The sequence below is a fragment of the Rhizobium sp. PvP014 genome (genome assembly GCF_017876855.1).
GTDB lineage: Bacteria > Pseudomonadota > Alphaproteobacteria > Rhizobiales > Rhizobiaceae > Neorhizobium > Neorhizobium soli.
In genome coordinates this window covers 1-455167 of the sequence record NZ_JAGIOT010000002.1, presented here as the reverse complement: position 1 = coordinate 455167, position 455167 = coordinate 1, and the positions used below count along the sequence as shown (strand labels likewise).

Sequence of the window (455167 nt, the reverse complement as noted above, 5' to 3'; positions counted from 1 at the left end):
CGCGGACCTACAGCCTGACCGATGTCAGCCAGGATACGTTCACCAACGACGTCTACCTGACCGGCCTTGGCAAGCGTAACTATTTCGACCTGCACGCCTACTATTTCGACGTCCAGGACAATGGCACGTCGAACACGCTCGAGCGCCAGCAGGCGATCGCCTATCCGTCGTTGGACTACCAGTATATCGCGCCCGAATCGGTGTACGGCGGTGAGCTTTCGTTCAACGCCAACCTGACCAACCTGTCGCGTCGCGAAGAGGATTCCTACTTCGAGGGCACCACATACCGCTTCCCTGGTCTCGAAGGCGATTACGCCCGCGTGACGACCGAAGCCGAATGGAAGCGCACCTACACGACATCGGGCGGCCTGCTGCTGACGCCGCTGTTTGCAGCACGCGCCGATGGCATCCGCCACGATGTGTCCAATCCGAACTTTGCCTATGACGGCAATCTGGAGCCGAACGGCACGAACGGTCGATACATGCTGACGGCTGGCCTTGAGGCCCGCTATCCGTTCCTGATCACCAGCGAAAACAGCAGCCACATCATCGAGCCGATCGCGCAGATCTATGCGCGTCCGGACGAACAGATGTCCGGCGGCCTTCCCAACGAGGATGCGCAGAGCTTCGTGTTCGATGCCACTTCGCTGTTCGAACGGGACAAGTTCTCCGGCTACGACCGTGTCGAAGGCGGCACCCGTGCCAATGTTGGCTTCCGCTATACCGGCTCGTTCAACAACGGCATCGGCGTGCGCGGCATCTTCGGCCAGTCCTACCAGATTGCCGGCGAGAATTCCTTTGCCAGCGACGATCTTGTTCAGGCCGGGGCCAATTCGGGCCTCGAAACATCGCGATCCGATTACGTCGCCATGGCGGCGATCGACCTGCCGCAGGGCTTCTCGCTTTCCAACAACGTGCGGCTCGATGAAAAGTCGCTCGATATCCGTCGCACCGATACAGCGTTCAGCTATTCCACACCGCGGGTCAGCGGCAAGCTGATCTACACTAAGGTCGATGCGCAGGACGAGTACGGCGACAGCGACGCGACGGACGTGCTGAAGAACAGCATGTCGCTCCGGGTCAACGAAAACTGGTCGCTGGCCGGTTCCGCCACGTGGGACCTGACAGACAGTTCGCTCATCCGGCGCGGCGTCGGTATCAGCTACGCCGACGAGTGCACGATCTTCACGCTTGCCTATACCGACAAGCCTTCGGAAGCCGATGCGAACGACTGGACGATCAGTGCGCGCCTGAGTTTCCGCACGCTTGGCGACGTCAATATCGGCACGACCAAGGATTACGATCAAACCTTCCGTTACTGAGATCGGTAACGGAAGAATCGTCATGGTTTTGCCGCAACGATTGTGCAATCGGACGCCAATCGGCTAGTATGGCGGCCGAAAGCGCGCAAAGTCGCGCGACAAGTGCCCGGGCGGAAAAAAGGGATTGGTTTCATGTTTGCAATGACCGCGACACGCAAGATCGTGCTGGCAGTCTCCGTGCTCGCCGCGACCACGGTCGCCACGCCGGTGATGACACCAATCGTGGCAATGGCACAGTCGACGAGCGGCGTCGCAGCCGTCGTCAACCGGTCGGCGATCACCACCGCCGACGTTGCTCGCCGTTCGGCCTTCATGCGCCTTCAGCGTCAGAAGCCGAGCAACAAGGTAGCTCTCGATCAGCTGATCGACGAAACGCTGAAGCGCCAGGAAATCTCGCGCGTCAAGATGTCCGTCAGCACCGAGGACGTCGATCGTTCGTTTGCCCGCTTCGCGCAGGGCAACAAGATGACGCCCGAGCAGTTGAGCAGCGTGCTCAATCAGGCCGGCGTCACACCGGACCATTTCAAGGCCTATATCGCCGTGCAGATGAGCTGGCCTCGCCTGGTCAACGCCCGTTACGGCGGCGGTCGTCAGCGCATGTCGACCGACCAGCTTGTCACCCGCATGATGGAAAACAAGCAGAAGCCCGTCACCACCGAATATTTCCTGAAACAGGTGATCTTCGTTGTTCCCGCGGCAAAGCGGAACGCCATCCTCAACAAGCGCAAGGCGGAAGCCGACGCGTCGCGGTCGCGGTTCCCCGGCTGCGCCGAAGCTAAAACCTTTGCAGCGACGATGCTGGACGTTTCCATCCGTGATCTGGGCCGCGTGCTTGCGCCGGATTTGCCGGAAGACTGGAAGCCTCTGATCGAGAAGTCCTCCGGCAACACGACCGGCACCCGCGTTACCGAGCGTGGCGTCGAGTTCCTGGCGATCTGCGAGCAGCGTCAGGTTTCGGACGACGTGGCGGCCGAAGCCGTGTTCCGCGCCGAGGATCTCGGCAAGGCTGAAAAGTCCGGTGAAGACCCGAATAGCAAGAAGTACATGGACGATCTGCGCGCCAAGGCCCAGATCGATTACATCCAGAAGTCGTAAAGCCCAAAGGGCCTGAACGGAGACCGCATGCCTTTTGATCGTCCGCTCGCGCTGACCCAGGGCGATCCTGCCGGCATTGGTCCAGACATCACGCTCGCCGCATGGACGGCGAGACGGAAGCACGGCATTGCGCCGTTTCTCTTCCTCGGCGACCCGGCGGTGCTTGCATCGCGCGCGGCCCTGCTTGGCCTCGACGTTGCGATCCGTGAAACCGACGCGGACGGCGCCGTTTCGATCTTCGAAAACGCGCTTCCCGTTCTTCCGATCCCGGCCGGAGCCGAAGTCGCTGCCGGCGAGCCGCATGTCGCCACCGCCCGTGGGACGATCGAGGCGATCGAGACCGCCGTGTCGCTGTCGTTTGCGGGCAAGACGCTCGGCGTCGTCACCAATCCGATTGCCAAGTCCGTTCTATACCAGGCAGGCTTCGGCTTTCCCGGCCATACGGAATTCCTGGCGGACCTTGCGCACAAGCATACGGGCACCCCCGTGCGCCCCGTCATGCTGCTGGCCGGACCGAAGCTGCGGGCCATCCCCGTCACGATCCACATTCCGCTCAAGGACATTCCAGCGGCGCTCACCGAAACGCTGATCCTTGAAACCTGCCGCGTGACCCATCACGACCTGAAAGTCCGGTTCGGCATCGACCAGCCGCGCATCGCGATTGCCGGTCTCAATCCGCATGCGGGCGAAGACGGCACGATGGGCACCGAAGAACGCGACATCATCCATCCGGCCATCGTCAAGCTGCGCGCAGAGGGCATCAACGCCTTCGGGCCACTCCCGGCCGATACGATGTTTCATGACGAAGCCCGCAGCCGTTACGACGTGGCAATCTGCATGTATCACGATCAGGCGCTGATCCCGGCCAAGGCGCTGGGTTTTGACACATCCGTCAACGTCACGCTCGGCTTGCCCTTCATCCGGACGTCTCCCGACCACGGCACCGCCTTCGGCATCGCCGGCAAGGGTGTCGCCCGCGAGACGAGCCTGGTCGAGGCAATCCGGCTTGCAGGCGCCATGGCCGGAACAATGACACCGAGCCTTGCGGGGCGCATCTGATGGCGACGCTCGATGGGCTGCCGCCGCTGCGTGACGTCGTCCAGCGTCATGGACTGGACGCCAAGAAATCGCTTGGCCAGAACTTTCTGTTCGATCTCAACCTCACCCAGAAGATCGCCCGCGCGGCCGGACCGCTGGAAGACGTGACCGTATTCGAGGTTGGGCCGGGTCCCGGCGGCCTTACCCGTGCCATCCTGTCGCTCGGCGCCAAGAAGGTGATCGCCATCGAGCGCGACGCCCGCGCGCTTCCTGTGCTTGCAGAAATCGCGGACCACTATCCGGGACGGCTTGAGGTCATCGAGGGCGACGCGCTGCAGATCGATTTTGCCGCGCTCGCGGCCGAGAAGGCTGCCGGTGGACCGGTCAAGATCATCGCCAACCTGCCCTACAATATCGGCACGCAACTGCTGCTGAACTGGCTTCTGCCTGAGGACAAGACCTGGCCGCCATTCTGGCAGAGCCTGACGCTGATGTTCCAGAGGGAAGTGGGTCTGCGCATCGTTGCCGACCAGGAAGACGACCACTACGGCCGCCTCGGCGTCCTCGCGGGCTGGCGCACCGATCCCCACATGATGTTCGACGTGCCGCCTCAGGCCTTTTCGCCACCACCCAAGGTGACATCGACTGTCGTACATCTGATCCCGCGCGCCAATCCCCTGCCCTGCGATGTCTCCAAGCTGGAACGCGTCACCCACGCTGCCTTCGGCCAACGCCGCAAGATGCTGCGCCAGAGCCTCAAACCGGTTGGTGGAGAAGCCCTGCTCGCCAAAGCCGGCATCGACCCGCAACGCCGCGCCGAAACGCTGTCGGTGGAAGAGTTCGTGAAACTGGCAAATCTGCTCTGAAGGGCGTCACCTATCGCTTGGCGCGATGGGGCCATCTCGACTTGTGGGCGCGACGAACGCGCGCCCTTCCAACCAAAACCTAAAGCGTTGGCTCTTCCGTCAGGAGGTTGCTCACGAACTCGAACAGGCCGTGCCTGCGGTCGCGGCGGACGCGTTCGGCGTTGACGATGCAGCTCACGTTGTGGAAGGCTTCGTCGAGATCGTCGTTGACGATGACGTAGTCGTATTCGCGCCAGCGCTCGATTTCCGAGCGGGAATTGGCAAGCCGGGTGCGGATCACGTCTTCGCTGTCTTCGGCGCGGCGGTGCAGACGTGACTGCAGCTCGGTCATGGTTGGCGGCAGCACGAAGATCGAGACGACGTCCGCCTTCATCTTTTCCTGCAGCTGAAGTGCGCCTTGCCAGTCGATGTCGAACAGCATGTCGCGTCCCTCGGCCATCGCCTTTTCGACCGGCTCGCGCGGCGTGCCGTAGAAATTACCGTGCACCTCGGCCCATTCCAGGAGATCGTCGGCATCGCGCATGCGCTCGAACTGCGGCACGGTGATAAAGTGGTAATGGGTGTCGGCGATCTCGCTCGGGCGCTTGGCGCGGGTGGTGACACTGACCGAGATCTCGAGGCTATGGTCGCCGCGCAAGAGATTGCCGGCGATGGTGGATTTGCCAGCGCCTGACGGCGACGACAGCACCAGCATCAATCCCCGGCGCGCGATCGTCGTCTTCATCTTCGAAGGCGACGAGGTTTTCGGTGTCGAGGGGGCCGGGCTCATGGTCGTGTCACTCCAGATTCTGAACCTGTTCGCGGAACTGGTCGATCACGACTTTCAGTTCCAGTCCTGCTGCCGTTACAGCAGAGGCGTTGGATTTGGAACAGATCGTATTCGATTCCCGGTTAAATTCCTGTGCAAGGAAGTCGAGACGGCGCCCGGCAGGCCCGCCCGTCTGCAGAAGCTCGCGGGCTGCGACGACATGGGCCTTCAGCCGGTCGATCTCTTCGCGCAGATCGGCGCGGGTCGCAAGCAGTGCTGCCTCGCCATAAAGCCTGTCGCGGTCGAGGGTCGGCGCCTCCGCCATCAAGGCGGCGAGCTGCGTGGAAAGCTTCTTGGCAATCTCTTCCAGCGAGCGGGACGGGTCCTTCTCCACCAGCGTCGTCAGTTCGGCGATGCGGTCCACATGGCGGGTGAGAATGTCCCGCAGTGCCGACCCTTCGTGCTCGCGCATCTCTTCAAGTTTGAAAAGCGCGTCGCCGAGACAGTTCAGGATGGCGGCGTCGCGCGCCGTCACCGCCTGTTCGTCATCCTCGGCCTCGCGGATCTCGACGAGACCACGGATGCCAAGCAACGTGTCGAGACGCAGCGGTGCCGAATCGACCAGATCGCCCAGTTCAGCACGGAGCGCCATCACGGCGGCCAGTGCATCGCGGTTCAGCACCGCTTCCACCTTTGCGTCGTCGGTCGAGAGCGACAGCGCCACCTGCAGATTGCCGCGAGAAAACCGTTCGGAAATCCGCTTGCGGACATCCTGCTCAAGACGATCAACGCCGGAGGGCAGCCGCAATCGCATGTCGAGCCCCTTGCCGTTGACCGAGCGCAGCTCCCAGGCAAAGCGATTGCGGCCGCTTGTTCCTTCGCTGCGGGCAAAGCCGGTCATCGACTGCAGGGATTTCGGGTCAGACGGCAGGCTCATACGCTTCTCCGGACTGCCTTCCCCAGAGGCAAGGCGTCAGTTGCTTTTCGGTGGCTTTTCGGCGTCGTCGCCATCCGGCTGGCCATCGACCACTTCTTCACCGCGGGCTGCCGCATTGCCGGTTGACCGTTCGGCCTCGATCCGGCGCCAGCGACGTACGTTGGCATTGTGCTCTTCCAGTGTGGCTGCAAACACGTGCCCGCCGGTACCGTCGGCCACGAAATAGAGGTCGTTGGTGCGCCACGGATTGGCAACCGCCTCGAGTGCGGCACGGCCGGGATTGGCGATCGGCGTCGGCGGCAGGCCCTTGATCTGATAGGTATTGTAGGGCGTCTGCTTGGTGAGGTCGGACTTGTAGATCGGCCGATCGGACGGTTTTCCCTCGCCGCCGAATATGCCGTAGACGATGGTCGGGTCGGACTGCAGGCGCATGCCCTTGTTCAGGCGGTTGATGAAGACCGAGGCGACATGGGCGCGCTCGTCGTCCTTGCCGGTTTCCTTCTCGACGATCGAGGCAAGCACCACGAACTCTGCCTTGGTCTTGATCGGCAGGTCTGGGTCACGCTTTTCCCAGATCTGGTCGATCGTCTTTTGCTGGGCGGCATGCATCTGCGAGATAATTTCCGTCCTCTTGGTTCCGCGCGAGAACTTGTAGGTATCGGGCCGCAGGCTGCCTTCGGCGGGAAGCTCCGCCGGCAAGTCGCCTTCCAGCACCGCATCCTCGTTGAGACGCAGCATCATCTGGCGCACGGTCAGGCCTTCGGGGAAGACGACGGAATAGAGGATGGACTTGCCGGAGATCAGCGTCTCCATCACGTCCTTCATCGAGGCCTTCGCCTTGATGTCGTATTCGCCGGCTTTCAGCGTTTCGCCGCCGCGCAGATAGGTCGCGGTCACATAGCGGAACACGCGCGCGTCGGACACGACGCCGTTGCGTTCGAGATTGTTGGCGATTTCGGCCAGGCCGTTGCCGGGACGGACCATGAAGTGGGAGTTCGTCTCCAGCGGGCCCGGATCCTGAAACGTCCGGATCATGTAATACAGGCCGCCGATCACCACGATGCAGACGAGCACGACCATGGTCATGACGAAGTTCAGGAAGATCACCAGCTGGCTGCGCGCCTTCTTGGAGCGACGCGGCGGTTCCGGCACCCGTTCGGGCTTCAGGGCCTCGTTCGGCGATTTCGGAATGATCGGACCTCGGTTTCCACCGGTGCCATTGCCGCCATGGCCGTTTCCACTGCCATAACCCGGCTGATCATTCGATGAATTCATGTCGCTCAACCGTTTCCCCTCGACTCTGGACTTTCAACCGGCTGTTTGGCCAAGCAATACGGCAAAAAGCAGGTTCGGAAAATGATATCGGCCGGACTGTCGAAGTCCAGCCGAGAAGCGAAGGCCGAATGCGCGTCAGGCTTCGTAGCGCTTGAGCACCAGAGACGCGTTGGTACCGCCGAAACCGAAGGAGTTCGACAGCGCCACGTTGATTTCGCGCTTGCGCGCGGTATGCGGAACAAGATCGATCACAGTGTCGACATCAGGGTTGTCGAGGTTGAGCGTCGGCGGCGCGATATTGTCACGGATCGCCAGTGCGGAGAAGATGGCTTCGACAGCGCCGGCTGCACCGAGAAGGTGACCGATCGCGGATTTCGTCGACGACATGGAGACCTTGGAGGCCGCATCGCCAACCAGGCGTTCGACAGCACCGAGTTCGATCGTGTCGGCCATGGTCGATGTGCCATGCGCGTTGATGTAGTCGATGTCGGATGCGCCAAGACCAGCGCGCTTCAGGGCCGACGTCATGCAACGGAAAGCACCATCGCCGTCTTCGGAAGGAGCCGTGATGTGGAAGGCATCGCCGGACATGCCGTAACCGACGACTTCGGCGTAAATCTTGGCACCGCGCGCCTTGGCGTGTTCGAGCTCTTCCAGCACGACGATACCGGCGCCCTCGCCCATCACGAAACCGTCACGGTCGCGGTCGTAGGGGCGCGAGGCGCTTTGCGGGTCGTCGTTGCGAAGGGTCGACAGCGCCTTGCAGGCAGCAAAGCCCGCCAGCGCGATCCGGCAGATGGGCGATTCGGCACCACCGGCCACCATGACCTCCGCGTCGCCCAGCATGATCAGCCGGGCGGCATCGCCAATCGCGTGTGCGCCGGTGGAACAGGCAGTGACGACCGAATGGTTCGGGCCGCGCAGCTTGTGCTTGATTGAGACCTGTCCGGAGACAAGGTTTATCAGGCGGCCGGGAATAAAGAACGGCGAGATGCGGCGCGGGCCTTTGTCTCGCAAAGTGTAGCCAGCCTCGACGATACCCTCGAGACCACCGATGCCGGAGCCGATCAGGACGCCGGTCTCGATCTGGTCCTGGTCGGTCTGCGGGTGCCAGCCGGCGTCGGCCAGCGCCATGTCGGCGGCGGCAACACCATAAAGAATAAATGGATCGATCTTGCGCTGTTCTTTCGGCTCCATCCAGTTGTCGGCATTGAATGTGCCGTTGGAACCGTCGCCGACCGGAATGCGGCAGGCGATTTTGGCCGGAAGATCTTCGACTTCAAATTCGGTCACGACCCGGGCGGCGTTGTCGCCGGCCAGCAGACGTTGCCAGCTGACTTCCGTTCCGCATCCCAGAGGAGATACCATGCCGGTACCGGTGATAACGACACGCCTCATCGCCAGTGCCCCACCCTGTAGTAGTATTGTCAGTTAGTTGCTGAAACGGCCCGAACAAGCGGGCCGTCATGAGAGATCGCGGCCTCGCAACGAGGCGCGCGTCCCGAATATGGTTCGATCAGGCCTGAGCCTTTTCGATGAACTTTACAGCGTCGCCGACCGTCAGGATCGAGTCAGCTGCATCGTCCGGAATTTCCACGCCGAATTCTTCTTCGAACGCCATGACCAGTTCGACCGTATCGAGCGAGTCCGCGCCGAGGTCGTCGATGAAGCTAGCGCCTTCGACAACCTTTTCGGCGTCGACGCCGAGATGATCAACAACAATTTTCTTAACGCGTTCTGCGATATCGCTCATGTCGGTTTCCTCGACCTTTTGTCTTCTCGAATGCCTGAATGGCATCCGTATCCTGTTAATACCTGCCGCCGGCACTTCATGGTGCCGATGCGGGCAAACCCCTTCGCCCCTCTTCAGGTTCCAGTCACATGCTCACGCATTATGACGCCCTGAATTTCGGGGTGACTTCGTGTAGTCAAGGCCCGCTTAACACGGTTTCCGTGCTACGCAAAGCCAGAATCTGTTCCGCCGCACAGCCGCCAACAGCCGATTTTACTCGGATTTGCTGCGCCCGTGCCCCGGATCAGATCATCGCCATACCGCCATTGATATGCAAGGTCTGTCCAGTCACATATCCCGCTTCATTCGAAGCGAGGTAAAGAACAGCGGCGGCAATGTCGGATCCGGCGCCCATCCGCTTCATCGGAATGGCACCCATGATGGCGTCTTTCTGCTTGTCGTTCAGCTTGCCGGTCATGGCGCTCTCGATGAAGCCTGGCGCGACGCAGTTGACCGTCACGTTGCGCGTGGCGATTTCCTGCGCCAGCGACTTCGAGAAGCCGATCATGCCGGCCTTGGAGGCGCAATAGTTGGCCTGGCCCGGATTGCCGGTGACGCCGACGATCGAGGTGATGTTGATAATGCGGCCGAAGCGACGGCGCATCATCGGATGGGTCAGCTCGCGGGTCAGGCGGAACACGGAGGTCAGGTTGACTTCAAGGACTGCGTCCCAGTCCTCGTCGCTCATGCGCACGAACAGTCCGTCCTTGGTGATGCCCGCATTGTTGACGAGAATGTCAACGCCGCCGAGTTCCGCTTCCGCCTTTTCACCGAGCGCCTTGACCGCGGCGCGGTCGGAAAGATTGGCCGGAAAGATGTGGACGCGATCGCCGAGTTCGGCAGCGAGTGCTTCCAGCTTCTCGACGCGAGTGCCGTGCAGGCCGACGGTTGCGCCCTGCGCATGCAGCATGCGGGCGATTTCTTCGCCGAGGCCGCCGGTGGCGCCGGTGACGAGGGCCTTGCGGCCGGTCAGGTCAAACATGTTGAATTCCTTCTCTTCAGCCGAGGATGGCAGCCAGCGCCGCGTCAATATCGGCCGGGGTGTTGAGGGCTATGCCAGAGATATTCTTGTCGATGCGGCGGGCAAGACCCGTGAGCACCTTGCCGGAACCAATTTCGTAGAGCGTCGTCACGCCATTGGCGCCGAACCACTCGACGGTTTCGCGCCAGCGCACCTGTCCGGTCACCTGCGCCACCAGCAACGTCGCGATTTCGTTCGCGTCGGTGACCGGCGTTGCGCGCACATTGGCGATGACAGGCACGACCGGATCGTTTTTCTGGACGGTGTCCAGCGCATGGCGCATGGCGTCGGCCGCCGGCGCCATCAGGTCGCTGTGGAAGGGTGCAGAGACCGGCAGCATGATCGCGCGCTTGGCGCCTTTTTCGGTCGCCAGAGCCGCTGCTTTCTCGACAGCAGCCTTCGAGCCGGAAATCACCAGCTGGCCGCCGCCATTGTCGTTGGCGATCTGACACACGCCTTCCGACTTCGCCTCCAAGCAGATCGCTTCGACATCGGCGTGGTCGAGGCCGATGATCGCAGCCATCGCGCCCTGACCGACCGGAACGGCGGACTGCATCGCGTCACCGCGAATGCGCAACAGCCGTGCTGTGTCTGCGAGAGAGAACGTGCCGGCCGCACAAAGAGCCGAATATTCGCCGAGCGAATGGCCGGCGACGAAACCGACCTTTTCGGCGAGAACGAGGCCACGGGCTTCGAGAACGCGCATCGTCGCGATGGAAACGGCCATGAGGGCCGGCTGCGCGTTGGCGGTCAGCGTCAACGTTTCTTCCGGCCCGTTCCACATTGTTTCGGACAGTTTCTGGCCGAGCGCCTCGTCGACTTCATCGAACACGGCACGGGCTTCGGGAAAGGCGTCGGCCAGTTCCTTGCCCATGCCGACGGCCTGGCTTCCCTGACCCGGGAATGTGAATGCGATACTGCTCGCCGGACTACTCATAAGGTCGTTTCCTTTCCCTATTTTTGCCCTTTCCATTCACATTCCCGCCTTGCAAGTCAAGGGTTTCGGGCATTTACCCCGATTTTGGCCGGTGCTTACCCCCTGTTATCAGCCCGAAATCAGGCTGATCACTTCGTTGACGCAAAGAACAACGAACAGCAGCGCTGCGGCGCCGAGCAGGCCATTCGACAGCCAGCCATTGCGCCATTCCTTCGGGACGCGGGCTGAGTTCAGCAGCCAGATCAACGTGACCGCCAGGAACGGCATGAAGAAGGCTCCGAGCGCGCCATAGATGATGACGAGCGTGAACGGGCGACCGAACCACAACAGCGTCATCGGCGGAATCGTCAGCCAGAACAGGTAGAACTTGAAGGCCGGCGTCTTTTCCAGCCCCTGCCGCGAGCCACTGGTTTCGCCACGCACGGTGCGGACGAAATCCGCAAACAGCAGCGACACGCCATGCCAGACGCCGAGGATGGAGGAGATCGTGGTGGCAAAGAAACCGACCAGGAAGGCCTTTGCGACAAACGGACCGAACCGTTCCTGGAGCACCGCATCGAGATCGAGCAGCCCGCGGTCACCGGTCGAGAGCGCGATCTGCGCGGTGTAGAGAAGCTCGGCACCGACGATCAGCATGGCGATCACGAAAATGCCGGTCATGATGTAGGCAACACGGTTGTCGAGACGCATGACGCCCATCCAGGACGGTGTGCGCCATCCCTTGGCATTCACCCAGTAGCCGTAGGAGGCCATGGTGATGGTACCGCCGACGCCACCGATCAGGCCGAGCGTGTAGATGGCCGAGCCCTCGGGAATGGTCGGGATCAGACCGGTCAGCGCATTGCCGACATCAGGCACAACAAGAATCGCGATACCGACGACGATGGTGAACATGATGGCGATGAAGACCTTCATCACGGTTTCGAAGACTTCGTAGTTGTTGAAGGCAACGAAGGCCGCGCAGACCAGGCCGGATATCATGGCCCAGGCCCAGAGCGGCAGGAACGGGAAGAGAGCCGCCAGCGGCAGTGCCGTCGCGCTCATGGCGGTAGCGCCGTACACGAAGCCCCAGATCATGATGTAGATGCCAAAGTACCAGCTCGTCCATTTGCCGAGCGACCGCCAGCCGTCGAGCATGGTCGAACCGGTAGCGAGGTGATAGCGGGCCGATCCCTCGGCAAGCGCAATCTTGACGATACAGCCAATGACCGCTGCCCAGAGTAGCGCATAGCCGAAACGCGAGCCGGCAATCAGCGTGGCGATCAGATCGCCTGCGCCGACGCCGGTAACGGCAACCACGATACCGGGACCGATCAGTTTCCATCGACCCGTCTTCGGCGGTTCGCCGGCGTCAGGAAACCCCTTGTCGTCGTATTGTGTCGTCTTATGCTGCGTCGCGTTATCGACCATTCAAAATGCCCTCCAAAAATTTGTTCTGCGCCAGACGCAAATCCGGCCGCAAAATTGCCGTATCGGGAACAAGTTGGAAAAAATTCTCTCCCGTCCAGCAAACTCTTGATAAATTTTACGCTACCGACGCACGAAACCGGCACCGATCTGCTCTTGCACTGCGTCAAATCCGATCTAAAGTCCGGCCACTTTTTCAGACGGGATCTATCTTTATGAAATACAATAAACTGGGCCGCACCGACCTCTCCGTTTCGGAGATCTGCCTGGGCACGATGACCTGGGGAACGCAGAATTCCCTGGCCGAAGCCCATGAACAGATGGACTATGCCTTCGACAACGGCATCAACTTCTTTGATACGGCCGAACTCTACCCGACGACGCCTCCGGGTGCCGAAACCTACGGTGACACGGAAACGATCATCGGCACCTGGCTGCAAAAGAGCGGCAAGAGACAGGACCTGATCCTCGCCTCCAAGATCGCCGGCAGCGGTCGCTCCTACATTCGCGACGGCCGCCCGATTACCCGCGAGACGATTCGGGAAGCACTCGATGCCAGCCTCTTGCGCCTGAAGACGGATTACCTCGACCTCTACCAGATCCACTGGCCGAACCGCGGCACGTTCCACTTCCGCAATTCCTGGAAGTTCGATGCGTCGAAACAGGATCGCGAACAGGCACGCACGAGTTTTCTGGAAAAACTCGAAACGCTCGGCGAACTGGTGAAGGAGGGCAAGATCCGCGCGATCGGGCTTTCCAACGAAAGCACCTGGGGCACGATGCGCTATCTCGATGTGGCGGAGGAGAAGGGCCTGCCCCGCGTCGCGACGCTGCAGAACGAATACAATCTTCTCTACCGCCAGTTCGATCTGGATCTTGCAGAAATGTCCCATCACGAGGATGTCGGCCTGCTCGCCTATTCGCCGCTCGCAGCCGGGCTGCTTTCCGGCAAATATCAGGGCGGCGCACGACCTGAAGGCTCGCGCGGCTCGATCAACGAGGATCTCGGCGGTCGTCTTCAGCCGCGGCAGGAGCCGGCGGTCAAGGCCTATCTCGACATCGCCAAGAAGCACGACCTCGACCCGTCGCAGATGGCGCTCGCCTTCTGCCTGACGCGTCCGTTCATGGCCTCCGTCATCATCGGGGCTACGACGATGGACCAGTTGACAACCAACATCGCCGCTGCCGACGTGACGCTGTCGGATGAGGTTCTGAGAGAGATTGCCGCGGTCTATCGCGACTATCCGATGCCGATCTGAGGTCGCGACAGATTGCGGATGACCGGCTGAAACACGCTGTCGTCATCCGCAAACTTGCGCTATTTCTTCCGGCGGAGGACAAGCCATGATCGACATTCCAAGGCCCGGAAGCCCGTTCCACGAGGCCTATCTGGTGGCCGCCGCGCAATGCGGTCAGCTGCCGATTACCGAGATATCCGACACGAACGAGAACTGCATCGTCAGCTCGATCGCCTGGATCGCCATGCGCGACCAGGTCAGGGCGGACCGGACCTTCGTGACGGAAGCTGGATTTCCGCTCGCCGCCCTCCTCGCCGTGATTGCCGTGGTCAGATACCGGAAAAGCCGGGCGGCGCGGTAGGTCAGCATAAAGGTGGCCGGAACGATAAGTCCCGGCCGCCGGATATATCTCTGTCGCCGCTCAATCGCTCGGCTATTTTACGACAACTCAGCCGGCGGGTTTGCGATCAAGGATGGTGCCGACTGAAGGAAGCTGATCGATGGAGCGAAGAAGTACTCGCCGCCCATCAAGGTCACCGTCTGCACGAAATCCATCACGCCGACCTTTTGTGGCTGGCTATGGCCATCGATCCATTCCTTTTCGGACGGATCGCCACTGTTTGCGACGTGGCTGATGATGAAATCGACACCTTTCTTCGCCGGAACCGCCGGCTGGAATGGAAACGACGTATTGTTCGCCCAGGCACTCTGGGTGAACTCGAACTGCTGATTGACGTCGGCCATGTAAGCCATGAAAATAAGACCGACTCCCTTGTCTGGCTCATCTGAAAAATCGGGTGCCCGATCGCCATAGGTTATGCCTCGGCGCGCCATGATATGCGAGCGCTCGAATTCGTCGCCCGGCGTGCGCGGATTGGTCTTCCTGACATGCGCTCGAACGGGACATTTCAGCCCGACCGGGTCGAGTGTGTAGTCGAAGTCATTGGTTGGCGCGCCCGCCACTGGACCGCTCTGCAGTGCCGGTGTTCCGTCCTCGAAGCGACCGACAACCATCGCACCCGCGCGGTCCTGATCGGGGTTCTGTGGATCCACCGACTGCGCAAGCAGACGTTCCCTCTGCTTGGACAGCTTCACGTTCTGCTCGAGCTTGCGGTAGACGAAATAGCTGCCGCATGAAAATGTCGTGGGATTGCCCGGATCCGAGACGACGAACTGCGACGCCTTGAACTCCTCGTTCCATTTGCCACGAGGTTTGGGCACTCCACTGTTGTCGAGGAAATCTTCAGTCAGAAACAGTGGCTGGCTGATACCATCGACATAACCGAAATGCTCGATGCCTTCGCCTCGAACATCGCCGCCCGCCTGCTTGCGCCTCTGTGCCAGGCCGATGTCCGAACCCAGAACCGTTGCGCCGTGCTTTGCGAAAACCTTCTGCAACGCGCTGTAGGAATTGCCCACAAGTGAGGCCTGTTCGTCTGCAATCAGAACCATGGCGTCGGGGTCGTCCTTGGCGCTGTCCCAAGCCTCACCCTTTTCCCAGTGCTCCTTTTCCGGATCATTGATCGGCGGACCGTTAAACGGAAGCGGTACCGCCGGCAGCCGGCCGCGGATCCGCATCCCGGCACGGAAGGCCTTATCGGCGGGAATCTTGGCGTCGGGCAAACCAAGCGCTCGGTAGCCGTTCGCGCTGAGAAAGACGCTGAGAACGGTTCCACCGCTCAGGCTTGTTGCCTTGAATGCTTCTGCCTCGCGCAGTTGCGTCAGCGCGGATGTCGTCACGAACGAAAGATCCCGCAGCAGGCCGGCGACCGCATCAGACTTCATGCCAGCGAAACTGAGAAAGACATTCTTGGTATGGTCTCTGCCGTGCCCCTTCAGGATATTGGCCTGCAGGTCCGACAAAAGCGAAAGAAGATCCGCATCCGACGTCCAATTTTTCCAGGTGATGGTAGTATTCAAAATAGTATCGAGCTTAGCCATGCCTCCTGCTCCTCTTGGCAAAGGGTCGAATTGACCCGAACCCAAATTACAACCCAAGGTGACATGAAGTCCATTTAACTATTTTTGCGAGCGTCGAACCCCTCCCCCTTGCCTTATCGTCAAAAATCCGTATAAGCCGCCTTGTTCGAAACACCCGGTCTTCTGGCTGGTGGCTGAACGGAGGGTAGGTCGCGTGAGCGGCCGTAGGAACGAAAAGCGTTCCGGCCTCCCGTGTCTCCGCTCTCGACCGTCTCGATACAACAGCTTTTCTTGCCTGGGCTTGCCCCATTCCAAGAGCAGTCGTTGAGGCTTAGCCGCCGAACCCGGGTGACAAAACAACCGCAAGAAAGGCAAAGCTTACATGGCTCTTTATGAACACGTATTCCTTGCTCGACAGGATATGTCCGCACAGCAGGTTGATGCCCTCGTAGAACAGTACAAGGGTGTCCTCGAAGCAAATGGCGGCAAGGTCGGGCGCGTAGAAAACTGGGGCCTCAAGTCCCTCACATACCGCATCAAGAAGAACCGCAAGGCGCATTACGCCCTTATGGACATCGACGCACCGGCAGCTGCCGTGCACGAGATGGAACGCCAGATGCGCATCAACGAAGACGTTCTTCGCTACATGACGCTTGCCGTCGAGAAGCACGAAGAAGGTGCGTCTGCAATGATGCAGAAGCGCGATCGTGACGACCGTCCGCGCCGTGATGGCGACGACCGTGGTCCTCGCCGCGACTTCGGCGATCGTGGCCCGCGCCGCGATTTCGGCGATCGTCCCCCGCGTGAAGGTGGTTTCGAGCGCGCACCGCGCCCGCCACGTGACGCTTAATCGGTTCGAAGGAGAAAACACCAATGGCTGACTCATCCTCCTCCGCGGCACGCCGTCCGTTCCACCGCCGTCGCAAGACCTGCCCGTTCTCGGGCGCGAATGCACCGCGGATCGACTACAAGGACGTTCGTCTTCTGCAGCGCTACATTTCCGAGCGCGGCAAGATCGTACCTTCGCGTATCACGGCCGTTTCCCAGAAGAAGCAGCGCGAACTGGCCCAGGCCATCAAGCGCGCCCGCTTCCTCGGCCTGCTGCCTTACGTTCTTTCGTAATCTGATATCGGACCTGCCGGCTGTCAAAGCCGGCAGGTCCATCTCCCCTTCCGCGTTGGGCGCGGATCGGCAAAACCAAAACCCCATGTTGGGGATCAAGGCCATTGCGACATCCGTCCCGGCCTATCCCCTAACTGCTTGATGTGGCAGGACAGCGAGACAAAGTGACGAACAAGTTCCAGACAGTGCTGCCGACCGGTATCCTTGCCGGTGTTATCGCCACCGTGCTTGTCATGGGTGCGAGCGCACAGTCGTCGTTTGCCTCCATTCTCTATGCAGCTTCCGCTCTTCCCATCCTGATTGCCGGCCTCGGCTGGGGCAATCGTGCCGCCATCGTCGGTGTTGTTACCGCCGGAGTGCTCGGCGCACTTCTCGTGTCGCCGATGTTTGCGCTGGCCATGGCAGTGTTCACGCTGATCCCCGCCGGCTGGTTGTCGCATCTTGCCAATCTCGCCCGTCCCGCCTCCGAACTCGGCGGCCCGGACAATCTGATGGCCTGGTACCCGATCTCCGACATTCTGCTGCACCTCTGCGGCCTTGTCACGATTGCCGTCATCGCGCTCGGCTTTGCGATCGGCTATGGCCCGGAACTGATCGACCAGATGGTCGATGCGATGACGACAGCGCTGCAGGCGCAGGAGCCCACCCTCGCCCCCGATGTCGCGAGCCTTTCCCAGACCAAGTCGCTGCTGGTGCTGATGCTGCCGATGTTCCAGGGCGGCATCTGGGTGACGCTGCTGTTTGCGGCCTTCTATATCGCAGTACGCGTCGTGTCGCGATCCGGCCGTGCGGTTCGCCCGCGCGAGGACATGCCGTCGGCGCTGCGCATGAACCGCAATGCCATCTTCATCTTTCTCGCCGGCACCGTGATGACTTTCTTCGGCGGCGCTCCGGCGATGATCGGCGCGGTCGTCTGCGGCACATTCGGCGCCGGCTTTCTCATGGCGGGCTATGCCTCACTTCACTTTCGCACCCGCGACAAGGACTGGCGCCTGCCGGTTCTCGTCCTCTGCTACCTGTCGTCGATGCTTATCCTGCCGGCGATCGCCATTGTCGTGCTGGGTCTTTCCGACACACGCCGCACCATTGCCCTGACGCCTGCAAAATCTGCAGACGGCAGAGACGAACCACCTAAGAATTGAAACTTGAAAGGAACCACAACATGCAAGTCATTCTGCTTGAACGCGTGGCCAAGCTTGGCCAGATGGGCGAAACGGTAAAGGTCAAGGACGGCTTTGCCCGTAACTTCCTTTTGCCGCAGGGCAAGGCGCTGCGCGCCAACGAAGCCAACAAGAAGCGCTTCGAATCCGAGCGTGCAACGCTTGAAGCCCGTAACCTGGAGCGCAAGGGCGAAGCCCAGACCGTTGCCGACGCGCTTGACGGCAAGACCTTCGTGATCGTTCGCTCCGCTGGCGAAACCGGCCAGCTCTACGGTTCGGTCGCTGCCCGCGACATCCTCGAGGCACTGGCTGCCGAAGGCTTCAACGTCGGCCGCAACCAAGTCGATCTCAACACCCCGATCAAGGCAATCGGCCTGCACAAGGTCGTTCTGCACCTGCATTCGGAAGTCGAAACCGAAATCGCCGTCAACGTTGCCCGTTCCGCTGAAGAAGCCGAGCGCCAGGCCAAGGGCGAAAGCCTCACCTCGGCTGACGCCATCTACGGCGTCGACGAAGACGCGCTTCGTCCGGAAGACTTCTTCGATCCGGACGCAGACGGCAACGCTGAAGACGACGAATAAGCCGTCATCGTCTAACCAGTTCGAGAAACGCCCGGGTCATCAGCCCGGGCGTTTTTTTGTCTTCTTGGGGCTATACTGATGCGACCAGTGACTGAGTCGCAGCGAAACACAGTCAACCGGATTCATCGTTTCACTGCGTTCTTTCTGGCACCGGCAAAATGGCGCTGTGGATAGCTGTGGAAAAGCCGCTGGGGCAAAAGGCCGGTTTCAGCACGGCGCATTTACCAGTAGAACCGGCAACTTCGACGGACAGGACGGACAGAGATCATGAACGAAGTCGCGCGCAACATCGCATCGCTGAGCAACAAGGATGCAGCGCCGCACTACCGTGAGGCTCCCAACAACATCGAAGCCGAGCAGGCGCTGCTGGGTGCGATCCTCGTCAACAACGACGCCTATTACCGCGTTTCGGACTTTCTGAAGCCCACCCATCTCTACGAGCCGCTGCACCGCAAGATCTTCGAAGTGGCGGGCGACATCATCCGCATGGGCAAGACCGCCAACCCGGTCACCATCAAGAATTTCGTGCCCGCGGACGAGAAGGTCGGCGACATGACGGTGGCGCAGTATCTCGCCCGTCTCGCTGCCGAAGCCGTGTCGATCATCAATGCCGAGGACTACGGCCGGGCGATCTACGATCTGGCACTGCGCCGGGCGCTGATCACCATCGGCGAGGACGTCGTCAACATCGCCTATGACGCGCCACTTGACATGCCGCCGCAGAGCCAGATCGAAGATACCGAGCGTCGCCTGTTCGAGCTTGCCGAAAACGGCCGCTACGACGGTGGCTTCCAGTCGTTCAACGACGCGGTGGCGCTGGCGATCGACATGGCCGGCCAGGCCTTCGAGCGCGACGGCCATCTGTCCGGTATTTCCACCGGCATCATGTCGCTCGACGGCAAGATGGGCGGGTTGCAGCGGTCTGACTTAATCGTGCTTGCCGGTCGTCCGGGCATGGGCAAGACCTCGCTTGCCACCAACATCGCCTACAATATCGCAGCATCTTACGAGCCGGAGGTGCAGCCGGACGGATCGATGAAAGCCAAGAATGGTGGCGTCGTCGGTTTCTATTCGCTCGAAATGTCGTCCGAACAGCTGGCCACCCGTATCATCTCCGAACAGACCGAAGTGTCCTCGTCAAAAATCCGCCGCGGCGACATTACCGAGGCCGATTTCGAAAAGCTCGTCGCCTGCTCACAGATGATGCAGAAAGTGCCGCTGTTCATCGACCAGACCGGTGGTATCTCGATTGCGCAGCTGTCTGCCCGCGCCCGCCGTCTCAAGCGCCAGCGCGGCCTCGACTGCCTCGTGGTCGACTATATCCAGCTGATGACGGGGTCGGGCAAATCCGGCGAGAACCGCGTGCAGGAAATCACCCAGATCACCACGGGCCTCAAGGCGCTCGGCAAGGAACTCAACGTGCCGATCATCGCGCTCTCCCAGCTTTCGCGCCAGGTGGAAAGCCGCGAAGACAAGCGCCCGCAGCTTTCCGACCTTCGCGAATCAGGCTCGATCGAGCAGGACGCCGACGTGGTTCTCTTCGTGTTCCGCGAAGAGTATTACGTGAAGAACTCAGAGCCGCGCGATATGGCCGATCCGAAATACCCGGAATGGGAACAGCTGATGGACAAGGTGAAGGGGACGGCCGACGTCATTATCGCCAAGCAGCGCCACGGACCAACCGGCACCGTCAAGCTCGCCTTCCAGGCGGAATTCACACGGTTTGCAGATCTGGCCGAACCAAGCTTCACGCAATACGAAGAGCATTGATGAGCTCATTGCGGCACAAGTCTCTGTGATAAGATGGTCAATGCCCGCCGCCGCAAAGCGGCCGGCATCGACCAGTCGAGGGTCGCTGATCGACTACTGGGTCCGGCAGCGTCCGGTCCGGGTGTTTTCCTTGTCGCCGTCATCATAGGCGATTCCGATTTTCTCGCCTGCCAGCGCGGTGATCTTGCCCGGGTACCAGTCGCCGGCGCCCTTGTAGTTGCATTCGACCTTCATGCCGATCATCCAGTCGTACGGACGCACCGCGCTCGAAGCCACCGTTTCCCGGTCACCGTCATCGTAGCGGATGGTGACGCTGCCGCCGCCGATCTTTTCGATGACACCCGGAAACCAGTAACCAGCGCCCTTATAGTTGCCGAGAACCCAGTCGCCCTTCGTCTGCGCCAAGGCTGCAGACGCGCCGGAAGCAAGAAAGCTTGCTGTCAATATGATTGAAAGTACATTTTTCACATTAGTCTCCCGAAATATATTTCTGCCCTCTCCCTGCCCAATGACGCGGGGAAATTCAATTAATTGAACAGTAAATCTGATACACAATACAATCTGAACACTGAATTAATACGTTGTAGATGTGTCTGTTTTTATCGGATTGCTTGTAATGTTTGAAAAAAGCGTGCAGCGCGCAAAATCTCGCCCGTACGTCTTTTTCCGGCCGTGGAAACGGGTAAGGATTGGCGTCGATCCGATCCATTCTGCTGAGCGCTCATGACAGATTTCGACGACGACGCCCTGCCTTTAGACGAATTCGATATCGCCCCTGCCCGGCTGACCATCGATCTCGTAGCGCTTGCCGACAACTGGCGGGAGATGGCTGATCTCTCCGGCAATGCCTCGACTGCGGCCGTGGTCAAGGCGGATGCCTATGGGCTGGGTCTCGAGGATTGCGGTACGGCGCTTTACGAGGCCGGCGCGCGCGATTTTTTCGTGGCCGTGGTTCAGGAAGGTGTGACGCTTCGAACCTATGCGCCCGATGCCCGCATCTATGTCCTGTCAGGCGTCTGGCCCGGTCAGGAAGCGACGTTCTACGAACACGGGCTGGTTCCGGTCCTCGTCTCCGAAGAGCAGCTTAGCTTCTGGATGGCGGTGACCGCAGAACACGGCGATCATCCTTGCGCGCTGCATATCGATACCGGCTTCAACCGGCTCGGCATTCCGCTCGAGGACGCGCTCGCTTTTGCCGACGACGTGTCGCGGCCTGCGAGTTTCTCGCCCGTCCTCGTGCTGTCGCATCTGCACAGCGCCGATACGCCCTCCTCGTCCTTCAACCGCCAGCAGCTTGAATCATTCCAGAAGGTTGCGGCGGCTTATGAAGGCATTCCTGCAAGTCTTGCGGCGTCTTCCGGTATCATGCTCGGCTCCGAATACCATTTCGACCTCACGCGCCCAGGAATTGCCGTCTATGGCGGCGAGGCTGTCGGTGGCGTCAGCAATCCGATGCGGCCGGTCGCCAAGGCCGAGGCGCGCATCATCCAGATCCGCAGCGCCAAGACCGGCGAAACCGTCAGCTATGGCGGCACACACCGCCTGACCCGCAACAGCCGGCTGGCGATCGTCGCGGCGGGCTATGCGGATGGCTACAAGCGGTCGCTGTCCGGCTCCGGCGTTCCGATCCGCGACAGCATTCACGAAGGCGGTTTGGGCTTCATCGCCGGCCACCGCGTGCCGGTCGTCGGCCGCGTCACCATGGACCTGACGATCTTCGACATTACCGATGTGCCGGAACGCGATATCCGCACTGGCGACTATATCGAGCTGTTCGGTCCCAACATGCCGCTCGACGACGTCGCGCGCGCGGCCGGCACGATCGGCTACGAACTCCTCACCAGCCTTGGCCTGCGATACGAGCGGCGGTATCTTTACGCCGACGAGTGAGAGCGGAAGCGCATGCGGAGATCCCCCTCTTTCGCGGGCGATATCTTCGTGCTAAATGAGAACAAAAGGAGATCGAAATGACCGAGATCCATCTCAATGACGAGGCTCTGGCGTTTATCGAAGAGCAGGTGAAGACGGGCGCTTATGAAAGCGCTGAGGATGTCGTCGCGGCGGGACTAAGCCGTCTTGGAAGCGAAGACGAGCTCTTGAGGACGATGATCGCCGAGGCGGATGCCCAGCTGGAGAGAGGCGAGTTCGTGCGTTTCGACGATGCCGACACACACGCGGATTCGATCATCGAACGGGGGATGCGCATATTGAACCGAAAGAGCTGATTTACTCCCCGCTGGCCGATCAGGATCTCCTCGACATATTCCTGTACATCGCCGTCGACGATCCGGTCGCGGCCGGCCACTTCGTCCGAGATCTTACTCGAAAGGCTGCGTGGATTGCCTTCACCGGTTTTCCAGGTTCGCCGCGCGATAATCTCTCACCCGGTCTCAAAGCACTCCCATACCGCAAGCGCTGTATCTACTTCCGCCGAACGGAAACGGCTGTCCGCATCGTCCGGGTCCTGCACGGCCATCAAAACCTTCATCCCGACCTCTTCAAGACTGACGAAAACTGATCTTATGGCAAAACCTAAAACTCAATTCGTGTGCCAGAACTGCGGCACGGTGCACAGCCGCTGGGCTGGCAAGTGCGAAGGCTGCGGCGAATGGAATACGATCGTCGAGGAAGATCCGATGGGCGGCATCGGCTCCGGGCCTGGCAAGGTGCCGAAAAAGGGCCGCGCCGTGACGCTGACGGCCCTTTCCGGTGAAACCGAGGAAGCACCGCGTATCCATACCGGCATTTCCGAACTCGACCGTGCCACCGGCGGCGGGTTCGTGCGCGGGTCAGCGGTGCTGATCGGCGGCGATCCGGGCATCGGCAAGTCGACGCTTCTGATGCAGGCGGCGGCCGCCCTTTCGCGTCGTGGTCATCGCATCATCTATGTGTCGGGCGAAGAAGCCGTCGCCCAGGTTCGCCTTCGGGCCCAGCGGCTGGGTGCTGCCGATACGGAAGTGCTTCTGGCGGCCGAAACCAATGTCGAGGACATTCTCGCCACGGTGTCGGAAGGCAAGCGGCCGGATCTCGTGATCATCGATTCGATCCAGACGCTGTGGAGCGATACCGCCGATTCGGCGCCGGGCACCGTCACCCAGGTGCGCACCGGCGTGCAGGCGATGATCCGCTTTGCCAAGCAGACGGGTGCCGCCATGGTGCTGGTCGGCCATGTCACGAAGGAAGGCCAGATCGCCGGTCCGCGCGTGGTCGAGCACATGGTCGATGCGGTGCTTTATTTCGAGGGCGACCGGGGCCATCATTACCGCATCCTGCGCACGGTAAAAAACCGCTTCGGCCCGACCGACGAGATCGGCGTGTTCGAAATGTCCGACAAGGGTCTGCGCGAGGTCACCAACCCATCGGAACTGTTTCTCGGCGAACGCAATGCCAAATCTCCGGGGGCTGCGGTCTTTGCCGGTATGGAAGGCACACGGCCGGTCCTGGTCGAGGTTCAGGCGCTGGTGGCGGCAACCTCGCTCGGCACGCCGCGCCGCGCGGTGGTCGGCTGGGACTCGTCGCGTCTCGCGATGATCCTTGCGGTTCTCGAAGCCCATTGCGGCGTGCGTCTCGGACAGCACGACGTCTATTTGAACGTTGCCGGCGGCTACCGCATTTCGGAGCCGGCCGCTGATATGGCGATTGCCTCCGCGCTCGTTTCTTCGCTTGCCGGCATCGCTCTTCCGGCCGACCATGTGTTCTTCGGAGAGATCAGTCTTTCCGGCGCGGTGCGTCCCGTCTCGCAGACGGCGCAGCGCCTGAAGGAAGCGGAAAAGCTCGGCTTTTCCGGTGCCATGCTGCCCGCCACATCCGCCGAGCTGCCGAAGGGTTCCAGCGCCCGCTGGACGATGATCGAGGACCTGCCGGATTTGGTGTCGCGCATCGCCGGTTCGGTCAAAAAACTGGGGAAGCAGGAGGAAGATGATTGATCTTCCGTTAACGCCACGGCTGATGTAAGACACGCGCTCGACGCTCTGGATCAGGCTGGAAACTCCGCCCTCATCTAGGCACGAAAACGGCTGGCCCACATTGGCTTCACCAAGACGGCAGGCATGCAACGGCAGGTTCTGGAGTAGAGTTTACATGCCCATCACCATCTTTGACGGTATTGTCATCGGCGTCACCCTGTTTTCGGCCGTGCTTGCCATGGTTCGCGGTTTCTCCCGCGAAGTCCTGTCGATCGCAAGCTGGGCCGGCGCCATTGCCGCCGCCTACTATCTCTACCCGCTGCTTGTCCCTTACGCGGAAAAGTACACATCCGATCACCGCATCGCCATTGCCGGTTCGGCGGGCGTCATCTTCCTCGTGGCGCTGATCATCATCTCCTTCATCACATCCAGAATTGCCGACTTCATCATCGACAGCCGCATCGGTGCGCTCGACCGCACGCTCGGCTTCCTGTTCGGAGCTGCCCGCGGCATCCTGCTTCTCGTCGTGGCCGTTGCCTTCTGGAACTGGCTGGTCGCTGAAAGTGCCCAGCCGACCTGGGTCACCAACGCCAAGTCGAAGCCGTTCCTCGATACGCTGGTCGGTCGCCTCGAAGCCGTGCTGCCCGCCGATATCGAGCCGCAGATCCGCGCCCGTATCCTCGGCAAGGAAGAAGCGCCGGCCGATGGCGCTGTTGGTACGGACCAGACGCCGGCCGAAGACGCACCGGTTACAAATAATTGACGCTGTGTTGCGCTTGATGCAGCGCACACCATCACCATTTGTGGTAACATTCGAAATCTGATGATAGACGGGCTGGTCTCCGGGGGAAATCTCCCCCGGCCAGCCTTTCCATTTTTCCTGAAAGGGTACGGCCAGATGCAGCAGCCGGGATCGCAAACATTCGATGTCAACCGCTCCAACGTATGGGACGAAGACACCCTTCATGAAGAATGCGGCGTCTTTGGCGTCCTCGGCCACCCGGATGCGGCAACGCTGACGGCGCTCGGCCTGCATGCCCTGCAGCATCGCGGTCAGGAAGCCGCCGGTATCGTCTCGTTCGACGGTTTGCGCTTCCATTCGGAGCGCCGGATGGGCCTGGTCGGCGATCACTATACGGACCCGGTCACGCTCGCGAAGCTTCCCGGCAATATCTCGATCGGCCACAACCGCTATTCGACGACCGGCGAAGTCGCTCTTCGCAACGTCCAGCCGCTGTTTGCGGAACTTGAAGTCGGGGGTATCGCGATTGCCCACAACGGCAATTTCACCAACGGTCTCACGCTGCGCCGGCAATTGATCGCCGGCGGCGCCATCTGTCAGTCGACATCCGATACGGAAGTCGTCCTTCACCTCATCGCGCGCTCGCGCTACTCCTCCACCGCAGACCGCTTCATCGATGCCATCAGGCAGATGGAAGGCGGTTATTCGATGCTTGCCATCACCCGCACCAAGCTGATCGCGGCGCGTGATCCGACCGGTATCCGTCCCCTCGTTATGGGCGAACTCGACGGCAAGCCTGTGTTTGCCTCTGAAACCTGCGCGCTCGACATTATCGGTGCCAAGTTCATCCGCGACGTCGAAAACGGCGAAGTGATCATCTGCGAGATCCAGTCAGACGGCTCGATCTCGATCGATGCCCGCAAGGCGGGCAATGGCCAGCCGGAACGGCTCTGCCTGTTCGAATACGTCTATTTCGCTCGTCCCGATTCCGTTGTCGGCGGCCGCTCGGTCTATGTGGCGCGCAAGAACATGGGCATCAACCTCGCCAAGGAAGCGCCTGTCGAAGCTGATGTCGTCGTGCCGGTTCCCGATGGCGGCACGCCGGCAGCTCTGGGGTACGCCCAGGAGAGCGGCATTCCGTTCGAATACGGCATCATCCGCAACCATTATGTCGGTCGCACCTTCATCGAGCCCACTCAGCAGATCCGCGCTTTCGGTGTGAAGCTGAAGCATTCGGCCAACCGGGCGATGATCGAGGGCAAGCGCGTCGTGCTGGTCGACGATTCGGTCGTGCGCGGCACCACATCGCTGAAGATCGTCCAGATGATCCGCGATGCCGGCGCCAAGGAAGTTCACCTGCGCGTCGCAAGCCCGATGATCTACTATCCCGATTTCTACGGCATCGACACGCCGGACCGGGAAAAGCTGCTGGCCAACCAGTACGACAGCCTCGAAGCGATGTGCAAATATATCGGCGCGGACTCGCTCGAATTCCTGTCGATCAACGGGCTTTACCGCGCTGTCGGCGGCGAAGACCGCAACGAGGCACGGCCGCAGTTCACCGACCATTATTTCACCGGCGACTACCCGACGCGTCTACTCGACAAGGACGGTGAAGCGGTCGGCCGCAAGGTCTCGCTTCTGGCCAGTAACGGCTGAATGGTTTTCAATCGATCATGAACGTTTTAGAAGGCTGCGGGAACGCGGCCTTCTTTTTTGGTGGCGACTGGCAGGGATGGAACAATGACGATCGACTTGAAGGGTAGGATTGCGCTGGTGACCGGCGCCTCGCGCGGTATCGGTTACTTTACGGCACTGGAACTGGCAAAGGCCGGCGCGCATGTGATCGCCACCGCACGCACCGTCGGCGGGCTGGAAGAGCTGGATGACGCGATCAAGGCCGTCGGTGGTTCGGCAACGCTCGTACCGTTTGATCTGACCGACATGGAGGCGATCGACCGCCTAGGTGCCTCGATCTTCGAACGCTGGGGCAAGCTCGACATCCTGGTCGCCAATGCCGGCATCCTTGGTACAATTTCGCCGCTCGGGCATATCGAGGCGAAAGTGTTCGAAAAGGTGATGCTGACCAATGTCACCTCGATGTGGCGGCTGATCCGCTCCGTCGAGCCGCTGCTGGTGCGCTCCGATGCGGGTCGCGCCCTGCTCTTCTCGTCAGGCGCTGCCGCCAAGGCGCCGGCCTTCTGGGGTGCCTACGCGATCTCGAAATCGGCTGTGGAAACCATGGGCCGCATCTGGGCTGCGGAAAACACCCACACGACGCTCAAGGTCAACATGGTCAACCCGGGCGCCACGAGGACCGCGATGCGGGCGCAGGCCGTGCCTGGCGAAGATCCGGAAACGCTGCCGCACCCTTCAGAGGTGGCGCAGAAGATCCTCTTCCTCGCCTCGCCAGAGCTTACCGACAGCGGCCGCATGTTCGTGGTGCGCGAAAACCGGTTCGTCGATTTCAGAATGCCGGAATAACCGGATAGACCGACAGCCCGGACGTTTGGGGGGAATCTAGTCATGAGCCTGGAACAGTTGATCGGTGAGTATGGACCGGTGGCCGTGTTTCTGGGAGCGGCTGTCGAGGGCGAGACGGCAGCGTTTCTCGGCGGCGTGATTTCCCACCGCGGCCTCATGCCCTACTGGCAGGCCGCGGCGGGTGCCTTCTTGGGATCGCTGATCGCTGACCAGGCGCTGTTTTTTGCGGGCCGCCACGCCAACCGCTTGGCAATCGTCCAGCGGATGATGCGGGTAAAGGCTGCAGAACGCGTCCGCACCCTGCTTGCTGCGCATCCGACGGGCTTCATCCTCTCGTTCCGTTTCATCTACGGCATCCGCACCGTCAGTCCCTTGATGATCGGACTTTCCGGCATCTCGCCTCTTCGCTTCTTCTTTCTCAATCTCATCGCCGCATTCGTCTGGGGCGTCGGGATAACGGCGATCGGGTACCTGTTCGGCAACGCGGTCGAGGCGCTGTTTGGACATTTGAGACTGCATGTTCACATGCTCGCAGCCCTCGGCGTAATCCTTGTTGCGGTTGCCGTCACCGCATTCCTGGCGCGCAAGACGTTGTCACGCGTGTGGGCGGGAACCCGAAATTAGGTCGCACGCCGTTCGGACATCTCAGTTGCTCGTGAGAGCCGAATGGGTGCTCAGCACCTTTTCGAGAAGAACATCGTCGTCGCGCACGCCGAGCTGGTAGAAGCGGATTGCCATGGCCGCCAGCCTTGCGGCGGACGGATCGTGCCTGGAGCGACCGGTCATCCAGCGCGCGACGTTGTATATTCGCGCCAGCCGTTCCAGCTCACCCGGATCAAGCGGCTTTCCCACGAAGGTCGTTCTTACGTCCATGACCCTGCCTCCCACTCTTCATCAGTGATTTCTAATATTAGGCAGAATGGACAAAACGCAAAACACAGGTTTTGGTTAAGATTAACCGGTAACTAAACGCGTGTGAAGAAAACCTCTTTTCAACAGCTTTTTCGATAGGACTTCGGACCGGGAACGCACCAGCAAATCTCTTGACCAAAGAGTGGCCTCGCGCCATAAACGACGGATGAACACGGCGATTTCCATCTGCGGGATCATTATTCGCTCAGCGTAAAGCGCTGGCCTGGCCGTTTTCGTCTCTCGAAAAGCTTTGAAGACAAACGCTCTGGTCCGCTCGCCATAGATGCATGCGACGTCAGGATGTTGGGAGATTTTTTGATGAGCGTCCCGCTCAAGCTATACAATACCTTGATCCGCGCGAAGACGGCGTTCGAGCCCATCGATGCCGACAACGTCCGCATGTATGTCTGCGGCCCGACGGTCTACGATTTCGCCCATATCGGTAACGCCCGGCCGGTGATCGTGTTCGATGTGCTGTTCCGGCTGCTGCGGCACGTGTATGGCGACGCCCACGTGACCTATGCGCGCAACATTACCGACGTGGATGACAAGATCAACGCCCGGGCGCTGCGCGATTTTCCGCATCTTGCGCTCAACGATGCGATCCATGCGGTGACCGAAAAGACGGCGAAGCAGTTTCACGACGACGTCGCGGCCCTTGGCTGCCTTGAGCCCAGCATCGAGCCGCGCGCCACGGACAATATCGCACAGATGATCGCCATCATCGAAAAGCTGGTCGGCAACGGCAATGCCTATGTCGCCGAGGGCGAAGTGCTGTTCGACACCAAGTCGATGGCCGATTACGGCCAGCTTTCCAAGCGTCCGCTGGACGAGCAGCAGGCGGGTGCGCGCGTCGCTGTTGATGCGCACAAGAAGAACCCGGGTGATTTCGTGCTGTGGAAGCTTTCCTCCCACAACGAACCCGGCTGGGACAGCCCCTGGGGACGCGGTCGCCCCGGCTGGCATATCGAATGCTCGGCGATGAGCGGCCGCTATCTCGGCGAAGTCTTCGACATCCATGGCGGCGGGCTGGACCTGATCTTTCCGCACCATGAAAACGAGATTGCCCAGTCGCGCTGCGCCCATGGCACCGACGTGATGGCGAATGTCTGGATGCATAACGGCTTCGTGCAGGTCGAAGGCCGCAAGATGTCGAAGTCCGACGGCAATTTCATTACCATCAACCAGTTGCTGGATACCGACACATTCGGCGGCCGCAAGTGGCCGGGCCAGGTGCTGCGCCTCGCCATGCTGATGACGCATTACCGCGAACCGATCGACTTTTCGATCAAGCGCATCGAGGAGGCCGAGCGGCTTATTGCCAAATGGCCGGCCGTCGACCTTGCCGAAATTCCTTCGGGCACGCAGCCCTGCCCGATCGTCCTCGACGCGCTCGCCGACGACCTCAACACGGTTGCCGCGATCCAGCGCATCCATGCACTGGCGCAGGAAGCCAATGCCGACAGCACGCTGCTGCCGCTGTTTGCCGCCAGTGCCGCCCTTCTCGGCGTCGCGCCGGAAAAGACGGAAGTCGACGGAGCGCTTGCCGAAGCGGTGGATGCGCTCGTCGCGCTGCGGCTCGAAATGCTCAAAGCGAAGAACTTCGCCGAAGCCGACCGCATCCGTGACGAATTGTCAGCCAAGGGCATCCAGCTGAAGGATGGCAAGAACGCCGAGACCGGCGAACGGGTGACCACCTGGGAGGTAAAGCGCTAACGCTTGCCGCCTTGGTGCGGTGGTCCTATGCTTTGCGCACGGGACCACCCTGACAATGAGGGGAGGATGACATGAGTGCAGAGCGCCAACCAAATCCTGTGGGCAATAGCGGCGGGCAGACTTTCCTAAGGGGCAATGCATGACAGCTGACACTCATACCGGCGGCTGCCAGTGCGGGGCCGTGCGGTTTCGCCTCGAAGGCAAGCCGGACCATGTCTCGATCTGCCACTGCCGCATGTGCCAGAAGGCGTTCGGTGCCTATTATGCGCCCCTCGTCTCCACCCGCGGCACCGGCTTTTCGTGGACGCGCGGACAGCCGAAATATTTTCACTCTTCGAACCATGTGCGGCGCGGCTTTTGCGACAATTGCGGCACGCCGCTGACCTATGAGGCGGCGGACGGTATCGCGGTTTCGGCCGGTGCTTTCGACGATCCGTCGGCGCTACCGCCGTCGGTCCAGTACGGCACCGAAGGCAAGATACCCTTCGTGGATCATCTGCACACCCTGCCCGGGCACGATACAATGGATGATATCGACGAGGCGCCGTTCCTTTCCGATATCGTTTCCAACCAGCACCCGGATCACGATACACAGACGTGGCAACCAGTTCCCGCCGATCGCGGAATGACGAAGGAGGACGACGCATGAGTGAAACGGAAAAAGCCGGTCAGCCGAGAACCGGCGGGTGCCAGTGCGGCGCCGTGCGTTTCAGGATCAACGGACAGCTCGGTCGTGCCTCCATCTGCCATTGCCGGATGTGCCAGAAGGCGTTCGGCGGTTTCTTCGGGCCGCTTGTGGCAGCACCGCAGGAAGGTGCGGAGACCGGGGTCGAGTGGACCCGCGGCGAGCCGAAGTATTTCCAGTCGTCGATCAATATCGACCGCGGCTTTTGCGCGGAATGCGGCACGCCGCTGACCTATCGTACGCCGACCAGCCTCGATATCGCGATCGGTGCCTTCGACGAGCGCGACGACCTGATGCCGCAGGTGCAGGTCAACCACGCTTTCCGGCTGCCCTGGGTGGAGACGATCTTCGACGCTCCCGTTCATGGCGATACAGACTACTATTCGAAGCAGGAGCAGATCATCTCCTTCCAGCACCCCGATCACGATACGGAAAACTGGCCGGCGAAAGGGCTGCATCTATGACGGAAGTGCTGCGCACGCTCTACCCGGCAACGACTGCCTTTGAGACCGGTACGCTCGATGTCGGCGACGGTCACTCGATCTATTTCGAACGGCATGGCACGAAGGGGGCAAAACCCATCGTCTTCCTGCATGGCGGCCCGGGCGGCGGCATCACGCCGATCCAGTCGCGGCTGTTTGATCCTGAACTCTACGACATCCTTCTGTTCGACCAGCGCGGCTGCGGCAAGTCGACGCCGCATGCGAGCCTTGAGGCCAACACGACCTGGCATCTGGTCGCCGATATCGAGCGGCTGCGCGAGATGGTCGGCGTCGACAAGTGGCAGGTGTTTGGTGGATCCTGGGGTTCGACGCTCGGCCTCGCCTATGCAGAGACACATCCCGAGCGGATAAGCGAGCTGCTGCTGCGCGGCATCTATACGCTCACCAGAGCCGAACTCGACTGGTACTACCAGTTCGGCGTCTCGGAGATGTTTCCCGACAAATACGAGGCGTTTGTCGCACCGATCCCCGAGGACGAGCGCCACGAGATGATGGCCGCCTATCACCGCCGCCTGACCGGCACGGACACGGCGGCGCAGCTTGAGGCGGCCAAGGCCTGGAGCATCTGGGAGGGCTCGACGATCACCCTACTTCCCGATGCGGCGCTGACTGAAGGCTTCGGCGAGGACCATTACGCCATCGCCTTTGCCCGCATCGAAAACCACTTCTTCATGAATGCCGGCTGGCTTGAGGAAGGCCAGCTCTTGCGCGATGCGACAAAGCTCAAGGGCATCCCTGGCATCATCGTGCACGGCCGATACGACATGCCCTGCCCGCTCAAATATGCCTATCTGTTGTCGAAGGTCTGGACCGATGCAGACTTCCACATCATCGAGGGTGCGGGCCATGCGGTGTCGGAACCGGGGATTACGGATCAGTTGATCAGGGCGACGGATCGGTTTGCGGGGAAGGGTTGAGACCGATCGGAGATTGGCCAGAGCACCGCCGATAAGGCAGCCACAAGCACAACCTTCGAGAGCAAAGACTTGCCGGATCGTTGTCAGATATGACAATGCTCTCCGATGAGGGAGATTGCTTGGATTAACGCGGCACTGAAGGACTTCGGGGCATTTCCCGAAGCTGTTCAGGATCGAATGAAGGACGCCTTGGCAATCGCCGGCATGGGTCAGAAGGCAGATATTGCCAAACCGATGAAAGGCCTCGGTTCCGGTGTCTTCGAGATTGCATTATCATATCGCAAAAATGCCTACCGCGCCGTCTATGCAGTGCAGATAGGCAACGCACTGTGGGTGGTTCATGCCTTCCAGAAGAAATCGACGACCGGTATTGGCACGCCGCAAAAGGACTTGGACCTGATCCGGGCGCGCTTGAAACGACTAGAGGAGATGTTGGGATGAGCGATGATGAGTTCGAAATCGTCCGTGGCAGCGGCAACGTCTACGCAGATCTGGCCGATCCGGATGCCGACGCGAAGCTGATGAAAGCCAGACTGGCCGCCGAGATCATCTCTGTCCTCGACGAACGCAAATTGTCCATCCAAGCCGGCGAAAAGCTGATCGGCATTCCCGCTGCCGATCTTTCCCGCATCCGCAATGCTGATCTCAGCCACTTCACGATCGATCAAATGGTCAGGATCCTGAATGCGCTCGACATGCATGCCACGATTGAGATCAGTAAAATGCCCAAGTCGGATCGGACGGCGGCTTGATAGCGACGCCCTCCTCGCCGCTCGTCTGATCGTCCGCCGCCACCGCGCGCGCTTGTTTCCTCACCCGTCCCGATCAACATCCCGTTATGCCGGTTGAGATTGTGCGCCGACCGGCACAGTTAGGCGCTTCCCGCCTCGTTCCATCCTCCTGAAGCCGAGCCTTATCGACGTGTTTCATCTCGCCAAAGCCTTACTGTGCCTCTACGTCGTCCTCCGCTTCCTTCTGCCGCTGCCCTGGCCCCGTTGGGCAAAGGGGCTGATCGCGGTCGTGCTGATGGTGGTGTTTCAGCACAGTCTCATTAGTCGGATCGTGTTCGGCACGATGTTTTCGCCTGAAGTGCCGCGGTTGACGATGATCATGGTCAACTGGGTGGCGGGTAGTATCCTGCTGCTTGGCATATTCCAGCTGGTGCTCGATCTGGTCTCCCTCGCCACGGCAGCACTTCGCCGTCGCCGGATCCGGATACCGGTCGCGCTGCGCTACGGGATCGGCGCAGCCGCCATGTCGCTTGCGGCGTTTGCCGTCAACCAGGCGATCCGGGTGCCGCCGGTGAAGGAAGTCGAGATCCGCATCCCCGACCTGCCGGCGCAGTTTGATGGCTACCGGTTGATCCAGCTGACGGATCTTCACATCAGCCGGCTGTTCCAGGCGCCATGGGTGGAAGAGACCGTTGCCAAGGCCAATGCCCAGAATGCCGACCTCATCGTCATCACCGGCGATCTGATCGATGGCGATCTGCAGGCGCGCAATCTGGATGTTGCCCCTCTTGCAAAGCTGCGCGCTCCGGACGGCGTCTTCACCATTCCGGGCAATCACGAATATTACTTCGGCCATGACGACTGGATGCGGCAATACGAGACGCTTGGCCTTCGCACCATTTCCAACGGCCACGTGGTGCTGTCGCGCGGCGGTGCGCAGATGGTGCTGGCCGGCGTCAACGATCTCAACGCCACCCGGTTCGGCCTGGAAGGCCCTGACGTCGGCAAGGCGCTATCAGGTGCGCCGGCTGATGTTCCGGTCATCCTCCTCAATCACCAGCCACGCGATGCGAAGCTTTCGGCAGAGGCCGGGGCCGATCTGCAGCTGTCCGGCCATACCCATGGCGGCATGATCTGGGGGTTCGATCGTCTTATCGCCCGCTTCAACAACGGCTTCGTGTCCGGTCTCTACGACGTCGATCAGATGTCGCTCTATGTCAATAACGGTACGGCCCTGTGGATCGGTTTTGCGCTGAGGCTCGGCGTACCCTCGGAACTGACCGTGATCACGCTGAGGCCGAAGTGAGTTGCGGCATCCGGTGAGCGGGTCGGTCGGAGCGGTCGCGCCGCTGATCCATGCTTCACAGAAATGAATTGGCCGGGGGCCACGCCTTGGTGTATCCCGCCAGCCAACGATAACAAATTGCCGGAAACGCCCTGATGGCCACCGATACCGTTCCCGTCGCCGCACAACCCGCGGGAGCGAAGAACGAGGACACGCCGCGCGGCTTTGCCTTCGGCATCACCGCCTATCTCCTGTGGGGCGTCCTTCCCTTCTACCTGAAAGCGGTCGCGCATCTTCCGGCGCTGGAGGTGCTGGCGCACCGCGCCATCTGGTCGGTGCCGATCGCCGGCCTCGTGCTGATCATTCTCGGACGCACCGGGGATGTGAAGACAGCGATCCGGACGCCGCGCATGCTCGGCATGGCCTGCGTCACCGCCGCCTTCATCACCGCCAACTGGGGTATCTATGTCTGGGCGGTCTCGAACGGTCATGCGATCGATGCCGCGCTCGGCTATTTCATCAATCCGCTGTTCAGTATCCTGATGGCAGCGCTGGTGCTGAAGGAAAAGCTTTTGCCGATGCAGAAGGCAGCGATCGGGCTTGCCGTGGTCGGCGTCGCAATCCTCACCTGGGGTTCGGGCGGTCTCCCGTGGGTGTCGCTGGCGCTGACATTTACCTGGGGCTTCTATGCCCTCTTCCGCAAGACGCTGCCGATCGGTCCGAACCAGGGGTTTTTCCTCGAAGTGCTTCTGATCAGCATTCCGATGCTGCCCTACCTCATCTGGCTGGAAGCGACGGGCCAGGGCCACTTCCTGAACGGTGTCGGCTATGATGCGGCCCTTCTTGCCTTTGCCGGTATAGCGACAGCCGTGCCGCTGATGATCTATGCCAATGCCACCAAGCTGCTGAAGCTTTCGACCATCGGCATCATGCAGTATATCGCACCAACAATGATCTTTCTGACCGCCGTGTTTATCTTCAAGGAGCCGTTGAGCGGCATCAAGCTCACAGCCTTCGTGTTTATCTGGTCGGCACTTGCGGTCTATACGCTGGCGATGCTGCGGGACCTTCGCAGCCGCTGACCGCCCCTCAGGAGATTTCGTTCATGCAGATGTCAGATATCCCCTTCGGCACGACGGACTGGTCGCAGATCGAGCCGACCGTCCACAAGGGTGACACCGGACACTCGACCTGGCGCACCCGCCATTTCGGACCAATCCGGGTGCGGATGGTGGAGCATTCGCCGGGCTATCTCGCCGACCACTGGTGCGAGAAGGGCCATATCCTGCTGTGCCTCGAAGGCGAGATGACGACCGAACTTGCCGACGGACGCGTCTTTGTGCTGAAACCCGGCATGAGCTATCAGGTGGCCGACAGCGCCGAACCGCACCGGTCCTCGACGACACTGGGCGCCAAGCTCTTCATCGTCGACTGACGCGTCTCTAGCTTCTCTGCAGCGCGAGATGCGCGCCGAGACCGACCAGGATGGTGCCGCCTGCTCGCTGGGCAAGCTTTTGCGCGGTCGTCGATCGGTTGAGCCGTGCCATCACCAACCCGGCAAGAGCAACGGCGAAAACATCGGCGATCGTGAAGATCACGCTGACGGCCAGTCCCAGAACCACGAATTGAACCCAGACCGGAAAGCTGGCCGCGCTGTCGACGAATTGCGGCAGGAAGGCCAGGAAGAAGATCGCCGTCTTCGGGTTGAGAACCTCGACGACGATGCTTTCGGCAAATGCCTTTCGGGCGGATCTCGGCGTCTCCGCCTGCAGATCGCCTGAACCCGCAGCCTTCGCGCGAAACAGGGAAATGCCGAGCCAGACCAGGTAGATCGCGCCTGCAAGCTTCACCAGTGCATAAACCACCGGAACGGCGTGAAAGAGAACCGAAAGGCCAGCTGCTGCAGCGATGATATGGGCGTAGGATCCGAGATGGACGCCAAGCACCGCCATCATGCCCGCCTTGCGGCCGGCAGCGATCGTGCGGGCCGCTACGTAAAGCATCGCGGGTCCCGGAATGAACGCGAAGATGGACGTCGTCACAAGGAAGGCGAACAGGATATTCCAGTCTGGCATGCGGTGCTCCTGTTCCCTACCCTCGGCGGGAGCCTGAAACCCTAGAGTTTCGAAATGACGGCGGCTTCGCCCTTTGACGCAGCCTGCTGTTCGTCGCGGTCGAGAATGGCCGGCACGATGTCATCCACGTCAGGGATCACCATCGGCTGTACCAGATGCCCCCGGTGGATGAAGCCTTCCTCGCGCATATGGGTGACGAGCGACAGCATCGGATCCCAGAACCCGCCGATATTGGCAAATACCATCGGCTTCTCATGACGGCCGAGTTGGCCCCAGGTCATGATCTCGACGATCTCCTCCAGAGTGCCAATGCCGCCCGGAAGGGTGACGAAGGCATCGGAGCGTTCGAACATCTTGTGCTTGCGCTCATGCATGTCCTTGGTGACGATCAGTTCGTCGAGCTGGCCGAGCGAATGACGGGTTGCCTCCATATCGACAAGAAAGTCCGGAATGATGCCCGTGACCTTGCCGCCATGCGCCAGAACGCCTGCAGCAACCGCACCCATGATGCCCTTGGTGCCGCCGCCATAGACCAGCCTGAGATCATGGGCTGCAATGGATTTTCCGAGCGCGCGGCCGGCCTGGATATAGGCGGGATCGCGCCCCGGCTGCGAGCCGCAGTAAACGCATATGGATCGTATTGGCACAGTTTTCTCCATCAGGCACTTCAAAGGGTTGGCACGCAAAGCACCAACCACGAGATTTGGCTGGAAATACTGCGCAGAGCAAGGCTGAAACACTGGAAAAGCTTGTTATGACTGGAGGAAACGGATAATCCGGAAAGACGATGGAGGGTCCATCGGGAAAAGGCTTTGCTCATGAAAAACCGCGCCGGTTGGCTCGCTCTGGTCGTACTCGCCATCGCATCGCTGCTGATGGTCTTTTTCGTGCTGCCGCGGATCAACCATAATGCCAAACCGCTCGGCGATGCGATCAACGCTGCCGGCGATGCGGTCAAGGACGCGGTCGAGAGCACGAAGCAGGCGGTGAAGCCGACAGACGCACCGAATTCTCCGGACGCGCCGAAGCCGCAGGAGCAGGCATCCGTGCCCGCGACGACGCCGGCCGCTCCCGTATCTCCCCTGGCAACCCCTTCCGCTCCGGCAGCGCCCTCCGCTCCGGCCGCACCCGCAGTAACAGCTGCACCGAGCGCGACAAGCCCGGTCACCGCCCAGCCGAACGCTGCCCAAACGCCAGCCAAGCCCGCCTTTGACGTGCTGCGCGTCGAGCCCGACGGTTCGGCCGTGATTGCCGGCCGCGCGCTGCCCAATTCGACACTCGAAATCTCCAGTGGCAACTCGGTCGTCGCCAAGATCGACGTCGGCCCGAGCGGCGATTTTGCAGCCGTTCTCGACAAACCTTTGCCGCCGGGCGATCACCAACTGGTTCTCAAAGCCACCGGCAAGGACGGCAAGACGGTCGTCTCGGACGAGACCGCGACGGTCTCCGTACCCAGCGATCCGAAGACCGGCAAGCTGCTTGCCATGGTGACGACGCCGGGCAAAGCGAGCCGGGTCATCGCGACGCCGAACGCGTCTGCGCCTGCCGCACCGAATGCCGCGACATCACCGACACCCCTTGCCCCTGACGCTGCGCCGTCCACTGCAGGCCAGACGGCTGCGGGTCAGTCTCAGACGCCAGCCGTCACTCCGGCCTTGCCGCAGGCATCGTCGCAGATCGCATCCAGCGCGCCAAACGTCTCTGCTCCGTCCTCGACCGCGGCGCCCGACGCGACGCCTGCGCCGGCTGGAACACCGGATTTGCAGATCACCGCCGTCGAGCTTGAAGGCTCAAAAATCTTTATCGCCGGCATCGCCCGCTCGGGTGTCACGGTGCGCGGTCTTGTCGACGGCGAGCCCGTCGGCCAGTCGCGCGCAGGCGGAAACGGCCATTTCGTCATCGAGGGCAACACGCAGCTTTCGGTCGGCGATCACCGGATCAGCGTCGAGGCACTGAACGGTGCCGGCCAGCGCACCGTCATGGTCGAGGTTCCCTTCAACCGTCCGGCCGGCGAACAGGTGGCGGCAGTCGCAGCCCCCGCAGTTTCAAGCCCGATGTCGACGATCGATGGCGGCGCCTTCGAGAAGCTTCGCAACGAAGTGGTACGCGCCTTCAACCTGCTGCAGAACCTCTACGCCGACGGCAAGGTGCCGAGCGGCGAACAGATGGCGGCGGCACGTTCGTCCACATCGATCACGCTCAAGTCTTTGACCGAATACCGCCTGCCGGCCGACGCTTCCGTTTCCGCCCGCTCCGTTGCCGACAATGCCGCCAAGGATGCAGCGTCAGCACTTGCCGCACTCGACAAGGTTCCAAACGACGTTGCGGCCGTTGGCGCAACCCTCAAGGACCTCGGCGCCATGATCGCCCGCGCCGTCGGGCCTGCCATGGCACGGCAGATGGATGGTGGCAACGAACAGGAGATGGCCGGCACGCCGGCTGCTCCCGCCACAGGCGTCGACGGCACAAAGACGTTCCAGCAGGCGCCACTGACGCAAAGCGAACGCAACTCGGTGATCATCCGACGTGGCGATACGCTGTGGCAGATTTCGCGCCGGATGTATGGCCAGGGCGTGCGCTACACGACGATCTACCTCGCCAACGAGGATCAGATCCGCAACCCCGACATCATCCAGCCCGGCCAGATCTTCGGCGTGCCGGAGGAGTTCCGGCCGGATTCGGAAGAGCTGCACCGCGAACGGATCCAGCATCGCAAATGATGACGCGGCTCCAAGGCATCTGAAAAACGACTTAAAGCCGCAGGGCCAATGCTTCGGGTTCCCCAATCTCCACATTCCTGTGCTCGTCACGGGAATGCGGGAGGTTGAGCTTCACGTCGCGGCGGCGGCTATCGGTGCAACACTCTGCAGAAAAACAGACTTACGACCGATCGCCGATCATCAGTTGCGACGGCGTGACTGCCAGTGAATGGGCGGCAACGTGCAGTGAAAGACTGTTGCGCTCGACAAGTGCTGTGACCGTTTCCAGTATATTCAGATGCGGTACATGCTTGACCACCGTATAGGCAGTGAAAGCCGCGCCGGCCGAGGCTCCCCACAGAAGAGTGCTCAGGGCAGTCGCAACGGCAATCGTCTTGAAGCGCATGATATTCCTCCCAATGCGAGCTTCCCTCGAATAGCCAGACCTCCTCCGCCTCGCAATTCGGACTTATACACTCCGTAGTCATACCTACTTTCGACCGATGAGGCCAGATGAGGTTTCATGCGAGTTTCATTTGCAACATGGCCCTGCGCAGCCTATTTGCCGGGAAGGCGTTTCTTCGCCCTCAGATTCAGGTAAAATCCATGGCAGCAAAAAAGAAGACCGTATCTGCGGATAGCGGCAATCCCTTCAGCACACTCGTCAACCTGTGGCCCTATATGTGGCCGGTCGGACGCGCGGATCTGAAAGCGCGCGTCATCTGGGCGACGGTGTTTCTGCTGCTGGCAAAGCTGGTGCTCATCTCCGTCCCCTATTTCTTCAAGTGGGCGACGGATGCGCTAAACGGCAAGCTCGACATGGCGGGCATCCTGCCGGTCTTTCTGCTGGGCGCCGTCGTGCTGGTCGTCGCCTACAACTTTACCCGCATCCTGCAGGTGGGTCTGAACCAGCTGCGTGACGCGCTGTTTGCCTCGGTCGGCCAGCACGCGGTGCGCCAGCTTGCCTACAAGACCTTCGTGCACATGCATCAGCTTTCGCTGCGCTTTCACCTGGAACGCAAGACCGGCGGCCTGTCGCGCATCATCGAACGCGGCACGAAGGGCATCGAAACGATCGTTCGTTTCACCATCCTCAATTCGGTGCCGACGGTGATCGAATTCCTGCTGACGGCGATCATCTTCTGGGCCGCCTACGGGTTCGCCTACCTCGCCGTCACGGCTGTTACGGTTGCCGCCTATATCTGGTTCACGATCAAGGCCAGCGACTGGCGCATCTCCATCCGCCGGACGATGAACGACAACGATACCGAGGCGAACACAAAAGCCATCGATTCGCTTCTGAACTTCGAGACCGTGAAATATTTCGGCAACGAGGACATGGAAGCAAAGCGCTTCGATTCCTCCATGGAGCGCTATGAAAAGGCGGCGACCGACGTCTGGACCTCGCTCGGATGGCTGAACTTCGGCCAGGGCGTGATCTTCGGGCTGGGACAGGCCGTGATCATGATCATGTCGGCGCTTGCAGTGCAGCGCGGCGACCAGACGATTGGCGATTTCGTGTTCGTCAACGCGCTGCTGATGCAGCTCGCGGTTCCGCTTAACTTCATCGGCTTCGTCTACCGCGAAATCCGCCAGGGGCTGACCGATATCGAGCAGATGTTCGACCTTCTTGAAGTCGAAGCAGAAGTCGTGGACCGGCCGGACGCGAAGGATCTTGTCATAGGACAGGGACCTCAAAAAGGCGCCATCGCCTTTCGCGACGTGCAGTTCTCCTATGATCCGGCACGACCGATCCTTAAAGGCATCTCCTTCGACGTGCCGGCCGGGAAGACGGTGGCGATCGTCGGCCCTTCGGGTGCTGGTAAATCCACCATTTCGCGTCTGCTCTACCGCTTCTACGATATCCAGGGCGGATCGATCACCATCGACGGCCAGGATGTGCGCAACGTGACGCAGAAGTCGCTGCGCTCGGCCATCGGCATGGTGCCGCAGGATACGGTGCTGTTCAACGACACGGTCGTCTACAACATCCGCTACGGCCGGCCGGGTGCCTCGGATACCGAAGTCCAGGCGGCGGCCGAGATTGCCCAGATCGACCGGTTCATCAAGGCTCTGCCGGATGGCTACGAGACAAAGGTCGGCGAACGCGGGTTGAAACTCTCGGGCGGCGAAAAGCAGCGCGTGGCGATCGCCCGAACGGTTTTGAAGAGCCCGCCGATCCTTATTCTCGACGAGGCGACCTCGGCGCTCGATACGACGACCGAGCACGAGATCCAGTCCGCACTCGATCTCGTTTCGAAGAACCGGACGACGCTTGTCATCGCCCACCGCCTCTCGACGGTTATCAATGCCGACGAGATCATCGTTCTGCGCGACGGCCAGATTGCCGAGCGCGGCACCCATTCGGGGCTGCTGCAGCAGGAAGGCCTCTACGCCTCGATGTGGAACCGTCAGCGCGAGGCGACTGAAGCGGAAGAGCAATTGAAGAAGGTGCGCGAGAACGACGATCTCGGCATCGTCCGTCGCGGCGCACCTGCTGCTGAGTAACGGCAGCAGAATAACAGGAGAACAGCATGAGACGATATACGAACAGGCGGATGCTGGTACTCGGCGGTATCGCCATCATCTATATGCTGGTGCTGGTCTTCTACGGCTCGCCTCTGCTCGCCTTCTCGACCTGGATGGGCTGGGTAGACCCTGAGGCGGTTCGCTGAGGCGAAGACATCTGCGGCAATGCACCGCGTCGGCGAGTGTCAGAAGACGAGGCTCGGCCTTTGGGAAACTGACGCGTCAGGGATAAACCGCGTTCAAGCAGAGGTCGCTGGGCGCTTCAAACGGTGTATTCCGTCAATTATACCGGGAAGTTGTATGACGTCACGGGCGCATCGACGGAACCGGATTGCCGCAAATAGGGTTTTTCTATAGGCAGGCAGCACAGACCATTGAGGAGAACCAAGGGTTGATCAATCTTTTCGACACCATCCGCAACACGCTCGTGCCGATCCACAAGGAAGGCTACGTTTTCGTCGTCATCTTTTTCGTCGTCTCGCTGATCCTCGGCTACTTCGCCGAGCCGCTGTTCTGGATCGGCCTGGTGCTGACGCTCTGGTGCGCCTACTTCTTCCGCGATCCGGAACGGGTCGTACCGCAGGATGACGATCTCGTCATCAGCCCTGCCGACGGCCGCGTCAGCCATGTTGCTCTGGTCGTGCCGCCGGCCGAACTGGATCTCGGCATCGAGCCGATGCTGCGCATCTCGGTCTTCATGAACGTGTTCGACTGCCACATCAACCGCGCGCCTGTTCGAGGCCAGGTGACACGCATCGAGTATCGCGAAGGGCAGTTCGTCAACGCGGAACTTGACAAGGCGTCCAGCGACAACGAGCGCAACGGGCTTGTCATCGACACCCCACACGGCCGCGTCGGCGTTGTACAGATCGCCGGTCTCGTGGCACGCCGCATCGTCTGCTGGGTCAAGCCCAACGAGCCGGTTAGCGCCGGTGAGCGCTTCGGCCTGATCCGCTTCGGTTCGCGCCTTGACGTCTTCGTTCCGGCCGGTGGCCAGGCGCGCGTCGTGGTTGGCCAGAGAGCGGTCGGCGGCGAAACCGTATTGGCCGAATTCGGCTCCGCCAAGGGTCCGACCATCGGCCGTCGTGCCTAACTAAACGCAAGGAGATCATCTGATGGAGACGCCCGTCTCGCCGCCGGAACAGAACCATACGACCGACGAGGCCCGTGGTCCGCGCCTCCGCGAGATCCCGGTCCGCCTGATGATCCCCAACCTGATCACGGTGCTGGCGATCTGCGCCGGCCTCACCGGGATCAGACTTGCCTTCGAGGGACGGTTCGAACTCGCTGTCGCGATGGTGCTGCTGGCAGCCTTCCTCGACGGGATCGATGGTCGGATCGCACGGCTTCTGAAGGCAACGTCGAAATTCGGCGTGCAGATGGATTCGCTTGCCGACATCATCAATTTTGGCGTCGCGCCCGTTCTCGTTTCCTATGCCTTCCTGCTCGACGGAGCGAAATCCTTCGGCTGGATAGCGGCACTTCTCTATGCGATCGCGGCTGGCCTGCGGCTTGCCCGGTTCAACGTGATGGAAGACCGCGGCATCAAGGCGCCCTGGCAGTCGGAGTTCTTTGTAGGCGTCCCGGCACCCATGGGTGCGCTTCTCGTGCTTCTGCCGGTCTATCTCGGTTTTCTCGGCGTCGAACAGACGAAGTTTTTCGTGTATGCCAGCGTTCTCTACACGCTGTTGATCGGCTTCTTGTTGGTCTCGCGTCTGCCGGTCTGGTCGGGCAAGTCGGGCCGCATCCGCCGTGACTTGATGCTGCCGATCATGCTTGTGGCCGTTCTCTATGTCGGCCTCTTGATGAGCTACACCTGGGAAATCCTGGCAATCACCGCGATTGCCTATCTCTGTGTTCTGCCGTTTTCTGCCCGTGCGTGGAAAAAGCGTTATGGCACGATCACCATCGAGGACGAGCGCACGCACGTCTGATCGTCCTTCCCTTGCGACTGATGCTGCGGCGCACACGAATTGTTGCGTCGCAGCCCCAGCTTGCGGCAAGTTGGCGCGTCCATTCTTTCTCTATCGCATCGTAAAGCCGCAGCCATGATTCCGCCCGGATTGGCGGCGAAATGCGCCGGCCCGCCCTTGAGCGGAACAGAGATTCGTGAGGAGACAGACGTGAGCAGCGAAACCAACAAAACCAACATCGAGACCAAGCCGGACCTCTCCAGCCATTACCGTCCGCTCGGCCTCAAAGCCGTTGCTGCTGCGGCGATGATGCTGAAGCGCAAGCCAACGCTCAGCCCGGCTCGCTGATCCGTCTCAGGCGCCGCGCAGGAAGCTTATGAGAAGCCCGACCGCGAGCAACCCCATGACAACGCCGATCAGGCCATCCAGCACCCGCCACGCGGCGGGTCTGGCAAATAGCGGCGCCAAATAGCGGGCGCCGTAGCCGAGGCCGAAGAACCAGGCGAAGGATGCGATCACCGCGCCCGCGCCATAGGCTACCCTTTCCGGACCTTGATAGGCCGCAGACAGGCTGCCGAGCAGCACGACCGTATCCAGATAGACATGCGGGTTTAGAAAGGTGAAGGCGAGACAGGTCATCACCGCCGCCTTGAGTGCCATGCCCTGAGGCGCGCCGGCGACCATCGCATCGGGCTTTACCGCCCGCCGGAATGCCATGGCCGAATAGGTGGCGAGGAACAGCGCGCCGCCGAGCGTCACCACCGAGATCAGCAGAGGCGACTGCGACACGATCGTTCCCAGCCCGCCGACGCCAGCTGCAATCAGCAAGGCGTCGGATGCCGCACAGATCAGGCACAGCACGAAGACATGGCTGCGGATCAGCCCCTGGCGCAGGATAAACGCATTCTGAGCGCCGATCGCCACGATCAGCGAGCCGCCCAGCGCAAAGCCGGAAAAACCGGCGGATATCAGGTTCATAGGGAGATCCGTTCAGGACGTGATTCGAAGGCTGGATGGTGTGACGCGGTCGGAACGGATCAAAACAGCGACATCTGGCCGCTGCTGCCGGATGCCTTTGGCGGCTTCTCCTGCGGCTGTGCCACCGCGACCGGTTTCTGCAGATCCTTGCCCATGTTGGACACCTTGTTGACCAGATCTGATACCGGAAACGCCTCGAAGAAATCGTCCTGTACCGGCCGCATCAGATCCGCCACGTGGCGTGGCTCACCGTTCTTGCAATCCAGCCAGCGATCGAAATCCTCCGGCGCGATGACGACGGGCATGCGGTCGTGGATCGGCCGCAGGGCGTGATTGGCAGCAGTCGTCAGGATCGCCGCGGTATCGACTTCCGAGCCATCGGCAGATGCGTAGGTTTCCATCAGTCCCGCAAAGGCGATGACGCCACCATTCTTCGGGCGGATCCAGAAGGGCTGCGAAGGCAGTCCCGTTTCCTTCGGCGGCCGGCGCCATTCGTAGAAACCGGAGGCCGGAATGAGAACGCGGCGGTGACGCATGGCGGCCCGGAACGACGCCTTTTCGGCCGCCGTCTCGGAGCGCGCGTTGATCATCAGGGGAAAGTCCTTGATATCCTTGACCCAGCCCGGAATCAGGCCCCACCGGGCAAGTACGGCGCGACGCGGCGGAAGATTGCTGCCGGGCTTCACATACTCGTTGTGCATGACGATCAGGATCGGCTGCGTCGGGGCAATATTGTAGCGGGCCGGGAAACCTTCCTCCCCCAGCGCCTGCATGACCTCCAGAATTTCCTCAGAAGTCGCCGTCAGGGCGTAGCGTCCGCACATGCGAGATTAGATGGCACCGGGGTAGGCAGACGTCAAGCGGATCAGGCGCTGCGGGGACCGAAGAGGATGATCGCGCCGCCGAGGAGGCACACGGTCGTGCCGATCAAGTCCCAGCGGTCGGGCATCCGGTTCTCGACACCAGCAAGCCAGAGGATGGAGGCCAGAATGTAGATCGATCCATAGGCGGCGTAGGTCCGCCCGGCCTCGTCGCTTGGCACGAAGCTCAGCACCCAGGCAAACAGCGCGAGCGACACCATACCCGGCACCAGCCACAGAGCCGGCTTTTCCAGCCGCCACCAGGCCCAGAAGGCAAAGCAGCCGGCGATCTCGAACAGGGCGGCAAGCGAGTAGAGGAGATAGGTTTTCATGCTGTCCAGCCGTTGAGGTTCACCGGCATGGTTCGGGCCGTGTCATGCCGTGAGAGAGGGTTTTTGCGCGCGACATGATATGTCCTTGATGGGCGGCTATTCCCGCCTACACTAGCCTGACCTTATCGCTCTTCAAAGCTTCAGCAGTCCATGACAACAGCCACGCCCTCCCCGCAGGCCGCATCGTCGGCCATTCTCGAACGCGACGGCAAATTTCTGCTGATCCGGCGATTGAACCCGCCCTCGGCCAACCTGTTTGCCTTTCCAGGGGGTCGGGCCGAGCCCGGCGAGACGCCATCGGAGACGGCGGTGCGGGAATTCTTCGAGGAGACCGGCATCGCTGTGCGCAATCCGACCCTGTTTGCCACCTACGACCTTAAGAAGGACAAGGACGACAACCGCCATTTCTCGCTCTCGGTGTTCCGTGTCGAAGCGGACCCCGAAGGAGAAGCGATTGCCGCCGACGATGCGGCCGATCCGGGATGGTATTCGGTTGAGGAGATCCGCAATCTTCCAGTGCCTGCGAGCGTGCTGGAGTGCGCCGAAAGGCTGGCGGCGGAACTGAAACGCGGTTAGGAGTTCGTATGCACCGCCTGATGTCTTTCCTCACGTCTTTCCACCGATTCGCGATCGTTGCTGCGATCGCGCTCAGTTGTGCCGCCGCGCCGGCTGGCGCCCAGTCGCAGAAAGCTCCCGCGAAACAGGCGCCTTCCGCGACCACGGCAGCGCCACAGGCGGAAACCGAATCAAAACCGGCTCCGTATGATTCGCAGATGATGCGGCTTGCGGAAGTGCTGGGATCGGTCACTTATTTGCGGTCGCTTTGCGGTGCAACCAGTGACGATTGGCGCGGATCCATGCAGAAATTGCTGGATTCTGACACCGCCAGCGAGCCTAAACGGCGGGAACGCTTGACCGCCGCCTACAACCGCGGCTACCGCTCGTTTGCCGCGGTTCACACATCCTGCAATGAACCCGCACGCATGGCTGAGGAACTCTACCGTGCCGAAGGCGCAACACTTGCCGCCGAAATAGCCAGTCGCTACGGAAATTAGCGGTTTATTTACCTCTTTTGACCTCAAGCCGTGTCGTTTTGATAAAAGGCTGATAAAGTTCTTAATGGGTCAGTAATTAATACGGGTACCGAGGATCAAGAGTATGCAGACAGGCCGCAACGAAATCGATGACATGATCGTCCACGAGAAGATGCAGGCTGCGTTGGAATATCAGAATGAAGCCTGGGCCGATGGCCGTGCCGATGGCATCGAGGCTGAAATCATTGCTGATGTCGCGATGGCCTGCGCCATTCGCGAGACGATCCGCCTGCTGGGCGAAACCGGCGCCGAAGCGCTGCTGGATTCGCTGAAGAACCGCATGCTGGCCGGAGAGTTTTCGCCGGAACGGATCGTTCAGTAATCTCGCACATCCTTATTAGGCACAAGAAAAGCCGAGAATTCCCCTTCGGAAGGCGGCCGGAATGCATATCATGACAAACTTCAACGGTCTGCGTCTGGCGCTTGCCGCAACATGTTTTTGCGGCTTGCAGGTTATGGCACCGGCTTCCGCGCTGGCGCTGAGCACCACCGCGCAGGGTGAAACAGGCGGCAGCAAGCCATCGTCCGGCGTCATGCAGGCTTTCGAGGGTCCGCAAGTGCCGGCGACCGGGTCGGCCCAGGCCCCCGTAGCAGCGCCCGCTGCACCTGCCGCCGGCCAGCCAACGGCTGCGGCGACCGACACGATCCAGGCCGACATCATCCGCGACATGACCACGCTGCCTGAGCCTGTCAAGAAAATGCGCGCCGCCTTGATCGAGGCCGCAGCCTCCGGCGATATCGAACGGCTGAAGCCGCTGACCAATCCCGGCCCGAACCAGACCCAGGTTATGGATTATCAGGGCGACGATCCGGTCGGCGCGCTGAAGAACTTTTCCGGCGATCCAGACGGCCAGGAAATTCTGGCGATTGTCATGGACCTTCTCTCCGCCAGCGCCGTGAGGCTCGAGGCGGGGCAGCCGGAAGAGGTTTACGTCTGGCCGTATTTCGCCGGCAAGTCGATCTCTGCCCTCACCCCACCCGAGCGCGTCGAGTTGCTGCGGATCGTTACGGCCGGCGATATGATCGGCATGGAAGAAAACGACGCCTATAATTTCTACCGCATCGGCCTGTCGCCCGACGGCCAGTGGAAGTTCTTCACCGGCGGCGACTGACTCCTGCCGATCCGCTTGCGGCACCGCGACTGCACTTGTTCGCGCGGTCGGGAGGGCTTACCTGTCGGGTTCGACCTTCCGGCTCAACAATCGGACCTTCCGCCATGCCCGCCGTCCATCTTTCCTCGCGCCAGCTGATCCGGGTTTCCGGTGGCGATGCACGCGAGTTTCTCCACAGCCTGATCACGACAGATATCGAGTCCCTGCCTGAACGGACGGCCCGTCCCGGCGCGCTTTTGACGCCGCAGGGCAAGATCCTGTTCGACTTCATGATCTCCCGAGACGGCGACGATTTCCTGATGGAGACCGATGCAGCCCAGCGTGACGCGCTGATGCGCCGTCTCACCATGTACAAGCTGCGGGCGGCCGTGACGATTGCAGCCGACGATGCCGATGGCGTGACGGTAACCTGGGGCGACGGTTCGGTTACTGGTGCTGCGGATGCGGCGTTTGCCAAAGCCGGCGTGACTTTGTCGCGGTATCCGGGAAAGCCGGAGGGCATCGCGATCGACGCGTCGGAAGCCGAGTACGAGACGCTGCGGGTCACGTCCGGCATTCCGGCCTCCGGCTTCGACTATGCCCTGCAGGATGCCTTTCCGCACGACGTTCTCCTCGACAAGACCGACGGGCTGTCGTTCCGCAAGGGTTGCTATGTCGGGCAGGAAGTCGTCTCTCGCATGCAGCACCGTGGCACGGCACGGCGGCGTGTCGCGCTCGTCACAAGCGAGACTGCCCTGCCCGTCTCAGGCACGGACATCATGGCCGGTGGCAAGCCGGTCGGCACGCTCGGATCCGTCTTGGGTAACAAGGGGCTTGCAATCGTGCGGATTGACCGGGTCGGCGATGCGATCGCCAATGGTATTCCCCTGACGGCGAGCGATGTCACCGTCGTTCTCTCGCTGCCGGAATGGACCGACCTGTTGTTCCCGACAGCGACGCAAGAGGCCGAGCCGTGAGCGGATTGAAATCTATGCGCGCCTGGCAGCGGATGCTTTCCGGCCGCCGGCTCGACCTGCTGGACCCCTCGCCGCTCGATGTCGAGATTGCCGATATCGCCCACGGGCTTGCCCGCGTTGCGCGCTGGAACGGCCAGACCAAAGGCGACCACGCGTTTTCGGTGGCGCAGCACAGCCTGATCGTTGAGCAGATCTTCTCTCGCACCAATCCCGATGCCTCCAGCGAGGCGATGGCGATGGCGCTGTTGCATGACGCACCCGAATACGTCATCGGCGACATGATCTCGCCCTTCAAGTCGGTGGTCGGCGGCGGTTACAAGGCGGTCGAGTTGCGGCTCGAGGCTGCGATCCACATCCGCTTCGGCCTGCCGCCGCATCCGACGAAGGAGCTGAAGGTGATGATCAAGAAGGCCGACACCGTTGCCGCGTTTTTCGAAGCGACCGAGCTTGCCGGGTTTTCCGTCGCCGAAGCCCAGAAATTCTTCGGCGTGCCGCGTGGCATAACCCGAGACATTCTGGAACTGAAGCCGATGCCGGCGCTGGATGCTCAGGCGCGCTTTCTCGAGCGCTTTCATGCGCTTGAAGCCGATCGCGGTGTGACGGCATGAGCCGGATCATCGTCTGTCCGCTCGACAAGATCGCCGAACTCTCGGTCCGCCACGGCGCCCGTGAAATGGTGAGCCTGATTGCCGAAAAGCAGGATTTCCACCGGCCTGCCGTGATTGCCGCCGCGCGCCACCTGAAGCTCAAGATGAACGATATCGGCTTTGCCGGCACCGGCACTCTGATTGCGCCGAGCGAGGCACATGTGGAGCAGCTGATCGCCTTCGCCAAAGACTGGGATCAGTCCGCGCCGCTCGTCGTGCATTGCTGGATGGGCGTGTCGCGGTCTCCGGCAGCGGCCGTCATTGCGTCGCTTTCACTTTATCCCGATCAGGACGAGGTCGAGCTCGCGACAAGGCTGCGCAAGGTCGCGCCGCATGCGACGCCGAATACAAGGCTGATTGAGATCGGCGACCGTCTTTTGCAGCGTGACGGACGGCTTGTGCAGGCGATCAAGCGGATCGGGCGCGGCGCTGAAACGGATGGTCGGGCCTCGTTCGTGCTGCCTGTTACGGCACAGGCCGAAATCGAAAACCGCGCGTCCTGATCCCCTGCGGCGGGTGAGAAACGTCGCTCCGTTTGCCTTGACCTGACAGTCACCCGCGCCAATTAGCCTCCTCTTTACAGCAAAGGATCAGGCCCCGAATGGAACAGGCATCGGCTTTCGTCGTCGCAACTCGTACGGCACTCTCACAGCTCACAGCCCTCGGCATCCAGTATTCATTCTCGGTCATCGGCGCCATTCTTCTTCTGATCGTCGGATGGGCCGCCGCCCGCCTGCTCAGTCGCTGGGCGCACAACGGTCTGTCGCGGGTGAACGGCATCGACGCAACGCTGGCGCAGTTCTTCTCCAACATCATCCGTTACGCGGTGCTGATCATCGTCGTGGTGATGGTGCTCGGCCAGTTCGGCGTCCAGACGGCATCGGTCCTTGCGGCACTGGGCGCGATCGGCCTTGCCGTCGGTCTTGCCCTGCAGGGCACGCTGCAGAATATCGCAGCCGGCATCATGCTTCTGGTTCTGCGCCCGTTCCGCGTCGGCGAATCGATCGAGACGGGCAATGTCAGCGGCACGATCGTCGATGTCGGCCTGTTTGCAACCGAGCTTCGCACCGCCGAAGGCGTTTATCGCCTGGCGCCGAATTCGACGCTTTGGAACGTGCCGATCACCAACTATTCGCGCCTGCACACGCGCCGGCACGAGATCTCGGTGACGCTGTCGGCCGACCAGAGCCTCGACGAGGCCGAAGCCAAGCTCAAGTCGATCGCCAAGTCGGAAACGCGGGTGGAGAGCAACCCGGCACCGACCACCTATCTTGCGGATTTCGATGCCGGCAGCGCCAAACTGACACTGCGCTACTGGATCAAGAGCGCCCAGTGGTGGGCGGTCAGCCGCGACATGACCAAGGCCGTCAAGCTTGCCTTCGATAAGGTGGTCGAGGAAGAGGTGCCGGCCGATGCGCAGGACGACGGTCCGGCTTCATACACCCCATAACGGTATCGACGGGGAGATCGGCTTTTCTTTGCGGACCAATGGTATAACGTCCGCTGACCTTCTCAACCGAGCCCGCTAGCATATGATCCTCCAGCTTCTGCTGATCGTTCTCATTCTCTCCCTCGTCGTCTCGCAGCGAAAGCTGACGGGCCGGGTCGCTTCGCTGGAGAAAGAACTTTCGGATGTCCGGGCGCGCCTGCTGACCGGCGTTCCCATCACTTCCGAGGTGGTCGTGTCGCCCGAGACGGCGCTTGCCGAGATCCGCACCGAAGCCGCGGCTGACATGGTCGAAGACACGGGCTTTGCAAAGGCTGCAGCAGAACCATCGAAGACCGAAGTTCTGGCAGAGATCACGGCGCCCGAGGAGAGGACGTCCGATCAGGCAGCCGAAACACCACCGCTCCCCGCGCCCGCTCCGCGCTTCCGCCGTGAAAATCTGGAAAGCTATCTTGGTGCTCGCTGGCCGGTCTGGGTGGGTGGCGTGGCACTCGCCTTTGGCGGCATCTTCCTTGTCCGCTATTCGATCGAAGCCGGCCTGCTCGGCCCCGGTGCTCGTCTGTCGCTGGCAGCGATATTCGGCTTGGTGCTAATCGCCGCCGGCGAGCTGGTGCGCCGCCGGGCAATGCCCAAGATGTCGGAGCTCTACGCCAATGCGATGATCCCCGGTGCGCTGACGGCCGCCGGTAGCATCACGCTGCTGGGCGCGTCCTTCGCGGCCTACGCCTTTTACGATTTCATCGGCTCCGGCACCGCCTTCATGCTGATGGCCCTGATTTCGTTTGCAACAATCGGGCTGTCGCTGCTGCACGGGCAGACGCTGGCCGGGCTTGGCCTGCTCGGCTCGCTGATCACACCGCTTCTGGTGACGACCGACGACCCGGACGTCAACGCGTTGTTCCTGTTTCTCGGCGTGAGCTGGCTGGCGTTGAACGCCGCCTCGCGCATCCGCCGCTGGACCGTGGTGCCGATGATCGCCAATTTCGGGATCGGCCTCTGGGTTCTCGCCTACACGTCACAATCGCTGCCGATCGACATGATGCCGCCTTCGCTGGTGCTGCTGATGATGATTGCCGGAACGATCCTCATCTGGCCCGGCCGCGTTTATACGCGCGGCTTGACAGGGAGCGGCGGCTGGCGGGCGCTGCTGAAGAGGCCACCGCTGCGGATCACCCTCTCGTTATCAGTCACGGTCGCGATTTCGGCGCTTGCCATGCTGGTCGCCACGCCTGGGGGCTCTCTTCATCCGCTGTTCGTCTTCGTCGCCCTGATCGGCGCGCTGGCCGCCGTCGGCAGCAGTCGCAGCTACGGGGTGTGGACGGTCGTGGTTGCAGCGCTCGCCGCGCTTGCCGGTATCGCGACCGTTGCGTCGACATTGCTCGCCTATGTGATGCCCGAACCGGTGACCGGCACAACCGCGCCTGTCGTTGCCGCTTTCGGCCACGAGATTGCAGGCTTCCTGCTCCTCGGCGGCATATTCACGCTGCTCGGGGCCGGGTTCCTCAGGCGCTTCCGGCATGAGGAACCAAAGTTTTCGGTACTCTGGTCCTTTATGATGGGGGCAATGCCGGTCACGATCGGGTTCATCTCGTTTCTGAACTTCGGCAATTTTTTCCGCGACTGGACGCACGGCCTCTATGGCATCGGCATCGGACTTGTGATGCTCGCGGTGGCGGAGTGGCTGTTTCGCGGACGTGACGAAAGCGATGGCGACGGCATCGATTGGCCGGCGAATATCGCAGTGCTCGGCTCCTTCGCGGGCTTCACGCTGGCACTACACGCGCTTACCAACGGCATCGTCACGACGATCCTTCTTTCCGTTCTCGGCTTTGCCTATCTGATGGCGATGCGAGTGCGGACATGGGCTGCCCTGCCCTGGATGATGGCGGCGGCAATCGCGATCGTGTTCGGCCGCATCGCCTGGCAGCCGACGCTGGTTGGCGCGGACAGTCTCGGCACGACGCCGTTCTTCAACGCGCTGCTGCCGGGCTACGGTATTCCGACCCTGCTCGCGATTGTAGCAGCCTGGATGCTGCGCAATTCACCCGATGTCCGTGTCCGCAACGTTTTGCAGGGACTGGCATCGCTTGCAGCCCTGCTGACACTTGCCGTGCTGATACGCCACGCGATGAATGGCGGCGTGCTCGATGCCCGCACGCCGACGCTTGGCGAGCAGTCGATCTACACGCTCTTGACGATCGGCTTCTCCGGCATTCTGATGACGCTCGACCTGAAAAGCCCGAGCCCGGTCTTCCGCTACGGCTCGATGATCGCCGGCGCGATCGCGACGGTGAACGTGCTCTCGGCGCATGTGTTTGCGCTCAATCCGTTCTTTTCAGGCGAAAGCACGGGCTCCTGGCCCGTCCTCAACCTTCTGCTGCTCGGTTATCTTCTCCCGGCGCTCGCCTATGGACTGACCTCGTACTTGGCGCGCGGCCGGCGGCCAGCGCCCTATGTGGCGATGCTCGCCGTCTCGGGCGCCCTGCTCGGCTTTCTCTGGGCGACGCTTTCGGTTCGACGCTTTTTCCAGGGCCAGAATATTGCCCAGTGGAAGGGCTTTCTCGCTTCCGAAACCTATGCGTATTCTGTCGTCTGGCTCCTGATCGGCATCGGCCTTCTGGTAGCGGGCTCGAAATGGAACGCCAAGAGCCTGCGGCTTGCTTCTGCAGTGCTGGTGCTCGTGTCCGTGGCAAAGGTTTTCCTGATCGACATGGCCAATCTCGAAGGCATTATGCGGGCCCTGTCCTTCATCGGGCTGGGGGCAGTTCTGATCGGAATCGGGCTTTTCTATCAACGGATTCTGGTCAACAAGAGCGACACATCTAATACAGACGATTCTCACGAACCCTCGTAGAAACCAGCATGACCGCGTCACTCGCAGAAGCCTTTTCGCCCCACCAGGATCTGGCCAGAAGCCTCATTCCGCATGCCAGTGCTGGCGACGATGGAAGCCACGATCTGGCTCACCTCGCCCGCGTCTTCAAGAATGCGATGCGTATTCATCAACACGAAGGCGGCGACGGGCGGGTGCTGGCAGCCGCGGTGCTGCTGCATGACTGCGTTGCGGTGGAAAAGAACTCGCCGCTGCGCAACCAGGCGTCTCGTCTTGCCGCGGAAAAGGCGGCGGGTATTCTGGGCGAGATGGGCTGGAGCGAGACCGATATCGATGCGGTTTCCCACGCCATCCTCACCCACAGTTTTTCGGCAAACCTCGAGCCGCAAACGATCGAGGCGAAGATCCTGCAGGATGCCGACCGGCTGGATGCGATCGGCATGATCGGTGCGGCACGCTGTTTCTACATTGCCGGGCGTATGGGTTCCGCGCTTTACGATCCGGCCGATCCTCTCGCCAAGCATCGACCGCTGGACGACAGGACGTTTGCAATTGATCATTTCGAGACGAAGCTGTTCAAGCTCGCCGACGGCTTCAAGACGCAGGCCGGCCGGCAGGCGGCAAACGAACGACACCAGCGTCTGAAAAGTGTTCTCGACCTCTTTCTCGATGAAATTTGAGGAAAACCCATGCATGTCAGCGAGATCAACTACTACCCCTTGAAGAGCGGCCGCGGCATTTCGCTCACTGAGACGCAGATGACGTCCACGGGCATACCCGGCGATCGCAGCTTGATGCTGGTCGATACCAGGGGGCATTTCGTCAACCAGCGCGATCTTCCAGAAATGGCGCAGCTGCAGGTCCTGCCCGACACGGACGGGTTCCGGTTTTCGATGGAGAGCAAGGGCGAGATCACCGTCACCCGGCCGCCGGGCTACCGGCGTACCGATGTGGTCGTTTGGAATTCGATCGTCAGCGCCGCGCTGGCCGACAAGGATATCAACTCGACCCTTTGCGACTGGCTGGGCTGCGACGTGCGGCTTGTTTTCTTCGATGAACGTTCGAAGCGGACCGCAAGCGACGACTGGGCAGGACCCGATACGCCGGTCACATTTGCCGACGGATACCAGGTCCTGGTCACGACCACCGGCTCGCTCGAGGCGATCAATGCCGACATGGAGAAGCATGGAGAAGGCGCCGTCGGGATGGACCGGTTCCGCGCCAACATCGTCATCGACGACGGGGACGCCTTTGGCGACGACCATTGGGAGGCGATCGAGATCGGCGGCGTTCGTCTCGATCTCGTCAAACCCTGCGCCCGCTGCATCATGATCACCCAGGATCAGGTGACCGGTTCGCGGGATGTCGCCAACCCGATGCCGGCACTCGGTCGCCTGCGCATGTCGGCCGACCGGCGTGTTCCCGGCCCGCTGTTCGGATGGAACGCCGTGCCGCGCGGCAGCGGCATGATCGCAATTGGTGACGACGTGAAAGTGGTCTCAACACGCGGCGCGTGGGCCATCAAGCAGCGGTAAAGAACAGCGGCCATGTTGTTGTCTGGCCGCGTCCCCTTACCGGACTTGAGAACTGTCGTGAGCTTACCGAGCCAGACGCATTGCCTGGCCCTGGCAATCCAGCACCTCGTCGATGGCGTGACCAATTTTTTCGATCAGTTCCTGCAGGTTCGGGTTTTCCGGATCGAGAAAATCGCCAACGAAGGCGACAACATTATCCGCCGTCAAAGGAAAACCGCTGATGCTGCACTTCAGGATTGCCTGGTTTGCAATCGTGGTCGCGGTGATGCGCTCCAGAAATTCGTTTCGCTGGTCTTCCGTCATCCCAGTGAGCATCGTTTCTCCTGATTTGCTTGCCCAAGTCTAACTCAACCTTGAGAACATATGTTCCAGTCGCCAGTACGGGGAAGACCTCAAGTGCAGGTCTCCAGAACTATTTGCAGTTTCTCATATACCTTTTTCGGATCTGAAGGTTCCCTCTGACGGCACCGCATGGCAGACATGTCCAATCGGCGTTTGTTGACAAAGGTCAAAACCGGTCAAAAACACCGATCTCACAAACGTAGGGCGTCACGGCGGCGCTTGCGCGCTCCGCACTGGAATCGATCACCATCATGACATCTCGGTCTACGGGACTTCTCTTCGCGTTGACTGCTGTCATTATCTTCGCGGTTCAGGACGGCATCTCGAAACACCTGGGCGGCGCCTATCCTCCCATTTTCGTGGCGATGATCCGCTACTGGGCCTTCGCAGGTTTCGTGCTCATCGTGGCCGGTCGCTCGTCCGGCGGTGTCAAAGGTGCAGCGTCCGCGAACAGGTTGTGGCTGCAGATTGCCCGCGGGGTCATTCTGGTTTTCCAGATCGCGCTGTCGATCTTCTCCTTTGCCGAGGTCGGTCTTGCGGCCACCCATACGATCTTTGCTGCGACGCCACTGCTCGTTGCCTGCCTTTCGGTGCCCTTGCTCGGCGAGAAGGTCGGCTGGCGGCGGTGGACCGCGATCGGCGTCGGCTTTGCTGGCATCCTGATGATCATCAATCCGCTGCATGCGACATTCGATTTCCGGATCGTCATCCCGCTGATCGGCACCACGATGTTTGCGCTCTACTCGGTGCTGACCCGGCTCGCGAGCCGTACCGACACGGCCGATACCGCGTTTTTCTACACGGGTATTGCCGGTGCTGCGGCGATTACGCTGGTCGGTCCGTTCTACTGGTCGCACATCACGCTTTCCGACTGGTTCTGGATGTTGACGCTTTGCGTTACCGGCATGACCGGGCACTATCTGCTGATCCGCGCCTACTCGCTCGTCGATGCCGTCGCGGTACAGCCGATGTTCTACGTACAGTCGGTGCTCGTCTGCCTGATCGGTGTGATGCTGTTTGGCGAGATGATGACCATCAACATGGTGGCCGGGTGTGCGATCGTCATCAGCGCCGGCGCCTTCACGCTCTGGCGCGAATCGCGGCTTGGCAAAGTCCCACCGCCCCCGATCGAGCCGCCCGGCGCGCTGTAGAAAAGGCTTTGTCGCATCAGCTGTTGTGATGCATCGCGTCAGGAAAAGTCGTTTCCCATTTCACACCTGCGCGGCTATGGATAATGCCTCAATTCAGGAGGCAAGCATGTCCAACCCCGCGCGCTCATCGATGCCCTGGCTGATCATCACGGCCGGTGCCTTGGTTGCGATGCTGACGTTCGGCCCGCGTTCGGCAATGGGCTTCTTCCAACTGCCAATGTTGTCCGATCGGGGCTGGGATCGCACCACGTTCGGGCTCGCGATGGCGATCCAGAACCTCGCCTGGGGCCTTGGCCAGCCGATCTTCGGAGCGATAGCGGACAAATACGGTACCGGCCGCGTGCTCGCCCTGTCCGGTCTCCTCTATGCGGGCGGACTGTTTCTGATGTCGTCCGCGCAATCAATTCCGATGCTGCACCTGTCGGGCGGCCTGATGGTGGGGCTTGCCGTCGGCGCCGGTTCGTTCGGCACGATCCTGTCAGCCTTTGCCCGCAACGTGACGCCCGAACAGCGCTCCTTCGCGTTCGGGATCGGCACTGCCGCCGGCTCCGCCGGGATGTTTCTGTTTGCGCCGCTCAGCCAGGCGCTGATCACGGCCTACGGCTGGTCGGACAGTCTGATGATCATGTCGGCGATGATGCTTGCTGTTCCGCTGCTTGCCATCCCGCTCCGGGGCAACGCGAGCTCCGGCACGCAGAACCAGACGGAGTTCAAGCAGACCGCGGCGCAGGCACTGCGGGAAGCCTTCGGGCACAAGTCGTACCTGTTGCTGACCTCGGGCTTTTTCGTCTGCGGTTTTCAGGTAGCTTTCATCACCGCGCATTTTCCGGCCTATCTTCGCGATATCGGCATCGAGGCTCGGTATGCGGTGATCGCCATGGCCCTGATCGGTTTCTTCAACATCATCGGCTCGCTTGGCGCCGGCGTGATCGGGCAGCGCTACTCGAAACCCTATCTGCTCGCCTATATCTATATCGGCCGCTCGATCGCCGTCACGGCCTTCCTGCTTCTGCCGCAGTCTCCGACCTCGGTCATCATCTTTGCCGCCGTGATGGGTCTCTTGTGGCTGTCCACGGTGCCGCCGACCAACGGACTGGTGGCGATCATGTTCGGCACGCGGCATCTGGGCCTGCTCGGCGGTTTCGTGTTCCTGTCGCACCAAGTGGGGTCGTTCCTCGGCGTCTGGATGGGCGGCGCGCTTTACGACAGGCTGGGTTCCTATGACATGGTCTGGTGGTTCGGCGTCGTGTTCGGCCTGTTTGCCGCGGCCGTACACTGGCCCATTCGCGAAAAGACGGTGAACCGCCAACCGGTCATGCAGCCGGCGGAATGATACCTGATCCTTGCGGCGTCTGATCCTCAGGGGCTCTCGACAGCGCCTTCAGCGCCGCCTGAACGAACCCGTCGCGGGCGGTACTCTGGGTCATTCCGCGCGGTTCATAGACATGCCGGGATAGGAAATGGCCGGTCAGACGGAAGGCCGCGGCCATGCCGTCGCGGTCGGCAGTCCTGGATGCTCCCTCTCCCAGAAAATCCGGCAGGGCCAGCATGCGGTCCGCATAGGGAGCGCCGGCATCGCGGCTCACGGCGCGACCGGATTTTGGCGACACATAGACAAGATCGCTGCGTGTGCCTGTCGCTGCACATTCCGAAAGATCCAGTCCGAAACCAAGATCGTTCAGTACCGCGAGTTCGAACCGGACGAAGAGTTCGCCCGCATCGGACGGATCATCCATCGCATCGAGAATGATATCGAGAGCTTCGAACAGGTGCGGATGCGGATCACGCTCGGGAAGCAGCCGAAGCAGAGCCCCCATCGCCTGGACACCGTAGACCGCCGTTGCGGTTTCCATCAGCTTTGCTGCACGCAGTTGCAGCGGTTCGAGCTTGAATTCGCCGAGATGCTCGTCGAGACGCGCGCGCCAGACCACCTCCACGCGGTTTCCCGGCTGCAGCACCGGTTGCATCGCGCGCGAGCGGCCGGACCGGACGATGCCGAGATGGCGGCCGCGTTCGCGCGTCATCAGTTCGGCGATGACACTCGTCTCGCCGTGGCGTTTCACGCCGATGATGATTGCCTCGTCCTGCCACTGCATCGATAGGTGAACTTCCTGTCTGCGTTGATCAGTTCTACCGTATAACCTCTTGGGACTGAATCGGTTTCTGCGTCTTTCCGGCACGGTTTGCGGGCTCTGTCGGTATCTAGGTGTGGCTGTCGCGCCTCCCTCGATTTATCTCTCGACCGGGCTGGAACAAATTGCCTTCGCCGCGGATTTCTCCGCCGAACAGCCAAGAGCAATACGCTGCCGGAGATCACATGAAAAACGCCCTGCTCGCTACCGCTATCATTGCCGCGATGCCCTTTGGCCTCGCCTTGCCAACGCCTGCGGCCGCACAGTCGCCGCAGCTTGAACAGGCTTGCGTCGCGGTTGCCAAGAACTTCCTGCTCATTCCAGACGTCAAGACCGGCATTGTGCAGTCCTTCCCGGAACTCGATCCGCCGGGCGCACGTCTCACCTATTCGACCCGCCAGGACGCCAAGCCGACCGATTTCACCAACGAGATCGATTGCGAGTTCGGCAAGGGTGGACCTCCCTTCACGCTGCTGCGCTTCTGCATCTCGAAGACATGCTACGGCCCGGGTGAGCAGGAACCCGAAAATCGTCGTCGCTTCGAAGAGGTCAAGGCGCTGATGGAGCGCAAGAAGTAAGATCTCCGTCTCAGCCGAGATCCGGCGTCAGCATGTTCAGTGCTGAAGACAGATATCGCGCGGCCAGAGCATGGCCGCGCGCTGAAGCGAGATCCAGCGCTGCCCGGCAGTGGCTCTCGAGCGGATCACTGATCTGAATCGGTTCGGCGAGAGCTGGCTGCACGATGACAGTGCCGCTGTAGATCGAAGGCAGTCCATCGACATCGCGCAGACAGCGTCCGTTCGCGCGAACACTAACCTTACGGCCATCCGGATGGGTCAGGCTGTATTCGGCATTGTAGGCTGCACCATCGACGATCGCCATGTGGATAGCCTTGGCCACACGCTGCTTGTCGCCTTCGTCGATGTAGCGCACCAGGACGTCGATCGGCATTCCGATCGACAGGTCCTCGATCGAGAGACCAAACACATGGGCGATGACGTCGTCACCATAGACGCGGTTTTCTGCAACATTCCAGCTGTAGAACCCCACCGCGTTGATGAAATCCTGATCCGCTTCGTCAGAAGCGATCGTTCCGCGTGCCATGTACGCTCCCTATGCCAATACGACGCGTAGTTGTACCATCACCATCGCGTTAGCAATCGCGTACATTGATAGATGACAAGTTGCTACGGGGTTCTACGTAACGAATCACGAGCGCCCTTTGGCTGACAGGAATGTCCAAGGGAGCGATTCTGCAGCCATCGTGCACGACCGGAGGATGCAGCCGCAATTTGCACGAACGATGGATGCTTTACGCTTTTTTGCCGCCATCCAGCACGTTGAGTGCGGAGGACAGGTAGCGGGCCGCAAGCGCGTGGCGGCGGCTGTTGGCGATTTTCAAAGCCTCGAGACAATGGGTCTTGAGTGGATCGCCAGAATGAGCACCACTGCCCACTTCGACAGCGGTAACGGAACCTGTGTAGATCGACGGCAGGCCGAGCTTGTCGCGAAGGCATCGTCCCTGCCCTGTCACCGTGACGCGGCGACCGTCCACATGGGTGATCCCATAACTCTGGTGGCACTTTTTGCCAGAAATGATGGACTCGTGCAGGGCTTTTGCGACGCGCTGCTTGTCGCCATCGTCGACGTTGACGATGACCTGTTCGATCGGCGCGCCGCTCTCGAGGTCCCTGTAGGGGACCCCGTAGATGAATGCGAAGACCTGATCGCCGTAGACCTTGTTCTCCTGAACGTTCCAGCTGAAGAACCCAACCGCATCGCTGAGATCCATACCACTGAAGGCATCAAAACGTCTTATATCGCTCATGCCTGGCACCACCTCCACGATTTGCCGAGATCGCCTCAGTCCTTCAATACAACCAGCGTAACCCGTCGGCGTATTTTAGGAAATAACAATTAAGCATTTCCGAATTTACTAACATTCGAAATTACACAGCAGTTCCTTCTCCCGATATCAAGCTAACGCATCGGAAGGAGTCGGCAAGCCAAAAACGGTTAAACATTCAGTTTTTCGGGAATTCCAGGCCCATTTCGCGGAAACGTTGTGGATCGTCTCCCCAATTTTCCCTGACCTTCACAAAAAGGAACAGGTGAACGGGCTGTTCAAGGATCTCGGTCAGTTCCTTGCGCGACGCTGTCGAAATTGCCTTGATGGCGTCGCCGTTCTTGCCGAGAGCGATCTTCTTTTGGCTTTCGCGCTCGACATAGATGACCTGTTCGATCCTGACCGATCCATCCTTGCGCTCTTCCCACTTCTCCGTCTCGACATGCGAGGCGTAGGGAAGCTCCTGGTGGAGCCTTAGAAAGAGCTTCTCGCGGGTGATTTCAGCAGCAAGCTGGCGCATCGGCAGATCGGAAATCTGATCCTCCGGATAGTACCAGGGGCCTTCCGGCAGGGTCGTGGAGAAATAGTCCATCAGATCGTCGCAACCGGAACCGGTCGTCGCCGAGATCATGAAGGTGCGCACGAAGTCGATCTTTTCGTTGGCCGCGGCAGCAAGCGCCAGAAGATCCTCTCGCTTGACCTGATCGATCTTGTTCAGAAGCAGCAGTTTCGGCTGATGCACATCCTTCAGACCCTCGAGGATCGAGTCGGCATCGCCGCGCAGGCCGCGTTCGCTGTCGATCAGGAGCGCGATCATGTCGGCATCCTTGGCGCCGCCCCAGGCGGTGGTCACCATGGCGCGGTCCAGCCTGCGGCGCGGCTTAAAGATGCCGGGCGTATCCATGAAGACGATCTGGGCGTTGTTGTGGATCGCGATGCCCCGAACGATGGCGCGGGTCGTCTGCACCTTGTGGCTGACGATCGACACCTTGGCGCCGACGAGACGGTTGACCAGCGTCGACTTGCCGGCATTGGTCGCGCCGATCAGCGCCACGAAACCGGAATGGGTCGGGCCGGCTTCAACCGGAGCCGCGGGGGTCTCATCGGCTGCGGTTTCCGGCTGCGCGGCGTTTGCCTGGTCGTCTTTGCCTTCGGTGGTGTTGTCTTCGATCATGATGTCCAATCAGTCTTCAGCAGAGGTCTTCTGCCAGACGCCTTCGCGTTCGAGTATCCGGGTGGCAGCCACCTGTTCGGCTGCACGTTTCGACCGGTCGGCGCCCGTTTCGGGCGAAACACCGGGAATCTCGACCGTCACGGTAAAGCGCGGGTCGTGATCCGGGCCGGAGCGGTCGTCAATGCGGTAGGACGGGGTCACACCGAATTTGGCATGTGCCCATTCCTGCAATTCCGTCTTGGCGTCGCGGCGGGCGCCATCGGCGCGGGTCGCACGCGCCTTCCAATGACGCAGAATGAAACCGCGGGCAGCTTCCAGTCCGCCATCCAGATAAAGGGCGGCAATCAAGCTCTCCACCACATCGGCGCGGACGTTCATCATCCGCTTGCCGGTGATCTTCTTGACGTCGGCGCCGGTTCGGATGAAACGGTGCAGTTCCATCTCGTCTGCAACAATGGCACAGCTTTCGGCGCTGACCAACTGATTAAGGCGCACAGACAGCTCACCTTCCGGTGCGGACCGGAAGGTGGTGAACAGAAGTTCGGCAACGCAGAGCCCGAGCACACGGTCGCCCAGAAACTCCAGACGCTCGTAATTGGCATCCTTGGCAAGACCGACGCTGGCATGGGTCAGCGCCCGGTCAAGCCACTGCTTCTCGGAAAAGACATGGCCGATTATCGTCTCGAGACGGCCGCGTTCTTCATCCGAGAGTGAGAGCGGTTTCATCAATGAACGCCCTTGAAGAGACGGTCCCAACGCATGTTGGACGGCCATTTCCAGATCTCGCGGAAGGACGTGTCGTTGCCGAGCGAGAAGAAGATGACGCTGGCGCGACCGACGAGGTTTTCGGCGGGAACCATGCCCGGACCTTCATCGAAGCGGCTGTCGAGCGAGTTGTCGCGGTTGTCGCCCATGAAGAAATAGTGTTCCGCCGGCACGACGAACTCGCGGGTGTTGTCGCCGCGCGAGCTTGGGGACTGGTCGAGCGTGTCAAAGGTCACGCCGTTGTCGAGCGTCTCGCGAAAGACCGGAACGTTGGTGCCGGGATCGGAGCGGTAGTCGGATGTGAAAGCGCCGTCGCCCTGCTTGGGTACAGCGGTTCCGTTGACGAAGAGCACGCCGTCGCGAACCTGGATGCGGTCACCGGGAAGACCGATCAGGCGCTTGATGTAATCGATCTCGGGCTGCTGCGGCAGGCGGAACACGATCACGTCGCCGCGCTTCGGCTCGCTGAACTGAAGGACGCGGCCTTCAAACAGGTCCGGCGAAAACGGCATCGAATATTTTGAGAACCCGTAGGCGAACTTGTTGACGAAGATATAGTCGCCGACCAGGAGCGTCGGCATCATCGAGCCGGACGGAATCGTGAAGGGCTGGAACAGGACGGTGCGGATCACCATAGCCAGCAGCAAGGCCTGGATGATGACCTTGATGTTTTCCCAAAGGGCATTCTGCGGCTTCGTCTCGGCGTTATCGGACACGTATTTCAATCTCTCTCTTCACGGCGGATGGCTACCTGTGTGAAACGTGCCGCAATCTTCGAGAGATCACGCCCGCCGTTCAGGTCATTCCTGCGTGGCACCTTGTAGCTACAAAACCGCTGCGCGCTTTTGCGGGACATGCTTTAGCGTCTTCACAGAGCGGCGGCAATGGGCCACCGCTTCGCCAAATTCTGGTACGCTCACCGAGCGGCCACCGGTCGCGCCTCAATGATCACGAAGGCCTGCGCATAGGGATACTCGTCGGTGATCGTGACGTGAATGAAAGGCTCCTGACCGGCGGGCATCAGTTCCGCCAGCCGCTCGCCCGCGCCACCCGTCAACACCATGGTCGGCTTGCCGCCCGGCAGGTTGACAACGCCCATGTCTTTCCAGAACACGCCGTTTGCAAGGCCGGTGCCGAGAGCCTTGGAGCAGGCTTCCTTGGCGGCGAACCGCTTGGCATAGGATTCGGCGCGGTTCTTCCGACGATCGGACTTCGCGCGCTCGATATCGGTGAAACAACGATGGGTGAACCGTTCCCCGAAACGTTCGATGGATTTTTCAACTCGACGGATGTCGATGAGGTCACTGCCCATGCCGATAATCATCAAAGTCCCTCTATCTCAAGCATCGACTGACTTGCGGTCTGCCGGCTGCGCCGTCAAGTTCCCCGGCTGATATTCCCGCTCATAGGCCTGCTGATATTCGCTGCGGCGGGCAAGGCGACGCTCCGTCTGGCTGTTGCGAAAACTGCGGATCCCGAAATAGGTCGCGACATAGACAAGCAGTCCGCAGAACAGTCCGGGAGGCAGCGAGCCGATCAGCATCGGCTCCAGGATCGGGTCCCAGAGTTCCGATAGCTTGAGCTGGGAAAACAGCGCCGCTAGATCGACCGGCCGCGCTTCGCCGCCGCCAGCGCGGCCAAGGATGAACTGGCCGATTTCCCACGTAAGGGGCCAGATGATGGGACAAGTAACGGGATTGGCGAAGGCCGTGCCAAGCGCCGCAGCGACCATGCTGCCGCCCAGCACCCAGGCAAAAGGAATCGCAAAAAGGATGTGGAAGCCGAGAAAGGGTGTCCAGGCGCTGACCATGCCGATCGCAAGACCGGCAGCAACCGCATGCGGCGAACCGCCGATGCGCAAGATCTTGAGCCGGTAATATCCGAGCACACGGCGGAACCCCTTCGGGGGGGATATTGCGCGATGCAGCTTTTCTCGGAAGGTCGGGGCTTTGCGGCGCCGAAAGGGCATGAAGCAGCTTCTTTCTGGTTCGGTCCGGTCAAGGATCCGAGAACCATCATCTCAGTTCGGAAACGGTCTTCGTAGCGGAAGCCCAAGATGATGGCGAAAATTGGCCGCTGACATCGGGCCGCTTCGCGCACGGCCCCCGGATAGATCTACTGCACGACAGACGACCGAGCCGCTGTCATGTCATTGAATTCAGATGGACTTGCGGAACATGCCACGGTCGATCTGGCGAACGCGGTGCTCGAGATCGAAGCGATCGCAGGCTTCATTGAGGTAAGCCATTTCGCGTTCCTGGACGGAAGGACCGCACAGGACGCGGGCGAACTTGCGGACGGAGGTAAACATCTGACGTCTCTTTCGGTAAATGTTGCGGTGCAGCAGATATAGGCTGAACCAGCGGGCTTTACCAACGCAAGGGTTACCTCCCAGCCCTGCATTGAATGCATACCCGCTTCAGGGGAGCGCACTCAAAACAGGCAGTCCGCATCGACGATCGGCTGGGGTCTAGTCGTAGACACGCTTCAGGTTGGAAACGCAGTCCAGTTCCTTCAGCTGCGTCAGGAGCTGGTTGAGCTGGCGCACGTCCCAGACTTCGACTTCCATGGCGATCTCGGAGAAATCGGCGGCGCGATTGCTGGCCATCGACAAGGATCGGATGTTGATGTCGAGACCGCCGATTGTCTTCGCGACCGTCGCAAGGGTGCCTGGCTCGTTGATCGTGTTGACGTCGATCCGGGCCAGAAAACGAGACTTGTTGGCCTCGTCGAGATCCCAGCGCACATCGATCCAGCGCTCCGGTTCCTCATCGAAGTGCTGCAGGATCGGCGCCTGGATCGGATAGATGGTGATCGCCTCGCCCTTGTCCATGATCCCGACGATACGGTCTCCGGGCACGGCGCCGCTCGGTGCGAAACGCACCTGCATATTGCCGGCAAGACCGCGGATCGGAACCGGTTCAGGGCTCAACGCAACGACATCGCCGGCATTGACGACCGTCTGGGCATCCTCCAGCGGTGCCTTTGGCTGGTTCGGCAGCTTGAACATCATGCCGGACGCGCTGCGCATGTTGAACCAGCCGTCATCGGCCGATGGCTTCACCGTAACGCGTTCGTCCTTGAAATCAGGGAAGACGGCGCGCAGCACGTCGAGCGACGACAGCTCCCCTCGCCCGACGGCAGCGATCGCATCCTCGACATCCTTGTGGGCAAGCCGATGCAGAGCAGGCTTCAGCGCCTCGCGGGTAAAGGTCTTTGCGGCGCGATCGAAGGTGCGCTCCAGAATGCGATAGCCGAGGCCGGCATACTGTTTGCGGATCGCCATGCGGGTAGCGCGGCGGATGGCCGAGCGGGCCTTGCCGGTGACGACGATTTCTTCCCAGGCGGCCGGCGGAACCTGCACGCCCGAGCGGATGATTTCCACCTCGTCGCCGTTGTTCAGCCGGGTGACAAGCGGCATGATACGGCCGTTGATCTTGGCGCCAACCGTGGTGTCGCCGATATTGGTATGAACCGCATAGGCAAAGTCGATCGGCGTGGCACCGCGCGGCAGCGCGATCAGCTTGCCCTTGGGCGTGAAGCAGAAGACCTGATCCTGGAACAGTTCGAGCTTGGTATGCTCCAGGAATTCTTCCGGATTGTCGCCTTCGGCAAGCGACTCGATCGTATGGCGCAGCCAGGAATAGGCGCTCGATTCCTTGGGCAGAAGATCGTCGCCCTTGGCGCCGCCCGACTGGCCGTCCTTATAGAGCGCATGCGCGGCGATCCCGTATTCGGCAATCTCCTGCATCATCTCGGTACGGATCTGCAGTTCGATACGCTGCCTGGAAGGGCCGACGATCGTCGAGTGGATCGAGCGATAGTCGTTCTGCTTCGGGTTGGAGATGTAGTCCTTGAAGCGGCCCGGCACGACGCGCCAGCGGGTATGAACGATGCCGAGCGCCTTGTAGCAGCAGGCGACGTCGTCGACGACAATGCGGAAACCGTAGAGGTCGGAAAGCTGTTCGAAGGACAACGACTTCGACTGCATCTTGCGGAAGATGGAATAGGGCTTCTTCTGGCGCCCCTTGACGGCGGCGTCCGGCAGGCCGTTGGCGACGAGAAGATCGCGCAACTCGTCCTCGATCTTCTTGATCAGCCCTTCGTTGCGGGCCGAAAGATCGGCCAGCCGCTGGGTGACAGTCGCATAGGCTTCCGGGTTGATGTAGCGGAAGGACAGGTCCTCGAGCTCGTCGCGCATGTCCTGCATGCCCATGCGGCCGGCCAGCGGCGCATAGATATCCATCGTCTCTTCGGAAATGCGTGCCTTCTGCTCGGCCTTCATATGGTCGAGCGTGCGCATGTTGTGCAGCCGGTCGGCAAGCTTGACCAGCAGCACGCGCACGTCGTCTGAGATCGCCAGCAGCAGCTTGCGCAGGTTTTCGGCCTGCTTGGCCTTTTTCGATACGAGATCGAGACGCTTGAGCTTGGTCAGACCTTCGACGAGACGACCGATATCCTCGCCGAACAGCTCGTCGATCTCGGCGCGGGTCGCTGTCGTATCCTCAATCGTATCGTGCAGCAACGCGACGGCGATCGTCGACTCGTCGAGATGCATGTCGGTGAGGATGGCAGCCACTTCGAGCGGATGCGAGATATAGGGATCGCCAGAGGCGCGTTTTTGCTGGCCATGCTTTTGCATGGCGTAGACATAGGCCTTGTTGAGAAGAGCTTCGTTGGCCTCGGGCTTGTACTTCTGCACCCGCTCAACAAGCTCGTACTGCCTCATCATCCCGTGAAATGCCCTCGATACCGGGTCCAACAAAATAAAAATGGCGCGCCAACCATCAGATCAGCGCGGCCATCATAGATATCAAGACAGATTAGGGCGAGAGAATGAACGGTCCCTTGCCCAAACAATGCATCAATCAGTAATCGTCGCTCTTTTCCGGCGGCACAAGGCCTTCGATACCGGCGAGAAGGTCTTCTTCCGACATCTGGTCGAAATTGACGGTTTCCGCGGCGCCGTCTTCCTCGTCGTTGCCAGAGACTGTCGACGTGCTGCCGGCAGCAATCAGGGTTGCCGGATCGGGCTCGGGCTCGTCGATCTCGACATGCTTCTGCAGCGAATGGATCAGGTCTTCCTTCAGGTCGTCGGGAGACAGCGTTTCGTCGGCGATTTCGCGCAGTGCGACGACCGGGTTCTTGTCATTGTCGCGATCGATGGTGATCGCTGCGCCCTGCGAGATCTGGCGGGCACGGTGGCTGGCGAGAAGCACCAGCTCAAAACGATTATCGACTTTGTCAATGCAATCTTCTACTGTGACACGGGCCATTGCCTGTCCTTTGCGGTCGTTATTTTCGGAATTGCTACGCCCGATACAGCCATTGCCGGCGAAATTCAAGTTTATTCATGCCGACTGCCGCATGCCGCCGACCGTGGTGGCGATGACTCTGGCCAGATTCAACGAAAGGTTGCTTGGATAAAAGCGAATCCTACCATAAATGACATTTATATGATTAGCTGGTAATTTAACCGATAAATACCTAAGCGATCGGCTCAACTTTTCATTTGACGGGTCCTTGGTCAAGCAGCTTGAAGGGGATGGAGACATATGTTTGACCCAAGAGAGAAGATAGCTCTCTTTATCGACGGTGCTAATCTTTACGCGGCCTCGAAAAGCCTTGGTTTCGATATTGATTACCGTAAGCTTCTGAAGGCTTTTCAGAAGCGCGGCTATCTGTTGCGTGCCTATTACTATACGGCGCTGATCGAGGATCAGGAATATTCGTCGATCAGACCGCTGATCGACTGGCTGGATTACAACGGCTACAAGGTTGTGACAAAGCCCGCCAAGGAATTCACGGATTCCCTTGGCCGCCGCAAAATCAAGGGCAACATGGATATCGAGCTCGCGATCGATGCGATGGAACAGGCCGAGACTGTTGATCATCTCGTGCTGTTTTCGGGCGATGGCGACTTCACCAATCTTGTCGAGGCGCTGCAGCGCCGCGGCCGCAAGGTCTCGGTCGTTTCGACGATGCAGACGCAGCCGCCGATGATCGCCGACGACCTGCGCCGGCAGGCCGATCATTTCATCGATCTGATGACACTGAAAGCCGAAGTGGGCCGCGATCCATCAGAACGCGCACCGCGGCCGACGGAACCTGCTCCCGAACCGGCCGAAGGCTGAGATCATCCCTGAAATGAAAAAAGGCGCCGTTCGACGGCGCCTTTTTTTGTTGGGGAAAACGACTAGGCCGAATGCGGCTCCGGCGTCACCGAAGATGACGCCCCCTGCCCGGCGCTGCGCTTTCGTGCACGAAACACGCCCTCGACGATCAGGGCCAGGGGAAGCCCGATAAAGAACGGAATGAAGAAGTAGATCACTCGGAACGCGACAAGCGAACCGATCGACGCCTGGTCGCCCATCACGTGGCGAACGGTTGCCTCGAGGACTCCAAGGCCACCCGGCGCATGGGTAATGAGGATTGCCAGATTGGCGAGCACGAACGCGGTCGCGGCCTTCAGGTAGCTGACATCGGCGCTCGCTGCCATGACTTCGCGCAGACAGGCGGATACGAGCGCGAAATTGATCGTGCCGATCACCACCTGTGCGATGGCGATCCTGAGCGTCGGCATCTCAAAGCTCCAGGAGCGAATCTTCAAAGGCGCGCGCACCGTTGCCGCGAGGATGAGATATACACCCGTCACGGCGAGGCAGGCAAAACCAATCCCCATGACCATCGCCTCCGACAGCCGCAGGACTGTTGCGGCATCCTTCGGATTGATGATCATCACGATACCCGACAGAACGGCCATGCCGATGCCGACAGTGACACCAGAAAACAGAACGATCTTGGCAACGTCCTCGGTGCTCATGCCCCAGTGATGATAGTAGCGATAGCGCAGCGCGCCGCTGCTGAGACCCGACAGGCCGACACTCTGGCCGATCGACAGCGCAATGAAGGAGGCAAGGCCGATCTTGGGATAGGAGAGGTCGTTCTTCACGTAGCGCACGCCAGCCCAATCAAAGCCGGACAGGCAAACATAAGATCCGGCGGCAAACAGGCCCGCCATGACGAGATTATAGGTCGGGATATCCCGGACGGACTGGACTATGTCGCTGAGCGAGTATTCGCGGAACGTGTGGTACAGAAGGTAGCCGGCGGCGCCGAAGCCGATGACAATCGTGATGTAGGTAAAGATCTGCTTCTTCGTCATCGCCCACTTGCCCCAAAATAACGAGCTGAAACGGGCGATGTGTGGTTTTGTTCCGCAGCGAGGGTTCTCATGCTCGCTCGAGCACGCGCTTAACGCACGCCCGACGGGTCAGCCTCAACCGGCCTTGAAAAGGCGCGACTTCTCGCGGTTCCAGTCGCGTTCCTTCTCGGTCTCGCGCTTGTCGTGCAGCTTCTTGCCCTTGGCGAGCGCCAGTTCGAGTTTCGCGCGACCCTTTTCATTGAAGTAGATCTTCAACGGCACCAGTGTCATGCCTTCACGGTTGATACCGACACGCAGGCGGGAGATCTCGCGCTTCGACAAAAGCAGCTTCCGGCGACGGCGGGGCTCGTGGTTGAAGCGGTTGGCCTGCAGATATTCCGGAAGATGGCTGTTGATCAGCCAGATTTCATTGCCTTCGTCTGAGGCGTAGGACTCGGCGATATTTGCCTTGCCGTCACGCAGCGACTTCACCTCGGTGCCGGTCAGCATGATGCCGGCTTCGTAGGTATCGAGGATCTCGTAATTGAAGCGGGCCTTGCGGTTTTCCGCGACAATCTTGTTCACCGTGCGCTGGCTGCCTTTGGGGGCCATTGAAATCTTCCGTCGCCCTTCATCTGAAACACAATCCCCGCCCATGGGCGATGAGCGGGGTTCGATTTCTATGTAATGCGCCAGGCAGCAAAAGTGAAGCGCTGCGGCTTCAGTTCAGGATACCCGCATGACGCAGTGCTGCATCAATGGCAGCTTCCGTCGCCGGTTCCAGCGTCGACATCAGCGGAGAGCGGACAGCGCGGTTCAGGCCGCGGACCTTGTAAAGTCCGTATTTCGAACCGCAGACGCCGGGCTCCATGAAGATCGCCTTGTGGAGCGGCATCAGGCGATCCTGATACTCGAGTGCCTTGGCATAATCGCCGGCAAGCGTGGCGGCCTGGAACTCGGCACAAAGCCGCGGCGCGACATTGGCCGTCACCGAGATGCAGCCGACGCCACCATGGGCGTTGAAGCCAAGTGCCGTCGCATCCTCGCCGGACAGCTGCACAAATTCCGACCCGCAGGTGATGCGCTGTTCGGAGACGCGCTCGATCTTGCCGGTCGCATCCTTGACGCCGACGATGTTCTTGTAGGCCTTGGTAAGGAAACCCATCGTTTCCGGGGTCATGTCGATGACCGACCGGCCGGGAATGTTGTAGATGATGATCGGCAGATCCGTGGCTTCGGCGACCGCGGAAAAATGCGCGATCAGGCCCTTCTGGGTCGGCTTGTTGTAATAGGGTGTGACCACCAGAAGCGCATCGGCGCCCGCGGTCTGCGCATGCTGGGCAAGCTCGATCGCTTCGCGGGTGTTGTTGGACCCGGCGCCGGCGATGACAGGGACGCGGCCGCGGGCGGCCTCGACGCACAGTTCAACGACCCGCTTGTGTTCGTCGTGCGAGAGCGTCGGAGATTCGCCGGTCGTGCCGACCGGGACCAGACCGGAACTGCCTTCCGAGATCGTCCACTCCACATGCGCGGCGAAAGCATCCTCGTCCACCGCGCCGTCGGTGGTGAAGGGGGTGACGAGAGCGGGGATCGATCCCTTGAACATGCAAAACTCCCAAAGGCCGAAGGGCATGGTACAATCCATGCTTCGGCCGTAATCCGCGACTATAAGGCTGGGCACCATAAATCGGCGACCGGGCGGCGACAAGCGGAAGTACATGGGTTTTCAGCGTAAATTCCACTTAAGAATTCGCGCGATCGTGACCGCTGTGGTAAGGTTTTGTTAAGCTTGTCAGCAGCTAATAAGGGGTCTGAAACATCGTTGTCGCGAGTTGCCGGATGAGCAAACCCGTTGTAATCCTCAAGACGCTCGGGGCAGCGCTGTCAATCAGCGTCGCGGTCCTGCCGGCTTACGCTGCACCTCCAGGTTCCAATGCAGGCGTCGCACCGCTCCCATTCGTGAGGCCGGACGCTTCCGCTGCAATCCCGGGCTTCACCACCGTTCCGACGCCCGTCCCTGCGCCACCGACAACACCGCCGGCCACTCCGGCGCTGGTTCCCGTGCCTGACATTACCGGCGCAATCCCCAGGATGAACCGGCCGCTTGCGACGCCCGCGCCCGCCCCTGCTCTCAAGGCCGGTCTCGATGCACTCTCCGACAACGATGCCGCACAGGCGATCGCCATGCGCGACAGCCTGCCGGAAGGCTCGCTCGACGAAAAGATCCTGACCTGGGCGATTGCCACCTCGGGCGCCCGCGGTATTCCTTCGAGCGAAATTGCCGCTGCGCAGCGCAGGCTCGTCGGATGGCCGGGGCTTTCCACCCTGCGGGCGCAGTCCGAACGCGCGCTCTACCGCGAAAACCCGACGCCGGCCCAGGTGCTTGCCGCTTTCGGCACGACGAAACCGGAAACGCCGGAAGGTGCCGTCATTCTATCGAGGGCGTTGGTGGCGAGTGGCAAACATGCCGATGCCGGGCGCATCCTGAAAAACATCTGGGCATCCGAGCCGCTGGACAAGCCGATGGAAGACCGGATCCTTGCCGAGTTTTCTGCGCTTCTTTCGCCCGCGGATCACCGGGCGAGGATGGATTACCTGATGTACCGCAGCCGCGGCGCGCAGGCGAAGCGCTTTGCCGAGCTCGGCGGTTCGCAATCGCTCTACAAGGCGTGGAACGCCGTCATCGCCAACGCAAAGACGGCAGGACCGGCGATCGAGGCAATTGACCGTTCGCTGGCAGGCGATCCGGCTACCCTTTTCGTGCGGATCGAATATCTGCGCCGCCAGGACAAGTACCAGGAGGCCGCAGCGCTTCTCGCAAAGGCTCCGCGCGAAGCGGGCCGCCTGATCAACACCAGCGAATGGTGGAACGAGCAGCGAATCGTTGCCCGCGGGCTCGCCGATCTCGGCGATGTCAGGCTGGCCTACCGGACGGTGTCCGACCCAATGGCGGCTCTCTCCACCGACAAGGTGGATGCGGAATTCCATGCGGGCTGGTACGCGCTGCGGGCGCTCAACGATCCGGCCACAGCCGAAAAGCATTTCTCGAGGATTCTTGCCGCCTCGAGCCGTCCGCTCTCGGCATCGCGCGCGCTCTACTGGCTCGGACGCGCCGCGGAAGCTGGCGGACCGGGTTCCTCATCGGAATTCTACAGCCGCGCTGCCCGGTTCCCCGGCACATTCTATGGCCAGCTCGCCGCCGCAAGGCTGGGCACGCGGACGCTCGATGTCAGTTATCCGACGCCATCGGCAGCCGACCGGCAGATGTTCGAAAACCGCGAGGCCGTTCGGGCTATCGCAAGACTGGACGCCGCCGGCCACGATCGCCGGTCGGCAGCGCTTTACAAGGCACTTGGCGAAGAGCTGACAAGCCCCGGTGAACTCGCGCTGCTTTCGTCACGCGCGGAAGCGCAGGGCGACCATGCGCTGTCGCTCTCGATCGGCAAGAGTGCCTTTTCACGCGGCATCGACGTTGCAGCGCTTGCCTATCCACTGGGCGTCATTCCAACGGCTGCCAATATCGAGGGGTCCGGCAAGGCGCTTGCCTACGCGATCGCCCGTCAGGAAAGCGCGTTCAATCCAACAGCCGTGTCACCGGCCAACGCCCGCGGGCTGCTGCAAATCCTGCCGACGACCGCCCAGGGCGTGGCGAGGCGCCACGGGCTGGCCTTCAAGGCCGACCGATTGACCAGCGATGCCGGCTATAACGCGACGCTCGGCGCCCATTATCTGGGAGAGCAGATCGAGACGTTCGGCGGCTCCTACATCATGACCTTCATCGCCTACAATGCGGGGCCGAAACGGGTGAACGAGTGGATTGCCCGCTACGGCGACCCTCGCGGCAAGCCGATCGACGAAGTCGTCGACTGGATCGAGCGCATCCCCTTCCCCGAAACGCGCAACTATGTGCAGCGGGTAATGGAGAACTACCAGGTCTACAAGGTCAGGCTCGGACAGACGTCGGATATCGTGACAGACCTGCGGTTGGGGCGCCGATAATCTTATTTTGCAGCGCCTGGTTCATCCGATCACACCTCAGAATGCAAAAAGGCCCGGCAATGCCGGGCCTTTCGCGTTTGATCGCAGAAATCAGAATGTGCGCTGGAAGCGCAAGAGACCCGACCATGCTTCGTTGTCGAGCGTGGCGTTGTTCCACTTGGTGTAGGCAATTTCCGGCTGGATCAGGAAGCCCTGGATCGGCGTCCACTGCAGGTTGGCGACAGCTGAAAGAACGTCGCTATCAGAGTAGGAAACCTGCATGTTGGCAGCAAGGTCTTCGTTAAACTCGTAACCGGCACCACCCCAGACGGCCCAGTCACCCCAGCCGAAGCCATCAATGATTTCAGGTGCATAGGAGTTGAAGCTGTCGCCGTCGCTGTTCCAGCCACCCATGAGGAAGGCGGTGAAAGCGCCGAACTTGCCGCCGACACGTGCCTTGACGGCACCTTCTTCAGCCGATTCGTCGTAACCACCTGTTACGCCGACCATGAAATTGCCTGTGTCGTATTTCAGACCAGCGGCAACATTCGGCCAGTCGCTGGCGCCACCTGCGGTGTCGTTGTCGTTCTGGCCGTCGTCTTCGAGAGCGGCGAATGCCGAGAAGCCGTTGCCACCCTTGTAGGTGTAGGCAACCATGTTGACTTCGCTCGGGCCGTAATTGATGACGTCGTCGCTGTCGACGTTACCGGCGTAATCGATGAAGGATTCATAGAGCGAATCCTGCAGGCCGACCGCAAAGCCGCCGAGTTCGATCGTCGCAACCATCAGGCGCGTACGGGTATTTTCTTCGTAGCCGTAAGACGGGTTATGCGGATCGTAGTCGAAGCGCGCCGTGAGGTTGGTCTTCAGCGTGCCCATTTCGGTGTCCGAAGCGGTGCTGAGATAGAGCTCTGCGCGGCTGTTGGTGTAGAGACCATCGGCATCCGGGCTGTATGCGCTGCCATAAGCGGCATCAAAACGGACGCGACCGCCGACCTTGAGGCAGGTTTCGGTGCCTGGAATGTAGAAGTAGCCGGTGCCGAACGCGTCGCAGACGCGGACGTATTCCATGGGTTCCGGTTCGGCGGCGACGATGGCGTCGGCGGCCTGAGCGCCGGAGACTGCTGCGAGGGCAGCAGCGGAGCCAAGAAGAAGGCTCTTGATGTTCATTTTGTAATCTCCAAACAAACGCAGATGAAACAATGCATGTCGTAAAACAAGGTCGTCCATGGAAGCAGGAATCACCCCGAGTCGCGTGGTCGGCTGCCGAGACGCTAGTCGTCGATCAACTTTGCGGCAACGAAATCGGCACTGTTGTGTCCATTAGCGCCTCAATCGAACCGGTCGGTGTTGCAAGCATTCATCAGTTTGTTCGTGTGTTCTAAATCGCTGAAGAGCGGACGATGCTGCGTTGCAGCGAATCATCAAGCGGCGGGCCGAATCAAACGCCGAAACGCAAAAGGCCCGGCAGAAGCCGGGCCTTTCGTAAAACCAAATCCTTTTAAAGGATCAGAACGTGCGCTGAAGGCGAACCATACCAGCGAACTGGTCTTCGTCGATTGCATCCCAGCTCGTGTAGGAGATTTCTGGCTGAATCAGGAGGCCGGAAACCGGGGTCCACTGAACGTTACCAGTTGCTGCGAAGGTTTCGTTGTCCGTGTAGGAAAGCTGTACGTTTGCAGCAACCTTGTCGGTGAACTTGTAGCCTGCGCCACCCCAAACAGCCCAGTCACCCCAGCTGGTGCCGACGCTGTCGCCAGGCGCGTACTTGTTGGTGGTGTCGCCGTCTGTGTTCCAGCCACCGAGAAGGAAGGCCGAGAATGCGCCGAAGGTGCCGGAGATGCGCGCCTTGATTGCGCCTTCTTCCTGCGACTCGTCGTAACCACCGACGAGCGAAGCAGCGAACGTGCCGCTGTCGTACTTGATACCAGCAACAGCATCCGGCCAATCGCTTGCGCCGCCTGGGATGTCGTTGTCGTTGGTGCCGTCGTCTTCGAGCGAGACTACAGCCTTGAAGCCATTGCCACCGTCAAAGGTGTAGGTAACCTGGTTCAGTTCGAACGGACCGTAGGAGATCACGTCATCGTTGATGACGTCGCCAGCGTAGCCGGAGAAGGACGAATACTGCGAGTCAGCAAGACCAACCAGGAAGCCACCCCAAGTGATGTTGGCTTCGATCAGACGCGTGCGCGTGTTCTCTTCGAAAGTTTCCGAGTTGTGCGGGTTGTAATCGAAACGAGCAACGATACGGGTCTTCAGTGCACCCCATTCGGTGTCGGAAGCTGTGTCGAGCGAGATGTGCGCGCGGCTGTTGGTGTACAGGCCATCGCTGTTTGGCGTGTAGGCATCAGCATAGCCTGCGTCGAAACGAACGTAACCACCGATCTTGAGGCAGGTTTCCGTGCCCGGGATGTAGAAGTAACCCGTGCCGAAAGCGTCGCAAACGCGGACGTATTCCATTGGCTCCGGCTCAGCAGCGACGATAGCGTCAGCAGCCTGGGCGCCGGAAACTGCTGCGAGAGCTGCAGCGGAGCCGAGAAGAAGGCTCTTGATGTTCATATTTGACCTCCAGTCAAAGTTTCATAAGGGGTGAGTAGCTTGCTGGAGCCAGCACATCTGCCCCTCCCCGCGACTCAAGAAACGGCGACGAACCGACGCGCTTCATGTCCCGAAGCTACGAGACCTTTCCAATTGTGACAAGTAAATCACAAGCTTCGATGCGCGTTTTTGGTGTTTATTTGCAAAAGTGTTGCAACGTTTCATCGCATTGGTTTCGAGCGTTAACCAACACTTAATAAACGGGCCGGGAATCGGCCGTCCGCGACGCGTCGAGGAACTGGTGACCACCTCAGTCGCGGGAGAGAATCACCAGACGGCCGCGACCGATCGCGACAGAAACAGCCGGCAGTTTCATTGCCCAAACGACAAAAGGCCCGGCGTGAGCCGGGCCTCCCGTGAAACAATCCTTGGGTAAGGATTAGAACGTGCGCTGAAGGCGAACCATACCGGTCCACTGATCGTCGTCCATCTGCGCGTTGTCGACGCTCGTGTACGAAACTTCTGGCTGGATCAGGAGGCCCGAAACTGGGGTCCACTTGACGTTTGCCGTAGCAGCAAGAACTTCGGAGTCGGTGTAACCAACCTGTACGTTAGCAGCAACCTTGTCGGTGAACTTGTAGCCAGCGCCACCCCAAACAGCCCAGTCACCCCAACCAACGACTGCGTCGCCGTAGTTCGTGCCTGGTGCGTACTTGTTGATGTCGTCGCCGTCCGAGTTCCAGCCGCCCATGAGGAAGGCCGAGAATGCGCCGAACTTGCCGGAGATGCGGCCCTTTACAGCGCCTTCTTCCTGCGATTCGTCGTAACCGCCGACGAGCGAAGCAGCGAACGTGCCGTTGTCGTACTTAGCGCCGAGAACTGCATCCGGCCAGTCGCTTGCGCCGCCTGGGATGTCGTTGTCGTTGGTGCCGTCGTCTTCAAGCGAAGCAACAACCTTGAAGCCGTTGCCAGCGTCGAAGGTGTAGGAAACCTGGTTGAGTTCGAAAGGACCGTAGGAGATCACGTCATCGTTGATGACGTCGCCAGCGTAACCCGAGAACTGCGAGTACTGGGAGTCAGCGAGACCGACCAGGAAGCCGCCCCAAGTGATGTAAGCCTGGTTCAGACGTGTACGTGTGTTCTCTTCGTAATCGCCGAACTGTGGGTTATGCGGGTTGTAGTCGAAGCGAGCTACGATCTTGGTCTTCAGAGCGCCCCATTCGGTGTCCGAAGCTGTGTCGAGCGAGATGTGAGCGCGGGTGTTCGTGAACGAACCTTCGCGGTCAAGGCGGTAAGCTTCGTTGTACTTAGCGTCGAAACGAACGTAACCACCGATCTTGAGGCAGGTTTCCGTGCCCGGGATGTAGAAGTAACCTGTGCCGAAAGCGTCGCAAACGCGAACGTATTCCATTGGCTCTGGCTCAGCAGCGACGATCGCGTCAGCAGCCTGGGCGCCGGAAACTGCTGCGAGAGCTGCAGCGGAGCCGAGAAGAAGGCTCTTGATGTTCATATTTGACCTCCAGTCAAAGTTTCATATGGGGATGGGTCTTTTGCTAAAGGCCAGCGTTCCCTGCCCGTCCCCGGGACTTTGAAAACGGACGAACCACCGCCGCGCTTCCGTGGTTCAAATTACAAATGCAGGCCGCGCATGCAATCGCGAACTGGCCATCCGCACCTTCTACCCACCTGCTTCACAAACCCGTGTTGCCGAAAGAGCACAAAAGCACCTCGGGCGACCGTTAAAAGTTTACACATCGTTAAGAAACACATTGGAAAGCAGCCACTTAGGCTTCGCGCAAGGTTCAGCGAACTACGCGCGCAACAGCGATTCTAGGATCGCAAATCGATTGGGATTTTGAAGTTTGGGAATGGCGGAGAGGATGGGATTCGAACCCACGATACGGTTTTGCCGTATACTCCCTTAGCAGGGGAGCGCCTTCGACCACTCGGCCACCTCTCCGGTCCGGCCTGATTATTTCGGAACGTTGCCGATTGCAAGGTCTTTCGCAGGCCGATCCCGATTCGAGAGCGGAATAGGCGTGGAATCAGTAGCTGGCAGGCCCTGCCCCGCCCGAACCGCGTCCATAGCGACCGGCGAGCGTCTTCAGGGCAGAGGAATAGAGAGCGACATCGGCGCCGACGGCCACGAACGTAGCGCCGAGATCGAGATAGCGGCGGTTGAGATCTTCGTCGAAGGTCAAGATGCCGGCCGGTTTGCCGGCGGCGACGATTCGGCGAATCGCGTTCTCGATCACGTCCTGCACTTGCGGTGCACCGATCTGGCCGCGAAACCCCATGTCGGCGGAGAGATCGGCCGGGCCGATGAAGATGCCGTCAACGCCTTCGACCGCCGCGATTCGCTCGATGTCATCGATCGCCGCCATGGTTTCGACCTGCACCAGAAGGCAGATCTCGTCTGCAGCCGTGTCTGTATAGTCTGCGATCGCGTTGAAGGCGGAGGCGCGGGCAACGGCTGCACCCACGCCGCGCTTTCCCTCCGGCGGATAGCGGACGGCATCAACCAGTGCTTTCGCCTGTTCGGCCGAATCGACCATCGGCACCAAAAGCGTGCGGGCGCCGATGTCGAGCAGTTGCTTGATCATCCAGGTTTCGCCCATCGGCGGGCGAACGACGGCTTCCGATGAGGAGGAGGACAGGGCCTGCAACTGCGCCATGATGCTGCGAAGATCGTTGGGCCCGTGTTCGCCGTCGATGACCAGCCAGTCGAAACCCGCATGGCCGGCAATCTCCGCCGGCAGCGGCTCGGCCATGTTGAGCCAGAGGCCGATCTGCGGCAGGCCGGCTTGCAAACGAGCCTTGAAGGCGTTTTTCGGTGCCGGCATGGTATCTCCTTTTAAAAAATGCTGTCTTTATTACGCGAGCAACTGCTTGAGGTCGGTCGCCGGATCGGCGATCAGCGCCTTGTCTGCCGTCAGGCCGTTATCCAGCAGCTTCTTGCCGGTCACATAGGCCTTGGCGTCGTTGATCGCATCCACCGCGATCAGGCGGCCCTCGCGGAAATACCAGATCGAGACGCTGCCTTCCCGGCTGCCCGGCCGCATCACTGTCTCGTCGTAGCCAAGGTTGAACCCGGCGATCTGCAGCTTCACGTCATACTGGTCGGACCAGAACCACGGCTTTGCCTCGTAGGGCTCGGCTGACCCGGTCAGGGTCGCGGCAACCGATTCGGCCTGGTCGACTGCGTTCTGCACCGACTCGAGACGGATATTGGTGCCCTTCCAGGGCAGCATGGCGCAATCGCCCATGGCAAAGATTGCCGGATCGGACGTGCGAGCATAGTCGTCGACGAGGATGCCATTGCCAACGTCGAGGCCGCATTGCTGCGCCAGCCGGTCGTTCGGCGTGACGCCGATACCGACGATGACGAAATCGATATCGATGACCGTGCCATCGGACAACTCGGCCCCGCGAACCCGGCCGTCCTCGCCGATCAGGCGGGTGAGGCCTGTCTTTTCCCGGATGACGACACCATGCTCGGCGTGAATGGCCCGCATCACGTCGGCGGTTTCCTTCGACGCGACTCGCTGGAGAATGCGGTCAGCCATCTCGATGAGCGTAACTTCAAGCCCGAGATGGCGGGCGACGGCTGCGGCTTCGAGGCCGATATAGCCACCGCCGATGATCAGAAGCCGGCGACCTGCCTTCATCTCGTCGGCGAGGAGATCGGCGTTGCGCTTGTCACGGACGGTAAAGACACCCGTGAGATCACCGCCGATGCTGGCTGGAAGGGTGCGCGGCGTCGAGCCGGTAGTCAGCGCCAGATGTTCATATTCGAGGACAGACCCGTCCTGCATTCGGATCGTCTTTGCATCCCGGTCGATTTCTTCGACAAAGGTCGAGAGCCGGAGCTCGACATCGTGTTCCGCAAACCAGGTTTCCGGGCGAAACGTCAGGCGGTCGAAACTCATCTCGCCCATCAGGTACTTCTTGGACAGTGGCGGCCGCTGATAGGGAATGACATCTTCGGAGCCAATCATCGTGATCGGCCGCTCATCCTTCAGCGCTCTCAGCTTGGCGGCGAGCGCGAACCCGGCCTGCCCTGCCCCGACGATCACCAATCTACCTGCTGCCACGCCCTGCTCCCATCGCGAAAAACTCGCGGCTGAAGGGGTAGCGCCGCCCCGGCGACCCGTCAACAGCCCGATTTCGGCACACTAACGGTGCAACTTGCGCAACGCGTGATCATGACGCGACGAAAACGCGCAGATCAGCGGCATTTTACCCATCTGTTTCAGAATGATTCATAAAAAGAGGAATAAAGTCATAGTCGAGGACGAGAACAAGGGAGGCGATCTGCCGGGTACGATGATGAAGGATACCGCACACGACCATGCTCATACGGGCGATCGGGCATTTGAAAAGTTTACGATAGACCGGCCTGGCCGGATCATCTTTGTCGGACACCATCTCTCGACCAATACTGCCTTCCGATGCCTGATCCGGACAATCTCTCTTTATGGCGCCGAACTGGACGTCAGTCCCAGCCTGCCGGTACCGGCCAACTTCTTCCTAGAAATCCTCGGCATTCACGACGAAATCGGCTGCACCGTGATGCGTCGCGAAGAGGAGAAGGTCACGGTCGCCTTCAACATGCTGATCGATGCGGAATTCCTGCATCACGTCATCCGGCTTTCGTTCGAAACGAGCCACTAAGCCGGGTCGTCGTCAGGGGCATAGTTTTGCTTCATGCGCGCCATCAGCGGCCTTGTCCGCCCTTGCACGCCGTTCAAAGCCCCCTATTGTGTGCGGACTTTTTGAACCGGATCCTGATATCATGTCTTCATTCTCGCGCTTCACGCCTCTCGTCGGCGCTCTTCCCGCGACCGTTCCCTTTGTCGGCCCCGAGGCCATTGAGCGCGCCAGAGGGCGTGCCGTGCAAGCCCGAATTGGCGCCAACGAGAACGGGTTCGGCCCTGCCCCGTCAGTCATCGAAGCCATGAAGTCCGCAGCCGCAGACAGCTGGAAATATTCGGACCCGGAGAATTACCAGCTGAAGCAGGCGCTTGCCGCGCATCTTGGCTGCAACGCCGAAAACCTTGCGATCGGCGAAGGCGTGGACGGTCTGCTCGGCCAGATCGTGCGGATGGTGATCGAGCCCGGAATGCCTGTCGTCTCCTCCTACGGCGCCTACCCGACCTTCAACTTTCATGTGGCCGGCCATGGCGGTAAGCTGGTAACAGTGCCCTACCGCGACGATCGTGAAGATCTCGACGCCCTGATGGACGCCGTCATCCGCGAAAACGCGCCGCTCGTCTATTTCGCCAATCCCGACAATCCGATGGGCAGCTGGAATGACGCGGAAAAGATCGTGTCCTTCGCGCGGGGCCTGCCGGAAAGCTGCCTGATGGTGCTGGACGAGGCCTATTGCGAAACGGCGCCCGATGGAGCGACACCGGAACTCGCAGCGATGATCGACCTGCCGAACATCATCCGCACCCGGACCTTCTCCAAGGCATATGGTCTGGCGGGTGCTCGCGTTGGCTACACCATCTCGACGCCCGACAACGCCACCGCGTTCGACAAGATCCGCAACCATTTCGGCATGAACCGGGTCGGCGTGGCAGCAGCACTGGCGGCACTGAAAGACCAGGATTATCTGGCTGAGGTGATCGACAAGATCAAAGCCTCTCGCGACCGGATCTCGGCGATCGCCCGGGCCAACGGGCTCGAGCCGCTGCCATCGGCAACCAATTTCGTGGCGATCGACTGCGGCCGCGATGGTACCCATGCGCGGGCGATCGTCGACGGTCTGATGGAGCACGGCGTCTTCATTCGTATGCCGGGCGTGGCACCTCTCAACCGCTGCATCCGCATCAGCGCAGGACCGGAGCAGGATATGGCATTGCTGGAAGAGGTGCTGCCGAAAGTTCTGAAGGGTCTCTAGAACAGAAAAAGACCGCGCCGGCCTTGTTTCTGCCGGTCGCGGTCTTTTGATCTTCAGCGGCTGCGGTTTGTTGCCGGGAACAGCTCCGGTTCGCGCCGCGTCTCCATCCCGTTTTCTCTCTGGTAGGCCCGTGTTCTTGATCGCCGGCCTTCTTCTGGGCCGGTCGCATGACTGAATATGCGCTTGCGCGTTAGTGGATGGTCATCCATTCGCGGGCTGCGCGCAGCGCTTCTGCAAGCTGCATCTTGGTCATCGTCGCGGCGAGATCGGCGCGCAATTCGGCGGCGCGGTCGCAGCCCTTGATCGCGGCGATGTTCAACCACTTGTGGGCAGAGACCAGATCGACCGGGCAACCCCGTCCGGTCGCATACATCAGACCCATGTCGCAGAGAACGTCTGCGCGAGCCTCGCCACCCATGGTGGCCATTTCGGAAGCATTCATTTCAAAGCGTGCCATCGGTTCGTATCCCTGTTTCGAGAACGTTGTTCTTGTCGTCTGCCCTGTTTTCCGTCGGGACCGTCGCTGTCTTGTGCAGCTTGTTATCGGCCCTTCCGGGGTGGCGGTTTGTGCCGCTCTTTGATGATTTGAGTATCGGCCAAAGCTTGCAAAAAGCGCCTAAAAAGCATGATTAATTTGCTGAAAACAAAGTGCAAACGCTTGGTAAACTTGGTTTTTTGTTAAACATCGCGGCCCTTGGCTATTAAGGGTTTTGCGGACATTTTTACGAAAAATTCAGATCTGGATTTCAACCCTTTCTTCACCACGAATTCGGGTCGCGTTTTCATCGCGTCGAAATAAACGCGCGTCGCTCGGCGAAAACGGCGGGAGATTCGGCTGATATTCCGCCCCATGCGCAGGCTCAGGATATTTACCTTTACGTGTGCGTAAGCTAGATTTTCCGCTGTTCGCGCGAGGAGGTGCGAACGCTCAGACATATGACCGGTGCGGAAGCGCCGGCTCCGGGAGGGAAAACCATCATGAAACGCATATCGATACTTGCAGCCGCCGTTTCGCTTGCCGTATTCGGCATTGCTGGCACCAGCCATGCGGCAGAAGCGATCGAGGGGAACTGGAAGACCGCGAGCGGCGAGACGGCCGAGATCGGCAAATGCGGCGGCGCCTTCTGCGTGACGCTGAAAACCGGCAAGCATGCGGGACGGCAGATCGGCAAGCTTTCGCCCAAGGGCAGCGACTATACCGGTGAGATCACCGATCCCGAGGCGGACAAGACCTATAGCGGCTCCGGCTCGGTTAGCGGCAATTCGCTTAAGATGAAGGGCTGCGTGATGAAGATCCTCTGCAAGTCGCAGACCTGGACGCGTCTCTGACGCTATCGTCGAGAAAGCCGCAGCAGCGTCTGCGATCCCGGCAGTCACCTCTGTAACGGGTGGGCCGGGATAGCAGTGCAGGTCTCGCCGGCGATTGGGGATGAGATCAGGCTATTATCGCCGTCAGCTGTCGTTTGATTGTCGAAAACTTCCCATTATAATAGCGCATGAACACACGAATCTCTTCACTCCCCGCCCTTGCTTTCATCAGCCCGAGCCCTGTCGCGGCGCAGGCTTTCGACAATGCGGAAGCAGCCGTCGATGCGCTGACAGCGCTTTACGAGCGCAACACGTCCTTCCTGATCGATGCCTTCGGCGCACTTGCGAAGGGTGCGGCCGTGACCGGTCGATACCGCGCCTGCTATCCGCAGGTGATGATCGAGACCACGTCGTTCGGCCATGCGGATTCGCGTCTCTCCTATGGCCACGTGACGTCCCCCGGCGTCTACACGACAACGGTGACCCGGCCGAAACTGTTTCGCCATTACCTGATCGAGCAGCTCGATCTGCTCATTCGCAACCACGGCGTTCCCGTGATCGTGTCGGAATCGACGACACCGATCCCGCTGCATTTCGCATTCGGCGAAGGCGCGCATATCGAGTCGTCCGTCAGCAACGCGATGGCCGACATCCCGATGCGCGACCTGTTCGACACGCCGGATCTCAACAATACGGACGATCTTATCGCCAATGGCGAATACGAGGCCCCGTTCGGCGAGCCTGCGCCGCTTGCGCCGTTTACCGCGCAGCGCATCGATTATTCGCTGGCAAGGCTCAGCCATTATACCGCGACCGGGGCAGAGCATTTCCAGAATTACGTGCTGTTCACGAACTACCAGTTCTACATCGACGAATTCGCCGCCTGGGCGCGTAAGCTGATGGCGGAAGGTGGCGACGGGTATACGGAGTTCGTGGAGCCGGGCAACATCCTCACCACCGCCGGCAACGACCGGCCGGAGAACCCGGGCACGATCCGGATGCCGCAGATGCCGGCCTATCACCTCAAGAAGGGCGATCATTCCGGCATTACTCTCGTGAATATCGGCGTCGGGCCTTCCAATGCGAAGACGATTACCGACCACGTCGCCGTGCTGCGTCCGCATGCGTGGCTGATGGTGGGACATTGCGCGGGCCTTCGCAACAGCCAGCGGCTGGGTGATTACGTGCTGGCCCACGCCTATGTTCGCGAAGACCATGTGCTCGATGACGACCTGCCTGTCTGGATCCCGATCCCGGCGCTTGCCGAAGTGCAGCAGGCGCTGGAAAGCGCCGTCGAGGAAGTGACCGGTTACGAGGGTTTCGAGCTGAAGCGGATCATGCGCACCGGCACAGTGGCGACGATCGACAACCGCAACTGGGAACTGCGCGACCAGCGCGGCCCGGTAAAGCGGCTTTCGCAGTCGAGAGCGATCGCGCTCGACATGGAATCGGCAACGATTGCCGCAAACGGCTTCCGGTTCCGTGTGCCCTATGGAACGCTGCTCTGCGTCTCCGACCGGCCGCTGCATGGCGAACTGAAGCTGCCCGGCATGGCGACGGCGTTCTACCGGACCCAGGTCAGCCAGCATCTGCAGATCGGCATCCGTGCCGTGCAGAAACTGGCGGCGATGCCCACTGAGACGCTGCATTCGCGCAAGCTGCGAAGCTTTTACGAGACGGCTTTCCAGTGACAGCGGGTCAAATCGCGTATACACTTGTGCGTGCATGGAGGCTGCAATGCGCGCGACATCGACAGTCAACGATGACCTACTGATTGAGGCGAAGGAGATCAGCGGGCTGCCGGAAACGGCAACAGTCGAGGACGTGCTTCGCCACTTCGTGGAAGGTGAGCGGAGGCAGCGTGCCCTGAACGCGCTGGAGGGCACGGGATGGGACGGGCCCCGCCACAGCCGTCCAACATTCGAGACGCTGGCGGAAGAATTCCGCAGGCTGACGGCAGACCGTGACCACACACTATCGGAAGTGCTGCAGCGCGAGGGGCGCAACGAGCGATGACCCTTTACGTGGTCGATGCGAGCGTTGTCGTCAAATGGGTCGTCGAAGAACCCGGCACCCAGCAGGCTATGGCCCTTTTGAACCGACACGAGTTGGCGGCGCCTGATCTCATCCTGGCGGAGTGCGCCAACATATTCTGGAAAAAGGTGCGGCGCCGGGAGTTGTCACTGCCGGAGGCAAGGTTTGCCGCTCTGATGATCGAGGGATCGGATCTCCAGCTTCGGGAGATGCTGCCGATCTGGCTGGCGGCCATAGAGCTCGCCGCGCGGATAGACCATCCGGCCTACGATTGCCTGTATCTGGCCCTTGCCCAACGTGAAGGGCTGCAATTCGTGACGGCCGATGAAAGCCTTGTGCGCAAGCTGGGTCAGAGTACCGATCGGGCGGTAAGGAAGCTGGCTGTTCCTCTTTCGTCTTTCGCCTGATCAATCCCCCCTCTTCGGCCGTGCCGCCAAAAGCGACAATGCGGTGCCGACGAGTGACGAGACGATGACGAGGATGTGGGTGTTGACCGCAGCCTTGCCGAGTTCCTCCAATGCCATCCCACCCGCATCCGCTCCGAAGGCAATGGCTCCCGCAGTGATGCCGGCCGGATAGGTGCCGACGCCGGCGGGTGCGTGGACGGGCAGTACCGAGGACAATTCACCACCGAGCGCGCCGCCGAAACCCGGGCCGACCGAGAGCCCGCCGAGCAGGCCGAGGATCCAGGCAAGAACCGCGATCTTGGTGAACCAGTTGACCAGTGTTGCGCCCCAGGCCCGAGCAAAGGCGTTTGCATCAAGCGGCAGTCCGGCCTTGATCTCGTCGAGCAGCGTCTTCCCCTTCGCCGGCAGCAGCTTTTCCGCGAGCTTGAAGGCATGGCCGCGTAAGGCAAAGGCTAGCGCCGGCAGGATGAGAAACGCGGCCCACAACGCCCACGCCCAGATTGCACCCGTCGTACCACCCGTCTGCAGCACGAGCCCGACGCCGGCAGCGGCCAACAGGGCGTGCAGATCGAACAGCCGCATGACGAGAAGCGCTGCCGTTGCGCGGGTGAGAGAAACGCCGAACTCGCGCCGCATCAGAAGCGGGAAGCTTGCTTCGCCCGAGCGGAATGGCAGCATGATGTTGAGAAGGTTGTGGACCTGCACGAGCCGCAGCAACGTGCCGAAGCGGCCGCCGGTTTCGTGCGGGAAATAATCATAGATTCGCCAGGTGCGCAGCACATAGGTCGCAAGCAATAACACGAGCGCTAAAGCAGCCGTTCCCCACCCGGCGGCGCTCCATAATGAAACGACCCTGCCCCAGCCCCAGACATAGTGGATGAAGGCGGCGTAGAGGGCCACGATCGCAACTGTGCCAAGCGTCATGGCGTGGCGAATTATCCACGGTCTGCGGCTGGAAACCGGAGAATTCTTCATATATCAGGGGGCCCAATACGAGGTTTCGGGTCAAGCATTAAGACCAAGGCGCAGAGACTGCGGCCGCCATGCCGGCGGACCGTCACGCCCGAGGTTTCCCGAGTTTCTAGGAGAAACACAAGGTGCGTACAACAGCAAGTTCGGCGGCCGGTACGATCGATGGCACGCTTGATGGTACGATCGGCACCGTTTCACCGGTCGAACTCTCCCTCGTCGTGCCGCTCTTCAACGAAGAGGAAAGCGTCGGTCCGCTGATCGAGCGGATCTGCGCCGCCATGGCCACCTATCCCTCGGCATGGGAACTGATCCTGGTCGACGACGGAAGCACCGACGCGACGATCGCCAATGCGAAGCTTTCGCTGTCGCGTTCGGGTCTCATCCTGCGGATCATCGAGCTGCAGCGCAATTTCGGCCAGACGGCCGCCATGCAGGCCGGCATTACGGAAGCACGCGGCCGGCTGATCGCGACGCTCGACGGCGACCTGCAGAACGACCCCAAAGACATTCCTTCGATGGTCGCCGAACTCGAGCGACGCGAACTCGACCTCCTGGTCGGCTGGCGCAAGAACCGCCAGGATGGGCTGTTCCTGCGCAAGGTGCCTTCCTTTATCGCCAACCGGCTGATCGGGCGCATCACCGGCGTCCGCCTGCATGACTACGGCTGCTCGCTGAAGATCTATCGCTCGGCGGTCATCAAGCAGGTCCAGTTGATGGGCGAGATGCACCGCTTTATCCCGGCCTGGGTTGCGGGCGTCGTGCCGAGCTCGCGGATCGGCGAAATGCCTGTCACCCATCACGCCCGCCAGCACGGCGTTTCGAAATACGGGATCTCGCGCACCTTCCGCGTCATTCTCGATCTTCTGTCGGTGATGTTCTTCATGCGCTTCAAGGCGCGGCCGGGGCATTTCTTTGGATCGCTCGGCCTTGGCCTCGTTGCGCTTTCGGCTCTGATCCTGTTTTACCTGTTCATCGACAAGTTCATTCTGGGCAACGATATCGGGACACGTCCGCTCTTCATGATAGGGGTGATGCTGTTCCTGTCCTCGGTGCAGATGATCACCACCGGCATCCTCGCCGAAATGATCGCCCGCATCTATTACCGTGACGGCGCGTCGCTCTCCTATATCGTCAGGGCAGTCCACGAGGGTGTCGACTCGAGTGACGCTACGCCGCAGCCGTGACACACTCAGCGATATTCTGAGAAAACACGTCGAAAGAGCCGCCGGCACGCTGGCTTGCCGCTTGATCTGCGGGCACGGCATGATACGCCAGACAGACAATCGCGCCTGAATTATTCAGTCTTCGTCACCGGCGGACCTGGAGAAAACCTTTTGCATAGCCTTGAGGGTTCACATTTCTCCACTGTCAGGGTCTCCGCGGACCGGCTTTCCCGCGGCCGCACGTTTTTCACGGTCCTGGCGGTCTATTTTCTGGTCAATATCGGGGTGCGTCTGGTTCTTCCGCATGCGCTGGAGCTTGACGAAGGCGAACAGGCCTATCTGTCGCAATGGCTGCTGGCCGGATACGGCACCCAGCCGCCGATCTACAACTGGCTGCAATACCTCGCGGTTCATCTCTTTGGCATGTCGATGCCGACCTTGTCGGGACTGAAGAACCTGCTTCTGTTCGGTGCTTACGGCTTCTATTTCCTCGCTGCCCGACAGGTCTTGAAGGACAAGCGCCTCGCGGTGGTGGCGGTGCTCGGTCTTTTGACCATCCCGCAGGTCTCGTTCGAGGCGCAACGGGACCTCAGCCACACCGTGGCGGCGATCTTCGGCAGTTCGCTCTTCCTGTTTGCGCTGTTCAGGCTTTTATCCGTTCCGACGCTTGCCTCGTTCCTTCTGTTCGGGCTCGCCACGGGAATCGGGGGAATGACCAAGTACAACTTTGTCCTTCTTCCGCTCTGCGCGATGCTTGCGGTGCTGATGGAAAGCAGGTTTCGAGACCGGGTGCTGGACTGGCGCATCCTTTTGAGCGGCCTGGTGGCGCTGCTTGTCGTTGCCCCGCACGCCGTCTGGCTGCTCGACAATTTCGAGGCGGCCAGCAGCCGGTCGGTGGACAAACTCATCAGCGCTGACGCCGGTACGCTCGCAGCGATCTCCCGCGGACTGCGATCTCTGCTCCTGTCATCGACCGGGTTCATGGCCCTCACCGCAGCGGTGTTCGCCATCTCGCTGCGTGAAAAGCTTTCGACGGTCATGAGGGCCGACGACGACTGGAGCCGGCTTGCCGGTCGCATCCTGGCATTCGTGATGGCCGTCCTTTTGGGCATGGTCCTGTTCGGCGGCGTGGATGACGTGCGCGACCGCTGGCTCACGCCGCTGCTATTGATTCTGCCGCTTTACCTGACGCTGAAGATCGACGCAGCCGGGATCGACATATCGATGCCGCTCAAGCGCCTCTGGGTGACTGCTGCGGCGATCATGGTGATTGTTCCCCTGATCCTGTTTGGGAGAGTGGCGATCGACCCCTTCACGCGCAACTACGGTTACGTCAACATTCCCTTCGACAAGTTGGCGAAGCAGATCGAGCCGGAACTCGCAAGCGACGGTTCCGACCCGCGCCCGGTGCTGATCATTGCCGCCGATGGGCATCTGGCCGGAAATATGCGTTTCAACCTGCCCGATACGACCGTTGTCGTCTCGCACCAGCCGGCCGGCATGGTGACCACGGCAATCTCAGCCTATCGCAAGGCAGTCTTTGTCTGGCGCCGCTCGGATGGCACAATGCCGGACGGGTTTCAAACCGTCTTTGGCCGCTATTTGAAGACGCAGGGGTTAGAAGGGCTTTCGGCTACCCCGGTCATCCTGCGCTTTCCCTACTCCTGGGGACACGAAGGCGACCAGTACCCATTCGCCATGGCAGTTGTCGATCTCCCGGACTGACCCTATTCCGTCACGGTTTCTGCGAGCTGATCCAGAGCCTTTGACAACGTCACTACCATTTCGTCGACTTCCCCCCGGGTGATGGTGAAGGCCGGCGATGCCAGCATGCGGTCTGACGTGGCGCGCATGATCAGCCCGTTTTCGAGGCAGTGGTTGCGCACGAGCGACCCGATATCGTCGGGTTTGGCATAGCGCCGCCGGGTCGCCTTGTCGGCTGCAAGCTGAAGGCCGCCGATCAAGCCTACGCAATCGGCCTGTCCGACGACCGGATGCGCCTCAAGGCTTTTCCAGCCTTTCGCAAAATAGGGTCCGATATCGTCGCGGATCCGTTCGACCAGACCTTCGTCTTCGATGATTCGCAGGTTTTCGAGCGCGGCTGCTGCGGCCACTGGGTGGCCCGAATAGGTATAGCCGTGGAAGAAGTCGCCGACCTCGTTGACCATCACATCCGCGACCCGGTCGGAAACCAGCACGCCGCCGATCGGAAGATAGCCGGAGGACAGGCCTTTCGCGATCGGCGCGAGATCGGGCTCAAAGCCGTAATGCTGGTAGCCGAACCAGGAGCCAAGGCGGCCGAAGCCGCAGATGACTTCATCGGACACGAGCAGAATGTTGCGCGCCTTGCAGATGCGCGAGATCTCCGGCCAGTAGGTATCCGGCGGAATGATCACGCCGCCGGCGCCCTGGATAGGCTCAGCGACGAAGGCGGCAACCTTGTCTTCGCCCAGTTCATCAATCTTGGCTTCAAGCTCGCGCGCTGCTTGCAGGCCGAATTCCTCCGGCGAAAGATCGCCACCCTCAGCATACCAGTAGGGCTGGCCGATATGGTGGATGCCGTCGATCGGCAGGTTGCCCTGTTCATGCATCAGCTTCATGCCACCCAGCGAGGCGCCGGCGACCGTCGAGCCGTGGTAGCCGTTTCGCCGCGCGATCACGAGCGTCTTTTCCGGCATGCCGAGCGCTTTCCAGTAGACGCGAGCCATGCGGAACCAGGTGTCGGTGGCCTCAGATCCGGAATTGGTGAAGAACACGCGGTTCATGTGCGGCCCCGCATGCGACGCGATCTTCTGGGCAAGCAGAATGGCGGGCGGCGTCGTGGTGCCGAAGAAGCTGTTGTAATAGGGCAATTCCTGCATCTGACGGTAGGCAGCGTCCGCGATGGACTTTCGGCCATAGCCGACGTTGACGCACCAGAGGCCCGCAAAGCCGTCGAGATACTTCTTGCCGGTCGAATCCCAGATATGGCGCCCCTCGGCCCGCTCGATGATGCGGGTGCCCTTGGCGTTCAGCTCTTTCATGTCCGAAAACGGATGAATGTGGTGAGCGGCATCGATCGCGGCGAGATTGGAGATCGTCGGCTTCTCGTTCATGCGGTTTCCCTCAGGGCTTAGACGCGGCTCAGATTGTGCGACCAATTCTTATCGGCTACCAACGAGGCAGCGCAACCATCGAGATGATGCTTCATGACCGAGACCGCAGCCGAGCCCCATATCGAAATCATGCTGGTCGGCATGAACGGCGACCTGCGCGGCAAACGCATTCCGATGACGGCCGAAAAGAAGATCTGGGACGGAACGGTACGGCTGCCCTCCTCCACCCAGTCGCTCGATATCTGGGGCTGCGACAATGACGAGCTGACCGGGCTTTCGATCTCGATCGGCGATCCCGATGGGCTCTGCATTCCCGACCGCCGCACCCTTGCGCCGATGCCCTGGGGGCCGCCGGGCTCGAAGCAGGTGCTTGCGACCATGCACGAGATGGACGGGCAGCCGAGTTTCATGGATCCGCGTGCGATTCTGGCCGGTGTGCTTGAGCGCTTTTCGAAGCTTGGGCTTACGCCGGTCGTGGCGACCGAGCTCGAATTCTACGTGCTAGAGGATGACTGGCGCGACACCGGACGTCCGCGGCCGCCGGCAAAACTTGCCTATCGCGGCGAGCCGAACGGTTTCCAGCTCTACGACATGGGCGCAGTCGATGCGCTCGACGGTTTCCTGCAGACAGTGCGCACATGGGCGCATGCTCAGGACCTGCCGGCGGATGCGACAACGGCCGAATTCGGGCCCGGCCAGTTCGAGATCAATCTTCTGCACCGGGCGGATGCATTGGCGGCGGCCGACGACTGCATCTGCCTGAAACGCATCGTCGAACAGGCAGCTAGAAAGCACGGATTGAAATCCACCTGCATGGCAAAGCCCTATTCGGATCATGCCGGTTCCGGCCTGCATGTGCATGCCAGCATCATCGATTCCGACGGCAACAACATTCTCGACGCTAAGGGCGGCGATCCTGCAAAACTTCGATCCGTCACCGCCGGCATGCTCAACACAATGCGTGATGCGCAGCTGGTTTTCGCGCCCTATGCAAATTCCTACAGGCGTTTTCAGCCCGATTCGTTTGCGCCCGTCGATATCGACTGGGGCTTCGGCCATCGCGGAACGGCAGTCCGCATTCCGGACGCGAACGGTCCTGCCGCCCGCATCGAGCACCGCGTCGCCGGTGCCGATGCCAATCCATACCTGCTGCTGACCGCCATTCTTGGCGGCATGCTCCTAGGGCTCGAAGCGGATCTCGATCCCGGTCCGGCAACGGAGCCCGGCCAAAAACCCCCAGCTGACGCGAAACGCCTCACCCATGATTTCCTCACCGCGGTCGAGGATTTTGCTGCCTCGCCTTTCATCCAGGACGTGTTCGGAGAGCGATACCAGACGCTCTTCGGCGACACGAAGCGCAAGGAGGCGATCACCTTCCTGCGGACCGTCAGCGACTTTGACTACCAGACATACCTGCCTCGAATCTAGGATCCAGCATCCATCGGCGGGCGGCTGGCGGAACGACGATCTTCGCCATATGATGGGAGCCTGCCTGCGAGCCTGCAGGGGTTGCAAAAGGACGTCAGGCGCCACGCGCGGCGCGGACGGGCAAGGGCCGCTTGGCCGATGGAGACGCTGATGCCGTTCTGCCGAGCTGCCGCAGCAGCCTTTCTCGGCCTTCTCCTGACCGCATCTCCGATGTGGTCGCAGGACGCGCCGCTGACCGTCGTCCTCAAGCCCGGTCAGACCGCCGCCGACGTGCAGCAGGTGCTGGATCTTGCGGCTCGCACGGGCCGACCGCTGACGGTGCAGGTGGAGACCGCGACCACAACCACCGGCGCCGCTGCACACCCCGCGACCTCCGCATCGGACACGACCTCTGGCACTGCCACCGCAACCAGCGCCGACACGATGCAGATGACGCCGGAAATGGAAGCGGCCAACATGGGCATGGCCAGCTGGGAACGGTTCTCGGATGCCTCGTCCCACGGTTTCACGACGGCGATTGCGGGGCTGCAGGCCCTGTCCACCATGGTGGGCATGACGACCACGCATCTGGATGCCGAGGGCATTGCGAACGGCCGGATCGCGATGGTGGCGCTGCTTTCGCTTTTGGCGGGCGGCGCCGCGGCGCTCAGCGTGCGGCTCCTGTTTGCGCAGTTGCTGCGACACAGCCATTTGCGGGCCCGTCACATCGCCGGCAAGTTCCGCCGCTTCTTCAAGCGCCTGGTCGGCGATCTGCTGTCGATCGCGGTTTTTCTCGGTGTCGCCCGGTGGGTCCTGCTGACGATGCTCGCGGATACCACGGCTGCCTTCCAGGTCTGCCAGGCCGCCATTGCCTTCGCCCTGATCCTGCTTGTCTACATGGCGGTGGGACGGTTTCTGTTTCGGCCCGATGAGAGCGGCGAAACACTGTTCGCGATCAGCAATCCGCAATGGCATTTCCATATGCTCACCGCCTATGGCGTGATCACCGCCCTGTTTGGTGAGACCATGCGGCTGTGGAACTGGCTGGGCCTGGACCGGGCCTCACTCGACGGGTGGTTCTTGATCGGCGGCACCCTGCTGACGCTGCTCAAGCTAACCTGGTTCTGGGGCGGCCGCGCCGGCATCCGCGCTGCGTTCAAAGGCTCAAGCCCGGGCCCCGTCCGGCGCGTCATCGGCAACCTGCTTCCGGATTTCTATGTCGTTTCGGCCATCTTCATCTGGTTCTTCGGGTCGGTCATCATCGGCTCGCCGGACAGTGCGCGCTGGAGCTTCGCAGCCGGCTCGACTCAGGTCATCCTGCTGCTCCTGCCGGTGTTCGCACTCGGTGCCCACCACGTGGTGGACGAGTTCGCGCGGCACTGGGAAACCACCCACGGGGCGGGCCTGTGGTCTTCTGTACTCGCCAGCCTTCGTGTGGTTTGCTCGGGCGCTGTGTGGATCGGCGGCCTGCACCTGATCACCGCGCTCTGGTGGCCGCTGATGACCAGCGGCGGCGACATCGCAACCGGCTGGATCCTCTGGCTGGAGCGGCTGAGCTTTGCCGTGGTCGCAAGCTGGGCCGTCTACACGCTGGTGTGGAAATACGCCGAGACGATCGCCCCACCGCAGACCGTGATGCTGCCCGGCCAGGAAGACGAGCAAGCGGACAAGAAGCAGACAAGCCGTCTGACGACGGCGCTGCCGGTGATCCGCAACCTCGTTCTCGGTGCGGTTCTCGCGGTCGGCTCGCTGATCGTGCTCAGTTCGCTTGGCATCAACGTGGCGCCGCTGCTGGCCGGGTTCGGAGTGCTCGGGCTTGCGCTTTCGTTCGGGTCTCAGGCGTTGGTGAAGGACGTCGTTTCCGGCATCTTCTTTATTGTTGACGATGCCTTCCGGATTGGCGAGTACATCGATACGGGCAAGCTGCAGGGGACCGTGGAGCAGATCACCGTGCGCTCCGTGCAGCTGCGCCATCACAACGGACCCATCCACACCATTCCCTTCGGGCAGATCAGCTCCGTCACCAATTTCAGCCGCGACTGGGGAACGATCAAGTTCCAGCTCCGCTTCGAGCGCGACAGCGATGCCGAGACCATCCGCCGTGCCGCCAAGAAGGTGGGGCTGGGCATGCTGGAGGATCCGGAATTTGGGCCGCAGTTCCTCATTCCGCTGAAGATGCAGGGTATCCAGGACATCACCGAAACGGCGATGATCGTGCGCTTCAAGTTTACCTGCCTGCCCGGCAATCCGGGCATCCTGAAGCGCGAAGCGATGACGCGGCTGCTGGCCGCCTGCAAGGCCGCCGGCGTGCAGCTCGCATCCAATGCGGTGACGGTGCGCTCGAACGGAGCCAATTCCGTCGATATCGAAGCCGCCGCCGCCGGCACGCCGCCACCGCTGACGTCGATCGCTGTCTGAGCGTTCGACATTGCCGCGTTCAGCGCCGATCAGACCGTAGACGGTTCCGGCGACATATTCGCAGCGGCATTTTCGCGTCCTGCAGCCGTATTCTGTCCGGGAACCAGAACCTTCAGTTCGCCGGCATGGATCTTCAGCGTCACGTCCCGCTTCATCGGCAGGAGTTCGCCATCGATGACACAGCTGACGTCGCGGCGGTGGCGAGGAAAGTGCAGTTCGAGTTCTGTTGCCGTCATCGCCGTGACCGCGGCGTTTTCCTTGAGCTTGCCGCGCAGGATGTCGAAGGTGAGTTTTGCGACCCCGGACGGCTTCATCGGTTCGGCGAGGTAGAACCCAAGATGGCCGCTGGTCAGGTCATCGGCAAACATCAGAGGATCGGTGCCGAACTCGTTGTTTGAGACCGAGATGGCCGACACCTTGCGCGAAGTGCGCTTGCCATCGACGACATATTCCATCTCGAATTCCGGCGGGTTGAACATGACGCCGATCGCAGCCCTTGCGCTTGCCCGCATCTTGCCGAGCCTCGAAGCAAAATTCATCGAGTTGCGGTAGCGCACCATCCGGGCATGCAGGCCTGCGGAAAACTGGTGCACGAAGCTTTTTCCGTTGGCGCTGGCGATATCGATCGCTTCGGGCGTACCCTCTGCCAACGCGTCGAGGACTTCCCAGATGTCGAGCGGCAGTTTCAGCGAACGGGCAAACAGGTTCATCGTGCCGGCCGGCACCACGCCGAGAACGATACCGCTTTTCCAGGCAATGCCCGCCGCCGCGGAAATCGTGCCGTCGCCACCGCCGGCGATTAGTCCTTCGACGCCGGGCATCGAGGCTGCTTTTTCCATCGTCTCAACGACCTTGTCGCCGGCAACAACTTCGCACTCGATCTCGTGGCCGGCAGCCCGGAAGGTCTTCAGGGCGTGGTCGCAGTAAGCGTCCATATCCGTGGTTCGAAAAGTCCCGCCATCGCGGTTGAAAACGGCATGTAGTTTCATCGACAAGGGACCAGGTGCTCGAGGGCGGCGGATAACGACAGGGTGGAAAATGGTGAGGCCGCGGCAGATATCAACGGCACCGAATGGCGATTGCACGATTGTGGTACAGTTGGTTTTTGTCAAAAGCCTACCGCGCTGCACAATCACGTGCTAATCTGCCGTCAATTCAACTGCCTCAAAGCCCCATCATTTGCTCCCGGACGCGCTCGCTTCGAGCCGTACCCGTCCGCTTTTTCAACAGATGCGATACCATGACAGACACCGCAGTCCGACACGTGCCCGATGCCAAGGCCAACACCAGACCTGACGACAGCATCCCGAAAACCAGCCTTTCCCCCCTCGCCGTCCTTCTGATCGAATTCGCGCTTGCCGTCGGCGGCTTCGGGATCGGTACCGGCGAGTTCGTCATCATGGGTCTGCTGCCGAATGTGGCGGAGACGTATCAGGTCAGCATCCCAACGGCGGGCTATGTGATCAGCGCCTATGCGCTGGGTGTGGTGATCGGCGCGCCGATCATCGCAATTCTATCGGCCCGGCTGCCGCGCCGCACGCTGCTTCTGGCGCTGATGGGTGTCTTTGCGGTCGGCAACATCCTGTCGGCGATGGCGCCGAGTTTCTGGAGCTTTACCGCGCTGCGCTTCGTCACCGGCCTGCCGCACGGGGCCTATTTCGGGGTCGCCTCGCTGGTGGCCGCCTCCATGGTGCCGCCCAACAAGCGCGCCCGCGCCGTCGGCCGCGTCATGCTCGGGCTGACGATCGCGACGCTGCTCGGCACGCCGCTTGCCACCTTCATGGGCCAGATGCTGTCCTGGCGCTCGGCCTTCTACCTTGTCGGCTTCATTGGTCTCCTGACCGTGGCACTCGTCTGGTTTTTTCAGCCGAGGGACAAGGTGCAGGAAGGCGCCAGCATTCGCCGCGAACTCAGCGCATTCGGCAAGACCCAGGTCTGGCTGACGCTCGGCATTGCCTCGGTCGGTTTCGGCGGCATGTTTTCGGTGTTCAGCTACATCGCCTCCACCACGACGCAAACGGCCGGGCTTCCGGTCACCATGGTGTCGATCGTCATCGCCCTGTTCGGCATCGGCATGAATGTCGGCAATATTGTCGGCTCGAGGCTTGCCGACATTTCGCTGAAGGGCACGATCGGCGGAACGATGGTGTTCTACGTGGCCGTGATGCTGGCCTTTGCGACCTTCGCGCATATCCCTGTTATGCTCTATATCACCGTCTTCCTGGTCGGCTGCGGATTTGCCTGCGGCCCGGCGCTGCAGACGCGGCTGATGGATGTGGCCGCCGACGCCCAGACGCTGGCGGCCGCTTCCAACCATTCGGCCTTCAACATCGCCAACGCACTCGGTGCCTGGCTCGGCGGGCTCGTCATCGCCTGGGGCTGGGGTTTTCAGGCAACCGGTTATGTCGGTGCGGTACTTTCGCTGATCGGGCTCTGCGTCTTCAGCGTGTCGGTCGCTCTGGAACGTAAGGCAAAGCCCTCGGCCTGAGCCAGGAAAGTGCTGGCTCGGTAAAGCGTACCGGCGCTCGTCTGCGCCGACTTGCGGTTGCCGTCGTTACGCGCGATGTATCGTCCTCGATGCCCTGAGCTTGACGAGGAGATTCCATGCGCGCTGTCGGTTTTAGCGAAAACTTGCCGATCACATCCGAAAACGCCCTTCTCGACATCGAGTTGCCGGAGCCCGAGGCCAAGGGGCGCGACCTGCTGGTCGAGATCAAGGCCGTGTCGGTCAATCCTGTCGATACCAAGCAGCGCCGGTTGCAGCCTGTCGAAGCCGGCCAGTACCGCATCCTCGGCTTCGATGCAGCCGGCGTGGTCCGGGCGGTCGGGCCGGATGTGAAACTCTTCAAGCCGGGTGACGAGGTGTTTTACGCGGGCGCGGTCAACCGTCCCGGCACCGATGCGGAACTGCATCTGGTCGACGAGCGGATCGTCGGCAAGAAGCCTTCCAGCCTCTCCTTTGAGGAGGCCGCCGCCCTTCCGTTGACCGCCATCACTGCCTACGAGACGCTGTTTCACCGGATGAAGGTGCAGGACAAGGTAGCGAGCGCCTGGAATGCGGTTCTGGTCATCGGCGGCGCCGGTGGTGTCGGCTCGATTGCCATCCAGTTGCTGCGGGAGCTGACCGACGCGACCGTGATCGGCACCGGCTCGCGGCCGGAAACACAGGACTGGATCCGCACGCTCGGCGCTCACCATGTTCTCGACCATTCCAAGCCGCTGGCAAAACAGATCGCCGGGATGGCGATCGGCAACCCCGCATTCGTCTTCTCGACGACGGAAACCTCCGATCACATCAACGACATCCTCGAGATGATCGCGCCGCAGGGACGACTGGGGCTGATCGACGACCCGAAGGAGCCGATCGATATCCGCCAGTTCAAGCGCAAGGCTTTGTCGATCCATTGGGAGACGATGTTCGTTCGGCCGGTGTTCCAGACCGCCGACATGATTGAACAGTACAAGCTGCTCAATCATGTGTCCGAACTGGTTGATGCCGGCAAGATCCGCACGACGCTGTCCGACGTGATCGGCCCGATCAATGCTGCAAACCTCAAGAAGGCCCACGCCAGGATCGAAAGCGGCACGACGCGAGGCAAGCTGGTTCTGTCCGGCTTCTGACCACGCAGCAACACACACCCCATAAGGTGTATCGATAAAAACTTACACCTTATCACGTTTGCCGTTTGGAGCTATGGTCCAAGCGGGTACGCGCAAAGGGGGTTCTTATGGCGACATCGCAGTCCAATACATTCGGAAATCCGCTGGATATCGTGACCGGGTCCACATGGTTCGGGTATCTGGCCCGAGCCGTCCTGACGTTCATGTTCTGGGGAAGCGGGCTTTCGAAGCTCATCGATTTTCCGGCCGGCGTCGCGGAGATGACGCAGTTCGGGCTGGAACCGGCATTCGCCTTCAACGTGGCCGTCATCATCACCCAGCTGGTGGGTTCGGCGCTTATCATCCTCAATCGCTGGACCTGGCTCGGTGCCGGCGCGCTCGGCGTCTTTACGGCGCTGACGATTCCGATCGTCCACCATTTCTGGACGATGGAAGAGCCGTTCAAGACGCTCGAGTTCTACGTGGTGATGGAGCATATCACCGTGATCGGCGGCCTGATGGTCGTCGCCTGGAAATCACGCTGAAGGGTGTTCAGGTCCACCCATAACATCCACATGCGAAAAGGCCCGCCGCCACGACAATGACGGCAGGCTTCTTACGGATGGCTGCGGCTTGGATCAGGCACTCGCCTGGATGACGACGACCTTTGCGCCGACCTGGACGCGCTGGAAAAGATCGATGACGTCGTGGTTCATCATGCGGATGCAACCGCTCGACATCGCGTGACCGATCGAATCCGGCTGGTTGGTGCCGTGGATGCGGAAATGCGTATCGTTGCCGCCGCGGTAAAGATACATCGCACGGGCGCCGAGCGGGTTGTTAGGGCCGCCCGGCATGCCGCCTGCGAGCGCCCGGTAGCGCGGTTCGCGGCGCTGCATGTTGGCCGTCGGCGTCCAGGTCGGCCATTCGGCCTTGCGGCCCACATAGGCGTTTCCGGAGAGTGCAAGACCGGCGCGGCCGACACCGACGCCGTAACGGATCGCCCGGCCGCCGCCGAGGATGTAGTAGGCCCGGCGCGCAGGCGTATCAACGACGACGGTACCCGCTTCGTAGGAGCTGACATAGTCGACTTCGGTCCGGCGCAGTTCGGGCCTGATCCGATCGATTGGCACCGGTGACAAGGGGAAAGCCTCGCCTGGAAGCGCCGCATAGTTGCGCTGTTCTGGATAAGTGGAAGCGCAGCCGGCCAGCAGAAGCGGCAAACCGACCAGCAGGCCGCGACGGGAAATCGACATGAATGTGTCCTTGGCGAGTCGAGAAGATGACCAAGAATTACGGATATTATGGTTAATGAAGTGATAAGGCGGGTGCGGATCGAGCGAGTTCCATGGCGTATTTGCACCGACAACACCGTGCACGCCCACTGGCGCACGCGACGTTGTTAAGCGCATCATCTGATGTTATTTTTCATGCGAAGGGAGACTGACCATGCGAACGACGATCACCATCGATGATGAACTGCTTATCGATGCAAAGGAACTGACCGGTCTTCAGGAGACATCGGCGATCGTCAAGAAGGCGCTTACGCTTCTCGTTCAAAACGAAGCTGCACGGCGCCTTGCTCTTCTGGGCGGAACGGAACCAGACTTCAGATCAGCGCCCCGCTGGCGGCCGGACGAGCAGTGATTCTGGTCGATACAGTCATCTGGGCCGACCATCTCGGCAAACCAGACCCGAGGCTGATTGCTCTGCTGGAGAATGGACAGGTCTGCACTCATCCGCATGTGATCGGGGAACTGGCGCTGGGGAACATGCGCCAATACGATGTGATCATCGGCTATCTGCATCGGCTGCCGAAATCCGTAACAGCGTCAGATGCGGAGGTTCTGGCAATGATACGGACACAGAAACTGTCCGGCTCAGGCATCGGCTATTGTGACGCGCATCTCGTGGCGTCTCTGTTGTTGACGCCGGATCTGTTGCTTTGGACACGGGACAAGCGGCTGAACGCTGTCGCCCACCGGTTCGGCCGTGACTGGACCTCAGTCTGAAACGCTCCCAGCAAACCTGCGCAGCGATTTGCATCCAGGACTGTGCGGAGGCGCCTCTCTAGATCGCTGTGCGTCCAATTGAACGCACAGCGATTGCTCTGGTCTCCCTCGGCACCTCAAGGATCACATATTCTGATAGACCGGCCCCTCGCCACCCTGCGGCGGCACCCACACGATGTTCTGGTTGGGGTCCTTGATGTCGCAGGTCTTGCAGTGGACGCAGTTCTGCGCGTTGATGACGAAGACTTCCTCGCCGTCCTTTTCCACCCATTCATAGACCCCGGCGGGACAGTAGCGGGTCGAAGGGCCGGCGTAGACTTCGAGCTCGGAGCGCTTCTGCAGGTCCATATCCCTCACCTTGAGATGGACCGGCTGGTCTTCCTCGTGGTTGGTGTTCGACAGAAACACTGACGAAAGACGGTCGAAGGTCAGCACGCCATCAGGCTTCGGATAGTCGATCTTCTTGTGCTGTGCCGCCGGCTCCAGGCTTTGCGCATCGGTCTTGCCGTGCTTCAGCGTGCCGAAGAACGAGAAGCCGAACAGCTGGTTGGTCCACATGTCGAGACCGCCGAGCGCGACGCCGAGACCGGTTCCGAGCTTCGACCAGAGCGGCTTGACGTTGCGCACGCGCCTGAGGTCAGTGCCGATCGCCGTCTGGCGCCATTCGTTCTCGATCTCGACCGGCTCGTCATTGGCGCGGCCGGCAGCAATCGCTGCGGCCAGCTTGTCGGCGGCGAGCATGCCGGAGATGACCGCGTTGTGCGAACCCTTGATGCGGGGCACGTTGACGAAGCCGGCGGAACAGCCGATCAGCGCGCCGCCCGGGAAGGACAGTTTCGGCACCGACTGGTAGCCACCCTCGGTAATCGCACGCGCGCCGTACGAAAGGCGCTTGCCGCCCTCGAACGTGCCGCGGATGGCCGGATGGGTCTTGAAGCGCTGGAATTCCTCGAACGGATAGAGATAGGGGTTCTTGTAGTTGAGGTGGACGACGAAGCCGACTGCGACCGTGTTATCCTCCAGGTGGTAGAGGAAGGAACCGCCGCCGGTCTTCATGCCGAGCGGCCAGCCGAACGAGTGCTGCACGAGGCCCTGTCTGTGGTTCTCCGGCTTGACCTGCCACAGTTCCTTGATGCCGATGCCGTATTTCTGCGGTTCGCGATCCTTGGCGAGATCGAATTTCGCGATCAGCTGCTTGGCTAGCGAGCCACGCACGCCTTCGCCGATCAGCGTGTACTTGCCGAGCAATTCCATGCCGCGGGTGTAAGCCGGACCAGGCTCGCCGTTCTTCTCGATCCCCATGTCGCCCGTCGCGACACCGATCACGGCACCCTGGTCATTGTAGAGCACTTCGGCGGCCGCAAAGCCAGGATAGATCTCGACGCCCAGCGCTTCGGCCTTTTCGGCGAGCCAGCGACAGACGTTTCCGAGCGAGACGATGTAATTGCCGTGATTGTTCATCAGCGGCGGCATGGCGAAGTTCGGCAGGCGGATCGAGCCTGCGGGACCGAGCAGCAGGAACTGGTCGTCGGTCACTTCGGTCTTGAAGGGATGGCCCTCTTCCTCACGCCAGCCAGGCAGGAGCGCATCAATGCCCGAGGGATCGACCACGGCGCCTGAAAGAATATGCGCACCGACTTCGGCGCCTTTTTCCAGAACGACCACCGTCAGATCCGGATTGACCTGCTTCAACCGGATCGCAGCCGACAGGCCGGCCGGGCCAGCGCCAACGATCACGACGTCGAACTCCATGCTTTCACGTTCGGGAAGCGGGTTGGCGGAAAGGTCTTGGGCGTCCATTGCAAACTCCGATGCCGGCCCCTCGCCGGCGCAGTAGGTCTGTTTCTGTCTTGTCAAAAGCGATCCCGCTTGTCGAGGCGCGAAAACGTCTTCCGGCTTGTCATTCGCGCAAAGCACGCTTCCGTTTTCTCAACTTACGTTGACGTACACGTAAATACCGGTTCTGGCGCCAAAGGCAAGTTCTGGCTTTCGCCACTGTTATACCAAAGCTATAAAGCCCCGGCATCCAAATGACCGGTCCAGCGTCGCAACCTGTCGTCGCGCCGTAAGGCCCGTCATGAACCTCGTGCAGAGAAGGAAAGCTTCATGGATCTCGGTATTGCCGGCAAACGCGCGCTGGTACTCGCCTCCTCCCGCGGCCTCGGGCTGGGGATCGCCAAGGCTCTGGCGGCGGAAGGCGCAAACGTCCTTCTGGTCGGTCGCTCGGGCGATCAGCTCGCCGAAAACTGCAAGGCGATCAATGCGCTCGGCAAAGGCAAGGCAGACTGGGTCCGGGGCGACCTCGGCGAAGAGAATTTCGTCGCTTCGATGGTGACGGCCGTTGAGGAAAAGCTCGGCGGCATCGACATTCTCGTCAACAATACCGGCGGTCCAACGCCCGGAACGACTGAGGACATGAGCGCCGACAAGCTCGACACGTTCTTCCAGTCGATGGTGTTGCGCGTCATCACGCTCACCAACACGTTGCTGCCGCAGATGAAGGCGCAAGGCTGGGGTCGCGTTCTGACGGTCGCCTCCTCCGGCGTGGTCGAGCCGATCGCGAACCTCGCGCTGTCGAATACGCTGCGCGGCGCTCTGGTCGGCTGGAACAAGACGCTTGCGACAGAAGTCGCCGGTTCCGGCATTACCGCCAACATGCTGCTGCCTGGCCGCATCCTCACCGACCGGATCGAGGAGCTTGATACGGCCAATGCAAAGAAGCAGGGCAAGACGATGGACGAAGTCCGCGCCGCATCGGTCAAGACGATCCCCGCCGGCCGGCTCGGCACGGTCGAGGAATTCGGCGCTGCCGGTGCCTTCCTCTGCTCGGAAGCCGCAAGCTACATCACCGGATCGATGCTGCGCGTCGATGGCGGAGCCGCCCGCTCGTTCTAACCTGATGAGCCCACTTTGAAGACGACAAGGATCGCGCTAGACTCTGATTCTGGCGCGGTCCACGCCTCCCCCCTCCGACCGGGAAAGTAAACCTCATACCGGGCCTCCGATCATCGAACCGACTGTTCGAGCATCCGCACAAGGAGGGATTGCGAAACACGCTCGCAATAGGAGGTTTGACCATGAAGACGACAGTTCCGATCTACCAGCTGAAACGCAAGGCGAAGCTTCTCGCCCGGCAGACATCCACTCCCCTCCACGCCGCGCTCGACCGGATCGCCATCGAGCAAGGGTACCGGAGCTGGAGCCTGCTATCGGCCAAACATGCCGAAACATCGCCCGCCGAAATCTTGTACCGAAGCCTGAAACAGGGCGACATGCTGCTGGTCGGTGCAAGGCCGCGACAGGGCAAGACGCTGATGGCGCTCAGCCTTGCCATCGAGGCCATGAAAGCCGGCAATAGCGCCTTTTTCTTCAGCCTCGATTATACGCCTGCCGACATTCTCGGGCGCTTTCGCGCGCTTGAGGTCGAGCCTCAGCGCTTCGGAGACCAGTTTTCCTTCGACTGCTCCGATGCGATCAATGCCGGTTACATGATCGAGGCGCTGGAAACCGCTGCAGCCGGTACGCTGGTCGTGGTGGACTATCTGCAACTGCTCGACCAGAGACGCGAAAACCCGCCGCTTTCCGATCAGGTTTCCGTACTCAGTGCCTTTGCCCGAAGGCGTGGCTTGATCATCGTCTTCGTGTCGCAGATCGACCGCGCTTACGACGCGGCTGTGAAGCCCCTCCCCGACATCGCGGATGTCAGGCTTCCCAACCCGATCGACCTTTCACAGTTCAGCCGGACCTGCTTCCTTCAGGGCGGCAGCGTGGCGTTCCGGCCGAACGGGTAAGCGACGGTTAAAGATCGGCGGCAAGCTTCGGCAGGTCGGCGATCAGGCTGTCACGCACAACATAGCTGATCGGCGTGTCGGGATAGCGCTTCACGTCGACCAGCAACCTTGCAAAGATCACGCGGCGGTCGTTCTGCTCGGCCCAGCCGACGAACCAGCCGATCGGACGGGCGTAGTCTGGCTTGCCGTCCTTGCCGCGCAGCCAGCCGGCACCGGTCTTCCCCTGAACGTCCCAGCCGTCGCCGGCTGCAAAATGCGGCAGGATGGCCTGCGTCATGTCGGAAGCCTTTTCCGAGATCGGCAGCTTGCCAGTGAGGAAGCGACGGATGAACGCCACCTGCTGGTCCGGCGAAATTTTCAGCGACGACATCAGCCATGCTTCCGTCAAGCCGTCGGTGCCGGCGGGTCCGCCGGAGACATCGCGGTTGCCGTAACCGAAGTTTTTCACATAGGCCGCGAACCGTTCCTTGCCGAGCTTGCGCGTGATCTCCTGCGAATACCAGACGATCGAATCGCGTTCCCAAATGGTCGGGTCGACATCCTTTTGCTCGCGCTGCGAGCGGTTGAACTTAGCCTGGTATTTCCAGAGCGGCGTCGTCTCGTCGGTGAGGATACCGGCGTCATAGCCCATCATCGCGAGCGGCAGCTTGAAGGTGGATTGCGGGTAGAAAGCCTGATCGCAGGCGCCTTCCCGGTGAACCTGTTGGCCTGTCTTTTCCTCGATCACGACCGTGCAGGCGATCGGTTCGGCAGCATGGGAGGCCACACCGGAAAACATGCACGCAACCGTGATCAACGACAGAAACTTCATTTTCTTCAACACTCTAGCAGTCCTCCTTGGGTAACGCCGGAAAGATCGACCATGAATGTGTAAACATTGAGTTAATTTGAACTTCCGGTTTTGACCCCTCGTCAAGGCGACGCTGTTACAGGCCGCGCTTGATTAGAACCCAAGGGGCATACCGTGTTAATTGACAGCCTTTTCAAAGGCGGATCGAGTTCATCCTCGCCGAGCCAGACGTCTAGTTCTAGCCAGCCGTCCTCTACGAGCCAGACGTCCACCTCAGGCACACAGCCGACAAGCACAACATCCGGCACTTCAGCCGCAACCACCCCGACCAGCACCGAGCAGGTCAAACCGGTCGCGAGCGCAGAACCCGAAACGCAGGTCGACAATAGCGATGACGGCATCTACTCCGCCACGCCTCCGGCGTCGGGTGACGAGACTGCAGAAGCCGAGCCGGTAGCGGCCGATAATGATGAAGCCAGCGAAAGCGTAGGCGACGCAGACGAGTCCGAGACGCCGGTTTCCACCGCGCCGGAAACTGCTGCGACCGGCGATGCAAAGCCTGAAAGCACCGAGACCAGCGGCGCCGAAACAGACCGCGACGCTTCGATGGTTGAAGACGACGACACCGCAGCGCCAACGTCCAGTGCGCCATCGGGCAGCACATCGACCGGAAGCGTGCCGGCAGAAAGCACGATGGAAGCTGAGCCATCCGCTGAACCTGAGGCGGGTGCCGTTCCTCCAGCAAACAGCGCTCCATCAAACAGTGCGCCATCGAACAGCGTGAGTTCCGGCAGCGCGTCTGGCCCATCCTCGTCGGGTCCGGTACAGGCTGGCACGGCATCCACGGCACCGGCGACGGGCTCGAGCACGGGAACGACCGCTTCGTCGTCCAACGCTCCGACCACCGCGTCGACCTCCGTCTCCAAGACGGCTTCTGCCGATCGCGTCGCTGACTTCCTCGACCAGGTCGCTAGGATCCAGACGCGTTTCGGAACGGCAGGTACCAGCGAGGAACAACAGGCTCGCGAACGGGCTTCGGAAGTCGTCCAGAGCCTGATGGTCAGCCAGTTGCTGGACAATATCGTCTCCAAGCAGAGCCAGACGATTGGCACCCTGTTCGGCTCCCGAGACGAGGCCGACACGCTGGAAACGGAGAAGATCTACAGCGCGGCATAAACGCTATCGGCATGGGGTTCAGTCCCTTTCCGCTCTTGCCTTCGTCCGCACCTTGTGCCATCACGCGCCCTCTTGAAAAACGGGGCGCGTTTTCGCGTTCTGTTGCCCTCGGAGGCGGCGCTTCCGGTTCATCATTTTCGACGTAGATTTTTAAGGAGCACGGCCATGGCACGGGCGCTCGGGCTTGATTTCGGCACGACCAATACGGTTCTGGCATTGGCGGACAGCGGCGCCACCACGCATTCGCTGGAGTTTTCCAGCAGCGCCGGCACCACGGATTCAATGCGCACGGCGCTGTCCTTCATGAAGGATGCGAAACTTGGCGCGCAGGCGCTGAAGATCGAGGCCGGTCAGGCGGCGATCCGCCAGTTCATCGACAATCCCGGCGATGTCCGCTTCCTACAGTCGATCAAGACCTTTGCCGCAAGCCCGCTGTTTCAGGGTACGCTGGTGTTTGCCCGCCGGCACATGTTCGAAGATCTGATGGAGATCTTCCTGAAGCGGCTGCAGGCCTATGCGCAAGACAACTGGCCAAGCGAAGTCTCGCGTCTTGTTGCGGGTCGTCCGGTGCATTTTGCCGGCGCCAGCCCGGATGAGAAACTTGCCACCGATCGCTACAACGAAGCGCTGACGCGGCTGGGCTTTCCGGAAATCCACTATGTCTACGAGCCTGTCGCAGCCGCCTATTACTTCGCGCAGAGCCTGAAGAGCGATGCCACCGTTCTGGTGGCCGACTTTGGCGGCGGCACGACGGACTACTCGCTCATCCGCTTCGAGCGTGTCGCCGGCAAGCTCGTCGCCACGCCGATCGGCCATTCCGGCGTCGGCATCGCCGGCGATCACTTCGATGCAAAGATGGTGGAGCATCTGGTGGCGCCAGAGATCGGCAAGGGCACGCATTTCAAGAGCTTCGACAAGCTCCTCGAAGTGCCGTCGAGCTATTACGCCAATTTCTCGCGCTGGAACCAGTTGTCTATCTTCAAGACGACCCGCGAGTTCACCGATCTGAAATCGCTGGTGCGCTCGGCAACCGATCCGGACAAGCTGGAACTCTTCATCGATCTCGTCGATCACGACGAAGGCTATCCGCTCTATCAGTCGATCTCGGCCACCAAGATGGCGCTGTCTGCGTCCGACGAGGCGGAGTTCAATTTCTCGCCGCTCGGCCGGGGTGGCAAGAAGATGGTGAAGCGGACCGATTTCGAAACCTGGATCGCCGACGACCTCGCCCGGATCGAAGGTGCGCTGGACGACGTGCTGACCAAGACAAACACGGCACCTGATGAGGTCGACAAGGTGTTCTTGACCGGTGGGACATCCTTCGTGCCGGCGGTGCGGCAGATCTTCAACCGGCGCTTCGATGCCGGCAAGATCGAGAGCGGCGGCGAACTGTTGTCGATCGCCCACGGTCTGGCCCTGATCGGCGAAAGCGGCGATGTGGAGCAGTGGGCGGCGTAAGCACTCCACGAGGTTCTCCACAGCCGCGGACGGAATCCCATTCCAACCCGAGCCCGACATGCTATAGGGTGCGCATATGAGCCCCACCGCCTCCGAACTCGATCCTGCCGAACTTGCAGCGCTGCTGCATTTCTATGCGGATTCGGGTGTCGACTGGCTGGTCGAGGACGAACCGGTCGATCGCTTCGCGCAGTTTGCCGAGCAGAAGGCGGCAAAGGCGCAAGGGCGAGCGGCACCGAACACTTCGTCACCCTCGCCGCAAGGTGAGCGTGAGGCCTATGCTGGCGGTGGCGATACACCACAGCCGCAGCGTCCCGCGCCACCAGCTCCGCGTCTTACCCCCTCCTCCATGCAGCAGGTCGCCATTCCCGATGGCGGCGCGGTCAATGCCGCGCGTCTTGCGGCAGACGGTGCCGGCACGCTTTCCGAACTGAAGACGGCGCTGGAAACCTTCGGCGGCTGCAACCTGAAACACGGCGCCCGCTCAACGGTGTTCATGACCGGCGATCCGCAATCGCGCATCATGGTGATCGGCCCGATGCCGAATGCCGAAGATGATCGCGACGGCACACCGTTTTCCGGGCGGCAGGGCCAATTGCTCGATCGGATGCTGTCGGCGATCGGCCTGTCGCGCGAGACGGTGCTGCTCACCAACATCATCCCCTGGCGTCCGCCGGGAAGCCGGATGCCGTCCGACGCCGAACTTGAAATCTGCAGGCCGTTCCTCGACCGTCAGATCGCGCTTGCCGAGCCACGCCATCTGCTGCTGCTCGGCAACTTTCCCGCGCGTCTGTTCCTCGGCGACACCGGCACGATCCATTCCATGCGCGGCGAATGGCGCGAGGTCACGGCAGCGGGACTTGCGGTTTCCGCGCTCGCGACGCTTCACCCGCAGGATCTGCTTGCGGCACCGGCCAACAAGGCTCTCGCCTGGCAGGATATGCTGCTGTTCAAAAGCCGCATTTCCGGCACTTGAATGCCCAGAATCTAGGCAGCGGACCGACGATTCGCGTTAATATTACCAATTTGTGAATATCGTTATGCGTGCGCTGCATGTCAGCGCCGCGTTTGCCGCCATTGATGAATCAATGCTGCGCTGCAATATATCATCCTGTCTTGGGAGGACACGGTTTAAGGAACCAAGGCAATGACCACACGCTTTCGTCCGATCCATTCGGGTTTTGAAACCCTCCGCGTTGCCGGCCTCGCGCCGCGCTCCTCGAACGGGTACCACCACTTCGGATCTGCCACGCACGAGCAGATCACGTCGCGCTCGATGAGCCGTCCGGTCGGGATCACCCGTCCGTCCGCCGTCTTCGCAGACTTTCGTGAACGCTGAGGGTATGACGACAATGAAAACCGTTCTGCACCCGATCCGTACGATCCGCGACAGCATTCTCCAGATCAGCTGCGCGGTATCTGCATCCGTCGAGTTTTCTCGCTCAGCGGTGAAGCGCTCCGACGCGGAAACTGCAATTCCGCTGTAAAGCGTCATCCATGTTGGATTGAACTGTCGAGGGCTGCGTCATGCGGCCCTTTTGCGTTTGGGGCATGTTCCTGCAGCACGGGTTCAGTTGGCGGTGCTTGACGCCCGGCGTGCCGCCTTGCGCTCGAGACCCAACCGATGCTCGCGGTAGATGATGAAGATACCGGCGGAAACCGTAATCGCGGTACCGATCAGCGTCGTTGCCGTCGGCACGTCCTCAAACAGCAGATATGACACGGCAATGCCCAGAATGATCGACGTATAGTCGAAGGGTGCGACTGTCGAGACATCGGCAAATCGATAGCTTTCGGTCAGGAAGATCTGCGCTACGCCACCGCATAGCCCGGCCGCGATCAGAAGCAGAAAACTGCTCCAGGGCAGCGACACCCAGCCGAACGGCAGGCTGGCCAGCGACAGAAGCGCGCCGGTCAGCGAAAAATACAGCACGATCGTCGCCGTCTTTTCGGTCTGCACCAGCTGGCGCACCTGCACCATGGCAAGACCGGCCAGCACGGCGGCACAGAGAACCGCGATCGCCCCGAGCGCCTGTTCGGAGGCAAACCCGCCGTCGCGGAGCAGTGTCAGCTTTGGCCATGAGACGACGAGAACGCCAACGATTCCGATCAACACCGCCGTCCAGCGATAGACGCGCACTGTTTCTTTGAGGATGAGCGCTGCAAACACGACGGCCATCAGCGGTCCCGCGTAGCCGATGGCGATCGCTTCCGGCAGCGGCAGGTGGATCAGGCCGTAAAAGCCGAAGGCCATCGACATGATGCCCAGCACACCGCGCTTGAAATGTCCAAAAATGCTCGACGTGTGGAATGCCGGCCATAACTGTCCGAGAACCGACAGGTAGAGCACGATCGGCACGATCCCGAAGGCGGAGCGGTAAAAGGTTATCTGTCCTGCCGGGATGCCGGCGCCTGCGGACTTGATGCAGACCTGCATGGCCACGAAGATGACGACGGAGATGACCTTGAAAAGAATGCCCCGCAAGGGGTTCTGCGCGTCGGCCACCATCATGCACTCTGCAAAAATCACGGTGACGGGACCGTAATCGCAGCACCGTCAGAGAAAAGGATTCGAATACAAATCACAATAACCACATTTCCCGGGGCCGCGACAGGAAATTGACAAAGCACAATCACGAAGCATGATGGCAAGTCAGCTTCCGCGAGGCTGCTCAAGACTGGTACAAAATCGCGTTATCTTAAAGGTGGCTTCAACAATCGTTTAGTATTGCGTGCAATGATCCGCGGCGGCGATGGGGATTGTCGAAAGCTCAATGCGCGCAACCGCGCAGATCCTCGACGCGTTCAATTTGAAGAGCCGGTTCAGGAAAAGTCATGCGAACAGATACGGGCCAGATCGTACATCTGGCAGATTACCGCCCCACTGATTTCGTTCTGGAACGTGTCGACCTCACCTTCGAGCTCGACCCGACGAACACGAAAGTGGATGCCCGGCTGATCTTCCATCGCCGCGAAGGCGTGGATTTGTCCGCGCCGCTGGTTCTCGATGGCGACGAGCTTGCTCTCTCCGGCCTGCTGTTTGACCAAAAGGACGTGCCTGCCAGTCAGTACGATGCCACGCCGGAAAGCCTCATCATCCGTGATCTGCCGGCCGAGGCGCCGTTCGAGATCACCATCACGACCCATATCAATCCGGAAGCCAATACGCAGCTGATGGGGCTTTACCGCACCAACGGCATCTATTGCACGCAGTGCGAGGCCGAAGGCTTCCGCCGGATCACATACTTCCCTGACCGTCCCGACGTTCTGGCGCCCTACACGATCACCATCATCGGTGACAAGGCCGCCAACCCGGTCATGCTGTCGAACGGCAATTTCCTGGGCGGTGCCGGATATGATGAAGGCCGCGCCTTTGCCGCCTGGTTCGATCCGCATCCGAAGCCATCCTACCTGTTTGCTCTCGTCGCCGGCGATCTTGCGGTCGTCGAAGACACGTTCGTGACGATGTCCGAGCGTGAAGTGACGCTGAAGATCTTTGTCGAGCACGGCAACGAGTCGCGCACCGCCTATGCCATGGACGCTCTGAAGCGTTCGATGAAGTGGGACGAGGAGCGGTTCGGCCGCGAATACGATCTCGATATCTTCATGATCGTCGCCGTCTCCGACTTCAACATGGGCGCCATGGAGAACAAGGGGCTCAACGTCTTCAACGACAAGTACGTGCTGGCCGATCCAGAGACTGCAACGGATCAGGACTACGCCAATATCGAGGCGATCATCGCCCACGAATACTTCCACAACTGGACCGGCAACCGCATCACCTGCCGCGACTGGTTCCAGCTGTGCCTGAAGGAAGGCCTCACGGTCTATCGCGACCACGAATTCTCGGCCGACCAGCGCTCGCGCCCGGTCAAGCGCATCGCCGAAGTGCGCCATCTTCGCTCGGACCAGTTCCCGGAGGATGGCGGCCCGCTCGCCCACCCGGTCCGCCCGACGACCTATCGCGAGATCAACAATTTCTACACGACGACGGTCTACCAGAAGGGGTCCGAAGTCACCGGCATGATCGCCACGCTGCTCGGCAAGGACGATTTCAAGGCCGGCATGGATCTCTATTTCGAACGGCATGACGGCCAGGCCGTCACCGTCGAGGACTATGTGAAATGCTTCGAGGACGTGAGCGGCCGGGATCTCACCCAGTTCTCGCTCTGGTACTCGCAGGCTGGCACGCCGCTCGTCAACGTCTCGACCGAATACGACCAGGCATCCGCCACGTTCAAGCTATCGCTCGAACAGATGGTGCCGGCAACGCCCGGCCAGCCCGACAAGCAGCCGATGCACATTCCGCTGTCCTTCGCGCTGATCCTCGACAATGGCACCATTGCCGATGCAACATCCGTCAAGGGCGGCGAAGTCACCGGTGACGTGCTGCATCTGACCGATCGCCGCCATACCTTCACCTTCACCGGCATCGCGTCGCGGCCGGTCCTGTCGCTCAACCGTTCGTTCTCGGCGCCGGTCAACATCGCCTTTACCCAGACGCCGGCCGATCTTGCGCATATCGCTCGTCACGACACGGATCTGTTTTCGCGCTGGCAGGCCCTGACGGATCTCGCCATCCCGAACCTTACCAAGGCTGCCCGCGATGCGCGGGAAGGCCACGACGTCACCTGCAACCCGGCCCTGATCGAGGCACTTCTCGAAGCCGCCGGCGACGACACGCTGGAGCCCGCCTTCCGCGCCCAGGTTCTGGCGCTGCCGAGCGAAGCCGATATCGGTCGCGAACTTGGCGGCAACAACGATCCGGAGGCGATACACACGGGCCGCACCGCCGTGCTGAAGCTCATCGGTGATGCCGGTGTAGAGCTGTTCAAGCGCCTGTTTACCGAGATGAAGGCAGAGGGTGCCTATTCGCCGGATGCCGAAGCCGCCGGCAGGCGTGCGCTGAAATCGGCGGCGCTGACCTACCTCGCCTATGCCGAAAACAGCCCGCAGCGCGCGGCCGAAGCCTTCAGTGCCGCCGACAACATGACGGAACTCTCGCAGGCGCTCACACTGCTTGCCCATCGCTTCCCGGAAGCCTCGGAAACGACGGGTGCGCTCGCAAGCTTCCTGACGCGGTTCGACGCAAACCCGCTGGTCATCGACAAGTGGTTCTCGCTGCAGGCGACCATGCCCGGCGAAGATGCGCTGGCACGGGTGAAAGCGCTGATCGACCATCCGCGCTACAATGCCGGCAATCCGAACCGTGTTCGCGCACTGGTCGGCATGTATGCCTTCTCGAACCCGACCGGCTTCAACCGCCGCGACGGCGAAGGCTACCGGTTCCTCGCCGGACAGATCCTCGAGATCGATCCGAAGAACCCGCAACTTGCCGCCCGCATCCTCACCTCGATGCGCTCATGGCGCTCGCTGGAGCCGACCCGCGCCGACCAGGCCCGCGACGCTTTGATGACGATTGAACGCAGCCCGTCCCTTTCGACTGACGTGCGCGACATCGTTGAGCGTATGCTGAAGGGCTGAGACAATCTTCGTGCAAAATGACATCCGCGTCGGCTGCCTGCCGGCGCGGATATTTTTTGCGCCGATTTGGCACATTTTGGTACATCTTGCTTGACGGGGCTTGATAACTCGCATCCTGAAAAGCGTTACCCAGACACCTGATTTGCGGATCCTCTCAGGCGTAAATGCGTCGACTATCATATGGTTAACGAAATGTTACCAACCCTCTGGACACAGAGAATCACTCTGTGATTCATTAGGTCAGATTCGAGCGGCGGCGCAGCGAATCACGACGAGGGATCGGATGACGATGATATCGGGCGTGCAGCGGGAAACCGAGGCCGGGGGATGGTTGCGCTTCAAGTTTCCAGGCTTCAGCAGCCTTGGACGGACGGCTCCGGAGGAAGCTCAGCTTTCCGTCCGGCCGATCGCACAGCAGACGCCGCGCGTCGAGCTGGTGCTGAAGCGTTCCATTCCAATTCTGATCCTTATCTTTCTTGCCGTCGTTGCCGCATCGCGCATTATGGGGATCGTGGGCGAGCATGGCCGGATGGAAGATGCCGCGCGCCAGTCCGCGTCACTGATGTCCGCGACCGCATCCGCCGCTTTCTCCGGACAGGAATCGCTGTTTGCTGCAGCCGATCGCCAGACTGCCCAAGCGCGTCTCTCGACATTCCTCGGCCAGGACAAGCTGGAGCGGGGCGCTGTCGTGCTCTTTACCGATACGACCGGCCGGATCTTCGGCGGCATCGGCGATACCGGCAGCTATCTCGGCAAGCGTCTTTCCTCGGTTCTTCCCGAAACCGCAGCCATGCGCCGCGTCGGCGGGTCGGGCACGGTCATCGAGACCTTTTTCGGTGATGTCCCCTACTATGCGTCGATCAAGCCAATCGGCAACGACGGTGCGCTGATCGTAGCGGCCCATTCGCTGGAGACGACGAACGAATTCGTACGTGGCGAAGTCTCGCTCAGCGTCACGATCTTTGCCGGCATTTCGGCCATCCTGCTGGTCATCCTCTATGCCTACTATGCGCAGGTGAAGCGCGCCCGCGATGCCGACGAGACGTTCGTGCAATCGAACCTGCGCATCGAGACGGCGCTGTCGCGCGGTCGCTGCGGCCTGTGGGATTTCGACGTTACTAACCGGCGCCTGTTCTGGTCGGGCTCGATGTACGAGATGCTCGGCTTCCCCCCGGTCGGCAACGTCGTGTCCTTTACCGATGCGGCGCGGATGATGCACCCGACCGATGGCAACCTCTACGCACTCGCCCGCGCCATCAGCCGCGGCAATGCCAAGCAGGTGGACCAGGTCTTCCGCATGCGCCACGCCGCCGGCCACTATGTGTGGATGCGCGCTCGTGCCCAGGTCGTGCGGATGGCAAACGGCCGCACGCACGTCATCGGTATCGCCATGGACGTAACCGAGCAGCACCGGCTTGCCGAACGCTATGCAGAAGCCGACCAGCGCCTGGCCGACGCTATCGAGTGCACGTCGGAAGCCTTCGTGCTCTGGGACAAGAACGACCGCCTGGTGATGTGCAACACTCACTTCCAGCAGGCCCACGGTCTTCCGGACTCAGTCCTCGTCCCCGGCACCGAACGCAGCACCGTGCTTGGCGCCTCTGCGCGTCCGGTGATCGAACGCCGCGTCGCCGATCCCGACCGCAGCGGCCTGTCGCGCACCACCGAAGTGCAGCTTGCCGACGAACGCTGGCTGCAGATCAACGAACGCCGCACCCGCGATGGCGGCACTGTTTCCGTCGGCACCGACATCACCCTGCTCAAGCGTCACCAGGAACGTCTGCGCGATTCCGAGCGCCGCCTGATGGCGACGATCGGCGATCTCTCCGCCTCGCAGAAGAAGCTCGAGCGCCAGAAGGAAGAGCTTTCGACCGCCAATGCCAATTACCAGGCGGAAAAGGAACGCGCCGAGGCCGCCAACAAGGCGAAGTCGGAATTCCTCGCCAACATGTCCCACGAACTCAGAACGCCGCTCAACGCCATCCTCGGCTTTTCCGAGATCCTCGTGAACGGCATGTTCGGCCCGCTCGGATCCGCCAAATACAGCGAATACTCCCGCGATATCCACGACAGCGGCAAGCATCTCCTCAACGTCATCAACGATATCCTCGACATGTCGAAGATCGAGGCCGGTCACATGCTGATCCAGTCGGAGCCCGTCAACCTGACGCCGCTGATCGAGGAAAGCCTGAGGCTGACGGCGGTGGTCGCGCAGGAAAAGCAGATCGCCATCCGCCAGTGCCTGTCGCCTTCCCTCGACATGATCGGCGATCGCCGGGCGCTGAAACAGGTGATGCTGAACCTCCTCTCCAACGCCGTGAAATTCACCGACGAAGGCGGCCGCATCGAACTGCGCGCAAAGCCGATCAGCGGCGGCATCGTGCTCACCATCGCCGACACCGGCATCGGCATCCCCAAGGCATCGCTGTCGAAGATCGGCCAGCCCTTCGAACAGGTGCAGAGCCAGTATGCCAAGAGCAAAGGCGGCTCCGGCCTCGGCCTCGCCATCTCCCGCTCGCTGATCACCCTGCACGGCGGCACGATGCGGATCCGGTCCGTCATGGGCAAGGGAACCGTGGTGTCGATCCACATCCCTCAAAGCGATGTGGTCCAGTTTACGGCAAAGAAGGTGGCTTGAGGAACACCACACTATCAATCCCAGATTGCAATTGACTCGCCCATACACACCTGCGACCTTCTCATCTGTTGAAAGAGATCACCTGTAAGCAGCGCTGCAGACGCCCGTATTCCCAAGCTCTGCGAAATTGCTGACGACACGCGAGCAGCGCTTGCGATGATCAACGTCAAACTGGATTCGAAGCCGGATCAGGGTTGGATCATCAATATTACCTGTGTGATCTTCGGGCTGGTGCTGGCAGCAATCGCTGCGACAGCCGGGATATTCACTCTGATCAGATGATCATCTCGGTCAGAACCGGCAGAGGGGGCTCAGGCTCTCACCACCTTCTCGAAAACCTTCCGCACCGCCTTGGATAGCCGCTTTACCTCGCCCTCGAGCGTTGACAGGTCCGGACAGTCTCCAGCCCGGCAGATGCGCTCCACGAGACCGGATGGCGCATCCTTCGGCTCGAACGGGCCGTCGACGCAGAGCCTGATGATCTGCGACAGTTCGCTGAACAACCTGATTGCCTCAAGGCAGGTATCGAGGTCACCGGGCGTCATCAGGTCGTGGCCTAACAGTTCCAGCAACTCGCCGGTCGTCGAGCCGTAGGTGGGGACGGTGATGTCCCTCTCGGGTGCGACAAGCCGAAGGTACTGGGCCAGAAACTCGATATCGATCAACCCACCGGGTATCAGCTTCAGATCCCAGCTATCGCGCGGCGGCTTTTCCTTGCCGATCAGGACCCGCATCTCTGAGACGTCCTTGGCGATCTGGCCGACATCACGGCTTGCCGACAAAACGTCGTCGATCACGTCCCTCACCTCGTCCTGAAGGCTTGTGTCAGCGCAGACAAGCCGCGCCCGCGTCAGCGCCATATGCTCCCAGGTCCAGGCCTCCTCGCGCTGATATTTGCCGAAGGCACCGATGCGGGTGGCGACCGGTCCCTTGTTGCCGGAGGGACGCAGCCGCAAATCCACCTCGAAGATCACGCCTTCCGCCATCGGCGCCGAAAGTGCTGCCACCAGCCGCTGCGTCAGGCGCGTGAAATAGCGTTGCGCATCAAGCGGCCGCGGGCCATCGCTTTCCGCGACCGCGCTGTCATAGTCGTAGAGAAGGATGAGATCGACATCGGAGCCGGCGGTCAGTTCGAATGAGCCGAGCTTGCCCATGCCGAGCACGGCCAGCCGACCGCCCGGATAGGCGCCATGCGCCGCCTCGATTTCGGCTGTTACCGCAACCAGGGCCGCCTCGATCAGGAGATCGGCGAGATGGGTAAAGGCGCGACCCGCCTCCTCTCCGGAGATCGACCCGGTCAGCAACCGGATCCCGATCAGGAAACGATGCTCGGCCGCAAAGATCCGCAGACGGTCCAGCCGGTCCTCGTAGTGCCGCGAGCTTGCCAGAAACGCCGTCAGCCGCGAAGCGAGAAAGTCGCGGGTGGGGATCTCCGCCATCAGCCCGGGATCCAGCATGCCGTCGAACACATGCGGTTTGGAGGCGACGATATCGGCCAGCCGCGGCGCGGAGGCCATGATCGTCACGATCAGCGAGAGAAGAAGCGGGTTGTTGCCGATCAGCGAGAACAGCTGGATGCCGGCCGGCAGACCTTTGAGGAAACTGTCGAACCGCAGCAGGGCCTCGTCGGCGCGGCGGCTTTCGCCGATCGCCTTCAAGAGCGCCGGCATCATCTCCGTCAGCCGCTCGCGGGCTTCCGATGACTGCGTTGCCCGGTAGCGACCGGAATGCCAGGTCCGGATCACCCGGCTCATGTCGGCCGGACGCTCGAAACCGAGCCGCCCAAGCGTCTCGAGCGTATCGGGATCGTCCTTCTGGCCGGTGAAGACGAGATTGCCTTCGTAGTTTCCGCCCTGCGAAGAAAGCTTTTCCTCCTGTTCGAACAACCGCGAATAGCGCTTCTCGACGGTCCTCAGAATGGCTTCGAGCCGCGTCGAAAATGCCGCAACGCTGTCGAAACCGAGCATGAAGGCAATGCGCTTCAGTTCCGCTTCGGTGGTCGGCAGCCGATGCGTCTGCTCGTCATGCACCATCTGGATGCGGTGCTCCACATCGCGCAGAAACCAGTAGGCATCGGTCAGAGCCGCCGCGATCTCCGGCCTGATCCATTTCGCCTCGGCCAGCCCCTTCAGCGCCGCCTCGGTCTCGCGCGTGCGCAAGGCGGGCATGCGGCCGCCTGCGATCAGCTGCTGGGTCTGCGCAAAAAACTCGATCTCGCGAATGCCGCCCCGGCCAAGCTTGATGTCATGGCCTTTGACGGCAATCGCACCGTGGCCCTTGTGAACGTGGATCTGGCGCTTGATCGAATGGATGTCGGCAATCGCCGCATAATCGAGATATTTGCGGAACATAAAGGGCGTCAGCAGCTTGAGAAAGCCTTCGCCCGCTGCGATATCGCCTGCCACCGGCCGCGCCTTGATAAAGGCCGCCCGTTCCCAGTTCTGCCCCCTGCCCTCGTAATAGATCAGCGCCGCATCCATCGACACGGCAAGCGGCGTCGAGCCCGGATCGGGCCTCAGCCGCAGATCAGTGCGGAACACATAGCCGTCTGCCGTGCGCTCCTGCAGAATGCGGATCAGCCGCCTCATCATCCGCCCGTAGGTCTCCGATGCGTCGAGCGGGTCGGAGAGAATGCCGGCTTCCGGATCGTAGAACACGACGATGTCGATATCGGAAGAGTAGTTCAGCTCGCGGCCACCCAGCTTGCCCATGCCGAGCACGATCAGGCCCGACCCGCGGCTCGGCTCCGTCGGGTCGACGAGCCGGAGCTTGCCGCTCTCATGCGCTGCCAGAAGCAGATGATCGATCGCCGCCGCCGTAGAAGCCTGCGCAAACTCGCTCAGCCAGCGCGTCGTATCCCGTGCCGAGAAGATGCGGGCAAGATCTGCGAGCGCCAGCAGAAACCCGAATGCCCGCTTGGCGTTGCGCAGCGCCGTCATCACCTCGTTCTCGGACGGGACCCTTGCATCCACCGGTCGCCAGGCGTCTCGCGCTGCGTCAACCAGCGCGGCCAGCGCATCCTCGACCTGCCCGTCGATCGCACCGGCCAGGAGCTTAGGCCTGATCGAAGCCACATCGCGGAGAAACGGTGACAGCGAGAACGCTGCGACAAAAAAGGCCTTGAGCGGCCCATCGGCCTTGACGAGTTCAGCCACGGAAGGCTCGGTCTTGCCGATCTCCTTCAACAGGGAAAGCGCAAGCTTGGCCTCCGCCTGGTTCAGCGGCCGGATCACACCAGCCGCTACGTCGTCGAGCCGGTTTCCGGTCTCCATTCTTTTCCTCCCGCGCTCCGCCAGCCTAGCCCTTCACCACCGGAAACACCATGGTCACCGTCAAGCCGGGAGCCTCAGTGCTCGCCTCGTCGGTCGCGGAGAGCTCCAGCCTTCCGCCATGCAGCCCCATCACTGCCTCGACCAGAGACAGGCCGAGACCCGTTCCGGGCTTGGAACGACTGGCATCCAGCCGGAAGAACCGCTTCGTCACCTCTTCGCGCTTGTCCGCTGGCACGCCCGGACCGTTGTCGCACACGGACAGCCGGATCAGCCCGCCCACTGAGGACAGTTTCACCTTGATCTCGGGAACACCGCCGGCTTCAGCAGCGTATTTGATCGCATTGTCCAGCAGATTGAAGATCGCCTGGCCGATCAGTTCGCGGTTGCCGTTCACGGAAAGACCGGGCTCGATCTCCGTCACCAGCGCCAGCCCCACCTCGTCGGCCACCGGTTCGTAAAGCTCGGCACAGTCGGCAGAGGCGGCAGAAAGATCAACGTCAGACATTTCCGCCGCCATCGAGCCCGCCTCGACCCGCGAGATCATCAGAAGCGCGTTGAAGGTCCGGATCAGCTGGTCGCTTTCGCCGATGATCCCCTCCAGCGCGTGACGGCGCACGTCCTCGCGGTCTTCCGAAAGCGCATCGGCCGCCTTGTTGCGCAGCCGTGTCAGCGGCGTCTTCAGATCGTGGGCGATGTTGTCGGAAACCTGCCTCAGTCCCTCGTTGAGCTTCTCGATCCGGCCGAGCATGGCGTTCAGCGATTCCGACAGCCGATCGAACTCGTCGCCGGAGCGGCCAACCGGCAGTCGCTGCGACAGGTCGCCCGCCATGATCTTCTGGCTCGCGGCCGACATCCGGTCGATGCGTTTGAGCGCATTGCGGCCGATGCCGAACCAGATCACGAGAGCACCGAGCCCCATGATCGCCAGCGCCACCATCAGCGCCTGGCGCACGATATAGCGGAAACGGCTGGGATCACCGAGATCGCGGCCGATCATGATCCTGAGCCCGTTGTCGAAGCGCAAGACGTTGGCGATCGCAAGATGCCGCCGCGCGCCCTGGTTCTCGGAATATGGTGTGTAGCCGAACGGCATGTCCGTCCAGCCTTCCTTGTCGAGAACGCCCGGCTGCACGGAGGCGACATTGCCGGCCAAAATATCGCCGCTCGGGCCGGCAATCACATAGAGATTGGCGCCGGGCTGGCGGGCGCGCCGCTCCATGATGCGCAGCAGAAGGTTGATCCCGCCGCGATCATAAGCGCGCTGAATGTCCTGGATTTCCTCCTGGATCGTCTGGCGCGTCTGCTGCACCAGCGTCTTTTCGGAAAGCGCTGTCACGTAGAACACCAGAAACGCGGCGCAGAGCGCAAAGAGCAGGATGTAAAGTGCCGAAAGCCTGACCGCCGTGGAGCGGAACATCAGCCTGGCGCGGTTTACGATACGGGCAAACACGAAGGCTTACCCCTCGTCCTTGATCATGTAGCCGGCACCGCGAATAGTCTTCAGCAGCGGCTTGTCGAAATCCTTCTCGATCTTCGAGCGCAGCCGCGACACATGCACGTCGATCACATTGGTCTGCGGGTCGAAATGGTAGTCCCAGACGTTTTCGAGAAGCATCGTGCGGGTCACCACCTGGCCGGCATTCTTCATCAGATATTCGAGAAGACGGAACTCGCGCGGCTGCAGCAGGATCTCCTTGCCGGCGCGCTTCACCTCGTGGGACAGCCGGTCGAGTTCCAGATCGCCGACCCGGTAGGCCATATCCTGTTCCGGCGTGCCCTTGCGCCGGCCGAGAACCTCGACACGCGCCAGAAGCTCGGAGAATGCATAGGGTTTTGGCAGATAGTCGTCCCCGCCGGCGCGCAACCCGGTCACCCGGTCGTCCACCTGGCCAAGCGCCGAGAGGATCAGCACCGGCGCATTGACGCCGCGCTTGCGCAGTTCCGAAATCACCGAGAGACCATCGCGCCGCGGCAGCATGCGGTCGATCACCATCACGTCGTAGGAATTCTCGGTTCCCATGAACAGGCCGCTTTCGCCGTCGCTTGCATGGTCGGCAACAATCCCTGCCTCGCGAAAGGCCTTCGTCATGTAGGCCGCAGCCTCGAGATCGTCTTCAATCACCAGAATCTTCATGTGCGGGACAATAGCGTCGCTTGCGATTTTTGCACCAGCGGAATCATCGGAACTGCCGGATTGTGGGATGATCGTCTGCATCTTGAAACTCCATGAACGGTGAAGGGCGCCGACCGTTGCCGGTGGCGCCCTTCATGAGGTCGTCTGGGAGGACCAACCTATTGGGAACCAGTCGCTGACATCAGCTTTCGTCGATCGGCAGGGCCACGAAGCGGCTGGTGCCACCGGCTTCCACCTGGAACAGCGCACGGGTGCGGCCGTCCTTGCGGGCCTGCTCGATCACCTTGCCGATGTCATCGGCGGTAGCGACCTTGCGGTTGTTCACCGACAGGATCTTTTCGCCGTTCTTCAGGCCGCGGGCCGCGGCTTCGCTGTCCGGGTCCACTTCGGTCACGGCAAGGCCGGAACCGTCTTCTGCCGGCGCAACGGTGATGCCGAGCGAGGCGAGCGCCTTGCTGGTCGAGGGAACCGGCGCATCCGGCTGCTTCGGTTCGGCCGAAGCCGCCTCGTCGCTTGCCATGTTGCCGAGCGTCACGGTGACGTCTTGCATCTTGCCTTCGCGCCACAGATCGATCTTCACCTTGGCGTCAGGGCCAAAGCCTGCGATGCGGCGCGACAGTTCGCGGGCATCCTTGATTGCCTGACCGTTGACGGCGGTGATGATGTCACCTTCCTTGATGCCGGCCTTCTGGCCTGGAGAACCTTCCTGCGGAGCAACGACAAGCGCACCGGCCGCTTCCTTGAGGCCAAGCGAGTCCGCGATATCCTGCGTCACCGGCTGGATCTGAACGCCGAGCCAACCGCGGGCAACCTTGCCGTCCTTCATCAGGTCGTTGATCACGTCCTTGGCAGTGGAGGCCGGGATCGCGAAGGCGATGCCGACATTGCCGCCCGACGGCGAGAAGATCGCGGTGTTGATGCCGACCACCTGGCCGGAAAGGTCAAACGTCGGGCCGCCGGAATTGCCGCGGTTCACGGCCGCATCCACCTGGATGTAGTCGTCGTAAGGGCCGGAGCCGATGTCGCGGCCACGGGCCGAAACGATGCCGGCAGTCACGGTACCGCCAAGGCCGAACGGGTTGCCGACAGCCACGACCCAATCGCCGACGCGGGTCTTGGTGTCGTCGGCAAAGGACACGTAGGTGAACTTGCGGCTGGTGGCATCGACCTTCAGCAGCGCCAGATCGGTGCGGCTGTCGCGGCCGACCAGCTTGGCTTCGAGCTCGGTGCCGTCGTTGAGGACGACCGTGTAGGCCTGACCGTCCGAAACGACGTGGTTGTTGGTGACGACATAGCCGTCTTCGGAGATGAAGAAGCCGGAGCCCTGTGCGGTCGGGCGCAGGTGATGCGGACGGTTCGCGCCCGGGCCACCACGCTCGGCGCGGTCACGTGGACCGGCACCGGGGCCGCCGTTCGGGCCACCGGGAGCATCGGGGCCGCCCTGGCCGCCCTGGCCGCCGAATTCCTTGAAGAAGCGCTTCAGCGGATGGTCGTCGGGCAGCTGGTCAAAGCCGCGGCCGCCGAAGTTGAAGGAAAAGTTGTTGCCGCCTTCATCGGCAGTCTCCTGCGGCTCGTCCGACTGAACGCGAACGGACACGACGGCGGGCGATACGGCGGAGACCACGTCGGCAAAGCTCGGCGCCTGGGGCGCGGTCACGCTGACGGGGGCCGCGAAGGATGCGGTCACCTGGGCCGGAATGCCGGTCGACAGCATGACGGCCGCAAGGCCGGCTACGGTGGAAGTCTTGAGAACCGTCTTCAGGGAGGGACGTTTAATGGTGCGCATCTGAGCTACCTTCTTCTTCTCGTCAGTCTTGGTGTTGCCGGAGGTCCGGCGGCGGTGGTTGAGAAGAGATATAGGAGCCTGCACCTTAACTGCACGTGTCGGCGGCATGAATTGTTGGTAATGTTCGAGATTCTTGCAGCCTTGAGAAACGGCAGGCCTTACCGCTTCAACAACTCGTCGATCCGCTTCTTTTCGGCATCTGTCAGAGCCGCGATGGAGCGTGTGTTTGGCCGGGTCCGGATAAAGACGAACAGCGCGACGATGCCGATCACCAGCGCTCCGATCGGCAGCGCCCAGAGAATGATCGTCCTTGCGCTCACACGCGGATTGAGCAGCACGAACTCGCCGTAGCGGGAGACGACATAATCGATCACCTGCCCGTCCGTATCCCCATCCGTCAACCGCTCGCGCACCAGCACGCGAAGATCACGGGCAAGCTCGGCATTGCTGTCGTCGATCGACTGGTTCTGGCAGACCATGCAGCGCAACTGCGTGGAAATCTGCCGCGCCCGCTGTTCCAGCGCCGGATCCTTGAGGATCTCATCCGGATTGACGGCGAAGGCGGGAGGCGGTGCGAGTAGCAGGAAGAGCGCAAGCAGCACTTGCCCTGATCTGCGCCAACCCCATCCGCCCCTCATCCGGCTGCCGCCACCTTCTCCCAGCAAGCGGGGCGAAGGACGCAAGCGGCGCTCTTCCAACCACAAGCGGGGCAAGTCCCCTCTCCCCGCCTGCGGGGAGAGGGCTAGGGTGAGGGGCACTCTCGACAGAAAACGCATCATTCCGCCGGCTCCAGCCCACCCTTCGGCGTCACCACCTTCGGCCGCTTGGCCGGCGCGCCGACCCTCAGCCTGCGATCGGACAGCGACACGAACCCGCCCATCATCATGATCAGACATCCGCCCCAGATGCACAGGATGAACGGCTTCCACCAGATGCGCACAACGATGCCGCCGCTATCCATTGGGTCGCCGAGCGACACATAGAGCTGGCTCAAACCGAAGGTGAGGATGCCCGCCTCAGTCGTCGGCATGCGCCGCGCCGTATAGAGCCGCTTCGAAGACCAGACGTCGGCAACAGCAGCCCCGCCCTTGCGAGCCGTGAAATGCCCGCGGCTTTCGGTGTAGTTCGGCCCGACGGCATCGCGGAACCCGTCGAAGGTCAGCGAATAGCCACCGGCCTCGGCCGTCTGGCCCTGCTTCATCTCAACCACCGTTTCGGTGCCGAATGTCGTTGCCGCAAAAATCCCGAGCACGGTGACGCCCATCCCGAAATGCGCGAGTGCCGTTCCGAACGCCGAACGCGGCAGGCCCCTCACGCGTCGAAGGCCTGTCGCGAACCCGACCTTGCCGAAATTGCCGCGATACCAGAGATCGGCGATCGCGCCGAACATGCCCCAGAAACCGAGCGCCAGCCCGAAGATCGACAGGACCGGCCCTCCGCCCTGGAAATAAGCGAAGGCGAGACCGGCGGCGAGCGACAGTCCGGCAAACACGTAGAGCCGCTGCAGAGCGCCCAGCAGATCTCCGCGCTTCCAGGCCAGCACCGGGCCGAACGGCACGGCGATCAGAAGCGGCAGCATCAGTAACCCGAAGGTCATGTTGAAGAAAGGTGCGCCGACGGAGATCTTTTCGCCGGTCAGCGTCTCCAGCACCAGCGGATAGAGCGTGCCGGTCAGAACAGTGGCAGTTGCCACGGTCAGGATCAGGTTGTTCAGCACCAGCGCGCCCTCGCGCGAGATCGGCGCAAACAGTCCGCCCGCCTTCAGGCTCGGCGCCCGCCAGGCAAACAGCGAAAACGCACCACCGATAAATACCGCAAGGATGCAGAGAATGAAGATGCCGCGGGTCGGGTCGGACGCAAACGAATGCACCGAGGTCAGCACGCCCGACCGCACCAGGAAGGTTCCAAGCAGCGACAGCGAGAAGGTCATGATCGCCAGAAGCACCGTCCAGATCTTCAGCGCCTCACGCTTTTCCATCACCAGTGCCGAATGCAGCATCGCGGTGCCCGCAAGCCACGGCATGAAGGAAGCATTCTCGACCGGATCCCAGAACCACCAGCCGCCCCAGCCGAGTTCGTAATAGGCCCAGTAGGAGCCCATCGCGATGCCTGCCGTGAGGAATGTCCAGGCCGCCAGCGTCCACGGCCGCACCCAGCGCGCCCAGGCGGCATCGATACGCCCCTCGATCAGCGCCGCGACGGCAAACGAAAAGCAGACGGAAAAGCCGACATAGCCGAGGTAAAGCAGCGGCGGATGGATGGCGAGGCCGAGATCCTGCAAAACCGGGTTGAGGTCCTGCCCTTCCGCAGGTGCGGGGTCGAGCCTCAGAAACGGGTTGGACGAGAGCAGGATGAACAATAGGAAGGCCGAAGAGATCCAGGCCTGCACGGCCAGAACATTGGCCTTCAGCGTATCGGGCAGATTTCCGCCGAACCATGCCACCAGCGCCGAGAACAAAGCGAGGATCAGCAGCCAGAGCAGCATCGACCCCTCGTGATTGCCCCAGACGCCGGAGAATTTGTAGAGCATCGGCATCATCGAATGGGAGTTTTCCCAGACGTTCTTGACCGAAAAATCCGACACCATGTAGGCCCAGGTCAGTGCCGCAAACGAGATGACCACCAGAGCGAACAGCGTCAGCGATCCGGTCGTTGCCAGCGCCATCATCGCGGGATCGCGACGCCTGGCACCGATCATCGGCAGGGTGGACACGATCAGCGCGGTGGCAAGCGCCAGAACCAGCGCGTAATGGCCGATCTCGACAATCATTGTCTGGTCACTCCCTCGGCGGACGTCCCCGGCATATGCAGCATCACCTGCGGCTTGCCATCGGTCTTGGTTTCCGGCTGCGCCGCATCCTTTTTCGGCGCCATGCCCTTGCCGGTGCCGTCTTCCCAGACACCGTCCTTCTTCAGACGGTCGGCCACTTCCTTCGGCATGTAATTCTCGTCATGCTTGGCCAGCACGCTGTCGGCGGTAAACCGGGTGCCGCCGTCAAACACGCCTTCGGTCACCACGCCCTGCCCCTCGCGAAACAGGTCGGGCAGAATGCCGGTATAGCTGACATCGACCTTGCCGGTGCCGTCGGTCACGGTAAAGCTCACCGTCGATCCCTGGCCGCGCCTGACCGATCCCTCTTCCACCAGCCCGCCGAGCCTAATGCGTGTTCCCGGCTGGATATCAGTCTTGGCCAGATCGCCCGGCATGAAGAAATACGCGACCGACTGCGAGAAGGCGAACATGACCAGCAGCACTGCGATCGTGACGAAGCTCATGCCGCCCAGAATCACCGCCATGCGTTTCTGCTTGCGTGTCATGGTCTTGCTCCTCCCGGCGCCGGCGATGCATCCGCATCGAGCCCGATATCCTTGCCAAGCGCCAGCAGACGCTTGCCATCATTGCCGTCAGGCGGAAACTGCGCCAGTCCGGTCGAAAGTGCGTCGCGGGCCTTTGCCTCGTCGCCCAGCACCGCATAGGAGCGCACCAGCCGCAGCCAGCCCTCGATATTGTCGGGCTCGTCCTTGAGCTTTGCGGCGAGACTGTCGACCATGCCGGCAATCATCGCCTTGCGATCACCCTGCGACAAGTCCTGCGCTGCCGCAACATCTTCCTGTGTCGGCCCTCCGAGCGAAGGGGCCGCAGGCTTTGCCGCCAAAGGCGTCCCGCCGTTCTTGACGATATGTTCGTCGAGCAGACCCTTCCACGGCGCATCGGCAGGGGTTGCGCTCGCAAGCTCCTCGAAGGCCGCGCGTGCCTCGTCCTTCCTCCCGCCCTGCTCAAGCCCGAGTGCTGCATAAAAGCGCGAGCGCGGGTCAGCCGGATCGAGTTTCACCGCCTGCTCGAACGCCTGACGCGCCGCTTCCGTGACGATCCCGTCATTGGCGACAACAAGCGTCTCGCCGAGGCCCGAATAGCGGGCATTGCTCGGCCCGATGAAACGGATCGCATTGCGATAGGCAAGTTCGGCGTCACCAGCGCGGTCCAGCCGCAGATAGATCGGCGCCAGAATATCCCAGCCCGCGCCATCAGTCGGATTTTCGGCCAGATGCCGCTCCACCTTGGTGACGAGCAGCGCGATATTGTTGCCGGGGTTTTCAAGACGCGCCTGTAGCGGCTGGTCCGGGATGCCGGGATTTCCGAGGCTCAAGTAAAGACAGAGCCCCAATGCCGGCGGAACGATCGTGACGAGTGCCGTCGCGATCCGGTGCTTGTTTGTAGCAGCACCGCCGGTTTTGTCCTGATCGTTTTCGGCCGCAGCGGCAATCAGCCGGCGTCCAACCTCGGCGCGGGCGTTCTCCGCCTCCTCAGTGCTGATCAACCCGCCTTCGCGGTCGCGGTCGATTTCCCGCAGCTGGTCGCGATAGACTTCGACCTCTCCGGCCCTCGTGGAATTGCTCCGACGAGCATTCGATACGCCGGAGGCAGCCGCCGAAGCGCTGCGCGCAAACGGCAGGAGAAGGGCGGCTGCGACGGCAGCCGTCAGCAGCGCGAGAACGATCCACAAATACATCATCGCCCATTACCGCAATCGGTGACGCTTTCCAATGGCCGGCCAGTGGTCTAGCGCGCGTTGACGCGAATTTGACGGGTATTGCCGCAGCCGGCAAGCGTTCCCCTAGCAGCAAAGATGGAGACCGCTCCCGACAGCATCGGCAACGGTTTTTTATTTTCCGCGTCTGATCGGGATTGTCAGGTCAACGGCGTCCATGTGCCGCTGGCGTTGCGGCAGGCTGCCCCCCGCGACATCAGTTCCTTGCCGGCGACCGTGACGGTGTGGCGATACTGGCGGCAGTTCTGCGAACCGACCTGGAACGGCGCATTGGCAATCACCTCGCCGCTCGCATCGTCACCCTTCCACTTGATCGTCTGCCCCACAGCGCTGCCTTCAAGCGCGCGGTATTCTGCCTCAAGCGCCCGCGTCCGGTCGCTGCTGGAGAGCTCGGCGCCGGTCCGCCCGACGATCCCGCCCTGCAGCGCCGTGATATAGGCAGCCGAACTTGACGGCCGTTGCGACAGCAAGCCTTTCGGTGCACCCGCCGCGGTGGAACTGGTGTTGCACCCTGCCAGCAGGCCGGCAATCGTCATGAATGTTGCTGCAGTGAGGAGATGTGACAACCGCATCGTGTCGGGAACCGCGCTCGTTTCGTTTTCAGGATCGGAACCGGCATCATTCGGTTTCCGGCTTGGCGCCATTATGACGCTATTGGGTCGGAACTGAAATGCTGCGATTGTCGCCTCTCCTATTTGTGCGCAGTTCTTGTTGTCGCCGTGTCGTCACGGCATGATGTTGCATTGGCTGTAGACAAGATATAGCAGGCGATCCGTCCGTCCAGAACCGTCGGAAGCAAGTGCGGCGTCGTTGCCCATCGGCCACAGTTTTCTTCCCTCAACCGGCCTTGTGCTCAGCCGGCGACTTCCTTGATCATGCCCGGCAGCAGCAACTGGGTCCGAAGGCCACCGCGCACCCCGCGCGTCATCTCCAGCTCGCCCTGATATTCGCTGACGATCTCGCTTACAATCGACAGTCCCAGCCCGGCCCCCGGCTTGCTCTCGTCCAGCCGCCTGCCGCGCTTGACCGCTTCGGTGATCTGGTCGGGATTGAGACCCGGCCCGTCGTCTTCGACGGCCATCTCGATCCAGGGACGCTTGGCCGCCTCTCCCTCTGCCTTTTCCGGTGGCGCTGTTGCAAGCGCTGCCGTCACCCAGACGCCGGTACGACAGAACCGTGCGGAGTTTTCCAACAGGTTTCCGATCGTCTCCTCGACATCCTGTTGCTCCAGCGCAAGCGCTGCGCCCGGCGGATAGACGGAAAGGTGGAATTCCTTGTCGGGGTTGAGGCGGCGCATGACCCGCACCAGCCGTTCCAGCACCGGCTCGATATCCGTGCGCGCCAGAAGCGAGTTGCGCTGTGCCGCGATCCGGGCGCGATTCAGATAGGATTGCACCTGCGCCTGCATCGTCTCGGCCTGCGAGCGGACGAGATCGGACTGGACCTTGTCGAGCATGCGCGATTCGTTGAGCAGAACCGCGATCGGCGTCTTCAGCGAATGCGCGAGATTGCCGACCTGCATGCGGGCCCGCTCGACGATGCGGCGGTTGCTTTCGATCAAAGCATTGATGTCGTTTGCCAAGGGCATGATTTCGCGGGGAAATTCTCCCTCCAGATGCTCCGCCTCACTGCGCCTCACCCGCTCCAGCGAGCGGCGCGCCGCATCAAGCGGCTGCAATCCGTAGAGGATGGCGAGGCCGTTGACGATCAGGCTGCCGATCCCGAACACGCCGAGCGCGATATAGAGGCTGCGCGAAAAGCTGCGGATATCGTCTTCCACGGCATCGAGATTGCCCGAGACGCGAAACCGCGCCGCGCGTCCCTCGCCGTCCAGAACCACCTCGGTTTCTGCCACCAGAACATGGTTCCCGAAAGCGTCGCGGGTCGGATAGAAACGCTCGTAGCGATTGTTGAACGGCGCCTGCAGGATCGACGGCACTGTGATGTTAGAGGTCCCGAGCGACGAGGACGAGATCGCCGTCGCGGCAAACGTGCCGAGCGGTTCGATGATCCAGTACCATCCGGTCTCCGGCTGCGAGAAACGCAGGTCGCCCAGTTGGGGGTTGCCGATCAGCTTGTTGTCCTCGCCGATCGTCACGGAATTGATGACGTTATAGAGCTGCGCCCGCAAAAGGTCGGTAAACGAGCGTTCGGCGGACTGGCGGTAGAGCTGCGAAATGACGATCGAGATCACCACCAGCGCCACCGCCGACCACGTGGTTGCCAGAAGCAGAACGCGAGCGGTGAGCGAGCGAGGCCCTATCCGCTTAATGCGCATCGTTGGGCGCTTGCATGCGGTAGCCGAGGCCCCGCACGGTTTCGATCAGGTCGACACCGATCTTCTTGCGCAGGCGCCCGACAAACACTTCGATCGTGTTGGAATCGCGGTCGAAATCCTGGTCGTACATGTGCTCCACAAGCTCGGTGCGCGACACGACCTGGCCCATGTGATGCATCAGGTAGGAGAGAAGCCGGAACTCGTGCGAGGTCAGCTTCAACTGTATCCCATCGACGCTTGCCTTCGATGCCTTGGTATCGAGACGAACCGGACCGCAGATGATCTCGGACGACGAATGCCCCGCAGCACGCCGGATAAGCGCACGCACGCGCGCAAGCACTTCTTCCACATGGAAGGGTTTTGCCACATAATCGTCGGCGCCGGCATCGATACCCGACACCTTGTCGCTCCACCGGTCACGCGCCGTCAGCATCAGCACCGGCATGCCCTTGCCCGCCTCACGCCACTTCTCGACAACGGTGATGCCGTCCATCTGCGGCAGTCCGATGTCGAGGATCACGGCGTCGTAGGGCTCGGTCTCGCCGAGATAGTGCCCTTCTTCGCCGTCGAAGGCCTGATCGACCACATAGCCGGATTCCTTCAACGCGTCGGAAAGCTGGCGGTTGAGGTTGACGTCGTCTTCGACCACGAGAATACGCATGAAACTGTCCTGAAAATCACTGCGGGCCCCGCCGCGGTATGAAGCTTACAAGCCGGTTTACAGGCAACCGGCCTACATGGGAACCCGGACCGTCACCTTGCGCGGACGTTCGCCATTGCCCTGCACCAGCACGGTGACAATGCAGGTCTGTCCGTCCGAGGATGGCTGGGCGGACAAAAGCTGACCTCCCGTGTCGCGCAAGACCTTGTTTGCCGCCGTGCCGCAGTCGCCTGCAACCAGGATCAGATAGTCGCGCGCCGGCGCGTTTGCCGGCACAAAGGCCGCCAATCCCGCTATTGTCGCGGCGATGATCGCAATGATCGGCAGTCGCGCCATGGCTTTCGGTTTCCACTCATAAGACGACAGGTGTCACGCCCCGGGATCACGGTCTTGAATCACGTCCCCGAAATCATGTCCAAAGCATTCGATGGAGTATGTATCCAATACCAACTGAATGGCAAATGAATGGTCTGTAATGCTGACCCTCGTGGCGCCGTCATCCATTGCCCGTCGGATGGATCGGCGCGCTCGCGACGATCCGCCCGTAGAGCGCCAGCAACCCGCCGAAAGCACCGGCAAAGGTGACCAGAATGTCGGCAAGCTCCCCTTGCGCATCAGCGTTAATCTCCACTCCCGCCACATGCGCAAGCGGGGCGGCAACGGCAATCAGCGCGCCCCAGATCGTCTTCGATTGATACCAGGCTTTTGTCCCGTCCATAGCTGTCTCCCATCACGATATTGTCAGAAATCGGCACACAAAAATCGGCACTCAAACTCGGCTGTCAAAACTGGATCGTTGCAAGCGCCGCAATGCCGAGCGGTACGGCCTGCCCCATCTGCCGGATACGAAGCGTCAGGCTAGGCTGCTGGGAGCCGAAGTCGGCAAGCTCGTCACTCGCCGGATAGAGGAAAACCGGAGCCTCGACGTCCACCCGCCGCACCACCACACCACTGGTCCCGAGGATCTCGACGCGGTAGCCTTCGTCCGGCTCGTCTCGCGGAATATCGCGCCCGTCCAAGCCGTCGGCATCGACGCGCCCGCGCCGGATCCAGGTGAAGCGGGCGCCCGCGTCGGCCAATCGGACACCGCGGATATGCACCGGCGAAAGCGGCGTCTGCGCCCTCTCTCCGCCGGCAAACACATGCGGTCCGGACCGGCCTCCGCCGGCAGCCAGGCTCTCGGCCAGAAAATTCAGCCGCCGTCCCTGCTCGTCACCGGTCAGCCCGAGCGGCTTCACAGCATCGTCCAGCACCACGCAGGCCGCACCGACCACGCTCCCGGCCGCCATCGCATCCTCGGTTCCCGCCAGTCCCCGCAGCAATCCGGACAGCCGCCATCGCCCCGCCGCGATCTCCTGCGCCTCGCGAAACCCGACGATCTCCCAGACACCACTTGTCGAGCGGATCGCGATACGATTGTCGCCGCTCAACACCGCCAGTGTCTGCGCCGACGAGAGACCGCCGAAATAGAGGTCGAGATCGATCACCTTTGAGCGGTCGAACCGCCCCGTCACACCGGGTTCGAGCGCCGAGACCAGCACACCCAGCCGCGCCGGGCGGTCGAGCGTCACCCGCCTGCGATATCCGTCGGTCGTTGCCGAAGACGAAACCGCGATCCGCCGCCAGGGCCTGCAATAGGCTGCCACCGCCGCAAACCCTTCATCATCAGAGGAGGTCAGGTGCGGCAGGTCGAGGAAATGGAGGACCGGCGCAAAGGCGTCGCTCGCCGAACGCCCGCTGTCGCGCCGCGTCGTCACCGCGTCATACCGGCCAGGCGGAAGCGGCGCATGGCTCTCTGCCTCGATCCGCCGCACCGCCCCGTCCTCGACCCGCTGGACGACGAACATACCGTCGGGGCCATCGGTAAGGTGCACCGCATCGCCAGGCTCAAGCGCCAGATCCTGTGGCGGCAGTGTGAAGGAGATCGAGCGCCGTGCCACACGCTGCGCCCGCAGCACCGATTCCACCGCCCCGAGCGCCGCCTCCTCGCACAGCGTCGCCGGCAGGTCGTAGCTTGCCACCCGCTCGCTTTCGGCCGTAGCGCGGCGCGACCGTGCGCTCGCCTGCTCGTAGTCCAGAACCGGATTGTAGAAGCCGAGCACCGCTTGCGCGGGGAAATCGCTGTCGTGCCCCCGGCTTTCCGACCAGAGCGGTTCGCCCTCGACCTCCGCCACGATCGCGATCTCGCGCGCAGCAAGGCTCGCGCCCTGCCTTGAGCGGAACCGTAACAGCCCGGCATCCTCGCTGACGTCGATCTGGAACACGCTCAGCAATGGCTCCAGCAGCGCGCGCGCCGAGGTAACATCGGCCTGCACGTAGCCGGTCAGATCGCCGCTCACGCCGGACACGTCGAAATCGTCAAAACCGTGATCGGTCAGGATTGCCGCAATCGCGTCGGCAAGCGTCGTTCCGCCCAGCCTGCCGTTCAGCCAATGCCCCGTGCGCCACGTCTTTTGCCATACCTGAACGTTCGGAATGTATCATCATGTTGACGAATCGTCATAAATTCGATTGCTTGATACATACCGGAAAAATTGGAATGTGAAGCGATGCTTAGTTGGGAACAGTTGGCGGACAAATGCGGACCGCAGCTGACGGAGGACCTTCACGCGATCGGATTCGATCCCCAGAACATGCAAGGCCGCGGAAACTCTGCGGACATGGCGTGGAGGAGGTTTGCTACGTGGCTTTTATCGAACGCGAGCGAATCGAGCCAAGCGCTAGCCCAGCTTAAAGGGGCGCGGGGTGGGACCACAGAGGGAGAGCGACTCACCTTAGTCGTCGAGGCAGTCCAGGCTTGGATAGATGAGATGAGTAACGACAGTCCTTTGTCAAAATGGACTGTTCGGAACTACGGACTCCAAACAGTACGGGCCTTGATAGACCTGTCGACTTTGCCAAGCCGCGCCTACCCCAAGATCACGAGATCAATGGTTAAGCTTCCAAACGCCGATGATACAGCAGACTCCTTAGGCGACCTTGCCTCAATCGAAACGCCTGGCAAGGTCGGATTTAAGCGAGAGGAGGCCGCGCGCGACATCATTTCGGGTATAGCGGAACAAGAATTTTATCGGCTTCATGATCTATTCAAAGCAGGCGAGGCGATTTTTAGTGAGCCCAATTCCGCAGTACCCGCTTCTTCACCGCGAGCGAACCTCGCAGCCTGCATGCGCTTTGAACAACTGTGCTGGCAAAAGTTCGGAATGTCGCAGTTCGATCGCCGAGCGCCCGAGCGTATAGAAGAAGCGGGGCTTGCGCCGCTGACTCTCCCTCCTGAAGTTATGCGGAAGATGTCAGACGTGCGATTTTGGATAGCCGCAGGCGTACCAATGACCTCACTTCCTTCTAAAGGGCCAGGCCGATATGCAACACGACTGATGCCGGAGGCGATCTATTCGTTAGTGCTTGGCCTTTGCGGTCCAACTGCCAGAATTACCGCAATGCTTAGGATTTGGCTGGCGTGCGCCACGGGTTGGAACAGAAAACAGATAACGTTTCTCAGGCGTAGCCCGGTAGTTTTACGAACGGAATCGGCGGTTGGCCTTTCCGATTTGACGTACTTTGAGGAATTTAAAGGGCGCGCTGGCCATAATATCTTGGCCGCGATCGAGGATGGGAGGGTAATGCGCGGAGGAATCGCGGAAAAAGCGCTCCATGCCTGGCAGAAGACCAGCAGTACGATGTCAAGCAAAGGGGCTTGGCGGCTTGAAGCGCCAGGCTCATCTATTATCAAGGCGTTAGACGATTATGAGGAAATCGGAACTGCGGTCCGAATTTTCGATACCTGCGGTGTATGCGCTGACTACTTCTTCATATCACTCACCAGAAACGACGGGGTCAGCACTCATCCTAAGATGGAAATTTCTCACTTTGGTGATTTGTTTCCAAAAGGCACGAATTTTCAAGCAATAAGAAAAACATTTCAACTTATCGAATACAACAGAGTTGGATCGATTTCGGCACAGGTTGCAGCTTCCGGGCACAACAATACCCGCTCTCTCATGAAATATTATCTCACTACACCCGATTTTAAAGACGATTTAGACGCAAAAATTCGATTCTTTCAGAATTCGATGGGCGCAAATATAGCCGTACATGGAGGATTTGAGGAAAAGATAGACGTTCCCATAGAGATTACCAAATGGTTCTACCATTTCTCGCGGCTGGGCGGTTTTCACGTTGTGGCTCGAGCCTATGACGCGGCATCAAAACGCTACTCACTCCTCATCAAATTCGCCGCTGATGAATTCATACTGGGAGAAATCTACCTCGCTCATCTCGCTCTCCGGCGGGAATTCCATCTACACGAACGGGGCCGGTGGCTAATTCAAGGCCAGGGCCAACTCGCTGCAGTCAAGTTCTACGGCAGGAAAATGATAGCACACATGGGGATGCCGCAGTATTTTCGAGCCGCGCGGGAAGCCTCCGAGGGACTTCGCTCAGGAAAACTTTCGCTTCCATCAATGTTGGATTGAGGCTGGAGTTATGAACGTTCTGATTAGTCTGTCCGCCACTGACTACGTGCAAACACTGCAGAAACAATTTATTCCGCCGGGTATTGTGGCAACGCGCGCAGATGCCAAGTCGGAATGGAATCGCGATGCGAAGCGAGACTTGCTCCATTCACACTGGCTTATTGAACATCACCGATCACTTAGAAAGCTGGTCGGCAATGGCGGCTACGTCAACTTCGACACGGTTGTGGCATACGGTGGGGTCCGTCTAAGTGCTCTGCTCCCCGACCGTCTAGCTAAAAAACTTTTCTGCCTGTCGTTACTGAAGAAAAACGTCGCGCCTAATGGAATCCTAAAAGCGTGTGAGTATTTCGATTGGTACACGCGATACCGGATATCCCGCGGTATGGAAAATAACCGCGATCATACCGAGGAAACTCTCAGGTTATACAGAAAAGATATTACAAAGGGAGACCTGATAGGCCTTTTGCCGTACGAAAATTGGCTCGATCATTTGATCGAGAAAGTTGAAAACGGCTCGATTTCTTTGGTCACCACTAGGCAGACGTTCGATTGGGGTAAAGTCAGTGATCAATTTGGAGTTAGCAGAGCCGTTCTTACTCGATCCAAAGACTTTCGATTCCATCTGGCGGAACGTATACAGCTACTTTCCCAAGGAGCGCTGAATTCTTCAGCTGTAATCTCCACGATGGAACAGTCTGAGGCAGGAATCTCTACAACGACCGCACTCCACCTTCTCAACCCGCTAGAATGGGCCTATGTGGGTGGACAGACCGGCGAAGCTTGGTTCAATCCCATTTTATTGCATCCTTTCAAACAGATGACGAAGTCTGCCTGCGCCACCGACATCTCAAGGACACCGAGGCGTACGGCAACATTACGACCCGAGGATTTCATACGGCTGTTGGACTTAGCCGCCAAATGGGTGCTCGACTATTCAGAATATATCTTAACAGCGTTTAGAATGCTCTCGACGGAGAACGGCCTCCGGACGGCTAAGACACGAAGGCCTTTGAAGTGCGCCCTTGAAGAAAAATTGGACGCGATGCGGCCCGAAGGGGCACCGCAGATTAGTTTGTCGTGGAGGGACACAACTCCTCTAGAGGGCCGGATCACAACTTCCCTTGCCGTGAAGCATCTAGTTTCAGCTTGCATAATTTTAATAGGAGGCTTTGCGGCTCGCCGTCTAGGAGAAATAACGAACCTCGTTGCAGGGTGCCTCACCGGCTCGGGCAACTGTCTGTTTCTGTCGATATATATTGAAAAGACACTGAGGCACTACGATGACGTACCGGTTCCTGCCTTATTGAAGCGACCAGTCGCGATCATGGAAGAGCTGAGCGAGAACGCTCGACACAAATCCGGAGAGCCTTGGCTTTTTGAAATCGTCGCTCCTGCAGGAGCTGAGAAAGAGAAGCTGTGCACGCGGTACGGATTGCGACTGGACGACTTCGTAACCTTCAATGCGCTTGCGCCTCCAATCGGGCACAAGACTTGGGAATTTTCCTCACATCAACTCCGCCGCGGATTCGGCATAATCTACGTCAATGGCTTCATGCTCAGCTCGTTCGACGCCCTCAGTAGATTCTACCGCCATAACGACCCGGAAATGACTAGAATTTACATCAATCACGTCTTACCAGGCTTGATGTCGGAGTTGAGAGAGGAACTGCGTGCGAGACAACAGAGTTTCCGCCTCTCGGACGAGGACAAAGCTTTTATTGCACAAGCCAAACAGCAACTTCTCGAATTGGAAGACCGTGCTGAAGCATTTCGAGATCATAGAAGCAATGCGATTGCCTCTCGCCTTATAGCAATCTGGGATGGTGCAGAGCGTCCGTTCGGAAAAGGGGGGCAAAGCCTGTCTGCGCTTGTTGATCGGTTGAAGGATTCCGTTCAAGTTCAGATCAGACATGGACAACGATCAAATAGTCCAGAGGAGGCGCGCAAGGCGTTTGCGCAAGTCGCAAAAGATACAGCGTATGGGCTATTTATGGAGGCTGTTCCTGGCGTTGGTGTTCACTGTCTATGTGATCCAAATGACGCTGATCAGGTTGCAGTAGCGCAATGTGAACTATTGAGGCTAACACACGAGGATAATGTAGTATTGCCTCAGGTGCATGTCCCAGTGGCACGCGACTTCGCCTTTACAAATACCTATGTATGCCTGAGTTGCGCGCACGCGTCGTGCTTTCGCGAAGATGAAAAGATACTAGATACAAAACAGTCTAAACTGGAAAAGGCAGTGGAAGGCGCGTTCTCCTCAGCATCCAAGGAGCTCGCGAGCGAGAAACTTGCAGAGTTCAAATCCCGGCTGGCCGCTGCAAGAGGCGTGGCATGAAGCAGATGGGGAGATGGGATCGCATCCTGACGGAATATGAGTTTAATCACCTGAGGCCGGCAGAAAAAAGTCTTCGAGCGCTCACCTCTCTCGAGCGGAAAGTTGCATATCTAGAAGAAATGGCGGTAGGTCGTGTACCGTTCGATCCAGCCAAAATCCCAATGAAGACAAGGCCTCAGCTGCGAAGTTTCGAAGACGAACCTAGAGGGATGTGGAGGTGGGCGCTTCCTGCCGTCGACAGATTTGATGGCGCGAATCACAAGTTGATGGACCGATACGCTGCGGCAATAAAGTCTTTGCGCGATTTTGCGTCCAGCGAAAACTATCAAGATAAAAACGAGGAACCTCCACAAGACATCGTCCAGCTCAAAAACATCATTTCTGCATTGCGCAAGCAAAACCTTGACTTCTTAGAGAGGATAGATCGTCTCGAACGATCTCTTGCGACGGCTCGAGGAAAAAGCTGATATGATCAACACTTCAGACATGCTCATTAAACGGGCAGACGCTGACTTTACTTGGGATGGCGAAAAATTGCCGGGGCTGCCGATACTCCATTGGCCCGATGGCACACTGTGTGAACCGGTCATCCGTGTTTTTGCCTACCGGGCCTCTAACACCAGGAAAATGATCAGCAGTTTTGCAACCGAGATTTATGCGATTCGGGAATGGCTAGTTTATCTTCTCAATCGACGGGTGGATTGGGATAGTCCGTCAGACGGTTTGATGAGCGAGTGGGTTTCGAGCCAAAGCGATCGGGCTGGAGAAGCGCGAACTTCATACAAGGTAAATAGCGTTTTCGATTTCTATTATTATGCACGGTTTGCCATACAGTTTCGAAGCAACGGCGAACGTATGCCTTATTTTACAAATGATCCGTTCGTTGCGCCGGGCAGCCGCGACTTCCCTATCTCAGCGGATATTAGGGTGCGAAAGAAAATGCCTCCCGTCGCCTGTTGGTCTCGGCGCATTACGGTATCGGCATCAAATCGTAAGAAACCTGCACCGAGCGATAAAACGGTAGAACTGCTCTTTGGTTCAATTCGCAACAAGGTCAGCGTGGCGGGGCGAAAATTCGGGAAACCGCCTTATCAAGATGACGTCACGCGGCTGGTTGCCATCCGAAACTGGATGATCGCGCGGTGTGAGGCGGGCGCCATGCTTCGAGCAATGGAGGTCAGCGGCCTTGCCGTCTCCGATTTTAATGAGGCGTTGATTTCCACTAGCCTCTTGCCCTTGGATAGAGAAGGGCTGTCGAAAGACATCGATGTTCGGTGCCTAGACTACCAGTCGCAAAACTACCTACTCGATAAAATTGACGAACTCGAAAATCGAGGCCGAGAAAATGTATTTGTCACCGTTCACGGGAAGGGCTCGAAGTCTCGGAAAGCACCTTTTCCGATTCCCCTATTTAGGGACATACTGCAGTATATCATCTGGGATGTGCGATATGTACAGGTATCGAACTGGCGTAACTATATACCTGATTACGCTGAATCAGAGAACGTCTTTCTTTCCTTCGAAACACGCGACGGTCTTAGCGGCCGCTCAATCGCAAACCTGATCAAGACTGAGGCCAACGCGGCAGGCGTAGCTGTAAGTGGTCATCTGTTAAGACATTACGGCGCTACAAAAGATGCTAAGCAGGTTTGGGATGAGGAACTGAGAAAATCAGACTATGTCCTAACCTCTCACACAAGCTCCAACGTCGGTGACCGCCTGGCGGATAGGTTGGGCCACTCGAGCAATAGTACGGCAGGGAGGTTCTACGTCGACTTTGGTCAGCTGGAAGCGCATTCCGAAGCAAATTTGAGAAGCGTTAATGGCTATCGCCGAACAATGGAGCTTCTGCGTCGCAAACGTACGTCCCTGTCAGAGGACGACTTCGCCACCATTTTCGATATTGTGACCGCGGTAGCCAACCAAGGACCAGGTTCGGCGTTTCACCAGTTGCTTGGAATGGCGCTAGCCGATTCTAATATCAATCCGCCACCCATACGACCTCCCCGCAACGAGCGGCGCCGTTTGCGTATCGTTAAGTAGTGATGTTCATTTACACCGAATCGCCAACGTCCGGTGGCTGCGATTTCCCCTCTCGCAGGAAAACTTAAGACTCACTATAAGTGACTAAATTTATTAGATATTTCTATTGAACCTGCTCTTTGTTCGGCCATCATCGTGATGCAACACGGATGACGGAGGCCAGATGTGCTGCACGAACTCCAGACCAACGCCGTCAAATACGGGTCGCTTTCGAACAGCGAAGGACAGGTGCAGATTTCTTGGACCACTGAAAATCTGGACGGCGCGGAGATTCTCAAATCTTTCTGGCGGGAATCCGGTGGACCGCCTGTGACGAAACCAAGCCACCGACGAATCGGGTCGCGCCTTATTTTGTCGAGCCTGCAATCATACGGCGAAGTATCGTTAGACTACGAGCCCTCTGGATTGATCAGAGCGAGGCCGTGTGTTTCGGTGGGTTTCCATTCAAAGCCCCGAGACGTCACCTCCCCAGTCTGGATATAGCCTGCTAGAACCGGGTCGCCTCAGGTTTTACCCCTTTCTGCGACGGCCGCCATCAGACCAGAAAAACCGATGGCGAGCGAAACCCACCAAGTGGTGTCGTGCATCGTGTAAAGGGTAACGCTGCTCACCACGCACCACAGGCACGGAATAACAAACAGAACGAAGTCATAACGCTGTCGGCTTGCGGCTAGAAGGCCAATGGTGGCGAGCACGGTCGGGTCCGGCATGATTCCAAAAACCTCGCTTTGGCCGTGTCCCCTACCGCTGAACACGAACAATGCAGGATAAGCTAGGATCGATACGGCAGCTACGATCACGCCCGGCAATTTTCTAGGGAGACGCCGGTCCGCGCCAGTCGGCCGAGTGTGAACGCAGACGGTGAGGATCGCCTGAGCGCCAAAACCGATAGCCGCATAGGTGGCCGCCCAATTGATGCTGGAAAGCCTCATCCAGAGATACGCATATGCAACGAAAAGCCACAGCACCGCCAGGGTAACCGCGACAATTCGCCTGTCGTTTGGACGCCCGCGTAGGACGAGACATAAAAGGCCGACACCGATAAGGACCATCGCCAAGTGAAGTGGCCAGAGACCGACGTTGAAGTTTGCGATCTGCCTGAAGTAAACCCGGGGCGAGAACATCAGGAAGTCGGAGGGCCTGTACGACCACCATTCCGTCATGGGGCTTCAGCCGCTGTTATGAAGCGTGCCATCATAGGCTTTTCATATAGTCGACGGTCCGTTTGCGAAGCTCCGGCGTCATCAGCGCACTTGTCGCCGCTTCCATGTTTTCGCGAACGTGTTCTACGCTGGAAGTTGCTGGGATGGCGCAGGTGACGGCTGGATGGGAGACGATGAACTTGAGCATCAGCTGCGCCCAGTTTTTGGCTCCTGTCTCCAAAACCCATCCCGGCAGTGGCTGGCCCTCCATGTCCGCAATCAGGTCGCCCTGCCTGAACGGGCGGTTGACGATGACGGCGATCTTCCGCTCGATGGCGAGCGGCAGGATGCGTTCCTCGACTTCCCGGTCGAGCACATTGTAGGAAATCTGCACAAAATCGATCGGTTGGGATTTCATGATGGCTTCGATATCGGTGTGGCGGCGTCCTTCCGACGTCGTGATGCCGACATACTTGAGCTGCCCTGCGGCCTTCATTTCGAACAGCGTCTCAAGGTGTGCCTGCCAACTGAGAAGATTGTGGACCTGAAGCAAGTTGAACTGCGGCACGCCCCACAGACTGCGCGACTGCCCGATCTGCCTTCGCCCCGATTTTGGATCGCTGATCCAGACCTTGTCCGCAGCGAACAGGGATGGCGGCCGGGAGAGCTTCTGGAGTCCGTAGCCAATGGTCTCCTGCGCCGAACCGTACATCGGGGAAGAATCGATCAACCTGCCGCCTGCGGCAAAGAAGGCCTGCATCACGCCCGCGCATTCGTCGCGAAGCTGGTCGTCACCGCCGACGTTGAATGTAATCCAGCTACCAAGGCCGACCACAGGAATAACCTCGCCGGACGACGGTATAGGCTTGGTCACAAGCATGGGAACCTGTGCGAGCGCTGTCTCCGGGAATGCCGCAAGAGCTCCGGCCGAGGCCATCAGGCTGAGAGCTTCGCGCCGGCTGATTTCAGTTCGCATCGCTTGCCACCAATTTCCGTTCGCTCGTCGTTGACTGCACGAGTATCGGGCAACCTTGCATTGATGGAAACCCGTGTGACGCTCGCGCGGTCATCAATTTGGTTTGATGCAGGTTTCTAACGGCCGTATTTTCCGACATCATCTTGCCATCGGTTTTCTGCGCGTCTTCCAGATGGCGAACTTGCCCTGGAACACGCCAGCCACTTGACCGTCCGCGGCGGTCTTGAACACTGACTGCTAACGTTTGTGCGATGCACAGAGAGGAGATGATCAAGCGGTCTCGTTCGACTGCGGGAAGTTCCGCTGGTGCCAGACGGGATAGGCAGGCGGCGCATCGCTTGCTGCATCGAGCCGGGCAACCTGCTCGGCGGTGAGGTTCCATCCCACTGCGCCGATGTTCTCGATCAGTTGCTCCTCGTTGCGTGCACCGATGATGACGTTGGAGACCGTCGGACGTTGCAGGAGCCAATTGAGAGCCACTTGTGGGATGGTTCTTTCCGTTTCGGCGCTGATCACGTCAAGCGCATCGACGATCCGGAACAGATGCTCGTCGTCGAACTTGGGACCGACCCCACCGATCTGGTACGCGCGTGTTCCAGGTTGCGCGGCCTGTCCACGCCGGATTTTCCCGGTCAGCTTGCCCCAGCCAAGCGGCGACCAGACCATCGCGCCAATTCCCTGATCGCGGCCAAGCGGCATCAGCTCCCATTCGTAGTCGCGGTTCAGCAGTGAATAGTAGACCTGGTGCGAGACGTGCCGGGGATAGCCGTACCGATCGGAGACCGACTGCGACTTCATCAGGTGCCAGCCTGAAAAGTTCGAGCTGCCGATATAGCGCACCTTGCCGGAGCGGACGATCTGGTCGAGCGTCGCCAGCGTCTCCTCGACGGGTGTGTTGTAGTCCTGACCGTGGAGCTGGAAGAGATCGATGTGGTCGGTTCCGAGGCGTGTAAGCGCTTGGTCCACGGCGTCGACAAGGTGCTGCCTGGACGAACCGAAGTCGTTGGGGCCGTCACCCGTCGAAAACGTTGCCTTCGTCGAGATCAGCAGGCGGTTGCGCTTGCCCCTGATCGCCGCGCCGAGAATGTCCTCGGCCTGCCCGGCGGAATAGACGTCGGCGCTGTCGAAGAGAGAGACACCGTGATCAAGGCAGACGTCAATCAAGCGCGACGCGCCATTGGAATCGGTCGATCCCCAAGCCTTGAAGAAGTCGTTGCTTCCGCCGAAGGTCGCCGTGCCGAAGCTGAGAGCGGGTACCCGAAGGCCGGACTTTCCAAAACGTCTGTAGTCCAACGTCGATGACAGCGCTTGTCTCGTTAGAACTCAAGCGGTTTCGAAGCGGAGTATTCACTTTCCGTCATTCTCCAAGCCATGCGATTAAAGCATCTATGTGGACCGCGAAATCTCTTCCCTCGTCCGGCCCGCCCTTATGGATAACTCCGGCGACGCGGTCTTCCTTATCGAGCACTGGCCCACCGGACATCCCTTGTGTGAGCTTCTGCGTGACTTCGATGAGGGGAACCGCACTCTTAACTGAAAAACTACTGACGTGGCCCGAGCGCACGTTCAAGCTGTCACCGGGGCCGTATCCAGGATATCCAGCTGCGTTCACCCCATCCCCCAGCAAAGGTGCTTTGGCTACGATTTCTAGTTCAAAGAACTCGTTCGCGGGAATGCTGTGGTCCAAGATTGCAAGGTCTCGCACGGCATGATGCTGCTTGACCCTGGCCTTAAACACGTTCGATGGCTTTGAGGGATGATAGACATCAATATCCTCTCCAAGCACTTCCTCAACACAGTGAGCGGCAGTAACAAGTCCGACACCCTTCAAAAAGAAAGCACTTCCCTGAGCAAACTTGCCTTCGAAGTGCTCGATGACCCAGACGGCTCGGCTCCGGACTTGCGCGGGAGTCGGAGAAACTCGGATATGCTGGGTTGGAAAGGACAAGTTATAGCGAGCCGCTATCGCTCGGAAGACAGGGTCGGACTGACCTTTCACATTTCCCAGCCATGAAATCTTGCCCTTCAGATACTGGGAAAGTTCGCATTTGCCGTCATGATCGTCTTCAAATTTTTTCTGCGCGGACACTTTTCCGATTGTCTCGACCGAGTACAGAGCGCTCCGGATGTCCCTTACGAAACGCCGATCGACATTTAGGCCCGCGTTGATCTTCAAGCCAGTAACGATCCGGCGGCTATGTTTGTCGCCATAGTGAGCCTTGGCCGAATTGAGCTTGAAGCCGTTATTGGTGAAGGCCTCAATCAACCTCGGCGAAAGCGCATCGGGGACAAAACTGCCAGTCGGAGGCACGCCTTCTGCAAACAAGTTGCCTGGCGGCTGATAGCTCGAAAAAGTAATGTCGTCGGCATAACGCGTGTAAATGCAATGCGCTCCTTTTGCGATCGCTTGGAGTTCCTTGTCGAGCTTGAAGCAAACCATGTTCGACAAGACCGGGCTAGTCGGCGCTCCTTGCGGCAGCGCCCCTTTGTTTGTGCATAGACGCGCCACCACAGTAGCGACGCTTTCATCGACACCAACGGCCTTTAAAAGACCCGCGACCCGGTTTTCTGATATGGACGGAAAGAAGCGTTCGACATCTAGGTTTACGACGAACTTGCTTTTGAGGTGTGATGTCGCGTTTGTCTTCACGGACCGATCTGGGACGAAGCCGTGGACTGGATTTCTTGGGGCGTAGATTTGATCTAGAAGTGGAGCAATTTTCCGCTGCAACATCTTCAAACGCCGATCTGGCGCACTGATAATCCTTGGCTTCCCGGATTTCGAGGGAACAGGGAAGTCTCGGTACATTCGCCCTCGAAACCACCAAATTTTGCGTAGTTCGGCTTCGGAGAGGCAAAGGTGTTCAAGAAAGGTGGCGAGGTCTACCATTTCCGACGGAATGCGGACGCGGAAGCTGACCCCGCCGAAAGCACGCAGTGGATGTGGCACGAGGTCTCCCTCCAATCACGCCATGTGCATCCGAGCATAGGTGGCGCGCACGATATTGTAGATACATTCGCTCTTACGCCGCAGTTACTACAGCGCGTATGCGAGGGGAGACCTCGTATCCAATCCTTATCAAGCAGCCATGGTAGCGAACAGCGTTTGTTGGACCGCTTCGCGTGTATCAACAGGCTTTTCGATGGAAGGAGTTGCGGCCCCGTCCTGCTCTCGAGCGCGGGACGACGCCGCCAGACCCGCTAGCCGTCATGGGGCGACAGATGCGGTATTCCTGGACTTCACCTTGCAGAGCGCCCTCACCTCTTCGCCTCCTACATGTCCTCTTACGAACAACTGGGCAGCAAGGAGATCGAGTTCGGTCCGCCGCTCCAAGAGCAGTGTCATCGCGCGTTCGAACTGCGTTTTCATTCGGGCATCCACGAGATGCCGAAGGTCGGTGTCTCTGTCTCTGAGGTACTCGAGCGGGCGATCTCCCTTTCCCAAATCGACAGACAGTGCCTTCCCGAAACCGTAGTGCTGCTCGATCCGGGCGAACGCTGTAGACCCGACGGACTGCACTGCGGCACCGAGCCTCGCCTCCCGTGCGATGCAGACATATTCCAGTCTGAATTCCCTGATAACTCTGCCGGATTCGGGAAGTTCCTTGACGGGCGAACCGGGAGCCGGTCGTTCTTTAACGTTTCCATGTTTTCCTTGCGGTCATGGCAAAGAAAACCTCGGATCGCCCTAGACCTCAGAGCCTGAAGATCGAGCCCGACGCGCCTTTACGCGGGGGCCGAAGGAAGCTACGCGATCCTGCTCAGCCACAGCTGCCTCTCGATCCCATGCCGTCCCGGATCGAGCCTTGCCTCGCCCTCCTGGCGAGCAAACCGCCGGAGGGCCCGGCGTGGGGCTACGAGGTGAAGTGGGACGGCTACCGCGTCGCTGTACACGCCGAACTTGGCGGCAAGGTCCGCATCCTGACGCGCGGCGGACACGACTGGACCGACCGTTTTCCGACAATCGCAAAGGCTGTTAGGGAGCTCGGCCCGGGGACGATGATACTGGACGGCGTGGCCGTTATCCTCGACGAACAGGGGCAAAGCGACTTCAACTTGCTCGTGGCATCTCTCGGCGGACGAGGAGGCAAGAAGGTGTCATCGGACACGGTGCTGTATGCCTTCGACCTCCTGTATCTGGACGGTCACGACATATCGATGCTGTCTCTCGAGGAGCGTCGCGTGCTGCTCGACCCGCTGCTGGAGAGCGCATCGGGCGCGATCCGGCTTTCCGAGATGTTCGACACCGACGGGGCCTGCCTGTTCGCGAGCGCCGCAGAGCTGGGCCTCGAAGGTATCATAGCCAAACGACTCGACGCACCCTACAAGTCGGGCCGTGGCGGCGACTGGCGCAAGATCAAATGTGTGCAGTCGGACACGTTCATGGTCGTTGGTTACGAGCCGTCCACGTCGGCAATAGGCGCTATCGGCAGCCTATTGCTCGCCGCACGAAAGGGCGACGATCTGGTCTATGTCGGGAACGTCGGAACGGGATTCTCGGATGCGGTCGCGCGCAAGCTCAGAACACAACTCGACGCGATAGGGAAGAAACGACCAACCGTCCGCGTAAAGGCAAAGTCGGCCGTTTATGTCGAGCCTGTCATCGCCGCCGAAATTGAATACCGCGCGTGGACGGGCGACGGAAAACTCCGGCACGCCTCATTCAAAGGCATAAGGGATGTCGCCGACGAAATCGCGGTCTATGAAGTCGAAGGCTGATCGGTCGGCGCCGCGGTCCAGTCATTGGTTGGTTCTCCCACGGCGGCGGCATCCAGTTCGCGTCCCTTTTCCAAGGGGACAGTATATCATTTCGTTTGTGATCTGAGGCCAGCGACAACGATAGCCCGTTTCGGGCCGACGGCTGACTTTAGGCAGATTTGCACCATTAGCGGCCGTTGTTGTCGCTTGTAGCTTATTTGTTCAAAGCTGCTTGCAGGTATTGCGCCATGCTCTGAAGACGCGGGACGGGTCGCCGTCACCCTCCTGTAAGCCTTCATCCGTCATGCCGATCTTCAGAGCGACCTGGATCGATCCGAGGTTCTCATGATCAATGTTTGCGACGACACCATCGAGATCAAGGGTTTCCATCGCGTAACCCAATATGGCCTTGGCGGCTTCAGTTGCATAACCCTTTCCCCATGCACTTCGATTAAATCTCCAGCCGATTTCAATTTCGGATTTCGTCTTGTCGGTGGGAGTAAGCAAAATCCACCCGAGAAAGAGTTCAGGGTGATCGTGCTGGAAAACAGACCAGTAACCGAGGCCATTTCCGAAGTCGGTGACGATCCGCTCTCTAACGAATGCGTTATGACGCTCCAGGTCTGACCAGGGGCCGGGAATGAACTTCGTCACTTCCGGGTCACGATCCATTGCCAAGCAGGCTGGCAGGTCTGCCAGGTTACGCGGCTTGAGCAAGAGACGAGCGGTTGTGAATGTAGGAAGTTTCGACATATCTCTGACATTAGCTTTTAGAAACACCCAGTCTCACTAGCAACATGCGCATCATTTTGACAGCTCCCCGACGCCCACTACAGGCCCAATCCAGTAATGCCGCGGAAGCGCCACCTCCCTCTAGATACGAGTTCGTCGTTTTGCGATGCCGGTTCGATCAACTACTTCAGGATGTCGGTTGCCTGGTGGGCTTCGTCGACACCCTGGATCAAGAAGACATCTCCTTCGGCTCCCTGGGTCCTGAAGCCAATCAGCGCCTGATAGGCGGGCGAAGCATACCAGGAACGCGCAGCCTCCATAGTCGGGAAGCCGATGACGATCAGGTCATCGGATGGCGCTCCTTCCAGCACTTCCTTTCTTCCACCGTGGATGATGAAGCGCCCGCCAAACGGTTCCAGTGTTGCGTCTATACCGCACAGGTAAGCCACGATCCCATCGTTCAGGCGCACGTTGCGGAGTAATCCGACGGCATAGGCAGTCATCGAAGGCGCGATCAGCGTGCCGCTTTTTGGTTTGACGTGAGGGGACGGAACCGCTTTTCCAATCGATTCTGTTGTCAGATTCGGTATTGTCATCCCACTATCTCCGTTTTGATGCTGTGCCGAGTATCGGACACGGACACGGCTGGGTCGATTACCTGTGAGGTAATCAAACTGATCCATCGAGAGGTCATTTGGATATGGACGCTCATTCTCCCTCGATTAGTGATCTGCTTCGGATGTGGCGCAAGCGTCGCCGCCTTAGCCAACTGGAACTTTCGCTGGATGCTGGGGTCTCGCAGCGTCACCTCAGCTTCATCGAGTCAGGACGCTCGCGGCCTAGCCGGGAGACCATTCTGCGGCTCGCCGAACCGTTGAAAATACCGCTTCGCGAGCGAAACGCGATGCTGGTAGCGTCGGGCCTCGCGCCGGAATTCTCTGAGAGGCCCCTGTCTTCTCCTGACATGAAGCACATTCAGGAGATGGTCGACCGGATACTGTGCGCACATCAACCGCATCCAGCTATGGCATTGGACCGTGGCTGGAATATTCTGGCGCGAAACCGCACTGTCGGCGTGCTGACAGAGGGTGTTGACCCATCGCTGCTGGAGGGTGAGGTCAACGCTCTGCGGCTAACGTTTCATCCAGGCGGCCTAGCGTCGCGCATCGTCAACTTCCATAGCTGGCGTGACCACGTTCTGTGCAGGATTTCGCACGACATCGATGTAACTGGCGATAACCGACTGATAGAGCTTCTTGAAGAACTGAAGTCTTACCCTGTCCCTTTTCGAAGAACTACGTCGTCGACCCCTGAGGTGCCCGCCATTGCAATCCCTCTCATTCTTGACAGTCGGTATGGACAACTGACCTTCATTAGCGCGACGACCGTTTTCGGTACGGCCGTTGACGTCGCCGTGTCCGATCTTGTGATAGAAACTTTTCTGCCAGCCGATGAGCAGACCACATCTGCATTGCAATGCCAGCTCAACAAGTGACGTCCAGATGCGGCGTTAATAGCTCGTGTTACCGGGATATTGTTCGCGAGCTTTGCGCCAAGAGCGGTCATTGCGTCTCATCACTGCACTGCGTAATCTGCGAAACGCGTACGGAAGTCATCGATATCGATCGACCCAAGCGGGGCTGGCAAAAGTCGTCTTGTCGCGGTTTGCGGCCGCGCGGGATCGCCATTATTGTCGCCACAGTGGTGTCGATCTATGCTGGATCATCTGCTGCCGCTCCCGTGGAAATGACGGTCGACCGTCTCATCAGCATCTGTATGGCTTCCGACATCCAGGACGTGTCCGCCAATGGCGACGAGCTCGGATGGCAGCGCATGTCCGAGGCGGATACGTCGGAATGGCGTTCGGCGTTCCAGGAATACAATGGAGGATCGGTCGAGGTGGTCGGCTGGAAGCGCGAACAGTCCGACAGCACGGATTCCCTGTCGTTCTGGATCGCCGTTGGGCCCAGTGGTCATCAGGCGTGCATATACTCCACGGATCACCCTGCGGGCCTTCTTGACGCGCTGAAAGCCCGGCTCGGTTCTCCGGACGATTTCGAGAAGATGGAGGAGATCGAAAGCACAACCGCCTTCTGGAATAAAGAAGGGATAGAGTACGCTTTCTCGCAGACAGGATCGTCCGCGATGATCCAGATCAGCAAGGGTCGATGATGGCTACGGTCACACGATTAACCTGCTAACTGTCGGGCAGGCTCCGGAAGTCGTGTCCTATAGGCATGGTGCCCGCGATCCTCGACAACTCGGGGCTTTGCTGCCGTTGCGCTACCTGCAGGTTCCGTCTAGCCTTTCGAAAGCAAGACAATCCTCTGAGGTCAAATCCATTGAACCCGATCGACGTTATAATCGATGTGATATGGCGGTCTATAGAGCGCCGGAATCGCAAGGATTGGATGGTGTTGTTGGGAGGAATCCTTATTCTTAGCCTGGTCGGACTGAGCCTATTCCTGCAGTTCCTCTAACAGTAACAGCCGCACGCGACGACAACGTTCGCAATGGCCAGAAGGCGTCTTCCGCTTCGCGCCAATAGCGGTCATCTCGGGTCCGACTTATCGTGTAATCCGTTAGGTGTTTTTTAGGACGGGCATCTGGGTTGGGAATCGGCAAAATTACAGGAACCGATGCCCCCTCGATTGCCATTCAGCAGCACTGTGCAACATCACTTGCATCGCTTAAATTCCTAACGAACATTCGGAAAATCGATTGTTGGACTGGACGAATTCAAGACTGCGATCCCCATGACCCTAGACCAGTTGCGCATTTTCGTCGAAGTCGCCCGCCATCAGCACATCACCAAAGCCGCCAAGGCGATGCACATGACGCAGTCGGCCGTCAGTGCGGCAATTATCGCGCTGGAGGAACGTCATGGGGTAGCGCTGTTCGACAGGATCGGACGCTCGATCGTTCTCAACCAGGCGGGAACGATCTTTCTCGAACACGCGCTTCAGGTGCTCGCGGAGGCGAAGGCGGCCGAAACCGCGCTCAAGGATTTGACGGGTTTGTTACGCGGTGATCTGTCGATCATGGCCAGCCAGACCGTCGGTGCCTATTGGCTGCCGTCACGGCTTGCGAGGTTTCATGCGTCTTATCCGGGTCTCGGTCTTGATGTCTCAATCGGCAATACGGAGGCGGTGGCGGATGCTGTCGAGACCGGGCGGGTCGAGCTCGGTTTGGCCGAGGGCGTGATCGATCGCTCGACCTTGTCCTCACGCGTGATCGCCACGGACGAGATGATCATCGTCGTTTCACCAACCCATCCCTGGGCCAAAGGCAAAAAACTGGGCAAGGCGGATTTTGCAGATGCGACATGGGTGCTGCGCGAACCCGGGTCGGGCACGCGTCTCGCCTTCGAGGGGATGATGGCCAAAGAGAAGCTGAAGCTCCAGGCCTTAGATGTTGCGATTGTTCTGCCGGGGAATGAGGCTGTGCTCGGCGCAGTCGAAGCGGGCATGGGGGTAACGCTGACCTCGCGAAGTGCCGCCCAGACAGAACTCAACAGCGACATGCTGGTCGAGGCCAACCATCCTCCGCTTCCACGTCCGTTCTTCCTGATCCGGCACAAGGAACGATATCGCTCGAAGGCAGCCGATGCGTTTGAGACGCTGCTATCAGAGCAGGTCTGATGACCTATCGCGGGCCTGAGACACTCTGGCACGAGCACCTTCGCGACGAGCGGTTGGCCGCACTCGACAGATCGCATACGCGAGCACTGAATGACTACCGAGACCGCCTTCAGCTTGCATCCGGCCGGGATGTGCCGAACTTCGATCCATTCGATGGCGGCGTCCACGCGAGACTGCTGATCCTCCTTGAGACACCCGGGCCAAGTGAGGTCGAATGCCACCGCCGCTTCGTCTCAATCGATAACCCGACCGGCACGGCGAAGAACCTGCGACAGGCGCTGGCTGAGAGCGGCATATCGAGAGATAACATCGTTCTGTGGAATGCGGTCCCGTGGGTCCGTGCGATGAAAAAGTCGATCACGACCAGCGAGCGGCGCGACGGCAAGGAGAAATTTTCTGCCCTCTTACCGCTGCTGCCGGACGTCGAGGTTGCCATTCTCGCGGGATCGGTGGCGAGTGCAGCGAGGGAACTGCTCGAGAGTTTCGGTATCAAGGTGATCCTGTCGCCTCATCCGAGCCCGACGCTGATCAATACCTCGATAACGCAGCGTCACCGTCTGCATGAGGCCTTCGAAACGTCGTCCGCAATCCTCAATCAATCGAAAATGTCGATTGAAACATCCTGAACTATGCGTTGGAACTGATTGACGTGGTCGCGTATTTTCGCCTCAGTAATCGGGAGAGAAGCCATGCAACAGGTTGTTGCCAATAAGCCCATCACACACGTCGCAGATGTGCCTATGCAGGGCAATATCATCCGCAACTTTACCCCGAACTGGTTCGCCACCACGATGGGCACCGGCATCCTGTCTGTCGCTCTCGCCCAGTTCCCGGGGCATTTGTGGCTGTTCGCCATGGGCCAGGCGCTCTGGCTGTTCAACATCCTGCTGTTCGCCACCTGCACGGCGCTCTACGCTGCAAGGTGGACGCTCTATTTCCATGAGGCAAGCCGGGTCTTTTCCCATTCGGTCGTATCGATGTTCTTCGGCTGCATCCCTATGGGCCTCGCCACGATCATCAATGGCTGTCTGATTTACGGCATCCCGCATATCGGCGACACGGCGGTAGCAATCGCAACGACGCTGTGGTGGATTGACGTCTCGATGTCGCTTGCCTGCGGCCTCGCCATCCCGTTCATGATGTTCACCCGCCAGTCGCATTCGATCGACCAGATGACCGCAGTCTGGCTGCTGCCGATCGTGGCCAGCGAGGTGGCGGCCGTCAGCGGTGGTCTGCTTCTGCCTCATATCGCCGACGCCCAGACACAGTTGACGGTGCTGATGACCAGCCTGGTTCTGTGGGCCTGTTCGGTCCCGCTCGCCATGAGCGTCTTGGCCATCCTGTTCCTGCGCATGGCCGTCCACAAGCTTCCGCATGTCAACATGGCCGCCTCGAGCTGGCTGGCGCTTGGCCCGATCGGAACCGGAGCCCTCGGCCTTCTCGTGATAAGCCAGACCGGCCCCGCTGTGCTCGCGGCCAATGGATTGGCCAGCGTTGCTCCGGCCTTCGGCGGAGCCAGTTTCCTGGGCGCGATACTTCTGTGGGGCTACGGCATCTGGTGGCTGGCCACCGCCGTCTTGATCACCCTGCGCTACCTTCGCGAGGGCCTGCCCTTCAACATCGGCTGGTGGGGCTACACCTTCCCGCTCGGCGTGTTTTCCGTGGCCACGCTTCGTCTGTCGACGATGGTGCCAATGTCGTCCATCGCAGTCTTCGGAGCGGTTCTGGTCACTGCCCTTGCCTGCATGTGGCTGCTGGTTGCGGCCAAGACGATCAAGGGTACACTCGACCGCTCGCTCTTTATCGCGCCCTGCCTCAAGGCAGACTGATGATCGAAATACTCCGGCGTCTGCCCATGTCGGAGTGTTTTCTCGAACCGAGCAGGAGAAGATATGACGCTTCGTATTATGGCCGTGATCGTCGGCGGCATTGCGTTGGGATGTGTAGGGTCCGCCAAGGCCGACCCCGTGCAGGGCTTGATGAACCCGGCTGTGTTCCAGGACAGTATCGTTGGAGTGAAGACGGCCCCGGTCACGCTGGTCGTCTATTCCTCCCCGACTTGCAGTCACTGCATCGACTTCCATGAAAAAGTCTTGCCGAAGCTGCAGGAGACGTATGTGGCACCGGGCAAGCTGAAGATCGCCTACCGGCCCTTCGTGCGAAATTCGGCGGATGCCGTCATCTTCATGCTGGCGAATACGCGGGGCCAGGACAGATTCGATGAGACGGTATCGACCTTCATGTCGAAGTCCGATGAGATTGCTTCGGCCTCAAACGCCGAGGATGTGCTGCGCGAGATCGCCGCTAGCATTGGCATAGACCGTGCGGGCTTCGATCGCGCTGTTGCCGATCAGGCTTATCTGGACAAGCTCAATGCCGCGACGACCGAGGCCAGTCAGAAGTTCGGTGTGGCCGGCACGCCATCGTTCTTTGTCAACGGCGAGCGGGTCGAAGTGAAGCGCAGTTTCGACGAGGTCTCCGATGCTATCGCCGCCGCACAAGCCGACTGATCAGAAAGGCCCGATGCAGAGCACCCGGAGCCCAGTCACGGGAACGTGAGCACGGATTGTCCGTCACGTGGGAATGAATCCCGCCTCCAGGGGTTCTTACCCACTCTTGTCGAAAGGAAGACCTCATGCGCGCCAAAGTCACAGTTCTTATCGCAACGGCGGTCGGCATAGGCCTCTGTTCCCTCAGCCCCGCCTTGTCAGAACAGCAGCACCAGCATCATCAGCCCGAACCGGCGGGCAAGAATGAAACAGCAGATGCGTTCTCGGCAAGCATGAAGGCTGCAATGGAAAAGATGCATGCCGGCATGATGTCGGTTCCTGAGAGCGGAAATCCGGACAGGGACTTCCTGGCGCAAATGATCCCGCATCATCAGGGCGCTGTCGATATGGCCAAGGCGGTTCTGGTCAGCACGAAAGACCCGCAAATTCGAAACCTCGCTCAATCGATCATCACCGAGCAGACCTATGAGATTCAACTGATGCACACGATGCTCGATCAGTCGGGCAATCAACCTGCCGCAACTCTGGAGACCGTAAAATGAAACGTTCCATCCTGGTTCTGATGTCCGCACTCGCAGCATCTCCCGCCCTGGCTCTTCCGGACGCCAAGGACCGAGTCTATGCCGCCGACCAGAACAGCAACACGGTTTCCGTCATCGATCCCTCGACGAACACGCTTCTGGGTCTGATCAAGCTAGGTGATCCAAGGCCGAACGTCCTGAGCCCTCTCTACAAGGGCGAGGTCAATGTTCACGGTCTCGGCTTCTCGCCGGACCATAAAACAATCGTTGCTGTCTCCACCGTTACCAATTCGGTGACCTTCATCGATACCGCGACCAACAAGGTGAAGGGTGTGACCTATATCGGCCGCAACCCGCACGAAGCCTTCTTCACACCCGATGGCAAGCATGTCTGGGTGACGGTTCGTGGAGAAGACTACCTGTCGGTCATCGACGCCAAGACGTTCAAGGAGACCGATCGGATCAAGACGGAGAGTGGCCCCGGCATGACGATCTTCGCGCCCGACGGCAAGCGCGCCTTCGTCGCAAACAGCTTCAACCCCGTCGTCCAGGTCTTCGACGTGGCGTCGAAAAAGCTGCTAGCTGCCATCCCGGTCGTGTCGCCCTTCTCGCCGTTCATACAGGTCACGCCCGACGGCAAGGAAGCCTGGCTGACCCACAAGGACGTCGGCAAGGTAACGCGGATCGATACCAAAACCCTCGAGGTCAAGGGTGTTATCGATACCGGCCCGATCACAAACCATCTGGCCTTTGCCAAGACACCCGCTGGCACCCTCGCTTACGTGACCATTGGCGGCGAGAATGTCGTGAAAGTCTACACACTCGACGATGACGCCAAACTGGTCTCCACCATACCGGTCGGTGCGCTTCCGCATGGCATCTGGGGCTCCGGAGACGGCAGCCGTATCTATGTCGGACTGGAGAATGGCGATGCGATCGATGTCATCGACACCGAAAAGCAGACGAAGATCGCCCACATCCCCTCCGGCCAAGCTCCGCAGGCCCTGATCTATGTTTCCGACGCAGTTGTGGGCGGTGATGGCCGTCAAAACTTGGAGCCGCGAAAGGATATGCCCGAGAACATCACCCTCAGGCTCAAGCCCTCAGAGAATATGGAGGGCAGCGGCATGATCGTTTCGCGCAATCTCGGTTTGATCGATATCGTCGACGTCAGCGTTTCCAAGCTGAAGCCGGACACCACTTACACGCTGCTCTTCGAAGGCCAGCGGGAACCGATCGTCGCCTTCAAGACCGATGCCAAGGGAGCCGCGATGGCATCCGCAACCAGCCCCACACGTGCGATCGTCAATGCGGGCGAAGCGTCAACATCTCCCAACGTGATCCTGGTCGAAGGTGCCAAACCATCTAAGGATGCCGTTTTGAAGTCTCGATAGGATTGTCGGTTGGATAGCCGCAGGCGTAGTGCTATTTCGTTAGGCGGCGTGCGCCTGCCGCTATCAAAACAAGCAGATGACCTGTTTGGGCCAACAGCGGTCATTGGTATTTGCGATCGCATAGTACCCGAGCATGCAGAGCTTCCGCCGACGAACTCTGTACCTACTGCACGACCGAAACCTTCTCACGAACCTGCCTGACAGCATTGAAGACCTCTCCAGGCATGCCGAATCCTGGAGCACCATAGAGTAAACGGAGCTCTTCCCTATGACGGTCCGGATCGAGCAGAACCTCCGCCAAATGATCGAAGCGTCGTAGTTCCTCGGCGCTGATCTCCGCGTCTGGGGTTGGCATCGCCCCCCAGTCGTCCCACGGCAGCATCTCGACCTTGTTCAGGCTGGCGAGGTCACGGATCATATTTGAGGCGATGAACCAGAAGCCGCCTTCATCGAAGATGCCAAAGCGATTGGGGTCGTCCTCGCCACGCCGGCAGAGTTGCCAGGCCTGGGCGGCCAGCAGGAACTCACCCGACGGCAAGTCGAGAGTGTCGAAGACCAGCCCCAATTCTGCGCGCTGAAAGTCATCGATCTGAAAATCGACCATCCGCCAGCGATCACCATTCCAGACCTCCACCACCCAGTGGTCGATCGCCTTGTCGGGAGCGAAATAAGTGCCGAACCCGCACCGCGACCTTGCCGCACGGCCGCTCGCTCGCAAGGCCGACACCGCGAGCAGCGAGAAATGGCTGCAGACACCAACCGCTCGACCCGCAGCAGGACGTGGTGAATTGCCCCCCGCAAGGAGGCCGTCCAGCACGGCGTCCACCGATCTCCTTTGCGAGAGTTCACGGCGCTCCGGGGTCAGCTCTTCGCCATATCTCGATGCCCAGTGTTCGTGAAGCATTCTTCCCTGAATCCAGGCGGCTAGGTCGGCGATGTCCGTTGGAGCGCCTGCCAGCCCGACCTTGTTCTTCTTTGCCGTGGAATGCGGTCCCGGCTCTCGGAAGTAGTCCAGCGTAACCATGTCCATGAGTATCCTCCAAGGCCGGATGATCCGGCGAGGGCTTATTGGTGTCAAGCGCACGGCGAACGCCCGCTTTGGGCCGCTGCAGGCCGAAGGCCGACTCCAGCGGGTTATCCGATCACGCTCAGTTCTTGTTGGTCAGAAGCGCTCACTTCAGCCCAAGAACCTGTGGTCGATCCGTGTTCGACTGGAAATGAGCGGAGCGATCAGAGAGCTGGCGCTCTTCAATCTCGCCATAGACAGCAAGCTTCGCGCTTGCGACCTCAGTAAGACTGAGGGGCGAAGACCTGTGGTCTGGTAGCTCGGTCAGGGATCGAGCCACCATCATGCAAAAAAAGACAAAGCGGCCCGTACAGTTCGAAGTGACCGAGCAAACGAAAGCTACACTTGTAGCATGGCTCCCATTCGTCCGACGTAGCGGCGGCAGCTATCTGTTCCCAAGCCGCCGCAAGACGTCGCAGCATTTGTCGACGAGGCAGTACGCCCGGATTGTCCAGCGATGGGTAACGTCCATCGGACTTGAAGCCAGCGCCTATGGGACCCACTCCCTGAGAAGAACTAAGGCGGCACAGATTTACAAGAAGACTGGCAACCTCCGAGCCGTGCAGATTCTGCTCGGTCACACCAAGCTTGAAAGCACCGTCCGATACCTGGGTGTCGAGGTGGACGATGCTCTGCGGATCGCTGAGCAGATTGAACTGTAAGTTCGTGACCATCGGCGGATTGCCGATGGTCCCTCTCGCGCCATCAGCGGACATTGCTTCCCGTACGCCTGGTCGTTTCTCCTTCGCCTTGCTTCAAGCTGCGACTCCGCTTCTTTCGCTACGCAGCATCAAGATGATCGTCGCGGGCTACTAGGTTGCGCCGATTGAGCCACCCGTGACCCCAGTCCCGTAGCCCAAGGAGAATAGGCGCAAGCGTTCTGCCTTCCTCAGTGATGGAATACTCCACCTTGGGCGGGATAACCGCGAACACCTTCCGTGCCACAAGGCCATCCTCTTCAAGCTCTCGAAGCTGTTTGATCAGGAGACGCTGGGAGCAGTCTCCCAGCTCTCGCTTCAGGGCGTTGAACCTAAGAGTTCCCTTCAGGAGATGGTACAGGATCATGCCCTTCCATTTGCCGCTGATTAGATTGAGCGCCGCATACATCGTGCAGCCGGGGACCTCGTCGTAGTTCCGATCTTTGTTCATTCCAGCCTCGTTGACGGTATACTTTTGGACACTATGTGCGTTTGATTACCGTATTTTCAATTTCGCTTCCAGTTGCGAAATGCGTCTGATCATACGCGCTGTATTTACGGCGCGCGGAAGAAGCTAAAAGGAATTTCAGCATGACGAGAGTTGTCCGCTTTCATGAATACGGGGAACCCGATGTTCTCCAGATCGACGACATCGATGTCTCCGCTCCGGCGAGTGACGAGGTGCAGATCGCAGTCAAGGCCATCGGTCTTAATCGCGCCGAGGTGATGTTCCGCCGCCATGCTTATCTGCAGGAGGCTGAGTTCCCCTCGATGCTCGGTTATGAAGCGTCTGGCACGATTACTGCGATGGGGGACACGGTTATGGGGCTCGCCAAAGGCGATGCGGTTAGCGTTATTCCAACGCTAGACATGACGCGATGGGGCACCTACGGCGAACTCATCAACGTGCCGGGCCGTCACGTCGTAAAGCATCCGGAAAACCTGTCGTTCGAACAGGCGGCGGCATCGTGGATGCAGTATGTCACGGCTTGGGGCGCGCTGATCGAACAGGCAAAACTCAAAAGGAACGAGTTCGTGATCGTGTCTGCGGCATCGAGCAGTGTCGGCGTTGCCGCAATCCAGGTTGGTCGCAGCGTAGGTGCGACGGTAATCGCCACGACGCGGACCGGGTCGAAGGTGGAAGCCTTGATCAAGGCAGGCGCGCATCATGTCATCGCGACGGAAGAAGACGATCTTGCAGCCCGCGTTAAAGAGATCACAGGGGGCAAGGGTGCGCGGGTTGTGTTCGATCCCATTGGCGGCCCGGCCATCGCGCAGCTTGCAGAATGCATGGCGGTTGGCGGCATCCTGCTCGAATACGGTGCTCTCAGCCTCGACGAGGGCCCGTTCCCCCAGTTCGCCGTGCTGGGCAAAAGTCTGACATTGAAGGGGTATCTCTACACGGAGATCGTCTCCGACGACGCGATCCTTTCCCGCGCGAAGACCTTCATCAATGAGGGGCTGCGCTCTGGGACCCTCGATCCGTTGATCTCCCGCACGTTTAGCTTCGAGGACATCCGCGAGGCAACCCGCTTCCTGGAAAGCAATGAGCAGATCGGCAAGATCGTCGTCACTGTCTAACCCGCCACGGCTGTGGCGGAACTTCTCCCGCCGTAGCCTCAAAACAACAAGTCTGGAAACAGTATTATGAAAATAGGAATTCTTGGCGTTGGCCACATAGGAAAGACTTTGGTTAGGACCCTCAGCGCGGCGGGGCATGACGTGAAGGTCGCAAATTCGCGCGGACCGGAGACAATTCCGTCCGAGGTGCTTGTCTCTGGCGGACGGGCAGTCACTGCTCAGGTCGCTGTAAAAGACGCGGATGCGATCATCCTATCAATCCCGTTGAACCGTATACCAGGCACCGCGCCATTGCTGGCGACCGCTCCTGAAGACACAGTGGTGATCGATACGTCGAACTACTATCCAATGCGCGATGAAAAGATCGCCGAGATCGAAGACGGAAAGGTTGAAAGCGTTTGGGTCTCCGAGCAGCTAGGCCGCCCCATCGTCAAGGCATGGAATGCCATCGGTTCGGACTCGTTTGCGCGGAAAGGCAAACCAGCAGGAAGCCCAGATCGCCTCGCGATACCTGTTGCGGCTGACCGTGAGCACGATCGCCAGGTAGGACTGGCACTTGTCGAGGACTCAGGTCTTGATGCGGTCTACTCCGGCACCATTGCGGAGTCGTGGCGGCAGCAGCCCGGCGCTCCCGCTTACTGCACGGACCTTACCCGTGAAGAGATACCCGATGCGCTGGCGAAGGCCGAGAAAGCTCGGCTGCCAAAGCGCCGTGATCTTGTTGTCGCGGTCATTCAGGAAAGAGTGGGCGATGCGACCACCAATCCGGACGCAGACTTTGGTGTCCGCCTCGCTCGGGCTATCTGCATATGACGACATGGCTGGTCGCATTTCAGCCGCCAGCCATGCAGTCCTCAATATCGCCATGTCGGCTTTGGGCCGACAGAGGTTATTGCAGGAATGCACTACAAGCGGCCTTCCTTGACGGTTTAGTCACGGGGAGCTAGCTTGGTCAGGTCTGAAACAGGTTAGGCTCGGGAAGGTTGGCCCGGCCCCCACTAGGTGGGTCCTTCCGCTCATATCAAGCGGCCCAAGACTACGATGGCATGAGCATAGTGCGCGTGCCGAGAGTAGGAGTATGGGCATGAAAGCTAGAGTATCAGTACTTACGCTGGGCGTTTCTCACCTGCAAAAATCGGTTTCATTCTATCGCGATGGTCTGGGGCTGCCAACTGAAGGTATCATCGGACAGGAGTTTGAGCACGGAGCGGTCGCGTTCTTCGATCTGGCTGGAGGTCTAAAGCTAGCCGTTTGGTCGCAGAGCGACATTGCTCATGACACTGGGCTGCCGTTACAGCCGCCTAGCTCCACGTCCTTTACCATTGCCCACAATGTCTCCACGATGGAAGAGGTCGATGAGGTGATGGATACCGCAGAGCGGGCCGGAGCCGAGATCGTGAAATCCCCCGTGTCCACGTTCTACGGCGGCTACGCTGGCTACTTCCGTGATCCTGACGGGCATTTGTGGGATGTGGTTTGGAACCCTCATTTGCCCCCTCCAGCAGATTGACGTTGTGGACGGAGCGCCAACACAAACGCTGGACGGGTGAACCTGCCTTAGGCCCGTCCGCTTCGGGCCGAGACGAGGTAAGAAATGAGGCCTTCGATCTACCATGGGCACGCATCCACGCACCCATTGCGCCGCCATCGTTCAGAAAGGCTGCATAACGGCTAAAATGACCATGATCGTACTGGAGAAACGGCTCACCATTAGGCTGAAAGGGGAGCACTTTCAATGAGCGTTCAGTGTAGCGCTGGAAATGCTTTTAGACGTGACTCCATCTAATACGCTCAGCTCGAACGTGGCATCCCATGTTTGACCAAAACCTCGTGCACGAGCTGGGCAGACACTGGTTTGCTGATGGATGTCGCGTCTCCCGGCACATCCCCCTGCCGGGGAACCGCCGCGCCTGAGGCTATGACAATACAAATATGCGGCCAACGATCCTCGACGGCGCGCGCAAGGGCGAACCCGTCCAGCTTGCCTGGCATCTGGACATCCGTGAACAGAAGCTGGAGCGAGGAATGCCTGTCGAGAAACGCTTACGCCTCGTCGGCGGTCCTGGCCTCAACGACGGCGTAGCCTTCCTCGGATATAATGTCCGCCGTGTCCATCAGGACTAGCGGTTCGTCGTCGACGACGAGGGCGATCGGTTCAGAGAGTTTTGCGAATTCAGAGGTTTTCATACGGCCTAAAGCGCCGGAACCGCGTTTGGTTCCTGTAGGTCGTCCTGAGGGCGTTACTGGAATACTCGATCTCTCTGAAAAGAACTTTCAAAGTAGAGCGGGTCTTGTCCAATGGAGACGTGACCGACAGGGTGCCACGGTGGGTCGACACGATCTGGGAGGGGAGCTAGATCGCTTGCGGACCCTCTCCGCAGGGTATCCTGAGGATGAAGGTTGTGCGCTCGGCTGACGATGACACGTCAAGCGTTCCACCGTGAGCTTTCGCGATCTCTGACGAAATATGGAGGCCGAGACCAAGCCCCTGCGTACCTGCCGAGTCGTTGCCGCGGAAGAAGGGCTGGAAGAGCCTTGGTAGGGTCTCGCTGGGGATCGGGTCTCCGCCGTTCGAAACTTCGACTTCAAGACAACCCTGCCGGATAACCGCCGAGACCTCTATAGGCTGGTCCGCCGCGCCATGGGAAATGGCATTGCCTAGAAGGTTCGAGAGTAGCTGCATGATCCGAGCGCTGTCCACGTATAGGGGACCCGGCAAGTCCAGCCGCGTCGCAATCGATCGTCCCGCACCGACCTCTATCTCCGATACGACCTGTCCGATCTCGTGAGCCAGATTAGGTTCGGCGCGCCTGACGACAGTAAGACCCCCTCCAAGACGCGCCTTGCTCAGGTCGAGGATGTCGTCGATCAGCCCGGACATACGTTGCACGCTGCCCTCGACCAGTTCCACCACCTTTCTCCCCCTTGGCGTGAGTTCCTCTTTGTAGAGGACCCGCATCCCGCTTCCGATCGCCGCGACCGGATTTCTCAGGTCGTGTCCGAGGATCGCTACGAACTCGTCCCGCAGTTTCGCCGTCTCAGTGAGCGAAGTGTTGGCGTCCGCCAGCTCCGCACGCGCGTCGGACAGTTCGCGCTCGTATTTCCGGCGGCTGGTTGCCTGGAAAATCGCGATCCTCGTGACTGTCTGCTCGCCCTCCGTCTTCTGCGTTACATTGGCGAGCACTGCCAGTCTCGACTTGTCGCATTTAACGAGGTCGATCGCGACTTCGTGTAAAAAGCCCTGCATGCGGAGCATCGGCGAGAAGTGGGTTTCGTAGAACATGCGGCCCGACACGGGCATCAGGTCGAGAAACCTCTTTCCCGTCAGGGCTGCCGCTTCGAGATCAAGCCACTTCGCGAGCGTTCGATTCGCCAGCAGAATGCGGCCGCGGCTGTCGGCCACGACATATCCACAGGGAGCGTTGTCGAAAAGGTCTTGGTGGTCAGGAACGTAGGACATTGGGTTCGACTAGATAAAATCCCGGATCGCGGCGATGACTTCGCCCGGAGCCGAGAGGTTGGGACAATGCCCGGTCGCGTCGAGCAGTACCATTTTGCTTCCTGGGATGTGGTCCCTGACATACTCGCCTACCTCTTCGGAGGCGATGATGTCGTCGCGGCACTGGAGGATAAGGGTCCTCGCCTTCACATGGGGTAAATCGCTCCGGTTGTCGGAGGTGAAGGTCACCTTGGCGAACCTTCTCGCGATGTCCGGGTCGGTGCGACAGAAGCTGTCGACGAGTTCCTCGCCGAGCTCCGGTCGGTCGGCATTGCCCATGATCGCGGGTGCCATGGCTTTTGACCACCCCATGTGGTTGTCGCCAAGTGACGCGAGCAGCTCGTCGATATCGTCCTCGGCGAAGCCACCGTGATAGCCGTCGTCGTTGATATACCGCGCCGACGGGCCGACAAGCACGAGATCGCTGAAGAGGCTGGAAGCCTTGAGCGATGCCAGAACGCCAATCATCGCGCTCACGGAATGTCCGACGAAGACCGCGTTCTCCAGTTCAAGCTCCTCGCCGATTTCCACGAGGTCGTCGGCATATCCTGCGAGGCCGGAATACTTGTCAGGATCGTACGCGTTCAAGTCGGACTTACCCGCGCCGACATGGTCGAACAGGACGGTCGTGAAGTCATCTTCGAACGACGGCGAAACGAGCCGCCACATGGCCTGATCGCAACCGAAACCGTGGGAAAATACGATCGCGCGTTTCCCGTTACCTGTGACGACGACGTTGTTGCGATGAATGACCGACATGATATTTCCCGTTTCGCGGCACACTAGCAATGTTCCACAGCGATTGCCATGCGCCACACGCGTCCTATCGGTCCTTGGCTCTCCTCCACCTGACCAGATAACCGAAGCCCGGTCCTATCAGGACCCCAGCGATCACCCAATCGATCAGGGTGAGCGGGCTCTCGTCAGGATCGTGTCCCGTGAGATAGAGTAAGAGGAAAAAGGCCAGGATACCGCCGACTATCATTGCCAGGGCAAAGATCAGGCTTTTACGGGAACTTTGCATAGGACCTCATTCTTCAGAAGTGCGAGCCGGCCAGACCGCGATGTCTATCACATCCCGGTCTACGGGAACGCTGTCGTCCCTGCTGCCCTCGAATTCCATCCAGCTGATCCGCATCGCACATGTGACTGTATCGACCAGGAAGATCGGTCCGTTCGGCAATGGGTCAGGCATCGACGGACTGGAAATCGAGAAGCTCTTCGATGGAAAACGAACCTCGACCGTCTCCAAACGCGTCCACGGCTTACCGCTCATTTGGTCGGCCAGCGGGTGATCCGGTTCTCGGTCACAGATAGCGATCCGGATATGCTGTTGCAGGCAGGACTGCGTGTCGACGGTGATATCCGATGGCATAACTTGTAGGCACCTCGCCTCCATTTCCGCCGTGATCTCCACGGGAGCCTCGAACGCTTGGTCTTCCTGGTCTACGAGATAGAACTGGCTCTAGTCGGACTGCGAGGCAAGCGTCGTCCAGCCTTTCGGCGATGCGGGCATTTCCGTCATCCCTGGTGCGCCTCGGCCCAGTGCGGGTAGGTCACGTAGGCCGTCAGCGCGCCCTCGCCTTCCGTGGTGATCGTCACCGCCTCACCCTTGGGCATATAGACGATGTCGCCCGCCCCTGCCGTCACGGTTCCGTCGCCCGTGGAAACCGAGAGCCTGCCCTCCAGGACGATCATGGTGTCGTGGACGGCCATTGTCTCTGTAAGCGACTGGCCCGGCGCGTAGCGGCCGTAACCGATGGTGACCGGGCCGCCGTGCCTCTCGTCGACCAGATTTCCGACAAAGATATCGGCATCCTGTCCAGGAGACTTCACCAGTTCGGCATCGGACAGGCTGAATTTCTGAACCTTCATATCTACCTCCCTATTCCAGACTGGAGGTAGTGCGGTCGCCGAGATCGCCAAGGCCGACAAGAAAGGACACGGAGATGACCGAGAGCTGCCCTATCCCGACACCCGAACAACGCAAGTACATGGAGATCAGAGAGGCGGCGGAGCGCGCGATGCTGGACAAGCTCTACAAGGCCATCGACGACGCGACCGCCGAAGTGGCCGCCAAATTCCAGGAGGCCGTGGATGCGGGCGCTCGCACGGATCACAGTACGATCCCGCGCAGAACTGCTTCCGAATGCTGGGCGGCAAGCGCTTCGAGGTCAGGCGCGTGAGGACTATCCTGTCCGAAAAACTCGTGGAACAGAAGGCCAAGAACCATCGGACCGATAACCGAGAACGCGTACAGGTTCGGATCGCCGGGGCGGATTTCTCCCCTGGCCTGCGCGTTTGCGATCATCCCCGAAAGCAAGGTGAGGACACGGGAGACAACCTCGTCGTGCCAGATGCGTGCAAGGTCTGGGAAGGCCCGGCTTTCGCCGAGCACCATGCGGACGATTCCAGGAATCCTTCCGTCGCCCATGCGACCGGCCGCGCGCTTCAGCAGGACAGGAACGAACTCGGCAACCGATCCTCTAAACGCCGCGGACGACTGCTCCATCGCATCGAGGTTGGCCGCGAGAGCCTGCCGGGCGGTGGCCCTGAACAGGTTCTCCTTGGTGTCGAAATAGAGATACAGAGTGCCCTTCGCGACACCCGCTCTCTTTGCAACCTCGGACAGTTTCGTGCCCGCGAAGCCGTGTTCGACGAATACGTCCATCGCGGCTTCCACGATCTCCGCTGGACGATCTTCCTTCCGGCGGCTCCATTTGGGTTTCGTATCGGTCATCTCTGCTTCCGCAACGAGCGTTAGGGTTTCAAGGCGATGCCACGATCGCGAAGATAGCCGTCCAGTCGAGCCGCCGATCCGTCGGAGGCCGCGATGGCGACGTACGTGTCAGGCCTTAGCAGATAGGCGGCATCCCGGGCCAGACCCGCTTTCCCGTGTTCCGGTCGCCATTCGAATACGTGTAGGGCAACCCCGTGGTCACCGCACCATGCCACGAGATCGGAATCGGCCTGCCCGTAGACGTGGACCTGCCAGCGGACTTCGCGGAGCGGATCGTAGTTGTCGGCCCCCGCCACTGAAACCCAGGGAAGTCGGTCTCCGCCCTGGACGCTGCCCGCTTTCCCTTCGCTAAGAGGACTGCCTTCGTAGCTGAGCGTCGTCTGGGAGACGATACGGAACATGTATTCGCGGACGTTTTCGCTACGGTACGCCACACTGATGAAGGTAGGCGCGATCCGCGTCCTGACGAACTCGGCGAAGCCGCCTTCAGCCGTCGCGAAGGTGAAAAGCTTGTCGGTCGTCTCCACGAGCTTCCGCGCGAATGCCTTGCGCTCGATCTCGTAGCTGTCGAGCAGGCTGTCCGGGGCCTGCCCCTTGACGACTGCGGTCAGCTTCCATGCGAGGTTGATCGCGTCGAGGATACCTGTGTTCATTCCCTGCCCGCCTGCGGGGCTGTGTACATGGGCGGCATCGCCCAGGAGGAATACCCGGCCCACACGGAAACGGTCTGTGACCCGGTGATGGACGCGATATGTGGAGAACCAGTTGACCTTGTCGACCTGCACGCCGAGGCCCCGGATCGCCTCTTGACCCACGTCTTCGAACGAGAGGGTTTCCGGATGCTCGGCGCGCTCGCCACGGACCGTGCCGATAAGGCGATACTGATTGGCCTCGCCGTAGGGCATCACGAGGACGAAGTCGGATTTGTCGAGCGCGACGTGCGCGTCGCCAGCCGGATCGACTCCGCCAGCGACCACATCGGCGACGTAGAACAGCTGCTTGTACGTGCCGCCTTCGAAACCGCCCCCGATCTGGTGGCGAACGGGCGAGCGTGCGCCGTCGCATCCAGCCAGATAGCTGGCGGTGCAGGTTTCTTCCTGGCCGTCGTGATGTCTGAGGATGGCTTCTACCCGGTCGCCCTTGTCTACGAACGACAGCAGTTCGGTGCCCCGCTCGATCTCAATCCCCATCGACGCGAGACGATCGACCAGCATGCGCTCGTGACGATCCTGCGGATACACCAGGACGAAGGGATAGGGCGAAATCTCCTCGCCGGCATCGGCGAGTTTGACCTGGGCCTGGCGCTTGCCTCGCGCCCACATGTTCATCGCCGGGGTCTTGTATCCCGCGGCGGCGACTGCGTCGGCCATGTCCAGCTGCCGGTAGAACTCCAGGGTGCGGGCCTGCACCGCCATCGCGCGGGACGTTTCGCCCGGGCCGCTGCTTTTATCCACGATCCGGACCTTGAGTCCCTGCTTGGCTAGCCAGAGAGCGAGGACCAGGCCCGTCGGGCCAGCACCCACGATGAGAACGTCGGTCTTTTGCATGTTGTTTTCCTTTAATGACTCATGGGTCATTAAATAGCACAGGAGGCCGAAGTTCAATAGGGAACGTGGTCCGACGTGCCGCTGGCCGTTCGCAAGCTGCGTTGCGGCGACCTTCGCTCGTCGCCTGAAACCTGAGAGTTGATGTACATCAACAGTAGGAGGGTTCCGTTGCGCCAGCCGCGCACGCCCTGCCGACAGGCCTGATCAGTCCAAATGGCTACGAAGAAAGCAAGCGGCGCGGACGCTTCGTCATCGTGGACGAAGTGGTTAAGACCTCGCAGACCAGCTGTATGCCAGCGCGCCGTCATGGGACGGGAAATGGCTGCGCCCTCTGCTACGCGCAGCGGGACATCCCCGGCACGAACTGCGTCTTCGGAAATCCGACGAAGCATTCGCGGCCGCCGCGGGAGCGGTTCTGGGGTCTTAGGTTTCGGAACAGAAACTCGCAGACCTGGTGAACGACGTCATAGCGCGGCGCGAGCCGTCCGCATCCCCGCATCGTGCGCTGCCTGATGCCCTGCTCGAACTCGAGCGATGGAACCTGGTGAGAGCGGAAGCGGTGGCTCGTCGGGGGCATCAAGGGACAGCCTGTGGCATCTTCCCGGTTTTCGGGTATCTTCACGCAAGCTCGGCACATGGAGGCACCCGATGTTCATCAAGACGGTCGAACCAAGCGAGGCGACAGGCGAAATCGCCGCGCTTTACGAGGCGGAAATCAACTCGATGGGCCAGGTCATGCAGGCCACGCAATGCTGGTCCGCTCGCCCGGATGTCATCGCCCCCATCGAGAACCTGCTCCACCAGATACGCGACGGCTTTTCCCTCGGCCTCCTCAATTTTCGCCTGATCACGTTCGTCGTGGCGGGAGACGTGCCATCGAGCTATTGCTCGCACGTCTATTTCCGCAGCCTTTCGGGCGAGCTCGGCCGTGATCAGGTTCTGGCGATCAGGAAGGACTTCCGCAACGCCGGACTGAGCGATCAGCAGGTCGAGATGCTCGCTTACGCGCAACAGATCACCCGCGACGCGTCCAGGATCACGGAAGCCGACATACAGCGGCTGCGGGATGTGGGTCTCACCGATGTCAACATCGCCGATATCGCGCTTGCGGCCTCGTTCAGAAACTTCATGAGCCGCTACTTCGACGCGGTCGGCGCGACCGTCGAGCCTGAATTCCTCGATGACGATCCGGTTGTCAGGGAGATAATGGCGGTCGGACGGAAATAGGGTCAATCAGAGCTTTTGTTACGTCGCTTCTGCCTGCCGCCTTGATGGTGAAAAGCTCTCGGAGAGGCAGGGCTCCCGGACTGAGTGGAACATTTGGGATTCCCAGGGCGTTCGCCGAAACTATAAGGAGAACCCAAATGCCTGGCACGTTCGCCACCGTCTACATCGTCGCGTTTGATCTGGATGACCGTGACCAAGCGGTGCAGGCGTTCGCACCCCGGGTGGCCGCCAGTGAGGCGGTTGCCGTTGACGAAGCTCGTGAACTCGAGGGCCGCCACGCTGGTGTCGTCGTGTGGAAGCGCGAGGGCAATCCTGTTGTCGGCGAGGAAGGTGAGCCTGAGATCGTGTTCAGCGTCGGCAAGGTTGGAGATTTCGATTAGGCACAATTACTCGTGAAGACCCCAGTTACGGTCCTCGTCGTTTCGTCGGTTGTCGGCTTCAGGGGGCTTCCCTGTTCCAGAACTTCTTGCCTCGCCGTCAGACCCAACCCAATGGAAGGTGACCTCGTAGCCAGTACTCTTGCCGCTGTTGCTGGAGTATCCATGAAAGGTTTTTGTCACTGCGATGCCCGCTAGCGTAAGCGTCCCTTTGCCTTTGGGAGCGTTCGCCCAGAATATGCGGTCCAAGAGTCGATTGTCGAGAAAGTCACGCTCTTCGACAAGCGATATGTCCTTCACGCAGGCATCTCTCCGGCGACGCTCCGCAATCTGCGTACGAAGAGTGTCCGACTGCTCCAGGTAACGCTCCGCCTCTGGAGCTTCTCGCACGTTCTCACCCTGATCCATCGGCAATCTATTCTCTCGGTATGCCAGGAGAATCGCCACGGCGGCGTCGGGACCAACAACCTGAACCGTGTCGAAAATCCCGTCTCCTCGATAGAAGATGTCCCGCTTTTCAGCGGTCGACAGTAAGTCTCCGTCCAAAATAAGTGATCTGGTTTTCCGCGGCTTGACCCCGGGTAGCATCTTGATGAAATCAGTAAGTGAACGCATGCCCTCTCCTAAATAGATGTCGTCGGCCAACCGAACCCGAACCTGCCAACGTAATATCTATCATGTAGGTACTCGAGGTCCTGCTCCCAGTGCCTGATGGCCTCGTCATACTTGTCGCTGTCCTGATACTTGAAGTTCTTGGCAAACGAGGCGAGACAGTGCGCCATCTTGTGCAGTCTGATGGAAGACCCGTTCGGTCCCCACTCGGCCATATAGAGCCGGTCGAAAACCGGAGGCAGCGCGTTTTCGAAAATTCGGGACAGCAAAGCGTGTCTATACGAAGAATGCTCCCCATCTTTGCCGACCTTGTATTCAAGGTATTTCAGCATGCCTTCGTGACGGAGATCGCGATAAAGTCCGTTCCGTCTCCCGCCAGGCGTTTCAGTAGAGGGCCACCTGAAGTAGGAGTCGTCGGCAAGCGTCTTCGCGCGTCGTTCCCACTCCTTTGATATCGCCATCGACATGATAGCCGCATCGCCGTGAAGATGTTTCTGCGACCCGTCGTCTGATATCCGGACGGCGTTCTTCCACATGCTCAGGAGCTTGTAGGGGTCTTGTCCCGGAAGCGATCTGACTAGACGTTCGACATCCATTGTTCCTGACATCCGCGCCGTCTTGGGCTGCGCCGCGCATGCTTTCGCGTTTTTCGACGGTTCTAAATCCGGAATAGGCTGACCATCGGCATACGGTAGAGCGATAAGCTTTTTACCCTCCGCCTTGACGGCCCCCACCTTCTGCAGATGCGCGATGACCAGACCAAATGCCTCGGAGAAACAGGTCGTTCTGAAGCTCCCAGGCTCGTAAACGCTGACTTTGACCTTGTCAGCGGGGTAATTCAGCAGCGTGGCGACCTTTTGCCGAACAACCGCTTTTTGCGCTGAGGCTCCACGGATAGTGACAACCGCCGCCTCCATGATTTTGTCGGGAGACGGAATTTGAAGAGAAGATGGCTCTTGTGGGCGAACCTTCCGCGGCGTGACTGCTTTCGCGACCTTGGCGGACGGCGGGCGCGCTGTCTTGGTGCCTGTGAGGATCGCCACTGTTCTGGGTGTCATGGCGATTTCGACATGCGTGCTCTCTGTAGAGGCTGCGCTGGCGAACCCCTTTTCGACCATGGATGCCGCATATCTCTCAAGGTCAGCTCGGGAAACGACACCGCTTGACCCGTCGTGTTGGAAATCGAGTTTTCCCGGTTGAAGCGACACCGATCCCGCAAACCCTCGTCGGGATACCTGAGCGGTCACATCCGCTTCAATGCGGGCCTTGACGACCTGCCAACGGGTAACGACCACCGTAGGCCTTGCGGCCCTGCTACGGGCTGGCTTCGTCCGCTTAGGTTTCGTTCTCTTTGCTTTCATCCCCGCTCTCCCAATGACGACAATAGGCAACGGCGCGGAACCCCGTCAACGTCACCTCATGTAAGCTTCCGGATCGGGGAAAACCGGGCTAGCTTCGCGCCCTCGACAATGATTCAAGGCGCTGATGGCAACGAACATAACCCTGGCCGACCTGACTGCCTGCGACGACGGCGCTGTCCTCGTCACCAAGGGTGCCGTTGGCGGGTCACGGCGGCACATTTCACAGGTGGCGAATGGCCTTCGCTGTGGTTGCGTCTGCTACGGATGCGGGCGTGCTCTAGTCGCCAAAAACGGCGGTGACCAAAATCGTCATCACTTCGCACACCAGCCCGACGAGGTGACGGCGAACTGCGCCACGGCGGGCGAGACCGCTCTTCACATACTCTCCAAGGAGATCATCGCACGACATCGTCGTGTAAGCCTGCCCGCCACGTCAGTCCTCGGGATCGACGGCAAACCCGTCGAGGTCACCCCTGAGCGATCCATCGATCTCACGGATGTTCGCCTCGAAGTCGTCGCCTTGGAGGTCGTCCCGGATGTCACGGCGACTATGGCCTCCACCTGGTCGACATCCACGATGTGCCTGCAGACAGATGTTCTCGGATCATGGAACGACCAGAATGTATCTCCCTTGACGACCCAGTCGAAACGCGCAGGTTCATCTGCCTCGAACAGAATCGCGGCCGCTTGCTGTCGGGAATACGCTGTCGTGGCAACGAAGACCTCGGCGGGTAGCCTGATAGGAAGGATGTTTACCAGCGCTTCTTCCCCACCTCCCAAAGGCGGTACGAAATATCCGAACCCCGCTTTCGGGACGGTAAGCGCGCCAAGACGGTCTACTGCTCCTTCGTCGAGGGTGTCGATGGTCTTGCTAAAATTCAGACGTCGATCCTGAAACTCCTCTCCCCTTGGGATTTCCTTCCAGTAGAAGGTGTTGTCCGACCGCCGATGGAGGACGATGATGATCGGCAGGTTGCTCCGCGCCAGTAGGCTAGGTCTTCGCTTTTGAGAAGGTAATGGAAGCCGCTGTCGTCCTCGCCGGGATACTTCGCCGACTCGGTGGTCTTTACCTGGACGGCGATCATCTTGGCCAGTGGCTTTCCGTGGTCCATAACCTCCACGATGGCATCGATGCCGGCTTCGAGCCGTGACCGTGGGTCGAACTGAAAACCGATCTTCAGGAATTGGAGCTTCGCCGACGTTTCACCGATCTCACCGACGATCTGATTCTGCGTGACGTTGTTTGCCATGTCGGAATGATAGGCAGAGGTTTCGGCGACTGCCAAGCTAGAAACCAATGTAGCCACGAACATGTCCGGTATTTGCCATCAAAGCTGTTTTTGACGCATGACCTACAGGTAACAGTGGACTATGTGCCGAGGGCACTACCTATTCTTGCGGTGACAAGCATAGATTGCACCAGGATAGCAGACTCGATTCGGCGAGGACGACATGAAGACATTTTACGCCTACCCATCGTCCGAACCTGAAGTGACAAAAACTATTCAAGATGCTCACAAGGCATTGGGGGCTGCAAGGCCAAGCTTATTTCTGCACCTTTGGCAAGCAAACGACATCTGCGGCCTACCTTTGACCGACCCTATTTTCGAACATATCCAGAAGAGCGATTTCATCATTGCTGACATCACCGTTCTGAACTTCAATGTCACATTCGAAATCGGTTATGCAATTGGTCAGGGAAAACGCGTCTATCTGACCAGAAACAGCAACTTTAAGCGAGATGTTGCAACGATCGACAAGATCGGCATCTTCGATACTTTAGGCTTTGAGAGCTATTCGGATTCCGTGAGCCTTACCAAGCTCCTTCAGAGATTTGGAGGCGACAGCGCGGTTCCGCTGAGGAAGCTGCTGAACCCGAAAGTCCCCATCTACGTATTGCGAACTCCCCAGTCCAACCAAGCGATGCTTTCAATTATCGCCAGGATCAAGAAGGCTCGACTAGGGTTCAAGGGATACATTCCAGATGATGAACCCCGCCTTTCTGCGCCGAAGGCAATCGACGATATCGCGGCCTCGTTTGGCGTCGTAGTTCCACTGCTTGCGTCCAACTTTGCGGACGCTGACGTCCATAATATCAGAGCCGCATTCATCGCCGGTCTGGCGCTCGGAATGGGGAAAACTACAACGATCCTTCAGCCGAGGGGCGGACCTGCGCCTCTCGATGTCAGGGATATCGTCCAGACATTTGACCGTCAGGAAGACATATCCGACATAATCGGCGAGATGGCTCTCGAAATTACCGAGAAACTTCAGGCTGATGACCCCCTGCCGCTTCCGAAAGGTAACTTTCTCGCGGAGCTTAGGTTTGGCGATGCTGTAGCCGAGAATGAATTCCAGACACTAGGCGACTACTATCTTCGCACCGACCAATATCAGCGGGCATCGCGAGGCGACGTGAACCTTGTAGTCGGACGTAAAGGCGCTGGCAAGACAGCGCTGTTTTCCCAGGTCCGCAACAGCAAGAGAAGCAATGTTAGTAACATCGTCGTGGACTTGAAGCCGGAAGGCTACCAGCTCATTCGATTGAAGGAAGACGTTCTCGACTATCTAGCCGAGGGTGCAAAAACCCACTTGATAACGGCCCTGTTCGAATACGTCTTCTACCTTGAAATCTGCTACAAGGTTCTGGAGAAAGACGCTGACAGACATCTGCGGGACAACACCCTCTACGAACCGTACAACAAACTGCAGAAAGTCTATGAAGCAGGTGCTGCGGGAGAAGGCGACTTCTCCGAACGCCTTTTGGGAATATCCCAGAATCTAGTCGATGCGTTCAAGGACAAATTCGGGACTGACAATGGCCAGAGACTTAATGCGGCTCAGGTCACCGAACTTGTCTACAAGCACAACATCAAGGAAGTACGCGATACGCTTTCGGCGTACCTAAAATTCAAGGGCAGCGTCTGGATACTATTCGATAATCTGGACAAGGGTTGGTCCTCGCATGGCTTGACTTCAGGAGACATTCTGATTTTGCGGGGCCTAATCGATGCCGCGCGGAAAATTCAGCATCAGATGCAGGCACAGCAGCACGATTTCCACAGCGTGGTTTTCGTCCGAAATGATGTTTATCAGCTATTGATCGAATCGTCCGCCGACTATGGCAAGGAGAGCCGCGCGACCTTGGACTGGACGGATTCTGACCTACTTCGCGAGGTCCTCCGCCGTCGATTGGTGTCTAATGCCCTTCCTGAAGACACGCCGTTCGATCGCGTCTGGTCACAAATTTGCGTGTCGCACTACCAAGGCGAGGAGACATCGCAGTTCCTTATCGACCGCTCGCTAATGCGGCCCCGAAATCTCATCAAACTACTCGCCCATTGCAGGGGATTCGCTGTTGGCATGGGTCGCCCGAAGATCGATGAGTCCGATTTGGAGAAAGGCCTGAGGGCCTACTCCCTTGATCTCATCACGGAGGCCGATCAGGAACTGACAGATATCCTCGGCGTGGACACCAGTCTTGTCTACCACTTCATCGGTGAAGGGAAAAACTTCCCGCATACAAAGATTGCCGACATCATCGTTGCCGCCGGGATAGACCCGGATCGCGTTGATGACGTGATAAAGTTCATGATCTACTATGGTTTTTTAGGGGTTCACACCACCGACCACGGCGTGAAGTTCATCTTCGATGTCGGCTATGACATGAAACTGATGCAGGTGCTGGTCTCCAAGGCGGGCAACGACATCGCTTATGCGTTGAGTCCAGCATTCGATGCCGGACTCAATTTCTGATGATTGCCTCAAAAAAGGTCACTGGATACAATCGAATTCAATCCATCGACAAGGGGTCACCGTGCTTGTTCAACGGCGAGGATATCGATGGTTTGATCGCCTCGTAGACGACGTTGATGTCACCGGGCCAAGCGGATAACGGACTTCGCGATCACCGCTGATAAGGGGCTTTTACTCCGCGAAAGTCTCTGATAGCTCGTCACGGGAGGCAGACACCTGACTCCCTCGCCTCCCGCCGCCTGCCTTTGTGGTACTCAGAGCGCCGCGTCTTGAACATTTCCTCCCTCTCGAACAGCCTTGTGAACAGGTCATTCATTTCGGCAATCCAGTCATCATCGTCGAGATCGAACGTGAAAACAGGTCCCATCATCGCCGGTGCCACGATGGCCTGCACCGTCCGGGTCTTGAGATCGTAGGTGATCGGCAACACGGACAGCCTCGTAGTCGTGCCCACGGTCTGCCCGCCTGGCATCGGCCGATCCGAAAACAGGAGCGTGGGGAAACGTTCTTTCGCCGTCGACCGGAGCTTTTCCCAGAATGAGATGAGCGCAGGGTCTGTCCCCACCGTCGGGTCGATGGTCAAGTCCAGCGCCTTCATGACCTCGGCCCTGTCGTAGATCGTATCAACGAAGTGCGCTTTCCCGCCTCGCGCCCTTGCCGAGGTACTCGCATGCTGTAATGACATCGCGCATGTCGCGGACGTCCAGGATTGGACACTTCAGCTTCTCCTCGAACCCGAGCCGTCCTAGCAGATGGTGAGCGAACCCGCCGATACGAGCCGTGCGGGGTTTCGGCCCCAAGACTGTGGACTACATGGGTGCCTGGTCGGGGCGGATTCAATCGCCGTGGACCGCCACGTGAGGACCTTCGCCAAAAGCGTTGGCGTAATGGAAGACGACTATGACTTCCTCAAATCCAGTATTCTGCTGCGCTGCCGATCTGCTGTCACTGCCCCGGTGGGAATTCGACGCGTGGCTATGGAAAACGGAGTCGGCCGCATCGATCCCACAGATGGCGTTCGGTTTTTGATCGATTGAGTAGAAATCGGGCTCCGTTGCCGTCCGTGGACATTATCATGGCCGCGGTCGTGGAAGACTTTTATGCCCTGCATTCCATGCAGAACTTAAACGATCTGATACTTCAATCGCCTTTGGACGAACGCGGGTCGTGAACCCTCGAGGATTTTAACGATATGGCCGTTCGTGCTCGGATGCTCGATCGCGCCGCTCTCGTAACTAAAATGATACCCGTTCACCTTATCTAAACGGACGTAGACGATCTGTTCGGCGTCCGCACCAACCGCGAGGTTTGGGTTATGAGTGACTAGGATGACCTGGCGCGTCTTTTTGGCTTCCCTTATGCACCGCGCCAGCACCGCAAAGATGCTGTCGTTGTCGAGATTGTCTTCCGGCTGATCAATGATCAATGGCGTGCTGTCCATGTCCAAGTGCAAGTAGAAGACGAGCAAAAGAAGACCTTTTTCCCCCGGCGACAATTGATTCAGGTTTTTTCCACCCAGTCTTAACTCATAACGTGCCTCGAAATACTCGAGAGAATAGAGGAAATCATAAAGTTTTTTTACGTCTTTCACCTGCTTCTTGATGTCGGTCGGCCTCATGGACGCGATAACTTCGTCGACGAAAGGCAATACGCTTTGCATGGAGTTCCAGTCGACGGCCGAAAGTCGCTGCCTCAGTTGGTTGGCACCCTCTTCCACGCCGCGGAATGGTCCACTCATCGCCTGATTCAGAAACGAAAAGAACTCTGTGCCGAAGTTCGATGACAATACGAAAGACGCGTCGATCGATACATTGAAATCGCCCGTGCTAACGGCGGCAAGTCTGGTTTCAACCTTGCTCTTCAGTTCCTCGTAAAACGTCTTGATCTTCCGCTTGCACTCGAAAATTTCGAGGCAGAGGGAATGTCTTGCAAGGTAAGCCTTGTCGAGCTCGCCCGCGAGGTCCTTATCAACTCGTGCAATCCGCATTTCCAGATCAGCGATTGTGCCAGCGACGGGCGCATCCCAGTCTCCCGTTAGCGCGGCGATCTTATCAGCTATTTCACGGATAGCCTGGCTGTATTTCTGGTATCGCTGCTGTGGCGCTGAGAGGGCGTCCCGCAAAGCCTTTATCCCGTCCGAGACATACTGGTGGGCAGCACGCATATCGGGAATACTGCGCAGCTTCGAAATATCGGTTTTTTCACTGACGACCAACTGAGCATCGTGCTCGAGTTCCCGGATTGCACCAGCCAGCTCCTTCGAGCGAGCGGATATCGCGTCCGTATCCGTCGTGACGGTTATAACGTTGTCCAAATCGAAGCCGAGGCTGCCGAATCGCTCCTTGAGGCTGATTTTGTCGGCATCGACACGCGCCTTGACGGCTGTGACGGCCTCCAACAGCTCCTGCGTTTCCTGGAATGTTGTTTTATTGGCCGCAAGACGCACTGACGCGTCCTTCCCCCGGGCAATAAGGCCATCGAGAATGGTGGTCTGAACGCCGATTCCGTCATTCGCCGCTTTCTGCTCATCGCTCTCGGTCGGTGGCTGCTGCTCTTCCGGAGGTTTAGAAGCCTCGAGGGCCTGAACCTGAGATTTCAGCTTATCAAGCTCCGCCACCAAACGCGCGCGGAATGCAGGCTCGGACTGCGCTTCAAGTTCAACGATCCGGACGTTCAGTTCGCGTAGGCGGCTTTTGAGCTGACTCGCCTCTTGCCGACTGTTAAGCGTCTTCCGCTCTTCCAGTTCATGGAATGACGAGGCATCTATCCTGTCACTCAAGTCCACATGAGAGAAGACGACGTCCTCGATCTCCCGCCTGAGCTCTTGGACCTCGATTTCGTTCGTTAGGCTCTCGAAATAATTCTGAGGCAGGTACTTCACCGCCTCCGGCTTCAGTTTGTCGGGATCGTTACTCAGCAACCGCTCTGTCGCGGAGCCGCTCTTCCACGTTAATTTTGCCCTGAAATGCTCCGCGTATCCAGGACGTTTGAACTTTTTGTTCGATGGATTGTCTGTCAGAAATGAAAAATATTTCGCTTGTCGCGTGTCTCCTAGCAACGCCAGGATATCCGCGATTGCACTTTTACCACTGCCCTTGTTACCTATAATGGCCGTAAGCTCTGGATTAAACGGAATATCGACACTCTGGAACCACGTCCCGTTCTGTCCCCCATAGGTGCTGGTGGGAGAGATGTTCAGCCTGTCGATGAACCGTGTGCCTTCCCGTTCAAGGCGCGTCAGGACAGGAGGCTTATCGCCGATGAAAACTCGATGCTCCGGTTCGAACAGGGTCTGCCTCAAGCCACGGAACGTAAGGTTTGCCTTGATCCAGGTCGATTGAAAGCTGGGCTCATCGCCCGTCAGTCGCGAGAGATCGGCGAACGAGTGGGCGTCACTGCCGTCGAAAACGGGCTTGGGATCGGATTTTGCTCCGTCTTCGTAACGGGAATCGAGAAGGAAGTAGGATGAACTCCCGGCCTTTCCAAAGAACGCCGCGCTGGCACGATCCAGTTCGTCGGAGATCGACAGGCTGCGTTGCGACTTCTTCGCCGCACCCCGGAGTCCGTCGTTTCCGGCCGCCGTAACAATGAAGTATTCCTCAGGAGAGAAGCAGTTTCGCAGCCCCTCCTCGATATCGCGGACACTTACCGTTGCCGCCGCGAATTGAGCTTGCTTTAGTTCGCCGCACCGTATGCGTCGACCGCCACCGGCTGTAATGTGAGTTTCAAGATCACTCAGAAACTTGGCTAGGGCATCCTGTGTTGCAGCCTCTGGGTCGATCAAGACATGGCTGTTTACGTTTCGCCCGTCGGTACTGACCGTTTCCAGCAGTCGGAATTCGATATTGGGGATGAAAAGCTTTTTCCCTCCCGGCACAAGTTGGCGGTACCTGGCTATGGTTTCGAGATAGCCGTCAAAGGAGAAGTAATCGGTGATTCCAAAAGCCTGGACCGCTGATGACTCCAGCGTCTGAATATACCTCTCCCAGAGCTCGTCGGAACGAACGCCATAATTGTCCGCAAGCTTCGTACCTGGTGCGTGGACGTGTAAATCCCATTTTCGCCAGATCGATCCTCGCTGCTCCTCCGTCTTCGACGAAAGCTGCATCCCCTCAGTCATTCAATCACCCCGATACCACAGTCAGCCTCGGCGAAGTAAATCAGGTCAGCGTTCAACAGACATGGCGTGTCCGACTTTCAATGACCCGTGCACTCAAAGACTGGATATGCCCCACAACGCAAAACTGAACTCCCGCGCATGGTACTCGTGCGAAACGGGCAATCAAGGGTTTTCTGATATCGCGATGCCTTTCCAGTTGACAGCACTAGGCTGCTGTCGAAGAACCTCGCGCACCTCAGAGGCGCTCATCGAACGTGCTGTTATGAGCGTGTCGGCGATATTACGGAGTGCTGCGTTCCGGAGGTCTAGGATTTCTTTCGCGCGGGTGAACTGCCTGTCGAGGATTCCGGAGACCGTGGCACGGACCCTGAAGTCGCCACTGCGCAGCTTACCCAGTTCGTGGTCGGGAACGGCTTCGATCGCCAATGTGCTTCCCATCCCGAAACTCACTTCAACTTTCGTGGCGAGTGCTGTTGCCAACCCCAGATCAGAGTTCGGATCGCCGGCGCCAGATTCGGTGAACTCGCCGAATATGAGGGTTTCAGCCGCGAGGCCGCCGAGATACATTGTGATGAGATCAAGGTAGAAGGACCGTGTCTTCAATGGGAAAGCTTGCCTCCTGAACAACGCCCCGCCCAGTGTATTCACGCCCTCGGCCAAGACTTTATCCGCAACGCTTATCCGCTCCAGCTCCATTCCCAACTCAAGGCCGACGATCGCGTGTCCCGCTTCGTGAAACGCTGCTACCCGCATGTGCTCGACGGGAAGGTCGATTATCGGCTTTGCCGCTTCCAGGACTTGTTCAAATCCAAATGGTGTTCCAGAGCGGCGGGCTATTCGTCTCCCATCTCTCACTAATTGCTTCAGCCCTGCACCTGCCATGCCGGCAGTGGAACGGGCAAATTGATCTTCATATTCTTCGGGTAGGGCAAACCCGGCATGAAACTGGAATATCTGCTGGCGCGTCGTCGAGTCCGGCAGCGGTATTTCGAAATGCCGATCAAGCCGTCCCGGTCGCAAAATAGCAGGGTCGATATATTCAGGATGGTTAGTGGCTCCCACGACGACAATCCCGGCACGACGCCGGAAACCGTCAAGGAGCTCGAGCAGCCCGTTTATTACTTGCCGTCTGTAGTCCGCATTTTGACTGTCGTTGACCGCTCGGCTGCCTATCGCATCGAGTTCATCAATGAACAGTAACGCAATTCCTTTCGACTGCGCTTCCCGGAAACTTTCACGCATCGCCTTGAGAAGGTCATTGAGATACCCGGCCGCCTGCCACTGTGCGGCCGACGCGGCGACAATCGGCAAGGTACAAGTCCGCGCCAATGCCTCGGCAAAGAGTGTCTTGCCTGTCCCCGGGGCGCCCGAAATCAAAGCGCCAGTGTCCACGTCATCCCATGAGATAAGACCAGCTTTGAAGTCCGCGAGATCGCGCGCAAGTTCAAGACCCCATTCTCTTGCCGGACCGAGACCGCTGAGGTCAGATAGTGTTGGCCCGGCGGCGACTTGCGTCACGTTTTGCACTGGTGACCGGTCGGCCGTTTCTCGAAGGCGCCGCAGCCCTGCAGATACCGTGCGCTCGGGGGGAAACGCGTACACGAGCCTGGTCCAAGACTCGGACGCTATCATTTGGCTCTCAAGTGCCGTCACGACGTGGCCGAACCGTCTGAAAGTCGCCTTGACTTGGTGAGATGTCGGTTTCGGGATCGTCAAGACTACATCTGCAAACAGCCTGAGTTCTTCTTCAACGTCGTCCAGGCTGCTACAGAAAAGGATACCTCGGCCGTCTTCGGCCGCGCGCCTGTAGACTTCCAGTTCGGATGGTCTGTCGCTCTTCTGCTGTTTTATAGCCCGCACAAATGGGTCCGAATATCCTCGTCGATTAAGAAGTTGGCGCAGGAACAGGCGAGCGGCATGGATATAGCTATCGATCGAATCCGGCGTAGCGACCTCAAGGACCGCGAGCGACGAGGTCTTCGCCGCAACATGATGTCGGAGTGCTGCGACTATTCCGCAATATGCAAGGTGGATCGGAACGGTTAAGTCGGACTGATCGCCCGCGCCGTTCTCCTTCCAGAGAGAATGACCTCGCGCCCTGCGCGCTTCACGTTTTTGCGAGTGCGGCAAGGTCGATCACCAGATTTGGAATGAAGGATTGTCGCGATGTCTCGCCTGGATATCCTAACGGATTGCAAATCACTCTTGTTCTGCCGATTAGGTAATCGCTAGGCGAGTGTATGTGACCGTGCACCCAAAGGAGCGGCTCGTATTCGAGGATTCGATACTCGAACCTCGACGCAAACGAGGGCGTCAGCCCGTCCTTCAAAAAATGCCGAGGGACCGACATTAGGCTTGGCGCGTGATGGCTTATTATGACCGTCGGCAATATTGGTTGAGACCGGTACACATTGTCGATGTCGATGGCAGCACGGCAATGAAGGTGAAGGCTCTCCTGCGGACTGAAGCGCTTGAACGGCGTCTTTGACAATTTTATGCGGCGATAGTCGTTCAGCTCGTCCTTGGCGATGGCCATTGCTAATCTAGGCTCATCATGAAGGTCGAAATTGGTCCAAAGGGTTGCCCCGATGAAGCGATATCCCCCGAGAACGACCGAGTCTCCATCCAACATAAAAAGGTTGTCATACGCTTCCGCGAGCTTGTAGCCTGCGGTAAGCCCCTCCTTTATAGAGCTTCGATAGTACTCGTGATTACCCGGCACGAAAACGACAGGCATATGTGGCGCAACGAATTCGGCTAACCACAAAATGCTCGCAATCACTCCGCCGTCGAGGACATCACCCGCACAGATGCAGACGTCGGCGTCAGGGATTTTCGCGAGCTTGAACTCCGGGTTTGTCTCAATATGGAGATCGGAGAAAATCCAAGCCCTCATGGTTGCCTCGGATATTGCTTTTCCCAAAATTCGGGCTCCACACGATTGCCCAATCGGTACCACCGGGAGAACGACCGAGCTAATCCCTTCTGTTCATCGAGGTAGAATAGCTCACTGGAGAACAGAGATTTTCCATCTTCTATGGAGGGGTGACCGGTGGTGATGCCGACGAGGCAGGGAACGGCACGCCGGGCTAAAGCCCAGTTGTCGATAACAACAGAAACCTTTTCGAGTGCCGGTGTGCCTGCGCGCAGGTCGTTAGCAAGGCATTGCAGACAATGCATCAGCTCTATTTTCGTGAGTCCAAACCACTGTAAGGAGGATGAGTCGCTCAAAGTCTATTTTCTCCAACATTTTTAGGTATTCTAGACACCTATTTTTTGCACTTTATACATTTTAATGGGTATTTAAAGACCCTATTTTTGTTTTTATTGACTTTCATATCGACGACCGGCTGAACCGGTGTATGAAGCCGCAAGTACCACCCGCAGCCCTTCGAGCCGCCCGTGCATTGATGGGTCTCTCCCAGTTAGAAGCTGCCGCTGCAGCCAGCGTTGGCCCTAAGTCGCTGCGGATTGCGGAACACGGAACCCGACCAATCGACGAGGTCAACGCTCGACTTCGAGATTACTACGAGATGAACGACATCGAATTCCTCGGTATCGTAGAGATTGGCTCGGGAACCGTACGAGGTGCTGGCGCCCGGTGGTGGGACCCAGAGACACCTACTCCACGAGCGTCATCAAACTCGGAATACAGCTACTGTGAAACTGACGTATCGTTCGCTGCGGCACGTGCATTTTCAGGGGTGAGCATGAAAACGGTCGCTGAGGAGTCGGGGGTCCAGTATCGTGTCTTGAGTGCCGCGGAAGATGGCATCGCAATCTCGCGGAACGAGAGAGAGAAACTCTTTCATTTTTACAGCGGACGCGGACTAATTCTGCTTGGTAGACGCGACCTCGAAACCGACCTGTACTTGGGCGTCGGAATAATGGAGCGATTTAATAGATAGTATTTGTAATTTCTTCATTTAAAATAATAACCGGGAAATGTCCTTAGCGTAAAATTTCTATAAATTTTTTTTGGTTAAAAATATCGCGAAGCAACGCCATACTGTTTGCAGAATAAATTTGGGACCAGCTTGATCGATGTCGGGATAGAGTAAGAAATATTAAAAGTCGTATTGACATCATCTCCACGATCAGATCATATTATTGTACGGGACAGCAGGGATGCGATGACCGTAAAGGGTTATAATTTTTCGCTTAGCTGGCAGTGCAACCGAAAAAATTCGGTGAATGTCTAGCGCCCAGTCCAGCAGATGAGACGGTTTTTAGTGCGATTCGCACAAAAAAGACGGGGGCTTCCGCCCCCGAAACCCCCGAGGATACGAAAAAGGGTTATAGCTTTTTTGCGTTCCTGTATGAATTTGCTAGGTTTTCCGATACCTTCCAAAAATAATGAAATTTGGCGCGTGACAAAACAGTTCTCGCCGTCGCTCCAGATTGTCAGGTCGTCGGGAAAGGCAGGAGACGGCCGCGCGTCCCATGTCCAGACGAACACATGATCCGGATCGACCATGCCGGCGGGTGCCGCCTCGCCCTGCCACCAGCCATGATGCGCTTCGAGAAACCGTCGCTGCTGGCTGTCGGACCGCCCGCCGGACGAGAAATACGGCAGGCTGCTTTCCACCGATTTCGGATCGACAAACACATTCGGCTGGTTGGCGCCCTTGTCGACAGCTGGGCAACCCAGTTCGGTAAACCAGATCGGCTTCATCCCGGGCAACCAGGCCGTCGCAGAACCGCTCTCCACGCCACCCACCCGGTTATAGTGACGGTTGACCCACCATCCCTGGATATCCTTGGCCCGATACACCCAGAGCTTGCCCGCCAGCCCGTCGGTGATCGGCGAGCGCAGCCGGTTCGCCCGGTCGGCCTCGCTTGCGTAATACCAGTCGAAGCCCTCACCCGCCGCAATCTGCGCCGCCATCGCCGCCCGGTCGTCGCAGGACCGGAACCCATACGGATTTGCCGCCGCCAGATCCTCGTCGCGCCAGTCGGAGAGCGGCATGTAATTGTCGATCCCGACCGCATCGATATGAGGCGACGCCCAGAGCGGATCGAGATGAAACAGCACATCGCCGGAACCGTCCTGCGGATGGTAGCCGAAATATTCGCTCCAGTCGGCGCCATAGGTCAGCGCCGTCGCCGGTCCGACAAGCGCCCGCACATCCGATGCCAGCGTCACCAGCGCCTCGACGAACGGAAACTTGCCGGTCTCATCGCGGATCTGCGTCAGCCCCCTCAGTTCCGACCCGATCACCAGCCCGTCGACGCCACCGGCCGAGACGGCGAGCCCCGCATAATGCAGCACCATCCGCCGATAGCCGTCCGCCCCACTGGCAAAGGCCTCGACCTGCGTCCTCGCAAGCGCTGTCCTGTCGGCACTTCCCGCCAGTCCCGGGGCCGGATGACAGGTGATCCGCCCGCGCCAGGGGTAGCTAGCCTGTTTCGTCTGACCATAGGGATCGGCCAAGCCATTGCCCGGCGCGATGTCCATCATCACGAACGGATAGAGAAACACCTTCAGCCCGCGCGCCTTGAGATCCGCGATCGCCGCCAGCACGCTCGCGTCCCCAGGCGTGCCGCCATAGGCCGGACCGCCTCCCGACGAACTGACGCGGTGCGCCGCGCTCCTGACCACCCCTGCAACCGACCATGCCGTGCTCTCGTCGCGCCGCGTCTCCACTTCGACACCCGGCAGAATGCGGCATTGCCCGGCGCGCAGATCGGTCCCGAACCAGGCGACGACCAGCGCCACGCTCTCGAGATTGGGGCAGATCGCCTGCAGTTCGTCGAGCGAAGCCTGCCAGTCCGTCTCAGCCACCATCGTGTTGCGGTTGAGAATGCATGCGCTGCCTTCCGCCGTCTTCTCGGTCACCTGAACCGTGTGATAGCCATGCTCGGTGGCGCCGGGAATGATCGTCACCGCCCGGATCTGCCGCTCCAGCGTCCCGACCGGCCGCACCACCTCGAACTGCAGCAGCGGAATGCGGTTGCCAAACGCTTCGAGCGGCAACCGGTCGAACACGACATAGGCAAGCCCACGATAGGCCGGCGCCTTCCCTTCGCCCTGCTTTGCCTCGATCCGCGGATCCGGCAACTGTGTCTCGTCGCCGGCATGAACGCGCATCTCGATCGCCGTCAGGTCCATTTCCTGACCATCGGCCCAGACGCGCCGCACGCAGGCGATCGGCCCCTCGCAGAGCCCGACCGCAAAGTTGGCGAAATACTGAAACGTTTCGGTCTGAGACCCGCCCGTCGCCTTGGCGCCGGTCCGCTCCCGCGTCGCCTCCTCCTCGAACCGCGTCGCCCAGATCAGCGTGCCCCCGATCCTCGCGGTCCCATAAACCCGGCTGACCGGCGCCCCTTCGTCCGCCCCCGGAATGCGCGCCGTCGCAAGTCTTGCTCCCGAGACGGTCGAGGAACCGCCGAGCAACGCCCGATCAACAACGCTCCCCGCCAACGCCCCCGCCGCCCGCCCAAGGATCGCCCCGACAGGACCGAACACCCCACCAAGTGCCGCACCCGCCGCCTGAAACAGGATCGTCGCCATGGAATCCCCTCACGCCGACCCAGTCGTGAACTGGATGCGCGCTAAAATAGTGAAACTATCGGATTGTCGGATGGAGGTGGCTGCCCTCACTACTCCTAGGTGGCTGCCCCTCACTTGCTCGTTGGAGGCTGCCCCTCACCCTAACCCCGCCTGCGGGGAGAGAGGACGTGCCTCGATTGGGGCAGGAGCAAGCTGCTACCCTTCATAAGGCGGCGTCGAGAGTTTTCCCGGCCCGTGGATAAGCTAGGAGCCAGCGATGTTTTGATCGCACTAAGCTCAATCGTCTCGGCCGCGATGCGATCAATGTCATCACGCCGGTGAACGAATGATCCCCACTTTAAGACGACCGAGAAAATTGACCTGGAACGTATAAAAGAAAAAAAATAAACGTATAAATCGCCAAGAACACCATTATACCATCTAATGCGGTTCCTTTTTCGACTACCAACATCCCGGGGCGGATGCCTGTAGCGTATATAAACAGAGATATTATTACTGCCTCACTGATTATACCTGCTGCAATCGCATTGCAGGCCCCTCGTATGTCGTCGAGAAACCGAGGAATAAAAGCTAGCGAAACAACAATAGCGCCTAAAATAGTGCCCAGAGGAAAAAGATGGGTTTTAAAAAGATCCTCACTGAGGAAAAACAACAGAAAGAGAGAGAACAGCATCGTGGATGCATTCGTGGCGAATATTCCAATATAATTTATCTTCGAACGCTGATTTTCGATCATTAAATCCTATCCGTCCCAACTATTCCGCTTTGGGTATGATCATCAGGTGTCAGGCGCAAATAGCGACGGCGACCCAGCTTTCCCGATCCTCATTTTATGGAGTTCACGACCTAGTAAGCAATCGAACGAGGACATCGGAAGGTGCAAAGTCGTACCCCGTCGCATCTCGTCGTGACCAGTTCAGTCCGCATGTCACTCCGTCTGCAGTGAGGCTTGGCAACCAGCGCTTAATAACCTCTACCGACGGAATTGGCACTGGCTTGAAGCCTCGGTACGCCGAGACCCTCTCGACGACTGCTCGGGCTCTGGTTTCAGCTGACTAAAATGGCATAGCGGTTTCGCCATACGCGTTAGTCGAGTTTGGGTAAACGCTGGCGCCCCGTATAGACAACCATGGAGGTGATGTCATGAGGCTTTGGCCAATTGGCATGACGCTTATCTTGAGGGTGACCCGGACGGGCTGGTCATTGTCCGACCGGATCTCATCCGTAATATAAGCATACCGATGGATGGGGTTCCAGCCCCATCCATTACTCCATGACTATACGCCGGTCCTTGCCAACTTTCAACTATCCCTTGCCGGCGGAAACCGGTGCACGGCAGCGATTTTGCGGCGCCAGGAGGGCACGAGAACCGAGCGCGTCACCGCCACCTGCTCGTAGGCATGAATGAAATGAGACGGCCCGACGAATATACCGGCATGCTTCACCATCGTGTCCGGTCGCCAGCGAAACAGCAGCAGATCGCTCGGCTGCATCTGCCCGAGGCCAAGTGCCGGGCCAAACAGCCGGATGCCGGCCTCCAGCAGCCTGTCCTCGCCGCCCCGTTCCGCCCAGTCGGGCGCATAGGGACCCACCGGTTCCGGCTCCTCGCCATAAAAATCCCGCCAGATGCCGCGGATCAGGCCGATGCAATCGCAGCCGATGCCGCGCGTTGCGCCCTGATGCCGATAGGGCGTGCCGATCCAGCTTTCCGCAATCGCAATGATCCGCTCGGCGCTCATTCGAACAGCGCTCCGCCGTCATGCAGCCGCTCGCCGTCCACATAGGAATAGGCGAAATCGGAGCCCGGCACATGCGGAAAGCCGCGGAAATTGAGAAGGTTCGCAAACCGCCCCCGGCACGTCGAAACCGTCTTGTCGCAACCGGCCGTCAGCGTCACCGCCTGCCCGGGAACGACTGCCTGCTCCAGCGGCAACCAGAATGTCAGCGCAGCCTTGCCGTCGGCGCGTCGCTCATGGACTTCAATATCGACCTGCGACCCGGCCGCAAATTCCGCGACGCCCCGGCCGAAAAATCCCTCTGCGAAACCTGACAGACCTGACACGACGATGCGGCTTTTATCAACGACCGCATCCACCACGCCATTCCCGCGCCAGGCCAAGAGGTCGACCCGGCAGCTGTTATCACCAAGGCTCGCGTCGCAGCGCCTGCCATAGACACGGCCCTGCGGCTGGCCCAGTCGATGCGCAAGGCTGCGCAGCTCCGCCCTGAACGCGCCGCCCGATCTGGAAACTTCGCCGATCTCGCGAATGTTCAGCAGCATATGCTGAGCCGGATCCGCCCAGTTCACCACGAACAGCTCGACCCGCGCGCCGTCATAGCGCCCGCTAGCCAGATCCGCCTCGTCGATCGCAGCGCTGGAGAGGCCGCCTTCCACCTCTTCCGCGCTGGCCGCCATGCCGAGCGCCTGTTCCGCCTCGCTTGCCGCAAACCCGCTTGCCGCCAGAAATGTCGTGCCGTCGAAGACCAGGTCGCGGTCATGCTCGGTAAACCCCAGAACCACCGCGTCGCGTCGCGTCACCCGCCAGCCGTAGCAGATCGTGGTCGCCTCGCCGATCAGATGGCCTGCCAGACCCGCCGGTATCGCCCTCATGCCAGCACCTCCGTCAATGGAATGGCCGGGATCCGCCCGGCGTCGAAATGCGCCAGATTGATCTCGATCCGGTCGGTATCGAAGCGCACGGCCACGTCGAATTCGAACCCGGCCCGCACGATCTGGCCTGGCGCCGGCACATGCCCGGCCGCAAACGTCACGGTACCGTTCGTCGTATCGACAGTGAACGAACTCGCCGCCTTCGCCACGCCGTCCACCGACACGACCACCGTTGCCGCCACCGGCTTGGTAATCCGTCGCTCCCAGCCGCCGGCCGCATCCGCATAGGTTTTCGTCAGGGAGAACGCAGCCGTCGCCCCGTCGCCGACCCCGATCTGCTGGTCGCTTGCCGAGATCGCCTGGCCCGGCCCACAGGATTTCCAGTCGACCGGATCGCGAAACCTGAAGCCGTAGAGCTGGCCGCCACGCGCCTCGAAGAACTCCAGAACCGCATAGAGATCGGCAACCGATTTCACCCCGGATCCGGCCTCATAGCTTCGCCGCGAATCCCGCCAGCGCTGGTTGCGGCTTTCGCGTCCATTCGACAGGTTGACGATATCGGTCCGGCGCACAGGCCCGCCGGAGGCGCCAAGCGCCACCCGCAGCGGAAAGCGCACTTCATGAAATCCGCTCATCGCTGCTCCTCACAATCCTCTGTTTCCGCGCGAAACGCTGCGTGCCAGCATGGCCGAAATCTGGCCCTCGCTTTTGCGGAAGCTTGCCGCATCGGTCGCCGTCACGTTGAACACCACCTGCGCTCCCCCGCCGCCGCCAGCTGACGCCACACCGAGCGCCCCGTCCGCGCCGCGCCGAAGCGGCAGGATCGCCTCGGCACCCGCCTCGCCCATCAGCCCGGTGCCGCCGCCCATCGAAAAGAAAGTCGGCGCCCGCACGACACCGCCATCGGCAAACGGCGTCACCGAACCGATCAGCCCGCTCACTGCATTGCCGAGCAGGCTTTCGAGCGGCTTCAGCCCTGCCGATAGCGAAATATCCGCCAGCCGGTTGCCGAGCCCCTTCAGCACGTCGTCCAACCCCTTGCCCCCGGTCGTCGCCGTGCTCAGTGCACTGGTCAAAGCCCGGCCGAACCGGTCCGAACGCGCCTCAAGATCCGCCATCACGCCAGACAAGGCTTCAGCCCCCGCCACCGCCGCGCCAAACGTCTCGTCATCTGGATCCATCGCATCCGCTCCCGTTCACATCGAAGATCAGCCGGCTCGCAAAATCACGCTCCATCCGGAAAAGCCCGCATCAGCGTCTCCAGCCCGGCACGCTCGATCGACATCGCGCGTTTGATCAGACCACCGGTTGCAGCAAACAGTTCTCTTGGCGTCAGCGCCCAGAATTGCGGTGCGGAAAGCCGCAGCAGGCAGAGACCGGCGTGCATCGCCGCATCCCATGGAAAAGGCTCAAACGTCTGCGCCTTCCCGCCCGCTGCGGCCATCAAGGGTTTGCCGGTGATGTGCCCTCATCCGTGCCGAAGGCCGCGCTCAGCAACTCGCCGACGATCCGCGCGCAGGAAAGTATCCCGCCATCGACACTCATCGCCGCCGCCTCGTCGTCGGTGATCATGTTGCCGCCGCCGCGCAGGCCCGCCCCGATGATGCGGATCATGTCGGCTGCCTTCATACGCCCGGAGGAAAACCGCTTCGCGAGCTCCGTCAGATCGCTGGCCGCAAAGGCCGTTTCCAGTTCCGCCAACGCGCCGAGCGTCAGGCACAGGATCCGCCGCTCGCCGTCCATTTCGGCCTCCACCTCGCCACGGCGGCGGTTGGCCCGTCCATGCATGCCCATGAAATCCCCCTTTCATGCTCCTACAATGCTGTGAAACTCACGACGCCGGCGGATTCGAGCGCAATCTCGAACCGGATTTCGCCATTGTGCTCGCCGGAATATTCGAGCGCCGTCACCTGGAACGCCCCCGCGAGCGTTGCGAAACTGGGGATGATGATCTGCCAGGAGAGGATCGTGCCGGCAAAGAACGTGCTGCGCACCAGCGCGTCGCTCGTGCCGTCCTTGAAGATGCCCGAACCGCTCATCGATGCCCGCTGCACCCCCGCCCCGCCCATAAGCTCGCGCCAGCGCCCGGTACTTTCGGCATCGGTAATGTCGACCGTTTCGGCGTTGAAGGCGATCCGCCTGGAGCGCAGCCCCGCCACGGTCAGAAACGTCCCGCTATTGTCCACCTTCAGGAGAAGGTCCTTGCCCTTCTGTGCCACCATGTCCCGATCCTTTTTTTCCAACCGCTTTGAAGTATTGATGCTTTCGGGTTGCGTGCCGACCTGCTAAAGCCGCGGGGCACATCCCCTTGCCCGCTTCCCATCGCGATATCGCATTGACCAAGTCCCCCCTCCGGTCCGCCCGGACCACTGGCGTTCTCGCCATCACGCAACTCATCGGCTGGGGCACCACGTTCGAAAGCCTCGGCGTTCTCGGTCGCTCCATCGCGCCCGATCTCGGCCTAGCCAACGAAATGGTGTTTGCCGGATTGTCGGTGATGATGCTCGCCAGCGCGTTTTGTGGTCCGCTCGTCGGCCGGCTGCTCGGGCGCCACGGGGCGGCCAAGGTTCTCGCTGCCGGTTCCGTATTCTTCTGCGTCGGGCTGCTCGTGCTGTCCGTCTCGAACGGCCTGCCGCTTTATGCGGTCGCGTGGATCCTGCTCGGTGCCGGCGGCGCCTTTTGCCTGTCGGCACCGGCCTATGCCGCGGTGGTCGAGCGTGAAGGCACGAAGGGTCGTCGCAGCATCACCATCCTGATGCTGTTTACCGGCCTCTCCGCGACCATCTTCTGGCCGCTGCTCAGTCTCGGAAACGATCTCATCGGCTGGCGCACCACCATGATGGTCTGCGCTTTCCTGCATCTGTTCGTCTGCGTGCCGCTCTATTTCTTTGCCCTGCCGAAGCCGATCGCCTGGGACACCGCAGATGCCGGCGTCGATGCGCCGCCGGTTGCTTTCACCAAGCGGCAAGGCAAGCTCGCCTTCCTTCTTGTCGCCACCGCCACCACCATTGCCTCCTTCGCATCCTACGGCGTGTCGCCGTCGCTTCTGGAACTGTTGCGGCAATCCGGTGCGACGCCGGAGTTTGCCCTGCAGCTTGCCGCAGCGCGTGGCGTCATCGGCATTTCGGCGCGTGCCTTCGATATGCTGCTCGGCAAGCGCGGCAATCCGTTCATCACGGCAGTGACCGGCAACAGCTTTATGATCCTCGGCTTTCTCAGCCTCATCGTCCTGCCGTCGTCGACCGCAACGCTGTGGATCTTCATCGGGCTCTACGGCATCGGCTCGGCCGTCCTGCAGGTCGCAAAGGCGCTGCTGCCGCTCGCCCTGTTTTCACCACGCGACTACGGCCGCCAGGCCGCACGGCTGTCCATGCCGCAAAACCTTGCCAATGCGCTCGCCCCCGTCGTGTTCACAGCACTGCTCGATCGTTCGGGCGCGCTGACGGTTCTCGTCGTCACCGTTCTTCTGGCCGGCTCGGCGCTTACCGGCATCCTCTTTCTGATGCATCTCGTCCGGCAGAGTAACCGCATGGCGGCCTCTCACTCGGTCACCGCGCGATAACGCAGCTCGACCTGAAGATACCGCGTGTTCGGCTCGCGCCTTGTGCGCGATCCCGTCCGCAACAGGCTCACCAGCACAAACCCTTCCAGCGTCAGCGCCGCATCGTGCAGCAGCGTGTCCACCCGGCTTGCAATCTCCTGCGCCTGCCGACGTCCCTCGGCCTGCGACCACACCGTGATGGTCAGGCTATGCGCCTCGCCCGGTTCCGTACCGGTCGAATAGTCACGCGTCTCCCACTCTCCGAACGCGATCGCCGGCAGCTTCGGCTTCGGCATCAGTCGGTCATGAACACCGCCTTGACCGACCAGCGCCGTCAGTGCCGCGTCGCCGGTCAGCCGCGCATGCACCGCCTTCATCAAGGCGTTGGAGGCTGAGGTCATGGTGCCTGCTCCTCGCATTGGCAGACCAGATAGCGCCCGGTCTCGTCAGGGTCGCGCACCAGCTTCAGCAGGAAGATCCGCGCGCCCTTGGTCAGCCTCTGCCCGGCTGCGACATCGCCGCGATACCGGATCCAGATCCGGTGACTGACCGTGCCCACCTCGGCGCTTGCCGCTTCCGTCACCACGAAGGAAACCGGCTCGATCTTCGCCCAAACGGCCGCCACCGGCTGCCAGATTACGGTCGCACCGCCCTGACCATCGGATACGGAAACTGGTGCCTCCAGCTCCAGTCGGGCAGTCATCTGGCCGGGGTCGAGAAACACCACCATCACAGCCTCCGCATGCGAAAGGGTGCGATCAGGCGCTCATAGCCATCAGGAATTCCCGCCGGCTGCTGGTCGGGCGACAGCACGCCGCGGAAGGCAAACATATGGCCGATATGGATCAGCATCGCCCGCTTCAGCGTATCCGGCACATCGGTCCCGGCCTCGCCATAGCCCGCGGTAAAATCGATCTCGATGCCGTTCAGCACCTGGCCGGGATCGATCGTCGAGCGCAGCCACAGTCGCGCTGGTCGCCCCTTGCCGTCGAGCAGATGGTCTTCAAGCGAAACATGAACCGCAGTGCCTGCAGCATCGTAAACCGTAACAGTCTGAATCGCTTGCACCGGAGACTTCAGCATGCGGATCACGCCGTCGCACGGCCAGAAGTCGAGATAGAGCCGCCAGGACTGCGCCATCAGGCACAAGCCCGTCTCGCGTTCCAGATGCTCGCGGGCAGTCGCAATCAGCGATCCGATCAGCGCATCCTCGTCGGCACCGTCAAGGCGCAGATGCGCCTTCGCCTCGGCAAGCGTCAGCGGTTCCGCGAGAGGCGGAGTAGTCTGGGCATAGGTCATGGGGATCCTCGTCGAAGATGATATCCGGCCCTGCCCCACCCTCTCCCCGCAGCGGGAAGAAGGTGGGGATGGCCGGATGACGGGTCGTTCCGGCAAGCTTCGGTACGCCTGGCCGATCAGCTGACGGCGAACCGCACCAGCTTGATCGCCTCGAAGTTCTGCACCCCGCCGCCGACCCGCTTGGTGGTGTAGAACAGCACATAGGGCTTGGCGGAATACGGATCGCGCAGGATGCGCACACCGGCCCGATCGACCACGAGATAGCCCGAGCGGAAGTCTCCGAAAGCCAGCGAGGTCGAGCTGGCGGCGATGTCGGGCATCTCCTCGGCTTCTGCGATCGGAAAGCCCATCAGCGAGGCGGCCTGGCCTGCACTTGCCGGCGGGCGCCACAGGTAGTTGCCGTCGACATCCTTGAACTTGCGGATATCGGCCTGCACCTTGCGGTTCATCATGAATGTGCCGTTCTGACGGTGTCCGGCCTTGAGCGCGTAGATCACCTCGATCAGCGTGTCGGAGGGATTGGTCGCCTTCCAGCCGCCGGCAACGCCGGTTGCGATATAGCCGAGGCTGCCCCAGGCCCAGCTCGCATCGGCAACAGCCGTATAGGCGAGAAAGCCCTTCGGCTTGTTTACCCCGTCACCGCGCACGAAGGCATCGCCCTCCTGCTCGGCAAACACGATGTCCACCTCGCCGGCGATCCACGCCTCCATGTCCACAGCCGCGTCTTCAAGCAGAGCCTGGGTGGCGGCCGGCATGGCGTAGAGTTCCATCGTCGGGAAGGCGAGTTCGGCCAGAAGCGGCGTGTTGGTCTGCGGCCGCGCCGCCGTTTCCGCCACCCAGCCGGTGGTGAGACCCGTCGTCGAGAACGGTTTCTTCAGGACGGAGGTCGAGACGGTGCGCACGGTCGACAGCGCCCGCATCGGCGACACGACTGACACGCGGCGGCCGATTTCCGTGTCAGTCTCCGGCGGCACCAGATAGCCGCCATCGGCGCCGACCCCGACGGAGAACGCCTTCGCCTCCAGCTCGCGCAGACCATTGTCCTCGCCGCGACGGATATAGGCGTCGAACCCCGCCTTGTGCTCCATCGCCTCAGGCGAAAGCTCGGCACTCTGGCCGTAGCCACTTCTTCCACCAAGCGGCGGTCGCGCCTTCTTCAGCGCCAGCTGGTCCAGCACCCGTTTCTGGTCGTCCATCGCCCGGTTGATGCGGTCCACTTTGTCGCGGGTCACCACATCGGCGGTCAGCTTCTGCTCGATCTCGCCGAGCCTTCGGTCATTGACGTCCTTGAACGCCTCGAACGCCTCCATGAATTCGTCGAGCGCCGCCGTCACCGTCTCAGGTACGGCTTTCACTTCCGGCGCCACGGCGCCACTTCCCTGCACATGTCCCGTCATCATGTCCTGTCCTTCTCCATTAAGCCTTGTTCTGCCTGAACGACGATCTCCACATCAGCTTCGCCGCCCGCCGCATCTGGCGAACGAGCTCCGTCTCGCGGTCGCGGAAGAAGCGCTGATGCTTGACGTCGGACACCCGTGCCGATGGCAGCATCGGAAAGGTCACGACGGAGATTTCCCAAAGATCCGCCTCGAGAATGCGCCGCACCCCCGTCTTGGCGTCGGTGCGGGCCCGTACGGTTCGAAAGCCGATCGAGAGCCCGTCCAGCGCACCGGATTTCATCAGCGCCAGCACTTCCCTCGATCGGGCCACGCCGGGCGACAGCACGCCTTCGACGAACAGCCCGCGACCATCCTCACGGATCGTCTTCCAGGCGCCGATCGGCTCGTTCGGGTCGTGCTGATAAAGCATGCGCACCCCCGGTGCGCCGCGTTCGACAAGCGAGGAGAGAAACGCCCCCCGTTCGATCCGGTCACGACCGAGATCGACCTCGCCGAACACGCTGGCATAACCGGAAAACGTGCCGTCGCCGGCAATGCCGGCCAGTTCCAGATTGGCGAATTTGCGCACATTCGGGCGCATGGGCGGGCGTTGCCCGCGGTCAGCGTGCATCGAGATCTCCTGCAAAGTCATTGGAATTGCTGAACCCCATCCGCTCGCGGCGGCGGCCGCTTGCGGCAGAGGAGGTTCGTCGTCGGGAGCGCCTTACTCCCTGCGCCGCCCGTATCGCTCGGCTAAGCGCGACAGCGCGCCCAGCACCCACCAGGCCGAAAGGCTGGCGGCAGCCGATCCCGCCAGCAAGGTCTCCGGCTCGGGAAGCTCACCGCTGATCCCCAGCCGTGCCATCAGCCACAGCCCGGCCGGCCCGCCGAAGATCAGTCCGCAGGCCACCCCGGTCAGAAACCGGCTCGCCGCCTCGTGCCCGCTTTTCGGCAGGAGATAGACCAGCGAAACGCCCGCACCCGCCACCGCACCTGCGGTCCGCGCAGCCCAAACGCCAAGCGTTCCCGGATCATGCCCAAGGTCAGCCATCGTTAAACTTTCTGGGTTATGTTGAGAGTGTCAGCCGGTAAGCGGATCTTCATCCGCAACCGCCAAGGCCTCGCGCATCTTCACGCGCCACATGAGGCTGGCAGGTTTTCATCAATCCCCTGAATCGCTTGAGAGACAGCGTTGACGAGTTGAGTCAGGGGGGTGAGAAGTTGAGTCTCTCAGTTTCCGTCGTCTGCCGGTGCGTCCGCTAAAAGATCGGGCGGCAGCTGACGGCCGTGTCGAATGTGGGAAACGGAGACGATCCCCTTCTCCATCCTGTAGTCGATGACATACTCGCCGGACACGAAACGGCGCCGGCCTTCCAGCGCCTCAATCGGGCTCCCGGCTTGCGGATAGTCCAGCAAGAGCCGCATCGATCCCCGCAACTGCCGCAGCACCGCTTCGGCGGCGCGCGGATTGAAACGCTCCAGATACCGCTGCTCGCTTCTCAGAAAGAGCGCCGCATCCTTGGAGAGCCTGATCCGCATCAGGCGGCGTCGCTCTTCTTCTCGTCGAGCACCTCCGCGAAGAACTCCTCCGCATCGACGAATTCGCCGCGCGCAATTTGTTCCTCGCCCTTGCGGATCTGCAGGATGTCATTCCCCTCCGCCATCAGATAATATTTCAGCGCCCGGACGATCACCCAGCTCCTGCTGCGATCCGAAGTCTCGGCGATCTTCTCGATGTCGTCGAGAATGTCCTGCGGCACGCGCAGCGTGATCGGGTCCGAGAGAGCGGGCTTTTCGGATTTGGCGTCTGCCATGACGATCTCCATTTGTAATACACCGTATTACAAATTACACCCTGCGCCGCGATCGCGCAATCACGCCGAATATCCCACAGCCTCGCGCTTCTCGTCCTCGGTCAGGAACCCTGCAGCGCCAATCCGCGCCCACAGCGCCTCGCGCTCGGCCGAAAGCCCCGCCACCCGGTCGAGATCCGGCTCCAGCCGAAGTCCCTCTCCGAAAGCGTCCGAAAGCCAGGCGGAAAAGCTTGCGGCGGTGCGGGCGATCAGCGGCAACACGGTCAGGCGGTAGAAGGCGCGGTTCGCCTCCTGGTAATTGGCATAGGTATTGTCGCCGGGAATGCCGATCAGCATTGGCGGCACGCCCAGCGCCAGCGCAATGTCGCGGGCAGCACCGTTCTTTGCCTCTATGAAATCCATGTCCTTCGGCGAAAGCCCCATCACCTTCCAGTCCAGCCCGCCTTCCAGAAGCAGCGGCCGCCCGGCATTGACCGCGCCTGAATAGCCCGCCTCCAGTTCGTCCTTCAGCCGCTGATACTGATCCGCGGAAAGATTGCCGCCATCCTTCGGCTGGTAGACCAGCGCGCCAGAGGGTCGTGCGGAATTGTCGAGCAGCGCCTTGTTCCAGCCCGCTGCCGCATTGGAAAGGTCAAGCGCCGCCCCTGCTGCCACCAACGGCGACAGGCCGCTATGGTCGTCGAGCGGATGAAACAGCTTCAGATGCAGCAGCCCCGGCCCGTCGCGATCGACGGCAAGCCGCCGCGTCACCTGCCCGGCGCGATAATCATAGGCCGCAATCCAGCCGTCGCGCCCCTCGACGACGCTCACCCGGTCCGGCCGCAGCAAATGCAGTTCCCGCAGGTCTCCGCCAAGCGCCAGCGGCTCCACATAGGCATTGCCGGACAACAGCAGATGCCCGTACAGCGCCTCGAAGAAATCCGGCCCGCTCTGGCGCCCGTTCGGTCGTGCCAGAAGCGCCAGCGCCGGATGATCGGCTGCCTCGCTCGTCCCCCGATAGGCGAGCCACGGCACGGCGGCGGCAGCTTCGGCCACCATCCGCATGGCCCGATAGGCGATCGGGTTCTTCATGAACCCGGCCTTTGCCAGAGCCGCATAGGACCGCCCGGACCAGTGCGCCGCGCCATCGCCAGATACGATCGCAAAGCCCGACGATAGCCCCGACGTCGCCTTGGTTTCCTGAGGCGGCGCGATGCGGGAAAGCCCAGGAAGCCGGAATGGAAATCTCATCGTTTCATCCTTCACTCGATCCGGGATCAATTCCCTCTGAAGACGTTCAGGCCGCCATCGCCGCATCGTCCCGCAGCGCTGCCGCGAACGCTTTCGCGTACCCCGCCACCTGCGCCGCCCGGTCATTGCCATTGATGATTTTTCGCGCCCCGACCCAGTCCGATTTCCCAGGGCCGAAATAATCGCCGAGCTTGCGGCCGGTGAAACTGCCGGCCCGCATGCCCTCGATCAGGATTTTTACTGCCACATCCATCTCCATGGCGCGATGAGGTGCCGTGACCAGATCGATCCCTGTCAGCGCCGACATTTTCTGGTAGTTGCGCCTGTGGGTCAGTTGCACGAGCCCGCGCCCCAGCCAGGTGCGGCCATCGGCATCGTAACGCCAGTACGGCGTCTTCACCGTCCGCAGCCGGCCGGCGCTGTAAGCGCTTTCCAGCCGCACCACCGCAAGCTGATCGGTCTTGGCCAGCGTTTCGCGCACCGGCTGCATCGTCGCTGCCGTCTCGTGAAACGCGGTCGCCAGCGCATAGGCAAGCGCCGCGGGGCCTTCGATGGGGTTGCGCGCCTCCCATGCCTCCAAAACAGCAGCCAACCCGGCCACCTGACCACTTGCCAACCGCCCGCTGAACGGGTTCCTGCGCACGTGATCGAAGAAAAAACTGCGCTCGTATCCCATGTTAATCCTACCCCTTTACCGCGTTCGAAGGTTTCAATCGGTTTAGAAAAAACTAAATCGTTTTAGTCTGTTAGTGACGATTTACTTCGGAGTAAGGATGTGGAACCAATCCAACCATGCGACGTTCATAGGGGCGCACCACCATGATGGTGCAGCGCACAATCCGGAGATCATGATGATGCAGCAGACCGCCCAGACAGCCGCCACGAAATCGGTGCCGCAGCACGTCCTCGAGCGCATGGAATCCGAATGGAAGCAGATGCGCGACAGCGCTCCGGCTGTGCCGGCCAAAAGCTGAATTGCAACTGTTGGCAGTAGCCGACTGTCAGATATAGAACGCTTGAGCGGCCCTATCCGGGCCGCTTTTCGTTGCGCGGTCCACCAGAAGCGCCACACCGGGCCTAGGCTCAAATCCCCCTCACCCGCGGCTCGCCCTGGCCGTCCAAAACAAGCGCCGTCAGCGCCCAGACCAGCGCATCCAGCCGGTCCGGCGAGCGTCCCGATGACAGTCCGTTGGGTCCGAAATCGCACATCTGGTCCTCCAGCTCCGCAAACCGTCCCGCATGCACCACCCGTCCCTGCTCGTAGAGGGCGGCGACCGGTTCGGCGCGGGCAAACTTCCCGCGGGATGCATGCACCACCGTCACCGGCAGGTTGGCGTCGATGCTTTTCAGCATCGCCGGCACCATGTCGCCGCCCTGGTTGCCCTCGGCCACGACGCGGTCGGCCGAAAACCGCGAATACGCCTTCACCACGGCCTTTGCCCAGCCGCCCGGCGTCTGGCCGGTCACCGAACAATCGGCCAGCACCACGGCCCGGCCAGGCGAACCTTCGCTTGCCTCGACACCCGCCACGACAATGCCGCAGCAGGAGTTTTCACCGGATCCCGAGGGCGGATCGACCGCCACCACGATGCGCCGCAGAACCCCGGTAAAGCGCGTCACGCAGGCCTCGAGGTCGGTGCGCTTCCACAGCGCGTCGTCGCGATCCTCGATCAGCTCGCCGCCAAGTTCCTGACGACCAAGTCTCGTCCCGCCATAGCGTCGCTCCAGCGCCGCGATAAAGCCCGGTGCCAGATTGCCGGCGTTACCGGCTGTGGAGATCTTGATCAGCCGCGTGCCGGGGTCGGCAATCAGTTGCTTCAGCACCGGCACCGGTCGCGGCGTGGTCGTCACCAGTTGGCGCGGATCGAGTCCCAGCCGCAGGCCGAACTGCAGCATGTCGAACGTTTCCTGCGCATGCTTCCATTTGCCGATCTCGTCGCACCAGGCGTAATGAAACTGCGGCCCTCGCAGGGCTTCCGGATCCTCGGAGGAAAAGATCTGCGCCACCGTGCCGTTCGGCCAGACCAGCCGTTTGCGTGTAATCTCGAATTCGGGCCAGTGCCGTGCCGCAATCCGGCAGATGCCGGACACACCGTCCACCATCACCTCGCGGGCATCGCCCAGCGTTTCCGCCACGAGCGCGATGCGTAGATCGGACCGCTCTCCAGCCGCACACGCCAGCGCATGCACCCATTCGGCGCCCGCCCGCGTCTTGCCGGATCCGCGCCCGCCCATGATCAGCCACGTCCGCCAGTCGCCCTCTGGCGGCCTCTGTCCGGGAAGCGCCGTAAACGCCCAATCCCGGTCGAGACCGGCCACAAACCCGTCAAACGCGTTCTCTCCCGGACCAGGCTCGTCACAGCTCTCCGCCGGCACCGAGTCCGGAGCGCGGGGCACGCCCATCGCACCGGCCAAAACCATTCCGGCCTCCAGATCCCGTGCACTCTTCTCCCTGACATCAGCGATGCCAGACATGCCCGCCCTGAATGACGCGGATGCCTTTACCGCCTCACCCGTGATCTTCTCTGCGGCCCGCCGCATCTTGCGCTGGCTGGGTTCCTCTCGCTGGAAGCCTTTGCGCCACCCATCCCGGTGGGCCATCGCGTTTCCAGGCTTCGAAATACCCAAAGGCTGTTTCATTGGCGCGATCCTCGATCATCCGGACGAAGCGGGCCTTCGCCTCTTCGTATCCGCCGGCATCGGCCAGCCTGTCGGCCTCCACCTGCCGGTCGCGGGACAGCTGACGCTGCAGCGCATCGACCTTTTCCAGCGTGCGCACGATCAGGCTCATCGCATCGGTCGCCGCCTTCACATCGGCCCGCGCCAGTTTCTGCGACGCCTCGTTGCCGTCAGCTGACACCGCGTCGTCGGCCTCGCTGGACAACAGCCCGGACGCCGCTTCCCGCATCGTCCGGAACGTGGCGAACTGCTGGCGCATCTCCGCCGTCATCTCGTTCAAAAGCTGCCGCAGTTCATCTGCGGGCTTCAGCTCGGTTTCCGCAGACTTGATCTCCAGCAGAACGTTTCGAACCGTCTCTTCCAGTTCGGCATCCTGCGTCACGTCGTCATCCGCGTCGTAAAGCGGTTCGTCCGTCCACAGGCCGAACAGGTCTGGATCAAAACCGGCGAGAGCATCGGAACGGTTCATGGCAGATCTCCACAGCCGAAAAACCCGCCGCGCCGGCTTGCCGTCGCACGTTCGGTTTCGATATCGATGTCCTGGAAAAAAAAAGGGCCCGGAGGTCAATCCGAGCCCTGACTGGAAGCCTTGCGGCGGTCGGGGCGTGAAGCCTCTCCCGACGCAACTCTTCGACTATGCCTAAACACTACCCGACAACCGTCACGCCGTCAAGGATTAAATTCCTATCTCGAAAATTTTACCAGAGCAGCTTCTCCCTCACGTCCCGCAGAAGGTGCGCGCAACCTTCTGTTCCGCCGTCGGCGCAATCGCGTAGTCGGCAAATTCCGGCCGCTCTTCGAACGGTTTTTCGAGCGCCTCCACCAGCTTTTCAAAGAAGCTGAAATCACCGTAATTGGCAGCCGCGATTGCTTCCTCGATCCGGTGGTTGCGGGCGATCAGCCACGGATTGACGCCGCGCATCTCTGTTGCCACGTCCGCCGGACCGCGACCCTCCTCAGCCAGCCGCTCGTTCCATTTCGGCAACCATTCCTGCAGCTTGGCCGTATCCGAGAAACAGGCGAGCAGGTCGTCGTCGTGTCCTTCCGCGGCGTTGCAGAGCGCTCGGAACGTCCGCGTGAAATCCGCTTCGTTTTCCTCCATTGCAGAAAGCAGTCCCTGCACGAGATCGCCATCACCGTCGCGCGCGGTGACCAGACCGAGCTTTGCGCGGAACACCTCGATCCAGTGCGCCTGGAACGTGTCGCCGAATGCCTTCAGGACAGCATTGGCCGCTTCCACCGCCTTTTCCTCGTCGGCATCGATCAGCGGCACCAGCGCCTCGGCAAGCCTTGCGATGTTCCACTGGCCGATGCCCGGCTGGTTGCGATAGGCGTAGCGTCCCTGCCGATCAATCGAGGAAAACACCTTCATCGGATTGTATTCGTCGAGAAAGGCGCAAGGACCGAAGTCGATCGTCTCGCCTGAAATCGTCATGTTATCGGTGTTCATCACGCCATGGATAAAGCCAACGCCGAGCCAGCGGGCGATCAGTTCCGCCTGCCGGTCGGCCACCGCCTTCAGCAGCGCCAGATAAGGGTTCTGCGCCCCCATCAGGTCAGGATAATGCCGCTCGATCACATAGTTCGCCAGCGTCCGCACGCCCTCCGTATCGCCGCGGGCGGCAAAGAACTGGAACGTGCCCACCCGCACATGGCTTGCCGCAACCCGCACGAACACAGCGCCCTGCTGCTCCTGCTCGCGCTGGACAAGCTCACCGGTCGAAACCGCCGCAAGCGCCCGCGTCGCCGGAATGCCAAGCGCATGCATGGCCTCGGACACGACATATTCGCGGATGACAGGCCCAAGCGCTGCCCGCCCGTCGCCACGGCGCGAAAACGGCGTCGGCCCCGCACCCTTCCATTGGATGTCGCGGCGCTGTCCGGCACGGTCCATGACTTCGCCGATCAGGATCGCCCGCCCGTCGCCAAGCTGCGGCACGAAATTGCCGAACTGGTGCCCGGCATAGGCCATGGCAAGCGGCGATGCCCCCTGCGGCACGACATTGCCGGAAAGCACCGCGGCCAGCCGGTCGGGATCCGAAAGATCCGCCTCGACGCCCAGTTCCGCTGCCAGTTTCTGGTTGAACCTCAGAAGCTTCGGCCCTTCCACCGGCTCCGGATAGACGGAGGCGAAGAACCGATCCGGCAGGCGGGCATAGGAATTGTCGAACTGGAACACGGGATCTCTCCTTCGGCCCTTTCAGGGGCTTGGTCTCGGGTATGTGCTTGAGTCTGGTCTGTGGCGTATCCTTAATATGGGGTCTCGCGCCTGCGGAACAAGCAAGATCAGCCCTTATTGCCCGCCTTCAACCGCACCCCGAACCCGAGCAGAAACGTCACCAGCGCCGCGGCTGCGGAGGTCCCGTAAAGCCAGTAGGCGACCTGCCCGGGATCGCCTTGCGACAACTGCCGTGTCAGCCCGGTCGCTGCCGCGATCATGCCGGCAAGCGCCGATCCGACGGCGTAGCCGGCCGTCGACATGGTCGGCAAAAGCGCGCTAGCCCGGTCACGCTCCTCGTCGCCGGCGGCCTCCATCGAGGCCTGGTTGATCGCCGCCCACGACAGACCGAAACCGGTGCCGATCGCCATCTGGCTCAGGACCACGAGCAGGATCTCCCGGACGTCGATCGATATCGCGATCATCAGGAAGCCCGCGAGCTGGAACAGCGGCCCGGCCCGCATCGCAAAGTGTCGTCCTTTTAGAGACTTGATCCGGCTGGAGGCCATCGCGACCGCGCTCCAGGTCAGTGCCATCGCCACCACGATATAGCCGACCGCCGCCGGTCCGATGCCCCAGACGTCGCGGATGATCAGAGCCAGATAGGTGGCACCAGACGCATGGCCCGCCGACATCAGGAACAGCATCCAGAACCCGTGGCCAAGCACCGATCCCAGCCTGAAAGCGCCAGTCGGAAACAGCCGCGGCCCAAGCTTTCCGTCTGTCGTCACGGTCAGCGCCAGCGCCAGTGATCCCAGCACCAGACAGGCGACCTGCCAGCCGATCACCCCCGTTGCGGACGACAGTGCGAAAATGAAGGATGCAGTCACGCAGAGCGCCACGGCCAGAGGCGCAAACGCGGCCTTTGCCGCGCTGCCGGTCTCGGGCGTCGTCAACAGCGTGAAAAGACCAAGCAGGATGAGAAACGGCGTCACCGCCAGAAACGCGGCATGCCACGAAAACGCCTCTGCGAGCAGCCCCCCGATCAGCGGCCCGAGCAGAGCCGCGACCGCCCAGACGGTTGCCTCCACCGCAAATACCTTCGCCGTCACCGCGGACGAGAAATTGGCCGGGATGAGGCTGTAGCAGATTGCCACGATCAGACCGTCGGCAATCCCCTGCAACAGTCTGCCCGCAACGATAAAGAAAAAGCTCGGCGCCAGAACCGCCATCAGACCGCCCAGCGAAAACAGCGCCATGGACCAGAACAAGCTGGATTTCACACCCAACCGATCGCGGAGATAGGCAGCACTGGTGCCGCCGGCGATCGAACCTATGAAATAGAGGCTGTAGACCCAGCTGAACCAGTCGCGCCCGCCAAGTTCGGCGGCGGCCAGCGGCATGGCGGCAACAATCGCGAACTGGTTGAAGGCATGCAACCCGATCCCGGCGGAGATCAGCCCCAGCATCAGGCCGTTCCGGCCGGACAAAAGCGTTTTCCATCCGGTGTCTGTTCTTGTCAGCACGGCATGCTCCCCGGTTCATCCGCAAGGCTTTTCCGACCGCAGCAGTGGCGGCGCAAAGTCCCCCGGTCAACGGTCAAGGATCGATTTTGGCGCGCGTGACATTTTAGCTACAGCTTTCCAAGCCGAACGCACTACATTGATCCTCATAACAAGCAGTCGTTGAAAACACGGAGAAATCATCATGAGGAACACACTCGTTCTCGCCGCAGCTCTTGCAGCCGGCCTCTCGTCCGCAGCTCTCGCCGCCGATGCGGTTGAGACCATTCCGAGCGCGCCAGTCGCCTACGAAACCGCTCCGGCATTTTCCTGGTCCGGTCCTTACCTCGGTATCCACGGCGGATACGGCTGGGGCGATGCTGATATCGAAGGCGCTGGTTCCCAGAACTTCGACGGCGCCCGCATGGGTGGCTTCGTCGGCTACAACTGGCAGTTCTCCAACGGTTTCGTTGCCGGTGTTGAAGGCGATGTCAACTACGACTGGAACAACGACGATGTCGCCGCTGGCGTCGATGCCGAAAGCGGCTTCTCCGGTTCGGCCCGTGCACGTCTCGGTTACGCCATGGACCGCACCCTGATCTACGCAGCAGGCGGCTGGACAGCCACCAATGTTGAAGTCGACACGCCGGTTGGCGACGACGACGACACGCTGCACGGCTGGACCATCGGCGCTGGCGTCGATCACGCTTTCACCGACAACCTGTTCGGCCGCGTCGAGTATCGCTACAACGACTACGGCAACGGCAACCTCGCCGGCGCTGATGTCGACTTCAACCAGCACGTCGTGCAGGTTGGCCTCGGCGTGAAGTTCTGATCGCGTCAAGCATCTGATTGTATGAGGAGAAGGCTGCCGCTCGCGCGGTGGCCTTTTTCTTTGGAACTTGTTCTTCAGGGATTTCGACCACTGTCCCGGCCATCATCATCACGGCAGGATCAGGCTCCCGTTGCGAGAGGTTCGCTTAACTTTCCTGTATTAGACGGGACTTGTCGGCTCTTTGCCCGTCGTCCTGCCGATGACGTCGTGCGCGACGTGAATCAGCCGGGTTGCAGTTTCGTGTTTTGACTATTTTCGGAAGTTTCTGCGCATGCCGTTTTCCCCATCGTCTCGCGGGGCAGACCCCGAGAACCGCAAAGGGCTAGGCCGCCGCACCAGACACGGCCTTGGCCCCGCTCTGGCGACGCCTGCGGCGGTATTGGGCTTCGGTGCGTTTCTGGCGCTTTTCGGCTGGGCGGAATATTCCAACTGGAAGACACAGGTCGCACGGGTCGAAGCGGCACTGGAACAGACGGCCGAAGCAATTACCCAGCATGCCGACGACGTGGTGGAAATGTCGCGGCTGCCGCTCGCAAGCCTGATCTCCAAGATCGAGGAGAAAGACGGCGAGGCCGATCTCGCCCAGGCGATCGACGCGCTGATGAAGCGCCAGCTCAGTGCGTCGCCCACACTCGATACGCTCTCCTATCTCAATGCCGATGGCCAGATGGTTGCGACCTCGTCGGCAACACGCCCCGCCGGGGTCTCCTATCAGGACCGCGACTATTTCAAATTCCACAAGGCCAGCCCCTTCCCGCTCCCGGTCCTTGGCAAGCCCATCCTCAGCCGGCTGACCCAGACCTGGGTCCTGCCGATCTCACAGAAGGTGATTTTACCGGACGGCACGTTCGGCGGGGTTGTGGTCTCCACCATCAAGGTCAACCATTTCGTCAATTTCTTCAGCCGCTACGATATCGGGTCCGATGCCTCTTTCCTGCTCGTTCGCGGAGATGGCGTGGTTCTCGCCCGCGCGCCGATGGCCGACAGCATTCTCGGTCAGGACATGTCCAAGAGCGATCTGTTTGCCCATGTCCGCCAGACCCGCGTCGGCGCCTTTCATTACCAGTCACCGATCGACCAGACGGCGCGGGCGGGTGGCTTTCACCAGAGCCAGCTGACCGGCTTGGTGGCGCTCGCGGCCGCATCGGAATGGCAGGTGCTGATCTCCTGGGCGTCGACCGCGAGGACGCGCTGGATCTATGCGGCGATCCTTCTCATCGCGGCCGGGTTCGCCACGGTCTACTGGCGCCGCCAGATGCAGTTGCGCCAGGAGCGCGAAGCGCTGGTCGCCGCGCGCGAGGCGGAGTTCCGCCTGCTCGCTGAATCCTCCAGCGACCTCATCACCCGGTTCGATGAACACGGCATCCGCGAATATGTCTCGCCCTCCTCGATCGGCATCCTCGGGCTCGAGCCAGAGGACCTGATCGGCCGCAGCATCTTTGCCGGCATGGCCGAAGATACCGAATTCCTGGTCCGCCAGGCAACGGAGCGGCTCGGCAGCGGGCCTGGTCATGAGAAATTCCTGATCCGCCACGTCAAGCCCGACGGCGAGGAAGTATGGCTGGAAACGGCGATGAGCCGTCTGCCGGCTTCGCATCCGGCCCAGGCGCCGCGGGTGGTTGCGATCACCCGCGATGTCAGCCGCCACAAGCGCGCACAGGACGAGCTCGATCTTCTCGCCAATACCGACGACCTGACAAGGCTTGCCAACCGGCGCTTCTTCAACGCGCGGTTCGAAGCGATGGTCACTGCGGCGAACCGTTCGATGACGCCGCTGTCGCTGCTGATGATCGACGCCGACCGTTTCAAGCTTTTCAACGACACCTATGGCCACGCGGCCGGCGACGAATGCCTGCGCGCGATCGCACAGGTGGTACGGTCAACCGTCATCCGCCCCGGCGATGTCTGCGCCCGCTATGGCGGCGAGGAAGTGGCGGTGCTGCTCGCCGCAACCGACGCGAAGGCCGCGCATGCCATCGCCGAAAGCATCCGCGTGGGCGTCGAAGAGATCGGCCTGGAACACGGCAGAAACCCACCCTCCAACCGCGCCACGATCAGCGTCGGCCTCGCCACGCTCACCCCCGGCCAGGACCTCGTGACAACCTCGCAAGCCCTCTTCAAGCGCGCCGACGAAGCCCTCTACAACGCCAAGGCCGCAGGCCGAAACCGGGTGGAGTCGGCGGGGAGCTAAGCCCCGCCCAATCCGCGACGCCCCTTACGCCGGCAGTCCCTGCCAGCCGTGGATGCCGACATAGAGGCCGACGGCGATGATGAGGAGGCTGGAGATGTAGGGGGCGCGGCGGGCAACCGTCGAAAACCAGCTCCAGCGCGACGTGGCGTGACGCACGCTCAGCGCAGCAACGGCCCCGACGGTCACCAGCGTGATTGCAAGGCCGATGGAAAAGCACATGACCAGAACGAAGCCGAGCGTGAACTCCTTGAGCTGCAGGCAGAGAAGCAGAACCGTGATGGCGGCCGGGCACGGGATGAGACCTCCGGTCAGACCGAACAGAACGATCTGCCATGTGGTCACCTTGCGGTCGGTGAACCGGCGACGAATGTCGTTGGCATGCGCCATTTCATGGGCATCCTGATACCCGTCCGTCGCCACGTCTAGCCCCTGCATCTCGTCGTGGTCATGGTCGTGGCCTTCCGTGAAGGACAGGTCGTAGTCATGGGTATGGTTGCCGTGGCCAAGGCTCAGGCTTGCGACGAACGCATGCGGCTCGGGAATGTCCGTGGTCGACTGCAGATATCCGCCCTGATCGGCAAAGACGAAGGCCTGCCGCGATCCATCCGGGCGCTGTGTCGTGACGACGACATCGGACGCCGTCCAGCCGTGGCCGCGCTCGGTGCGAAAACGCCAGACAGGCGCAACGCCGTCTTCGAAGATTTCGAGCGTGACGATGCCGTGCCCGGTATCGACCCGCCTGATGTCACCGTGGCCTGCGGCATGCCCCTGTGCTGAACCGTGGTCATGTGCGCCGTGATGGGCGCCGTGATGGCCGTCGTGGCCATGGCCACCGTGGTGGCCGTGATGACCGTCATGCCCATGCGAGCCATCATGCCCGTGGGCGGCAGCGGCCTTTCCCATCTGCTGATCCTGCCATGTTCGCCACAGCATCCAGAGTGCGATCGCAATGATGACCGCCGCGGAAACAAGCTGGAAATAGGGTTCGGAAGCCTCGGCATCCATGCCCTGCCAGAGATACATACCCGCAAAGGCGATGCCCCAGACGACGATCGTGTGCGAGATCGTCGCGGCAAGACCGAGCAGCACCGCCTGCGTGACGGTCCCCCTCACCGCAACGATAAAGGCTGCCATCATCGTCTTCGAATGGCCCGGCTCCAAGCCGTGCAAGGCCCCAAGCAGGATGGCGCTTGGAACAAACAGCCAGGCATGGGCAGATCCCTGCTGCAGGAGGTCGGCAAAATCAGGCATGGGAATATCTCACGGGTATTTAGGTCTCAAAGGTATTTGGTGATCGACTTGAACTCGTCGATGGAGTGGCGCTTCTCCCGATCGAGCGCGCCGATCGCGTCTTCGAGACAGTGGTCCAGATGGTCCTGGATCAGGGTGCGCTTAGCATTGGTGATCGCCTTTTCCACCGCATGCAGCTGCTGGGCGATGTCGAGACACGGCCTGCCGCCCTCGATCATGGCGATCACACTTTTGAGATGTCCCTCAGCCCGTTTCAGCCGCTTGACGATTTCGGGATGACTTTCGTGGACGTGCTCGTGTTCTGTCATGAGCAAATCCTATCCCCCTGGAGGGGATAATACAAGCATTGTCAGAACTGCTTTCAGACGGCTTCCTCGAGCTTTCTGGGTGGAGGCTGCGAGCGTTGTGGCGTTAGCCTGGCTTACGACCGGCGCGCTTCCAGACGCCGCTTGTCACGCTGGATATATTCGAAACCCATCTCGGTCAGCCGGAACTGGCGTTTCTGGAACTCGCCGCGGATGGTGATGAAGCCCTGATCTTCGGCTTCGCTCAACGTCTTCAAGCTGGTGCCCTTGGGCGGAGACTGCCATTCGAGGCCGTTGGCGCTGTGAAGCAATACCATGATCTTGATGATTGTCGTGTCTCCCGGCCGATGCGTTCAGGCCAGACGAATAGCTTTTCGCACGATCCCCTGCAATGACCGATGTTCATGCAGGAATGTCGGGCCCGTGTTGTCAAATTTGCAATGGACTTGACGGCTGCGGTCTGCCAAAAGCGCGAAAGGACGCGACTGCCGTTATCTTTAGAACGGGGTCGGGTGGCCGATTGACGTCACGTCGCTGCCGCGAGATCACGCTGGCCGTCCTTTTGATTTCCCAGTTTTCCCAGCATTCAATCTACGACCTTGGTTGTGACTGCGAACCTTTTGTCAGGAAAAAAGGTCCTGCGGCTTTCACCGAGGACCTCTGATCAGGCTCGATCAGACGGGGGTAAGACCCGTCCAACCGCTACCGTCATTGTTTAATCAGCAACCGGTACCCTGGGCAGTTTCGCCCGTCAGGTTCGGCAGGTTGCCGGAGTTTGCAGCATCGCCTGGCTCACCGCCCGGTGCGCAGCCTGCGCGGCTACCGTAGGCGCCGGTCGAACCGACTGCCGAGCCCGGGGTAACGCTGCCTGTCGAATAAGGGTCTACAGTACCCGATGCGGCTGGCTTCGGCGGGATGTTGCCGCCGGCACCGCTCATGTTCTGCTGGACGTCCGCGCGGTTGGCCGAACCGTTCATATCATAGCTCGTCTGCGCAAATGCTGCAGAGGATAGGCCAAACGAAAGTGCGGCAACAACTGTCAATGTCTTGATCATTTTTGAATTCCTTTTCGTATCCCTACAGGGTGTTAACCGGCCGGGCACAAATTGGTTTCATCTCAAATTCCCGTGAGGAACCGCGCTTTTATGGAACCCGTTTGTCGATGAGCGACTGCGCATTGCGCGCTTCGCGTCGCAGCCAGCGCCGGTTGGCGACCTCGGGCAGATCGTGCGCTTTGGGAATGCGCTTGGTCTTCCAGCGGCGCAGGATCAAAAATCCGAGCGTGCCAATACCGGCAAGCAAGACAACGGCCAGCAGGATCATCGGGGTCTGGTCGACCATGGCGGGGTTCTCCGTAGCAAGGGTTTCATCTTTCTGACCGAACCAACTCGACGCCGGCTCGAGAGTTCCCTTGCTTGGTTGCAACTACAACCAGCCGGACTTCCGGAACCGGTAGAAAAGGATGCTGCAGAGAAGGACGATCGCAACCAGCACGGCGGGATAGCCGTATTCGGTCTTCAATTCCGGCATGTTCTCGAAATTCATGCCGTAGATGCCGGCGATGGCCGTCGGCACCGCAAGAATGGCGGCCCAGGCAGCCAGCTGCCTGGTGATGACGCCCTGGCGCTGCTGTTCCAGAAGGTTCGAGGCTTCAAAGACCGAGGTGATGACTTCGCGAAGTCCGCCCACCATGCCTTCGACCCTTCGGATATGATCGAGCACGTCACGGAAGAACGGCTTGGCGTCCCGGTCGAGGCAGGGAAGGTCGAGATTGACGAGCTTGCCCGCCACTTCCGACATCGGGCCCAGGATACGCCCGAACAGGATCAGCTGACGGCGCAGGCGGAAGAGACGGCGGATCTGCTCGCGTTCGAGAAAGTTCGCGAGCATCTTCTGCTCCATTTCCAGCACCTTGTCCTCGATCGTTTGCACCAGCGGCAGATAGCCGTCGGCGATGAAATCGATGATCCCGTGGAGGACGTAGTCAGGCCCCTTGGAGAGAAGCTGCGGCGAGGCTTCGAGCTGTGCCCGGATGGCGGAATGGTTGCGGGCCGAGCCGTGCCGGACGGTGATGATGTGGCGCCTTCCGACGAAGATCGCCGTCTCGCCATACTTGAATTTCTCGCCTTCCAGATGGGCGGTCTTTGCCACCACGAACAGCTGTTCGCCATAGGCTTCCACCTTGGGCACCTGATGGGCGTTGATGGCGTCTTCGACCGCAAGAGGGTGCAGCTCATAGGTTTCGGCCAGCGCATGCAGCTCGTCCGGTGACGGCTCGTGCAGGCCGATCCAGACGAAATCCTGACCGGACAGTCTCGGCGCCGGCCCATCGACAGGCACCGCCTCGGCACGTTTTCCGTTGCGGTACACATAGGAGGCGACAACTGTCATGGTATGCTCTGCGATGGAGTATGGTCTGCGATGCCGATAACGTACTAGGCCTTGGCCCGTTCCGGCGAATAACCCGCGTCACGGATCGCTTGCGCGGCCTTTGCCTCGTCGCCACCCACCATGACCGTATGCGTGACAAGATCGATCGACACGGGTGCATCCGGCAGCGCTTCGGCGAGAGCGTTTCGCAGGGTCTTTTCGCAGTGGCCGCAGGTCATGTCCGGCACGGTGAAGATCACGGTCATCTCAGGTCTCCTTCTTCAATCTGTATGCGCCGGTGACGCGGAACCGGCAAGGTCGTCGAGGATCGGGCAGTCGGGACGGTCGTTTCCGCCGCAGCAATGGGCAAGGTGCTTCAACGTCTTGACCATGCCCTGCATCTCCGCGATGCGCCGTTCCAGATCGTCGATATGGGTGGTGGCGATGTCCTTGACGGCGGCGCTCTCGCGGCTGCGGTCCTGCCACAGTTTCAAGAGCGCCTGCGTTTCCTCGAGCGAAAACCCCAGCGAGCGGGCGCGCTTGATGAAGCGCAGCACATGCACCTGATCGCCGCCATAGGTCCGGTAATTGTTGCCGGTGCGGGCGGCCGGCGTAATCAGGCCGATCTCCTCGTAATAGCGGATCATCTTGGCCGAAACGCCGGATGCCTGTGCGGCCTCGCCGATATTCACGCTTTCTCTCCCAGTGCGACGGTTTTCAATCGCAGCGCATTGCCAAGCACGAACGTGCTCGACAGCGCCATGGCGGCAGCGCCCAGCATCGGCGAAAGCGTCAATCCGAGCAAGGGATAGAACAGACCGGCGGCGAGCGGGATCAGCGCCACGTTATAGCCGAACGCCCAGAACAGGTTCTGCCTGATATTGCGCATCGTCTCGCGGCTGATCGCGATCGCCGACACCACGCCGGTCAGATCGCCGCCGACCAGCACCACATCGGCGCTCTCGATCGCCACATCCGTGCCGGTACCGATGGCAATGCCGACATCCGCATGCGCCAGCGCCGGCGCATCGTTGATACCGTCGCCGACAAAGGCGATCCGGCGCGGCCGAGGCGAAGTCGCCTGTGGCGAGGACAGAGCAGTGGAACCGCTCCCCTTCCGCAGGTCATCCAGCGCCTTCACCTTGCCCTCGGGCAGAACCTCGGCAACGACCGTATCGATCCCCACCTGGGCTGCAATCGCTTGTGCGGTGCGACGGTTGTCGCCGGTCACCATGGCAACCTCGATGCCCATCGCCCGCAGCGCCTTGATGGCCTGAACGCTCGACGGCTTCAGCGGATCGGCAACGGCAATCACCGCCGCCAGACGACCGTCGATCGCGGTATAGAGCGGCGACTTGCCCTCGCCGGCCAACCGGGCGGCCGTCTGTTCCAGTGGTGCGACCGAAATGGCGAGCTTGTCCATGAACCTGTCGGCGCCGACCGAAATGTCCCGGCCATCGACGCGGGCACTGATGCCGTAGCCGGTGACGGAGCGGAAATCCTCGGTCTCGGCCAAGACCAGACCCTTCGCCTCCGCCGCCTTGACGATCGCATCCGCAATCGGGTGTTCGGAGCGACGCTCGACGGCTGCGGTGAGGCGCAGAACCTCGTCTTCCGATAACCCGTCCACGACATCCAGATCCGTCAGCTGCGGCCGTCCCATCGTCACCGTGCCGGTCTTGTCGAACACGACGAGATCCACATCCGACAGCGCCTGCAGCGCATCGCCCTTGCGGAAGAGCACGCCGAGCCCTGCGGCCCTGCCCGCGCCGACGACGATCGAGACCGGGACGGCGAGACCCATGGCGCAGGGGCAGGCAATGATCAGCACCGCCACCGCCGCCACCAGTGCATGCGATAGCCGCGGCTCCGGTCCGACCAGGAACCAGACGACAAATGTAACGACCGCCAGAAGCATCACGGCCGGCACGAACCACGCAGTCACCTTGTCCACCAGCGTCTGAATCGGCAGCTTGGCGCCCTGCGCCTGTTCCACCAGCCGGATGATGCCGGCAAGCGCCGTATCGCGGCCGACCTTTTCGGCGCGGAAACGGAAGGAGCCGGTGCGGTTGACCGTTCCGGCGGTGACGGACGCGCCCGCAATCTTCTCGACCGGCAGCGGCTCACCTGTGATCATCGATTCATCAACATTCGATTGCCCGTCGATCACGGTTCCATCGACCGGCAGACGTTCGCCGGGACGGATCACGACGATATCGCCGACCACGACCTCGGACGAGGGAATATCGACGACCGCCCCGCTCCGTTCGACCCGCGCGGTTTTCGCCTGCAGACCGGCCAGTTTCTCGATTGCCTCGCCGGTGCGGCCTGTGGCACGCGCCTCCAGCAGGCGGCCGAACAGGATCAGGGTCACGATAACGGCAGCCGCTTCATAGTAGACAAAACGCGCGCTTTCCGGCAGCAGTCCCGGCGCGAAGGTGGCAAACACCGAATAGCCATAGGCGGCAAGAACGCCCACTGCGACCAGCGAATTCATCTCCGGATGGCCCCGCAACAGGGCCGGCAGACCAAGCTTCAGGAACCGCAGACCCGGTCCGAAAATCACCACCGTTGCCAGCACGAAGTAGAGGTAGTGGAGGTTCTGCGTGTCGATGACTCCCATCAGCCAGTGATGGAACGGCGCGTAGACGTGGCCCGTCATCTCCAGCACGAACAGCGGCAACGTCAGCATTGCCGCAATGGCGAGATCACGCTTCAGGACACCCGCTTCTCCGCGATGCATGTGGGCATGGTCGTGAGCGGCGTTTTCATGCGTTGGATGCGGATGCTCGGCTTGGGAATGGGCGGCCCCGGTATGATCAGCATGGGTATGATCAGCCTGCGCGCTCGTCTCCGCAGGCTTCAACGCCGGGTGATGATCAGAGCCCGCGTCAAAACCCGCTTCCCGCAGCGCAAGATCCATCGCGCCGTCGGGGATCTCGTAGCCCATCTTGCGGACAGCCGCCTCCAGCGTCTCCGGATCAAACCCCACACCCGTCTCGACCGTGAGCTTCTTCGTTGCAAAGTTGACAGCGCTTTTCTCGACGCCCGCCACTTTTGCAGCCGCGGTTTCCACCCGGCGCACGCAGGAGGCACAGGTCATGCCCTCGACGGGAACGGTGATCGGTTCGTAGCGATGGATGGGGTGGACAGTCTGGTTCATGGGTCGCGATCCTCTTCGCAACCGCATGTAGGGCTTCCCATCATGGGAAGGTCAAGGGCCGGGCCGTTTTTTCGCGAGGGTTGTTCTTCGCGTCTTCTACCTGGCGCCTGGTGTTTCGCCGACATGCAGGGGCCAGTCGATCAGATAATCCTCGAAATCCTCGACATCGACCTCTTCTTCGCTGATCGTGCGGCCGCGGGCCGAGATGCCGGCCTGGTGGACCGTTTCCGGATCGCCTGAGATCAGCGGGTGCCACCAGTAAAGATCATGGCCGTCGCGCACCAGCCGGTAGCCGCAGGTCGGCGGCAGCCAGGGGATTTCGTCCACCTGGGCCGGCGTCAGCTGGATGCATTCCGGAACGGTCGCCTGGCGGTTGGGATAGTCCTTGCACTGGCAGCTCGTGCCGTCGAGAAGCCGGCAGGCAACCGAGGTGAAAGCCACCTCGCCCGTGTCGTAATCCTCGAGCTTGTTGAGACAGCAGAGCCCGCAGCCATCGCACAGGCTTTCCCACTCCTGCTGGGACAGATCCTCAAGCGTCTTGGTTTTCCAGAATGCGTCTTCCATCATCATATCTGTCGCGGATGGGGACCAATTTTCCCCTGCCGCCTTTACCCTGTTGCGGATTCTCTATCGCGCATAAACCTTTTGTCAGCTAATGCTGAATAACGGTGAGACGCTCATGCCTTTGATCCCTCCGGGGGGTCGGCGTCAAGCGTTTCTCATCGGGCGATGGGGGAAATGGGGCAGGAACTTCCAGTGCAGGACCATCCGAAATCACCGGTTAAGCAAGAGCGCTCCGGCTCCTCGCGCAAGAAGCGCCACATCCTCCTGCGGATCGACAGCTGGATCGATTCCACTGTCTGGAACCTCGGTTTCCGGGCCGGCGAAGTCTGGGAAGAGATCACCATCTTCTTCCGGCGGTTCCGCGTTACAGGCTTGAAAAAGCTTGGTTTCGAGCTTGCCGGCGAGGCTATGACGCTCGGCACGGTCGGTTGCGTTGCGCTTCTGGCGCTTGCCCAGCCAGCCTTTGAAGAAACCAAGGAAGACTGGCGCAACCGGGGCGATTTCGCCGTTACCTTTCTCGACCGCTACGGCAACGTCATCGGCCATCGCGGCATCATCCATGAGGGCTCGGTTCCGATCGAGCAACTGCCGGACCACCTGATCAAGGCTGTTCTGGCGACCGAGGACCGTCGCTTCTTCGATCACTACGGGATCGACTTCATCGGCCTCGGCCGCGCGCTTTCCGAAAACGCCAAGGCCGGCGGTGTCGTCCAGGGCGGATCGACGCTGACCCAGCAGCTGGCGAAGAACCTGTTCCTCACCAACGAACGGTCGATCGAGCGCAAGATCAAGGAAGCGTTTCTGGCCATGTGGCTGGAGGCGAACCTTTCGAAGAAAGAGATCCTGTCGCTCTATCTGGACCGCGCCTATATGGGCGGCGGCACGTTCGGGGCAGCCGCGGCAAGCCAATTCTATTTCGGCAAGAACATCACCGAAGTCAGCCTTGCGGAAAGCGCGATGCTGGCCGGCCTGTTCAAGGCACCGGCGAAATATGCGCCGCATGTGAACCTGCCGGCTGCGCGCGCCCGCGCCAATGACGTTCTGTCCAACCTTGTACAGTCAGGCCTGATGTCGGAGGGCCAGGTGATCGCGGCACGCCGCACGCCGGCAACCGCGATCGACCGCGCCGAGGTCAAGTCGCCAGACTATTTCCTCGACTGGGCTTTCGACGAGGTGCAGCGGCTGGCCAAGGCCGGCAAGATCCGCGAGCATTCGATGGTGGTCAGGACCACGATCGACATGGGCCTGCAGCAGGCAGCCGATGCCGCGATGGAAACCAGCCTTCGCGAATACGGCGACAGCTTCAAGGTGAAGCAGGGCGCCATGGTGATGATCGAAAACGGCGGCGGCGTGCGCGCCATGGTCGGCGGCCGCGACTATGGCGAAAGCCAGTTCAACCGTGCCACCAAGGCGCTGAGACAACCGGGCTCGTCGTTCAAGCTCTATACCTACTCCGCCGCGATGGAGCACGGCTACAAGCCGGAATCGGTGATCTCCGACGCTCCGATCACCTGGCGGGGCTGGTCGCCGCAGAATTACGGTCGCTCCTACAAGGGCAAGGTCACCCTGATGAGCGCCATGCAGCAATCGCTCAACACGGTGCCTGTCCGGCTTGCCAAGGATGTGCTCGGCACCGACGTCATCGTCAACACCGCAAAGGCGTTCGGGGTCGAGACGCCGCTCAGAAGCGACAAGACGATCCCGCTCGGAACGTCCGAGGTAACGGTACTCGACCAGGCCACCGCCTATGCGGTGATGCCGGCCGGCGGCGTGCAATCGCATCGCCACGGGATCGAGCAGGTTCTCGGTTACGGCGGCAACATTCTCTACGATTTCGGCCGCGACGAGGCGCCGGCGAAGCGGGTTCTGTCCGAACAGGCGACCTCATCGATGAACCGCATCCTGACGACGATCCCCTATCAGGGCACGGCGCGCCGCGCGGCACTCGATGGCGGCATCGTCACCGGCGGCAAGACCGGCACGTCGCAGAGCTATCGCGACGCCTGGTTTATCGGCTTTACCGGCAATTACACGACGGCGGTGTGGTTCGGAAACGACGACTTCACCTCGATGAACAACATGACCGGCGGCTCGCTTCCGGCGATGACCTTCAAGGTGCTGATGGACTACGCCCATCAGGGGATCGAGCTGAAACCCATTCCCGGCATCGAAAACCCACTGCCGAACGGCGACCACAAGAGCGACAAGAAGAGCCAGGAAATTGCGAAAGCGAAGGAAGGCGAGAATGCCCTGCCGCCGCTGCAGAGACCGCGCTCGCTTTCGGCCGAAGCCACCAGAACGCTCAAGCAGATCGGCAAGGCGCTGTCCGAGGCTCCACCGCTTACAGCGGGCGGCCCCAAGGTCGCCGATGCCGGCAAGCCAGCTGTCGACGGACAGGCAACCTCTATTCAGGGTTACAAGGTCCAGGGCGCCGCTACCCAAAGCGACAAGGCGTCGGTGCCGGAAGCCGGTCCCGTGACGGGCTCGATATCGACCCGGCATCAGCCGAAACAATCGACGGCGAAGGTGACGCCGATCAATCTGGAAGTGCGGCGCTAGCTAGGTTGGCCTCAGGCAGCGTGCGGGGTGATCCGCTCGAGCTCATCTCCGAGTTCGCGGCGGCGGCGAAGAAGCTCGTAATCAGCCTGCAGGCCGAGAAAGACGCCTTCCGACATGCCGAAATAGCGTGCCAGACGGAGATCCGTATCGGCTGTGATCGAGCGCTTGCCAAGCACGATCTCGTTGATGCGCCGGGGTGGAACACCGACGGCACGGGCAAGCCCGTTCTGGCTAAGCTGCATCGGCTTTAAGAAATCCTCCAGAAGAATCTCGCCGGGATGCGGGTTCGGCAGCCATTCAGCATCAGCTGTGGTAGTCGACGATTTCAACATGTTCGGGGCCTCCGTCAGTCCAAATGAAACATATGCGCCACTGATCGTTGATGCGTATCGAATGTTGCCCTGCTCGGTTCCCGCGCAGCGCCTCGAGACGATTTCCAGGCGGCACGTTCAGATCCAACAGCACACGCGCCTGATTGAGCAGACGCAGTTTCCGCAATGCGGGTGACTGAATATCTCCCGGTAGCCTGCGGCTTCGCAGGCCGTCCCAGATCCGTTCGGTCTCACGATCTGCAAAATCTTTGATCATGCGGAACCATAACGTATGCCGTCATAGCAATCAATATGCCACGCGAGGCCCTTCCCCCTTCCCGCCAAACAATGCTAACCCTTCGCGAACGCTCCAAAAAGACACAAAGCCAATCCCGTGTTCCGTATTCCCTTCCTCATCGCCGTTGCACTTGCCATCGCATTCGGCGGCGGGATCTGGTCGACCCGGCTGGCGCTTGATGCGACGACCGGGTTCGGGGCGCTCCGGATCGGGCCTTGGGAGGCGTTTCCGCAGGCGCAGACGGCCGATGCAGACCCTTATGCCAAATCGCACCGGGCCAATGCCGGCAAGCTTCTCTATGCCAGCGCCGAAGGCCTGACCTTTACCGCGACGACCGACATGACAGGCGAGCGGCTTGTGGCAAGCTGCTCCTACAGGATCCGGGGTCATACGCCGCAGGCACGGTTCTGGACGCTGTTTGCGCAGGCGCCCGGGGCTGCTGCACCCTCGCTGTCGTCGGATTTGCCGCAGGCGCTCAATTCGCGCATCACGCTGCGCCAGCCGAATGGCGAGTTCGAAATCACCGCATCTCCGACGGCCAAGTCCGGCAACTGGCTGGCTCTCACACAAAGCGGGGACTTCAGGCTCGTCCTCACCCTGTTCGACACGCCGACCGCGGGCAGTTCCGGACTGATCGACCTTGCCATGCCGCTCATTGAAAAGATCGGATGCGGCCCATGATCCGGCGGTTTTTCACAGGTCTGGCGTTTGCTGTCGCGGCAGGGCTGGTCGGGGCAGCACTGCTGCATTTGATCATCGTGCTCGCGCTGCCGCATTTTTCGGAAAACGATGCCTATACGCGGGTGCTGAAGGAAGGCGAAACGCAACGGTTCTACCGACTGACCGAAACGGCGGACCGGGCCGGTCTTTCCAAGGACGATCCCTTCGTGGAGACCGCGGTCTGCGGTTTTGACGTATCGGAAGGCCCGGTCAGGCTGACGGCTGAAAATACCGGCCTGCCGTTCTGGTCGCTCGGGATCTATGACGGGGCGTCCAACGAGGTGTTCAGCATCAACGACCGAACGTCGCCGGGCGGCATGCTGGATGTGGTGATCGCGACGCCGACGCAGATGACGATGCTGCGCAAAAGCCTGCCCACCGGGATCAGCCAGTCGATCCTTGTCGAGAGCCAGTCGGGCGAAGGCTATGCAGTGCTGCGGGCGCTGACGCCGCAGGCGAGTTTTTCTGAGGCAGCCACACAGTTTCTGAAGGACGCGGATTGTGGCGCGTTCCAGTGGCGCGGCAGAAGCCGCTTCTAGGTCCGTTTCGTACCGTCCTACTCGGCGCGGACGGCGTGGTTTTCGGCCTTGCGGTCCATCCGGTCGTCGAAACGCTCGTAGCGCACGCCGGTAAACAGCACCACTTCGCCGGGATCGGCCTCGCCGATGCGGATCTGCGGCTTGCGGCCATGCTGGTCACGCCATTTGTTCAGTATCACGATCTCTGCCATGCTCGTCTCCGTGACTTTACGAATTCGAGACGGATGAAGACGAAGATATCTCACCCTGCCCTTTCGGGGCTGACGCGACCTGCCTGATACGGCAGGAACATCCGCGTCCTTCTCGTCAGAGCGCCCAATCGCGGCGCAGCGACATTACCTTAGAAAAGCGACCTCACGGTCGTTATGCGGAGCCTTCGGGCCATCTACCCCGTTTAACGGGCTTTCAGGGTGCCCCGACGCTTATCAAACCGGATGCTACGCAGCGGTTACAGACCAATACAGCCAGACGTGGATTAACAGTGAGTTAATTCTAATATGGCAGTTGATATCGACGTATGCTGGTATCAGGCTGATGAACGCCAAAACGGCATCTTTGTTCACCGCGTCATTCAAACTTCACAGTCTTCGAACGGCACGATTTTGTCGTTTTCGAACGGTCATCGGTGCGCCAAAACGAGCCGCTTTCACTGACCGTTAACCCTCAAAGCGTTAGCATCTGGTAAACCAAGGCGAAACCGACGGGTGCGGCGCGAGAGACAGCTGCATCCGGCGGAATATGCTCCGGGGAGTTCCCCAGGCACAGGTAGATGAGATGCACCGGGGCGCGTGTTTACCCGGCGGCATCACGCGTTTCGGACATGTATTGCGTAGATGAGAGTTGCCCGTGACCAACGAGTTTCGAGACCTTGAGAGGCCACAAGCCATGCGAAAAAAGGATGTGGTGTTGATGGCCACCGTCACGAGCTTCGAAAGCCTGTCGCGTCCTTCCCGCTCCGAACTGAGACAGTTCGCCGAGCTGTTCGCACCGCTGTTTGCCGCCTCTTCGGAAGAAGCCCGCCGCGATGCGGTGGCAGCCCTTTCGCAATCACCCGCCATTCCGCCGGCCGTCGCCTTTTTCATCGGAAGCCAGCCGATCGCGGTCGCCGCACCATTCCTGATTGCCTCGCCCTGCCTTTCCAACGATGCGCTGATCACCATCGCCCGCAGCCAGGGCGTCAACCACGCCCGCGCGATCGCCAAGCGCGAAAGCCTGTCGCCGATCGTCATCGATGCGCTGGTCGGCATGCGCTATGATACGATCGCAAGGCCGATCACCGAACGGCGCGAGCTGCCTACTGCCGCGATCGAGGCCATGTCGACCGTTGTCGAACCCCCGGCAGACACGCCGGTCGAGACCGCAAAGGCCGAAGACGACTTCCTGCTGCCCGAGGAAGCCCGGGCTGCGCGCGAAGAGGAGCTGCGCCGCCGCATCAAGCTTCTGGCCGGCTATATGGAACGCCAGAGCGACGACCGGCAGGGTCTGCGGCAGCTCAGCGAAACGCATGCCGCCCTTCTGGTCCGATTTGCCCGTGCCCGCGAGGCGACGCTGTTTGCCGGCGTTCTGGCAGACGCGCTGTCGGCCAGCCGCTGGCTCGCACAACGGATCATGCTCGATATCTCCGGCCAGCAGCTGGCGACGACGCTCAAGGGTCTGTTCATGGACGAAGCGGAAGCCGTCTTCGTGCTGGAAAGGTTCTACGGTCACCTCGCACACGAACAGCTTGACGGTGCAAGCCGGGCGACGGCCATGTGGCTGGTTCTCGATATCGACGAATGCGGACGAAGGCTCGAAGCCTGGCGCCGGGCCGACGGCTATACCTATGCGGAGCGACCGGTTGCGCAACCCGTCGAGGCCCCTGCCCCCCACGCGACCGAAGAGGCCGAGCGGCCATTCCGTACATCGGCCAGCATGAGACGCGCCGGCCGCGGCCGGTAAGGCCTATCGAGCATCGGCGCTGACGACCTCGATCAGGTCGCCGATCTCTCCCACCTCGATCTCGACCACCCAGAGATCCGGGTCGAAGCGCTTTTCGCGATCGATCGTCTCGCGCACCGTATCGGGCTCCGCCCGCACCAGACGCCGTTCGAACTTGCGCCCGCCATCGTCCTCGTCGTCAAAGAAGTTTTGCGGTGCCGGCGCATAAAGCGTTTCGGTGCCATCGCGAAAGCGTTGGCGGATGAAGATGGCACCAGCCTCCTCGGCACCCTTTTTCTCAACCGCTGCGTAGTCGCCCATGGCAAAGACGCGGCGGGTCAGGGCGGAGACAAATATGTGGGTTTTAAGGCGCATTACAGCGTCATAGCGGCTGCGGACGGCATCGTTAAGCGAAAATAATCAAAAGAAAGTGAGGGTAAAGGCTTGGCAACCCTTTCCTTTTGGCACCGCTGTCATATTTCCCACCCCACTACCGCATTTTTGCCAAAAAGGAGTGGGCCTTGAGCGTTCTTATCAGCATTCTGATCACCTTCCTCGTGATCGTCCTCGTACTTTATCTTGTCGCGCGCCTGCCGCTCGAAGCACGGATCAAGCAGATCATCCAGGTTATCGTACTGATCATCGGCATCATCGCGCTGCTGAAGTATCTGGCCGTATTCTAACAACCGACCCGGCGCGCTTGCGGCTTCAGGCTTAGAGCGCGCCGATCGCCTTCAGTTTCTTCAAAACCGCTTCGCTTGGTTCACCGGTCTCCGGCAAGCGGTAATGCTTTTCGAAACGGCGTATCGCCGCCTTCGTCTGTGCACCGGCAACCCCATCCACTTCGACATCCGAATAGGCAATGTTCTGCAGCCCACGCTGGATCTGCAGCACGAGCTTCGGCGCCGGGATATCCGCCGTCATGACGGCGTTCGACTTCGCGACCGCAGGCGACGGACGCAATCCGCCAGTCGGAATATCCGCGGGCGGGATGCGGATCTGGCCCGACCGCGAACCTCCGGTTTCGGACGAGCGGATCGCCGCCGCCACCGGGTCTTCACTCTTCAGACTGATATTTTCGGCCGGCCGGTTCGCAGGCACCGTCTTCGGCTGCGCCATCGGCTTTGGCTGCACGCGAGCCGTCTCGTCAGCCGCGGATTTTGCAACGACTGATGGCTGGGGTACGGGGACATGCACGGCAGCGGTCGAGGGCTTGCGTTCCGCCTTCAGCGCCGCCAGCAGATCGCTGCCGGCCTCGCCGGATTGCGGCAGCCCCATGCGCTGCTGATACAGCACGATGGCGGACTGGGTGCGCGGACCGGTAACGCCGTCATCGGCCCCGTCATAGAGACCGCGCTTCGTCAGCTCACGCTGGATTTCGGCAACCAGCTCACGATCCTCGTCGGAACCGGGGACCGGCGGTGCTGCGGTGATGAGCGTCGTGATCGGATCGACAGCGGGAGCCTGCATGGGTGCCGGCATTGGAGCCGGCATTGGAGCCGGTTGGACAGCGGTCTGCTCGGCAGGCTGTTCGACCGGTTCGATAAGGGGCTTGGCATCGCCGGACCGTTCGATGCGGAACGTGGTGACGTCTTCTGCCGGCATGCGCTTGTAAGGCCGGTAGCCGGCGATGGCGTTCGGGTCTTTCGGATCGCGTGTGGCAAGGAAGGGCGACGGATGTCCGCCCGGCTGATACCAGAGCGCATTGGCGGCGACGAAACTGAACAGAACGACAAAGCCTGCCGCGCCCAACACAGGACGCGGATGGCGTGTCAGGACGCCGCCCACGACGCCACCAACAAGCCCCCCCGTCGCGGTCACCGCGCGAAGGGCAAGCGCCGGCCGTTTTGCCGGTTTGCGCCTCTCAGGCGATTTTCGCTTTCGCGGGGCCATCGGTAAAATCCTCTTCGTCCATCATGGTCGTAAGTATTTCGGGGGCGATGTGGGCTTGCTGCTTATTCGTGCCTGGCTTGTTGGATATCATAAGGCGCGGCGGAAATTCCACCCTCTCCTCACCGTCATCCACGGCTGCGCCTTCGATGCCGGACCCATCGGCTGGCAGGGCGATCGTGACGACGGTCCCCTCGCCGAGACGGCTTTCGATCGTGAAGCGGCCGCCGTGCAGGGCGATCAGGCCCTTGACCAGCGACAGGCCGAGGCCCGTGCCTTCATACTGGCGGCTCAAATCGTTTTCGATCTGCGTAAACGGCTGGCCAATCGTCGCTAGCTTGTCTGCGGCAATGCCGATACCGGTATCGCTGACCGTGATCACCAGCTTGCCGGCCACAACGGTGGCATCGATCGAGACGACGCCGCCAGCCGGCGTGAACTTGATGGCGTTGCCAGCAAGGTTGATCAGGACCTGCTGCAGCGCGCGACGGTCGGCCACCACTTCGGCAAGGTTGCGGTTGGTGCGGGCTGTCAGCGTGACGCCCTTTTCGCGAGCCGAGTGATCGAGCATCGCACGGCAGGCTTCGACCGCTTCGCTGATATGGAAGGGTTCGGCGAGCAGCTCGTAACGGCCGGCCTCGATCTTCGACATGTCGAGCATGGTGGTGACGACCGACAGGAGGTGGCCGCCTGACTGGCGGATGAGGCCGACATATTCACGCTGGCGGTCATTGGCGAGCTTGCCGAAATATTCGCCGGCCAGAACATCGGAAAAGCCGAGGATCGCATTGAGCGGGGTGCGCAGCTCGTGGCTTACGGCGGCGAGGAAGCGCGACTTCGCCTCATGGGCCGACTGCGCCTCGATCGTGCGATTTTCGGCTTCGACCCGCAGGCGCTCTTCGGCACTGCGATCGAGCGCCTGGACGAAGATCTGGACCAGATCGCCTTCGCCGTCGCGGATCGCCGACATGTCGAACGACATATGCAGGAACTGCCGGCCGCCGACGGCGCTGAAGGGACGTTCGACACGGATGTCGACGATTGCGTTGCGGCCACCCTGGCGCAGCGTATCGACGGCCTGAAGAAGCGCCAGACGATCGGAAACGTGGACGATTTCGGCCAGCATTTCGCCAAGGCCGGCTTTCAGCTTGTCCGGGAATGCGGCGTGGTCGCGACCGCCGAGCTTGACCACCCGTCCCTGCGGATCGACGATGAGGGCGAGGCCGGGGCAGGCATGAAAGGCGATATCATCGACGGCTGGCGCGTTGGCGACCGGCCGGACGACATTGCGGGGCCATGCAAAGGCAAGCGCTGCGAGAATCAGGAAGAGCGCCGAAACGACGGTTGCGCCAAGCGGCAGAGCCAGTGCCGGCTTCATAAAGACGGAGAGAAGAGCCGGCACGGCAACGAAGGCGACGCCACCGCAAAAGGCAAGCCGGCGCAGCGACGCGACGGCCGCGGCAGAGACGGTTTCGCCCTCGCCGATGCGTCGCAGCCAACGGGATGCAGCCCCGTCAACCAGCAGAACCGCCCTCTCGGCAATGTCACTCAATACGCGCACGCAAAACCTACTCAGTCTCATATTCGAGGCTTCACAATAGGGCTCGTGCGCTTAAGGAAACTATAAAGACAGGCTTCCGCCGCCCCATCCAGGGCCCCGTTTTCCGGCTTTGGCACACATCCACGGCTTGTTTTTCAATTGTGGTTAACAGGGCGTAAGCGTCGGAATTGGTTTGATTTTTCCTGATACATTAACCATTGGGGCAGATCCACGGACCGACAACCCTTGGCGCGTGGGCGGGCCGCCCCATTTATGCTTAATCCGGTTTGTTAAAATTGTCCGGAAGCATCCGTCCACCCCGCCGCCCGAGCAAGGAAAGGTCGCATTTTAATCGAATTTGCCGAAAACCCGAGCGAACCCGTCAAAGCGATGTTCGCTCCCCGCGGCTAGATTGACGCCAAGACCGGAACAGGCAAGCCAGACGACTGGAGCTTAGCCGGCACGCCCGAAAACGGGCAAAACAGGTGGACCAAGACGATGTGGTTTCTGATCAAGGGAAGTGCGTTCTTCGCAGCCGTGCTGGTGGTGCTGTCCTATTTCAGTGCCGAACCGGCCTCCGATGACGCCAACATTTCGCCGCTCCAGGTGGCCGATGCGGTGTCCGCAGCAAGCGGCGCCTATCAGTATATCAGTGCGATCTGCAGCGAACGTCCCGAAGTCTGCGAAAAGGGCGCCGACACCCTCGCCGTGCTTGGTGTCCGCGCCAAGGAAGGTGCCCGTGTCGCCTACGAGCTTCTCGACAAGCAGTTCGGCGACGGCCAGCCGAAGCTTGCCATGAAGGCCGACCCAGAAGCCACCCCGATGCCATCAGGTTCGCTTTCCGACATCAGCATCGAGACCCCCCGCGGCGAGCAGGTTGCGACCGGCACGATCCCCCGCAACATTCCGGTGCCGCTCAAGCGCCCGACGCTCTGAGCGCTTCTCCAACGAAATTCAAAGCTTGCACCGGGTCTCGTGCCACGGTTCCCGGTGCCGGACTGCCTTAACTCTCATCAGCCTGTTGCTGACGCCGTGAGGACCAACATCCTCACGGCGATTTTTTTGCTTTAATCGAGGCTGTGACCGCCTATATGAAGGCGCAAACGGGACCGCACGCCATGGCCAGCATCGAACAGATCATCGACGATTTCGCCTATCTCGAAGAGTGGGAGGATCGCTATCGCTATGTGATCGAGCTCGGCAAGGCCATGCCCGACCTTTCCGACGACAAGAAGACTGCGGAGAACAAGGTACAGGGCTGTGCCAGCCAGGTCTGGGTCGTCAGCCACGGCAGCGATGACAGCGCCGACCCCGTGATGACGTTCGAGGGCGACAGCGATGCGCATATCGTGCGCGGGCTCGTCGCAATCGTGCTGTCGGTCTATTCCGGCAAGCATGCGTCTGAAATCGCCTCCACGGATGCGATCGAGGTGTTCGACAAGATTGGCCTTGTGGAGCATCTTTCGGCACAGCGCGCGAATGGCCTGCGCTCGATGGTCAAGCGCATCCGTCAGGAAGCGGTGATCATGCAGGCCGCCTGATCAAGACACGGATTTCCGGTATTAACCCTGTCGCACGATAGTAGTCCCGCTCACCCGGACGTGAAGGACTGCCGATCCTCGTTGTTATACTGATGCTCTACTCGCTTGTTTAAAAGCAACCACAGGGCAGCAGGATGCAGGACAAGGCAAACCGTATCGCATACCTGGACGGATGGCGCGGCATCGCGATCCTGTTCGTGATCGCCGACCATTTCTCAGGCGGGCTTCTGCCCTTCGGTTCACTCGGCGTCGAACTCTTCTTCGTCTTGAGCGGACGGCTGATGGCCGATATTCTGCTCGTCCGCAAGACCGACATTCCGACCTTCTTCCAGCGTCGGTTCTCCCGCATCTATCCAGCGCTCCTGGTGTTTGCCACGGCGATGCTCGCCGTCTCCGTCGTTGGCGGGCTTGCTGGCGCGCCGTCGCATCTCCTGCTGGAGCCTTCCGCCTATCTCGCGGCGATCACCTTCACCACGAACTATTACGAGGCCTGGACCCACACGTCGTCGGTGCTGGGGCATGTCTGGTCGCTGTCGGTCGAGGAACACAGTTATGTTCTGCTCGCCCTTCTCGTCGTCATCGTCATCCGCAATGCGAGGGCTGCGGCTTTCGTCAGCCTGGCAATTGCCATCGCCGCAATGGCAAACGGTGCGATCCGAACCAGTCTCGCCGAACCGGGCGCCATGAGCGTGTACTGGCTGAGCGATGTGCGGATGGCCTCGATCTTTGCGTCGGTGGCGCTGTTCGTGCTCATCGACAAGGTTCGCGTCCCGGCTGCGGCTCCCATTGTCGCCGCCATCCTCGGCCTGTCGCTGTGGATCCTGCCGGCGCCGGATATGGCCCGCTATACGGTCGGGACGCTGCTTCTCGCCTTTGCCATCAACACGATCGATTTGGCGCCAAAGGCAGCGCTCGGCGCCCTGTCGTTCCAGCCGCTTGCCATGATCGGCATCTGGTCCTATTCGCTCTATCTGTGGAAGCAGCCCTTTTACAAGGTGGCAGAGATCGCTCCCTGGTGGGCGACGCCTATCCTTGTCGCCGCGATGTTTGTGGCAACGCTTGTGAGCTTCTACGGGGTGGAGCAGCCGGCCCGGAGATACATCAACGGCCTGAACCTGTTTCGCAGGCGCCAGGCCATAGCTGCGGTCTGACGTCGTCAGAGGATCGGCCGGTAATCATCTGCTCCCCAACTGTGGCTGCGGCGGCGGGGATCCGGCCGCGGCGGATCGTAGTGCCGGCCGAGAGCAAGAAGTGCGGTGCGCAGCATCAGCTTGGCGGAGCGTGCCGGCCATTGCCGCTCCCGTTCGACCAGTTCCAGCCCTTTCGAAAAGCAGCAGACGTCGACGGCGACGCCCGACAGTTCCGGTCCCATCGCCTCCACGGCCGCACCAAACCGGCGTCGTGCGTCGATGGCGCTGCCGGCCACATCCGCCTGCCCGCCGCGGCCGCCATCAGCACGGCTGGACAGGCGCGGCTCCCACGAGGCGGTGATCTTGGGCTGCAGCTGACCGCGGGTGAAATCGGCAAGCAGCCGCTCACCCGCCTCGACGGCGGCTGATGGCAGGAAGGCCGACCCGTCCCTGTCCTTCAGCCTTGCGACAGTGCCGAGCGGCGATTCGGCGAGATTGCGGCGGACCGTCTGGCGTGTGCCCTCAACCACCAGCCCGACCCGTTCGATCTCGCCATGCTGAGCGGCAAACCCCTCCTCCTCCCGCTCCGCCATCGCCCGGCGCAGATAGGACATGGCCTCAGCCGACGCCGAAAGCCGGCCATCCTGCTGGACAGCAAGACCCAGCGACACGGCCTGGTGCACGAGGTCGCGACCATGCTCCGTCTCGACATCCGAGATCGCGCCGTCGTTTTTCAAAAGCTGGCGCAGTAAGCGCACAAGACGCAGACGCTCTTTGCTCTTTTCATCCTTCATCGACCCGTCTCCTCTTTCAGCCTCAGCCCTCATCCGCTTCACCGAAGACGGAGGTGACCATCCTTTCGACGGCGGAAACGAAATCGTCAAAGGCCGGGTTGTCGCGGCGGTCCTCGACCAGATGGCAGGCATGGGCGACGGTTGATCGCTCCCGGCCGAAGCTTGTGGCGATGTCATCGACCGAGATCGACAGCGCCACGTGGCAGACATACATGGCGATCTGGCGGGAATGGGCGGCAAGCCTTCGGCGGTCGCGCCGGACCATGACCCGGTCTCCGAAGAGGAACACCATTTCCGAGACGAGCTGAAACACGATCAGGCATGTGGGTTTCGGCTTTCGACCGATTCGAAGCGTTACCCCGGAAGGCGCGGATGCGCCGGCGGCCATCCGTGCGGTGGAACGGCCGGAAACGCTGAGGTTGGGCGAAACGGGTATTGCCCCGGCGGACGGTTCGGCAGGCATGACAGCTCCTCCACTTCTAGGAATTAATTCACATACGGTAGCGGAGGAAGAGACGGATGGAAATACGAAATGCACCCTAGCGGCCGCCATCCGAGCTAAGCATCAGGAATCTAATTATGATTTTTTTCCTATCTCTAGACAACAAAAAACCGGGCATGCGCCCGGTTCTCTTGATTGGCAATGTTACTGCTGCCGTCTGTTAAAGGCCGTCTATTAAAGGCTGATCAAGCCTTGGCGCGCTTGCGGCGCTGGCCGAGGCCCATTTCCTTTGCAAGACGCGAGCGGGCTTCCGCATAGGCGGGAGCGACCATCGGATAGTCGGACGGCAGGCCCCACTTTTCGCGGTATTCTTCCGGCGTCATGTTGTAATGGGTCATGAGGTGTCGCTTCAGCGACTTGAACTTCATGCCGTCTTCCAGGCAGATCAGGTAATCGTCCTCGATGGACTTCTTGATCGGGACCGGCGGCTTCGGCTTTTCAACCACGGCCACGACGGGCGTCGGCGATGCCGTGCCACTCAGTGCCGTATGAACGTCGGCAATCAGTCCTGAAAGGTCGCCGACCGGAACGACGTGGTTGCTCACATAGGCAGCCACGATATCTGCTGTCAGTTCCACCAGCAGGTCCGGGCCTTTGCCCAATGCGATTTCTGTCATTTTCGTCTCCTGTTCGTAATTCGCGGACGGTTGCGAGAGCCGACCAACACCCGCATCCTGCAGAACCACGATGGCATTCCACTGCCCGTGCACTGTCCGAAGACTGAAACCTACCCCTAAGTTTCGCGCGCAAAGCCGATCATAAATACCACCGGACATTGTTTACTTCGGACAATTCCCGCATAGGCACACAATTCTGAGACGTATTGTGCGTTTTACACGAGAAATAATCCGCAAGAGAACAATTTCAGGGTTCTACTGCACCTGAATTAGCATCCGGACCCCCAAAATCCAACTGCGAAATCTAGTAATGCCGATCGAATTCTGATGGTAAAGCCGGGGGAAGACCTGATAACTGATAGTGTATCGAAAAAAGACGCCTTTATGACGGGCTTATAGCTCGAATTGCGGCCTCTATATTGATTCTTCGTGCGCTTTCATCTCATCGTGGAGCGAATGTTCGCTCATCGGATAGCCGGCGCGGCGGGCAGCGACGGCCAGAAGATGCGCCGAAACCGGGGCCGTCAGGACGAAGAACAGAAAGCCTGCAATTGCGCGGGCAAGGACCGGCAGATCCCCGGCATAGACCCCGACAGCGAGCAGCAGCAGACCCGAACCGACCGTGCCGGCCTTCGAGGCTGCGTGCATGCGGGTATAGAGATCCGGCAGCCGGTTGATGCCGATTGCGGCAATCAGCGAAAAGCAGGCGCCGGCGAGGACGAGGACGGAGACGACAAGCGCGACGACGAGATCCATCAGCGTTTCCTCCTTTGCACGCGAGTCTTGCCGGATGTCGCTGGATCTTTTGCGGCATCGGTGACGCGCGGCATGATGAAGCGGGCAAAGGCGACGGTCGACAGGAAGCCGACGAGGCCGAGCGCGATGGCGATATCGATATAGAGGTTGAAGCCGGTTCGGATGGCAATCAGCGCGATAAAGCCGATGACGATGCCGACCAGCATGTCGAGCGCAAGCACACGGTCCGGCAGCGTCGGTCCCGCCACCACCCGCCGGATGGTCAACAGGAACGCGACCGACAGGACCGCCATGGCAAGCCAGGTGGAGACAGACAGGATCGTCGCGGCCATTGACGGATCGGACACGGTCATTCGAATGCCTCCAGGATCTTGCGCTCGAAGCCATCCGCGATTTCCCGCTTGGTCGCGTCGATATCGGAGGCGTCAAGCGCGTGCACGAAGAGGAACTTGCGGTCGGCCGAGACATCCACCGACAGCGTGCCCGGCGTGAGCGTGATGAGGTTGGCAAGAAGCGTGATCTCGAAATCGCGGCTGACCGTCAACGGAAAGGAGAAAATTCCGGGTTTGACGTCGAGCCTCGGTCTCGTGACGAGGACCGCCACCTTCCAGGCCGACATTGCCAGTTCCCTGATAAACAGGACGAGGAGCGAGAGCATCCGGCCTATCCGCATCTTACGGCTGGCGCGGTCGATCTCGCCACGCACAACCCAGAGCGCGAGCGCTGCGACGGCAAAGCCGAACACAAGGTTGAGGATGGTGGCGCTGCCCGTGATCGCCACCCAGATGACGGCAAAGACGCAAGCGCGGATGAATGACGTCATCTTATGCCTCCCGACGGCAGGGCGTCCGGAAAGACCGAACGGATATAGGCGGACGGGCCGGCAAGTCCCTCGGCGGCCGATTGCGTCAGCGACAGAAGATGTTCCGGAAACAGACCGAAACCGGCGAGCAGCAGAACAAGCGCGCCAAGCGGTAGCGAAAGACGCCAGTCGCCGCGAACTGCGGTCTGTCGCTCAAGGCCGGCTTCCGGTTCGAGCCCCTGCCGCCAGTAGGCGAGAAGCACGATCCGGCCAAGCGTGAGGGTGACGAGAAAGGAAGAGACGAGAATGGCGGCGGCAAGCCACCATGCGTTGATGTCCATCGCGGCTTTCAGAAGCATGATCTTCGGCCACAGACCCGACAGCGGCGGCAGGCCGGCGACGGCGAGGAACACGAGAAGCGACACCGCCGTGAAACCCGGCGACGACCGGTAGAGCCCGCCGAGCGTATGCAGCGACCAGCGGTTTGCTTGGTTTTCGTCCCCGGAAAGCAGGCTTGCGCGGCGGGCCGCCTCGCCGACCACGAGATAGAGCGCCGTCATCGCCACCATCGAATGCAGCGCATAAAAGATGGCGCCGGAAATGGCGGCCGGAGACCCGATCGCCACGCCCGCCAGCATGTTGCCGATGCCGGCGATGACAAGGTAGCCGGCAAGTTTGCGGATATCGCTCTGCGCCAGCGCACCCAGGGCACCCGTTATCAGTGTCAGAATGGCGAGTGTGGCAATGGCGGGGCTCAGCACCTCTCGCTCCACCGGCAGAAGCATGACCGTGACGCGGATCAGCGCGTAGATGCCAACCTTGGTGAGGAGCGCGCCGAAAAGCGCCGACACGACGATGCGCGGCGTGTGATAGGAGGCGGGCAGCCAGAAGTTGAGCGGAAAGGCTGCCGCCTTCATGGCAAAGGCAAAGGTAAACAGCGCCGTCAGCGTGACGAGCGGTGCCGTGCCCGAGAGGTCGCCGGCCTTGAGTGCGATATCGGCCATATTGAGCGTGCCGAACAGCGAATAGAGATAGCCGACCGAGATCAGGAACAGCGTCGTGGCGATAAGGTTCAGGACCGCGTATTTGAGCGCGCCATCGATCTGTTCGGGTCGTGATCCCAGGATCAGAAGGCCGAACGAGGAAATCAGCAGGACCTCGAACCAGACATAGAGGTTGAAGATGTCGCCGGTGAGGAAGGCACCCGAGACGCCCGCCATCAGCAGCATCAGGAAGGGATAGAAACCGTAGCGTCGTCCGGAGCCATCGATATCCCTGTGCGCGAAGATGCCGGCGGCGAGTGCCACGAGCGAGGCCGTCAGTGCCATCGTGGCACCGAACAGATCGGCCGTGAAGGCGATGCCGAACGGTGGCAGCCAGCGGCCCATGACCATCGTCACCGGGCCGTTTTCGATCACCCGCAAAAGCAGGCTTCCATTGACGAGGACGAGCAGAAGCAGCGCTGCAATGGCGATCGCGCCGTGGAGGCGAACGGACTTGCGCACCATCAGGAGAATTGCGCCGGCGCCGATCATCAGCACGACGGGCAGGATCACCAGCCAGTCACCGAGCGGCGGCGGGGTGAGGACCAGGGCGGCTGCGAGATCAACGGGGGATGTTGCGGGGGATGCCATCAAACGTCCTCAATATCCCATCGGCGGCGATGGTTCGTCGCGGGGTTCCGCCAGTCGCATCTCGTCGGAATTGTCGCTGCCGAGATCCTGAAAAGCGCGGTAGGTGAGCACGAGGAGAAAAGCGAAGAACGAAAACGAAATCACGATAGCCGTCAGGATCAGCGCCTGCGGCAGCGGGTTGGCGGCGGTATGGGACAGCGTGTCTGCGCCCGCCGGAATGATCGCCGGGACCGAACGCGTCAGGCCGCCGGCGGTAAACAGCAGCAGGTTGACGCCATTGCCGAGCAGCACGACGCCAAGGAGAATACGGACGGTGAATTTCGACAGCATGAGATAGATCGCGGCCGAAAAGAAGAGGCCGATCAGGATCGCGAGCGGCGTTTCCATCAGCGTTTTCCTCCCGATTTGCGGCGCTTCTTCTTCGTTACCGGATCTGGCGCGCCCTCTCTTGCGGACGCAGCCGTTTCGGCGCGCCGCGACGTCGTGCCGCGCAATGCCGGAGCGGGAAACTCAGGACCGGGTTCCTGTTCCAGCGCCAGCACGATCGAGGTGATGGCGCCGAGCACGACGAGGTAAACGCCGAGATCGAAGGATATGACCGTCGACAGCGGAATGTCCGTGCCGAACAGGCTCGGCGTGATCCACAGCCCGGTCATGAAGGGCACGCCGGCAAAGATCGACACGAGGCCCGACAGCATGGCGATCAGAAGGCCCGCCCCGGCGATTGCCATCGGATGAAAGCGCAAGGCCCGGCGCACCGCACCGGTGCCGAATGCAATCCCGTAGATCGCCAGACCCGACACAGCGATCAGACCGCCAATAAATCCGCCGCCCGGCTCGTTATGGCCGCGCAACAGAACAAAGACCGAAAAGAGCAGCGTCAGTGCAGTGACGACCGGGGCGACGGTGCGAAGAATGATGGTGTTCATGGCAGGGCCACCTGTTCGAAGCTTTCTGTCACCCGCCGCTCGTTCCTGTGGTTCAGCCTTGCCGTATTCCCGTGGCCCAGCCGTCCAGCACGACTGCGCTCCGCCCTGCCAGCGCGACGTTGCTCCACACTCCCCTCATCTCTGTGCTTGTCACAGAAATCCAGCGCACCCAAGTCCTTGGGTGCGGGAGAGGTGGTCGCGCGAGACGCGTCATTCACGGCGCAGACGCGCCGGGGCTGGGTTCCTGTGACAAGCACAGGAATGAGGGACGTTGGGGGAAGTGTCCGGGCTTTGATCATCGGCCTGGTCTCCCGGTCGATGGTTTGGCCTGCGGGGCTTTGGTGGTTGGGGCTTTGGCCGCTGTCTTTCCATTGGGGATAGCGGTCGCCGTCCGTTTCGCGCCCCCTGCCCCAAGTTCCGTCTTCGTCACCGCCCGGACCCGGACGAGCGCCAGAACCGCGAGCCCGGTGATCATGACGACGGCGATTTCGCCCAGCGTGTCGACGCCGCGGAAGTCGACGATGATGACATTCACGACGTTGGCGCCGTGGGCGATGACCTTGGAATAGGCGTTGAAGAAATCCGTCAGCGCGTTGTCGAACGGCGTCTCCACGGATTTGAGCAGCAGCAGCGTAAAGCCGGTGCCGCAGGCGAGCGCTATCGTGCCGTCGAACAGGCGCTGGAGGAGCGGCCGGTGATCGGACGGCGTCAGACGGAGGCGCGTCATGACCAGCGCCAGGATGACGACCGAGAGCGTTTCGACCATGAACTGGGTGAACGACAGATCCGGCGCGCCAAACAGGAGGAAGAGAACGGCGATGGCAAAGCCCTGGATGCCGAGCGCGACGATTGCCGTCAGCCGGTCGGCCGCGCGCAGGACCGCCGCAACACCGATCACGGCAATGCCGAGAAACACCCATTCGTGCAGGGCAACGGTTTGCGGGAACGCCGGCATGGTAGGGTATTCATTGAACAGGAAGGGCGGCACCAGCAGGGTAAGCGCCAAAAGGATGAAGGTGGCGGTGACATAGATTTCGAGCCGGCCGGGCTGGAGAATGCGGGTCAAGACGACTGACAGGCGTATCAGGCCTTGAACCGCATGGTCGAAACCGCGATCGGGCCCGGGACCGAGCGCATCGAACAGTCTTCGCATCAGCCCGCGTGCCGTCTCCAATTGCCACAGGACCAGACCCGCAAGAATCAGGGTGAGGACCGAGAGGAGAAGCGGCAGGCCGAGATGCGGCACGGTGGAGATGTCGATGACCGTGTTTTCATGCAGCACGGCGCTTGCCATGGGCGTCGAAAAATACTGGTGCGCGGTGCCTGAGAAAATGCCCGCGAAAAGTCCGAGCAGCGCGAGAACGACGGGGCCGAGCCACAGGCCCAATGGCCCTTCATGGACGGGCCCAAGATCCGGGCGGTTTGGACCGAGAAAAGGCTTGAAACCGATCGCCAGCGCCAGCGCTCCCATCAGCGCGTTGCCGATGACGGCGAGGCAGAGAAAGAAGATCGCTCGCGGATTGCCGTCGACGAGCGCCAGATAGATCTCTTCCTTGGCGAGAAATCCGAAGAACAGCGGCAGGCCGGCCATGGAGAGGGCCGCAAGCGCTGCCGCTGCAAAGGTAACGGGCATCGCCTTGCGCAGGCCGCCCAGTTTCGAGATCTCGCGCGTGCCCGTCTCGTGGTCGATGGCGCCGGCCACCATGAACAGCGCGCCTTTGAACAGCGAATGGGCGATGAGATAAAGCACCGCGGCCTCGATCGCATGGTCGGAGCCGAACCCGGTCAGCATCACCATGAGGCCGAGCGAGGCCATCGTCGTATAGGCGAGCATCATCTTGAGGTCGGTCTGCCTCAACCCGAGAAGCGCGCCGGAGATCAGCGTGATGCCGCCGAAGAAGGGAAGCAGGATTTCCCAGGCGGGCGTATCGCCGAGAACCGGCTGCAGCCGCATCAGGAGATAGACGCCGGCCTTTACCATGGTTGCCGAATGCAGATAGGCCGAGACGGGCGTCGGCGCCTGCATGGCGTTGGGCAGCCAGAAATGGAACGGAAACTGAGCCGATTTGGTAAAGCAGCCGGCGAGAACCAGAAGAAGAATGGCGAAATACTGCGGGCTGGCGCTGAGCGGCAGGCCCGAATGCAGAAGCAGCGACAACTGGGTGATGCCGGTGACGTTCCAGAGAAGAACGAGGCCGGCCAGAAGCGCCAACCCGCCGCCGCCGGTGACGACCAGCGCCTGCAGCGCAGCCCTTCGTGCCTCTACCCGGTCGTGATCGAAGCCGATCAGCAGGAAGGAGGCGATCGAGGTCAGTTCCCAATAGACGAACAGCATGAGAAAACTGTCGGAGACGACCAATCCCAGCATGGCACCCATGAAGAACAGGATGAAGGCGAGGAAGCGGCCCTGCTGTTGGTGGCCCTTCATGTAGGCGCCGGAATACAGCACGATCAGCGTGCCGATGCCGGTGATCAGCAGCGCGAAGGTGAGCGACAGGCCGTCGAGAAACCAGGAGAAGGACAGGTTGAAACTCGGCACCCAGACATAGCCGCCCGTGGCAGATTCTCCGGCGGCAATTTCCGGAAGGAAGCTCAGGAAATGAAGGCAGGCCAAGGCGGGTGCAAGTGCGAGAACAAGCGCTGCGCGATGGCCCATCAGGCGCGAGAGCATGGGGGCAAGAAGTGCTGCAAGAAACGGCAGCATGAGTGCCGCGAAGGTCAATGCCGGCGTGGTGGCGGCCATGGTCCCCTCCCGTTGAGTATCCTCGCAAATCCCTGCCGAGCGGCAGCGCCCCACGGTTTCTAAGGGAAACCCGTCTGTCCCTCAAGCATTGACGGGCAAGAAACACGGCACCGTGACCTTTATCGACAGGCTGAACGCACCTATCTATGGCTTACAACGAAAGGATGGTTCAGATGTCCGACGTCATCACCAAGAAAGTCCAGAAGACAGATGCAGAATGGCGCGAAGAGCTGACGCCCGAGCAGTATCAGATCTTGCGCCAGGCGGGCACGGAGCGTCCCTTTACCGGGCCGTACTGGAACGCCAAGGATAAAGGCATCTACAGCTGCGCCGGTTGCGGCACGGATCTGTTCGTGTCGGATACCAAGTTCGACAGCGGCTGCGGCTGGCCGAGCTACTTTGAGGCTGTCAGCCCCGATGCGGTGACCGAACTGCGTGATACCACGCACGGCATGGTGCGCACCGAAGTCCGCTGCGCCACCTGCAACGGCCATCTCGGCCACGTCTTCCCAGACGGCCCGCCACCGACCGGCCTGCGCTACTGCATCAACGGCCACTCGATGAATTTCCGCCCGGCAGATTAGTCAGCGGGACGGCTGTCACCAAAGTACCGACTTGAAATTGACAGCGGCCCCATCCGGGCCGCTGTTTTCGTTTGGCTTACCCCGGCAACTCGACCGTGAACGCAAATCGCGCGGTTTGCCCGGCGGGCAGCATGACGGTGTAGGGACGCGATTCGAGATCGGCACTGGTCCCGTTCTGGGCGGCCGTTCCGTGCCAGGGCTCGATGCAGAGGAAAGGGCCGTTGAGCTTTTGCCAGAGCGCGAGGTTTGGCAGGTTGTCGAAGGAAAATTTCAGCTCCGAGCCGCCTTCCGCCGCATAGGTCAGGCCCGTTCCGGCGCCCTCTGCAAAGATCATCGCGTCTTCATCGAACATGTCGTGCGACAGCGTCAGCTTGCCGGACGTGAACGGCGAGGCAAGTGGGCTCGGGTCGATCAGCCCGCCGGACAGGCGCGTCATCGCCGGTTCGCCACCGTTGTCGAGCACGATCGTATGGGCCTGGCCTTCTCCACCCGGCAGCGGCCAGAGGAAGGCGGTGTGGAAACCGAGGCCGAAGGGCATGGGCCGGTCGCTGCGGTTTTCCACCTCCGCCGAAATCGTGAGTTTCGAACCGTCGACCGAATGGGTGACGGCGAGGCGGAAATCGAACGGGTAGACGCTGCGGGTGGTATCGGATGATGCAAGCTCGAAGCGGCAGCTGGTCTCCTCGGACGCGGCGAGCGTGAAGGTCGAGCGGCGGGCAAAACCGTGCTGCGCCATCGGATAGGGTTTGCCTTCGATCATCACGGTATCGGAGGGCGCCTTGCCGACGATCGGGAAGAGGATCGGCGAGCGGCCGGCCCAGAAGGCGGCGTCGCCGTTCCAGAGAAAGTTGCGCCCATCCGCCGTCTTCAGCGACTGCATTTCCGCACCGAGGGGGGAGATTTCAACGGAGATACGATCGTTGGCGATACGGGTCATAGTATCATCTGATGCAGCGGACATGCGGCTCTCCTGGCAAATTTCAGGCTTGAGGCGCAGGATTGCCTACCCTGCGCGTCGGTTAGATGACGATCAGACGGTTTCCGGGGGAATCGCATATTGATCGTCGCTGACCGCCTCCATCCAGTCGGCGGTCTTGCCGTCGAGCGCTTCCCCGATGGCAATATGGGTCATGGCCGTCTGCGACGATGCGCCGTGCCAGTGCTTTTCGCCCGGCGAAAACCAGACGACATCACCGGCGCGGATTACCCGGACCGGACCGCCCCAGGTCTGGGTGAGGCCGGAACCCGAGGTAACAACCAGCGTCTGGCCGAGCGGATGGGTGTGCCAGTTGGTGCGGGCGCCGGGTTCGAACGTGACCGATGCTGCAACAACGCGGGCCGGTGCCGGTGCGGAATTCAGCGGATCGAGGCGGACTGTGCCGGTGAAATACTCTGCCGGCTGCTTCTTGGAGGCCTGCGAGCCAACACGCTTGATATCCATGGAAAAGATCCTTCGTCGTCATGCGATTGATGCGAATGCGATGTCAGCCAGCATATAGGCCGTTCGGACGGAAGTGCCACGAGAAAGCGAAGGACGTCAGCCCGCGACCCTGAGCTCCATGCAGACAAGATCGAGCCAGCGGCCGAATTTGATGCCGACTTCGGAAAACGTGCCGGTCAGGCGGAAACCGAGCCTTTCATGCAGACGGATGGAGGCGGCGTTGCCCGCTTCGACGCAGGCGATCATCACATGAATGCCGTTCGACGCGGCGCGGGTGATCAGCTCGCGCATCAGCAGACGGCCGATGCCCTCGCCGCGGGCCTCGCGGTGCACATAGACGGAATGTTCCACCGTGTGCCGGAAGCCCTCGAAGGCGCGCCAGTCGCCGTAGGATGCGTAGCCTTTGACGACCCCGTCCTCGTCGGCGACCAGAACCGGAAATCCTCTCGCCTGGCGTGCCGCAAACCAGTCGCGACGGTTGGCGAGATCGACCAGCGTCTCGTTCCAGATCGCCGTCGTATTGGCTACGGCGTCGTTATAGATCTCGAGGATCGCAGGCAGGTCGGCTTCGGTGGCATCGCGGATCAAAGGGGGCACTGGCTATCGTCCATTATAGTGATTGCCCGTCCACTTTATCAGACGGCCGCAGTGTGTAAAGCGGGCTGGCGTCTTGCGCACACGATCGGTCAGGCGCTGGCCGACAGGCTAAAGCAGGTCATGACTGCACTATAGTGGACGGCAGCCGCCGCGACGACGAAGGAATGCCAGATGGCATTCTGGAAGCGCAGTCTTTCCCACACGTGGAAGATGACGCCGAGCGAATAGATCAGGCCGCCTATAACGATCAGCAATGCGGAGATCGGCGGCAGGTAGGCCGAGACAGGTTCGGCAACCATCAACCCGCTCCAGCCCATGGCAAGATAGAGGAGGATGGTCAGCCGGTCGAACCGGCCGGGGAAAAAGCATTTGATCAGGATACCGAAAATCGCTGTGGCCCAGATCGCGATCAGCATCCCGAAGATCCACGGGTCGGAGGCGCCGCGCTGGAGGAATGGCGTATAGGTGGCGGCGATCAGGATGAAGATCGCCGAATGGTCGAACCGCCGCAGCAGCCACTTGGTCGGCGAGTGCGGCCATATGTTGTAGGTAAACGAGATCGACAGGCAAAGGATCAGCCCGATCCCGTAAATCCAGGCGGCAACGATCTCGCCATGGCTCGACCACATGGTGGCGTAAAATATCAGGGCCGTGGCGCCGATCAGGGCGAAGACCAGTCCGATGCCATGGACAATCCCATCCGCGACGATCTCGTGAAAATCGTAGTTTCTGCCAAATTTGAAGAGATCGCTCATTACCCACCTTCCATACCGGTGCCAAGAATGGGGCCGAGCGGAAAGCTTGGCAAGACTGCGCGATTCACAATAAATTTCCGATGGTTTCAACTCTTGGTCATGAGCCCAAAACTCTGGCTGCACGAGCCGGTTCCGGATGGTGCGGGAACGGCGGCAATCAAGCCTGTACGGCTAGAGGTGGCCGCCCCAGCGTCAATAAATCGAGAACAATCTATCGCCGAACTGCTCACTATCGTGAACGATCGATGGCGCGCATAACTGTGGAAAGATTGGCATGGCGCGTCGTCATTTCGATCCCGTTGAAAGCTGGAGGACAGATTATGACAGAACAGAAGCAGCCGTTTGCACTCAGCCGCCCGCTGCATGTCGGGCGGGCGCATCTCGTCGTCAACGATCTTGCTCGCGTCTCCGGTTTCTACCAGAAAATCATCGGGCTTTCGGTGCTTGAAAAGACGCCGAGCGGTGAGGTTCTGGGCGTCGCCGGCGTGCCGCTTCTGACGCTGACGACGGGCGGCAACGTGGCCCGCGCGCCGCGCAATGCGGCCGGCCTCTTTCACACGGCCTTTCTGGTGCCGGGCCGCCTTGAGCTTGCCCAATGGCTGGCCCATGCAGCGCATAACAATATCCAGCTCGAAGGCGCATCGGATCATCTGGTTAGCGAGGCGCTCTATCTTTCCGATCCCGAAGGCAACGGCATCGAGATCTACCGCGACCGCACGCCCACGGAATGGACCTACCATCAGGACGGCACCGTGGCGATGGCGACCGACCGGCTGAACCTTCAGGAGCTTTATAACAGCGCGCCCCAGGCGGCATTTGCCGGAATGGCTGAGGGAACAGCGCTCGGTCATATCCATCTTCAGGTCGGCGACATTCCGCAGGCGGACGCCTTTTACCGCGACGTGCTGGGCCTGAAGATCATGGCGCGGTATCCCGGTGCGAGCTTTTTCGCGACCGGCGACTACCATCACCATATCGCTGCCAACGTTTGGAACAGCCGCGGCGCGACGACCCGGCTTGAAAACATGACCGGGCTTTCCGATTACACCGTGAAGTTCAACGATCAGTCGGCCTTGGCGAACGCGCTTTCCGCACTGGAAAAGCACGAAATCGCGACAACCAAAACCGTCGAGGGCTGGGCTCTCAGAGACCCGTGGGGCATCGGCCTGACGCTTGCTGCGTAACGCGTGCAGAATTCCTGACCGTTGCGATCGTAAACCTGAGCAGTATTCCGGAACCGGAACACTGTTTTTGCGTTGATCGCGACAACGAGGACATCAGACAATTCATGGCCATGACGAGCACGCGCGCAGCCAATCCTAAAAAACGGCTGATCGACTTTGCCGCCAACCGGTCTGCGCATCGCAAGGATGCCGTCATTTCCGGCCTGGAGAGCGAAGACGCCGATGAGAGCCTCGTGCTGGGGCGCGAGGCGCTGGAAGTCGCCAAGGCCTGGGCCGTGATCGGCATTTTCGCGATCGTGTTCTTCGCCATCGTCCACATGATGTCGCTGGTGCTTATCCCTGTCACGCTTGCCGTCGTCGTCGGACTGATTCTCGGTCTGGTGGCAGACAAGCTTGGCCGCCTGGGCGTACCCAAATTCGGCATTGCAATCATCCTCTCCAGCGCTGTGTTCGCCGCGGTCTTTCTGGTCGTCAACGCGCTGGCCGAACCGTTTGCCATGATGATCCAGGAAGGTCCGAGCTTTCTGCAACGCATGATCGACCGGATGATGCCATTTCTGCAGCGCCAGGAATGGCTGAACATCTCGCCGGCCACGTTTGAAACCGGGCCGATGTCGATGCAGGCGCTTTTGGAGAATTCCGGCAACATCCTCAGCGTCGTTACCGCCAATCTGACGCCGGCCGTCGTGCAGGGTATGATCTTCTTTGCGGCGCTGCTTCTGTTTCTCTACGGCAGGCTTAGACTTCGCCGTACCCTCATCCTCGCCTTCCCGCGGCGTCACCAGAGGCTTATTGCGATCCGTGTGCTGAACGCAATCGATCAGGTTCTCGGCTATTATTTTGCGACTGCGAGCGTGCTCTATCTCGGTCTCGGCATCGTGATGATCGCAATCGCCTATTTCGGCGGCCTCAGCATGCCGCTTCTCTGGGGTCTGTTCGCATTCCTGTCGAGCTTCATCCCGTTTCTCGGGATCACGATCATGACCCTCGCGGTTGCAGCAGGTGGCATCATCACGCATGACACCCTTCTCCTTGGACTGTTGCCCGCGATCGTGTTCTTCTCGGTGCACTTGCTGATGGAAAACCTGATCTTCCCCGCGATCATGGGCCGGCAGTGGGAGATCAATCCCTTTGTCGTGTTCGTCGCCATCCTGTTCTGGACATGGATGTGGGGTGCCGTCGGCGCCATGCTGGCGCTGCCCCTGTCGCTGATCATGATGACCGTACTGTCGGAACTGTTTCCAGAAAAGAAGACCGTTCCGCATCTGCCGGGCTAAAGCCCGGCGATGTCGGCGACCCGTCAGTCGTAGAGGTAATACTTGTCCCATTCTTCGCGCGGGATCTTCGACCCGACCTTGTAGTCGAAGGCGGTGACGCTGAGCCCCTCCTCGTTGGTCTCGCACTTGAATTTCAGCTTGAACCAGTCGCCGCCGCTGCGAAACGCGGCACCGGTCGCCTTCAACCCATTGTTCTTCTCGACCGGGTCTGAAAACGTGTAGGCGATCACCTTGTCGGGGCGGAAGTCGCCTTCCTTGCGCAGGCGATCCATCGCCTCGAGATCGCAGCGCTGTTCGACTCTTTCTTCAGGTGCAAGGGCGTTCAGCTGGCGAACAATGCGGCCGTCGAGCGCGTGGGCAGGCAGGGTGGAGGCGGCGCAAAGGAGGAGAGCACCTGTCATGGATGCCCAGGCGGGCAGCAGTATCGTCATGGAATCCTATCCAACGTGACTCGGACGGGGCGGAAACTAGAAGACAGATTCGTCGTTGACCACCTACCAGAGCGGGAATTATCCTCACGCGTATTCTTTTGGTGGTGGAGACCGGAATCGGTATCATGCTTGGAGGACTGAACAGATGACAGCCGAACTGGCGATGGTATTCCTGATTGTTACTATTGGGCTATCACTGGTCGTCGCCTTCATATTCTGGCAGCAGCACCGTGACTTCGCACCTCTCGCCAAGTCCCGCGAGCCTGAGAAGAAGTAGGCTCACGCGGCTTGCCCGCTTGCCTCATGGTCCGGCCGCCCCTATCTCTGGCACTCCTTTCATGACTTCGGAGTGCTTCCTTGGCCCCCTCCCCGAAAATGCCGTTCGAAAATCTGCCGACGCCTCCGGTCGCGGCGAAGAAGCCGGTGACGGATACCCGTCACGGCATTACCCGCACCGACGACTATGCCTGGTTCCGGGCCGACAACTGGCAGCAGATGTTCAAGGATCCGTCGATCCTCGATCCAGAGATCCGCACCCATCTGGAGGGTGAGAACGCCTATATGGAAGCGGCGATGGGCGACACGGCCGCGTTGCAGAAGACGCTGTTTGCCGAAATGCGCGGTCGCATCAAGGAAGACGATTCCTCCGTGCCGATGAAGGACGGACCGTTTGCCTACGGATCGCTGTTTGTGACCGGCGGCGAGCAGCCAAAATATTTCCGCACCCCGCGCGACGGCGGCGATCAGACGATCCTGCTCGACGGCGACAAGGAAGCGACGGGCAAGGACTATTTCCGTCTGGCCGGCATCGACCATGCGACGGATCATTCCAAGGGCATCTGGGGTTACGACGACAAGGGTTCGGAATATTTTACCCTGCGGGTTCGCGATCTCTCGACCGGCGAGGACATGTCAGACCTCCTGGAAAACACCGCCGGTGGCGGCGTCTGGGCGCCCGATGGCAAGAGCTTCTTCTATACGCTGCAGGACGAGAACCACCGCCCCTCCAAGGTCTTCCACCACATTCTCGGTACGCCGCAGTCGGATGACCGGCTGGTGTTTGAGGAAAAGGATCCGGGCTTCTTCATGGGCGTCGGCGGATCGCTGCTGGACGACGTGATCTATCTCGACATTCACGATCACGAAACGTCGGAATACCGCCTCATCCCGACCTCGGACCTGACCGCCGAGCCGAAGCTGGTGGCGGCGCGCGAGGAGGGCATCGAGTATTCGATGACCGAAGGCGGCGATGTCTTCTACATCCTGACCAATGACGGCGATGCCAAGGACTTCAAGATCGTCGAGGCGCCGTTTGCGGCACCGGGCAAGGAAAACTGGAAAGAGATCGTACCGCACGAGCCCGGCCGGCTGATCATTTCGCACATGGCCTATGAGCAGCACCTGATCTGGCTGCAGCGCAACCAGGGTCTGCCGGAGATCATCATCCGCGACCGGCGGACCGGCGAGGAACATTCGATCGCGTTTGCCGAAGAGGCCTATTCGCTGGGGCTATCGGGCGCCGCGGAATATGACAGCACCGTCATTCGCTTTTCCTATTCGTCGATGACGACGCCGACCCAGCTTTACGACTACGACATGGTGACCCGGACGCGCACGCTTTTGAAGACGCAGGAGATCCCCTCCGGCCACAATGCCGCAGATTACGTGACCCGCCGCGTGATGGCCCCGTCCCATGACGGCGAGCTGGTGCCCGTGTCGCTGCTCTACCGCAAGGACACGCCGCTCGACGGCACCGCGCCCTGCCTGCTCTACGGCTACGGTGCCTATGGGATGACCATCCCCGCATCGTTCTCCACCAACAACCTGTCACTGGCGGATCGTGGCTTCATCTATGCCATCGCCCATATCCGCGGCGGCAAGGACAAGGGTTTTGCCTGGTACGAAGACGGCAAGATGGAAGCCAAGGAAAACACGTTCAAGGATTTCATCGCCGCTGCCGACCACCTCGTGGCCGAGGGCTTCACGTCCTATGAGAACATCATTGCCGAAGGCGGCTCGGCCGGCGGTATGCTGATGGGCGCGATCGCCAACATGGCGCCGGAAAAGTTCGCGGGCATTATCGCGGCCGTTCCGTTCGTCGATGTGCTCAACACCATGCTCGACGATACGCTGCCGCTGACGCCGCCGGAATGGCCGGAATGGGGCAACCCGATCGAGAGCCTGGAAGAGTACCAGTGGATCGCCGCCTACTCGCCCTATGACAACGTGGGTGCAAAACCCTATCCGCCGATCCTTGCGATTTCCGGCCTCACCGATCCACGCGTGACCTACTGGGAACCGACCAAGTGGGTGGCGAAGCTTCGCGAATTCTCGACCGGCTCGGCACCGATCCTGCTCAAGACCAACATGGCTGCCGGCCATGGCGGAAAGTCGGGGCGTTTCCAGCGTCTGGAAGAGATCGCCTTCGAATTTGCATTCGCGATCAAGGTGGCCGGGAAAGCCTGACCGGGCGGATCGCCGCAGAATCGGTCACCTCGAATGACAATCGCCGCAGCGCCTCGATCGGGTGCTGCGGCTTTTTTTGTGGGAAAAATCGTTTTGGATATGCGGAAACGCGCATATGCCCTGGCGGCGTTCGGTTTTCCCGTCAGATCGCTGATTTTTCGACAGAAATGGCGGCGGCGCGAATAAGTCCCAGGCGCGCTGTCAAGCCCCAAAACCGGGCGGAAATCTCCCGGCGCAAGCTTCGCACAAGCTTCAGGCGTTAACTCTTGCTTAACCCAAGCGAGATCGAGGCGGTGCCATGAAGATCGATAGTGGCCTCAGCGGCTACAACTACCCCCAGCGGGCGGTCGACATCGATCGCAAGCAGGACGAAACCCAGCAGCGCGACACACCTGCGTCTACCCGTTCCAGCGGTTCGCTGACCGGCAGCAGCACACTGTTTGCAAGCTCGCTGGTGAGCGCCCTGTGGGCCCTCGATGCCGGCGACGACAGCGCTTCGAACTTTGCCACCAGCGGCGCCACCGCTCCCGTGCAGCAGGCCTGGGTTCAGGACATCTACCAGGAATTCTCCTGATCGATGTCTGATCGATCATGGCCCGTCACCGCGGTGACAATCCCCGTTCAGGGTTAACATTCCCTGAAGGCGCCCTTTAAGCCAACACGCTGATCCTTGTACCTGTGGTGAATGCGTCCTATCTCAACCTCCAGACATTAGAGGTTTGAGCCTGCCATGCTATCGATCGGCGATCTTTCCAAAAGAACCGGCGTCAAAGTGCCAACCATCCGCTATTACGAGCAGATGGGCCTGCTTGCCGCCGCCACGCGATCAGAAGGGAACCAGCGGCGCTACGAGCGCAGCGATCTCGATCGACTGGCCTTCATCCGCCACGCCCGCGATCTCGGCCTCGACATATCCGCCATCCGCGAACTGATCGCGCTCGGTTCGCATCCGCAACAGCCCTGCGGCGATATCGACCGGATCGCAGCCGAGCATCTTTCCGGCGTGCGCGAAAAGATCGCCAAGCTGAAGAAGCTCGAGGAGGAACTCGAGCGCATCGTGTCCCACTGCGACGGCAACCACGCGATCAAGGACTGCTACGTGATCCGCTCACTCTCGGATCACGGGCTCTGCGAGGGGGAGCATTGAGGGGTTAGAGGCGTCAGTCGCGTCAGGCTGCGGCTGCGATATCGAACTCCAGATGGATGCGGTCGTAAGGAAACACGACGCCGCCGGGCGCCTTTTCGATGACGCCTGCGTTCAGAAGCGTGGTGACATCTCCATGCACGCCCTTGAAGTCGCGACCCACCCGCCGGGCAACCTCGCGGATCGTCATCGGCGCCTGCGCCGTCAGGACCTGCACGATCTCCAGTCTTTTGGGCGCCAGCACGCGGTGAAGCGTGTCCCAGGTGGGGAACGACAGGATATGCTCTGCCTGAAAAGCTGGATCTGATTCAGCCCCCTTGACCGCATCGAGAACCGCGCTGAGCGAACTGTCAAAATTCTGGATCTTCACTTTAAGGGTTGTCATCGAGCCATCCTTCTACATCCGACCGAAAATCCACAAGCAAGGTTTCGACGCTTTCGAACAGATACGCCTCCTCCTGCGAATGGACGTGTCTATGGTCACCCTTCCCCGCTTCATTGTCGTAGCGCAGGACGCATTCCCCGGACGCCACGAGAGCCATGCGATATTTGAAATGGTGCACACTTCCCCGCAAAGGTGAAGGGACGCTCCAGATCACGATCTCTGCGAAGACGTCCTCGCGCAGATAACTCCGCGTCCTGCTGATCAGCGTCGCCTTGGCCATGGAGTTCGCCTTCCGGGTTGATGGAATATACACCATCACCTGCAGTGAGCAAGAACCTGTCGACCCGCTTGACAAGCAATTTATTCCGGCGCAAAAAGTTGTCATGATGATTACGTGCACCACCACCGCCGCAACGTATTTTTGGGCCTACCTGTAAAGGGCGGCTCGACATCTCATCATGTCAACAAGCCGCCGTCAGGCGGCTTGGTTGTTTCTAAGGGCACCTGACGGCACGACGAGACCGAAAAGGAATGCCGGAATGCCCCCGATTTCGATCGAAGACAGCGAGATCTCACTGCCGCGCCCGGCCGTGGTGACGATCCGCGCCGCCAAACGCCACGATCTGCCGCAATTGAAAGAGATGATCGCAGCCCTTGCCGCGCATCACAACGATCTGGCCGACATTACACCCGAAATGCTGGAACGCGACCTGTTCGGCGACCTGCCCTGGATCACCGCACTGGTTGCGGATGCGGGCGACGCCCTGATCGGTTACGCCATTCTGGTGCCGCTCTACCGCGCGCAGGAGGGAAGCCGCGGCATGGACCTGCACCACCTGTTCGTGCGCGACGGACACCGCGGCCATGGTATCGGCCAGCACCTCGTTTCCCGCGCCCGCGACATGGCGCGCAATGCAGGCTGCGGCTATCTCTCGGTCAGTGCCGCCACCGGCAACTTCGCTGCCCACAAGTTCTACGAACAAATGGATTTCAAGCCGCGCCCGGTGACGGGTATGCGGTATATGCAGACGCTTGTTTGAGGGTGAGGCTGAGGCCGCGCGACGCCGTTATTCTGACGCGGGATCGATCGCGCTGACGACACGAGCGACGATGTCGTCCATCGTCGCCTCGTCCAGCGTCTCGATATATTTTGCTGTCTCGGCCAGTATTCTTGCAGGAATATCGAAGCTGCGAACCTGATTGCAGACGGCGATCCCAGTCGTGTCGTGGCCGGTTACAGCGACGGCCAGACCGACCGCTCGGGTCAAAGCGCCACCGGTGGTGATCGGCACCGTCATGCTGACGCCCAGTGCATTGATCGCGCGCGGGGTGATCACGACGAACCGGTGCCTGTTCTTCATCTCCCGGCCCGCGACCGGGTTGGGATCGATCCAGAAAACATCACCCCGATTGGGAACGTTGCTGCGGACCATCAAGAGATCTCGTGCCCGACGGGGTCTCCCTCCATCGCCCAGGCCATGTCCGCATTGAGGCCGGAAACAACCTCGCCGCCTTCAAGCAACTCGCTGAGCTTAAAGCGCCGCTTGGACTTCCTGATGGGCTTTGCGACAAGCTCGCCATCCTGTATTTCCAGCGCAAGCTGATCACCGACCTGCAATTCCATCATCTTCAGAACTGCAGGCGGAATTGTCACGACAGCTGCCCCGCCCTGCCGCCTGATCTTGGTAATAACGGTCATCGCTCACCTCGTATGTGCTATAAATATAGCACAACAACATCTGGCGGCAAGCACCCGCCCTCACCTTGCCGGCACCGCCTTGAGATAGGCGGCGATGGCCTGCAGGTCGCTTTTCGGCAGATGCGCGATGTTCTTCTGAACCTCCACCATGGATCCGCCGACGCTGTCGAAATCGGGGGTGAAGCCGGTCGAGAGGTACTCGGTTATTTCGTCCTCGCTCCAGGCGCCGATGTCCTTGGAGCCGGGGGTGATGTTGGGAATGCTGCCCTGCCCTTCCGGGTTGGGGCCGCCGGCCAGCCATTGTCCTTTTTCGAAGCCGCCGAGCGCGTTGCGGGGCGTGTGGCACTCGCCGCAGTGGCCGGGACCTTCGACGAGGAACTGGCCGCGTTTGACCTTGTCGTCGGCTGAGGCGAGTTCGACGCGTGGGCCGTCGTCGAAATAGAGGAGTTTCCAGCCGCCGACCGCGAGCCGTTGGTTGAACGGAAATCCCAATTCGTGCGGCGGCGCGACATTGCTGCTGGGCGGCAGGGTCTTCATGTAGCCGTAGAGGTCATTGACGTCGGCTGCCGACAGGCGGGCGTAGGAGCCGTAGGGAAAGGACGGATAGAGATGCTCGCCGCCCGGGCCGACGCCCCGTGTCATTGCATCGCCGAATTGGGCAAGTGTCCAGGAACCGATGCCGGCCTTGGGATCCGGCGAGATGTTGGGGACGTGGAAGGTGCCGAACGGGCTTTTCAGCGCCAGTCCGCCGGACAGGATTTTTGCCGCGTCGCCTTCTGCACCTTCTGCGGCGTGACAACCGGCACAGCCGCCCGCCCAGAACAGTTGCTCGCCCTTGGCAAGATCGGGCTGACCGACGCTCGACCAGTATCCGGCGTCATGCGGCTGGGGCTTTGTCAGCGCCCAGGCCGCAACGGCGCCGGCGGCGACAACGACCACGCCGATGCCCAACACTTTTGCCCATCTTGCGGCCATCGTCAACTTTCCTCCGACATTGATGCGCAACGGAACGGCTGCCTTTGCGACAGCCGTTCAAGCATGTAGGCATGCGCTACTTCTTCAGGCGGTAGGTCTCGTGGCAGGAGCCGCAATTGGCGCCAAGCGTCCCAACGGCCTTCTGGACGCCTGCGGCATCCGTCGGCATCGAAGCGAGGATCATGTCGGCATCGGAGGCAAGTTTGTTCGCTTTGGCGCGGAAATCGGCTTCGTTCTTCCAGATCGCCGGCGATGCTTCCGAATTGGCTTCGGATCCGACAGGGAACTGGTCCGGGAAGGCCTTCATATTGGTGCTGATCGTGGTCAGCGCTGTCTTGATGGCATCGGCGTCGTAGGGTTTGTCGCCTTTGGCGATGTTGCGCATGGCTGCCGTGGAGGCGGCCACCTGCTTCATCATCTGTTCGCGCTTCTCGACCACCGCATCCTGCGCAAGGACAGCGGTGAAGCCGAGACAGAGTGCCGCGGTCGTCATGGCGATAGTTCTGAATTTCATTTCCGGCTCCGATCCCTAAAACGATGTGATGTCTGCGTCTCACATCATCAACGCATTCGCGTGATGATGATGGCAAGCTTACATGACCGAAAGAAGTCACGATTTCGTAATTTAGCGCTCGATTCTAGAAGCCGTCAAACCCAATGCAAAGTCATGTTTTTCAAGCGCTTCAGTTCGACCGCGCGTGGGCGGACAGCGGCGCCTGACGATAGCCAGGCTTGATCAGACATCGGTTGATCGGAAATGCAAACACCCGGCGCCTTGCCGCACCGGGTGTCTGGCAAATCAGCAATTGATTGAGCTTACTTGGAAGCCGCCTCGTAGCGTTCCAGCACGTAATCCCAGTTGATCAGGCTATCGACGAAAGCCTCGAGATACTTCGGGCGGGCGTTGCGGTAGTCGATGTAATAGGAATGTTCCCAGACGTCGACGCCGAGGATCGGCTCTGCGCCGTGGACCAGCGGGTTTTCGCCGTTCGGGGTCTTGGAGATGACGAGCTTGCCATCCTTGACCGAAAGCCAGGCCCAGCCGGAGCCGAACTGCGTGGTGCCGGCTGCAATGAAATCAGCCTTGAACTTCTCGTAGCCGCCAAGATCAGATGCGATCGCGGTTTCGAGCTTGCCCGGCAGCTTGTTTCCGCCGCCGTCCTTCTTCATCCACTTCCAGAAATGGACGTGGTTGTAATGCTGGGCAGCATTGTTGAAGAGGCCCTGGTTGGTGCCGAAGGACTTCTTGACGACGTCCTCGACCGACAGCTCGGCCATGCCGGCTTCGGCGGCAAGCTTGTTGCCGTTGTCGACATAGGCCTTGTGGTGCTTGTCGTGGTGGTATTCCAGCGTTTCCTTCGACATGAAGGGTGCAAGGGCTTCGTAATCGTATGGAAGTTCGGGAAGTTCGAAAGCCATTGGTATACTCCTTTTGGCAAACACCGTGGGTGAAGGTCGTGCTGGAACATAGGAGCGCGATGGGGAAGAGGCAACGGTGAACCTTCCAAAAACAACCGCTCAATCGACAAGAAATTGCTGAATTTTCCAAGCATTAGCGAGAGGAATCAATCGCTTTCGCACCGAATGCAGAAACCGGAGAAAATTGACGATGAAAAACTTTGTGGCACCGATCCTCCTCGTTTGCGCAACCGGCGCCGTGACGGCCCAGGCCGCTTCCGACGATGCGTGGACGACGTTTCAGGCTGACGTCGGCAAGGCCTGCGTGGCGGCATCGAAAGACCTGATCGAGAACGGAAGAGCGGTGGTCGATCCGTTCGGAAGCCAGTCCTATGGGCTTGCGGTCGTCACCGGCAAAGCCAAAGGCGCCAAGGTCAGGATCAGCACGATCTGCGCCTACGACAAGAAGACCAAAAAGGCCGAAGTGGGTGGCGAGATCTCCGCCGACATGCTGAGGGCAAAACCTGGCAAGTAACATCCGCGACCGCGCGGGTGGCAGCGTTTGGGAACTTTTCCACCACGGCAGACTTTTCCGGGCATGAAACACTGCCGGGAGGGCTGCCGTGTTTGATTTCTTGACCTTCGACTTTCTGACGTCCGATTTCGTGATCTTCGTGGCAATCGGCTTTTTCGCGCAGATCATCGATGGCGCGCTCGGCATGGCTTTCGGCGTTCTCACCACCACTAGTCTACTTGCTTTCGGCGTGCCGCCGGCAGTCGCCAGCGCCATGACGCATGTGACCGAGTGTTTCACGACGGCTGCATCCGGCGCCTCGCATCTCTACCATCGCAATGTAGACTGGCGGCTGGTCAAGCGGCTGGCGCCGGCCGGCATGATCGGCGGCGCGATCGGCGCCTATCTCCTGTCCAGTATCGACGGCAAGGCGATCGAGCCGTTCGTCTCGGTCTATCTGATGCTGGTCGGATGTTACATTCTTTACAAGGCCTTCCGCCCGGCCTTCAGGCGCGACATCCATGACCGGATCGTGCCCTATGTGGGCGGTGCGGGCGGCGTGCTCGATGCGATGGGCGGCGGCGGATGGGGGCCGATCGTCACCAGCTCGCTTCTCGGCCGCGGCCATGAACCAAAGAAGGTGATCGGCTCCACGAACCTCACCGAATTTGCGGTAACGACGGTGATCTCGGCGACCTTCATCGCCACGCTCGGCTGGTCAGAACTGTCGTCGGCGCTCGGCCTCATCCTCGGCGGCGTGCTGGCGGCCCCGTTCGGAGCGCTGATCGTCAAGCGACTGCCGACCAAACCGCTGATGGTCGCCGTCTCCCTGATCATCATCGGTACGGCTGCGGTGCGGATCATCTGAGGGCTGATGCTCTCTAACCTTCCAGCCCATCGCAACATCCCACATCCGCTGCCCTGCACCTGTCCCTTTGGCGGCTGGCGCGCTAGATAACGGGTATCGCGGTTTCCTCCGGGGGCCGTAGCGGAGTGTTCTCCGACGTCTGATCCTCATCTGCAAAGGTATGTCCTCCATGGCCGAAACGACCCGCCCGAACCTTCTCGTCATTCTCCTGCACGGGGTCGGCTCCAGTGGCGACAATCTGGCGCCGCTTGGGGAGGAATGGGCGGGGACGCTTGGCGATGCCGTCTTCGTTTCGCCCGATGCGCCGGAGCCTTCAAGCTTTGGTGCCGGCTACCAGTGGTTCAGTGTTGCGGGCGTCACGCCGGAAAATCGCGGCGCGCGGATTGCGGCGGCGCGGCCGGGGTTCGATGCCTTGATCAACGGCATCATCGCGGACAACGGCTTTGCCGGCAGGCTTGATCGCGTGGCGCTGGTGGGGTTTTCGCAAGGAACGATCATGGCGCTCGACGCGGTCGCAGACGGCAGGGTTGGCGTGGGTGCGGTGGTCGGTTTTTCGGGCCGGCTGTCCTCGCCCGAGCCGCTGTCGCCCTCCAAGGGCATGCCGGTGTTTCTGGTTCATGGCACTGCCGACGATGTCATCCCGTCCTGGGAAAGCGAACAGGCGGCCGACACGCTGGCGAAGCACGGTTTCGACGTTGAGACATCGATCGAGCCCGGGCTCGGACACACGATTTCGGGTGCCGGCGCTGGCCGCGCCGTGGAATTTCTGGCGAAAGTGTTCGGATACGAAGCGCTTTAACGCTGCAAAACAAGGTTGAGGGACGGCGCCCGGACCGGGTGCCGCCCCTCGTCAATCAGACGTCTTCGCCCTTGGTCGAGCGTGCCCAGTCCATATAGAGTTCAAGCGCCTTGCGGGCGACAGGACCTTCCTGCAGGGAGCGGTCCTCGAAGCGGTTTACCGGGGCGATTTTCGAGTAGTTGCCGGATGTGAAGATCTCGTCGGCATTGGCGAAATCGGCAGCCGTCAGCGTGACTTCGCGCACGTCGAAGCCGGCGCCGCGCAACAGGGTCAGCACGCGCGAGCGGGTGATGCCTGCCAGGAACGTGCCGTTGGCGATCGGCGTCATGACCACGCCGTCCTTGACCATGAAGATGTTCGAGGATGCGGTTTCGGCGACATTGCCGTTCATGTCGAGCGCGAGCGCATTGTCGAAGCCGCGGCTCTGCGCCTCGAGGATCATGCGGCCGCTGTTGGGATAAAGGCTGCCGGTCTTGGCGGCCGTCATCGCGACTTCGGCGCTCGGGCGGCGGAAGGGCGACACGGTCAGCGACGAGGCCTTTGCCGTGTGCATCGGAGCTTCGAACAGGCAGAGCGCAAAGCGGGTCGATTCCGGATCGGCTGCGACGACGCTGTTGGGCAGGCCGTGTTCGGCCCAGTACATCGGCTTGATGTAGATCGCGGTCTTGCCGTCGAACTTCTTGACGCCTTCGAGCGCCAGCCGCTCGATCTCCTCGGCTGCCATGACCGGCTTCATGCCCATATTGATGGCCGAGCGGTTGACGCGCTGGCAGTGCATGTTGAGATCCGGCGAGATGCCTTCGAACCAGCGGGCGCCGTCGAACACGGTCGTGCCCAGCCACATGGCGTGCGAGGTGGGTCCGATCAGCTTCGGATTTCCTTCCACCCACTCACCATCCACGTAAGTCCAGGTGGTGGAGCGAGGGGATGTGTCGACGGCCATGATATTCTCCTTCGGGTCTTCAAAGCTTGGCGGGGGTCGCTAAAATTTGGCGTGAATGAAATCCCCGAAGCCCTCAAGGTCAAGCGACAATCCGAGATGATTCATCACAAATATTGATGGCACCCCGAATTGCCGCCGTCTCATGGTCAGGGCGCTCGCTGCGGTGCGGGTGCCGGAAGAAGCGGCGAGTCCGATGGCTGGCGCGGACTGCCCGGCGCTCCCTGCAACAGGTTATCGCTACCCAGCTGACGACTGTCGTTCTGCATCAGAGTGATTGACAAAATGACGGCCACCAGCAGGCCAAGGACAATGAGAAACAACCAGCGCATGTATCGAAAACTCCCTCTCACGCAGAATAACGCGAACATTTCCGTCTGAAACGTTGCGTGATCCCTTCGACCAGAACAGTGGGGCCACTCTGCGGCAACGCAGCAAATCCTTCACAAACGCGGCCCAAAAACGTTGACAGCAGCCGTTCAGGCTTGCAGTCTTGCGCCTCACCTCCCGTTTACGCACTCATTTTTTTACAACGCAGAGGCCATGTCCAGCTCAGGCGCCCTCACCTCAACGGCTCTCAAGTCATCGTCCATGTCGCTGACGCAGGACCTCGTCGACCTGTGTTTCCGCGACGAGATGGATCCGGGCGCGCCACCAACATGGGAGCCGCTGACGGATGCCGACTATGCCGACATTACCGAGCGGCTGGTGGAGGAAATCGGCGAAGAACCGCTGTGGATCTTTGCCTATGGCTCGCTGATCTGGAAGCCGGGCTTTGATTCGATCGCCTGCCAGCGGGCGACGGCCTACGGCTGGCATCGATCGTTTTCGCTCCATATCGAACGCGGCCGCGGTTCGCCGGACCAGCCGGGGCTGATGATGATGCTGTCGCGCGGCGGTCGTTGCGACGGCGTGATCTACCGGGTGTCCGATTCGGAAAAGCGCGAGCAGATCGACAAGGCGCTGCGCCGCGAGGTGAGCCACAAGGACAGCCTTTCGACCTTCCGTTTTCTCCCCGTGCGGACGCAAGGCGGCGAGACGATCCGGGCACTGACTTTCTGGGCTGGAGGCAAAAGCCCGCGGATCATCCGGCCGCTTCCGCCGCTGCAGGATGTAGCGCCGGTTCTGGCGCGTGCCTGCGGCCATCGCGGTTCCTGCGCCGAATATCTTTATAATACGGTCGTGCATCTGGCCGAATTCGGCATCCGCGACCGCAATCTCTGGCGGCTGCAGGAGATGGTGGCACGCGAAATCGAAGCGATGCACGCTTAAAAGCGTGATGCCGCCCGTCGGGGCCGGCAGTGCGAAATCTGGCACTCTCTCATAAAAGTTGAGGACGGCGGGCTCGATCCGTGTTTGAACGCTTTCGGGGGCGCGTGCGACCCCCATCGCGATGACCGGTACCGTGCCAGCGAGACCCATGACGACTGTAGCCACCATAGTGTACCTGACGGTAGCGACCGCGTTCTTCGGGATGACGTTGGCCGAGGGTGTGACACGACGGCTTCCCTGGAGCTTCGACAGGATCATGGGACTTTTGCTGTCGTGCCTGTGGCCGCTGATCCTGATTGCGATCGCGGTCAGCAGTCATCGCGATCGCAGAAATGCAGGATGACGCGGCTGCGCATTACTCCACCGATCCTTGTATATTTCCCGTAGAAGCAGCGCGGCGCTGCCCTATATCCTCGATAACCGAAAAGACGAAGACTGGGGCGACTGGATCGATGCAAAGCATCCTCAACGAAGGCGACACGTGCTGGCGGATTGCCAAGGCGGACAGACTTTCCATCATCATCGATGCAGCCGATTTCTTTCGCTTCGCCAAGCGCACAATGACGAAGGCGAAAAAGTCGATCTACCTGATCGGCTGGGATTTCGACACGCGCATCCAGCTGGAGCCGGGCAAGAAGGATGGCAAGGCTGACAAGGCCGCGAAGGAAGAATGGCCCGACGAGCTTGGCAAGTTTCTGAACGCGCTCGCCGAGCGAAACAACGGGCTCGATATTCGCATTCTCAAATGGGATATCGGGCTGATCAATTCGATCACTCGCGGTGAAACCCCGTTTTATATTCTCAAATGGATGTTCGACAAGCGCATCCATCTGAAGCTCGACGGCGCGCATCCGGCGCTGTCGGCGCATCACATGAAGCTTCTCGTCATCGACGACGAAGTGGCGTTCTGCGGCGGGATCGACATGACCGTTGGGCGCTGGGACAGTCGCGATCATTCGGAAGACGAGCCGTTGCGCAAGTCGCCGATGGGGTTTGCGCAAGGGCCCTGGCACGATGCCACCACCTGCCTTTCCGGCGAGGCCGCACGGGCGCTCGGCGAGGTCGCACGGCGGCGCTGGAAACTGGCAACCGACGAGACGCTCGATCCGCCCGACGAGAATACCGCCACGGAGAACGATCCCTGGCCGGACGAGCTGGAGGTCGGGTTTCGCGACATCTCGATCGGCATCGCCCGCACCGCGCCTGAATACGAGGGGCGCAGCCAGATCGTCGAGATCGAGACGGCCAAGCTTGCGATCATCGGTTCGGTGAAAAAGACGCTTTATGTCGAGAGCCAGTATTTCGCCTCGCGTCGTATTGCAGAGGCCATGGCGGAACGGCTGAAGGAGCCCGACGGACCGGAAATCGTGCTGATCAATCCGGAGGGCTGCGAAGGCTGGCTGGAAGCCAAGGCGATGGACAGCGCCCGCATTCGGCTGATGAAGATGGTGAAGGACGCCGATGTTCATGATCGCTTCCGGATCTACTACCCTGTCAACGAGGCCCGCACGTCGATCTATGTGCATGCCAAGATGATGTTTGCCGACGACCGGATCGTGAAGATCGGCTCGGCCAATCTCAACAACCGCTCGATGGGCTACGATACCGAATGCGACCTTATCCTCGAGGCGCAGCCGGGTGAGGACACGCTGAGCGAGAAGATCGTCAGCACCCGCGACGATCTCATCGCCGAACATCTTGGGCGCGAACCGCAGGAAGTGCGTGACGCGGTCGCAGCGCATGACGGGTCAATCATCGCGGCCATCGAGGCGTTGAACCGACAGAGCGGCCGAGGTCTTCTGCCGGTCAAGATGCGGGAGCTGAGTGCCGACGAGGAATTGCTGGCTGAATCGGACATTGCCGATCCCGAGCGACCAAGCGGCGTGCGGTACCGGACATCAAACTTTCTGAAACAGCGGTTCGGTCGAGTCGCGAGACGGGCGAAACGGGCGCGCAAAGAGACCTGACGAGGCCGATTGCGCGGCCTCCAGGGCCTTCTTTCAAGCCGATTTGTCGCATCCGGTGGAGTGATCATGGGCCGGTCTCTGCTTGATCGCCGGATTTCACGGCCCATCTAGAGTGTGCCTCTTCTTTGCCCGGCTCCCCGTCGGGCCCCCTTTTCCAAGGAGCACATGATGCAAACCGTCAACGCCAACGGCGCCCATATCCCAGCTCTCGGTTTCGGCACGTTCCGCATGCCCGATGCGGATGTTCATCGCATTCTGCCGCAAGCCCTCAAACTCGGCTTCCGCCATGTGGACACTGCGCAGATCTACAAGAACGAGCAGGCTGTCGGCGACGTTCTTCGTCAGTCGGGCATTCCGCGCGACGACATCTTTCTCACCACGAAAGTCTGGGTCGACCGCGTCGGTCACGATGCCTTTATCGCTTCGGTGGACGAAAGCCTTGCCAAGCTGAAGACGGATCACGTCGACCTTCTGCTTCTGCACTGGCCGCAGAGCGAAATGCCGCTGGCCGACCGGATCGGCGCGCTGAACGAGCTGAGAACCGCAGGCAAGGTCAAGAATATCGGCGTTTCCAACTTTTCGACCGCGCTGATGGCTGAAGCGATCAAGCTGTCCGATGCGCCTATCGTCAACAACCAGGTGGAATATCACCCCTATCTCGACCAGACCAAGGTGCTGATGGAAGCGCGCAAGACCGGCATGTCGGTGACCGCCTATTACCTGATGGCCGATGGCGCGGTGCCGAAGGACGAGGTGTTGAAGGAGATCGGCGCGAAGTACAAAAAGACCGCCGCTCAGGTCGTTCTGCGCTGGGCCGTGCAGCAGGAGGACGTGATCGCGCTGTCGAAGACCGCGACCGAAAGCCGGCTGCCGGAGAATTACGACATCTTCGACTTCTCGCTCTCGCCGCAGGAAATGGAAGCGGTGTTTGCGCTGTCGCGGACAGACGGACGCATCGTATCGCCGGTGCATCTCGCGCCTGAGTGGGATTGATCCGGCTTTAAGGCCTCCGTCCTAAACACAGGTCTGTTGGGTCGCTTCCCACACACTCCCGCCGTGGTTTGTGTGGGATCCCGCCCAATTGCCCGGCGAGCCTGCGCCATGCGGCGGTCGAGGCCACGTCTTCTCTTGCCTCTCCCAGCCAGAACCATAGGTCTTGTCACGGGCTGGAAGAGGAGGAGTTTTCATGCATTTCAGAACGATATTGATGTCCGCGGCGGCGATGGTTGTTACCGCCCTGCCCGCCAGCGCGCAGCAAAAGCCTGCGGACCCGGCGCCAAAGGACTGCCCGAATTCGATGCCGGCCGGGACCGAGTGCTTCGCGGGTCAGGATCTGCACGGCGCCTATTACTGGATCGCCAAGCCGAAGGACTGGAACGGCACGCTCGTCGTTCATGCCCATGGCGGGCCGCGCACCGCAAAGCCCACGCCGGACGATCCGGTCGAGGATCTCGAGCGTTTCGCGGTCACCGTTCAGGAGGGCTATGCCTGGGCCGGTTCCAACTATCGCCGCGAGGGCTATGGCGTGCGGATGGCGGCGTCCGACACCGACACTCTGCGCCAGATCGCGATCGCGCTTCTCGGGGAGCCGAAGCATGTTCTGCTGCACGGCCAGTCCTGGGGCGGCAATGTGGCGGCGAAGACGGCCGAACTCTACGCACTCGACTGGCGCGGCCAGAAGAATTACGACGGCTTGGTGCTGACCAGCGGCTTGCTGGCCGGCGGCGGCCATGGCTATGACTTCCGCGCCGATCTGCGGGCCGTCTACCAGTATTACTGCAAGAACCATCCGCGCGCGGACGAGGTGCAGTATCCGGTCTGGCAGGGCCTGCCCAAGGGCTCGAAGATGTCGCGCGACGAGCTGCAGCAGCGGGTCGACGAATGCACAGGCATCTCTCTGGCGAAGGACAAGCGCTCGCCAGAGCAAGCAAAGAACCTCGCCAATATCCTCGCCGTCACCAAGGTGCCGGAAAAGACGCTGGTGGCGCATTTGAGCTGGGCGACCGGGTTGTTTTCCGACATCGTCTGGCGGCGGATGGATGGCAAGAACCTGTTCGACAATGCTGACGTGCAGTACAAGGGATCAGACGATGACGCGGCGCTGAACAAGGGTGTCGAGCGGTTCAAGGCGGATCCGCAAGCGGCTCGGCTGATGGCCTATGATGCCGATCTCACCGGCCAGATCGTCGCGCCGACCATCACCCTGCACGCCAAGAACGATCCGACCGTGTTTGTCGATCACGAGGCGATCTATCGCCAAACGGTGGATAAGGCTGGCAATGGCGAGCTGCTGGTGCAGAATTTTTCCGACGAGGCGGAGCATTCCAAGCTCTCGACGCCGCAATATGCAGCGCTTTTTTCCGCCATGTTGAGCTGGATCGACAAGGGCGAGAAACCGACGCCGCAGACGGTGGCAGCCCTGTGTGAAAAGAAAGCCGAGACCTACAAGGAGCCCTGCAAGCTTCTCCCGGATTTCGTGCCGCAGATCCAGGAACGCTAGAAAGCCTATTGCCGCCTAGATCAGGCAAGGACGGGCGGAGCAACCGTGCTCCGCCCGTCTTGGTTTGCGATTACAGCCAACCCTTGCGCCGGAAGTAGAGATACGGCAGCGCCATCGAGACGATCATCAGGCAGAGCGCCAGCTGATAGCCGTAATGCCATTGCAGTTCCGGCTGGTTGGCGAAGTTCATGCCGTAGACCGATGCGACGAGCGTCGGCGGCAGGAACACGACGGACGCAACCGAGAAGATCTTGATGATCTGGTTCTGCTCCAGATTGATCAGCCCCAGCGTCGCATCGAGCAGGAAGTTGATCTTGCCGGACATGAAGGCCGAGTGATCGCCAAGCGAGGTGGCATCGCGCTGCAGCAGTTTCAGGCGCTGGCGCATTTCCTTGGGCAGCTTGCGATCGACACCATCGAGGGCGGCATAATAGGCGACGACGCGCGAGACGCTGACGAGGCTTTCGCGCACGACGGTGATGAACTCGCCCTTCTGGCCGATCGCCCGGATCAGTTCCTGCAGGTCGCGCGTCTTCTTGTTGACCTTGGAGGCCTTGGCCGCAAAAATATCGCGCGAGATCTGGTCGATATCGTTGCCGAGCCGCTCCAGCGTATCCGCCATGCGGTCGATGATCGCCTCGACCAGACCGGTCATGATCAGTTCGCCGGTTGCCGAATGGAGGCCGAGCCCGTTGCCCTTGCGGGCACGCGCCATGAACGCATCGAAGGGACGCGGCTCGGAATAGCGCACGGTGACGAGAACCTGGCCCTTGACGATAAAGGTGACGGGAACCTTGTGCGGCGTGCCGGCATCCGGGCGTGTCAGCACGGTCATGGTCATGAACTCGGCGCCGTCTTCCTGGTAGAGACGGGAGGAGAGTTCAATATCCTCCATCTCGTCCTGGGTTGGAATGGTAACCCCGAGGCGGGAGCCGACATCGCGCTCTTCCTTGGCCGTCGGGTTGATCAGGTCGTACCAGATCACAGGCGGCTGCGGAGCAACAGACGTCGCATCGGCGGCTGCACTGGCGATTACGGCGTCGGCCGCGACAAGGCGGTCGTGATCATAGGCATGGATACGCAGCATGACGGCTCCTATTCCGGACCATTGAGGTCCCCGGAGCGCATCACCGATATGAACGGTTCAGAGCCCCGAAGCGGCAGGTCTATCTGTTGACGTCGAACTTCGACTGTCGGGGTTCATCTCGGTTTGTCCTTTGAAAGAGCGGCACCCGAACGGGTAGCGCTTTGCGCGTGAAATGGCGCGGAAATCACGGAAAGTCAACTCCCCGCAGCGCAGCATTGACCCGTCGTTTGCGCTTCTGTAGCAAAGCCGCTCCGACCAAGAGGTTTGTCCCATGCTGCCCTGGATCCAGCTCGACCGCGCAACCATTCCCGGCGCCCTGCCCGGCGAGGAAGGCGAGCTGCGTCTGAAGCAGCGCGGCCAGGAATTCTCGATCATGCTCGGCACCAACGAGCTGATGAACAGCCGTCTCAGCGGTTCGGAAGAAGCGCTTGCGACGCTCGCACACGATAAGATCGGCAATAGAGCCAAGCCTTCGATGCTGATCGGCGGGCTCGGCATGGGCTTCACGCTGAGGGCAGCGCTTTCAGTTCTGCCCGAGGATGCGCAGGTGACCGTGGCCGAGCTGGTGCCGGCCGTGGTTGACTGGGCGCGCGGGCCGATGGCGCCTGTCTTCAAGGGCTGCCTCGACGATCCGCGCGTGACGATTTTCAAGGGCGATGTCAGCGAGTTGATCCGCCAGTCGACCGGTGCCTTCGATGCGATCCTGCTCGATGTCGACAATGGGCCGGACGGGTTGACGCGGGCCTCGAACGACCGGCTCTACAATATGGCTGGTCTCTATGCCGCACGCTCGGCACTGAGGCCCGGCGGCGTTCTCGCCGTCTGGTCGTCAGGGCCCGACGCGGGTTTCACCCGGCGGCTGAAGGAAGTGGGATTTCAGGCAGACGTGGTGAACACGCGCGCCAATGGCAAGCGCGGGGCAAAGCACGTGATTTGGCTGGCAGCCAAGGGCTGACGTTCGGCCGGTTTGCTCAGACGCCCGGAGGGGCGCTGCCGGCGAACTGGAAATAGAGGAATGCCAGGACCAGGCCCGCGATAATGGCGACCCAGAACAGCATGCGTTTCACACCGGGCGCCATGTTTTTGAACGGCGACTTGCGCGGCGGCTTGACCGGTTTCGGACGCTGGAACTTGATGATGTTGTCGCTCATCGCCGACCTATAGCATAGCTGATGATTTAGAAAAGCCGCCGGCTGCGGGCCAGCGGCTTTCGATTCACAAGTTGAGATCACACGAACTGGCTGAGGCCGGGCACCGATGCGATGACCGTATCGACTGTTTCATCGCCGGCATGTTCGCGCGCAACAGCCATGGTTTCCTTGGCGAGTGCGGTGATCTCGCCCATGCCGAGGCCCTGCGACATCAGCTGCTGGCCGAGCGTCATGATGCCGCCGCCGCCAAAACTCGACATCAGGCCGCCGAGCAGACCGCCGCCACCGGCACCTTCGCCATTGAACTTGCCGACCAGTTCCGGCGCGCCGGGAATGGCTTCGATCATCCGCGCCACGGCAGCGTCATCCGCCTCGCGCTGCAGGAAGCCCAGCATCATGCCGATCGCCTTTTCGGCGGCATCAGGTGCAAGACCGACGCGGTCGGCAACGCGGGTAACCATCTCGTTCATCAATATCTCCTCAGTTTTGACGTTCACGTCAAGGTCATACATAGACTCGTGCCGGATGCCAACAGGCGTGTTCCAACTGGTGCCACGCAGCCCGGGTTGGCGCAACCGGCGGCTTATCAATCCTCGGCGGCGACACCGACCGTATCGGCCATTTCAGCGCCGCGCGCCCCCATCGGCTTCGGATGGCCGGTGGTGGAATCGACCGCGGTCTGGTGCTCAAGCTCGGCGTTGATCTCGGCTCCGACAACCACGATGATGACGGATACCCATGTCCAGACCATGAAGCCGATCAGCGCGCCGAGCGTGCCATAGGTGGCATTGTAATCGGCGACGTTGGCCAGATAGTAGGACACGCCGAGCGAGGCGAGAAGCCAGAAAATGGTGGAAAAGGCAGCGCCCCAGGTCAGCCACTGGATCTTTGCCGGCTCGCGGCTGGGGCCGAACCGGTACAGCGCCATGATGCCGAGCGTGACGAAGACCATCATCAACGGCCAGCGGGCGATGCGGATGATCATTTCCGACCACTGGTCGAGCCAGAAATATTTGAGCAATGCCGGCACCACGCCCATGGCAAACAGGATGACGATGGCAATCAGCATCGCGCCGAGCGTGAAGAGCAGCGACATCAGGTTGAGCTTGACGATGCCGCGCTTTTCCTGCTCGCCGTAAGCGACATTCATGGCCTCGAAAAGCGCCTTCATGCCGTTGTTGGCGCTCCAGAGCGCCAGCGCCAGACCCGCGATCAGGCCGATCGACAGTGTAGCGCCGCGTTCGCTTGAAAGTGCCCGGACCTGATCGAGAAAGATGTTCAGCCCTTCGGCGGGCATGATCGTGCTCAGAAACGCGATCCGATCGGCTATCGTCACGGGATCGGCGACGAACCCGTAGATCGACACGAGCGCGCTTGCGGCGGGAAACAGCGCCAGCAGCAGGTAATAGGTGACGCCGGCGGCGATCAGCGTGATGCGGTCTTCGGTCACGCCGGCATAGACGCGCCAGAACACGTCTTTGAGGCCGCGGGCCGGAATGCCCATCGGGCCATCCGCATGGCGACCCCTCTGCGCATCGCGCACGCCTTGCGCATCGAGTGTCCGAGTTCCCGCCGGTCCGGCTGTGTCCGTCATCGTCACGTATTCACCCCTCTTCTGCCGCCTCTCGCGCCAGTTTTCACTTGGCCGATTTTCAGCCGTTGCCCGGCTCTTCAGCGCATCCTATAAAAGCCACAGATTGAACGCGTTTAGGGAGCGCATAGTTGCATGGCGAATATTGATGCGGACGATCAGGCGAAACTCTTTATCGGCGGCAGTCGCAACCCTGACGACACGTTGAACAAGGCCGAATTCCTCGACATGAAATTCGGCAACCGCCACGGGCTGGTGACCGGTGCAACCGGCACCGGCAAGACCGTGACGCTACAGGTTCTGGCCGAGGGCTTTTCGCGGGCCGGCGTTCCCGTTTTTGCATCCGACATCAAGGGCGATCTTTCCGGCGTCGCGGCCAAGGGCGAGCCCAAGGATTTCCTCGCCAAGCGCGCCGAGCAGATCGGCTTTGCCGATTACGAGTTCGAGCAGTTCCCGGTGATCTTCTGGGATCTCTACGGCACCAAGGGCCATAGGGTTCGCACGACGATCGCCGAGATGGGGCCGCTCTTGCTGGCCCGTCTGATGGATGCATCCGAACCGCAGGAAGGCGTGCTGAACATCGCCTTCAAGCTGGCCGACAAGGCCGGGCTGCCGCTGCTCGACCTCAAGGACCTGACCTCGCTTCTGAATTACATGGCCGAGAACGCGTCGGAACTATCCAAGGAATTCGGCCTCATTTCCAAGGCTTCGGTCGGCTCGATCCAGCGGGCGCTGCTCGTTCTGGAACAGCAGGGTGCGGAGCATTTCTTCGGCGAGCCGGCGCTGAAGATCACCGACATCATGCGGGTAAACCCGAATTCCGGTTACGGCCAGATCTCGATCCTTGCCGCCGACAAGCTGATGATGAACCCGCGGCTCTACGCGACCTTCCTTCTGTGGCTGCTGTCGGAACTGTTCGAGGAACTGCCTGAAGTGGGCGATCCGGACAAGCCGAAGCTGGTGTTCTTCTTCGACGAGGCGCATCTTCTGTTCGACGAAGCGCCGAAGGTTCTTCTCGACCGCGTCGAGCAGGTGGTGCGGCTGATCCGCTCCAAGGGCGTCGGCGTCTATTTCGTCACCCAGAACCCGCTCGACGTACCGGAAAGCGTTCTCGCCCAGCTCGGCAACCGGGTGCAGCATGCGCTGCGCGCCTATACACCGCGCGAGCAGAAGGCAGTGAAGACCGCGGCCGACACGTTCCGGCCGAACCCGGCCTTCGATTGCGCCACCGCGATCACCCAGCTCGGCACCGGCGAGGCTCTGGTCTCGACGCTCGGTGGCAAGGGTGCGCCGTCAATGGTGGAACGGACGCTGATCCGCCCGCCATCCGGTCGGATCGGTCCGCTGACCGATGCGGAGCGGCAATCGGTGATGGATCGCAGCCCGGTTCTCGGGATCTATGACGAGGATCTCGACCGCGAAAGCGCCTTCGAAATGCTTGGCGCCCGGGCAAAGCAGGCCGCCGATGCAGCCGCTGCCCGCAAGGCGCAGGATGAACTCGAGCCCGCACCGCCTGCCGGCTCCGGCGAAACCACCGGCTGGACCCTGCCCGGCTTCGGCAACAAGGACGAAGACGAGCCGAAGGGCCGCAGAACCGTCGGCCGCTCCGGCTACCAGCGCGAGACGATCATCGAGGCTGCCATGAAAAGCGTGACGCGCACCGTCGCCACCCAGGTGGGCCGGGCAATCGTGCGCGGCATTCTGGGCAGTCTGAAACGGTGACCGGGCGGATGCACAGAGCGGCAAGGACAGGGCTCTGCGCCCTCGCCCTTGTCGCGCTCGCCTTTTCCTCGAACGCGCAGGCGGCAGATGCCGGCAACGGCAAGCGGGTGTACCAGAAATGCGTCGCCTGTCATGTGGCCGACCGGGAGACCAACCGGTTCGGCCCGCATCTCAAGGGCGTCGCCGGGCGACCCGCAGCGCAAGTTCCCGACTACAAGTATTCGCAGGCGATGAAGGATGCAGGCGCGGCCGGTCTCGTGTGGGACGATGCGGCACTGTCCGCCTTTCTCTCGAGCCCCAAGAAGAAAGTGCCGGGAACCAGCATGCGCTTCTTCGGGCTATGGACCCAGGCCGAGATCGACGATGTTATCGCTTACCTGAAGACGACCGCGCAAGCAGAGTGACGGGTCATCAGCCGTTCGGGTAAGCAGCCGAGACGGGCACGAATTCGTCGTCGCGGACGGGTGCGGCAGGAGCAACTTGCGAGCCTGTGAGCGCCGTTTCGCGCCAGGTTTCCAGGAGCCAGGCGAGCTGGGCGTAATCCAGCCCATAGGCATCGTGCAGGCCGGAATTGCGGCCGGTCGCATCGCGGCTCATGCGGATCAGGGCGGTTTCCGGAAGCGTGACATCGTCGAACACGACCATTTTCATCTCCAGCTTCGGCAGAAAGCGCACGGAAATCGGCGTCATCGCGCCTGCCTTGAAGCCTTCGACATCCCGCCAGCGCCAGACTTTGCGACGCCCGAACGTGACCATGGTCAAGCCCTCGCCATCCAGTTCCAGCCGCTGGCCGACGAGGACGCCCGCCATCATGACGGAGGCGCAGAGCGACAGGAAACCGACGCCCAGCCAGAGAATGGCCTGTCGCAACGCCGGCATTGGCGGTTCGGCGGGGTCGATATCCAGCAGCAGAACCAGAAGCAGGACGGCGAAGGCTGCGCAGCCGACGGCCAGCGAAAAATAGCGGACGCGGCTGGAATAGAGGGTGACGGGTCCGGGGTAGCGGGCGATCAGCGTTGCGGCATCCTGCCGCCTTCGGTGGAAGGTTTGCGGCCAGAGCATATGCGCAAAAACGAAGGCGCCGGCCCCGAACAGGGCGAGCACCGGCCAGCCGCCCCTGAAACCGGTCAGGATCATGAGGATTCCAGACAGGGCAAGGAACGTGCTGATGCTAAAGAAAACAAGGCTCAGTGGACGGGGCAATGGATGCATGAGTGGGTCCTCCGGCCTTATGCGTGAAGGTGCAATTAGGCCTGACACGGACAGGATCAAGGTTTTGGGGATCAGGAGCGCTTCGGAGCGACGAGGCAGAAGAAGGCGCCCTGGGGATCGGTGGCCTGGACGATCCAGCTTCCGCCGGGCACTTGCATCGGCCCGAACACGACACTACCGCCGCCGGCCGTGATCCGCTCGATGGCCGCGTCAATCGCCTCGACGTTGAAGTAATAGGACCAGCACGGCGCAGGCACCGTGTCCGGTTTCGTCATCATGCCGCCGATCGCCTGGCCGGGATGGCCGTCATAGGCAAAGATGCGGTAGACGCCCATCTCGCCCATGTCCATGTCATGGTCCTTCGCCCAACCGAACACGCTTCCATAGAATTCGAAAGCCTCCTCGCCGTTGCCCGCCATCAGCTCGCACCAGCCGAGATTGCCGGGATCGGCGGGGCCGAGCTGGCGGGGCGGGTTTTCGGGCGGGATCGGCGTCATGATGCAGAGGACCGCACCATGGGGATCGGCCACAACAGCAAACCGGCCGACGCACGGGATATCCTCCGGGTCGCGCTGGATGCGTCCGCCAAGGGAAACGAAGTCACTTGCGGTTTCATCGACATCGTCGACGGCAACATAGCCGGTCCAGTTCGGCGGCATCTTGCCTTCAAGCTCCGGCGGAAAGTGCATCATGCCGCCGATGCCGGGGCAATTCTCGCCCTCGCCCATTTCGAACAGGTAATAGGACGGCATATCAGGCATGGCGAGTTCGCGGACATTCCAGCCGACCACCGAGGCGTAGAACTTGCCCGCCGCTGACGTGTCTGACGTGATCAGTTCGCACCAGATGAACTTTCCATGCGTGTCCGAACGGGATTTCGAAACGATCTGCAGCATGCCCATCTCCCTCTTGTGTGTGTTGAACGGACCCGGCGACGTGCCCTCAATGGCAGCAGGATGACGCCTGTTGCTCGGGCTTTGCCGCATATTCGTCGTGGCGCTTGAGGAAACTCATCGTCTTATCCTCGTTGCGGCCCAGCGGCGCGCGGTCGAGCAGCATCAGCGTGCCGATCACCTCTTCCGGGCCGCGGGCATAGGTGGAATAGGTGTGGAAGATCTCGCCGGCCTCATTCTTGTAGAAGGCGGACAGGCCCGGAAGCTCCTCGAAGCCTTCGCTCGTGGGCATGTCGCGGAAATTGTAGTTGATCGTCTCGCCCTGCATCTCTTCTTGCGTGAAGGAAACGCGATAGTCGTGGTTGAAATCCGCGGCGTAGGACGAGACCCAGGGAAACTGCCAGTTCATGCGGGCCTTGTAGGCCTCGATTTGCCCCAACGTGCCGCGCGAGACGGCGACGAGCGTGACGTCGTGATGGTTGAGATGGGCAAGCGTGCCGTCGAAATGGTCGGCCATGAAGGAGCAACCGACACAGCCTTCGCTCCAGTCGGGTCCGAACATAAAGTGATAGATTAGCAGCTGGCTGCGTCCGGCAAAGAGATCGGACAAGGTCTTGCCGCCCTGCGGCGTGTCGAAGACGTAGTCCTTGTCCACCCGCACCCAGGGCAAGGCGCGGCGGGCGGCGCGGACCTTGTCACGCAACCGCGTCTCCTCCTTCTCAAGCGCCAGAAGCTCGAGCCGCGCCTTCAGCCACTCTTCTTTCGACAGGACGGCATTTGTCGGGAATGCGCTGACATCCATAAGAACCTCCCCTTTCTTGACAGAATAGGTTGATATCAACATAATATTTCCATGCTGTCAAATCCCGATTCGGTTCCGTTTTCCGCCACGCTTCATGTCCGCGACACCTGTCTTTGCCTGCATGTGCAACGGGCAGCGCGGGCCTTAGCGCGAACCTTCGATACGGCGCTGAAGCCGGTTGGATTGAACAATGGCCAGTTCTCGCTGATGATGTCGCTCAACCGCCCACAGCCGGCGACGATGAAATCCGTCTGCGACCTGCTTGCCATGGACCGCACGACGCTGACTGCGGCCCTGAAAGTTTTGCACGCTCGTGGCTGGATCGGCAGCGCCGTTGACCCGAAGGACAAGCGCGGACGGCTTTTGACGCTGACGCAGGATGGCCGCGCGGTTCTGGCGAAAGCCCTGCCGATCTGGGAGGCGACGCATGCGGCGCTGGATGCCGCCCTGCCCGATGGCAATGCCGATCAGCTGCGCGACTCGTTGAAGGCTGTGAGCTGAACGCGGTCGGCTGAAATCCGGGCAAACAAAAAGCGGCCGAAGCCGCTTTTCGCCGTCCCTTGGCGGGACAAAGTCGCGTCGTGTTACTCGACGGTAACCTGGACTTCCGTGGAAGTCCGCATCGCGTGGCTGTAAGGGCAAACGATATGTGCCTTGGCAACCAGGTCTTCGAGCTGGGCGCGTTCGATGCCGGGGGCGTTGACCGACAGCGAGACTTCGATGCCGAAGCCGCCACCATCTTCGCGCGGGCCGATGCCGACCGTTGCGGTGACCTTGGCCTCGTCAGGGATCTTCACCTTTTCCTTGGCAGCGACGGCTTTCAGCGCGCCGAGGAAGCAGGCAGAATAGCCGACCGCAAACAGCTGTTCCGGATTGGTGCCGGTGGCGCCATCGCCGCCGAGTTCCTTCGGAACCGTCAGCGTGACGTCGAGCACGCCGTTGTCGGAAGCACCGTGGCCGGAGCGGCCACCGGTTGCGGAACCCTTGGTCGTGTAAAGAATGGGCATGGAGTAACTCCCTTGGTGATTGGTATTGCCGGATCATCGCGCGAGCATTCGATGGCACGAAAACCTGAACCGGCATTAGTCCAGCGACATGGTCGCTAAGGCAGGAGATAGGGCAGCAGGCCGCGAAGTCAGGACCGGGGTGGGAGATAATGAACGGGGACCGGGAAAGAGAGGTGCGCCGATGGCGCCATTGCCGAGGGACGGATGGTCACCGGATGCAAAAAAGGCTGCGGTCTCCCGCAGCCTTTTCGTCGTAGATCAAGAAGATGCTTACTGCCAGACGACGACGCGGGCCTTGTTGGGGACGCGCTCATAGAGGTCGATGATGTCCTGGTTCATCAGGCGGACGCAGCCTGAGGAGACGGCTTTGCCGATCGAGTTCCATTCCGGCGAACCGTGCAGGCGGTAGAGCGTGTCCTGGCCGTTCTGGAAGATGTAGAGCGCGCGGGCGCCGAGCGGGTTTGTGAGGCCCGGAGGCATGCCGCCGTTTGCGATCGAATACTTGACCAGTTGCGGCTGACGCGCGACCATTTCGTCCGGCGGGGTCCATTTCGGCCACTTCTGACGCCACTGGATGACGCCCTCGCCGCTCCAGGCAAAGCCATCGCGACCGATGCCGACGCCGTAGCGCATGGCCGAACCGCCGGGCTCGACCAGATAGAGGAAGCGCGACGGGGTGTCGACGACGATCGTGCCCGGGCGTTCGCCTGTCGGATCGACAACGCGCTGGCGATAGTAGCGCGGATTGATCCGCTCATAGGGGATGGCCGGGATGAGATAGCCACCATCTTCGACGGCGCCGTACATCATCGCGGCTTCGGGATCGCCGCCAACCGGCGGAAGGCCGTCGTTGCGGAGGGCGACGCCGTCACGGTAGGTGACGATATTGCCGGAAGGACCCGGCGCAGTCGATGCACAGCCAGCGAGCGTCGAGGCAGCGCCGACACCCAGCATGGACAGGAAGCCCCGTCGGGAGAAAGAAGAGTTGGAAATCATGTTCGGAAAGTCACCCTAGAGGAACGCGTCACTGCAAAAGCAAATTCTAACGGCAATCGAACCGATTGGTTCCCTGCCTGATGTTTTGCTCCACTATCACATAACGCGGCCAGCTTCATCGACCATTCACGAGGTTGACACACACCATCACAGGGATGCGACACGGCCTGTGTCCCCTGCGCAACAGCGTGATCACTTCACTGTGTGTGAGGGCAGATACGAGACATGAGGGATTGACGCGCGAGATGCAAGCTTACCGTGGGCAGCTTTGCCACGCGCCAGCGGTCAGAGAACGACGATCGGAGTGCCGTTCGGGACACGGTCGAACAGGTCGATGACGTCCTGATTGAGCATGCGAACGCAGCCGGACGAGGTTGCCCTGCCGACGGACTGCCAGTCCGGCGTGCCGTGAACGCGATAGAGCGTGTCCTTGCCGTCCTTGTAGATATAGAGCGCGCGGGCGCCGAGCGGGTTGTTCAGGCCGGGATCGGCGCCGCCGGCTGCTGCTGCGAACTGGCGCAGTTCCGGCTGGCGCGAGACCATTTCCCCTGATGGCGTCCAGCGCGGCCATTTCGCCTTGCGCTGGATGACGCCGCGGCCGGACCAGGCAAAGCCCGCCTTGCCGAGACCGACGCCGTAGCGGATCGCCTTGCCGCCGGGTTGCACGAGATAGAGGAAATTGGCACGGGTATCGACCACCAGCGTGCCGGGTGCTTCATTGGTCTGGTAGGACACATCCTGGCGCAGAAAACGGTTGTCGATGCGCGAATAGGGAATGGCCGGCAGCGTGTGGCCGTCGTCGCGGATCACCTCGTACATGACCCGGTGCACGGGGTTGGAGACCGGCATGCCGTAGGTCTGGTGGAACTGCGTCTGATAAAGCTGACGCTTTTGCGGAATAGCTTCCTTCTGGGGAAGAGGCTGCGGCTGGACCGGCTCGTTATAGGCCGGCTGATAGAAGACCGGCGTGGTTTCGCGGGCAAACACGGCCGGGTCCATGCGGGTCGTATCGGTGACGAACGGCACCTGGCAACCGCTGAGCGCCGTCGTCGCCACAAGAACGGCCGCAAGACCGGAGGTCCGGCTGAGCGATAAGGCTTTGTTTTGCATGGCAGTCCCGCTTCGGCATTGATGACGTCGGCGGCAATCTGTCAGTTAGCGCTTTCGCGAGGCTGGAGCGGTGGCGACTGGATCACGTGAACTGATTGAAGAAGCGGATGCTTTCGACCACGGCTCCCGGCACCACGCCGCTGTGATTGCCCGGCAGAAGCTTCTTGTCGATCGCAACGCCAGCAGACCGCGCACGATCGATCAGCAGCTGGTGGTCGGCATCAAAAGGGCGCTCTTCCGACCCGCGCAGAAGCAGCGTCGGGCATTTGAGGCTCGGCCCGAAACAGGCGGACGAGCGCATCACGAACTCTTTCGGATCGGCCGCATCGAAGGGCACTTCGTTCGAGTATCGGGTAAAGAAGCGCCAGGAATTGACGCCGGCGGAAATTGGAACTGCGGCCCTGAACCGGCGCGTCATGCCAGATAGAAGCGACAGCGTGCCGCCATTGCTGTGGCCGGCGATGAAGATCCGGCTGCGATCGATGCCGGGCAGGTTTTCCAGATAGGTGGCGGCTGCCAGCGCATCGGCGGTTTCGTCATAGAAGCCGGAGAAATTGCCGGCCTGGCCGTTTTCGCCGCGAAAGGATGGATGCAGGACCACGAAGCCCGCTTCCCAATAAGCTTTCATCAGTTCCCAGTGGCCGTCGCCGGTGGCATTGCCGCCGTGCAGGAAAAGCACGGCCGGTTTCGGCTTGCCCGAGGCTTCGTAATGGGAAAGCCAGGCGATCAGTTCGAGCGAGCCATCCGGACCGCCGCGATAGAGGACCTTTTGCGCACCCGGCGGGGTCCCAAGCGGTGGCGAGGCTTCGGGTGCCGGACCATGCTTCAGAAGATGGGTGCGGAAGCGGCGCCTGGCTTCGGCATAATCTTCCTTTTCCAGCGGCAGGGTTTCGGGGACGGGAAAGGGCGCGGCCAGGGCCTGGGGTGCAGCAAGGGAACCAAGTGCACCGAGTGCCAGACCGGTCATCAGCATGCGGCGGGTGATTGACATGGAACGACCGTCTATAAGGATATGAGTAGTCTCAGATATCGGGATTGAGCGTAAACCCGACGGTTCAGAACGCAAGCGGGCCAGCGGTCACATCTTCGCGTCCGCCGTTTTGGCATCGATCATTGCGGTCAGCGTTTCCAGCCGGTCAGCATCGCGCGGCAGCTTGTCCATCCGCAGCCTTGCAATGCGGGGAAAACGCATGGCGACGCCGGACTTGTGGCGCGTCGAGCGGTTGATGCCCTCGAAGGCAACTTCCAGCACGAAGCCGAAATCCTTGTCGGCGCGCACCGCCCTCACCGGCCCGAAACGCTCCACCGTGTTGTCGCGCACGAACTTGTCGAGGACTTCCAGTTCCGCATCGGTAAAGCCAAAATAGGCCTTGCCGACGGGCACGAGATGATCGCCATCGGGGCCATCCGTCCACACACCGAAGGTGAAATCGGAATAGTAGCTGGAGCGCTTGCCGTGGCCGCGCTGGGCGTAGAGCATGACCGCATCGACGTTATAGGGGTCGCGTTTCCACTTGAACCACGGGCCTTTCAGCCGGCCGGCCTGATAGACACTGTCGCGGCGCTTGATCATGACGCCTTCGATGACCGGATCCGGCGGATCACGGCGCAGGGCTTCGAGCTCATCCCAGGTGCTGAACGGCACGAGATCGGAGAGGTCGAACCGGTCATGCGGGGCGTGGCCGATCACCTCGGAGAGGCGCTCGCGGCGCTCGAGGAAGCCTTTTGCGCGCACGTCGGCCTCGCCGTCGAACAGGATATCGTAGGCGCGTACGAAGGCGGGGTAATCCTCCAGCATCTTCGCGTTCACAGTCTTGCGGTTGAGGCGCTGCTGCAGGTCGGAAAAGGTGCGGGTGGGATTGTTGGATCGCATCGTGCCGCCGACGAGAAGCTCGCCGTCGATGACGCCATCGAAATTGATCTGCTCGACGATATCGGGAAAGGCACCGGTGATATCATCGCCGGAGCGGGAATAGAGTTTCTTCGTGCCGCCATGGGCCGACATCTGGACTCGGATGCCATCCCATTTCCATTCGGCGGCGTAATCGGCGGGATCGAGCTTTTCGAGATCGCCGCTCTCGACCGGATTGGCGAGCATGACCGAATGAAAGATCGCCGGCGTCGCCAGAACCGGCTTGTCGGCATGGCCTTCCAGCCAGGCAAACAGCGACACATAGGGCGGCTCCAGCCCGTGCCAGAGCGTCTCGATCTCGGTCACGTCCTTGCCCGACATTTCCGACAGCGCCTGCTTTGCAAGCCTCGCCGAAACACCGATGCGCAGCGACCCGGTGACAAGCTTCAGGAACGCGAAACGGCCGGAGGGATCGAGATGATCAAGCAGTTCGCGGACGGCTGAGCGCACTTCCGTGCGGCCGAGCGAGTTCATGCGGGCGACGACTTCGGACAGAAGCGGCTGCTCGGCATCGGTGGTGTCGTCCTTTTCGAGGCCATCCCAGACCAGCGCAATGGTTTCGGCGAGATCGCCGACATAGTCGTAGGAATACTGAAACAGAACCGCATCCATGCGCTCCAGCACCAGTTCGCGCAGCATGGCGGGCTTGACGCTTTTGAGATCAAGCGCACTTGCGAGCGCCGCCAGCCCATAGCCGCGATCGGGATCGGGCGTGGTGCGGAAGTAATCGACCAGCAGGGTGATCTTGCCGTTGCGCGACGGGGTGAGGACAAGACGGTCCAGCAGTGTGGCGAAGGGTTTCATGGGCGCAGCACTCTTCGAAAAACCCCCTCTGGCCTGCCGGCCATCTCCCCCACAAGGGGGGAGAAGACTTGCGGCACGGCACTGCCTCGATCGTGCGAAAGGGGTGCGACCGGGTTAAGCCCTCCCCCTTGTGGGGAGGGTTGGGAGGGGTCTTTCTTCAACAATCCACGCATCATCGATCCCCCTCTGGCCTGCCGGCCATCTCCCCCGCAAGGGGGGAGAAAACCAGCGGCACGGCACTGCCTCGATTGTGCGACAGGGGCACGACGGGCTCTAGCCCTCCCCCTTGTGGGGAGGGTTGGGAGGGGTCTCTCTTCAATAATCCACGCATCATCGATCCCCCTCTGGCCTGCCGGCCATCTCCCCCGCAAGGGGGGAGAAAACCAGCGGCACGGCACTGCCTCGATTGTGCGACAGGGGCACGACGGGCTCTAGCCCTCCCCCTTGTGGGGAGGGTTGGGAGGGGTCTTTTTTCAGCAACACAGCCATCATCAATCCCCCTCGTCTTCGTAGCCGACCAGGTGCAGCGGGCGGGCGGGGATTTTTTTGAGTTCGCACCAACGTACCAGCGCTTCTTCGCGGCCGTGGGTGACCCAGACTTCGGAGGGAGCGACCTCGTTGATGGTTTCCAAGAGTTCGGGCCAGTCGCAGTGGTCGGAAATCACCAGCGGCAGCTCAACGCCGCTTTGTTTGGCGCGTTGGCGCACCATCATCCAGCCGGAGGCAAAGGCGATCAGGGGTTCGTTGAAGCGGCGGGCCCAGCGATCCTGAAAGGCCGAGGGCGGGCCGACGACGACGGCGCCCTTGAACAGGTCGGGGCTGCTCTTGTCGATCGTCGCGGGGCGGATTTCGCCGAGCGCGATGCCCTGGCTTTCGTAATAGTCGCAGAGTTTTGCGAGCGCGCCGTGGATATAGATCGGTTCGTCATAGCCGCTGTCGCGGATCAGGCGGATCACCCGCTGCGCCTTCCCCAAGGCGTAAGCGCCGACCATGTGGCTGCGGTCGGGAAACTGCTTGAGCGAGGTCAAGAGCTTGCCGATTTCCTCGCGCGGGTGGGGATGGTGGAAGACGGGCAGGCCGAAGGTTGCCTCGGTGATGAAGACATCGCAGGAAACAGGCACGAAGGGCGCGCAGGTCGGGTCGACGCCGCGCTTGTAATCGCCTGAGACGACGACGCGCAGATCCTTATGCTCGAGCGCGATCTGGGCCGAGCCGAGCACATGGCCGGCTGGATGGAAGCTGACATTGACGCCGCCGACATCGATCACCTCGCCCCATGCAGCCTCCTGTTCAGAGGTGCAGAAGTCGTTGCCATAGCGGATCTTCATGATATCGAGCGTCTGGCGGGTGGCGAGCACATGGGTGTGGCCGGCGCGGGCATGGTCGGAATGGCCATGGGTGATCAGCGCCCGCTCGACGGGGCGCACCGGATCGACATGGAAGCCGCCGACGGGGCAGAACAGGCCGGCCGGTGTGGGATGAAGCAGTGCCTCGGGTTTCATAGGACGAGAGATAGGCGGGGAAAGCCCGCTTGGAAGAGCCTTACGGGGCGGGCAACTTGTTTTGTTGTGCGGCGGCCTGGACTTGCGCAGTCGGCAGGCGTTTGGGCTTGAGGAAAAGGGCGGCGACAAGGCCGATGGCGGCGATCACGGCGGCGGCGAAGAAGAGCGGCGTGAAGGCAGAGAAGTAGACGGATGCCACGGCCTCGCGCGAGGCTTGCGGCAGCTGGTCGAGCACTTTCGGGGTGAGTGCGCCGATATCGGCAACGCCTGGAATAACCACGCCGCTGCCCTTGACCGACGAGCCGATGATGGCGCCGTAGAGCGAAATGGCGATCGACGCGCCGCCCATCCGCATCAGCGTCACGGCACCGGTGGCAGCTCCCATATCTTCCCGCGGTGCGGAATTCTGGACGCCGATGATCGGGGCCTGCTGGCCGAAGCCGACGGCAAGTCCCTGCAACATGAGAAGTATGGCGACGAGCCAGAGCGGCGTAGCCGACGTCACCTGCGACAGAAGCAGAAGAGCGCCGATGCTCATGACCAGTCCCAGGACCGCGAACGGCTTGTAGCGGCCGGTGATGGAAATCAGCCTTCCCGCCGACATGGAACCGACGACGATGCCGCCGGTGAGGCCGATGAAGAACAGGCCGGCCTGCGACGGCGACAGGCCCGTCGTCGTCTGCAGGAACAGCGCGTAATAGTTGACCATGCCGATGCCGACCGCACCCGAGCAAAGCGTGATGATGAGAAACAGCGAGAAGGTGCTGTCCCTGAACAGTTTGAGCGGCACGATCGGTTCCGGCACCCGGCTTTCGACGAACACCCAAAGGCCGGCGCAGGCCATGCCGAAGCCGAGAAGGACCAGCGATTCGATTGCCATCAGCGAGCCGAACAGCTGGTGGCTGTCGGCGAAGGTGACGAGGCTTGCGATCGTCAGCGCCAGGACGACGGCACCGGCATAATCGATCTTCGGCTTGCGCTGCGGCCGGCGATAGGGAAGCAGCAAGGCGAGGCCTGTCACGACGATGACGCCGAGCGGCAGGTTGATCAGGAAGATCGAGCGCCAGCCGAACAGATCGCTGAGCGTGCCGCCGAGCACAGGGCCGATGCTTCCGGCGGCCATGATCATAAGGCTGGAATAGCTCTGGTACTTTGCGCGTTCGCGCGGTTCGAACAGATCGGCATTGATCGAGAAGATCGACACCATGATGCCGCCGCCGCCAAGGCCCTGGAAGACGCGGGCCGCAATCAGCGAATTCATCGACCAGGCAAAGCCGCAGAGAACCGAGCCGAGCGTGAAGAGAACGATGGCAAACAGCATCACATATTTGCGGCCGAACAGATCCCCCAGCTTGCCGTAGATCGGCATGACCGCGCTCATGGCCAGAAGAAAGGCCGAGGAGACCCAGCCGAAACTCTCCATCTGGCCGAACTCGCCGACGATGGTGGGAAGTGCCGTGGAGACGATGTGATTGTCGAGCGCCGCCATGAACAGCGCCGCCATCAGGAACCAGAAAACGAACAGACGCTGTCGTTTGTCGGCAACAAGCGGGGTCTGGGCCGGGCGTGACATATCCATGGCATACTTCCTGAGAGGTCGGCGAATTTATGTGACTTCAGCATATATTTGTCAACAGCAGGCAGATGCGCCCAGCAACAATTTCGTTGAAACAACCCGGCACCTGCTGATAAGTTGCAGCGATGACGACCACGATTTCTGCATCAGACCCACAGCCCTCGACCGAAACCGCCGCATTTGCGGAGGGTCTTTCGCGTGTCAGCGACAACCTGACCCGGATGCGGCATCTGATGGGGCGACGGATGATCGCGCGCACCGCGATCGCCAACACGGTTCCGGGGCTGGAAACGGCGCATCTCGACGTGCTTGACGTGATGGGCAGGATCGAGGGCGAAATCACTGTCGGGGCGATTGCCGAGACGATGCGGATCGACCCGTCGCGCGGCAGCCGTCTGGTGACCGATCTTGTGTCGCGCGGCGTACTGAGGCGCGACGCTTCGCAGGAGGACGGGCGGCGCTCGCTGCTGGTCAGGACTGAACTCGGCGATGCGTTGCTGACCGAGCTACAGGCGGTCAAGCGGTCGCTGCTGGTGAATGTGCTGGGCGACTGGCCGGAGGAAGAGCTTTCGGCGTTTTCGCATCTGTTTGAGAAGTTCATCTCCGGTTTCGAAGCGGTCTATCCCGGCGGCGCAGGCCGTCCCTCTCCGACCTAACCGGGCCTGACCGGGCCTGACCGGGCCTGACCGCTTTCGCATCCCGTCCCGAAACCGGACACTTCCGCTGGCACGATAAATGCGTGTTCGAAGGGGATGATGGAGACGGCTGGATGATTTCGAGACGCAAAATGCTTGGCTGGAGCATGACGGGGGCTGCAGTTGCGGCACTGCCGCTGCCAGCGCTTGCAGCACCCGCCAGTGTTTCGACCGTTGACCTGCGCGGCTCGATCGACGCGCGCGACCATGGCGTGGCGCCTGATGGCGGCGATGTTTCCAGCCGCAAGCTGCTGGCGCTGATCGAACAGGCGGCGAGGCAGAACAAGCCGGTCTATCTGCCGCCCGGCGACTACCGCGTTTCCGGCCTCGATCTTCCCGACAATACAAGGCTGGTCGGCGTATCAGGCGCTTCCAGGCTCGTCTATTCCGGCGACGGATCGTTTATCCGTGCAACCGCGGCGCGGCGGATCGAGCTTTCCAATCTGGTGATCGACGGCGGCAATCGCTGGCTGGATGATCAGACCCCTGCCCTTATCCATTTCTCCGGCATTCCCGATATCTCCATCGACAATTGCGAGATCCTTGGCGCGCGCAAATCCGCGATCCAGCTGGAGCGGTGCGGCGGACGCATCGAGCGCTCCAAGATATCGGGCGCTGCGGATTACGCGCTCTATGCAGTCGAAAGCACCGGTCTGTCGGTGACCGCCAACAGCGTATTTGATTGCGGCAATGGCGGCATTCTCATCCATCGCTGGGAAAAGGGCGTCGATGGCAGCATCGTCACGGGCAATCGCATCTTCCGGATCGGCGCCAGGAATGGCGGTACCGGGCAATATGGCAATGCGATCAACCTGTTTCGCGCCGCCAACGTGATGGTGAGCGGCAACCACATTTCCGACTCTGCCTTTTCGGCGGTCCGCGCCAACAGCTCGTCCAACGCGCAGATTTCCGGCAACCAGTGCTTTCGCTCCGGCGAGACGGCGATCTATGCGGAATTCTCGTTCGAGGGCGCCGTCATCTCGGGCAATACGGTGGACGGCGCGGCAAACGGCATTTCCGTCGTCAACTTCAACGAAGGCGGCAGGCTTTCGACCATTACCGGCAATATCGTCCGCAACCTTTCCGCAACCGGCCCCTACAAACTCGACGGCGCCATCTTCGGCGTCGGCATCAGCGCCGAGGCCGACACGGCGATCACAGGCAACGTGGTGGAAAACGCCGCCCTCTGGGGCCTGGCACTCGGCTTCGGCCCCTATCTCCGCAACGTCGTCGCGGCCAACAATATCGTGCGCGGCGCCAAGGTCGGTTGCGCCGTGAGCGTTGCCGAAGGTGCCGGATCGACTGTCATCAGCGGCAATGTGTTTCAGGATGTGAAGGACGGCGGCGTGATTGGCTATCGCTGGACGGAGGCTGCAACGGAAGAGTTGGGTGGGTCGGGTGATGCAGCGGCGGCGTTTCCGCATCTGACGGTTATGGGGAACCGGGTGGGTTAGGTTTCGGTGTCGGGAGCTTCGGGGCTGGGGCCGAAATCGATGTTGCGGCCGTTGTGGAAGACGCGGGCAATCTGCACGACGTCGTCCCTGACGCGGAAGGCGATCGTTGCTTTGTACCGATAACCGACGAGCCGCAGCCCGGAGTAAACGTCATCGCGCCGCATGCCGCGGTGGGGAAATGTCGAAAAATCAAGGCAGTAGTCTTCGATGCGGCGAACATAGGCCAATGCGGGGTCTACACCCATGCGAGGTGCCAGATATGTCAGGATATCGGCAAGATCATCTCTCGCCGCAGGATCGAAGACGACCCTGTACTTCATTCCTTCGTCATCTGCTCGGTAAGTTTTGCCGCCAGCTCGTCCAGATATCGATCCACCTCGTCGCCGGTTAATCCTCGTTCCGGGTGCGCATCCATTTCCTGAAGCGTCGGCACGACCTCGTCCCTCAGCCATCTCTCGATCGCGGCGTCATGCGCTGCCATCGGGCGCAGGCCCTCGGCGATCACGTCGCTTTCCGAGGCGTATTCGCCGGAGGCGACCTTGGCTTCGACCATGTCGGCGATCTCGACCGGCAGGGTGATGCTGAGCGAACGGGTGGCGGACATGGGGCGGCCTCAAGATGATCAGGGTGGTACTCAAGATAGCGAAAACTGAAGCGGACGTCCAACCGGTCGATTTGAGGGGGCTGCATCTTCCGTTCGGGGCCGAACCGCACTAGCGTCGCCCGCGACACACAATGGGAGATACGCATGCTGAAAATCTATGGCGTCTATCGTTCGCGCGCGACGCGGCCGCTCTGGTTGATCGAGGAACTGGGATTGCCGTTCGAGCATATTCCTGTCATCCAGGCCTATCGGCTGGATGACGCTTCGGTTGATGGCGCGCCTGTCAACACGCGGTCGCCGGAGTTTTTGAGCGTCAATCCGATGGGCTCGATCCCGTCGATGGACGATGACGGGTTCGTGCTGCACGAGTCGCTTGCCATCACGCTTTACCTTGCCCGCAAGCATGGCGGCGAGATTGCTCCGAAGACGATCGAGGAAGAGGCGCAGATGGTGCAGTGGTCGCTGTTTGCGGCAACCAGCGTCGAGACCGCGGCCCTGACGATCCAGTCGTCCAGCGCGTCCACCGACGAAGGCAAGGCGGCGATCGAGGCTGCTGCACGCACGCTTTCGCGGCCGTTCGACGTGCTTGAAAAGCATCTTTCCGAAGACGGTTTCATGGTGGGCAAGCGGTTTACGGTGGCCGATATCAACGTGACGGAAATCGTGCGTTACGCGCGCAGCCATGCGGCCCTGTTCGACGGCCGCCCGGCGCTGAAAGCCTGGTATGACGGCTGCGTCGCCCGGCCCGCCTATCAGGCGATGTGGGCAAAGCGCAACGCTGAGCCGGCCTGACGATCAGGTGGCGGGTTTCGCTGCTGCTTCTTCCGCCAGCACCCTTTGCACCGCCGGCCGCATTTCGATGCGGCGGTAGTGGGCGGCGACCTTGGGGAATTCGGCCATTTCCACATGGTCGCTTTCCAGCCAGCCGGTCATGACGAACAGGTAGGCGTCGGCGACCGAAAACGTTTCGCCGAGCACGAATTGGCCTTCGACAAGATCGTTCTCGATCAGAGCGAAGCTGTCGCGCATGGTCTGCGGCACCTTGGCGATCATGTCCGCATGCGAGGCGGCATTATCGGCCCACCGCGCGCCGCGGCGGCCATGGGCGTGGTTGATGTGGACGGTGGAGGAGAGATAGGCGTTGAAGGCCTGCATTTTTGCAAACAGGAAGGGATCGTCCAGCGGCGCAAGGCTCTTTAAAGGCACGAGCTGGGCGATGTAGGGAAGCAGTGCGACGGTTTCGGTCAGCACGCCTTGGTCCGTGACCAGTGCCGGCACCCGGCCCTTCGGGTTGACCTTCAGATAGGATGGCGATCGCTGCTCGCCCTCGGCAAAGCGGATGAGCGAGACCTGATAATCGAGGCCCGACTCGGCCAGCGCGATATGGCTGGCGCGTGAGCAGGTGCCGGGCGTGATGTAGAGCGTCAGCATCGATCCGTATCCCTTCGTCGGTATCAGGCAAACATCGCGTCAGTGACCCGGACTTCGCCGACGGTGAGGCCGTTCCAGTTCTTCATCGTACGGTTGGCCATCGCCATCAGCTTGGCTTCGGTTTCGCCGCCCTTTTCGAAATAGCGGGCGATGAGCGCGAAGATCATCGCTTCGGCGGCGCGGGTCGTACCGTCCTCGCATTTGACCGCCATGGCAATGCCCTGATCGGGAAGTGCGGCGACGAAGACGCCTTCGGCACCGGTCTTGGCAAAGATCTTGCCCGGCGCCAGTTCCATCAGCTTGGTGCAGGCGCGGCCGGTGCCGGCGACATAGAACGGTTCGGCCATGCAGGCGTCCATCAGCCGGCGCGAGGCTTTCGCCCGTTCGTTGGAGAGACCGGAGCCGGTCAGCATTTTCGCAAAGCCGTGGGCGAGGCCCTTGAGCGGCACGGCATAGGTCGGGATCGAGCAACCGTCGATGCCGCAATTGTCTTCGGCGAGAACCGCGCCCGTGAGGCTACCCATCACGTCGCGGATTTCCTTCTGCAGCGGATGATCGTAGTCGACATAGCCCTTCAGCTGCGTGCCGGAATGGACGCAGGTGCAGACGAAGCCGGAATGTTTTCCGGAGCAGTTGTTATGCAGCGCCGTTGGATATTCGATGGTGCGGGCCTGGTGGATGAGCGAGGCCTGTTCGGATGCCCAGTGGGCGCCGCATTCCATGTCGTCGACACTCTTGCCAGCCTTGGCCAGCATCGAGGCCGCCATGGCCACATGTGCATCCTCGCCGGAATGGGAGGCGCAGGAAAATGCCAGTTCCTTAGCTCCGAACCCGTAGGCATCGGCTGCACCGCTTTCGATCAGCGGCAGCGCCTGCATGGCCTTGCAGGAGGACCGCGGAAACACGCCGGCTTCGGCATCACCGAAGGAAAACAGCGTCTTGCCTTCGCCATCCACGACGACGCCGAGGCCGCGATGGCGGCTTTCGACGAGAGAGCCGCGGGTCACTTCAACGGTCACGGGATTTTGCATCGGTCAGTCCTGAATTTGCCGGCTTCTATTGCTCATTCGGCTTAAACGCCATTTCGGCGGCGTTGATAGCCGTTTCGGCGATTTGTTGCACGGGAATGTTTATGAAATCGGTAAAGCGACTGCTGCTCCTTATCTTCGTCGTCTACCTTCTTCCCACCTTCGCTTCCGCCGGCCTTTGGGCGATGCGCGAACACCCGTCCGGCTGGAGTGCCGCGCGCTGGTCGTCGGCCGGCATCCTTCCCAAGGCGAACGAAAGCAACGATGCGGCGATCTATATTTTCTCGGCGATGACGGGCGGGCTGAAAGGTTCGGTGGCAAGCCATGCCTGGATCGTGACCAAGGCAAAGGGTGCGGCCACCTATACCCGCTATGACAAGGTGGGCTGGGGCAACCCGATCCGCCGCAACCACCGCGATCCGGATGCCTTCTGGTATTCGAACCCGCCGCAGCTGGTGACATCGATCACCGGATCGAAGGCGGAGCTGCTGATCCCCAAGATCGAAGGCGCGATTGCCGCCTACCCTTACGCCGAGCCCGGCGGCTACACGATCTGGCCGGGGCCGAATTCCAATACGTTCGTGGCCTATGTGCTGCGCACCGTGCCTGAGATCGGCGCGGTGCTTCCGCCGCATGCGGTGGGCCGCGACTATCTGCCGGATGGGGAATTCGTGCATCTGGACGAGGACAGCCGCGACCTGCATGTGACGCTGCGCGGTCTGTTAGGCTTTTCGGTGGGGGTGAGGAGCGGCATCGAGGTCCATTTCCTCGGTCTCGTCGCGGGCCTCGATCTCGCCCGGCCGGGCATCAAGGTACCGGCGCTCGGACGGATCGGCATCTAGCCGAGAGACCAGTGCCGCGATGCATGGGAGCTATGCATGAAACGCAAAACGCCCGCAGATTTGCGAGCGTTTGCAAACATTCGGATTATACGATCAGAAACCGATCAGAAGCCGACGGCAGTGCGTGCGACGCGACGGATATCGCTACGGTCGATACCGAGGTCGTGGAGTTCGCGCGAGGTCATACGGTCCAGTTCGGTTACCGTCTGACGATATTTGCGCCAGTTGTTGATGGTGCGTGCTACGTTCATGATGATCCCCTTTCCTGAGGCTTTCGAAGCTTCAGCTGCCAGATGCCGGCGCTTTCTCTTGCTTCGATGACCTCTTTATACGCTGCCCAAGGATGAAGCAGAAGCACCGAAGCGTCAGGCCACCCATGCGCGCCATGCATGTCTTTCAAGGGTGCATGTCAGGGAATTGGTCATCATTGCCAGGCAGGATGGAAGACCATCGAAATTTGCGACCGGCAGACATGGAAAAGGGCCGCTTGAGCGGCCCTTCCATGAGTTTGGTCCGGTTGAACGAACCCGGGCTACAATCATGCAGTCCGAAGGAAGATGTCATTCAGGCCGAGGGCTGCCCCGTCAAGACCAACAACTTTCCATTGCCCGCTACACAGACCGAAATCTCATTAGACATTGGACCACCTTCCTTTCATTACGTTGATGATGATTAGAAGGTAGGTGCGATCTGCGGCGCTTGCAAGGCAAGTTATGTAAACAATCGAAGATATTATTGAGTTGCGGATCGGCGGCGGTTCGACCACTATTCGCGCAGCCGGCGGCGGGGTGCCTTCCGGGCGATGCCCAAGGCCACCCCTGCCCCCACGTTTCCTCACCCCAGCTTCATCACGATCTTGCCGATATGGCTGCTGGTTTCCATCAGCCGGTGCGCCTCGACCACGTCGTCAAACGGCACCACGGAATGGATGACGGGTGAGACCTTGCCGGCTTCGAGAAGCGGCCAGACCTCGCTCAGCAGTTCGTCGCGGATCGCCCGCTTTTCGTCAGCGGTGCGGGGCCGCATGGTCGATCCTGTCACCGTCAGGCGCTTGACCATGATCGGTGAGAGATTGACCTTTTCCGCCATGTTGCCGCCAAGGAATGCGATGATCGACAGGCAGCCGTCCTTGGCAAGGACCGAAAGGTTCTTTTCGAAATAGGATGCGCCGATCATGTCGAGCACCACATCGACGCCCTTGCCGTCGGTCTCGGCCTTGATCACTTCGGCAAAGTCCTCGGTCTTGTAATTGATCGCCTTGGTCGCACCGAGCTTTTCGCAGGCCTCGCTTTTCTCCTTCGAGCCGACAGTCGCATAGGCAGTCGCGCCGAATGCCTTGGCGAGCTGGATCGCGGTCGTGCCGATGCCGCTTGAGCCGCCATGGATCAGCACGCTCTCGCCTTCGGTCAGGCCCGCCATCTGGAACAGGTTGGCCCAGACGGTGAAGAAGGTTTCCGGAACGGCTGCGGCCTTCACCGCATCATAGCCCTTCGGCCATGGCAGCGCCTGGCCAGCCGGCACGACGCAGTATTCTGCATAGCCGCCGCCGTTCGACAGGCCGCAGACCTTGTCGCCGATTGCAAATTCGGTCACGCCCTCGCCGAGCGCCACGACTTCACCGGCGACTTCGAGGCCAAGGATCGGGCTTGCATCCTTCGGCGCCGGGTAGTTGCCCTGGCGCTGGGCGACGTCGGGTCGGTTGACGCCGGCGGCTTCTACCTTGATCAGGATTTCGCCTGATCCGGCCGACGGGCACGGGCCGGTGGCATGGGTCATTACATCGGGCGCGCCGAAGGACGGCAGGTCGACGAAACGCATCTGGGACGGCATGGACATGGGTCTACTCCTGTCAGTATCTGACGACTGACTTAGGACAGTGCCCCCTGCTTGGAAAGGCGGAGGTTGGATGCATGCGTCCGGTTGAGCCGGTGTGGCGCTACTCTGCCGCGTCACCGTAGCTTGCGAAAACAAGGCCACGGTCGCTCTCCTTGGCGGCAACCTTGACCGTTGCGATCTCCGTTCCGATCCGGGCGATATCGTCGAGGATCAGGCCCTGCGGCAGATGGACAACGCCGATCGAGCAGCGCAGCAAAGGGAAATCGCGCTCCACGCCGGTGCGGTCATGGCCACGGATCCGGCCTGCCGCCCTCTCCTCTTCCGAATAGAGCGCGACGGCGTCATCGTGGAAATCCGATAGAAGGCGCTCGAGGATTTCCTCCAACTCGTCGCGGGACCAGTCGCGAATGCCGATAAAGAAATCGTCGCCGCCGACATGGCCCAGAAAATGTTCGTCGGAGAAGAAGTAGCGCTTCATCAGCGCCGCAAACAGCGAGATCGCGTGGTCGCCCATCTGGAAGCCGTAATGATCGTTGAACGGCTTGAAATGGTCGAAGTCGCAATAGCAGAAGAAGCGCTGCTCGTCGTCATCGCGGCCGGCCTGGTACATGAAGTCGCGGATGGCCCGGTTGCCGGGAAGCCCCGTCAGCGGGTTCTGGTCCTGGGCGATCTTCAGCTGCTTTTCGTTGACCACCTTGATCAGCGATGCGGCCGAGACGACGCCCGCATAGCGCATGTTTTCGGTAAGGATAACGCAGGCGCTGTTTTCCATGTTGGCAAACAGGCTCATCAGTTCTTCCGCCTCGGCATCCAGCCCGATGATCGGCGCGCGCTCGACGAAATGGGCGATGGTGCGCTCGTAGACCTTGTTCTTTAGGAGATCGCGGCCGAAGGGCTGATAGATGAATTCCTTGAGGTGATATTCGTTGATGACGCCACGCGGTTCGCCATTGGCGTTCAGCACCGGAAAGAATGCCTGGCGCGGATTGCGGCGAAACAGTTCAAAGACGCTGTCGATGCTTTCGTTCTCGAACACGGTCGGCAGTTTTTCGATCTGCTTGCGGATGAGGATTTCGTCGAGAGACTGGCTGGAGCGGCGCGACAGACCGATTGCGGCCAGATGCGGATAGGCCGGCTGCAACTCCGTGACGAAGCTGGTGGGTCTTGCGATGAAATAGCCCTGTACCAGATCGACGCCGTATTCACGGCAGGCCAGAAATTCGGCCTCGGTCTCGATGCCTTCGGCAATCACGCGGATGCCGAGCACATGGGCAATATTGACGATGTTCTTGACGAGATGCCGTTTGCGCGGATTGACATCGATATCCGAAATGAAGTGCCGGTCGATCTTCAGGTAGTCGACCGGGTAGTCGCAGAGCAGCTTCATCTCGCCATGGCCGACGCCGAAATCGTCAATCGCCAGCTTGAAGCCTGCCTTGCGCATCTCGCTCATCAACTCGGCAAATTCCGGCACCGACGTGTTGTCGAACCGCTCGGACAGCTCGAAGCAGACCGAGGACGGTGCGACGCCTGCCTGGCGCAGGTGCTGGACGATCTTTTCGAGGAAAAGCTGGCCGTCGCGGATCATCCGGACATCGAGATTGAGAAACAGCGTTTGGCTGGAGAAATCCGGAAGGCCGGCGAATTTGGCAAGTGCCCGGTGGGCGACCATCTGTTCGAGCGCCAGAAGCTGGCCGCCGTCATGGGCCTGGTCGATCAGTTCGAGCGGCGAGGCAAAGCCGAGACGGTCATGCCCGCGCAGCAGCGATTCGTAACCGAACACGGACCCGGTGGCGACCTCCACGATCGGCTGGAAGGCGTTCTCGATGACGAGCTTGGCCAGAGGCAGAAGCTGATCGCTGGCATAGCGGCGGAAAACGCCCGGTTCCAGAACGGCCGCAGACGACATGCAATTCACCCCATTTACTGCGTGGGCGAGATCCGCCCGGCGCCTTATTCACGGGCGCCACCTTTGCCTCCATTGGTCAAAAATACCTTTCCCGCAAATGACAGTTCGATGAAACTTCCATGACAGTAATTTATCTTTCTAATACAATGAGTTGTAAATATTACATCGTCTGGCTTGGGCAGGTGCGGTCCCACGTCAACGCCACGAGCCAAGCTTAAGCTTCCACAGGGATTTCCCCCACAGTCCCCGGCCGTGCGTTTTTGAGACAGCGCTGTTCGCAATCCCTGCTTGATTGCGCGGCCAATCGAAAATAACTCATTCTGGCGGTCTTCCTCATCTTCAAGAAAAGCAGCCCGGTCATGTCCCGTCCGAACATTCTCATCATCATGGTCGACCAGATGAATGGCACGCTGTTTCCGGATGGGCCGGCGGACTGGCTGCATGTGCCGCATCTGAAGGCGCTGGCTGCACGCTCTGCCCGCTTCCAGAACAACTACACCTCGTCGCCGCTTTGCGCGCCGGCCCGCGCCTCGTTCATGGCGGGGCAGCTGCCGAGCAGAACCGGGGTTTATGACAATGCCGCCGAATACGTTTCGTCTATCCCGACCTATGCGCATCACCTGCGCCGCGCTGGCTATTACACAGCGCTGTCGGGCAAGATGCATTTCGTCGGGCCGGACCAGATGCACGGGTTCGAGGAACGGCTGACCACCGACATCTACCCGGCCGATTTCGGCTGGACGCCGGATTACCGCAAACCGGGTGAGCGGATCGACTGGTGGTATCACAACATGGGTTCCGTCACCGGCGCCGGCGTTGCCGAGATTTCCAACCAGATGGAATATGACGACGAGGTGGCCTTCCTCGCCAACCAGAAGCTCTACCATCTCAGCCGCGACAACGACGATGCGGACCGCCGGCCCTGGGCTTTGACGGTATCGTTCACGCATCCGCACGACCCTTATGTGGCACGCCGGAAGTTCTGGGATCTGTATAACGACTGCGAGCACCTGATGCCCGAGATCGGCATGCTCTCCGAGCAGGATCCGCATTCGGCCCGCATTCTGAAGTCCTGCGACTATCCGGCTTTCGAGATCACCGACGAGCATGTGCGGCGGGCGCGTCAGGGCTATTTTGCCAACATTTCCTATATCGACGAGAAAGTCGGCGAGCTGGTCGACACGCTGACGCGGACACGGATGCTGGATAACACATTCATCCTGTTCTGCTCCGACCATGGCGACATGCTGGGCGAGCGCGGATTGTGGTTCAAGATGAACTTCTTCGAGGGGTCATCCAGGGTGCCGCTGATGATCGCCGGTCCTCAGATCACGCCGTCGCTGCATGCCGCGCCGGTTTCCAATCTCGACGTGACACCGACGCTTTGCGATCTTGCCGGCATCTCGATGGACGAGATCATGCCCTGGACCGACGGCGAAAGCCTGAAGCCCGTGATCGATGGCGGCACGCGAACCTCGCCGGTGCTGATGGAATATGCCGCCGAAGCCTCGCATGCGCCGCTGGTGGGCATCCGCGAGGGCAAGTGGAAATACGTTCACTGCGAGCTCGATCCCGAACAGCTTTACGATCTCGACGCCGATCCGAACGAGCTGACCAACCTTGCGCAGGACCCGGCCCATTCATCGGTCATGGACGGGTTTCGCGCCAAGCGGGCGGAAAAGTGGGACATGGCGAAATTCGACGCGGCCGTGCGCGAAAGCCAGGCGCGGCGCTGGGTGGTCTATGAAGCGCTGCGCAACGGTGCCTACTACCCGTGGGATCACCAACCCTTGCAGAAAGCCTCGGAGCGCTACATGCGCAACCATATGAACCTCGACAATCTGGAAGAGTCCAAGCGCTATCCTCGCGGGGAATAAGCGCCAAGGAACGGAGAAGACCCATGAAAGCACAACCAGTCGCCAGCCATTTCATCGACGGCGAATATGTCGAGGATACCGACGGCAGCGTCATCGAAAGCCTTTACCCGGCGACGGGCGAAGTGATCGCAAGGCTGCATGCGGCAACGCCTGCGATCGTTGAAAAGGCGATTGCGGCCGCCAAGCGCGCCCAGCCGGAATGGGCGGCAATGAGCCCGACCGCACGCGGCCGGATCCTGAAGCGGGCAGCCGAGATCATGCGGACCCGCAACCGCGAACTTTCCGAGCTGGAGACGCTCGATACCGGCAAGCCGATCCAGGAAACGATCGTCGCCGACCCGACATCCGGCGCCGACAGTTTCGAGTTTTTCGGCGGCGTGATCGCAGCCGGCATGAATGGCCAGTATATTCCGCTCGGCGGCGATTTTGCCTATACGAAACGGGTGCCGCTCGGCGTCTGCGTCGGCATCGGCGCCTGGAACTATCCGCAGCAGATCGCCTGCTGGAAGGGCGCACCGGCGCTTGCCGCCGGCAATGCGATGGTGTTCAAGCCGTCGGAAAACACGCCGCTCGGCGCGCTCAAGATCGCCGAGATCCTGATCGAGGCCGGCCTGCCGAAGGGGCTCTTCAACGTCATCCAGGGCGACCGCACGACCGGGCCGCTTCTGGTCGAACATCCTGATGTCGCCAAGGTGTCGCTGACCGGCTCGGTGCCGACAGGCCGCAAGGTGGCGGCAAGCGCTGCCGGCAACCTCAAGCATGTGACGATGGAACTGGGCGGCAAGTCGCCGCTGATCGTGTTCGAGGATGCCGATATCGATTCCGCCATCGGTGGGGCGATGCTCGGCAATTTCTATTCGACCGGACAGGTCTGCTCCAACGGCACCCGCGTGTTCGTGCAGAAGGCGATCCGGGACGAATTCCTGTCGCGGCTGAAGGCCCGCACCGAAAAGATGGTGATCGGCGACCCGATGGACGAGGCAACCCAGGTGGGGCCGATGGTCTCCTTCGATCAACGCCAGAAGGTGATGTCCTATATCGAAAAAGGCATCTCGGAAGGCGCGACGGTCGTCACCGGCGGCGGCATTCCCAACAATGTCTCGGGCGAAGGCTATTACATCCAGCCGACGGTGTTTGCCGACGTCACCGACGACATGACCATCGCCCGTGAAGAGATCTTCGGACCCGTCATGTGCGTGCTCGACTTCGATAACGAGGAAGAGGTGATCGCGCGCGCCAACGCGACCGAATTCGGCCTCTCCGCCGGGGTCTTTACCGCCGATCTGACACGCGGCCATCGCGTCGTGGATCTTCTGGAAGCAGGCACGCTGTGGATCAACACCTACAACCTCTGCCCGGTAGAAATCCCCTTCGGCGGAACAAAACAATCCGGCTTCGGCCGCGAAAACTCGCTTGCGGCACTGGAGCATTATTCGGAGCTGAAGACGGTGTATGTGGGAATGGGCAAGGTTGAGGCGCCGTATTGAGAACGTAGTCAGTTACTTGCCCGGCGATATCGGTAGATAATGAGCACAATGGAGGCGGCGAGAGATATCGAGAGGCAAATGTAGATGTTCAAAGATGTCGTATAGTGAAGAAGCAACGCCGACGCGATCATCAGACCACTTTGCAACTTGTTTCGAAGCCATTGCCACGCAAATGACCGATGGTCAGATGAGCGATGGTCAGATGAGCGATGGCGAATTTTCGGAGTGTGTCGATTTCTCTCTTCATCAGCGAGACGCGCTTCCTCGGTCGTGCGCAATTGCTCGATCAGCTTGGTGGTGAAACCATTCGACATCGGCGTTCGCAAAACCTGAGATACCATTGCTGCGGAATGTCGCATTCTTCGTCTGCGGCAAAGCACAAGTCAAATCAGGATCAACGAAATCACGGTTGATGCCTAACAGAACCAAAATCGGATAAGTCACCATGCTGCAAGCAGATTTCGTCATCATCGGCTCGGGTTCAGCGGGTTCGGCCATGGCCTATCGGCTGTCCGAGGACGGGAAGCATTCTGTCATCGTGATCGAGGCTGGGGGCACGGATTATGGTCCGTTCATCCAGATGCCGGCAGCACTTGCCTGGCCGATGAGCATGAAGCGCTACAACTGGGGTTATTATTCGGAGCCGGAACCGAACCTCGGCAACCGGCGGATTACCGCGCCGCGGGGCAAGGTGCTGGGCGGGTCTTCGTCGATCAATGGCCTCGTCTATGTGCGCGGCCACGCCGAAGACTACAACCGCTGGGAGGATCTCGGCGCGAGCGGATGGTCCTATGCGGATGTGCTGCCCTATTTCAAGCGGATGGAAACGGCCCACGGTGGCGAAGAGGGATGGCGCGGCACCGATGGGCCGATGCATGTGCAGCGCGGGCCGATGACCAATCCGCTGTTCCATGCCTTTATCCGGGCGGGTGCAGAGGCCGGTTTCGAGACCACCGACGATTACAACGGCTCGAAGCAGGAAGGCTTCGGGCTGATGGAGCAGACGATCCATGACGGTCGCCGCTGGTCCGCCGCCAACGCCTATCTGCGGCCGGCGATGAAGCGGAAGAATGTCGAAGTCGTCTATGGGCTGGCGCAGAAGGTCGTCATCGAGAACGGCCGAGCGATCGGCGTCGAAGTGCTGCGGCGGGGCGTCCCGGAGGTGGTGAAGGCTAATCGCGAGGTGATCATCGCCGCCTCGTCGTTCAATTCGCCGAAACTCTTGATGCTATCTGGCATCGGGCCGGCGGCGCACCTGAAGGAATTGGGGATCGAGGTCGTGGCCGACCGGCCGGGCGTCGGTGCCAACCTGCAGGATCACATGGAATTCTATTTCCAGCAGATCTCGACCAAGCCTGTCTCGCTCTATTCCTGGCTGCCCTGGTTCTGGCAGGGGGTGGCGGGTGCCCAGTGGCTGATGACCAAGAGTGGCTTGGGCGCCTCCAACCAGTTCGAGGCCTGCGCCTTCCTGCGCTCGGAACCGGGCCTGAAGCAGCCGGATATCCAGTATCACTTTCTGCCTGTGGCAATTTCATACGACGGCAAGGCGGCGGCGAAGAGCCACGGGTTCCAGGTGCATGTGGGCTACAACCTGTCGAAATCGCGCGGCGCGGTGACGCTGCGCTCGTCCGATCCGAAAGACGATCCTGTCATCCGCTTCAATTACATGAGCCACGAGGAAGACTGGATCAAGTTCCGCCACTGCGTGCGGTTGACGCGCGAGATCTTCAGCCAGAAGGCGTTCGACGATTATCGCGGGCCGGAGATCCAGCCGGGCGAACAGGTTGAGAGCGACGATCAGATCGATGCCTTCCTGCGCGAGCATCTGGAAAGTGCCTATCACCCCTGCGGCACCTGCCGGATGGGTCGGGCCGATGACCCCATGGCCGTGGTCGATCCGGAATGCCGGGTGATCGGCGTCGAGGGGCTGCGGGTGGCGGACAGTTCGATCTTCCCGCATGTCACCTATGGCAATCTCAACGGCCCATCGATCATGACCGGCGAGAAGGCCGCGGATCATATTCTCGGCAAGCAGCCCCTGCCCCGCAGCAATCAGGAGCCCTGGGTCAATCCGAGAGCGACGATGAGCGACCGCTAAGGTCGTGCGGTGTCAGTGGTAGTCGTCCTCGCGCTGGTAGCGGATGGCGAGAACGGTGACGGACGTCTCGTTGTCTATTCTGAACAGCACGACATAGCCAGACGAACCGAATGGAACGAGCATTTCTCGAAGGAGTGCGTTGCCGCCTAAGGCCTTCCGGCAACTGAATGGGAACTCTTCGAGCAATACCACCGACTGTGTAATAAGCTCCAGCACACGGGCCGCGGCATCCTCGTCGCGATCCAGCAGATATGCATAGAGCCGTTTTAGATCAACTCGCGCGCGCTCCGTCCACTTCACGAAATAGCTCATTTGGAGCGCTTTTCGGCCCGCTTGGCTTCAAGCATGCCTTTCAGTTCTCCAAAAATCTCTTCGGATGAGTAGTAAACCCCGGTGCGCTCAGCTTCGGCCAGACCTGCCAGCCCCCTGGCGATAAACTCCGCTTGGCTTTTTCGGTAATCGATCTGTCTCTTCAGCGAGTCCTCGACGAAGGCAGATAGCGTTTCACCTTCCTTCAGCACGCTTTCGGCAGCCGCGCGGAGTTCCGGGTCGACGCGCAGCGACGGGATGGTTGCGGTTTTCATTAGCATCACCTCATGCGTTGCAAGTGCGATGCATGATGCGCCTGGAAGCGTATTCTGGCAAGTGGATCCGGATCACATCGCGGGCGACGACAAAGCCTTGATGCGGTCCACGATCAGCCGGTTGAGGGCGCGGTAGTCGCCATCGAAATGGTGGCCGCCGGGGCGTGAATGGATGAGCGCGCCGGGGATGTCCTCGACAGCAGGACAGGCCGTGTCTTCCTCCTCCGTGCCGTAGATGCACTGGATCTTGTGCGGCTCGATCTCGGCGAGGTCATCGACCGGGTCGCCCTGCTTGGCGGCCCCTGCCCAGCCGAGCCAGCCGGTGACGGCGATTTCGAAATCGGCTTGGTGCGAGAGCGCCAGAAGTGAGAGAAACGAGACAGTCTGCTTATCTCTCTCCGACAGCAGTCGATAGGTGGCGGGCAGGATGTTGGCGCCGAAGGAATAGCCGATCAGGACGACGTTTTTGACGTTCCAGCGCTGGCGGTAGGTGGTGATGATGCGGGAGAGATCGGTGGCCGTCTCCTGCGGTGATTTCTCGGTCCAGAAATAGCGCAGCGCATCGACGCCGACGACCGGGATACCGTCTTCCACGAGATAGGCTGCGAGCTTCTGGTCGATATCGCGCCAGCCGCCGTCGCCGGAATAGATGATCGCCAGCGTATCGTGGAGCGGCACGACCGAGGTCGGAACGATCGGCAGGCCGAGCGGCGACGATGACTGGCGAAGGCGGGCAAGCGTTGTGGAAACGGTTTGCAGCAGCAGGGTTTCCGCGGTTTCGTCCCAGGCGGTGATCTCGATTGCCGGATGGGTCTGCTTCAGCGCATCCGCATGGGCTTCCCCTGCGGGATCCGCCTGCGGCGTCAAAAGGATGCGCACCGGTTCCGGCAGCGGGCCCGGCGTGAGGCCGTATGCGACGCCGCCCTCGACCACCGTCTTGGGGGCCGGCGTGCAGAGGATCTTTTCTACGGGAATGGAAGCCAGCGGATCGATGGCGATGGTTTCTGCGATGGTCGAGGCGGGCGTCTGGGCGGCGATCGCGAGCGCCAGGGCGCCACCGCCGCCGATGCCAGCGATGACCGGCGGGAGGTAGGCGGCGATCTCCTGCTCGCGGTGGATCTGGCGGCTCAGTCCCTCGATATCGGAGACCAGGTAGAGGCAGGTGCGGTCTTCTTCTTTAGCCAGAGCAGCGAAGTAGTCGGGCAGATCGACGCCGACGACCACGGCGCCGTCGGCAGCCAGTGCATCGGAGACCGTCTGCTCGCGGTCCGACCAGCCTTCGGTGCCGGACAGGAGGAGAACGATGCCGGATGCCTTTGCGTCGGGATAGGCGATGCGGTCGGTCGGCAGGCTTCTGATGCCGGGGCCGGCCCACCACTGAAACGCATTCACCGCGGCGGCGACCACGGTGATGCCGGCAACAATTGCAGGCAAAAGCTTCATCGGCGAAGGATGCCCCTCAGGCCGCCGGCAATCAGCTTGGTCACGTCGAACAGGGCAACGAGCGGCATGCCGCGGCCGGAGACGGCGAGATAGCGCGGCTGCCATTCCGGATCGAATTTCGACTTGAAAGCCTGAACGCCGCGGAAATTGTAAAAGCGCTCGCCGTTTTCGAAGATGCGGTTGCCGATATGGTTCCAGAGCGGCGCGCGGCGATGCGTGGCAAGACCTGAGAGCGGCGCCATGCCGAGATTGAGCGTGCGATACCCTTCCGACTTGAAGTGCTCCATGATGCGCACGAAGAGCAGATCCATCATGCCGCGATGGGTGTTGGGCACATGCCGCATGAGATCGATAAAGGCATCGCCGTTCGAGCTCGTCGCATGGATATTGGCGAAAGCAACGATGCGGCCTTCGAGACGGATGACGGCGACAGGTCCGGCGGCGACATAGGCCGGCTGGAACGTGCCGAGCGAAAAGCCCTTTTCGGCTGCGTTATGGGCGGCAAGCCAGGCGCGGGAGACGGCAATAAGCTCGTCCATCACGCCGGGCACCGCTTCGGCCGGCAGCAACGAGAATTCCAGCCCGTCGCGTTCGGCACGGTTGATCGAGCGGCGCAGTTTCAGCCAGGCGCCGCCTTTCAGATCGAAATCGGTGAGATGGACAACCGCCTGTTCGCCGAGCTTGTAAGGTTTCAGACCCGCCTCGACTGCGCAGGGCAGAAACTCGGGCGAGACCTGGTAGAACACGGCGCGGCAGCCATCGCGGCGCGCGGCGTTCATGAACTTGACGATCAGGCCCGGCCAGGCCTTGCGGCAGCCGACCGGATCAAACAGCGCGGCCCAGGAGCGGCCGGAGCGGGCGTACATGACGAAGGCATTGCCGCAATCGGAAAACAGGACCTTCTTGTCGCCCAGCCGCACGAGGCCGGCGCTAGCATTGGGCTGGAGCGCCAGGATATCGAGCGCTCTCTGCAGGTCTTCGCCGGATGGAACACGGGAGACGGGCCGCGGAATGCGCAGGTGACGGCTGGCGGCGAGCGTGCCGACGAAAGCGACAGTAACGAAGCCGGCCGAGACGCGGGTCGTGACATCGCCGATGATGAGATGCCAGGCGACTGCGAGCAGGTTCTCTTCCAGAAATACGTAGAGTGACAGCGCCACGGTGAAGGCGATCAGCGCGAAATAGAAGGCAAGGCCGCGATTGCCAAGGACGTCCAGCAGTCGCTCGGCAAGAAATTTGCCGAACTGACCCACAGCGGAGACCGCTTCGCCCTCCGCAACGGCGGGGGCCATCGTTTCATGCGCAATATCTGCCATAGGAGACCTGTCGGACTATCGAACTGCGAGCTTCATAGAGCACTTTGATTTACCGAAGCTTACGCGCGCAGGCTGCATATCAGCTTCCGATGCGCCCGGAATTGATAGGGATCAATTTAGCGTTTGAAAAGCTGGTACCCGACCCGTACCAGCACCCTGTCATCGGCCGAAGATCTTCCAGCGGGTCGGACGGAACCTTGCTTCGGAGCCGAGCTCGATCGGTGCGTGCAACGGCACTTCGATCTCCACATGGAAGGGCTCGTGGTCGTTGCTTCCACCAGGGTTGGAGATATCGATCTCGGCGATACGGGTGCCGGCCAGACGCCGCGAGGCCGTGACCTTGCCGAACAGCGCGTCGCGCTCCTGCGTCAGTTCCACATCTTCGGGACGGAAGTAGAGGTCGCCAGAACTGTTGGCTTCCCCGGACACGCCGATCGGCTCGCCCTGGAACAGGACCGTGCCGTCCTTCACCTCGACCGGCAGGTGCGAGGATTCGCCGATGAAGGAGAACACGAAGGGCGATCCCGGCCGGTCATAGACGTCGTCGGCCGAGCCGACCTGTTCGATCTTGCCCTGGCTCATGACGACGACGCGGTCGGCGAGCTCCAGCGCTTCTTCCTGGTCGTGGGTGACGAAGACGGTGGTGTGGCCGGTGCGATCGTGAAACTCGCGCAGCCAGCGGCGCAGTTCCTTGCGGACCTTGGCATCGAGCGCGCCGAAGGGTTCGTCGAGCAGCAGGATGCGCGGCTCGATCGCCATGGCGCGGGCGAGCGCCACACGCTGGCGCTGGCCGCCGGAAAGCTGGTTCGGATAGCGGCTCTCAAGGCCCGAAAGCTGGACCATATCGAGGAGGTCGGAGACGCGCTTTCTGATTTCGGTCTTCGACGGGCGGCTGGCGGAGGGGCGAACCTTCAGGCCGAATCCGATGTTTTCCGCCACCGTCATATGCCGGAACAGGGCGTAATGCTGGAACACGAAGCCGACATTGCGATCCTGCACGGAATGATGCGAGGCATCTTCGGCGCCGAAGAAGATCTGGCCTTCGGTCGGGAAGTCGAGGCCTGCGATCAGCCGCAGGAGCGTGGTCTTGCCGGAACCGGAGGGACCAAGCAGCGCGATCAGTTCGCCGGACGCGATTTTCAGCGACACGTCGTTCAGCGCGGCGAAGCGGTCGAATTCCTTGCGGATATTGTTGATGCTAACTTCCATGGAGCGGGAGCCTTTAATGTCTGCCGCCGGCCGAGCCGGCACCGAACCGAAGTTCGAGTAGGGTTTTGAGAGCGAGCGTGACGAGCGCCAGAAGTGCGAGCAGCGAGGCCACCGCGAAGGCTGCAACCATGTTGTACTCATTGTAGAGTATCTCCACATGCAGCGGCATCGTGTTGGTGAGCCCGCGGATGCGGCCGGATACGACCGAGACGGCGCCGAATTCGCCCATGGCGCGGGCATTGCAGAGAAGCACGCCGTAAAGCAGGCCCCACTTTATATTGGGCAGCGTCACATACCAGAAGGTCTGCCAGCCGGTTGCCCCGAGAGACAGCGCCGCCTCCTCGTCGCCGGTACCCTGGTCCTGCATCAGCGGGATCAGTTCGCGGGCGATGAAGGGAAAGGTGACGAACACGGTGGCCAGCACGATGCCGGGCACGGCAAACAGGATCTCGATGCCATAGCTCTTCAGCCAGGGTCCAAGCACGCTGGCACTGCCGAACAGAAGCACATAGACGAGACCGGATATGACCGGCGAAATCGAGAACGGCAGGTCGATCAGGGTGATCAGGAAGGCCTTGCCCTTGAATTCGAACTTGGCGATGGCCCATGCCGCCGCAAGACCGAAGACGAGGTTGAGCGGCACGGCGATGGCGGCGACCGTGAGCGTCAACCCGATCGCGGCCCAGGCATCGGGTTCGACCAGCGCTTCCTCATAAGCACCCCAGCCATCGCGAAACGCCTCGACGAAGACCGAGACGAGCGGCAGGAACAGGAAGAAGCCGAGGAAGACGAGCGACACCCCGACGAGGACCAGCTTGGTGGTGAGGCTTTCATCGGCGGGGCTGCGGAAACGTGTGATGCGGGCGGACTTAGACATGAGACAAGACCCTCTCTGCCCTGCCGGGCGACCGGGGTCGAGCCACGGGTCTCGCCCCGTCCTTCGGACCGCCCACGGGGAGGGAGAACCGACGTGGCAAGCGCTGCGTTCCTGCATCAGAGGGTGAGGCTGGGTTAAGCCCTCCCCCTTGTGGGGAGGGTTGGGAGGGGTTCTTTTTCAAGGCAACTCTGAAAATATCACACATAACCATACCTCCTGCGGCTCCAGGCCTGGATGAGGTTGATCACCAGCAGCATGGCGAACGAGATCAGCAGCATGATCGTGGCGATTGCGGTGGCGCCGGCGTAGTTGAATTCTTCCAGCCGAATTACGATCAGGAGCGGCGCGATTTCCGAGACGTAGGGAATGTTGCCGGCGATGAAGATGACCGAGCCGTATTCGCCGACACCGCGGGCAAAGGCGAGTGCGAAGCCGGTAAGGATGGCGGGTGCCAAGCCCGGCAGCAGCACCTGGAAAATGGTCTGGAACCGGTTGGCGCCAAGCGTTGCTGCCGCCTCCTCGACTTCGCGGTCGATCTCTTCCATGATCGGCTGCACGGTGCGCACGACGAAGGGAAGACCGATGAAGATCAGCGCGATGACGATGCCGTAAGGCGTGAAGGCGATGCGGAACGGCATGAACAGCGAACCGATCCAGCCATTCGGCGCATAGAGCGAGGCGAATGCGATGCCGGCGACCGCCGTCGGAAGTGCGAACGGCAGGTCCACCATCGCATCGATCAACCGGCGACCGGGAAACCGGTAGCGGGTCAGCACCCAGGCAAGCAGCGTGCCGAACACGACATTGATGAGCGCGGCCGCAAAGGCCGTGCCGAAGGACACGGTGAGAGCCCGGATCGTTCTTTGATCCGAGAGGACGGCGAAGAAGCCTGACCAGCCGAGCTCGGCGGTGCGCCAGAGCAGGCCTGCGATCGGAATGAGGATGATAAGCGACAGGTAGGCGAGCGAAAAGCCGAGCGTCAACCCGAAACCCGGGATGATGCTCGGCTGTTTTACCCGCCACCGTGCCGACGTGGCAGCGGTGGATGAGGTCATTCTGGTTCCGACTTATTTGCCCGGCTTGTAGATCTGGTCGAAGATGCCGCCATCGCCGAAGTGTTCCGGCTGCGCCTTTTTCCAACCGCCGAAGATCGGGTTGTCGATGGTGACGAGCTTGATATCCGGCAGCTGTTTCAGCAATTCAGGCTTTACCACATCGCGCCTGGACGGACGATAGAAGTGCTTGGCCGCGATGTTCTGGCCTTCGTCGGAATAGAGATACTGAAGATAGGCTTCGGCGACCTTGCGGGTGCCCTTCTCATCGACCGTCGCGTCGACCACCGCAACCGGCGGCTCTGCGAGGATCGAGATCGGTGGTACGACGATGTCGAATGCGTCCTTGCCGAATTCCTCGCCGGCGAGATAGGCCTCGTTTTCCCAGGCAAGCAGCACGTCGCCGATCTGGCGCTGCGCAAACGTCACCGTGGAGCCGCGGGCGCCGGTGTCGAGGACCGGAGCGCGCTTGTAGAGATCGGCGATATAGGCCTTGATCTTGTCCTGGTCGCCCTTGAATTCTTCATTGGCCCAAGCCCAGGCCGCCAGATAGTTCCAGCGGGCGCCGCCTGACGTCTTCGGGTTCGGAGTGACGATCGAAACGTCGCCCTTGACCAGATCTCCCCAGTTCTTGATGCCCTTTGGATTGCCCTTGCGCACCAAAAAGACGATCGTCGACGTGTAGGGCGAGGAATTGTTCGGCAGGCGGGAACGCCAGTTTTCCTTGATCTTCCCGGCCTTCTGGATGGCGTTGATATCGCTTTCCAGCGCCAGCGTCACGACATCGGCACCCAGACCATCGATGACGGAGCGGGCCTGCGCGCCGGAGCCGCCATGCGACTGGCGGATGGCGACATCATCGCCACCTTCTGCCTTCCAGTGCTTGGCAAAGGCTGCGTTGAAATCCTTGTAGAGCTCGCGCGTCGGGTCATAGGACACGTTGAGGAGCTGGGTGGCTGAAAAAGCCGGTGCCACGCTGCCGGCGGCCAGCGTCACGCCGAGCGCCAGTGCCAGAAGCCGCTTCGATATCCCATCGGTAAAATTCAGCATGAATGCCTCCCCTGTGATCTGCCCAAACTCTACCGAGCCGGTCGTCTTAGTCAATCGACGGCGAAACCAAGGCAAAACTGTTTCCCTTTGACGGGCTGCGGCGACAAGGGCGCGTTCCCGCGAGGCCTAGAGGCGAAACGGCAGTGCTGGGAAAAGCGGAGGAAGGGGTAAGGCAATCCGGGAAGCGGGTCGGGTTTTGGACGAGAGAGGACGCCTCGAACAGGCCGTCAGAGGCCCGCATGTGCTCGATGGCCAATCAACGCGACACAGTAAATTCTTAGATGCGCGCTAGCCAGATACTAGGCCGACAGCAGTTCGCGCACCTGTCCGGCGTCGGCAGCGTCAGCGTCAGCTGCTGCCACTTCGACCCCAGCCCCTTCCACCGCATCGGCGATGGTAGTGCTGAACAGCACGTCGCGGGTGGCGTCAGCAACGCGGGCGAAGACGTGGCGGATTTCGCAGAGGTGTTCGCCGTCGCAATCGTCGCATTTGCGGTAGGCGGTCTGGGAGAGGCACGGCAGCGGCGCGATCGGTCCGTCGACCAGACGCAGCACTTCGCCGAAGGTGATGGCGTCGGCGGGCCGCAGGAGAAGATAGCCGCCCTGCTTGCCGCGCCGCGACACGACGATCCCCGAACGTTTGAGGTCGAGCAGGATCTGCTCCAGAAACTTCTTCGGAATGCTCTGCTGAACCGCGATCTCGGAGATCAGCATCGGTTCTTCAGGATCCGCCTGCGCCAAGGCCGTCAGGGCTCTCAACGCATATTTCGCCTTCTGGGATATCATACCGCGACCACTAACAGCAGCGCCGCCGCAAGGCCGAAATCGGTCTCACGTCGCCGCTCATTTTTCCTCTGGGCATCCACGATGAAGCCGCAACCGGCATTCGCGAGGAGCAGGCCGGCACGCGGCGATGCCGCAATGCAAAACCTGGTCCTGGGATAGCGCAAATGGCAAGAAATTACAAACCAATGGCCGCATTGGCGGGCAAAAAAGGCTCACATTTGGTTAAGGCGTCGGGTTTTCTGTGTAGACGGAGCTTTGGAGAGATATTTGCTCCCGCAGTCCTAAGGTTGAAACGGCTTTTCCTGTCTTTTCCCGCCCTGCCCCACAATAATCTTGGCATTGCTTACGGAAGATGACCGATGACCTTTCATGACGTGGCAAGGCTTGACCATCAGGCACTTGCAGCAAATCTCGATACTCGCCTTGTAGGCCTCGACCTTGCCGGCCGTCTGTCGCTTGTGGCAGGGCTCGGCCGCGCCGTGTTCACCACGTCGCTCGGGATCGAGGATCAGGTGATAACCGCTGCGATCGGCACGCATCGTCTGCCGATCGAGGTATCGACGCTGGAGACCGGCCGGCTGTTTCGCGAAACCGTCGACCTGATCGCCGAGACCGAAGCGCGCTACGACCTCGAGATCATCAGTTTCTACCCTGATAAGGACGATGTCGATGCGTTTGTCGAGACCTACGGCATCAATGGTTTCTATGACAGCGTCGAAGCCCGCCACGCCTGCTGTCGTGTGAGGAAGCTGGTGCCGCTCGCGCAAGCGCTGTCCGGCGCCGAGATCTGGATCACCGGCCTTCGCCGCGGCCAGTCCGGCAACCGGGCGACGACGCCGTTTGCCGAATTCGACGCCGAGCGCAACCTGATCAAGATCAATCCGCTGGCCGACTGGGACATCGACCGCATCAACGCGCATGTCGCGGCCGAGCATATTCCGATCAATCCCATGCACGCCCGCGGCTATCCGTCGATCGGTTGCGAGCCCTGTACCCGCGCCATCAAGCCGGGCGAGCCCGAACGGGCCGGCCGCTGGTGGTGGGAAAACGACGAGAAGCGAGAATGCGGTCTGCATGTTTCGGAAAGTCACGCGTCTGACGCGCAGTCCTCCGAAGACCCCGCGGCCCGCTCCTCGGTCATCCAAGGGGCAAGCGCCATCCGATGATCCGTCCGGATCGCAGCGCCTGCCGCCCTTGCCATCTATGTTGTGTCTTTAAGAATACCGGAGACTGAAATGCCCCTGTCAGTACAGGAAACGGAAATCAAGAACCCGCCCGTTTCCCGCCCGCCGCTCGATCCTCATCTGAAGGCCCTTGAAAACGAAGCGATCCACATCTTCCGGGAGGTGGCGGCCGAATTCGAAAACCCGGTCATGCTCTATTCGATCGGCAAGGATTCCTCCGTTCTGCTGCATCTCGCCCGCAAGGCCTTCTTCCCGGGTCGCGTTCCCTTCCCGCTTCTGCATGTGGACACGACGTGGAAGTTCAAGGAAATGATCGAGTTCCGCGACAAGATCGCAGAGGAGTACGATCTCGACCTCGTGGTGCACAGCAATGTCCGCGGCAGGCAAGAAAACATCACCCCGTTCACCCATGGTTCGTCCTTCTACACCGACGTGATGAAGACCGAAGCCCTGAGGCAGGCGCTGGATGCCGGCGGTTACGACGCGGCCTTCGGCGGCGCGCGGCGCGACGAGGAAGCAAGCCGCGCCAAGGAACGGATCTATTCGTTCCGCACGCCGGACCATAAGTGGGATCCGCGCAACCAGCGGCCGGAACTGTGGAACGTCTATAACGGCATGATCCGCAAGGGTGAAAGCGTGCGCGCCTTCCCGCTGTCGAACTGGACCGAAGTGGATATCTGGCGCTACATCCAGGCGGAAAGCATTCCGCTGGTGCCGCTCTACTACGCTGCCGAGCGCCCTTACGTGGAGCGCGACGGAATGATGATTCTTGCCGAAGACGAGCGGCTGGAACTGCTTCCCGGCGAAGAGATAAAGCATGGCTCGATCCGGTTTCGCACGCTCGGCTGCTTCCCGCTGACCGGCGCGATCCGCTCGACGGCGTCGAACCTCGAAGAGGTCATCGCCGAACTGGAAATTGCCACCGTTTCCGAACGCCAGGGCCGCGCCATCGACCGCGATCAGTCGGGTTCGATGGAAAAGAAGAAGCGTGAAGGATATTTCTGAGATGAGCGTGACAGCAACATCCACCGCCGCTTCGGCCACCATTCTGCCCTTCGCCGAATCCGCTGCCAAGATCACCCGTGACGTGCGGCCGCTGCGGCTGATCACCTGCGGTTCCGTCGATGACGGCAAGTCGACCCTGATCGGCCGGCTGCTCTGGGACACCAAGGCCGTCAAGGAAGACCAGGCGGTGACGCTTGCCCGCGATAGCGGCGGCCAGAACGATCTCGGCCTGCCGGATTTCGCGCTGCTTCTCGATGGTCTCCAGGCCGAGCGCGAACAAGGCATCACGATCGACGTCGCCTATCGCTATTTCTCGACCGAGAAGCGTTCGTTCATCGTGGCCGACACGCCCGGCCACGAGCAGTATACCCGCAACATGGCGACCGGCGCCTCGACGGCCGATCTCGCCATTCTGCTCGCGGACGCCCGCGTCGGGCTTCTGGAACAGACCCGCCGGCATGCGACGATCGCATCCTTGATGGGCATCCGGCAGTTCGTTCTGGCGGTCAACAAGTTCGACCTCGTGAATTACGACCGCGAGATCTTCGACCGGATCAGCCATGAATTCCGCGAATTCGCGCTGTCGCTCGGCGTTCGCCAGATCACGGCGATCCCGATGTCGGCGCTGAAGGGCGAAAACGTCGTCTATCCCGCAACGTCCACGATGCCGTGGTATGAAGGCCCGACGCTGGTCGAGGCTTTGGAACTGGCGACGACCCGCTCCACGCAGACCGGTGGCTTCCGCCTTCCCGTCCAGCGCGTCTCGCGTCCCGGCGAAAGCTTTCGCGGCTATCAGGGCACGGTTGCGGGCGGCTCGATCAAGCCGGGCGACAGCGTCGTCATCCTGCCATCGGGCACGATTGCCAACGTCAAACAGATCGTCACCTTCGACCTCGTGCGGAACGCTGCCGTCGCCGGCGATGCGATCACGCTCGTGCTCGACCGACAGGTGGACGTCGCCCGCGGCGACGTGATCGCCTCGCTCGATGGCCAGCCGATGACCGGCCTCAACTTCGAGGGGCAGATGGTGGCGTTGCAGCCTGGCGGCATCGAGCCCGGCAAGCGCTACTGGCTGAAAAGCGGTTCGCGCCGCCAGCGCGTGGCGGTGGAGCCGATCTCGCAGCTCGACCTGCAGTCGGGCAGTTGGGCTCCGCATGCGTCCGGCCTAGACATGAACGCGATCGGCAAGGTGCGCCTGTCTTTCGAAGAGCAGGCGGTGTTCGACACCTATGAGCAGAACCGCTCGACCGGTGCCTTCATCCTGATCGACCCGGATACGCTGAATACGGTCGCCGGCGGCATGATCACGGCCAAGCGCGGCGAACTCGGCGGCATTCGCCGTGGCGAGCCAGTGCAGGGCGACCGCGTGATTCTCTCCCTGCCGGCCGATCTTGCCGAGCTGCTGATGGCAACCGACGCGTTTGCCGCCCGCCGCGACGACGTGGAGATCCGCAGGGTGAGCGGCGCGGAAGCTGCCCAAATCCTGACATCGGGCGACAAAGACCGTTGATTTAAAACAGGAATTTTCAAACACTGATGGGCCGGGGTGCAGAACCCGGCCCTTAGCCATCCCGGCAGGTTTGCCACACTTGGCGGCGAACCAATCGCCTAATCAAGCAGCATCGTGCACGAGACGTTTGCACAAGCGGCGGATCCACCTATATCATGCCTCCCTTCACCCTTCCGGGAGGCGCGCTGTGCAATCCAGCCTCGGGAACTGAGATCCGTTGCCGATGGAAAAACATCTACTTCGTTATATCTGGAATCATACGCGACCGCAGCAGTTATGGGTTCTCGCGATCGTTCTGATTTCGATGATTCCGTACTTCCTTGCGTTCGACCTTCCCAAGCAGATCATCAACGGGCCGATCCAGGGTGAAGGGTTCGAGATGGCGGCCGCAACCCGGCCCTTCCTCGCATTCCAGTTCACCATTCCTTTGACGCAGTGGTCCTTTGGTTTCGAAGGCTTCGAGCTCAACCGGCTGGCGACGCTGATGGCGCTTTCGGGCGTGTTCCTGCTGCTCGTCATCGTCAACGGGTTGTTCAAGTTCTACATCAACACCTACAAGGGACGCCTGGGCGAACGGCTGCTGCGCCGTATCCGCTACGAGCTGGTGGACCGTCTTCTGCGGTTTCCGCCAAGCACGATGCGGCAGATCCGCGGTGCGGAAGTCTCCAGCATGGTCAAGGACGAGGTGGAGCCTTTCGGCGGCTTTACCGGTGATGCTTTCGTGCAGCCGGCCATGCTGGGTGGACAGGCGATCGCCGCCCTCACCTTCATTCTATTGCAGAACCTGTGGCTCGGGCTGATCGCGGCCTTCATGGTGGCGATCCAGGTTGGGATCATTCCGAAGATGCGCCGTCGCCTGATCGATCTTGGCCGTCAGCGGCAGATCACCGCCCGGCATCTGGCCGGCAAGGTGGGCGAGATCGTCGAGGGCATGGATACGATCCACAGCTACGACACCAGCAATTACGAGCGTGCCGATATATCCGACCGGCTGGGGCAGATATTCCAGATCCGCTACGACCTCTACCGGTGGAAATTCATCGTCAAGTTCGTCAACAATTTCCTGTCGCAGCTGACGCCGTTTCTCTTCTATTCGATCGGCGGCTATTTTGCCTTGCGCGGCACGCTCGACGTCGGCCAGCTGGTGGCCGTCATCAACGCCTACAAGGACCTGCCGGGCCCGCTCAAGGAACTGATCGACTGGGACCAGGCACGCCAGGACGTGCAGGTGAAATACGAACAGGTGCGCGAACAGTTCGAGCCGGGCGTGCTGATCGCGCCGACGCTGCATGCGCTCGCCCACGATGTGCCGGACCATACGCCGTCTCCCCTCGCCGCGCTCAACCTCACCATTGTCGATGGCAGCGGCGCCCATATCGCCGAAAACGTGACACTCAAGATCGAGCCCGGCGAGCTGGTGGCGATGATCGACAATGCCGGCATCGGCGCCGAAGCGACGGCGGAAGCGTTCGGCCGCATCACCTGGCCGGCCTCGGGCCGCGTGATGCTGGGCGAGGTCGACCTTCTGGAACTGCCGGAAGCGGTGACCGGGCGTCAGGTCTCCTATGCGTCGGCCGACAGCTACTTTTTCCACGGGACGCTCAAGGACAATCTTCTCTACGGGCTCAAGCACGCGCCGGCCGTGCAGGAGAAGTCCGCAGACGAGCCCAAACACAAGAAGCTGCGGCGGCGCTGGAAAATGAGCGAAGCCGAACGCGCCGGAAACACGACGCACGATCCGTCCGTCGACTGGATCGACCGTCGATCCACCTCCGTATCGGAAGGCGGCGAAGACGATGTCAAGCAGTCGGTCTTGAGGGCCCTCGATGCGGTGCAGCTGACAGCCGACGTGATGGAACTGGCCTTGCATTCCTATCTCGACCCGGCCGAACACGAGGAACTGACCGGTCGTGTCGTCGAGATGCGGTTTGCCCTGCGCGAGGAACTCGCCAGTCAGGGGCTTGGCAATCTCGTCTCCTATTTCGATTTCAGCGCCTACAACACCGAAGCGACGGTGCGGGAAAACCTGCTGTTTGCGGCGACGCGCCAGTCGGCGGAACTGGATATGGAACTGGCCGAGGGAGAGTATGTCTTCGAAGTGTTGAAGACGGCCAATCTGTTCGACCTGTTCTACGACATGGGACTTTCGATCGCAGAAAACCTGTCGGAAATCTTCCAGGGCCTGCCGCCGGAACATCCGCTGTTCCAGCAGCTCGAGCATATCACCACCGACGATATCGCGTTCTACGAGCAGCTTTTGAAGCGCAAGCGCAGCCGCCGGGACTTCAAGCCCAGCGAGGACGACCGGCGCGCGGTGGTCAAGCTCAGCCTCTACTATATCGAGCCACGCTACCGCTTCGGCGTCCTGACCGCCGAGATCATGAACCAGATCGTTGCCACGCGCGACATCTTCTATGCCAACCTGCCGGCATCGCTGCGCAGCCGGATCGAGCGCTACGATCCGCACAAATACATGGGCTCGGCGACGCTTCGCGAAAACATCCTGTTCGGCAAGCTGTCGCAACGCAACGCCGACGCGCCGACCAAGATCCGCAACGTGGCAGGCAAGCTGCTGCGCGAAATGGGTCTCTATGAAAGCTTTATCGGCATCGGGCTGGACTACGACATGGGCGCCAGCGGCCGGCGACTGACACTGGTCCAGCGCCACAAGCTGAGCCTTGCCCGAGCGCTGGTGCGGCGCTCCAATTATTACATCTTCAACAAGCCCCTTCCGGGCCTCGATCGGAGGGCTCAGGAAGAAATTGTTAAGAATGTGCTTCACTTCCTCGCTCAGCAGGACAATAATCCTTCTGTGGCGTGGGTTTTGTCGAATACTGCCCTGTCACGATTGTTTCATCGTGTTATCGTATTCGACAAGGGATCCGTGGCCGAAGACGACTCTTTTGAGGCTCTGGATACAAAGAGTGGTATTTTTAAATCGTTGGTGGCATAATATCGCAGCCGCCAACAAGATGACCAAATGGTGGAAACCATGTTGCTCAACGATGAAGTGCAGTTGCTGAAGAAAGTTCCTTATTTTTGCCGGGTCGATCCGTGCAAACTTAAGCTGCTTGCCTTTACCTCCGACCGCGTTCTCTACGAACCGGGGCAGGATATTTTCTCACAGGGCGACAGCAGCGATGCTGCCTACGTGATCCTGTGCGGAAAGGTCGACATGATCAGCGGTTCGGCGAATTCCGAGACCAAGATCGGTGAGGCCGGGTGCAATTCCATTATCGGCGAGATGTGCCTTCTCTCCAATTGCTCGCAGGCCGTGACAGCACGTGCCGTGACTGAGGTCGATGTTCTGCGCATTACCAAGGATGCCTTCTTCAAGGTGATCTCCGACAATCCGCGCATGAGCATGGAAATCAGCCGGACGCTCGCCGAAACAATCCGTGGTGCCCGCATGGACGACATGCGCCGGGACCGTCAGCACGCCTGATTGCCCGTCATCGGCCGTTATCCACAGGTTATCCACAGCCTTTCCCTCGGCTCATCCGCTGGTCTTTGAGCGCGCAAACGATGCCATTTGCGCGCGTTGGACACTCGGTCAGCGATGCTGACGATAGGTTTTCTCTGAACTGAATTTGTGGCGGAACACGGGCGTGGCGCTGGTCCTCACGCCCGTTTCACGGCCTGTTTATCGCTTGCGATAATAGAAATAGCGGCCCTCCTCCACACTGGGCAGACGCGGCAGTTCTTCAAGATCGGGGTGGTCGAGCGGCAGGCCGCTGACGGCATAGGCGCCCGACGCGAGCATGCCAGCCGCCATTTGCGGCAACCACTGCAAGGTTCTCGCATCCGCATCCGGATAGCCGGTGCCGATGTCCGCATGCACGAGGGCAGCGTTCTTGCCGACATATTCCTGGCCGGTATCCTTGATCTCTCCCAGCACGACGTCGTTTTCGGACGGTGCTTCGGTACGGTGGGCGCCGTTGGAGCGGTCGAAGGCGAGGATGCGGCGGTCGGCGAACAGCTCGCGCAGATGGCTATAGGTGCGGCCGTTGCCGATGCCGACCTCGTAGACATCGCCCGAAGCCGGCAGGCCGAGATCGTTCTTGATGTGATTGAGGATGTCGCGCTGCGCGGTCATCCGGTTGATGAAGCTGTCCAGTCTGCTCATTGCTTTCCCTTTTCCGGCGATCAAGCGTTGAGATAGGGCACGGTTACGCCTTGACGATGGTTTGCGACGTGATGCCGCGATTGGCCATCGCATTGCGGGTATCAACGACCAGCGGCGCACCATCGGCAATCGCCTGGTAGTCGAAACTGTCGTGGTCCGTGGCGATAACGACGGCATCGAAATCCGCGAGCTGATCGAGCGGGACCGACTTGCGACCCATCAGGTGACCGTATTCCCGGGTGCGTGGCACTTCGGAGACGTAAGGATCGTGATAGGCCACGTCGGCGCCGCGTTCCAGAAGCAGTTCCATCAGCCTCAGCGACGGGCTTTCGCGGATATCCGGCACGTTCTTCTTATAGGCAAGACCGAGGATGAGAACCCGCGAACGGCTGAGCGCCTTGCCAAGCATGCGGTCGAGCGCTTCGGCCAGCCGGTCGACGACATAGCGCGGCATCGCCGTGTTGATCTCGCCAGCGAGTTCGATGAAGCGGGTCGGCTGGTCGTATTCGCGCGATTTCCAGGTGAGGTAGAACGGGTCGATCGGAATGCAGTGACCGCCGAGGCCAGGCCCCGGATAAAACGGCATGTAGCCGAACGGCTTGGTCTTGGCGGCGGCGATGACTTCCCAGACGTCGATGCCCATCCGCTCGTAGACGATCTTCAACTCGTTCACGAGCGCGATATTGACGGCGCGGAAGACGTTTTCCGTGAGCTTCACCGCTTCCGCCGTGCGGGTGCCGGAGACCGGGACGATGGTTTCGACGACGGCGCCGTAAAAGGCGGACACCATGGCAGACGCCGCCTCGCCATCGCCGGCAACGACCTTGGGGATGGTCGAGGTCTGGAAATCACGGTTGCCGGGGTCTTCGCGTTCCGGCGAATAGCCGAGGAAGAAATCTTCGCCCGCAACCAGACCGGTCTTTTCGAGGATCGGCTTCATCACCTCTTCTGTGGTGCCGGGATAGGTGGTGGATTCGAGCACGACGAGCTGGCCCTTGCGCAGGGTGCCAGCGATCTGTTCGCAGGTTTTTGCGACATAGGAGAGGTCCGGCTCGCGGTGGCGGGTGAGCGGCGTCGGCACGCAGATGGCGATCACGTCGCATTCGGCAAGGCGTGCGAAATCGGTGGTGGCTGCAAAGCGGCCGGCGTCGCGCTCGGCGGAAAGCACGTCGTCGGGCACGGCCTCGATATAGCTTTTACCCGCCTCGATCGCGGTCATCTTGGCCGGATCGATGTCGAAACCGGTGACCTTGAAGCCGGCCCTGGCGACCGTCATCGCCAGCGGCAGGCCGACATAGCCAAGTCCGATGACGCCGATCATTGCGCGCTTGTCTTCGATGGCGGACAAAAGATCCGCCGCCTGTGGCGATTGCTGGTTCAAGGATGGCACTCCGGAGGCATTCAAACTGGGAAGCCATCAGGTGAGGCCAACGACTGGCTCTGTCAAGAGATCGGGCTTTTCACGCTGGCGTGACGGATGCTATCCCACAGCATGGACATCGCTTTCTACGCGCCGCTGAAATCGCCGAACCATCCCGTTCCCTCAGGCGACCGGCTGATGGCGCGGCAGCTGATCGAGATACTCGGGCTTAAGGGGCACAGGGTCGATCTGGTTTCGGAGTTCCGATCTTTCTTAGCGGAGCAGACCTCGCCGACAGGAGAACGCGATGCACAGGCGGCGCGCGAGGTCGAGCGGATTTCGACTGAGTGGGAGAGACGACTGGCACTCGGCGAGAGGCTGCCGGACCTGTGGTTTACCTACCACCTCTATTACAAGGCGCCGGACCTGATCGGCCCTGCCCTCTGCCGTCGTTTCGACATTCCCTATGTGACGGCGGAAGCCTCCTATTCGCATCGTCGCAATCTCGGCCAGTGGGTGGAGGCGCAGGAAATGGTGATCGACGCGGTTGGATTGGCGGCGACCAATATCTGTTTCACCGGTCGCGACGGCCGGGGGCTTGCAGAGGTCATGCCGGATGTGAGGCTTTCGCGGCTGTTTCCGTTCATTGATCCCACGCCTTATCTCGCCCGCGCGCCTTCGTCCGAACCGGGGCGGCTGGTGGCTGTCGGCATGATGCGGCCGGGCAACAAGTTTGCCTGTTATGCGGCGCTTGCCGAGGCGTTGAAGCAAATTGCTCATCGTGACGACTGGCACCTCATGGCGATCGGCGACGGGCCGATGCGGGTGGAGGTGGAGGCGGTTTTCGGCGGCGCGCTTGCCGGGCGGGTGGAATGGATGGGCTTGCAGAGCGCCGAGGAGGTTGCGGCGCTGCTGTCGACCGCAGCGATCCTGACATGGCCGGGGGTTTCGGAAGCCTACGGGCTTTCCTATCTGGAGGCGCAGGCATCCGGCGTGCCTGTCGTGGCGGAAAACGGTGCCGGTGTGCCCGAAGTGGTGACGGACGGGATCGGCGGCATCCTGACGCCACCGGGGGATGCGGTTGCCTTTGCGGCGGCCATCGAACGGCTGCTGGATGACGAGACGGAGCGGCTGCGGCTTGGCCAAGGGGCGCGGGATTTCGTCGTGTCGCAACGATCGATCACGGCTGCGGCCGACAGGCTTGACGAGATCATCATAGCGATTGGCGCAAAGGAATGAGCATGACCGAAAACGACCTGAGGCTGGCGCTCGACAGGCTTGCAGACGACGGACGGCGGGTCGATTTCTGGCTGCGCGACGATGACGCTGTGGAACCGACGGAACAGCTGGCAAAGCTTGCGACCATGACCGATGCGTTTTCGGTGCCAGCGACGCTTGCTGTCATACCGGAAAAGACAGGCGCTGATCTCGCATCCTACCTCGACACCCAGCCGCATCTCGACGTCGCTGTGCATGGCTGGTCGCATCGCAGCTATTCGGGTCCCGATGAGAAGAAGCAGGAACTGGGGAGCCATCGCCCCCTGCCCGATATCGTGTCCGAGCTGAAGCATGGGTTCGACAAAATGGCAGAGCTGCACGCCCCCCGGTTCGTGCCGATGCTGGTGCCGCCGTGGAACCGGATCTCACAGGAACTGATCGAAAAACTGCCAGAGCTTGGGTTTGCGGCGCTATCGACCTTCGGGCCGGAAAAGACGGCGCCGGTTGCGATGCTGAACAGCCATGTTGACATCATGGACTGGCACGGAACCCGCGGCGGACGGCCGGCTTCCGATCTCATTACAGAGACGATCGCGCTGATCGAGACACCGGACCGGGCGCCTGTCATCGGCGTGCTCGGCCATCATCTCGTGCATGACGACAATGCCTGGCATTTCCTCGACCTGCTGTTCGGCGTGACGGCGGATCACCCCGCTTGCCGCTGGCGCTCGGCCCGGGTCTTGCTGGGGCTCTAACCCGACGCGTTACTGATCGCTTCGAGCCTACCAGCTCTTCCAGGCGACCAGCAGGCCCTCTCCGGACGCAACCGCGTCCGCGCAGGCTTTCTCGACTTCTGCAATCGGTGCGCCGCGCTTCAGCGAGGCGGCGACGAGGCCGAAGGGGGCGAGGAACACATTGGTCTGCCGAAACAACATGGTCATGATCAGCGGACCTGTGGACCACCAGGCGGGCGCCTGCGGCAGCGCCGCCATCACGTCAGGAAACACCTCGAGCATCTTTGCAAAGGCGGGATGGCCGGGCGGTGTGGCGATGAAGGAATTGGCAAGAAGAAGGCTCCCCGCTCCGACATCGCGCGCCACGTCCTCAGCAATGGCGCCGAGGCCGATCAACGGCAGAAGATCGCCAAAACCGATATCCTCGCGGGTCGGATACCAGTCGCAGTCGAGATAGATGCCGCCATGCTCCAGCAGAATGGCATAGCGGGCGACATCGACGGCACCGGGGTAATCGCCGTCTGCGAGCATCGCGAGATAGGCCGGATGGCTTGCAATACCAAGCTGTTCGAGATCCGCCTCGCGCCACAGCCGGTATTCGAAGCCGGTCGCCTTTGCATGGCTTTCCCAGCGCGCGACGGCTGGTGGCAGCGGCAGCGAGCCGATCCAGATCTGGTGAATGATGCGCGGCACCGGCTCTCGCCCAAGCTCTGCCATCAGCCGTTTCTCATCTGCATCGAAGGTGATGAACGGCGCCATCACGGCGGGATCGGGGACGAGGCCGTGCTGCAGACCGACGCGGCCGATTGCGTCGCCCTCCGCCTTCGCAAGCTTCAGCCATGCGGAGTGAAGCTTGCGCGGCATTCCGAGAGCCGTGCGCTCGCCCAGAACATCCGTCGTCATCACCGTTTTGTCGGCGGAAAGTGCTGTTAGAGCGGCCTGCGCCTCCTCCAGTTTTCCGGCCTCGATCAGGGCGCGGGCATCGGTGATTTTGCGCTTATAGGTTTTCTGGTCAGACTTTTCGGCTGGCACGTGTAATTTCACCTCGCTGTCACGCAACGCTCCTAGGGGATATGCGTTTAACACTCGAATTTCTCGATCTCCGCCAAGAGGTCAGGCTTATTGGCGCAGATGTCAACCGACATGCAGGGGGGCGCATGATAGGGACGATCGGCAGCGGGGTTGCTGCAATGGACAGGTGCACGAGCGTGCGCTACCGTGTTTTGCAATCGATCAATCTTACCTCTCTGCTCCAATCTCCGGGAGCCGGACTTCATTGATGAACCCACCGAAGGAAGTTCTCCGCATCGAAGGATTGAACGTGTCGTTCCCGGTCTGGGGCGGCGCGATCCAGGCGGTCCGGAATCTCAGCATGCGGATACGCCCGGGCCAGGTCACGGCACTGGTGGGCGAAAGCGGTTCCGGCAAGTCGGCTCTCGGCCGCGCGATCATGGGGATCGAGACCGACGTCGCCAAGATTTCCGGGCGCGCGGTGTTCGACGATCCAGCGACCGGCCAGTCCGTCGATCTGATTGCGCTGCCCCGCGACGGGCGGCAGATCCGCGCGATCCGCGGCAGCCGCATCGGCATGATCTTTCAGGAACCGATGACCTCGTTCTCACCGATCCACACGGTCGGCAACCAGATCGAGGAAAGCCTGAAAATCCATACGGCGATGTCGCCTGCCGAGCGGCGCGAGGCGAGTGAGGAGACGCTGTCTCTCGTCGGTTTCGACAATCCTGCCCGCGTGTTCGACATGTATCCGTTCGAGCTTTCCGGCGGCATGCGCCAGCGTGCGATGATCGCGATGGCTCTGGTCTGTCGCCCGGCGCTTCTGATCGCCGACGAGCCGACGACGGCGCTCGATGTGACGATCCAGGCGCAGATCCTCAAGCTGCTGCAGGAGTTGCAGGCCAAGCTCGGCATGGCGATGCTCCTGATCACCCACGATCTCGGTGTCGTTGCATCGATGGCCGATGAAGTGGTGGTGGTCTATCGCGGCGAGGTCATGGAGGCTGGCTCCGCCTCGGACATTTTCCGCAATCCGCAGCATCCCTATACGAAAGGGCTGATGGCCGCGGTGCCGGATTTCGAACGGTCGCGCGACGAGCGCTTGAAGCCGCTGCGCGAAATCAAGGTCGATACGGTCGGCCTGATGGGACGGCGCAAGAGCGAGAAGGTCCTGCCCGAGGTGCTGCTGTCGGTCAGCAACGTCACCAAGAGCTTCGTCACCAAGAAGGGCGCAGGCTTCGGTTTCGGGGCAAAGCCCGAGCGCACGGTCGCGGTCAACGATGTCAGCTTCGAGATCCGCCGTGGCGAGACGCTTGGTCTCGTGGGCGAAAGCGGCTGCGGCAAGACCACGCTCAGCAAAATCCTGATGCGCGGACTGTCGGTCGATCAAGGCAGTGTCGTCTATAACGGCGAAAACGGTCCGGTCGACGTGCTCAACTGCGAAGGCGAAGTGCTGGACGATCTGCGCACCCGTCTGCAGATGGTGTTCCAGGATCCGGTCTCATCACTTTCGCCGCGCATGCCGGTTCGCAGCATCATTCGCGAACCGCTCGACATCCATGACCGCGGCCCGCTCGCCAAGCGGCAGGAAGCGGTGCGCCGGCTGATCCATGCGGTGGGCATGCCCGAAAGCGCGCTGATGCGCTATCCGCATTCATTTTCCGGTGGCCAGCGCCAGCGTATCGGCATCGCCCGGGCGCTTGCTCTCGGGCCGGATCTGGTGATCTGCGACGAACCGGTCTCGGCGCTCGACGTGTCGATCCAGGCGCAGGTGCTGAACCTGATGAAGGACCTGAAGTCCGAACTCGGGCTGACCTATCTGTTCATCTCGCACAATCTGGCGGTCGTGAACTATATGGCAGACCGGGTGGCGGTGATGTATGCGGGGCGGATCGTGGAGATCGGCCCCTGCGAAACGATCATGCGGGCACCTGTTCATCCCTATACGAAGAAACTGCTGGCCGCCGTGCCTCTGCCGAGCCTCGACCACAAGCTGGATTTCGAGACGATCGGCACGCCGACGGCATCGGCCATGAAGATCTGGGGCAAGCAGTTCCTCGACGAGAAGGATAGCGACCAGCTGACCCATGTGGATCTCGGCGGCGGGCATCTGGTTCTTGCCCGCACCAATGTCGATGCGCGGGAGCTTGTGGCAGGATGACGATTTCCAGACGGCATATGCTGGCCCTGTTGGGCTCGGTCGCGGGTGCAACCGCAATCCCGGCGCGGGTGTTTGCGGCCTTTAGCCAGTCCGACTATCTGGCGCAGATCCCGACCGAGACGCCGCTGCCGCCCATCGAGGAGCGTCTTCCGAAGACGCCGCGCGTCCTCAACCTTGCAGAGCGCGGGCTCAAACCCGGGCGTTACGGCGGTTCGATGCGGATGCTGATCGGCGGACAGCGCGACATCCGCTTCATGCCGATCAACTGTTACGCCCGGCTGGTGGGATATAATTCCGACCTGAAGCTGGAAGCCGATATTCTGGAAGCTTACGAGGTCGAGAACGATCGCATCTTCACCTTCCGCTTACGCGAAGGCCATAAATGGTCGGACGGAAGCCCGTTCACGGCGGATGATTTCCGCTATGTCTGGGATGATGTCTTCCACGAGAAGAAGCTCGCCAAGGGCGGACCGCCGGCCGGGCTGATGATCAACGGCAAGCCGCCGCGGTTCGAGATGATCGATGCGCGCACCGTGCGCTACAGCTGGGACGATCCCAATCCAGATTTCCTCGCCGACCAGGCTTCGCCTTCGCCAACCCGTCTGATGTTCCCCGCTGCCTACATGAAGCAGTTCCATATGCGCTACCAGACGAAAGAGCTGCTGGCACAGCATATCGCCCGCGAACGGGTGGACGACTGGGCGGCGCTGCACCAGAAGATGTCGCGCGTGGTGCGGCCGGAAAACCCGAACCTGCCGACGCTGGATGCCTGGCGCAACCGCACGGCGCCGCCGGCCGAGCGCTTCGTGTTCGAGCGCAACCCCTATTACTACCGCGTCGACGAAAACGGCCTGCAGCTTCCCTATATCGACAAGGTGATGCTGGACGTCTCCTCCGCGGACCTGATCGCCGCAAAGACCGGCACCGGCGAGAGCGACCTGCAGGTGACCAACCTCGATTTTGCCGATTACACGTTCCTGAAGAATGCCGAGCAGCGCTACCCGTTGAAGGTGGATCTGTGGAAGCGGACGCAAGGATCGCGCATGGCGCTGTTTCCCAACCTCAACTGCAAGGATGAAGGCTGGCGCAACCTCTTCCGCGACGTGCGCTTCCGGCGTGCGATGTCTCTTGCGATCAATCGCGGCGAAATCAACAAGGCGGTGTTCTATGGTCTTGCGACCGAGAGCTCCAATTCGATCCTACCCGACAGCCCGCTGTTCAAGCCGGAATACCAGAAGGCTTGGGCGGCGTTCGATCCTGATCAGGCGAACCGGCTGCTCGACGAGATCGGTCTTGCCATGGATGATAGTGAGGGCATGCGCCGCCTGCCCGATGGCAGGCTGGCAAAGATCATCATCGAGATTACCGGCGAGAGCACGTTCGAGACCGATGCCTTGGAACTGATCGGCGACCAGTTGCTGCAGGTCGGCATCAAGATCTACCCGCATGTGGCCCAGCGTGAGCTTCTGCGCCGGCGGGTGAAGGGCGGCGATGCGATTATGTCGGTCGGCGGCGGCCTCGACAATGGCGTACCAACTGCCGACATGGCGCCGAAGGAACTGGCACCGACCAGCGACGACCAGCTGCAATGGTCGATCTGGGGACTGCATGCGCTTTCCGGCGGCAGCGATGGCAAGGCGCCTGATCTTCCCGAGGCAAAGGCGCTGCTGGACCTTTACAGTGAATGGCGTAAGGCAGAGGGCTTCGATCAGCGAACGGATGTCTGGCACAAGATGCTGGCGCTGTTTACCGACCAGGTCTTTACGATCGGCATCGTCAACGCCACGCTGCAGCCCGTCGTGCAATCGTCCAAGCTGCAAAACGTGCCGTCGAAGGCGCTCTACGGTTTCGACCCCACATCCTATCTCGGCGTCTATCTGCCGGATGCATTCTGGTATGACGAGGAAACTGCCTGATGTTCCGCTACATTATATGGCGCATCCTCGTGATGATCCCGACGCTGGTCCTGATCTCGATGCTGATCTTCACGATCATCGAGCTGCCGCCGGGCGACTATTTCGAAAGCTATGTCGAACAGCTGAAGGCGATGGGCGAAAAGGCCGATCTGCAGGAAATCGAAGACCTGCGCGCCCGTTACGGTTTCGACCAGCCGGAGCCGATCCGCTACCTCAACTGGGTGGCCGGGATGATGACCGGCGATTTTGGTTACTCGTTCGAATATCGCATGCCCGTGACGGAGGTGGTGGGCGACCGGGTATGGCTGACGATCCTCGTTTCCACCCTGACCATTATCATCACCTGGGTTCTCGCCTTCCCGATCGGCGTGTACTCGGCCACCCACCAGTATAGCTGGGGCGATTACGGGCTGACGCTTCTCGGCCTGATCGGTCTTGCGGTTCCAAATTTCGTGCTGGCGCTGGTTCTCATGTATCTCGCCAACATCTATTTCGGCACGTCGATCGGCCATCTGATGGACGCGCAGTACATGTCGGAATCGATGAGCTGGGCGAAGTTCAAGTCGATCCTCGAGCATATCTGGATCCCCGTGCTGATCATCGGCACCGCCGGGACGGCCGGCATGGTACGGCGGCTGCGGGCCAACCTTCTGGATGAACTGCACAAGCAGTATGTGATGACGGCGCGTGCCAAGGGCCTGCATCCGTTCAAGGTTCTGACCAAGTATCCGCTGCGGATGTCGCTCAACTTCTTCATCTCCGATATCGGCTCGATTCTCCCCTCGATCATTTCAGGGGCTGAAATCACCGCGGTGGTGCTTTCGCTCGAGACCACCGGCCCGATGCTGATCCGCGCCCTTCAGAGCCAGGACATGTATCTTGCCGGCTCGTTCCTGATGTTCCTAAGCTTCCTTACTGTTATCGGCGTGCTGATTTCAGACATTGCGCTTGCGATGTTCGACCCGCGCATCAGGCTTCGCGGCGGGAGAACCAAATGACGGTGACCGACAGCAGCGACGCGGGCAAGCTGCCGCATTATGTCCGCGAGGGCGCGTTCGACCCTTACGAGATCGAGCGCGATGCCGACGGCAGTGCGCTGAAGGTCCACGAGGCATCGCAGCTTCAGCTGATGTGGTGGCGCTTCAAGCGGCACCGGCTGGCGCTGATTTCCGGCATCCTTCTGCTCATCGCCTATCTGATGATCGTGGTCGTCGAGTTCCTGGCGCCCTACAAGGTGCATACCCGCAATATCGATTTCATCTACGCGCCGCCGCAATCGGTGCATCTGTTCCACGAGGGTAACTTCGTCGGTCCTTTCGTCTATGGCCAGAAGATGGACCTGGATATGACGACGCTGCGGCGGAACTATTCCGACGACACGGCCGATGTGCAGAAGCTGCGCTTTCTCTGCCAGGGTGATCCCTACCGGTTCTGGGGCGTGGTCGAGATGAGCACGCATCTGGTCTGCCCCGCAGAAGGCGGCCAGTTCCACCTGCTCGGCACCGACCGGCTCGGCCGCGACATGCTGTCGCGCATTCTCTACGGCGCACGGATTTCGCTGACGATCGGCCTGCTTGGCGTCGCCACAAGCTTCATCCTCGGTATCGTTATCGGCGGCATCGCCGGCTATTGGGGCGGCTGGTTCGACACGGTGACCCAGCGCATCATCGAGGTGCTGCAGTCGATCCCCAGCATTCCGCTGTGGCTGGCGCTTGCCGCCGTCATGCCGGCCGACTGGAGCCCGCTCGTCATCTATCTCGGCATCACCTTCATCCTCGGTCTGCTCGACTGGACAGGGCTTGCGCGCGCGGTGCGCTCGAAACTGCTGTCGTTGCGCGAAGAGGACTACGTGCTTGCCGCACAGCTGATGGGCGCTGGAAGTACCCGCATCATCGGGCGGCACCTGATCCCCGGTTTCATGTCTCACCTGATTGCCAGCGCGACGCTGACAATCCCGGGCATGATCCTTGGCGAGACGACGCTGAGCTTCCTCGGCCTCGGGCTTCGCCCGCCGATCACAAGCTGGGGCGTTCTTCTCACAGAAGCGCGAAGCGTCAGCGCTATCGCACTTTATCCTTGGCTGCTGCTGCCGGTCGTGCCAGTGATATTCGTCATACTTGCCTTCAATTTCCTCGGTGATGGTCTTAGAGATGCGGCAGATCCATATAAATAGTGACTGCTGCGGCACGCCGCTTTGTCAGACACATCGTTGCCGGTAGGAGTTTCGGGCATGCCGCGACATCTGAATAATGCCCGCATTCTCATGTACAGCCATGACACGTTCGGGCTTGGCCACCTGCGGCGGTGCCGCACCATCGCTCATTCGCTGGTGGAGAATTACCGCGGCGTGCAGGTGCTGATCATTTCCGGCGCGACGATTGCCGGTGCCTTCGATTATCGCGCCCGGGTGGATTTCGTGAAGATCCCCAGCGTGATCAAGCTGCACAATGGCGATTACACGTCGATGGACCAGCATATCGATCTGGCCGAGACGCTGAAGATGCGCCATTCCAGCATTCGCCATACCGCCGAAAGCTTCGAGCCCGACATCTTCATCGTCGACAAGGAGCCGCTTGGCCTTCGCGGCGAAGTGGAGGACACGCTGGTCTATCTGAAGACCAAGGGCACACGTCTGGTGCTCGGCCTTCGCGACGTGATGGACGCGCCGCATCTGCTCAAGGCCGAATGGGAGCGTCACGATACGCTGCGCAAGATCGGCCAGCTCTATGACGACGTGTGGGTTTACGGCCCGCCGGAGTTTCATGATCCGCTCGAAGGGCTGGATGCGCCGGCATCCGTGCGCAAGAAGATGCATTTCGTCGGCTTCCTGCAGCGCAAGGTGACCTCCGGTGCCGTGCCGGAAACTGATGCGGACGAGGATTACCTGCTGGTGACGACCGGTGGCGGCGGCGATGGCGCAGACCTGGTGCGCGACGTGATTGCAGCCTATCAGGCCGATCCGGCGCTGACCTACAAGACGGTGATCGTGCTTGGGCCCTACATGCCGGCCGAGCAGCGCGCCGTGTTTACCGAAGCCTGCAAGGACGATCCGCGCCTTGAGGTGATCGAGTTCGACAACCGCATGGAAGACCGGATCGCCGGCGCCAAGGCGGTGATCGCCATGGGCGGCTACAACACCTATTGCGAGATCCTGTCATTCGACAAGCCGGCGCTGATCGTGCCGCGCACGCAGCCGCGCGAGGAACAGCTGATCCGTGCGACACGCGGCGCGGAGCTCGGTCTCGTCGACATGCTGTCTGCCGACGACAGTGCCGATGCCACGAAATTTGCAGCCGCGATCAAGGCGCTGTGGCAGCGCGACCCGCCCTCGGTGACGGCACCCGGCTTGCAGATGGAAGGCCTGCCACATATCGGCGAGATCGTCGAAGGCTGGATGAAGAACAAGGGACGCCACCTTGCGATTGCGCAAGGGTAAGACGCCCTCTCTCGACCTGACGCAGTGTCGCCGCCAAACGGCCCGGGTGCAAACCCGCTGCGCATTTCTGCTGGAACTGCTTTGACATGACCAACAAGACCATCGTCGTGCTGCTGAAAGGTTATCCGCGGCTCTCGGAAACGTTTATCGCCCAGGAACTGCTAGGGCTGGAACGGGCAGGCTTTGCCCTGAAGCTGGTGGCCATGCGCCGCCCGACCGACAAGAAGCGGCATCCGGTGCATGACGAGATCAGGGCGCCGGTGAGCTACCTGCCGGAATACCTGCACGAGGAGCCGGTGCGGGTGGCAAAGGCGCTCATGAAGGTCGCGACGCTGCCGGGCTTCGGCTCCGCGCTCAAGGCGTTCCTGCGCGACCTGCCGCGCGATTTCTCGCGCAACCGCTTCCGGCGTTTCGGACAGGCTGCGGTTCTGGTAGCGGAATGGCCTGACGATGCGGGCTGGCTGCATGTGCATTTCATCCACACGCCGGCAGCCGTTGCCCGCTATGCAAGCCGGATGAGCGGCACCCCGTTTACCGTTTCGGCGCATGCCAAGGATATCTGGACGTCCGAGCCCTGGGATCTCTCCGACAAGCTCGACGAGGCTGATTGGACGGTCACCTGCACCAAGGCGGGCCATGAGCGGCTGCAGAGCCTTTCGGCCCGCCACAACGTGCATCTGAGCTATCACGGGCTGGATCTTGACCGGTTCCCGCATTTTGCAGGTACCCGCCCTGCCCGCGACGGGCGCGACCCGGATGATCCGGTGAGGATCGTCAGCGTCGGCCGGGCGGTGAAGAAGAAGGGCTATGATACGCTTCTGAGGGCACTGGCGCTGCTTCCCAAAGAGCTTGCCTGGCGCTTTACCCATATCGGCGGCGGCGATGAGCTTTCTCCCCTGAAGGCACTTGCCGAAGACCTTTCGATCGCATCCCGCATCACCTGGAAGGGTGCGCTGGACCAGCGCGAGGTGCTCGACCATTACCGCGACAGCGACCTTTTCTCGCTCGCCTGCCGGATCACCGCCGACGGCGATCGCGACGGCCTGCCCAACGTGATGGTGGAGGCCGCAAGCCAGAACCTTGCCGTGGTGGCGACCAATATTTCAGGCATTACCGAACTTTTCGTCGATGGGGAAAACGGACTGCTGGTTGCGCCGGAAGATCCGGTGGCGCTGGCGGCAGCGCTCGAAAAAGCGATCCGCGAACCTGACCTTCGCCAGCGCCTGGGTCAGGCCGCCGAGGCGAAGGTGCGCCACGACTTCGACCACCATACCAGCATTGCCGACCTCAAGCGGCTGTTCACCAAGAGCTTTGCAAGCCTGGAGACCCACCGATGAACAACGGTACCTCGATCGGCAAGGGCCGGCGCGTCCTGTTCTATGTGCAGCACCTGCTGGGTATCGGCCATATCGTTCGGGCAAGCCGCGTTGCCACGGCACTGCAGAGCGCCGGGTTCGACGTGACGCTGGTGACGGGTGGCACGCCGGTGAAAGGCTTTCCGCCTGCAGGCATGGCGCATGTGCAGCTGCCGCCGGTGGTCGCCTCCAATAGCGGATTTTCATCGCTTAGCGATGCCACGACCGGCGAGCCAGTGGACGAGGCTTTCCAGGCCCATCGCACCGGCCTGCTGCTCGATCTCTTTCACGACCTGAAGCCTGATGTGGTTATCACCGAGGCCTTTCCCTTCGGTCGCCGGCAGATGCGGTTCGAACTTCTGCCGCTGCTGGACGCGATCAGGTCTGCCGAGCCAAATCCGCTGCTTCTTGCCTCCGTGCGCGACATTCTGCAGGAGAACCGCAAATCCGGCCGCGACGACGAGACGATTGCCCTGATGCGCGATCATTTCGACGGCGTGCTGGTGCATGGCGATGCGGGCTTCGTGAAGCTTGAGGAGACGTTTCGCAGGGCGTCGGAATTTGCGGGCAAGATCCATTATACCGGCCTCGTCGCACCCAACACGCCCACCCCCTCGCCCGACCGGTTCGACGTGCTGGTATCCGCCGGCGGCGGCGCCGTCGGTGCGGGGCTGATCGGCGCGGCCCTGGAAGCCGAGCGCATTCTCAACGACGGCCGCAGCTGGTGCGTCATCACCGGGCCCAATCTTCCCGCGGAGGATTTCGACCGTATTTCGGCAGAGGCCGGCTCCCGCGTGACGGTCATCCGTTTCCGCCCCGACTTCCCGTCGCTTCTGGCAAATGCCCAAATCTCTGTCTCGCAGGCCGGCTACAACACCGTCTGCGACCTGTTCCGCACCACCTGCCGGCCAGTCCTCATCCCGTTCGCGACCGGCGGCGAGACCGAACAGACCGCCCGCGCCGAAAAGCTCAAAGCGCTGGGACTTGCGGAAGTGGTGGATGAGGCTTCGCTGACCGGTGAAGCGCTGGCAGAGGCCATCCAGAAGGCGAGCGAGGTCACGGGCTTTCGGGAGCTGCCGTTTTCTCTGGATGGTGCGGAGAGGTCGGCGGAGATTGTGGCGGGGATGCTGGATGGGCGTGGATGAAACGCGCTCTTGTGAAGTGAGATTTTTCGGGAAGGAGCCTCGCGGGACAAGGGTCAAACTGGTCGGAGTGAGAGGATTTGAACCTCCGACCCCGTCGTCCCGAACGACGTGCGCTACCAGGCTGCGCTACACTCCGTGACCAGTGGCGCCTCTATAAACCGGCATTTTCCGTTGCACAAGCGTGTGCTTTGAAAAAATATGAGGTCTCGTGCAGGCCTGATCACCGCTTCAAACACCTCGAGAACAAGGCGTTGCAAAAAAGCGGCTCGGATGAAAATTGAGAGCTGTTTGGAAAGATGATGTCGCGACAGGCAGCGGAAATCTGTTAGTGCGAGATCAAAGCTTTGCCCATCTCAAAAGCCCTGCCTGGCAGGCATTGTCTGGGGCGATCACCACATGCAAGAGGATTTGTTGAAGATTATGAGCCGCCGCCTGTTCCCCTTGACCGCCGTTCTCGCGGTAGCGCTTTCTGCATGCACCACTGTCAGCGTTGCCAGCAGCCCGATCAACACCTACTGGACCGGCCGTTCGGCTGGCGAGTTCTTCGCCAAGTTCAGCCCGCCCTTGAGCGATGTCGATAGCGGCAGCTCGACAATCTACAACTGGCGCGGCGGCTATACCCGCATCAAGCTTGCAAACGGCAAATCGGTGAGCGTCAGCTGCTCGGCCAAGGTCACCGTTTCCGAAAGCTACACGATCCGTGACATCACCATCACCGCAGATCGTCCCGGCTCCACTGGCCCAAGCTATTGCGAAGAACTGCTGCTGCCGAAGAAGTAAATGGAACGGGCATCGCCGTCACTCGGCGATGCCCGCTCAACGGCTCTCCCCATCGAGGGGATAGAGGATCCGTCCGAGGCGTCTCAGCCACGGATTGGATAGCTCGCGGAAGAACAGGATCGGGTTCCGGCGGAAATCGCGCGCATCCTGCTCTGACCCCGCCAGTTTGATCAACCAAGCAATCGGCACGGTCAGCAGATGCCGCCAGCCGAACAGGCCATAGGCGCCCCGCATCTCGAAGCCCGGCCGCGCCGGCATCGGTACTTGCCTGATTTGAGTTTCCGGCATGCCCTTTTCGCGCCACTGGAGCGCCAGCGCCAGACAGGTTTCGAAATCGATCTGGGTTCCATCGACCGGATTAAAATAGCGCGGATAGAAAAGATAGGCCGCGGCGAACAGCTGTTCGATAGTAAGCTTGCGGCCCCGCCGCGGGTTCGGCTGCCGATCGTCGGTCAGGCCCCACCCGGCATAGAACGGACATCCGGCCACCGTCACGGGAATGCCCCGCAGCAGCGCTTCGAAGCCTGCGAGCGACGTGATGGAGTAGACATGATCGGCGCGCGCGAGAAGCTCCGGGAGCGACACCGGCGCGAAGACAATTGTTGCGAGATGGGCGACGTCGGACGGATCGGACCGCTGCGCCCGGACACCGTTCAGAACATCGGGATGCGGCTTGTAAAGGATTTCGGCATCCGGGTTTTCCGTGGCTGCCAACCGCACGAGGTCGTTGTTGGTAAACGGACGATCGCAACCGAAGCGGATCGACGCGTCGTCCTCCACCTGGCCGATAACAAGGATGCGACGTTGCGCCTGCACCACAGAATCGGCCGGTACAGCCTTTACCGCCAGGACATCTGCTCCTGCGCCTTGTCGGGAAGCGGAATTGTATTTGCTGAGGCCGGACCGGAGCAGAAGATCGATGCCGGCCCTTGCCCGCTCCATCAGATCAGGGTCGGCATCGAAATCATAGCTGCTCAGGATACCTTCGAGATCGGAGGGCTGGCGGCTGTCGAAATAGGGCGTGCGGCTATCAAGTGTGAGCGAGAACGGCAGGCTCTTGCTGGCATTGCCGACCAGCGAGCGGATAAACCCGTCTTCCAGAAACACGACCTGGATATGGTTGGAATGCGCGAATTCCAGGATGGTATCCGAGACATTCCGGCTCCAGACCAGCAGGGTCGCGCCGGGTGTTGCAAGAATGGCATCCTGCCAGTCGCGCATAAACGTCCGGTCATTCAGGTAAAGCGGCAGGTACCGAAACTCCGTTTCCGGAAAATACGCCTCCAGCATCGCCCGCTTCCAGCGCCGGATATGCACCGCAAACACGGATCGTCCACTAAGGTCCAGCGCTCCAGCGGCAATCATCCTCGATTGGGTTCCTTCGTTGGGTGTGTTGGTGTTGGTGCGATGGGTAAGGTCTACGGGAATGGTTGGTGGAGGTCATTAGGTCAGCAGGGATCGCTGGCACGCCTTTCAATCGGCATGATTCGAACCACTGGCGTATTCCCTTCAAATGACATATTTTAGGTGCAAGAACATGCCCTGCGGCGGCGTGGCAAGTCCAGTTTCAACCCGCGAGCAAATCACGAGGTCGTTTGTACTACTTTACGTCCCACTTGCGCGTCGTGACAGCTCTCGTAATCCGAGAGATGTCGACCCGGTTCGGAAAGAACCCGGGCGGATACCTGTGGGCGCTGCTTGAGCCTATCGCCTATATCGCGTTCATGTCGCTGATCTTCATGGCGATCGCGCACAAGCCTGCACTGGGAACCAGTTTCCCACTGTTCTTTGCCAGCGGCTTTGTCTGTTTCCAGTTTTATGCGGCAATGGCCGGCTATCTAAACAGCGCCGTCAATGCCAACCGGCCGTTGCTGAGCTATCCAAATGTTGCTCCGATCGACACGATCGCGGCCCGCTTCTCGTTGCAGTTCTGCACGACCTGCGTGGTTGCGATTTGCATCATTGCACCGCTGATCATGCAGCTGAAAACAACGCCGACGATCCGGTTGTCACCGATCCTGACAGCGATTAGCCTCGGCAGCCTCATCGCGCTCGGGCTCGCGCTCGCCAACAATGTGCTGTTCCAGCGATTTCCACTGTACGACAAGATTTTCGGCATCGTCAGCCGGCCGCTGTTCCTGATCTCAGGGATTTTTTACCTACCGGATTCCCTGCCACCCGTGGCGCGTGATGCCATTCTGATCAACCCGATTGCACATCTTGTCATGCTGTTTCGGACCGGACTCTATCCAGAATATCGGGCGATAGGCTTCGATCTGGACTATCTCCTCCGCGTCACGACCGTCTTGCTGTTCGCAGGCATGGCGATATTCACCATTTCGAGAGGCGTGTTGAGAGCACGATGATAAAGCTGGACAAGGCCACGAAACGTGTCCGGATGAAGGGCGTTTCGAAGACGATCATAGACAATGCGAGCATTGTGATCCCGCGTGGCAAGAGCGTGGGACTGCTCGGCCGCAACGGCGCCGGAAAATCGACCCTGCTGCAGATCATCGCCGGGACGCTGGATCTCGACTCTGGCAAGGTCACCCGGCAGGGGAAAATTTCGTGGCCGCTTGGGTTCGCGGGCAGCTTCCAGGGCAATCTTTCCGGCGAACAGAATGTCCGCTTCGTTGCGAGGATCTACGGGGTCGATACGGAAGAACTGGTGGCCTATGTCGCAGAATTCGCCGAGCTCGGCTCCTTTTTCCAGGCGCCGGTGCGCACGTATTCATCGGGCATGAAAGCCCGCCTCGCGTTCGGCGTCAGCATGGGCGTCAAATTCGATTATTATCTCGTCGACGAGATAACTGCGGTTGGAGATACGAATTTTAAACGGAAATCGAAGGAAACATTCAAGGAGCGTTTGAGCGCTTCAGATGTTATCATGGTTTCCCATAGTGCTGGCACGCTTCGGGATTACTGCGAGACCGGAATCGTGCTGGAAGACGGCAAGCTGACGTATTATGATAAACTTGAAGACGCCATCACGGTGCACGAAAACAATATGAAGAGGCATTGAGGTTGGACAACGCGCAACAGAAGATCGCCGGTGCAGGCGACAACAGGATCGAACCCGAGCTGCGCCAGCCGCGACCGGTGCCGAAGAACCTGGTTCTCCTTCAGGGACTGCTGGAACGCCCGCTCAAAGCTCCTGCCACCCCTGTTCCGCCATCGGAGCCGGAAGTCGTTGCACCCGAGCCGAGTTCAGATGCGGTCTCGACGAGTGCCGCTGTCGGCAAGACGCGCCTGCTGAAAACAAGACATTTCGTGATTGGCGCCAGCTTTGTTCTAGCGGTTGCTGTCCCGACGGCCTTGAGCTCGCTCTATATGGCGTTCGTAGCGGCAGACCAGTATCACAGTTCATCGTCATTTTCTGTGCGCAGCATCGAGTCGGCCCAAGCTTCCGACCTGATGGGCATATTTGGACAGGCATCAAGCGGCAGCACGATCTCGGACTCCTACGTTCTCCTCGACTTCATCCTGAGCGAGCGCATGGTGCAGGCCATCGACGAGGCGTTCGGAATAGACAAGATCTTTGCGCCACGAGGATCCGACTTTTTCTACGGCATTTCGAAGGATGCGCCGATCGAGGACAAGCTAGACTACTGGCGCAATATGATCAGCGTCAATCTCGATCATACATCCGGTATCATGAACCTTCAGGTTAAGGCGTTTTCGGCCGAGGATTCGCAGCAGATTGCCGATTTCGTGATCACCCAGAGCGAGAAGCTCGTGAACGAGCTTTCCCTTTACGGCCGTACCGAAGTCCTGAAAGTGGCGCAGGAGGAAGTTAGCACGGCGGAAAACAGGCTTGCCGGCGCCAGAGAAGCCCTGCGCGACTACCGTGACTCGTCCCAGGAAGCTGATCCGGTCGAAGGTGCAAAGCTTGCTGCGCAGTTGATCGGCTCGCTTGAACAGCAACTCGTCCAGTTGCGCACGGACCTGTCCACAGCATTGACACAGTTGAGCGAAAACACGCCGCGCGTCCGAGTGCTGCGGTCGCAGATCACCAGCCTCGAATCCCAGCTTAACCGGGAACGGCAGCGTTTCGGTAGCGGTACCGCGGCCGGAAAGCAGGGCCGCAGTGCTACGGGCTCGGATGTTGCCGGTCGTATCCAGAAGTATGAGACACTGCAGACCAGTAGCGAATTTGCTGAACGTGCCTACACGTCATCGCTCGCCAGCCTCGAGAAGGCGCGGCTCGATGCAAACGCGAAGCAGCGCTACTTGGCCGTCTTCATTCGTCCAAGCCTCTCGGAAATGGCGCAGTATCCGTCCCGCGTACTGAACTCATTCCTGGTTCTGATCGGCAGCTTGCTTCTGTGGGGCGTGGTGGTGATGGGGTATTACAACATCCGCGACAGGAACTAGGCCTCGCCTATTCCCTAAATACGGCTGAAGCCGCGACGCCAATCATCGATGCCGTCTTCCCTTGGAAGGCGGCATTTTTCGTCATGGCACCGCGGAGAGCTCTCAATCGTAACCATCTGCCGACCGGCTTCTCTGCAGGCCGCAGGTCGCGCGGTCTGCGATCAGGCAGCGCACAACTTACGAGGCGTTTGGCAGAGGTAGTGATGGGGAATACGGGCTCGCAGCAGCCCTTTACGGGCCAGGCACTGCCCTAGGCGTAACTCTATGAAGCAACAGCGCTCCGCCGTCGCAGTGGCCCTTGAAGATACCGTCGAAATCCCTTGGGAGGGCTCCGGCGGCTGCGGGCTACAAGTCCTCCAGCAAGCGCTGGCCCTGATACGCCGTGCTGATCGGCGCGCTGATGATGCGCAGGAACTTCGTGAAGTCGACCGAGAAATGGCGTGCCGCGTAGATGACGTCGCGGTTCTTGACCGGGAACGTCTGGCCGACGATCAGGCTGTCGGGCTTGCTCATGTCGAACCTGTAGACGATCGGGTAACGTCCGTCTCTGTTGAGCTTCATTCCCTTGCGCAACATGGCATTGAGGCGTGCAGGACCGAGCAGGCTCTGAACGACTTCCTGTTCCTCGTAGCGGAACAGGAAGTAACCGCTGCCATTGACCGACGCGTCGTCGCCGCCGCCGCCCATCGCAACTGCTTCAAGAAGGTTCAGGTCGTTCGCGCCGAATTCCTTGCGACTGTTGCCCTTGATCGCGCCCAGAAGCGTGAAGGTGCGCGAATCATGCGACAGGAAGATCTGGTCGCCCGGCTGGACGAAAATGTTCTCGTTCGGATTGTCGATGATCGATTTAAGAAGCACCGTGCCAGTGCGCTTGCCGCGCACAAGCGTGACATATGTTTCATAGGGCTGCGCCGTTGCGCCGCCGGCCTTGGCGATGACATCCGTGATATGGTCGCCACTGAGGCCGATAGGGGTCTGCGACGACTTCGCCACCGCGCCTGATACCGTCACAGAGCGTGAAGGCGTGTCTGCGCTTGTCACGATGACATCCGGCTCGACTGCCTTGCTCTGGAGCGCCGTGAGAATGGACTGGCGAGCTTCCTCAAGCGTCTTGCCTGCGAACCGCACCTGGCCGACATAAGGGATCGCGGCCTTGCCATCCGGCTGGACGACCAGCTCGATAGGGGTCTGCTTCGACTCGCGTGTCGAGAACAGGCCATCTGCACCGGCCTCGAAGATCGTCACGCGCAACTGGTCGCCGATGCCGATCACGGCACGGCCACCGCCGCCGCCAAATCCAAATCGACGCTTCAACGCGGTCGAGACATAATCGGAGATAAGGCGTGCGGAACGGCTGTCCACGTCGACAACGTCAAAGACCTCGGCATTCGGACGATTCAACTCGGCTGCGGACTGACCGCCCTCGGTCGTGATTGCCGACGCCAAAGGCCCCTGCCCCGGAACGGCCTGACATCCCGTCAAAGCCACGCAGAACACGACTGCAGTCATTCGCAACAAATCAAGTACTCCAGATTCCGAAGTCGATGGCCGACACGACGCAAGGCCGGTGTCGCGCAAGGACGCCCCTTGAAAGCACACTGCGCCTTCAACAACAAGTGGACAGCCACCTACCCTTGCCAAATTTAGGATCGGTGCGGTTTTACGGTCTCAGTTAACCACCTCAACCGTTTCCAGACGCTAGGCTTCGGCGGTTAAAGCAAGGCTAAGGAATTTGGTTAAGACATCAAGGCCGCTGCGCCTATGTGCCAGTCGAGAACATCGCGGGGCGTGGGAGCGCTCCCGCTTCCAGCAGCCGCGCACCACGGTGTCACTGCACCCATTCTTATCCGCATACCGAATGCCATTGCCATTGCCATTGCCATTGCCATTGCCATTGCTGCGAAGAACCGCCTTTCCAAAATGCTGCAAGCGCGCCCTAGCGAAAGTTGACCTGCGTCAATTGAGGGGAAACTACGGAGCGTCTGGGAGCAACCTCTTAAGGCTGCACTCATATCTTCTTCATCAACGCAAGAAGAGAGGGCATCATGAGTGTAGCCAAGCTCCAGTACGGGGACCGTTTCGGTGACGACGTAAAGAAAATCTCGCGCACGGCGTTGTCCGCCTCAAGTTCTAGCGATGCTGCGCTCCCATCAGCGAAATACACACGCTGGTTTCATGGCGAAGCGGGCGAGCCGGAACCGATGGCAACCTCAGCCAAAAAGTTTCGACGGCTCGCCGCAGACATGGTTCTTTCAGAAGTCATCGCTGTCACGAAGGAGAACCTGTCGATCCTCGGCGACGATGCCAATCACCTCTTCGCCTCTTCGCTTCCGACAGGGCACCGGATGCGCAAGGCAATTCGTGCGTCGATTCTGCAGTCTGTCCCGCATCTTGGAGCCTGCAAGTTCGGGGAAGTCGTAACCGAGCACGGCCCCAACGCCATCGCCGTCACGCAGATGTTCATCGCGAATTTCGACGGCGAGATCAACACGTCCGCAGGCGGCACAGATCTTTACAAGCCGCGAAGCCAGGACTTCGACCAGATGTTCTTCGGCCTCCACGTACTCCTCGACCGCAATGGCAATTTTCTAGGCTTCAATCACCGGCTCGGCGAAAATGGTCTGGCCTTCCAGACCAAGAATATCTCCACTGCCCTCTACAATGTCGCATCGACAAGTACCGGATTGTCGCTTGAGGCTCTCCGGGAAAGAGCTGCCATCAATCGGGTTGTAAACCGGTAACCGAGAGCGTTTCCCAGCGAGAGTAAATCATCCTGCCGGCGCAGGATTTCGGACAGGCAAGGCGAAGGGCATATCTGTGGGTACGTCAAAGCCGATCGGCTTTGATCCTGGCGAAAGGCTGCCCGGCCCATCGGGTTGGCTGGATCGGGAGGCCTGAGCGCCCGGCCGACTTGACCGTCGAATGTGGCTACGACGGGCGCCGACCGGGCAACCATCTGCAATCGTTCGAGGCAGCAGAATGCTTCAATCTTGCCAGGAAACGCTCTAGGGGTTCTCTCTTTCCCTATGACCAATCTGCGTGGCGACGAGCTTTGCCACCAAGTGCACGAGGTTCTTGGCTTCGAACCGACCCTTCAGCTTGTCGATGCGATGCTCGATCGTCCTTGGCGAGAGGTGAAGGTCTTCGGCGATTTCCTTGGTCGTCTGCCCCTCGATCAGCAGCTGGATGATGTTGTCATCCGTCATGTCGGTCTTTGCTTCTTTCGACGGCGGAATAAAGAACCGCCCTTCGACCAGACTGATACACCAGTTCGGCCTTCCCTCGCACTTTTGAGGAAGCAGCAGTCGCTCGTAGCCGATCCTGACCCCGAGAACCTTCGTTCTGACAAGCTCAAGCGTCGGGCGCCCGACCTGCAGACAGCGGGAATAGGTTGGGATGATGGCCTCATCGACGAAGCCTCGATCGAGATCTCGAAGGTTGGCATCGGGAAATTGCAGCCTCAATTGACCAAGCAAATGGCTCTTGAACCCAAAGTCCCTCACCCGCCGAAACCGCCAGTCATACGGGTCTTCGTCTCCCGTTGCGACAACGGACAGCGCCATCTTGATGGAGAGGCTGGAGACGAAGCTAGAATACACGCTTTCCGGGTCTGCCATCTCGCCCGACCGCAGCCAAACATCGATAAGGCTTTGAGAGATTGTATTGAATGAACTCATTAATGCGACACAAGAACCAATTTCTTCCTGTTCGCATATGCAACTCTCAAGGGTTTCAAAAGAATTACATTCGTCTAAAATAAACTACGTCGTCAGTTATGGAAAACACGGGAGACCACAGGATCTGAGGACCATATGCGGCCAGGCGCTTCTCGGTCACTTGTTGGAGGGTTTGCACGAAACGTGATGCGTTGGCTGGGGCGCCAGGATTCGAACCTGGGATGCCGGTACCAAAAACCGGAGCCTTACCGCTTGGCGACGCCCCAACAGGTCGGGGGCAAATCATTGCTGGCCCGGACCGGAAGTGGCCTTGCTCTAGCAAAGCTTTGCCGCCCTCTCAACGGCAAAATTCGGGATTGTCACGAATAAACGCGGGGTTTCGGGTTTACGGGCGTTGATCGGGTGCTAAACCTCGGGGAGATGACAACAAGCGCCCTTGGCGGCAGGACAGTTTTTGAGCATGCCGGACGACCTTGATTTCGATCTGACCTTTTCGCCCTCCTATGGCGTGCCCGTGACGATCGCGGCAGGGGTGCAGCGGTTGACGGTGAATAATCCCTCGCCGTTTACCTTTCATGGCACCAACAGCTATATCGTCGGGACATCGTCGGTCGCCGTGATCGATCCGGGGCCGGAGGACGAGGCGCATTTTCAGGCGCTGTTGGCGGCGCTCGACGGGCGGCGTGTCAGTCATATCTTCGTCAGCCATACGCATCGCGACCACTCGCCGCTGGCACGGCGGCTGAGCCAAGCGACCGGAGCGCTGACGGTGGCGCAGGGGCCGCACCGGGCGTCCCGTTCCCTGCACGCGGGCGAGATCAATCCACTCGCTGAAAGCGCTGATACCGATTTCGTGCCCGATATCGCGGCCGGTGATGGTGAGAGGATCGAGGGCGACGGGTGGGCGCTGACCGTCCTCCATACACCCGGCCATACCGCCAACCACTGCGCCTTCGCGCTGGAAAATTCCGGCATCCTGTTTTCTGCCGACCACGTGATGGCCTGGGCGACGACGATCGTTGCGCCGCCGGATGGATCCATGGCGGATTTCATGGCGTCGGTCGAAAAGCTTCTGGCGCGCGGGGACGAAGACCGGATCTTCTTTCCAGGGCACGGCGGACCGGTGACGGAGCCCGCCTCTTTTCTGCGCGGCCTGCGGACGCACCGGCGGATGCGCGAGCGTGCGGTGCTGGAGCGGATCCGCGCCGGCGACCGGTTGATCCCGGATATGGTGACGGCGATCTATGCGCGGACGGATCCGCGGCTGCATGGTGCGGCCGCCCTTTCGGTGCTGGCGCATCTGGAAGACCTGATTGGCAAGGGACAGGTTGCAACCGACGGACCGCCATCGCTTTCAGGCATCTATACGCTGGCTTGACGGGCGCTTAGCCGCCGGTGATGCCGAGCAGTTCGGTATCGAGACGATCGAGGAAATCCTGGGCAATCTCAGCCCCGAGGCCGAGATCATGCGGGCCGAAGCGCGAGACGACGCGCAGATCGACGGAGGTCGTCTCGGCATCTTCACGCAACCGGATCACGATATCGAAGCGCAGGCCGAGCACCAGCGTGCGGGTCTCGCCCTGAAGCAGCACATCGCCGGCGGTGCCGATCGTCGGCTCGAGCGTGAGTTCAGGCCGGCGCAGCGGCACCGGCGCCACATCCGGCACCGGCGCCTGCTCGTCGCGGGGCGCGGCACGGGTGAGGATGTCGGGCTCCACCAGCTCCAGCCCCTCTGTCTTGACGATGCCGATCCGGGCGGACTGTAGCGCCTTCTGGACGCCTTCGTAGACGCGGTCGACGGCCCCTTCGTAACGTCGTCCGGTGAGGCGCGGATAGGCGGCAAACTGCGCGCGGCGCTCAGTGGGCGTGACCATCGGCGGGCGCTGCGGCAGGAAGCGCTGGTCGGCTGTCGGTTCGAAGACGAAGGCAGGCGGATCGGCGATATCGGTGGAGATGTCGTAAAGCGGCGGCAGCGTGAGATAGGACACGGTTCCCATCACCACGACGGCAAGCGGGACGGCTGCAAACACCAGCCCGTGTGCAGCAGCAACGCCTCCTCTTGCACCGACACTCCAGAGCCGCGCGAGACCCAGCAGCGACAGCGGTACCGAGGCAGCCGCGATGGCTGCGGAACACAGCACAAGTGCCACGAAATCCGGCTCGTTCAGCGGCCCGAACCGATGCGCGACGGCTGCAACCACGAATAGAAGAAAAGCGCAGAAGCCGAGCCTGCGCCCGAAATAGGCGGCGCGGGAAACGGGCCGGACAAAGCGGACGGTCATTGTGTGAAAGCGGCTCCATGCAAAGTCTCGTTCCTTCTGTAGAACAGCGCGGCGGGGAATGGAATCCTTGCAGATTATTAGTCGCGGATCACCTGGCTTTCCGTCACCTTCCCAGATTGAGACAGGCGCACCACGAGCCATTCGGAGTCGATGGACAAGAAGCCGCGTTCATCGCCGAGGTGATAAACGAGATCATAGTCCGTAAACTTGGCTGTGGGTGGTGGCTGTCCGAGTTTCGCCAGGACCTCGCCACGGCTCAAGCCTTCCAATGCGCCTGTCATCACGAGTCAGTCAGCCATGCGGTGGCGTTTGGAAAAGCGGTCGTGCGGATCGTCATCTGCAGCGTGCCACCAAGCCTGCACAAAAGGAAATGGAACGCTGGTTATCTTGTAGACCGCGAATAGGGCGGCGATGATCGCCCACGCAACAATGCCTACCTTCTTCATTCGGTCACACGAGTGCCGGGCCAATCCAACCTCCACTGGTGACAGGCTTTGACATGTCTGGAGCATTGCGTCGTTATAGGTTTGGTACCGAGTTGGGATCCGCGAAAGCGACCTCCGGATGCCGCAGCCAAGATCTGGAGCCTATCATGCGTCTTGCCCTTCTCGCTACACTGGCCGTCATCGGAACGGCACTCACTTCCTGCCAGACAATCACACCGGAGGAGCGGCGGGCGGCGGATCAGCAGTCCTGCGCGCGCTTTGGGTTCCGTCCCGGGACCGATTCCATGGCGCGCTGCCTGCTCGACCTCGAGCTCGACCGCCGCGCCGAGCGACGCGCATGGCGGGCAGAAAGCGATGCGATGATGGGACGCCCGCCGATCGTGGTGACGCGGCCGGTTTATATTCACCGCCACTGACCGGTCAGCCCTTCGTCCGCTCGATCGCTGCCTGGGCGGCGGCGAGCCTTGCGATGGGCACGCGGAAGGGGGAGCAGGAGACGTAGTCGAGATCGGCGTTTTCGCAGAAGCGGATCGAGGCCGGGTCGCCGCCGTGTTCCCCGCAAATGCCGAGTTTCAGGTCTGCCCTCGTCTTGCGGCCGCGCTCTGCTGCAAGCTGGATCAGTTCGCCGACGCCGTCGAAATCGAGCGAGATGAAGGGGTCGTGCTCGATAATGCCCTTGCGCTGATAGGTGGGAATGAAGGCCGCCGCGTCGTCGCGCGACATGCCGAAGGTGGTCTGGGTGAGGTCGTTGGTGCCGAAGGAGAAGAACTGCGCGGTTTCGGCGATCACATGGGCGCGCAGGGCGGCGCGCGGCAATTCGATCATCGTGCCCGCCAGATAGGCGATCGGGACGCCGGTTTCGCGGGCGACGTCTTTCGCCACCGCATCGATGACGCCCTTCACGTAATCCAGCTCCTTGCGCAGGCTGACCAGCGGCACGAGGATTTCGAGTTCGACCGGTTCTCCGGTGGTCTTTCCGGCTTCGACAGCCGCTTCGAAGATAGCGCGTGCCTGCATTTCGGCGATTTCCGGGTAGGAGATGGCAAGCCGGCAGCCGCGGTGGCCGAGCATCGGGTTGAACTCGTGCAGCGCATCGATGCGTCTTGCGAGGAAGGCCGGCGGCATGCCCATGGCGCGGGCGACGTCGTCGATCTCGGCCTCGGTCTTGGGCAGGAATTCATGCAGCGGCGGATCGAGCAGGCGGATCGTGACCGGCAGGCCGTGCATGATTTCGAACAATTCGGTGAAATCCGACCGCTGCATCGGCAGGAGCTTGCCGAGCGCTGCGCGCCGCGCCTTCTCGGTTTCCGCCAGGATCATCTCGCGCATGATGTGGATGCGGTCGCCTTCGAAGAACATGTGCTCGGTGCGGCAGAGACCGATGCCCTCCGCCCCGAACGAGCGGGCGGCGCGGGCATCCTGCGGCGTATCGGCATTGGTGCGCACGGTCATGCGCCGGGTCTTGTCGGCCCAGGCCATCAGCTTGCCGAAATCGCCAGACAGCGCGGGCTGGGTCATCGGCACGGAGCCCTTCAGCACCTGGCCGGAGGATCCGTCGATGGTGATGACTTCACCGCGCCTTAGGCTGACGCCGTTTGCGGCAAGAAGCACCTCGTTGCGCAGGTCGACGCGCATGGAGCCGGCACCGACGACGCATGGAATGCCCATGCCGCGGGCAACGACGGCCGCATGGCTGGTCATGCCGCCGCGGGTGGTCAGGATCGCCTCGGCGGCGTTCATGCCGTGGATGTCTTCCGGACTGGTCTCGATGCGCACGAGGATGACCTTGCGGCCTTCCTTGTCGGCTTCGACGGCCTCTTCGGCTGTGAACACGATCTCGCCGGTGGCAGCGCCCGGCGATGCGGGCAAGCCAGAACCGATCACGTGGCGTTCGACGCGCGGATCGATGGTCGGGTGCAGCAGCTGGTCGAGCGAGGGCGGATCGATGCGGCAGACGGCCTGGCTTTCGGTGATGACGCCTTCCTCGACCATGTCGACGGCGACTTTCATGGCGGCACGGGTGGTGCGCTTGGCGTTGCGTGTCTGCAGCATCCACAATTTGCCGCGCTCGATGGTGAATTCCACATCCTGCATGTCGCAGTAATGGGCTTCGAGCCGGTCGCAGATCGTGCGGAACTCGGCGAATGCCTGCGGCATCAGCTTTTCCATCGAGGGCTTGTCGGAACCGGAGGCGAGCCTGCCTTCCTCGGTGATCGATTGCGGTGTGCGGATGCCGGCGACCACATCCTCGCCCTGCGCATTGACGAGGAACTCGCCGTACAAGGCTTTCTCACCGGTCGACGGATTGCGGGTGAAGGCAACGCCTGTGGCCGATGTCGAGCCGAGGTTGCCGAACACCATGGCCTGGACATTGACCGCGGTTCCCCATTCCTCGGGGATCCGGTGCAGCATGCGGAAGGTTTGCGCGCGCGGGTTCATCCAGCTCGCGAACACGGCGGCGATCGCTTTCCAGAGTTGCTCGTGCGGATCCTGCGGGAAACCCGTTTCCAGTTCCTCCCCGATCAGCTGCTTGTAGAGCGAGACGAGGTGCTGCCAGTCGGCGGCGCAAAGTTCGGTATCGTATTCGTGGCCCAGCCGCGCCTTCTCGTCTTCGAGGATCTCCTCGAAGATCTCGTGGTCGAGGCCCATCACCACATCGGCATACATCTGGATAAAGCGGCGGTAACTGTCCCAGGCGAAGCGGGCATCGCCGGAATCTTCAGCGAGCGCCTGCACTGTCTGGTCGTTGAGGCCGAGATTGAGGACGGTGTCCATCATGCCGGGCATGGAGGCCCTGGCGCCGGAGCGGACGGAAAGAAGCAGCGGCTGCACGCCTGCGCCGAAACGGCGGCCGGTGATTGCTTCCATGGCGGCGATGCCATCGAGGACTTCGGCCTTCAGACCGTCGGGCAGCATGCGGGCGTTTTCGAAATAATGGGTACAGGCATCGCAGACGATCGTCAGTCCGGGCGGCACCGGCAGGCCGAGGCTTGCCATTTCCGCGAGGTTTGCGCCCTTGCCTCCAAGACGGATGCTGTCACCAGCGCCTCCTTCCGCCTTGCCATCGCCGAAGCGATAGACCCATTTCGCCATTTCGCATCTCCACCCAGTCTTCTCAAGCATTTACAGCGTTTATGATCGTTTGGGAATTATGCGTCAGGATTATGTTGCAGCGCAGCAAAATCGGTGAGTTGTCATGCCTGACAGGAAAGTGACGTGCGCATGGGCTAGCGCGTCTCTATAACGCCGCCGGAACCTTCAGGGCCTTCGATGACCATCACGAGACGGAATGCATTGAAACTGGCGGGTGTCGTGTCTGCGACGGCCGCCCTTAACGGCGCGCTGCTGGCGGAAGGAACGAGCGCGGCGATGGCTGCACCTGCCCTGCCCTTTGCCGTGACGACGCCTGTCCATGTGGATCAGGCGGCGCTTCGGGTGCGGGACCTCAAATCCATGACCGCCTACTACCAGGCCATGCTCGGGCTCGAGATTATCGAGCAGGATGATGTTTCCGGCGATCGCGTCGTGCTGGGTGCGGGGGGATCGCCGCTTCTGCATCTCGTCCGTTCGGCAGAGGCCGCCTTCGAGACGCCGGGGTCTGCCGGTCTGTTTCACATCGCCTACCTGATGCCGGACCGCGGCGATCTCGCCCGCTGGCTGGTGCATGTGGCGCAGCGGCAATTTCCGATCACAGGATTTGCCGATCACAGCGTCAGCGAGGCTGTCTATCTGACCGATCCCGAAGGAAACGGCGTCGAGGTCTACTGGGATAGGCCCCATGAAATGTGGACATGGAACGGCAATGTGGTGACGATGGGCACCGAGGCGCTCGACGTGGACGATATCGTCGCGACTACCGACATCAACCGCGACACCTACACAAAAGCGCCCGCCAACCTCAGGATCGGTCATATCCATCTGCGGGTCGGCGAGATCGACAAGGCGCGGGCCTTCTATGGCGATCTGATCGGCCTGTCATCGACCCGGGGCACCAGAGACGACTCGGGCTTCTTCTCGTCCGGCCATTACCATCACCACCTCGCCTTCAACACCTGGCAGAGCGCCGGTGCGGGAATGCGGGAAGAGACGCAAACCGGGCTCGACTGGTTCTCGCTGGAATTTGCAGAAAAGAGCGACCTGCTTGCGCTGAAGGACAAGCTGAAACAGGCGTCGGTTAGCTTCACGAGGGCTGTCGATCATATCGACATTCTCGACCCCTGGGGGACGAATGTGCGGCTGACGGGGCTGTAAGGACGCCTGCGGCGCGGATGTCGGAAAGAGATGAAAACGCTTTGCGGGGCCGGATCACATCGGCCCCGCAAAGCCTTCCGCACAGGACAGGAAAACCCGTGCGGGGGGTCTCTATATCGGCGGTACTTCGATGCTGAACTTGCGGCATCGAGGCACCACACGTCAATATGATTTTAGTTAAATTACACTACGCCGAGACGCTGATGTCCCATATGAGTAAATTGACGTAGGTAGAAATACGGAGGCCGCGACCGGTTGACCGGGAAAGCGCTGGCTCAGCTGGCTTCGCGCAAGAGTTCCGCCGTCTGCAGATCGACGGAGACCAGCTGCGAGACGCCCTGCTCTGCCATGGTGACGCCGAACAGGCGGTTCATGCGGGCCATGGTGATGGGGTTGTGGGTGATGATGATGAAGCGCGTCTCGGTCGACGCGGCCATCTCGTCCATCAGGTTGCAGTAACGCTCCACATTGTGGTCGTCGAGCGGTGCATCCACTTCGTCCAGCACGCAAATCGGTGCGGGATTGGTGAGGAAGACGGCAAAGATCAGCGCCATCGCCGTCAGTGCCTGCTCGCCACCGGACAGAAGCGTCATCGTCTGCGGCTTCTTGCCCGGCGGGCGGGCGAGGATTTCGAGGCCGGCTTCGAGCGGATCGTCGGATTCGATCAGCTGCAGTTCGGCTGTGCCGCCGTTGAAGAGGTGGGTAAACAGCCGCTGGAACTGCTTGTTGACCACGTCGAAGGCGGCCAGCATGCGTTCGCGGCCCTCGCGGTTGAGGCTCTGGATCGCGCCGCGCAGTTTGCGGATGGCGTCGATGATGTCGTCGCGCTCGTGGATCAGCGCGGCGAGCTTGTCGGAAAGCTCCTTCTGCTCTTCCTCGGCGCGCAGGTTGACGGCACCGAGCCGCTCGCGCTCCATCTTGAGCCGGTCGACTTCCCGTTCGATCTCGCGGATGTCAGGAAGCGTGGCGCCGGGCGCGATGCCGGCAATGCGCATCACGTCATGCGGCTCCACATTGAGTGCCTCGCGGATGCGCAGCTCGCCCTCGTGGCGCTTTTCGGCGGCGGAGACCAGACGCTCTTCGGCACGGCCGCGCTTTTCGCGGGCTTCGGCGAGTTCCGACAAGGCCGTGGCGGCGATACGGTCGGTTTCGCGCTGGCGGGTTTCGGCCTCGACCAGCCGATCGGAGGCGGCCTTGCGGGCAGCTTCCGCCTTTTGCAATTCGTTGATCAGTGCCCGGCGGCGCTCGTCGAATTCTTCAGGTGCTGCTTCGAGATCGACGATCTCGTCGCGCGCCTCTTCCTCGCGCTGGCGCAGGCTGCCGATATGATCGGCGGCGCTGGCGATGCGGGAGACCCAGGCGGCGCGTTCCTGGGCGATGGCGGCGATGCGGCGCTTGCGCACCTCGATCTCGCGGCTCTGGCCCTCAAAGGCTGCGCGCGCTTCGGCGAGACGGCCCCGATCGGTGGCGACAACGCTTTGCTGGTTCAACAGCTTGGCATCAATGGCGGAGAGATCCGGTGCGTCCTCGAGCTCGATGCGCGCATCTTCTTCCTGGACACCGAGATCCTCGATCTGGCCGGTCAGCTGGCTGACCGCTTCCGCAACCACATCGCGGCGACGGGTGAGATCGCCGGCTGCCCGTTCGGCTGCGGCAAGCGCATCGCGGGCATCGCTCAACTGGCGGGCGGCAAAACGGCTGCGGTCGCGCGCTTCGGCGAGCCGTTTTTCCTCAATCGAGATGGCGGTGCCGGCTTGCGCCAGCGCATCCTCGGTTTCCGAGAGGATATCGCGCGCCTCGTCGATCTCGCCTTCCAGCTCCGACAGACGGTTTTTCTGGGACAGGCGAAGGGCAGCCGCACCCGGCGCTTCGGAGCCCGAGATATGGCCATCCCAGCGATAGACGGCACCCTCTCGGGTCACGAGGCGCTGGCCAGGGCGCAGCAGCGGCATCAGCCCCTCGGCGTCGTCTTGCGAGATCACGCCGATCTGCCCGAGCCGGCGCGCCAGTTCCGGCGGCGCCGTGACATAGGTCGACAAGGGCAGCGCTCCCTCCGGCAGGCCGGGATCAGCGGCGCCGTCGCCATTGATCGACCAGTGGGCGGAGGCGGATGCATCGACAGGTGTTTCGAGATCATCGCCGAGGGCTGCACCAAGCGCTGCCTCATAGCCACGATCGACGCGGATCATTTCGGCAACGGGAACGAAGCCACCGGACAGGGCGCCGGCCGCCAGCATGCGCGAAATCGTGCGCTTTTCGGTTTCGAGCGCGTTCAGCGCCGATCGGGCAGATTCCACCGGGCCGCGGGCCATGAGTTCGTTCGAGCGCGCATGGGCGAGCGCCGACTCGACTTCTTCGGCCCCGATCGTCGCATCTTCGACGGCAATTTCGGCGGCTTCCACCGCGTCCTGCCGCTCGGCCGGGTTGTCGAGGCCATCAAGCTTTTGTCCGATCGCGTCGAGTTCGCCCGTCGCATCGGCCATCTGCCGGTCGAGGCGCTGGCGTCGTTCGGCGAGATCGCGGATCAGCCGGTCCAGCGCGTTGCGTCCGGCGGAAGCTTCGGCACGTTCGGCGGTCACCGCGGCAAACAGCTTTTCGCTGTCGGCAAGCGTTGCGGCAGCTGACTCGAAGTCCTCACGCAGGTCTTCGGCTTCCGCACCAGACTCCGCCAGCGTCTCAGTCAGCTCGGCTTCTTCGCCATCCAGCTTGTCGAGGAAAGCGGTGTTGTCGGCGGCAAGCTGTTCCTCGCGGCTTATGTCTTCGGCAAGCTGGGAGAGCCTTCGCGTCAGTTCGTCGCGACGGCGCAGCAGGCGGCCGGCTTCTTCCTCGAGCTGGCCGCGGGCGATCTGCAGGCGCTGCAGGGCGGCACCGGCCTTCGCCTCGTCCTCACGCAGTTCCGGCAATCGGAGGCTGGCAATGGCTTGTGCCTTTGCCGCTTCCATCTGCCCTTGCGCCTTTTCGGCGACGATATTGGTGGCCTGGTTGAGCGCGGTTTCGGCTTCCGCCTCCGCCTCGCGGGCCTGGACGAAGCGGATATGCAGAAGCATCGCCTCGCGGGCGCGGATATCGGCCGACAGCATGCGGAAACGGTTGGCCTGGCGGGCCTGGCGCTTCAGGCTCTCGATCTGGCTTTCCAGCTGGGCGACGACATCTTCCAGCCGCTCCAGATTGGTTTCGGCGGCGCGCAGGCGAAGTTCGGCCTCATGGCGGCGCGAATGCAGGCCGGAAATGCCGGCGGCTTCTTCGAGAAGCTGGCGGCGCGCCTGGGGCTTGGCATTGATCAGTTCGCCGATCCGCCCCTGTCCGACCATGGAGGGCGAGCGTGCGCCGGTCGAGGCATCCGCGAACAGGAGTTGCACATCCTTGGCGCGGGCTTCCTTGCCGTTGATGCGGTAGAGCGAGCCGTTCTCGCGCTCGATGCGGCGCGACACCTGGATCTCATCGGCATCGTTGAAGGCGGCGGGTGCCGTATGATCGGAATTGTCGAGATAGAGGCCGACTTCGGCGCTGTTTCGGGCCGGACGGTTGCCCGAGCCCGAAAAGATCACGTCGTCCATGCCGGACGCGCGCATGTTCTTGTAGGAGTTTTCGCCCATCACCCAGCGCAGCGCCTCGACAAGGTTGGACTTGCCGCAGCCATTGGGGCCGACCACGCCGGTCAGCCCTCGCTCGATGATGAATTCCGTCGGCTCGACGAAGGACTTGAAGCCCACGACGCGCAGCTTGTTGAATTTCATGCTGCGCCCTTTCTCCCGCCGACGGGTCCCCTACCCGCCGGGGTGGCGATCTTACAGAAGGCTGTCGAAAAGCTTCGACATGGAGTCAACCGTCATATCTCCGGAGTATTTCTTGCCGTTGATCAGGAAGGTCGGTGTGGAATTGACGCCGAATTCCTCGTTGCCCCGCTTAACGACGGTATTAATGTCGTCGAGAAGCTTCTGGTTCGTCAAGCAGGCTTCGAAACTCTGCTGTGAGTAACCTGCAAGCTTGACCGACTGCAGGAGGGCGCCGCGCACATCCTTGTCGGCAGGTGCCGCCCAGGCGCGCTGCTGCTTGAACAGCATCGACACCATCGGGTAATACTGCGCAGACGTTGCGAGTTCGGCCGGGTTCTGCGGGTTGCAGCGGGCCAGCATGAAGGCAGCGGTCGCGACCGGATCGAACGGGAATTCGCGGATGATGAAGCGAACCTTGCCAGTATCGATATAGTTCTTCTTGATCGTCTCGAACGTGGTGTTGTGGAAGTGTGCGCAATGCGGGCAGGTCATCGACATGTATTCGATGACGGTGACCTTGGCGTTTTCTTCGCCGAGCGCCATTTCCGGCAGGGTGCCAGGCTTCAGCGCCGCCGCCATATCCACATCGCCCTGCGATTCCGGAAGGGCCTGGGCAAAGGCGTCGGAGATGCCGAGCGGCAGCGACAGGCAAAGCGCCGTGACCGCCACTCCGCCGAGAAGCGCGCGTCTGGTGATGGTCTTATCGTTCAACTGCATGGAACACCCGTGTTCGAGATTTGAAAAAGTTTGATATTCCGTATCGTGGCGCCTTGGCCCCGACAAGCGGTGGAGTGTTAAATCCCTTCAAAGAATTGTGACGAAATGGCGGTGCGAGGGATAGTTCGGTGTATTCCTCGGCCTTTTCCGCTCTGTTGCGTCAGGATGCGTATGCTAGTCGGAGGGAAACGGGCCCTGCGATGAAAAGAGTTATTTCAGCCCAAGGACTTGGGCTGGCTGGATTCCTGTGACGAGCACAGGAATGAGAGTGGCGGGGGCCCTGGAACTCTCATTTGCGCTTCTGCTGGAGAACGGCGGTGCCGAGCCTGGCGACGGCTTTCTTCAGCGCATCGCTTTCGATCCCTTCCATCATGCCCTCCAGCCGTTTCGCCGCTTCGCCTTTGAGGGGCTGCAGTTTGCGCGGATGCTTGAACGTCTGAGACACCGGTTTTTGCACGATGCGGATCTGGCGCACCGCCGGAAAGCCGAAGAAGCCGTTGATGCGGGCGATCAGTTCGCCCTGGGCATGACCGAGGAACAGCGCGCGGGACCCTTCACAGGCGATGGTGAGGACACCAGGCTGGTGGCCTCCCTCGCTATAGCCATCGTTATAGCGCGACCAGGCGATCTTTTCCGGCCGCGTGCAATCGGCGAAATCCTCGCCGGCGATCGCGTCCCAGGAGCCGAGCAGCGAGGTGGATATGCCGGCGCGGCGGGCCAGCACCGGATCGATGATGCCGTTCGCCACTTCGGAGATCTGCAGCGCGCCTTTGCGGCGGAACGGAGGTTTCGGAGCATTCATCGCTGGATAACTGGCCGCCTGAGGTTGTGCCGTCCTTGATGCCGGCGCATTGACGCATACCTATAGGCCATTCCAGCGGCAAACGGCAAACGATGCTCCAGACGCTTCCCAAGACGACGAATTCGGCCGATGGCCCGACCCATGCGGAAAGGCTTCTCGCCTGGTACGATCGGCACCACCGCGAGCTGCCCTGGCGGATCAGCCCGACGGCTGCCAAAGCCGGGATCCGGCCCGACCCCTATCGCATATGGCTGTCGGAAGTGATGTTGCAGCAGACGACAGTGCAGGCGGTCAAACCGTATTTCGCAAAGTTTCTCGAGCGCTGGCCGAAGGTGACCGATCTTGCCGCAGCCCCTTCCGACGACGTGATGGCGGCCTGGGCGGGGCTTGGCTACTATGCCCGCGCCCGCAACCTGAAGAAATGCGCAGAAGCGGTTGCAGCCGATCATGGCGGGGTGTTTCCCGATACGGAAGACGGCCTGCGCGCCCTGCCCGGCATCGGCTACTATACGTCGGCCGCCGTTGCCGCGATCGCCTTCAACCGGCAATCGGCTGTGATGGACGGCAATGTCGAGCGGGTGATCTCGCGTCTCTATGCGATCGATGCACCGCTGCCGGGGTCCAAGCCCGCCATGAAGGCAAAGGTCGTGGAGCTGACGCCGGCTGACCGGCCGGGCGATTTTGCCCAGGCGATGATGGATCTCGGCGCGACGATCTGCACCCCGAAACGTCCCGCCTGCGCGCTCTGTCCGTTCCGGGACGACTGTCTGGCCTTGGCCGGCGACGACCCTGAGCGGTTTCCGGTGAAGGCCGCAAAGAAGGAAAAGCCGGTTCGCCAAGGCGCTGCCTTCGTGGCGGTGACGCCCGATGGCGAAGTGCTGCTGCGAAAGCGCATCGAGACCGGACTCTTGGGCGGCATGACGGAAGTGCCGACGACCGCCTGGACCGCGCGGCTAGATGGCGGCACGACGATCGATCACGCGCCGATCCCCTCTGCCGACTGGCAGGCCTGCGGCACGGTCATTCACGTCTTCACCCATTTCGAGCTGCGGCTTTCGATTTTTCGCGCGAAGGTGACCAAGGTGGCTGTGGACAATGGCTGGTGGGAACCGGTGGAAAGCCTGGAGAACCAGGCCTTGCCGACCGTCATGAAAAAAGCAATCGTCCAGGCTATACCACTCGCCTTCGCAAAAGCTCCAAACTGACAGCAGGAAACATCCTCTATGGCGGCCAAGATTGATCACATCGTTTTCGACATCGGCAAGGTTCTGATCCACTACGACCCCAACCTTCCCTATAGCCGCATCATTCCCGACGAGACCGAACGCAAGTGGTTCTTCGACAACGTCTGCACCCACGAATGGAACCTGGAACAGGACCGCGGCCGCAGCTGGAGCGAGGCCGAAGCGCTGCTGCTTGAACAGCATCCGCAACAGGAAGCCAATATCCGGGCCTTTCGCCAGCACTGGCACGAAATGGTGCCGCATGCCTATGACGGCTCGGTTGCCATCTTCGAGAGCCTGATCGAGAACGGCCGCGACGTGACCATGCTCACCAACTTCGCCGCCGACACATTCGTCGAAGCCCGCCGGAAATTCCCGTTTCTCGACAAGCCGCGCGGCGTCACGGTGTCGGGCGAGATCGGCCTGATCAAGCCGGATGTGGCAATCTACGAAAAGCACGCCCGCGATTTCAGCCTCACCCCCGAAGCCTCGATCTTCATCGACGACAGCTATCCCAACGTCGAAGGCGCGCGGGCAGCGGGCTGGCACGCTGTGCATTTCACGGATTCGGAAACGCTGCGGAAGGATTTGAGGGATCACGGTATCGAGGTGTGAGCGTTGGGGGTGGTAGCCGGTATGCTGACGATATAAGTTCCCGGCCCACCCACCTCGTTTTGCAATCGACCTCACGTTAAGACGGCACCCCTCATGGCAATACCATTCGCTCCCGTCGGCATTGATCACATCGTGTTTCTGATCGACGACATGAAACGCGCCCTCGCCTTCTACACTGACGTCCTAGGGTGCCGTCCTGGCTATTCCTATCCGGGACTGGGGATGGAGCAGGTGTGGTTCGGGTCGTCGTTGATCGTCTTGTGGGATGTAACTCACCCGGGCGGAACGAAAGCAGCGCCTCTGGTGACCGGTGGGCGCAATGTCGATCATGTCTGTCTTGCGACCAGCCCTTTCGACCATGACGAACTGCGGACGCATCTCGATAAGCACGGAGTCGAGATCGTCCAGGAAGCGTTTCATGGGGGTGCCCGGGGCATGGGGCACTCGTTCTACATCCATGACCCGTTTGGCAATAAGATCGAGATCAAGGGGCCTGCAGAATACCCGGATGGACGGCAGGCAACCTAGCCGGGTGATCGGCGGACGGGCCGAAACATTCTAGTTCGGAGGTGTTCAGGGTTACTCTGGTCAGAGCCTGCGTCGTTGCGGCCCCGAAATCAGTGCATTGCCCCATAAAAAAGATGACGCCCGGAGCCTTCAAACTCCGGGCGTCACATGATCCTCTTCCGGGACTAGAGGTACAAAACCGGAAGAGGAAGCTCGCGAGCTGACATGGGATCTGGTCCCGGGACTGGTGGCTCAGTCCGCTTTTGGCAGGCCGTTGCGAATGATGGTGCGAAGGTCGTCGATCGGTTTCAAGACGCCGGCCTCCTCGTAGTGCCAGAAGGTCCAGCCGTTGCAGGCATCAAAGCCCTGAACCTTGGCGCCGAGGCGATGGATCGATCCGGCGTCGCCGTTCGAGGTCAGCGTGCCGTCGGCGCGGATGATGGCGCTGTGTCGGCGGCGGGCGTCGGTGAGGATCTGGCCAGGCTTGACGAGACCGCTTTCGACCAGTGAATTGAAGGCGACACGCGGTTCGGCGCGCTTGCCGGTCATGACCGTCAGTTCCGTCTTGCCGAGCGGTTCGACCGAAGCGATGCGGGCGGATGCAGCGTCGATATAATCCTGCTCGCGTTCGATGCCGACGAAGTTGCGGCCGAGACGCTTGGCGACAGCACCCGTGGTGCCGGAACCGAAGAACGGGTCGAGCACGACATCGCCGGGCTTGGTGCAGGACATGATGATGCGGGCGAGCAGCGCTTCCGGCTTCTGGGTCGGATGAACCTTCTTGCCGTCGTCACCCTTCAGGCGTTCGCCGCCCGAGCAGATCGGAAACAGCCAGTCGGAGCGCATCTGCACGTCGTCGTTGGAGGCCTTCAAGGCTTCGTAGTTGAACGTGTAGCCCTTGGCCTTGGCATCGCGGCTGGCCCAGATCATCGTCTCGTGGGCGTTCTGGAACCTTCGGCCCTTGAAGTTCGGCATCGGGTTGGTCTTGCGCCAGACGATATCGTTGAGGAGCCAGAAATTCAGGTCCTGCATGATCGCGCCGACGCGGAAGATGTTGTGGTAGGAACCGATCACCCAGATCGTGCCGTTCGGCTTCAGCACGCGGCGGCAGGCAAGCAGCCAGGCGCGGGTGAAGGCATCATAGACCTGGAAGGACGCGAACTGGTCCCAGTCGTCATCGACGGCATCGACCAGGCTCTGGTCGGGGCGATGCAGGGCGCCGCCGAGCTGCAGGTTGTATGGCGGATCGGCAAAGATCGCATCGACCGATTTATCCGGCAGCGCCTCGAGGGCTGCCACGCAATCGCCCTTGATGATGGAGTTCATCCAGGCGTGAGGACGGGCCTGTTTCTGGAGGTCGATCAAAGGAAGGACTGCGGCCATGAGACACTCGCTACGCTGTACTGAACACGAATTTACTGACTGTTATGGTTACTCATTTTGGTTACCAAAGACTGAAGCCGGTGGCCTGTTTCTGGAAAAAAGCAAAATGATGGGAAGCGGCGCGAAGATGCGCTAGGCTACAACTCTTAAAAAAAGCAGAGGCGATCGAGAAGCTGAGACGGCAGGCCGACGCGATCAGGGCGCTCGGCGCGACCTCGCTTTATCTGTTCGGCTCGGTTGCCCGCGACGAAGCCGGACCCGACAGCGATCTCGATCTGTTTATCGATTATGACGAGAGCAAGAAGTTCTCTCTGCTCGATCTTGTCGGGATCAAGCTGTTTCTCGAGGATGAACTTGTCGTGCCTGTAGACGTCACGACGCGGGACAGCCTTCATCCGATCCTGAAAGATCGGATAGAACTTTCTGCAACGCAGGTGTTCTGATGGACGAATTTATCTGGGACGTCATTGCGCATGACCTGCCGCCGCTCAAAGCCGCGATGCTGGGCCTACAAGAACGACTGAGCCGGTCTTAAAGGTCGCACCCCCCTTCCCGGCCCTTGCCTCATCCATTCCCATTTCTTATTCAGGCCGGAACCGGAACGGATAGGAGCGCCACTATGGAAAGCATCACCATTGCCCTGGTCCTGCTTCTCGCCGTGGTTCTGAGCGGCACGCTGGCAAGGCTTTCGCCTGTCGGCATTCCGCTGCCGCTGGTGCAGATCGCGCTTGGGGCCGCGATCGCCGGCGTGACGGGGTCTGCGGTGCAGCTCGATCCGGATTTCTTCTTTCTGCTGTTTCTGCCGCCGCTACTGTTTCTCGATGGATGGCGCATTCCGAAGGAAGGGCTGTTCCGCGACAAGGCGGTGATCCTGGAACTGGCGCTCGGGCTTGTCGTATTCACGGTGATCCTGATCGGCTTTCTGGTCCACTGGATGATCCCGGCGATACCGCTTGCGGTCGCCTTCGCGCTCGCCGCCATTCTCTCGCCAACCGATCCGATCGCGGTCTCGGCGATTGCCGCGCGGGTGCCGATCCCTGGCCGGCTGATGCATATTCTGGAGGGCGAATCGCTGCTCAACGATGCGTCGGGCCTTGTCTGCATGCAGTTTGCGGTGGCCGCCGTGCTGACCGGCGTGTTCTCGCTGACGGATGCGGTGGGTACGTTCCTTTGGGTGGCTATCGGCGGCATCCTGATCGGCTTTGGCACCACATTCGTGGTCATGAAGGCGAAGTATTACGTGTCGCGCAAGCTCGGCGAAGAGCCCGGCGCGCAGATCTTGATCAGCCTGCTCATTCCGTTCGGCGCCTATCTTCTGGCCGAGCACCTGCATTGCTCCGGCATTCTGGCAGCTGTTGCGGCGGGCATCACCATGAGCTTTGCCGAATTGCGCGGCCAGACGATGGCTGCCACCCGCATGCGGCGCTACGCGGTGTGGGACACGGTGCAGTTTGCGCTGAACGGCATCATTTTCGTGCTGCTGGGCGAACAGATGCCGGGCATCGTCTCAGGTGCCGCCAGGATCGTCACCGAGACCGGCCATCTCCACCCGATCTGGCTGATCGCCTATGTGGCGCTCATTACCGTCGCGCTCGCGGCTCTGCGTTTCGCCTGGGTGTGGGTATCCTTGCGCTTTACCCTGTATCGCGCCGCGCGTCGCGGAGAGGCGATCCGCAAGCCGCACTGGCGGCTTCTGGCTGCGATGTCGCTTGCCGGCGTGCGCGGTGCGATCACGCTTGCGGGTATCCTCACCCTGCCGCTTGCCATGAACGACGGCACATCGTTTCCGGCACGCGATCTGGTGATATTCCTGGCAGCCGGCGTGATCATCCTGTCGCTGACGGCGGCCAGCATCGGCCTTCCCTATCTTCTCCAGAACCTCGAATTGCCGCCGGAACCTGACCACCTCCAGGAAGAGGATATCGCCCGGATTGCTGCAGCCGAAGCTGCGATCCGCATGATCGAGAAACTGCAGCATGCGATGAGCGAAGGCCGCACCGACGCCGATCTTTACGGCGAGGTCGGCACGCGGCTGATGGAACTCTACCGGCAGCGGATCGAGGGCCGTTCCAAGCTCGGAGACGAGGCAGAGCTGTTGCGCAAGATGGAGGAGGTCGACAAGCGGTTCAGGCTGGCCGCCCTGCGTGCCGAACGCGACGAGCTGTTCCGGCTTGGCCGCCGGCGCAAGATCTCCGAGGAAATCGCGCGAAAGCTCGTTCGCGAGATCGATCTTGCCGAGGCGCGCTACGGTTTCTGAGGCGCGCCGTGTTCTTGCCGCTTTGGCGGTAGAGGAAATCGCTCTCCGCATTGTTTCCGGCGCTGCCCTCGTGTAGATCGCCCTCACCTTCTTTCATCAATGAGTATCCATCATGAGCGGCTTCGACCTCATCATCTTCGATTGCGACGGCGTGCTCGTCGATTCCGAAATCATCGCAGCACAGGTCGAATCCCGGCTGCTGACGGAAGCGGGCTATCCGATCAGCGTCGAGGAAATGGGCGAGCGCTTTGCCGGCATGACCTGGAAGAACATTCTTCTGCAGGTGGAACAGGAAGCGGATATTCCGCTGTCGGCGTCCCTGCTCGACAAATCGGAAAAGCTGCTCGACCAGCGGCTGGAACGCAGCGTCAAGATCATCGACGGCGTCAAGTTTGCGCTGTCGCGGCTGACCACGCAGCGCTGCATCTGCTCGAATTCATCGAGCCAGCGGCTGGACATGATGCTGACCAAGGTCGGCCTCAAGCCTTATTTCGAAAACCACATCTATTCCGCCAAGGACCTCGGTCCCGACCGCGTCAAGCCGAAGCCGGACATCTTCCTGCATGGGGCAAAGGAGTTCGGCGTTGAGCCGGACAGGTGCCTGGTGATCGAGGATTCCACCCATGGCATCCACGGCGCACGCACGGCCGGCATGCGGGTGGTGGGCTTTACCGGAGCATCGCATACCTATCCGAGCCATGCGGACCGGCTGACGGATGCCGGCGCCGAAACGGTGATTTCGCGCATGAGCGACCTGCCGGCGGTGATTGCCGCACTCGGTGAATGGGGCGGGATCTAGAACTGCACCACGAGGCTGGCCTTGGCGGTATGGCTCGTCAGAGAATGGGCAAATTCGCCGGAATAAGTCACCTTCAGTCGCGCGGACTTTGAAACCTGCGCCGTGACGGAGGCTTCGACGACGGCCGTGTCGCGCGGCAAAGCCACGCCTTCCAGCATGAACGGACTGCCGCCGCTGGCAAAGGCGAGCCGGGATGCGGGCGTCAGGTCGCCCATTGCGTGACGCCAGCCGAGCATGCCTGACACGGTGAGCGGCAGGTCCTCGACGGGCATTTGCGCCGACCAGCGAAGGCCGAATGTGGAAAGGGCGATGTTGTCCGTTTCGCCATTCCCCGTCAGAGCGGCCGCCCCGCCCTTTTCGCGAAAACCATCCGTGTCGAGATTGATATAGGCGAGGCTCGCGAAGGGCTGCAGCGTGACCGGACCTGCCGTCGTCTTCCAGGACAGGTCGGTAAACAGCTGGCGGGTGGCGCCTCTGTAATCGGCTTGAAGATTGTCCGTGAAAGTACCGAAGTTGACGCTGCGCGACGTCGAGATGCGGTTTTCGGAATAGACGGCGCCGGATGTGAGGGTAACGTCACCCCATGTCGCTGCAGCGTAGAGCCCGGCGTGATAGCTTTCCCAGTCCGCCTCGCTGCCCGAGGAGGCATTGCTGTAGCCGAACAATCCGCCAAGCCGCCAGTGATCGGAGGCCTGCCCGTCGAAGCCTGCGATCAATCCCGCCGCGTGGCTGTCGATGCCGGCCGCGTTGCCGTCGCTGCGCAATTGCCCAGTTGCTGCGATGCCCGTCGCCCAGAAGCTCGTCGCACCATCGGCCGATGCGCGGATCGGGACGGCACCGTTCACCCGGTCGACGATTGCGTCCCGGACGAGCCGGCTGTCGCTCAAAAGCTGGGTTTTCAACGAGGCGTGGATCTCGCCGCCAAGCTGCGAGAAGGCATCGCGAGCGCCATCGGCGTTTTGCTGGAGAACGCCGAGGAAGACGTCGTTTTCAGTTCCGAGCGACTGGACCGCTGTAGCTGTTGCGCGCGTATTGGCGGTGTTCGCGACGTCGGCGAAATCGACATCGTTCCGGTAGAGGCTCAGCGTCACGTCGTCGGCGCCATAGGCAAGGATGGGCGACAGGAAGGCGAGATCGGTGGTGACGTCGTCGAAGGCACCGGTAACGCTTTCGCCTGTGATGATCGTGTAGGTCGTAGCAGGTGAATAGGTGCCTGCGCCCGCGAGAACCTGGACCGTGCCGCCTTCGATGCTGACCGAACCGGTGGCGGCTAGGCTGTCGGACGTGCCGTCGGCTTGCGTTTCCACCTGATAGGTCGAGCCGGCTTCGAAGGTGACGTCGCCGTTGACGGCAAGTGTTGCGATACCTGGGCCGGGCGACAGCGTGCCGCCTGACCCGACGGTGAGGCCACCGATCTCCCCTGTGCCTGACAGCATGCCATCGGTGCCGATATCGATCGCGCCGCCGATCGTGCCGTCATTGACGAGCACTCCTCCTGACACCGTCGCATCGCCGCTGATCTCGCCGGTGTTGGAAAAGCTGCCACCGGTATTGGTGAGCGAGGCGATGGTGCCGTCGTTGGATGAGGTTCCGGCGTTCGAGACATCGCCGGCGACCGCGCCCGAATTGTTGACGAAGCTGGCGGAAGCCGCGACATCGACATCGGTGACGACGAAATTGTTGGTGACAGTGCCGCCTGTCACGGTGGTGCTTCCGGTGATTTCGCCGCTGTCATTGTTGGTGAAGGTGCCGCCGGTATTGGTGAGCGAGGCGATCGTTCCGGCGTTGGAGGCATTGCCCGAGTTGGTGACCTCGCCGGCCGTGGCACCTGAATTGTTGACGAAGATCGCAGCCGCCGCGACATCGACCGTCGTCACCACGAAATTGTTGGTGAGCGTTCCGCCCTCAAGGGTGGTTGCGCCTGAAATAGTGCCGTTGTTGGTAAAGCTGCCGCCGGTATTGAGAAGTGTTGCCACAGTGCCGGCATTGGACGCCGTGCCCGCGTTTGTGACCGATGCCGCCGAGGCGCCTGTATTGTTGACGAAACTGGCTGACGCTGCGACATCGACGTCGGTGACGACGAAGTTGTTGGTGACGGTACCGCCTGAGACCACCGTATCGCCGGTGATCGTGCCGCCGTCATTGTTGGTGAAGGATCCGCCGGTATTGGTGAGCGAGGCGATCGTTCCGGCGTTGGAGGTGGTGCCCGCATTGGTGACCGCGCCGGCCGTGGCGCCGGAATTGTTGACGAACCGGGCGGTCGCTTCGACATCGACATCGGTGACGACGAAATTGTTGGTCATCTGCGCATCACCGGACAGCGTCGTGCGGCCCTCGATCGAGCCGTCGTTGACGATCTCGCCACCCGAAGATGCGAGGTCGCCGGAGAGCGTTCCCGAATTACTGAAGGAGCCGCCGGACATCGTGACGTCTGATGACAGCGTGCCGCTTTCCGAGATCTCCATGCGGCCCATGTCGAACAGGGTCGTGCCGCTCGTCGCTGTCAGATCTGCATCGACGTGGAGCGTGCCGCCGGACACCGCGAGCGTGTCGACGGTGGCATCGGTTGCGACGGTCGGGGCGCCGGAGCCGATCGAGGCTGCGTCCGATGCGCCGGGGGCATCCGGTGCCGTTGTCCAGTTCGCGCCGTTTTTGAAATCGTTGTCGGAGGCGCCGGTCCAAGCCGATTGCGCCGATGCGCCGCCGGGAACGAGCGCTGCCAGCGTGACGATGGCGGTGCAAAGCCGCAGACGCCGCTTCGCGTCCGCCACGATAGCTGGAGCAATCATCCCAAACCCTGTCTCGAATGGTCGCGGGCGACGCGCCCTTGACGATCTTCAAATACTGGGTACGGATTTATGGTTAACCGAAGATTAAACGGGCGCCGTCAGCGCCCGACCGGAGTGGCCGCAGGCTTAGCTGCGGCGTGCGGGCTTCTTGCCGGGTGCGCCATTGTCGAAACCGACGCGGACGCGGGTGAAGCGCGATGCGCCGCCCTGCGCGTTCGGGATCTGCACATCCGCCTTCTGGAAGATGAACTGCGTACCGCCGGCCGGAAGATCGACCGGATAGGCGACCTTTTGCGAGTAGATCGTGTTGTCGCCATCGACGACCTCGACCAGGATCGGCAGGGTAACGCGGCCCGGCGCGCCGACAGGTCCGTCGACGAGGCGGCCCTGGACCACGACATTGATGGTCATCGTCGTTTCGTTTGCCGTGCACTGACGCGTCGCGTCGGCAAGCGATGCCTGGTAGACGAGCTTCTGCGGATCGTCCTGACCGCCACGCGCGTATTCCTGGCGTATCGCCGTCTGCTCGCGCAGAACGACCTGCGGGCAATAGGCCTGCACCACCGCCGGGGTTTCAGCCTGTGCCGTCGGCGCAAGGCCACCCGCCGGAGAGGACGAGTTGCAGCCGGCGAGCGCCGTCAGGAGGGATACCGTTACGAGACCATGGGAAATCTTGCCAAACACAATACTCAACCTTGTTCCATCCCTTTTGACCGGCTTGCCGCGCCAAACATGCTCATGGCGTAACGCAGCGCCGTTTTCCAGTCTTTCACCGCAGATTTCAATCGTCTATACCAGCGGCGCGAATAAAAATCGATTGGGGATTATCGGTCGTGGACTACATTTCTACCCGGGGCGAAGCGCCCGCTCTCGGCTTTCGTGATGCACTGCTGGCCGGCCTTGCCCGCGACGGTGGTCTTTACCTGCCGCGCCACTGGCCGCAGCTGTCCAAGCGGGACATCCGCAATCTGCGCGGAAAGTCCTATGCGGAAGTGGCTTTCGAGATCCTCAAGCATTTTGTCGACGGGGAAATTCCGGACGACAAGCTGAAGACCATGATCAACGAGGCCTATGCGACCTTCCGTCATCCGGCGGTCGTACCGCTCGTGCAGACCGGCCCGAACGATTTCGTTCTCGAGCTTTTCCACGGCACGACGCTTGCCTTCAAGGATGTGGCGATGCAGCTGCTGGCGCGGCTGATGGATCATGTTCTGGCCGAGCGCGGCGAGCGCGCGACGATCGTCGGCGCCACATCGGGCGATACGGGCGGTGCGGCGATCGATGCCTTTGCCGGGCGCGACCGCACCGACATCTTCATCCTCTTTCCCGAAGGCAAGGTATCGCCGGTGCAGCAGCGCCAGATGACCTCGTCGACCGCATCCAACGTGCATGCGGTGGCGCTCAAGGGCAATTTCGACGACTGCCAGAACATCGTGAAAGAGATGTTCAACGATGTCGCCTTCCGCGACCGGGTGAAGCTTTCGGGCGTCAACTCGATCAACTGGGCCCGCATCATGGCGCAGGTCGTGTATTATTTCACCGCGGCCGTTTCGCTCGGTGGACCGGACCGCAAGGTTTCGTTCACGGTGCCAACAGGCAATTTCGGCGATATTTTCGCGGGCTATGTCGCCAAGAAGATGGGCCTGCCGATCGACCGGCTGGTGATCGCCACCAATGACAACGACATTCTTGCCCGCACGCTGAAGACCGGGCGCTACGAGATGCAGGGGGTGATGGCGACCACGTCGCCGTCGATGGATATCCAGATCTCGTCGAATTTCGAGCGGCTTCTGTTTGAAGCCTATGGCCGCGATCCGAGCGCCGTGCGCTCATCCATGGCGAGCCTGAAGCAATCGGGTGCGTTCGAGATCAAGCCGGAAGCGCTGAAGGCGATCAAGCGCGAATTTCGCGCCGGCCGCGCCACGCAGGAGCAGGTTGCCGAGACAATCCGTGAGACGCTGGCCGCCACCGGATACCTGCTCGACCCGCATACGGCAACCGGTGTTTTCGTGGCTCAGAAGAACGCGCGACCCGGCAGCCCGATGGTGACATTGGCCACGGCGCACCCCGCCAAATTCCCGGCGGCGGTAAAATCCGCTTGCGGAATTGATCCGGCACTTCCATCATGGCTCGCTGATCTGATGCACAGGGAGGAGCGCTTCGATACGCTGGACGCCGAGCTGAAGGCCGTTGAAACATTCATCGGCGACCACGCACGGGCAAACTGAGCCAGTTATCGGCAGTGCCGGAAAGACGCGAAGACGTGAATATGAATGTTGAAATCACCCGGCTCCCCTCCGGGCTCACAGTCGTGACCGAGACCATGCCACACCTGGAGAGCGTCGCGCTCGGTGTGTGGATCAAGTCCGGAGCCCGCAACGAGACCGAGAACGAGCACGGCATCGCGCATCTTCTCGAGCACATGGCGTTCAAGGGCACAGCGAGGCGCAGCGCCCGCGATATCGCCGAGCAGATCGAGGATGTCGGCGGCGAGCTCAATGCCGCGACCTCGACCGAAACCACATCCTATTACGCAAGGGTGCTCAAGGACCACGTGCCGCTCGCGGTCGATATCCTTGCCGATATCCTGACGGAATCGGAATTCGACGAGGAAGAGCTGCGCCGCGAAAAGCACGTCATCCTGCAGGAAATCGGCGCGGCCAACGACACGCCCGACGACGTGGTGTTCGACCGCTTTTCCGAAGTCGCCTATCGCGGCCAGACGATCGGGCGCGCCATTCTCGGCACGCCGGAGACGGTAAAAGGGTTCACGCCGCCGCAGATCCGCGGCTATCTCTCGCGCAATTATACGACCGACCGGATGTTCATCGTCGCGGCCGGCGCTGTCGACCACCAGGTGTTCTGCAAGCAGGTCGAGGAGCGGTTCGCCAGCCTGCCGACCATGCCGAGTGCGACGCCCGTTCTCGAGCCCGCCCATTATATCGGCGGCGACACCCGCGAAGACCGCGACCTGATGGATGCCCAGCTGCTGATCGGCTTCGAGGGCAAGGCCTATCACCAGCGGGACTTCTACTGCTCGCAGATTCTCGCCAACATCCTCGGCGGCGGCATGTCCTCGCGGCTGTTCCAGGAAGTGCGCGAGCGTCGGGGCCTTTGCTATTCGGTTTATGCATTCCATTGGGGCTTTTCCGATACGGGCATTTTCGGCGTCCATGCGGCGACCAACGGCGACGAGCTGCCGAACCTCGTGCCTGTCGTCATCGAAGAGCTGCGCAAGGCGTCCGAGACGATCCATCAGGCGGAAATCGACCGGGCACGTGCGCAGATCCGCGCCCAGCTTCTGATGGGACAGGAAAGCCCTGCCGCCCGCGCCGGCCAGATCGCCCGCCAGATGATGCTCTACGGCAAACCGATCCCCAATGACGAGATGATGGAACGCCTGGAGGGGATCACCACCCAGCGGCTGACCGATCTTGCCGGACGTCTGTTCTTCGACACGGTGCCTACGCTTTCGGCGGTTGGGCCGATCGCGCAACTGCCGTCGATGGAAGAGATCGCGGCGTCGCTTTCCTCACCAGGCGTGACAACCAAAAAGGCGGCCGGCTGATCAAGCCGCCTGCCCTGCCCGGAGCACACAAGCACCATGGCCAAGTCCGTGTTTCGGTTCCTATCGCGACATCCGGACACACCGGAGATCTCAGGCGAGCGCCACATCATGCGCCTGCCGCTTTATGCCGACTACAAGGGCTGGATGACGCTGCGGTCGCAAAGCCGGGCGTTCCTGCAGCCGTGGGAGCCGACCTGGCGCCCTGACGAGCTGACGGAATCGGCGTTTCGCGCTCGCGTGGTGCGCGCCACCCAGGAACATGCGTCAGGCGTTGCCATGCCGATGCTGCTTTTCCGCCGCGACACGATGGAGCTTTTAGGGGGCCTGACGATCGGCCATATCCGCCGCGGCGCGTCGCAGAGCTGCATGGTCGGCTACTGGATGGGCGAGAAACATTCGGGCCAAGGCCATATGTTGGCCGCATTGGAGATGGCTATCCCCTACATCTACGGCGGACTTCAGTTGCACCGGATCGAGGCAGCCTGTATTCCGGACAATTGGAAAAGCATCCGGCTTCTCGAAAAGGCCGGATTCGAGCGGGAAGGTCTTTTGCGGAAATATCTCAAGATCAATGGCGAGTGGCGCGACCACGTGATTTTCTCCCGACTGCCAGAAGATGGTGAATTTGCGAAAATGCTGAACACATGATGCTGCGTCACATGAGTTTCTCGGCCATGCCGCGCCTGCCGTCGGTTCTTGGAATCGTTTCCGCTGTCCTGATGTTTTTTGCGGCGGCGACGTTTGCACAGGCGGCCGAGCCGGTGAAAATCTCGCGCGACGACACCGCGCTCGACCTGACCCGCACGACCGACATCTACGCCAACCAGGGCGAGGCCTTTCAGGTTTCCACGGCCGCTGCTGCCGACGGTATCCGTCGCCGCATCGAGGTGCGCGCCTCCTCGCCGTCGCACCAAGGCGACTGGGCTGTGTTTGCGCTCTCCAACGTTTCCGAGGAGCAGCTGGAGCGGGTAATCGTCGCGCCGCATTTTCGGCTCGTCAATTCCAAGGTTTTCTGGCCGGATCTCGGCTCGCAGCGCATCATCTCGATTACGCCATCGGAAGGGTTTGCGCTCGACCGTATCGCCAGCCCCGATGCCGACGTGTTCCGCATCACGCTCAATCCGGGCGCCACGATCACCTTCGTCGCCGAGCTTTCGACGCCGGCGCTGCCGCAGATCTATCTCTGGCAACCGGATGCCTACAAGGATTCGGTCAACTCGTTCACGCTCTACAAGGGCATCGTGCTCGGCATTGCCGGTCTGCTTGCGGTGTTCCTGACCATCCTGTTCGTGGTCAAGGGAACCTCCATGCTGCCGGCGGCGGCAGCCCTTGCCTGGGCGGTGCTTGCCTATATCTGCGTCGACTTCGGGTTTCTTGACAAGCTCATCAGCGTGACATCGTCCGACGAGCGAATATGGCGTGCCGCAGCCGAAGTGGCGCTTGCCTCGTCGCTCGTCATCTTTCTGTTTACCTATCTCAACCTCAATCGCTGGCACGTGCATCTGGGCTATGCGACGCTTGCCTGGGTGGCCGGCCTCGTGCTCCTCGGCGGTGTGGCAATCTACGATCCATCCGTTGCATCCGGTATCGCGCGGCTTTCGTTTGCGCTGACCGGCACTGTCGGCATCCTCCTGATCGTCTATCTCGGCTTCAACCGCTATGACCGCGCCATCCTTCTGGTTCCGACCTGGGCGCTGCTGCTGGTCTGGCTGTTCGGGGGATGGCTGACTGTCACCGGCCAGCTCGACAACGACATCGTGCAGCCGGCGCTTGGCGGCGGACTGGTTCTGATCGTGCTTCTGATCGGCTTTACCGTGATGCAGCACGCCTTTGCCGGCGGCGCCTACCAGCAGGGTCTCTTTTCCGATCTGGAGCGGCAGTCGCTGGCGCTGACCGGTTCGGGCGACACGGTTTGGGACTGGGATGTGGCGCGCGACCGCGTGGTGACCACGCCCGACATCTCGACGCGGCTCGGCCTCGAGCAAGGCTCCATGCACGGGCCGGTGCGCAACTGGCTGCCGCGGCTTCACCCCGATGACCGCGACCGGTTCCGCGCCACGCTGGACGTGCTTCTGGAACATCGCCGCGGCCGGTTGAACCACGAATTCCGGATTCGCGCAGAAGACGGGCATTTCCACTGGCTGCAGATCCGCGCACGGCCGGTGCTCGGCTCAAACGGCGAAATCATCCGCTGCGTCGGCACCGTCATCGATGTGACCGAGCAGAAGAACTCAATCGAGCGTCTGCTGCAGGACGCGATGCATGACAACCTGACCGGGTTGCCGAACCGCCAGGTGTTCCTCGACCGTCTGCAATCGGTACTGACGCTGGCACCCGGCGACGGGCATCTGCGCCCAACCGTCATGGCGATCGACATCGACCGCTACAAGCAGGTCAACGACTCGCTCGGAATTGCCGCGGGCGACAACATTCTGATCGCGCTGACGCGGCGCCTGCGTCGTCTCTTGAAGCCTCAAGACACGCTGGCACGGCTTGCCGGCGACCAGTTCGGCCTCATCCTTGTGTCCGAGCGGGACCCGGGCAAGGTCGCGGATTTCGCCGATGCGGTGTCCAAGGCAATCATGGTGCCGATCAACTTCGCCAACCGCGAGATCGTGCTCACCGCCTCGATCGGCCTAGCCTCCTGGGTAGATCAGCAGGAAAGCGCCCCGGGACTTCTCGCCGATGCGGAACTGGCGATGTACCGGGCCAAGCGCGCCGGCGGCAATCGCGTCGAACCGTTCCGTCCGGCATTCCGCTCGACCGGTACCGATCGTCTGCAGATCGAAACCGACCTTCGCCGCGCCATCGAGCGACGCGAACTGACACTCGCATACCAGCCGATCATCCGGCTTGTGGATGGCGAGATTGCCGGCTTCGAAGCGCTGATGCGTTGGGAACATCCCAAACGCGGCAGCATTCCGCCCTCCGAATTCATTCCGATCGCCGAAATGTCGGACCTGATCGGCCCTCTCGGCCTCTTTGCGATGGAACGGGCGGCCTCAGACCTCACGTCCTGGCAGGCACAAACCGGTTCGCTGCCGATCTTCGTATCCGTCAACGTCTCGAGTGCGCAGCTCCTGAACGCCGATCTCTACAATGACGTCCGGGCGCTGTTGCAGCGGACGCAGGTGGCGCCGGGCCAGCTCAAGCTGGAGCTGACGGAGTCTCTGATGATGGAGAACCCGGAACAGGCACGTCTTGTTCTGGCCAAGCTCAAAGAGACCGGCCTCAGCCTCGCGCTCGACGACTTCGGTACCGGCTACTCTTCGCTCGGCTATCTCACGCAGTTCCCGTTCGACACGATCAAGCTCGACCAGTCGCTGGTGCGCGATGCAACCGACAAGCGCGCAGTGCTGCTGCGCTCGGTCATCGCCATGGCGCGGGCGCTCGAGATGGACGTGGTGGCTGAGGGTATTCAGACCGACGAAGACGCGGCGGAACTTGCCAAGATGGGCTGCCATTTCGGCCAGAGCTACCTGTTCGGCCCGCCGGCGACGACGGATGCGATTGGCCGACTGCTGAAAGAACGGTTTCCGCTGACGAAACGGGCTTGAGTTCCGACTTTCTCATCCTGCCCTTGTGGCGGGGATGAGGGAGACGAGCAGCCCGACAGGCCTGATGTCAGGCCCGTCCGCTTGCATAGAGCCTGATCACACAGCCGTTGCCATCGCGGCGCCGCTCATGGCTTCCCAAGTCGCGCCCGGATGCTGACGGCGGTTTTCCTGGATCATGTCGTGGATGAACTGCAGCTTGGTGGTGACCGCCGGGGCGAGGATGAACGGATAGAGATCCGGCACACCCATGGCTCTATGGATGCTGTTCAATGCCATGCTGAACGGAATCCACGCCCGAACGAGCTGCTCGGCGCTCGCTGCCTCGTAGGGCTGGAACGCAACTTCCGCTGCAAGTTCACCGTGACGTCGCGGGTCGATCGACAGGCCGTAGGCGCGCGCCATTTCGAGCGTATCGACGATATGGATGTAGTGGGCGAAGGTCTCGGCAAAATCCTCCCACGGATGCGAGCTCGCATAGGTGCTGATATAGGACTGCTGCCAGCCAACGGGCGGGCCTTCTTCGTAGTTGCGGCGCAACGCGTCGGCATAATCCATCGTCTCGTCGCCGAACACGGCACGGAATGCATCGGTCCTGCCGCCGTCGCGGATGAGCTTGTCCCAGATGTAGTGGCCGGTCTCGTGGCGGAAGTGGCCGAGCATCGTGCGATAGGGCTCGTTCATGGATATGCGGATCTGCTCGCGCGTCGCGTCGTCGGCTTCGGCAGCGCGGATGGCGATCAGGCCGTCTTCGTGGCCGGTCATGGCGGGCTTCACCGTTCCATCCGGCTGGATCTCGTCGATCAGGAAATCGAACACGAGGCCGCCCTGCGGATCTTCTTCGCGGTTGGTGCGCGGCAGGTTCCATTTCATCAGCGAGTAGAACAGATGGCGCTGCGCCTGGCTGATGCGGCGCCACTGGTCGAGCCCCTCCTCGGTCGAGGCGTCAGGCACCAGGCGGTTGTGCCGGCAAGCCGGGCAAAACGGGTTCGGGTCCTCGGCAACGACCGTCCAGTTGCAGATATCCAGGCTGCTGTTGGCACAGAGCCGCACCTTGCTGTCGAGGTCGCCGAACAGGTGCCAGGTCGGGTCCGCCACGGGAGCGTCGGGACCCGCAACCATTTCGTCCTGCTCCAGAGCCATGATGGCGAGCTTTTCCGGAACGAAAGCCAGTTTGTAACCGCAGTGGACGCAGTTGCGATTGTCGAAATAAACCGGTTGGCCGCAGTGATCGCAGTCGAAGAGGCGCATGGACAGATCCGCTAGACGAAGTGGAAGTTGGGGTGAACTGAATTCTGGATGATAAAAAACCTGCCCCGGTAGGACCGGAACAGGTTTCTGGATTTGGCGGATTCGGATCGCTTAGGCGCGATCAACGATGTCCTTGCCGGCTTCCTTGATCTTGCCCTTGGCCTGCTGGGCTTCGCCCTTGGCTTCCTGGGCAGCGCCCTTGGCTTCCAGCTCGTGGTTGTCGGTCATGTCGCCGACAGCCTGCTTGACCTTACCGGAGACTTCATTGCCCATTCCGGAAATTTTATCGCTGGTGCTACCCATAGTGTTTCTCCTTGAGCTTAGCGGCATCGTTTTCGATGTCTTGCAATAGGAGAACTCCGAGCCTTGGCAGTTCGTTCCGGCATCGCTCAAGAATTTCAGAAATTCAGGCGTGGCCGGCGTCGGAGGACAGCATTGCGGGCGTCACGCCCATCGAGGCGAGCGCGCGCTCGTACTTGTCTTCCAGCGTCGTACCGAAGATCAGATCTTCGCTGGCCGGGCAGTTCAGCCAGCCGTTGCTGGAAATCTCCCGCTCCAACTGTCCTGCACCCCAGCCTGCGTAACCGAGCAGCATGGTAGCGCGTGATGGCCCCCTGCCGTCACAGATGGCGCGGATGATATCGAGCGTGGCGGTGAGCGAGATATCGTCGCTGACGGGAATGGAGGACTCGCTCGAGAAGTCGTCGGAATGCAGCACGAAGCCGCGACCGGTTTCCACCGGACCTCCAGACAGGATCGGGAACTCACGGCATTCGTGCGGGAGAGCGATGATCTCGTGCTCGTCCAGCAGTTTCAGGTGCCGCAATACTTCCGTGAAGGAAATTTCCTGGGCGCGGTTGATGATAAACCCCATGGCGCCGGCCGGAGAATGGGCGCAGACATAGATGACCGTGCGGGAGAAATTGGTATCCTGCATGCTCGGCATCGCAATCAGGAACTGTCCGTCAAGAAAGCCGCGTTCGCGACCGCCCTTGCCGCCGTCGTCCTGAGCACCCGAGAGAAGCGAAAAAGCCATCATGCCTCCACCTGCAGCGCTTTGAAACCTATTCTAGCAAAACTGCGGCCGTTTGAAATGTCTGTACTGACTGTCTTTGAAGGCCGGGCCCGCCTGGTTGTGAGAGCGTGCCGTGGCTGCTGCTTCACAGCAGCGTTCCTGAAACATGGGGCACGAACCGTGGCGATCAACGGAAAATGATCCTGTTTTTCGAAAGCGCTGCTGGTTCGTTCAACATTTAACGGTTAATCCCTGAGCGATGAGGAGCCTGACCCCAATTCGAACCACAACCGCAAACCTGTTGCTTGGCGCTGCCATCTGCCTTGGATTGCAGACGGCTGCGGCCGATGCTCTGGCGGAAATGACGCCCTGGGCCACCAACGAGGGCGGCCGCATGCGGATCGTCACCATGCCTCCAGAGCCCGATGGAACCGTGCGCGGAGCGATGCAGATCGAGCCGAAGGATGGCTGGATCACCTATTGGAAAGAGCCGGGTGAAGCGGGCATTCCGCCGCAACTGACATTTTCGCGCGAAAGCGGGATCACCTCCCAGACGATGTCCTATCCGGTTCCAAAGCTGATCACCAACGGTGACGTGACCGACATCGGCTATGATCGCGCCGTGGCATTTCCGTTTGCGCTGAAGCTCGACAAGCCGACCAAGGCGGGGCAAGCCTCACAGGTCTTGCCGTTGGGGGCAGCAAGCATCGACGTTTCCGCGTTTATCGGCATTTGCCGTAATATCTGCATACCCTTCCAGGCCGAATTCTCTCTGCCGATGAAAGCGGTCCGGGGCACGCCGGTGGAAGAGGCAATGATCCTCAACGCCGCCAGTGCCGCACTCCCCTCGCCTCCGGCCAACGATTTTGCCGTGACTGATTATGCGATGGTGAAGGGCGGAAAGGTTCTACGGCTGACGCTGCGGCTGCCGGACAGTGCGACCGCGCCGCCGCAGGTGGTGGTGACCGGTCCCGAGGGGCATGTCCTGTTCGAAAGCGTCGATGCGAAGCGGCAGGGTCATGCCTATACGCTGGATATGCCGGTGGGCAAATTGCCTGACAATTACGACATCAGCGGCAAACGGTGGGGCATTCTGGCGACCAGCGGCAGTCGGTCCATGGAGACGTCCATCGTTTTCGACTGAGACCCCTCCCGTCTTCGCTTGCCTCTTGCCGACCGCGACCTATAGTTCCGCCGAACGGCAAACTTCAAGCCAACAGGAGATCCCATGACCATCGCCATCGGTGAAAAACTACCCAGTGCCACCTTCAAGGAAAAGACTGCTGACGGCCCGGTCGAGATCTCGACGGACGCGCTGTTTGCCGGCAAGAAAGTCGTGCTGTTTGCGGTACCCGGCGCCTTCACGCCCACCTGCACACTGAACCACCTGCCCGGCTATCTCGACAATCGCGACGCGCTGCTTGCCAAGGGCGTCGACGACATCGCCGTCGTTGCCGTCAACGACTGGCATGTAATGGGCGCCTGGGCACAGCAGACCGGCGGCATGGACAAGATCCATTTTCTGGCCGACTGGGACGGTGCCTTTACCAAGGCGATGGGCCTCGATGCCGATCTTTCCGCCGGCGGGCTTGGCGTGCGCTCCAAGCGCTACGCGATGCTGGTCGAGGACGGTGTGGTGAAGTCACTCGACATCGAGGAAAGCCCTGGCCAGGCCACCGTCTCGGGTGCCGACGCGATGCTGGAACGCCTCTAAGTCAGTTAGTATTCCACGAGATCGTTTGAGGGGCTCATGCCCCTCATTCCCATTACGCATGAGACGCTGCGAGGGGCTAGAGCCCGCCTCGAACCATTACACTGCCATATCGAAAACCATCAGGCCCGACACGCCGCCATCGGATGCGGCGACAATTCGTTCGGCGACGGTAATATGATCGGGATGGACGAGATAGGCGTCACGGCTTTCCAGCGTGTCGAAGGTGACGATGAAGCCGTCGAGGAAGCCGCCGTTCAGGCCTTCCGATGAGGCGTTCGGGCCGGACTTCACATCGACAATGCCGGGAATGAGCGTTTTGAGGCCGTGAACGGCGTCGTAGATTTCCAGCTTCTCTGCCGGCTGCAATGCAGTCTTGAAGCGCATGAAGACGCAATGAAGGATCATCGGTGGGTCCACCCTATGGCTGTTCTGTATGGCGCGAAATCGTCGTGGAGCCTGCTTCAACGCTATGCCCGACGGGAAACCGCTTCGCACCTTTGCTGTAAACCACCCTCAAGAGCAACCGCTACTTTCTCTTGAAAGGCGCCATGCCGGTGCGGGCCAGTTCGTCGGCGCGTTCGTTTTCCGGATGGCCTGCATGGCCCTTGACCCAGTGCCATTTGACCTTGTGGCGCTGGTTGGCGACATCGAGCTGCTGCCACAACTCACCGTTCTTGACGGGCTTCTTATCGGCCGTCTTCCAGCCGTTCTTCTTCCAGCCGAAGATCCACTTGGAAATGCCGTCCATCACGTATTTGCTGTCGGTGTGGAGATCGACCTCGCACGTGTCCTTGAGCGCGTTGAGGGCGCTGATGGCCGCCATGAGTTCCATGCGGTTGTTGGTCGTTTCGGCCTCGCCGCCGGACAGTTCCTTGATGGTTTCGCCGTAACGCAGGATAGCGCCCCAGCCGCCCGGGCCGGGATTGCCGGAACAGGCGCCGTCGGTGAAAATGTCGACCTGTTTCATGATGTCAGTCCATAATCTGCAGTAGAGGAAATGCCGCGGTGGAACCGCAGCTTGCGGAGGTATTCGAGCGGATCCTTCTTGACCACCAGCGCGCCCTCGGGCGTCGTCAGCCAGTCATAGAGCCGGGTGAGGAAGAAGCGCAGGGCCGAGCCGCGGGCAAGCACCGGCAATGCGGCGATCTCCGCATCAGACAGCGGCCGGACGCTGCGATATCCTTCCAGCATCGCCCTACCCTTCTCAACGTTATAGCTGCCGTCCGCTTCGAAGCACCAGGCATTGAGGCAGATGGATACGTCGTAGGCGAGCAGGTCGTTGCAGGCGAAATAGAAGTCGATCAGGCCCGACAGTTCGTCGCCGAGGAAGAAGACGTTGTCCTGAAACAGATCCGCATGGATGACACCCGCCGGCAGATCCTTCGGCCAATGGGCGGCGAGAAATTCCAGTTCCGAGGTGATCTCGTCCTGCAGCCCCGTTTCGACCTCATCGGCACGGTCTGCGGATTTCTCCCACAGGACCTTCCAGCCGTCGAGCGACAGTGCGTTGGGGCGCTTGATCTCGAAGCCTTCGCCGGCCAGATGCATCTGCGCCAGCGCTTTGCCGACCTCGCGGCAATGCCGCGCTTCGGGGCGTCTCAGCCACATGCCCTCGAGAAACGAAATGAGGGCTGCCGGCCGGGTCGAGAGTTCGCCGAGCAACTGCCCGTCGCGGCGTGGCAAAGGCAGCGGGCAGGACAGGCCGCGATCAGCCAGATGCTGCATCAGACCCAGAAAGAACGGCAGGTCGGATTTCTCGACGCGTTTTTCATACAGCGTCAGGATCAGCGGATCACGTGTGGTGTGGAGCAGGAAATTCGAGTTCTCGACGCCCTCGGCAATGCCCTTGTAGGACGTGAGCTCCCCGACATCATATTCGGCCAGGAACCGGTTCAGGTCGATTTCGGTGATATCGGTATAGACGGCCAAGATTTCGTCCCGCTGATGATCGTTGCGCTGGATCTCTTCCTAGAGCGTTTCCTGGCCAGATTGAAGCCTGCTGTTGGCTCAAAAGGGGTCGAATGGTCGCCTTTGCCCTGATGAAAATCTGCCCCGGCAGATCGCTTCAATCCGGGCCGTGAACTCAAAAACGGCTATCGGTACCGATGAACCCATCGATAGATGCGGTGTCAGACATTTTGCAGACATATCCCCAAATTCAGGTCGGGAAAAATTTACGCCGACAATGCTGGCGTAGACAAACAATATAGCGAACCATCGACCGGTACTGCTTAAAATCGGAAAAATTGGCGAGTGATTCGATGTTGATCCCGGGTCTGACTAACGTCTATCTTATCGGAATAGTCGGACTAGAATTTCTAACGATATGCGCTCGAGTGCTTGGCTATGGCCCCGCATTTGCTGCCTTTGGCAGCATGGCTGTTGCTGCCGTCGCATACTTTCATCTGACGCTGGTAAAGACCAAAGTCCGCCCTCTTGTCGGAAGCTTGCGTGATGAGGATCGTCGCGCGGAGATGAGATGGCTGGTCGTCATCGCTCCGATTTTCATCATGTGGATCAACTCGGTTCCTATCTCCGGAAAATTCCCGATAGATTACGCGGTCGATATCTGGAAATCGGTATTCTTTATAGCGGTAATGGTCTGGTGTCTTGTTGAGGGCGCAATCAGGATCCGCTTCTAGTGTCCACGCCGACTTGGCCGGTGCTTCGCTAGAGCCGGAAGCGGTTCATCCAGCGGAGAGAGGGCGCTCGCCGTTGACCCAGGCCATGTCTTCGATGGTGAGGGGGACGGAGCGGAGTTCGCGGTTGACGAGGAAGTTTTCGGTTTCCTCGGCGGTGATCGCAAGCTCGATTTCGGCCGAAAACCTCTGCTTGAAGGCTTCGATGATTTCGTCGACGATGACTTCCGGGGCAGAGGCGCCGGCGGATAGGCCGAGCGTCTGGATCTGGCCGATCTCATCCCAGTTCAGCTCGGAGGCGCGCTGCACCAGGATCGAGCGTCTGGCGCCGGCCCGCAGAGCGACTTCGACGAGACGCTTGGAGTTCGACGAGTTCGGTGCGCCGACCACGATGAAGAGATCGCAGCCGGGTGCTGCTTCCTTGACGGCTTCCTGGCGGTTGGTGGTGGCGTAGCAGATGCTGTCGGCTGCGGGTGCCGTCAGGTTCGGGAAGCGTTCCTGCAGCTTGGCGATGACACCGGCCGTATCATCCACTGACAGCGTCGTCTGGGTAACGTAACCGAGATTGTCAGGATCGGCGGGGATATAGGCTTCGGCATCGGCGATCGTGTCGACGAGCGAGACCGTGCCTTCCGGCAACTGGCCCATTGTGCCGATCACTTCCGGATGTCCAGCATGGCCGATCAGGACCACATGGCGGCCCAGCCGCTGGTGGCGCATCGCCTGCTTGTGGACTTTTGAGACGAGCGGGCATGTGGCATCGAGATAGAAAAGATTGCGGGCCTGGGCATCCTCGGGCACCGATTTCGGCACGCCATGAGCGGAAAATACCACCGGCTGTTGGCGATGCTCCGCCGGGATCTCATCCAGTTCCTCAACGAAGACGGCGCCCTTGGCTTCCAGTCCCTCGACGACATAGCGGTTGTGGACGATCTCGTGACGGACATAGACCGGCGCGCCATAGGCTTTCAGCGCCAGCACGACGATCTGGATTGCCCGATCGACGCCGGCGCAAAAGCCGCGCGGACCGCAGAGGCGGATCGTGAGAGCCGGTTTTGTGACCTGGATGTTCATGTCGCTTCCGTAAGCCGTTGCAGTCCCCATATAGGCGAGCCGGCTCCGCCACGCCAAGAAAAAAGTGACGGCTATGGCGTCGCAGGCTTGGCACGGCGCCACCATGCGCCGATGACGACCGCCACCAGTGCCGCTGCAAGCCCGTACCAGGTGAAGGCATATTGGAGGTGGCTGTTGGGGAGATCGAACTGGGTGACGCCGCCCTTCGGCCAGCCGCCGGGATTTTGAACCAGATCATCCACATCGACAAAGAACGGCAGGGTTTTGGCCGGATCGCGACCTGATGACGACGCCATGACGTCGAGATCCTTCCAGAAGAAGATGTTCTTGGCGATATCGTTGTCGGGCACGATGGAGGATGGCTTTTGCGCCAGACGGCTGCGGGCATAACCGGTCAGCCGCTGCTCGCGCGTGACTTCGCCGGCCGTGCGCGTCGAGACCTCTTTCATCTCGTAGGGAATGAAGCCGCGATTGACGAGAAGGGCGCGACCATCGGAAAGGATCAGCGGGGTGTAGACGTAAAAACCGGTCTGGCCCTGAAACGTGGCGAAGAAATGCCGTTCTTTCGTGTGGTCGAACGTGCCTGAAAGCGCGACGCGGCGGTATTCGATATCGCCGCCATCCGCCGCGATCCGCTCGATGTCTGCCAGCGGTACGGGATCTGCGCTGCGCCGCTCGGCGATATCGGCGAGCAGGCCTTCCTTCCAGTGCAGCCGTTCCATCTGCCAGGTGCCGAGAGCAAGGAGGATGGCGAGCGAGGCCAGGATGAGGGTGATTGTGGCGATGGTGCGCACAAGACTGCGGGAGCGCCTTGAAGAGGCCGGCTGTCGCTCGGTCAACTGATGCATGCTAGACCAGCTCGATACGGAGATTGCGGCCGACAGCTGTCGCAGCACGGCGCAACGTCAGAAGGGTAACCGAGGGATTGTTCGGGTCGAGCAATCGATCAAGCTGCTGACGGCTGGAATTCATCCGCTCGGCCATGGCAGTCTTCGTGAGGCCTTCCTTTTGCATGGCCGCCCGTAACTGGTCGGCAATCACCTGTTTCAGGGCAATCGTCTCGGTTTCCTCCAGCAGGCCATCGGCTTCAAGGAAATCGTCGAAAGTCTCTGTCCTGTCGATATAGCCCTTTTGCTCCGTCATAGTTCCACATCCCGTTTTCGTGCCAGCGCGAGGTCAAGATCCTGAGCCGGTGTCTTCTGGGTCTTCTTTTCAAAGCCGTGGAGAAGGATCATCTGACCCTCGTGAATGAAAAAGATCACCCGTGCGATGCGCCCGCCGGAGAGGTTGGTCCGAACTTCCCACAGTCCATTTCCGAGAGAGCGGCAATAGGGCATGCCCAACGGCCAGCCAAACTCGACCCTTTGGATATCGATACCGATCTGCCGCCTGTCTTCTCTCGTGAGATCCATCAGCCAATCGCGCACCGGCCTGCGCCAGTTTGCGGTCGCGTAGAACCTCCCGACGATCTTCTTTGGTAAATCGGCCATTAAGGATGAATGTACCAAATTTGGTACATTCATGCAACGAAAAAGGGCGGCATCAGCCGCCCTTCGGAGTGTCGTTTGTTCTCAGTGCGCCAGCGGTGCGCCCCAGCCGCCCCAGATGTAGATGGAGAAGAACAGGAACAGCCAGACGACGTCGACGAAGTGCCAGTACCAAGCGGCTGCTTCGAAGCCGAAGTGTTTTTCCGAGGTGAAGCCGCCGTTCATGGCGCGGATGAGGCAGACCAGGAGAAAGATGGTGCCGATCAGAACGTGGAAACCGTGGAAGCCGGTGGCCATGAAGAACGTGGCGCCATAGATCGAATTGGCGAATTCGAACGGGGCGTGGGCGTATTCGTAAACCTGCACTGCCGAAAAGAAGACGCCGAGTGCGACCGTCAGCGCGAGGCCCGTGACAAGGCCCTTGCGGTCGTTGTGCAGGAGCGCGTGGTGAGCCCAGGTGACGCAGGTGCCCGACAGCAGCAGGATGACCGTGTTATACAGCGGCAGGTGCCATGGATCGAGAACTTCGACCCCTTTTGGCGGCCATTGTCCGCCAAGGAACTGCGTCCGCGATGCCTGGATCGCCTCGTTGGCGTAAAGGCTGGCATCGAAAAAGGCCCAGAACCAGGCGACGAAGAACATCACTTCCGACGCGATGAACATGATCATGCCATAGCGCAGATGCAGCGACACGACGCGCGTATGGGCGCCCGCATTACCTTCCTTGATCGTATCCGACCACCAGCCGATCATCACGTAGATGACGATCGCGAGGCCGATGAAGAAGACCCATGGCGTTGCCAGGTTCATGCCGAAAATGTGAAATTCCGAACCCTTCAGGTAGCGCATGTATCCGACGCCGCCGAACGCCATGACGAAGGCGCCGATCGAGGCAAGAAGCGGCCAAGGGCTGGGGTCGATAATGTGATAATCGTGGTTCTTCTGGTGCGCTTCTGCCATGCCTGCCCCTCCCAAGGGTGCTTACCGCAAGTGTTCCACCCGCCAAAAACGGCGGGCCATTTTAAAGCTTACTGCCCTTATCCTGCACTTCATTCCGCAAGGCCGCAACCGGCTTCGGCGGCGGTTCCTTGCCCGGATAGAAGGTGTAGGACAGGGTAATGGTCTTGATGTTCTTCGTCTCGTTCGCCTTGACGATCTCGGGATCGACGAAGAAGACGACCGGCATATCGATCGTCTGGCCCGGCTGCAGGGTCTGCTCGGTGAAGCAGAAGCACTGGACCTTGTTGAAGTAGACCGCCGCCTCCATAGGGGTGACGTTGAAGACCGCGGTTCCAGTCGTCGCCACCGGCGAACGGTTCTTCGCGGTAAACGACACCTGCCCGGTCTCACCGATCTTCAGTTCCACCGGTTTCGACGGTTTGAAATCCCAGTTCAGGCCGGGCGACACATTGGCGTCGAAGGTGACCTTGATGGTCTTGTCGAGGATGGTATCGGAATATTGCTCGCTGCGCTGCGTGGTGCCGTTATAGCCGGTGACCTGACAGAAGAGGCGGTAGAGCGGAACGGACGCGTAGGCTGCGCCCACCATGCAGGTGACGAACACCGCGCAGCCGGCAAAGATCGCGGCATTGCTGACCCGCTTTGCCTGACCATGGCCCGGCCGCTGGGCGTTGCCCTGACCATTCCCGTGAACCTCTCCTCCCATTTGCCTCCTCCTCAAGCTTTCTGGGTCAGTTGCCGACGCCGCCGACTTTGACCAGCGTCATCACGTAGAAAAGGACGACCAGCCCGGCGAGGACCAGTCCCAGCGCCACATTTCTGTTGCGGCGGGACTTTCTCTGGGCGTCGTTGAGCTTGACGGTGTCAATCATAGAAGGCTTCCGATCAGGGTCGCCACACCGGCTGCCGCGTGGTCGGCAAGCAGCGCGGAAAAGATGATGAAGAGATAGAAGATCGAGTAACCGAACATCTTGCGGGCCGGCACCATCCGCTCGTCGCCTTCGGGCATGCGCAGGACAGAGATGGAACAGGCAATGAAGATCAGGCCCAGCACGCCGGCAAAGATGCCGTAGCCGATACTGGCAAGACCTGTGAAGCTGGGCGCGACGCCGAGAACGGCCGTCAGAACCGCATAGGCGAGCATCTGGATCTTGGTGGAACGCTCGCCGGCGACGTTCGGCATCATTGGCACGCCTACCGAGCCGTAATCGCGCATCTTGTAGAGCGCCAGCGCCCAGAAATGGGCCGGCGTCCAGAGGAAGATGATGAGGAACAGGATCACGCTATCGAGCGAGATGCCGCCGGTGACGCAGGCCCAGCCGATCATGGGCGGGAAGGCGCCGGAAGCACCGCCGATGACGATGTTCTGCGGCGTCGAGCGCTTCAGCCACATCGTATAGACGACGGCGTAGAAGAAAATGGTGAAGGCGAGCAGACCGGCGGCCAGCCAGTTGACGGCGAGGCCGAGGATCGCCACCGAAAAGACCGACAGCGTGAGGCCGAAGGCAAGCGCTTCGCTCGGCCGCACGCGACCGTCAGGAATGGGGCGCTTGGCGGTGCGGGTCATGACGGCATCGATATCGGCGTCGTACCACATGTTGAGCGCGCCGGACGCGCCAGCGCCGACCGCGATACAGAGAACCGAAATTACCGCGAGCACCGGATTGAGCGTGCCGGGTGCCAGAACGAGACCTGCGAACGCCGTGAAGACGACGAGCGACATGACCCGCGGCTTCAGAAGTTCGAAGAAATCGCGCGCGCCCGCTTCAGACAGGAACAGGCCTGCGTCATTGCCGAGAGCGTCGCGATCATCGATAACTGTCATGAGACCTAAAAACCTTGCAATTTCAAGGGACAGCGCGTGTCACACGCGATGTCCCTTGTTCGGAACGCTGCCTTAGCGGATGCGCGGCAGCTGTTCCCACTGGTGGTAAGGCGGCGGCGAAGACAGCTGCCACTCGAGCGTCGTTGCACCTTCACCCCATGGATTGTCGCCGGCGACACGCTTCTTGGCGAAGGCTTCCCAGACGCCGAAGAGGAAGACCAGAACACCTGCGAAGGAGATGTAGGAACCGATCGAGGAGATGTAGTTCCAGCCCACGAAGGCATCCGGATAATCGATATAGCGGCGCGGCATGCCGGCGAGGCCGAGGAAATGCTGCGGGAAGAACACCAGGTTCACGCCCACGAACATCACCCAGAAATGCAGGTGTGCCACCTTCTCGCTATACATGTAGCCGAACATTTTCGGGAACCAGTAATACCAGCCGGCAAAGATTGCAAATACGGCGCCGAGCGACAGGACGTAGTGGAAGTGAGCCACCACGTAATAGGTGTCGTGCAGCGACCGGTCGAGGCCGGCATTGGCCAGCTGGACGCCGGTGACGCCGCCCACGGTAAACAGGAAGATGAAGCCGATCGCCCAGACCATCGGTGCCTTGAAGGTGATCGAGCCACCCCACATCGTCGCGATCCAGGAGAAGATCTTGATGCCGGTCGGCACCGCGATCACCATGGTTGCGAACACGAAGTAGCGCTGCGCATCAAGCGACAGGCCGACCGTGTACATGTGGTGGGCCCAGACGATGAAGCCGACCGCGCCGATTGCCACCATCGCATAGGCCATGCCGAGATAGCCGAAGACCGGCTTTTTCGAGAAGGTCGAGATGATGTGGCTGACGATGCCGAAGCCGGGCAGGATCAGGATGTAGACTTCCGGATGACCGAAGAACCAGAACAGGTGCTGGTAAAGGATCGGATCGCCGCCGCCTTCAGGCGAGAAGAACGTGGTTCCGAAATTGCGGTCGGTCAGCGCCATGGTGATGGCACCGGCGAGAACCGGCAGCGACAGAAGCAGCAGGAAGGCGGTGACGAGAACGGCCCAGGCAAACAGCGGCATCTTGTGCAGCGTCATGCCCGGAGCGCGCATATTGAGAATCGTCGTGATGAAGTTGATCGCGCCGAGGATCGACGAGGCGCCTGCGACGTGGAGCGCAAGGATTGCCAGATCGACGGCCGGACCCGGATGACCCGAGGTCGACAGCGGCGGATACATGGTCCAGCCGCCGCCCGCGCCATAGGCACCGGATGGTCCCTCAACGAACATCGACAGCATCAGAAGCAGGAATGCCGGGATGATCAGCCAGAAGGAAATGTTGTTCAGACGCGGGAAGGCCATGTCAGGCGCGCCGATCATGATCGGCACCATCCAGTTGGCAAAACCGCCGATCATCGCTGGCATGACCATGAAGAAGATCATGATCAGCGCGTGCGCGGTGGTGAACACGTTGTACATGTGCTTGCCGCCATCGATCGCGGCATCGCCCTCGAAACCGTAGACCATGGACGCCAGACCGTGGAAGATCTGGATGCCAGGTTCCTGCAGCTCCATGCGCATCGCAACCGACAGAAGGCCGCCGAGGACGCCCGCCATGATCGCGAAGATCAGATAGAGCGTACCGATATCCTTGTGGTTGGTCGAAAACAGCCAGCGGGCGGCAAAGCCCGGTGTGTGGGAATGATGGTCGCCATGCGCATGCGCATCGTCGTGAGACGCGCGGGCGTGGGCATCATGAGCATGGTCGTCCTGGGCGTGAGCGCCATGGGGATCCGTATGAGTGGTATGTCCGGCCATTATCGTCAGCCTCCTGATTACTTCGCAGCGACGGCAAGGCCGTCGGCGGGCTTGGCCGTGCCGGCATCGGCGACCAGTGCTTTATAAGCACCGGGAAGGTCGCTGGCGGCCTGGGCAAGCCAGGTGTTGTACTTTTCCTCGGAGACGACGTGGATGGCGATCGGCATATAGGCGTGATCCTTGCCGCAAAGCTCGGAACACTGGCCGTAATACATCCCCTCGCGATCGGCCTTGAACCAGGTCTCGTTGAGACGGCCGGGAACGGCATCGATCTTGACGCCGAAGGCCGGCATGGCGAAGGCGTGGATCACGTCGGACGGCGCTGCCGTCACCAGCATGCGTACCGTCTTGCCGACCGGAATGATCATTTCGTTGTCGACGGCAAGCAGCCGCGGATAGCGATCGATATCGGTCTTGCCGGCGGCAGCGCGATCCGGATCCTTCAGCATGTAGCTGTCGAAGGCGACGGGCGTTTCGCCGGAACCCTCATATTCGTAGTTCCACTGCCACTGGGTAGCGGTGGCCTTGACCGTCATGTCCGCATCCGGAATTTCCAGCTGTGCGTTCAGAAGGTTGAAGGACGGGATGGCGAGGAAGAACAGGATCAGCACCGGCGCCACGGTCCAGACGATCTCGATGACCGTGTTGTGGCTGGTGCGCGAGGCAACCGGATTGCGGCTGGCGCGGAACTTGACCGCAACCATGATCAGCAGCACCAGAACGAGCAATGTCACCGGCACGATGAACCAGAGCGTATAGTGCTCGAACCAGCGAATTTGGTGCATGATCGGTGACGCGGGCGCCTGCAAATCCATCTGCCATGGCCTCGGCTGGTCCGCATGGGCCAGCGAAGCCGTGAAAAGACAGATAAGCGACGCCATTGCGGCGTAAGCTCTCAACATAACGATAAACCCTCTCTCCCATGCGCCCGAGTCCCGCGATCGAACGGCATGCGGAAATCAAGCGCCTGGTTTGGTTCAATCACAGTTTGCGGGTCGTCGCAATATCTGCAGACCATTGCTCATGCGGCATTTTGAACCGGTCCACACGCGTCAGAGGCCTGCAGTTGCAGGAATATGCGGTGTTGCTTGACTGGATGCGCACGACATGGCGCCAAACCCTGCGAGTCCCATTTTCGCCGTACTCGGCTGAAAAGAGAGCGAGGCCTTTCATTTCGGCGTAGGACCGCCAAGAATAGCCACACTGATTCGTCCGTTTAGAGGTCTTCATGGGTCGTCCCTACCGCCTTCGCGCCTGCCTTGCCTTGATGCTTGCGGGGGCCGTCGCATTTCCCGCGCTCGCGCAGCAGCCGGGACCTCGGCCGACTCCCAATACCCCATCGGCACCGGCTCCTTCCGCGCCGGCTCCTGCCCCATCGGCCCCTGCCCCATCGACTGGTGCCGCACCGAAGACCGGGCAGAATGCACAGCAGGCGCCGCAAAGCCCTGCCCCCGGTTCTCCGGCACAGCCCGGCAACGTGAAGGAAAACCACGGCGCCTGGTCGATCATCTGCGACAAGCCGGCCGGTGCCTCTGTCGAGCAGTGCGCGATGATGCAGAACGTGATCGCCGAAGATAGGCCCGAAGTCGGCTTGTCCGTCGTCGTCCTCAAGACCGCCGACCGCAAGGCGCGCATCCTGCGCATTCTTGCCCCGCTTGGCGTTCTTCTGAAGGACGGCATGGAACTCTATGTCGACAGCAACAATATCGGGCGCGCCTATTTCACCCGCTGCTTCTCGGAGGGCTGCTATGTGGAAGTGGAAATCGACGACGAGCTGATGCGCATCCTTCGCGCCGGCAAGAATGCCGTGTTCGCGCTGCGCGAATCCGCTGACCAGGACCGCGTCGGCATTCCGATCGAGCTCAACGGTTTCGGCCCCGGCTACGACGCGCTTCCGTAAAGACGCTTGTTTCGGCGGATTGCCGGAACTACATCGGGCTCCAGATATATCGACTTGGGCGCGTATGCATTCGCGCCCCTCGGTCCCGAATGCACTGACGTGCGCAAGCGGAGCATAGAACAATGAACACCGACCTGATCTCCCTCTTCGATTGCGACGAGACGAAGCTGCGTTCTATCCTGAGCCAGGCGCTATCAGGCGCTGACGATGGCGAGCTCTATCTCGAGCATGCCCAGGCGGAATCGCTTTCCTTCGACAACGGTCGCCTGAAGGGTGGATCGTTCAACACCGATCAGGGTTTTGGCCTGCGTGCCGTTGCCGGCGAGGCTGTCGGGTATGCGCATGCGGGCGAGCTTTCGGCGTCCGCGCTTTCGCGTGCGTCGGATGCGGTTCGCGCCGTCACCGCCAACCATTCCGGCTCCTATGCCGCCGCACCCCAGCGCACAAATAAGAAATACTATGGCGACGAGAACCCGATCGGCTCTCCGAGCTTCGAGGCCAAGGCCAAGCTTCTGACCGAGATCGACGGTTATCTGCGCGCCAAGGATCCGAAGGTACGGCAGGTTTCGGCAAGCCTTGCTGCCAGCTGGCAGGTGGTCGACATCCTGCGCGCCGATGGGCACCGGGTGCAGGACATCCGGCCGATGACGCGCATCAACATCTCCGTCGTCGTGGGTGACGGCGACCGCCAGGAATCCGGTTCGTTCGGCACCGGCGGCCGGATCGGGTTCGGCGATTTCGTCGCGACCGGCAACTGGCAGGCAGGCGCCGACGAAGCGCTTCGCCAGGCACTCGTCAATCTCGAGGCGATCGACGCACCGGCCGGCACGATGGACGTGGTGCTTGGCAATGGCTGGCCGGGCGTGATGCTGCACGAGGCTGTCGGCCACGGGCTGGAAGGCGATTTCAACCGCAAGAAGACATCCGCCTTTGCCGGCCTGATGGGCGAGATGGTGGCAGCCCCCGGCGTCACCGTCGTCGACGACGGCACAATCGACAACCGCCGTGGATCGCTGACCGTTGACGACGAAGGCACGCCTTCTGCCTATAACGTCCTGATCGAGGACGGAAAGCTGGTTGGTTACATGCAGGACCGCCAGAATGCCCGATTGATGGGTGTGGCACCCACCGGCAACGGCCGCCGCCAGGGATATGCGCACATACCCATGCCGCGCATGACCAACACATTCATGCTGGGCGGCGACAAGTCCCCGCAAGAGATCATCGCATCGGTCAAGAAGGGCATCTATGCCGTGTCCTTCGGCGGCGGACAGGTGGACATCACCTCCGGCAAGTTCGTGTTCGGCTGCACCGAGGCCTACATGATCGAGAACGGCAAGATCGGCGCGCCGGTCAAGGGTGCGATGCTGATCGGAAACGGTCCGGATGCGATGAAGCGCATTTCGATGGTCGGCAACGACCTGAAGCTCGACACCGGCATCGGCAATTGCGGCAAGGGCGGCCAGTGGGTGCCAGTTGGCGTCGGCCAGCCGCATCTGCGGATGGATCAGGTCACGGTGGGCGGCACTAAGGCGTGACGCGGCACCGGTCCAACGCGCTGGTTCCCGAGCTCTCCGTCAGCGATTGGCGCAAAAGCTGCGATTTCTACTGCGAGCTGATCGGTTTCGATATCGTCTATGACCGTCCGGACGAAGGGTTTGCATTCCTGGCGCTTGGCCAGGCGCAACTGATGATCGACCAGATCGGTATCGGCCGAGATTTTGCTCTGCCCGACGGGGCGTCCCCCGCCTATCCGTTCGGTCGCGGCTTGAACCTGCAGATCGAGGTTCCGTCGTCGGGAGCGATCCTGACGCGGCTGCAGGCAGCGGGCGTGCCCCTTCAGCTCGAACCGGAAGACAAGTGGTATCGCCGCGGCGATCATGAGGTGGGCAATCGGCAGTTCATTGTTGCCGACCCGGATGGCTATCTGCTGCGGCTGTTCGAACATCTGGGAGAGCGGCCCCTGCCGCTCTGAACCCGTCGGCGTGACGGCTTGACACTTTCGGCCAAATCCCTGCAGTTGCCGGCTTTGTAACAGTGCAAGCCGATCCATGCCCTCCTCCACCCCCACTGCCGACATGTTCAGCCTCTGGCTTCCCGGCCATTCGCCGGGTGAACTCGCCTTCGTGTTCTCAGCGGCCATGATCGCCGGCCTTGCCCGCGGGTTCTCGGGATTTGGTGGCGCCCTGATCTTCGTCCCGCTGGCAGGCACGGCGATCGGTCCGAAACTCGCGGCGGCGCTGCTGCTGGTTATCGATGGCGTGATGACGCTCGGGATGGTGCCGGACGGCTGGCGAAGGGCAAACCGGCGCGAGGTGTTCACGATGATGATGGGTGCCGTCGTCGGCGTGCCCGTCGGTGCGGCGGCGCTGGCGCTGCTTCCCTCCGTCACCCTGCGCTGGATCATCTCGGTCGTCGTGTTGTGCCTTCTCGTGTTCCTGATCTCGGGCTGGCGCTACCACGGACGGCCTAAGGCGCCGCTGACCATCGGCGTCGGGGCGCTTGCCGGCCTGTTCGGCGGTGCGGCGCAGATGTCGGGACCACCGATCGTTGCCTACTGGCTTGGCGGCGCGACGGCACCGGGAGTCGTCAGGGCAAACCTCGTCCTCTATTTTGCGCTCGCCAGCGTCATCTCGTCCGTGTCGTATCTGATCGGCGGCATCCTGACGTTCGAGGTGCTGCTCATCGCGCTGATCGCAGGACCGGGCTACGGGATCGGGCTTTACGCGGGTTCACGGCTGTTCGGGCGTGCGAGCGAGGCGACGTTCCGGCGTATCTGCTTTTGCCTGATCGCATCCGCCGCCCTGATCGGCCTGCCGCTGTTTGACGGCATGATTCGCTAAAACAGGTCTTCAGCAACGCTTAACGGCTGACACGGTAGGTTGCATCTCGGGGTTGAACGGGCGTGGCGACGATGGTGAATTTGAAAGCAAAGTTGCCGGCGGCATGGATCCGTGGCCTGAAACGTCAGGTCACGACGACAGGTCTAGAGGCGTCGGCAGCACTCGCACGGGCCGGCATGCTGGCAGGTGCGCGCGGTCGTGGTTCTATCTTCACGCTTCATCACGTGCGCCCCAAACAATCGCTCGCGTTCCAGCCGAGCGGTCATCTGGAGGTTACCCCGGAATTCCTGGCCGATGCGATCGAACGGCTCTCGGCGGATGGATATGCGTTCGTGCCGCTGGACGAAGTGCCGGAGCGGCTTGCCAATCCAACCGGCCAGCCGTTTGCAGCCTTCACGCTTGACGATGGCTATCGTAACAACGCCGAACATGCGCTGCCGGTGTTCGAGAGATACGGCGTGCCCTTCACCGTTTTCGTCGCCCGCGGCTTTGCGGAGCGGACCCATTCGATGTGGTGGGAGACAATGGCGGACCTGATAGGTCGCGAGCGGGAGCTGAGTTTCGATTTCGGCAATGGACCCGAGCGGATCGAGCTCGGCTGTGAAGAGCAGAAGTTCGACGCCTTCGACCGGTTTGCCGATCTCGTGTTTCGCGATGACGAGGCAAGTGCCGTCTCAAGGATGAATGCGCTTGTGCGGTGCCACGGTATCGACCCGTTGCAGATGACCGCCGACCTGACGATGGATCCGGCCGAACTCCGCGAACTTTCGAGGCATAAGCTGGCAACGCTTGGCGCCCACACAATCAGTCATCGCGCCGTCGGGCGGCTGTCGGAAGCGCAGGCGCGGGCCGAGATGTCGAGTTCTGCCGACTATGTCCAAGAACTGACCGGGATACGGCCGACCACGATCGCCTATCCCTACGGCACGCGGAAGGCGGTGGGCGAGCGCGACTACCGCATCGCCCGCGACCTCGGCTTTTCGGTCGCCGTCACGACCCAGCCGGGCACGATCTGCGAAAAATGGCTGACCCGGCTGACGGGTCTGCCGCGGATTTCGCTGAACGGCCATTACCAGCGGGCGCGCTATGTGTCGGCGCTCGCCTCGGGCATTCCCTTCAAGCTTGCGCGCTAGGCGCAAGCTCTGATCGGTCGCTCACGGATACATCCGCACCTTTTCCCAGGCACCGTCTGGCGTATCGCGGCGGAATTCGATCCGGTCATGCAGGCGGAACGGTCGATCGTGCCAGAACTCGATCGACACGGGACGGATGCGGAAACCCGACCAGTGCGGTGGCCGCGGTATCTCGCCGATCGCAAATTTCGCGGTGTATTCGGCAACGGATTTTTCCAGCGCGAAACGGCCTTCGAGCGGCCGTGACTGTTTCGAGGCCCAGGCGCCGATTCGGCTTCCGCGTGGCCGCGTCGCATAATAGGCATCCGCTTCGGCATCGCTGACGATCTCGACGGGGCCGCGCAGACGCACCTGACGTCTCTGCGACTTCCAGTGAAAGACCATCGCAGCCTTTTTCTGGCCGAGAATTTCCTCGCCCTTCTGGCTTTCGAAATTCGTATAGAATACAAACCCGTCCTCGTCGTAGCCCTTCAGCAGGACCATTCGCACATTGGGAAGCCCATGTTCATCGACGGTCGCAAGCGCGACGGCGTTCGGATCGTTGATCTCGCTGGATTCGGCATCCTTCAACCACGATCCAAATAAGGTGAAGGGTTCACTTTCCTGCGTGAAGTCACCGCTTGTTAACCCGTTTTCCGACATATTGACTAAAGTGCTCCCGATCTGATGAACATGCCCGAGACACTTGGCCGGACAGGATGCAAGGTGATTGTGATAGCAAATTCGATGTGCCGTACAAAGAGCCTGAATGGCGCCAGCCTGCGAATCATCGCGATCGTCGCACTGTGCGGTTCGCTTGGCAGCTGCACCAGCATGGATGTGTTCGGCGGCGCGGACAAGGTCGATCGTAGTATCTCGACGAGCAGCATTCCCAGCAAGCCAAAAGCGGGTGATCCGCAATCGGACGAAGCCACCGTGCGCAATGCCGTGACCTCGGCCGATCTCGCCAAGGTGGGTGCGAACCCCCTTCCCTGGGCAAATTCGGCGACCGGCAGTGCCGGTGTCGTCTCCTCGATCCACGAGGACCGGAGCGCCGGCCTACTCTGCCGCGCCTTCACCACCAGCCGCCATTCCTATGAGGGAATATCGCTGTTCTCCGGTCAGGCATGCCGGACCGAAACGGGCGACTGGTCGCTCACGGCATTTGACCGCCAGTAGTGTTAAGGCCAGCACTGTGCGGTAAACGTTTTGTTTACCGTAACATGCATCAACCATCTCTCCGTAACCTCTGATTCAGCAATTCCTCCATACGGTTACTGCCTGTGATCCGGCCAGCCTCGGGGCATGAGGAACCGAAGGCTGCCGCGAGAGTTGTTGAGTTACGGGGGGTCCGGAATTGGATACGCGACCCACCGCCCCAAGCTTTACGGGTGGTTTCAAAATGCGCGATCCCTACTCTATTCTCGGCGTCAATCGGAGCGCCAACGCTGATGAGATCAAATCGGCGTGGCGTTCGAAGGCAAAGACCATTCATCCCGATCAGAACCAGGACGACCCCGACGCCGGCGAGCGATTCGCCGAGATGGGTCAGGCCTATGAAGTGCTGAAGGATCCGGAGCGGCGCAAGCGCTACGACCGCGCATCCGCTCTTCAACAGACATTCATGCAGCAGCGCCAGGCAGCCCGCGAAGCGGAACTGCGTGCCAAGGCTTCCCGCGAGCGCGCGGCAAAAGTGATGGAAGAGCTTGCCCGTGCCAGCGCCAAGCGGGCGCAGGCCGAAGTGCTTCAATCCCAGGCGCAGCAGCAACAGCAGAACGGCAAGGCCCGCGGCGATGCTCCGCCGGAACCGGCCGAAGACATGGTCGAGCGTATCTTCGGCGTCTCGCCAGACGGCCAGACCGCCGACTCCGGACCGAAAAAAACCGCAGACGAGGCGTCGACCGCGCAGGCCGCTCGTCCATCGTCGAAAAGCGACGCGACAGGAGCCGATGCAGCGGATGAGGGACCCGGCAGCCGCCCGGCCCCGCCGACCACCGGCATGGGTTCCGGTCTTCTCAACACGCTGCTGCGGCGCATCCGCGGCGAAACCGTGACCGTTCTCGAAACGGCGCCGGATCTTCTGGCCGAAGCGGTCGTGACGATCGAAGACCTTCTCAACAGGGGTTCGGTCATCGTGCATTCCAGCGACGATCGTGACGTGCGCGTTTCGCTTTCCGCGGGCATGACCGAGGGTCATGTTGTGCGGCTGAAGGGCCAGGGGCTGAAGCTTCCCGGGATGAAGCAGGGCGATCTCGTGGTGACCCTGAAAGTGGCCAAGCATGCGGATTTCCGGGTGAGCGGTTTCGATATCCACACCATTTTGCCGATCTCTCTCGAAGACGCCGTTCTCGGCGCCGAGCCGATGCTGAAGACGCCTGAAGGCGAGCAGACGATCGCGGTTCCCGCATGGTCGGGGTCCGATCAGGCAATCCGGCTGGAAGGCATGGGGCTCTACAACGATGCAGGCGGCCGCGGCGATCTGGTGGCGGAACTGCGCATTGTGCTTCTCGAAAAGCCCGACCCGAAGGTGACCGATCTGATGCGCCACATGCGCCACGGGCTGTATCTGTAAGACATCGATCCCCAACCGGTTCCGGCGACAGCTGAAACGTTGGCCTCCCCGTTCGCCAAAGAGTGGGCGTATGAGTTGGTATCCGCAAGCTTGAACCCTTGCCCTGCCTATGTCATAGGCAAGGCCAAATCGAGTTTCCAGGGGATATTCATGGTTCAGGCTTCCGGCCTCATGTCAGGCAAACGCGGCGTCGTCATGGGTGTCGCCAACAATCGCTCCATTGCATGGGGCATTGCCAAGGCCATTCACGATCAGGGTGGCGAAGTTGCTCTGACCTATCAGGGCGACGCCCTGAAGAAGCGGGTCGAACCGCTCGCTGCCGAAATCAACGCTTTCATGGCCGGCCACTGCGATGTGAGCGACGAGTCGACCATCGATGAGGTGTTCGCCAACATCGAGAAGAAGTGGGGCAAGATCGACTTCTTCGTGCATGCGATCGGCTTCTCCGACAAGGATGAGCTGACCGGCCGTTATGTCGATACGACGCCTGACAACTTCGCCAAGACGATGCAGATCTCGGTCTACTCCTTTACGTCGGCCGCACGCCGCGCCGAAAAGCTGATGACGGACGGCGGCGCCATGCTGACGCTGACCTATTACGGTGCCGAGAAGGTGATGCCGAACTATAACGTCATGGGCGTTGCCAAGGCGGCACTTGAAGCCAGCGTCAAATACCTGGCCGTTGACCTCGGACCAAAGAATATCCGCGTCAACGCGATCTCGGCCGGCCCGATCAAGACGCTTGCTGCGTCCGGCATCGGCGACTTCCGCTATATCCTCAAATGGAACGAGTATAACGCACCGCTTCGCCGCACGGTCACGATCGAGGAAGTGGGCGATGTCGGCCTTTATCTTCTGTCGAACCTGTCGCGCTCCGTCACCGGTGAAATCCACCATGCCGATAGCGGATATCACGCCATTGGAATGAAGGCCGTCGACGCGCCTGACATTTCCGTCGTGAAGGACTGAGCGCCCCGTGCTTCTCTACGTCATCCGTCACGGCCAGACGGACTGGAACGCTGAAGGCCGGCTTCAGGGTCAGAAGGATATTCCTCTGAACGATACGGGCCGCCTTCAGGCTACCGGCAATGGTGAAGCGCTGAAAGAACTGCTCGGCGACGATGTCGCCAATTTTGACTTCGTGGCAAGCCCGCTCTCGCGCACTCGCGAGACGATGGAGCGGCTGCGCACAGCGATGGGGCTCGATCCCCTCGCCTACCGGACCGACGACCGGCTGGTGGAAGTTTCGTTCGGCGACTGGGAAGGCCAGACGCTGGCCGAAGTCAAAAAACTCGAGCCCGAGCTGCTGAAGGAAAGAAAGCGCCAGAAATGGAGCTTCATTCCGCCGGGCCAAACTGCCGAGAGCTACGAAATCCTGTCATGGCGCATCGGCGCCTGGATGCAGTCTCTGACCGGTCCGACCGTGGCGGTCGCCCATGGCGGCGTCATCAGGTCGATCTTTCGCCTGATCGGCGGCGTGGGAGAAGAAGAAGCATCGTCTATCGCCATCCATCAGGACCGTATCCTGAAAGTCGAGCCGCTCGACGGCCGGATGGAATGGCTGTAAGCCGCTGAGGCCCGGTTCCGGCCCTTACTGTACGATTTCGAGATCGTCCACGACGCGGTTGCCATCGACGACCGTGTAGAACACCAGAACCTTGACGCCTGCCTTCAGGCCCTCGAAGTTGAACTCTTCCGGCACCTTGTAGGTCTTGCCGTCGTCCAGCGTCAGGCTGAGCGACTTGGCGTCGATCGTCTTGATCGTCGCCTCGACGTCCACGCTCTGCGCCCAAGTGCTCAGCGGCGAGAAAACACCGGCGGTCGCAAGCAAGGCAGCAATGAGGATACGCATGATGAAGATCCCTGGAACAAACGGTCTGTACTAATTCGGTGCAAGATAGCCTGCCGATTGTGGCGAAAATTGCTCGCCAGCATGACATTTTCGCTACAAACAACAGTTTGATTATTAACCATATTCTTCCGAATTCAAGACGTCTTAAGACCAAATCGAACGTTTAGTGACCGCGTTTACCAACTATTTGCAATAAAACGCAGCTTCACAGCTCTAAGGCGGATGTGGAATGGGAAATTAACTGCGCCACAATACAGTTATACCCGGTCACAAGAGTTAACGAGAAGGTGTTCAGTTTTGGCGCTCTGGCGTTCCTCCATTACCGAAAGGTTTCGCCCTTTCAGCAGTGCATGCGCGCCTGCCGTCGCAGCCTTCCTCGTTTCGCTGACAGTTATCGTCACCGCGGTGGTCCTCGATCACCGATTCGTGCAGAAACATCGCGACGATATTCACGCCGCCACGACACGCGCGGCCGGCACGGCGGCCCGTCAGATCGCCTCGCGGCTGGAGCTTGATTTCGCGGTCGCCGATAGCCTGCGCAATGCGTTGATCGGTCAGGCAGGATACAAGCCCAACGATATGCAGACCGCTGCTCGTCAGGCACTCGCCGACCTGCCGCACCTTTCCGCAGTGATCGCGGCACCGGGATTCACACCAACGACCTTCTTCCGCCGCGACAGCTTGGCCGGTGAGACCGGTATCGATCTTGCTGGTCTTAAGGCGGATCTCGACCGGGCCGGCAACAAGGCGCGCCCAAGCGTGCTGACCGGATCGCAGACGGGCAGGCTTACCCTCATCATTCCGGTGCCTTCCGCCAGCGGACAGGAAGCCGGGCTCTGGGGCGCTCTGGTTCTCGTCCTCGATGTCGCCGATCTGCTTGATCCCGCGACACGCCCTCAGGTTGGCGACGCGGCACAAACGTCCGAGACGGTCTTCGACTGGCTCGATCTCGCGCTCGTCGACAACAGTCGAGTCGACCAGGCCGTGTTTTACGGCAATGAAGCGGTAAAGGGCGGCGATCCGGTCCGGTGGTCGATCACCGTCAAGGGTACGGACTGGCAGATCCTTGCGGCGCCGCGCGTCGGCTGGAATGCTTCGCCCGCCGGTCAGATGCGGTTCCGGTTGATCCTGGCGCTGGCATCGCTTGCGATCGTCTTGCCGGTGCTCATTGCGACCTCGCTGATTTCGGAACGCAACCGGCATATCGAGACGCTGCGGCTGCGCGAAAACAAGCTGTTTGCACTGTCGCGACGGTTCGGGCTTGCCATGGAAGCGTCGATGATGGGCATCTGGGAAGTGATCGATGAGGGTGTGCAGCTCTCCTGGGACGATCGCTCCGCCGCTCTCCACGCCAATCCGTCCGCCACCACCGGCAACCGGTTCGATGACTGGATGGCATCGATCGCGCCTGAGGACAGGGCTGTCGCGGAAGCGCATCTCTTTACAGTTCTCTGCACCGACAGCCCATCGACCGAGACCTATCGCCTGATCCTGCCCGGCGGCGACATCCGGCATCTTCGCTCCGCCGGCGCGAGGGTTCAGAACGAGCGCGGCATCCAGGCGACCGGCATCGTCTGGGACGTCACCGCCGACGTGACGATGGCACAGACCCTGCGCGACGCGAAAGACAATAGCGAGGTCAAGAATGCCGAGCTCGAACTGGCACTCGACGAATTGTCGGACCGGGAGCAGGAACTGGAAGGTCTGTCGCGCAAGCTCGACCTCGCACTCGGTTCCTACGGATGCGGCGTCTGGGAATATGATCCGGCAACCGGCAGCGAGATATGGGACGCTCGCATGTGCCAGCTTTATGGCGTTGCCCCGATTGCCGGCCCCCTTCCCCACGACTTCTGGCTGTCTCTGCTGGTTCCGGAGGATCGCCAAAGTGCTCTTGACGCGGCAATGCGTTACCTTTCCGGCGACGTCGAGGAGGCTCTGATCGTTCGCGTGCCGCAATCTGACGGCAGCCTCCGCTATATCCGGTCCGTCGGTCAGCTGGTGATCGGTCGCGACGGTTCACGCAAGCTTATCGGCCTCGCCTTCGACGTGACCAAGGACGCGGTGATGACGACCGAGCTCAAGTCTGCAAAAGCGGAATCGGATGCTCGCAATGTCGAGCTTCAGATGGCCAAGACCCGCATCGAGCACAATGCGCTGCACGACCCGCTGACGATGCTTGGGAATCGCCGCAAACTGGACATGGAACTCGACCACCTCTCGCGTGCAAGCCAGGTGGAGCGGCAGAAGTTCTTCATCCTTCATCTCGACCTCGACCGGTTCAAGCAGATCAACGACACGATGGGCCATGCCGCCGGTGACGCGATGCTGGTGCATTCATCCCGGATCCTGTCCCGCAACGTGCGTGACGAGGATATCGTTGCGCGGATCGGCGGCGACGAGTTCGTCATCCTGATGAACAATTCCGCATCCATCGAGGACGTGGCCGAGCTTTCGCAGCGGATCATCGCCGAGTTTCGTCAGCCCTTCGACTTCGACGGCTTTTCCTGCCGGTGCGGCGTTTCGATCGGCATTGCGCAGGCAACCGGTCTCAATGTCGATGCACGACGCACGCTGGTCAACGCCGACATCGCGCTCTACCGAGCCAAGGGCCTCGGCCGCAACCGTTTCGAATTCTTCACGCTCGACCTGCAGGAAGAGATCGTCAGCCACAAACGGACCGCCGACGAAGTGCTCTCGGCGATCGACAACGGCGAGTTCGTGACCTGGTACCAGCCGCAGTTTTGCGCCAGAACCGGTGAACTGACCGGGGCCGAGGCGCTGCTGCGCTGGAACCATCCGCATCACGGCATCCTCGCGCCAGCGCGGTTCCTGAGGATCGCGGAAGACCTCAACGTGTCGGCGGTGCTCGACCAGATCGTGCTTGAGACGGTGCTGAAGGACAAGATGCGCTGGACCGCGCTCGGCCTCAAGGTGCCGAAGGTCTCCGTCAACGTCTCGTCGAAGCGGCTGCATGACGAAAACCTGATCGCCAACCTCGAGTCGCTGTCCATCACACCCGGCGAAATCTGTTTCGAGCTGGTGGAGTCGATTTTCCTCGACGACGGCGACGTGTCGGTATCGGGCAATATCGAACGCATAAAGGGAATGGGCATCGACATCGAGATCGACGATTTCGGGACCGGCCATACCTCGATCGTCTCGCTGCTAAAGCTGAAACCGAAGCGGCTTAAGATCGACCGGCAGCTGGTGATGCCGATCCTCGAAGCGCCGCAGGAGCGGACCATGGTTCGCTCGATCGTCGACATTGCCCGCTCGCTTGGCATCGACACGGTGGCGGAAGGTGTGGAGACGATGCAGCATGCGGAATTGCTGCGCGAACTCGGCTGCGACCTTCTGCAGGGCTATGCCTTTGCCAAGGCCCTGCCCTTTGACGAATTCGTTGAGGCGGCCAGAGCCGACTGGCTCAAACAGGCGGCATGAATGGCACCGAATGGCCGGCCGTGCATCCATGTCCGGGATCGACAGCCCGATATGGGGCAAGAAGGGCTTGTCGCCCGCCGACCTTTTCCATAAGACATCCGCGTCAAAGTTTGACGTCCAAGATTGACGGAGGCGGCCCCTCCGAAGCCGGTTAGTGAAATGTCGCACAATACTTTCGGTCATCTTTTCCGTGTCACGACCTGGGGCGAAAGCCACGGGCCGGCGCTCGGCTGCGTCGTGGACGGATGCCCTCCCGGCCTGCGCTTCACGCTTGCCGAAATCCAGGCCTGGATGGACAAGCGCAAGCCCGGACAGTCGCGTTTCGTGACCCAGAGGCGCGAGGACGATATCGTCAAGATCCTCTCCGGCGTGATGATGGATGCCGACGGCGAGACGATGATCTCGACCGGCACCCCGATCTCCATGCTGATCGAGAATACCGACCAGCGCTCCAAGGACTACGGCGAGATCGCCCGCAGCTATCGCCCCGGCCATGCGGATTTTGCCTACGATCTCAAATACGGAATTCGAGATTACCGCGGTGGCGGCCGCTCATCGGCCCGCGAGACGGCAGCGCGTGTGGCGGCCGGCGCGATTGCCCGCAAGGTCGTGCCGGGAATGACCGTGCGCGCAGCCTTGGTGCAGATCGGCAAGCACAAGATCAACCGTGACAACTGGGACTGGGGCCAGGTCAACGAGAACCCGTTCTTCTGCCCCGACCCTGAGATGGTGCCTGTCTGGGAAACCTATCTCGACGGCATCCGCAAGGCCGGATCGTCGATCGGCGCGATCGTCGAGGTGGTGGCGGAGGGCGTTCCCGCAGGGCTTGGCGCACCGATCTATGCCAAGCTCGACCAGGAAATTGCTTCCGGCCTGATGTCGATCAATGCCGTGAAGGCCGTCGAGATCGGCGATGGTTTTGCCGCCGCCGAGCTTTCCGGCGAGGACAATGCCGACCAGATGCGGATGGGCAACGATGGCCAGCCTATCTTCCTCTCCAATCATGCCGGCGGCATCCTCGGGGGCATTTCGACCGGCCAGCCGATCATTGCCCGCTTCGCCATCAAGCCGACCTCGTCGATCCTGAGCGAGCGCCAGTCGATCGACGCTGACGGCAACAATGTGGATATTCGCACCAAGGGTCGCCACGATCCTTGCGTCGGCATCCGCGCCGTGCCGATCGGGGAGGCGATGATGGCCTGCACGATCGCCGACCATTTTCTCCGTGACCGGGGTCAGACCGGTAAAACCCGCTAGGAATCATCACATGCCCTACGATCAGAAGCGCGTCGTCGACGCCATCCGCGCCTTCGAAGCCGGCGAAATCGTCGTTGTTACCGATGACGACGGACGCGAAAACGAAGGCGATCTGATCGTCGCTGCGGTTCACTGCACGCCGGAAAAGATGGCCTTCATCGTGCGCCACACGTCCGGTATCGTCTGCACGCCGATGCCGCGCAGCGAAGCCAAGCGCCTGAACCTCAATGCCATGGTGGCGGAAAACGACAGCGCGCATACGACGGCCTTCACCGTAACGGTGGATTTCAAGCACGGCACGACGACCGGCATCTCCGCCGACGACCGGACGCTGACGGTGCGCAACCTTGCCAACCCGAATGTCGGCCCGGCCGACTTCGTGCGTCCCGGCCACATCTTCCCGCTGATCGCCCGCGAAGGCGGCGTTCTGATGCGGTCCGGCCATACGGAAGCGGCCGTCGACCTGTGCAAGCTCGCCAACCTGCCGCCGATCGGCGTGATCTGCGAACTCGTCAACGACGACGGCACGGTGACGCGCGGTCCTCAGGTGACGGAGTTTGCGATCACCCATGGCCTGAAGCAGGTGTCCGTTGCCGATCTCATCGCCTATCGCCAGCGCAAGGAAACGTTGATCGAGCTGCACGGCACGTTCGACATCGAGACCCCGAAGGGCAAGGCCAAGGCACACGCCTACTCCCTGCCCTGGGAGACGATGCAGCACGTCGCCATCGTGTTTGGAGATATCAGGGACGGCGTCGACATTCCGGTCCGCCTTCATCTGGAAGACGTGGCGCGCGATGTGTTCGGCGCGGCGCGCTCCGTGGACCGTTACATGGCAAAGATCGCCGACGAGGGTCGCGGCGTCATCATCTATCTGCGCGAGGGTTCGGTTGGCGTCGGTGCCAGCACGACGTCGCGCAAGGTCCGCTTCGGTGAGGAATCGCACGCGGAGGCCAAGGTCCGCGACAGCGAGTGGCTGGAAATCGGCCTCGGCGCCCAGATCCTGCGCGATCTCGGCGTGTCTTCGATCAAGCTTCTGACCAGAAGCGAACGTCATTACGTCGGCCTCGAAGGGTTCGGCATCCAGATCGCCGAGACCGTGATCTGCTGAACGGCCACTGAGCGGAGCGCGTTTCCGTGCTGACCTTTTGAAATAGAGGTTGTCGCGGGAACATCGCATTTGCGCACGGGTTCAGTCTCAGGACGTTGCTGGAAAATGCCGGCGACGTCCGACAGACGCAACCGTGCAAGGATCAAGTCCGTGACCCGAAGCCTGAACATCGTTCCGCCAGCCCTCGATCCCGCCGTCTCCGCTGGAAGGACGACCGTCGAGAGCATGACGTTTCCGCCGAGCGGCTTCGTGCCCAACCACCCCCACCTTCCGGCTCTGATCTACCGCAACGCCCTTACCATCGACCCTCTGGTCGGCGACCCCGCCAGCCTGTTCGAAGACCTTTTTGCGAAAAACGGCTGGCAGGGCATCTGGCGCGATGGCGTATTCGATTATCAGCACTACCACACGGGCGCCCACGAGGTCCTCGGCATCGCAAATGGTCGCGGCCTGCTGCTGATCGGCGGTCCGGATGGCACCGAAATCTCAGTCCATGGCGGCGATTGCATCGTGTTGCCGGCCGGCACCGGGCACATGCGGCTGGAAGCCAGCCGCGACTTCGTGGTTGTCGGCGCCTATCCGCCAGGACAGCGTGCGGATCTCCAGACCGGACCCGCGGATTCTGAGGGTCTCAGCCGAATTTCGAGCCTTCCCTTGCCGCAGACCGATCCGCTTCGTGGCCGCGACGGCCCCCTCCTTCGGCACTGGGTCCGTTAGGGTTCATTCATGTACATCTAATGCGTGCGCAAAAATCCGATAGGCACAATTTTATCGGAACAAGCACAGCAGCCTTGCAGTTACCCCGCTGATCGCCACCCGCTCTACGGCCCGGCAACCCAAGGCTATAAAGATGAACACGCGTCCTCAATTCGCCTCGTCCACCCCGCTGTCAAAGCTCCCGCCGCAAATCTACTACGTGCATCCTCTCATGCTCAAAGGCTTGCAGGATTGGCGCCAGGTTTTTGCCCATGCGAAGGATCTCGGCTTCGATACGGTCCTCAGTGCGCCGCTGTTTGCACGCGGCGCGGACACGAGCATTTTCGTCAGCGGAGACCTGGACAGGCTTGATCCGGCGCTGGGACTTGGGGAAAGCATCGACGATGGCGTGAAGGCACTGACAGGTGCCGCTAAAGAGCATGGCATCAAGCTGATGCTCGACATTGCCGTCGATCGTATCGCCGATGCGTCAAACCAAGGCAGCGCCGTCGTATTCGACCCGCGTCGCTCGCCGCAGGAAAGCGGCAGCCGCACGATCGATATCACTCATGAAACGCACCTGCTTGATGACTGGCGCCGCCGACTGGCGCGGCTGGCCGGGCTTGGCATCGCCGGCTTCCGATGCATCGGCATTGGCAAGGTCGCGCCCGACGTCTGGAAGGGCCTGATCGCTGCGGCCCGCAGTGCCGTCTCTGACACCGTCTTCCTTGCCTGGACGCCCGGCACCAGTTTTGAAGATCGCAAGGCGCTCAAGGGCGTCGGCTTTGACGGCAGCTTTTCGTCCTTTGCCTGGTGGAACATGGAGGAACGCTGGATCCTCGACGAATACGAGGTGCAGCGCGAACTCGGCTACCAGATCACCTTTCCGGAAGCCCCGTTCGGCAAGCGCATGGCGCATGGCATTGACGGAACCGAAGTGTCGGAGCGCCGAGCGGTCCGGGCCCTGAAGCTCGCGTCGACCTTCGCCAGCGGCCTCATGGTGCCGATGGGCTTCGAATACGGCTCATCCATCCCGCTCGACCCGCTGACCGGTGACGGAATGGGTCTGCGTGGGCTCAAGGACCAGGGCGTGTTCGACCTGTCGAGCGACATCCGTGCCATCAATGCCGCGCCGAACAAGACATCGGCCGGGTTTGGCCGCCAGCCGCTGAGGCTGATTTCCACCAGCCAGACCCAGGCTGTGGCGCTCTTGCAGACCGACCATGAGGATATCCGTGCATCTTCGAAGATCCGCGTCGTCATGCTGAACCGCGATTTGCGCAGGGTCACCAAGGCTCCGTTCAACGTGCTACGTGAAGCAGCATCCCCTTTCCTGCCGCTGACGGCGCCGGGGAATGACGCCGACATTTTTGCGCCCGATCTCATGCTGAAGCCGGGCGAACTGCGCGTTTTCGAAGGCCATGCCTCGCAGCCGATCATCGAAGCTGTTCCGGTTTCCACCGCAGCCGAAGCCGCTGCAACACCGCGGCTGGCGATCGAGAAAATCACTCCGTCGGTCGATGACGGTCGCTTTGTGGTGAAGCGGGTTGTCGGCGAGACGGTCAAGGTCGAAGCCGACGTGTTCGGCGACGGGCACGATCCGCTGTCGGCATCGGTGATGTGGCGTGCGGCCGACGAGGACCAGTGGACCGAAGTGCCGATGACGCTCGTCGTCAACGACCGCTGGGCGGCGGAGTTTCCGCTAAAGCGGATGGGTCGCCACGAGTTTGCGATCGAGGCCTGGAAGAACCCCTTTCAGATCTTCCGCTACGAATTCACCAAGAAGCACGAGGCGCGGCTCGATCTGCGGCTGGAGATCCAGGAAGGCATCAATCTGGTGCTTGATGCGCTGGATCATGCCACGGGTGACCTCAAGACCGAGCTGAAGGTGCTGTTCGACACGCTGACGGCGCAGGACGATCCCAAGCGGATCGAAACGCTACTGCTGGCCGACACGGCCGAGCTGATGGTGGAAGGCGACCGCCGCCCGCATCGGGTTCGCTCAACCTCGATCCCGGTCGATGCCGAGCGGACGGCCGCAGCGTTTGCGAGCTGGTTCCAGGTGTTCCCGCGCTCCCAGAGCGGCGATGCGAACCGTCACGGCACGTTCGACGACGTGATTGCGCGGCTGCCGGCGATCCGGGAGATGGGCTTTGATGTCCTCTACTTCCCGCCGGTGCATCCGATCGGTTCGACCAACCGCAAGGGCAAGAACAACACGCTGACGCCGGCCCCTGATGATCCGGGCAGCCCATACGCGATCGGCTCGGAAGATGGCGGCCATGACGCGATCCATCCGGAGCTCGGCACGTTCGAGGATTTCCGCCGGCTGGTGGATGCCGCCAAGGAGCACGGGCTGGAGCTCGCTCTCGACCTCGCGATCCAGGCCTCGCCCGACCATCCGTGGCTCAAGTCCAATCCCGGCTGGTTCGACTGGCGGCCTGACGGCACGATCCGCTATGCCGAAAACCCTCCGAAGAAGTACGAAGACATCGTCAACGTCGATTTCTACGCCAAGGACGCTGTTCCTTCGCTGTGGATCGAACTGCGTGACGTCGTCCAGAAGTGGGTCGATAACGGCGTCAAGCTGTTCCGCGTCGACAATCCCCATACGAAGCCGTTCCCGTTCTGGGAATGGATGATCGCCGACATCCGCTCGCGCCATCCAGACGTCGCCTTCCTGTCGGAAGCGTTTACGAAGCCGAAGGTGATGTACCGCCTCGCCAAGGTCGGGTTCTCGCAGTCCTATACGTACTTCACCTGGCGCAATGCCAAGTGGGAGCTCGAGCAGTATATGCGCGAGATCACGACCGAAGAGCCGAAGGAATTCTTCCGTCCGCACTTCTTCGTCAACACGCACGATATCAACCCGGATTTCCTGCAGAACGCACCGCGTCCGGCCTATCTGATCCGTGCGGCGCTGGCTGCCACGCTGTCGGGCCTCTGGGGCGTCTATAACGGCTTCGAGCTTTGCGAAGGACGCCCGGACGCCAAGCGCAAGGAATATGCGGACTCCGAGAAGTACGAGATCCGTGCCTGGGATTACGACCGTCCGGGTCACATCAAGGGCGAGATCGCCCTTCTCAACCGCATCCGCCGCGAGAACCCGGCGCTGCATTCGCATCTCGGTCTGCAGCTCCTGCCCGCCTGGAACGACAACATCATGTTCTTCGAAAAGGCCAGTGCCGGCCGCGAGAACGTGCTGCTGATCGCCGTCAACCTCGATCCGCACAATGCGCAGGAAGCGGATATCGAACTGCCGCTGTGGTCGTTCGGCCTGCCGGATCATGGAACCCTAGATCTTGAGGATGTCATCGGCGGCGATCGCTTCTCATTGACCGGCAAGGTGCAGCGCATCCGCCTCGACCCTCACTCCGGCCTGCCATTCTCCATCTGGCGCGTCCGTTAAAGACAAGAATGGGAGGAGACATCATGGACATCACGAGCGGCCGAAACCAGGGCCAGGACCAGAATCAAGCGATGAACGACGATCCACTATGGTACAAGGATGCAGTTATCTATCAGCTGCATATCAAGTCGTTCTACGACGCCAATGGCGACGGTATCGGCGACTTTCAGGGGCTGCATGAGAAGCTGGATCACGTCGCTTCGCTTGGCGCCAACACGATCTGGCTGCTGCCGTTCTTTCCGTCGCCGCGTCGTGACGATGGATACGATATTGCCGATTATACCAGCGTCAGCCCGGACTATGGCACGGTGGACGAATTCAAGGCGTTCGTGGCTGCCGCCCATGCGCGCAATCTGCGTGTGCTGATCGAGCTCGTCATCAACCACACGTCCGACCAGCATCCGTGGTTCCAGCGGGCACGTCATGCGCCTCCCGGTTCGCCGGAGCGCGATTTCTACGTGTGGTCGGATACGGACCAGAAATTCCCGGAAACGCGGATCATCTTTCTCGATACGGAAAAGTCCAACTGGACATGGGATCCGGTTGCCGGCGCCTATTACTGGCACCGCTTCTATTCGCACCAGCCCGACCTTAACTTCGACAACCCAGCCGTTCTCGAAGAGCTGTTCGAAGTCATGCGTTTCTGGGCCGATACGGGCATCGACGGTTTCCGCCTCGACGCCATCCCGTATCTGATCGAGCGCGAAGGCACGATCAACGAGAACCTGCCGGAAACCCACGACATCCTGAAGAAGATCCGCGCGGCGCTCGACAGCACCCATCCCGGCAAGATGCTGCTGGCGGAAGCCAACCAGTGGCCGGAAGATACGCGCGAATATTTCGGCGATGGCGACGAGTGCAACATGGCGTTCCACTTTCCGCTGATGCCGCGCATGTATATGGCGATCGCCAAGGAAGACCGCTTCCCGATCACCGATATCATGCGCCAGACGCCTGAAATCCCGGACAATTGCCAGTGGGCGATCTTCCTGCGCAACCACGACGAGCTGACGCTCGAGATGGTGACCGACGAAGAGCGCGATTACCTCTGGAACATCTATGCCGCCGACCGGCGCGCCCGCATCAATCTCGGCATTCGTCGCCGTCTTGCGCCGCTGATGGAGCGCGACCGCCGCAGGATCGAGCTGATGAACGGCCTGCTGCTTTCCATGCCCGGAACTCCCGTCATCTACTACGGTGACGAGATCGGCATGGGCGACAACATCTATCTGGGCGACCGCGACGGCGTTCGCACGCCGATGCAGTGGTCTCCGGACCGCAATGGCGGTTTCTCCAAGGCCGATCCGGCGCGCCTCGTGCTGCCGCCGGTCATGGATCCTCAGTACGGCTATGAGGCGGTGAATGTCGAAGCGCAGGGCGCCGACGCACATTCGCTGCTGAACTGGATGCGCCGGATGCTTGCGCTGCGCAACAAGCATGCCGCATTCGGCCGCGGCACGCAGCGTTTCCTGACGCCCGGGAACCGCAAGATCCTTGCCTATCTTCGCGAATACGAGGGTGAGACGATCCTGTGCGTCGCCAACCTTTCACGCCTGCCGCAGGCGGTGGAACTGGATTTGTCGCAGTTTGCCGGCTGGGTGCCGATCGAGATGTCCGGCATGTCGCCGTTCCCGCCGATCGGTCAGCTGACCTATCTGCTGACGCTGCCGCCCTACGGCTTCTTCTGGTTCCAGCTGGTGGAAACTTCCGACGGCCCCATCTGGCGCAAGGAGCCACCGGAGCAGATGCAGGACATGGTGACCATGGTCGTTCGCCGTGACCTGCAGGAGCTCGGCGAAGACTCGCCACTGTCGAAGATGTTTGCCAAGGATATCCTGCCGCCATACCTCTCGAAACGCCGCTGGTTCGGCTCCAAGGGCTCGATCCTCAATTCGGCGCGGCTTGCCAACGTGACGCCGATCGCATTTGCCAACAACATCCTGCTCGGCGAGCTAGAGGTCGATGTTGCCGGCAAGTTGGATACCTATCTCCTGCCGCTCGCCATCGCCTGGGATGAAGCCCAGCCTTCGGCGCTTGCCCAGCAGCTGGCGCTTGCGCGCATCCGTCAGGGTCGCCGTGTCGGCTTCCTGACCGACGGCTTTGCGATGGAAGGGCTGGCGCGCGGCGTGATCCGCGGACTGTCCGAACGGGCCGTGATCTCGGGCGTTTCAGGCGCCCTTGAATTCGTCGGCACCGACACTCTCGACCAGCTCAACTTCAACGACGACATGCCTGTGACCTGGCTTTCGGCCGAACAGTCGAACAGCTCGCTGATCATCGGTGATCTCGCCATGGTAAAGCTGATCCGTCACATCTTCCCGGGTATCCACCCGGAAGTGGAGATGACGCGTTATCTCACCAATGTCGGCTACCAGAATACGGGACAGCTGCTCGGCGAAGTCGCCCGCACCTCGCCGGAGGGCAACCGCTACACGATGATCATCGTGCAGCGCGCGATCCGCAATCAGGGCGATGCCTGGAACTGGATGCTCGGCAACCTGCGCCGCGCAATCGACGAGATTGTGGTGACCGGGCTCGAGGGCGAAGGGATCGACGAGCACTTCAAGCCGCTCGTCAATCTTTCGGCCACCATCGGAACACGGCTTGGTGAGCTGCATGTCGCACTGGCCCAGCCGACCGATGACGAGGCATTCAGCCCGATCTGGGCTGGCGACGCCGATATCTCGAGATGGCGCGCGGGCGTAACGGCTCAGATCGACCAGAGCCTGACCATGCTCGAACTGAACAGCGAGGGACTGGAAGGTCGCGCCGCAGAAGACGCACGCATGATCCTCAGCCGTCGCGAAGACCTGTTCGGCCTTGTCGAGACGCTGTCCGGCTTTGCCATTTCGACGCTGATGACCCGTACCCACGGCGACTTCCACCTCGGCCAGATCCTGGTGGCAGAAGGCGACGCCTATATCATCGACTTCGAGGGCGAACCAGCCCGCGATCTCGAGGAACGTCGTGCAAAGTCCAACCCGCTGCGCGATGTGGCCGGCCTCTTGCGGTCGCTGAGCTATCTCGCAGCCTCGGCCGATCTCGATCGGGAGGTCGTCAGCGAAGTGGACGACGCCCGTCATCCGGAGCTCGTCAGCCGCTTCATCGACAAGGCGGAACCGGCATTCCTGCAGGCCTATTTCGATGCTGTGGAAAAGTCCGACTCGCTCAACATCCCGCACGAGAAGCGGTCGAAAATACTTGACCTCTTCCTGCTGGAAAAGGCCGCCTACGAGATCGCCTACGAAGTGCGCAGCCGGCCGAAGTGGCTGCCCCTGCCGCTCGCAGGTTTTGCGACCATCGCGGCGCGACTTCTCGACACCGACAGCAATTCCACCCCTGATGCACCCAAGGGAGAGACAGAGTGATGCGATACGAGCGCACGGACCTCATCATCGGAACCGTTGAGGAGGGCCTCCAGGCCCTCGTCGACGGCCGTCATGGCGATCCCTTTTCCATTCTCGGCCGCCATCAGTACGGCGACCTCACCGTGGTGCGGGTGCTGCTTCCCGGGGCGCTTTCGGTTGAGGTCGTCGAGCGCGATACGGCCAAGGTCGTCGCGGAGCTGGACAGCATCCACCCCGGCGGTCTGTTTGCCGGCGTGACCAATTCGACTGCGCCCTATTTCCTGCGCATCGAATGGCCGGAAGCAATCCAGGAAACCGAGGATTCCTATTCCTTTCCGCCACTGCTCGGCGATCTCGATCTGCACCTGATCGGCCAGGGCACCCATTACGATCTCGGCCGTACACTGGGCGCGATCCCGATGGAAGTGGATGGGGTTTCCGGCGTGCGTTTTGCCGTCTGGGCACCGAATGCCACGCGCCTTTCGGTCGTGGGCGACTTCAACGCCTGGGACGGTCGCCGGCATCCGATGCGGCTGCGGCCGCAGGCCGGCGTCTGGGAACTGTTTGTTCCTCGACTGACCCATGGCGAGCGCTACAAGTTCGAAATTCTCGACGCTCACGGCAATATGCTGGCGCAGAAGGCCGACCCGATCGCACGTGCCTCGGAAGCAGCACCTTCGACGGCCTCCGTGATCGCTTCGTCCAAACCGTTCCGCTGGACCGATGGCGACTGGATGGCGGCGCAGGCCAAGGACCGCGCCCGCGAAGGCGCGATGTCCGTCTACGAGGTGCATCTCGGCTCCTGGGTGCGGATTGCCGAGGAAGGCAACCGTACGCTCGACTGGGTGGAGCTCAGCCAGCGCCTCGTGCCCTACGTCAAGAAGCTCGGCTTTACCCATATCGAGATGCTGCCGATCATGGAGCATCCGTTCGGTGGTTCATGGGGCTACCAGCCGCTCGGTCTGTTTGCGCCGACCGGACGCTACGGCACGCCCGAAGACTTCGCCTATTTCATCGATCGCTGCCATGCTGCCGGTATCGGCGTCATCCTCGACTGGGTGCCAGCGCATTTCCCGACCGACGTCTGGGGTCTGGCGCAGTTCGACGGCACGGCGCTCTACGAGCATGCCGATCCGCGCGAAGGGTTCCACAAGGACTGGAACACGCTGATCTACAATCTCGGTCGCAACGAGGTGAAGGGTTTTCTGATCGCGTCTGCGCTGGAATGGCTTGATCATTTCCATATCGATGCGCTGCGCGTCGATGCCGTCGCCTCCATGCTCTACCGCGACTACAGCCGCGATCAGGGCGAGTGGATCCCCAACAAATTCGGCGGCCGGGAAAATCTCGAATCCGTGGAATTCTTCAAGCACCTGAACAGCATCATCCATGAGCGCTGCCCGCATGCCTTCACGGTGGCCGAGGAATCGACCGCCTGGCCGGGTGTGACCGAAAGCGTCGAGCAGGGTGGACTGGGCTTCGACTTCAAGTGGAACATGGGCTGGATGCACGACACGCTCCATTACATGGAGGAAGATCCGGTCTATCGCAAATACCAGCACGGAAGCCTGACCTTCGGCATGGTCTATGCCTATTCCGAACGCTTCATGCTGCCGCTGTCCCATGACGAAGTGGTGCACGGCAAGGGCTCGCTGTTTGGCAAGATGCCGGGCGACCACTGGCAGAAGATGGCCAATCTGCGGGCCTATTACGGTTTCATGTGGGGCCATCCCGGCAAGAAGCTGATGTTCATGGGTGGCGAAGTCGCTCAGGTGACCGAGTGGAACCACGACGCGTCCGTTGTCTGGGATCTGCTGGACAGCCCCGATCATGCGGGCATGCAGCGCCTGATCGCCGATCTCAACGCGATCTATTCGGCCGAGCCGGCGCTTCAGTATGGCGATCTCCATCCTGAAGGCTTCGAATGGGCCGTGTCCGACGATGCGGAAAACTCCGTCACCGCGATGCTGCGTCTGTCGCAGGATCGGCAGTCGGCAATCATCGTCGCTTCCAACATGACGCCGGTGCCGCGGCATGGCTACCGGATCGGCGTGCCGTTCGAGGGACGCTGGGAAGTGGTGCTGAATACCGATGCCGCGATCTACGGCGGCACGAATTTCGGCCAGACCGAAGCCTGGACGGAAAACCAGTCGGCGCATGGCAAGACAGCGTCCGTCGCTCTCGACATCCCGCCACTGGCGACGGTGTATCTGCGGTGGCGGGGTTAAGTCCCCGGCATCGCCCGGAATTAGCGCTTCTAAGAGATGAGCCGGATGGCGGCGGAGACCTAACCCTCTCCCCGCCATCCGTCGCGATAGACGACCTTGTCCACGCCGGCAAACCGCCCCACCCGCTGCAACTCGGCATTGAGCTTCTCCAGCCTGCCCGCGGATGCCCGAACACCCTTTTCCAGCCACAGCCGCCTGACATCCAGCACACCCGTTTTGCGCTCCGCCTTCATGTCGATGCGACCGATCATGCGGTCGCCTTCCAGAAGCGGAAAGACGTAATAGCCGTATTGCCGCTTCGGCTCGGGCACAAAGACCTCTATGCGGTAGAAGAAATCGAACAGCCGCACCGCCCGGTCACGGTTGCGCAGTAGCGGATCGAAGGGGCTCAGCACCCTCACCCGTGCCGGCGGTTCTGGAATATCGCCGAGGTTTTGGGGAAAGCCTGAGAACGCGAAGGAAGCGCGCGGGCGGCTGTCGTCGGCGGTTTCGATCAGGACTTCGACGAGTTCATCGCGATGGGCTTTCACCCAGTCCCTCGCCTCTTCCGGCGTGACGATATCCCAGAAGGCAGCGAGTTCTCCCGATGTGGCAAAGCCAAGCTTTTCCATCGCGCTGCGGCAGGCCCAGTCGATGAAGTCCTCGTGGCTGACATCCGGTTCGTGATGGTGGGCGGCAATAACGCGCTCGGTCAGATCGTAGATCTTCTGGAAATTCACCCGGCCTGCAATCGAAAGCTTGCCGGTGTGCCAGTAATATTCGAGCGCCGTCTTGTTCGGGTGCCAGTTCCACCAGCCGCCGGACTTGTGATCCTCCATCTTCATGTCGCGCGACATGATCGCGCCGTTTTCCGAAATGTGCCGGAACGTGTCCTCGAAGGCGGAATCGAAACTCTCGCCATGCCATTTGCGCCAGCGCTCGGCGAGGATCGGTTCGCGGCGGCGGAAGCGGTGCTTCCAGTAGCGGAACAGACGCGCCGGAATGATCGAGGCGTCGTGGGTCCAGTGTTCGAACAGCTCGCCGTCTTTTTCCAAGAGCGACGTCAGGTGTTCGCGCCGATAGGTCTGGTTGCGCGAAAACAGGATCATGTGATGGGCGCGCTCGACGGTCGCGATACTATCCACCTGCACGAAGCCCAGATCGTCGATCAGTTGCAGAAGACCGGCCTTGTTGAGCGCACGGGTCGGCGGTGCGGAAAGCTGCTGCCGTTCGATGAAAATCCGTCTTGCCCGGGCATTGTCGATCAGAATCGCCATGGCAACGAGACTAGGGCGACAGGGGACCGGATGCAATGTTCACTTTTCATTCCGCCTTCCCGCTCTGCTCCCGCCGCGATATAGACCGTTCAGCAACCGAGGACCGGCATTGGACATCCATTTCGACAAGGCCGAAGCTCGCTTCGAGGGGCGTGTCACGCTGCATCCGCTGACGGTGCGGCTGACCGAGCGCCGCATCGGCGTGATCGGCCTTAACGGCTCCGGCAAGACGACGTTTGCGCGGATGATCAATGGACTTGTCTCTCCCGCGAGCGGCAATGTCGTCGTCAACGGCTTCGATACGAAGGCCGACACCGACCGCGCCCGCGCGCAGGTTGGTTTCATCTTCCAGAACCCGCAGAACCAGATCATCCTGCCGATCCTGAAGGAAGACATCGCGCTTGGCCTGACGTCGCGCAAGCTTTCGAAAGCCGAGATCGAGGCCCGAACGACGGCGATCCTCAAGCGCTTCGGCATCGGACATCTTGCCGACCGTCGCTCGCACGAGCTTTCCGGCGGCGAGTTGCAGCTTGCGGCCTTTGCCTCGGTTCTGGTGACGGAACCGGACATTTTGATCATGGACGAGCCGACCAACCAGCTGGACCTGAAGAACCGCAACCTGGTGGCCCGGACGATCAGCGAGCTCCCCGAAAACGTCATCGTGCTCACCCACGATCTCGATCTCATCGCGGGCTTCGAGCGGGTTCTGTTGTTTGACAACGGCCGGCTTGCCGGCGACGGAAACGCTGCCGAGATCATCGCCCATTACCGCGAGCTTGCCGCATGAAGACGCTTTACGTTGATGGTAGCGGCTTTCTGCACCGGCTTTCGGCCCGCGCGAAGCTTGTGCTACTGGCTGCCGCAAGCCTTGCTCTGTTCCTCATCCAGTCGTCGTTAGTGCTTGGCGTCGGTGCGGTCGCCAGCGGCCTGCTTTTCGGTTCGCTGCGAATCGGATGGCGGCAAACATGGCTGCGGCTGCGGGTTCTTTTCCTCACCATCGCAGCCGTTGCGGTGTTCACGCTGGTTTTCAACAGCCCTGTGGAAGCCGTCAGCGTGTTTTTCCGGCTCTCGGCACTGGCGCTTCTTGCGTCTGTGGTGACGGCCACGACTACTACCGGCGATTTTATTACGGAAGTGACATTTGCGGCTTTGCCGCTTGAAAAGCTCGGGCTTGTAAAAGCTGCGGATATCGGCCTGTCGATCGGCCTTGTCCTTCGCTTCATTCCGGAAATCCTGCTGCGTCACCAGGCCATCCGCGATGCCCATATCGCGCGAGGGTTGCGCCCTCGAACCCTCTCCATCATCGTCCCGCTGATCATCCTCACATTAAAGAATGCCGACGAGATTGCCAGCGCAATTGACGCCCGGGCAATCCGTGCGCAGAAGTGATACAGATTCAGTCGTCAAGGAATAGCTATTTGCCTACTCGTGATCTCGTTCTGGCCGCCCTGTTTGCCGCTATCATCATCGTGCTGGGACTGGTGCCGCCGGTCATGCTCGGTTTCATTCCCGTCCCCATCACGGCGCAATCGCTCGGCGTGATGCTGGCCGGCGTCGTGCTCGGCGCCAAGCGCGGCACGATCGCGGTCCTCCTGGTCCTGGTGCTTGCAGCGATCGGTCTGCCGGTTCTGTCCGGCGGCCGCGGCGGCCTTGCCGTCTTCATGGCGCCGACGACCGGTTATCTGATCGGCTGGGTGTTTGCCGCGATGGTAACCGGATATCTGTCGCAGATCATGGTGGGTCGCGACCAGGCGGGGCTGGTGCAGGGCGTGAACTTCTTTATCGCAGCCCTGATGGGCGGCGTGATCGTGCTTTACGGGATCGGCATCACCTATCTGGCGCTGATCACCGGCATGGGCTTCGTCAAAGCGTTTCTCGGCTCGCTCGCTTTCATTCCGGGCGACGTCCTGAAGGCTGTGATTGCGGCGCTCGCCGGTCGGGCCGTGATGGCAGGCTATCCGCTGCTGCCGCAGCGCGCGTAAGCAGTCAGTCGAGGAACTGATACAGCCAGTCGCGCAGGTCTTCGGGCAGCGCGGCCGGCGTCCGGGTTTCCGGATCGCATGCGGACCAGACGATTTCGGCTTCGGCCACCTCATCGCTGCCGCGCGTGAAGCGGACGATAAAGCCTGCGGACTTGCCGCCGATCTTGCTCACTCCGACATGGGTATGGATGAGATCGCCGAGCTTCAGCGGCATATGATAGATGCAGGAGATCTTGCCGACCGCGAAGAACGGGTCATCCGTTGCCGGCTTGCGGCGGTGCCAGAATTCCGTGACCGCCTGTTCCGCAAGGCCGATATAGGCAGCGCGAAACATTTCGCCGTTAAGATCCACATCGCGATAGGCAACGCGAAAATCATGGGTCTTGCCGATATCCTTCGCCATTCCTGCCCGCACTCCAAAAAACGCCTAATGCGCCTACTTCACGGCAAATCCAGTGAAGAGCAAGGGGTATGCGCTTGAAAACATCGCCGTTCTGCGCCATGTCCGAGCTCAACATACCTCACGAGGCCGCCCAATGACCACGCGCCTTTACGAAAACTCCATATTTCTCGAGCATGCGACGCCGGAAGGCCATCCTGAACGGGCAGACCGGCTGCGTTCGCTCAACATCGCGCTCGAACACCCCAATTTCGACAAGCTCGACCGCAAACAGGCACCACAGGCCAACGAAGACACGGTGCTTCTGGCGCATCCGGAAGAACACCTGCGTTGGGTGATGCGCAAGATCCCCGAGGAAGACACGATCCTGCAGATCGAGGCCGATACGCATGTGGGGCCGAAGAGCCTGCAGGCGGCGCTGACCGGCATCGGCGGCGCGATCGCGGCCGTCGACGACGTGATGACCGGCAAGGTGGACAACGCATTCGTTGCCTCGCGTCCGCCGGGACATCACGCGGAAAAGACCAAGGCGATGGGCTTTTGCCTGTTCAACAACATCGCCATCGCCGCCCGCCATGCGCAGCAGACCTATGGCGTCGAACGTGTCGCGATCGTCGACTGGGACGTGCATCACGGCAACGGCACGCAGGACATCTTCTGGGACGATCCGTCCGTTTTGTTTTGCTCGACGCACCAGATGCCGCTTTATCCCGGCACAGGCGCCAGAGACGAGACGGGCACGAAGAACACGATCGTCAACGCGCCGCTTTCGGCCAATGACGGCAGCGACCATTTTCGCGATGCCTTCAAGAGCCGCGTCCTGCCGGCGCTCGAAAACTTCCGCCCGGATCTTGTGCTGATCTCGGCAGGCTTCGATGCGCATCACCGCGATCCGCTGGCGCAGATCAATCTGGTCGGCGACGATTTCGACTGGGCGACCGGCCGGTTGATGGAAATTGCGGGGAAATACGCCGGCAACCGGGTCGTCAGCCTACTCGAGGGTGGCTATGATCTGGAAGGGCTGGCGGAATCGGCCGGCCTGCATATCTGCAGACTGATGAGAGGATGAAGGACATGACCGAAGCCCCAGGCGAGCCGAACGCTCCGATCGACGTCACTGGTTATTCCTTCGAAAAGGCCGTTGCCGAGCTGGAAAGCATCGTTGCTCGGCTGGAACGCGGCGACGTGGCGCTCGACGAATCCATCGCCATCTACGAGCGCGGCGAAGCGTTGAAGAAGCATTGCGAAAAACTGCTGAACGCCGCCGAAAGCCGGATCGAAAAGATCCGCCTCGACCGCAGCGGCAAGCCGCAGGGCGTGGAGCCGCTCGACGGCGAGTGAGGCCTTCACTCGCATGAAGCCCTGAGTTGCATCTCGACTGAAATCCCGACCTGCGCTATAGTCTCCCCATGGACAAGGACCAGGTCATCGCCAAGCTTCGCGAGCACGAGGCCGAACTGCGCGCCGCAGGCGCGGAGCGGATGTCGATCTTCGGCTCGGTGGCGCGTGGCGAGGCGACGGACGAGTCAGATCTTGATGTTCTGGTGACGTTTTCAGAGCCGGTCATACAGTCTGGCTGGCGGTATTTTACGGCCGTCGAAGAGCTACGTGCCCTGATCGTTGGCATTACTGGTGTAAGGAGCGTTGACATAGTTCCCGAACCGTTGCGCCGGAAACGTTTTAGCCGGAGCGTGGAGAGGGATAGGGCGATTGCCTACTAAGCGTCCTCTGATCCGTTTCCGAGACATTGTCGAGAACGGTCAATCCATTCTCGAATATACACACGGTATGGATTTCGACGCGTACTCTGTCAGCAAGATTACACGGGATGCGTCTGAGCGATGATGCATCTGCCTGCGATGCGGTCGAAAAGCTGATCATTCCTTACTCCTCCGACATCGTACCGGATGACGACGCGGAGTTCGTGCCGTTGGCGACCCCCTCTCTTCCCCTTCGCCCTTCCCCCTTGCCCGGCCGATGAAATCGATTAGAACCGGGGTAGGTTGTCTCCGTGGACAACTTGAAAAAGCCGGTTTCATCCTCATGTTGGGATGATAGTTGCTTTTAAGAACAAAAGAAGAGAAAGCCAGCCTCCGTGACACCCCTGCCCGAGACGCCGCTGCTCGACACCGTCAAGCTTCCCGCCGACCTTCGCAAGATCGATGACCGCGACCTGCCGAAGCTTGCCCGCGAATTGCGTGACGAGATGATCGACGCCGTCTCCAGGACCGGCGGACATCTGGGCGCTGGCCTTGGCGTCACGGAACTGACGATCGCCATCCACAAGGTGTTCAACACGCCCGACGATCGGCTGATCTTCGATGTGGGACACCAGTGCTATCCCCACAAGATCCTCACCGGTCGCCGCGACCGCATCCGCACGCTGCGCCAGGAGGACGGTCTTTCGGGCTTCACGCGCCGGGCTGAAAGCGAATACGATCCGTTCGGTGCAGCGCATTCCTCGACCTCGATTTCGGCCGGCCTCGGCATGGCAGTGGGTTCGGATCTCGCCGGTTCGAAGCGCAATGTAATCGCCGTGATCGGTGACGGCGCGATGTCTGCCGGCATGGCCTATGAAGCGATGAACAATGCGGGTGCGCTCGACGCGCGTCTGATCGTCATCCTCAACGACAACGACATGTCGATCGCGCCGCCGACCGGCGCCATGAGCGCCTATCTCGCTCGCCTTGCTTCCGGCCGCACCTATATGGGCATGCGCGAAGTGGGCAAGAAGCTGACCGGCTATCTCGGCAAGAACATCGACCGGGCGATCACCCGTGCCGTCGAACACGCCCGCGGTTATGTGACCGGCGGTACGATGTTTGAGGAAATGGGTTTCTATCACATCGGCCCGATCGACGGTCATTCCTTCGAGCATCTTCTGCCGGTGCTGCGCAATGTGCGCGACAATGCCAAGGGTCCGGTTCTGATCCATGTCGTGACGCAGAAGGGCAAGGGTTATCCGCCTGCCGAAGCTGCGGCCGACAAGTATCACGGCGTCAACAAGTTCGACGTCATCACCGGCGCGCAGGCCAAGGCCAAGCCAAATGCGCCGTCCTATACCAGCGTGTTCGGCGACGCCCTCGTTCAGGAAGCCGGTTTTGACGACAAGATCGTCGGCGTGACGGCCGCGATGCCGAACGGTACGGGGCTGGACAAGCTGCAGCTTGCCTTCCCCAACCGCACATTCGATGTGGGCATTGCCGAACAGCATGCCGTTACCTTTGCGGCAGGCCTTGCGACGGAAGGCTTCAAGCCGTTCTGCGCGCTCTATTCCACCTTCCTGCAGCGCGGTTACGACCAGGTTGTCCACGACGTGGCGATCCAGGGTCTGCCGGTGCGTTTTCCGATCGACCGCGCCGGTTTCGTCGGTGCTGACGGGCCGACCCACGCCGGTTCGTTCGACACGACATTCCTCGCCACGCTTCCCGGAATGGTCGTGATGGCCGCAAGCGACGAGGCTGAGCTGAAGCATATGGTGCGCACCGCCGCAGCTTACGACGAAGGCCCGATCTCGTTCCGCTATCCGCGCGGCGAAGGCGTCGGCATCGAGCTGCCGGAACGCGGCCAGATCCTGGAAATCGGCAAGGGCCGCGTCGTCAAGCAGGGTTCGAAAGTGGCGCTTCTGTCGTTCGGCACACGGCTCAAGGACTGTCTCCTGGCGTCGGAGGATCTCGATGCCGCCGGTCTGTCGACAACGGTGGCCGATGCCAGGTTTGCCAAGCCCCTCGACCACGACCTGATCCGCCAGCTTGCCCGCCATCATGAAGTGCTTGTCACCATCGAGGAAGGCGCCGTCGGCGGCTTCGGCAGCCATGTGCTGCAGTTCCTCAGCACCGAAGGCCTGCTCGATCACGGTGTGAAGGTTCGCTCGCTTGTCCTGCCCGATGTGTGGATGGAGCAGGCAAGCCCCGACGTGATGTACGCCAAAGCCGGCCTCGACCGCGCCGGCATCGTCAAGACGGTGTTCAATGCGCTGGGCAAGACCCAGGTCGGGGTTGGCGCTGCGGGGTAAGTCCGACGATCACATCCCCGGTCCGTATCGAGACAGGACGCGCTAGAAATGTTCGTCCTGGAGAGTTCGTTCGTTATTCTCCCGCCGTCAGAAACAGCACGTGCAGGTCCTTCTCCGGCGTGAAATCCTCGGCGGTCATCTCGAAGGTTGTCGGGCCGGTTTTCTTGATGTTGGCGGCGCAGAGGCTGACGTAGTCACGGGCGTTGCCCTTGTCGATTGTCAGGCGGAACTTGCCGATGGGGCCGGACCAGTTGGCGCCGGTGGTCAGCACATAGGACAGCCATTGCTCGGCATAATGCGGGCCGCCCTTGGTGGCTGCGACTTGAAGCTTTGCGGCTGTCTTCATGAAGCTGTCGTCGATGCAGTAGCGTTCGACGTAGCGGGCGTGCTCATAGGCCGGCTTGCCGTTTTCGATGAAGGTCATGGCCACCGTGCCGCCGACGCTCGGTTTGTAGCGGTGGCTGACCTTGACCGGCTTTTGCGCGGGGAACGTCGTCTTCCACCAATAGGCGGAGCGGAGCGTCCATGCCGGCGTGATGTCCTCCTGCCAGCCTTTTCCGGCATCGTAGCGATCTATCCGGACCAAGCCCTTGGCAATGAAGTCGGCCTTGACGTCATCGGGCAGGGTCTTGAGGGCCTCGGTGGTTCTGTCGCTATAGGGCAGAAGCGGTACCTTTTGGGCGACGAGGTCTTCGGTGCGGTCAATGCCGGTGGCAATGATGCGTTGCTGGAGCTGCGGCTTGATCTCGCGGCCGTCCTGCAGGACCGTGAAGCCGAGGAAGTTGTCGGCTTCCGGATCGCCATAGGCGATGTCGCTCTCAGCGCCGCCTGTAATATCAGGCATCGGAAAGGCGATGACGCTTTCGACATCCTTTTCGGTGTCGTTCCTGAAGACGTAGTCGACCCGAACTTCCTGGCGGGAAAGATGAAGATGCTCTTCGGCCATGGTGATATCGGCGGTCTGGACATAGACGAGGCCGCCGGTCGTCAGTTCCGCCGTCGTATCATTGGCAAAAAGCGGCGGTGCAGCCAAAAGCAGGCCGGCCGTCAGCGTGGCCCCGAAGGCGATTGTCCAGCGTCTCATCCATTCCCCTCCCGGCTTGAGCGGCAACAATAGGCAGAAGAAGCGAACTATAAAAGGCCGGCGGAGGCTTGTCCGGCAGGTCGAAACGCGTTTTTGTCTTGCGTGCGGGGCTCGCCCGCGTCATGGGAAGGCATGTCATCCATTCAACAAAGACTTGACCAGCTTCTGGTCACCCTCAACCTCGTCGACAGCCGCTCGCGCGCGCGCGACGCGATTGCCCGCGGCACCGTCAAGGTCGACGGTCGCATCATTACCAAATCCGGACAGATCGTGTCCTCGACCGCGCAGATCGAGATGGACGATCCGGCGAGCGCCTATGTGTCGCGCGCGGCGCTGAAACTGGTTGCCGCACTCGATCACTTCAAGCTCGATCCGACCGGTTGCGAATGTCTCGATGTGGGCGCCTCGACAGGCGGCTTTACCGAAATCCTGCTCGCCCGCGGCGCAGCACATGTGACGGCACTCGATGTCGGCCATGCGCAGATGCATCCGCGGATTGCCGATAATCCACGCGTCAGCAATATCGAGGGGGTCAACGCCCGCTATCTCGAGGCTGACGATATCGACGACCGGCCGATCGATTTCGTCGTTTCGGACGTGTCCTTCATCTCAATCAAGCTGGCCCTGCCGCCGGCGCTGGAACTGGCGCTGCCGGGCAGCTATTGCGCGCTGCTGGTCAAGCCGCAGTTCGAGGCCGGCCGCGACGCGATCGGCAAGCGGGGCCTCCTGAAGGAACCGGACACGGCACCGGCGGTGGCGGCTGAGCTGGAACGCTGGCTGGTGGAAGACATGGGCTGGGAAAGCCTTGGCCTGATCCCCTCGCCGATTGCCGGCGGTGATGGCAACGAGGAGTTTCTCCTGGCAGGACGGAAGCCGGAATGAGCACGGTTCACGTCACCATCAACCGTCTTGGCGCACAGGGCGACGGTGTCGCCAACGGCGAGGACGGGCCGGTCTATGTTCCCTATGCTCTTCCGGGCGAAACGCTGGCGATCGCCCGCAATGGCGACCACGGCACGGTCATGTCGACGGGCAACCTTTCGCCGGACCGGATCGAACCGGTCTGTCGCCACTTCGGACCCGATGGCGATGCCTGCGGCGGCTGTTCGCTGCAGCATCTCGCCAAGGCGCCGTATAATGACTTCAAGCGCCAGCTCGTCATCGACGCGCTGAAATCCAAGGGCCTGACGCCCGACGTCAAGGAGACGGTCGAGTGTCATCCGGGCGAACGGCGGCGCACGGTGTTTTCCGCGCGCAAGACGGAGAAGGAGCTTCTGCTGGGCTACAACCGGGCAGAAACGAACCATATCATCTCCATCGTCGAATGTCCGATCGCCGCGCCCGGCATCGTGGCGCGGCTTGATGCGATCCGCGCGATCGGCATGGCGCTGGCAACCGGCTCGGAGACGTTCCGCATTTCGGTGCTCGAAAGCCTCTCCGGTCTCGATATCGCGGCCGAGGGGTTGAAGCCGCTTTCGGACAAGCAGCGCCGCAAGGTGACCGAGACGGTTCTGGCGCTGAAGGGCATCGCCCGTGTTTCGGCCAATGGCGAAATCGTGCTGGAGCCGCAAAAGCCGGTGATCGATTTCGGTGGCGTCAAAGTTTCTCCTCCGCCCGGTAGCTTCACGCAGGCGACGAAAGAGGCAGAGGAAGCCATGGCGACGCTGGTGCATGGCCATATGGGCAAGGCCAAGCGGGTGCTGGACCTGTTTGCCGGCTCGGGCACATTTGCGCTGCGACTGGCGAGAACGGCACGCGTGCACGCGGTGGAAAGCGACGACAAGGCGCTGAAGGCGCTGGACCACGCGGCCCGCAACAGCCAGGGGCTGAAGCCCGTCAGCATCGAGAAGCGCGATCTCTTCCGCCGGCCGCTGATCCCGATGGACCTGAAGCACTTTGATGCCGTCGTCTTCGACCCGCCGCGGGCGGGTGCCGAAGTGCAGGTCAAGGAACTGGCGCGCTCGAACATCAAGACGATTGCTGCGGTCAGCTGCAATCCCCTGACGCTCGCACGCGACCTGAGGATCCTGGTCGATGCGGGATACCGGATTGTCTCGGTCACCCCGGTTGACCAGTTTCTCTGGTCGCCGCATGTCGAAGCCGTCGCGCTGCTCAGCAAAGTTTGACGCTAGTCTTGACAGAACGCAATTCGGTTGTGCAACCTTGGTTTACAACCTAGCCTTAGAGGCGTAGCTTTCCCGTGTCGCATCCAAGGCGGCAAATGACTTGCCGCCAGTGCGATCTCCAAGGGGGGAAAGCATGGCACAGATCGCAATGCATGGGCATGGCGTGCGCGGCATGAAGCCGGAAACGCTGCATTCTTTCGACGGCATCGGTGATCCCGGGAAATTCGGGATCATGTTTCCCAATCTCTTACCGTTTTCGGCAAGCGACGATGCGCTTGCCGCCCTGGCCAAGTCTATGGCGGATAAACTGCTCGACGACGGCAACCCGGAACCGGGCAAGGACAACCCGAACATTCCGGCCGGCTACACCTATCTTGGCCAGTTCATCGACCATGATATCACGCTCGACACGACGCCTCTCGACCAGCAGCATGCCGACCCGAAGGCGACCACCAACTTCCGGACACCGGCGCTCGATCTCGATTCGCTCTACGGCGATGGGCCGGGTATCCATCCCTATCTTTACCAACGCGACGTCGAAACGCTGCAAACTTCCGGCAAACTGTTGATCGGACGGGCAGCGGCGTCATCGGATCAGCAAGGCGCTGCGATCCCCGATCTTCCCAACGACCTTCCACGCAACCAGGAGGGCCACGCGCTCATCTTCGACGAACGCAACGATGAGAACCTGCTGGTGGCACAGACGCATCTGCTGATGCTGAAGTTTCACAACAAGGTGTTCGACAAGGTCGCATCGGAAAGGCCTGACCTCAAGGGCACCGCGCTCTTCAAAGAGGCTCGGCGGATCGTCACCTGGCACTACCAGTGGATTGTGCTGTTCGATTTCGTCGAACGTCTGACCGAGCCCGGCTTGATCCAGAAGATCAAGAAGGAGGGTCGGCGGTTCTACCGGTTCAAGCAGCGGCCCTATATGCCCGCCGAATTCGGCGCCGCGTGCTACCGGCTCGGCCATTCGATGGTGCGGGAAAGCTATAGCCACAACCGGGTGTTCAACCCTACAGCCGATAGTCTTGCGAACGCGACGCTCGACCTTCTGTTCCTGTTCACCGGAAAGTCCGGGAACATTACCGGCGAGCTCGCCAACGACCCGGGCGTCGGGTTTGCCGCGCTCCCGTCGAACTGGGTGGTCGACTGGCGGCGGTTCTACGATCTGGATACGCCCGAAGGCGAGAAGGAGACCAATTTCGCCATCAACCACAGCCGGCGACTGGACCCTTTCATCACACCCGCCCTGCACACCCTGCCCGGCGGACCTGGTGATGGCTCGGTTGCATCGCGGGAATTCGACCTTGCCTTCCGCAACCTGCGTCGCGGCGTACAGATCGGACTTCCCTCCGGGCAAGCAATCTGTCGCGCCATGGGTCTTCAGCCACTGACGCCCGAGAAGATTGCCACGGGTCCCGACGGCAAGGCGGCCAAGCAGCACAAGATGCTCGAGGAAACACCGCTGTGGTATTACGTTCTCAAGGAAGCGGAGGTCTTCAACAAGGGAAGACGGCTCGGGCCGATGGCATCCACCATCATCGCCGAGACATTCCTCGGCATGGTGCATGGCGACCACGAGTCGTTCCTGTGGCTGCGCTCCGACTGGAAGCCGGAACTGCCGAGCGACACGCCCGGCCACTTTACGATGGCCGATCTCGTCAAGTTCGTCGGTGACGTCAATCCTCTCGGTGCGGCTGTGCCGCAACCCGCAGAAGAGAAGGTCGACGGCTGACGGCTGGAGGACATACTCTAGTCGTCGAGATCGAGCCTGCCGGTGCCTGTGACGCCGGAGCAGCGGCAGGTACCGCCGACCCGGCCCTCACCGGCCCGGCAGACATAGGGACGGTTGCGGTCGTCGCTCTGGCGCGGCTGCACCACGCATACATAGCGCTGACGGCGTCGGTCGCGCCGGTCCGTCTGCTCGGAAAGACTCTGCTGGCTCTGTATCAGGGTGATCGGCGCGTTCGCTGCATTGGCGGACGCGGCAAATGCCGGCCCAGCAGCGGCGGGCAGGCAGGAGAGGCCAAGAGTTGCAAGAGAAAGCAGGCCGGTCAGGGCTGTACGCATGATGTCCTCTCGTTTGAGGAGTATCTAGCCACGCTTGCGTTGCGAATGAAGGCGCAGCGCGGCGTGGATGGAACTTTGATGCAACTCAGCGTTAACGTCGCATGAAGGCCTCGAAAGCGGCGCGAGCTTCGGCGCTTTTCAGCCGGGCGGAGAAATGCGTCAGTTCCTCGTCCATCCGGGCGAGCACGTCGTCGCGGGGGCCTCGCACCAGATCGCGGGCGATCTTCAGCGCCTGCGGTGGCTTCGCCGACAGTTTTGCAGCGAGCGCCAGCGTTTCCGGCTCGACGGCCTGCGGCTCGACCACTTTCCACACAAGGCCCGCCTCGCGCGCGGCATCGGCGGAAAAGCCCTCGCCGGCAACAAGCATCGCGAAGGCGCGCTGGTGGCCCATAACCCTTGGCGCCAGAAGGCTGGAGGCTGCTTCGGGCACAAGGGCCAGATCGACGAAGGGTGTTTTGAACAGACTGCGGGACGAGGCGATGGTCAGGTCGCAATGCAGGTTGAGCGTGGTGCCGATACCGATCGCCAGACCATCGACGCCTGATACCATCGGCTTTTCGGCAAGCGCCAGCGCGCGGATAAAGAGGGCTGCGGCCGGCGGTTCATCCGAGCCCGAGACCGCATGCGCCAGAAAATCCGCCATGTCGTTGCCGGCGGAAAAGCAGCCTTCGGTGCCGAGAAAGGCGACCGCGCGGATCGTGTCGTCGCTATTGGCATTTTCAAGCGCCGCCGTCATGCGGTGATACATGGACGAGGTGATCGCGTTCTTCTTTTCCGGGCGGTTGAAGCGGATCACCAGCACGCCCTCGCAGTCGGCGGGGCGTTCGATCAGGACGTGGTTGTCGATTGATGGAGTGGCGTCGCTCACGGCATTCCTCCTCAGGCAAGCACGATGCGTGCGGCTTCCAGGCTCTCGGCACCGGCGATGACGCGGTCCTTCAAGGCTGCGGTCTCCGACAGCATGTTTTCGGCCGCAAACCGGCAGAGCGATACGCGCTTGTCACCCGAGCCATCTTCGGATGCGACGAGCGCGCCCTTGGCGAGATAGGCTCCGGTCAGAACAAGGCCGAACAGACGCTGGTAGGGCGTGGCACCCGCAAGGGCTTGCGCCACGCGGCCAGCGGCCTGCGCCTCCAGCAGCCAGTCGGTCGAGGCTTGCAGGTCGTCGATCGATGCGTTCAGCCGTTCCGCCGTGCTGCCGAAGCCGGGGGCGTTGAGGCTTTCCACTCTCTGCGCGATATCGCGCAGTTCACCGATGAAGGTTCGCACCTGCGCGCCCTGTGAGAGCGGCAGTTTGCGCAGCACGAGATCGATCGCCTGGATGCCGTTGGTGCCCTCGTAAATCGGGGCGATGCGGGCGTCGCGCAGATAGCGTGCGGCGCCGGTTTCCTCGATATAGCCCATGCCGCCATGCACCTGGATGCCGAGCGAGGCGACATCGACGCCGCAATCGGTGGCGAAGGATTTGGCGATCGGCGTCAGGAGTGCGGCGCGCTCGACCCAATGGGTGGCCTGATCGCCTTCGAGGTGATGCGACATGTCGATTGCGTGGGCGCAGGCAAAGCAGATGGCGCGCGACCCTTGCGTCAAAGCCTTCATGGTCAAAAGGGTGCGGATGATATCGGGGTGCTCGATGATCGGGCTCATCTGCGGACCGGTCGAACCCGGAGCCCTGCCCTGGGTTCGGTCAGACGCATAGGCGACCGCCTTCTGGGTCGCGGCTTCGGCGATCGCGACACCCTGCATGCCGACGGCGAGACGGGCGTTGTTCATCATCGTGAACATGCAGGCGAGGCCCTGGTTTTCTTCGCCGATGAGATAGCCGATCGCGCCGGTGCCATCGCCGAACTTGCCGTCGCCATAGATCATCGTGCAGGTGGGCGAACCGTGGATACCGAGCTTGTGCTCGATCGAATGACAGATCACGTCGTTGCGCTCACCGAGCGAGCCATCCTCGCCGACCAGGAACTTCGGCACCAGAAACAGTGAAATGCCGCGGGTGCCGGCAGGCGCATCGGGGAGACGTGCGAGGACAAGGTGGATGATATTGTCGGCGGCGTCGTGTTCGCCCCAGGTGATATAGATCTTCTGCCCGAAAACACGGTAACTGCCATCGGCGTGGCGTTCGGCGCGGCTCTTCAGCGCGCCGACATCGGAACCCGCATGCGGCTCCGTCAGGTTCATCGTGCCGGTCCATTCGCCCGAAACCATCTTTTCCAGATAGATAGCTTTCAGATCGTCGCTGCCATGGGCAACCAGCGCCTCGATCGCACCCATCGTGAGCGTCGGCGCGAGCGCGAAGGCCATCGAGGCGGAATTCCACATTTCCAGTGTTGCGACATTGAGCATATGCGGCAATGCCTGACCGCCAAACGCTTCCGGTGCCGTCAGGCCGTTCCAGCCGCCTTCGCGCCAGTGGCGATAAAGCTGCGGCCAGCCATCCGGCGTCTTCACCACGCCGTCCTCAAGCCGCGCGCCCTGGCGATCACCGATATCGCCCAGCGGTGCCATTTCGTCGCTGGCAAAGCGACCGGCTTCCGCCAGGATGGCATCGACCAGATCGGGGGAGAGGTCGCCGAAGCGGCCGATTTCCAGCGCGTCTGAGAGACCCGCCACATGGTTCAAGGTGAAGGCAATCTCCTCCACGGGTGCCTTGTACATGTCGCTTCTCCCAAATTGACAATTCTTCCGGACGATGCCGCAGGTGCGGCCACCGAACTCCCTCTGGCTTTTTACGTAAACGTAAACGAGGTTGTCAATCGATCCATCGCGGTTCCGCGGCAGGATACGAGAAAATCCCCGTTGCAACAGGTGTCACACATAGCGCCTAATGAGGGGCGTCATGCTTGCAGGTCTTCAGTCCATGCCTCCGATAAACTCTCCGATTATTCCCGCCACGCCAGGGCTTGTCTGGGCCTATCATTTCCGTCCCGGCGAGGCTGGCACATGCTCAAGGCTTTCGCTGGAGGCGACGCCGTCGGACCTTGCGATCGACACCGGTTTCCTGTGGCTGCATCTCAACCTGGCAGACCTGCGGGTCGGCGCCTTTCTGGAGAATTTTCAAGGCCTTCCGGCGGCCGCAGCGGTCGCGCTCACCACCCATGAAACGCATGCGTCGATCACGCTGGACGAGCAGTCCGTCTATGGCACGCTGATCGATTTCCAGCGGGAGTTCGACAGCGACACCCGCGATATCGGCTGGCTGCATTTCTTCGCCTCCGACAAGATGATCATCACCACCCGGCTGCAGCCGCTGCGTTCGGTCGACCGGGTGCGCGGCGCCATCGAGAAGAATGCCGGTCGCTACAAAAGGCCGCTCGACCTGTTCGAGACGCTGGTGGCCGAATTCCAGCGCACGATGATCTCGATGGTGATGGAATTTACCGAAGAGCTGAACCTGATCGAAGATTTCGTCTATGACAACGTGCCGCGCGACGAACGCCGGCGGCTTGCTCCCGTGCGACGTATGGTGGTGCGTCTCCACCGGCACCTGCGCACGACCCTTTCGCTGATGCGGCGTGCGGCGGCAGCCGACGATGAGGATATGCCGCCCGGGTTCGACGATATCGCCTCAAGGCTGATCGGCCGGCTCGAAGCCGTCGACCACGACGTCTATGCGCTGCAGGAGCGGGCCCGGCTGCTGCACGAGGAAATCGATTCCAAACAGGCATCGGAGACCAACCGGCACCTCTACATCCTCTCGATCATGACCGCCTTCCTGCTGCCGCCATCGCTGGTCACGGGCTTTTTCGGCATGAACACGTCGTCGCTGCCGTTTGCCGAGGGACTGCACGGTACGGCCTTCGCGCTGGATTTCATGGTGCTTTCGGCGGCAATTGCCTGGTGGCTTCTGAAGCGAACGGGAATTTTCTGAAAGAATGGCAAAACGAACTCAGCCCGCCCGGGCATGCCGGACGGGCTGTCTTATCCTGCGGGTTTCGCCGGATCAGGCGACGGCGTGGAGCTTGGCCTGGTCGCCCTGGAGGCGATTGGTCATGAAGTTCGCGTACCATTCCACGAACTGCATGACGCCGCCTTCATGCGCTTGCGAATAGGGACCCGGCTCATAGGCCGGCGAGCGGATGCCGAAAGCGTTTTCCTCGACGATCTGGCGGTCCTGGTCGTTGGTCATGTTCCAGACGTGGGTCAGTTCCTCGACCGTGTAGTCGACGCCCTCAACCGCATCCTTGTTGACGAGCCATGTGGTGGTGACGGCTGTCTCTTCCGGCCCGATCGGAATGACGCGGAAGGAGATCGCGTGGTCGACCAGCATGTGGTTCCAGGTGGTCGGATAGTGGAACATCAGCATGGTGCCGATATGGGAGATCGTCACATCTTCCGACAGCGCTTTTGCGACAGCCGGCCGCCCGTTCATCGTGTAGCTTTCGGCGTCCTCGATCAGCGGCATGCGGGCGACGCGGTACTGGCCGTCCGTCGACATGTTGAACGTGCTCGGCAGGTTTGCCGCCTCGCAGCGCTGCCAGTGCTCGGAAATGAACGGATCGTCGCCGGCGCCCTGCACGCCGGTCGCAGTCGGCGCTTCGGGATAGGTGCGGCAGAGTTCCGGGTGATTGGCGGCGCAGTGGTAGCACTCGCGATTGTTTTCCCAGACGAGCTTCCAGTTGCCCTTTTCGATGATCGTGTTCTTGGCCGCAACCTTCGTTTCGGCCAGCCGATGCGGCGCCATATAGGGCTGGATCGTCGCGCGGACGGGCGCGAAATCGGGCGCCTCGTTGGCAAGGCAGACGAAGATATAGCCGGCGACGGATTCGCAGTGGACAGGCTTCAGGCCGAACTGCTTCTTGTCGAAATCATCGCCCATATGGCGCGCCGACATCAGCGTGCCGTCGTGCTGGTAGGTCCACTGGTGATAGGGACAGACAAGACGGGTCGCAGAACCGCTATCCTTGGTGCAGACGCGGTGGCCGCGGTGGCGACAGGTGTTGTGGAAAGCGCGGACCTCGCCTTCGCGGGTGCGCAGGACGAGGACCGGATAGTCGCCGATCTGCAGCGTCACGTAATTGCCGGCCTTCGGGATTTCGCAATCATGGCCGACGAAAAGCCAGTCGCGATACCAGATCATTTCCAGATCGAGCTTGTAATAGTCCGGATCGATGTAAAAGGGCTGTTCGAGGCTGAAGCCTTCGCGGCGATTGTTGAGCTGCCGCAGAACCTGGCTGTGAATGTCCATCGTGTCTTCCTCGTCAATTCCACTAGCGAAAGACTTGGGGGGTAATGCGGACAGACCTCCTGCCCCCAATCCTACCCCGAACGTCCACCGCGATCGGTCGTCAATCACGTCCCCAGACTGGCACCGGATCGGCCGAGGGTTCTCGTCACGCCTGCCGGCTTCCCAATTTAACGCCGTCCCTAGCCGAGGCGACTCCATGAGTTTTGCCGATTTAAGCACTCGCGCTGCCTGTCGCACAGGCGACATTGCGACATCGGAAAACGCATTGACGACGATGGCTCACATGACGGCTTCGGTTTTCCGCTGACAAGTGGGGGACAGGGTGCTTCTCGCGGTGCGTTGAGACGTAAACCGGCTGTTAAACCGCTCCGGCTAGACTTCTTTTTGCGCGAAGGGGCCAGCCGCATGCAGACGACCGGAAAACTACGCTACTACGACGCGAACCGGCCGCCACCGCCGGTGTCGGCGCAGGCACCGACGAGCGCGATCGGGCATTCCGAGTTCCTGCGCACAGGCCGTATCTCCAGGGCGCAGCCGCTGTGGCTTCCCAAGGAACGCCGTTATCTCACCTATGACGAAGTGGCGGAGCGGACCGGGTTCAAGCTGGAGTCCGCCGGCGAGCGCACGCATCAGCGGATCAACGGCTTCCATCACTCGATCCAGTTCCCGAAAATGGTGTTCCACCGCACGCTGGAGCAGACCCCGCATCTCGGCTATTGCCATGTTACCGCCGCAAGCACCCTGTTATCGCCGAAGGCGAAGGTCAAATGGTCTTTCTACATCGCCAATTTCCTGGCCGAGATCGGCGATGAGGACGAGTTCTTCAAGAGGGTGAACACCCAGTATTCCCGCATGTATTTCGCGGTGGCGACCGAAAGTGATCCGGATCAGTCGATGAAGATCGACCGCAGCATCCGCAAGAATGGTCTTCTGTTTCGGACCACCGACCCGAAGGAAGCGCTGAAAAACGTTCTGATGCTGGGCGCGCCCGACCAGGCGGTGCGGGCGATCATCAAATCGCTTTAACGCGGTCTCAGTCCGCGCTATGCACAGCGGGACATGACGGCAGAGATCATCGACATCAGGACGGATAGGAACGGCGCGCTTGACCAAGCGTGCGCCGTGCTGTCGCAAGGCTTTCCGGTCGCAATTCCGACGGAGACGGTGTACGGGCTTGCCGCCGACGCCACGAACCCTTCGGCGATCACCCGCATCTATGAAACCAAGGGGCGGCCGCGCTTCAACCCGCTGATCTGCCATATGGCCGATGTCGCGATGGCGGAGCGGTATGCATCGTTCGATCCGATCTCGCGTCGGCTGGCGGAAGCCTTCTGGCCGGGGCCGCTGACGCTGATCCTGCCGCTCATTCCAGAAAGCGGTATCCATCCGCTCGCAACTGCAGGGCTCGATACGGTCGGCATCCGCCTGCCATTGGGCTTTGCCGCCGATCTCATCCGCTCCTTCGGCAAGCCGCTGGCAGCACCGAGCGCCAACACGTCCGGCAAGGTCAGCCCGACCAGTGCCGGCCATGTCGCTGGTGATCTCGGGAGCAAGCTGAAACTGATCCTCGATGGCGGCGCGTCTTCGGTCGGCGTCGAATCGACCATTATCCGCGTCGAGGGCGAGACTGTCCGGCTGCTGCGTCCCGGTGGCGTTGCCGCTGAAGAGATCGAGGCGCTGATCGGTCGCGCCGTCATTCGTCCGGAAGGACCGGCCGCGATCATCGAAGCGCCCGGCATGCTCGCCTCGCATTATGCGCCATCGGCAGCCGTGCGGTTGAATGCGACCCATGTGGCGCCGGGCGAGGCGTTGATCCGGCTGGGATCGGATCCGATCGAGGGCATCGAGCAGGCGAAGGCAGTGTTCGACCTCAGCCCCTCCGGCGATCTTGCCGAGGCAGCCGCCAATCTGTTCGATTATCTGAAGAAAGCCGATGCGGTGGGGGCGACGCGCATTGCAGTCACAGCCATTCCCGATACCGGGCTTGGAGAAGCCATCAACGACCGGCTGGTCCGAGCGGCCGCGCCGCGGGAATAAAACAAGCCCAGGAGAAAACGCCATGGACATGCCTCTCCCTTCCCCGGATCTACTTGCCCGGTTTACGGCGATCGTCGGCGCTGCGCATGCGGTCAGCGATCCGGTGGAGCTTGCGCCGCATCTCGTCGAAAACCGCGGGCTCTATAAGGGCGCGTCCCCTCTCCTTCTCAAGCCAGGCACGACGCAGGAAGTTTCGGCGATCCTGAAGCTTGCCAGCGAGACCGGGACGGCCGTCGTGCCGCAGACTGGCAATACGGGTCTTGTCGGTGGCCAGACGCCACGCAGCGGCGGATCCGACATCATCATCTCGCTGGAAAGGATGAACCGCATCCGCGAGATCGACCAGATGGCAAACGTGATCGTTGTCGATGGCGGCGTCATCCTTGCCGAGGTGCAGAAGGCGGCGGAGGAGGTCAACCGGCTGTTTCCGCTGTCGCTCGGGTCGGAAGGCTCATGCCGGATCGGCGGCAACCTTTCCACCAATGCCGGCGGCACGGCCGTGCTTGCCTATGGCAACATGCGCCAGCTCTGCCTAGGCCTGGAAGTGGTGCTTCCGACCGGCGAGATCTGGGACGGGCTGCGCAAGCTGAAAAAAGACAATACCGGCTACGACCTGCGCGACCTGTTCATCGGCGCCGAAGGCACGCTCGGGATCATCACCGGCGCGGTCTTGAAACTTTATCCGCGGCCGGTCGGACACCAGGTGGCGCTTGCCGGGCTTGCCTCGCCGGCCGATGCGCTCTTGCTGTTTCAAAAGGCATCGAACCTCTGCGGCACGGCGCTGACCGGGTTCGAGTTGATGCCACGGATCGGCATCGAGTTCACCACGCGGCATATCGAGGGCGTGCGCGACCCGCTGTCTGAGCCCTACCCATGGTATGCGCTGATCGACATCTCGACTTCCGACGCTGCCGAAACCGCTGATACGATGGTGCAGGCGCTGCTCGAACAGGGGTTCGAGGCCGGACTGGTCATGGACGCGGTAATCGCCTCGTCGGTCGCGCAGCAAAAGGCGCTGTGGCACATGCGCGAAAGCATGTCGGATGCGCAAAAGCCTGAAGGCGGATCGATCAAGCATGACGTTTCGGTGCCGATCTCGAAGATCCCGCATTTCATGGAGGAAGCCGAGCAGGCTGTTCTCGCGGCCGTTCCCGGCGCCCGCATCTGCGCCTTCGGCCATCTCGGCGACGGCAACATCCATTACAACATCTCCCAGCCGCTCAGCAACGACATGGCCGGCAACAAGGCCGCCTTCATCGACCGCTGGCGGGAGGTGAATGCGATCGTCCACGGGATCGTGCTGGATGCCGGCGGCTCGATTTCCGCCGAACACGGGATCGGCCAGCTGAAGCGCGACGAGCTTGCGCATATCCGCCCGCCGATCGAGATGGAGCTGATGCGGCGCATCAAGCACGCCTTCGATCCGGCCGGTATCATGAACCCCGGCAAGGTCGTGGCATTGCCATGAGCAAGCCGGCACCGGACCGGCCGACCATGACGATCCGCGTCGATCTGGAAAACGGCGTCCGGCTGGGGCCCGGCAAGGCGCAGCTTCTGGAACTGATTGCCGAGCACGGCTCGATCCGGGCCGGCGGCGCTGCGATCGGCATGTCCTACCGGCGTGCCTGGCTGCTGGCAGACGAGATCAACCGGATGTTTCTGGAGCCCTCGATCTCGACCCGGCATGGCGGCAAGTCGGGCGGCGGTGCGGGGCTGACCGAATTCGGCCAGCAGCTTCTTGGCCGCTACAGGGATATGGAAGCAAAAAGTCGGGCTGCAGTGCAACCCGACCTCGATTGGCTTGATAGTGTGACGGACCCGCAATTCCGGGCCGCCGGTAGCGACAAGGCCGACTGAGCGATCAGCCCGCCCGGCGCATCCGTTCACCCATGCCCTGCAGAGCGCCCGGCTGACGCCCGGTGCCGCTGACGCGGAAGCTGCGGATGAGGTTGAGCAGTTCTTCCGTATCGGCAGACAAAGCCTCGGCGGAAGCCGTGGTCTCTTCGGCCATCGCGGCATTGTGCTGGGTGGCCTGGTCGAGCATGTTGAGCGACGAGGAGATCGAGCGCAGCGTCGTATCCTGTTCGGCTGCCGAATGGGCGATGCGGCCGACGATGTCGCTTGCCGACTTCACCTGATCGGAAATCCGCTTCAGGGCCTGACCGGCCTCGCCGACGAGGCGGACGCCGTTTGCGACCTGGCCGGACGAGCGGGAGATCTGTTCCTTGATCTCCTTGGCGGCGGCGGCCGAACGCTGGGCCAGTTCGCGAACTTCCTGGGCGACGACGGCAAAGCCCTTGCCGCTTTCGCCGGCGCGGGCCGCTTCGACACCGGCATTGAGGGCCAGAAGGTTGGTCTGGAAGGCGATCTCGTCGATGACGCCGATGATCTTGGTGATTTCCGCCGAGGACTGTTCGATGCCGCTCATGGCGCCGATTGCTTCCTCGACGACGGCGTCGCTGCGATTGGCTTCGGTGCTGACAGCCGTGACGCGCTGGGCGGCATCGCGTGCACCGTCAGCGGTCTGGCGAACAGCGACGGTCAGTTCGTCAAGTGCGGCGGATGTTTCCTCGAGGTTGGCCGCCTGGCGTTCGGTCCGCTGCGACAGTTCGTTGGAAGCACGGCGGATTTCCTCTTTCGAGCCGCCGATATCGATACCCTTGTCGTTGACCTTGGACATCGCCGCTTCCAGATGGCCGAGCGCTTCGTCGAAGTTGTCGCGCAGGCCGGCGTAACGGGTACCGAGATCGCCGCAGCGAACCGTCAGATCTCCCTTGGCGAGCTGTTCGAGCGCCAAGCCGATCGTCGAGACGACGCGGGCCTGAAGCGCTGCTTCGTCGCGCTGCATGTCGAGATTGTGCTGGCGTTCGCCGTCGAGCTCCTCCTGCTGGCGCTGCTGGCTTTCCTGCATGGCATGGCGCTCGCGCACCTTTTGCTGCAGCGCCTGGGTGGCACGGGCCATCAGGCCGACTTCGTTTTTCATGTCCGTGTGCGGGATCTGCATCGTTACGTCTTCGTCGGCGACGGCGTTCAGCGCCTGACGGATCGCACCGAGCGGACCGGAGATGTTGCGGATTACGACGAAGGCCAGCAGGGAGCCAAGGACCAGGATGACGAAGCCGAAGGACAGCGCCTTGAAGACTTCGCTGCGGATCTGCGCCTGGAGATCGTCGACGTAGACGCCGGTGACGAGAACCAGCTGCCAGGGCTCGAAGGCGAGCGCGTAGGAGCTCTTCAGGAAGGTATCGCCTTCCTGACCAGGCTTGGGACCGAGAAAATCGACGGTGCCGCCACCGGCGCGGCCGATCTTGACCAGTTCGTCACGGTACATGAAGCCCTGGCTGTCCGGCTTGCCCTTGAAACTCTGGCCGAGCCGCTTGGGATCCGGATGGACACGCATGTTCACATCGTAGTCATAGGCAAAGAGGTAGCCGTCCGGGGTGAAGGTCATGGCCGACACGGCTTCGAACGCCCGCTTCTGCGCCTCTTCGCGACCCATCGCACCGGAGGCCTCGAGAGCCTGGAAACGCTTGAAGATACCGATGCCGGATTCCACCTGCGTGCGCAGCATGCCGTAACGTTCGGCGTAGATCGCCTGGGTGGACGTGCGCAGCTGCATGTATGTGGCAGCGGCAAAGCCGGCGATCAGCAAAAGCACGAGCAGCAGCAGCTGGTGGGAGATTTTGAGGTTCTTCATGGTCCGCTCACCTGTGACCGGCAGCGACCGCGCAGGTCGCACCTTGGGAAAAATGATGTTTGTGGGAGGCGGCACATTCTGCACCATGTCGTCTGCAATGATTGCAGTGCAACGACCATATGAGCGATGCATAAATAATTATTTAATCACACAATAACGCAGAAAAACGTATGGCCGCACAGTAACTGCGCGGCCTTTTATTGACTGGCTGCAATGACTTGCTGACTGTTTATTCAGCCCGTTTCAGCCTGAGGCTGAAGTCTTCGAAAGTGATCGGTTTCGCCGAGGCTTCCGCAACTTGAGGGGCTGGCGCAACAGCGCTCGTGGTGGCCTCCAGATCGATGCCATCGCGCGGCGGCGGCGCATTCTCGATCATCTCTTCGAACGAGGTGGAGGTCGGCGCTGGCACGTTCGCAATGGTTTTTCCGGCGTCCATCCAGGCCGGGACTTTTCCGACGAAGACGACGGGCGATCCGCCGAACCATGCTTCGGTGCGGACAAGACGCTTTTCGCCGTTGATTTCGATGATCTCGGTCTTCTGTGTGCCGGGCTCGAGGACCGGAACCTTGTAGTTGGACAGATCGGGCTTTGCGGCCGGAGGCTCGCAGTCGCTGCAATGCCACGATACGATGCTCGAGGATTTCTGACTGCCATTGGTTGCGGTGACGGACGACGCCTGGGCGCCGCCGGCCAGCAGTGCTGCGGCTACCGTTGCTGCCGTGATCAGAACGCGATGCATCGCCGGACTCCCGAGTTTGGTCCGACAATCTATAGCAATGCTTCGTTTCCAACCCGTCAGGAGAATTGGTAAATTTTGAACGAAACCGCGGCTGCTGAACCGTCTCTAGCGGGTTTCGCGCTCGATGGCGCGCCAGCCGATGTCGCGACGGCAGAAGCCGTTTTCCCAGTCCACCGCGTCGACCAGCCGGTAGGCGTTTGCCTGGGCTTCCGCAACCGTTCTGCCTGTCGCGGTGACGTTGAGTACGCGGCCGCCGGTTGCGACCAGCGCGCCATCCTTCATCGCCGTGCCGGCATGGAAGATCTTCTCGCCCTCGCCTGCTGATGGCAGCGAGGCGATCGGCGTTCCCTTGTCATAGGCGGCCGGATAACCTTTCGAGGCCATGACGACGGTGAGCGCCACATCGTCGCTCCATTCCGCCTTCACCTCGTCGAGCGTGCCGGTGGCGGCGGCGTAAAGGATCTCCAGCAGATCGCTTTTCAGCCGCATCATCAGAACCTGGGTTTCCGGATCGCCGAAGCGGACATTGTATTCGATCAGTTCCGGCCCCTTGGCCGTGATCATCAGGCCTGCGAAGAACACGCCGGTGAACGGATAGCCGCTTTCCGCCATGCCGCGAATGGTCGGCTCGATGATCTCCTTCATCGTCCGCTCGACCATATCTTGCGTCATCACCGGGGCCGGCGAATAGGCACCCATGCCACCGGTGTTGGGGCCGGTGTCGCCATCGCCGACGCGCTTGTGATCCTGCGCGGTTGCCAATGCCAGCGCCGTCTTGCCGTCGGAGAGGCAGAAGAAGCTTGCTTCCTCGCCATCGAGATAAGCTTCGACCACGACCTCGGCACCGGCCGCACCGAAGGCGCCCTCGAAACAGTCGTCGATCGCCGCCAGCGCTTCTTCCACGGTCATGGCGACGGTGACGCCCTTGCCGGCCGCCAGACCATCGGCCTTGACGACGATCGGCGCACCCTGCGCCTCGACATAGGCCTTGGCGGCGACGCCGTCCGTAAAGCGCTGGTAGGCGCCGGTCGGGATATTGTAGCGGGCGCAGATATCCTTGGTGAAGCCCTTGGACCCTTCGAGCTGGGCGGCGGCGGCGGACGGGCCGAAGACGGCGATGCCCGCCTGCCGGATGCGATCGGCAATGCCGGCGACCAGCGGCGCTTCCGGGCCGACGACCACGAAATCGATGGCCTCGCTGCGGCAAAATGCAAGGACCGCCTCATGGTCGTCGACATCGAGCGCGACCAGTTCGGCATTTTCGGCCATGCCGGGATTGCCGGGAGCGGCAAAGAGTTTCGTCAGTTTCGGTGATTGGGCAAGCTTCCATGCCAGCGCATGTTCGCGACCGCCCGTGCCGATAAGAAGAACCTTCATCTGCCGCCCTCGATTTATCATCTGTGCTGGCGGTTAAGGCGAGGGACGGAAAAGGTCAAGTCTCGCCGGCAAAAGCGGCATTCAAGACGGCCGGTCCGGTTGCTGACGAAAACTGTCGCTGCGCAATCTCAACGTTGCTTTGAATATCACTTTGTTACGAAAGGCCAGAAATGGGACAGGCTCGTTGCGCCGCGCCGCGTCCTGCAGTTTTTCGTCGAGATAGATGATCGCCGCCTCCAGTTCTTCGGAGCCAACGGCATCGTCGGACGCCAGTATATGGGCTATTTTGCTAGGCATTCATACCTCCTTACACGCCAAATCATGTGGCAGGAGCAACTATAGGATTCTGGCACAATGCGAGAAGGTGTCATCTCTTTTTCCACCGGTTCGCGGTTACCGACCGGTAAATGACGCCCCATTCCGAGACGACTGCTTGGGTAAGCTGTGAACCGTTCCGATGGTCGGTTGTCTTGCCGCAAAGTTTGACTATGGTCTCGCCTCCTATCCAACGAGGACTTGCATGGCCGTCGAAAACCGCCTTCTCGCCGCCGTGATCGCCGCGGAAATCAACGCCCGCCCGGACCAGGCCATTGCCGCAATCGGGCTCCTGGACGAGGGCGCAACCGTGCCCTTCATCGCGCGCTACCGAAAGGAAGTGACCGGCGGACTGGATGACACCCAGTTGCGCAACCTTGCCGAACGGCTGATCTATCTTCGCGAACTGGAAGCACGCCGCGCATCGATCGTCGATTCGATCAAAGGCCAGGACAAGCTGACCGACGAGCTTGCGGCCAAGATCGGCAAGGCGGTGACAAAGGCCGAACTCGAAGACCTCTATCTCCCTTTTAAGCCCAAGCGCCGCACCCGTGCCGAAATCGCCCGCGAACGCGGTCTTGGTCCGCTGGCCGATGCGATCTGGGCCGACCGCACGCTCGATCCGGCCAAGCTTGCCGAGACATTCGTGCAAGGTGAAGTGACCGACGTGAAGGTTGCGCTGGACGGCGCGCGCGATATCGTCGCCGAAGCATTCTCGGAAAATGCCGACCTGCTGAAGCGGCTGCGCCAGCACATGCGCGACGGTGCGGTGCTGAAAGCCCGCGTCGTCGCCGGCAAGCAGGAAGCCGGCGCCAAGTTCTCCGACTATTTCGAGCATACCGAGCGCTGGGCGACCGCGCCGGGCCACCGTGCGCTTGCCATGCTGCGCGGCTGGAACGAGGAATTCCTGACGCTGACGATCGAGGTGGATGCAGACGACACCTCCCCGATTAAGCCGGCGCAGCGGATTATCGCGCTTGCCTTCCATATCAGCGACAAGGGTGCCGCCGACCGGTGGCTGATGGAAGTTGCCGGCTGGACATGGCGGGTGAAGCTTTCCGTCTCCCTCTCGCTCGACCTGATGCGGGAAATGCGTGAACGCGCCGAGCAAGAGGCGATCCATGTGTTTGCCCGCAATCTGAAGGATCTGCTGCTGGCCGCTCCCGCCGGTTCGCGCGCGACGATGGGCCTCGATCCGGGCATCCGCACCGGCGTCAAGGTGGCGATCGTCGATGCAACCGGCAAGCTTCTCGAAACCACCACCGTCTACCCCTTCCCGCCCCGCAACGATGTGCGCGGCACCCAGGCGGAACTCGCAAGCCTGATCGCCAAGCACAGAATTGAGCTCATCTCGATCGGCAACGGCACCGGCAGCCGCGAGACGGAAAAGCTGGTGGCCGACATGCTGGCGAACCTGCCGGGAGCCAAACCGACCAAGGTGATCGTGTCGGAGGCCGGCGCTTCGATCTATTCGGCATCCCAGGCGGCAGCAGACGAGTTCCCCGGCCTCGACGTGTCGCTGCGCGGTGCCGTGTCGATTGCCCGAAGGCTGCAGGATCCGTTGGCGGAACTCGTCAAGATCGAGCCGAAATCGATCGGCGTCGGCCAGTACCAGCACGATGTCGATCAGAACAAGCTGTCGCGTTCGCTTGAGGCCGTGGTCGAAGACGCCGTGAATGCCGTCGGCGTCGATCTCAACATGGCATCGGCACCGCTTCTGTCACGCGTGTCGGGCCTCAGCAAATCGATTGCCGAGGCGATCGTCGCCCATCGCGACCAGAACGGTGCCTTTACCACGCGCCGGGAGCTCCTGAAGGTCGCAAGGCTTGGCAACCGCACGTTCGAACAGGCGGCCGGGTTCCTGCGCATCGTCAACGGCAAGGAGCCGCTCGATGCGTCTTCCGTGCATCCGGAAGCCTATGGGGTCGCAAAGAAGATCGTTGCCGCCTGCGGCCGCGACCTGCGTTCCGTGATGGGTGACAGCGCAGCGCTCAAATCCGTCGATCCGCGCCAGTTCATCGACGACACGTTCGGTCTGCCGACGATCAAGGACATTATCGCGGAACTGGAAAAGCCCGGCCGCGATCCGCGCCCGAGCTTCAAGACCGCGACCTTTGCCGACGGGATCGACGAGATCACCGACCTCAAACCCGGCATGCAGCTGGAAGGCACCGTCACCAACGTGGCGGCATTCGGCGCCTTCGTCGATATCGGCGTGCATCAGGACGGGCTGGTGCATGTCTCGCAGCTGGCCGACAAGTTCGTGAAAGACCCGCATGAGGTTGTGAAGGCCGGCGACGTGGTGAAGGTGCGCGTCGTCGAGGTGGATGTGAAGCGCAAGCGCATCGCGCTCAGCATGCGCAAGGACGGCGGCGAGGCCCCGCCTCCGGGCCCCCGCGGCGGTGATCGCGACAAGCCGGTGAACCCGAAGTTCGCAAAGACCGAGAGCGCGCCATCGCAGGGCGCGTTCGGTGCAGCGCTTGCCGAAGCCATGAAACGCCGCTGAGCCTGCGACGCCCCGCATAACCTCAGAATCACTCCATCGAGCACCGGCTCGATGGAGCTACTCCCAGTTGCGTTTTTGCCCTTGCAGTTGGGTTGAAAGACGGTAAATTTTGATGATCAGCAAGGCATCCATCGTGTTCAGGAAGTGGGTCCATGACCTTGTCCCTTCACAGACTGCTTTCCAAGATCATCAGAAATGGCACTCTCATCGTCCGCGGATCGGGCGGGGAAACCTATTACGGCAGCGGCGGCGGACGGACCGTTGCAATCCGCTTTACCGATGAAGCGGCCGAAAAGGCGCTGGTTTCCGACCCGCAACTGCAGCTCGGCGAACTTTATATGGACGGCCGGATCATCGTCGAACAGGGCGACATCTACGAGTTCCTGGCGCTCATCAAGGACAACACGCTGAAGGAAGGCCTGACCTTCCAGATCCTCATGCGAAGCCTTGGCAGAATCATCGCATCGCAGTTTCGCCATCGTGTCCCGATCAACCACAACCGTCGCAACGTCGCCCACCATTACGATCTCGACGAACGGTTGTTCGCAATTTTTCTGGACGAGGACTGGCAATATTCCTGCGCCTATTTCAACCCGCCCGGTATTTCGCTGGATGAGGCCCAGATCGCCAAGAAGCGTCATATCGTGGCAAAGCTTCTGGCAGAACCCGGGCATAAAGCCCTCGAGATCGGCTCCGGATGGGGCGGCATGGCGATGTATCTGGCGGAATCGTCCGGCGTCGACGTAACCGGCATCACGCTTTCCACCGAACAGCTGAAGATTTCCAAAGAGCGTGCGGCACGACGCGGGCTTGCTGGCAATGTACGCTTCGAGCTGCAGGACTATTATCACCTTCCCGCCGACCAGCGCTTCGACCGGATCGTTTCGGTGGGCATGTTCGAGCATGTGGGACGGCTGAACTACCGGAAGTTCTTCACCAAGGTCGCCGACGTGCTGTCCGACGACGGCGTGATGGTGCTGCACTCGATCGGCCAGCCGTATCCGGCGGTCTATAACAATCCCTGGATGGACAAATACATCTTTCCGGGCGGCTACATTCCCTCGCTTTCCGAAGTTCTGCCGGCAATCGAAAGAGCGGGACTTCTGGTTTCCGACATCGAGATCCTGCCGATGCACTACGCGCATACGCTGCGGCACTGGCGCGAGCGCTTCATGACGAACCGGGACAAGGCAATCGCGCTCTATGACGAACGCTTCGCGAGAATGTGGGAGTTTTATCTGGCCGCGTCGGAAATGGCCTTCACGCATGAGGCCTTTCACATTTTCCAGATCCAGATCGTCAAGAAGCGGACAGCCGTACCGGACAATCGCGACTATATCTATGAGCGGGAGGCCGAGCTCTACGCATTCGAACAGGGCCGCATGCCGCTCGAGCAGATTGCAGGTTGAGGCTGGACGCGCTGAGCGGGGTCGATGCGAAAGATCATCGGCTGGCGGCGACGGCTCGCGGCGGGTCGCACCACCCTGTCCGGATCGTCCCGCTTGACGATTTCCACCACTGGGGGCATGACATCGGCCATGACCGAGAAACCAAATTCCGATGCTTTCGGCGGCCGCGTCTCAGACGCTCCATCCGACAATTTCGTCTATCAGGTGCTGCCGCGTGCCGCCTGGCCGTATGCGCAGCTGGCGCGCTGGGACCGGCCGATCGGCTGGCAGTTGCTGATGTGGCCGTGTTTCTGGTCGGCAGCGCTTGCCGCCAATGCGACGATGGACGAGGGCATGTTCCAGCCCTGGCAGCTGATCTCGCATCTGGTGCTGTTCTTCATCGGTGCCGTTGCGATGCGCGGCGCCGGCTGCACCTATAACGACCTGATCGACCACGAAATTGACAGTGAGGTGGCGCGCACCCGCTCGCGGCCACTTCCCTCCGGCCGGGTGTCCCGCTTCGAGGCGAAGGTGTTTTTGGCGGTTCAGGCGCTGGTCGGGCTTATCGTGCTGTTGCAGTTCAATACGTTTTCCATCCTGCTCGGCATCGCGTCGCTTCTGGTCGTCGCGATCTATCCGTTTGCCAAGCGGTTTACCGACTGGCCGCAGTTCTTTCTGGGACTGGCGTTTTCCTGGGGTGCGCTGATGGGCTGGGCCGGCGTGTTCGGGAGCCTTTCCTGGGCGCCGATATGGCTTTATGCGGCAGCCGTTGCCTGGACGATCGGTTACGACACAATCTATGCCCATCAGGACAAGGAGGACGACGCTCTGGTTGGCGTGCGCTCAACGGCAAGACTGTTCGGGGACAATACCAAGGCCTGGCTGATCGGGCTTTACGGTCTGACGCTTGTGTTTTTGCTGTTTGCCTATATCGCCGGCGACGCGGGCCTCTTTGCCTATTTCGGACTGATCGCCGCGACCGTCATGCTCGCCTGGCAGATCCTGATCATCGATATCGACAATCCCGACCAGTGTCTCAAACTGTTCAAGTTCAATACACAAGTCGGCGCCGTCCTGTTCGGCGGACTGATTTTGGGCCTCATATTGTAAACATGGAAAAGCCCGGCTGTTTGGCCGGGCTTCGCATTTTCGCGGGCGGTGGTTCTTAAGAGTACGTCTCTTAACGCCGCGCGATGATTTCCTTGCCTTCGATCTTCATGATAACACCGAGGCTGCCGGTTGCGCGGCGCACCAGGAAACGCGGGCGGCGCTCTGCGAAATAGGAATGGCGGCGGCGCGGCTTGGTCGTGGCGGTGCGAAGATCGCCGAGGTGGTTTTCCAGCGGACGGGCAATGCCATCGGCTTCGACCATCAGCATCGGAATGCGGAACGCATCCGACCAGCTGCGCCAGTCTGCAGCGATATCGCAGAGATCGTGGGCGACGAGAAGCGGGATGCAGAGATCCGGATCATCGTGATGCAGTTCAAGCGTGACAGTGACGTCGCCATCGCCATGATCGATGGCGCGGGCGGCCACACCCTTGAAGGCGCGGGCCGGGAGAGCGAAGGAAAGCGGCAGACCGCTTTCCGGCAGGATCTTGCGCAGAACAGCTCCGCGCTCGTCGATGGTGATTGTTACATCTCCTGACGTCTCGTTCATCGCATAGGTGACCTGCTGCGGAAAACGTGACGGATCGATCCTCAATGTCGACCCTGCCCAGACGGGCTTCAGAACGGTATTCGTCATCGGTTGTGCTACCCTTGTTTTACCTGAGAGCCGTTTCCGGTGTTTCCGGCTGCGTATCTCTGCGGGACTTATGTCCTCTGATAGGCTCACAATAAGCGGGCGCTGTTCGAGACTGCTTAAAAATCGCGGTTAAGGAAAACCTGCCGTTTTGAATGGTTAGCGAAACCGCATATGCTTTAAGTTTCCGAAGGATGAACGGGATGTCTCGCGTCCCCGATCGGGACGGATCCGACCCTCGCCGCGAGACGGTCGATCTCGATATGGGAAAACACCTCGATCCCTGCGGAGGCGAGCAGCGCTGCGGTGACGCCGTTGCCGGCGTGCTTTCTTCCGGAAAACGACCCGTCATAGATCAAGCCCGAACCGCAGGACGGGCTGCCGTCGATCAGCAGCGCATGGGTGCAACCGTTTTGGCTCGCAAAATCCAGCGCCCGGCGGGCACCGGCCACAAACTCCGCCGTCACGTCGCCGCCGGTGATTTCCAGCACGCGGGCGCGGCCGGCAAGCACGTCCTCGCCCGTCATGCCATTCTCGATCTCGGCTGGCGGACGCGGCACGCTCATGCCGCCCGCGAGCTCCGGACAGATCGTCACCAGACGCCCCTCCTCCCGCCACCGCTCGATCGCCGGATGAACGAGCGGCTTGCCCGTGCCATCATAACGGACGGCATGGCCGAGAAGGCAGGCGCTGATGAGGATCTTTTGTCGTGTCATGCGGATGGATCGAGATGCCGGAGGGCGTCGCTCTTTTCGTGCAGGATGCGGATGATTTCGACCGATCCGTCCGGAACGACTGCGTAGAATACGAGGTGATGTCCGGCTCGGCGCCGGCGATAGGAATGGCGGATCCCAGACAGGTTCTGCCCCGACAGCGGATGCTCCGCTATCAGCTCGATCACGTCCATGATGTCATCGATATATCGTTCTGCCTGCTTGGCCGACCAGATGCTTCGGGTATATTTGCCGATATCGTGCAGGTCGACCTTAGCCGTTCTACGTATCCGGACATCAACCACGTTCTTGCCAGGACTTTTTTATCGATGCCATGAGCGCATCGCGATCGAAAACCTCAGCCGGACCGCTGTTTTCGCCCTCGATCAGAAGCGCGCGCAGCTTTCCATATTTGGCGTGGTCTTCCTCGAGCAGGCGCAAGCCGGCTTCGACGACGGCCTGGGGCGAGGCGAAACGGCCGCTTTCCACTTCGTTTTCGACGAAGTCTGCGAAGGGTTCGCCGAGGGTGATCTGCACGGGCTTGTTCATGGGCTTTGTCCTATCGGCTCCACGCTATGAAGATAGCACGGAGCCGATGGAGAACAAAGGTTAGGACACGATGCGCGAGAAGTCCGCCACGGTGGCTGTCGCCTCCCGGATCGCCTTCAGGAGGGCGAGGCGGTTGGCGCGGATTGCGGCATCTTCGTCATTGACGAGAACATCCCCGAAGAACGTATCGACCGGGACGCGGAGCTTCGACAGGGCTTCCATGGCCGAGCGGAAATCTTCCTTGGCAACTGCGTCCGAGGCTTCCTTCGAGGCTTGCGAAATCGCCGCCCAGAGCGCCTTTTCGGCATCGAGCGTCAGGAGAGCTTCCGAAACGCCATCGGCAACGACGGTGCCCTTCTTCTCCTCGGCGGCCAACAGCTGGGTGGCGCGCTTGGTGCCGGCGAGCAGGTTCTTTCCGTCCTCGGAGGTGATGAAGGCCGTCAGCGCTTCGGCACGACGAGCGACCAGCAGCAGATCGTCAGCATCCGGCGTCAGTACCGCATCGATGATGTCATGACGGGCGCCGAGGTCGCGCAGATAGACTTTGAGGCGGTCGTGGAAGAAGGAGAGGAGGTCGGCTGCGTTTTCTTCGCCAAGCCGAGGATAGAATGCTGCGATTGCATAATCATCTTCGGGATCGAGGGCCTTCACCGATCCTTGTACGCGCACTGTGAGTTCATCGACGAAATCATCTTGGACGCCGGTTTCCTTCAAACTCTCGATCTTACTCAGTGCAGAAAGTTTATCTGAGTAATACAAGCTCGTCAGCAAGCGGTGGAATGAACGTGTAAGATAACTCTGCAGCCCCAACCGCACCTTCCGCTCCAGCAAAATCCGCACGACACCCAGCGCTGCACGGCGCAGGGCATAGGGGTCCTTGGAGCCGGTCGGCTTTTCGTCGATGGCCCAGAAGCCGACGAGCGTGTCGAGCTTGTCGGCGAGTGCGAGCGTCAGGCCGACCTTGTCTTCCGGCAGGCGGTCGGAGGGGCCGTTCGGCTTCCAGTGGTCTTCGATGGCGGCGGCAACCGATGCGTCTTCGCCCTGCAGCAGCGCATAGCGGCGGCCCATCAGGCCCTGCAGTTCCGGGAATTCGCCGACGGCTTCGGTGCGCAGGTCCGCCTTGGCGAGCACGGCGGCACGATCGACCAGAACCGGATCGGCGCCGGTGATCGGTGCCAGTTCCTTTGCCAGTGCGCGGATGCGGGTGACGCGTTCACCCTGGCTGCCGAGCTTGGCGTGGAAGGTGACGTTGAGCGCATCGAGCTTTGCCATGCGCTGGTCGAGCGGCTTCTTGAGATCGAGGCCGAATTTTTGGGCCGAGGCTTCGAGTGTCGCGAGATCCGGCAGGTCGCCCTGGTCGCGGGTCCAGAAATGGCGGGCGTCGGAGAGGCGCGCGCGCACGACCTTGCCGTTGCCGTGAACGATTTCCTTGCCGCCATCCTTGGCCTCGATATTCGAGATGAGGATGAAGTGGTTGGACAGGCTGCCATCGTCAGCACCCTGACGACGGGTGACGAAGCATTTCTGGTTTGTCTTGATGGTGAGACGGATGATCTCGGCCGGGATTTCCAGATAGTCTTGCTCGAACGTGCCGAGCAGAACATGCGGCCATTCGACGAGGCCGGAGACTTCCTCCAGCAGGCCTTCGTCCTCGACGAGGTCGAGACCGTTGGCGAAGGCGATGTCGCGGGCATCGTGCAGGATCATGTCCTTGCGGCGATCCGCATCGAGCATGACCTTCGCCTTTTCGAGGTTCGACACATAGTCGTCGAAGCGGCGCACGGTTATGGCCTCAGGCGCATGGAAGCGGTGGCCATAGGTGACATTGCCTGCGGTGATGCCGTCGATCTGGAACGGAATGACCTTGGTTTCTTCATGCTCGGTGCCGAACATGCAGACGATCGATTGCAGCGGGCGCACCCAGCGCAGGCTTTCAGACCCCTTGCCCTCGATGCCGTCAAAGCTTGCGCCCTTCGGCATGGAGGCGGCACCCCAGCGCATGGATTTCGGCCAGGGGAAGGAGCGGATGATGCCGGGCATGACCGCTTCGATGATCTCTTCCGCCGCACGGCCGGGCTTGGAGACGACGGCCACGTAGAAATCGCCCTTTTTCGGATCGCTGGCGACCTGGGCATGCGCAATATCGGCAAGGCCTGCCTTGCGCAGGAAGCCGGAGATCGCCTGTTCCGGTGCCTTGGTGGATGGGCCCTTGATCTCCTCGCGCTGATCGGCCGAGCGCGCATTGAGGCCACGGATATCCAGCGTGAGGCGCCGCGGCGTCCAGTATTCGCGAACGCCCTCATAGGTCAGGCCCGCATCCACCAGCGCATCGGTAACGAGTTTCCTCAGATCGCCGGCAGCCTTGCGCTGGATGCGGGCCGGAATTTCCTCGGAGCGGAGTTCTAGGAGCAGATCGGGCATATCATTCTTCCTCACCCTCCCCTTGAGGGGGAGGGTCGGACCGCAGGTCCGGGGTGGGGTGACAATCGTGTGCTTCTGCTAGCAAAGTTAAGCGCTGCTGCACAATGGCAAATATGGTGTCGAGAACGGCTTCGAGCTCGTCAAGCACTTCAGCATTCCAGAATCGGACGACGTGATAACTCGACGCCTTAAGGTAAGCGGTGCGTTCGGCGTCATATCGGCGCGCAGTCTCCTCAGCATGCTGGATACCATCCAGTTCGATGATCAGGCCGATCTGGTGGCAGGCGAAATCGGCAAAATACCGGCCGATCGGGACTTGCCGGCGAAAGTGCGTGCCTTCAATCGGGATCTTCCAGAGATGGCGCCAAAGCCTGGCGTCGGCATCCGTCGCGTTGTTTCGCAAGCGACGAGCGTTGGCGACTTTGAAGCGCTGAAGTTTTGACGGTTTTTCCTCTGCCATGCGCCACCTCACGAGAGTGTTTGAAGCGTGCAATTACCCCCACCCGCCGCTTCGCGGCGACCTTCCCCCTCAAGGGGGAGGTGAAGAAAGTCATGAGCCGCGTCCCCCTGGAGGGGGATGTGGTTGTGGCAGGGTCGAGGTTTCTGCCATGCGTCACCCCACGAGAGTGCTCGAGGCAGGCGTCACCCCCACCCGCCGCTTTGCGGCGACCTCCCCCCTCAAGGGGGAGGTGAAGGACACTACCAGCCGCCTCCCCCGCCTCCACCGCCGCCACCACCCGAGAAACCGCCGCCGGAGAAGCCTGAGGATGAGGAGGATGTGGGTTGTGGCAGGGTCGAGGATATGGTCGAGGCCATGGAGGAGGAGAAGCCGCCGATGCGGTCTCCGAAACTGTTGAAGCCGCCGCCGTGATACCAGGCGGCGGTGTAGGCGGCGCCGAGACCGGCTGCCGCAAGCCAGGTGTCGAATGCCTGGCTCCACGGCTTCTCGACGCCGAGCGCTACTGCATAGGGCAGAAGCTTTTCGAAATGCTGCGGCGACATTTCCGGTGCGCCGGCCATGTTCATGCGGTCCTTCTCGGCCACGGTGAGATAGAGGCGCAGGCCTTCGATCCCGTCCATCAGCTTGGCGCCGATCGGCGTCGGCGCCCCCATCAGGAAGAAGAACATGACGTTGGCGAGCACGATGCCGCCGACCGAGACGAGAAGCGGCCAGTGATCGGTACCGGTGAGTTCGGAAACGAGCGCCACCAGAACGGAGGTGACGATCGAGAGCGCGACGAGGCCGATAAAGCCGAGCACGACCACGGTCATGATGCGGCCAAACAGCGACGAGCCACGCCGCAGCTTCTTGCCGAAGCCGACCGCGATGAAGCCGAAGAAGACAGCGACGAAGACCGGCACGATCAGCACGGCAATCATGTCCGGTTCCAGATTGCCGAACACAAGCAGGGCTATGAGGAAGATGACGCTGAGGCCGATGCCGCCGAGCACATAGCCCCAGTTGGCGTTGTAATATTTGCCGCGATGCTCGCGTTCGATCGCCTGCCGGAAATTCTTGCCGACGGTCTGCACAGTGGTGCCGTTGTTCTTGTCGATGACGAAGCTTTCACCCTTGCCGCCGACTGCCGAGAGAATGACGGACTGCCCGGCGGGCAGATCGCGGCCGCTGCTCTTATCGGTGCGCCTGATGACGATCTGCCTCGAGAGATCATCGAGCACGACATAGCCCTTGACGGCAAGATCGATGGCGCTCGCGGCAAAGGCGGTCCAGCCGCCGCCGGAAAAGCCCTTGTTGTCGATATAGTTGACCAGCGCCGGGGACAGGCCATCGGGCGCATCCCAGCGCGGAACGACGATGCCGCGGGCCGGATCGCGGCCGACGCGTTTCCAGACGGCGAAGTAATAGGCCAGCACGATGACGAGACCGGCGCCGGCGATCAGCGTGCCCATATGGTCGCGTAGCCACCAGCTGCGTTCCTGATCCTTGGAGGGTACGGCCACGACGCCTTTCGGAAAGCCGGCAACAATCGTCAGCCCTTCCTGCGGGCCGAGCGGTCGCGTCGTCGAGAAGACAGCATTGTCACCGTTTGCCTGCATGCGGGCATTGCGGGCGGTCGAGCCGAGCGGGCCGGTAAAGGCCGCCGTCTGCTGCACCTGCCCGCCATCCGGCAGCGTGACCCTGGCCGAGGCCTGGGCGATGCGGAAATCCCAGCCGTTGCCGGTGACGTTCCAGTAGAGTTCGTCGTGATCGGCAAAGTAGCGGATCTGCCGGTCTGTTTTGTAGGTGAGCACGAATGTATGCTCGCCGTCGCGCAGAAAAACGTCCTGGTCTCCGGAATAGATGCGGATACCGCCGGCGATCGTCTCGGTGCGGTAGGGCTCATCGCGGCCATCGCGGGTGACGGAGACGATATCGAAGCCGACGCGAACCGTGCGTCCCTCGGCATCGACCATGGTCAGCGGAAAATCGCGGAAGATGCCGCGGCGAATGCGGTTGCCTTCCGACTTGGCGACGATCGTCTCGGTCACCTTAAGCTCGCCATCCGGCGCGACTGCGATTTCGGAATGGTAGCTGCGGATATACTCCTCGGCAGCGGCCGGAAGCCATGCCGCGCAGAAAAGCACAACAGCAAGAACAAGGCGCCGAACCATCAGCCGGCTCCGATCAGAATTTCACGGTGGGAACGGCGCGATCGGCTTCGTTGGTGATCTCGAAGTATTCGCGTTTGGAGAAGCCGAACTGGCCGGCAACAAGGTTGTTAGGAAAGGTTTCCACCTTGACGTTCAGTTCGCGCGCAGCACCGTTGTAATAGCGGCGCGACATCTGGATCTCGCTTTCGATGGTTTCGAGCGATGCCTGCAGTTCGGAGAAATTCTGGTTGGCCTTGAGATCCGGATAGGCTTCGGCCAGCGCAAACAGTTTTCCGAGCGCCTGGGAAAGCATGCCTTCGGCCTGGGCACGGCCCGCGACGTCGCCGGCCGGCACCGCCTGTGCCTGGTTGCGCAGCCGCACGACCTCTTCGAACGTGCCCTTTTCATGGGCGGCGTAGCCCTTGACGGTCTCGATCAGGTTAGGGATCAGGTCGGCGCGGCGCTTCAGCTGCACGTCGATGCCGGACCAGGCTTCCTCGGCCATCTGCCGCGCCTTGACGAGGCCGTTATAGATTATGACGAGATAGACAGCCACGAGGGCAAGAATGCCGAGCGCGATATACATGACGAGAACTCCCCCGGATAATAATAGCCGGGCGGAGACTAAGTCGGGTTCAATGAATTGTCACTGGAAATCGGTGGGTTAGCCCGGAAACGCTCTAGGCAGCTTCCCGGCCGAGTTTGGCACCACCGGCATCCGTCAGCAGGAAGGCTTCGCCGCAGGCCTTGGCCAGTGTGCGCACCCGCAGGATATAGCTCTGGCGTTCGGTGACCGAAATCACGCCGCGGGCATCCAGCAGGTTGAACACGTGGGATGCCTTGATGCACTGGTCATAGGCCGGGAAGACGCATTTGTGCAGCATCTGGTTCGCCTGATCGCCCGGCGCGCCGAAGGCGAGAAGTGCCAGGCATTCCTTTTCGGCATCGATGAAGTGCCGATGCAGCATTTCGGTGTTGGCAAATTCGAAGTTGTGGCGGGAATATTCCTGCTCTGCCTGCAGGAAGACATCGCCATAGGAGATCTTCTCTTCGCCTTCGCGGCCGTTGAAATTCAGATCATAGACGTTGTCGACGCCCTGGACATACATGGCCAGCCGCTCGAGACCATAGGTCAGTTCGCCGGCGACCGGCGAGCATTCGATGCCGCAGACCTGCTGGAAGTATGTGAACTGCGAGACTTCCATGCCGTCGCACCAGCATTCCCAGCCGAGACCCCAGGCACCGAGCGTCGGGCTTTCCCAGTCGTCCTCGACGAAGCGCACGTCATGCAGAAGCGGATCGAGACCGATCGCGGCAAGCGACCCCAGATAGAGTTCCTGCAGATTGGACGGGTTCGGCTTCAGGATGACCTGATACTGGTAATAGTGCTGCAACCGGTTGGGATTTTCGCCGTAGCGACCATCGGACGGGCGGCGCGACGGCTGCACATAGGCGGCCTTCCACGGCTTCGGCCCGAGCGCGCGCAACGTGGTGGCCGGATGGAACGTGCCGGCACCGACTTCCATGTCGTATGGCTGCAGGACCGCACAGCCCTTGTCAGCCCAATAGGCATGCAAGGTCAGGATCAGCGCCTGGAACGAGCGCTTCGGGTTCATGTGATCTGGCAGGGTCGTGGCGGTCATGGGACTGGTCGCTATTTGCTTATTTCCGGTGGCGTCAGGTGCCACGGGCGGGACTGGGGGTCAAGAGTTTTGCGGCATTCGCCCGGCTGCGGCCGCAGTTGCGAACCGCGACATCGCCGGGCTAAACGTCACTTGATCAATCGCAATTCACGCAGGGGCAGGTCACCTATGGTTCAAAGCACCGTTCGGATAAATCTCTGATTTTATTGCCAAGTATAGAACGACCCAGACCGGACCGGGCGTCGGAACGTTTCATTTTTCTTAAGTAAACTATGCTAAATTTCAACAAATCCGCACAATAGGACGATTGAAATGGTAACAATTCGTACCAAGATGATCTTTACGAGCTTTGCGATGTTCGTGCTTGCGGGCGGTGCTGCCGGAGCCGGGATTTGGGGTTCGACGACGCTGACGAACAATGTCGATACCGTCGCGCGCACCGCCGAGATTTTGCGCAATCATATGCAGGCCGACATGATGCACGACGCCCTGCGCGCCGATGTTCTTTCGGCTCTGATGGCGCGCAATGCACAAGGCGAGATCTCCACCGCTGACGTCACCTCGGATCTGAAAGAGCATGTCGAGTCGTTCCGCAAGGCAATCGACGACAACAAGGCTCTGGTGACCGATCCCGAGATACAGGCTGTTCTTAAAAACCTGGATACGCCTCTGCGCGGTTACATCGACAATGCCAGCGCCATTGTCGCGCAGGCAGCGAGCCACCCGGATCAGGCACTGTTGTCGCTGCCTGCATTCCAGCAGCAATTCTCGATCCTCGAAACCGCCATGGAAAAAGCAGGCGATAGCATCTCGTCGCTGTCCGACGGCGTCAAGCTCAACAGCGACCGGCTGGCGGTTATGATCGACACGATCCTCAAGACTGTGCTGGCCACAACGGCCGTATCTGCGCTTGTCCTGCTGTACGTATCGCGAAAGACCATCATTCAGCCGATCCGCTTTCTTGCAGGCGACATGCAGAAGCTGGTCGGAGGCAACACGGCGCTGTCCATCACGGGGATCAATCGCACCGACGAAATCGGCGAGATGGCGACGGCTGTCGAGGTGTTCCGGCAGGCAGCGATTACCAACAAGCGACTGGAAGCGGAGGCGATTGCCGCGCGGGAGCGCAACGAAGCCGATCGCATCCGGGTGACCAGGGAAGCAGAAGCGGCAGCCCGCGTGATGCTGCACGAGGCAACCTCCAGCCTGGCGGGCGGGCTGCGAAAGCTCGCGGCAGGCGATCTCAGCTTTCATCTCTCGGACGCTTTCGCACCTGATTTTGAAGCGCTGCGGCACGACCTGAACACAGCCGTACACCAACTTGACCAGACGCTGACCACCGTCGCACAGGCGGCAGGCTCGATCGACACCGGCACCCGCGAAATCAGCATCAGTTCAGACGACCTGTCGAAACGCACGGAACAGCAGGCCGCCTCGCTGGAAGAAACTGCTGCGGCGCTCGACCAGATCACCATCAATGTCGCCAACGCCTCCAAGCGCGCCGACGAAGCCCGCGCGATCGCGATCCAGGCCAATGCCAGCGCCACCCAGTCCGGCATCGTCGTTGCCAGTGCGGTCGATGCGATGCAGCGGATTGAGGAGTCCTCGGGACAGATCTCCAGCATCATCGGCGTCATCGACGAGATCGCCTTCCAGACCAACCTTTTGGCCCTCAATGCGGGCGTCGAGGCCGCCCGCGCCGGTGAGGCCGGCAAGGGCTTTGCGGTGGTCGCACAGGAAGTCCGCGAGCTGGCGCAGCGCTCTGCTCGGGCCGCCAAGGAAATCAAGGAACTGATCCGGAATTCGACGACAGAGGTCGAGAGCGGTGTGAAACTGGTGCGGGAAACCGGCGGCTCCCTGAAGGTGATCGGCGACTACATCATCACTATCAACCAGCATATGGACGCGGTCGCAACGTCGTCGCGCGAGCAGTCGGTCGGTCTTGCCGAGGTCAATACAGCCGTCAACCAGATGGACCAGGTGACGCAGCGCAATGCAGCGATGGTGGAGGAAACCAGCGCCGCCAGCGCCTCATTGGCCACCGAAAGCCACCGCCTGCACGAACTGATCTCACAGTTCACACTCGGCCGGCCCGCTGCCACAAAGCATGACAAGACACGCCGGGCTGCCTGATCATCGGAGCCAGGAACTACCAACGCAAAAGCAGCGCCCGGGAACGGACGCTGCTTTTTTTCTATGTGGAGCGCCAACCTCCCTCATTCCTGTGCTCGTCAGGGGATAGAGGGAGGCGTGGGCGCCGGAATGAACGAGAGCGCGAGTAGAGGATGGAGCAACGTGGCAAGCGGGTGACGCGGCCATGAGCGCGATATCAAAGTGTATGTCTTTAAACCGTATCGACAGCGACTACTCGCCGGCGACAGCCTGATCAGACGTCGTCGTCGCGCTTGACCCGATATTCGCCCGTCACCGGATCCTTTTCCAGCGTTCCCATGGCGCCGGTGCGTTGCTGCTCTTCCTCACGGCGCGTGCGGGCCGTCAGTTTTTCGGCGTCCTTGATGAAGCGCTTGTAGAGCATCCATCCGCCGCCGATCAGCAGGGCCAGAAGTATGAGCTGAGCCATTTCCCGTCGAAACCTTATAAGGCGGGCATATCAGAGCCCGAAGCGGCTCCACATTGCCCGTTCTTCCAGGCCTTCGGCAAGACCTGCCGTGGCGCCTGAGGCAATTTCCCCCAGATTGGCGGATCCTAGCGCAACGCCCGGCACCCGGCGACCGAACAGGGTCCGCGTGCCGCCGATCAGCTCAAGCTTGGCATCCTTGCCGAAACGGCGCTTGATCACATCGCGCATCTCGCCCAGCCCATCGATGAGGCCGAGTTCGAGGCCACGGGTGCCAGTCCAGAAGAGCCCGGAGAAAATCGTGCTATCTTCGCCAAGCCGCGACCCGCGGCGCGATTTCACCATGTCGATGAAGACCCGGTGGATCTCGAGCTGCAGCGTCTTCAGGTACTCGATGTCGCCTTCCTTTTCCGGCTGGAACGGATCAAGGATCACCTTGTTCTCGCCGGCCGTATAGACGCGGCGTTCGACGCCGATCTTCTTCAGCATTTCCGGGAAGCCGAAACCACCAGACACGACGCCGATCGAGCCGACGATCGAGGTCGGATCGGCAAAGATTTCGTCGCCGGCAAGGGCAATCATGTAGCCGCCGGACGCTGCCACATCTTCCACGAAGATCAGAACCTTCTTGTCCTTTTCCTCGGCTAGAGCCCGGATGCGCTGGTAGATCAGGCGCGACTGGACAGGCGAGCCGCCCGGCGAATTGATGGAGATGGCAACGACCGGCGCATCCTTCTTTGCGAAGGCCTTTTCCAGCATCGGCGCCACGGTTGCGATGTTGAGCGTTTGCTTGAACTGGCTGCCGCCCGCCATGATCGTGCCATGCAGTCGGACCACCGGGATCGACAAACCGGTCTTGCGGAAACGTTTTGGCAGCAGGCGATTCAAGAAGCTCATCATCCATCCTGTTCAAGCATATATCGGAAGCCTGGATGTATGTTCTCGAAGGGCGAACACAATGGCTGAGCCTCTAAAAACGGGGTTTATCGCCGTCGTCGGTGATAGGCGGTGCGGCCGTTGTTCAAATCATCCGCCTGCGACATGAAGGAATTGCCATCCGCTCCATGCACGATCAGCGGCGCGCGGAACACCAGCCGCGCTCTCGATCCCTTGACGCCGGTTACCAGAATGCGGGTCGCATCCTCGCCCGGGCGGGGGTGGACCGGGGTTATTTCAAGCCCGCCGAAGCGCTTGCCGCAGGCCTCGATGATATCGACGATGGAATCCGGACGGGCGATCAGCGACAATTGCCCGCCGGGTTTCATGATGGCGGCGGCCGTGCGCAGCCAGTTTTCGAACAGGCCAGCGGTCATTGCATGCGCTTCGGCTTTCAAGGCATCCGGCGTTATGCGGTCGTCGGCGTGGTTGAAGGGCGGGTTCATGATCACATGGTCGTGCACGCCGTCGTGCAATCCCGCGTCGACCCGGGCCTTGCCCATGAGCGTCACATCGGCGCCGAGAACCGTGATACGGTCAGACAGGAAAGCATTTTCCTGCAAAGCCAGCGTTCGCCGCGCATACTCCGCCATCAACGGCAATTTCTCGACCAGAACGATGCGGGCGTTTTCGAGCCGGCTCGCGACCGCAAGTCCTGCGGCACCGGCGCCGGATCCGAGATCGGCAACCGAAACGGACCGTTCGTCCGCCACAAGCGAGGCGAGCAGCATCGCATCCACGCCGGACCGGTGGCCACCGCCCTTCGGCTGCACCAGATGGAAGCGGCCGCGGTGAAACGCATCGATGGTGAAGTCCGACGAAAGATCCTTCGGGATGCCGGCGGACGTGGTCACGGGCGAAGCTCCGCCTCCAGGCCGGCATCGATCAGGATGCGGCGGGCTTCATCTCCCCTCTCCTCCTCGACAAGGAAGCGTTTCGACAGCATGCCGAGCGAGCCTTCGAGCACGCTCATGGACTGGTCCGCAACCATGAAATGAATGCCGGCATCCTTCATTAGGCTGCTCGCAACCGAGAGAAGCACCGGGTCGTTAGCGCGAATGAGTTCCCGCATGCGGCAAAAATCCCCCTCAAAAACGGCAGGTCAGCGAATTGTCACTTGCCGCATCCTGCCACGCTTTCTATTGTCCAAGCCGGAACTTAATTTAGGAGTCCGGTCGTTGGGCGTCGTAATACCGCTTGAAGAAGGCAAAAACAAATCAGCTTCCGTGAAGCCCCTGGTGGACCTCACGAGAGGAGACATGGAGCGGGTCAACCAGCTGATCCTGTCGAAGGCAGGCTCCGACGTGCAAATGATCCCGGAAGTTGCCAACCACCTGATCTCGTCGGGCGGAAAGCGGCTTCGGCCGATGCTGACGCTCGCGTCTGCGGTGCTGTTCGGCTACAAGGGCGAAGGCCATGTGAAGCTCGCGACCAGCGTCGAATTCATGCATACGGCAACGCTGCTGCATGACGATGTGGTGGACGAAAGCGATCTGCGCCGCGGCAAATCCACCGCACGGATGATCTGGGGCAACCAGGCCAGTGTTCTCGTCGGCGACTTTCTGCTCGGCCAGTCCTTCAAGATGATGGTCGAAGTTGGTTCGCTTGAAGCGCTGGACGTTCTGGCAACCGCGGCTTCCGTGATTGCGGAAGGCGAAGTGCTTCAGCTTTCCGTCGCCAAGAACATGGAAACCACCGAGGACGACTATCTCTCCGTCATTCGCGCCAAGACGGCGGCGTTGTTTGCGGCGGCGGCGGAAGTCGGCCCGATCATCGCCAATGCCGACAAGGCCGGGCGTTCCGCAATGCGCTCCTACGGCATGAACCTTGGCTACGCCTTCCAGCTGGTCGACGACGCGCTCGATTACGGCGGCACCGCTGCCGATCTCGGCAAGAATGTCGGCGACGATTTCCGCGAGGGCAAGATCACGCTTCCGGTCATCCTTGCCTACCGGCGTGGCACCGAAACGGAGCGGGCATTCTGGAAGACGGCGATCGAACAGGGCGAAAGCAGCGAGGAAAATCTTGAAAAGGCGCTGGGCCTGATCAAGAAATACGACGCGCTGAACGACACGATCGGTCGGGCCCTGCATTACGGCACGATTGCCCGCGATGCGCTGGCGCCGCTGCCGGCATCGCCGCTCAAATCCGCGATGCTCGAGGTGATCGACTTCTCCATCCAGCGCGTGAACTGACGCTCTCTCCGTCGCGTTGACGAAGGTGTGACCGTTCCTGCCCGGCATCCGCTCTCTGCGATGCCGGAGAATTCCTTGCGGACATGCTTCAAAAAAGCCATTCTGTCATGACTCAATTGGCGCGGGATGGTGGCGATTTGCCACCGTCAAAGCGTCGCCTGCTCAAGGCCCACCACGAAAGGCATTCTTTTTATGCGGCAGAAATACAGCCTCCGTCTGCTTTCCAGCGCAGCGCTCGCAGCCGTTCTCATGCTCGCCGGTGCAGCGCAAGCGGCGACGCCAGAGGCGAAGCCGGCCGCCGCGGAGAGCGTGAAATTTGATGCCAGCGACGCGCAGTCGTTTTCGGGCGCGTTCCTCGCTGCCCGCACCGCCGATGTCGACCATGATTACGCGAACGCGATTGCGCTCTATCGCAAGGCGCTGTCCTTTGATGCGGCCAACCTTGAAATCCGCGAACGGCTGATGATTTCGCTGTTTCTGAGCGGCGATTTCGAAGGCGGCTTGAGCGAAGCGGAGAGGCTGAAGGACGATGCCGGCGTCGAGCGCATCACCCGCATCGTGCGGGGGCTGGACGCGATCCGCGACAAGCGCTTCGATGCCGCCAAGAAGACGCTTGCCTATACCGGCCCGAACGATCTTGACCGGCTGACCCACCAGATGATGATGGCGTGGGCGGATGTCGGCGCAGGCCGCGGCCGTCAGGCGATCTCGACTATTGCCGGCCTCAAGGGGCCCGACTGGTTCAAGGTGTTTACGGACTATCATCTTGGCGCCATGGCGCTGGTTTCTGGCGACACGGCCAGTGCACGCAAATATCTGACCACCGCCATTACCAACCAGGAAGCGGTTGCGACAGCGCCCGATACGTTCATGCGCGCCATCATGGCGCTTGCCCGTCTTGAAGCCGCTGCCGGCAACAAGCAGAAGGCGCTCGACGCGATTTCGGTCGGCGACCAGATGATCAGCAACTATGCGCCACTGAAGGCGCTTCGCCAGAGCATTGAAAAGGGCGAGAAGCCCGAGCAGCAGATCACCAACGCTGCCGATGGCGCGGCCGGCGTGCTGTTTTCGATCGGCGGCGCGCTGAACCGCCAGGGCGCCGAGGATATGGTCGGTCTCTACCTGCAGATCTCCCATGCAATGGACCCGAAGAGCGCCGACACGCTAATCCTGCTCGGCGGCATTGCCGAGAAGATGGAGCAGCCGCAACGCGCCATCGAGCTTTATGCAAAGGTGCCGGCCGACAGCCCGATGCGCCGGATTTCCGAACTGCAGCTGGGCATCACCCTGTCCGATACCGGCAAGGTCGACGAAGCAAAGAGCCATCTGAAGGCGCTGATCGATTCGGATCCGGCCGACATCCGCAGCTATATCGCCTATGGCAGTGTGCTCTCCGAAGCCAAAGACTACAAGGCGATGGCCGCCAATTACGACAAGGCTGTCGAAATGATCGGCTCCGTGCCGAAGCCGGGCGACTGGACCGTGTTCTTCCAGCGCGGCATTTCCTATGAGCGGCTGAAGCAGTTCGACAAGGCCGAGCCGAATTTCCGGCGGGCTCTGGAGCTCAACCCCGAGCAGCCGCAGGTTCTGAACTACCTCGGCTATTCGCTTGTCGACCTCAACCTCAACCTTGCCGAAGGCCTCGACATGATCCGCAAGGCGGTCGATGCCCGGCCGGACGATGGCTATATCGTCGATTCGCTGGGATGGGCCTATTTCCGCCTCGGCAAGTTCGATGAAGCCGTGACCGAACTGGAACGCGCGGTACAATTGCGGGCCGGCGATGCGACGATCAACGACCATCTGGGCGATGCCTACTGGCGTGTCCGCCGCAAGCTGGAAGCGGTCTACCAGTGGAACCGGACGCTGATCTCCGAAGGCGAGGACGTCAACAAGGAAATGGTCAAGGAAAAGATCGCCAACGGCCTGCCGCCGCTCGATCCGAACGCGACGACGGCCGATCGCGGCCAGGCAGCACCAGTGCCGCCTGCCCCGCCGGCACCTGCCACTCCCGACAAGAAATCCTGATAAAGCGGGCTTTCCAGCATGACCATATCCGATACGCAAGACGCCACAGACGTGGCCCTGACAGAACTTGCGCCTGCGAAGATCAATCTTGGCCTGCATGTCGTGGGGCTTCGCTATGACGGGTTCCACCTGCTGGAAAGCGTCGTCACCTTCGCCGATCTGGGTGACGAGCTGACCTTCACGCTCTCGGAATCGGATGAGTTTTCCGTTTCCGGCCGCTTTGCGTCCGAGCTTTCAAATGACGAGGCGGGTCAGGCAGGCAATCTCGTGATCAAGGCGCGCGATCTCTTTCGCCAGCAGCTGGTTTCCAACGGCTTTCCGGCGCCTCCCGTTTCGATCCACCTCGAGAAGAAACTACCGATCGCAGCCGGGATCGGAGGCGGATCGGCCGATGCGGCGGCCACGCTTCGCGGCCTGTTCCGGCTGTGGAATGCGGAGATACCGGAAGCAGCCCTTCTGGCGCTTGGCCTTTCGCTGGGTGCCGACGTGCCCATGTGCCTGACGGGGGCTGCCGTTCTGGCCGAGGGCATCGGCGAAAGGCTTGAACCGCTGCCGACCATGCCGTCCCTATCCCTCGTGCTCGCCAACCCGCTGATCAGCGTCTCGACGCCTGAGATTTTCAAGCTACTGGTGGACAAGGAAAACGCGGCCCTGCCGCCGACGCCGACCGACGCAGGCGGCTGGCTGCCTTACCTGAAAACGCTTCGCAACGACCTGGAGCCGCCGGCTCGCGCGCTCATCCCTGAGATCGAGGAACTCTCCGCGATGATCGCAGCGCAAGGTGCCGAGCTGGTGCGCATGTCCGGATCCGGAGCGACCTGTTTCGGTGTGTTCCCTTCGAAGACAGACGCGGAAGCCGCAGCGCAGGCGCTGACCGCCCTGAAGCCGGACTGGTATTTCGAAGCGGTCGAAACCGTCGGAGCAAAGCCATGAGCAAGATCGCCGAAACGCGCGAGTTCATTCCTATTTCGATCGCGGTACTGACCGTGTCGGATACCCGGACTATAGCGGACGACAAATCCGGCGATACGCTGGTTGCCCGTATCGCAGAGGCCGGTCACAGGCTTGGGGCACGCGCCATCGTGCCCGACGACAAGGACCGTATTGCGGGCCAGGTGCGCGAATGGACGCTCGATCCTGAGATCGACGTGGTCATTACCACCGGAGGCACCGGCTTTACCGGCCGCGACGTGACGCCGGAAGCGCTGGAGCCGCTGTTCGACAAGAAGATGGACGGGTTTTCCGAGGTGTTTCACCGGATTTCCTACGACAAGATCGGCACCTCGACGATCCAGTCGCGGGCAACCGGCGGCGTTGCCAATGCAACCTTCATCTTCGTGCTGCCAGGCTCTCCCGGTGCCTGCAAGGATGCCTGGGACGGCATCCTGAAAGCGCAGCTGGACTACCGCCACATGCCCTGCAACTTCATCGAGATCATGCCGCGGCTGGACGAGCATCTGCGGCGCGGTTCGGGCAAGTAACGGTCTGATTTATCGCGCGGACGCGGCAACCCACGCCGGGATCATCTCGCTCACCAGTCTCGACGGCTTTGCAGCTGACGTCACAGCCTTGGCGACATCCACGAGACCCATGCCGGACTTTGCGAGCGCGACGGCTTCGCGCTTCGGCAGGATCAGCCCCTGCTCGAGCGGCGGGACTGAACGGACGATCCTTGTAAGGAACGGCTTGCGGTAGGTTCGCGAAGGCGAGAACCGCACGGGCTGACGGTTGAGCGCCAGATATTCCATCACCTCGTCGATCCAGCCGGCCTGGAGACGCGCTCCGGGCTCCAGCAGAAGCAGCCATTCGGCGCGCGCCTTGTGCAGGATATCGACGATATCCCAGGAGCTGTGGAAACGGCAGCCGGCGGCATCCGCGACACGGGAGGACCCGTCGCGCGAGTTGTGATCGAGCACCACGACATCGCTGACCAACCCCTCCACCGCGGCGGAAACAAGGACGGACAACGTCTGCGCGAGCTCGGCTTCCTGATCCCGGCATTCCAACAAAACAGTCAGCATTTTCAATGTCTAGCGCATTGTACAACGGATTGCCACAAATCCTTTGCGAGTTTGTTCTTGCATTGTTCTCAATGTCGCGATAGGAATCTTGTCATTCGAGAACGGGAATTTTTCCCGTCAGGAGTGCCCCATGAACGAGCTGTCCCATTTGCGGCAGGACGCATTCGCGCCTGCTCATACGGCTGATATTGCCGATGCATTGGTGAAGACCTCCGGCCTCCGGATCGAGGGGGATCGCCGGCGCGGTCGTGGCGCCGGACTGAACCCTTCAGGACGTTTCGAGACGGAGCGTCGCGAGGCTTTCGACGACGGCTGGCAGACGATCGAGGAACTGGAACCGTTCCGGACCGAGGTGCAGGTGGAAAAGCCACGTACCGCGATTACCCGAAACGATTCTCCCGACATTCCCTTCGACCGCTCGATCAACCCGTACCGCGGCTGCGAGCATGGCTGCATCTACTGCTTCGCGCGGCCGAGCCACAGTTTCATGGGGCTTTCGCCGGGGCTGGATTTCGAATCGAAACTGTTTGCCAAGCCTGACGTGCCGAAGCTTCTGGAGCGCGAACTGAGCAGGGCCGATTACAAGGTCCGGGCGATTGCGATCGGCACCAATACCGATCCCTACCAGCCGATCGAACGGGAATGGCGCGTCATGCGGCAGATCCTGGAAGTGCTGCAGAAGGCCAACCACCCGGTGACCATCGTCACCAAATCGTCGCTGGTCACCCGAGATATCGATATCCTCTCCGACATGGCGTCGAAGGGTCTCGCCAAGGTCGCGATATCGCTAACCACCCTCGACCGCAAGCTTGCTCGCAGCATGGAGCCGCGCGCGTCGACGCCCGCCAAACGGCTCGAGGCGATCAAAGCGCTCTCGGACGCTGGCATACCGACAGCTGTGTTCACCTCGCCGATCATTCCGGCGCTGAACGACCACGAGATCGAGCGGCTCCTGGAAGCGGGGCACGCTGCCGGCGCAACGGAGGCGAGTTACGTGCTCTTACGTCTGCCGCTGGAAGTGGCGCCGCTGTTCCGCGACTGGCTGCTGCAGCATTACCCGAACCGCTACCGGCATGTGATGTCGCTCGTTCGCTCGATGCGGGACGGCAAGGATTATGACGCGGAGTTCGGCAAGCGGATGAAGGGCACCGGTCCTTACGCCTGGCAGATCGGGCGACGCTTCGAGATGGCAACGAAGCGGCTCGGCATGACGCGTCGGAGCATGCCGCTCAGGGACGATCTGTTTGTTCGTCCGAATGGCGCGGGCATTCAGCTTTCGCTGCTTTGAGTTTGGCCTGCAGGGGCATCCGTCGTTCCTGCGAAACGGCCTGATGACGTCGCCATAGTTACAGCGGCTTTCATTCAGGTCGATTAATTTCGAATTTCGGCACGGTTCCCGCATATCACCTGCCGAAAGACCCCCGGTTCCCACCATCATCCCGAAAGGGCGCCCCCGATGGTGGGCAACGACGCCGCACTCGTTGTCCGGGGGTTGCCGGAGGTCGGGCGGGCGTGCGAAACTGCCGCCATGTTGCTTCGCACGCCGCCCGATTCTCCGACATTGTTTGACGAGACGCCATTCGTTCCGGATTTCAGCTTGGAGCTGATGGCGCGGAATGCCGGTCATTGGCCGGTGGCTGGCACCGACGAGGCAGGCCGCGGCCCGCACTTACCAGCTGGGAATATACGATTACTTTAAACTGTATGATCGCCACGCATTATGGCGTGGTATATATACCATTTGCCTGTACGATTAGGTTGCGCGAGAAATCACGCGTGCATCAAGCGAAATCTGTTGGTGAGCTTATCTTGCGTCACGACTCCCCGAATAAAATGCGTGGCACATGACAATTACATGGTCGTAGTACGGGACGACAGCGCTCAAACGGAGCAACATTACGAGTTGAGGAGGTCGCTTCGGGTTTCATCCTGACGCCTCGCTCCAGTTTCCAGGCGTTCCTCAAGAGTATTTCCAACGCCTAGCTTTCTCAGATGACAAGCGTGATGGGGTGGTGCGCTATCATTCTGCATTCTACGGGGAATAGTCACTTTTGGCATAGCCCTGCCGAGGCCTTGGTCTGCAGTCGGCCAAACAGGTCATCTGCTTGCTCTAATAGCGGCAGGCGCACGCCGTTCAAGGAAATAGCACTACGCCTGCGGCTCTCCAACCGACAATCCTATCGAGACTTCAAAACGGCATCCTTCGATGGTTTGGCACCTTCGACCAGGATCACGTTGGGAGATGCTGACGCTTCACCCGCATTGACGATCGCGCGTGTGGGGCTGGTTGCGGATGCCATCGCGGCCCCCTTGGCATCGGTCTTGAAGGCGACGATCGGTTCCGGCTGGCCTTCGAAGAGCAGCGTGTAAGTGGTGTCCGGCTTCAGCTTGGAAACGCTGACGTCGACGATATCGATCAAACCGAGATTGCGCGAAACGATCATGCCGCTGCCCTCCATATTCTCTGCGGGCTTGAGCCTGAGGGTGATGTTCTCGGGCATATCCTTTCGCGGCTCCAAGTTTTGACGGCCATCACCGCCCACAACTGCGTCGGGAACATAGATCAGGGCCTGCGGAGCTTGGCCGGAGGGGATGTGGGCGATCTTCGTCTGCTTTTCGGTGTCGATGACATCGATCGCATCGCCATTCTCCAGTCCGACATAGATACGGCTGCCGTCTCCGGAGCCCCAGATGCCATGCGGAAGCGCACCGACCGGTATGGTCGAGACCAGTTTGGCTTCATCATCGAGTGTGTAGACTTTCACGACATTCTCGCCGCCAATGGTCACGTAAGCGAGGGTGCCAGCGGGTGTCTTGGCAAAGGCCAGATGGTTTGTGATCGGGCCGGTATCGATAACACCCTTGACCTCGAGGGTTTTGGTATCGATCCGCGTTACCTTGCCGACGTCCTTGTGGGTCAGCCAGGCTTCCTTGCCGTTGGGCGTGACCTGTATGAACGGTGAGAAGGGCGACACGACCGGGATGGCAGCTAGCAGCTTTTTCGACGCCACGTCGAAGACCTGGACGACGGGGTTGAAGCTGTTTGCGACGAAGGCGCGCTTGCTGTCGGGCGCGAAGATCGTCATGCCGGGGCCACTCTCCGTCTTGATCCGATCGGTCTCCTTGAACGTCTTGGCGTCGATGACCGACAGGTAGTCTTCTCCACGCACCGTCACCCAGACATGCTTGCCATCGGGTGTGAAGAAGGCTTCGTGCGGGTTGCGGCCGATATAGGTCACACCCTTCACCTTGTTGGTCGCGGTATCGATGAAGGTCACCGAATTGGTAACGGTGGAGACAGCAACGATTGTTTTATGGTCCGGCGAGAAGCCGAGACCGTGAACATTGACCTCGCCCTTGTAGAGAGGGCTCAGGACGTTCGGCCTTGGATCACCCAGCTTGATCAGACCCAGAAGCGTGTTCGTCGAGGGATCGATGACGGAAACCGTGTTGCTGTTCTGGTCGGCGGCATAGACTCGATCCTTGGCGTCCGGAAGAGCCAGGGCGGGAGATGCTGCGAGTGCGGACATCAGAACCAGGATGGAACGTTTCATTTTACTGTCTCCGGAGTTGCGGCAGGTTGATTGCCCGACTTATCAAGCATCGCGTGCATCAGTTGAATCTCATAGGTCTGCTCGGTGATGATCGATTGAGCGAGGTTTCGAATTTGCGGGTCTTTCGTGCTGACCAGAACCGCCTTGGCCATATCGACAGCGCCCTGATGATGCGGGATCATTTGCGCCAGGAAGTCCCTGTCCGGATTTCCGCTCTCCGAAACCGACATCATGCCGGCATGCATCTTTTCCATTGCAGCCTTCATGCTTGCCGAGAACGCATCTGCTGTTTCATTCTTGCCCGCCGGTTCGGGCTGATGATGCTGGTGCTGCTGTTCTGACAAGGCGGGGCTGAGGGAACAGAGGCTTATGCCGACCGCCGTTGCGATAAGAACTGTGACTTTGGCGCGCATGAGGTCTTCCTTTCGACAATAATGGGTAAGAACCCCTGGAGGCGGGATTCATTCCCACGTGACGGACAATCCGTGCTCACGTTCCCGTGACTGGGCTCCGGGTGCTCTGCATCGGGCCTTTCTGATCAGCCGGCTTGTGCGGCGGCGACAGCATCGGAGACCTCGTCGAAACTGCGCTTCACTTCGACCCGCTCGCCGTTGACAAAGAACGATGGCGTGCCGGCCACACCGAACTTCTGACTGGCCTCGGTCGTCACGGCATTGAGCTTGTCCAGATAAGCCTGATCGGCAACAGCGCGATCGAAGCCCGCACGGTCGATGCCCATGCTAGCGGCGATCTCGCGCAGCACATCCTCGGCGTTTGAGGCCGAAGCAATCTCATCGGACTTCGACATAAAGGTCGATACCGTCTCATCGAATCTGTCCTGGCCCCGCGTATTCGCCAGCATGAAGATGACGGCATCCGCCGAATTTCGCACGAAGGGCCGGTAGGCGATCTTCAGCTTGCCTGGTGCCACATACGTCTCCTGCAGCTTCGGCAAGACTTTTTCATGGAAGTCGATGCAGTGACTGCAAGTCGGGGAGGAATAGACGACCAGCGTGACCGGGGCCGTCCTCACTCCAACGATACTGTCCTGGAACACAGCCGGATTCATCAAGCCCTGCACGGGGTCGGCCTTGGCGGACCCTACACATCCCAACGCAATGCCGCCGACGATCACGGCCATAATACGAAGCGTCATATCTTCTCCTGCTCGGTTCGAGAAAACACTCCGACATGGGCAGACGCCGGAGTGTTTCGATCATCAGTCTGCCTTGAGGCAGGGCGCGATAAAGAGCGAGCGGTCGAGTGCACCCTTGATCGTCTTGGCCGCAACCAGCAGCCACATGCAGGCAAGGGCAGTGACCAGAACCTCTCCGAAAACTGCGATGGCCGACATTGGCACCATCGTCGACAGACGAAGCGTGGCCACGGAAAACACGCCGAGCGGGAAGGTGTAGCCCCACCAGCCGATGTTGAAGGGCAGGCCCTCGCGAAGGTAGCGCAGGGTGATCAAGACGGCAGTGGCCAGCCACCAGATGCCGTAGCCCCACAGAAGTATCGCGCCCAGGAAACTGGCTCCGCCGAAGGCGGGAGCAACGCTGGCCAATCCATTGGCCGCGAGCACAGCGGGGCCGGTCTGGCTCATCACGAGAAGGCCGAGGGCTCCGGTTCCGATCGGGCCAAGCGCCAGCCAGCTCGAGGCGGCCATGTTGACATGCGGAAGCTTGTGGACGGCCATGCGCAGGAACAGGATGACCAAGACGCTCATGGCGAGCGGGACCGAACAGGCCCACAGAACCAGGCTGGTCATCAGCACCGTCAACTGTGTCTGGGCGTCGGCGATATGGGGCAGAAGCAGACCACCGCTGACGGCCGCCACCTCGCTGGCCACGATCGGCAGCAGCCAGACTGCGGTCATCTGGTCGATCGAATGCGACTGGCGGGTGAACATCATGAACGGTATGGCGAGGCCGCAGGCAAGCGACATCGAGACGTCAATCCACCACAGCGTCGTTGCGATTGCTACCGCCGTGTCGCCGATATGCGGGATGCCGTAAATCAGAAAGCCATTGATGATCGTGGCGAGGCCCATAGGGATGCAGCCGAAGAACATCGATACGACCGAATGGGAAAAGACCCGGCTTGCCTCATGGAAATAGAGCGTCCACCTTGCAGCGTAGAGCGCCGTGCAGGTGGCGAACAGCAGGATGTTGAACAGCCAGAGCGCCTGGCCCATGGCGAACAGCCACGAATGCCCCGGGAACTGGGCGAGAGCGACAGACAGGATGCCGGTGCCCATCGTGGTGGCGAACCAGTTCGGGGTAAAGTTGCGGATGATATTGCCCTGCATAGGCACATCTGCGACGTGTGTGATGGGCTTAGTGGTGGCAACAACCCGTTGCATGGCTTCTCTCCTGATTATTGAGGAGAAAATACGCGACCACGTCAATCAGTTCCAACGCATAGTTCAGGATGTTTCAATCGACATTTTCGATTGATTGAGGATTGCGGACAACGTTTCGAAGGCCTCATGCAGACGGTGACGCTGCGTTATCGAGGTATTGATCAGCGTCGGGCTCGGATGAGGCGACAGGATCACCTTGATACCGAAACTCTCGAGCAGTTCCATCGCTGCACTCGCCACCGATCCCGCGAGAATGGCAACCTCGACGTCCGGCAGCAGCGGTAAGAGGCCAGAAAATTTCTCCTTGCCGTCGCGCCGCTCGCTGGCCGTGATCGACGTTCTCGTCGCACGGACCCACGGGACCGCATTCCACAGAACGATGTTATCTCTCGATATGCCGGTCTCAGCCAGCGCCTGTCGCAGGTTCTTCGCCGTGCCGGTCGGGTTATCGATTGAGACGAAGCGGCGGTGGCATTCGACCTCACTTGGCCCGGGTGTCTCGAGGAGGATCAGCAGTCTCGCGTGGACGCCGCCATCGAATGGATCGAAGTTCGGCACATCCCGGCCGGATGCAAGCTGAAGGCGGTCTCGGTAGTCATTCAGTGCTCGCGTATGCGGTCTGTCGAGTGCGGCCAACCGCTCGTCGCGACGGTGCTCGTGCCAGAGTGTCTCAGGCCCGCGATAGGTCATCAGACCTGCTCTGATAGCAGAGTCTCAAACGCATCGGCTGCCTTCGAGCGATATCGTTCCTTGTGCCGGATCAGGAAGAACGGACGTGGAAGCGGAGGATGGTTGGCCTCGACCAGCATGTTGCTGTTGAGTTCTGTCTGGGCGGCACTTCGCGAGGTCAGCGTTACCCCCATGCCCGCTTCGACTGCGCCGAGCACAGCCTCATTCCCCGGCAGAACAATCGCAACATCTAAGGCCTGAAGCTTCAGCTTCTCTTTGGCCATCATCGCCTCGAAGGCGAGACGCGTGCCCGACCCGGGTTCGCGCAGCACCCATGTCGCATCTGCAAAATCCGCCTTGCCCAGCTTTTTGCCTTTGGCCCAGGGATGGGTTGGTGAAACGACGATGATCATCTCGTCCGTGGCGATCACGCGTGAGGACAAGGTCGAGCGATCTATCACGCCCTCGGCCAAACCGAGCTCGACCCGCCCAGTCTCGACAGCATCCGCCACCGCCTCCGTATTGCCGATTGAGACATCAAGACCGAGACCCGGATAAAACGCATGAAACCTCGCAAGCCGTGACGGCAGCCAATAGGCACCGACGGTCTGGCTGGCCATGACCGACAGATCACCGCGTAACAAACCCGTCAAATCCTTGAGCGCGGTTTCGGCCGCCTTCGCCTCCGCGAGCACCTGAAGCGCGTGTTCGCGAAAGATCGTTCCCGCCTGGTTGAGAACGATCGAGCGTCCGATCCTGTCGAACAGCGCTACGCCATGACGTTCCTCCAGCGCGATAATTGCCGCACTGACGGCCGACTGCGTCATGTGCATCGCCTTGGCGGCTTTGGTGATGTGCTGATGGCGGGCGACTTCGGCGAAGATGCGCAACTGGTCTAGGGTCATGGGGATCGCAGTCTTGAATTCGTCCAGTCCAACAATCGAATTTTCCGAATGTTCGGTATGACTTTAAGCGATGCAAGTGATGTTGCACAGTGCTGCTGAATGGCAATCGAGGGGGCATCGGTTCCTGTAATTTTGCCACTTCCCACCCCAGATGCCCGTCCTAAAAAACACCTAACGGATTACACGATAAGTCGGACCCGAGATGACCGCTATTGGC

The 455167-nt window shown here is 60.9% G+C and carries 445 protein-coding genes, 3 tRNA genes and 6 pseudogenes (1 of these 454 cut by a window edge); 212 read left to right on the top strand and 242 right to left on the bottom strand.

Annotated features, from left to right (window positions below; all coding sequences use genetic code 11):
• From J3A65_RS06845 to rsmA, 4 genes are all read left to right on the top strand, one after another.
• Window positions 1–1322: the 3' portion of an LPS-assembly protein LptD gene (locus J3A65_RS06845; RefSeq protein WP_062453331.1), read on the top strand. 1012 nt of this gene lie to the left of the window's left edge; the window shows 1322 of its 2334 coding nt (coding positions 1013–2334); its start codon lies beyond the left edge, outside the window; the stop codon is at window positions 1320–1322.
• A 141-nt stretch (window positions 1323–1463) separates the two neighbouring features.
• Complete coding sequence (locus J3A65_RS06840; protein ID WP_062580243.1) at window positions 1464–2417, top strand: peptidylprolyl isomerase; 954 nt, start codon at window positions 1464–1466, stop codon at window positions 2415–2417.
• Window positions 2418–2444: 27 nt separating this feature from the next.
• A complete protein-coding gene (pdxA, locus tag J3A65_RS06835) occupies window positions 2445–3476 on the top strand; it encodes a 4-hydroxythreonine-4-phosphate dehydrogenase PdxA (RefSeq protein ID WP_209900480.1) in 1032 nt (343 codons plus the stop codon).
• Window positions 3476–4321, top strand: coding sequence for a 16S rRNA (adenine(1518)-N(6)/adenine(1519)-N(6))-dimethyltransferase RsmA (gene rsmA, locus J3A65_RS06830; protein WP_209900478.1), 846 nt, complete (start codon window positions 3476–3478; stop codon window positions 4319–4321). The genes pdxA and rsmA overlap by 1 nt, the downstream gene beginning before the upstream one ends.
• A gap of 79 nt (window positions 4322–4400) precedes the next feature.
• Here rsmA and gmk read toward each other — a convergent pair whose 3' ends face one another.
• The 8 genes from gmk to J3A65_RS06790 all read right to left on the bottom strand — a co-directional run bounded on the left by gmk (window position 4401) and on the right by J3A65_RS06790 (window position 12441).
• Window positions 4401–5090 carry a guanylate kinase gene (gene gmk, locus J3A65_RS06825; RefSeq protein WP_062453334.1) on the bottom strand — a complete coding sequence of 230 codons (690 nt, stop codon included), beginning with the start codon at window positions 5088–5090 and terminating at the stop codon, window positions 4401–4403.
• Window positions 5091–5097: 7 nt separating this feature from the next.
• Complete coding sequence (locus J3A65_RS06820) at window positions 5098–6006, bottom strand: YicC/YloC family endoribonuclease (protein ID WP_245341492.1); 909 nt, start codon at window positions 6004–6006, stop codon at window positions 5098–5100.
• A gap of 36 nt (window positions 6007–6042) precedes the next feature.
• The gene (gene mltG, locus J3A65_RS06815) at window positions 6043–7281 is read right to left on the bottom strand and encodes an endolytic transglycosylase MltG (RefSeq protein WP_209900476.1); all 1239 of its coding nucleotides are present in this window, start codon (window positions 7279–7281) and stop codon (window positions 6043–6045) included.
• Window positions 7282–7416: 135 nt separating this feature from the next.
• Window positions 7417–8679 (bottom strand): beta-ketoacyl-ACP synthase II, encoded by a 1263-nt coding sequence (fabF, locus tag J3A65_RS06810; RefSeq protein ID WP_062453337.1) that lies wholly within the window; start codon window positions 8677–8679, stop codon window positions 7417–7419.
• A 118-nt stretch (window positions 8680–8797) separates the two neighbouring features.
• Window positions 8798–9034: an acyl carrier protein gene (locus tag J3A65_RS06805; RefSeq protein WP_006727438.1), complete on the bottom strand. Its 237-nt coding sequence runs from the start codon at window positions 9032–9034 to the stop codon at window positions 8798–8800.
• A gap of 283 nt (window positions 9035–9317) precedes the next feature.
• Window positions 9318–10055: a 3-oxoacyl-[acyl-carrier-protein] reductase gene (gene fabG / locus J3A65_RS06800; protein WP_062453338.1), complete on the bottom strand. Its 738-nt coding sequence runs from the start codon at window positions 10053–10055 to the stop codon at window positions 9318–9320.
• A gap of 16 nt (window positions 10056–10071) precedes the next feature.
• Window positions 10072–11031: an ACP S-malonyltransferase gene (gene fabD / locus J3A65_RS06795; protein WP_113111094.1), complete on the bottom strand. Its 960-nt coding sequence runs from the start codon at window positions 11029–11031 to the stop codon at window positions 10072–10074.
• Between the two features lie 108 nt (window positions 11032–11139).
• A complete protein-coding gene (locus J3A65_RS06790) occupies window positions 11140–12441 on the bottom strand; it encodes an Nramp family divalent metal transporter (RefSeq protein WP_184654863.1) in 1302 nt (433 codons plus the stop codon).
• Window positions 12442–12653: 212 nt separating this feature from the next.
• On the opposite strand from J3A65_RS06790, the gene J3A65_RS06785 reads away from it, so the two are divergent.
• Together J3A65_RS06785 and J3A65_RS06780 are read left to right on the top strand one after the other, a co-directional pair.
• Window positions 12654–13697 carry an aldo/keto reductase gene (locus tag J3A65_RS06785; protein WP_209900474.1) on the top strand — a complete coding sequence of 348 codons (1044 nt, stop codon included), beginning with the start codon at window positions 12654–12656 and terminating at the stop codon, window positions 13695–13697.
• An 85-nt stretch (window positions 13698–13782) separates the two neighbouring features.
• Entirely contained in the window at window positions 13783–14037 is a 255-nt protein-coding gene (locus J3A65_RS06780; protein ID WP_209900472.1) for a hypothetical protein, read from the top strand.
• Window positions 14038–14114: 77 nt separating this feature from the next.
• Here J3A65_RS06780 and J3A65_RS06775 read toward each other — a convergent pair whose 3' ends face one another.
• The gene (locus J3A65_RS06775; protein ID WP_209900470.1) at window positions 14115–15617 is read right to left on the bottom strand and encodes a Dyp-type peroxidase domain-containing protein; all 1503 of its coding nucleotides are present in this window, start codon (window positions 15615–15617) and stop codon (window positions 14115–14117) included.
• A 361-nt stretch (window positions 15618–15978) separates the two neighbouring features.
• Here J3A65_RS06775 and rpsF point away from each other — a divergent pair, with 361 nt between their 5' ends.
• The 5 genes from rpsF (at window position 15979) to J3A65_RS06750 (ending at window position 20229) form a co-directional block, all read left to right on the top strand.
• The gene (gene rpsF, locus J3A65_RS06770; RefSeq protein ID WP_062453344.1) at window positions 15979–16446 is read left to right on the top strand and encodes a 30S ribosomal protein S6; all 468 of its coding nucleotides are present in this window, start codon (window positions 15979–15981) and stop codon (window positions 16444–16446) included.
• Between the two features lie 23 nt (window positions 16447–16469).
• Window positions 16470–16718 carry a 30S ribosomal protein S18 gene (gene rpsR, locus J3A65_RS06765; protein ID WP_062453345.1) on the top strand — a complete coding sequence of 83 codons (249 nt, stop codon included), beginning with the start codon at window positions 16470–16472 and terminating at the stop codon, window positions 16716–16718.
• A 164-nt stretch (window positions 16719–16882) separates the two neighbouring features.
• Complete coding sequence (locus tag J3A65_RS06760; protein WP_113167335.1) at window positions 16883–17860, top strand: DUF2232 domain-containing protein; 978 nt, start codon at window positions 16883–16885, stop codon at window positions 17858–17860.
• A 20-nt stretch (window positions 17861–17880) separates the two neighbouring features.
• On the top strand, window positions 17881–18459 hold the full coding sequence (rplI, locus tag J3A65_RS06755) for a 50S ribosomal protein L9 (protein WP_062579849.1): 579 nt from the start codon (window positions 17881–17883) through the stop codon (window positions 18457–18459).
• Window positions 18460–18726: 267 nt separating this feature from the next.
• Complete coding sequence (locus J3A65_RS06750) at window positions 18727–20229, top strand: replicative DNA helicase (RefSeq protein WP_062579847.1); 1503 nt, start codon at window positions 18727–18729, stop codon at window positions 20227–20229.
• 93 nt (window positions 20230–20322) lie between these two features.
• Here J3A65_RS06750 and J3A65_RS06745 read toward each other — a convergent pair whose 3' ends face one another.
• Window positions 20323–20697, bottom strand: coding sequence for a tudor domain-containing protein (locus J3A65_RS06745; RefSeq protein ID WP_209900468.1), 375 nt, complete (start codon window positions 20695–20697; stop codon window positions 20323–20325).
• A gap of 255 nt (window positions 20698–20952) precedes the next feature.
• On the opposite strand from J3A65_RS06745, the gene alr reads away from it, so the two are divergent.
• From alr to J3A65_RS06705, 8 genes are all read left to right on the top strand, one after another.
• Entirely contained in the window at window positions 20953–22119 is a 1167-nt protein-coding gene (gene alr / locus J3A65_RS06740; RefSeq protein WP_209900466.1) for an alanine racemase, read from the top strand.
• Window positions 22120–22196: 77 nt separating this feature from the next.
• Window positions 22197–22454 (top strand): type II toxin-antitoxin system ParD family antitoxin, encoded by a 258-nt coding sequence (locus tag J3A65_RS06735; RefSeq protein ID WP_062579841.1) that lies wholly within the window; start codon window positions 22197–22199, stop codon window positions 22452–22454.
• A complete protein-coding gene (locus J3A65_RS06730; RefSeq protein WP_348635226.1) occupies window positions 22436–22747 on the top strand; it encodes a type II toxin-antitoxin system RelE/ParE family toxin in 312 nt (103 codons plus the stop codon). Before J3A65_RS06735 ends, J3A65_RS06730 begins: the two co-directional genes overlap by 19 nt.
• Window positions 22748–22751: 4 nt before the next feature.
• Entirely contained in the window at window positions 22752–24155 is a 1404-nt protein-coding gene (gene radA, locus J3A65_RS06725) for a DNA repair protein RadA (protein ID WP_062453352.1), read from the top strand.
• 154 nt (window positions 24156–24309) lie between these two features.
• Window positions 24310–24897 (top strand): CvpA family protein, encoded by a 588-nt coding sequence (locus J3A65_RS06720; RefSeq protein WP_062453353.1) that lies wholly within the window; start codon window positions 24310–24312, stop codon window positions 24895–24897.
• 135 nt (window positions 24898–25032) lie between these two features.
• Complete coding sequence (gene purF, locus J3A65_RS06715; protein ID WP_209900464.1) at window positions 25033–26535, top strand: amidophosphoribosyltransferase; 1503 nt, start codon at window positions 25033–25035, stop codon at window positions 26533–26535.
• An 84-nt stretch (window positions 26536–26619) separates the two neighbouring features.
• Complete coding sequence (locus tag J3A65_RS06710; protein ID WP_209900462.1) at window positions 26620–27360, top strand: SDR family NAD(P)-dependent oxidoreductase; 741 nt, start codon at window positions 26620–26622, stop codon at window positions 27358–27360.
• Between the two features lie 42 nt (window positions 27361–27402).
• Window positions 27403–27984, top strand: coding sequence for a DedA family protein (locus tag J3A65_RS06705; protein ID WP_062453356.1), 582 nt, complete (start codon window positions 27403–27405; stop codon window positions 27982–27984).
• A 21-nt stretch (window positions 27985–28005) separates the two neighbouring features.
• Here the strand turns inward: J3A65_RS06705 and J3A65_RS06700 are convergent, their stop codons facing one another.
• Window positions 28006–28233, bottom strand: coding sequence for a hypothetical protein (locus J3A65_RS06700; RefSeq protein ID WP_062453357.1), 228 nt, complete (start codon window positions 28231–28233; stop codon window positions 28006–28008).
• Window positions 28234–28590: 357 nt separating this feature from the next.
• On the opposite strand from J3A65_RS06700, the gene cysS reads away from it, so the two are divergent.
• The 9 genes from cysS to J3A65_RS06655 all read left to right on the top strand — a co-directional run bounded on the left by cysS (window position 28591) and on the right by J3A65_RS06655 (window position 35544).
• Window positions 28591–29988 carry a cysteine--tRNA ligase gene (gene cysS, locus J3A65_RS06695; protein ID WP_209900460.1) on the top strand — a complete coding sequence of 466 codons (1398 nt, stop codon included), beginning with the start codon at window positions 28591–28593 and terminating at the stop codon, window positions 29986–29988.
• Between the two features lie 139 nt (window positions 29989–30127).
• Entirely contained in the window at window positions 30128–30637 is a 510-nt protein-coding gene (locus J3A65_RS06690; RefSeq protein WP_092661846.1) for a GFA family protein, read from the top strand.
• On the top strand, window positions 30634–31137 hold the full coding sequence (locus J3A65_RS06685; protein ID WP_192086775.1) for a GFA family protein: 504 nt from the start codon (window positions 30634–30636) through the stop codon (window positions 31135–31137). The genes J3A65_RS06690 and J3A65_RS06685 overlap by 4 nt, the downstream gene beginning before the upstream one ends.
• Window positions 31134–32093, top strand: a complete 960-nt coding sequence (gene pip, locus J3A65_RS06680) for a prolyl aminopeptidase (protein WP_209900458.1) — start codon at window positions 31134–31136, stop codon at window positions 32091–32093. Before J3A65_RS06685 ends, pip begins: the two co-directional genes overlap by 4 nt.
• 105 nt (window positions 32094–32198) lie before the next feature.
• Window positions 32199–32534 (top strand): type II toxin-antitoxin system RelE/ParE family toxin, encoded by a 336-nt coding sequence (locus J3A65_RS06675; protein WP_209900456.1) that lies wholly within the window; start codon window positions 32199–32201, stop codon window positions 32532–32534.
• The gene (locus J3A65_RS06670) at window positions 32531–32845 is read left to right on the top strand and encodes an XRE family transcriptional regulator (RefSeq protein ID WP_209900454.1); all 315 of its coding nucleotides are present in this window, start codon (window positions 32531–32533) and stop codon (window positions 32843–32845) included. The genes J3A65_RS06675 and J3A65_RS06670 overlap by 4 nt, the downstream gene beginning before the upstream one ends.
• A gap of 169 nt (window positions 32846–33014) precedes the next feature.
• A complete protein-coding gene (locus tag J3A65_RS06665) occupies window positions 33015–34130 on the top strand; it encodes a metallophosphoesterase (protein WP_209900452.1) in 1116 nt (371 codons plus the stop codon).
• 134 nt (window positions 34131–34264) lie between these two features.
• Entirely contained in the window at window positions 34265–35191 is a 927-nt protein-coding gene (gene rarD, locus J3A65_RS06660; protein ID WP_062453363.1) for an EamA family transporter RarD, read from the top strand.
• A 23-nt stretch (window positions 35192–35214) separates the two neighbouring features.
• Window positions 35215–35544: a DHCW motif cupin fold protein gene (locus J3A65_RS06655; protein ID WP_062579824.1), complete on the top strand. Its 330-nt coding sequence runs from the start codon at window positions 35215–35217 to the stop codon at window positions 35542–35544.
• 7 nt (window positions 35545–35551) lie between these two features.
• Here the strand turns inward: J3A65_RS06655 and J3A65_RS06650 are convergent, their stop codons facing one another.
• Complete coding sequence (locus J3A65_RS06650; RefSeq protein WP_209900450.1) at window positions 35552–36184, bottom strand: LysE family translocator; 633 nt, start codon at window positions 36182–36184, stop codon at window positions 35552–35554.
• A 41-nt stretch (window positions 36185–36225) separates the two neighbouring features.
• A complete protein-coding gene (locus tag J3A65_RS06645) occupies window positions 36226–36846 on the bottom strand; it encodes a TIGR00730 family Rossman fold protein (RefSeq protein ID WP_209903371.1) in 621 nt (206 codons plus the stop codon).
• Between the two features lie 156 nt (window positions 36847–37002).
• Here J3A65_RS06645 and J3A65_RS06640 point away from each other — a divergent pair, with 156 nt between their 5' ends.
• On the top strand, window positions 37003–38904 hold the full coding sequence (locus J3A65_RS06640) for a LysM peptidoglycan-binding domain-containing protein (RefSeq protein ID WP_209900448.1): 1902 nt from the start codon (window positions 37003–37005) through the stop codon (window positions 38902–38904).
• A gap of 160 nt (window positions 38905–39064) precedes the next feature.
• Here J3A65_RS06640 and J3A65_RS06635 read toward each other — a convergent pair whose 3' ends face one another.
• Window positions 39065–39289, bottom strand: a complete 225-nt coding sequence (locus J3A65_RS06635) for a hypothetical protein (protein ID WP_062453367.1) — start codon at window positions 39287–39289, stop codon at window positions 39065–39067.
• A 200-nt stretch (window positions 39290–39489) separates the two neighbouring features.
• Between J3A65_RS06635 and J3A65_RS06630 the strand changes: the two genes are divergently transcribed.
• From J3A65_RS06630 to J3A65_RS06610, 5 genes are all read left to right on the top strand, one after another.
• Window positions 39490–41391 carry an ABC transporter ATP-binding protein/permease gene (locus J3A65_RS06630; protein ID WP_092661830.1) on the top strand — a complete coding sequence of 634 codons (1902 nt, stop codon included), beginning with the start codon at window positions 39490–39492 and terminating at the stop codon, window positions 41389–41391.
• Window positions 41392–41417: 26 nt separating this feature from the next.
• On the top strand, window positions 41418–41558 hold the full coding sequence (locus tag J3A65_RS06625) for a hypothetical protein (RefSeq protein WP_156461813.1): 141 nt from the start codon (window positions 41418–41420) through the stop codon (window positions 41556–41558).
• 245 nt (window positions 41559–41803) lie between these two features.
• On the top strand, window positions 41804–42505 hold the full coding sequence (locus J3A65_RS06620) for a phosphatidylserine decarboxylase (protein ID WP_180215429.1): 702 nt from the start codon (window positions 41804–41806) through the stop codon (window positions 42503–42505).
• Between the two features lie 22 nt (window positions 42506–42527).
• Entirely contained in the window at window positions 42528–43346 is an 819-nt protein-coding gene (locus J3A65_RS06615; RefSeq protein ID WP_062453369.1) for a phosphatidylcholine/phosphatidylserine synthase, read from the top strand.
• Between the two features lie 189 nt (window positions 43347–43535).
• A complete protein-coding gene (locus tag J3A65_RS06610; protein WP_165699869.1) occupies window positions 43536–43673 on the top strand; it encodes a hypothetical protein in 138 nt (45 codons plus the stop codon).
• 6 nt (window positions 43674–43679) lie between these two features.
• On the opposite strand, the gene J3A65_RS06605 is transcribed toward J3A65_RS06610, so the two are convergent.
• The 3 genes from J3A65_RS06605 to J3A65_RS06595 are packed head-to-tail and all read right to left on the bottom strand — an operon-like array spanning window position 43680 to window position 45495.
• Window positions 43680–44303 (bottom strand): LysE/ArgO family amino acid transporter, encoded by a 624-nt coding sequence (locus J3A65_RS06605; protein ID WP_209900446.1) that lies wholly within the window; start codon window positions 44301–44303, stop codon window positions 43680–43682.
• Window positions 44304–44362: 59 nt separating this feature from the next.
• Window positions 44363–45127 carry an SOS response-associated peptidase gene (locus tag J3A65_RS06600; protein WP_209900444.1) on the bottom strand — a complete coding sequence of 255 codons (765 nt, stop codon included), beginning with the start codon at window positions 45125–45127 and terminating at the stop codon, window positions 44363–44365.
• Window positions 45128–45168: 41 nt separating this feature from the next.
• On the bottom strand, window positions 45169–45495 hold the full coding sequence (locus tag J3A65_RS06595) for a YnfA family protein (RefSeq protein ID WP_209900442.1): 327 nt from the start codon (window positions 45493–45495) through the stop codon (window positions 45169–45171).
• A gap of 150 nt (window positions 45496–45645) precedes the next feature.
• Between J3A65_RS06595 and J3A65_RS06590 the strand changes: the two genes are divergently transcribed.
• The 11 genes from J3A65_RS06590 (at window position 45646) to J3A65_RS06540 (ending at window position 55119) form a co-directional block, all read left to right on the top strand.
• Window positions 45646–46071, top strand: a complete 426-nt coding sequence (locus J3A65_RS06590) for an NUDIX hydrolase (RefSeq protein ID WP_062579812.1) — start codon at window positions 45646–45648, stop codon at window positions 46069–46071.
• 8 nt (window positions 46072–46079) lie between these two features.
• Entirely contained in the window at window positions 46080–46550 is a 471-nt protein-coding gene (locus J3A65_RS06585; RefSeq protein WP_245341491.1) for a TIGR02301 family protein, read from the top strand.
• Window positions 46551–46653: 103 nt separating this feature from the next.
• On the top strand, window positions 46654–46911 hold the full coding sequence (locus tag J3A65_RS06580) for a hypothetical protein (protein WP_062453374.1): 258 nt from the start codon (window positions 46654–46656) through the stop codon (window positions 46909–46911).
• A 61-nt stretch (window positions 46912–46972) separates the two neighbouring features.
• The gene (locus J3A65_RS06575) at window positions 46973–47701 is read left to right on the top strand and encodes a hypothetical protein (protein ID WP_062453375.1); all 729 of its coding nucleotides are present in this window, start codon (window positions 46973–46975) and stop codon (window positions 47699–47701) included.
• 104 nt (window positions 47702–47805) lie between these two features.
• The gene (locus tag J3A65_RS06570; RefSeq protein WP_209900439.1) at window positions 47806–48657 is read left to right on the top strand and encodes a folate-binding protein YgfZ; all 852 of its coding nucleotides are present in this window, start codon (window positions 47806–47808) and stop codon (window positions 48655–48657) included.
• Window positions 48654–49265: an HD family hydrolase gene (locus J3A65_RS06565; RefSeq protein ID WP_209900437.1), complete on the top strand. Its 612-nt coding sequence runs from the start codon at window positions 48654–48656 to the stop codon at window positions 49263–49265. The genes J3A65_RS06570 and J3A65_RS06565 overlap by 4 nt, the downstream gene beginning before the upstream one ends.
• Window positions 49262–49807 (top strand): tyrosine phosphatase family protein, encoded by a 546-nt coding sequence (locus J3A65_RS06560; RefSeq protein ID WP_174195909.1) that lies wholly within the window; start codon window positions 49262–49264, stop codon window positions 49805–49807. Before J3A65_RS06565 ends, J3A65_RS06560 begins: the two co-directional genes overlap by 4 nt.
• 98 nt (window positions 49808–49905) lie before the next feature.
• The gene (locus tag J3A65_RS06555; protein WP_174195908.1) at window positions 49906–50754 is read left to right on the top strand and encodes a mechanosensitive ion channel domain-containing protein; all 849 of its coding nucleotides are present in this window, start codon (window positions 49906–49908) and stop codon (window positions 50752–50754) included.
• 82 nt (window positions 50755–50836) lie between these two features.
• On the top strand, window positions 50837–53605 hold the full coding sequence (locus J3A65_RS06550) for a DUF2339 domain-containing protein (RefSeq protein WP_209900435.1): 2769 nt from the start codon (window positions 50837–50839) through the stop codon (window positions 53603–53605).
• A gap of 8 nt (window positions 53606–53613) precedes the next feature.
• The gene (locus tag J3A65_RS06545; RefSeq protein WP_209900433.1) at window positions 53614–54264 is read left to right on the top strand and encodes an HD domain-containing protein; all 651 of its coding nucleotides are present in this window, start codon (window positions 53614–53616) and stop codon (window positions 54262–54264) included.
• 9 nt (window positions 54265–54273) lie between these two features.
• Entirely contained in the window at window positions 54274–55119 is an 846-nt protein-coding gene (locus J3A65_RS06540; RefSeq protein WP_209900430.1) for an MOSC domain-containing protein, read from the top strand.
• 63 nt (window positions 55120–55182) lie between these two features.
• Here J3A65_RS06540 and J3A65_RS06535 read toward each other — a convergent pair whose 3' ends face one another.
• On the bottom strand, window positions 55183–55434 hold the full coding sequence (locus J3A65_RS06535) for a hypothetical protein (RefSeq protein ID WP_139283842.1): 252 nt from the start codon (window positions 55432–55434) through the stop codon (window positions 55183–55185).
• A gap of 278 nt (window positions 55435–55712) precedes the next feature.
• On the opposite strand from J3A65_RS06535, the gene J3A65_RS06530 reads away from it, so the two are divergent.
• Window positions 55713–56612, top strand: a complete 900-nt coding sequence (locus J3A65_RS06530; protein ID WP_062453384.1) for a DMT family transporter — start codon at window positions 55713–55715, stop codon at window positions 56610–56612.
• Window positions 56613–56718: 106 nt separating this feature from the next.
• Window positions 56719–57945 carry an MFS transporter gene (locus J3A65_RS06525; protein WP_209900428.1) on the top strand — a complete coding sequence of 409 codons (1227 nt, stop codon included), beginning with the start codon at window positions 56719–56721 and terminating at the stop codon, window positions 57943–57945.
• Here the strand turns inward: J3A65_RS06525 and recO are convergent.
• Window positions 57926–58708 (bottom strand): DNA repair protein RecO, encoded by a 783-nt coding sequence (gene recO / locus J3A65_RS06520; protein ID WP_209900426.1) that lies wholly within the window; start codon window positions 58706–58708, stop codon window positions 57926–57928. The two genes, J3A65_RS06525 and recO, sit on opposite strands and share 20 nt — an antisense overlap.
• 221 nt (window positions 58709–58929) lie before the next feature.
• Between recO and J3A65_RS06515 the strand changes: the two genes are divergently transcribed.
• Window positions 58930–59322, top strand: a complete 393-nt coding sequence (locus tag J3A65_RS06515; protein WP_062453386.1) for a hypothetical protein — start codon at window positions 58930–58932, stop codon at window positions 59320–59322.
• A gap of 10 nt (window positions 59323–59332) precedes the next feature.
• Here the strand turns inward: J3A65_RS06515 and J3A65_RS06510 are convergent, their stop codons facing one another.
• From J3A65_RS06510 to rpoZ, 10 genes are all read right to left on the bottom strand, one after another.
• The gene (locus J3A65_RS06510) at window positions 59333–59848 is read right to left on the bottom strand and encodes a PAS domain-containing protein (protein WP_209900424.1); all 516 of its coding nucleotides are present in this window, start codon (window positions 59846–59848) and stop codon (window positions 59333–59335) included.
• Window positions 59849–60056: 208 nt separating this feature from the next.
• Window positions 60057–60572: a hypothetical protein gene (locus J3A65_RS06505; RefSeq protein ID WP_062453388.1), complete on the bottom strand. Its 516-nt coding sequence runs from the start codon at window positions 60570–60572 to the stop codon at window positions 60057–60059.
• 196 nt (window positions 60573–60768) lie between these two features.
• Window positions 60769–61764, bottom strand: coding sequence for a GTPase Era (era, locus tag J3A65_RS06500; protein ID WP_245341623.1), 996 nt, complete (start codon window positions 61762–61764; stop codon window positions 60769–60771).
• Window positions 61765–61773: 9 nt separating this feature from the next.
• Window positions 61774–62493, bottom strand: coding sequence for a ribonuclease III (gene rnc / locus J3A65_RS06495; protein ID WP_174195902.1), 720 nt, complete (start codon window positions 62491–62493; stop codon window positions 61774–61776).
• Window positions 62490–63245, bottom strand: a complete 756-nt coding sequence (lepB, locus tag J3A65_RS06490; RefSeq protein WP_062454754.1) for a signal peptidase I — start codon at window positions 63243–63245, stop codon at window positions 62490–62492. The genes rnc and lepB overlap by 4 nt, the downstream gene beginning before the upstream one ends.
• A gap of 200 nt (window positions 63246–63445) precedes the next feature.
• A complete protein-coding gene (acpS, locus tag J3A65_RS06480; RefSeq protein ID WP_209900422.1) occupies window positions 63446–63853 on the bottom strand; it encodes a holo-ACP synthase in 408 nt (135 codons plus the stop codon).
• Between the two features lie 15 nt (window positions 63854–63868).
• Window positions 63869–64498: a DUF2062 domain-containing protein gene (locus tag J3A65_RS06475; protein WP_209900420.1), complete on the bottom strand. Its 630-nt coding sequence runs from the start codon at window positions 64496–64498 to the stop codon at window positions 63869–63871.
• Between the two features lie 189 nt (window positions 64499–64687).
• The gene (locus J3A65_RS06470) at window positions 64688–64840 is read right to left on the bottom strand and encodes a DUF3563 family protein (protein WP_209900417.1); all 153 of its coding nucleotides are present in this window, start codon (window positions 64838–64840) and stop codon (window positions 64688–64690) included.
• 159 nt (window positions 64841–64999) lie between these two features.
• Window positions 65000–67261: a bifunctional (p)ppGpp synthetase/guanosine-3',5'-bis(diphosphate) 3'-pyrophosphohydrolase gene (locus tag J3A65_RS06465; RefSeq protein ID WP_209900415.1), complete on the bottom strand. Its 2262-nt coding sequence runs from the start codon at window positions 67259–67261 to the stop codon at window positions 65000–65002.
• 136 nt (window positions 67262–67397) lie between these two features.
• Entirely contained in the window at window positions 67398–67805 is a 408-nt protein-coding gene (gene rpoZ, locus J3A65_RS06460; RefSeq protein WP_113167369.1) for a DNA-directed RNA polymerase subunit omega, read from the bottom strand.
• Between the two features lie 279 nt (window positions 67806–68084).
• On the opposite strand from rpoZ, the gene J3A65_RS06455 reads away from it, so the two are divergent.
• Window positions 68085–68663 (top strand): NYN domain-containing protein, encoded by a 579-nt coding sequence (locus tag J3A65_RS06455; RefSeq protein WP_062453393.1) that lies wholly within the window; start codon window positions 68085–68087, stop codon window positions 68661–68663.
• Between the two features lie 62 nt (window positions 68664–68725).
• On the opposite strand, the gene J3A65_RS06450 is transcribed toward J3A65_RS06455, so the two are convergent.
• The 3 genes from J3A65_RS06450 to dapA all read right to left on the bottom strand — a co-directional run bounded on the left by J3A65_RS06450 (window position 68726) and on the right by dapA (window position 71279).
• Window positions 68726–69694 (bottom strand): YbhN family protein, encoded by a 969-nt coding sequence (locus J3A65_RS06450; RefSeq protein ID WP_092661804.1) that lies wholly within the window; start codon window positions 69692–69694, stop codon window positions 68726–68728.
• Window positions 69695–69808: 114 nt separating this feature from the next.
• Window positions 69809–70285: an SsrA-binding protein SmpB gene (gene smpB, locus J3A65_RS06445; RefSeq protein ID WP_062453395.1), complete on the bottom strand. Its 477-nt coding sequence runs from the start codon at window positions 70283–70285 to the stop codon at window positions 69809–69811.
• A gap of 109 nt (window positions 70286–70394) precedes the next feature.
• Complete coding sequence (dapA, locus tag J3A65_RS06440; protein ID WP_062453396.1) at window positions 70395–71279, bottom strand: 4-hydroxy-tetrahydrodipicolinate synthase; 885 nt, start codon at window positions 71277–71279, stop codon at window positions 70395–70397.
• A gap of 233 nt (window positions 71280–71512) precedes the next feature.
• On the opposite strand from dapA, the gene J3A65_RS06435 reads away from it, so the two are divergent.
• Window positions 71513–73672, top strand: coding sequence for a lytic transglycosylase domain-containing protein (locus tag J3A65_RS06435; protein WP_209900413.1), 2160 nt, complete (start codon window positions 71513–71515; stop codon window positions 73670–73672).
• A gap of 90 nt (window positions 73673–73762) precedes the next feature.
• Here J3A65_RS06435 and J3A65_RS06430 read toward each other — a convergent pair whose 3' ends face one another.
• From J3A65_RS06430 to J3A65_RS06405, 6 genes are all read right to left on the bottom strand, one after another.
• On the bottom strand, window positions 73763–74821 hold the full coding sequence (locus tag J3A65_RS06430) for a porin (RefSeq protein WP_209900411.1): 1059 nt from the start codon (window positions 74819–74821) through the stop codon (window positions 73763–73765).
• 339 nt (window positions 74822–75160) lie between these two features.
• Entirely contained in the window at window positions 75161–76210 is a 1050-nt protein-coding gene (locus J3A65_RS06425; protein WP_184654825.1) for a porin, read from the bottom strand.
• Between the two features lie 418 nt (window positions 76211–76628).
• On the bottom strand, window positions 76629–77699 hold the full coding sequence (locus J3A65_RS06420) for a porin (protein ID WP_209900408.1): 1071 nt from the start codon (window positions 77697–77699) through the stop codon (window positions 76629–76631).
• A gap of 359 nt (window positions 77700–78058) precedes the next feature.
• Window positions 78059–78149 (bottom strand) — tRNA-Ser (locus J3A65_RS06415).
• 85 nt (window positions 78150–78234) lie between these two features.
• On the bottom strand, window positions 78235–79032 hold the full coding sequence (locus tag J3A65_RS06410) for an HpcH/HpaI aldolase/citrate lyase family protein (RefSeq protein ID WP_209900406.1): 798 nt from the start codon (window positions 79030–79032) through the stop codon (window positions 78235–78237).
• Window positions 79033–79062: 30 nt separating this feature from the next.
• On the bottom strand, window positions 79063–80283 hold the full coding sequence (locus J3A65_RS06405; RefSeq protein ID WP_209900404.1) for an FAD-dependent oxidoreductase: 1221 nt from the start codon (window positions 80281–80283) through the stop codon (window positions 79063–79065).
• A 232-nt stretch (window positions 80284–80515) separates the two neighbouring features.
• Between J3A65_RS06405 and J3A65_RS06400 the strand changes: the two genes are divergently transcribed.
• Both J3A65_RS06400 and J3A65_RS06395 read left to right on the top strand, forming a co-directional pair.
• The gene (locus J3A65_RS06400; RefSeq protein ID WP_062453402.1) at window positions 80516–80863 is read left to right on the top strand and encodes a hypothetical protein; all 348 of its coding nucleotides are present in this window, start codon (window positions 80516–80518) and stop codon (window positions 80861–80863) included.
• Window positions 80864–80984: 121 nt separating this feature from the next.
• Window positions 80985–82094, top strand: coding sequence for a pyridoxal phosphate-dependent aminotransferase (locus J3A65_RS06395; protein ID WP_192076669.1), 1110 nt, complete (start codon window positions 80985–80987; stop codon window positions 82092–82094).
• A 190-nt stretch (window positions 82095–82284) separates the two neighbouring features.
• Here J3A65_RS06395 and J3A65_RS06390 read toward each other — a convergent pair whose 3' ends face one another.
• Window positions 82285–82551 (bottom strand): sel1 repeat family protein, encoded by a 267-nt coding sequence (locus J3A65_RS06390; RefSeq protein ID WP_062579770.1) that lies wholly within the window; start codon window positions 82549–82551, stop codon window positions 82285–82287.
• 521 nt (window positions 82552–83072) lie between these two features.
• Between J3A65_RS06390 and J3A65_RS06385 the strand changes: the two genes are divergently transcribed.
• From J3A65_RS06385 to J3A65_RS06370, 4 genes are all read left to right on the top strand, one after another.
• Window positions 83073–83423, top strand: a complete 351-nt coding sequence (locus tag J3A65_RS06385) for a DUF2147 domain-containing protein (protein WP_062453406.1) — start codon at window positions 83073–83075, stop codon at window positions 83421–83423.
• A gap of 167 nt (window positions 83424–83590) precedes the next feature.
• Window positions 83591–85093 carry an AMP nucleosidase gene (gene amn, locus J3A65_RS06380; protein WP_062453407.1) on the top strand — a complete coding sequence of 501 codons (1503 nt, stop codon included), beginning with the start codon at window positions 83591–83593 and terminating at the stop codon, window positions 85091–85093.
• Window positions 85094–85139: 46 nt separating this feature from the next.
• Complete coding sequence (locus J3A65_RS06375) at window positions 85140–85418, top strand: hypothetical protein (protein ID WP_113111136.1); 279 nt, start codon at window positions 85140–85142, stop codon at window positions 85416–85418.
• A complete protein-coding gene (locus J3A65_RS06370) occupies window positions 85415–85843 on the top strand; it encodes a type II toxin-antitoxin system VapC family toxin (RefSeq protein ID WP_209900402.1) in 429 nt (142 codons plus the stop codon). The genes J3A65_RS06375 and J3A65_RS06370 overlap by 4 nt, the downstream gene beginning before the upstream one ends.
• On the opposite strand, the gene J3A65_RS06365 is transcribed toward J3A65_RS06370, so the two are convergent.
• Window positions 85844–86818 carry a lysylphosphatidylglycerol synthase domain-containing protein gene (locus J3A65_RS06365; RefSeq protein WP_209900400.1) on the bottom strand — a complete coding sequence of 325 codons (975 nt, stop codon included), beginning with the start codon at window positions 86816–86818 and terminating at the stop codon, window positions 85844–85846.
• 155 nt (window positions 86819–86973) lie between these two features.
• On the opposite strand from J3A65_RS06365, the gene J3A65_RS06360 reads away from it, so the two are divergent.
• Together J3A65_RS06360 and J3A65_RS06355 are read left to right on the top strand one after the other, a co-directional pair.
• Entirely contained in the window at window positions 86974–87999 is a 1026-nt protein-coding gene (locus tag J3A65_RS06360; RefSeq protein ID WP_209903364.1) for a glycosyltransferase family 2 protein, read from the top strand.
• Window positions 88000–88149: 150 nt separating this feature from the next.
• Window positions 88150–89703 carry a glycosyltransferase family 39 protein gene (locus J3A65_RS06355; protein ID WP_209900398.1) on the top strand — a complete coding sequence of 518 codons (1554 nt, stop codon included), beginning with the start codon at window positions 88150–88152 and terminating at the stop codon, window positions 89701–89703.
• A 2-nt stretch (window positions 89704–89705) separates the two neighbouring features.
• On the opposite strand, the gene J3A65_RS06350 is transcribed toward J3A65_RS06355, so the two are convergent.
• The gene (locus tag J3A65_RS06350) at window positions 89706–91073 is read right to left on the bottom strand and encodes an aspartate aminotransferase family protein (RefSeq protein ID WP_209900395.1); all 1368 of its coding nucleotides are present in this window, start codon (window positions 91071–91073) and stop codon (window positions 89706–89708) included.
• Between the two features lie 93 nt (window positions 91074–91166).
• On the opposite strand from J3A65_RS06350, the gene J3A65_RS06345 reads away from it, so the two are divergent.
• Both J3A65_RS06345 and J3A65_RS06340 read left to right on the top strand, forming a co-directional pair.
• On the top strand, window positions 91167–92501 hold the full coding sequence (locus J3A65_RS06345) for a glutamine synthetase family protein (RefSeq protein WP_209900393.1): 1335 nt from the start codon (window positions 91167–91169) through the stop codon (window positions 92499–92501).
• Between the two features lie 150 nt (window positions 92502–92651).
• A complete protein-coding gene (locus J3A65_RS06340) occupies window positions 92652–94898 on the top strand; it encodes a mechanosensitive ion channel family protein (protein ID WP_209900391.1) in 2247 nt (748 codons plus the stop codon).
• Between the two features lie 29 nt (window positions 94899–94927).
• Here the strand turns inward: J3A65_RS06340 and J3A65_RS06335 are convergent, their stop codons facing one another.
• Complete coding sequence (locus J3A65_RS06335; protein ID WP_062453416.1) at window positions 94928–95887, bottom strand: diacylglycerol kinase family protein; 960 nt, start codon at window positions 95885–95887, stop codon at window positions 94928–94930.
• 251 nt (window positions 95888–96138) lie between these two features.
• On the opposite strand from J3A65_RS06335, the gene J3A65_RS06330 reads away from it, so the two are divergent.
• The 3 genes from J3A65_RS06330 to J3A65_RS06320 all read left to right on the top strand — a co-directional run bounded on the left by J3A65_RS06330 (window position 96139) and on the right by J3A65_RS06320 (window position 99043).
• Window positions 96139–97386: an MFS transporter gene (locus J3A65_RS06330; protein WP_092661776.1), complete on the top strand. Its 1248-nt coding sequence runs from the start codon at window positions 96139–96141 to the stop codon at window positions 97384–97386.
• Window positions 97387–97502: 116 nt separating this feature from the next.
• Window positions 97503–98519: a zinc-binding alcohol dehydrogenase family protein gene (locus J3A65_RS06325; protein WP_209900389.1), complete on the top strand. Its 1017-nt coding sequence runs from the start codon at window positions 97503–97505 to the stop codon at window positions 98517–98519.
• Window positions 98520–98626: 107 nt separating this feature from the next.
• Window positions 98627–99043 carry a DoxX family protein gene (locus J3A65_RS06320; protein ID WP_062453419.1) on the top strand — a complete coding sequence of 139 codons (417 nt, stop codon included), beginning with the start codon at window positions 98627–98629 and terminating at the stop codon, window positions 99041–99043.
• A 93-nt stretch (window positions 99044–99136) separates the two neighbouring features.
• On the opposite strand, the gene J3A65_RS06315 is transcribed toward J3A65_RS06320, so the two are convergent.
• Window positions 99137–99754, bottom strand: a complete 618-nt coding sequence (locus tag J3A65_RS06315) for a L,D-transpeptidase (RefSeq protein WP_062453420.1) — start codon at window positions 99752–99754, stop codon at window positions 99137–99139.
• 193 nt (window positions 99755–99947) lie between these two features.
• Between J3A65_RS06315 and J3A65_RS06310 the strand changes: the two genes are divergently transcribed.
• Window positions 99948–100145, top strand: coding sequence for a type II toxin-antitoxin system VapB family antitoxin (locus tag J3A65_RS06310; protein WP_062453421.1), 198 nt, complete (start codon window positions 99948–99950; stop codon window positions 100143–100145).
• Window positions 100142–100510 carry a PIN domain-containing protein gene (locus tag J3A65_RS06305; RefSeq protein WP_209900387.1) on the top strand — a complete coding sequence of 123 codons (369 nt, stop codon included), beginning with the start codon at window positions 100142–100144 and terminating at the stop codon, window positions 100508–100510. The genes J3A65_RS06310 and J3A65_RS06305 overlap by 4 nt, the downstream gene beginning before the upstream one ends.
• 123 nt (window positions 100511–100633) lie before the next feature.
• Here the strand turns inward: J3A65_RS06305 and J3A65_RS06300 are convergent, their stop codons facing one another.
• Window positions 100634–102310 carry an electron transfer flavoprotein-ubiquinone oxidoreductase gene (locus J3A65_RS06300; RefSeq protein ID WP_209900385.1) on the bottom strand — a complete coding sequence of 559 codons (1677 nt, stop codon included), beginning with the start codon at window positions 102308–102310 and terminating at the stop codon, window positions 100634–100636.
• 306 nt (window positions 102311–102616) lie between these two features.
• On the opposite strand from J3A65_RS06300, the gene J3A65_RS06295 reads away from it, so the two are divergent.
• Both J3A65_RS06295 and J3A65_RS06290 read left to right on the top strand, forming a co-directional pair.
• Window positions 102617–103405 (top strand): SDR family oxidoreductase, encoded by a 789-nt coding sequence (locus J3A65_RS06295; protein ID WP_062453424.1) that lies wholly within the window; start codon window positions 102617–102619, stop codon window positions 103403–103405.
• Between the two features lie 182 nt (window positions 103406–103587).
• Window positions 103588–104301: a DNA helicase gene (locus J3A65_RS06290; RefSeq protein WP_209900383.1), complete on the top strand. Its 714-nt coding sequence runs from the start codon at window positions 103588–103590 to the stop codon at window positions 104299–104301.
• A gap of 7 nt (window positions 104302–104308) precedes the next feature.
• Here the strand turns inward: J3A65_RS06290 and blaOXA are convergent, their stop codons facing one another.
• Window positions 104309–105112 (bottom strand): class D beta-lactamase, encoded by an 804-nt coding sequence (gene blaOXA / locus J3A65_RS06285; protein ID WP_209903362.1) that lies wholly within the window; start codon window positions 105110–105112, stop codon window positions 104309–104311.
• A gap of 153 nt (window positions 105113–105265) precedes the next feature.
• Here blaOXA and J3A65_RS06280 point away from each other — a divergent pair, with 153 nt between their 5' ends.
• The 5 genes from J3A65_RS06280 (at window position 105266) to J3A65_RS23460 (ending at window position 109212) form a co-directional block, all read left to right on the top strand.
• Window positions 105266–106267, top strand: coding sequence for a hypothetical protein (locus J3A65_RS06280; RefSeq protein ID WP_209900380.1), 1002 nt, complete (start codon window positions 105266–105268; stop codon window positions 106265–106267).
• Between the two features lie 165 nt (window positions 106268–106432).
• Window positions 106433–107725, top strand: a complete 1293-nt coding sequence (locus J3A65_RS06275) for an Hsp70 family protein (protein WP_174195882.1) — start codon at window positions 106433–106435, stop codon at window positions 107723–107725.
• 76 nt (window positions 107726–107801) lie between these two features.
• Window positions 107802–108701, top strand: coding sequence for a uracil-DNA glycosylase (locus J3A65_RS06270; RefSeq protein WP_209900378.1), 900 nt, complete (start codon window positions 107802–107804; stop codon window positions 108699–108701).
• 171 nt (window positions 108702–108872) lie between these two features.
• The gene (locus J3A65_RS06265) at window positions 108873–109064 is read left to right on the top strand and encodes a hypothetical protein (protein WP_062453430.1); all 192 of its coding nucleotides are present in this window, start codon (window positions 108873–108875) and stop codon (window positions 109062–109064) included.
• 13 nt (window positions 109065–109077) lie between these two features.
• Window positions 109078–109212: a hypothetical protein gene (locus tag J3A65_RS23460; RefSeq protein WP_256413693.1), complete on the top strand. Its 135-nt coding sequence runs from the start codon at window positions 109078–109080 to the stop codon at window positions 109210–109212.
• An 83-nt stretch (window positions 109213–109295) separates the two neighbouring features.
• Here J3A65_RS23460 and J3A65_RS06260 read toward each other — a convergent pair whose 3' ends face one another.
• A complete protein-coding gene (locus J3A65_RS06260) occupies window positions 109296–110234 on the bottom strand; it encodes a DMT family transporter (RefSeq protein WP_209903360.1) in 939 nt (312 codons plus the stop codon).
• A 326-nt stretch (window positions 110235–110560) separates the two neighbouring features.
• Here J3A65_RS06260 and pepN point away from each other — a divergent pair, with 326 nt between their 5' ends.
• The 3 genes from pepN (at window position 110561) to J3A65_RS23455 (ending at window position 116129) form a co-directional block, all read left to right on the top strand.
• On the top strand, window positions 110561–113209 hold the full coding sequence (gene pepN / locus J3A65_RS06255; RefSeq protein ID WP_209900376.1) for an aminopeptidase N: 2649 nt from the start codon (window positions 110561–110563) through the stop codon (window positions 113207–113209).
• A 283-nt stretch (window positions 113210–113492) separates the two neighbouring features.
• Complete coding sequence (locus J3A65_RS06250; RefSeq protein WP_245341490.1) at window positions 113493–115847, top strand: PAS domain-containing sensor histidine kinase; 2355 nt, start codon at window positions 113493–113495, stop codon at window positions 115845–115847.
• A 156-nt stretch (window positions 115848–116003) separates the two neighbouring features.
• Complete coding sequence (locus J3A65_RS23455) at window positions 116004–116129, top strand: hypothetical protein (protein WP_281064379.1); 126 nt, start codon at window positions 116004–116006, stop codon at window positions 116127–116129.
• 29 nt (window positions 116130–116158) lie between these two features.
• On the opposite strand, the gene J3A65_RS06245 is transcribed toward J3A65_RS23455, so the two are convergent.
• From J3A65_RS06245 to J3A65_RS06180, 14 genes are all read right to left on the bottom strand, one after another.
• Window positions 116159–119119 carry a bifunctional [glutamine synthetase] adenylyltransferase/[glutamine synthetase]-adenylyl-L-tyrosine phosphorylase gene (locus tag J3A65_RS06245; protein WP_209900373.1) on the bottom strand — a complete coding sequence of 987 codons (2961 nt, stop codon included), beginning with the start codon at window positions 119117–119119 and terminating at the stop codon, window positions 116159–116161.
• Window positions 119120–119144: 25 nt separating this feature from the next.
• Entirely contained in the window at window positions 119145–120536 is a 1392-nt protein-coding gene (locus J3A65_RS06240) for an ATP-binding protein (RefSeq protein WP_174196051.1), read from the bottom strand.
• 39 nt (window positions 120537–120575) lie between these two features.
• Window positions 120576–121334: a response regulator transcription factor gene (locus tag J3A65_RS06235; RefSeq protein WP_274598264.1), complete on the bottom strand. Its 759-nt coding sequence runs from the start codon at window positions 121332–121334 to the stop codon at window positions 120576–120578.
• Between the two features lie 100 nt (window positions 121335–121434).
• Entirely contained in the window at window positions 121435–123039 is a 1605-nt protein-coding gene (locus tag J3A65_RS06230; RefSeq protein WP_209900371.1) for a Do family serine endopeptidase, read from the bottom strand.
• A 158-nt stretch (window positions 123040–123197) separates the two neighbouring features.
• A complete protein-coding gene (locus tag J3A65_RS06225; RefSeq protein WP_209903358.1) occupies window positions 123198–123677 on the bottom strand; it encodes a cytochrome c-type biogenesis protein in 480 nt (159 codons plus the stop codon).
• A gap of 137 nt (window positions 123678–123814) precedes the next feature.
• The gene (locus J3A65_RS06220; RefSeq protein ID WP_209900369.1) at window positions 123815–125809 is read right to left on the bottom strand and encodes a heme lyase CcmF/NrfE family subunit; all 1995 of its coding nucleotides are present in this window, start codon (window positions 125807–125809) and stop codon (window positions 123815–123817) included.
• On the bottom strand, window positions 125806–126357 hold the full coding sequence (gene ccmE / locus J3A65_RS06215) for a cytochrome c maturation protein CcmE (protein ID WP_209900367.1): 552 nt from the start codon (window positions 126355–126357) through the stop codon (window positions 125806–125808). Before ccmE ends, J3A65_RS06220 begins: the two co-directional genes overlap by 4 nt.
• Window positions 126354–127550, bottom strand: a complete 1197-nt coding sequence (gene ccmI, locus J3A65_RS06210; RefSeq protein ID WP_209903357.1) for a c-type cytochrome biogenesis protein CcmI — start codon at window positions 127548–127550, stop codon at window positions 126354–126356. The genes ccmE and ccmI overlap by 4 nt, the downstream gene beginning before the upstream one ends.
• A gap of 179 nt (window positions 127551–127729) precedes the next feature.
• Complete coding sequence (locus J3A65_RS06205) at window positions 127730–128161, bottom strand: hypothetical protein (protein ID WP_113111281.1); 432 nt, start codon at window positions 128159–128161, stop codon at window positions 127730–127732.
• A gap of 281 nt (window positions 128162–128442) precedes the next feature.
• Entirely contained in the window at window positions 128443–129867 is a 1425-nt protein-coding gene (locus tag J3A65_RS06200; RefSeq protein WP_062453437.1) for a HAMP domain-containing sensor histidine kinase, read from the bottom strand.
• Window positions 129857–130528, bottom strand: coding sequence for a response regulator transcription factor (locus tag J3A65_RS06195; protein ID WP_062453438.1), 672 nt, complete (start codon window positions 130526–130528; stop codon window positions 129857–129859). Before J3A65_RS06195 ends, J3A65_RS06200 begins: the two co-directional genes overlap by 11 nt.
• Before the next feature lie 72 nt (window positions 130529–130600).
• Entirely contained in the window at window positions 130601–130864 is a 264-nt protein-coding gene (locus J3A65_RS06190) for a hypothetical protein (RefSeq protein ID WP_062579714.1), read from the bottom strand.
• A gap of 160 nt (window positions 130865–131024) precedes the next feature.
• Complete coding sequence (locus J3A65_RS06185) at window positions 131025–131246, bottom strand: hypothetical protein (RefSeq protein ID WP_113111161.1); 222 nt, start codon at window positions 131244–131246, stop codon at window positions 131025–131027.
• A gap of 64 nt (window positions 131247–131310) precedes the next feature.
• Window positions 131311–132843: a phage tail protein gene (locus tag J3A65_RS06180; protein ID WP_209900365.1), complete on the bottom strand. Its 1533-nt coding sequence runs from the start codon at window positions 132841–132843 to the stop codon at window positions 131311–131313.
• Between the two features lie 495 nt (window positions 132844–133338).
• Between J3A65_RS06180 and J3A65_RS06175 the strand changes: the two genes are divergently transcribed.
• From J3A65_RS06175 to J3A65_RS06160, 4 genes are read left to right on the top strand one after another with little or no spacing between them, the layout of a single operon-like run.
• Window positions 133339–135003: a hypothetical protein gene (locus tag J3A65_RS06175; RefSeq protein WP_209900363.1), complete on the top strand. Its 1665-nt coding sequence runs from the start codon at window positions 133339–133341 to the stop codon at window positions 135001–135003.
• A 10-nt stretch (window positions 135004–135013) separates the two neighbouring features.
• Complete coding sequence (locus tag J3A65_RS06170; RefSeq protein WP_209900361.1) at window positions 135014–137344, top strand: site-specific integrase; 2331 nt, start codon at window positions 135014–135016, stop codon at window positions 137342–137344.
• Window positions 137341–137811: a hypothetical protein gene (locus J3A65_RS06165; RefSeq protein ID WP_209900359.1), complete on the top strand. Its 471-nt coding sequence runs from the start codon at window positions 137341–137343 to the stop codon at window positions 137809–137811. Before J3A65_RS06170 ends, J3A65_RS06165 begins: the two co-directional genes overlap by 4 nt.
• Window position 137812: 1 nt before the next feature.
• Complete coding sequence (locus J3A65_RS06160) at window positions 137813–139387, top strand: site-specific integrase (protein ID WP_209900357.1); 1575 nt, start codon at window positions 137813–137815, stop codon at window positions 139385–139387.
• Between the two features lie 503 nt (window positions 139388–139890).
• On the opposite strand, the gene J3A65_RS06155 is transcribed toward J3A65_RS06160, so the two are convergent.
• The 4 genes from J3A65_RS06155 to J3A65_RS06140 all read right to left on the bottom strand — a co-directional run bounded on the left by J3A65_RS06155 (window position 139891) and on the right by J3A65_RS06140 (window position 144395).
• A complete protein-coding gene (locus tag J3A65_RS06155; protein ID WP_209900355.1) occupies window positions 139891–140550 on the bottom strand; it encodes a DUF6064 family protein in 660 nt (219 codons plus the stop codon).
• 31 nt (window positions 140551–140581) lie between these two features.
• A complete protein-coding gene (locus J3A65_RS06150; protein ID WP_245341618.1) occupies window positions 140582–141466 on the bottom strand; it encodes an aldo/keto reductase in 885 nt (294 codons plus the stop codon).
• Window positions 141467–141775: 309 nt separating this feature from the next.
• Window positions 141776–142798 (bottom strand): aldo/keto reductase, encoded by a 1023-nt coding sequence (locus tag J3A65_RS06145; RefSeq protein ID WP_209900351.1) that lies wholly within the window; start codon window positions 142796–142798, stop codon window positions 141776–141778.
• 64 nt (window positions 142799–142862) lie between these two features.
• On the bottom strand, window positions 142863–144395 hold the full coding sequence (locus J3A65_RS06140; protein WP_209903354.1) for a reverse transcriptase domain-containing protein: 1533 nt from the start codon (window positions 144393–144395) through the stop codon (window positions 142863–142865).
• A gap of 773 nt (window positions 144396–145168) precedes the next feature.
• Between J3A65_RS06140 and ligD the strand changes: the two genes are divergently transcribed.
• Window positions 145169–146224: a non-homologous end-joining DNA ligase gene (gene ligD, locus J3A65_RS06135; RefSeq protein WP_209900349.1), complete on the top strand. Its 1056-nt coding sequence runs from the start codon at window positions 145169–145171 to the stop codon at window positions 146222–146224.
• A 201-nt stretch (window positions 146225–146425) separates the two neighbouring features.
• Here ligD and J3A65_RS06130 read toward each other — a convergent pair whose 3' ends face one another.
• Window positions 146426–146956, bottom strand: coding sequence for a GNAT family N-acetyltransferase (locus J3A65_RS06130; RefSeq protein WP_209900347.1), 531 nt, complete (start codon window positions 146954–146956; stop codon window positions 146426–146428).
• 161 nt (window positions 146957–147117) lie between these two features.
• On the bottom strand, window positions 147118–147531 hold the full coding sequence (locus tag J3A65_RS06125; RefSeq protein ID WP_348635208.1) for a DUF1330 domain-containing protein: 414 nt from the start codon (window positions 147529–147531) through the stop codon (window positions 147118–147120).
• A 104-nt stretch (window positions 147532–147635) separates the two neighbouring features.
• On the opposite strand from J3A65_RS06125, the gene J3A65_RS06120 reads away from it, so the two are divergent.
• From J3A65_RS06120 to J3A65_RS06085, 8 genes are all read left to right on the top strand, one after another.
• Window positions 147636–148430 carry a helix-turn-helix transcriptional regulator gene (locus tag J3A65_RS06120; protein WP_209900345.1) on the top strand — a complete coding sequence of 265 codons (795 nt, stop codon included), beginning with the start codon at window positions 147636–147638 and terminating at the stop codon, window positions 148428–148430.
• Window positions 148412–149107: a hypothetical protein gene (locus tag J3A65_RS06115; RefSeq protein WP_209900343.1), complete on the top strand. Its 696-nt coding sequence runs from the start codon at window positions 148412–148414 to the stop codon at window positions 149105–149107. Before J3A65_RS06120 ends, J3A65_RS06115 begins: the two co-directional genes overlap by 19 nt.
• A gap of 584 nt (window positions 149108–149691) precedes the next feature.
• A complete protein-coding gene (locus J3A65_RS06110; protein WP_209900341.1) occupies window positions 149692–150576 on the top strand; it encodes a LysR family transcriptional regulator in 885 nt (294 codons plus the stop codon).
• A complete protein-coding gene (locus J3A65_RS06105; protein ID WP_209900339.1) occupies window positions 150576–151202 on the top strand; it encodes a uracil-DNA glycosylase in 627 nt (208 codons plus the stop codon). Before J3A65_RS06110 ends, J3A65_RS06105 begins: the two co-directional genes overlap by 1 nt.
• A 63-nt stretch (window positions 151203–151265) precedes the next feature.
• Window positions 151266–152405: a TDT family transporter gene (locus J3A65_RS06100; RefSeq protein WP_209900328.1), complete on the top strand. Its 1140-nt coding sequence runs from the start codon at window positions 151266–151268 to the stop codon at window positions 152403–152405.
• Window positions 152406–152483: 78 nt separating this feature from the next.
• On the top strand, window positions 152484–153086 hold the full coding sequence (locus tag J3A65_RS06095) for a thioredoxin domain-containing protein (RefSeq protein WP_209900324.1): 603 nt from the start codon (window positions 152484–152486) through the stop codon (window positions 153084–153086).
• 125 nt (window positions 153087–153211) lie between these two features.
• Window positions 153212–153628: a DUF305 domain-containing protein gene (locus J3A65_RS06090; RefSeq protein WP_209900321.1), complete on the top strand. Its 417-nt coding sequence runs from the start codon at window positions 153212–153214 to the stop codon at window positions 153626–153628.
• Window positions 153625–155001, top strand: coding sequence for a YncE family protein (locus J3A65_RS06085; RefSeq protein WP_209900319.1), 1377 nt, complete (start codon window positions 153625–153627; stop codon window positions 154999–155001). Before J3A65_RS06090 ends, J3A65_RS06085 begins: the two co-directional genes overlap by 4 nt.
• 163 nt (window positions 155002–155164) lie before the next feature.
• Here J3A65_RS06085 and J3A65_RS06080 read toward each other — a convergent pair whose 3' ends face one another.
• Window positions 155165–156031 (bottom strand): transglutaminase-like domain-containing protein, encoded by an 867-nt coding sequence (locus J3A65_RS06080; protein WP_209900317.1) that lies wholly within the window; start codon window positions 156029–156031, stop codon window positions 155165–155167.
• Between the two features lie 106 nt (window positions 156032–156137).
• Between J3A65_RS06080 and J3A65_RS06075 the strand changes: the two are divergent.
• Window positions 156138–156729 (top strand): annotated as a pseudogene (locus J3A65_RS06075) (tyrosine-type recombinase/integrase).
• Between the two features lie 118 nt (window positions 156730–156847).
• Here J3A65_RS06075 and J3A65_RS06070 read toward each other — a convergent pair.
• Window positions 156848–157216: a helix-turn-helix domain-containing protein gene (locus J3A65_RS06070; RefSeq protein WP_174061172.1), complete on the bottom strand. Its 369-nt coding sequence runs from the start codon at window positions 157214–157216 to the stop codon at window positions 156848–156850.
• Between the two features lie 140 nt (window positions 157217–157356).
• On the opposite strand from J3A65_RS06070, the gene J3A65_RS06065 reads away from it, so the two are divergent.
• From J3A65_RS06065 to J3A65_RS06050, 4 genes are all read left to right on the top strand, one after another.
• Window positions 157357–158346 carry a zinc-dependent alcohol dehydrogenase family protein gene (locus tag J3A65_RS06065; RefSeq protein ID WP_209900315.1) on the top strand — a complete coding sequence of 330 codons (990 nt, stop codon included), beginning with the start codon at window positions 157357–157359 and terminating at the stop codon, window positions 158344–158346.
• Window positions 158347–158412: 66 nt separating this feature from the next.
• Window positions 158413–159159: an NAD(P)-binding domain-containing protein gene (locus tag J3A65_RS06060; protein ID WP_209900313.1), complete on the top strand. Its 747-nt coding sequence runs from the start codon at window positions 158413–158415 to the stop codon at window positions 159157–159159.
• 271 nt (window positions 159160–159430) lie between these two features.
• Complete coding sequence (locus J3A65_RS06055) at window positions 159431–159856, top strand: VOC family protein (protein WP_209900311.1); 426 nt, start codon at window positions 159431–159433, stop codon at window positions 159854–159856.
• A gap of 422 nt (window positions 159857–160278) precedes the next feature.
• The gene (locus J3A65_RS06050) at window positions 160279–160470 is read left to right on the top strand and encodes a hypothetical protein (RefSeq protein WP_209900309.1); all 192 of its coding nucleotides are present in this window, start codon (window positions 160279–160281) and stop codon (window positions 160468–160470) included.
• Between the two features lie 229 nt (window positions 160471–160699).
• Here J3A65_RS06050 and J3A65_RS06045 read toward each other — a convergent pair whose 3' ends face one another.
• The 7 genes from J3A65_RS06045 to J3A65_RS06015 form a co-directional block, all read right to left on the bottom strand.
• Window positions 160700–161806 (bottom strand): PAS domain-containing sensor histidine kinase, encoded by a 1107-nt coding sequence (locus J3A65_RS06045; protein ID WP_209900307.1) that lies wholly within the window; start codon window positions 161804–161806, stop codon window positions 160700–160702.
• 9 nt (window positions 161807–161815) lie between these two features.
• On the bottom strand, window positions 161816–162604 hold the full coding sequence (locus J3A65_RS06040) for an alpha/beta hydrolase (RefSeq protein ID WP_209900305.1): 789 nt from the start codon (window positions 162602–162604) through the stop codon (window positions 161816–161818).
• A 271-nt stretch (window positions 162605–162875) separates the two neighbouring features.
• The gene (locus J3A65_RS06035; protein WP_209900303.1) at window positions 162876–163220 is read right to left on the bottom strand and encodes a hypothetical protein; all 345 of its coding nucleotides are present in this window, start codon (window positions 163218–163220) and stop codon (window positions 162876–162878) included.
• A gap of 146 nt (window positions 163221–163366) precedes the next feature.
• Window positions 163367–163720 (bottom strand): cupin domain-containing protein, encoded by a 354-nt coding sequence (locus tag J3A65_RS06030; RefSeq protein WP_209900302.1) that lies wholly within the window; start codon window positions 163718–163720, stop codon window positions 163367–163369.
• A gap of 241 nt (window positions 163721–163961) precedes the next feature.
• Window positions 163962–164585 (bottom strand): TetR/AcrR family transcriptional regulator, encoded by a 624-nt coding sequence (locus J3A65_RS06025; protein WP_209900300.1) that lies wholly within the window; start codon window positions 164583–164585, stop codon window positions 163962–163964.
• A gap of 20 nt (window positions 164586–164605) precedes the next feature.
• Entirely contained in the window at window positions 164606–166132 is a 1527-nt protein-coding gene (locus J3A65_RS06020; protein ID WP_209900298.1) for an FAD-dependent oxidoreductase, read from the bottom strand.
• A gap of 334 nt (window positions 166133–166466) precedes the next feature.
• On the bottom strand, window positions 166467–166709 hold the full coding sequence (locus J3A65_RS06015) for a hypothetical protein (RefSeq protein WP_209900296.1): 243 nt from the start codon (window positions 166707–166709) through the stop codon (window positions 166467–166469).
• 71 nt (window positions 166710–166780) lie between these two features.
• On the opposite strand from J3A65_RS06015, the gene J3A65_RS06010 reads away from it, so the two are divergent.
• Window positions 166781–167359, top strand: coding sequence for an alkylhydroperoxidase (locus J3A65_RS06010; RefSeq protein ID WP_209900294.1), 579 nt, complete (start codon window positions 166781–166783; stop codon window positions 167357–167359).
• A 137-nt stretch (window positions 167360–167496) separates the two neighbouring features.
• The gene (locus J3A65_RS06005; protein ID WP_209900292.1) at window positions 167497–167739 is read left to right on the top strand and encodes a hypothetical protein; all 243 of its coding nucleotides are present in this window, start codon (window positions 167497–167499) and stop codon (window positions 167737–167739) included.
• Window positions 167740–167745: 6 nt separating this feature from the next.
• Here J3A65_RS06005 and J3A65_RS06000 read toward each other — a convergent pair whose 3' ends face one another.
• The 3 genes from J3A65_RS06000 to J3A65_RS23325 form a co-directional block, all read right to left on the bottom strand.
• Entirely contained in the window at window positions 167746–168351 is a 606-nt protein-coding gene (locus J3A65_RS06000) for a hypothetical protein (RefSeq protein WP_209900290.1), read from the bottom strand.
• Window positions 168352–168359: 8 nt separating this feature from the next.
• Window positions 168360–169709: a hypothetical protein gene (locus J3A65_RS05995; RefSeq protein WP_209900288.1), complete on the bottom strand. Its 1350-nt coding sequence runs from the start codon at window positions 169707–169709 to the stop codon at window positions 168360–168362.
• 878 nt (window positions 169710–170587) lie between these two features.
• The gene (locus J3A65_RS23325; RefSeq protein WP_245341489.1) at window positions 170588–170995 is read right to left on the bottom strand and encodes a DUF4365 domain-containing protein; all 408 of its coding nucleotides are present in this window, start codon (window positions 170993–170995) and stop codon (window positions 170588–170590) included.
• 166 nt (window positions 170996–171161) lie between these two features.
• Here J3A65_RS23325 and J3A65_RS05985 point away from each other — a divergent pair, with 166 nt between their 5' ends.
• Window positions 171162–173465, top strand: a complete 2304-nt coding sequence (locus tag J3A65_RS05985; RefSeq protein WP_209900286.1) for a hypothetical protein — start codon at window positions 171162–171164, stop codon at window positions 173463–173465.
• Window positions 173466–173664: 199 nt separating this feature from the next.
• Here J3A65_RS05985 and J3A65_RS05980 read toward each other — a convergent pair whose 3' ends face one another.
• The 14 genes and pseudogenes from J3A65_RS05980 to J3A65_RS05910 all read right to left on the bottom strand — a co-directional run bounded on the left by J3A65_RS05980 (window position 173665) and on the right by J3A65_RS05910 (window position 188932).
• Entirely contained in the window at window positions 173665–174063 is a 399-nt protein-coding gene (locus J3A65_RS05980; protein WP_209900284.1) for a hypothetical protein, read from the bottom strand.
• Between the two features lie 525 nt (window positions 174064–174588).
• Window positions 174589–177585: a TrlF family AAA-like ATPase gene (locus J3A65_RS05975; RefSeq protein WP_209900282.1), complete on the bottom strand. Its 2997-nt coding sequence runs from the start codon at window positions 177583–177585 to the stop codon at window positions 174589–174591.
• 162 nt (window positions 177586–177747) lie between these two features.
• Complete coding sequence (locus J3A65_RS05970) at window positions 177748–179715, bottom strand: AAA family ATPase (protein WP_209900279.1); 1968 nt, start codon at window positions 179713–179715, stop codon at window positions 177748–177750.
• On the bottom strand, window positions 179693–180481 hold the full coding sequence (locus J3A65_RS05965; RefSeq protein WP_209900277.1) for a metallophosphoesterase: 789 nt from the start codon (window positions 180479–180481) through the stop codon (window positions 179693–179695). Before J3A65_RS05965 ends, J3A65_RS05970 begins: the two co-directional genes overlap by 23 nt.
• On the bottom strand, window positions 180478–180816 hold the full coding sequence (locus J3A65_RS05960) for a hypothetical protein (protein ID WP_245341488.1): 339 nt from the start codon (window positions 180814–180816) through the stop codon (window positions 180478–180480). The genes J3A65_RS05965 and J3A65_RS05960 overlap by 4 nt, the downstream gene beginning before the upstream one ends.
• Before the next feature lie 1150 nt (window positions 180817–181966).
• A pseudogene (locus tag J3A65_RS05955) lies at window positions 181967–184099 on the bottom strand (glycoside hydrolase TIM-barrel-like domain-containing protein); the annotation flags it as partial.
• 337 nt (window positions 184100–184436) lie between these two features.
• Window positions 184437–184835: a hypothetical protein gene (locus J3A65_RS05950; protein WP_209900273.1), complete on the bottom strand. Its 399-nt coding sequence runs from the start codon at window positions 184833–184835 to the stop codon at window positions 184437–184439.
• Between the two features lie 565 nt (window positions 184836–185400).
• Complete coding sequence (locus tag J3A65_RS05940) at window positions 185401–185838, bottom strand: NlpC/P60 family protein (RefSeq protein ID WP_209900271.1); 438 nt, start codon at window positions 185836–185838, stop codon at window positions 185401–185403.
• On the bottom strand, window positions 185835–186710 hold the full coding sequence (locus J3A65_RS05935; RefSeq protein ID WP_209900269.1) for a DUF2163 domain-containing protein: 876 nt from the start codon (window positions 186708–186710) through the stop codon (window positions 185835–185837). The genes J3A65_RS05940 and J3A65_RS05935 overlap by 4 nt, the downstream gene beginning before the upstream one ends.
• Window positions 186707–187345, bottom strand: a complete 639-nt coding sequence (locus J3A65_RS05930) for a DUF2460 domain-containing protein (protein ID WP_209900267.1) — start codon at window positions 187343–187345, stop codon at window positions 186707–186709. The genes J3A65_RS05935 and J3A65_RS05930 overlap by 4 nt, the downstream gene beginning before the upstream one ends.
• A gap of 9 nt (window positions 187346–187354) precedes the next feature.
• Window positions 187355–187891: a phage tail tape measure protein gene (locus J3A65_RS05925; RefSeq protein WP_209900265.1), complete on the bottom strand. Its 537-nt coding sequence runs from the start codon at window positions 187889–187891 to the stop codon at window positions 187355–187357.
• Between the two features lie 44 nt (window positions 187892–187935).
• Complete coding sequence (locus tag J3A65_RS05920) at window positions 187936–188154, bottom strand: rcc01693 family protein (RefSeq protein WP_209900263.1); 219 nt, start codon at window positions 188152–188154, stop codon at window positions 187936–187938.
• Entirely contained in the window at window positions 188154–188498 is a 345-nt protein-coding gene (locus J3A65_RS05915; protein ID WP_209903350.1) for a gene transfer agent family protein, read from the bottom strand. The genes J3A65_RS05920 and J3A65_RS05915 overlap by 1 nt, the downstream gene beginning before the upstream one ends.
• A gap of 26 nt (window positions 188499–188524) precedes the next feature.
• Window positions 188525–188932, bottom strand: coding sequence for a phage major tail protein, TP901-1 family (locus tag J3A65_RS05910; RefSeq protein ID WP_209900261.1), 408 nt, complete (start codon window positions 188930–188932; stop codon window positions 188525–188527).
• A 113-nt stretch (window positions 188933–189045) separates the two neighbouring features.
• Here J3A65_RS05910 and J3A65_RS05905 point away from each other — a divergent pair, with 113 nt between their 5' ends.
• Window positions 189046–190272 carry an MFS transporter gene (locus tag J3A65_RS05905; RefSeq protein ID WP_209900259.1) on the top strand — a complete coding sequence of 409 codons (1227 nt, stop codon included), beginning with the start codon at window positions 189046–189048 and terminating at the stop codon, window positions 190270–190272.
• Here J3A65_RS05905 and J3A65_RS05900 read toward each other — a convergent pair.
• The 10 genes from J3A65_RS05900 to J3A65_RS05855 all read right to left on the bottom strand — a co-directional run bounded on the left by J3A65_RS05900 (window position 190251) and on the right by J3A65_RS05855 (window position 196655).
• Window positions 190251–190652: a DUF3168 domain-containing protein gene (locus J3A65_RS05900; RefSeq protein WP_174195867.1), complete on the bottom strand. Its 402-nt coding sequence runs from the start codon at window positions 190650–190652 to the stop codon at window positions 190251–190253. The two genes, J3A65_RS05905 and J3A65_RS05900, sit on opposite strands and share 22 nt — an antisense overlap.
• Window positions 190649–190984 (bottom strand): phage head closure protein, encoded by a 336-nt coding sequence (locus J3A65_RS05895; protein WP_092661739.1) that lies wholly within the window; start codon window positions 190982–190984, stop codon window positions 190649–190651. Before J3A65_RS05895 ends, J3A65_RS05900 begins: the two co-directional genes overlap by 4 nt.
• The gene (locus J3A65_RS05890; protein WP_209900257.1) at window positions 190981–191550 is read right to left on the bottom strand and encodes a head-tail connector protein; all 570 of its coding nucleotides are present in this window, start codon (window positions 191548–191550) and stop codon (window positions 190981–190983) included. The genes J3A65_RS05895 and J3A65_RS05890 overlap by 4 nt, the downstream gene beginning before the upstream one ends.
• A gap of 116 nt (window positions 191551–191666) precedes the next feature.
• Window positions 191667–192950 (bottom strand): phage major capsid protein, encoded by a 1284-nt coding sequence (locus J3A65_RS05885; protein WP_209900255.1) that lies wholly within the window; start codon window positions 192948–192950, stop codon window positions 191667–191669.
• A 16-nt stretch (window positions 192951–192966) separates the two neighbouring features.
• On the bottom strand, window positions 192967–193560 hold the full coding sequence (locus J3A65_RS05880; protein ID WP_209900253.1) for an HK97 family phage prohead protease: 594 nt from the start codon (window positions 193558–193560) through the stop codon (window positions 192967–192969).
• A 93-nt stretch (window positions 193561–193653) separates the two neighbouring features.
• Window positions 193654–193980 (bottom strand): DUF6107 family protein, encoded by a 327-nt coding sequence (locus tag J3A65_RS05875; RefSeq protein ID WP_062453454.1) that lies wholly within the window; start codon window positions 193978–193980, stop codon window positions 193654–193656.
• A gap of 179 nt (window positions 193981–194159) precedes the next feature.
• Window positions 194160–194468, bottom strand: coding sequence for a type II toxin-antitoxin system RelE/ParE family toxin (locus J3A65_RS05870; RefSeq protein ID WP_113111204.1), 309 nt, complete (start codon window positions 194466–194468; stop codon window positions 194160–194162).
• The gene (locus J3A65_RS05865; protein ID WP_174195863.1) at window positions 194468–194743 is read right to left on the bottom strand and encodes a ribbon-helix-helix protein, CopG family; all 276 of its coding nucleotides are present in this window, start codon (window positions 194741–194743) and stop codon (window positions 194468–194470) included. Before J3A65_RS05865 ends, J3A65_RS05870 begins: the two co-directional genes overlap by 1 nt.
• Before the next feature lie 60 nt (window positions 194744–194803).
• Window positions 194804–195973, bottom strand: coding sequence for a phage portal protein (locus tag J3A65_RS05860; RefSeq protein WP_209900251.1), 1170 nt, complete (start codon window positions 195971–195973; stop codon window positions 194804–194806).
• A 46-nt stretch (window positions 195974–196019) separates the two neighbouring features.
• Window positions 196020–196655 (bottom strand): hypothetical protein, encoded by a 636-nt coding sequence (locus J3A65_RS05855; RefSeq protein WP_062453458.1) that lies wholly within the window; start codon window positions 196653–196655, stop codon window positions 196020–196022.
• Between the two features lie 91 nt (window positions 196656–196746).
• On the opposite strand from J3A65_RS05855, the gene J3A65_RS05850 reads away from it, so the two are divergent.
• Window positions 196747–196947 carry a hypothetical protein gene (locus J3A65_RS05850; protein ID WP_062453459.1) on the top strand — a complete coding sequence of 67 codons (201 nt, stop codon included), beginning with the start codon at window positions 196747–196749 and terminating at the stop codon, window positions 196945–196947.
• A 109-nt stretch (window positions 196948–197056) separates the two neighbouring features.
• On the opposite strand, the gene J3A65_RS05845 is transcribed toward J3A65_RS05850, so the two are convergent.
• From J3A65_RS05845 to J3A65_RS05830, 4 genes are all read right to left on the bottom strand, one after another.
• Window positions 197057–198394 (bottom strand): terminase family protein, encoded by a 1338-nt coding sequence (locus J3A65_RS05845; RefSeq protein ID WP_245341487.1) that lies wholly within the window; start codon window positions 198392–198394, stop codon window positions 197057–197059.
• A gap of 88 nt (window positions 198395–198482) precedes the next feature.
• Window positions 198483–199121, bottom strand: coding sequence for a hypothetical protein (locus J3A65_RS05840; protein WP_209900249.1), 639 nt, complete (start codon window positions 199119–199121; stop codon window positions 198483–198485).
• 249 nt (window positions 199122–199370) lie between these two features.
• Window positions 199371–200831, bottom strand: coding sequence for a protein adenylyltransferase SelO (locus tag J3A65_RS05835; RefSeq protein ID WP_209900247.1), 1461 nt, complete (start codon window positions 200829–200831; stop codon window positions 199371–199373).
• A 107-nt stretch (window positions 200832–200938) separates the two neighbouring features.
• Window positions 200939–202336 carry an MFS transporter gene (locus tag J3A65_RS05830; RefSeq protein WP_209900245.1) on the bottom strand — a complete coding sequence of 466 codons (1398 nt, stop codon included), beginning with the start codon at window positions 202334–202336 and terminating at the stop codon, window positions 200939–200941.
• A gap of 181 nt (window positions 202337–202517) precedes the next feature.
• Here J3A65_RS05830 and J3A65_RS05825 point away from each other — a divergent pair, with 181 nt between their 5' ends.
• Together J3A65_RS05825 and J3A65_RS05820 are read left to right on the top strand one after the other, a co-directional pair.
• The gene (locus tag J3A65_RS05825) at window positions 202518–203147 is read left to right on the top strand and encodes an outer membrane protein (RefSeq protein ID WP_062453463.1); all 630 of its coding nucleotides are present in this window, start codon (window positions 202518–202520) and stop codon (window positions 203145–203147) included.
• Between the two features lie 271 nt (window positions 203148–203418).
• Entirely contained in the window at window positions 203419–205338 is a 1920-nt protein-coding gene (locus J3A65_RS05820) for a diguanylate cyclase (protein ID WP_209900243.1), read from the top strand.
• A 24-nt stretch (window positions 205339–205362) separates the two neighbouring features.
• Here the strand turns inward: J3A65_RS05820 and J3A65_RS05815 are convergent, their stop codons facing one another.
• The 10 genes from J3A65_RS05815 to J3A65_RS05770 form a co-directional block, all read right to left on the bottom strand.
• On the bottom strand, window positions 205363–206589 hold the full coding sequence (locus J3A65_RS05815; protein WP_209900241.1) for a nickel/cobalt efflux transporter: 1227 nt from the start codon (window positions 206587–206589) through the stop codon (window positions 205363–205365).
• A 26-nt stretch (window positions 206590–206615) separates the two neighbouring features.
• Entirely contained in the window at window positions 206616–206897 is a 282-nt protein-coding gene (locus tag J3A65_RS05810; protein ID WP_209900239.1) for a metal-sensing transcriptional repressor, read from the bottom strand.
• 113 nt (window positions 206898–207010) lie between these two features.
• The gene (locus tag J3A65_RS05805) at window positions 207011–207211 is read right to left on the bottom strand and encodes a hypothetical protein (RefSeq protein ID WP_209900237.1); all 201 of its coding nucleotides are present in this window, start codon (window positions 207209–207211) and stop codon (window positions 207011–207013) included.
• 402 nt (window positions 207212–207613) lie between these two features.
• Window positions 207614–207949 (bottom strand): hypothetical protein, encoded by a 336-nt coding sequence (locus tag J3A65_RS05800; protein ID WP_062453468.1) that lies wholly within the window; start codon window positions 207947–207949, stop codon window positions 207614–207616.
• 88 nt (window positions 207950–208037) lie between these two features.
• Window positions 208038–208235 carry a hypothetical protein gene (locus tag J3A65_RS05795; protein WP_062453469.1) on the bottom strand — a complete coding sequence of 66 codons (198 nt, stop codon included), beginning with the start codon at window positions 208233–208235 and terminating at the stop codon, window positions 208038–208040.
• 84 nt (window positions 208236–208319) lie between these two features.
• Window positions 208320–209285 carry a magnesium and cobalt transport protein CorA gene (locus tag J3A65_RS05790; protein WP_209900234.1) on the bottom strand — a complete coding sequence of 322 codons (966 nt, stop codon included), beginning with the start codon at window positions 209283–209285 and terminating at the stop codon, window positions 208320–208322.
• Window positions 209286–209329: 44 nt separating this feature from the next.
• On the bottom strand, window positions 209330–209530 hold the full coding sequence (locus J3A65_RS05785) for a heavy-metal-associated domain-containing protein (RefSeq protein ID WP_062453471.1): 201 nt from the start codon (window positions 209528–209530) through the stop codon (window positions 209330–209332).
• Between the two features lie 15 nt (window positions 209531–209545).
• The gene (cueR, locus tag J3A65_RS05780) at window positions 209546–209956 is read right to left on the bottom strand and encodes a Cu(I)-responsive transcriptional regulator (RefSeq protein WP_062453472.1); all 411 of its coding nucleotides are present in this window, start codon (window positions 209954–209956) and stop codon (window positions 209546–209548) included.
• Complete coding sequence (locus J3A65_RS05775; RefSeq protein WP_209900232.1) at window positions 209953–212427, bottom strand: heavy metal translocating P-type ATPase; 2475 nt, start codon at window positions 212425–212427, stop codon at window positions 209953–209955. Before J3A65_RS05775 ends, cueR begins: the two co-directional genes overlap by 4 nt.
• Window positions 212428–212523: 96 nt before the next feature.
• Window positions 212524–212994: a YcgN family cysteine cluster protein gene (locus J3A65_RS05770; protein WP_209903347.1), complete on the bottom strand. Its 471-nt coding sequence runs from the start codon at window positions 212992–212994 to the stop codon at window positions 212524–212526.
• A 189-nt stretch (window positions 212995–213183) separates the two neighbouring features.
• Here J3A65_RS05770 and J3A65_RS05765 point away from each other — a divergent pair.
• Window positions 213184–215334, top strand: a pseudogene (locus J3A65_RS05765) (transglycosylase domain-containing protein); the annotation flags it as partial.
• 227 nt (window positions 215335–215561) lie between these two features.
• Here J3A65_RS05765 and J3A65_RS05760 read toward each other — a convergent pair.
• Both J3A65_RS05760 and J3A65_RS05755 read right to left on the bottom strand, forming a co-directional pair.
• Window positions 215562–215882 (bottom strand): HigA family addiction module antitoxin, encoded by a 321-nt coding sequence (locus J3A65_RS05760; RefSeq protein ID WP_113111215.1) that lies wholly within the window; start codon window positions 215880–215882, stop codon window positions 215562–215564.
• On the bottom strand, window positions 215854–216138 hold the full coding sequence (locus J3A65_RS05755; RefSeq protein ID WP_113111216.1) for a type II toxin-antitoxin system RelE/ParE family toxin: 285 nt from the start codon (window positions 216136–216138) through the stop codon (window positions 215854–215856). Before J3A65_RS05755 ends, J3A65_RS05760 begins: the two co-directional genes overlap by 29 nt.
• A 117-nt stretch (window positions 216139–216255) precedes the next feature.
• Here J3A65_RS05755 and J3A65_RS05750 point away from each other — a divergent pair, with 117 nt between their 5' ends.
• Window positions 216256–216840, top strand: a complete 585-nt coding sequence (locus J3A65_RS05750) for a DUF1214 domain-containing protein (RefSeq protein ID WP_113111217.1) — start codon at window positions 216256–216258, stop codon at window positions 216838–216840.
• Window positions 216837–217418, top strand: a complete 582-nt coding sequence (locus J3A65_RS05745; protein ID WP_092662465.1) for a DUF1254 domain-containing protein — start codon at window positions 216837–216839, stop codon at window positions 217416–217418. The genes J3A65_RS05750 and J3A65_RS05745 overlap by 4 nt, the downstream gene beginning before the upstream one ends.
• A gap of 17 nt (window positions 217419–217435) precedes the next feature.
• Here the strand turns inward: J3A65_RS05745 and J3A65_RS05740 are convergent, their stop codons facing one another.
• Window positions 217436–217609 carry a hypothetical protein gene (locus J3A65_RS05740; protein ID WP_156461810.1) on the bottom strand — a complete coding sequence of 58 codons (174 nt, stop codon included), beginning with the start codon at window positions 217607–217609 and terminating at the stop codon, window positions 217436–217438.
• 655 nt (window positions 217610–218264) lie between these two features.
• Between J3A65_RS05740 and J3A65_RS05735 the strand changes: the two genes are divergently transcribed.
• Window positions 218265–219356 carry a DUF2336 domain-containing protein gene (locus tag J3A65_RS05735; protein ID WP_209900227.1) on the top strand — a complete coding sequence of 364 codons (1092 nt, stop codon included), beginning with the start codon at window positions 218265–218267 and terminating at the stop codon, window positions 219354–219356.
• 3 nt (window positions 219357–219359) lie between these two features.
• Here J3A65_RS05735 and J3A65_RS05730 read toward each other — a convergent pair whose 3' ends face one another.
• Entirely contained in the window at window positions 219360–219710 is a 351-nt protein-coding gene (locus J3A65_RS05730; RefSeq protein ID WP_209900225.1) for a DUF1491 family protein, read from the bottom strand.
• Window positions 219711–219856: 146 nt separating this feature from the next.
• Between J3A65_RS05730 and J3A65_RS05725 the strand changes: the two genes are divergently transcribed.
• The gene (locus J3A65_RS05725) at window positions 219857–220018 is read left to right on the top strand and encodes a Thivi_2564 family membrane protein (protein WP_092662461.1); all 162 of its coding nucleotides are present in this window, start codon (window positions 219857–219859) and stop codon (window positions 220016–220018) included.
• Between the two features lie 31 nt (window positions 220019–220049).
• On the opposite strand, the gene J3A65_RS05720 is transcribed toward J3A65_RS05725, so the two are convergent.
• Both J3A65_RS05720 and J3A65_RS05715 read right to left on the bottom strand, forming a co-directional pair.
• A complete protein-coding gene (locus tag J3A65_RS05720) occupies window positions 220050–221228 on the bottom strand; it encodes a peptidoglycan-binding domain-containing protein (protein ID WP_209900223.1) in 1179 nt (392 codons plus the stop codon).
• A complete protein-coding gene (locus tag J3A65_RS05715; protein WP_343060932.1) occupies window positions 221200–222786 on the bottom strand; it encodes a HAMP domain-containing sensor histidine kinase in 1587 nt (528 codons plus the stop codon). Before J3A65_RS05715 ends, J3A65_RS05720 begins: the two co-directional genes overlap by 29 nt.
• Window positions 222787–223263: 477 nt before the next feature.
• On the opposite strand from J3A65_RS05715, the gene J3A65_RS05710 reads away from it, so the two are divergent.
• From J3A65_RS05710 to J3A65_RS05700, 3 genes are all read left to right on the top strand, one after another.
• Window positions 223264–223701 (top strand): DUF5330 domain-containing protein, encoded by a 438-nt coding sequence (locus J3A65_RS05710; protein WP_113165187.1) that lies wholly within the window; start codon window positions 223264–223266, stop codon window positions 223699–223701.
• A gap of 182 nt (window positions 223702–223883) precedes the next feature.
• Window positions 223884–224306, top strand: coding sequence for a SufE family protein (locus J3A65_RS05705; RefSeq protein WP_062453480.1), 423 nt, complete (start codon window positions 223884–223886; stop codon window positions 224304–224306).
• Window positions 224307–224440: 134 nt separating this feature from the next.
• Entirely contained in the window at window positions 224441–225457 is a 1017-nt protein-coding gene (locus J3A65_RS05700; protein ID WP_209900221.1) for an acyltransferase, read from the top strand.
• Window positions 225458–225462: 5 nt separating this feature from the next.
• On the opposite strand, the gene J3A65_RS05695 is transcribed toward J3A65_RS05700, so the two are convergent.
• From J3A65_RS05695 to J3A65_RS05650, 10 genes and pseudogenes are all read right to left on the bottom strand, one after another.
• Complete coding sequence (locus J3A65_RS05695) at window positions 225463–226230, bottom strand: DUF6456 domain-containing protein (protein WP_209900219.1); 768 nt, start codon at window positions 226228–226230, stop codon at window positions 225463–225465.
• A 22-nt stretch (window positions 226231–226252) separates the two neighbouring features.
• Window positions 226253–226693 (bottom strand): helix-turn-helix domain-containing protein, encoded by a 441-nt coding sequence (locus J3A65_RS23320; protein WP_245341485.1) that lies wholly within the window; start codon window positions 226691–226693, stop codon window positions 226253–226255.
• A 224-nt stretch (window positions 226694–226917) separates the two neighbouring features.
• The gene (locus J3A65_RS05685; protein WP_062453483.1) at window positions 226918–227349 is read right to left on the bottom strand and encodes a MucR family transcriptional regulator; all 432 of its coding nucleotides are present in this window, start codon (window positions 227347–227349) and stop codon (window positions 226918–226920) included.
• Between the two features lie 414 nt (window positions 227350–227763).
• Complete coding sequence (gene mnhG, locus J3A65_RS05680) at window positions 227764–228108, bottom strand: monovalent cation/H(+) antiporter subunit G (protein ID WP_175487268.1); 345 nt, start codon at window positions 228106–228108, stop codon at window positions 227764–227766.
• Window positions 228105–228458, bottom strand: a complete 354-nt coding sequence (locus J3A65_RS05675) for a cation:proton antiporter (protein ID WP_244476062.1) — start codon at window positions 228456–228458, stop codon at window positions 228105–228107. The genes mnhG and J3A65_RS05675 overlap by 4 nt, the downstream gene beginning before the upstream one ends.
• Window positions 228455–228928 carry a Na+/H+ antiporter subunit E gene (locus J3A65_RS05670; protein ID WP_174195845.1) on the bottom strand — a complete coding sequence of 158 codons (474 nt, stop codon included), beginning with the start codon at window positions 228926–228928 and terminating at the stop codon, window positions 228455–228457. Before J3A65_RS05670 ends, J3A65_RS05675 begins: the two co-directional genes overlap by 4 nt.
• A complete protein-coding gene (locus tag J3A65_RS05665) occupies window positions 228925–230541 on the bottom strand; it encodes a Na+/H+ antiporter subunit D (protein WP_209900217.1) in 1617 nt (538 codons plus the stop codon). Before J3A65_RS05665 ends, J3A65_RS05670 begins: the two co-directional genes overlap by 4 nt.
• 9 nt (window positions 230542–230550) lie before the next feature.
• On the bottom strand, window positions 230551–230928 hold the full coding sequence (locus J3A65_RS05660) for a Na+/H+ antiporter subunit C (RefSeq protein WP_062453487.1): 378 nt from the start codon (window positions 230926–230928) through the stop codon (window positions 230551–230553).
• 134 nt (window positions 230929–231062) lie between these two features.
• Window positions 231063–231470 (bottom strand): annotated as a pseudogene (locus J3A65_RS05655) (Na+/H+ antiporter subunit B); the annotation flags it as partial.
• 295 nt (window positions 231471–231765) lie between these two features.
• Window positions 231766–234213 (bottom strand): putative monovalent cation/H+ antiporter subunit A, encoded by a 2448-nt coding sequence (locus J3A65_RS05650; RefSeq protein WP_209900215.1) that lies wholly within the window; start codon window positions 234211–234213, stop codon window positions 231766–231768.
• Window positions 234214–234386: 173 nt separating this feature from the next.
• Here J3A65_RS05650 and msrB point away from each other — a divergent pair, with 173 nt between their 5' ends.
• On the top strand, window positions 234387–234797 hold the full coding sequence (msrB, locus tag J3A65_RS05645; RefSeq protein WP_062454782.1) for a peptide-methionine (R)-S-oxide reductase MsrB: 411 nt from the start codon (window positions 234387–234389) through the stop codon (window positions 234795–234797).
• 76 nt (window positions 234798–234873) lie between these two features.
• Here msrB and J3A65_RS05640 read toward each other — a convergent pair whose 3' ends face one another.
• The 4 genes from J3A65_RS05640 to J3A65_RS05625 all read right to left on the bottom strand — a co-directional run bounded on the left by J3A65_RS05640 (window position 234874) and on the right by J3A65_RS05625 (window position 237590).
• The gene (locus J3A65_RS05640; RefSeq protein ID WP_245341484.1) at window positions 234874–235758 is read right to left on the bottom strand and encodes an aldose 1-epimerase family protein; all 885 of its coding nucleotides are present in this window, start codon (window positions 235756–235758) and stop codon (window positions 234874–234876) included.
• Between the two features lie 69 nt (window positions 235759–235827).
• Window positions 235828–236238: a cupin domain-containing protein gene (locus J3A65_RS05635; protein ID WP_092661642.1), complete on the bottom strand. Its 411-nt coding sequence runs from the start codon at window positions 236236–236238 to the stop codon at window positions 235828–235830.
• Window positions 236239–236334: 96 nt separating this feature from the next.
• On the bottom strand, window positions 236335–236835 hold the full coding sequence (locus J3A65_RS05630; protein WP_209900213.1) for a GNAT family N-acetyltransferase: 501 nt from the start codon (window positions 236833–236835) through the stop codon (window positions 236335–236337).
• An 89-nt stretch (window positions 236836–236924) separates the two neighbouring features.
• Window positions 236925–237590 (bottom strand): hemolysin III family protein, encoded by a 666-nt coding sequence (locus J3A65_RS05625; RefSeq protein ID WP_062453491.1) that lies wholly within the window; start codon window positions 237588–237590, stop codon window positions 236925–236927.
• A 320-nt stretch (window positions 237591–237910) separates the two neighbouring features.
• Here J3A65_RS05625 and J3A65_RS05620 point away from each other — a divergent pair, with 320 nt between their 5' ends.
• Window positions 237911–238774, top strand: coding sequence for a VOC family protein (locus J3A65_RS05620; RefSeq protein WP_192086851.1), 864 nt, complete (start codon window positions 237911–237913; stop codon window positions 238772–238774).
• 104 nt (window positions 238775–238878) lie between these two features.
• The gene (locus J3A65_RS05615) at window positions 238879–240051 is read left to right on the top strand and encodes an AI-2E family transporter (RefSeq protein WP_062453493.1); all 1173 of its coding nucleotides are present in this window, start codon (window positions 238879–238881) and stop codon (window positions 240049–240051) included.
• Window positions 240052–240074: 23 nt separating this feature from the next.
• Here the strand turns inward: J3A65_RS05615 and J3A65_RS05610 are convergent, their stop codons facing one another.
• A complete protein-coding gene (locus J3A65_RS05610) occupies window positions 240075–240452 on the bottom strand; it encodes a DUF930 domain-containing protein (RefSeq protein ID WP_209903342.1) in 378 nt (125 codons plus the stop codon).
• Between the two features lie 175 nt (window positions 240453–240627).
• Between J3A65_RS05610 and J3A65_RS23450 the strand changes: the two genes are divergently transcribed.
• The 4 genes from J3A65_RS23450 (at window position 240628) to J3A65_RS05595 (ending at window position 244095) form a co-directional block, all read left to right on the top strand.
• Window positions 240628–240759, top strand: coding sequence for a hypothetical protein (locus tag J3A65_RS23450; RefSeq protein ID WP_281064374.1), 132 nt, complete (start codon window positions 240628–240630; stop codon window positions 240757–240759).
• A 98-nt stretch (window positions 240760–240857) separates the two neighbouring features.
• The gene (locus tag J3A65_RS05605) at window positions 240858–242948 is read left to right on the top strand and encodes a S9 family peptidase (protein ID WP_209903340.1); all 2091 of its coding nucleotides are present in this window, start codon (window positions 240858–240860) and stop codon (window positions 242946–242948) included.
• 298 nt (window positions 242949–243246) lie between these two features.
• On the top strand, window positions 243247–243522 hold the full coding sequence (locus tag J3A65_RS05600; protein WP_209900211.1) for a hypothetical protein: 276 nt from the start codon (window positions 243247–243249) through the stop codon (window positions 243520–243522).
• 156 nt (window positions 243523–243678) lie between these two features.
• Window positions 243679–244095 (top strand): helix-turn-helix domain-containing protein, encoded by a 417-nt coding sequence (locus tag J3A65_RS05595; protein ID WP_062453496.1) that lies wholly within the window; start codon window positions 243679–243681, stop codon window positions 244093–244095.
• Between the two features lie 22 nt (window positions 244096–244117).
• Here J3A65_RS05595 and J3A65_RS05590 read toward each other — a convergent pair whose 3' ends face one another.
• Window positions 244118–244477 carry a transcriptional regulator gene (locus J3A65_RS05590; protein WP_209900209.1) on the bottom strand — a complete coding sequence of 120 codons (360 nt, stop codon included), beginning with the start codon at window positions 244475–244477 and terminating at the stop codon, window positions 244118–244120.
• Complete coding sequence (locus J3A65_RS05585; RefSeq protein WP_209900207.1) at window positions 244464–244757, bottom strand: DUF6516 family protein; 294 nt, start codon at window positions 244755–244757, stop codon at window positions 244464–244466. Before J3A65_RS05585 ends, J3A65_RS05590 begins: the two co-directional genes overlap by 14 nt.
• 178 nt (window positions 244758–244935) lie before the next feature.
• Between J3A65_RS05585 and J3A65_RS05580 the strand changes: the two genes are divergently transcribed.
• The gene (locus J3A65_RS05580) at window positions 244936–245517 is read left to right on the top strand and encodes a GNAT family N-acetyltransferase (protein WP_082476155.1); all 582 of its coding nucleotides are present in this window, start codon (window positions 244936–244938) and stop codon (window positions 245515–245517) included.
• 27 nt (window positions 245518–245544) lie between these two features.
• Here J3A65_RS05580 and J3A65_RS05575 read toward each other — a convergent pair whose 3' ends face one another.
• The 5 genes from J3A65_RS05575 to J3A65_RS05555 form a co-directional block, all read right to left on the bottom strand.
• On the bottom strand, window positions 245545–245910 hold the full coding sequence (locus tag J3A65_RS05575; protein WP_209900205.1) for a type II toxin-antitoxin system PemK/MazF family toxin: 366 nt from the start codon (window positions 245908–245910) through the stop codon (window positions 245545–245547).
• Window positions 245910–246176, bottom strand: coding sequence for an AbrB/MazE/SpoVT family DNA-binding domain-containing protein (locus J3A65_RS05570; RefSeq protein ID WP_209900202.1), 267 nt, complete (start codon window positions 246174–246176; stop codon window positions 245910–245912). Before J3A65_RS05570 ends, J3A65_RS05575 begins: the two co-directional genes overlap by 1 nt.
• Window positions 246177–246236: 60 nt before the next feature.
• Window positions 246237–247151, bottom strand: coding sequence for a cytochrome c (locus J3A65_RS05565; protein WP_209900200.1), 915 nt, complete (start codon window positions 247149–247151; stop codon window positions 246237–246239).
• 76 nt (window positions 247152–247227) lie between these two features.
• Entirely contained in the window at window positions 247228–247665 is a 438-nt protein-coding gene (locus J3A65_RS05560) for a cytochrome c (RefSeq protein WP_062579617.1), read from the bottom strand.
• A gap of 302 nt (window positions 247666–247967) precedes the next feature.
• Window positions 247968–248570: a superoxide dismutase gene (locus J3A65_RS05555; protein ID WP_209900197.1), complete on the bottom strand. Its 603-nt coding sequence runs from the start codon at window positions 248568–248570 to the stop codon at window positions 247968–247970.
• 190 nt (window positions 248571–248760) lie between these two features.
• Here J3A65_RS05555 and J3A65_RS05550 point away from each other — a divergent pair, with 190 nt between their 5' ends.
• The 3 genes from J3A65_RS05550 to J3A65_RS05540 all read left to right on the top strand — a co-directional run bounded on the left by J3A65_RS05550 (window position 248761) and on the right by J3A65_RS05540 (window position 250730).
• On the top strand, window positions 248761–249084 hold the full coding sequence (locus J3A65_RS05550) for a hypothetical protein (RefSeq protein ID WP_192086857.1): 324 nt from the start codon (window positions 248761–248763) through the stop codon (window positions 249082–249084).
• Window positions 249085–249199: 115 nt separating this feature from the next.
• On the top strand, window positions 249200–249931 hold the full coding sequence (locus J3A65_RS05545) for a sulfite exporter TauE/SafE family protein (RefSeq protein WP_062454788.1): 732 nt from the start codon (window positions 249200–249202) through the stop codon (window positions 249929–249931).
• 169 nt (window positions 249932–250100) lie between these two features.
• Window positions 250101–250730, top strand: a complete 630-nt coding sequence (locus J3A65_RS05540; protein ID WP_348635207.1) for a prolyl oligopeptidase family serine peptidase — start codon at window positions 250101–250103, stop codon at window positions 250728–250730.
• A 55-nt stretch (window positions 250731–250785) separates the two neighbouring features.
• On the opposite strand, the gene J3A65_RS05535 is transcribed toward J3A65_RS05540, so the two are convergent.
• A complete protein-coding gene (locus J3A65_RS05535; RefSeq protein ID WP_209900193.1) occupies window positions 250786–251673 on the bottom strand; it encodes a branched-chain amino acid aminotransferase in 888 nt (295 codons plus the stop codon).
• 540 nt (window positions 251674–252213) lie between these two features.
• Here J3A65_RS05535 and J3A65_RS05530 point away from each other — a divergent pair.
• The 5 genes from J3A65_RS05530 (at window position 252214) to J3A65_RS05510 (ending at window position 257409) form a co-directional block, all read left to right on the top strand.
• Window positions 252214–252942, top strand: a complete 729-nt coding sequence (locus J3A65_RS05530; RefSeq protein WP_245341483.1) for a gamma-glutamylcyclotransferase — start codon at window positions 252214–252216, stop codon at window positions 252940–252942.
• Window positions 252943–253090: 148 nt separating this feature from the next.
• Window positions 253091–253285, top strand: a complete 195-nt coding sequence (locus tag J3A65_RS05525) for a hypothetical protein (protein ID WP_209900191.1) — start codon at window positions 253091–253093, stop codon at window positions 253283–253285.
• A 109-nt stretch (window positions 253286–253394) separates the two neighbouring features.
• A complete protein-coding gene (locus tag J3A65_RS05520) occupies window positions 253395–254909 on the top strand; it encodes a phospholipase D-like domain-containing protein (RefSeq protein ID WP_113111238.1) in 1515 nt (504 codons plus the stop codon).
• A gap of 168 nt (window positions 254910–255077) precedes the next feature.
• Window positions 255078–255902, top strand: coding sequence for an aldo/keto reductase (locus tag J3A65_RS05515; protein ID WP_092661617.1), 825 nt, complete (start codon window positions 255078–255080; stop codon window positions 255900–255902).
• 193 nt (window positions 255903–256095) lie between these two features.
• Window positions 256096–257409, top strand: coding sequence for a hypothetical protein (locus J3A65_RS05510; RefSeq protein WP_209900189.1), 1314 nt, complete (start codon window positions 256096–256098; stop codon window positions 257407–257409).
• A 70-nt stretch (window positions 257410–257479) separates the two neighbouring features.
• Here the strand turns inward: J3A65_RS05510 and J3A65_RS05505 are convergent, their stop codons facing one another.
• Window positions 257480–258496: a magnesium transporter CorA family protein gene (locus tag J3A65_RS05505; protein WP_062453512.1), complete on the bottom strand. Its 1017-nt coding sequence runs from the start codon at window positions 258494–258496 to the stop codon at window positions 257480–257482.
• Between the two features lie 271 nt (window positions 258497–258767).
• On the opposite strand from J3A65_RS05505, the gene J3A65_RS05500 reads away from it, so the two are divergent.
• Entirely contained in the window at window positions 258768–259451 is a 684-nt protein-coding gene (locus tag J3A65_RS05500) for a hypothetical protein (protein WP_209900187.1), read from the top strand.
• A 16-nt stretch (window positions 259452–259467) separates the two neighbouring features.
• Here J3A65_RS05500 and J3A65_RS05495 read toward each other — a convergent pair whose 3' ends face one another.
• The 3 genes from J3A65_RS05495 to J3A65_RS05485 all read right to left on the bottom strand — a co-directional run bounded on the left by J3A65_RS05495 (window position 259468) and on the right by J3A65_RS05485 (window position 261241).
• Window positions 259468–259647, bottom strand: coding sequence for a hypothetical protein (locus J3A65_RS05495; protein ID WP_062579592.1), 180 nt, complete (start codon window positions 259645–259647; stop codon window positions 259468–259470).
• 77 nt (window positions 259648–259724) lie between these two features.
• The gene (locus tag J3A65_RS05490) at window positions 259725–260117 is read right to left on the bottom strand and encodes a hypothetical protein (RefSeq protein ID WP_062454796.1); all 393 of its coding nucleotides are present in this window, start codon (window positions 260115–260117) and stop codon (window positions 259725–259727) included.
• 116 nt (window positions 260118–260233) lie between these two features.
• Entirely contained in the window at window positions 260234–261241 is a 1008-nt protein-coding gene (locus J3A65_RS05485) for a YihY/virulence factor BrkB family protein (RefSeq protein WP_113167473.1), read from the bottom strand.
• A gap of 132 nt (window positions 261242–261373) precedes the next feature.
• Here J3A65_RS05485 and J3A65_RS05480 point away from each other — a divergent pair, with 132 nt between their 5' ends.
• Window positions 261374–262960, top strand: coding sequence for a helicase HerA-like C-terminal domain-containing protein (locus J3A65_RS05480; protein ID WP_209900185.1), 1587 nt, complete (start codon window positions 261374–261376; stop codon window positions 262958–262960).
• A gap of 8 nt (window positions 262961–262968) precedes the next feature.
• On the top strand, window positions 262969–263364 hold the full coding sequence (locus J3A65_RS05475) for a cytochrome c family protein (protein ID WP_209900183.1): 396 nt from the start codon (window positions 262969–262971) through the stop codon (window positions 263362–263364).
• A gap of 7 nt (window positions 263365–263371) precedes the next feature.
• Here J3A65_RS05475 and J3A65_RS05470 read toward each other — a convergent pair whose 3' ends face one another.
• The 3 genes from J3A65_RS05470 to J3A65_RS05460 all read right to left on the bottom strand — a co-directional run bounded on the left by J3A65_RS05470 (window position 263372) and on the right by J3A65_RS05460 (window position 265867).
• Entirely contained in the window at window positions 263372–264097 is a 726-nt protein-coding gene (locus tag J3A65_RS05470) for a hypothetical protein (RefSeq protein ID WP_209900181.1), read from the bottom strand.
• A 146-nt stretch (window positions 264098–264243) separates the two neighbouring features.
• Window positions 264244–265068, bottom strand: a complete 825-nt coding sequence (locus J3A65_RS05465) for a VOC family protein (protein ID WP_209900179.1) — start codon at window positions 265066–265068, stop codon at window positions 264244–264246.
• 46 nt (window positions 265069–265114) lie between these two features.
• Window positions 265115–265867, bottom strand: a complete 753-nt coding sequence (locus J3A65_RS05460) for a thioredoxin family protein (protein WP_209900176.1) — start codon at window positions 265865–265867, stop codon at window positions 265115–265117.
• A 54-nt stretch (window positions 265868–265921) separates the two neighbouring features.
• On the opposite strand from J3A65_RS05460, the gene J3A65_RS05455 reads away from it, so the two are divergent.
• Entirely contained in the window at window positions 265922–266368 is a 447-nt protein-coding gene (locus tag J3A65_RS05455) for a MarR family winged helix-turn-helix transcriptional regulator (protein ID WP_209903336.1), read from the top strand.
• Between the two features lie 83 nt (window positions 266369–266451).
• Here J3A65_RS05455 and J3A65_RS05450 read toward each other — a convergent pair whose 3' ends face one another.
• The 7 genes from J3A65_RS05450 to J3A65_RS05420 form a co-directional block, all read right to left on the bottom strand.
• Complete coding sequence (locus J3A65_RS05450; protein ID WP_062453520.1) at window positions 266452–266874, bottom strand: organic hydroperoxide resistance protein; 423 nt, start codon at window positions 266872–266874, stop codon at window positions 266452–266454.
• Between the two features lie 270 nt (window positions 266875–267144).
• The gene (locus J3A65_RS05445) at window positions 267145–267870 is read right to left on the bottom strand and encodes a L,D-transpeptidase (RefSeq protein WP_062453521.1); all 726 of its coding nucleotides are present in this window, start codon (window positions 267868–267870) and stop codon (window positions 267145–267147) included.
• 285 nt (window positions 267871–268155) lie between these two features.
• On the bottom strand, window positions 268156–268980 hold the full coding sequence (locus J3A65_RS05440) for a L,D-transpeptidase (protein ID WP_113167479.1): 825 nt from the start codon (window positions 268978–268980) through the stop codon (window positions 268156–268158).
• Window positions 268981–269062: 82 nt separating this feature from the next.
• A complete protein-coding gene (locus J3A65_RS05435) occupies window positions 269063–269971 on the bottom strand; it encodes a prolyl oligopeptidase family serine peptidase (protein WP_192076587.1) in 909 nt (302 codons plus the stop codon).
• 87 nt (window positions 269972–270058) lie between these two features.
• Complete coding sequence (locus J3A65_RS05430) at window positions 270059–271696, bottom strand: cisplatin damage response ATP-dependent DNA ligase (protein ID WP_209900174.1); 1638 nt, start codon at window positions 271694–271696, stop codon at window positions 270059–270061.
• A 491-nt stretch (window positions 271697–272187) separates the two neighbouring features.
• Entirely contained in the window at window positions 272188–273198 is a 1011-nt protein-coding gene (locus J3A65_RS05425) for a ligase-associated DNA damage response exonuclease (protein ID WP_209900172.1), read from the bottom strand.
• Between the two features lie 40 nt (window positions 273199–273238).
• Window positions 273239–274777, bottom strand: a complete 1539-nt coding sequence (locus tag J3A65_RS05420; protein WP_209900170.1) for an MDR family MFS transporter — start codon at window positions 274775–274777, stop codon at window positions 273239–273241.
• Between the two features lie 122 nt (window positions 274778–274899).
• On the opposite strand from J3A65_RS05420, the gene J3A65_RS05415 reads away from it, so the two are divergent.
• On the top strand, window positions 274900–275430 hold the full coding sequence (locus J3A65_RS05415; protein ID WP_113167485.1) for a MarR family winged helix-turn-helix transcriptional regulator: 531 nt from the start codon (window positions 274900–274902) through the stop codon (window positions 275428–275430).
• Window positions 275431–275543: 113 nt separating this feature from the next.
• On the top strand, window positions 275544–276923 hold the full coding sequence (locus J3A65_RS05410) for a TIGR03808 family TAT-translocated repetitive protein (RefSeq protein ID WP_209900168.1): 1380 nt from the start codon (window positions 275544–275546) through the stop codon (window positions 276921–276923).
• Here J3A65_RS05410 and J3A65_RS05405 read toward each other — a convergent pair.
• Both J3A65_RS05405 and J3A65_RS05400 read right to left on the bottom strand, forming a co-directional pair.
• Complete coding sequence (locus J3A65_RS05405; RefSeq protein WP_209900167.1) at window positions 276920–277243, bottom strand: type II toxin-antitoxin system RelE/ParE family toxin; 324 nt, start codon at window positions 277241–277243, stop codon at window positions 276920–276922. The genes J3A65_RS05410 and J3A65_RS05405 overlap by 4 nt on opposite strands.
• Entirely contained in the window at window positions 277240–277527 is a 288-nt protein-coding gene (locus tag J3A65_RS05400) for a type II toxin-antitoxin system ParD family antitoxin (protein ID WP_209900165.1), read from the bottom strand. Before J3A65_RS05400 ends, J3A65_RS05405 begins: the two co-directional genes overlap by 4 nt.
• 144 nt (window positions 277528–277671) lie before the next feature.
• Between J3A65_RS05400 and J3A65_RS05395 the strand changes: the two genes are divergently transcribed.
• Window positions 277672–278319 (top strand): glutathione S-transferase family protein, encoded by a 648-nt coding sequence (locus tag J3A65_RS05395; RefSeq protein ID WP_113167487.1) that lies wholly within the window; start codon window positions 277672–277674, stop codon window positions 278317–278319.
• Between the two features lie 3 nt (window positions 278320–278322).
• On the opposite strand, the gene J3A65_RS05390 is transcribed toward J3A65_RS05395, so the two are convergent.
• Entirely contained in the window at window positions 278323–278958 is a 636-nt protein-coding gene (locus J3A65_RS05390) for a glutathione S-transferase (protein WP_209900162.1), read from the bottom strand.
• 23 nt (window positions 278959–278981) lie between these two features.
• Window positions 278982–279989 (bottom strand): asparaginase, encoded by a 1008-nt coding sequence (locus J3A65_RS05385; protein WP_209900159.1) that lies wholly within the window; start codon window positions 279987–279989, stop codon window positions 278982–278984.
• Between the two features lie 101 nt (window positions 279990–280090).
• On the opposite strand from J3A65_RS05385, the gene J3A65_RS05380 reads away from it, so the two are divergent.
• Window positions 280091–280828, top strand: a complete 738-nt coding sequence (locus tag J3A65_RS05380; protein ID WP_062453533.1) for a DUF3750 domain-containing protein — start codon at window positions 280091–280093, stop codon at window positions 280826–280828.
• Between the two features lie 104 nt (window positions 280829–280932).
• Here J3A65_RS05380 and J3A65_RS05375 read toward each other — a convergent pair whose 3' ends face one another.
• The 3 genes from J3A65_RS05375 to J3A65_RS05365 all read right to left on the bottom strand — a co-directional run bounded on the left by J3A65_RS05375 (window position 280933) and on the right by J3A65_RS05365 (window position 284573).
• The gene (locus J3A65_RS05375) at window positions 280933–281079 is read right to left on the bottom strand and encodes a DUF1127 domain-containing protein (protein WP_082471856.1); all 147 of its coding nucleotides are present in this window, start codon (window positions 281077–281079) and stop codon (window positions 280933–280935) included.
• 583 nt (window positions 281080–281662) lie between these two features.
• The gene (locus J3A65_RS05370; protein WP_209900157.1) at window positions 281663–282664 is read right to left on the bottom strand and encodes an NAD(P)H-quinone oxidoreductase; all 1002 of its coding nucleotides are present in this window, start codon (window positions 282662–282664) and stop codon (window positions 281663–281665) included.
• Between the two features lie 100 nt (window positions 282665–282764).
• Window positions 282765–284573 carry an EAL domain-containing protein gene (locus J3A65_RS05365; RefSeq protein WP_062453535.1) on the bottom strand — a complete coding sequence of 603 codons (1809 nt, stop codon included), beginning with the start codon at window positions 284571–284573 and terminating at the stop codon, window positions 282765–282767.
• Between the two features lie 359 nt (window positions 284574–284932).
• Here J3A65_RS05365 and betC point away from each other — a divergent pair, with 359 nt between their 5' ends.
• The 3 genes from betC (at window position 284933) to betA (ending at window position 290035) form a co-directional block, all read left to right on the top strand.
• Window positions 284933–286450, top strand: a complete 1518-nt coding sequence (betC, locus tag J3A65_RS05360) for a choline-sulfatase (RefSeq protein WP_209900156.1) — start codon at window positions 284933–284935, stop codon at window positions 286448–286450.
• A 23-nt stretch (window positions 286451–286473) separates the two neighbouring features.
• On the top strand, window positions 286474–287937 hold the full coding sequence (betB, locus tag J3A65_RS05355; protein WP_209900154.1) for a betaine-aldehyde dehydrogenase: 1464 nt from the start codon (window positions 286474–286476) through the stop codon (window positions 287935–287937).
• A 448-nt stretch (window positions 287938–288385) separates the two neighbouring features.
• A complete protein-coding gene (gene betA / locus J3A65_RS05350) occupies window positions 288386–290035 on the top strand; it encodes a choline dehydrogenase (RefSeq protein WP_209903334.1) in 1650 nt (549 codons plus the stop codon).
• Between the two features lie 12 nt (window positions 290036–290047).
• On the opposite strand, the gene J3A65_RS05345 is transcribed toward betA, so the two are convergent.
• The 9 genes from J3A65_RS05345 to J3A65_RS05305 form a co-directional block, all read right to left on the bottom strand.
• A complete protein-coding gene (locus tag J3A65_RS05345; RefSeq protein ID WP_209900151.1) occupies window positions 290048–290347 on the bottom strand; it encodes a type II toxin-antitoxin system RelE/ParE family toxin in 300 nt (99 codons plus the stop codon).
• Window positions 290344–290619, bottom strand: a complete 276-nt coding sequence (locus tag J3A65_RS05340; protein WP_209900149.1) for a YlcI/YnfO family protein — start codon at window positions 290617–290619, stop codon at window positions 290344–290346. Before J3A65_RS05340 ends, J3A65_RS05345 begins: the two co-directional genes overlap by 4 nt.
• Before the next feature lie 72 nt (window positions 290620–290691).
• The gene (locus J3A65_RS05335; protein ID WP_209900147.1) at window positions 290692–292062 is read right to left on the bottom strand and encodes an AcvB/VirJ family lysyl-phosphatidylglycerol hydrolase; all 1371 of its coding nucleotides are present in this window, start codon (window positions 292060–292062) and stop codon (window positions 290692–290694) included.
• Complete coding sequence (locus tag J3A65_RS05330) at window positions 292059–293378, bottom strand: phosphatidylglycerol lysyltransferase domain-containing protein (RefSeq protein WP_209900145.1); 1320 nt, start codon at window positions 293376–293378, stop codon at window positions 292059–292061. Before J3A65_RS05330 ends, J3A65_RS05335 begins: the two co-directional genes overlap by 4 nt.
• Window positions 293379–293537: 159 nt before the next feature.
• Entirely contained in the window at window positions 293538–294587 is a 1050-nt protein-coding gene (locus J3A65_RS05325) for a sulfate/molybdate ABC transporter ATP-binding protein (RefSeq protein WP_209900143.1), read from the bottom strand.
• A 13-nt stretch (window positions 294588–294600) separates the two neighbouring features.
• Window positions 294601–295464: a sulfate ABC transporter permease subunit CysW gene (cysW, locus tag J3A65_RS05320; protein ID WP_209900142.1), complete on the bottom strand. Its 864-nt coding sequence runs from the start codon at window positions 295462–295464 to the stop codon at window positions 294601–294603.
• 197 nt (window positions 295465–295661) lie between these two features.
• Window positions 295662–296519, bottom strand: coding sequence for a sulfate ABC transporter permease subunit CysT (gene cysT, locus J3A65_RS05315; protein ID WP_209900140.1), 858 nt, complete (start codon window positions 296517–296519; stop codon window positions 295662–295664).
• 12 nt (window positions 296520–296531) lie between these two features.
• Window positions 296532–297566 carry a sulfate ABC transporter substrate-binding protein gene (locus J3A65_RS05310; protein WP_209900137.1) on the bottom strand — a complete coding sequence of 345 codons (1035 nt, stop codon included), beginning with the start codon at window positions 297564–297566 and terminating at the stop codon, window positions 296532–296534.
• Window positions 297567–297865: 299 nt separating this feature from the next.
• Window positions 297866–298351 carry an Rrf2 family transcriptional regulator gene (locus J3A65_RS05305; RefSeq protein ID WP_209900135.1) on the bottom strand — a complete coding sequence of 162 codons (486 nt, stop codon included), beginning with the start codon at window positions 298349–298351 and terminating at the stop codon, window positions 297866–297868.
• A 359-nt stretch (window positions 298352–298710) separates the two neighbouring features.
• Here J3A65_RS05305 and J3A65_RS05300 point away from each other — a divergent pair, with 359 nt between their 5' ends.
• The 5 genes from J3A65_RS05300 to J3A65_RS05280 all read left to right on the top strand — a co-directional run bounded on the left by J3A65_RS05300 (window position 298711) and on the right by J3A65_RS05280 (window position 305495).
• A complete protein-coding gene (locus J3A65_RS05300) occupies window positions 298711–299517 on the top strand; it encodes a phosphoadenylyl-sulfate reductase (RefSeq protein ID WP_209900133.1) in 807 nt (268 codons plus the stop codon).
• Window positions 299518–299586: 69 nt separating this feature from the next.
• Window positions 299587–300540, top strand: coding sequence for a sulfate adenylyltransferase subunit CysD (cysD, locus tag J3A65_RS05295; RefSeq protein WP_192086889.1), 954 nt, complete (start codon window positions 299587–299589; stop codon window positions 300538–300540).
• A 1-nt stretch (window position 300541) separates the two neighbouring features.
• Window positions 300542–302050 carry a sulfate adenylyltransferase subunit CysN gene (cysN, locus tag J3A65_RS05290; RefSeq protein WP_209900131.1) on the top strand — a complete coding sequence of 503 codons (1509 nt, stop codon included), beginning with the start codon at window positions 300542–300544 and terminating at the stop codon, window positions 302048–302050.
• A gap of 223 nt (window positions 302051–302273) precedes the next feature.
• Complete coding sequence (locus J3A65_RS05285; RefSeq protein WP_062453552.1) at window positions 302274–305003, top strand: ABC transporter transmembrane domain-containing protein; 2730 nt, start codon at window positions 302274–302276, stop codon at window positions 305001–305003.
• 39 nt (window positions 305004–305042) lie between these two features.
• Complete coding sequence (locus J3A65_RS05280; RefSeq protein WP_062454806.1) at window positions 305043–305495, top strand: Crp/Fnr family transcriptional regulator; 453 nt, start codon at window positions 305043–305045, stop codon at window positions 305493–305495.
• A gap of 198 nt (window positions 305496–305693) precedes the next feature.
• On the opposite strand, the gene J3A65_RS05275 is transcribed toward J3A65_RS05280, so the two are convergent.
• Window positions 305694–306176 carry a class I SAM-dependent methyltransferase gene (locus J3A65_RS05275; RefSeq protein WP_113109650.1) on the bottom strand — a complete coding sequence of 161 codons (483 nt, stop codon included), beginning with the start codon at window positions 306174–306176 and terminating at the stop codon, window positions 305694–305696.
• A gap of 43 nt (window positions 306177–306219) precedes the next feature.
• Complete coding sequence (locus tag J3A65_RS05270; protein WP_113166778.1) at window positions 306220–307497, bottom strand: nucleotide sugar dehydrogenase; 1278 nt, start codon at window positions 307495–307497, stop codon at window positions 306220–306222.
• 171 nt (window positions 307498–307668) lie between these two features.
• On the opposite strand from J3A65_RS05270, the gene J3A65_RS05265 reads away from it, so the two are divergent.
• Both J3A65_RS05265 and J3A65_RS05260 read left to right on the top strand, forming a co-directional pair.
• Window positions 307669–308775 carry a glycosyltransferase family 4 protein gene (locus J3A65_RS05265; RefSeq protein ID WP_209900129.1) on the top strand — a complete coding sequence of 369 codons (1107 nt, stop codon included), beginning with the start codon at window positions 307669–307671 and terminating at the stop codon, window positions 308773–308775.
• 2 nt (window positions 308776–308777) lie between these two features.
• Window positions 308778–309509, top strand: coding sequence for a polysaccharide deacetylase family protein (locus J3A65_RS05260; RefSeq protein WP_209900128.1), 732 nt, complete (start codon window positions 308778–308780; stop codon window positions 309507–309509).
• Between the two features lie 27 nt (window positions 309510–309536).
• Here J3A65_RS05260 and J3A65_RS05255 read toward each other — a convergent pair whose 3' ends face one another.
• Window positions 309537–310520 (bottom strand): glycosyltransferase, encoded by a 984-nt coding sequence (locus J3A65_RS05255; RefSeq protein WP_162759495.1) that lies wholly within the window; start codon window positions 310518–310520, stop codon window positions 309537–309539.
• A 247-nt stretch (window positions 310521–310767) separates the two neighbouring features.
• Here J3A65_RS05255 and J3A65_RS05250 point away from each other — a divergent pair, with 247 nt between their 5' ends.
• The 7 genes from J3A65_RS05250 to J3A65_RS05220 all read left to right on the top strand — a co-directional run bounded on the left by J3A65_RS05250 (window position 310768) and on the right by J3A65_RS05220 (window position 320512).
• Window positions 310768–312660, top strand: a complete 1893-nt coding sequence (locus J3A65_RS05250; RefSeq protein ID WP_209900126.1) for an ABC transporter ATP-binding protein — start codon at window positions 310768–310770, stop codon at window positions 312658–312660.
• Window positions 312657–314576 carry an ABC transporter substrate-binding protein gene (locus tag J3A65_RS05245; RefSeq protein WP_245341482.1) on the top strand — a complete coding sequence of 640 codons (1920 nt, stop codon included), beginning with the start codon at window positions 312657–312659 and terminating at the stop codon, window positions 314574–314576. The genes J3A65_RS05250 and J3A65_RS05245 overlap by 4 nt, the downstream gene beginning before the upstream one ends.
• A complete protein-coding gene (locus tag J3A65_RS05240; RefSeq protein ID WP_174195794.1) occupies window positions 314576–315574 on the top strand; it encodes an ABC transporter permease in 999 nt (332 codons plus the stop codon). The genes J3A65_RS05245 and J3A65_RS05240 overlap by 1 nt, the downstream gene beginning before the upstream one ends.
• Window positions 315571–316749: an ABC transporter permease gene (locus tag J3A65_RS05235; RefSeq protein ID WP_209900124.1), complete on the top strand. Its 1179-nt coding sequence runs from the start codon at window positions 315571–315573 to the stop codon at window positions 316747–316749. The genes J3A65_RS05240 and J3A65_RS05235 overlap by 4 nt, the downstream gene beginning before the upstream one ends.
• Window positions 316750–316806: 57 nt before the next feature.
• Window positions 316807–318012 carry a glycosyltransferase family protein gene (locus J3A65_RS05230; protein WP_062453562.1) on the top strand — a complete coding sequence of 402 codons (1206 nt, stop codon included), beginning with the start codon at window positions 316807–316809 and terminating at the stop codon, window positions 318010–318012.
• 86 nt (window positions 318013–318098) lie between these two features.
• On the top strand, window positions 318099–319349 hold the full coding sequence (locus tag J3A65_RS05225; RefSeq protein WP_209900121.1) for a glycosyltransferase: 1251 nt from the start codon (window positions 318099–318101) through the stop codon (window positions 319347–319349).
• Window positions 319346–320512: a glycosyltransferase gene (locus J3A65_RS05220; RefSeq protein ID WP_209900119.1), complete on the top strand. Its 1167-nt coding sequence runs from the start codon at window positions 319346–319348 to the stop codon at window positions 320510–320512. The genes J3A65_RS05225 and J3A65_RS05220 overlap by 4 nt, the downstream gene beginning before the upstream one ends.
• A gap of 59 nt (window positions 320513–320571) precedes the next feature.
• Here the strand turns inward: J3A65_RS05220 and J3A65_RS05215 are convergent.
• Window positions 320572–320648: transfer RNA gene (locus tag J3A65_RS05215), tRNA-Pro, on the bottom strand.
• Window positions 320649–320932: 284 nt separating this feature from the next.
• On the opposite strand from J3A65_RS05215, the gene J3A65_RS05210 reads away from it, so the two are divergent.
• On the top strand, window positions 320933–321292 hold the full coding sequence (locus J3A65_RS05210) for a hypothetical protein (protein WP_062453565.1): 360 nt from the start codon (window positions 320933–320935) through the stop codon (window positions 321290–321292).
• 36 nt (window positions 321293–321328) lie between these two features.
• Here the strand turns inward: J3A65_RS05210 and J3A65_RS05205 are convergent, their stop codons facing one another.
• The gene (locus tag J3A65_RS05205) at window positions 321329–322657 is read right to left on the bottom strand and encodes a capsular polysaccharide biosynthesis protein (RefSeq protein ID WP_209900117.1); all 1329 of its coding nucleotides are present in this window, start codon (window positions 322655–322657) and stop codon (window positions 321329–321331) included.
• A 230-nt stretch (window positions 322658–322887) separates the two neighbouring features.
• Here J3A65_RS05205 and J3A65_RS05200 point away from each other — a divergent pair, with 230 nt between their 5' ends.
• Genes J3A65_RS05200 through J3A65_RS05190 form a run of 3 tightly spaced genes read left to right on the top strand, consistent with a single transcriptional unit; the run spans window position 322888 to window position 325666 of the window.
• The gene (locus J3A65_RS05200) at window positions 322888–323658 is read left to right on the top strand and encodes an ABC transporter permease (RefSeq protein ID WP_209900115.1); all 771 of its coding nucleotides are present in this window, start codon (window positions 322888–322890) and stop codon (window positions 323656–323658) included.
• The gene (locus J3A65_RS05195) at window positions 323655–324314 is read left to right on the top strand and encodes an ABC transporter ATP-binding protein (protein WP_092661524.1); all 660 of its coding nucleotides are present in this window, start codon (window positions 323655–323657) and stop codon (window positions 324312–324314) included. Before J3A65_RS05200 ends, J3A65_RS05195 begins: the two co-directional genes overlap by 4 nt.
• A 2-nt stretch (window positions 324315–324316) precedes the next feature.
• The gene (locus J3A65_RS05190; protein ID WP_209900112.1) at window positions 324317–325666 is read left to right on the top strand and encodes an RkpR, polysaccharide export protein; all 1350 of its coding nucleotides are present in this window, start codon (window positions 324317–324319) and stop codon (window positions 325664–325666) included.
• Between the two features lie 345 nt (window positions 325667–326011).
• Here J3A65_RS05190 and J3A65_RS05185 read toward each other — a convergent pair whose 3' ends face one another.
• On the bottom strand, window positions 326012–327184 hold the full coding sequence (locus J3A65_RS05185; protein WP_209900109.1) for a polysaccharide biosynthesis/export family protein: 1173 nt from the start codon (window positions 327182–327184) through the stop codon (window positions 326012–326014).
• A 527-nt stretch (window positions 327185–327711) separates the two neighbouring features.
• Here J3A65_RS05185 and J3A65_RS05180 point away from each other — a divergent pair.
• Window positions 327712–328407, top strand: a complete 696-nt coding sequence (locus J3A65_RS05180; protein ID WP_113489988.1) for a DUF6656 family protein — start codon at window positions 327712–327714, stop codon at window positions 328405–328407.
• Window positions 328408–328671: 264 nt separating this feature from the next.
• Here the strand turns inward: J3A65_RS05180 and J3A65_RS05175 are convergent, their stop codons facing one another.
• Window positions 328672–329283: a helix-turn-helix transcriptional regulator gene (locus tag J3A65_RS05175; RefSeq protein WP_162759497.1), complete on the bottom strand. Its 612-nt coding sequence runs from the start codon at window positions 329281–329283 to the stop codon at window positions 328672–328674.
• Between the two features lie 252 nt (window positions 329284–329535).
• Window positions 329536–329609 (bottom strand) — tRNA-Gln (locus J3A65_RS05170).
• A 194-nt stretch (window positions 329610–329803) separates the two neighbouring features.
• Here J3A65_RS05170 and J3A65_RS05165 point away from each other — a divergent pair.
• On the top strand, window positions 329804–330721 hold the full coding sequence (locus J3A65_RS05165) for an MBL fold metallo-hydrolase (RefSeq protein WP_209900106.1): 918 nt from the start codon (window positions 329804–329806) through the stop codon (window positions 330719–330721).
• Window positions 330722–330728: 7 nt separating this feature from the next.
• On the opposite strand, the gene J3A65_RS05160 is transcribed toward J3A65_RS05165, so the two are convergent.
• The 3 genes from J3A65_RS05160 to J3A65_RS05150 all read right to left on the bottom strand — a co-directional run bounded on the left by J3A65_RS05160 (window position 330729) and on the right by J3A65_RS05150 (window position 332071).
• Window positions 330729–331625: a DUF1499 domain-containing protein gene (locus J3A65_RS05160; RefSeq protein ID WP_209900103.1), complete on the bottom strand. Its 897-nt coding sequence runs from the start codon at window positions 331623–331625 to the stop codon at window positions 330729–330731.
• Window positions 331626–331702: 77 nt separating this feature from the next.
• The gene (locus tag J3A65_RS05155) at window positions 331703–331906 is read right to left on the bottom strand and encodes a hypothetical protein (protein ID WP_209900101.1); all 204 of its coding nucleotides are present in this window, start codon (window positions 331904–331906) and stop codon (window positions 331703–331705) included.
• 6 nt (window positions 331907–331912) lie between these two features.
• On the bottom strand, window positions 331913–332071 hold the full coding sequence (locus J3A65_RS05150) for a hypothetical protein (protein ID WP_209900099.1): 159 nt from the start codon (window positions 332069–332071) through the stop codon (window positions 331913–331915).
• A 146-nt stretch (window positions 332072–332217) separates the two neighbouring features.
• Between J3A65_RS05150 and J3A65_RS05145 the strand changes: the two genes are divergently transcribed.
• On the top strand, window positions 332218–332487 hold the full coding sequence (locus tag J3A65_RS05145) for a hypothetical protein (RefSeq protein WP_209900097.1): 270 nt from the start codon (window positions 332218–332220) through the stop codon (window positions 332485–332487).
• Between the two features lie 4 nt (window positions 332488–332491).
• On the opposite strand, the gene ppdK is transcribed toward J3A65_RS05145, so the two are convergent.
• A complete protein-coding gene (ppdK, locus tag J3A65_RS05140) occupies window positions 332492–335164 on the bottom strand; it encodes a pyruvate, phosphate dikinase (RefSeq protein ID WP_209900094.1) in 2673 nt (890 codons plus the stop codon).
• 177 nt (window positions 335165–335341) lie between these two features.
• Between ppdK and J3A65_RS05135 the strand changes: the two genes are divergently transcribed.
• Window positions 335342–336322, top strand: a complete 981-nt coding sequence (locus J3A65_RS05135) for a VOC family protein (protein WP_209900092.1) — start codon at window positions 335342–335344, stop codon at window positions 336320–336322.
• A gap of 275 nt (window positions 336323–336597) precedes the next feature.
• Here J3A65_RS05135 and J3A65_RS05130 read toward each other — a convergent pair whose 3' ends face one another.
• The 3 genes from J3A65_RS05130 to J3A65_RS05120 form a co-directional block, all read right to left on the bottom strand.
• Window positions 336598–340059, bottom strand: a complete 3462-nt coding sequence (locus J3A65_RS05130) for a chromosome segregation SMC family protein (RefSeq protein WP_209900089.1) — start codon at window positions 340057–340059, stop codon at window positions 336598–336600.
• A gap of 51 nt (window positions 340060–340110) precedes the next feature.
• Window positions 340111–340815: a DsbA family protein gene (locus J3A65_RS05125; RefSeq protein ID WP_113109616.1), complete on the bottom strand. Its 705-nt coding sequence runs from the start codon at window positions 340813–340815 to the stop codon at window positions 340111–340113.
• Between the two features lie 289 nt (window positions 340816–341104).
• Window positions 341105–341617 carry a DUF721 domain-containing protein gene (locus J3A65_RS05120; RefSeq protein ID WP_209900087.1) on the bottom strand — a complete coding sequence of 171 codons (513 nt, stop codon included), beginning with the start codon at window positions 341615–341617 and terminating at the stop codon, window positions 341105–341107.
• Between the two features lie 92 nt (window positions 341618–341709).
• Between J3A65_RS05120 and mutY the strand changes: the two genes are divergently transcribed.
• The 3 genes from mutY to J3A65_RS05105 all read left to right on the top strand — a co-directional run bounded on the left by mutY (window position 341710) and on the right by J3A65_RS05105 (window position 343983).
• Entirely contained in the window at window positions 341710–342822 is a 1113-nt protein-coding gene (mutY, locus tag J3A65_RS05115; protein WP_209900085.1) for an A/G-specific adenine glycosylase, read from the top strand.
• 18 nt (window positions 342823–342840) lie between these two features.
• Window positions 342841–343455, top strand: a complete 615-nt coding sequence (locus J3A65_RS05110) for an HAD family phosphatase (RefSeq protein ID WP_209900083.1) — start codon at window positions 342841–342843, stop codon at window positions 343453–343455.
• Window positions 343456–343548: 93 nt separating this feature from the next.
• On the top strand, window positions 343549–343983 hold the full coding sequence (locus J3A65_RS05105; RefSeq protein ID WP_209900081.1) for a VOC family protein: 435 nt from the start codon (window positions 343549–343551) through the stop codon (window positions 343981–343983).
• A 231-nt stretch (window positions 343984–344214) separates the two neighbouring features.
• Here the strand turns inward: J3A65_RS05105 and J3A65_RS05100 are convergent, their stop codons facing one another.
• Window positions 344215–345345: a site-specific DNA-methyltransferase gene (locus J3A65_RS05100; RefSeq protein ID WP_062453606.1), complete on the bottom strand. Its 1131-nt coding sequence runs from the start codon at window positions 345343–345345 to the stop codon at window positions 344215–344217.
• Window positions 345346–345509: 164 nt separating this feature from the next.
• Here J3A65_RS05100 and J3A65_RS05095 point away from each other — a divergent pair, with 164 nt between their 5' ends.
• The 3 genes from J3A65_RS05095 to J3A65_RS05085 all read left to right on the top strand — a co-directional run bounded on the left by J3A65_RS05095 (window position 345510) and on the right by J3A65_RS05085 (window position 348401).
• Window positions 345510–345788, top strand: a complete 279-nt coding sequence (locus tag J3A65_RS05095) for a nucleotidyltransferase family protein (RefSeq protein WP_209903330.1) — start codon at window positions 345510–345512, stop codon at window positions 345786–345788.
• A gap of 176 nt (window positions 345789–345964) precedes the next feature.
• Window positions 345965–347602, top strand: a complete 1638-nt coding sequence (locus tag J3A65_RS05090; RefSeq protein ID WP_209900079.1) for a Na+/H+ antiporter — start codon at window positions 345965–345967, stop codon at window positions 347600–347602.
• A 112-nt stretch (window positions 347603–347714) separates the two neighbouring features.
• Window positions 347715–348401 carry an HAD family hydrolase gene (locus J3A65_RS05085; RefSeq protein WP_209900077.1) on the top strand — a complete coding sequence of 229 codons (687 nt, stop codon included), beginning with the start codon at window positions 347715–347717 and terminating at the stop codon, window positions 348399–348401.
• Here the strand turns inward: J3A65_RS05085 and J3A65_RS05080 are convergent.
• Together J3A65_RS05080 and J3A65_RS05075 are read right to left on the bottom strand one after the other, a co-directional pair.
• Complete coding sequence (locus tag J3A65_RS05080; RefSeq protein ID WP_209900075.1) at window positions 348398–351190, bottom strand: autotransporter domain-containing protein; 2793 nt, start codon at window positions 351188–351190, stop codon at window positions 348398–348400. The two genes, J3A65_RS05085 and J3A65_RS05080, sit on opposite strands and share 4 nt — an antisense overlap.
• Window positions 351191–351316: 126 nt before the next feature.
• Window positions 351317–351874, bottom strand: a complete 558-nt coding sequence (locus J3A65_RS05075) for a hypothetical protein (protein ID WP_062453611.1) — start codon at window positions 351872–351874, stop codon at window positions 351317–351319.
• 149 nt (window positions 351875–352023) lie between these two features.
• Between J3A65_RS05075 and thrC the strand changes: the two genes are divergently transcribed.
• Genes thrC through J3A65_RS05055 form a run of 4 tightly spaced genes read left to right on the top strand, consistent with a single transcriptional unit; the run spans window position 352024 to window position 358315 of the window.
• Window positions 352024–353418 carry a threonine synthase gene (gene thrC / locus J3A65_RS05070; RefSeq protein WP_209900073.1) on the top strand — a complete coding sequence of 465 codons (1395 nt, stop codon included), beginning with the start codon at window positions 352024–352026 and terminating at the stop codon, window positions 353416–353418.
• A 41-nt stretch (window positions 353419–353459) separates the two neighbouring features.
• On the top strand, window positions 353460–354758 hold the full coding sequence (locus J3A65_RS05065) for a pitrilysin family protein (protein ID WP_209900071.1): 1299 nt from the start codon (window positions 353460–353462) through the stop codon (window positions 354756–354758).
• A gap of 36 nt (window positions 354759–354794) precedes the next feature.
• Window positions 354795–355406 (top strand): GNAT family N-acetyltransferase, encoded by a 612-nt coding sequence (locus tag J3A65_RS05060; RefSeq protein ID WP_209900069.1) that lies wholly within the window; start codon window positions 354795–354797, stop codon window positions 355404–355406.
• 11 nt (window positions 355407–355417) lie between these two features.
• Window positions 355418–358315: an EAL domain-containing protein gene (locus J3A65_RS05055; protein WP_113109701.1), complete on the top strand. Its 2898-nt coding sequence runs from the start codon at window positions 355418–355420 to the stop codon at window positions 358313–358315.
• Between the two features lie 96 nt (window positions 358316–358411).
• Here the strand turns inward: J3A65_RS05055 and J3A65_RS05050 are convergent, their stop codons facing one another.
• The 3 genes from J3A65_RS05050 to J3A65_RS05040 all read right to left on the bottom strand — a co-directional run bounded on the left by J3A65_RS05050 (window position 358412) and on the right by J3A65_RS05040 (window position 360599).
• Window positions 358412–359563: a putative zinc-binding metallopeptidase gene (locus J3A65_RS05050; RefSeq protein WP_082471851.1), complete on the bottom strand. Its 1152-nt coding sequence runs from the start codon at window positions 359561–359563 to the stop codon at window positions 358412–358414.
• 111 nt (window positions 359564–359674) lie between these two features.
• Window positions 359675–359866, bottom strand: a complete 192-nt coding sequence (locus tag J3A65_RS05045; RefSeq protein ID WP_062453615.1) for a CsbD family protein — start codon at window positions 359864–359866, stop codon at window positions 359675–359677.
• 103 nt (window positions 359867–359969) lie between these two features.
• Window positions 359970–360599: a YqgE/AlgH family protein gene (locus J3A65_RS05040; protein ID WP_062579450.1), complete on the bottom strand. Its 630-nt coding sequence runs from the start codon at window positions 360597–360599 to the stop codon at window positions 359970–359972.
• 280 nt (window positions 360600–360879) lie between these two features.
• Here J3A65_RS05040 and J3A65_RS05035 point away from each other — a divergent pair, with 280 nt between their 5' ends.
• Window positions 360880–361722, top strand: a complete 843-nt coding sequence (locus J3A65_RS05035; RefSeq protein ID WP_245341481.1) for a protein-disulfide reductase DsbD domain-containing protein — start codon at window positions 360880–360882, stop codon at window positions 361720–361722.
• Window positions 361723–361806: 84 nt separating this feature from the next.
• Complete coding sequence (locus tag J3A65_RS05030) at window positions 361807–362292, top strand: peroxiredoxin (protein ID WP_062453618.1); 486 nt, start codon at window positions 361807–361809, stop codon at window positions 362290–362292.
• A gap of 96 nt (window positions 362293–362388) precedes the next feature.
• Here J3A65_RS05030 and J3A65_RS05025 read toward each other — a convergent pair whose 3' ends face one another.
• The 3 genes from J3A65_RS05025 to J3A65_RS05015 all read right to left on the bottom strand — a co-directional run bounded on the left by J3A65_RS05025 (window position 362389) and on the right by J3A65_RS05015 (window position 364221).
• Entirely contained in the window at window positions 362389–362697 is a 309-nt protein-coding gene (locus J3A65_RS05025; protein ID WP_209900067.1) for a Dabb family protein, read from the bottom strand.
• 121 nt (window positions 362698–362818) lie between these two features.
• The gene (rnhA, locus tag J3A65_RS05020; protein WP_209900065.1) at window positions 362819–363259 is read right to left on the bottom strand and encodes a ribonuclease HI; all 441 of its coding nucleotides are present in this window, start codon (window positions 363257–363259) and stop codon (window positions 362819–362821) included.
• Entirely contained in the window at window positions 363256–364221 is a 966-nt protein-coding gene (locus J3A65_RS05015) for a homoserine kinase (RefSeq protein ID WP_209900062.1), read from the bottom strand. The genes rnhA and J3A65_RS05015 overlap by 4 nt, the downstream gene beginning before the upstream one ends.
• A gap of 407 nt (window positions 364222–364628) precedes the next feature.
• On the opposite strand from J3A65_RS05015, the gene J3A65_RS05010 reads away from it, so the two are divergent.
• Window positions 364629–364934: a hypothetical protein gene (locus J3A65_RS05010; RefSeq protein WP_139283826.1), complete on the top strand. Its 306-nt coding sequence runs from the start codon at window positions 364629–364631 to the stop codon at window positions 364932–364934.
• A 45-nt stretch (window positions 364935–364979) separates the two neighbouring features.
• Here J3A65_RS05010 and ispH read toward each other — a convergent pair whose 3' ends face one another.
• The 10 genes from ispH to coxB form a co-directional block, all read right to left on the bottom strand.
• Window positions 364980–366005, bottom strand: coding sequence for a 4-hydroxy-3-methylbut-2-enyl diphosphate reductase (gene ispH, locus J3A65_RS05005; protein WP_062453623.1), 1026 nt, complete (start codon window positions 366003–366005; stop codon window positions 364980–364982).
• 71 nt (window positions 366006–366076) lie between these two features.
• Entirely contained in the window at window positions 366077–366844 is a 768-nt protein-coding gene (locus tag J3A65_RS05000) for an SURF1 family protein (RefSeq protein WP_245341609.1), read from the bottom strand.
• 10 nt (window positions 366845–366854) lie between these two features.
• Window positions 366855–367148: a helix-turn-helix domain-containing protein gene (locus J3A65_RS04995; protein WP_113166733.1), complete on the bottom strand. Its 294-nt coding sequence runs from the start codon at window positions 367146–367148 to the stop codon at window positions 366855–366857.
• Complete coding sequence (locus tag J3A65_RS04990; protein ID WP_209900057.1) at window positions 367145–367495, bottom strand: type II toxin-antitoxin system RelE/ParE family toxin; 351 nt, start codon at window positions 367493–367495, stop codon at window positions 367145–367147. The genes J3A65_RS04995 and J3A65_RS04990 overlap by 4 nt, the downstream gene beginning before the upstream one ends.
• Window positions 367496–367576: 81 nt before the next feature.
• Entirely contained in the window at window positions 367577–368452 is an 876-nt protein-coding gene (locus J3A65_RS04985) for a cytochrome c oxidase subunit 3 (RefSeq protein WP_209900055.1), read from the bottom strand.
• 61 nt (window positions 368453–368513) lie between these two features.
• Window positions 368514–369158, bottom strand: coding sequence for a cytochrome c oxidase assembly protein (locus tag J3A65_RS04980; RefSeq protein ID WP_174195757.1), 645 nt, complete (start codon window positions 369156–369158; stop codon window positions 368514–368516).
• 25 nt (window positions 369159–369183) lie between these two features.
• Window positions 369184–369324, bottom strand: a complete 141-nt coding sequence (locus J3A65_RS04975; protein ID WP_162734883.1) for a hypothetical protein — start codon at window positions 369322–369324, stop codon at window positions 369184–369186.
• On the bottom strand, window positions 369321–370277 hold the full coding sequence (cyoE, locus tag J3A65_RS04970) for a heme o synthase (RefSeq protein ID WP_209900053.1): 957 nt from the start codon (window positions 370275–370277) through the stop codon (window positions 369321–369323). The genes J3A65_RS04975 and cyoE overlap by 4 nt, the downstream gene beginning before the upstream one ends.
• A gap of 72 nt (window positions 370278–370349) precedes the next feature.
• Window positions 370350–372086 (bottom strand): cytochrome c oxidase subunit I, encoded by a 1737-nt coding sequence (gene ctaD / locus J3A65_RS04965; protein WP_209900051.1) that lies wholly within the window; start codon window positions 372084–372086, stop codon window positions 370350–370352.
• Window positions 372087–372103: 17 nt separating this feature from the next.
• Window positions 372104–372988 (bottom strand): cytochrome c oxidase subunit II, encoded by an 885-nt coding sequence (coxB, locus tag J3A65_RS04960; protein ID WP_062453631.1) that lies wholly within the window; start codon window positions 372986–372988, stop codon window positions 372104–372106.
• Between the two features lie 326 nt (window positions 372989–373314).
• Between coxB and J3A65_RS23315 the strand changes: the two genes are divergently transcribed.
• The 5 genes from J3A65_RS23315 (at window position 373315) to J3A65_RS04935 (ending at window position 377962) form a co-directional block, all read left to right on the top strand.
• Window positions 373315–373986 carry an invasion associated locus B family protein gene (locus tag J3A65_RS23315; protein ID WP_245341480.1) on the top strand — a complete coding sequence of 224 codons (672 nt, stop codon included), beginning with the start codon at window positions 373315–373317 and terminating at the stop codon, window positions 373984–373986.
• A 122-nt stretch (window positions 373987–374108) separates the two neighbouring features.
• Window positions 374109–375524 carry a metalloprotease TldD gene (gene tldD / locus J3A65_RS04950; protein ID WP_192086928.1) on the top strand — a complete coding sequence of 472 codons (1416 nt, stop codon included), beginning with the start codon at window positions 374109–374111 and terminating at the stop codon, window positions 375522–375524.
• Entirely contained in the window at window positions 375521–375961 is a 441-nt protein-coding gene (locus tag J3A65_RS04945; protein WP_062453634.1) for a VOC family protein, read from the top strand. Before tldD ends, J3A65_RS04945 begins: the two co-directional genes overlap by 4 nt.
• Before the next feature lie 76 nt (window positions 375962–376037).
• On the top strand, window positions 376038–376829 hold the full coding sequence (locus J3A65_RS04940) for a sulfite exporter TauE/SafE family protein (protein ID WP_209900049.1): 792 nt from the start codon (window positions 376038–376040) through the stop codon (window positions 376827–376829).
• A 71-nt stretch (window positions 376830–376900) separates the two neighbouring features.
• Window positions 376901–377962, top strand: a complete 1062-nt coding sequence (locus tag J3A65_RS04935; RefSeq protein ID WP_209900047.1) for a polysaccharide deacetylase family protein — start codon at window positions 376901–376903, stop codon at window positions 377960–377962.
• A 21-nt stretch (window positions 377963–377983) separates the two neighbouring features.
• Here the strand turns inward: J3A65_RS04935 and pdxH are convergent, their stop codons facing one another.
• Window positions 377984–378604 carry a pyridoxamine 5'-phosphate oxidase gene (pdxH, locus tag J3A65_RS04930; RefSeq protein WP_062579430.1) on the bottom strand — a complete coding sequence of 207 codons (621 nt, stop codon included), beginning with the start codon at window positions 378602–378604 and terminating at the stop codon, window positions 377984–377986.
• 63 nt (window positions 378605–378667) lie between these two features.
• Between pdxH and J3A65_RS04925 the strand changes: the two genes are divergently transcribed.
• From J3A65_RS04925 to J3A65_RS04910, 4 genes are all read left to right on the top strand, one after another.
• Window positions 378668–379120 carry an RT0821/Lpp0805 family surface protein gene (locus J3A65_RS04925; RefSeq protein WP_244474003.1) on the top strand — a complete coding sequence of 151 codons (453 nt, stop codon included), beginning with the start codon at window positions 378668–378670 and terminating at the stop codon, window positions 379118–379120.
• Between the two features lie 223 nt (window positions 379121–379343).
• The gene (locus J3A65_RS04920; RefSeq protein ID WP_209900045.1) at window positions 379344–380513 is read left to right on the top strand and encodes a DnaJ C-terminal domain-containing protein; all 1170 of its coding nucleotides are present in this window, start codon (window positions 379344–379346) and stop codon (window positions 380511–380513) included.
• A gap of 150 nt (window positions 380514–380663) precedes the next feature.
• The gene (gene fabI, locus J3A65_RS04915; RefSeq protein ID WP_062453638.1) at window positions 380664–381482 is read left to right on the top strand and encodes an enoyl-ACP reductase FabI; all 819 of its coding nucleotides are present in this window, start codon (window positions 380664–380666) and stop codon (window positions 381480–381482) included.
• Window positions 381483–381489: 7 nt separating this feature from the next.
• Window positions 381490–382080 carry a histidine phosphatase family protein gene (locus J3A65_RS04910; protein ID WP_209900043.1) on the top strand — a complete coding sequence of 197 codons (591 nt, stop codon included), beginning with the start codon at window positions 381490–381492 and terminating at the stop codon, window positions 382078–382080.
• 24 nt (window positions 382081–382104) lie between these two features.
• Here J3A65_RS04910 and J3A65_RS04905 read toward each other — a convergent pair whose 3' ends face one another.
• Window positions 382105–382365 carry a DUF1344 domain-containing protein gene (locus J3A65_RS04905; RefSeq protein WP_062453640.1) on the bottom strand — a complete coding sequence of 87 codons (261 nt, stop codon included), beginning with the start codon at window positions 382363–382365 and terminating at the stop codon, window positions 382105–382107.
• A gap of 297 nt (window positions 382366–382662) precedes the next feature.
• Here J3A65_RS04905 and J3A65_RS04900 point away from each other — a divergent pair, with 297 nt between their 5' ends.
• From J3A65_RS04900 to glgB, 7 genes are all read left to right on the top strand, one after another.
• The gene (locus J3A65_RS04900; protein ID WP_245341479.1) at window positions 382663–385806 is read left to right on the top strand and encodes an EAL domain-containing protein; all 3144 of its coding nucleotides are present in this window, start codon (window positions 382663–382665) and stop codon (window positions 385804–385806) included.
• A 159-nt stretch (window positions 385807–385965) separates the two neighbouring features.
• Entirely contained in the window at window positions 385966–387063 is a 1098-nt protein-coding gene (gene aroC / locus J3A65_RS04895) for a chorismate synthase (protein ID WP_209900041.1), read from the top strand.
• A gap of 10 nt (window positions 387064–387073) precedes the next feature.
• Window positions 387074–388174 carry a 3,4-dihydroxy-2-butanone-4-phosphate synthase gene (ribB, locus tag J3A65_RS04890; RefSeq protein WP_062453643.1) on the top strand — a complete coding sequence of 367 codons (1101 nt, stop codon included), beginning with the start codon at window positions 387074–387076 and terminating at the stop codon, window positions 388172–388174.
• Window positions 388175–388399: 225 nt separating this feature from the next.
• Entirely contained in the window at window positions 388400–388891 is a 492-nt protein-coding gene (locus tag J3A65_RS04885; RefSeq protein ID WP_113166773.1) for a cupin, read from the top strand.
• Between the two features lie 133 nt (window positions 388892–389024).
• The gene (locus J3A65_RS04880; RefSeq protein ID WP_209900039.1) at window positions 389025–392279 is read left to right on the top strand and encodes a maltotransferase domain-containing protein; all 3255 of its coding nucleotides are present in this window, start codon (window positions 389025–389027) and stop codon (window positions 392277–392279) included.
• Between the two features lie 23 nt (window positions 392280–392302).
• The gene (gene treS / locus J3A65_RS04875; protein WP_209900037.1) at window positions 392303–395647 is read left to right on the top strand and encodes a maltose alpha-D-glucosyltransferase; all 3345 of its coding nucleotides are present in this window, start codon (window positions 392303–392305) and stop codon (window positions 395645–395647) included.
• Window positions 395647–397854 (top strand): 1,4-alpha-glucan branching protein GlgB, encoded by a 2208-nt coding sequence (gene glgB, locus J3A65_RS04870; protein WP_209903326.1) that lies wholly within the window; start codon window positions 395647–395649, stop codon window positions 397852–397854. Before treS ends, glgB begins: the two co-directional genes overlap by 1 nt.
• A gap of 59 nt (window positions 397855–397913) precedes the next feature.
• Here glgB and J3A65_RS04865 read toward each other — a convergent pair whose 3' ends face one another.
• On the bottom strand, window positions 397914–399110 hold the full coding sequence (locus J3A65_RS04865; RefSeq protein ID WP_209900035.1) for a winged helix-turn-helix domain-containing protein: 1197 nt from the start codon (window positions 399108–399110) through the stop codon (window positions 397914–397916).
• A gap of 109 nt (window positions 399111–399219) precedes the next feature.
• Here J3A65_RS04865 and J3A65_RS04860 point away from each other — a divergent pair, with 109 nt between their 5' ends.
• From J3A65_RS04860 to J3A65_RS04850, 3 genes are read left to right on the top strand one after another with little or no spacing between them, the layout of a single operon-like run.
• Window positions 399220–399897 carry an energy-coupling factor ABC transporter ATP-binding protein gene (locus J3A65_RS04860; RefSeq protein ID WP_245341478.1) on the top strand — a complete coding sequence of 226 codons (678 nt, stop codon included), beginning with the start codon at window positions 399220–399222 and terminating at the stop codon, window positions 399895–399897.
• Window positions 399894–400499 carry a CbiQ family ECF transporter T component gene (locus J3A65_RS04855; protein WP_209900031.1) on the top strand — a complete coding sequence of 202 codons (606 nt, stop codon included), beginning with the start codon at window positions 399894–399896 and terminating at the stop codon, window positions 400497–400499. The genes J3A65_RS04860 and J3A65_RS04855 overlap by 4 nt, the downstream gene beginning before the upstream one ends.
• Before the next feature lie 29 nt (window positions 400500–400528).
• Window positions 400529–401092, top strand: coding sequence for a biotin transporter BioY (locus J3A65_RS04850; protein WP_062453649.1), 564 nt, complete (start codon window positions 400529–400531; stop codon window positions 401090–401092).
• 4 nt (window positions 401093–401096) lie between these two features.
• On the opposite strand, the gene J3A65_RS04845 is transcribed toward J3A65_RS04850, so the two are convergent.
• A complete protein-coding gene (locus tag J3A65_RS04845; protein ID WP_209900029.1) occupies window positions 401097–401495 on the bottom strand; it encodes a thioesterase family protein in 399 nt (132 codons plus the stop codon).
• A gap of 133 nt (window positions 401496–401628) precedes the next feature.
• Here J3A65_RS04845 and J3A65_RS04840 point away from each other — a divergent pair, with 133 nt between their 5' ends.
• The 4 genes from J3A65_RS04840 to dxs all read left to right on the top strand — a co-directional run bounded on the left by J3A65_RS04840 (window position 401629) and on the right by dxs (window position 405507).
• Window positions 401629–402561: a histone deacetylase family protein gene (locus J3A65_RS04840; protein WP_062579411.1), complete on the top strand. Its 933-nt coding sequence runs from the start codon at window positions 401629–401631 to the stop codon at window positions 402559–402561.
• Window positions 402562–402566: 5 nt separating this feature from the next.
• Window positions 402567–402833, top strand: coding sequence for an exodeoxyribonuclease VII small subunit (locus tag J3A65_RS04835; protein ID WP_062454826.1), 267 nt, complete (start codon window positions 402567–402569; stop codon window positions 402831–402833).
• Window positions 402834–402901: 68 nt separating this feature from the next.
• On the top strand, window positions 402902–403213 hold the full coding sequence (locus J3A65_RS04830) for a nucleotidyltransferase domain-containing protein (protein ID WP_209900027.1): 312 nt from the start codon (window positions 402902–402904) through the stop codon (window positions 403211–403213).
• Window positions 403214–403587: 374 nt separating this feature from the next.
• Window positions 403588–405507: a 1-deoxy-D-xylulose-5-phosphate synthase gene (gene dxs / locus J3A65_RS04825; protein ID WP_062453654.1), complete on the top strand. Its 1920-nt coding sequence runs from the start codon at window positions 403588–403590 to the stop codon at window positions 405505–405507.
• 73 nt (window positions 405508–405580) lie between these two features.
• Here dxs and J3A65_RS04820 read toward each other — a convergent pair whose 3' ends face one another.
• Window positions 405581–406591 (bottom strand): DUF4424 domain-containing protein, encoded by a 1011-nt coding sequence (locus tag J3A65_RS04820; protein WP_209900025.1) that lies wholly within the window; start codon window positions 406589–406591, stop codon window positions 405581–405583.
• 132 nt (window positions 406592–406723) lie between these two features.
• Between J3A65_RS04820 and J3A65_RS04815 the strand changes: the two genes are divergently transcribed.
• The 3 genes from J3A65_RS04815 (at window position 406724) to J3A65_RS04805 (ending at window position 410455) form a co-directional block, all read left to right on the top strand.
• Window positions 406724–407473 (top strand): TlyA family RNA methyltransferase, encoded by a 750-nt coding sequence (locus tag J3A65_RS04815; RefSeq protein WP_209900022.1) that lies wholly within the window; start codon window positions 406724–406726, stop codon window positions 407471–407473.
• Window positions 407470–408717, top strand: a complete 1248-nt coding sequence (locus tag J3A65_RS04810) for a class I SAM-dependent RNA methyltransferase (protein ID WP_092661441.1) — start codon at window positions 407470–407472, stop codon at window positions 408715–408717. Before J3A65_RS04815 ends, J3A65_RS04810 begins: the two co-directional genes overlap by 4 nt.
• A 133-nt stretch (window positions 408718–408850) precedes the next feature.
• Window positions 408851–410455 (top strand): heme peroxidase family protein, encoded by a 1605-nt coding sequence (locus tag J3A65_RS04805; protein ID WP_209900020.1) that lies wholly within the window; start codon window positions 408851–408853, stop codon window positions 410453–410455.
• Between the two features lie 17 nt (window positions 410456–410472).
• On the opposite strand, the gene J3A65_RS04800 is transcribed toward J3A65_RS04805, so the two are convergent.
• The 3 genes from J3A65_RS04800 to J3A65_RS04790 all read right to left on the bottom strand — a co-directional run bounded on the left by J3A65_RS04800 (window position 410473) and on the right by J3A65_RS04790 (window position 413451).
• Window positions 410473–410790, bottom strand: coding sequence for a hypothetical protein (locus J3A65_RS04800; RefSeq protein ID WP_209900018.1), 318 nt, complete (start codon window positions 410788–410790; stop codon window positions 410473–410475).
• Between the two features lie 91 nt (window positions 410791–410881).
• Window positions 410882–411637 carry a crotonase/enoyl-CoA hydratase family protein gene (locus J3A65_RS04795; RefSeq protein WP_209903324.1) on the bottom strand — a complete coding sequence of 252 codons (756 nt, stop codon included), beginning with the start codon at window positions 411635–411637 and terminating at the stop codon, window positions 410882–410884.
• A gap of 32 nt (window positions 411638–411669) precedes the next feature.
• On the bottom strand, window positions 411670–413451 hold the full coding sequence (locus J3A65_RS04790; protein ID WP_209900016.1) for an acyl-CoA dehydrogenase: 1782 nt from the start codon (window positions 413449–413451) through the stop codon (window positions 411670–411672).
• 202 nt (window positions 413452–413653) lie between these two features.
• Between J3A65_RS04790 and J3A65_RS04785 the strand changes: the two genes are divergently transcribed.
• Complete coding sequence (locus tag J3A65_RS04785; protein WP_209900013.1) at window positions 413654–414664, top strand: transporter; 1011 nt, start codon at window positions 413654–413656, stop codon at window positions 414662–414664.
• A 72-nt stretch (window positions 414665–414736) separates the two neighbouring features.
• Here J3A65_RS04785 and J3A65_RS04780 read toward each other — a convergent pair whose 3' ends face one another.
• Complete coding sequence (locus J3A65_RS04780) at window positions 414737–415981, bottom strand: aromatic ring-hydroxylating dioxygenase subunit alpha (RefSeq protein WP_209900011.1); 1245 nt, start codon at window positions 415979–415981, stop codon at window positions 414737–414739.
• Between the two features lie 405 nt (window positions 415982–416386).
• Between J3A65_RS04780 and J3A65_RS04775 the strand changes: the two genes are divergently transcribed.
• From J3A65_RS04775 to J3A65_RS04760, 4 genes are read left to right on the top strand one after another with little or no spacing between them, the layout of a single operon-like run.
• A complete protein-coding gene (locus tag J3A65_RS04775; protein ID WP_209900009.1) occupies window positions 416387–417007 on the top strand; it encodes a DUF6656 family protein in 621 nt (206 codons plus the stop codon).
• Window positions 417008–417040: 33 nt separating this feature from the next.
• Complete coding sequence (locus J3A65_RS04770) at window positions 417041–418018, top strand: L-threonylcarbamoyladenylate synthase (protein ID WP_209900006.1); 978 nt, start codon at window positions 417041–417043, stop codon at window positions 418016–418018.
• 22 nt (window positions 418019–418040) lie between these two features.
• Window positions 418041–419486 (top strand): FAD-binding oxidoreductase, encoded by a 1446-nt coding sequence (locus tag J3A65_RS04765; protein WP_092661430.1) that lies wholly within the window; start codon window positions 418041–418043, stop codon window positions 419484–419486.
• Window positions 419483–419875: a hypothetical protein gene (locus J3A65_RS04760; RefSeq protein WP_062453665.1), complete on the top strand. Its 393-nt coding sequence runs from the start codon at window positions 419483–419485 to the stop codon at window positions 419873–419875. The genes J3A65_RS04765 and J3A65_RS04760 overlap by 4 nt, the downstream gene beginning before the upstream one ends.
• Window positions 419876–419879: 4 nt before the next feature.
• On the opposite strand, the gene J3A65_RS04755 is transcribed toward J3A65_RS04760, so the two are convergent.
• The 4 genes from J3A65_RS04755 to J3A65_RS04740 all read right to left on the bottom strand — a co-directional run bounded on the left by J3A65_RS04755 (window position 419880) and on the right by J3A65_RS04740 (window position 424128).
• The gene (locus J3A65_RS04755; protein WP_209900004.1) at window positions 419880–421715 is read right to left on the bottom strand and encodes a methyl-accepting chemotaxis protein; all 1836 of its coding nucleotides are present in this window, start codon (window positions 421713–421715) and stop codon (window positions 419880–419882) included.
• 229 nt (window positions 421716–421944) lie between these two features.
• Window positions 421945–422454 carry a plant virulence effector HPE1-like domain-containing protein gene (locus tag J3A65_RS04750; protein ID WP_062579388.1) on the bottom strand — a complete coding sequence of 170 codons (510 nt, stop codon included), beginning with the start codon at window positions 422452–422454 and terminating at the stop codon, window positions 421945–421947.
• Window positions 422455–422559: 105 nt separating this feature from the next.
• Window positions 422560–423831, bottom strand: a complete 1272-nt coding sequence (gene purD, locus J3A65_RS04745; RefSeq protein WP_209900002.1) for a phosphoribosylamine--glycine ligase — start codon at window positions 423829–423831, stop codon at window positions 422560–422562.
• Between the two features lie 81 nt (window positions 423832–423912).
• Window positions 423913–424128 carry a hypothetical protein gene (locus tag J3A65_RS04740; protein ID WP_062453668.1) on the bottom strand — a complete coding sequence of 72 codons (216 nt, stop codon included), beginning with the start codon at window positions 424126–424128 and terminating at the stop codon, window positions 423913–423915.
• Between the two features lie 223 nt (window positions 424129–424351).
• Between J3A65_RS04740 and J3A65_RS04735 the strand changes: the two genes are divergently transcribed.
• The 3 genes from J3A65_RS04735 (at window position 424352) to ubiA (ending at window position 429150) form a co-directional block, all read left to right on the top strand.
• Window positions 424352–426652, top strand: a complete 2301-nt coding sequence (locus J3A65_RS04735; RefSeq protein ID WP_209900000.1) for a Tex family protein — start codon at window positions 424352–424354, stop codon at window positions 426650–426652.
• 152 nt (window positions 426653–426804) lie between these two features.
• Window positions 426805–428061, top strand: a complete 1257-nt coding sequence (locus J3A65_RS04730) for a cyclopropane-fatty-acyl-phospholipid synthase family protein (protein WP_209899998.1) — start codon at window positions 426805–426807, stop codon at window positions 428059–428061.
• Window positions 428062–428190: 129 nt separating this feature from the next.
• Complete coding sequence (ubiA, locus tag J3A65_RS04725; RefSeq protein ID WP_209903322.1) at window positions 428191–429150, top strand: 4-hydroxybenzoate octaprenyltransferase; 960 nt, start codon at window positions 428191–428193, stop codon at window positions 429148–429150.
• 70 nt (window positions 429151–429220) lie between these two features.
• On the opposite strand, the gene J3A65_RS04720 is transcribed toward ubiA, so the two are convergent.
• From J3A65_RS04720 to J3A65_RS04680, 9 genes are all read right to left on the bottom strand, one after another.
• Entirely contained in the window at window positions 429221–429787 is a 567-nt protein-coding gene (locus J3A65_RS04720) for a DUF6101 family protein (RefSeq protein ID WP_062579378.1), read from the bottom strand.
• Between the two features lie 176 nt (window positions 429788–429963).
• Window positions 429964–430500, bottom strand: a complete 537-nt coding sequence (locus J3A65_RS04715; RefSeq protein WP_209899996.1) for a DUF523 domain-containing protein — start codon at window positions 430498–430500, stop codon at window positions 429964–429966.
• Window positions 430497–430802 carry a type II toxin-antitoxin system RelE/ParE family toxin gene (locus J3A65_RS04710; protein WP_092661418.1) on the bottom strand — a complete coding sequence of 102 codons (306 nt, stop codon included), beginning with the start codon at window positions 430800–430802 and terminating at the stop codon, window positions 430497–430499. Before J3A65_RS04710 ends, J3A65_RS04715 begins: the two co-directional genes overlap by 4 nt.
• A complete protein-coding gene (locus J3A65_RS04705) occupies window positions 430795–431046 on the bottom strand; it encodes a type II toxin-antitoxin system ParD family antitoxin (RefSeq protein ID WP_209899994.1) in 252 nt (83 codons plus the stop codon). The genes J3A65_RS04710 and J3A65_RS04705 overlap by 8 nt, the downstream gene beginning before the upstream one ends.
• Before the next feature lie 60 nt (window positions 431047–431106).
• Complete coding sequence (gene glyS / locus J3A65_RS04700; protein ID WP_209899992.1) at window positions 431107–433467, bottom strand: glycine--tRNA ligase subunit beta; 2361 nt, start codon at window positions 433465–433467, stop codon at window positions 431107–431109.
• A 1-nt stretch (window position 433468) separates the two neighbouring features.
• The gene (locus tag J3A65_RS04695; RefSeq protein WP_209899990.1) at window positions 433469–433927 is read right to left on the bottom strand and encodes a DUF559 domain-containing protein; all 459 of its coding nucleotides are present in this window, start codon (window positions 433925–433927) and stop codon (window positions 433469–433471) included.
• A gap of 239 nt (window positions 433928–434166) precedes the next feature.
• Window positions 434167–436080: a DUF2207 domain-containing protein gene (locus J3A65_RS04690; protein ID WP_209899987.1), complete on the bottom strand. Its 1914-nt coding sequence runs from the start codon at window positions 436078–436080 to the stop codon at window positions 434167–434169.
• 13 nt (window positions 436081–436093) lie between these two features.
• Window positions 436094–436645 (bottom strand): LemA family protein, encoded by a 552-nt coding sequence (locus J3A65_RS04685; RefSeq protein ID WP_174195724.1) that lies wholly within the window; start codon window positions 436643–436645, stop codon window positions 436094–436096.
• A gap of 94 nt (window positions 436646–436739) precedes the next feature.
• Complete coding sequence (locus J3A65_RS04680; protein WP_113166767.1) at window positions 436740–437675, bottom strand: glycine--tRNA ligase subunit alpha; 936 nt, start codon at window positions 437673–437675, stop codon at window positions 436740–436742.
• 339 nt (window positions 437676–438014) lie between these two features.
• Between J3A65_RS04680 and J3A65_RS04675 the strand changes: the two genes are divergently transcribed.
• The gene (locus J3A65_RS04675) at window positions 438015–439835 is read left to right on the top strand and encodes a methyl-accepting chemotaxis protein (protein ID WP_209899985.1); all 1821 of its coding nucleotides are present in this window, start codon (window positions 438015–438017) and stop codon (window positions 439833–439835) included.
• A gap of 253 nt (window positions 439836–440088) precedes the next feature.
• Here J3A65_RS04675 and J3A65_RS04670 read toward each other — a convergent pair whose 3' ends face one another.
• The 4 genes from J3A65_RS04670 to J3A65_RS04655 all read right to left on the bottom strand — a co-directional run bounded on the left by J3A65_RS04670 (window position 440089) and on the right by J3A65_RS04655 (window position 442288).
• Complete coding sequence (locus tag J3A65_RS04670) at window positions 440089–440283, bottom strand: hypothetical protein (RefSeq protein ID WP_184653991.1); 195 nt, start codon at window positions 440281–440283, stop codon at window positions 440089–440091.
• Window positions 440284–440313: 30 nt separating this feature from the next.
• Window positions 440314–441180 carry a S49 family peptidase gene (locus tag J3A65_RS04665; RefSeq protein WP_348635206.1) on the bottom strand — a complete coding sequence of 289 codons (867 nt, stop codon included), beginning with the start codon at window positions 441178–441180 and terminating at the stop codon, window positions 440314–440316.
• 83 nt (window positions 441181–441263) lie between these two features.
• Window positions 441264–442052, bottom strand: a complete 789-nt coding sequence (locus J3A65_RS04660; RefSeq protein WP_348635225.1) for a methyltransferase — start codon at window positions 442050–442052, stop codon at window positions 441264–441266.
• Window positions 442053–442066: 14 nt separating this feature from the next.
• Entirely contained in the window at window positions 442067–442288 is a 222-nt protein-coding gene (locus J3A65_RS04655; RefSeq protein WP_062453679.1) for a DUF2007 domain-containing protein, read from the bottom strand.
• Between the two features lie 106 nt (window positions 442289–442394).
• Here J3A65_RS04655 and J3A65_RS04650 point away from each other — a divergent pair, with 106 nt between their 5' ends.
• The 4 genes from J3A65_RS04650 (at window position 442395) to moaB (ending at window position 446920) form a co-directional block, all read left to right on the top strand.
• The gene (locus tag J3A65_RS04650) at window positions 442395–443411 is read left to right on the top strand and encodes a polyprenyl synthetase family protein (protein ID WP_062453680.1); all 1017 of its coding nucleotides are present in this window, start codon (window positions 442395–442397) and stop codon (window positions 443409–443411) included.
• Between the two features lie 192 nt (window positions 443412–443603).
• Window positions 443604–445439, top strand: coding sequence for a tetratricopeptide repeat protein (locus J3A65_RS04645; protein ID WP_209899984.1), 1836 nt, complete (start codon window positions 443604–443606; stop codon window positions 445437–445439).
• An 18-nt stretch (window positions 445440–445457) separates the two neighbouring features.
• A complete protein-coding gene (locus J3A65_RS04640) occupies window positions 445458–446372 on the top strand; it encodes a 4-(cytidine 5'-diphospho)-2-C-methyl-D-erythritol kinase (protein ID WP_209899982.1) in 915 nt (304 codons plus the stop codon).
• On the top strand, window positions 446369–446920 hold the full coding sequence (moaB, locus tag J3A65_RS04635) for a molybdenum cofactor biosynthesis protein B (protein WP_209899980.1): 552 nt from the start codon (window positions 446369–446371) through the stop codon (window positions 446918–446920). Before J3A65_RS04640 ends, moaB begins: the two co-directional genes overlap by 4 nt.
• Window positions 446921–446929: 9 nt before the next feature.
• Here the strand turns inward: moaB and J3A65_RS04630 are convergent, their stop codons facing one another.
• Complete coding sequence (locus J3A65_RS04630; RefSeq protein ID WP_192076502.1) at window positions 446930–447460, bottom strand: glycosyl transferase; 531 nt, start codon at window positions 447458–447460, stop codon at window positions 446930–446932.
• Window positions 447461–447590: 130 nt separating this feature from the next.
• On the opposite strand from J3A65_RS04630, the gene J3A65_RS04625 reads away from it, so the two are divergent.
• The 3 genes and pseudogenes from J3A65_RS04625 to J3A65_RS23310 all read left to right on the top strand — a co-directional run.
• Window positions 447591–448748 carry a PA0069 family radical SAM protein gene (locus tag J3A65_RS04625; RefSeq protein ID WP_209899978.1) on the top strand — a complete coding sequence of 386 codons (1158 nt, stop codon included), beginning with the start codon at window positions 447591–447593 and terminating at the stop codon, window positions 448746–448748.
• A 240-nt stretch (window positions 448749–448988) separates the two neighbouring features.
• Window positions 448989–449126 (top strand): annotated as a pseudogene (locus tag J3A65_RS04620) (ribonuclease HII); the annotation flags it as partial.
• A gap of 244 nt (window positions 449127–449370) precedes the next feature.
• Window positions 449371–449505: pseudogene (locus J3A65_RS23310) on the top strand (GNAT family N-acetyltransferase); the annotation flags it as partial.
• 132 nt (window positions 449506–449637) lie between these two features.
• Here the strand turns inward: J3A65_RS23310 and J3A65_RS04615 are convergent.
• The 6 genes from J3A65_RS04615 to J3A65_RS04590 form a co-directional block, all read right to left on the bottom strand.
• Complete coding sequence (locus tag J3A65_RS04615; RefSeq protein WP_060636485.1) at window positions 449638–451014, bottom strand: YncE family protein; 1377 nt, start codon at window positions 451012–451014, stop codon at window positions 449638–449640.
• A complete protein-coding gene (locus J3A65_RS04610; RefSeq protein WP_082506629.1) occupies window positions 451011–451427 on the bottom strand; it encodes a DUF305 domain-containing protein in 417 nt (138 codons plus the stop codon). The genes J3A65_RS04615 and J3A65_RS04610 overlap by 4 nt, the downstream gene beginning before the upstream one ends.
• 125 nt (window positions 451428–451552) lie before the next feature.
• Window positions 451553–452155, bottom strand: coding sequence for a thioredoxin domain-containing protein (locus J3A65_RS04605; RefSeq protein ID WP_060636487.1), 603 nt, complete (start codon window positions 452153–452155; stop codon window positions 451553–451555).
• A 78-nt stretch (window positions 452156–452233) separates the two neighbouring features.
• Window positions 452234–453376 (bottom strand): TDT family transporter, encoded by a 1143-nt coding sequence (locus J3A65_RS04600; protein ID WP_060636488.1) that lies wholly within the window; start codon window positions 453374–453376, stop codon window positions 452234–452236.
• A gap of 63 nt (window positions 453377–453439) precedes the next feature.
• Entirely contained in the window at window positions 453440–454066 is a 627-nt protein-coding gene (locus tag J3A65_RS04595; protein ID WP_060636489.1) for a uracil-DNA glycosylase, read from the bottom strand.
• Window positions 454066–454950 carry a LysR family transcriptional regulator gene (locus tag J3A65_RS04590; RefSeq protein WP_062601135.1) on the bottom strand — a complete coding sequence of 295 codons (885 nt, stop codon included), beginning with the start codon at window positions 454948–454950 and terminating at the stop codon, window positions 454066–454068. Before J3A65_RS04590 ends, J3A65_RS04595 begins: the two co-directional genes overlap by 1 nt.
• Window positions 454951–455167: the final 217 nt, after the last annotated feature.

Coding starts and splice junctions, on each gene's coding strand:
- J3A65_RS05910 (WP_209900261.1), bottom strand. CDS start 188,932: ATGGTGGCACAGAAGGGCAAGGACCTTCTCCTGAAGGTGGACAATAGC.
- pdxH (WP_062579430.1), bottom strand. CDS start 378,604: ATGTCGGAAAACGGGTTAACAAGCGGTGACTTCACGCAGGAAAGTGAA.
- mutY (WP_209900085.1), top strand. CDS start 341,710: ATGCTCCAGACGCTTCCCAAGACGACGAATTCGGCCGATGGCCCGACC.
- J3A65_RS05635 (WP_092661642.1), bottom strand. CDS start 236,238: ATGGATATCAAGCGTGTTGGCTCGCAGGCCTCCAAGAAGCAGCCGGCA.
- J3A65_RS05480 (WP_209900185.1), top strand. CDS start 261,374: ATGGCGAATATTGATGCGGACGATCAGGCGAAACTCTTTATCGGCGGC.
- J3A65_RS06335 (WP_062453416.1), bottom strand. CDS start 95,887: ATGAAACTACATGCCGTTTTCAACCGCGATGGCGGGACTTTTCGAACC.
- J3A65_RS06310 (WP_062453421.1), top strand. CDS start 99,948: ATGCGAACGACGATCACCATCGATGATGAACTGCTTATCGATGCAAAG.
- J3A65_RS04805 (WP_209900020.1), top strand. CDS start 408,851: ATGGCACAGATCGCAATGCATGGGCATGGCGTGCGCGGCATGAAGCCG.
- J3A65_RS06425 (WP_184654825.1), bottom strand. CDS start 76,210: ATGAACATCAAGAGCCTTCTTCTCGGCTCCGCTGCAGCTCTCGCAGCA.
- J3A65_RS04920 (WP_209900045.1), top strand. CDS start 379,344: ATGCGCGATCCCTACTCTATTCTCGGCGTCAATCGGAGCGCCAACGCT.
- J3A65_RS06140 (WP_209903354.1), bottom strand. CDS start 144,395: ATGGTAGACCTCGCCACCTTTCTTGAACACCTTTGCCTCTCCGAAGCC.
- moaB (WP_209899980.1), top strand. CDS start 446,369: ATGAGCAAGATCGCCGAAACGCGCGAGTTCATTCCTATTTCGATCGCG.
- J3A65_RS06315 (WP_062453420.1), bottom strand. CDS start 99,754: ATGTCGATTTCCCGTCGCGGCCTGCTGGTCGGTTTGCCGCTTCTGCTG.
- J3A65_RS06320 (WP_062453419.1), top strand. CDS start 98,627: ATGGCGACATCGCAGTCCAATACATTCGGAAATCCGCTGGATATCGTG.
- J3A65_RS05850 (WP_062453459.1), top strand. CDS start 196,747: ATGTGGAACCAATCCAACCATGCGACGTTCATAGGGGCGCACCACCAT.
- J3A65_RS05050 (WP_082471851.1), bottom strand. CDS start 359,563: ATGCGCCTCTTCGACTGCGATCACTGCGGCCAACCGGTTTATTTCGAC.
- J3A65_RS05485 (WP_113167473.1), bottom strand. CDS start 261,241: ATGACGGACACAGCCGGACCGGCGGGAACTCGGACACTCGATGCGCAA.
- J3A65_RS06450 (WP_092661804.1), bottom strand. CDS start 69,694: ATGACGAAGAAGCAGATCTTTACCTACATCACGATTGTCATCGGCTTC.
- J3A65_RS05040 (WP_062579450.1), bottom strand. CDS start 360,599: ATGGCTTTTTCGCTTCTCTCGGGTGCTCAGGACGACGGCGGCAAGGGC.
- J3A65_RS05530 (WP_245341483.1), top strand. CDS start 252,214: ATGTCCAGCTCAGGCGCCCTCACCTCAACGGCTCTCAAGTCATCGTCC.
- J3A65_RS06690 (WP_092661846.1), top strand. CDS start 30,128: ATGACAGCTGACACTCATACCGGCGGCTGCCAGTGCGGGGCCGTGCGG.
- era (WP_245341623.1), bottom strand. CDS start 61,764: ATGATCGAAGACAACACCACCGAAGGCAAAGACGACCAGGCAAACGCC.
- J3A65_RS05745 (WP_092662465.1), top strand. CDS start 216,837: ATGATCCGGCGGTTTTTCACAGGTCTGGCGTTTGCTGTCGCGGCAGGG.
- J3A65_RS06410 (WP_209900406.1), bottom strand. CDS start 79,032: ATGCCGGCACCGAAAAACGCCTTCAAGGCTCGTTTGCAAGCCGGCCTG.
- J3A65_RS05155 (WP_209900101.1), bottom strand. CDS start 331,906: ATGACAGGCGCATTGGAAGGCTTGAGCCGTGGCGAGGTCCTGGCGAAA.
- J3A65_RS05165 (WP_209900106.1), top strand. CDS start 329,804: ATGCCGGACGACCTTGATTTCGATCTGACCTTTTCGCCCTCCTATGGC.
- J3A65_RS06080 (WP_209900317.1), bottom strand. CDS start 156,031: ATGGACATGGTTACGCTGGACTACTTCCGAGAGCCGGGACCGCATTCC.
- J3A65_RS06650 (WP_209900450.1), bottom strand. CDS start 36,184: ATGCCAGACTGGAATATCCTGTTCGCCTTCCTTGTGACGACGTCCATC.
- J3A65_RS05105 (WP_209900081.1), top strand. CDS start 343,549: ATGGCAATACCATTCGCTCCCGTCGGCATTGATCACATCGTGTTTCTG.
- J3A65_RS06540 (WP_209900430.1), top strand. CDS start 54,274: ATGCATGTCAGCGAGATCAACTACTACCCCTTGAAGAGCGGCCGCGGC.
- cyoE (WP_209900053.1), bottom strand. CDS start 370,277: ATGACAGTTATCGATGATCGCGACGCTCTCGGCAATGACGCAGGCCTG.
- J3A65_RS05675 (WP_244476062.1), bottom strand. CDS start 228,458: ATGACCGTGTCCGATCCGTCAATGGCCGCGACGATCCTGTCTGTCTCC.
- J3A65_RS05570 (WP_209900202.1), bottom strand. CDS start 246,176: ATGACCGTTATTACCAAGATCAGGCGGCAGGGCGGGGCAGCTGTCGTG.
- recO (WP_209900426.1), bottom strand. CDS start 58,708: ATGCAGTGGCAGGACGAGGCAATCATCATCGGCGTGAAACGCCACGGC.
- J3A65_RS06110 (WP_209900341.1), top strand. CDS start 149,692: ATGACCCTAGACCAGTTGCGCATTTTCGTCGAAGTCGCCCGCCATCAG.
- J3A65_RS06300 (WP_209900385.1), bottom strand. CDS start 102,310: ATGGACGCCCAAGACCTTTCCGCCAACCCGCTTCCCGAACGTGAAAGC.
- J3A65_RS06525 (WP_209900428.1), top strand. CDS start 56,719: ATGTCCAACCCCGCGCGCTCATCGATGCCCTGGCTGATCATCACGGCC.
- rpoZ (WP_113167369.1), bottom strand. CDS start 67,805: ATGGCCCGTGTCACAGTAGAAGATTGCATTGACAAAGTCGATAATCGT.
- J3A65_RS06085 (WP_209900319.1), top strand. CDS start 153,625: ATGAAACGTTCCATCCTGGTTCTGATGTCCGCACTCGCAGCATCTCCC.
- J3A65_RS05270 (WP_113166778.1), bottom strand. CDS start 307,497: ATGATCGGCGTCATCGGACTTGGCTATGTCGGCCTGCCGCTGGCGATG.
- J3A65_RS04595 (WP_060636489.1), bottom strand. CDS start 454,066: ATGACCTATCGCGGGCCTGAGACACTCTGGCACGAGCACCGTCGCGAC.
- J3A65_RS06265 (WP_062453430.1), top strand. CDS start 108,873: ATGACCACACGCTTTCGTCCGATCCATTCGGGTTTTGAAACCCTCCGC.
- J3A65_RS04670 (WP_184653991.1), bottom strand. CDS start 440,283: ATGGCTCAGCTCATACTTCTGGCCCTGCTGATCGGCGGCGGATGGATG.
- J3A65_RS05755 (WP_113111216.1), bottom strand. CDS start 216,138: ATGATCAAAGATTTTGCAGATCGTGAGACCGAACGGATCTGGGACGGC.
- J3A65_RS05510 (WP_209900189.1), top strand. CDS start 256,096: ATGCATTTCAGAACGATATTGATGTCCGCGGCGGCGATGGTTGTTACC.
- J3A65_RS05665 (WP_209900217.1), bottom strand. CDS start 230,541: ATGGCATCCCCCGCAACATCCCCCGTTGATCTCGCAGCCGCCCTGGTC.
- J3A65_RS06515 (WP_062453386.1), top strand. CDS start 58,930: ATGAAAAACGCCCTGCTCGCTACCGCTATCATTGCCGCGATGCCCTTT.
- J3A65_RS23320 (WP_245341485.1), bottom strand. CDS start 226,693: ATGCCTGCCGAACCGTCCGCCGGGGCAATACCCGTTTCGCCCAACCTC.
- J3A65_RS05815 (WP_209900241.1), bottom strand. CDS start 206,589: ATGCCTGATTTTGCCGACCTCCTGCAGCAGGGATCTGCCCATGCCTGG.
- J3A65_RS05600 (WP_209900211.1), top strand. CDS start 243,247: ATGAAGATCGATAGTGGCCTCAGCGGCTACAACTACCCCCAGCGGGCG.
- J3A65_RS05595 (WP_062453496.1), top strand. CDS start 243,679: ATGCTATCGATCGGCGATCTTTCCAAAAGAACCGGCGTCAAAGTGCCA.
- J3A65_RS04610 (WP_082506629.1), bottom strand. CDS start 451,427: ATGCGCGCCAAAGTCACAGTTCTTATCGCAACGGCGGTCGGCATAAGC.
- J3A65_RS05430 (WP_209900174.1), bottom strand. CDS start 271,696: ATGAAACCCTTCGCCACACTGCTGGACCGTCTTGTCCTCACCCCGTCG.
- J3A65_RS05520 (WP_113111238.1), top strand. CDS start 253,395: ATGCAAAGCATCCTCAACGAAGGCGACACGTGCTGGCGGATTGCCAAG.
- J3A65_RS06175 (WP_209900363.1), top strand. CDS start 133,339: ATGAGTAACGACAGTCCTTTGTCAAAATGGACTGTTCGGAACTACGGA.
- J3A65_RS05650 (WP_209900215.1), bottom strand. CDS start 234,213: ATGGCCGCCACCACGCCGGCATTGACCTTCGCGGCACTCATGCTGCCG.
- J3A65_RS05340 (WP_209900149.1), bottom strand. CDS start 290,619: ATGAAAACCGCAACCATCCCGTCGCTGCGCGTCGACCCGGAACTCCGC.
- J3A65_RS06555 (WP_174195908.1), top strand. CDS start 49,906: ATGGAACAGGCATCGGCTTTCGTCGTCGCAACTCGTACGGCACTCTCA.
- J3A65_RS06530 (WP_062453384.1), top strand. CDS start 55,713: ATGACATCTCGGTCTACGGGACTTCTCTTCGCGTTGACTGCTGTCATT.
- J3A65_RS05585 (WP_209900207.1), bottom strand. CDS start 244,757: ATGGCCAAGGCGACGCTGATCAGCAGGACGCGGAGTTATCTGCGCGAG.
- J3A65_RS05365 (WP_062453535.1), bottom strand. CDS start 284,573: ATGTCGTCTGCGGCCGTTCTGGAACCGGGCGTTTTCCGCCGCTATGCC.
- J3A65_RS04995 (WP_113166733.1), bottom strand. CDS start 367,148: ATGACGGAGCAAAAGGGCTATATCGACAGGACAGAGACTTTCGACGAT.
- J3A65_RS06475 (WP_209900420.1), bottom strand. CDS start 64,498: ATGCCCTTTCGGCGCCGCAAAGCCCCGACCTTCCGAGAAAAGCTGCAT.
- J3A65_RS06575 (WP_062453375.1), top strand. CDS start 46,973: ATGCATATCATGACAAACTTCAACGGTCTGCGTCTGGCGCTTGCCGCA.
- J3A65_RS23315 (WP_245341480.1), top strand. CDS start 373,315: ATGGGTCGTCCCTACCGCCTTCGCGCCTGCCTTGCCTTGATGCTTGCG.
- ubiA (WP_209903322.1), top strand. CDS start 428,191: ATGACCGAGAAACCAAATTCCGATGCTTTCGGCGGCCGCGTCTCAGAC.
- smpB (WP_062453395.1), bottom strand. CDS start 70,285: ATGGCCCCCAAAGGCAGCCAGCGCACGGTGAACAAGATTGTCGCGGAA.
- J3A65_RS06025 (WP_209900300.1), bottom strand. CDS start 164,585: ATGACCGATACGAAACCCAAATGGAGCCGCCGGAAGGAAGATCGTCCA.
- J3A65_RS05305 (WP_209900135.1), bottom strand. CDS start 298,351: ATGATATCCCAGAAGGCGAAATATGCGTTGAGAGCCCTGACGGCCTTG.
- J3A65_RS05460 (WP_209900176.1), bottom strand. CDS start 265,867: ATGGATGTCAGCGCATTCCCGACAAATGCCGTCCTGTCGAAAGAAGAG.
- J3A65_RS06250 (WP_245341490.1), top strand. CDS start 113,493: ATGACGATGATATCGGGCGTGCAGCGGGAAACCGAGGCCGGGGGATGG.
- J3A65_RS05250 (WP_209900126.1), top strand. CDS start 310,768: ATGAACCCACCGAAGGAAGTTCTCCGCATCGAAGGATTGAACGTGTCG.
- J3A65_RS05390 (WP_209900162.1), bottom strand. CDS start 278,958: ATGCTGACGCTCTACATCACGCCCGGCACCTGCTCACGCGCCAGCCAT.
- ribB (WP_062453643.1), top strand. CDS start 387,074: ATGCCCTACGATCAGAAGCGCGTCGTCGACGCCATCCGCGCCTTCGAA.
- J3A65_RS05985 (WP_209900286.1), top strand. CDS start 171,162: ATGAAGACATTTTACGCCTACCCATCGTCCGAACCTGAAGTGACAAAA.
- J3A65_RS06200 (WP_062453437.1), bottom strand. CDS start 129,867: ATGCGCATTAAGCGGATAGGGCCTCGCTCGCTCACCGCTCGCGTTCTG.
- blaOXA (WP_209903362.1), bottom strand. CDS start 105,112: ATGAAGTTTCTGTCGTTGATCACGGTTGCGTGCATGTTTTCCGGTGTG.
- J3A65_RS04865 (WP_209900035.1), bottom strand. CDS start 399,110: ATGGCGATTCTGATCGACAATGCCCGGGCAAGACGGATTTTCATCGAA.
- J3A65_RS06345 (WP_209900393.1), top strand. CDS start 91,167: ATGACCGAGACCGCAGCCGAGCCCCATATCGAAATCATGCTGGTCGGC.
- J3A65_RS05375 (WP_082471856.1), bottom strand. CDS start 281,079: ATGAACGTAGCACGCACCATCAACAACTGGCGCAAATATCGTCAGACG.
- J3A65_RS05880 (WP_209900253.1), bottom strand. CDS start 193,560: ATGCACGCTGACCGCGGGCAACGCCCGCCCATGCGCCCGAATGTGCGC.
- J3A65_RS05965 (WP_209900277.1), bottom strand. CDS start 180,481: ATGAGGGCTTGGATTTTCTCCGATCTCCATATTGAGACAAACCCGGAG.
- J3A65_RS06600 (WP_209900444.1), bottom strand. CDS start 45,127: ATGTGCGGACGCTACGCCCTGACGGCGACTTCTGAGGAAATTCTGGAG.
- J3A65_RS04645 (WP_209899984.1), top strand. CDS start 443,604: ATGCGGCAGAAATACAGCCTCCGTCTGCTTTCCAGCGCAGCGCTCGCA.
- J3A65_RS05915 (WP_209903350.1), bottom strand. CDS start 188,498: ATGCATGGACGGGCCAACCGCCGCCGTGGCGAGGTGGAGGCCGAAATG.
- J3A65_RS04735 (WP_209900000.1), top strand. CDS start 424,352: ATGGCCGTCGAAAACCGCCTTCTCGCCGCCGTGATCGCCGCGGAAATC.
- J3A65_RS04840 (WP_062579411.1), top strand. CDS start 401,629: ATGACCACGCGCCTTTACGAAAACTCCATATTTCTCGAGCATGCGACG.
- J3A65_RS05240 (WP_174195794.1), top strand. CDS start 314,576: ATGTTCCGCTACATTATATGGCGCATCCTCGTGATGATCCCGACGCTG.
- J3A65_RS04790 (WP_209900016.1), bottom strand. CDS start 413,451: ATGTACAAGGCACCCGTGGAGGAGATTGCCTTCACCTTGAACCATGTG.
- coxB (WP_062453631.1), bottom strand. CDS start 372,988: ATGTTGAGAGCTTACGCCGCAATGGCGTCGCTTATCTGTCTTTTCACG.
- J3A65_RS05515 (WP_092661617.1), top strand. CDS start 255,078: ATGCAAACCGTCAACGCCAACGGCGCCCATATCCCAGCTCTCGGTTTC.
- J3A65_RS05325 (WP_209900143.1), bottom strand. CDS start 294,587: ATGGAAGTTAGCATCAACAATATCCGCAAGGAATTCGACCGCTTCGCC.
- J3A65_RS05160 (WP_209900103.1), bottom strand. CDS start 331,625: ATGACCGTCCGCTTTGTCCGGCCCGTTTCCCGCGCCGCCTATTTCGGG.
- J3A65_RS05135 (WP_209900092.1), top strand. CDS start 335,342: ATGACCATCACGAGACGGAATGCATTGAAACTGGCGGGTGTCGTGTCT.
- J3A65_RS05660 (WP_062453487.1), bottom strand. CDS start 230,928: ATGGAAACGCCGCTCGCGATCCTGATCGGCCTCTTCTTTTCGGCCGCG.
- ispH (WP_062453623.1), bottom strand. CDS start 366,005: ATGAACATCCAGGTCACAAAACCGGCTCTCACGATCCGCCTCTGCGGT.
- J3A65_RS04855 (WP_209900031.1), top strand. CDS start 399,894: ATGAAGACGCTTTACGTTGATGGTAGCGGCTTTCTGCACCGGCTTTCG.
- J3A65_RS06605 (WP_209900446.1), bottom strand. CDS start 44,303: ATGAACCTGATATCCGCCGGTTTTTCCGGCTTTGCGCTGGGCGGCTCG.
- J3A65_RS05420 (WP_209900170.1), bottom strand. CDS start 274,777: ATGGATATGTCACGCCCGGCCCAGACCCCGCTTGTTGCCGACAAACGA.
- J3A65_RS05925 (WP_209900265.1), bottom strand. CDS start 187,891: ATGGATCCAGATGACGAGACGTTTGGCGCGGCGGTGGCGGGGGCTGAA.
- cysW (WP_209900142.1), bottom strand. CDS start 295,464: ATGTCTAAGTCCGCCCGCATCACACGTTTCCGCAGCCCCGCCGATGAA.
- J3A65_RS05045 (WP_062453615.1), bottom strand. CDS start 359,866: ATGGGTAGCACCAGCGATAAAATTTCCGGAATGGGCAATGAAGTCTCC.
- J3A65_RS06325 (WP_209900389.1), top strand. CDS start 97,503: ATGCGCGCTGTCGGTTTTAGCGAAAACTTGCCGATCACATCCGAAAAC.
- J3A65_RS05440 (WP_113167479.1), bottom strand. CDS start 268,980: ATGCAAAACAAAGCCTTATCGCTCAGCCGGACCTCCGGTCTTGCGGCC.
- J3A65_RS05560 (WP_062579617.1), bottom strand. CDS start 247,665: ATGAAATTCAGAACTATCGCCATGACGACCGCGGCACTCTGTCTCGGC.
- J3A65_RS04690 (WP_209899987.1), bottom strand. CDS start 436,080: ATGGTTCGGCGCCTTGTTCTTGCTGTTGTGCTTTTCTGCGCGGCATGG.
- J3A65_RS05235 (WP_209900124.1), top strand. CDS start 315,571: ATGACGGTGACCGACAGCAGCGACGCGGGCAAGCTGCCGCATTATGTC.
- J3A65_RS04615 (WP_060636485.1), bottom strand. CDS start 451,014: ATGAAACGTTCCATCCTGGTTCTGATGTCCGCACTCGCAGCATCTCCC.
- J3A65_RS06240 (WP_174196051.1), bottom strand. CDS start 120,536: ATGTTCCGCTCCACGGCGGTCAGGCTTTCGGCACTTTACATCCTGCTC.
- J3A65_RS05395 (WP_113167487.1), top strand. CDS start 277,672: ATGCTGAAAATCTATGGCGTCTATCGTTCGCGCGCGACGCGGCCGCTC.
- ligD (WP_209900349.1), top strand. CDS start 145,169: ATGGCAAAGAAAACCTCGGATCGCCCTAGACCTCAGAGCCTGAAGATC.
- J3A65_RS04775 (WP_209900009.1), top strand. CDS start 416,387: ATGCAGACGACCGGAAAACTACGCTACTACGACGCGAACCGGCCGCCA.
- pdxA (WP_209900480.1), top strand. CDS start 2,445: ATGCCTTTTGATCGTCCGCTCGCGCTGACCCAGGGCGATCCTGCCGGC.
- J3A65_RS05565 (WP_209900200.1), bottom strand. CDS start 247,151: ATGGCCGCAAGATGGGCAAAAGTGTTGGGCATCGGCGTGGTCGTTGTC.
- J3A65_RS05575 (WP_209900205.1), bottom strand. CDS start 245,910: ATGGTCCGCAGCAACGTTCCCAATCGGGGTGATGTTTTCTGGATCGAT.
- J3A65_RS04640 (WP_209899982.1), top strand. CDS start 445,458: ATGACCATATCCGATACGCAAGACGCCACAGACGTGGCCCTGACAGAA.
- acpS (WP_209900422.1), bottom strand. CDS start 63,853: ATGATTATCGGCATGGGCAGTGACCTCATCGACATCCGTCGAGTTGAA.
- J3A65_RS04935 (WP_209900047.1), top strand. CDS start 376,901: ATGGTGAATTTGAAAGCAAAGTTGCCGGCGGCATGGATCCGTGGCCTG.
- J3A65_RS05060 (WP_209900069.1), top strand. CDS start 354,795: ATGGCCAAGTCCGTGTTTCGGTTCCTATCGCGACATCCGGACACACCG.
- J3A65_RS05980 (WP_209900284.1), bottom strand. CDS start 174,063: ATGAAGGCGCTGGACTTGACCATCGACCCGACGGTGGGGACAGACCCT.
- pip (WP_209900458.1), top strand. CDS start 31,134: ATGACGGAAGTGCTGCGCACGCTCTACCCGGCAACGACTGCCTTTGAG.
- cysN (WP_209900131.1), top strand. CDS start 300,542: ATGAGCGTGACAGCAACATCCACCGCCGCTTCGGCCACCATTCTGCCC.
- gmk (WP_062453334.1), bottom strand. CDS start 5,090: ATGAGCCCGGCCCCCTCGACACCGAAAACCTCGTCGCCTTCGAAGATG.
- J3A65_RS06675 (WP_209900456.1), top strand. CDS start 32,199: ATGAGGGAGATTGCTTGGATTAACGCGGCACTGAAGGACTTCGGGGCA.
- J3A65_RS06435 (WP_209900413.1), top strand. CDS start 71,513: ATGAGCAAACCCGTTGTAATCCTCAAGACGCTCGGGGCAGCGCTGTCA.
- J3A65_RS06340 (WP_209900391.1), top strand. CDS start 92,652: ATGCCGTTCTGCCGAGCTGCCGCAGCAGCCTTTCTCGGCCTTCTCCTG.
- J3A65_RS04835 (WP_062454826.1), top strand. CDS start 402,567: ATGACCGAAGCCCCAGGCGAGCCGAACGCTCCGATCGACGTCACTGGT.
- glgB (WP_209903326.1), top strand. CDS start 395,647: ATGCGATACGAGCGCACGGACCTCATCATCGGAACCGTTGAGGAGGGC.
- J3A65_RS06190 (WP_062579714.1), bottom strand. CDS start 130,864: ATGGCGCGACTGCCGATCATTGCGATCATCGCCGCGACAATAGCGGGA.
- purF (WP_209900464.1), top strand. CDS start 25,033: ATGCAGCAGCCGGGATCGCAAACATTCGATGTCAACCGCTCCAACGTA.
- J3A65_RS05175 (WP_162759497.1), bottom strand. CDS start 329,283: ATGGCAGACCCGGAAAGCGTGTATTCTAGCTTCGTCTCCAGCCTCTCC.
- J3A65_RS05800 (WP_062453468.1), bottom strand. CDS start 207,949: ATGATCAAGACATTGACAGTTGTTGCCGCACTTTCGTTTGGCCTATCC.
- J3A65_RS05030 (WP_062453618.1), top strand. CDS start 361,807: ATGACCATCGCCATCGGTGAAAAACTACCCAGTGCCACCTTCAAGGAA.
- J3A65_RS06420 (WP_209900408.1), bottom strand. CDS start 77,699: ATGAACATCAAGAGCCTTCTTCTCGGCTCCGCTGCAGCTCTCGCAGCA.
- J3A65_RS05425 (WP_209900172.1), bottom strand. CDS start 273,198: ATGAAACCCGAGGCACTGCTTCATCCCACACCGGCCGGCCTGTTCTGC.
- J3A65_RS06005 (WP_209900292.1), top strand. CDS start 167,497: ATGCCTGGCACGTTCGCCACCGTCTACATCGTCGCGTTTGATCTGGAT.
- J3A65_RS06375 (WP_113111136.1), top strand. CDS start 85,140: ATGCGCGCGACATCGACAGTCAACGATGACCTACTGATTGAGGCGAAG.
- J3A65_RS06780 (WP_209900472.1), top strand. CDS start 13,783: ATGATCGACATTCCAAGGCCCGGAAGCCCGTTCCACGAGGCCTATCTG.
- J3A65_RS04810 (WP_092661441.1), top strand. CDS start 407,470: ATGAGCACGGTTCACGTCACCATCAACCGTCTTGGCGCACAGGGCGAC.
- J3A65_RS06630 (WP_092661830.1), top strand. CDS start 39,490: ATGGCAGCAAAAAAGAAGACCGTATCTGCGGATAGCGGCAATCCCTTC.
- J3A65_RS06385 (WP_062453406.1), top strand. CDS start 83,073: ATGAAACGCATATCGATACTTGCAGCCGCCGTTTCGCTTGCCGTATTC.
- rplI (WP_062579849.1), top strand. CDS start 17,881: ATGCAAGTCATTCTGCTTGAACGCGTGGCCAAGCTTGGCCAGATGGGC.
- J3A65_RS06710 (WP_209900462.1), top strand. CDS start 26,620: ATGACGATCGACTTGAAGGGTAGGATTGCGCTGGTGACCGGCGCCTCG.
- rnhA (WP_209900065.1), bottom strand. CDS start 363,259: ATGAAACAGGTCGACATTTTCACCGACGGCGCCTGTTCCGGCAATCCC.
- J3A65_RS06655 (WP_062579824.1), top strand. CDS start 35,215: ATGCAGATGTCAGATATCCCCTTCGGCACGACGGACTGGTCGCAGATC.
- J3A65_RS05720 (WP_209900223.1), bottom strand. CDS start 221,228: ATGGCCCCGCGAAAGCGAAAATCGCCTGAGAGGCGCAAACCGGCAAAA.
- J3A65_RS05470 (WP_209900181.1), bottom strand. CDS start 264,097: ATGATCCTGACCGGTTTCAGGGGCGGCTGGCCGGTGCTCGCCCTGTTC.
- J3A65_RS06235 (WP_274598264.1), bottom strand. CDS start 121,334: ATGCAGACGATCATCCCACAATCCGGCAGTTCCGATGATTCCGCTGGT.
- J3A65_RS05620 (WP_192086851.1), top strand. CDS start 237,911: ATGACAGAACAGAAGCAGCCGTTTGCACTCAGCCGCCCGCTGCATGTC.
- J3A65_RS06785 (WP_209900474.1), top strand. CDS start 12,654: ATGAAATACAATAAACTGGGCCGCACCGACCTCTCCGTTTCGGAGATC.
- J3A65_RS06030 (WP_209900302.1), bottom strand. CDS start 163,720: ATGAAGGTTCAGAAATTCAGCCTGTCCGATGCCGAACTGGTGAAGTCT.
- J3A65_RS06705 (WP_062453356.1), top strand. CDS start 27,403: ATGAGCCTGGAACAGTTGATCGGTGAGTATGGACCGGTGGCCGTGTTT.
- rarD (WP_062453363.1), top strand. CDS start 34,265: ATGGCCACCGATACCGTTCCCGTCGCCGCACAACCCGCGGGAGCGAAG.
- J3A65_RS06055 (WP_209900311.1), top strand. CDS start 159,431: ATGAAAGCTAGAGTATCAGTACTTACGCTGGGCGTTTCTCACCTGCAA.
- J3A65_RS06615 (WP_062453369.1), top strand. CDS start 42,528: ATGGAGACGCCCGTCTCGCCGCCGGAACAGAACCATACGACCGACGAG.
- J3A65_RS05865 (WP_174195863.1), bottom strand. CDS start 194,743: ATGGCAGACGCCAAATCCGAAAAGCCCGCTCTCTCGGACCCGATCACG.
- J3A65_RS05210 (WP_062453565.1), top strand. CDS start 320,933: ATGAGCCGCCGCCTGTTCCCCTTGACCGCCGTTCTCGCGGTAGCGCTT.
- J3A65_RS05220 (WP_209900119.1), top strand. CDS start 319,346: ATGAACAACGGTACCTCGATCGGCAAGGGCCGGCGCGTCCTGTTCTAT.
- J3A65_RS23460 (WP_256413693.1), top strand. CDS start 109,078: ATGAAAACCGTTCTGCACCCGATCCGTACGATCCGCGACAGCATTCTC.
- J3A65_RS06580 (WP_062453374.1), top strand. CDS start 46,654: ATGCAGACAGGCCGCAACGAAATCGATGACATGATCGTCCACGAGAAG.
- J3A65_RS04785 (WP_209900013.1), top strand. CDS start 413,654: ATGCCTCCGATAAACTCTCCGATTATTCCCGCCACGCCAGGGCTTGTC.
- J3A65_RS05505 (WP_062453512.1), bottom strand. CDS start 258,496: ATGCTGCGTATCCATGCCTATGATCACGACCGCCTTGTCGCGGCCGAC.
- J3A65_RS06065 (WP_209900315.1), top strand. CDS start 157,357: ATGACGAGAGTTGTCCGCTTTCATGAATACGGGGAACCCGATGTTCTC.
- betB (WP_209900154.1), top strand. CDS start 286,474: ATGAAAGCACAACCAGTCGCCAGCCATTTCATCGACGGCGAATATGTC.
- fabD (WP_113111094.1), bottom strand. CDS start 11,031: ATGAGTAGTCCGGCGAGCAGTATCGCATTCACATTCCCGGGTCAGGGA.
- J3A65_RS05445 (WP_062453521.1), bottom strand. CDS start 267,870: ATGATTTCCAACTCTTCTTTCTCCCGACGGGGCTTCCTGTCCATGCTG.
- J3A65_RS06535 (WP_139283842.1), bottom strand. CDS start 55,434: ATGCTCACTGGGATGACGGAAGACCAGCGAAACGAATTTCTGGAGCGC.
- J3A65_RS06685 (WP_192086775.1), top strand. CDS start 30,634: ATGAGTGAAACGGAAAAAGCCGGTCAGCCGAGAACCGGCGGGTGCCAG.
- J3A65_RS05110 (WP_209900083.1), top strand. CDS start 342,841: ATGGCGGCCAAGATTGATCACATCGTTTTCGACATCGGCAAGGTTCTG.
- J3A65_RS06230 (WP_209900371.1), bottom strand. CDS start 123,039: ATGCGCACCATTAAACGTCCCTCCCTGAAGACGGTTCTCAAGACTTCC.
- J3A65_RS06185 (WP_113111161.1), bottom strand. CDS start 131,246: ATGGACGGGACAAAAGCCTGGTATCAATCGAAGACGATCTGGGGCGCG.
- J3A65_RS06295 (WP_062453424.1), top strand. CDS start 102,617: ATGGATCTCGGTATTGCCGGCAAACGCGCGCTGGTACTCGCCTCCTCC.
- J3A65_RS05580 (WP_082476155.1), top strand. CDS start 244,936: ATGTCAACAAGCCGCCGTCAGGCGGCTTGGTTGTTTCTAAGGGCACCT.
- J3A65_RS06130 (WP_209900347.1), bottom strand. CDS start 146,956: ATGTCGAAACTTCCTACATTCACAACCGCTCGTCTCTTGCTCAAGCCG.
- rpsR (WP_062453345.1), top strand. CDS start 16,470: ATGGCTGACTCATCCTCCTCCGCGGCACGCCGTCCGTTCCACCGCCGT.
- J3A65_RS06155 (WP_209900355.1), bottom strand. CDS start 140,550: ATGACGGAATGGTGGTCGTACAGGCCCTCCGACTTCCTGATGTTCTCG.
- J3A65_RS05825 (WP_062453463.1), top strand. CDS start 202,518: ATGAGGAACACACTCGTTCTCGCCGCAGCTCTTGCAGCCGGCCTCTCG.
- purD (WP_209900002.1), bottom strand. CDS start 423,831: ATGAAGGTTCTTCTTATCGGCACGGGCGGTCGCGAACATGCGCTGGCA.
- tldD (WP_192086928.1), top strand. CDS start 374,109: ATGAACACCGACCTGATCTCCCTCTTCGATTGCGACGAGACGAAGCTG.
- cysD (WP_192086889.1), top strand. CDS start 299,587: ATGCCCCTGTCAGTACAGGAAACGGAAATCAAGAACCCGCCCGTTTCC.
- J3A65_RS05935 (WP_209900269.1), bottom strand. CDS start 186,710: ATGAGGGCGATACCGGCGGGTCTGGCAGGCCATCTGATCGGCGAGGCG.
- J3A65_RS05550 (WP_192086857.1), top strand. CDS start 248,761: ATGAAAAACTTTGTGGCACCGATCCTCCTCGTTTGCGCAACCGGCGCC.
- J3A65_RS06390 (WP_062579770.1), bottom strand. CDS start 82,551: ATGGCACGCTTTGAAATGAATGCTTCCGAAATGGCCACCATGGGTGGC.
- J3A65_RS06050 (WP_209900309.1), top strand. CDS start 160,279: ATGCGGCCAACGATCCTCGACGGCGCGCGCAAGGGCGAACCCGTCCAG.
- J3A65_RS05275 (WP_113109650.1), bottom strand. CDS start 306,176: ATGAGCAGACTGGACAGCTTCATCAACCGGATGACCGCGCAGCGCGAC.
- J3A65_RS04715 (WP_209899996.1), bottom strand. CDS start 430,500: ATGACACGACAAAAGATCCTCATCAGCGCCTGCCTTCTCGGCCATGCC.
- J3A65_RS06125 (WP_348635208.1), bottom strand. CDS start 147,531: ATGACAATACCGAATCTGACAACAGAATCGATTGGAAAAGCGGTTCCG.
- J3A65_RS05410 (WP_209900168.1), top strand. CDS start 275,544: ATGATTTCGAGACGCAAAATGCTTGGCTGGAGCATGACGGGGGCTGCA.
- J3A65_RS05605 (WP_209903340.1), top strand. CDS start 240,858: ATGCCGTTCGAAAATCTGCCGACGCCTCCGGTCGCGGCGAAGAAGCCG.
- J3A65_RS05380 (WP_062453533.1), top strand. CDS start 280,091: ATGAAATCGGTAAAGCGACTGCTGCTCCTTATCTTCGTCGTCTACCTT.
- J3A65_RS06290 (WP_209900383.1), top strand. CDS start 103,588: ATGAAGACGACAGTTCCGATCTACCAGCTGAAACGCAAGGCGAAGCTT.
- J3A65_RS06840 (WP_062580243.1), top strand. CDS start 1,464: ATGACCGCGACACGCAAGATCGTGCTGGCAGTCTCCGTGCTCGCCGCG.
- treS (WP_209900037.1), top strand. CDS start 392,303: ATGGACATCACGAGCGGCCGAAACCAGGGCCAGGACCAGAATCAAGCG.
- J3A65_RS05875 (WP_062453454.1), bottom strand. CDS start 193,980: ATGGCTGACCTTGGGCATGATCCGGGAACGCTTGGCGTTTGGGCTGCG.
- J3A65_RS05930 (WP_209900267.1), bottom strand. CDS start 187,345: ATGAGCGGATTTCATGAAGTGCGCTTTCCGCTGCGGGTGGCGCTTGGC.
- J3A65_RS04990 (WP_209900057.1), bottom strand. CDS start 367,495: ATGGCCGATTTACCAAAGAAGATCGTCGGGAGGTTCTACGCGACCGCA.
- J3A65_RS04800 (WP_209900018.1), bottom strand. CDS start 410,790: ATGCGTACAGCCCTGACCGGCCTGCTTTCTCTTGCAACTCTTGGCCTC.
- J3A65_RS05525 (WP_209900191.1), top strand. CDS start 253,091: ATGACGACTGTAGCCACCATAGTGTACCTGACGGTAGCGACCGCGTTC.
- ccmE (WP_209900367.1), bottom strand. CDS start 126,357: ATGACACGCAAGCAGAAACGCATGGCGGTGATTCTGGGCGGCATGAGC.
- J3A65_RS06195 (WP_062453438.1), bottom strand. CDS start 130,528: ATGCGTATTCTCGTGGTCGAAGACGACGTCAACCTCAACCGCCAGCTT.
- J3A65_RS05300 (WP_209900133.1), top strand. CDS start 298,711: ATGACCTTTCATGACGTGGCAAGGCTTGACCATCAGGCACTTGCAGCA.
- J3A65_RS06045 (WP_209900307.1), bottom strand. CDS start 161,806: ATGTCCTACGTTCCTGACCACCAAGACCTTTTCGACAACGCTCCCTGT.
- J3A65_RS05535 (WP_209900193.1), bottom strand. CDS start 251,673: ATGGCCGTCGACACATCCCCTCGCTCCACCACCTGGACTTACGTGGAT.
- betC (WP_209900156.1), top strand. CDS start 284,933: ATGTCCCGTCCGAACATTCTCATCATCATGGTCGACCAGATGAATGGC.
- J3A65_RS05615 (WP_062453493.1), top strand. CDS start 238,879: ATGGCCATGACGAGCACGCGCGCAGCCAATCCTAAAAAACGGCTGATC.
- J3A65_RS05465 (WP_209900179.1), bottom strand. CDS start 265,068: ATGCTGCAGATCGTTTCGAAATCCCGTTCGGACACGCATGGAAAGTTC.
- J3A65_RS04600 (WP_060636488.1), bottom strand. CDS start 453,376: ATGCAACGGGTTGTTGCCACCACTAAGCCCATCACACACGTCGCAGAT.
- J3A65_RS05475 (WP_209900183.1), top strand. CDS start 262,969: ATGCACAGAGCGGCAAGGACAGGGCTCTGCGCCCTCGCCCTTGTCGCG.
- J3A65_RS05405 (WP_209900167.1), bottom strand. CDS start 277,243: ATGAAGTACAGGGTCGTCTTCGATCCTGCGGCGAGAGATGATCTTGCC.
- J3A65_RS06070 (WP_174061172.1), bottom strand. CDS start 157,216: ATGAACAAAGATCGGAACTACGACGAGGTCCCCGGCTGCACGATGTAT.
- J3A65_RS05770 (WP_209903347.1), bottom strand. CDS start 212,994: ATGATGGAAGACGCATTCTGGAAAACCAAGACGCTTGAGGATCTGTCC.
- J3A65_RS04675 (WP_209899985.1), top strand. CDS start 438,015: ATGGTAACAATTCGTACCAAGATGATCTTTACGAGCTTTGCGATGTTC.
- J3A65_RS05805 (WP_209900237.1), bottom strand. CDS start 207,211: ATGGTATTGCTTCACAGCGCCAACGGCCTCGAATGGCAGTCTCCGCCC.
- J3A65_RS05790 (WP_209900234.1), bottom strand. CDS start 209,285: ATGACAGTTGTCGCCTCCTATGTGTACCGCAACGGAAAACGTGCCGAG.
- J3A65_RS06820 (WP_245341492.1), bottom strand. CDS start 6,006: ATGAGCCTGCCGTCTGACCCGAAATCCCTGCAGTCGATGACCGGCTTT.
- J3A65_RS05120 (WP_209900087.1), bottom strand. CDS start 341,617: ATGAATGCTCCGAAACCTCCGTTCCGCCGCAAAGGCGCGCTGCAGATC.
- J3A65_RS06635 (WP_062453367.1), bottom strand. CDS start 39,289: ATGCGCTTCAAGACGATTGCCGTTGCGACTGCCCTGAGCACTCTTCTG.
- J3A65_RS06595 (WP_209900442.1), bottom strand. CDS start 45,495: ATGAAAACCTATCTCCTCTACTCGCTTGCCGCCCTGTTCGAGATCGCC.
- J3A65_RS06570 (WP_209900439.1), top strand. CDS start 47,806: ATGCCCGCCGTCCATCTTTCCTCGCGCCAGCTGATCCGGGTTTCCGGT.
- J3A65_RS05870 (WP_113111204.1), bottom strand. CDS start 194,468: ATGCGGATCAGGCTCTCCAAGGATGCGGCGCTCTTTCTGAGAAGCGAG.
- J3A65_RS06790 (WP_184654863.1), bottom strand. CDS start 12,441: ATGGTCGATAACGCGACGCAGCATAAGACGACACAATACGACGACAAG.
- J3A65_RS05670 (WP_174195845.1), bottom strand. CDS start 228,928: ATGACGTCATTCATCCGCGCTTGCGTCTTTGCCGTCATCTGGGTGGCG.
- fabI (WP_062453638.1), top strand. CDS start 380,664: ATGGTTCAGGCTTCCGGCCTCATGTCAGGCAAACGCGGCGTCGTCATG.
- J3A65_RS04695 (WP_209899990.1), bottom strand. CDS start 433,927: ATGGCAGAGGAAAAACCGTCAAAACTTCAGCGCTTCAAAGTCGCCAAC.
- J3A65_RS06225 (WP_209903358.1), bottom strand. CDS start 123,677: ATGAGGGGCGGATGGGGTTGGCGCAGATCAGGGCAAGTGCTGCTTGCG.
- J3A65_RS04985 (WP_209900055.1), bottom strand. CDS start 368,452: ATGGCAGAAGCGCACCAGAAGAACCACGATTATCACATTATCGACCCC.
- J3A65_RS06270 (WP_209900378.1), top strand. CDS start 107,802: ATGAGCCCCACCGCCTCCGAACTCGATCCTGCCGAACTTGCAGCGCTG.
- J3A65_RS05150 (WP_209900099.1), bottom strand. CDS start 332,071: ATGAAGAAGGTAGGCATTGTTGCGTGGGCGATCATCGCCGCCCTATTC.
- J3A65_RS05225 (WP_209900121.1), top strand. CDS start 318,099: ATGACCAACAAGACCATCGTCGTGCTGCTGAAAGGTTATCCGCGGCTC.
- pepN (WP_209900376.1), top strand. CDS start 110,561: ATGCGAACAGATACGGGCCAGATCGTACATCTGGCAGATTACCGCCCC.
- J3A65_RS04605 (WP_060636487.1), bottom strand. CDS start 452,155: ATGGCCGTGATCGTCGGCGGCATTGCGTTGGGATGTGTAGGGTCCGCC.
- J3A65_RS06455 (WP_062453393.1), top strand. CDS start 68,085: ATGTTTGACCCAAGAGAGAAGATAGCTCTCTTTATCGACGGTGCTAAT.
- J3A65_RS05025 (WP_209900067.1), bottom strand. CDS start 362,697: ATGATCCTTCATTGCGTCTTCATGCGCTTCAAGACTGCATTGCAGCCG.
- J3A65_RS05885 (WP_209900255.1), bottom strand. CDS start 192,950: ATGATGACGGGACATGTGCAGGGAAGTGGCGCCGTGGCGCCGGAAGTG.
- fabG (WP_062453338.1), bottom strand. CDS start 10,055: ATGTTTGACCTGACCGGCCGCAAGGCCCTCGTCACCGGCGCCACCGGC.
- radA (WP_062453352.1), top strand. CDS start 22,752: ATGGCAAAACCTAAAACTCAATTCGTGTGCCAGAACTGCGGCACGGTG.
- J3A65_RS05080 (WP_209900075.1), bottom strand. CDS start 351,190: ATGATTGCTCCAGCTATCGTGGCGGACGCGAAGCGGCGTCTGCGGCTT.
- J3A65_RS05685 (WP_062453483.1), bottom strand. CDS start 227,349: ATGACAGAAATCGCATTGGGCAAAGGCCCGGACCTGCTGGTGGAACTG.
- J3A65_RS06625 (WP_156461813.1), top strand. CDS start 41,418: ATGAGACGATATACGAACAGGCGGATGCTGGTACTCGGCGGTATCGCC.
- J3A65_RS04680 (WP_113166767.1), bottom strand. CDS start 437,675: ATGAACCCGAAGCGCTCGTTCCAGGCGCTGATCCTGACCTTGCATGCC.
- J3A65_RS06260 (WP_209903360.1), bottom strand. CDS start 110,234: ATGGTGGCCGACGCGCAGAACCCCTTGCGGGGCATTCTTTTCAAGGTC.
- J3A65_RS05085 (WP_209900077.1), top strand. CDS start 347,715: ATGAGCGGCTTCGACCTCATCATCTTCGATTGCGACGGCGTGCTCGTC.
- J3A65_RS04630 (WP_192076502.1), bottom strand. CDS start 447,460: ATGCTGACTGTTTTGTTGGAATGCCGGGATCAGGAAGCCGAGCTCGCG.
- J3A65_RS06505 (WP_062453388.1), bottom strand. CDS start 60,572: ATGAGCGATATAAGACGTTTTGATGCCTTCAGTGGTATGGATCTCAGC.
- J3A65_RS06750 (WP_062579847.1), top strand. CDS start 18,727: ATGAACGAAGTCGCGCGCAACATCGCATCGCTGAGCAACAAGGATGCA.
- J3A65_RS05640 (WP_245341484.1), bottom strand. CDS start 235,758: ATGTCCGCTGCATCAGATGATACTATGACCCGTATCGCCAACGATCGT.
- J3A65_RS05975 (WP_209900282.1), bottom strand. CDS start 177,585: ATGACTGAGGGGATGCAGCTTTCGTCGAAGACGGAGGAGCAGCGAGGA.
- J3A65_RS06700 (WP_062453357.1), bottom strand. CDS start 28,233: ATGGACGTAAGAACGACCTTCGTGGGAAAGCCGCTTGATCCGGGTGAG.
- J3A65_RS04655 (WP_062453679.1), bottom strand. CDS start 442,288: ATGCGGGAACTCATTCGCGCTAACGACCCGGTGCTTCTCTCGGTTGCG.
- J3A65_RS04770 (WP_209900006.1), top strand. CDS start 417,041: ATGACGGCAGAGATCATCGACATCAGGACGGATAGGAACGGCGCGCTT.
- J3A65_RS05840 (WP_209900249.1), bottom strand. CDS start 199,121: ATGAACCGTTCCGATGCTCTCGCCGGTTTTGATCCAGACCTGTTCGGC.
- J3A65_RS04880 (WP_209900039.1), top strand. CDS start 389,025: ATGAACACGCGTCCTCAATTCGCCTCGTCCACCCCGCTGTCAAAGCTC.
- J3A65_RS06545 (WP_209900433.1), top strand. CDS start 53,614: ATGACCGCGTCACTCGCAGAAGCCTTTTCGCCCCACCAGGATCTGGCC.
- J3A65_RS04905 (WP_062453640.1), bottom strand. CDS start 382,365: ATGCGTATCCTCATTGCTGCCTTGCTTGCGACCGCCGGTGTTTTCTCG.
- J3A65_RS06365 (WP_209900400.1), bottom strand. CDS start 86,818: ATGAAGAATTCTCCGGTTTCCAGCCGCAGACCGTGGATAATTCGCCAC.
- J3A65_RS04760 (WP_062453665.1), top strand. CDS start 419,483: ATGAGCAAGCCGGCACCGGACCGGCCGACCATGACGATCCGCGTCGAT.
- J3A65_RS06550 (WP_209900435.1), top strand. CDS start 50,837: ATGATCCTCCAGCTTCTGCTGATCGTTCTCATTCTCTCCCTCGTCGTC.
- J3A65_RS05435 (WP_192076587.1), bottom strand. CDS start 269,971: ATGTCAATCACCCGCCGCATGCTGATGACCGGTCTGGCACTCGGTGCA.
- J3A65_RS05265 (WP_209900129.1), top strand. CDS start 307,669: ATGGACATCGCTTTCTACGCGCCGCTGAAATCGCCGAACCATCCCGTT.
- J3A65_RS04665 (WP_348635206.1), bottom strand. CDS start 441,180: ATGATGAGCTTCTTGAATCGCCTGCTGCCAAAACGTTTCCGCAAGACC.
- J3A65_RS05450 (WP_062453520.1), bottom strand. CDS start 266,874: ATGCCCATTCTTTACACGACCAAGGGTTCCGCAACCGGTGGCCGCTCC.
- J3A65_RS04830 (WP_209900027.1), top strand. CDS start 402,902: ATGGACAAGGACCAGGTCATCGCCAAGCTTCGCGAGCACGAGGCCGAA.
- J3A65_RS04755 (WP_209900004.1), bottom strand. CDS start 421,715: ATGAAGAACCTCAAAATCTCCCACCAGCTGCTGCTGCTCGTGCTTTTG.
- J3A65_RS05730 (WP_209900225.1), bottom strand. CDS start 219,710: ATGCGCCTTAAAACCCACATATTTGTCTCCGCCCTGACCCGCCGCGTC.
- J3A65_RS04625 (WP_209899978.1), top strand. CDS start 447,591: ATGAACGAGCTGTCCCATTTGCGGCAGGACGCATTCGCGCCTGCTCAT.
- alr (WP_209900466.1), top strand. CDS start 20,953: ATGACAGATTTCGACGACGACGCCCTGCCTTTAGACGAATTCGATATC.
- J3A65_RS04590 (WP_062601135.1), bottom strand. CDS start 454,950: ATGACCCTAGACCAGTTGCGCATCTTCGCCGAAGTCGCCCGCCATCAG.
- J3A65_RS06220 (WP_209900369.1), bottom strand. CDS start 125,809: ATGATTGTCGAGATCGGCCATTACGCGCTGGTTCTGGCGCTTGCCACC.
- J3A65_RS05700 (WP_209900221.1), top strand. CDS start 224,441: ATGCAGGACAAGGCAAACCGTATCGCATACCTGGACGGATGGCGCGGC.
- J3A65_RS06640 (WP_209900448.1), top strand. CDS start 37,003: ATGAAAAACCGCGCCGGTTGGCTCGCTCTGGTCGTACTCGCCATCGCA.
- J3A65_RS05385 (WP_209900159.1), bottom strand. CDS start 279,989: ATGCAAAATCCCGTGACCGTTGAAGTGACCCGCGGCTCTCTCGTCGAA.
- J3A65_RS04685 (WP_174195724.1), bottom strand. CDS start 436,645: ATGTATATCGCGCTCGGCATTCTTGCCCTCGTGGCTGTCTATCTCGTC.
- ctaD (WP_209900051.1), bottom strand. CDS start 372,086: ATGGCCGGACATACCACTCATACGGATCCCCATGGCGCTCACGCCCAG.
- J3A65_RS05995 (WP_209900288.1), bottom strand. CDS start 169,709: ATGAAAGCAAAGAGAACGAAACCTAAGCGGACGAAGCCAGCCCGTAGC.
- J3A65_RS05940 (WP_209900271.1), bottom strand. CDS start 185,838: ATGAGCGCCGAGCGGATCATTGCGATTGCGGAAAGCTGGATCGGCACG.
- J3A65_RS05310 (WP_209900137.1), bottom strand. CDS start 297,566: ATGCTGAATTTTACCGATGGGATATCGAAGCGGCTTCTGGCACTGGCG.
- J3A65_RS04780 (WP_209900011.1), bottom strand. CDS start 415,981: ATGGACATTCACAGCCAGGTTCTGCGGCAGCTCAACAATCGCCGCGAA.
- J3A65_RS04885 (WP_113166773.1), top strand. CDS start 388,400: ATGACGTTTCCGCCGAGCGGCTTCGTGCCCAACCACCCCCACCTTCCG.
- J3A65_RS06735 (WP_062579841.1), top strand. CDS start 22,197: ATGACCGAGATCCATCTCAATGACGAGGCTCTGGCGTTTATCGAAGAG.
- J3A65_RS05890 (WP_209900257.1), bottom strand. CDS start 191,550: ATGACCTATGCCCAGACTACTCCGCCTCTCGCGGAACCGCTGACGCTT.
- J3A65_RS04740 (WP_062453668.1), bottom strand. CDS start 424,128: ATGCCTAGCAAAATAGCCCATATACTGGCGTCCGACGATGCCGTTGGC.
- J3A65_RS05845 (WP_245341487.1), bottom strand. CDS start 198,394: ATGGTTTTGGCCGGTGCGATGGGCGTGCCCCGCGCTCCGGACTCGGTG.
- J3A65_RS05710 (WP_113165187.1), top strand. CDS start 223,264: ATGTGGTTTCTGATCAAGGGAAGTGCGTTCTTCGCAGCCGTGCTGGTG.
- mltG (WP_209900476.1), bottom strand. CDS start 7,281: ATGAATTCATCGAATGATCAGCCGGGTTATGGCAGTGGAAACGGCCAT.
- J3A65_RS05205 (WP_209900117.1), bottom strand. CDS start 322,657: ATGATTGCCGCTGGAGCGCTGGACCTTAGTGGACGATCCGTGTTTGCG.
- J3A65_RS04845 (WP_209900029.1), bottom strand. CDS start 401,495: ATGGCGAAGGATATCGGCAAGACCCATGATTTTCGCGTTGCCTATCGC.
- J3A65_RS06000 (WP_209900290.1), bottom strand. CDS start 168,351: ATGCGTTCACTTACTGATTTCATCAAGATGCTACCCGGGGTCAAGCCG.
- msrB (WP_062454782.1), top strand. CDS start 234,387: ATGTCCGACGTCATCACCAAGAAAGTCCAGAAGACAGATGCAGAATGG.
- J3A65_RS05125 (WP_113109616.1), bottom strand. CDS start 340,815: ATGCAGTTGAACGATAAGACCATCACCAGACGCGCGCTTCTCGGCGGA.
- J3A65_RS05695 (WP_209900219.1), bottom strand. CDS start 226,230: ATGAAGGATGAAAAGAGCAAAGAGCGTCTGCGTCTTGTGCGCTTACTG.
- J3A65_RS05100 (WP_062453606.1), bottom strand. CDS start 345,345: ATGGCCGCAGTCCTTCCTTTGATCGACCTCCAGAAACAGGCCCGTCCT.
- J3A65_RS05490 (WP_062454796.1), bottom strand. CDS start 260,117: ATGAACGAGATGGTTACCCGCGTTGCCGACCGCGTCGGTCTTGCACCT.
- J3A65_RS04730 (WP_209899998.1), top strand. CDS start 426,805: ATGACCTTGTCCCTTCACAGACTGCTTTCCAAGATCATCAGAAATGGC.
- J3A65_RS06015 (WP_209900296.1), bottom strand. CDS start 166,709: ATGCCCCCGACGAGCCACCGCTTCCGCTCTCACCAGGTTCCATCGCTC.
- J3A65_RS06350 (WP_209900395.1), bottom strand. CDS start 91,073: ATGAACGAGAAGCCGACGATCTCCAATCTCGCCGCGATCGATGCCGCT.
- J3A65_RS06275 (WP_174195882.1), top strand. CDS start 106,433: ATGGCACGGGCGCTCGGGCTTGATTTCGGCACGACCAATACGGTTCTG.
- J3A65_RS06805 (WP_006727438.1), bottom strand. CDS start 9,034: ATGAGCGATATCGCAGAACGCGTTAAGAAAATTGTTGTTGATCATCTC.
- ccmI (WP_209903357.1), bottom strand. CDS start 127,550: ATGTATTTGTGGATCGTTCTCGCGCTGCTGACGGCTGCCGTCGCAGCC.
- J3A65_RS05195 (WP_092661524.1), top strand. CDS start 323,655: ATGATAAAGCTGGACAAGGCCACGAAACGTGTCCGGATGAAGGGCGTT.
- J3A65_RS05820 (WP_209900243.1), top strand. CDS start 203,419: ATGCCGTTTTCCCCATCGTCTCGCGGGGCAGACCCCGAGAACCGCAAA.
- J3A65_RS04820 (WP_209900025.1), bottom strand. CDS start 406,591: ATGAGACGCTGGACAATCGCCTTCGGGGCCACGCTGACGGCCGGCCTG.
- J3A65_RS05610 (WP_209903342.1), bottom strand. CDS start 240,452: ATGACAGGTGCTCTCCTCCTTTGCGCCGCCTCCACCCTGCCTGCCCAC.
- J3A65_RS04705 (WP_209899994.1), bottom strand. CDS start 431,046: ATGAACAAGCCCGTGCAGATCACCCTCGGCGAACCCTTCGCAGACTTC.
- J3A65_RS06105 (WP_209900339.1), top strand. CDS start 150,576: ATGACCTATCGCGGGCCTGAGACACTCTGGCACGAGCACCTTCGCGAC.
- J3A65_RS05345 (WP_209900151.1), bottom strand. CDS start 290,347: ATGAGCTATTTCGTGAAGTGGACGGAGCGCGCGCGAGTTGATCTAAAA.
- J3A65_RS06395 (WP_192076669.1), top strand. CDS start 80,985: ATGTCTTCATTCTCGCGCTTCACGCCTCTCGTCGGCGCTCTTCCCGCG.
- J3A65_RS04750 (WP_062579388.1), bottom strand. CDS start 422,454: ATGCATCGCGTTCTGATCACGGCAGCAACGGTAGCCGCAGCACTGCTG.
- J3A65_RS05415 (WP_113167485.1), top strand. CDS start 274,900: ATGACGACCACGATTTCTGCATCAGACCCACAGCCCTCGACCGAAACC.
- J3A65_RS06430 (WP_209900411.1), bottom strand. CDS start 74,821: ATGAACATCAAGAGCCTTCTTCTTGGCTCCGCTGCTGCCCTCGCAGCA.
- J3A65_RS05280 (WP_062454806.1), top strand. CDS start 305,043: ATGTTGCTCAACGATGAAGTGCAGTTGCTGAAGAAAGTTCCTTATTTT.
- J3A65_RS06560 (WP_174195909.1), top strand. CDS start 49,262: ATGAGCCGGATCATCGTCTGTCCGCTCGACAAGATCGCCGAACTCTCG.
- J3A65_RS23450 (WP_281064374.1), top strand. CDS start 240,628: ATGACAGCCGAACTGGCGATGGTATTCCTGATTGTTACTATTGGGCTA.
- J3A65_RS05900 (WP_174195867.1), bottom strand. CDS start 190,652: ATGACCTCAGCCTCCAACGCCTTGATGAAGGCGGTGCATGCGCGGCTG.
- J3A65_RS06040 (WP_209900305.1), bottom strand. CDS start 162,604: ATGTCGGTCATTCATCGCAACAACGTCGTCGTCACAGGTAACGGGAAA.
- J3A65_RS06720 (WP_062453353.1), top strand. CDS start 24,310: ATGCCCATCACCATCTTTGACGGTATTGTCATCGGCGTCACCCTGTTT.
- J3A65_RS05400 (WP_209900165.1), bottom strand. CDS start 277,527: ATGTCCGCCACCCGTTCGCTCAGCATCACCCTGCCGGTCGAGATCGCC.
- J3A65_RS05370 (WP_209900157.1), bottom strand. CDS start 282,664: ATGTCCATGCCGTCCCAGATGCGTTTCGTCGACCTGCCGTCCTTCGGC.
- J3A65_RS05775 (WP_209900232.1), bottom strand. CDS start 212,427: ATGAACCAGACTGTCCACCCCATCCATCGCTACGAACCGATCACCGTT.
- J3A65_RS05785 (WP_062453471.1), bottom strand. CDS start 209,530: ATGACCGTGATCTTCACCGTGCCGGACATGACCTGCGGCCACTGCGAA.
- J3A65_RS04720 (WP_062579378.1), bottom strand. CDS start 429,787: ATGACGAATACCGTTCTGAAGCCCGTCTGGGCAGGGTCGACATTGAGG.
- J3A65_RS04815 (WP_209900022.1), top strand. CDS start 406,724: ATGTCATCCATTCAACAAAGACTTGACCAGCTTCTGGTCACCCTCAAC.
- J3A65_RS06150 (WP_245341618.1), bottom strand. CDS start 141,466: ATGGCCTCGGCCGGAGCTCTTGCGGCATTCCCGGAGACAGCGCTCGCA.
- J3A65_RS04975 (WP_162734883.1), bottom strand. CDS start 369,324: ATGATTGACACCGTCAAGCTCAACGACGCCCAGAGAAAGTCCCGCCGC.
- J3A65_RS05555 (WP_209900197.1), bottom strand. CDS start 248,570: ATGGCTTTCGAACTTCCCGAACTTCCATACGATTACGAAGCCCTTGCA.
- dapA (WP_062453396.1), bottom strand. CDS start 71,279: ATGTTCAAGGGATCGATCCCCGCTCTCGTCACCCCCTTCACCACCGAC.
- J3A65_RS05705 (WP_062453480.1), top strand. CDS start 223,884: ATGGCCAGCATCGAACAGATCATCGACGATTTCGCCTATCTCGAAGAG.
- J3A65_RS06010 (WP_209900294.1), top strand. CDS start 166,781: ATGTTCATCAAGACGGTCGAACCAAGCGAGGCGACAGGCGAAATCGCC.
- J3A65_RS06160 (WP_209900357.1), top strand. CDS start 137,813: ATGATCAACACTTCAGACATGCTCATTAAACGGGCAGACGCTGACTTT.
- J3A65_RS06465 (WP_209900415.1), bottom strand. CDS start 67,261: ATGATGAGGCAGTACGAGCTTGTTGAGCGGGTGCAGAAGTACAAGCCC.
- J3A65_RS05625 (WP_062453491.1), bottom strand. CDS start 237,590: ATGAGCGATCTCTTCAAATTTGGCAGAAACTACGATTTTCACGAGATC.
- J3A65_RS06170 (WP_209900361.1), top strand. CDS start 135,014: ATGAACGTTCTGATTAGTCTGTCCGCCACTGACTACGTGCAAACACTG.
- J3A65_RS05230 (WP_062453562.1), top strand. CDS start 316,807: ATGCCGCGACATCTGAATAATGCCCGCATTCTCATGTACAGCCATGAC.
- J3A65_RS04940 (WP_209900049.1), top strand. CDS start 376,038: ATGCCCTCCTCCACCCCCACTGCCGACATGTTCAGCCTCTGGCTTCCC.
- J3A65_RS05500 (WP_209900187.1), top strand. CDS start 258,768: ATGCTGCCCTGGATCCAGCTCGACCGCGCAACCATTCCCGGCGCCCTG.
- rpsF (WP_062453344.1), top strand. CDS start 15,979: ATGGCTCTTTATGAACACGTATTCCTTGCTCGACAGGATATGTCCGCA.
- J3A65_RS05950 (WP_209900273.1), bottom strand. CDS start 184,835: ATGATCGAAAATCAGCGTTCGAAGATAAATTATATTGGAATATTCGCC.
- J3A65_RS06400 (WP_062453402.1), top strand. CDS start 80,516: ATGATGAAGGATACCGCACACGACCATGCTCATACGGGCGATCGGGCA.
- amn (WP_062453407.1), top strand. CDS start 83,591: ATGAACACACGAATCTCTTCACTCCCCGCCCTTGCTTTCATCAGCCCG.
- J3A65_RS06670 (WP_209900454.1), top strand. CDS start 32,531: ATGAGCGATGATGAGTTCGAAATCGTCCGTGGCAGCGGCAACGTCTAC.
- J3A65_RS05495 (WP_062579592.1), bottom strand. CDS start 259,647: ATGAGCGACAACATCATCAAGTTCCAGCGTCCGAAACCGGTCAAGCCG.
- J3A65_RS06510 (WP_209900424.1), bottom strand. CDS start 59,848: ATGGCACGCGGAACGATCGCTTCTGACGAAGCGGATCAGGATTTCATC.
- J3A65_RS05245 (WP_245341482.1), top strand. CDS start 312,657: ATGACGATTTCCAGACGGCATATGCTGGCCCTGTTGGGCTCGGTCGCG.
- J3A65_RS05795 (WP_062453469.1), bottom strand. CDS start 208,235: ATGGTCGACCAGACCCCGATGATCCTGCTGGCCGTTGTCTTGCTTGCC.
- J3A65_RS05920 (WP_209900263.1), bottom strand. CDS start 188,154: ATGGCCGCAGCGGGCGGGAAGGCGCAGACGTTTGAGCCTTTTCCATGG.
- J3A65_RS05590 (WP_209900209.1), bottom strand. CDS start 244,477: ATGACAACCCTTAAAGTGAAGATCCAGAATTTTGACAGTTCGCTCAGC.
- J3A65_RS06470 (WP_209900417.1), bottom strand. CDS start 64,840: ATGTTTACCTCCGTCCGCAAGTTCGCCCGCGTCCTGTGCGGTCCTTCC.
- J3A65_RS06370 (WP_209900402.1), top strand. CDS start 85,415: ATGACCCTTTACGTGGTCGATGCGAGCGTTGTCGTCAAATGGGTCGTC.
- J3A65_RS05130 (WP_209900089.1), bottom strand. CDS start 340,059: ATGAAATTCAACAAGCTGCGCGTCGTGGGCTTCAAGTCCTTCGTCGAG.
- J3A65_RS05260 (WP_209900128.1), top strand. CDS start 308,778: ATGACCGAAAACGACCTGAGGCTGGCGCTCGACAGGCTTGCAGACGAC.
- J3A65_RS06060 (WP_209900313.1), top strand. CDS start 158,413: ATGAAAATAGGAATTCTTGGCGTTGGCCACATAGGAAAGACTTTGGTT.
- J3A65_RS23455 (WP_281064379.1), top strand. CDS start 116,004: ATGATCAACGTCAAACTGGATTCGAAGCCGGATCAGGGTTGGATCATC.
- fabF (WP_062453337.1), bottom strand. CDS start 8,679: ATGAGGCGTGTCGTTATCACCGGTACCGGCATGGTATCTCCTCTGGGA.
- J3A65_RS05760 (WP_113111215.1), bottom strand. CDS start 215,882: ATGTTGAAATCGTCGACTACCACAGCTGATGCTGAATGGCTGCCGAAC.
- J3A65_RS05740 (WP_156461810.1), bottom strand. CDS start 217,609: ATGGCAGAGATCGTGATACTGAACAAATGGCGTGACCAGCATGGCCGC.
- J3A65_RS06020 (WP_209900298.1), bottom strand. CDS start 166,132: ATGCAAAAGACCGACGTTCTCATCGTGGGTGCTGGCCCGACGGGCCTG.
- glyS (WP_209899992.1), bottom strand. CDS start 433,467: ATGCCCGATCTGCTCCTAGAACTCCGCTCCGAGGAAATTCCGGCCCGC.
- ppdK (WP_209900094.1), bottom strand. CDS start 335,164: ATGGCGAAATGGGTCTATCGCTTCGGCGATGGCAAGGCGGAAGGAGGC.
- J3A65_RS05810 (WP_209900239.1), bottom strand. CDS start 206,897: ATGACAGAACACGAGCACGTCCACGAAAGTCATCCCGAAATCGTCAAG.
- cysS (WP_209900460.1), top strand. CDS start 28,591: ATGAGCGTCCCGCTCAAGCTATACAATACCTTGATCCGCGCGAAGACG.
- J3A65_RS06330 (WP_092661776.1), top strand. CDS start 96,139: ATGACAGACACCGCAGTCCGACACGTGCCCGATGCCAAGGCCAACACC.
- J3A65_RS06100 (WP_209900328.1), top strand. CDS start 151,266: ATGCAACAGGTTGTTGCCAATAAGCCCATCACACACGTCGCAGATGTG.
- J3A65_RS05335 (WP_209900147.1), bottom strand. CDS start 292,062: ATGAAGCTTTTGCCTGCAATTGTTGCCGGCATCACCGTGGTCGCCGCC.
- J3A65_RS05860 (WP_209900251.1), bottom strand. CDS start 195,973: ATGAGATTTCCATTCCGGCTTCCTGGGCTTTCCCGCATCGCGCCGCCT.
- J3A65_RS05285 (WP_062453552.1), top strand. CDS start 302,274: ATGGAAAAACATCTACTTCGTTATATCTGGAATCATACGCGACCGCAG.
- J3A65_RS06205 (WP_113111281.1), bottom strand. CDS start 128,161: ATGCGGTTGTCACATCTCCTCACTGCAGCAACATTCATGACGATTGCC.
- J3A65_RS05180 (WP_113489988.1), top strand. CDS start 327,712: ATGAGTGTAGCCAAGCTCCAGTACGGGGACCGTTTCGGTGACGACGTA.
- J3A65_RS06585 (WP_245341491.1), top strand. CDS start 46,080: ATGCACCGCCTGATGTCTTTCCTCACGTCTTTCCACCGATTCGCGATC.
- J3A65_RS04765 (WP_092661430.1), top strand. CDS start 418,041: ATGGACATGCCTCTCCCTTCCCCGGATCTACTTGCCCGGTTTACGGCG.
- J3A65_RS06090 (WP_209900321.1), top strand. CDS start 153,212: ATGCGCGCCAAAGTCACAGTTCTTATCGCAACGGCGGTCGGCATAGGC.
- J3A65_RS05090 (WP_209900079.1), top strand. CDS start 345,965: ATGGAAAGCATCACCATTGCCCTGGTCCTGCTTCTCGCCGTGGTTCTG.
- J3A65_RS05055 (WP_113109701.1), top strand. CDS start 355,418: ATGAGTTTCTCGGCCATGCCGCGCCTGCCGTCGGTTCTTGGAATCGTT.
- J3A65_RS06775 (WP_209900470.1), bottom strand. CDS start 15,617: ATGGCTAAGCTCGATACTATTTTGAATACTACCATCACCTGGAAAAAT.
- J3A65_RS06095 (WP_209900324.1), top strand. CDS start 152,484: ATGGCCGTGATCGTCGGCGGCATTGCGTTGGGATGTGTAGGGTCCGCC.
- J3A65_RS06590 (WP_062579812.1), top strand. CDS start 45,646: ATGACAACAGCCACGCCCTCCCCGCAGGCCGCATCGTCGGCCATTCTC.
- J3A65_RS05145 (WP_209900097.1), top strand. CDS start 332,218: ATGCGTCTTGCCCTTCTCGCTACACTGGCCGTCATCGGAACGGCACTC.
- J3A65_RS05065 (WP_209900071.1), top strand. CDS start 353,460: ATGAATGTTGAAATCACCCGGCTCCCCTCCGGGCTCACAGTCGTGACC.
- J3A65_RS05540 (WP_348635207.1), top strand. CDS start 250,101: ATGGCCGAAACGACCCGCCCGAACCTTCTCGTCATTCTCCTGCACGGG.
- rsmA (WP_209900478.1), top strand. CDS start 3,476: ATGGCGACGCTCGATGGGCTGCCGCCGCTGCGTGACGTCGTCCAGCGT.
- J3A65_RS05330 (WP_209900145.1), bottom strand. CDS start 293,378: ATGGCAGATATTGCGCATGAAACGATGGCCCCCGCCGTTGCGGAGGGC.
- J3A65_RS06165 (WP_209900359.1), top strand. CDS start 137,341: ATGAAGCAGATGGGGAGATGGGATCGCATCCTGACGGAATATGAGTTT.
- cysT (WP_209900140.1), bottom strand. CDS start 296,519: ATGACCTCATCCACCGCTGCCACGTCGGCACGGTGGCGGGTAAAACAG.
- J3A65_RS06035 (WP_209900303.1), bottom strand. CDS start 163,220: ATGCCATCGGATATCACCGTCGACACGCAGTCCTGCCTGCAACAGCAT.
- aroC (WP_209900041.1), top strand. CDS start 385,966: ATGTCGCACAATACTTTCGGTCATCTTTTCCGTGTCACGACCTGGGGC.
- J3A65_RS06245 (WP_209900373.1), bottom strand. CDS start 119,119: ATGGAGACCGGAAACCGGCTCGACGACGTAGCGGCTGGTGTGATCCGG.
- J3A65_RS06120 (WP_209900345.1), top strand. CDS start 147,636: ATGGACGCTCATTCTCCCTCGATTAGTGATCTGCTTCGGATGTGGCGC.
- J3A65_RS04980 (WP_174195757.1), bottom strand. CDS start 369,158: ATGGGAGGAGAGGTTCACGGGAATGGTCAGGGCAACGCCCAGCGGCCG.
- J3A65_RS06115 (WP_209900343.1), top strand. CDS start 148,412: ATGCCAGCTCAACAAGTGACGTCCAGATGCGGCGTTAATAGCTCGTGT.